Annotated in this window: 402 protein-coding genes, 18 tRNA genes, 1 other RNA gene, 6 pseudogenes and 2 riboswitches (1 of these 429 cut by a window edge); of the genes and pseudogenes, 233 read left to right on the forward strand and 194 right to left on the reverse strand. The window is 69.1% G+C overall.

The features are described 5' to 3' along the window. Positions 1 to 438: 438 nt before the first annotated feature. Entirely contained in the window at positions 439 to 987 is a 549-nt protein-coding gene (locus AB0436_RS08165; protein ID WP_366466922.1) for a MarR family transcriptional regulator, read from the reverse strand. Positions 988 to 1,110: 123 nt separating this feature from the next. On the opposite strand from AB0436_RS08165, the gene AB0436_RS08170 reads away from it, so the two are divergent. Beyond that, positions 1,111 to 2,379, forward strand: coding sequence for an MFS transporter (locus tag AB0436_RS08170; protein WP_366466923.1), 1,269 nt, complete (start codon positions 1,111 to 1,113; stop codon positions 2,377 to 2,379). 43 nt (positions 2,380 to 2,422) lie between these two features. Here AB0436_RS08170 and AB0436_RS08175 read toward each other — a convergent pair whose 3' ends face one another. Together AB0436_RS08175 and AB0436_RS08180 are read right to left on the reverse strand one after the other, a co-directional pair. Next, positions 2,423 to 4,063 (reverse strand): ATP-binding SpoIIE family protein phosphatase, encoded by a 1,641-nt coding sequence (locus AB0436_RS08175; RefSeq protein WP_366466924.1) that lies wholly within the window; start codon positions 4,061 to 4,063, stop codon positions 2,423 to 2,425. A gap of 145 nt (positions 4,064 to 4,208) precedes the next feature. Further along, positions 4,209 to 5,585 carry an NAD(P)/FAD-dependent oxidoreductase gene (locus tag AB0436_RS08180; RefSeq protein ID WP_366466925.1) on the reverse strand — a complete coding sequence of 459 codons (1,377 nt, stop codon included), beginning with the start codon at positions 5,583 to 5,585 and terminating at the stop codon, positions 4,209 to 4,211. A 326-nt stretch (positions 5,586 to 5,911) separates the two neighbouring features. Between AB0436_RS08180 and AB0436_RS08185 the strand changes: the two genes are divergently transcribed. Then, positions 5,912 to 6,748, forward strand: a complete 837-nt coding sequence (locus AB0436_RS08185) for a helix-turn-helix domain-containing protein (protein ID WP_366466926.1) — start codon at positions 5,912 to 5,914, stop codon at positions 6,746 to 6,748. A 190-nt stretch (positions 6,749 to 6,938) separates the two neighbouring features. Further along, a complete protein-coding gene (locus AB0436_RS08190; protein WP_366466927.1) occupies positions 6,939 to 8,915 on the forward strand; it encodes a sigma-70 family RNA polymerase sigma factor in 1,977 nt (658 codons plus the stop codon). A gap of 72 nt (positions 8,916 to 8,987) precedes the next feature. On the opposite strand, the gene AB0436_RS08195 is transcribed toward AB0436_RS08190, so the two are convergent. Further along, positions 8,988 to 11,063 (reverse strand): asparagine synthase-related protein, encoded by a 2,076-nt coding sequence (locus tag AB0436_RS08195; protein ID WP_366466928.1) that lies wholly within the window; start codon positions 11,061 to 11,063, stop codon positions 8,988 to 8,990. A 573-nt stretch (positions 11,064 to 11,636) separates the two neighbouring features. On the opposite strand from AB0436_RS08195, the gene AB0436_RS08200 reads away from it, so the two are divergent. From AB0436_RS08200 to AB0436_RS08215, 4 genes are all read left to right on the forward strand, one after another. Next, on the forward strand, positions 11,637 to 13,058 hold the full coding sequence (locus AB0436_RS08200) for an MFS transporter (protein ID WP_366466929.1): 1,422 nt from the start codon (positions 11,637 to 11,639) through the stop codon (positions 13,056 to 13,058). Positions 13,059 to 13,177: 119 nt separating this feature from the next. Beyond that, a complete protein-coding gene (gene lhgO / locus AB0436_RS08205) occupies positions 13,178 to 14,422 on the forward strand; it encodes an L-2-hydroxyglutarate oxidase (RefSeq protein ID WP_366466930.1) in 1,245 nt (414 codons plus the stop codon). Between the two features lie 74 nt (positions 14,423 to 14,496). Further along, the gene (gene trmB, locus AB0436_RS08210) at positions 14,497 to 15,348 is read left to right on the forward strand and encodes a tRNA (guanosine(46)-N7)-methyltransferase TrmB (RefSeq protein WP_366466931.1); all 852 of its coding nucleotides are present in this window, start codon (positions 14,497 to 14,499) and stop codon (positions 15,346 to 15,348) included. Between the two features lie 114 nt (positions 15,349 to 15,462). Further along, positions 15,463 to 16,827 (forward strand): PrsW family intramembrane metalloprotease, encoded by a 1,365-nt coding sequence (locus tag AB0436_RS08215; protein ID WP_366467475.1) that lies wholly within the window; start codon positions 15,463 to 15,465, stop codon positions 16,825 to 16,827. A gap of 3 nt (positions 16,828 to 16,830) precedes the next feature. On the opposite strand, the gene AB0436_RS08220 is transcribed toward AB0436_RS08215, so the two are convergent. The 6 genes from AB0436_RS08220 to AB0436_RS08245 all read right to left on the reverse strand — a co-directional run bounded on the left by AB0436_RS08220 (position 16,831) and on the right by AB0436_RS08245 (position 21,467). Then, the gene (locus AB0436_RS08220) at positions 16,831 to 17,775 is read right to left on the reverse strand and encodes an aldo/keto reductase (RefSeq protein ID WP_366466932.1); all 945 of its coding nucleotides are present in this window, start codon (positions 17,773 to 17,775) and stop codon (positions 16,831 to 16,833) included. Between the two features lie 63 nt (positions 17,776 to 17,838). Next, positions 17,839 to 18,900, reverse strand: a complete 1,062-nt coding sequence (locus tag AB0436_RS08225; RefSeq protein WP_366466933.1) for a M23 family metallopeptidase — start codon at positions 18,898 to 18,900, stop codon at positions 17,839 to 17,841. Positions 18,901 to 18,911: 11 nt separating this feature from the next. Beyond that, a riboswitch (cyclic di-AMP (ydaO/yuaA leader) is annotated at positions 18,912 to 19,053 on the reverse strand. A gap of 213 nt (positions 19,054 to 19,266) precedes the next feature. After that, positions 19,267 to 20,415 (reverse strand): PP2C family protein-serine/threonine phosphatase, encoded by a 1,149-nt coding sequence (locus AB0436_RS08230; protein ID WP_366466934.1) that lies wholly within the window; start codon positions 20,413 to 20,415, stop codon positions 19,267 to 19,269. A 127-nt stretch (positions 20,416 to 20,542) separates the two neighbouring features. Continuing rightward, complete coding sequence (locus AB0436_RS08235; RefSeq protein ID WP_366466935.1) at positions 20,543 to 20,734, reverse strand: hypothetical protein; 192 nt, start codon at positions 20,732 to 20,734, stop codon at positions 20,543 to 20,545. A gap of 86 nt (positions 20,735 to 20,820) precedes the next feature. Beyond that, positions 20,821 to 20,894, reverse strand: a tRNA-Met gene (locus AB0436_RS08240). Positions 20,895 to 20,939: 45 nt separating this feature from the next. Beyond that, positions 20,940 to 21,467, reverse strand: coding sequence for a MarR family transcriptional regulator (locus AB0436_RS08245; RefSeq protein ID WP_366466936.1), 528 nt, complete (start codon positions 21,465 to 21,467; stop codon positions 20,940 to 20,942). Between the two features lie 77 nt (positions 21,468 to 21,544). On the opposite strand from AB0436_RS08245, the gene AB0436_RS08250 reads away from it, so the two are divergent. Continuing rightward, the gene (locus tag AB0436_RS08250) at positions 21,545 to 22,246 is read left to right on the forward strand and encodes a DUF4386 domain-containing protein (protein ID WP_366466937.1); all 702 of its coding nucleotides are present in this window, start codon (positions 21,545 to 21,547) and stop codon (positions 22,244 to 22,246) included. A 127-nt stretch (positions 22,247 to 22,373) separates the two neighbouring features. Here the strand turns inward: AB0436_RS08250 and AB0436_RS08255 are convergent, their stop codons facing one another. The 6 genes from AB0436_RS08255 to AB0436_RS08280 all read right to left on the reverse strand — a co-directional run bounded on the left by AB0436_RS08255 (position 22,374) and on the right by AB0436_RS08280 (position 29,903). Beyond that, positions 22,374 to 23,750, reverse strand: a complete 1,377-nt coding sequence (locus AB0436_RS08255) for a S53 family peptidase (RefSeq protein WP_366466938.1) — start codon at positions 23,748 to 23,750, stop codon at positions 22,374 to 22,376. 176 nt (positions 23,751 to 23,926) lie between these two features. After that, positions 23,927 to 24,469, reverse strand: coding sequence for a DinB family protein (locus AB0436_RS08260; protein WP_366466939.1), 543 nt, complete (start codon positions 24,467 to 24,469; stop codon positions 23,927 to 23,929). Between the two features lie 195 nt (positions 24,470 to 24,664). Next, positions 24,665 to 24,737: transfer RNA gene (locus tag AB0436_RS08265), tRNA-Lys, on the reverse strand. 107 nt (positions 24,738 to 24,844) lie between these two features. Continuing rightward, a complete protein-coding gene (locus AB0436_RS08270) occupies positions 24,845 to 26,392 on the reverse strand; it encodes an amino acid permease (protein WP_366466940.1) in 1,548 nt (515 codons plus the stop codon). A gap of 147 nt (positions 26,393 to 26,539) precedes the next feature. Then, positions 26,540 to 28,729: a DEAD/DEAH box helicase gene (locus AB0436_RS08275; protein ID WP_366466941.1), complete on the reverse strand. Its 2,190-nt coding sequence runs from the start codon at positions 28,727 to 28,729 to the stop codon at positions 26,540 to 26,542. An 823-nt stretch (positions 28,730 to 29,552) separates the two neighbouring features. Further along, positions 29,553 to 29,903 (reverse strand): metallopeptidase family protein, encoded by a 351-nt coding sequence (locus AB0436_RS08280; RefSeq protein WP_366466942.1) that lies wholly within the window; start codon positions 29,901 to 29,903, stop codon positions 29,553 to 29,555. 137 nt (positions 29,904 to 30,040) lie between these two features. On the opposite strand from AB0436_RS08280, the gene AB0436_RS08285 reads away from it, so the two are divergent. The 4 genes from AB0436_RS08285 (at position 30,041) to AB0436_RS08300 (ending at position 31,894) form a co-directional block, all read left to right on the forward strand. Further along, a complete protein-coding gene (locus AB0436_RS08285) occupies positions 30,041 to 31,531 on the forward strand; it encodes a metallophosphoesterase (protein WP_366466943.1) in 1,491 nt (496 codons plus the stop codon). An 80-nt stretch (positions 31,532 to 31,611) separates the two neighbouring features. Continuing rightward, positions 31,612 to 31,684 (forward strand) — tRNA-Glu (locus AB0436_RS08290). Between the two features lie 39 nt (positions 31,685 to 31,723). Then, positions 31,724 to 31,798 (forward strand) — tRNA-Asp (locus tag AB0436_RS08295). A gap of 22 nt (positions 31,799 to 31,820) precedes the next feature. Beyond that, positions 31,821 to 31,894, forward strand: a tRNA-Phe gene (locus AB0436_RS08300). A gap of 70 nt (positions 31,895 to 31,964) precedes the next feature. Here the strand turns inward: AB0436_RS08300 and AB0436_RS08305 are convergent. Then, a complete protein-coding gene (locus AB0436_RS08305) occupies positions 31,965 to 33,023 on the reverse strand; it encodes an ABC transporter permease (RefSeq protein ID WP_366466944.1) in 1,059 nt (352 codons plus the stop codon). Between the two features lie 113 nt (positions 33,024 to 33,136). On the opposite strand from AB0436_RS08305, the gene hrpA reads away from it, so the two are divergent. Further along, entirely contained in the window at positions 33,137 to 37,066 is a 3,930-nt protein-coding gene (gene hrpA, locus AB0436_RS08310; protein ID WP_366466945.1) for an ATP-dependent RNA helicase HrpA, read from the forward strand. Positions 37,067 to 37,176: 110 nt separating this feature from the next. Beyond that, positions 37,177 to 37,251 (forward strand) — tRNA-Asp (locus AB0436_RS08315). Positions 37,252 to 37,835: 584 nt separating this feature from the next. On the opposite strand, the gene bldC is transcribed toward AB0436_RS08315, so the two are convergent. Together bldC and AB0436_RS08325 are read right to left on the reverse strand one after the other, a co-directional pair. Further along, positions 37,836 to 38,042 (reverse strand): developmental transcriptional regulator BldC, encoded by a 207-nt coding sequence (gene bldC / locus AB0436_RS08320; RefSeq protein WP_003949541.1) that lies wholly within the window; start codon positions 38,040 to 38,042, stop codon positions 37,836 to 37,838. Between the two features lie 500 nt (positions 38,043 to 38,542). Beyond that, on the reverse strand, positions 38,543 to 39,385 hold the full coding sequence (locus AB0436_RS08325; RefSeq protein ID WP_366466946.1) for a hypothetical protein: 843 nt from the start codon (positions 39,383 to 39,385) through the stop codon (positions 38,543 to 38,545). Between the two features lie 162 nt (positions 39,386 to 39,547). Between AB0436_RS08325 and AB0436_RS08330 the strand changes: the two genes are divergently transcribed. After that, positions 39,548 to 40,642, forward strand: coding sequence for a Glu/Leu/Phe/Val dehydrogenase dimerization domain-containing protein (locus AB0436_RS08330; RefSeq protein ID WP_366466947.1), 1,095 nt, complete (start codon positions 39,548 to 39,550; stop codon positions 40,640 to 40,642). Between the two features lie 279 nt (positions 40,643 to 40,921). Then, the gene (locus AB0436_RS08335) at positions 40,922 to 41,173 is read left to right on the forward strand and encodes a DUF3073 domain-containing protein (RefSeq protein ID WP_366466948.1); all 252 of its coding nucleotides are present in this window, start codon (positions 40,922 to 40,924) and stop codon (positions 41,171 to 41,173) included. Positions 41,174 to 41,344: 171 nt separating this feature from the next. Here the strand turns inward: AB0436_RS08335 and purM are convergent, their stop codons facing one another. The 4 genes from purM to AB0436_RS08355 form a co-directional block, all read right to left on the reverse strand. Further along, positions 41,345 to 42,430, reverse strand: a complete 1,086-nt coding sequence (purM, locus tag AB0436_RS08340; protein WP_366466949.1) for a phosphoribosylformylglycinamidine cyclo-ligase — start codon at positions 42,428 to 42,430, stop codon at positions 41,345 to 41,347. Between the two features lie 67 nt (positions 42,431 to 42,497). Continuing rightward, positions 42,498 to 44,024 (reverse strand): amidophosphoribosyltransferase, encoded by a 1,527-nt coding sequence (gene purF / locus AB0436_RS08345; protein ID WP_366466950.1) that lies wholly within the window; start codon positions 44,022 to 44,024, stop codon positions 42,498 to 42,500. An 80-nt stretch (positions 44,025 to 44,104) separates the two neighbouring features. After that, positions 44,105 to 44,890 (reverse strand): META domain-containing protein, encoded by a 786-nt coding sequence (locus AB0436_RS08350; protein WP_366466951.1) that lies wholly within the window; start codon positions 44,888 to 44,890, stop codon positions 44,105 to 44,107. Positions 44,891 to 44,962: 72 nt separating this feature from the next. Next, positions 44,963 to 45,784, reverse strand: a complete 822-nt coding sequence (locus AB0436_RS08355) for a sterol carrier family protein (RefSeq protein WP_366466952.1) — start codon at positions 45,782 to 45,784, stop codon at positions 44,963 to 44,965. A 202-nt stretch (positions 45,785 to 45,986) separates the two neighbouring features. Here AB0436_RS08355 and AB0436_RS08360 point away from each other — a divergent pair, with 202 nt between their 5' ends. After that, a complete protein-coding gene (locus tag AB0436_RS08360; RefSeq protein ID WP_366466953.1) occupies positions 45,987 to 46,343 on the forward strand; it encodes a DUF805 domain-containing protein in 357 nt (118 codons plus the stop codon). 72 nt (positions 46,344 to 46,415) lie between these two features. On the opposite strand, the gene purL is transcribed toward AB0436_RS08360, so the two are convergent. From purL to purS, 3 genes are read right to left on the reverse strand one after another with little or no spacing between them, the layout of a single operon-like run. Next, positions 46,416 to 48,665, reverse strand: a complete 2,250-nt coding sequence (purL, locus tag AB0436_RS08365; RefSeq protein ID WP_366466954.1) for a phosphoribosylformylglycinamidine synthase subunit PurL — start codon at positions 48,663 to 48,665, stop codon at positions 46,416 to 46,418. Beyond that, the gene (gene purQ / locus AB0436_RS08370) at positions 48,662 to 49,342 is read right to left on the reverse strand and encodes a phosphoribosylformylglycinamidine synthase subunit PurQ (RefSeq protein WP_366466955.1); all 681 of its coding nucleotides are present in this window, start codon (positions 49,340 to 49,342) and stop codon (positions 48,662 to 48,664) included. The genes purL and purQ overlap by 4 nt, the downstream gene beginning before the upstream one ends. After that, a complete protein-coding gene (purS, locus tag AB0436_RS08375; protein WP_365854049.1) occupies positions 49,339 to 49,590 on the reverse strand; it encodes a phosphoribosylformylglycinamidine synthase subunit PurS in 252 nt (83 codons plus the stop codon). The genes purQ and purS overlap by 4 nt, the downstream gene beginning before the upstream one ends. A gap of 342 nt (positions 49,591 to 49,932) precedes the next feature. Here purS and AB0436_RS08380 point away from each other — a divergent pair, with 342 nt between their 5' ends. From AB0436_RS08380 to AB0436_RS08415, 8 genes are all read left to right on the forward strand, one after another. Next, a complete protein-coding gene (locus tag AB0436_RS08380; RefSeq protein WP_366466956.1) occupies positions 49,933 to 50,250 on the forward strand; it encodes an Lsr2 family protein in 318 nt (105 codons plus the stop codon). 145 nt (positions 50,251 to 50,395) lie between these two features. Further along, positions 50,396 to 50,467, forward strand: a tRNA-Gly gene (locus tag AB0436_RS08385). 99 nt (positions 50,468 to 50,566) lie between these two features. Continuing rightward, positions 50,567 to 50,639: transfer RNA gene (locus tag AB0436_RS08390), tRNA-Gly, on the forward strand. 108 nt (positions 50,640 to 50,747) lie between these two features. Next, the gene (locus AB0436_RS08395; RefSeq protein ID WP_366466957.1) at positions 50,748 to 51,656 is read left to right on the forward strand and encodes an ABC transporter ATP-binding protein; all 909 of its coding nucleotides are present in this window, start codon (positions 50,748 to 50,750) and stop codon (positions 51,654 to 51,656) included. A gap of 11 nt (positions 51,657 to 51,667) precedes the next feature. Beyond that, on the forward strand, positions 51,668 to 52,435 hold the full coding sequence (locus AB0436_RS08400; RefSeq protein WP_366467476.1) for an ABC transporter permease: 768 nt from the start codon (positions 51,668 to 51,670) through the stop codon (positions 52,433 to 52,435). 16 nt (positions 52,436 to 52,451) lie between these two features. Further along, on the forward strand, positions 52,452 to 53,837 hold the full coding sequence (locus tag AB0436_RS08405; RefSeq protein WP_366466958.1) for a histidine kinase: 1,386 nt from the start codon (positions 52,452 to 52,454) through the stop codon (positions 53,835 to 53,837). Next, on the forward strand, positions 53,834 to 54,478 hold the full coding sequence (locus AB0436_RS08410; protein WP_366466959.1) for a response regulator transcription factor: 645 nt from the start codon (positions 53,834 to 53,836) through the stop codon (positions 54,476 to 54,478). Before AB0436_RS08405 ends, AB0436_RS08410 begins: the two co-directional genes overlap by 4 nt. Before the next feature lie 22 nt (positions 54,479 to 54,500). Further along, positions 54,501 to 54,573 (forward strand) — tRNA-Gly (locus AB0436_RS08415). A 59-nt stretch (positions 54,574 to 54,632) separates the two neighbouring features. Here AB0436_RS08415 and AB0436_RS08420 read toward each other — a convergent pair. From AB0436_RS08420 to ffs, 6 genes are all read right to left on the reverse strand, one after another. Continuing rightward, entirely contained in the window at positions 54,633 to 55,532 is a 900-nt protein-coding gene (locus tag AB0436_RS08420; protein ID WP_366466960.1) for a phosphoribosylaminoimidazolesuccinocarboxamide synthase, read from the reverse strand. Between the two features lie 177 nt (positions 55,533 to 55,709). Then, positions 55,710 to 57,170 carry a N,N-dimethylformamidase beta subunit family domain-containing protein gene (locus tag AB0436_RS08425; RefSeq protein WP_366466961.1) on the reverse strand — a complete coding sequence of 487 codons (1,461 nt, stop codon included), beginning with the start codon at positions 57,168 to 57,170 and terminating at the stop codon, positions 55,710 to 55,712. Positions 57,171 to 57,412: 242 nt separating this feature from the next. Next, entirely contained in the window at positions 57,413 to 59,065 is a 1,653-nt protein-coding gene (locus AB0436_RS08430) for a hypothetical protein (protein ID WP_366466962.1), read from the reverse strand. A gap of 262 nt (positions 59,066 to 59,327) precedes the next feature. Next, the gene (gene purD, locus AB0436_RS08435) at positions 59,328 to 60,578 is read right to left on the reverse strand and encodes a phosphoribosylamine--glycine ligase (protein WP_366466963.1); all 1,251 of its coding nucleotides are present in this window, start codon (positions 60,576 to 60,578) and stop codon (positions 59,328 to 59,330) included. Between the two features lie 72 nt (positions 60,579 to 60,650). Next, on the reverse strand, positions 60,651 to 62,963 hold the full coding sequence (locus tag AB0436_RS08440; RefSeq protein ID WP_366466964.1) for a DNA polymerase III subunit gamma and tau: 2,313 nt from the start codon (positions 62,961 to 62,963) through the stop codon (positions 60,651 to 60,653). 156 nt (positions 62,964 to 63,119) lie between these two features. Next, positions 63,120 to 63,214, reverse strand: an RNA gene (gene ffs / locus AB0436_RS08445) — signal recognition particle sRNA small type. A 74-nt stretch (positions 63,215 to 63,288) separates the two neighbouring features. Between ffs and AB0436_RS08450 the strand changes: the two genes are divergently transcribed. Continuing rightward, positions 63,289 to 63,373 (forward strand) — tRNA-Ser (locus AB0436_RS08450). A gap of 89 nt (positions 63,374 to 63,462) precedes the next feature. On the opposite strand, the pseudogene AB0436_RS08455 reads toward AB0436_RS08450, so the two are convergent. The 4 genes and pseudogenes from AB0436_RS08455 to AB0436_RS08470 all read right to left on the reverse strand — a co-directional run bounded on the left by AB0436_RS08455 (position 63,463) and on the right by AB0436_RS08470 (position 66,825). Further along, positions 63,463 to 64,589, reverse strand: a pseudogene (locus tag AB0436_RS08455) (tyrosine-type recombinase/integrase). Positions 64,590 to 64,855: 266 nt separating this feature from the next. Next, positions 64,856 to 65,083 (reverse strand): hypothetical protein, encoded by a 228-nt coding sequence (locus tag AB0436_RS08460; RefSeq protein WP_366466965.1) that lies wholly within the window; start codon positions 65,081 to 65,083, stop codon positions 64,856 to 64,858. Positions 65,084 to 65,399: 316 nt separating this feature from the next. After that, the gene (locus tag AB0436_RS08465) at positions 65,400 to 66,626 is read right to left on the reverse strand and encodes a damage-control phosphatase ARMT1 family protein (protein WP_366466966.1); all 1,227 of its coding nucleotides are present in this window, start codon (positions 66,624 to 66,626) and stop codon (positions 65,400 to 65,402) included. A 25-nt stretch (positions 66,627 to 66,651) separates the two neighbouring features. Beyond that, positions 66,652 to 66,825, reverse strand: coding sequence for a hypothetical protein (locus AB0436_RS08470; RefSeq protein WP_366466967.1), 174 nt, complete (start codon positions 66,823 to 66,825; stop codon positions 66,652 to 66,654). Between the two features lie 48 nt (positions 66,826 to 66,873). On the opposite strand from AB0436_RS08470, the gene AB0436_RS08475 reads away from it, so the two are divergent. The 3 genes and pseudogenes from AB0436_RS08475 to AB0436_RS08485 all read left to right on the forward strand — a co-directional run bounded on the left by AB0436_RS08475 (position 66,874) and on the right by AB0436_RS08485 (position 69,850). Continuing rightward, positions 66,874 to 68,010, forward strand: coding sequence for a nucleotide sugar dehydrogenase (locus AB0436_RS08475; protein WP_366466968.1), 1,137 nt, complete (start codon positions 66,874 to 66,876; stop codon positions 68,008 to 68,010). 12 nt (positions 68,011 to 68,022) lie between these two features. Then, on the forward strand, positions 68,023 to 68,973 hold the full coding sequence (locus AB0436_RS08480; protein WP_366466969.1) for an NAD-dependent epimerase/dehydratase family protein: 951 nt from the start codon (positions 68,023 to 68,025) through the stop codon (positions 68,971 to 68,973). Positions 68,974 to 69,152: 179 nt separating this feature from the next. Continuing rightward, positions 69,153 to 69,850: pseudogene (locus AB0436_RS08485) on the forward strand (nucleotidyltransferase domain-containing protein). A 219-nt stretch (positions 69,851 to 70,069) separates the two neighbouring features. Here the strand turns inward: AB0436_RS08485 and AB0436_RS08490 are convergent. Both AB0436_RS08490 and AB0436_RS08495 read right to left on the reverse strand, forming a co-directional pair. Continuing rightward, positions 70,070 to 70,441 (reverse strand): 6-carboxytetrahydropterin synthase, encoded by a 372-nt coding sequence (locus AB0436_RS08490; protein ID WP_366466970.1) that lies wholly within the window; start codon positions 70,439 to 70,441, stop codon positions 70,070 to 70,072. 55 nt (positions 70,442 to 70,496) lie between these two features. Then, complete coding sequence (locus AB0436_RS08495) at positions 70,497 to 73,214, reverse strand: AAA family ATPase (RefSeq protein ID WP_366466971.1); 2,718 nt, start codon at positions 73,212 to 73,214, stop codon at positions 70,497 to 70,499. Between the two features lie 202 nt (positions 73,215 to 73,416). Here AB0436_RS08495 and AB0436_RS08500 point away from each other — a divergent pair, with 202 nt between their 5' ends. The 3 genes from AB0436_RS08500 to AB0436_RS08510 all read left to right on the forward strand — a co-directional run bounded on the left by AB0436_RS08500 (position 73,417) and on the right by AB0436_RS08510 (position 75,099). Next, positions 73,417 to 74,142: a hypothetical protein gene (locus AB0436_RS08500; RefSeq protein WP_366466972.1), complete on the forward strand. Its 726-nt coding sequence runs from the start codon at positions 73,417 to 73,419 to the stop codon at positions 74,140 to 74,142. 205 nt (positions 74,143 to 74,347) lie between these two features. After that, complete coding sequence (locus tag AB0436_RS08505; RefSeq protein ID WP_366466973.1) at positions 74,348 to 74,563, forward strand: hypothetical protein; 216 nt, start codon at positions 74,348 to 74,350, stop codon at positions 74,561 to 74,563. Positions 74,564 to 74,607: 44 nt separating this feature from the next. After that, positions 74,608 to 75,099: an NUDIX hydrolase gene (locus tag AB0436_RS08510; RefSeq protein WP_366466974.1), complete on the forward strand. Its 492-nt coding sequence runs from the start codon at positions 74,608 to 74,610 to the stop codon at positions 75,097 to 75,099. A gap of 84 nt (positions 75,100 to 75,183) precedes the next feature. Here AB0436_RS08510 and AB0436_RS08515 read toward each other — a convergent pair whose 3' ends face one another. Next, complete coding sequence (locus AB0436_RS08515; protein WP_366466975.1) at positions 75,184 to 75,876, reverse strand: hypothetical protein; 693 nt, start codon at positions 75,874 to 75,876, stop codon at positions 75,184 to 75,186. A gap of 721 nt (positions 75,877 to 76,597) precedes the next feature. Here AB0436_RS08515 and AB0436_RS08520 point away from each other — a divergent pair. The 7 genes from AB0436_RS08520 (at position 76,598) to AB0436_RS08550 (ending at position 82,601) form a co-directional block, all read left to right on the forward strand. Next, the gene (locus AB0436_RS08520; protein WP_366466976.1) at positions 76,598 to 78,622 is read left to right on the forward strand and encodes a hypothetical protein; all 2,025 of its coding nucleotides are present in this window, start codon (positions 76,598 to 76,600) and stop codon (positions 78,620 to 78,622) included. Between the two features lie 8 nt (positions 78,623 to 78,630). Beyond that, on the forward strand, positions 78,631 to 79,002 hold the full coding sequence (locus tag AB0436_RS08525) for a hypothetical protein (protein ID WP_366466977.1): 372 nt from the start codon (positions 78,631 to 78,633) through the stop codon (positions 79,000 to 79,002). Between the two features lie 542 nt (positions 79,003 to 79,544). After that, positions 79,545 to 79,826 carry a CopG family transcriptional regulator gene (locus AB0436_RS08530; RefSeq protein WP_366466978.1) on the forward strand — a complete coding sequence of 94 codons (282 nt, stop codon included), beginning with the start codon at positions 79,545 to 79,547 and terminating at the stop codon, positions 79,824 to 79,826. After that, complete coding sequence (locus AB0436_RS08535) at positions 79,823 to 80,248, forward strand: PIN domain-containing protein (RefSeq protein WP_366466979.1); 426 nt, start codon at positions 79,823 to 79,825, stop codon at positions 80,246 to 80,248. Before AB0436_RS08530 ends, AB0436_RS08535 begins: the two co-directional genes overlap by 4 nt. A gap of 441 nt (positions 80,249 to 80,689) precedes the next feature. After that, complete coding sequence (locus AB0436_RS08540; RefSeq protein WP_099173112.1) at positions 80,690 to 80,905, forward strand: type II toxin-antitoxin system VapB family antitoxin; 216 nt, start codon at positions 80,690 to 80,692, stop codon at positions 80,903 to 80,905. After that, positions 80,902 to 81,324: a PIN domain nuclease gene (locus tag AB0436_RS08545; RefSeq protein ID WP_366466980.1), complete on the forward strand. Its 423-nt coding sequence runs from the start codon at positions 80,902 to 80,904 to the stop codon at positions 81,322 to 81,324. The genes AB0436_RS08540 and AB0436_RS08545 overlap by 4 nt, the downstream gene beginning before the upstream one ends. Positions 81,325 to 81,692: 368 nt before the next feature. Then, positions 81,693 to 82,601, forward strand: a complete 909-nt coding sequence (locus tag AB0436_RS08550) for a hypothetical protein (protein WP_366466981.1) — start codon at positions 81,693 to 81,695, stop codon at positions 82,599 to 82,601. 128 nt (positions 82,602 to 82,729) lie between these two features. On the opposite strand, the gene AB0436_RS08555 is transcribed toward AB0436_RS08550, so the two are convergent. Then, positions 82,730 to 83,308, reverse strand: a complete 579-nt coding sequence (locus tag AB0436_RS08555) for a helix-turn-helix domain-containing protein (RefSeq protein WP_366466982.1) — start codon at positions 83,306 to 83,308, stop codon at positions 82,730 to 82,732. An 84-nt stretch (positions 83,309 to 83,392) separates the two neighbouring features. Between AB0436_RS08555 and AB0436_RS08560 the strand changes: the two genes are divergently transcribed. Continuing rightward, the gene (locus AB0436_RS08560; RefSeq protein ID WP_366466983.1) at positions 83,393 to 84,274 is read left to right on the forward strand and encodes an SDR family oxidoreductase; all 882 of its coding nucleotides are present in this window, start codon (positions 83,393 to 83,395) and stop codon (positions 84,272 to 84,274) included. Positions 84,275 to 84,304: 30 nt separating this feature from the next. Then, positions 84,305 to 85,198, forward strand: a complete 894-nt coding sequence (locus AB0436_RS08565) for a phosphorothioated DNA-binding restriction endonuclease (RefSeq protein ID WP_366466984.1) — start codon at positions 84,305 to 84,307, stop codon at positions 85,196 to 85,198. A gap of 22 nt (positions 85,199 to 85,220) precedes the next feature. Here AB0436_RS08565 and AB0436_RS08570 read toward each other — a convergent pair whose 3' ends face one another. From AB0436_RS08570 to AB0436_RS08585, 4 genes are all read right to left on the reverse strand, one after another. Beyond that, positions 85,221 to 85,916: a 1,4-alpha-glucan branching protein gene (locus AB0436_RS08570; protein ID WP_366466986.1), complete on the reverse strand. Its 696-nt coding sequence runs from the start codon at positions 85,914 to 85,916 to the stop codon at positions 85,221 to 85,223. A 100-nt stretch (positions 85,917 to 86,016) separates the two neighbouring features. Continuing rightward, positions 86,017 to 86,568, reverse strand: coding sequence for a ferritin-like fold-containing protein (locus AB0436_RS08575; protein WP_366467477.1), 552 nt, complete (start codon positions 86,566 to 86,568; stop codon positions 86,017 to 86,019). Positions 86,569 to 86,714: 146 nt separating this feature from the next. Further along, on the reverse strand, positions 86,715 to 87,209 hold the full coding sequence (locus AB0436_RS08580) for a cupin domain-containing protein (RefSeq protein WP_366466987.1): 495 nt from the start codon (positions 87,207 to 87,209) through the stop codon (positions 86,715 to 86,717). A 29-nt stretch (positions 87,210 to 87,238) separates the two neighbouring features. Then, entirely contained in the window at positions 87,239 to 87,646 is a 408-nt protein-coding gene (locus tag AB0436_RS08585; RefSeq protein WP_366466988.1) for an SRPBCC family protein, read from the reverse strand. A gap of 230 nt (positions 87,647 to 87,876) precedes the next feature. Between AB0436_RS08585 and AB0436_RS08590 the strand changes: the two genes are divergently transcribed. Together AB0436_RS08590 and AB0436_RS08595 are read left to right on the forward strand one after the other, a co-directional pair. Further along, positions 87,877 to 88,314 carry a DUF2267 domain-containing protein gene (locus tag AB0436_RS08590; RefSeq protein ID WP_366466989.1) on the forward strand — a complete coding sequence of 146 codons (438 nt, stop codon included), beginning with the start codon at positions 87,877 to 87,879 and terminating at the stop codon, positions 88,312 to 88,314. Positions 88,315 to 88,428: 114 nt separating this feature from the next. Further along, positions 88,429 to 88,620: a DUF2795 domain-containing protein gene (locus AB0436_RS08595; protein ID WP_366466990.1), complete on the forward strand. Its 192-nt coding sequence runs from the start codon at positions 88,429 to 88,431 to the stop codon at positions 88,618 to 88,620. Here AB0436_RS08595 and AB0436_RS08600 read toward each other — a convergent pair. Then, the gene (locus AB0436_RS08600; protein ID WP_366466991.1) at positions 88,610 to 89,908 is read right to left on the reverse strand and encodes a PP2C family protein-serine/threonine phosphatase; all 1,299 of its coding nucleotides are present in this window, start codon (positions 89,906 to 89,908) and stop codon (positions 88,610 to 88,612) included. The two genes, AB0436_RS08595 and AB0436_RS08600, sit on opposite strands and share 11 nt — an antisense overlap. A gap of 129 nt (positions 89,909 to 90,037) precedes the next feature. After that, entirely contained in the window at positions 90,038 to 90,796 is a 759-nt protein-coding gene (locus AB0436_RS08605) for an IclR family transcriptional regulator C-terminal domain-containing protein (RefSeq protein WP_366466992.1), read from the reverse strand. 493 nt (positions 90,797 to 91,289) lie between these two features. On the opposite strand from AB0436_RS08605, the gene AB0436_RS08610 reads away from it, so the two are divergent. Next, positions 91,290 to 92,579, forward strand: coding sequence for an MFS transporter (locus tag AB0436_RS08610; protein WP_366466993.1), 1,290 nt, complete (start codon positions 91,290 to 91,292; stop codon positions 92,577 to 92,579). Between the two features lie 265 nt (positions 92,580 to 92,844). Beyond that, positions 92,845 to 94,350 carry a SulP family inorganic anion transporter gene (locus AB0436_RS08615; RefSeq protein ID WP_366466994.1) on the forward strand — a complete coding sequence of 502 codons (1,506 nt, stop codon included), beginning with the start codon at positions 92,845 to 92,847 and terminating at the stop codon, positions 94,348 to 94,350. 22 nt (positions 94,351 to 94,372) lie between these two features. Here AB0436_RS08615 and AB0436_RS08620 read toward each other — a convergent pair whose 3' ends face one another. Continuing rightward, a complete protein-coding gene (locus AB0436_RS08620) occupies positions 94,373 to 94,771 on the reverse strand; it encodes a VOC family protein (protein ID WP_366466995.1) in 399 nt (132 codons plus the stop codon). Positions 94,772 to 94,916: 145 nt separating this feature from the next. Here AB0436_RS08620 and AB0436_RS08625 point away from each other — a divergent pair, with 145 nt between their 5' ends. The 5 genes from AB0436_RS08625 (at position 94,917) to AB0436_RS08645 (ending at position 98,863) form a co-directional block, all read left to right on the forward strand. Further along, positions 94,917 to 95,840 carry an NADP-dependent oxidoreductase gene (locus AB0436_RS08625; RefSeq protein ID WP_366466996.1) on the forward strand — a complete coding sequence of 308 codons (924 nt, stop codon included), beginning with the start codon at positions 94,917 to 94,919 and terminating at the stop codon, positions 95,838 to 95,840. 43 nt (positions 95,841 to 95,883) lie between these two features. Continuing rightward, positions 95,884 to 96,822, forward strand: coding sequence for an AraC family transcriptional regulator (locus AB0436_RS08630; RefSeq protein ID WP_366466997.1), 939 nt, complete (start codon positions 95,884 to 95,886; stop codon positions 96,820 to 96,822). Positions 96,823 to 97,117: 295 nt separating this feature from the next. Beyond that, positions 97,118 to 97,762 carry a TetR family transcriptional regulator gene (locus tag AB0436_RS08635; protein WP_366466998.1) on the forward strand — a complete coding sequence of 215 codons (645 nt, stop codon included), beginning with the start codon at positions 97,118 to 97,120 and terminating at the stop codon, positions 97,760 to 97,762. An 81-nt stretch (positions 97,763 to 97,843) separates the two neighbouring features. Continuing rightward, on the forward strand, positions 97,844 to 98,140 hold the full coding sequence (locus AB0436_RS08640) for a type II toxin-antitoxin system VapB family antitoxin (protein ID WP_328537923.1): 297 nt from the start codon (positions 97,844 to 97,846) through the stop codon (positions 98,138 to 98,140). Between the two features lie 93 nt (positions 98,141 to 98,233). Continuing rightward, positions 98,234 to 98,863: a LytR C-terminal domain-containing protein gene (locus tag AB0436_RS08645; protein WP_366466999.1), complete on the forward strand. Its 630-nt coding sequence runs from the start codon at positions 98,234 to 98,236 to the stop codon at positions 98,861 to 98,863. Positions 98,864 to 98,914: 51 nt separating this feature from the next. On the opposite strand, the gene upp is transcribed toward AB0436_RS08645, so the two are convergent. Further along, positions 98,915 to 99,550: a uracil phosphoribosyltransferase gene (gene upp, locus AB0436_RS08650; RefSeq protein ID WP_366467000.1), complete on the reverse strand. Its 636-nt coding sequence runs from the start codon at positions 99,548 to 99,550 to the stop codon at positions 98,915 to 98,917. Between the two features lie 93 nt (positions 99,551 to 99,643). Here upp and AB0436_RS08655 point away from each other — a divergent pair, with 93 nt between their 5' ends. The 7 genes from AB0436_RS08655 (at position 99,644) to AB0436_RS08685 (ending at position 103,599) form a co-directional block, all read left to right on the forward strand. After that, complete coding sequence (locus AB0436_RS08655) at positions 99,644 to 99,850, forward strand: hypothetical protein (protein ID WP_366467001.1); 207 nt, start codon at positions 99,644 to 99,646, stop codon at positions 99,848 to 99,850. 154 nt (positions 99,851 to 100,004) lie between these two features. After that, complete coding sequence (locus AB0436_RS08660; protein WP_366467478.1) at positions 100,005 to 100,532, forward strand: hypothetical protein; 528 nt, start codon at positions 100,005 to 100,007, stop codon at positions 100,530 to 100,532. Positions 100,533 to 100,549: 17 nt separating this feature from the next. Then, positions 100,550 to 101,014 (forward strand): tRNA adenosine(34) deaminase TadA, encoded by a 465-nt coding sequence (gene tadA, locus AB0436_RS08665; protein ID WP_366467002.1) that lies wholly within the window; start codon positions 100,550 to 100,552, stop codon positions 101,012 to 101,014. A 49-nt stretch (positions 101,015 to 101,063) separates the two neighbouring features. Next, positions 101,064 to 101,148 (forward strand) — tRNA-Ser (locus AB0436_RS08670). Between the two features lie 127 nt (positions 101,149 to 101,275). Further along, on the forward strand, positions 101,276 to 101,440 hold the full coding sequence (locus tag AB0436_RS08675; RefSeq protein WP_365853939.1) for a hypothetical protein: 165 nt from the start codon (positions 101,276 to 101,278) through the stop codon (positions 101,438 to 101,440). Between the two features lie 210 nt (positions 101,441 to 101,650). Continuing rightward, a complete protein-coding gene (locus AB0436_RS08680) occupies positions 101,651 to 102,535 on the forward strand; it encodes an RNA polymerase sigma factor SigF (protein ID WP_366467003.1) in 885 nt (294 codons plus the stop codon). A gap of 212 nt (positions 102,536 to 102,747) precedes the next feature. Next, positions 102,748 to 103,599: an RNA polymerase sigma factor SigF gene (locus AB0436_RS08685; protein WP_365853935.1), complete on the forward strand. Its 852-nt coding sequence runs from the start codon at positions 102,748 to 102,750 to the stop codon at positions 103,597 to 103,599. A gap of 90 nt (positions 103,600 to 103,689) precedes the next feature. Here AB0436_RS08685 and AB0436_RS08690 read toward each other — a convergent pair whose 3' ends face one another. Further along, on the reverse strand, positions 103,690 to 103,902 hold the full coding sequence (locus AB0436_RS08690) for a hypothetical protein (RefSeq protein ID WP_365853933.1): 213 nt from the start codon (positions 103,900 to 103,902) through the stop codon (positions 103,690 to 103,692). Positions 103,903 to 104,113: 211 nt separating this feature from the next. On the opposite strand from AB0436_RS08690, the gene AB0436_RS08695 reads away from it, so the two are divergent. From AB0436_RS08695 to AB0436_RS08710, 4 genes are all read left to right on the forward strand, one after another. After that, complete coding sequence (locus tag AB0436_RS08695; RefSeq protein WP_366467004.1) at positions 104,114 to 104,584, forward strand: MarR family transcriptional regulator; 471 nt, start codon at positions 104,114 to 104,116, stop codon at positions 104,582 to 104,584. 50 nt (positions 104,585 to 104,634) lie between these two features. Next, positions 104,635 to 107,169 (forward strand): MFS transporter, encoded by a 2,535-nt coding sequence (locus tag AB0436_RS08700; RefSeq protein ID WP_366467005.1) that lies wholly within the window; start codon positions 104,635 to 104,637, stop codon positions 107,167 to 107,169. Between the two features lie 126 nt (positions 107,170 to 107,295). After that, on the forward strand, positions 107,296 to 108,114 hold the full coding sequence (locus AB0436_RS08705) for a YceI family protein (RefSeq protein WP_366467006.1): 819 nt from the start codon (positions 107,296 to 107,298) through the stop codon (positions 108,112 to 108,114). An 84-nt stretch (positions 108,115 to 108,198) separates the two neighbouring features. Beyond that, positions 108,199 to 108,669, forward strand: coding sequence for a PPOX class F420-dependent oxidoreductase (locus AB0436_RS08710; RefSeq protein ID WP_366467007.1), 471 nt, complete (start codon positions 108,199 to 108,201; stop codon positions 108,667 to 108,669). A gap of 72 nt (positions 108,670 to 108,741) precedes the next feature. Here AB0436_RS08710 and AB0436_RS08715 read toward each other — a convergent pair whose 3' ends face one another. Continuing rightward, the gene (locus AB0436_RS08715; protein WP_366467008.1) at positions 108,742 to 109,503 is read right to left on the reverse strand and encodes a TetR/AcrR family transcriptional regulator; all 762 of its coding nucleotides are present in this window, start codon (positions 109,501 to 109,503) and stop codon (positions 108,742 to 108,744) included. Positions 109,504 to 109,595: 92 nt separating this feature from the next. Here AB0436_RS08715 and AB0436_RS08720 point away from each other — a divergent pair, with 92 nt between their 5' ends. Next, positions 109,596 to 110,405 carry an endonuclease/exonuclease/phosphatase family protein gene (locus AB0436_RS08720; RefSeq protein WP_366467009.1) on the forward strand — a complete coding sequence of 270 codons (810 nt, stop codon included), beginning with the start codon at positions 109,596 to 109,598 and terminating at the stop codon, positions 110,403 to 110,405. 9 nt (positions 110,406 to 110,414) lie between these two features. Here the strand turns inward: AB0436_RS08720 and AB0436_RS08725 are convergent, their stop codons facing one another. The 7 genes from AB0436_RS08725 to AB0436_RS08755 form a co-directional block, all read right to left on the reverse strand. Beyond that, entirely contained in the window at positions 110,415 to 112,538 is a 2,124-nt protein-coding gene (locus AB0436_RS08725; RefSeq protein ID WP_366467479.1) for a glycosyltransferase family 39 protein, read from the reverse strand. Between the two features lie 20 nt (positions 112,539 to 112,558). Further along, the gene (locus tag AB0436_RS08730) at positions 112,559 to 113,824 is read right to left on the reverse strand and encodes a bifunctional glycosyltransferase family 2/GtrA family protein (protein WP_366467011.1); all 1,266 of its coding nucleotides are present in this window, start codon (positions 113,822 to 113,824) and stop codon (positions 112,559 to 112,561) included. Between the two features lie 40 nt (positions 113,825 to 113,864). Then, positions 113,865 to 115,496, reverse strand: a complete 1,632-nt coding sequence (locus AB0436_RS08735) for a HAMP domain-containing sensor histidine kinase (protein ID WP_366467012.1) — start codon at positions 115,494 to 115,496, stop codon at positions 113,865 to 113,867. Positions 115,497 to 115,499: 3 nt separating this feature from the next. Then, the gene (locus tag AB0436_RS08740; protein ID WP_365853912.1) at positions 115,500 to 116,237 is read right to left on the reverse strand and encodes a response regulator transcription factor; all 738 of its coding nucleotides are present in this window, start codon (positions 116,235 to 116,237) and stop codon (positions 115,500 to 115,502) included. 125 nt (positions 116,238 to 116,362) lie between these two features. Then, the gene (locus AB0436_RS08745) at positions 116,363 to 117,235 is read right to left on the reverse strand and encodes a DUF2797 domain-containing protein (protein WP_366467013.1); all 873 of its coding nucleotides are present in this window, start codon (positions 117,233 to 117,235) and stop codon (positions 116,363 to 116,365) included. A 103-nt stretch (positions 117,236 to 117,338) separates the two neighbouring features. Continuing rightward, the gene (locus AB0436_RS08750; protein ID WP_366467014.1) at positions 117,339 to 118,385 is read right to left on the reverse strand and encodes a glucose 1-dehydrogenase; all 1,047 of its coding nucleotides are present in this window, start codon (positions 118,383 to 118,385) and stop codon (positions 117,339 to 117,341) included. A gap of 201 nt (positions 118,386 to 118,586) precedes the next feature. Beyond that, positions 118,587 to 119,231, reverse strand: coding sequence for a LysE family translocator (locus AB0436_RS08755; protein WP_366467015.1), 645 nt, complete (start codon positions 119,229 to 119,231; stop codon positions 118,587 to 118,589). A 457-nt stretch (positions 119,232 to 119,688) separates the two neighbouring features. Here AB0436_RS08755 and AB0436_RS08760 point away from each other — a divergent pair, with 457 nt between their 5' ends. Both AB0436_RS08760 and AB0436_RS08765 read left to right on the forward strand, forming a co-directional pair. Beyond that, positions 119,689 to 120,318, forward strand: coding sequence for a hypothetical protein (locus AB0436_RS08760; protein WP_366467016.1), 630 nt, complete (start codon positions 119,689 to 119,691; stop codon positions 120,316 to 120,318). 30 nt (positions 120,319 to 120,348) lie between these two features. Continuing rightward, on the forward strand, positions 120,349 to 121,389 hold the full coding sequence (locus tag AB0436_RS08765) for an XRE family transcriptional regulator (protein WP_366467017.1): 1,041 nt from the start codon (positions 120,349 to 120,351) through the stop codon (positions 121,387 to 121,389). Between the two features lie 732 nt (positions 121,390 to 122,121). Here the strand turns inward: AB0436_RS08765 and AB0436_RS08770 are convergent. After that, a complete protein-coding gene (locus AB0436_RS08770) occupies positions 122,122 to 122,961 on the reverse strand; it encodes a class I SAM-dependent methyltransferase (protein WP_366467018.1) in 840 nt (279 codons plus the stop codon). Positions 122,962 to 123,017: 56 nt separating this feature from the next. On the opposite strand from AB0436_RS08770, the gene AB0436_RS08775 reads away from it, so the two are divergent. From AB0436_RS08775 to AB0436_RS08835, 13 genes are all read left to right on the forward strand, one after another. Then, positions 123,018 to 123,734: a GntR family transcriptional regulator gene (locus tag AB0436_RS08775; RefSeq protein ID WP_366467019.1), complete on the forward strand. Its 717-nt coding sequence runs from the start codon at positions 123,018 to 123,020 to the stop codon at positions 123,732 to 123,734. A gap of 605 nt (positions 123,735 to 124,339) precedes the next feature. Further along, complete coding sequence (locus AB0436_RS08780; protein WP_366467020.1) at positions 124,340 to 124,603, forward strand: DUF6284 family protein; 264 nt, start codon at positions 124,340 to 124,342, stop codon at positions 124,601 to 124,603. Next, positions 124,600 to 124,881: a hypothetical protein gene (locus tag AB0436_RS08785; protein ID WP_366467021.1), complete on the forward strand. Its 282-nt coding sequence runs from the start codon at positions 124,600 to 124,602 to the stop codon at positions 124,879 to 124,881. Before AB0436_RS08780 ends, AB0436_RS08785 begins: the two co-directional genes overlap by 4 nt. Further along, positions 124,878 to 125,741: a protein spdB gene (locus AB0436_RS08790; RefSeq protein ID WP_366467022.1), complete on the forward strand. Its 864-nt coding sequence runs from the start codon at positions 124,878 to 124,880 to the stop codon at positions 125,739 to 125,741. Before AB0436_RS08785 ends, AB0436_RS08790 begins: the two co-directional genes overlap by 4 nt. Next, positions 125,741 to 126,112 (forward strand): RRQRL motif-containing zinc-binding protein, encoded by a 372-nt coding sequence (locus tag AB0436_RS08795; RefSeq protein WP_366467023.1) that lies wholly within the window; start codon positions 125,741 to 125,743, stop codon positions 126,110 to 126,112. Before AB0436_RS08790 ends, AB0436_RS08795 begins: the two co-directional genes overlap by 1 nt. Beyond that, positions 126,082 to 126,447: a DUF6251 family protein gene (locus AB0436_RS08800; protein ID WP_366467024.1), complete on the forward strand. Its 366-nt coding sequence runs from the start codon at positions 126,082 to 126,084 to the stop codon at positions 126,445 to 126,447. Before AB0436_RS08795 ends, AB0436_RS08800 begins: the two co-directional genes overlap by 31 nt. A gap of 264 nt (positions 126,448 to 126,711) precedes the next feature. Next, a complete protein-coding gene (locus tag AB0436_RS08805) occupies positions 126,712 to 128,499 on the forward strand; it encodes a MarR family transcriptional regulator (protein WP_366467025.1) in 1,788 nt (595 codons plus the stop codon). Between the two features lie 20 nt (positions 128,500 to 128,519). Continuing rightward, on the forward strand, positions 128,520 to 128,684 hold the full coding sequence (locus AB0436_RS08810; RefSeq protein ID WP_366467026.1) for a hypothetical protein: 165 nt from the start codon (positions 128,520 to 128,522) through the stop codon (positions 128,682 to 128,684). A 91-nt stretch (positions 128,685 to 128,775) separates the two neighbouring features. Then, positions 128,776 to 129,681 (forward strand): bifunctional DNA primase/polymerase, encoded by a 906-nt coding sequence (locus tag AB0436_RS08815; RefSeq protein WP_366467027.1) that lies wholly within the window; start codon positions 128,776 to 128,778, stop codon positions 129,679 to 129,681. Then, complete coding sequence (locus AB0436_RS08820) at positions 129,678 to 130,025, forward strand: hypothetical protein (RefSeq protein ID WP_366467029.1); 348 nt, start codon at positions 129,678 to 129,680, stop codon at positions 130,023 to 130,025. The genes AB0436_RS08815 and AB0436_RS08820 overlap by 4 nt, the downstream gene beginning before the upstream one ends. Further along, entirely contained in the window at positions 130,022 to 131,203 is a 1,182-nt protein-coding gene (locus AB0436_RS08825; RefSeq protein ID WP_366467030.1) for a DUF3631 domain-containing protein, read from the forward strand. The genes AB0436_RS08820 and AB0436_RS08825 overlap by 4 nt, the downstream gene beginning before the upstream one ends. 213 nt (positions 131,204 to 131,416) lie before the next feature. Then, entirely contained in the window at positions 131,417 to 131,614 is a 198-nt protein-coding gene (locus tag AB0436_RS08830; RefSeq protein WP_366467031.1) for a helix-turn-helix domain-containing protein, read from the forward strand. Further along, positions 131,614 to 132,897, forward strand: coding sequence for a site-specific integrase (locus AB0436_RS08835; RefSeq protein WP_366467033.1), 1,284 nt, complete (start codon positions 131,614 to 131,616; stop codon positions 132,895 to 132,897). The genes AB0436_RS08830 and AB0436_RS08835 overlap by 1 nt, the downstream gene beginning before the upstream one ends. Before the next feature lie 80 nt (positions 132,898 to 132,977). On the opposite strand, the gene AB0436_RS08840 is transcribed toward AB0436_RS08835, so the two are convergent. Then, positions 132,978 to 133,050: transfer RNA gene (locus tag AB0436_RS08840), tRNA-Arg, on the reverse strand. Positions 133,051 to 133,216: 166 nt separating this feature from the next. Next, positions 133,217 to 133,310: transfer RNA gene (locus AB0436_RS08845), tRNA-Ser, on the reverse strand. Between the two features lie 205 nt (positions 133,311 to 133,515). Between AB0436_RS08845 and AB0436_RS08850 the strand changes: the two genes are divergently transcribed. Next, positions 133,516 to 133,968: an SSI family serine proteinase inhibitor gene (locus AB0436_RS08850; RefSeq protein WP_366467034.1), complete on the forward strand. Its 453-nt coding sequence runs from the start codon at positions 133,516 to 133,518 to the stop codon at positions 133,966 to 133,968. Between the two features lie 168 nt (positions 133,969 to 134,136). Beyond that, on the forward strand, positions 134,137 to 137,865 hold the full coding sequence (locus AB0436_RS08855; RefSeq protein WP_366467035.1) for a PAS domain-containing protein: 3,729 nt from the start codon (positions 134,137 to 134,139) through the stop codon (positions 137,863 to 137,865). 100 nt (positions 137,866 to 137,965) lie between these two features. Here the strand turns inward: AB0436_RS08855 and AB0436_RS08860 are convergent, their stop codons facing one another. The 3 genes from AB0436_RS08860 to AB0436_RS08870 all read right to left on the reverse strand — a co-directional run bounded on the left by AB0436_RS08860 (position 137,966) and on the right by AB0436_RS08870 (position 140,880). After that, positions 137,966 to 139,615 carry a long-chain fatty acid--CoA ligase gene (locus tag AB0436_RS08860; protein ID WP_366467037.1) on the reverse strand — a complete coding sequence of 550 codons (1,650 nt, stop codon included), beginning with the start codon at positions 139,613 to 139,615 and terminating at the stop codon, positions 137,966 to 137,968. 128 nt (positions 139,616 to 139,743) lie between these two features. After that, on the reverse strand, positions 139,744 to 140,292 hold the full coding sequence (locus tag AB0436_RS08865; RefSeq protein WP_366467038.1) for a SigE family RNA polymerase sigma factor: 549 nt from the start codon (positions 140,290 to 140,292) through the stop codon (positions 139,744 to 139,746). 282 nt (positions 140,293 to 140,574) lie between these two features. Beyond that, positions 140,575 to 140,880: a hypothetical protein gene (locus tag AB0436_RS08870; RefSeq protein WP_366467039.1), complete on the reverse strand. Its 306-nt coding sequence runs from the start codon at positions 140,878 to 140,880 to the stop codon at positions 140,575 to 140,577. 317 nt (positions 140,881 to 141,197) lie between these two features. On the opposite strand from AB0436_RS08870, the gene AB0436_RS08875 reads away from it, so the two are divergent. Continuing rightward, on the forward strand, positions 141,198 to 142,097 hold the full coding sequence (locus AB0436_RS08875; RefSeq protein ID WP_366467040.1) for a bifunctional DNA primase/polymerase: 900 nt from the start codon (positions 141,198 to 141,200) through the stop codon (positions 142,095 to 142,097). Here the strand turns inward: AB0436_RS08875 and AB0436_RS08880 are convergent. Beyond that, complete coding sequence (locus AB0436_RS08880; RefSeq protein ID WP_366467041.1) at positions 142,085 to 142,537, reverse strand: DUF6344 domain-containing protein; 453 nt, start codon at positions 142,535 to 142,537, stop codon at positions 142,085 to 142,087. The two genes, AB0436_RS08875 and AB0436_RS08880, sit on opposite strands and share 13 nt — an antisense overlap. Positions 142,538 to 142,755: 218 nt before the next feature. On the opposite strand from AB0436_RS08880, the gene AB0436_RS08885 reads away from it, so the two are divergent. Next, entirely contained in the window at positions 142,756 to 143,907 is a 1,152-nt protein-coding gene (locus AB0436_RS08885) for a phosphodiester glycosidase family protein (protein WP_366467042.1), read from the forward strand. Between the two features lie 91 nt (positions 143,908 to 143,998). Here the strand turns inward: AB0436_RS08885 and AB0436_RS08890 are convergent, their stop codons facing one another. The 3 genes from AB0436_RS08890 to AB0436_RS08900 form a co-directional block, all read right to left on the reverse strand. Then, positions 143,999 to 144,715, reverse strand: coding sequence for an LPXTG cell wall anchor domain-containing protein (locus tag AB0436_RS08890; RefSeq protein ID WP_366467043.1), 717 nt, complete (start codon positions 144,713 to 144,715; stop codon positions 143,999 to 144,001). Positions 144,716 to 144,952: 237 nt separating this feature from the next. Further along, a tRNA-Ser gene (locus AB0436_RS08895) sits at positions 144,953 to 145,037 on the reverse strand. A gap of 44 nt (positions 145,038 to 145,081) precedes the next feature. Continuing rightward, the gene (locus AB0436_RS08900; protein WP_366467044.1) at positions 145,082 to 146,500 is read right to left on the reverse strand and encodes a trypsin-like peptidase domain-containing protein; all 1,419 of its coding nucleotides are present in this window, start codon (positions 146,498 to 146,500) and stop codon (positions 145,082 to 145,084) included. A gap of 251 nt (positions 146,501 to 146,751) precedes the next feature. Between AB0436_RS08900 and AB0436_RS08905 the strand changes: the two genes are divergently transcribed. The 3 genes from AB0436_RS08905 to AB0436_RS08915 all read left to right on the forward strand — a co-directional run bounded on the left by AB0436_RS08905 (position 146,752) and on the right by AB0436_RS08915 (position 149,316). Next, positions 146,752 to 147,558, forward strand: coding sequence for a glycerophosphodiester phosphodiesterase (locus AB0436_RS08905; RefSeq protein WP_366467045.1), 807 nt, complete (start codon positions 146,752 to 146,754; stop codon positions 147,556 to 147,558). Between the two features lie 67 nt (positions 147,559 to 147,625). Further along, positions 147,626 to 148,234 carry an ATP-binding protein gene (locus AB0436_RS08910; RefSeq protein ID WP_366467046.1) on the forward strand — a complete coding sequence of 203 codons (609 nt, stop codon included), beginning with the start codon at positions 147,626 to 147,628 and terminating at the stop codon, positions 148,232 to 148,234. Between the two features lie 122 nt (positions 148,235 to 148,356). Then, entirely contained in the window at positions 148,357 to 149,316 is a 960-nt protein-coding gene (locus AB0436_RS08915; RefSeq protein ID WP_366467048.1) for a DUF5926 family protein, read from the forward strand. 184 nt (positions 149,317 to 149,500) lie between these two features. Here AB0436_RS08915 and AB0436_RS08920 read toward each other — a convergent pair whose 3' ends face one another. Both AB0436_RS08920 and AB0436_RS08925 read right to left on the reverse strand, forming a co-directional pair. Beyond that, positions 149,501 to 150,085, reverse strand: a complete 585-nt coding sequence (locus AB0436_RS08920) for a hypothetical protein (RefSeq protein WP_366467049.1) — start codon at positions 150,083 to 150,085, stop codon at positions 149,501 to 149,503. Positions 150,086 to 150,227: 142 nt separating this feature from the next. Beyond that, positions 150,228 to 150,935 (reverse strand): bifunctional DNA primase/polymerase, encoded by a 708-nt coding sequence (locus tag AB0436_RS08925; protein ID WP_366467050.1) that lies wholly within the window; start codon positions 150,933 to 150,935, stop codon positions 150,228 to 150,230. Between the two features lie 480 nt (positions 150,936 to 151,415). On the opposite strand from AB0436_RS08925, the gene AB0436_RS08930 reads away from it, so the two are divergent. Together AB0436_RS08930 and AB0436_RS08935 are read left to right on the forward strand one after the other, a co-directional pair. Continuing rightward, entirely contained in the window at positions 151,416 to 152,957 is a 1,542-nt protein-coding gene (locus AB0436_RS08930; RefSeq protein WP_366467480.1) for a PP2C family protein-serine/threonine phosphatase, read from the forward strand. Between the two features lie 175 nt (positions 152,958 to 153,132). Then, positions 153,133 to 154,608, forward strand: a complete 1,476-nt coding sequence (locus AB0436_RS08935; RefSeq protein ID WP_366467051.1) for an aminopeptidase P family protein — start codon at positions 153,133 to 153,135, stop codon at positions 154,606 to 154,608. A 32-nt stretch (positions 154,609 to 154,640) separates the two neighbouring features. On the opposite strand, the gene AB0436_RS08940 is transcribed toward AB0436_RS08935, so the two are convergent. Next, positions 154,641 to 155,126 (reverse strand): ATP-binding protein, encoded by a 486-nt coding sequence (locus tag AB0436_RS08940; RefSeq protein ID WP_366467052.1) that lies wholly within the window; start codon positions 155,124 to 155,126, stop codon positions 154,641 to 154,643. 251 nt (positions 155,127 to 155,377) lie between these two features. Here AB0436_RS08940 and AB0436_RS08945 point away from each other — a divergent pair, with 251 nt between their 5' ends. From AB0436_RS08945 to AB0436_RS08990, 10 genes and pseudogenes are all read left to right on the forward strand, one after another. Further along, a complete protein-coding gene (locus AB0436_RS08945; protein WP_366467053.1) occupies positions 155,378 to 156,223 on the forward strand; it encodes a hypothetical protein in 846 nt (281 codons plus the stop codon). A 101-nt stretch (positions 156,224 to 156,324) separates the two neighbouring features. After that, positions 156,325 to 157,062 carry a YcnI family protein gene (locus AB0436_RS08950; protein WP_366467054.1) on the forward strand — a complete coding sequence of 246 codons (738 nt, stop codon included), beginning with the start codon at positions 156,325 to 156,327 and terminating at the stop codon, positions 157,060 to 157,062. 44 nt (positions 157,063 to 157,106) lie between these two features. Continuing rightward, positions 157,107 to 157,805 (forward strand): SCO family protein, encoded by a 699-nt coding sequence (locus AB0436_RS08955; RefSeq protein ID WP_366467055.1) that lies wholly within the window; start codon positions 157,107 to 157,109, stop codon positions 157,803 to 157,805. Positions 157,806 to 157,834: 29 nt separating this feature from the next. Further along, positions 157,835 to 158,290 carry a copper chaperone PCu(A)C gene (locus tag AB0436_RS08960; protein WP_366467481.1) on the forward strand — a complete coding sequence of 152 codons (456 nt, stop codon included), beginning with the start codon at positions 157,835 to 157,837 and terminating at the stop codon, positions 158,288 to 158,290. A gap of 12 nt (positions 158,291 to 158,302) precedes the next feature. Then, the gene (locus tag AB0436_RS08965; protein WP_366467056.1) at positions 158,303 to 160,234 is read left to right on the forward strand and encodes a copper resistance protein CopC; all 1,932 of its coding nucleotides are present in this window, start codon (positions 158,303 to 158,305) and stop codon (positions 160,232 to 160,234) included. A 5-nt stretch (positions 160,235 to 160,239) separates the two neighbouring features. Beyond that, positions 160,240 to 161,502: an iron uptake transporter deferrochelatase/peroxidase subunit gene (gene efeB, locus AB0436_RS08970; RefSeq protein WP_366467057.1), complete on the forward strand. Its 1,263-nt coding sequence runs from the start codon at positions 160,240 to 160,242 to the stop codon at positions 161,500 to 161,502. Positions 161,503 to 161,532: 30 nt separating this feature from the next. Further along, entirely contained in the window at positions 161,533 to 162,504 is a 972-nt protein-coding gene (gene pheA / locus AB0436_RS08975; protein WP_366467059.1) for a prephenate dehydratase, read from the forward strand. Between the two features lie 535 nt (positions 162,505 to 163,039). Beyond that, positions 163,040 to 164,317 carry a serine--tRNA ligase gene (gene serS, locus AB0436_RS08980; RefSeq protein ID WP_366467060.1) on the forward strand — a complete coding sequence of 426 codons (1,278 nt, stop codon included), beginning with the start codon at positions 163,040 to 163,042 and terminating at the stop codon, positions 164,315 to 164,317. Then, a complete protein-coding gene (locus tag AB0436_RS08985; RefSeq protein ID WP_366467061.1) occupies positions 164,314 to 165,123 on the forward strand; it encodes an HAD family hydrolase in 810 nt (269 codons plus the stop codon). The genes serS and AB0436_RS08985 overlap by 4 nt, the downstream gene beginning before the upstream one ends. 236 nt (positions 165,124 to 165,359) lie before the next feature. Next, positions 165,360 to 165,971: pseudogene (locus AB0436_RS08990) on the forward strand (hypothetical protein); the annotation flags it as partial. 128 nt (positions 165,972 to 166,099) lie between these two features. Here the strand turns inward: AB0436_RS08990 and AB0436_RS08995 are convergent. Genes AB0436_RS08995 through AB0436_RS09010 form a run of 4 tightly spaced genes read right to left on the reverse strand, consistent with a single transcriptional unit; the run spans position 166,100 to position 169,612 of the window. Then, entirely contained in the window at positions 166,100 to 166,819 is a 720-nt protein-coding gene (locus AB0436_RS08995; protein ID WP_365853851.1) for an ABC transporter permease, read from the reverse strand. Positions 166,820 to 166,836: 17 nt separating this feature from the next. Continuing rightward, the gene (locus tag AB0436_RS09000; protein ID WP_366467062.1) at positions 166,837 to 167,748 is read right to left on the reverse strand and encodes an ABC transporter ATP-binding protein; all 912 of its coding nucleotides are present in this window, start codon (positions 167,746 to 167,748) and stop codon (positions 166,837 to 166,839) included. After that, positions 167,745 to 168,626: an ABC transporter permease gene (locus tag AB0436_RS09005; protein WP_366467064.1), complete on the reverse strand. Its 882-nt coding sequence runs from the start codon at positions 168,624 to 168,626 to the stop codon at positions 167,745 to 167,747. Before AB0436_RS09005 ends, AB0436_RS09000 begins: the two co-directional genes overlap by 4 nt. Continuing rightward, complete coding sequence (locus AB0436_RS09010; protein ID WP_366467482.1) at positions 168,623 to 169,612, reverse strand: ABC transporter ATP-binding protein; 990 nt, start codon at positions 169,610 to 169,612, stop codon at positions 168,623 to 168,625. Before AB0436_RS09010 ends, AB0436_RS09005 begins: the two co-directional genes overlap by 4 nt. A 268-nt stretch (positions 169,613 to 169,880) precedes the next feature. Here AB0436_RS09010 and AB0436_RS09015 point away from each other — a divergent pair, with 268 nt between their 5' ends. From AB0436_RS09015 to AB0436_RS09025, 3 genes are read left to right on the forward strand one after another with little or no spacing between them, the layout of a single operon-like run. Next, positions 169,881 to 171,647 (forward strand): SDR family oxidoreductase, encoded by a 1,767-nt coding sequence (locus tag AB0436_RS09015; protein ID WP_366467065.1) that lies wholly within the window; start codon positions 169,881 to 169,883, stop codon positions 171,645 to 171,647. Next, positions 171,644 to 172,579, forward strand: a complete 936-nt coding sequence (locus tag AB0436_RS09020; protein ID WP_366467066.1) for a metal-dependent hydrolase — start codon at positions 171,644 to 171,646, stop codon at positions 172,577 to 172,579. Before AB0436_RS09015 ends, AB0436_RS09020 begins: the two co-directional genes overlap by 4 nt. A gap of 48 nt (positions 172,580 to 172,627) precedes the next feature. Beyond that, positions 172,628 to 173,596 carry a MerR family transcriptional regulator gene (locus tag AB0436_RS09025; RefSeq protein ID WP_366467067.1) on the forward strand — a complete coding sequence of 323 codons (969 nt, stop codon included), beginning with the start codon at positions 172,628 to 172,630 and terminating at the stop codon, positions 173,594 to 173,596. Positions 173,597 to 173,668: 72 nt separating this feature from the next. Here AB0436_RS09025 and AB0436_RS09030 read toward each other — a convergent pair whose 3' ends face one another. Then, positions 173,669 to 174,568, reverse strand: coding sequence for an LLM class flavin-dependent oxidoreductase (locus AB0436_RS09030; protein WP_366467068.1), 900 nt, complete (start codon positions 174,566 to 174,568; stop codon positions 173,669 to 173,671). Between the two features lie 102 nt (positions 174,569 to 174,670). On the opposite strand from AB0436_RS09030, the gene AB0436_RS09035 reads away from it, so the two are divergent. Beyond that, positions 174,671 to 175,531, forward strand: a complete 861-nt coding sequence (locus AB0436_RS09035) for an HAD-IIB family hydrolase (protein WP_366467069.1) — start codon at positions 174,671 to 174,673, stop codon at positions 175,529 to 175,531. A 47-nt stretch (positions 175,532 to 175,578) separates the two neighbouring features. Here the strand turns inward: AB0436_RS09035 and AB0436_RS09040 are convergent, their stop codons facing one another. The 5 genes from AB0436_RS09040 to hisC all read right to left on the reverse strand — a co-directional run bounded on the left by AB0436_RS09040 (position 175,579) and on the right by hisC (position 184,735). Next, positions 175,579 to 177,210 (reverse strand): GAF domain-containing protein, encoded by a 1,632-nt coding sequence (locus AB0436_RS09040; RefSeq protein WP_366467070.1) that lies wholly within the window; start codon positions 177,208 to 177,210, stop codon positions 175,579 to 175,581. 37 nt (positions 177,211 to 177,247) lie between these two features. Further along, a complete protein-coding gene (gene cydD / locus AB0436_RS09045) occupies positions 177,248 to 180,841 on the reverse strand; it encodes a thiol reductant ABC exporter subunit CydD (protein ID WP_366467071.1) in 3,594 nt (1,197 codons plus the stop codon). Positions 180,842 to 180,857: 16 nt separating this feature from the next. After that, positions 180,858 to 181,859 carry a cytochrome d ubiquinol oxidase subunit II gene (cydB, locus tag AB0436_RS09050; RefSeq protein ID WP_366467072.1) on the reverse strand — a complete coding sequence of 334 codons (1,002 nt, stop codon included), beginning with the start codon at positions 181,857 to 181,859 and terminating at the stop codon, positions 180,858 to 180,860. A 13-nt stretch (positions 181,860 to 181,872) separates the two neighbouring features. Then, complete coding sequence (locus AB0436_RS09055) at positions 181,873 to 183,450, reverse strand: cytochrome ubiquinol oxidase subunit I (protein WP_366467073.1); 1,578 nt, start codon at positions 183,448 to 183,450, stop codon at positions 181,873 to 181,875. 205 nt (positions 183,451 to 183,655) lie between these two features. Continuing rightward, a complete protein-coding gene (gene hisC / locus AB0436_RS09060) occupies positions 183,656 to 184,735 on the reverse strand; it encodes a histidinol-phosphate transaminase (RefSeq protein ID WP_366467074.1) in 1,080 nt (359 codons plus the stop codon). Positions 184,736 to 185,072: 337 nt separating this feature from the next. Here hisC and AB0436_RS09065 point away from each other — a divergent pair, with 337 nt between their 5' ends. From AB0436_RS09065 to AB0436_RS09075, 3 genes are all read left to right on the forward strand, one after another. Next, on the forward strand, positions 185,073 to 186,194 hold the full coding sequence (locus tag AB0436_RS09065) for a LacI family DNA-binding transcriptional regulator (RefSeq protein WP_366467076.1): 1,122 nt from the start codon (positions 185,073 to 185,075) through the stop codon (positions 186,192 to 186,194). 171 nt (positions 186,195 to 186,365) lie between these two features. Beyond that, entirely contained in the window at positions 186,366 to 187,421 is a 1,056-nt protein-coding gene (locus AB0436_RS09070) for a metallophosphoesterase (protein ID WP_366467078.1), read from the forward strand. 149 nt (positions 187,422 to 187,570) lie between these two features. Next, entirely contained in the window at positions 187,571 to 188,401 is an 831-nt protein-coding gene (locus AB0436_RS09075; RefSeq protein WP_366467079.1) for a hypothetical protein, read from the forward strand. A 38-nt stretch (positions 188,402 to 188,439) separates the two neighbouring features. Here the strand turns inward: AB0436_RS09075 and thiC are convergent, their stop codons facing one another. Beyond that, on the reverse strand, positions 188,440 to 190,239 hold the full coding sequence (gene thiC, locus AB0436_RS09080) for a phosphomethylpyrimidine synthase ThiC (protein WP_366467080.1): 1,800 nt from the start codon (positions 190,237 to 190,239) through the stop codon (positions 188,440 to 188,442). Beyond that, positions 190,232 to 190,356: riboswitch (TPP riboswitch) on the reverse strand. Its footprint overlaps the gene before it by 8 nt. Before the next feature lie 69 nt (positions 190,357 to 190,425). Between thiC and AB0436_RS09085 the strand changes: the two genes are divergently transcribed. Continuing rightward, entirely contained in the window at positions 190,426 to 191,748 is a 1,323-nt protein-coding gene (locus AB0436_RS09085; RefSeq protein ID WP_366467081.1) for a YibE/F family protein, read from the forward strand. Positions 191,749 to 191,776: 28 nt separating this feature from the next. Here the strand turns inward: AB0436_RS09085 and AB0436_RS09090 are convergent, their stop codons facing one another. From AB0436_RS09090 to AB0436_RS09105, 4 genes are all read right to left on the reverse strand, one after another. After that, positions 191,777 to 192,211 (reverse strand): SsgA family sporulation/cell division regulator, encoded by a 435-nt coding sequence (locus AB0436_RS09090; RefSeq protein ID WP_366467082.1) that lies wholly within the window; start codon positions 192,209 to 192,211, stop codon positions 191,777 to 191,779. 114 nt (positions 192,212 to 192,325) lie between these two features. Continuing rightward, a complete protein-coding gene (locus AB0436_RS09095) occupies positions 192,326 to 193,096 on the reverse strand; it encodes a helix-turn-helix domain-containing protein (RefSeq protein ID WP_366467083.1) in 771 nt (256 codons plus the stop codon). A gap of 111 nt (positions 193,097 to 193,207) precedes the next feature. Beyond that, positions 193,208 to 193,420: a DUF5326 family protein gene (locus AB0436_RS09100; RefSeq protein WP_365854127.1), complete on the reverse strand. Its 213-nt coding sequence runs from the start codon at positions 193,418 to 193,420 to the stop codon at positions 193,208 to 193,210. Positions 193,421 to 193,610: 190 nt separating this feature from the next. Beyond that, positions 193,611 to 193,928, reverse strand: a complete 318-nt coding sequence (locus AB0436_RS09105) for a cupin domain-containing protein (protein ID WP_365853811.1) — start codon at positions 193,926 to 193,928, stop codon at positions 193,611 to 193,613. Between the two features lie 51 nt (positions 193,929 to 193,979). On the opposite strand from AB0436_RS09105, the gene AB0436_RS09110 reads away from it, so the two are divergent. From AB0436_RS09110 to AB0436_RS09125, 4 genes are all read left to right on the forward strand, one after another. Next, a complete protein-coding gene (locus AB0436_RS09110; RefSeq protein ID WP_366467084.1) occupies positions 193,980 to 194,357 on the forward strand; it encodes a phage holin family protein in 378 nt (125 codons plus the stop codon). An 18-nt stretch (positions 194,358 to 194,375) separates the two neighbouring features. Next, positions 194,376 to 195,524, forward strand: coding sequence for a cystathionine gamma-lyase (locus AB0436_RS09115; protein ID WP_366467085.1), 1,149 nt, complete (start codon positions 194,376 to 194,378; stop codon positions 195,522 to 195,524). 200 nt (positions 195,525 to 195,724) lie between these two features. Further along, positions 195,725 to 196,621, forward strand: a complete 897-nt coding sequence (locus AB0436_RS09120) for a LysR family transcriptional regulator (protein ID WP_366467086.1) — start codon at positions 195,725 to 195,727, stop codon at positions 196,619 to 196,621. A 61-nt stretch (positions 196,622 to 196,682) separates the two neighbouring features. Next, entirely contained in the window at positions 196,683 to 197,165 is a 483-nt protein-coding gene (locus tag AB0436_RS09125) for an NUDIX hydrolase (RefSeq protein ID WP_366467087.1), read from the forward strand. 22 nt (positions 197,166 to 197,187) lie between these two features. Here the strand turns inward: AB0436_RS09125 and AB0436_RS09130 are convergent, their stop codons facing one another. Next, the gene (locus tag AB0436_RS09130; protein WP_366467088.1) at positions 197,188 to 197,823 is read right to left on the reverse strand and encodes an HAD-IB family phosphatase; all 636 of its coding nucleotides are present in this window, start codon (positions 197,821 to 197,823) and stop codon (positions 197,188 to 197,190) included. 197 nt (positions 197,824 to 198,020) lie between these two features. Here AB0436_RS09130 and AB0436_RS09135 point away from each other — a divergent pair, with 197 nt between their 5' ends. After that, complete coding sequence (locus tag AB0436_RS09135) at positions 198,021 to 198,893, forward strand: GNAT family N-acetyltransferase (RefSeq protein WP_366467089.1); 873 nt, start codon at positions 198,021 to 198,023, stop codon at positions 198,891 to 198,893. Between the two features lie 37 nt (positions 198,894 to 198,930). Here the strand turns inward: AB0436_RS09135 and AB0436_RS09140 are convergent, their stop codons facing one another. Beyond that, positions 198,931 to 200,079, reverse strand: a complete 1,149-nt coding sequence (locus AB0436_RS09140; RefSeq protein WP_366467090.1) for an MFS transporter — start codon at positions 200,077 to 200,079, stop codon at positions 198,931 to 198,933. Between the two features lie 88 nt (positions 200,080 to 200,167). Here AB0436_RS09140 and AB0436_RS09145 point away from each other — a divergent pair, with 88 nt between their 5' ends. After that, the gene (locus tag AB0436_RS09145; protein WP_366467091.1) at positions 200,168 to 200,620 is read left to right on the forward strand and encodes a GNAT family N-acetyltransferase; all 453 of its coding nucleotides are present in this window, start codon (positions 200,168 to 200,170) and stop codon (positions 200,618 to 200,620) included. A 34-nt stretch (positions 200,621 to 200,654) separates the two neighbouring features. On the opposite strand, the pseudogene AB0436_RS09150 reads toward AB0436_RS09145, so the two are convergent. Together AB0436_RS09150 and dnaB are read right to left on the reverse strand one after the other, a co-directional pair. Beyond that, positions 200,655 to 202,048 (reverse strand): annotated as a pseudogene (locus tag AB0436_RS09150) (serine hydrolase domain-containing protein). A gap of 83 nt (positions 202,049 to 202,131) precedes the next feature. Then, the gene (gene dnaB / locus AB0436_RS09155; protein ID WP_366467092.1) at positions 202,132 to 203,613 is read right to left on the reverse strand and encodes a replicative DNA helicase; all 1,482 of its coding nucleotides are present in this window, start codon (positions 203,611 to 203,613) and stop codon (positions 202,132 to 202,134) included. 421 nt (positions 203,614 to 204,034) lie between these two features. Between dnaB and AB0436_RS09160 the strand changes: the two genes are divergently transcribed. After that, on the forward strand, positions 204,035 to 205,372 hold the full coding sequence (locus AB0436_RS09160) for an MATE family efflux transporter (RefSeq protein WP_366467093.1): 1,338 nt from the start codon (positions 204,035 to 204,037) through the stop codon (positions 205,370 to 205,372). Between the two features lie 127 nt (positions 205,373 to 205,499). Here AB0436_RS09160 and rplI read toward each other — a convergent pair whose 3' ends face one another. From rplI to rpsF, 4 genes are all read right to left on the reverse strand, one after another. Continuing rightward, the gene (gene rplI / locus AB0436_RS09165; RefSeq protein WP_365853787.1) at positions 205,500 to 205,946 is read right to left on the reverse strand and encodes a 50S ribosomal protein L9; all 447 of its coding nucleotides are present in this window, start codon (positions 205,944 to 205,946) and stop codon (positions 205,500 to 205,502) included. A gap of 18 nt (positions 205,947 to 205,964) precedes the next feature. Continuing rightward, positions 205,965 to 206,201, reverse strand: coding sequence for a 30S ribosomal protein S18 (gene rpsR, locus AB0436_RS09170; protein WP_003967857.1), 237 nt, complete (start codon positions 206,199 to 206,201; stop codon positions 205,965 to 205,967). A gap of 42 nt (positions 206,202 to 206,243) precedes the next feature. Further along, the gene (locus AB0436_RS09175) at positions 206,244 to 206,840 is read right to left on the reverse strand and encodes a single-stranded DNA-binding protein (RefSeq protein WP_366467094.1); all 597 of its coding nucleotides are present in this window, start codon (positions 206,838 to 206,840) and stop codon (positions 206,244 to 206,246) included. 73 nt (positions 206,841 to 206,913) lie between these two features. Beyond that, positions 206,914 to 207,204 (reverse strand): 30S ribosomal protein S6, encoded by a 291-nt coding sequence (gene rpsF, locus AB0436_RS09180; protein WP_215093090.1) that lies wholly within the window; start codon positions 207,202 to 207,204, stop codon positions 206,914 to 206,916. A 265-nt stretch (positions 207,205 to 207,469) separates the two neighbouring features. Here rpsF and AB0436_RS09185 point away from each other — a divergent pair, with 265 nt between their 5' ends. From AB0436_RS09185 to AB0436_RS09195, 3 genes are all read left to right on the forward strand, one after another. Then, the gene (locus AB0436_RS09185) at positions 207,470 to 207,787 is read left to right on the forward strand and encodes a hypothetical protein (protein WP_366467095.1); all 318 of its coding nucleotides are present in this window, start codon (positions 207,470 to 207,472) and stop codon (positions 207,785 to 207,787) included. 133 nt (positions 207,788 to 207,920) lie between these two features. Next, a complete protein-coding gene (locus AB0436_RS09190; RefSeq protein WP_366467096.1) occupies positions 207,921 to 209,039 on the forward strand; it encodes a peptidoglycan bridge formation glycyltransferase FemA/FemB family protein in 1,119 nt (372 codons plus the stop codon). Positions 209,040 to 209,121: 82 nt separating this feature from the next. Further along, positions 209,122 to 210,153 carry an alanine racemase gene (locus tag AB0436_RS09195; protein WP_366467097.1) on the forward strand — a complete coding sequence of 344 codons (1,032 nt, stop codon included), beginning with the start codon at positions 209,122 to 209,124 and terminating at the stop codon, positions 210,151 to 210,153. Between the two features lie 15 nt (positions 210,154 to 210,168). On the opposite strand, the gene AB0436_RS09200 is transcribed toward AB0436_RS09195, so the two are convergent. The 3 genes from AB0436_RS09200 to AB0436_RS09210 form a co-directional block, all read right to left on the reverse strand. Beyond that, positions 210,169 to 210,681: a DinB family protein gene (locus tag AB0436_RS09200; protein ID WP_366467098.1), complete on the reverse strand. Its 513-nt coding sequence runs from the start codon at positions 210,679 to 210,681 to the stop codon at positions 210,169 to 210,171. 68 nt (positions 210,682 to 210,749) lie between these two features. Next, the gene (locus AB0436_RS09205) at positions 210,750 to 212,246 is read right to left on the reverse strand and encodes a glycosyltransferase 87 family protein (protein WP_366467100.1); all 1,497 of its coding nucleotides are present in this window, start codon (positions 212,244 to 212,246) and stop codon (positions 210,750 to 210,752) included. 146 nt (positions 212,247 to 212,392) lie between these two features. Next, complete coding sequence (locus tag AB0436_RS09210; protein ID WP_366467101.1) at positions 212,393 to 215,056, reverse strand: transglycosylase domain-containing protein; 2,664 nt, start codon at positions 215,054 to 215,056, stop codon at positions 212,393 to 212,395. A 366-nt stretch (positions 215,057 to 215,422) separates the two neighbouring features. On the opposite strand from AB0436_RS09210, the gene AB0436_RS09215 reads away from it, so the two are divergent. After that, positions 215,423 to 216,103: a PadR family transcriptional regulator gene (locus AB0436_RS09215; protein ID WP_366467102.1), complete on the forward strand. Its 681-nt coding sequence runs from the start codon at positions 215,423 to 215,425 to the stop codon at positions 216,101 to 216,103. Between the two features lie 49 nt (positions 216,104 to 216,152). Beyond that, a complete protein-coding gene (locus AB0436_RS09220; RefSeq protein ID WP_366467103.1) occupies positions 216,153 to 217,235 on the forward strand; it encodes an inositol-3-phosphate synthase in 1,083 nt (360 codons plus the stop codon). Between the two features lie 125 nt (positions 217,236 to 217,360). On the opposite strand, the gene AB0436_RS09225 is transcribed toward AB0436_RS09220, so the two are convergent. Then, positions 217,361 to 218,803, reverse strand: coding sequence for a CCA tRNA nucleotidyltransferase (locus AB0436_RS09225; protein ID WP_366467106.1), 1,443 nt, complete (start codon positions 218,801 to 218,803; stop codon positions 217,361 to 217,363). A 182-nt stretch (positions 218,804 to 218,985) separates the two neighbouring features. Here AB0436_RS09225 and AB0436_RS09230 point away from each other — a divergent pair, with 182 nt between their 5' ends. The 6 genes from AB0436_RS09230 (at position 218,986) to trxA (ending at position 228,587) form a co-directional block, all read left to right on the forward strand. Next, the gene (locus AB0436_RS09230) at positions 218,986 to 221,280 is read left to right on the forward strand and encodes a DUF6049 family protein (protein WP_366467107.1); all 2,295 of its coding nucleotides are present in this window, start codon (positions 218,986 to 218,988) and stop codon (positions 221,278 to 221,280) included. 46 nt (positions 221,281 to 221,326) lie between these two features. Then, entirely contained in the window at positions 221,327 to 223,558 is a 2,232-nt protein-coding gene (murJ, locus tag AB0436_RS09235) for a murein biosynthesis integral membrane protein MurJ (protein WP_366467109.1), read from the forward strand. A gap of 183 nt (positions 223,559 to 223,741) precedes the next feature. After that, the gene (locus AB0436_RS09240) at positions 223,742 to 225,484 is read left to right on the forward strand and encodes a protein kinase family protein (RefSeq protein WP_366467483.1); all 1,743 of its coding nucleotides are present in this window, start codon (positions 223,742 to 223,744) and stop codon (positions 225,482 to 225,484) included. Positions 225,485 to 225,534: 50 nt separating this feature from the next. Next, on the forward strand, positions 225,535 to 226,212 hold the full coding sequence (sigM, locus tag AB0436_RS09245) for an RNA polymerase sigma factor SigM (RefSeq protein ID WP_366467110.1): 678 nt from the start codon (positions 225,535 to 225,537) through the stop codon (positions 226,210 to 226,212). Positions 226,213 to 227,211: 999 nt separating this feature from the next. Further along, positions 227,212 to 228,186 (forward strand): thioredoxin-disulfide reductase, encoded by a 975-nt coding sequence (gene trxB / locus AB0436_RS09250; RefSeq protein WP_366467112.1) that lies wholly within the window; start codon positions 227,212 to 227,214, stop codon positions 228,184 to 228,186. Between the two features lie 53 nt (positions 228,187 to 228,239). After that, a complete protein-coding gene (gene trxA / locus AB0436_RS09255) occupies positions 228,240 to 228,587 on the forward strand; it encodes a thioredoxin (RefSeq protein ID WP_366467113.1) in 348 nt (115 codons plus the stop codon). 82 nt (positions 228,588 to 228,669) lie between these two features. On the opposite strand, the gene AB0436_RS09260 is transcribed toward trxA, so the two are convergent. From AB0436_RS09260 to rpmH, 9 genes are all read right to left on the reverse strand, one after another. Beyond that, positions 228,670 to 229,287, reverse strand: a complete 618-nt coding sequence (locus AB0436_RS09260) for a GNAT family N-acetyltransferase (RefSeq protein ID WP_366467114.1) — start codon at positions 229,285 to 229,287, stop codon at positions 228,670 to 228,672. A gap of 308 nt (positions 229,288 to 229,595) precedes the next feature. Further along, positions 229,596 to 230,714 carry a ParB/RepB/Spo0J family partition protein gene (locus AB0436_RS09265; protein WP_366467115.1) on the reverse strand — a complete coding sequence of 373 codons (1,119 nt, stop codon included), beginning with the start codon at positions 230,712 to 230,714 and terminating at the stop codon, positions 229,596 to 229,598. Continuing rightward, positions 230,711 to 231,787, reverse strand: a complete 1,077-nt coding sequence (locus tag AB0436_RS09270; RefSeq protein WP_366467484.1) for an AAA family ATPase — start codon at positions 231,785 to 231,787, stop codon at positions 230,711 to 230,713. Before AB0436_RS09270 ends, AB0436_RS09265 begins: the two co-directional genes overlap by 4 nt. A gap of 253 nt (positions 231,788 to 232,040) precedes the next feature. Next, positions 232,041 to 232,757 (reverse strand): 16S rRNA (guanine(527)-N(7))-methyltransferase RsmG, encoded by a 717-nt coding sequence (gene rsmG, locus AB0436_RS09275; protein ID WP_366467116.1) that lies wholly within the window; start codon positions 232,755 to 232,757, stop codon positions 232,041 to 232,043. A 107-nt stretch (positions 232,758 to 232,864) separates the two neighbouring features. Then, complete coding sequence (locus tag AB0436_RS09280; RefSeq protein ID WP_366467117.1) at positions 232,865 to 233,377, reverse strand: R3H domain-containing nucleic acid-binding protein; 513 nt, start codon at positions 233,375 to 233,377, stop codon at positions 232,865 to 232,867. A gap of 15 nt (positions 233,378 to 233,392) precedes the next feature. Further along, positions 233,393 to 234,694: a membrane protein insertase YidC gene (yidC, locus tag AB0436_RS09285; protein ID WP_366467118.1), complete on the reverse strand. Its 1,302-nt coding sequence runs from the start codon at positions 234,692 to 234,694 to the stop codon at positions 233,393 to 233,395. 3 nt (positions 234,695 to 234,697) lie between these two features. Then, entirely contained in the window at positions 234,698 to 235,027 is a 330-nt protein-coding gene (gene yidD, locus AB0436_RS09290; RefSeq protein ID WP_328537819.1) for a membrane protein insertion efficiency factor YidD, read from the reverse strand. Beyond that, complete coding sequence (gene rnpA / locus AB0436_RS09295) at positions 235,024 to 235,395, reverse strand: ribonuclease P protein component (protein WP_366467119.1); 372 nt, start codon at positions 235,393 to 235,395, stop codon at positions 235,024 to 235,026. Before rnpA ends, yidD begins: the two co-directional genes overlap by 4 nt. An 18-nt stretch (positions 235,396 to 235,413) precedes the next feature. Further along, a complete protein-coding gene (rpmH, locus tag AB0436_RS09300) occupies positions 235,414 to 235,551 on the reverse strand; it encodes a 50S ribosomal protein L34 (protein ID WP_030990579.1) in 138 nt (45 codons plus the stop codon). A 364-nt stretch (positions 235,552 to 235,915) separates the two neighbouring features. Here rpmH and dnaA point away from each other — a divergent pair, with 364 nt between their 5' ends. The 11 genes from dnaA to AB0436_RS09355 all read left to right on the forward strand — a co-directional run bounded on the left by dnaA (position 235,916) and on the right by AB0436_RS09355 (position 250,071). Then, a complete protein-coding gene (dnaA, locus tag AB0436_RS09305; protein ID WP_366467120.1) occupies positions 235,916 to 237,667 on the forward strand; it encodes a chromosomal replication initiator protein DnaA in 1,752 nt (583 codons plus the stop codon). 815 nt (positions 237,668 to 238,482) lie between these two features. Further along, positions 238,483 to 239,613 (forward strand): DNA polymerase III subunit beta, encoded by a 1,131-nt coding sequence (gene dnaN / locus AB0436_RS09310; RefSeq protein ID WP_366467121.1) that lies wholly within the window; start codon positions 238,483 to 238,485, stop codon positions 239,611 to 239,613. A gap of 133 nt (positions 239,614 to 239,746) precedes the next feature. Beyond that, complete coding sequence (gene gnd, locus AB0436_RS09315; RefSeq protein WP_366467122.1) at positions 239,747 to 240,628, forward strand: phosphogluconate dehydrogenase (NAD(+)-dependent, decarboxylating); 882 nt, start codon at positions 239,747 to 239,749, stop codon at positions 240,626 to 240,628. A gap of 30 nt (positions 240,629 to 240,658) precedes the next feature. Then, positions 240,659 to 241,789, forward strand: a complete 1,131-nt coding sequence (recF, locus tag AB0436_RS09320; RefSeq protein ID WP_366467123.1) for a DNA replication/repair protein RecF — start codon at positions 240,659 to 240,661, stop codon at positions 241,787 to 241,789. Between the two features lie 89 nt (positions 241,790 to 241,878). Beyond that, positions 241,879 to 242,391, forward strand: a complete 513-nt coding sequence (locus AB0436_RS09325) for a DciA family protein (RefSeq protein WP_366467485.1) — start codon at positions 241,879 to 241,881, stop codon at positions 242,389 to 242,391. A gap of 331 nt (positions 242,392 to 242,722) precedes the next feature. Next, positions 242,723 to 244,789 (forward strand): DNA topoisomerase (ATP-hydrolyzing) subunit B, encoded by a 2,067-nt coding sequence (gene gyrB / locus AB0436_RS09330; RefSeq protein ID WP_366467124.1) that lies wholly within the window; start codon positions 242,723 to 242,725, stop codon positions 244,787 to 244,789. Positions 244,790 to 244,830: 41 nt separating this feature from the next. Further along, entirely contained in the window at positions 244,831 to 247,455 is a 2,625-nt protein-coding gene (gyrA, locus tag AB0436_RS09335; RefSeq protein WP_366467125.1) for a DNA gyrase subunit A, read from the forward strand. Between the two features lie 3 nt (positions 247,456 to 247,458). After that, positions 247,459 to 248,082, forward strand: coding sequence for a DUF3566 domain-containing protein (locus tag AB0436_RS09340; RefSeq protein ID WP_366467126.1), 624 nt, complete (start codon positions 247,459 to 247,461; stop codon positions 248,080 to 248,082). Positions 248,083 to 248,141: 59 nt separating this feature from the next. Further along, positions 248,142 to 248,215, forward strand: a tRNA-Ile gene (locus AB0436_RS09345). Between the two features lie 154 nt (positions 248,216 to 248,369). Next, positions 248,370 to 248,504 (forward strand): DLW-39 family protein, encoded by a 135-nt coding sequence (locus tag AB0436_RS09350; RefSeq protein ID WP_003958712.1) that lies wholly within the window; start codon positions 248,370 to 248,372, stop codon positions 248,502 to 248,504. A gap of 247 nt (positions 248,505 to 248,751) precedes the next feature. Next, complete coding sequence (locus tag AB0436_RS09355; protein ID WP_366467127.1) at positions 248,752 to 250,071, forward strand: hypothetical protein; 1,320 nt, start codon at positions 248,752 to 248,754, stop codon at positions 250,069 to 250,071. Positions 250,072 to 250,089: 18 nt separating this feature from the next. Here AB0436_RS09355 and AB0436_RS09360 read toward each other — a convergent pair whose 3' ends face one another. Beyond that, positions 250,090 to 251,370 (reverse strand): protein kinase, encoded by a 1,281-nt coding sequence (locus tag AB0436_RS09360; protein ID WP_366467128.1) that lies wholly within the window; start codon positions 251,368 to 251,370, stop codon positions 250,090 to 250,092. Between the two features lie 51 nt (positions 251,371 to 251,421). Further along, positions 251,422 to 251,973, reverse strand: coding sequence for a DNA-binding protein (locus AB0436_RS09365; protein WP_366467129.1), 552 nt, complete (start codon positions 251,971 to 251,973; stop codon positions 251,422 to 251,424). 151 nt (positions 251,974 to 252,124) lie between these two features. Here AB0436_RS09365 and AB0436_RS09370 point away from each other — a divergent pair. Next, positions 252,125 to 252,197 (forward strand) — tRNA-Ala (locus AB0436_RS09370). A 155-nt stretch (positions 252,198 to 252,352) separates the two neighbouring features. Here the strand turns inward: AB0436_RS09370 and AB0436_RS09375 are convergent. After that, positions 252,353 to 253,045, reverse strand: coding sequence for a DUF5324 family protein (locus AB0436_RS09375; RefSeq protein ID WP_366467130.1), 693 nt, complete (start codon positions 253,043 to 253,045; stop codon positions 252,353 to 252,355). 268 nt (positions 253,046 to 253,313) lie between these two features. On the opposite strand from AB0436_RS09375, the gene AB0436_RS09380 reads away from it, so the two are divergent. Both AB0436_RS09380 and AB0436_RS09385 read left to right on the forward strand, forming a co-directional pair. After that, entirely contained in the window at positions 253,314 to 253,847 is a 534-nt protein-coding gene (locus AB0436_RS09380) for a peptidylprolyl isomerase (RefSeq protein ID WP_366467132.1), read from the forward strand. Positions 253,848 to 253,961: 114 nt separating this feature from the next. Then, entirely contained in the window at positions 253,962 to 254,858 is an 897-nt protein-coding gene (locus AB0436_RS09385; protein ID WP_366467133.1) for a rhomboid family intramembrane serine protease, read from the forward strand. Between the two features lie 273 nt (positions 254,859 to 255,131). Here the strand turns inward: AB0436_RS09385 and crgA are convergent, their stop codons facing one another. Beyond that, positions 255,132 to 255,389: a cell division protein CrgA gene (gene crgA / locus AB0436_RS09390; protein WP_366467134.1), complete on the reverse strand. Its 258-nt coding sequence runs from the start codon at positions 255,387 to 255,389 to the stop codon at positions 255,132 to 255,134. Between the two features lie 145 nt (positions 255,390 to 255,534). On the opposite strand from crgA, the gene AB0436_RS09395 reads away from it, so the two are divergent. The 5 genes from AB0436_RS09395 (at position 255,535) to AB0436_RS09415 (ending at position 259,300) form a co-directional block, all read left to right on the forward strand. After that, positions 255,535 to 256,302 (forward strand): DUF881 domain-containing protein, encoded by a 768-nt coding sequence (locus AB0436_RS09395; RefSeq protein WP_366467135.1) that lies wholly within the window; start codon positions 255,535 to 255,537, stop codon positions 256,300 to 256,302. 135 nt (positions 256,303 to 256,437) lie between these two features. Next, entirely contained in the window at positions 256,438 to 256,614 is a 177-nt protein-coding gene (locus AB0436_RS09400; RefSeq protein WP_365853709.1) for a hypothetical protein, read from the forward strand. Beyond that, positions 256,611 to 257,249, forward strand: coding sequence for an aminodeoxychorismate/anthranilate synthase component II (locus AB0436_RS09405; RefSeq protein ID WP_366467136.1), 639 nt, complete (start codon positions 256,611 to 256,613; stop codon positions 257,247 to 257,249). The genes AB0436_RS09400 and AB0436_RS09405 overlap by 4 nt, the downstream gene beginning before the upstream one ends. Beyond that, positions 257,246 to 258,538, forward strand: a complete 1,293-nt coding sequence (locus AB0436_RS09410; RefSeq protein ID WP_366467137.1) for a class E sortase — start codon at positions 257,246 to 257,248, stop codon at positions 258,536 to 258,538. The genes AB0436_RS09405 and AB0436_RS09410 overlap by 4 nt, the downstream gene beginning before the upstream one ends. Before the next feature lie 27 nt (positions 258,539 to 258,565). After that, positions 258,566 to 259,300, forward strand: coding sequence for a class E sortase (locus tag AB0436_RS09415; protein WP_366467138.1), 735 nt, complete (start codon positions 258,566 to 258,568; stop codon positions 259,298 to 259,300). Positions 259,301 to 259,450: 150 nt separating this feature from the next. Here the strand turns inward: AB0436_RS09415 and pknB are convergent, their stop codons facing one another. From pknB to AB0436_RS09445, 6 genes are all read right to left on the reverse strand, one after another. Beyond that, positions 259,451 to 261,439: a Stk1 family PASTA domain-containing Ser/Thr kinase gene (gene pknB, locus AB0436_RS09420; protein WP_366467139.1), complete on the reverse strand. Its 1,989-nt coding sequence runs from the start codon at positions 261,437 to 261,439 to the stop codon at positions 259,451 to 259,453. Positions 261,440 to 261,602: 163 nt separating this feature from the next. After that, a complete protein-coding gene (locus AB0436_RS09425) occupies positions 261,603 to 263,069 on the reverse strand; it encodes a penicillin-binding transpeptidase domain-containing protein (RefSeq protein ID WP_366467140.1) in 1,467 nt (488 codons plus the stop codon). Next, complete coding sequence (locus tag AB0436_RS09430; protein ID WP_366467142.1) at positions 263,066 to 264,475, reverse strand: FtsW/RodA/SpoVE family cell cycle protein; 1,410 nt, start codon at positions 264,473 to 264,475, stop codon at positions 263,066 to 263,068. The genes AB0436_RS09425 and AB0436_RS09430 overlap by 4 nt, the downstream gene beginning before the upstream one ends. A 24-nt stretch (positions 264,476 to 264,499) precedes the next feature. Beyond that, the gene (locus AB0436_RS09435) at positions 264,500 to 266,017 is read right to left on the reverse strand and encodes a Stp1/IreP family PP2C-type Ser/Thr phosphatase (protein ID WP_366467143.1); all 1,518 of its coding nucleotides are present in this window, start codon (positions 266,015 to 266,017) and stop codon (positions 264,500 to 264,502) included. Between the two features lie 128 nt (positions 266,018 to 266,145). Beyond that, the gene (locus tag AB0436_RS09440) at positions 266,146 to 266,664 is read right to left on the reverse strand and encodes an FHA domain-containing protein (protein WP_366467144.1); all 519 of its coding nucleotides are present in this window, start codon (positions 266,662 to 266,664) and stop codon (positions 266,146 to 266,148) included. 10 nt (positions 266,665 to 266,674) lie between these two features. After that, a complete protein-coding gene (locus AB0436_RS09445; RefSeq protein WP_366467145.1) occupies positions 266,675 to 267,505 on the reverse strand; it encodes a DUF3662 and FHA domain-containing protein in 831 nt (276 codons plus the stop codon). Between the two features lie 342 nt (positions 267,506 to 267,847). Here AB0436_RS09445 and AB0436_RS09450 point away from each other — a divergent pair. Continuing rightward, positions 267,848 to 267,930: transfer RNA gene (locus tag AB0436_RS09450), tRNA-Leu, on the forward strand. 260 nt (positions 267,931 to 268,190) lie between these two features. Here the strand turns inward: AB0436_RS09450 and AB0436_RS09455 are convergent. After that, positions 268,191 to 268,805 (reverse strand): NAD(P)H-dependent oxidoreductase, encoded by a 615-nt coding sequence (locus AB0436_RS09455; protein ID WP_366467146.1) that lies wholly within the window; start codon positions 268,803 to 268,805, stop codon positions 268,191 to 268,193. Positions 268,806 to 268,922: 117 nt separating this feature from the next. On the opposite strand from AB0436_RS09455, the gene AB0436_RS09460 reads away from it, so the two are divergent. Next, positions 268,923 to 269,270 (forward strand): helix-turn-helix domain-containing protein, encoded by a 348-nt coding sequence (locus AB0436_RS09460; RefSeq protein WP_366467148.1) that lies wholly within the window; start codon positions 268,923 to 268,925, stop codon positions 269,268 to 269,270. Between the two features lie 18 nt (positions 269,271 to 269,288). Here the strand turns inward: AB0436_RS09460 and AB0436_RS09465 are convergent, their stop codons facing one another. Next, positions 269,289 to 269,756: a MarR family winged helix-turn-helix transcriptional regulator gene (locus AB0436_RS09465; RefSeq protein WP_366467149.1), complete on the reverse strand. Its 468-nt coding sequence runs from the start codon at positions 269,754 to 269,756 to the stop codon at positions 269,289 to 269,291. A 78-nt stretch (positions 269,757 to 269,834) separates the two neighbouring features. Between AB0436_RS09465 and AB0436_RS09470 the strand changes: the two genes are divergently transcribed. The 4 genes from AB0436_RS09470 to AB0436_RS09485 all read left to right on the forward strand — a co-directional run bounded on the left by AB0436_RS09470 (position 269,835) and on the right by AB0436_RS09485 (position 273,759). Further along, entirely contained in the window at positions 269,835 to 270,953 is a 1,119-nt protein-coding gene (locus AB0436_RS09470) for a hypothetical protein (RefSeq protein WP_366467150.1), read from the forward strand. A gap of 104 nt (positions 270,954 to 271,057) precedes the next feature. Then, positions 271,058 to 272,473, forward strand: a complete 1,416-nt coding sequence (locus AB0436_RS09475; RefSeq protein WP_366467151.1) for a DUF2252 domain-containing protein — start codon at positions 271,058 to 271,060, stop codon at positions 272,471 to 272,473. Positions 272,474 to 272,566: 93 nt separating this feature from the next. Next, the gene (locus AB0436_RS09480; RefSeq protein ID WP_366467486.1) at positions 272,567 to 273,346 is read left to right on the forward strand and encodes a J domain-containing protein; all 780 of its coding nucleotides are present in this window, start codon (positions 272,567 to 272,569) and stop codon (positions 273,344 to 273,346) included. 68 nt (positions 273,347 to 273,414) lie between these two features. Next, positions 273,415 to 273,759, forward strand: a complete 345-nt coding sequence (locus AB0436_RS09485; protein WP_366467152.1) for a rhodanese-like domain-containing protein — start codon at positions 273,415 to 273,417, stop codon at positions 273,757 to 273,759. Between the two features lie 36 nt (positions 273,760 to 273,795). Here AB0436_RS09485 and AB0436_RS09490 read toward each other — a convergent pair whose 3' ends face one another. The 5 genes from AB0436_RS09490 to paaA are packed head-to-tail and all read right to left on the reverse strand — an operon-like array spanning position 273,796 to position 277,395. Continuing rightward, positions 273,796 to 274,860 (reverse strand): 2Fe-2S iron-sulfur cluster-binding protein, encoded by a 1,065-nt coding sequence (locus tag AB0436_RS09490; RefSeq protein WP_366467153.1) that lies wholly within the window; start codon positions 274,858 to 274,860, stop codon positions 273,796 to 273,798. Continuing rightward, positions 274,861 to 275,346: a 1,2-phenylacetyl-CoA epoxidase subunit PaaD gene (gene paaD, locus AB0436_RS09495; protein ID WP_366467154.1), complete on the reverse strand. Its 486-nt coding sequence runs from the start codon at positions 275,344 to 275,346 to the stop codon at positions 274,861 to 274,863. Next, complete coding sequence (gene paaC, locus AB0436_RS09500; RefSeq protein WP_366467155.1) at positions 275,340 to 276,056, reverse strand: 1,2-phenylacetyl-CoA epoxidase subunit PaaC; 717 nt, start codon at positions 276,054 to 276,056, stop codon at positions 275,340 to 275,342. Before paaC ends, paaD begins: the two co-directional genes overlap by 7 nt. Then, entirely contained in the window at positions 276,053 to 276,364 is a 312-nt protein-coding gene (gene paaB / locus AB0436_RS09505; RefSeq protein WP_366467156.1) for a 1,2-phenylacetyl-CoA epoxidase subunit PaaB, read from the reverse strand. Before paaB ends, paaC begins: the two co-directional genes overlap by 4 nt. Beyond that, positions 276,361 to 277,395 carry a 1,2-phenylacetyl-CoA epoxidase subunit PaaA gene (paaA, locus tag AB0436_RS09510; RefSeq protein WP_366467157.1) on the reverse strand — a complete coding sequence of 345 codons (1,035 nt, stop codon included), beginning with the start codon at positions 277,393 to 277,395 and terminating at the stop codon, positions 276,361 to 276,363. Before paaA ends, paaB begins: the two co-directional genes overlap by 4 nt. 132 nt (positions 277,396 to 277,527) lie before the next feature. On the opposite strand from paaA, the gene AB0436_RS09515 reads away from it, so the two are divergent. From AB0436_RS09515 to AB0436_RS09525, 3 genes are read left to right on the forward strand one after another with little or no spacing between them, the layout of a single operon-like run. Next, positions 277,528 to 278,247, forward strand: a complete 720-nt coding sequence (locus tag AB0436_RS09515) for a DUF5819 family protein (protein ID WP_366467158.1) — start codon at positions 277,528 to 277,530, stop codon at positions 278,245 to 278,247. Beyond that, on the forward strand, positions 278,244 to 279,452 hold the full coding sequence (locus tag AB0436_RS09520; RefSeq protein WP_366467159.1) for an HTTM domain-containing protein: 1,209 nt from the start codon (positions 278,244 to 278,246) through the stop codon (positions 279,450 to 279,452). Before AB0436_RS09515 ends, AB0436_RS09520 begins: the two co-directional genes overlap by 4 nt. A gap of 26 nt (positions 279,453 to 279,478) precedes the next feature. After that, the gene (locus tag AB0436_RS09525) at positions 279,479 to 280,153 is read left to right on the forward strand and encodes a TrmH family RNA methyltransferase (RefSeq protein WP_366467487.1); all 675 of its coding nucleotides are present in this window, start codon (positions 279,479 to 279,481) and stop codon (positions 280,151 to 280,153) included. A 71-nt stretch (positions 280,154 to 280,224) separates the two neighbouring features. Here AB0436_RS09525 and paaN read toward each other — a convergent pair whose 3' ends face one another. Then, positions 280,225 to 281,916 carry a phenylacetic acid degradation protein PaaN gene (paaN, locus tag AB0436_RS09530; protein WP_366467160.1) on the reverse strand — a complete coding sequence of 564 codons (1,692 nt, stop codon included), beginning with the start codon at positions 281,914 to 281,916 and terminating at the stop codon, positions 280,225 to 280,227. A 131-nt stretch (positions 281,917 to 282,047) separates the two neighbouring features. Between paaN and AB0436_RS09535 the strand changes: the two genes are divergently transcribed. Further along, complete coding sequence (locus AB0436_RS09535) at positions 282,048 to 283,565, forward strand: 3-hydroxyacyl-CoA dehydrogenase (protein ID WP_366467488.1); 1,518 nt, start codon at positions 282,048 to 282,050, stop codon at positions 283,563 to 283,565. Next, complete coding sequence (locus AB0436_RS09540) at positions 283,562 to 284,191, forward strand: TetR/AcrR family transcriptional regulator (protein ID WP_366467161.1); 630 nt, start codon at positions 283,562 to 283,564, stop codon at positions 284,189 to 284,191. Before AB0436_RS09535 ends, AB0436_RS09540 begins: the two co-directional genes overlap by 4 nt. 63 nt (positions 284,192 to 284,254) lie before the next feature. Here AB0436_RS09540 and AB0436_RS09545 read toward each other — a convergent pair whose 3' ends face one another. Further along, positions 284,255 to 284,776, reverse strand: a complete 522-nt coding sequence (locus AB0436_RS09545) for an Lrp/AsnC family transcriptional regulator (RefSeq protein ID WP_366467162.1) — start codon at positions 284,774 to 284,776, stop codon at positions 284,255 to 284,257. A 173-nt stretch (positions 284,777 to 284,949) separates the two neighbouring features. Between AB0436_RS09545 and AB0436_RS09550 the strand changes: the two genes are divergently transcribed. The 7 genes from AB0436_RS09550 (at position 284,950) to AB0436_RS09580 (ending at position 292,820) form a co-directional block, all read left to right on the forward strand. Further along, on the forward strand, positions 284,950 to 286,068 hold the full coding sequence (locus AB0436_RS09550; protein WP_366467163.1) for a thiamine pyrophosphate-dependent dehydrogenase E1 component subunit alpha: 1,119 nt from the start codon (positions 284,950 to 284,952) through the stop codon (positions 286,066 to 286,068). 19 nt (positions 286,069 to 286,087) lie between these two features. Continuing rightward, positions 286,088 to 287,092 carry an alpha-ketoacid dehydrogenase subunit beta gene (locus AB0436_RS09555; protein WP_366467164.1) on the forward strand — a complete coding sequence of 335 codons (1,005 nt, stop codon included), beginning with the start codon at positions 286,088 to 286,090 and terminating at the stop codon, positions 287,090 to 287,092. After that, a complete protein-coding gene (locus AB0436_RS09560) occupies positions 287,092 to 288,471 on the forward strand; it encodes a dihydrolipoamide acetyltransferase family protein (protein WP_366467165.1) in 1,380 nt (459 codons plus the stop codon). Before AB0436_RS09555 ends, AB0436_RS09560 begins: the two co-directional genes overlap by 1 nt. 78 nt (positions 288,472 to 288,549) lie before the next feature. Beyond that, positions 288,550 to 289,410 (forward strand): DUF6457 domain-containing protein, encoded by an 861-nt coding sequence (locus AB0436_RS09565; protein ID WP_366467166.1) that lies wholly within the window; start codon positions 288,550 to 288,552, stop codon positions 289,408 to 289,410. Then, on the forward strand, positions 289,407 to 290,738 hold the full coding sequence (locus tag AB0436_RS09570; protein WP_366467167.1) for a molybdopterin molybdotransferase MoeA: 1,332 nt from the start codon (positions 289,407 to 289,409) through the stop codon (positions 290,736 to 290,738). The genes AB0436_RS09565 and AB0436_RS09570 overlap by 4 nt, the downstream gene beginning before the upstream one ends. Then, on the forward strand, positions 290,726 to 291,814 hold the full coding sequence (locus AB0436_RS09575) for a potassium channel family protein (protein WP_366467168.1): 1,089 nt from the start codon (positions 290,726 to 290,728) through the stop codon (positions 291,812 to 291,814). Before AB0436_RS09570 ends, AB0436_RS09575 begins: the two co-directional genes overlap by 13 nt. Positions 291,815 to 291,824: 10 nt before the next feature. Then, the gene (locus AB0436_RS09580) at positions 291,825 to 292,820 is read left to right on the forward strand and encodes an NAD(P)H-quinone oxidoreductase (RefSeq protein ID WP_366467169.1); all 996 of its coding nucleotides are present in this window, start codon (positions 291,825 to 291,827) and stop codon (positions 292,818 to 292,820) included. 135 nt (positions 292,821 to 292,955) lie between these two features. On the opposite strand, the gene AB0436_RS09585 is transcribed toward AB0436_RS09580, so the two are convergent. The 6 genes from AB0436_RS09585 to AB0436_RS09610 form a co-directional block, all read right to left on the reverse strand. Then, positions 292,956 to 293,516 carry a bacterial proteasome activator family protein gene (locus AB0436_RS09585; protein WP_366467171.1) on the reverse strand — a complete coding sequence of 187 codons (561 nt, stop codon included), beginning with the start codon at positions 293,514 to 293,516 and terminating at the stop codon, positions 292,956 to 292,958. A 75-nt stretch (positions 293,517 to 293,591) separates the two neighbouring features. Next, a complete protein-coding gene (locus tag AB0436_RS09590) occupies positions 293,592 to 296,441 on the reverse strand; it encodes an FtsX-like permease family protein (protein WP_366467172.1) in 2,850 nt (949 codons plus the stop codon). Continuing rightward, complete coding sequence (locus AB0436_RS09595; protein ID WP_366467173.1) at positions 296,438 to 297,214, reverse strand: ABC transporter ATP-binding protein; 777 nt, start codon at positions 297,212 to 297,214, stop codon at positions 296,438 to 296,440. Before AB0436_RS09595 ends, AB0436_RS09590 begins: the two co-directional genes overlap by 4 nt. A gap of 52 nt (positions 297,215 to 297,266) precedes the next feature. Further along, entirely contained in the window at positions 297,267 to 297,860 is a 594-nt protein-coding gene (locus AB0436_RS09600; protein ID WP_366467174.1) for a PadR family transcriptional regulator, read from the reverse strand. A gap of 40 nt (positions 297,861 to 297,900) precedes the next feature. Then, positions 297,901 to 298,497, reverse strand: coding sequence for a hypothetical protein (locus AB0436_RS09605; RefSeq protein WP_366467175.1), 597 nt, complete (start codon positions 298,495 to 298,497; stop codon positions 297,901 to 297,903). Positions 298,498 to 298,817: 320 nt separating this feature from the next. Beyond that, a complete protein-coding gene (locus AB0436_RS09610; protein WP_366467176.1) occupies positions 298,818 to 300,452 on the reverse strand; it encodes a protein kinase in 1,635 nt (544 codons plus the stop codon). Positions 300,453 to 300,868: 416 nt separating this feature from the next. On the opposite strand from AB0436_RS09610, the gene AB0436_RS09615 reads away from it, so the two are divergent. Continuing rightward, a complete protein-coding gene (locus AB0436_RS09615; RefSeq protein ID WP_366467177.1) occupies positions 300,869 to 302,545 on the forward strand; it encodes a protein kinase in 1,677 nt (558 codons plus the stop codon). A gap of 10 nt (positions 302,546 to 302,555) precedes the next feature. Here AB0436_RS09615 and AB0436_RS09620 read toward each other — a convergent pair whose 3' ends face one another. The 3 genes from AB0436_RS09620 to AB0436_RS09630 all read right to left on the reverse strand — a co-directional run bounded on the left by AB0436_RS09620 (position 302,556) and on the right by AB0436_RS09630 (position 304,751). Continuing rightward, positions 302,556 to 303,560 carry a phosphotransferase gene (locus AB0436_RS09620; RefSeq protein WP_366467178.1) on the reverse strand — a complete coding sequence of 335 codons (1,005 nt, stop codon included), beginning with the start codon at positions 303,558 to 303,560 and terminating at the stop codon, positions 302,556 to 302,558. Positions 303,561 to 303,575: 15 nt separating this feature from the next. After that, a complete protein-coding gene (locus tag AB0436_RS09625; protein WP_365853631.1) occupies positions 303,576 to 303,992 on the reverse strand; it encodes a pyridoxamine 5'-phosphate oxidase family protein in 417 nt (138 codons plus the stop codon). Between the two features lie 99 nt (positions 303,993 to 304,091). Beyond that, entirely contained in the window at positions 304,092 to 304,751 is a 660-nt protein-coding gene (locus AB0436_RS09630; RefSeq protein ID WP_366467179.1) for a response regulator transcription factor, read from the reverse strand. 328 nt (positions 304,752 to 305,079) lie between these two features. Between AB0436_RS09630 and pdhA the strand changes: the two genes are divergently transcribed. The 5 genes from pdhA to AB0436_RS09655 all read left to right on the forward strand — a co-directional run bounded on the left by pdhA (position 305,080) and on the right by AB0436_RS09655 (position 310,721). Next, positions 305,080 to 306,228 (forward strand): pyruvate dehydrogenase (acetyl-transferring) E1 component subunit alpha, encoded by a 1,149-nt coding sequence (gene pdhA / locus AB0436_RS09635; protein WP_366467180.1) that lies wholly within the window; start codon positions 305,080 to 305,082, stop codon positions 306,226 to 306,228. A gap of 2 nt (positions 306,229 to 306,230) precedes the next feature. After that, entirely contained in the window at positions 306,231 to 307,211 is a 981-nt protein-coding gene (locus AB0436_RS09640) for an alpha-ketoacid dehydrogenase subunit beta (protein ID WP_366467181.1), read from the forward strand. A gap of 14 nt (positions 307,212 to 307,225) precedes the next feature. Next, positions 307,226 to 308,689: a dihydrolipoamide acetyltransferase family protein gene (locus tag AB0436_RS09645; RefSeq protein ID WP_366467182.1), complete on the forward strand. Its 1,464-nt coding sequence runs from the start codon at positions 307,226 to 307,228 to the stop codon at positions 308,687 to 308,689. An 89-nt stretch (positions 308,690 to 308,778) separates the two neighbouring features. Further along, positions 308,779 to 309,432 (forward strand): GntR family transcriptional regulator, encoded by a 654-nt coding sequence (locus tag AB0436_RS09650; RefSeq protein ID WP_366467184.1) that lies wholly within the window; start codon positions 308,779 to 308,781, stop codon positions 309,430 to 309,432. Then, the gene (locus AB0436_RS09655; RefSeq protein WP_366467185.1) at positions 309,429 to 310,721 is read left to right on the forward strand and encodes an MFS transporter; all 1,293 of its coding nucleotides are present in this window, start codon (positions 309,429 to 309,431) and stop codon (positions 310,719 to 310,721) included. Before AB0436_RS09650 ends, AB0436_RS09655 begins: the two co-directional genes overlap by 4 nt. Positions 310,722 to 310,739: 18 nt before the next feature. Here AB0436_RS09655 and AB0436_RS09660 read toward each other — a convergent pair whose 3' ends face one another. Then, complete coding sequence (locus AB0436_RS09660; protein WP_366467187.1) at positions 310,740 to 311,564, reverse strand: maleylpyruvate isomerase family mycothiol-dependent enzyme; 825 nt, start codon at positions 311,562 to 311,564, stop codon at positions 310,740 to 310,742. Between the two features lie 172 nt (positions 311,565 to 311,736). Between AB0436_RS09660 and AB0436_RS09665 the strand changes: the two genes are divergently transcribed. Beyond that, complete coding sequence (locus AB0436_RS09665) at positions 311,737 to 312,531, forward strand: carbon-nitrogen family hydrolase (protein ID WP_366467188.1); 795 nt, start codon at positions 311,737 to 311,739, stop codon at positions 312,529 to 312,531. Between the two features lie 17 nt (positions 312,532 to 312,548). On the opposite strand, the gene AB0436_RS09670 is transcribed toward AB0436_RS09665, so the two are convergent. Continuing rightward, positions 312,549 to 313,058 (reverse strand): LURP-one-related family protein, encoded by a 510-nt coding sequence (locus AB0436_RS09670; protein ID WP_366467189.1) that lies wholly within the window; start codon positions 313,056 to 313,058, stop codon positions 312,549 to 312,551. 85 nt (positions 313,059 to 313,143) lie between these two features. Between AB0436_RS09670 and AB0436_RS09675 the strand changes: the two genes are divergently transcribed. After that, complete coding sequence (locus AB0436_RS09675; RefSeq protein ID WP_366467190.1) at positions 313,144 to 314,946, forward strand: NHL domain-containing thioredoxin family protein; 1,803 nt, start codon at positions 313,144 to 313,146, stop codon at positions 314,944 to 314,946. A 20-nt stretch (positions 314,947 to 314,966) separates the two neighbouring features. Here AB0436_RS09675 and AB0436_RS09680 read toward each other — a convergent pair whose 3' ends face one another. The 4 genes from AB0436_RS09680 to AB0436_RS09695 form a co-directional block, all read right to left on the reverse strand. Then, the gene (locus tag AB0436_RS09680; RefSeq protein ID WP_366467191.1) at positions 314,967 to 315,188 is read right to left on the reverse strand and encodes a DUF6458 family protein; all 222 of its coding nucleotides are present in this window, start codon (positions 315,186 to 315,188) and stop codon (positions 314,967 to 314,969) included. 87 nt (positions 315,189 to 315,275) lie between these two features. Continuing rightward, the gene (locus tag AB0436_RS09685; protein ID WP_366467192.1) at positions 315,276 to 316,586 is read right to left on the reverse strand and encodes a M18 family aminopeptidase; all 1,311 of its coding nucleotides are present in this window, start codon (positions 316,584 to 316,586) and stop codon (positions 315,276 to 315,278) included. An 83-nt stretch (positions 316,587 to 316,669) separates the two neighbouring features. Next, positions 316,670 to 317,125, reverse strand: coding sequence for a hypothetical protein (locus AB0436_RS09690; RefSeq protein WP_366467193.1), 456 nt, complete (start codon positions 317,123 to 317,125; stop codon positions 316,670 to 316,672). A gap of 700 nt (positions 317,126 to 317,825) precedes the next feature. Further along, positions 317,826 to 319,652 carry an acyl-CoA dehydrogenase gene (locus AB0436_RS09695; protein WP_366467194.1) on the reverse strand — a complete coding sequence of 609 codons (1,827 nt, stop codon included), beginning with the start codon at positions 319,650 to 319,652 and terminating at the stop codon, positions 317,826 to 317,828. 153 nt (positions 319,653 to 319,805) lie between these two features. Here AB0436_RS09695 and AB0436_RS09700 point away from each other — a divergent pair, with 153 nt between their 5' ends. Next, positions 319,806 to 320,255, forward strand: a complete 450-nt coding sequence (locus AB0436_RS09700) for an SseB family protein (RefSeq protein WP_365853593.1) — start codon at positions 319,806 to 319,808, stop codon at positions 320,253 to 320,255. Positions 320,256 to 320,379: 124 nt separating this feature from the next. Then, the gene (locus tag AB0436_RS09705) at positions 320,380 to 321,339 is read left to right on the forward strand and encodes a pirin family protein (RefSeq protein ID WP_366467195.1); all 960 of its coding nucleotides are present in this window, start codon (positions 320,380 to 320,382) and stop codon (positions 321,337 to 321,339) included. A 3-nt stretch (positions 321,340 to 321,342) separates the two neighbouring features. On the opposite strand, the gene AB0436_RS09710 is transcribed toward AB0436_RS09705, so the two are convergent. Then, on the reverse strand, positions 321,343 to 323,451 hold the full coding sequence (locus AB0436_RS09710; RefSeq protein ID WP_366467489.1) for a SpoIIE family protein phosphatase: 2,109 nt from the start codon (positions 323,449 to 323,451) through the stop codon (positions 321,343 to 321,345). 118 nt (positions 323,452 to 323,569) lie between these two features. Between AB0436_RS09710 and aspS the strand changes: the two genes are divergently transcribed. Beyond that, entirely contained in the window at positions 323,570 to 325,336 is a 1,767-nt protein-coding gene (aspS, locus tag AB0436_RS09715; protein ID WP_366467490.1) for an aspartate--tRNA ligase, read from the forward strand. Positions 325,337 to 325,555: 219 nt separating this feature from the next. After that, a complete protein-coding gene (locus AB0436_RS09720; RefSeq protein WP_366467196.1) occupies positions 325,556 to 326,353 on the forward strand; it encodes a L,D-transpeptidase family protein in 798 nt (265 codons plus the stop codon). A gap of 37 nt (positions 326,354 to 326,390) precedes the next feature. On the opposite strand, the gene AB0436_RS09725 is transcribed toward AB0436_RS09720, so the two are convergent. The 5 genes from AB0436_RS09725 to AB0436_RS09745 all read right to left on the reverse strand — a co-directional run bounded on the left by AB0436_RS09725 (position 326,391) and on the right by AB0436_RS09745 (position 330,067). Beyond that, positions 326,391 to 326,675: a hypothetical protein gene (locus tag AB0436_RS09725; RefSeq protein WP_366467197.1), complete on the reverse strand. Its 285-nt coding sequence runs from the start codon at positions 326,673 to 326,675 to the stop codon at positions 326,391 to 326,393. Beyond that, positions 326,672 to 328,141 (reverse strand): PLP-dependent aminotransferase family protein, encoded by a 1,470-nt coding sequence (locus AB0436_RS09730; protein WP_366467198.1) that lies wholly within the window; start codon positions 328,139 to 328,141, stop codon positions 326,672 to 326,674. The genes AB0436_RS09725 and AB0436_RS09730 overlap by 4 nt, the downstream gene beginning before the upstream one ends. 97 nt (positions 328,142 to 328,238) lie before the next feature. Further along, positions 328,239 to 329,330, reverse strand: a complete 1,092-nt coding sequence (locus AB0436_RS09735; protein ID WP_366467199.1) for a ParB N-terminal domain-containing protein — start codon at positions 329,328 to 329,330, stop codon at positions 328,239 to 328,241. A gap of 76 nt (positions 329,331 to 329,406) precedes the next feature. Further along, on the reverse strand, positions 329,407 to 329,577 hold the full coding sequence (locus tag AB0436_RS09740; protein WP_366467200.1) for a hypothetical protein: 171 nt from the start codon (positions 329,575 to 329,577) through the stop codon (positions 329,407 to 329,409). Between the two features lie 178 nt (positions 329,578 to 329,755). Beyond that, complete coding sequence (locus AB0436_RS09745; protein ID WP_366467201.1) at positions 329,756 to 330,067, reverse strand: hypothetical protein; 312 nt, start codon at positions 330,065 to 330,067, stop codon at positions 329,756 to 329,758. 208 nt (positions 330,068 to 330,275) lie between these two features. Here AB0436_RS09745 and AB0436_RS09750 point away from each other — a divergent pair, with 208 nt between their 5' ends. Then, entirely contained in the window at positions 330,276 to 331,274 is a 999-nt protein-coding gene (locus tag AB0436_RS09750; RefSeq protein WP_366467202.1) for a helix-turn-helix transcriptional regulator, read from the forward strand. A gap of 1 nt (position 331,275) precedes the next feature. On the opposite strand, the gene AB0436_RS09755 is transcribed toward AB0436_RS09750, so the two are convergent. The 11 genes from AB0436_RS09755 to AB0436_RS09805 all read right to left on the reverse strand — a co-directional run bounded on the left by AB0436_RS09755 (position 331,276) and on the right by AB0436_RS09805 (position 346,589). Further along, positions 331,276 to 331,899 carry a TIGR00730 family Rossman fold protein gene (locus tag AB0436_RS09755; RefSeq protein WP_366467203.1) on the reverse strand — a complete coding sequence of 208 codons (624 nt, stop codon included), beginning with the start codon at positions 331,897 to 331,899 and terminating at the stop codon, positions 331,276 to 331,278. Positions 331,900 to 331,921: 22 nt separating this feature from the next. Then, positions 331,922 to 333,229 (reverse strand): Zn-dependent hydrolase, encoded by a 1,308-nt coding sequence (locus tag AB0436_RS09760; protein WP_366467204.1) that lies wholly within the window; start codon positions 333,227 to 333,229, stop codon positions 331,922 to 331,924. Positions 333,230 to 333,296: 67 nt separating this feature from the next. Beyond that, positions 333,297 to 335,258, reverse strand: a complete 1,962-nt coding sequence (locus tag AB0436_RS09765) for a S9 family peptidase (RefSeq protein ID WP_366467205.1) — start codon at positions 335,256 to 335,258, stop codon at positions 333,297 to 333,299. A gap of 9 nt (positions 335,259 to 335,267) precedes the next feature. Beyond that, on the reverse strand, positions 335,268 to 337,256 hold the full coding sequence (locus AB0436_RS09770) for a M13 family metallopeptidase (RefSeq protein WP_366467206.1): 1,989 nt from the start codon (positions 337,254 to 337,256) through the stop codon (positions 335,268 to 335,270). Next, entirely contained in the window at positions 337,256 to 338,521 is a 1,266-nt protein-coding gene (locus AB0436_RS09775; protein WP_366467208.1) for an MFS transporter, read from the reverse strand. The genes AB0436_RS09770 and AB0436_RS09775 overlap by 1 nt, the downstream gene beginning before the upstream one ends. Positions 338,522 to 338,528: 7 nt before the next feature. Continuing rightward, positions 338,529 to 339,740 (reverse strand): cupin domain-containing protein, encoded by a 1,212-nt coding sequence (locus tag AB0436_RS09780; RefSeq protein WP_366467209.1) that lies wholly within the window; start codon positions 339,738 to 339,740, stop codon positions 338,529 to 338,531. Positions 339,741 to 339,849: 109 nt separating this feature from the next. Then, the gene (locus AB0436_RS09785) at positions 339,850 to 341,049 is read right to left on the reverse strand and encodes a cupin domain-containing protein (protein WP_366467210.1); all 1,200 of its coding nucleotides are present in this window, start codon (positions 341,047 to 341,049) and stop codon (positions 339,850 to 339,852) included. Positions 341,050 to 341,480: 431 nt separating this feature from the next. Next, entirely contained in the window at positions 341,481 to 341,993 is a 513-nt protein-coding gene (locus AB0436_RS09790; RefSeq protein ID WP_366467212.1) for a tetratricopeptide repeat protein, read from the reverse strand. A 376-nt stretch (positions 341,994 to 342,369) separates the two neighbouring features. Continuing rightward, positions 342,370 to 343,974 carry a methionine--tRNA ligase gene (metG, locus tag AB0436_RS09795; protein ID WP_366467213.1) on the reverse strand — a complete coding sequence of 535 codons (1,605 nt, stop codon included), beginning with the start codon at positions 343,972 to 343,974 and terminating at the stop codon, positions 342,370 to 342,372. A gap of 89 nt (positions 343,975 to 344,063) precedes the next feature. Next, on the reverse strand, positions 344,064 to 345,536 hold the full coding sequence (locus AB0436_RS09800) for a VWA domain-containing protein (protein ID WP_366467215.1): 1,473 nt from the start codon (positions 345,534 to 345,536) through the stop codon (positions 344,064 to 344,066). Positions 345,537 to 345,695: 159 nt separating this feature from the next. Next, positions 345,696 to 346,589, reverse strand: a complete 894-nt coding sequence (locus AB0436_RS09805) for a LysR family transcriptional regulator (RefSeq protein ID WP_366467216.1) — start codon at positions 346,587 to 346,589, stop codon at positions 345,696 to 345,698. Between the two features lie 164 nt (positions 346,590 to 346,753). On the opposite strand from AB0436_RS09805, the gene snpA reads away from it, so the two are divergent. Beyond that, positions 346,754 to 347,407: a snapalysin gene (gene snpA, locus AB0436_RS09810; RefSeq protein ID WP_366467217.1), complete on the forward strand. Its 654-nt coding sequence runs from the start codon at positions 346,754 to 346,756 to the stop codon at positions 347,405 to 347,407. A 103-nt stretch (positions 347,408 to 347,510) separates the two neighbouring features. On the opposite strand, the gene AB0436_RS09815 is transcribed toward snpA, so the two are convergent. Further along, entirely contained in the window at positions 347,511 to 349,493 is a 1,983-nt protein-coding gene (locus AB0436_RS09815) for an FUSC family protein (protein WP_366467218.1), read from the reverse strand. 62 nt (positions 349,494 to 349,555) lie between these two features. Continuing rightward, positions 349,556 to 350,014, reverse strand: a complete 459-nt coding sequence (locus AB0436_RS09820; RefSeq protein WP_366467219.1) for a hypothetical protein — start codon at positions 350,012 to 350,014, stop codon at positions 349,556 to 349,558. Between the two features lie 176 nt (positions 350,015 to 350,190). On the opposite strand from AB0436_RS09820, the gene AB0436_RS09825 reads away from it, so the two are divergent. Continuing rightward, positions 350,191 to 350,613 (forward strand): hypothetical protein, encoded by a 423-nt coding sequence (locus AB0436_RS09825; protein WP_366467220.1) that lies wholly within the window; start codon positions 350,191 to 350,193, stop codon positions 350,611 to 350,613. Here AB0436_RS09825 and AB0436_RS09830 read toward each other — a convergent pair. Next, positions 350,595 to 351,812 (reverse strand): hypothetical protein, encoded by a 1,218-nt coding sequence (locus AB0436_RS09830; protein ID WP_366467221.1) that lies wholly within the window; start codon positions 351,810 to 351,812, stop codon positions 350,595 to 350,597. The two genes, AB0436_RS09825 and AB0436_RS09830, sit on opposite strands and share 19 nt — an antisense overlap. A gap of 174 nt (positions 351,813 to 351,986) precedes the next feature. Here AB0436_RS09830 and AB0436_RS09835 point away from each other — a divergent pair, with 174 nt between their 5' ends. Further along, positions 351,987 to 352,544, forward strand: a complete 558-nt coding sequence (locus AB0436_RS09835; RefSeq protein ID WP_366467222.1) for a GNAT family N-acetyltransferase — start codon at positions 351,987 to 351,989, stop codon at positions 352,542 to 352,544. On the opposite strand, the gene AB0436_RS09840 is transcribed toward AB0436_RS09835, so the two are convergent. After that, entirely contained in the window at positions 352,541 to 353,347 is an 807-nt protein-coding gene (locus AB0436_RS09840; protein WP_366467223.1) for a uracil-DNA glycosylase, read from the reverse strand. The genes AB0436_RS09835 and AB0436_RS09840 overlap by 4 nt on opposite strands. 118 nt (positions 353,348 to 353,465) lie before the next feature. Between AB0436_RS09840 and AB0436_RS09845 the strand changes: the two genes are divergently transcribed. Beyond that, entirely contained in the window at positions 353,466 to 354,410 is a 945-nt protein-coding gene (locus AB0436_RS09845; protein ID WP_366467225.1) for a transaldolase family protein, read from the forward strand. 27 nt (positions 354,411 to 354,437) lie between these two features. Here the strand turns inward: AB0436_RS09845 and pabB are convergent, their stop codons facing one another. Then, positions 354,438 to 356,531 (reverse strand): aminodeoxychorismate synthase component I, encoded by a 2,094-nt coding sequence (gene pabB / locus AB0436_RS09850; RefSeq protein WP_366467226.1) that lies wholly within the window; start codon positions 356,529 to 356,531, stop codon positions 354,438 to 354,440. Between the two features lie 5 nt (positions 356,532 to 356,536). Beyond that, complete coding sequence (locus tag AB0436_RS09855) at positions 356,537 to 357,283, reverse strand: methyltransferase (RefSeq protein ID WP_366467227.1); 747 nt, start codon at positions 357,281 to 357,283, stop codon at positions 356,537 to 356,539. A gap of 265 nt (positions 357,284 to 357,548) precedes the next feature. Here AB0436_RS09855 and AB0436_RS09860 point away from each other — a divergent pair, with 265 nt between their 5' ends. The 21 genes from AB0436_RS09860 (at position 357,549) to AB0436_RS09960 (ending at position 383,358) form a co-directional block, all read left to right on the forward strand. Continuing rightward, entirely contained in the window at positions 357,549 to 359,489 is a 1,941-nt protein-coding gene (locus AB0436_RS09860; RefSeq protein WP_366467228.1) for a GAF domain-containing protein, read from the forward strand. A 319-nt stretch (positions 359,490 to 359,808) separates the two neighbouring features. Beyond that, a complete protein-coding gene (locus AB0436_RS09865; RefSeq protein WP_366467229.1) occupies positions 359,809 to 361,152 on the forward strand; it encodes an NDP-sugar synthase in 1,344 nt (447 codons plus the stop codon). Between the two features lie 23 nt (positions 361,153 to 361,175). Next, positions 361,176 to 361,877 carry an SDR family oxidoreductase gene (locus AB0436_RS09870; protein WP_366467230.1) on the forward strand — a complete coding sequence of 234 codons (702 nt, stop codon included), beginning with the start codon at positions 361,176 to 361,178 and terminating at the stop codon, positions 361,875 to 361,877. A 264-nt stretch (positions 361,878 to 362,141) separates the two neighbouring features. After that, a complete protein-coding gene (locus AB0436_RS09875; protein ID WP_366467231.1) occupies positions 362,142 to 363,347 on the forward strand; it encodes a transposase in 1,206 nt (401 codons plus the stop codon). Then, on the forward strand, positions 363,344 to 364,825 hold the full coding sequence (locus tag AB0436_RS09880; protein ID WP_366467232.1) for a maltokinase: 1,482 nt from the start codon (positions 363,344 to 363,346) through the stop codon (positions 364,823 to 364,825). The genes AB0436_RS09875 and AB0436_RS09880 overlap by 4 nt, the downstream gene beginning before the upstream one ends. A gap of 45 nt (positions 364,826 to 364,870) precedes the next feature. Next, entirely contained in the window at positions 364,871 to 365,815 is a 945-nt protein-coding gene (locus AB0436_RS09885; RefSeq protein WP_366467233.1) for an NAD(P)/FAD-dependent oxidoreductase, read from the forward strand. A 216-nt stretch (positions 365,816 to 366,031) separates the two neighbouring features. Then, positions 366,032 to 366,736 (forward strand): EthD domain-containing protein, encoded by a 705-nt coding sequence (locus AB0436_RS09890; RefSeq protein WP_366467234.1) that lies wholly within the window; start codon positions 366,032 to 366,034, stop codon positions 366,734 to 366,736. 86 nt (positions 366,737 to 366,822) lie between these two features. Then, positions 366,823 to 367,659 (forward strand): type 1 glutamine amidotransferase domain-containing protein, encoded by an 837-nt coding sequence (locus AB0436_RS09895; protein ID WP_366467235.1) that lies wholly within the window; start codon positions 366,823 to 366,825, stop codon positions 367,657 to 367,659. A gap of 81 nt (positions 367,660 to 367,740) precedes the next feature. After that, positions 367,741 to 369,387, forward strand: coding sequence for a thiamine pyrophosphate-binding protein (locus AB0436_RS09900; protein ID WP_366467236.1), 1,647 nt, complete (start codon positions 367,741 to 367,743; stop codon positions 369,385 to 369,387). After that, positions 369,380 to 369,979: a DJ-1/PfpI family protein gene (locus AB0436_RS09905; protein ID WP_366467237.1), complete on the forward strand. Its 600-nt coding sequence runs from the start codon at positions 369,380 to 369,382 to the stop codon at positions 369,977 to 369,979. Before AB0436_RS09900 ends, AB0436_RS09905 begins: the two co-directional genes overlap by 8 nt. Positions 369,980 to 369,984: 5 nt before the next feature. Further along, complete coding sequence (locus tag AB0436_RS09910; protein ID WP_366467238.1) at positions 369,985 to 371,823, forward strand: AGE family epimerase/isomerase; 1,839 nt, start codon at positions 369,985 to 369,987, stop codon at positions 371,821 to 371,823. Further along, positions 371,820 to 372,161 (forward strand): STAS domain-containing protein, encoded by a 342-nt coding sequence (locus tag AB0436_RS09915; protein ID WP_366467239.1) that lies wholly within the window; start codon positions 371,820 to 371,822, stop codon positions 372,159 to 372,161. The genes AB0436_RS09910 and AB0436_RS09915 overlap by 4 nt, the downstream gene beginning before the upstream one ends. Beyond that, positions 372,158 to 374,326, forward strand: a complete 2,169-nt coding sequence (gene glgX / locus AB0436_RS09920) for a glycogen debranching protein GlgX (protein ID WP_366467240.1) — start codon at positions 372,158 to 372,160, stop codon at positions 374,324 to 374,326. Before AB0436_RS09915 ends, glgX begins: the two co-directional genes overlap by 4 nt. A gap of 35 nt (positions 374,327 to 374,361) precedes the next feature. Next, positions 374,362 to 374,673, forward strand: a complete 312-nt coding sequence (locus AB0436_RS09925) for an anti-sigma factor antagonist (RefSeq protein ID WP_366467241.1) — start codon at positions 374,362 to 374,364, stop codon at positions 374,671 to 374,673. A 14-nt stretch (positions 374,674 to 374,687) separates the two neighbouring features. Further along, a complete protein-coding gene (locus tag AB0436_RS09930; protein ID WP_366467242.1) occupies positions 374,688 to 375,203 on the forward strand; it encodes an anti-sigma regulatory factor in 516 nt (171 codons plus the stop codon). Between the two features lie 23 nt (positions 375,204 to 375,226). Next, complete coding sequence (locus AB0436_RS09935) at positions 375,227 to 376,468, forward strand: SpoIIE family protein phosphatase (protein WP_366467243.1); 1,242 nt, start codon at positions 375,227 to 375,229, stop codon at positions 376,466 to 376,468. Positions 376,469 to 376,522: 54 nt separating this feature from the next. Further along, a complete protein-coding gene (locus tag AB0436_RS09940) occupies positions 376,523 to 377,290 on the forward strand; it encodes a MinD/ParA family protein (RefSeq protein ID WP_366467244.1) in 768 nt (255 codons plus the stop codon). A gap of 77 nt (positions 377,291 to 377,367) precedes the next feature. Next, a complete protein-coding gene (locus AB0436_RS09945) occupies positions 377,368 to 379,413 on the forward strand; it encodes an alpha-1,4-glucan--maltose-1-phosphate maltosyltransferase (protein WP_366467245.1) in 2,046 nt (681 codons plus the stop codon). A gap of 32 nt (positions 379,414 to 379,445) precedes the next feature. After that, entirely contained in the window at positions 379,446 to 381,614 is a 2,169-nt protein-coding gene (glgB, locus tag AB0436_RS09950; protein WP_366467491.1) for a 1,4-alpha-glucan branching protein GlgB, read from the forward strand. 24 nt (positions 381,615 to 381,638) lie between these two features. Further along, complete coding sequence (locus AB0436_RS09955; protein ID WP_366467246.1) at positions 381,639 to 382,124, forward strand: TrkA C-terminal domain-containing protein; 486 nt, start codon at positions 381,639 to 381,641, stop codon at positions 382,122 to 382,124. A gap of 4 nt (positions 382,125 to 382,128) precedes the next feature. After that, positions 382,129 to 383,358, forward strand: a complete 1,230-nt coding sequence (locus AB0436_RS09960) for a cation:proton antiporter (protein ID WP_366467247.1) — start codon at positions 382,129 to 382,131, stop codon at positions 383,356 to 383,358. A gap of 75 nt (positions 383,359 to 383,433) precedes the next feature. Here the strand turns inward: AB0436_RS09960 and AB0436_RS09965 are convergent, their stop codons facing one another. The 12 genes from AB0436_RS09965 to AB0436_RS10020 all read right to left on the reverse strand — a co-directional run bounded on the left by AB0436_RS09965 (position 383,434) and on the right by AB0436_RS10020 (position 393,499). Further along, entirely contained in the window at positions 383,434 to 383,733 is a 300-nt protein-coding gene (locus tag AB0436_RS09965) for a hypothetical protein (RefSeq protein WP_366467248.1), read from the reverse strand. A 28-nt stretch (positions 383,734 to 383,761) separates the two neighbouring features. After that, positions 383,762 to 384,592, reverse strand: coding sequence for an NAD(P)H-binding protein (locus AB0436_RS09970; RefSeq protein WP_366467249.1), 831 nt, complete (start codon positions 384,590 to 384,592; stop codon positions 383,762 to 383,764). Next, a complete protein-coding gene (locus tag AB0436_RS09975) occupies positions 384,589 to 385,554 on the reverse strand; it encodes an NADP-dependent oxidoreductase (protein ID WP_366467250.1) in 966 nt (321 codons plus the stop codon). Before AB0436_RS09975 ends, AB0436_RS09970 begins: the two co-directional genes overlap by 4 nt. 88 nt (positions 385,555 to 385,642) lie before the next feature. Next, entirely contained in the window at positions 385,643 to 386,155 is a 513-nt protein-coding gene (locus tag AB0436_RS09980) for a cupin domain-containing protein (protein ID WP_366467251.1), read from the reverse strand. 39 nt (positions 386,156 to 386,194) lie between these two features. Beyond that, entirely contained in the window at positions 386,195 to 387,841 is a 1,647-nt protein-coding gene (gene mdlC / locus AB0436_RS09985; protein WP_366467252.1) for a benzoylformate decarboxylase, read from the reverse strand. A 66-nt stretch (positions 387,842 to 387,907) separates the two neighbouring features. Next, positions 387,908 to 389,158, reverse strand: coding sequence for an MFS transporter (locus AB0436_RS09990; protein WP_366467253.1), 1,251 nt, complete (start codon positions 389,156 to 389,158; stop codon positions 387,908 to 387,910). A gap of 50 nt (positions 389,159 to 389,208) precedes the next feature. Then, positions 389,209 to 389,910, reverse strand: coding sequence for an SDR family NAD(P)-dependent oxidoreductase (locus AB0436_RS09995; protein WP_366467254.1), 702 nt, complete (start codon positions 389,908 to 389,910; stop codon positions 389,209 to 389,211). Positions 389,911 to 389,932: 22 nt separating this feature from the next. Beyond that, entirely contained in the window at positions 389,933 to 390,241 is a 309-nt protein-coding gene (locus AB0436_RS10000; RefSeq protein ID WP_366467255.1) for a muconolactone Delta-isomerase family protein, read from the reverse strand. A gap of 3 nt (positions 390,242 to 390,244) precedes the next feature. Then, a complete protein-coding gene (locus AB0436_RS10005; protein WP_366467256.1) occupies positions 390,245 to 391,273 on the reverse strand; it encodes an ankyrin repeat domain-containing protein in 1,029 nt (342 codons plus the stop codon). Then, on the reverse strand, positions 391,270 to 391,716 hold the full coding sequence (locus AB0436_RS10010; RefSeq protein ID WP_366467257.1) for a nuclear transport factor 2 family protein: 447 nt from the start codon (positions 391,714 to 391,716) through the stop codon (positions 391,270 to 391,272). Before AB0436_RS10010 ends, AB0436_RS10005 begins: the two co-directional genes overlap by 4 nt. A 120-nt stretch (positions 391,717 to 391,836) precedes the next feature. Further along, positions 391,837 to 392,292: a nuclear transport factor 2 family protein gene (locus AB0436_RS10015; RefSeq protein WP_366467258.1), complete on the reverse strand. Its 456-nt coding sequence runs from the start codon at positions 392,290 to 392,292 to the stop codon at positions 391,837 to 391,839. A 40-nt stretch (positions 392,293 to 392,332) separates the two neighbouring features. After that, positions 392,333 to 393,499: a low temperature requirement protein A gene (locus tag AB0436_RS10020; RefSeq protein WP_366467259.1), complete on the reverse strand. Its 1,167-nt coding sequence runs from the start codon at positions 393,497 to 393,499 to the stop codon at positions 392,333 to 392,335. A gap of 389 nt (positions 393,500 to 393,888) precedes the next feature. Here AB0436_RS10020 and glgA point away from each other — a divergent pair, with 389 nt between their 5' ends. Continuing rightward, complete coding sequence (gene glgA / locus AB0436_RS10025) at positions 393,889 to 395,157, forward strand: glycogen synthase (protein WP_366467260.1); 1,269 nt, start codon at positions 393,889 to 393,891, stop codon at positions 395,155 to 395,157. Here the strand turns inward: glgA and AB0436_RS10030 are convergent. Then, positions 395,141 to 397,327 (reverse strand): alpha-galactosidase, encoded by a 2,187-nt coding sequence (locus AB0436_RS10030; RefSeq protein ID WP_366467261.1) that lies wholly within the window; start codon positions 397,325 to 397,327, stop codon positions 395,141 to 395,143. The two genes, glgA and AB0436_RS10030, sit on opposite strands and share 17 nt — an antisense overlap. A 169-nt stretch (positions 397,328 to 397,496) precedes the next feature. Between AB0436_RS10030 and AB0436_RS10035 the strand changes: the two genes are divergently transcribed. The 3 genes from AB0436_RS10035 (at position 397,497) to AB0436_RS10045 (ending at position 399,927) form a co-directional block, all read left to right on the forward strand. Continuing rightward, positions 397,497 to 398,636: an ROK family transcriptional regulator gene (locus AB0436_RS10035; protein WP_366467262.1), complete on the forward strand. Its 1,140-nt coding sequence runs from the start codon at positions 397,497 to 397,499 to the stop codon at positions 398,634 to 398,636. 158 nt (positions 398,637 to 398,794) lie between these two features. Next, positions 398,795 to 399,217, forward strand: coding sequence for a hypothetical protein (locus AB0436_RS10040; RefSeq protein ID WP_366467263.1), 423 nt, complete (start codon positions 398,795 to 398,797; stop codon positions 399,215 to 399,217). Then, positions 399,214 to 399,927 (forward strand): spermidine synthase, encoded by a 714-nt coding sequence (locus AB0436_RS10045; protein ID WP_366467264.1) that lies wholly within the window; start codon positions 399,214 to 399,216, stop codon positions 399,925 to 399,927. The genes AB0436_RS10040 and AB0436_RS10045 overlap by 4 nt, the downstream gene beginning before the upstream one ends. Before the next feature lie 33 nt (positions 399,928 to 399,960). On the opposite strand, the gene AB0436_RS10050 is transcribed toward AB0436_RS10045, so the two are convergent. From AB0436_RS10050 to AB0436_RS10060, 3 genes and pseudogenes are all read right to left on the reverse strand, one after another. Next, positions 399,961 to 401,022: a polyprenyl synthetase family protein gene (locus AB0436_RS10050; protein ID WP_366467492.1), complete on the reverse strand. Its 1,062-nt coding sequence runs from the start codon at positions 401,020 to 401,022 to the stop codon at positions 399,961 to 399,963. A 65-nt stretch (positions 401,023 to 401,087) separates the two neighbouring features. Beyond that, positions 401,088 to 402,146, reverse strand: coding sequence for a tetratricopeptide repeat protein (locus AB0436_RS10055; RefSeq protein ID WP_366467493.1), 1,059 nt, complete (start codon positions 402,144 to 402,146; stop codon positions 401,088 to 401,090). A gap of 330 nt (positions 402,147 to 402,476) precedes the next feature. Then, positions 402,477 to 402,726, reverse strand: a pseudogene (locus AB0436_RS10060) (SulP family inorganic anion transporter); the annotation flags it as partial. A 222-nt stretch (positions 402,727 to 402,948) separates the two neighbouring features. Between AB0436_RS10060 and AB0436_RS10065 the strand changes: the two are divergent. The 7 genes and pseudogenes from AB0436_RS10065 to AB0436_RS10095 all read left to right on the forward strand — a co-directional run bounded on the left by AB0436_RS10065 (position 402,949) and on the right by AB0436_RS10095 (position 410,354). Then, on the forward strand, positions 402,949 to 403,551 hold the full coding sequence (locus AB0436_RS10065) for a hypothetical protein (protein WP_366467265.1): 603 nt from the start codon (positions 402,949 to 402,951) through the stop codon (positions 403,549 to 403,551). An 82-nt stretch (positions 403,552 to 403,633) separates the two neighbouring features. Next, entirely contained in the window at positions 403,634 to 404,077 is a 444-nt protein-coding gene (locus AB0436_RS10070) for a hypothetical protein (protein WP_366467266.1), read from the forward strand. A gap of 121 nt (positions 404,078 to 404,198) precedes the next feature. Next, positions 404,199 to 406,427, forward strand: coding sequence for a LamG-like jellyroll fold domain-containing protein (locus AB0436_RS10075; RefSeq protein WP_366467267.1), 2,229 nt, complete (start codon positions 404,199 to 404,201; stop codon positions 406,425 to 406,427). Positions 406,428 to 406,556: 129 nt separating this feature from the next. Next, positions 406,557 to 406,787, forward strand: a pseudogene (locus AB0436_RS10080) (DUF4396 domain-containing protein); the annotation flags it as partial. 68 nt (positions 406,788 to 406,855) lie between these two features. After that, positions 406,856 to 408,100, forward strand: coding sequence for an acyltransferase (locus tag AB0436_RS10085; protein WP_366467268.1), 1,245 nt, complete (start codon positions 406,856 to 406,858; stop codon positions 408,098 to 408,100). A gap of 184 nt (positions 408,101 to 408,284) precedes the next feature. Beyond that, positions 408,285 to 409,121 carry a protein phosphatase 2C domain-containing protein gene (locus tag AB0436_RS10090; RefSeq protein ID WP_366467269.1) on the forward strand — a complete coding sequence of 279 codons (837 nt, stop codon included), beginning with the start codon at positions 408,285 to 408,287 and terminating at the stop codon, positions 409,119 to 409,121. An 84-nt stretch (positions 409,122 to 409,205) separates the two neighbouring features. After that, the gene (locus tag AB0436_RS10095; RefSeq protein WP_366467270.1) at positions 409,206 to 410,354 is read left to right on the forward strand and encodes a glutathione-independent formaldehyde dehydrogenase; all 1,149 of its coding nucleotides are present in this window, start codon (positions 409,206 to 409,208) and stop codon (positions 410,352 to 410,354) included. Between the two features lie 44 nt (positions 410,355 to 410,398). On the opposite strand, the gene AB0436_RS10100 is transcribed toward AB0436_RS10095, so the two are convergent. After that, a complete protein-coding gene (locus tag AB0436_RS10100; protein WP_366467271.1) occupies positions 410,399 to 411,193 on the reverse strand; it encodes a DUF72 domain-containing protein in 795 nt (264 codons plus the stop codon). A gap of 235 nt (positions 411,194 to 411,428) precedes the next feature. On the opposite strand from AB0436_RS10100, the gene AB0436_RS10105 reads away from it, so the two are divergent. From AB0436_RS10105 to AB0436_RS10115, 3 genes are all read left to right on the forward strand, one after another. Next, positions 411,429 to 412,346 carry a class I SAM-dependent methyltransferase gene (locus tag AB0436_RS10105; protein ID WP_366467272.1) on the forward strand — a complete coding sequence of 306 codons (918 nt, stop codon included), beginning with the start codon at positions 411,429 to 411,431 and terminating at the stop codon, positions 412,344 to 412,346. Positions 412,347 to 412,854: 508 nt separating this feature from the next. Further along, complete coding sequence (locus AB0436_RS10110) at positions 412,855 to 413,547, forward strand: helix-turn-helix domain-containing protein (RefSeq protein ID WP_366467273.1); 693 nt, start codon at positions 412,855 to 412,857, stop codon at positions 413,545 to 413,547. Between the two features lie 70 nt (positions 413,548 to 413,617). Then, the gene (locus AB0436_RS10115) at positions 413,618 to 414,328 is read left to right on the forward strand and encodes a hypothetical protein (RefSeq protein ID WP_366467274.1); all 711 of its coding nucleotides are present in this window, start codon (positions 413,618 to 413,620) and stop codon (positions 414,326 to 414,328) included. A gap of 111 nt (positions 414,329 to 414,439) precedes the next feature. On the opposite strand, the gene AB0436_RS10120 is transcribed toward AB0436_RS10115, so the two are convergent. Next, positions 414,440 to 414,513, reverse strand: a tRNA-Gly gene (locus AB0436_RS10120). 498 nt (positions 414,514 to 415,011) lie between these two features. Here AB0436_RS10120 and dcd point away from each other — a divergent pair. Further along, positions 415,012 to 415,587 carry a dCTP deaminase gene (gene dcd, locus AB0436_RS10125; RefSeq protein WP_366467275.1) on the forward strand — a complete coding sequence of 192 codons (576 nt, stop codon included), beginning with the start codon at positions 415,012 to 415,014 and terminating at the stop codon, positions 415,585 to 415,587. Positions 415,588 to 415,593: 6 nt separating this feature from the next. Continuing rightward, positions 415,594 to 416,091 (forward strand): phosphoribosyltransferase, encoded by a 498-nt coding sequence (locus AB0436_RS10130; RefSeq protein WP_366467276.1) that lies wholly within the window; start codon positions 415,594 to 415,596, stop codon positions 416,089 to 416,091. Between the two features lie 13 nt (positions 416,092 to 416,104). Here the strand turns inward: AB0436_RS10130 and AB0436_RS10135 are convergent, their stop codons facing one another. Next, positions 416,105 to 419,062, reverse strand: a complete 2,958-nt coding sequence (locus AB0436_RS10135; protein WP_366467277.1) for an AAA family ATPase — start codon at positions 419,060 to 419,062, stop codon at positions 416,105 to 416,107. A gap of 180 nt (positions 419,063 to 419,242) precedes the next feature. Between AB0436_RS10135 and AB0436_RS10140 the strand changes: the two genes are divergently transcribed. From AB0436_RS10140 to AB0436_RS10150, 3 genes are all read left to right on the forward strand, one after another. Next, the gene (locus AB0436_RS10140; protein WP_366467278.1) at positions 419,243 to 419,899 is read left to right on the forward strand and encodes a response regulator transcription factor; all 657 of its coding nucleotides are present in this window, start codon (positions 419,243 to 419,245) and stop codon (positions 419,897 to 419,899) included. 186 nt (positions 419,900 to 420,085) lie between these two features. Continuing rightward, positions 420,086 to 420,760 (forward strand): DUF4255 domain-containing protein, encoded by a 675-nt coding sequence (locus AB0436_RS10145; protein ID WP_366467494.1) that lies wholly within the window; start codon positions 420,086 to 420,088, stop codon positions 420,758 to 420,760. Between the two features lie 89 nt (positions 420,761 to 420,849). After that, positions 420,850 to 422,910, forward strand: coding sequence for an ATP-binding protein (locus tag AB0436_RS10150; RefSeq protein ID WP_366467495.1), 2,061 nt, complete (start codon positions 420,850 to 420,852; stop codon positions 422,908 to 422,910). 27 nt (positions 422,911 to 422,937) lie between these two features. On the opposite strand, the gene AB0436_RS10155 is transcribed toward AB0436_RS10150, so the two are convergent. Continuing rightward, on the reverse strand, positions 422,938 to 424,371 hold the full coding sequence (locus AB0436_RS10155) for an RICIN domain-containing protein (RefSeq protein WP_366467279.1): 1,434 nt from the start codon (positions 424,369 to 424,371) through the stop codon (positions 422,938 to 422,940). A 259-nt stretch (positions 424,372 to 424,630) separates the two neighbouring features. Here AB0436_RS10155 and AB0436_RS10160 point away from each other — a divergent pair, with 259 nt between their 5' ends. From AB0436_RS10160 to AB0436_RS10215, 12 genes are all read left to right on the forward strand, one after another. Further along, entirely contained in the window at positions 424,631 to 426,223 is a 1,593-nt protein-coding gene (locus AB0436_RS10160) for a phage tail sheath subtilisin-like domain-containing protein (protein WP_366467281.1), read from the forward strand. A gap of 86 nt (positions 426,224 to 426,309) precedes the next feature. Then, complete coding sequence (locus tag AB0436_RS10165; RefSeq protein WP_365853489.1) at positions 426,310 to 426,753, forward strand: phage tail protein; 444 nt, start codon at positions 426,310 to 426,312, stop codon at positions 426,751 to 426,753. Beyond that, positions 426,753 to 427,235 (forward strand): hypothetical protein, encoded by a 483-nt coding sequence (locus tag AB0436_RS10170; protein ID WP_366467282.1) that lies wholly within the window; start codon positions 426,753 to 426,755, stop codon positions 427,233 to 427,235. The genes AB0436_RS10165 and AB0436_RS10170 overlap by 1 nt, the downstream gene beginning before the upstream one ends. After that, positions 427,232 to 427,390, forward strand: coding sequence for a DUF6760 family protein (locus AB0436_RS10175; protein ID WP_366467283.1), 159 nt, complete (start codon positions 427,232 to 427,234; stop codon positions 427,388 to 427,390). Before AB0436_RS10170 ends, AB0436_RS10175 begins: the two co-directional genes overlap by 4 nt. A 2,368-nt stretch (positions 427,391 to 429,758) precedes the next feature. Then, positions 429,759 to 430,547: a hypothetical protein gene (locus AB0436_RS10180; RefSeq protein ID WP_366467284.1), complete on the forward strand. Its 789-nt coding sequence runs from the start codon at positions 429,759 to 429,761 to the stop codon at positions 430,545 to 430,547. A gap of 95 nt (positions 430,548 to 430,642) precedes the next feature. After that, entirely contained in the window at positions 430,643 to 431,080 is a 438-nt protein-coding gene (locus tag AB0436_RS10185; protein ID WP_366467285.1) for a phage tail protein, read from the forward strand. After that, the gene (locus AB0436_RS10190; RefSeq protein ID WP_366467286.1) at positions 431,081 to 431,836 is read left to right on the forward strand and encodes a LysM peptidoglycan-binding domain-containing protein; all 756 of its coding nucleotides are present in this window, start codon (positions 431,081 to 431,083) and stop codon (positions 431,834 to 431,836) included. After that, positions 431,836 to 433,767: a VgrG-related protein gene (locus AB0436_RS10195; protein ID WP_366467287.1), complete on the forward strand. Its 1,932-nt coding sequence runs from the start codon at positions 431,836 to 431,838 to the stop codon at positions 433,765 to 433,767. Before AB0436_RS10190 ends, AB0436_RS10195 begins: the two co-directional genes overlap by 1 nt. Then, complete coding sequence (locus AB0436_RS10200; RefSeq protein ID WP_365853473.1) at positions 433,767 to 434,204, forward strand: GPW/gp25 family protein; 438 nt, start codon at positions 433,767 to 433,769, stop codon at positions 434,202 to 434,204. The genes AB0436_RS10195 and AB0436_RS10200 overlap by 1 nt, the downstream gene beginning before the upstream one ends. Further along, positions 434,204 to 436,162, forward strand: a complete 1,959-nt coding sequence (locus AB0436_RS10205; RefSeq protein WP_366467289.1) for a putative baseplate assembly protein — start codon at positions 434,204 to 434,206, stop codon at positions 436,160 to 436,162. The genes AB0436_RS10200 and AB0436_RS10205 overlap by 1 nt, the downstream gene beginning before the upstream one ends. After that, on the forward strand, positions 436,159 to 436,737 hold the full coding sequence (locus AB0436_RS10210; RefSeq protein ID WP_366467290.1) for a phage tail protein: 579 nt from the start codon (positions 436,159 to 436,161) through the stop codon (positions 436,735 to 436,737). Before AB0436_RS10205 ends, AB0436_RS10210 begins: the two co-directional genes overlap by 4 nt. Beyond that, positions 436,734 to 438,098, forward strand: a complete 1,365-nt coding sequence (locus tag AB0436_RS10215) for a zinc ribbon domain-containing protein (RefSeq protein ID WP_366467291.1) — start codon at positions 436,734 to 436,736, stop codon at positions 438,096 to 438,098. Before AB0436_RS10210 ends, AB0436_RS10215 begins: the two co-directional genes overlap by 4 nt. A 30-nt stretch (positions 438,099 to 438,128) precedes the next feature. On the opposite strand, the gene AB0436_RS10220 is transcribed toward AB0436_RS10215, so the two are convergent. Continuing rightward, positions 438,129 to 439,118: a helix-turn-helix domain-containing protein gene (locus AB0436_RS10220; RefSeq protein WP_366467292.1), complete on the reverse strand. Its 990-nt coding sequence runs from the start codon at positions 439,116 to 439,118 to the stop codon at positions 438,129 to 438,131. A gap of 194 nt (positions 439,119 to 439,312) precedes the next feature. Here AB0436_RS10220 and AB0436_RS10225 point away from each other — a divergent pair, with 194 nt between their 5' ends. Continuing rightward, positions 439,313 to 443,077: a S8 family serine peptidase gene (locus tag AB0436_RS10225; protein WP_366467293.1), complete on the forward strand. Its 3,765-nt coding sequence runs from the start codon at positions 439,313 to 439,315 to the stop codon at positions 443,075 to 443,077. 84 nt (positions 443,078 to 443,161) lie between these two features. Here AB0436_RS10225 and AB0436_RS10230 read toward each other — a convergent pair whose 3' ends face one another. From AB0436_RS10230 to AB0436_RS10245, 4 genes are all read right to left on the reverse strand, one after another. Further along, a complete protein-coding gene (locus AB0436_RS10230) occupies positions 443,162 to 444,082 on the reverse strand; it encodes a YIP1 family protein (RefSeq protein WP_366467294.1) in 921 nt (306 codons plus the stop codon). A gap of 139 nt (positions 444,083 to 444,221) precedes the next feature. Next, positions 444,222 to 445,013, reverse strand: coding sequence for an ABC transporter permease (locus AB0436_RS10235; protein WP_366467295.1), 792 nt, complete (start codon positions 445,011 to 445,013; stop codon positions 444,222 to 444,224). Further along, positions 445,010 to 445,975 (reverse strand): ATP-binding cassette domain-containing protein, encoded by a 966-nt coding sequence (locus AB0436_RS10240; RefSeq protein ID WP_366467296.1) that lies wholly within the window; start codon positions 445,973 to 445,975, stop codon positions 445,010 to 445,012. Before AB0436_RS10240 ends, AB0436_RS10235 begins: the two co-directional genes overlap by 4 nt. A gap of 43 nt (positions 445,976 to 446,018) precedes the next feature. Continuing rightward, positions 446,019 to 446,681 (reverse strand): DUF4097 family beta strand repeat-containing protein, encoded by a 663-nt coding sequence (locus AB0436_RS10245; protein ID WP_366467297.1) that lies wholly within the window; start codon positions 446,679 to 446,681, stop codon positions 446,019 to 446,021. Positions 446,682 to 446,903: 222 nt separating this feature from the next. Between AB0436_RS10245 and AB0436_RS10250 the strand changes: the two genes are divergently transcribed. Continuing rightward, positions 446,904 to 447,626 carry a helix-turn-helix domain-containing protein gene (locus tag AB0436_RS10250; RefSeq protein ID WP_366467298.1) on the forward strand — a complete coding sequence of 241 codons (723 nt, stop codon included), beginning with the start codon at positions 446,904 to 446,906 and terminating at the stop codon, positions 447,624 to 447,626. 54 nt (positions 447,627 to 447,680) lie between these two features. Here the strand turns inward: AB0436_RS10250 and AB0436_RS10255 are convergent, their stop codons facing one another. The 6 genes from AB0436_RS10255 to AB0436_RS10280 all read right to left on the reverse strand — a co-directional run bounded on the left by AB0436_RS10255 (position 447,681) and on the right by AB0436_RS10280 (position 453,793). Beyond that, the gene (locus AB0436_RS10255; RefSeq protein ID WP_366467299.1) at positions 447,681 to 449,126 is read right to left on the reverse strand and encodes an FG-GAP-like repeat-containing protein; all 1,446 of its coding nucleotides are present in this window, start codon (positions 449,124 to 449,126) and stop codon (positions 447,681 to 447,683) included. 157 nt (positions 449,127 to 449,283) lie between these two features. Further along, on the reverse strand, positions 449,284 to 451,575 hold the full coding sequence (locus AB0436_RS10260; protein ID WP_366467300.1) for a (Fe-S)-binding protein: 2,292 nt from the start codon (positions 451,573 to 451,575) through the stop codon (positions 449,284 to 449,286). A gap of 294 nt (positions 451,576 to 451,869) precedes the next feature. Further along, positions 451,870 to 452,283, reverse strand: a complete 414-nt coding sequence (locus AB0436_RS10265) for a rodlin (RefSeq protein WP_366467301.1) — start codon at positions 452,281 to 452,283, stop codon at positions 451,870 to 451,872. 174 nt (positions 452,284 to 452,457) lie between these two features. Next, positions 452,458 to 452,745 carry a hypothetical protein gene (locus AB0436_RS10270; RefSeq protein ID WP_366467302.1) on the reverse strand — a complete coding sequence of 96 codons (288 nt, stop codon included), beginning with the start codon at positions 452,743 to 452,745 and terminating at the stop codon, positions 452,458 to 452,460. A gap of 211 nt (positions 452,746 to 452,956) precedes the next feature. Further along, positions 452,957 to 453,190 (reverse strand): chaplin, encoded by a 234-nt coding sequence (locus AB0436_RS10275; protein ID WP_366467303.1) that lies wholly within the window; start codon positions 453,188 to 453,190, stop codon positions 452,957 to 452,959. A 189-nt stretch (positions 453,191 to 453,379) separates the two neighbouring features. Next, positions 453,380 to 453,793, reverse strand: a complete 414-nt coding sequence (locus tag AB0436_RS10280) for a rodlin (protein ID WP_366467304.1) — start codon at positions 453,791 to 453,793, stop codon at positions 453,380 to 453,382. Between the two features lie 373 nt (positions 453,794 to 454,166). On the opposite strand from AB0436_RS10280, the gene AB0436_RS10285 reads away from it, so the two are divergent. The 3 genes from AB0436_RS10285 to AB0436_RS10295 form a co-directional block, all read left to right on the forward strand. Next, positions 454,167 to 455,207, forward strand: coding sequence for a DUF3344 domain-containing protein (locus AB0436_RS10285; protein ID WP_366467305.1), 1,041 nt, complete (start codon positions 454,167 to 454,169; stop codon positions 455,205 to 455,207). A gap of 64 nt (positions 455,208 to 455,271) precedes the next feature. Next, positions 455,272 to 456,552, forward strand: a complete 1,281-nt coding sequence (locus AB0436_RS10290; RefSeq protein ID WP_366467496.1) for a glycosyltransferase — start codon at positions 455,272 to 455,274, stop codon at positions 456,550 to 456,552. After that, positions 456,549 to 457,546 carry the 5' portion of a sugar transferase gene (locus AB0436_RS10295; RefSeq protein ID WP_366467306.1) on the forward strand. It continues 544 nt past the right edge of the window, so 998 of the gene's 1,542 nt are visible here — the first part of the coding sequence; it begins with the start codon at positions 456,549 to 456,551; the stop codon falls past the right edge of the window. The genes AB0436_RS10290 and AB0436_RS10295 overlap by 4 nt, the downstream gene beginning before the upstream one ends.

Below are 457,546 nucleotides of genomic sequence, written 5' to 3' on the forward strand. Positions count from 1 at the left end.
TTGCGTTTCCGACTCTATCAGACTCTTTCGTGTCCGATTCCCGGCCGACGGGATTCGCTTTCCAGTTCCACGCTTTCGCGTTTCCCTTTCCGGCGATTCCGACTCTATCAGAACCTTTCGGCGCTGACTCCCAGTCAGAGTGGGCTGCCATCCCGGCCCTCGGGCCGTTCCGACGTCTCAAACTCTAGCGGATTTCCCGGGTGGCTCATAATCGAGTCGACGAGTTCGAATTCAGGCATGCCAGAATTCTCCCCGGCGGGAGATCGTGCTGAGTTTGGTTGCCGCATTCGCGGCGGATGTGCTGTCGCAGAACCGTTCCGGCTCCGTGACAACTCGAAGAACTTTACAGAACCACTGGAGGCGCGTCAACTCGCCCCGATGGCTGCTGTCAAGCGAGTTCCGGCGCCCGCCGCGGCAGGCAGCGCGGAGTAGCACGCGTCACTCCAGGTCGGTGAGTCGGCCGCCGGCATCCGGCTGGGCGTCCTCCACCCGGCGGAGCAGTACGTCCAGCATCTCCCCGAGCGCCGCACGATCCTCGCTCGACAGGTCCTGGAGCAGGTCCGCCTCGAAGGTCGTCGCCATCCTCATGGCCTCGAGCCACTTCGCGCGGCCCTCGTCCGTGAGCTCGACGATCACTCGCACCCGGTTGTTCTCGTCCCGGTCCCGGGTGACGAAGCCTTCGCCGGCCATCCGGTCGATGCGGTGGGTCATCGCGGCCGGAGTGAGTCCAAGCCGCTTGGCCAGCTCGCCGGGGCCCATCCGGTAGGGGGAGCCGGCGAGAACCAGGGTCTTCAGTACCTCCCACTCCGTCTTGCTGATGCCCAGGGCCACGACCTGGCGTCCGTACGCGACGTTCATGCGGCGGTTGAGGCGGTCGAGGGCCGAGACGACCTTCTCGACCTGGGGGTCGAGATCGCGGTATTCGCGCTGGTAGGCGGCGATCTGCTCGTCGAGCGTCGGCTCCTGGGCGCCGGGGGTCTCTGACATGCCGGCGAGTATCCCACGTAAGTCGTTGGCATCGAAGTCCTTCACTGTGTACTGTTGAGGTTCTAAGTTTAGTATCGAAGTCTTCAGGGTTGAACGAGAGGCAGGTGAGTGGTGACCAAGGCGATGGGTGCCGCAATGCGCCGGATTCAGGCAGGCACCGCGCTGAGCGCGTTCGGCATCGGCTTCACGGTGCCGTATCTGTACATCTACGTGTCCCGGGTACGGGACCTCGGCTCGAGCACGGCGGGCGCCGTGCTCGCCGTCTTCGCCGTGGCGGCGCTGGTCGTGCTGCCCTTCACCGGCCGCGCCATCGACCGGCGCGGGCCGCTACCGGTGCTGGTGGGTGCCGCTGTGCTGTCCGCCGTCGGTGCGATGAGCATGGGGCTTTCCGCCGGCGTCGGCACCGTGGTGCTGTCCGCGGCCCTGCTCGGGGCCGGCACGGCCGTGATGCAGCCCGCGCTGGCCACGATGATCGTCTGGTGCTCCAGTCCCTCGACCCGCACCCGGGCCTTCGCCCTGCAGTTCTTCCTGCAGAACCTCGCACTCGGCATCGGTGGGCTGGTCGGCGGCCAGATCGTCGACGCCGACCGCCCCGGCAGCTTCACCTTGCTGTTCGGCGTCGAGTCCGCGATGTTCCTGGTGCTGGCCGGGATCGCCGCTTCCGTGCGGCTACCCCGTACGCCCGGTGTGGAGCTCGCGCCGCAGGCGAAGGGCGGCGGCTTGCGGGCGTTGCTGCGGCACCGCGCCATGGTGCAGCTCTGTGTGCTGGGCTTCGTGGTGTTCTTCGCGTGTTACGGACAGTTCGAGTCGGGCCTCGCCGCCTACGGGACCGAGGCAGCCGGCATTCAGCCCGCCACGCTGGGCATCGCTCTGGCTGCGAACACCGCGGTGATCGTCGCGGCGCAGTTCGTGGTGCTGAAGGTCGTGGAGCGGCGCCGGCGGTCCCAGGTGATCGCGGCCATGGGCCTGATCTGGGCCCTGGCCTGGATCATCGCTGGGTACGCGGGACTCGGTCACGGCAGCCCCGCCATGGCCACCGCAGCGTTCGTCTCCACCTACGGGCTCTTCGGCCTGGGCGAGTCGATGCTGTCGCCGACCGTCGCCCCACTGGTCGCCGACCTGGCCCCGGAGTCCATGGTCGGCCAGTACAACTCGGCGTTCGCACTGGTCAAGCAGCTCGCACTGGCCATCGGTCCGGCGGTGGGCGGGCCGATGGGCGCCTCGCAGCACGCGCTGTACATCGGCACCTTCGTGGTCTTCTCCCTCGGCATCACCCTGCTGGCGCTGCGGCTCGGCCGACGCCTCACCCCCGTACAGGACCGGCCGGCGCTCGCCCACGGTTCGCGGATCGTGGCGACGCACATCCCGGAGCCCGCGGCCGCGCCTCAGTAAGGCCACTCTTCAGGGCACTCGTGAAGCTGCTCCCCCGCGCCGGCTACGGCAGCGCGAATTCGCACCAGACCGCCTTGCCGCCACCGGGTGTGCGGCGCGAGCCCCAGGAGGAGGCGATGGTCGCGATGATCGAGATGCCCCGGCCCGCCTCGTCCACCGGGTCGGCGCGACGGCGGCGCGGCAGATGGTCGTCGCCGTCCGTCACTTCGATGATCAGACGGCGGTCGGTGCGGCGCAGTCTCAGCCGCATCGGCGGGACGCCGTGCTGCAGGGAGTTGGCGACCAGTTCACTGGCCGCCAGCACGCCCAGGTCGTGGAGCTCGACGGGGAACCGCCAGGACGTCAGGACGCCGGAGGCGAAGGCCCGCGCCCGGGACGCTGCTTCCACCCCGCCGAGCAGTTCGAGCGCCGCGTTGTGGAAGAGCTCCGCGGCATGACCCGTACGGGACGGGTGGTGGACCACCAGTACGGCGACGTCGTCGTCGTGGTCGGCGGTGACGCCCAGCGCGCGGATCAGCCGGTCGCAGACCACCTGCGGGCTGCCGGTCGCGCCGGCCAGCGCGCGCTCCAGGGCGGCGACGCCTTCGTCGATGTCCTCGCCGCGGCGCTCCACCAGGCCATCGGTGTAGAGCACTGCCGCCGATCCCGGCGGCAGTGCGATGGATTCCGACGTGTGCTGCCAGCCGCCGGTCCCGAGCGGCGGGCCCGTCGGGTCGGGCGCGCGGCGGATCGAACCGTCCTCGTCCCTGACCAGCATCGGCAGGTGGCCGGCCGATGCGTAGACCAGGCGGCCCTCATTGGGGTCGTGCACGGCGTAGACACAGGTGGCGATCTGGCTGGCGTCGATCTCGGACGCGAGGCCGTCGAGGAGCTGCAGCACCTCGTGCGGCGGGAGGTCGAGGCGGGCGTAGGCCCGGACGGCGGTGCGGAGCTGGCCCATGACGGCGGCCGCCCGGACACCGCGGCCCATCACATCACCGATGACCAGGGCCGTGCGTCCGGCGCCGAGGGTAATCACGTCGTACCAGTCGCCGCCGACCGCGGCGTCGGTGCCGCCCGGCTGGTAGGTGGCGGCGATCCGCAGATCGTCCGGCTGCTCCAGCTCCTGGGGCAGCAGGGAGCGCTGCAGGGTGACCGCGGTTTCGCGCAGCCGGCGTTCGCTGGCCCGCAGCCGCTCGGCGGCCTCCGCGTGGTCGCTGACATCGGCGGCGAAGACCAGCACGCCGCCCTCCTCCTGGAGGTCCTTGATGGGGGTGCAGGTGACCGTGTAAGAACGCTCACCGGGTTTGGTCCGCACCCGGCGGGACTTGACCGTGCGAGGGGTGCCGCTGCGCAGCACCTGGTCCATCAGCGGGAGCAGGCCGAGCTCGTCGAGCTCGGGCATCGCTTCTGCTGCTGCGGCGCCGGCCGGGCGGGGGCCGAAGGCGTCGGTGTACGCGTCGTTGAGATAGGCGATGCGGTGCTCGGGCCCGTACACCAGGGCGACGAGGGCGGGGAGATGGCCGAGCACCTCCCGGACGGACAGTTCGTCGAGCGCCGGGAGCCGGTCGGGATCCGCGTCGGCTTCCTGGTCGGGGCGGGGTGCGTACTCACCGCGGGCTGCTGGCACGGAACTGTGATCGGGCCGCGCGGCGGCGCGGCGCTGCGTTCCGGGGAACCGGGGGCTCCAGCGCGTGAAGTTCACTGCTTTTCAAGCCTCGTTCGTCATTTCGTCCGTCGATACCGGGCAGCCGGGCCCCGGCGCTGCCCGGCCGGGATCCGGGTTCTTCTGTGCTGGTCCGGTCCCCCTATGGTCACACGTCCAGTGTGACCCACGGCACTGACAGGCGTCAGTCCCGCTTGCGGCGCTCGCCGCCCGCGGCCCATTCGAACTCGGCGCGCGGATGCTCCAGCGAGCCGAGTGAAACGATCTCCCGTTTGAAGAGACCGGCAAGTATCCACTCGGCGAGCACCTTGGCCTTGCGGTTGAAGGTGGGGACCCTGCTGAGGTGGTACGCGCGGTGCATGAACCAGGCAGGGTAGCCCTTCAGCTTCCGGCCGTAGACATGGGCGACGCCCTTGTGGAGGCCGAGCGAGGCGACCGAACCGACGTATTTGTGCTCGTAGTTCCTGAGTGGCCGGCCGTGCAGCGAGGCAATGAGGTTCTCGGCGAGGACCTTGGCCTGGCGTACCGCGTGCTGCGCGTTGGGGGCGGTTTCCGTGCCGGGCCGGTCCGCGGTGAGGTCGGGGATGGCCGCCGCGTCGCCGGCCGCCCAAGCGTGCGCGGCGCCGTCGACGGTGAGCATCGCCGTGCAGCGCAGGCGGCCGCGTTCGGTGAGCGGGAGGTCGGTGGCGGCGAGGACCGGGTGGGGTTTGACGCCTGCGGTCCAGACGAGGGTCCTGTTGGGGAAACGGGAGCCGTCGCTGAGGACCGCGACCCGGTGCTCGCAGTTGTCCAGGCGGGTGTTCAGCCGGACGTCGATGTTGCGGTTCCGCAGTTCCCGGACGGCGTACTTCCCCATCTCGTCGCCGACTTCCGGCAGGATGCGGTCGGCCGCCTCCACCAGGATCCAGTTCATGTCGTCGGGTTCGACATTGTGGTAGTAGCGAGAGGCATATCGGGCCATGTCCTCCAGCTCGGCGATGGCCTCCACCCCCGCGTAGCCCCCGCCCACGAATACGAAGGTGAGCGCGGCGTCCCGGACGGCGGGGTCGCGGGTCGATGAGGCGATGTCCATCTGCTCGATCACATGGTTGCGCAGGCCGATGGCCTCTTCGATGCTCTTGAAGCCGATGCCGTGCTCGGCGAGGCCGGGGATCGGGAGCGTGCGCGCGACGGAGCCCGGCGCGATGACCAGCTCGTCGTAACGGATCTGCGCCCCGCCCGTGCCGTCCTCGGGACCGGCCAGAGTGGTGACGGTCGCGGTGCGTCCGGCATGGTCGATCGCGGTGGCTTCACCGATGACGATCCGGCACTTGTCCAGGACCCGGCGGAGCGGGACGACGACATGGCGGGGCGAAATCGACCCGGCGGCGGCTTCCGGCAGGAACGGCTGATACGTCATATAGGGGTCAGGGGTGACTACCACGATCTCCGCCTCGTCGCTTCTCAGCTTCCGCTGGAGACGCAGCGCCGTGTACAGGCCGACGTAGCCGCCGCCGACAACGAGAATGCGCGGACCGGTCTGGGGTCCGGGGGGTGTCCCCGGCGGGATGGGATCAGTCACTGTCCCATGAGGCTACGGCCGCTCGGCTTTGTCCACAGGCTCGGCAAATTGTGTGACCGGATATCGCGGTTGCCACGGGGCTCGCGCCGGCCCCGAATGTGACGAGTGACCGCAGGTCAGAGGGTGGGGCAGGAAGGGGCCGACCGGGCGGAATGGGGAGCGTTCCGGCCCATGCTCCGATCGGGGGGCGCTCCGTGCGGAACCACCCTCTTCTGAATCGACTCCGGCTCAACTATGTTCGTAGTCCGTCGGGGTTGCCGGGACTGGGCCCCCGGCGACCAGGCGGGGAGTCTCCGGGGGGAGACATCATTACCGGGGGATCAGCTATGCACATTCAGGACGCTCATTGGCAGAATGCCGCAACAGCGGACGGAAACGGACGGGCGGGCGCGGGCACGATCACGCACTCCGCGCCTCTCCGGGTGGACGCACAGCGCAATCTGGAGCATGTACTGCGGGCAGCCCGCGAGGTGTTCGGGGAGCTGGGGTACGGCGCTCCGATGGAGGATGTCGCCCGTCGGGCAAGGGTCGGGGTCGGCACGGTGTACCGGCGCTTCCCGAGCAAGGAGGTACTGGTGCGGCGGATAGCCGAGGAGGAGACCTCCCGGCTGACCGACCAGGCGCGTACGGCGCTTGGCCAGGAGGACGAACCGTGGTCCGCGCTCTCGTGCTTTCTGCGGTCATCGGTGGCTTCCGGCGCGGGGCGGCTGCTGCCGCCCCAGGTGCTGCGGGTGAGCGTCCCGGGCCCGGAGGACGGCGTCGCGGTGCTCCCCGTGCGGGACGGTACCCGGGTGCCGCAGCAGCGGTCCGGGTCCTCCGACCACGGGCCCTCCGACGACGGGCCCTCCGACGACGGGGCCGGCCGCGACACCGACCGCGGCTCGTCGGCCGGCGGGAGCCGGTGGGCCGGGGCAGGACTGCCCGAACTGTCCGGCCTCTCCGAGGACGACGCCCCGGGCGCCGCCGAACTGATCGAGGTCGTCGGGCAGTTGGTGGACCGTGCGCGAGGTGCGGGGGCGCTCCGCGCGGGTGTCACGGTGGGCGATGTGCTGCTGGTGATAGCCACCGCGGCACCGGCGCTGCCCGAGGCGACGCAGCAAGTAGCCGCGTCCTCGCGACTGCTGGACATTCTGCTGGAGGGGCTGCGATCGCGGACGGCGTGAGTCCTGGTCGGTCCTCACCGTGGTCCGGGTAACTGGCTGATTCTGCCCCTTACGGGTGAGGGTCGGAGCTCCGGTCCGGGAAAACCGCCCGGATGAGTGGTTGCTGAACGAGGGCCGCCCTGTTGCGCTCCCCGCTGTGCCACTCTTGGCCGGTGTTCTGGTCCGAAGGTGTACACGGGGGCTTGCCGCGATGAGCGTTGAGGGGCGGGACGAGCCACTCGAACGTCTCGGCAAGCTGCCGGCTCAGGGCGGCCCGGCAGACAGCCCGACCGACGGCCCGACCGATGGCTCAACGGGCGGTCCGACGGGCGCCGAGCGGCCCAGCAGCGTGCCGCAGCAGCGACAGCGGGAGGGCGACGGACAGGACAGCGTCCTGCCGCCGCCCCGTTCGCTCGAACTGCCGCCGTCCGACGCGGAGCTGATCCAGCAGATGCGGGACGGCGCGGACAGCGCCCCAACAGACAGCGCCCACCCCGACACGGCGCAAACGGACACGGCGCAAACGGACAGCGCCTATGCGGAGCTGTTCCGTCGGCACGCCGACGCCGTGCGCCGCTATGCCCGCACCTGCTGCCGTGACGCACACACCGCCGACGACCTGACCGCCGAGGTCTTCGCGCGCACCCTCCAGGCGGTACGGGGTGGGGCCGGGCCCCAGCAGGCCGTCCGGGCCTATCTGCTGACCACGGTCCGCCACGTCGCCGCGACCTGGACAAAGTCCGCCAAGCGGGAGCAACTGGTCGAGGATTTCGCACTCTTCGCCGACCAGGCCGCCAGGTCGTCCTCGTCCGAGGTGTCCGACCAGGACACCCTGGACCTGGGAGCGGATGTGCGGGCGATGCAGATCGCCGAGCAGTCGCTCGCCATGGAGGCGTTCCGTTCGCTGCCCGAGCGCTGGCAGGCGGTGCTCTGGCACACCACCGTCGAGAAGGAGTCGCCGAGCGAGGTCGCGCCGCTGTTCGGCCTCACCGCCAACGCGACCGCCGTGCTGGCCGGCCGTGCCCGCGAGGGGCTCAAGCAGGCGTACCTCCAGGCCCATGTGAACCAGGCACTCACCGGGAGCGGCGACTGTGCGCGGTACGCTGACCGGCTCGGGGCTTACGCCCGCGGCGGGCTGCGGATGCGGGCCGAGCGGGGGCTGCGGAAGCATCTCGAGGAGTGCGCCAAGTGCCGGGTGGCGGCGGGCGAACTCAAGGACGTCAACGCCGGCATCCCGGCGCTGGTCCCGGTCGCCGTCATCGGCTGGTTCGCCGGTGGCTCCGCGCTCAAGGCTGCCGGCCTCGCCGGCGGCGTGGCGGGGGCAGCGGGCGCGGGGGCCGCATCCGCCACCGGCGGCGGTTCCGCGGGCGGCGGAGCCGCCGCGTCCGAAGGACTGGGCGCACCCGTGAAGGCAGGAATCGCCGCGGGAGTGGTGGTGGCGGCCGCCGCCGGACTGGCGTTCGCCCTCGCGGGCAGTGACGCGCCGCCCCGAGCGAAGCCGGAGGCGGCCCCGCCGGCCGCACAGCCGGTCAGTCCACCCGCACCCACGACCACCCCGCCGTCACCGCGACCGAAGCCACCGCCGCCCCCTCCTGCGCCCGCACCGCCCCGTACCCCCGCGCCGAAACCGACCGCCGAACCGACGCCGCCGAAGCGGGCACCCGAACCGACACCGGAGCCCGCACCGCCGAAGCCGCCCCCCAGCGAGAAGCCCGTACCACCGAAGCCGTCCCCGAAGCCGCCTCTTCCGGCGCCGACCGTGTACCGGGTGAACCGCCTCTCGTACTCCCTGCTGGGCCAGCACACCGCGCCGGAGATCGACCTCGGCGGCAGCAGCTGGGTGTGGCAGCGCGGGAATCTGCGAGTGGACCGCACGACCTATGACCACGGGATCACGGTGCACACCCCGTCCAGCGTGACCATCGAGCTGAACCGGCGATGCTCCACCTATCAGGCATTCGCCGGTATCGACGATCTGTCGCTGGGGCTCGGCTCGGCCCGCTTCTCGGTGTACGGCGACGGGACCCGGCTGTGGCGCTCGGAAGTGCTGCACGGCGGGGACCCCGCGGTGCCGGTCACCGTCGGGATCGCGGGCCGCAGCCGCATCCGTCTGGTGGTCGAACGGGGCGGCCCCCTCAGCTCGGTGGGGCTCGCCGACTGGGCACAGTCGCAGATCAGTTGCGGCTGAGCAGCCGGGGCGCCGGTTCGGCTCCTACCCGCTGCACCGGTGCGGTTCCTGCCCGCTGCACCGATGCTGCTCCTACAGGCTGCGCCGGGGCACGACCCCGCCCGCCACGGCCCGCTGCTTCGGTGCGGCCGAGCCCGTCCAGCAGGTGCCGCGACGCGAGAGCAGCCGCCGCAGCCACAGCTCGGTGGAGATCAGGTCCGCGAGGCCGTCCAGCGGCACGCGTTCCCCCTCCGCGGCCGCGCGCAGCGCCTTGCGGACCACCCGGGCCTCGACCAGGCCCGCGTCGGCCAGCAGCGGAGCGTCGAAGAGGGCGATCAGGGTGTCGATGGATGCCCGCAGGCCCTGGTGGAAGGTGGCTGTCGCGGTGGGATGGGAGGGTGCGCCCCAACCGGGCGGCAGATCACGGATGCCCGCACCGGCCAGCACCGTACGCAGGATGGCTGCCCGCGCCCCCGGCTGGACCCGCAGCGACTCGGGGAGTACCCGGGCCGCCCGTACCACCTGATTGTCGAGGAACGGGGCGTGCAGCCGCTGGCTGCGGACCTCCGCCGCCTGCTCGAAGACCCGGTGATCCGCGGCGCGGCGGGCCAGCGCGGCGCGGGCCCGGGCCTCGCCGGGGCGTTGCACCGAGGTGGGGCGGAGGGCCGACTCCTGGAGACGAACCGATACTTCGGCGAGCGCCTCCCCGGTCAGCCAACGCGCCGCGGGCCCCGGCCGCGACCAGGTCAGCGCGGCCAGCGAGGCGTCCAGCGTGGAGCCTTCGGCGGTCAGGAAGAAGTCCCGGTCGCGGAGCCGGTCGGCGGCGGCCTCGATGCCCGAGCGGTACGGCGTACGGGCCAGTCTGCGCGCCGCCCGGTACACGGTGAACGGGATGAGGACGGAGCCGTCCGCCTTGGCCAGTGCGGTGACCGGACGCACCAGGTGGCGCCTGCGCCGGTCCATCAACAGGTCGGCCAGGCGCGCCGGATGCGCGTCCAGCACCTGGCGTGCGCCGTCGCCCACGAAGTGGTCGGCGCTGCCTGCGGCCAGGCGCCTGCGGTGGCGCTCGGCCGTGATGAGCGAGGAACTCGGCTCGTCCGTCAGCGGGCCGCTCTCCAGATCGGCGTAGGGCAGGGCCTCTGCACCGGCGGCGACCACCACATGGTGCAGTCGGGGGTTGGCCGCGATGGCGCCCGCCCGCTCCAGTTCCGGCTCCTGGCCGCGCGCCGCCAGGTCGTTGAAGGTGACGGCCAGCAACCGCTCCCCGGCACCGGTGCCGTGGCCCAGCAGGGTGCCGGGCACGCCGGGCAGTCCCGCCGCGAGCAGGGCGAGGGTCGCCGACGCGCTGCCGCCCGACAGGTCGGCGCCGATGCCGGGGGCCGGCGCGCCCCGGGCGGCCCGCCGCTCGGCGGGTCCCATGCCGGGGACCGGGCCCGGGTCGGGCGCCCGTGTCTCGGGGGCATGGCGCGGGGCGGTGAGCCTGGCCCGTACGGCTTCGACCAGCGCGTTCCGTACACCATCGACCGCCCGGTCGGCCTCGACCTGTGCGGCGGCCACGGCCAGTGAGGCCACCGGTTCGTATCCGGTGATCTCCCGGGAACCCTCGCGCAGGATGAGGGCGTGGCCGGGCGGGATGCGCCGCACCCCCGCGTACGGAGTGGAGTCGCGCAGCGCCTCCGGCACGTCGGGGCAGGCGAGCAGCGCCGCCAGGTGGCCGATGTCCAGCTGGGCTTCGATCAGGTCGGCGAGCGGGAGAGCGGCGGTGGCGTAGGCGGTGCCGTTCGCCCAGGGGGTGTGGAAGACCGGTCTGGCGCCGGCCAGATCACCGATGACGGTGACCCGGCGCCCGGACTGCACGACGACGGTGTAACTGCCCGGCCATGCGGTGAGGTGGCGCAGCGCGCCGCCGCGGGCGGCGAACAGGCCGACTCTGAGCTGGTCGTCGGTGGCCGCGCAACACCCCAGTACGGCAAGGCGGGTGAAGGGATCGACGGTGATCACGCGCACCTCGTCGGGGCGCCAGTCACCCACCGCCCAGAGCGGATCGGGGTCGCCCCAGAGCAGTTGCGAGCCGACGGGATGGACAGTGCGACCCTCGTCCGTGGCACCGACGGAACCGGCCGTACCGAAGGTCGCGGCGACACTGCTCCACCCCACCAACCACCGCATCGCCGCCTCCACAGGCTGTGGACAGATAAGAACGCCAAGGGCGTTCGAGTCCATGCTGCCATGACAACGGCGTAGCGGAGGGAGTACGGAAGCGCGCACCGAAATGTGAATGCGCCCCCGGCAAAGGCCAGTCGACTGTGCCCGACGAGGGTCGCCATCCGGCCATTCTGACGAACGGGCACCAGTGCCCCGAACGGGACTCCACGGGCATACGGGGCTGCGGTCCGGGAGGCGTCGTCCGCCCCCCGGACCGGCTCGCCGCCCGCGGGGATTGGGGCGGCGGTATCCCCCGGCCCGCTGGATCCAGTACAGCGGGCCGACCCACGCACTGGTCATCGAAGCGCTCCCGGCGACGCCGGACCAGAGCGCACGGCCGGGCGCACGGCCACACGCGAGGAGCACGGCACGCGATTGAAACCGCTCCGGGCGGGCAACATTCCCGCCATCCGGAACATCACCCCTTAACGGTAGGGATGCGGCGAACTACGCTGGGTTTACGAATGCCATGCACGGCTTCTCAGATCAGAGGGGTTGCCGCGACGTGGCGGCCGTCTGTGTGTCGAGGGGTGGCGCATGTCCAGGGAGCTACGCGGGCCGAACGACAAACTCGGCACCGTTCTCGCCCTCGCGGGAATCAGCAACGCCGGACTGGCGCGCCGGGTCAACGACCTGGGCGCCCAGCGGGGCCTGACTCTTCGCTACGACAAGACCTCCGTGGCCAGGTGGGTCTCCAAGGGCATGGTGCCCCAGGGCGCCGCGCCCCATCTGATCGCCGCGGCGATAGGCGCCAAGCTGGGCCGGCCGGTACCGCTGCACGAGATAGGTCTCGCGGACGCCGATCCGGCCCCCGAGGTCGGTCTGGCGTTCCCGCGCAGCGTGCATGCGGCGGTGGTGTCGGCGACCGATCTGTACCGACTCGACCTGGCCGGCCGACGGGCCGGAAGCGGCGGCATCTGGCAGTCGCTCGCCGGATCGTTCGCCGTCACGGCATATGCGACGCCTGCCTCGCGATGGCTGATAACACCCGCGGATTCCTCGGTCGCGAGGGGCGCGGACGAGGTGGTGGACCCTGCCGCGCTGCGGGTCGGTCACAGCGATGTGGCGAAGCTGCGGGAGGCGGCCGAGGACGCGAGACGCTGGGACTCCAAGTACGGCGGCGGCGACTGGCGTTCCTCGATGGTGCCGGAGTGCTTACGCGTCGACGCGGCCCCGCTGCTGCTCGGTTCGTACTCCGACGAGGTGGGCCGGGCGTTGTTCGGCGCGACCGCCCAGCTCACCAGACTGGCCGGCTGGATGGCCTTCGACACCGGCCAGCAGGAGGCCGCGCAGCGGTACTACATCCAGGCGCTGCGGCTCGCCCGGGCGGCGGCCGACGTCCCGCTGGGCGGATATGTACTGGCTTCGATGTCTCTGCAGGCCGTGTACCGGGGCTTCGGCGACGAAGGGGTGGACCTCGCGCAGGCAGCCGTGGAGCGCAACCGGGGCCTCGCGACGGCCCGCACGATGAGTTTCTTCCGGCTGGTCGAAGCACGGGCGCACGCACGCGCCGGTGACTCGTCGGCGGCCGGCGCGGCACTGAAGGCAGCCGAGGGCTGGCTGGAACGCTCCCGGGACGGTGATGCGGACCCGTCCTGGCTGGGCTTTTACACCTACGACCGGTTCGCCGCCGACGCGGCGGAGTGCTACCACGACCTGAAGGCCCCGCGTCAGGTGCGGCGCTTCACCGAACAGGCGCTGTCGAAGCCGACGGAGGAGTTCGTCCGCTCGCACGGGCTGCGTCTGGTGGTGAGCGCGGTGGCCGAGCTGGAGTCGGGAAACCTCGACGCGGCCTGCGCAGCGGGCACCCGGGCGGTGGAGGTCGCCGGGCGCATCTCGTCGGCCCGGACCACCGAATACGTCAGGGACCTGCTGCACCGCCTGGAGCCGTACGGTGACGAACCGAGGGTGGTGGAACTGCGCGAGCGGGCCCGTCCGCTGCTCGTCGCTCCGGTGTAGCGGGCTCGTCCGGAGCAGGCTCGTGTGGAGCGGGTTCGTGTGGAGCAGGCTCGTCGTGCGGCGCTGGTTTGAGCGCGTTGTCAGTGGGCCAGTGCACTATCGGGGTGGGAGGAGGTGCGATGTCATCCGGCAAGGGGTCGGTCCGTGGCGGCGCTGTCATGGACCGCGGTTTCGACTGCGACGTACTGGTCATCGGCGGCGGGATCGTCGGTCTGTCGACGGCTTATGCGCTGACCCGTGCGGCGCCCGGCCTTCAGGTGGTGGTGCTGGAGAAGGAGCACGGCACCGCCCGCCACCAGACCGGCCGCAACAGCGGAGTGATCCACAGCGGGATCTACTACCGGCCCGGATCGCTCAAGGCGCGGTTCGCCGTGCGCGGCGCGGCCGAGATGACCGAGTTCTGCCGGGCAGAGGGCATCGCACACCGGATCACCGGCAAGCTGATCGTGGCCACCGACCGGGCGGAACTGCCTCGCCTGCACGCCCTCGCCCAGCGCGGCAGGGAGAACGGCATTCCGGTGCGGGAGCTGGGCCCCGCCCAGATCACCGAGTACGAACCGGAGGTCCGGGGCCTGGCCGCGATCCAGGTCGCCACCACTGGGATCGTCGACTACGGCGCGGTGGCCGAGCGGCTCGCGGCGGCCTCGGGCGCCGAGATCCGCTGCGGCGCCGAGGTGGTGCGGATCTCCCGCCGTGCGGAAGGGGTCGCGGTCGCCACCGCGGACGGTTCGGTGCTGCGGGCCCGCTCGCTGGTGAACTGCGCGGGGCTGCACTGCGACCGGATCGCCCGCCTGGCGGGTGACCGCCCGGGGATGCGGATCGTGCCGTTCCGTGGGGAGTACTACACGCTGGCGCGCCCGGAGCTGGTGCGTGGTCTGGTCTACCCGGTCCCCGACCCCGCCTTCCCGTTCCTCGGTGTCCACTTGACCCGTGGCATCGAAGGCGGCGTACACGTCGGCCCGAACGCGGTGCCCGCGCTGGCCCGCGAGGGGTACGGCTGGGGTGTGGTGCGCCCCGGCGACCTGGGTACCACGCTCGCCTGGCCGGGCTCCTGGCGGATAGCCCGGCGCCACTGGCGGTACGGCGCCGGTGAGCTGCACCGTTCGCTGTCCAGGCCGGCCTTCGCCGCTGCGGTACGGCGGCTGCTGCCCGCCGTCGACGCGTCCGACCTGCGCCGCGCACCCGCGGGCGTGCGGGCGCAGGCGGTGCTCAGGGACGGCACGCTGGTCGACGACTTCCTGATCCGGGAGGCGCCCCGCACCGTCCATGTGCTGAACGCCCCGTCGCCGGCCGCGACCGCCGCCCTGCCGATCGGCCGGGAGATCGCCCGCCGGGCGCTGGCCTCGGTGGCGGTCCGGGCCTGAGCGCGGCGGGGTACCGCGGAGCTCGGCGGCGGCGGAACCGCGGAGCAGCGGCGGACCGTAGAATTGACGGCATTGTGTCCGATCTCCTGAATCCCGGCCCGCACGTCACCGGCGCAGACGTCACCGGCCCGCGTGTCACCCCCGTAGACGTCACCGGCCCGGCCGCCCCCGCCGCCGAGTCCCCCGCGCCGCGCCGTGCCAAGGGTGAGCCGCGCTTCCCCGGCGGTCCCGCCGCCGACCCCGCGGGCTCCCACCACGAACGCCGTATCCGCAGCTTCCAGCCCCGCCGCAGCCGGGTCACGACCGGCCAGGGTGACGCCCTGGAGCGCCTGTGGCCGCAGTGGGGTCTGGACATCGACGGGCTGCGGGTGCTGGACCTCGACGAGATGTTCGGCGGCCTCCCGGTCGTCCTGGAGATCGGCTTCGGCATGGGCGAGGCGACCGCCCGGATGGCCGAGGCGGACCCGGACACCGGCATCCTCGCCGTCGACGTGCACACCCCGGGCCAGGGCAACCTGCTCCGTCTCGCGGAGCAGAACGGGCTGGCCAACATCCGGGTGGCGAACGGGGACGCGATCATTCTGCTCCGCGCCATGCTGACGCCGGACGCGCTCACCGGGCTTCGGGTGTACTTTCCGGATCCATGGCCCAAGAGCCGCCACCACAAACGGCGGCTCATCCAGCCCGAGTTCCTCGACCTGGCCGCGAGCCGGCTGGCACCCGGCGCCGTCCTGCACTGCGCGACGGACTGGGAGCCGTACGCCGAGCAGATGCTCGACGTGCTGACCGCGCACCCGCAGTTCCGCAACACCGCTGCGGACGGCGGCTATGCACCGAGGCCGGCGTTCCGGCCGGTGACGCGTTTCGAGGGCCAGGGACTCGAAAAGGGCCACACCGTGCACGACCTGTTGTTCCTCCGCTGCTGAAGCTCGGGCGTACCCCTGCGACGGAAAGCCGATACGGCGTCGCAGATGTCAGTGCCGCTCGTTAAGGTCAATCAGGTGTACGAGTCGAGCTTGCCGCCCGGGGCACCCCACCCCATGGTCCCGGCGTACGAGGAGCAGCCGCGCTTCGACGCCGTGCCGCCCCGCGCGCACTGGCGGTACACCCCGCGCCGGGACTTCTGGCGGAGCAAGGCGCTGCGCGCCGCCGCAGTGATCGTGCTGCTCGCGCTCTGCGGTCTGGTGATCCTCGCGCTGGTCCGTGAACAGACCGGCACCGAGGGCTTCCTGGTCGGGCTCGCACTCGCCGTGCTGCCGGTGCCCCTGCTGATGACGGCGTTCCGCTGGCTCGACCGGGTCGATCCGGGGCCCTGGCGGAATCTGCTCTTCACGTTCGCCTGGGGAGCCTGCGCCGCCGCCCTCGTCGCCATCATCGCGAACTCCTTCGCGACCCGCTGGGTCGCGACCGCCACCGCGGACCCGGCGAGCGCCAACACCATCGGGGCGACGGTGATAGCGCCGATCGTCGAGGAGAGCGCCAAAGCGGCGGCGCTACTGCTGATATTCCTGTTCCGGAGACGGCACTTCACCGGGATCGTCGACGGGGTCGTCTTCGCCGGCTTCACCGCGACCGGTTTCGCCTTCACCGAGAACATCCTCTATCTGGGCAGCGCGTTCGGCGAGGACAAGTCGATGGGGTTCTCCGGCTTTTCGTCGGTGACCGCGGCGACCTTCTTCGTCCGGATCGTCCTGGCGCCGTTCGCCCACCCGCTGTTCACCGTCATGACCGGTATCGGCTTCGGCATCTCCGCGTCGAGCGCGCCGCACCACCGGGTGCGCCGGATCGCGCTGCCGCTGCTCGGGCTCGGCTGCGCGATGGGCATGCACGCTCTGTGGAACAGCTCGTCGGTCTTCGGCACGTTCGGCTTCCTGGTGGTCTACGGCGCCTTCATGGTGCCGGCCTTCGGCCTGGTCACCTGGCTGGCCGTCTGGAACCGGCAGCGCGAACTGCGCACCATATCGACCGAACTGCCTGCATACGCGGCGGCGGGCTGGCTGGCATCGGCCGAACCGGCTGCGCTCTCCTCGATGAAGGCCCGGTCGATGGCCCGTGACTTCGCGGCACGCAGCCATGTCGTTCCGTACACCTGTCCGCAGCCGGACGGGCGGACCGGCGGAAGGACGGGGGCGAAGGCGGGTGCGAAGGCAGGCGCCAAAGCCGCGTCCCGGGCGGTACACGAGTACGAGGCCTTCGCGACCACGCTGGCGTTTCTGCGGCACCGGGCCCGCCGGGGCTCGGCGGGCCCGGACTTCGTGGCGCGCGAGCAGGAGCTGCTGCACCATCTGTGGCAGCGCAAGGACATAGCCGGGCCCGCACTGCTCTATGCGGCGCAGGCCACCGGCCGGGTACGGGTGCCACCGCCGCATCTCCACTACGGCGGTTACAACCCGTACCGGCAGTAGCGGTTACGCCGAAGCCGCTGTCAGCGTGGCGAGCTCCGCGTCGGTGAGCCGGAGTTCGGCGACCGCCGTCAGGGCGGGCAGCTGCTCGGGCGTACGCGCCGAGGCGATCGGCGCGGTGACCGTCGGCCGGGCGGCCAGCCAGGCCAGCGCCACGGTCGCCGGCTCGGCCTCGTGTGCCGCTGCCACCTCGTCGAGCGCGGCGAGCACCTTCGACCCCCGCTCGCTCTCCAGATGCTTGGCCGCACCGGCGGCGCGCACGCTGTCCACGTCCGCGCCGGGGCGGTACTTGCCGGTGAGGAAGCCGGAGGCCAGCGCGTAGTACGGCACTGCGGCCAGACCGTGCCGGGCGACGGTGTCCTGCAGCCCGCCCTCGTAGGTGTCGCGGGAGACCAGGTTGTAGTGCGGTTGAAGCGCCACGTACCGGGCGAGCCCCTCGGCCGCGGAGAAGGCGAGAGAGGCTTCGAGCCGCTCAGGGCCGATGTTGGACGCGGCGATGGCCCGCACCTTGCCGTCCTTCACCAGCTGGTCGAGCGCGGTGATGATTTCCTCGACCGGGACGGACGGGTCGTCGAAGTGCGTGTAGTAGAGGTCGATGTGGTCGGTGCGCAGCCTGCGCAGCGACTCCTCGGCGGCCGCCTTGATGGTCCCGGCGGAGAGCCCCTTGTGGGCGGGATGGGCGCCGACCTTGGTGGCGACCACCACCTCGGAGCGGTTTCCGCGGGCGGCCAGCCAGTTGCCGATGACGGTCTCGGACTCGCCGCCCCGGTTGCCCGCCGCCCACGCGGAGTACGAGTCGGCCGTATCGACGAAGTTGCCGCCGGCCGCCGTGTACGCGTCGAGCACCGCGAAGGACTGCGCCTCGTCGGCGCTCCAGCCGAAGACGTTGCCGCCGAGGGCGAGCGGGAAGACATGGAGGTCGGACGCGCCGAGCCTGCGAAGAGAAGTCATAGGGCGGAAAACCCGGCACCGTCCCGCACTATTCCGTGCGCGGTGCCGGGGTTCCGGGAGCCGTCAGGCGTTGATGCCCTTGTTCGCCAGCCAGGTCAGCGGGTCGATCGGGTCGCCGCCGCCGGGGCGGACCTCGAGGTGCAGATGCGGCCCGGTGACATTGCCGGTGGCGCCCACGTTGCCGATGACCTGCCCGGTGGTGACCTTCTGGCCGGCGCTCACGGCGATCGACGACTGGTGGCAGAACCAGAGTTCCGTGCCGTCGTCGAGGGTGATGACCGTGCGATAGCCGTACGATCCCGACCAGCCGGCCGACTTGACCGTGCCGCTGTGCACGGCCTTGATCGGGGTACCGGTCGGAGCGGCGAAGTCGAGGCCGGTGTGGTAGCCGGAGGACCACATGGAGCCGCTGTCACCGAAGTGCGAGGTGAGGGTGTAGGAGGCGACCGGGAGCGAGTAGCTCGCGGCCAGCTTGGCGAGCCGTTCCTTCTCCGCCTTGGCCTTGGCCTCCGCCTCGGCCTTCTTCTTGGCGGCCTTCTCCTTGGCGGCTGCCGCGTCCTGCTGCTTCACCGCCTCAGCGGCGGCCTTGGCGGCCGCTGCCTTCTCCGCCGTCACCGCGGCCTGGTCGTCGACCGCGCCCTGCTGCTGCTCGGCCTGTTGCAGGATCCGGGTCCGGAGTGCTTCGCCCGCGTCCGAACTGCCGGTGCCGGTGGACGCCGAGGTGAGCGCGGCGCCGGTGACACCCGTGTCCGTACCCGTAGCGGACGAGGAGTGGCCGTCGATGTCCGATATCAGCCCACCCACGCCCGGCAGCGACTCGGCGTCCGGCAGCTTGTCCTTGACGGACTGCGGAAGGTCGGGGAGGGAGATCGAGACGGGCGGCTTCGCCTGCGCGCTGGCCATGCCACCCGCGCCGACGGCGGCGATCACGCCGACGCCGAGGACCGTGGAGCTGCGCGCGATGCCGCCGCGCTGCTTGGCCACCCGGTGCTTGCCGCGCAGCGGACGAAGGGACTCCTCGGTGGGATTCCACTCGTCGAACGTGCCGCCGTCCTCACCGCCGAAACCGAGAGCTTCGTCGTTCGGGAAGTAAAGCGTTTCGGGGGCAGAGCTGTTGGACGCCACGGAGGCGCACTCCTTTCCTTCCTTACCGCCTACCGGGTTAGCTGACGGGTTCGGAGCAGGAAGGTCTCCTACGGGCCGTTCCTTGCGGAGCTGCCCGATTCACCCCAATGAGTGGTTCCCCGGTTCCCTTACGGGATTCGGCGCGTGCGCACGGTGTCGCCTCTTGCGACGACTGGGACAACCGCGCTGCGTTATCGAACGTTAATAGACACACGCCCCGGAGCCAAGCCGTTCCAACTGATCGTTAACGATTTCGGCCCGGACCAAGCGGGGCACAAGGGGGTGGAACCGGGCGAGTTGACGCGCGCTCAGGAAACCTGCATTTCTTGACCGTGCATCAAATGTTATGCAGAGCGATGCACCCGGTCACGCATCGCGACGGCTGCCCCGCACGATCTCCACCGTCCTGCGCCGCGGGGGCTGATCGTCCGTCGGCCGGGCCACCGCGAGCAACGCCATGTCGTCCGTCGAGTGGCCTCCGGTATGCCGTCGCACATCGTCGGACAGCGCCGTGAGCAGCTCGTCGGGGCCCGGGAAGATCCGCCCGCGCAGCCGTTCCTTCGGATCGTAGAAGACCCCTGCCGCGTTCCGCGCCTCGGAGAGCCCGTCGGTGTAGAGCAGCAGCGTGGCCCCCGGCGGGAACGGCAACTCGTCGGCACGATCCGGCCAGGAGGCCACATCCGCCATCCCCAGCGGCAGTGCGGCATCGGTCGGCGTGACGGCGTCGAGCCCCCCGTCGGCGTACAGCAGGAGGGGTTCGGGATGACCGCGGTTCACCACCCGGATCCGGTCCCGGCCACCGCGTGGTACCTCGGCGAGCGCGGCGGTGGTGAAGCCCTCGATGGCGTCGAGGCCCTCCCGCCGGGTGCCCTCCCTGGTCAGCGCGCGCTCCAGACGCTGGGCCACCCCTTCCAGACTTCTCTCCTGCTCGGCGGCTTCCCGGAAAGCTCCGATCACCACCGCCACGGCCTCCACCGCGCCGAGCCCCTTGCCCCGCACATCACCCACGATGAGCCGGACCCCGTACGGCGTGTCCTGCACTGCGAAGAGGTCCCCGCCGATGAAGGTGCCGGCCTGCGCCGCCTCGTACCGCGCCGCGACGTGCAGGCCGCCGATCCGCTCGAGGGGCACCGGCAGCACCGCGCGCTGCGCCGTCTCGGCGATGACCCGGGCCGACGCGAGCTGCTCGCCGCTACGGCGCACCACCCGGTTGATGATCAGCGCGAGCACCGCCACGGTGATCACCGTGAGCAGCTCGGTGACGGCACTGGCATGGGCGCTGGTGCCGTTGTAGGCGTGCAGTCCCGCCATGGCCACGGTGGCGGCCACCCCGGTCAGCAGCGTGGCTCTGAGCGAGAAGAACGGGGCGGCGATCAGCGGTGCCGCGGAGAAGAACGGCACCGGGGTGAAGGGGTCCGGGGTCGCCAGATCGAACCCGATCCCACCGACCAGCAGCACCGGCGGCAGCGCCAGGAGGAAACGGCGTGCCGTGCCGCGCTGTTCTCGCTGCCCCACCAGTGGTCTCCTGCCCGGTCCGTACCCGGCTGCGGACAGTACCGCGCCCCACTCAGGCTGTCCGCAACCACGCCGACCGGCGATTCGACGTCGGCCAACCGGGCGAACCGCTGAGCCCTGGCCGGTTTCAGAAGTCCCACGCCGGCGTATGAACCACGGCGAGCAGCGAAACGACCCGGAGCCGCCGTCCCCGCAGCACCCCGAGTCCGGTGAGCTCGTCGAGCCGCTCGAGCCCCACCCGCGCCCACATCAGGCCGACCAGGGCCGACGGCAAGACCTCCAGCAGCAGTACGGTCAGCGCGACCCGCAGAACGAACACGTCAGCCCCCTGATACGTGCCGGCGCTCCCCGCCGGAGCAACGCTCGAAGGCCCGGCACATGACGTGCCGGGCCTTCGTTCACAAGTAGCGGGGACAGGATTTGAACCTGCGACCTCTGGGTTATGAGCCCAGCGAGCTACCGAGCTGCTCCACCCCGCGTCGGTAAACCCAACTGTACGGCATCCGCAGCTATGCTCCTCACCATTAACGGCCGGACCGGCCGGCCGTTCCTCCACGGCCGCCGCCCGCGCGCACCTGCCCGTATCCGGGGTGCACGCCGGGGGAGAGTCCCTGCTGCTCGGCCAGCCGGCCGAGCAGCACGCCCAGTTGCCGGTGCTCGTCCACCGAGAGCGCCGCACAGATCTGCTGCTCGTGCGCGGCGCCGGCCTTCCGCAGCCGGGACAGCAGCGCGACACCCTCGTCGGCCAGGAAGAGCGCGTACTGCCGCCGGTCGGCGGTATTGCGCCTGCGCTCGATGAGTCCACGCGCCTCGAGTTCGTCGGCGAACGCCACGAACCGGCTGGGCGGCATGCCCAGCACGTCTGCCAGTTCGCGCTGGCTGCGGCCCGGCATCCCCGCCAGCAGGCGCAGGAGTCCCGCCTGGGCAGGGGTGAGATCCAGTTCCGCGATGCGCTCGGCGAACCGGTCCGCCGCGTGTGCCCCGAGCTGAGCCAGCAAGAAGGCGACCCCCTGAGGGGGCCGTGCCCCCGGTGCTTCCGCATCCCGTTCCATGGCGAAATAGTATCAGCTTGACAATCGTTTCGAGTTGTAATCATTCTATGAGGGTGACGAATATCGAGGAGGCAACCATGACCACCGCATCCGCCGAGCCCCCACCCCGGCGAGCAGAGTCCCCGAGCCGTCGCCCGCAAGGAGGCCCACCCCTGCTGGCCCCTGTGCTGGCCTTCGCCGTCCTGACCGTCGCCTACGTGATCGTCAACCGCTCCACCCCGCACCTGGACGCGACCGGCGCCGATGTCCTGCGTTATGCCTCGGCCCATCGCACGACCGTGAAGGCCGGATCACTGCTGCTCTTCGCTTCCTCGGTGCCCCTGGCGCTGACCGCCGCGATCCTCTACCGGCGGCTCCGCGCCCTGGGGATCACCGCTCCCGGCTCCGCGATCACCCTGGTCGGCGGAGTGCTGGCATCGAGTGCGCTCGCGCTGAGCGGCATGTTCGGCTGGGCCGGCGGCCGGCTGTCGTCCGACGGCGGGCCCGCGCTCGCCAGGGTCCTGGCCGACCTCTCGTTCCTGGCAGGCGGCCCCGCGTACGCCACGACCTTCGCCCTGCTCATGGCGGGCATCTCGGTCACCGGCCTGCTGGCCGGCCTGCTGCCACGGGCGCTGGCCTGGCCCGGACTGGCACTCGCCGCGGTCGGCGTGGTCTCCGAACTGACCCTCGTGGCCGACGCGTTCCAGTACCTCCTGCCGATCGCCCGTTTCGGCGGCCTGCTCTGGCTGGTGATCGTCGCGGTCAAGCTGCCCCGCACCCGCCCGTCCCGCCACCAGTAGGACTGCGCCGACAGCGCCGGCGCAGCGGCCCGGAACGTTCGAAGGCCCGGCACATGAGGTGCCGGGCCTTCGTTCACAAGCAGCGGGGACAGGATGTGAACCTGCGACCTCCGGGTGAGTGCGGCGGTCAGCCGTGGCGGCTCGCACGGGCGAGCGCCGGCACGAACCGGGCCGCGTCCACGGTGCCGACGCCGGTGGCCATGTCATAGCCGTTGACGGCGGGGTAGCCGGTCACCCCCTGGTAGCTGTTGTCCGTCCCGTCGTTGACGTCCACGATGCCGGACGAGCGGCGGTGGACCAGGGTGTACAGCGCCTTGTTGATGTCACCCACCCGGTGACCGGCGGCCTGGTCGGCGAGGGCGACGATGCCGGAGAACAGCGGGCTCGCCTCGCTCGTGCCGCCGGATACGTCCCAGCCGACAGCGGTCGGGTCGTAACTGGAGTACACCCAGGCCCCGCCGTTGACCGCGGCGGCCATCGAGATGTCCGGGGTGCCGCGGCGGCTGCCGACGACCTTCTTCTCGCCGTTCTGGAACGCGGGACGGTGGAAGACGTGCGACTGGCCGCCGCCACCGGCGCCGTAGTCGTTGTACACGCTCTCCGGCGCGGTGCGGTCGCCCTTGTCGTCCAGGTGCAGCTGGGTGCCGCCGATCGACGTCACCAACGGGTCGGAGGAGGGCCAGGAGTTGACGCGCTTCGTGTAGTAGCCCTTGCCGTCCGCGGTGCTGTCGGTGGCGCCGCCGTCACCGGATGAGGCCAGGACGGTCACTCCGTGCCGGGCCGCGTCCTTGAACGCGTAACGCAGCTTGCCGATGCTCGAGAAGTCGCCCTTGTCGAAGCCGGGGAAGGTGTTCTCCGTGGCGCCGAAGCTCTGCGTGATCACATCACCGACTCCGCGGTCGATGAGGGACTTCTCGGCGGACATCATCTCCGGCAGACCGGTGACGCCCTCCGTCTCGGCGACCGCGGTCTCGACCAGCACGATCTTGGCGTCGGGCGCGACGGCGTGCGCCATCTCCACGTCGAGCGTGGTCTCGCCGGCCCAGCCGGTCATGTCGGAGTTCTTCGGGTCGAACGCGGGCACGTGACCCCACTTCTCGACCTGCACCTTGGTGCTCTTCAGCCCGAACTGCTTGCTGTAGACGTCCAGATCGTGCTGCACGGTCGGCGAGCCGAACGAGTCGACGATCACGATGGTGCGGCCCTTGCCCGTGATGCCGGACCGGTACAGCGGGTTGAGGTTGTACGCCTGGCGGTACTGAATCGGGCTGTAGCAGGCGATCTTCCACTTCGCCTGGCACTGCTCGGAGGGCAGTGGACTGCTCACCCCGCTGACCAGCTGATGACCTGCGACGGCCGGAACCGCCTTGGTCCCCGGTACGGCCTGAGTGGACGCGACGGTGACGCTGCTGCTCAGCGGGGTGGCTATCACCGCGGCGGCAACAAGGGCGGTGGCCCCGGCCGTCGCGGCCCCGGTGCGGGACCGGGGGCGTGTTGTGCGCATGAATTCTCCTTGTGTGGAGCGGAGTCGCGCGAAGCGGCTGCCGTGATCCCATCCGGGAGGGCATGCACAGAACAAGGGCATTGGTTCATTGATGTCGAACGCTTTGCCTAAGAGTGAATCTTTCCGGCCGCCACCTGACCCAGCAGGTGAGAGCCGACACACGCGAGCGCAGCCGGTCAGCCCATGCTCTTCGCCCCGTCCAGGGACTCGCGGATGATGTCGGCGTGCCCGGCGTGCTGCGCGGTCTCGGTGGCGATGTGCATCAGCACCCGACGGGCCGACCATCGCGCGTCGGCCTCGTACCACGGAGCCTTCGGCAGCGGATGGCTGGCGCCGAGGTCGGGCAGGGTGGCGACCAACTCATCGGTCTCCTTGGCTACTTCCTCGTATTCGGCGAGCACTCCGGCCAGCGTCTCACCAGGCAGCATCCGGAACTCGTCGGCCCGCCGACCCCAGTCGTCCTCGGTCAGGGCGGTGAAGTCGGGCATCGCCGACGGCCCCCTCTTGATGAACTGCACCCAGCCCCGCTCGGCGGACGTGACGTGCTTGATCAGACCCCCCAGACAGAGCTCACTGGCCGTGGTCCGCAGACCGGCCTGCTCGTCGGTGAGTTCCCGTGTGGTGAAGCGCAGGAAGTGCCGCTGCTTCGCAAGGCTTTCAAGGAGGTCGGCGCGCTCCCCGGCCGGGGTCTGCTCGTTGACGGTCTCGCTCACGCTCATGGACTCGCCTCTCGTTGGTCATCCCGCTGCTCTGTCGAGCAGGACCACGCTAGGGCGGATATAGGTCACTTCCTGACCTGTACTCTCACGCAGCACTCGCGCAGGAGACCGGAAAAAACGCAGCGCCTCGACCAGCCGAAGCCGGTCGAGGCGCGGAACAGCAGGTCGGAGGAGGTTTCCCCGCGATGCTGACGGTAGACCGTGTGGGACTCGAACCCACAACCAATGGATTAAAAGTCCACTGCTCTGCCAATTGAGCTAACGGTCCGTGCTTGCGCACCCCACGAGCATAGCGGGAGCGGACCGGGCAGCCGATCGGGTATCGGTTTCGGGCCCGTCGCCGGTCGGAGCAGGGGCGTGGGATATGCGGGCCGACTACGGATCCACCGGCTCCGGGGCGCCCTTGCGGGCGGCTTCGCGGGCGAGGGTGCGGGCGTGGTTCGGGTTCAGGAACCAGTGGCGGGCCGAGGCGAACCACCAGGCCGCGGCGGAGCCCAGCACGACCAGCACGGCCACCGGCGCGTAGTTGAAGGTCTCCCAGGTCACCGGGGAGACCTGCGGGAGCATGAAGAGGACCGTGATCACCACGACCCACACCACCGCCACGATGCCGATCGGCCGCGACCACCTGCCCAGATGCCACGGGCCCCGCCGGAAATCGTCTCCCCGCCACAGCCGCAGCAGGGTGGGGATGACGTAGGCGATGTACAGGCCGATGACCGCGATGGACGTCACCGCCGCATACGCCGTGACGTTGATCAGGTACGGCAGTCCCAGGACCAGCGCGCCCAGCGCCGCGAGCCAGACCGCCGCGACCGGCGTACGGGTACGGGCGCTCACGCTGTGCCAGACGTGCGAGAACGGGAGCGCCCCGTCCCGCGAGAAGGCGTAGATCATCCGGGAGTTGGCAGTCACCGATGCCATGCCGCAGAAGAGTTGTGCGCCGATGACGACGAGCAGCAGCAGCTTGCCGCCGGTCGCGCCGACCCCGTCGAGCAGGATCTGGGCGGGCGGCGCACCAGTCGGGGACGCCAGCTGCTTGTCGTAGGACTGGATGGCGAAGGTGAAGCCGAGGAGCAGGACGAAACCGGCGATCCACGAGGTCCAGATGGACTGGACGATGCCCTTTGGGCCGGCCGTGGACGCGTCGTGTGTCTCCTCGGTCATGTGCGCGGACGCGTCATAGCCGGTGAAGGTGTACTGCGCCATCAGCAGCCCGATGAGAACCACGTAGAAGCCGCTGCCGAAGCCGGTGTTGTTGACGAAGCGGGTGAAGACGAAGGACGCCGACTGATGGTGGTCCGGGGCGAAGGTGAGCGCGCCGACGATGAGCACCACGCCGAGCACGTGCCACCAGACGCTGACGCTGTTGAGGATCGCGACGATCCGGACGCCGAACGTGTTCAGCAGGCCGTGCAGCACCAGGATCGCCGCGAACAGCAGGATCGTACGGCCGGGGGTGACGTGGAAGCCGAACTGGAGATTCAGGTACGCGCCGAGGAAGGACGCGGCGCCGAAGTCGATGCCGGCGGTGACCGCCACCTGACCCAGCACATTGAACCAGCCCGTGAACCAGGCCCAGGCCGCGGCCGAACGCGGTGGTGCGAGGCGGTGGGCCCAGAAGTAGAGACCGGCCGACGTGGGGTACGCCGAGCAGATCTCGGCCATGGCGAGGCCTACGAAGAGGGTCATCAGGCCGACGCCCACCCAGCCCCACGTGATGAGGGCGGGGCCTCCGGTGTTCATGCCGTACAGATACAGCGTCAGGCAGCCGGAGAGCACCGAGATGATGGTGAAGGAGACGGCGTAGTTGGCGAAGGCGGACATCCGGCGGGCGAGGACCTGGGTGTAGCCGAGTTCGGCGAGGCGGTCCTCGTCGGAGCCGGTGGACCCTGTGGACCGGCCGGGAGAGTCGTTTGTCATGCCCCCAGCGATTCCCTCGCCGGGGGCGCCGCATGCGTCGGCCGGCCGCCGGTGAGAACGAAAGCGGGCCCGTCCGTGAGGGACGGGCCCGCTTCAGCAGGTCACAGACTCAGGCGCGTACGCACGAGTGGGGCACCCGGGACGGTGTCAGCTGCGCTTCCAGCGCGGCTTGTCGTCGCGGCGGCCGAAGGAACCGGTGCCGGTCCCCGTGCCGGTGGTGCGGTGGTCGTCGCGGCGGCCGCTCGGACGGTCGCCGCCGGAGCGGAAGCCGCCGGCGGGACGGTCGTCCCGGTTGAACGGACGGTCGCTGCCACGGTGGCCGCCGGTGGGGCGGTCGTCACGGCGCTGGAAACCACCGCGGTCGCCGCCGCGGTCGTCACGACGGTCGCCGCCACGGTAACCACCGGACGGACGGTCGTCGCGGCGCTCGCCGCCACGGTAACCACCCGAGGGGCGGTCGTCGCGGCGGAAGCCACCGGACGGACGGTCGTCACGACGGAAGCCGCCACGGTCGCCGCCCGACGAACGGTCGTCACGACGGAAACCACCGCGGTCACCGCCACGGTCGTCACGGCGGTCACCGCCACGGAAACCACCGCGGTCGCCGCCGCGGTCGTCACGGCGCTGGAACCCGCCGCGGTCACCGCCACGCGAACCGCCGCGGTCGTCACGGTCACGGCGCTGGAAGCTGCCCCGGTCGTCGCGGCGCTCCTCGCGCTGCTCCGCCCTCGGCTGCGCGGGCACCGCTGCGGCGGCCAGCTCGGCCGCAGTGGCGGCGGCCAGTTCGGCGACGGCCGTCTCGGGGTCGTCACCGCGCTCACGGGCGGCACGCGCCACCAGACGGTCGGCCTCCTCGCGCAGCTCGGTGGCCCGGCGCTGGACGCGCTCCAGCTCACGGGTGAGGTCCTTGGCCTCGCGCTCCGCCTGCTTGGCGGCGTTGTTCGCGGAGTCGGCCTGGACCTCGGTCAGCGAACGGGCCCCGGTGATCTCGGCGACCTCGGGCTCGAAGACACCGGCACCCTGGACGATGTGACGCGCGGCGTCGACACCGGCGTCCTCCATCATCCGGAAGATCTGGCGGCGCTGGTGCGGCAGCGAGAGCGAGACGACCACGCCGGACTTGCCGGCCCGGGCGGTACGGCCCGAACGGTGCAGGTAGTCCTTGTGGTCACCGGCCGGGTCCACGTTCAGGACCAGGTCGATGCCGTCGACGTGGATGCCGCGAGCGGCCACGTCGGTGGCGACCAGGGCGTTGACGTAGCCCTTCTTGAAGTCCTCGAGGACGCGGGTGCGGGCACCCTGCGTCATACCGCCGTGCAGCGCGTCGGCCTTGACGCCCGACTCGGCGAGCTGCTCGGCGATGCGGTCGGCGCCGAGCTGGGTGCGGACGAAGATGATGGTGCGGCCCTTGCGGGCGGCGATCGCCGCGGTGACCGGCGCCTTGTCCTTGGGCTTCACGACCAGCACGTGGTGGCTCATGGTCGAGACGTTGCCCTGGGCGCTGTCGACCTCGTGGCTGACCGGGTTGGTCAGGTAGCGCTTGACCAGCGTGCTGATCTCGTTCTCCATGGTGGCGGAGAAGAGCATCCGCTGGCCGCCGCCGGGGATCTGGTCGAGCAGCTCGGTGACCTCGGGCATGAAGCCCAGGTCCGACATCTGGTCGGCCTCGTCGAGCACGGCGACCTGGACGTCGGCGAGCGAGCAGGCGCCGCGGTTGATGATGTCGCGCAGGCGGCCCGGGGTGGCGACGAGGATGTCGACGCCGCGCTCCAGGGCGTAGATCTGGTTGCTCATGGACGTACCGCCGCAGACGACCTTCATCTTCAGGCCGAGCACGTCGCCGTACGGCTGGAGCGCGTCCGCGACCTGCATGGCGAGCTCGCGGGTCGGGGTGAGGATGATGCCGCGCGGCTTCTTCTTCTCGGTGTGACCGCCGGAGAGGGTGGCCAGCATCGGGAGACCGAAGGAGAGCGTCTTGCCGGAGCCGGTACGCCCGCGGCCGAGGATGTCCTTGCCGGCCAGGGCGTCCGGGATGGTCGCCGCCTGGATCGGGAAGGGGGCGGTGACGCCGTTCTGCGCGAGCTTGCGGACGATGCCGTCGGGCAGCCCCAGCGACCCGAAGGTCACGGACGGCTCGGCGGACTCGTCGGCGTCGGCAGCGGCTTCGGCGGCAGGGGCGGTCTCGGTGACCGTTCCGGGCGTGGCCTCGGCGGCGGCTTCCTCGGCCACTGCGGCCTCGGTGACGGCCGTCTCGGCCTGGACCACGACCGCCTCGGCGTCGGCGACGATCTCGTCGTTCTCGGGCAGGACGGCGTGGTCAGAACTAAAATTGGACATGCGAAATGCGAAACCTTCCGGAGTCTCGGCACGCGCCCATAACTCCGTGATTCGCAATTTCGACCGCCTCAATGCGGTCCAGCCACGGCAAGGGAGAGTACGCGCCACACGGCGCTCTTCTGTGTCGGCGCCGGGCAATGGGATCAAACGATCTACTACCATACGCACCCTCCCCCCGTTCTGGCAAACCGACCCCCGCTAAGCCGCTGCCACCTGCGGCGATGCGTGCGGCAGCGGCATCGCGCCGGTCCGCTTTCCGGGCTCAGCCGACGGTGGCGGGGTGGCTCCCGGCGGGGAGTCGCCCGGGTCGGGCGAAGCGCTCGCGGCCGGTGGATCCGCGGGCGGTGGCGGAGGCGGTGGCGGGCTGTCGGCAGGCGGCCCCGGCGGCCTGCCGCCGGGAACCGAAGGTTCCGCCGGGCCGGGCCTGCCGGGTGCGGACGCCCCGGCGGGAGCGGACGGCTTCGGCCCCGGCTCGGCTGACGCGCCGTCACCCTGGTGCTCGGCGCCCTTCTTGCCCGTCCTGCCGTGCTTCGCTTTCTCCCCCGTCGCCCCTCGGCCGCCGCCTCCGCCGCCGCCCGGCGCCGCCACCGCACCCGGCCTCGCCTGACTGCCGTGCGGCCCCGAGGAGGCCGAGGACCCCGGCTTTCCCGGATGGTCGGTCACACTCACGCACCCCGCCGAGGCCGTGACCGCCATCACGGCGACGACCAACCGAGCAGGGACGGGCAACTGGCGCACGGGGCGCACCTCCGGGAGCGGGCGGGCGAACGGGGTCGCAGTGCCCAACTCTCTTTTCCCCGCAAGGGACACGCCCGGCGCGGGATCAGCCGTACCCCAGGGCGTGCAGCCGGGCGTCGCCGATGCCGAAGTGGTGGGCTATCTCATGCACCACGGTGATCTCCGTCTCGGCCACCGCCTGCTCGCGCGAGCCGCACATCCGCAGCGTCGGCCCCCGGTAGACGGTGATCCGGTCCGGCAGCACCCCCGCGTACCACTCGCCGCGCTCGGTCAGCGGCGTGCCCTCGTAGAGCCCCAGCAACTCCGGTTGGTCGCTGCTGGGCTCGTCGTCGACGAAGATGGCGACGTTGTCCATCAGCCGCGTCAGTTCCGGCGGGATGCGGTCCAGCGCCTCGGCGACAAGCTCCTCGAACTCCTCACGCGTCATCTCCAGCACCCGGCCATTGTCACGTAATACGCCCGGACGCGCCGGATGCCCGCGGCTACCAAGTCGGCCTGCATCACGTCCGCATGCGCTCGGCCCGGGTGCGCCCGGGCCGCATGACCGGCTCTCCCCTTGGGCATACGGCACAAATGGCCGCAGCCGAACCCTTCCGGCACCTCGTCCGCACCCCGCGCCCCTGGGCCCGCGCTCTGGGCCTCGTGACGGTGGTCCTGTTCGGCGCCTGGCTGGGACTGCTGGTCGTGGGGAACGTCCGTACGCCGGTCGGGCCGATGGACACCACGATGACCCTGCGCCCCTCCCTCACCGGCGGCACCAAGATCAACATCGCTCCGCTGGGCGCCCTGGAACTCGATTCGCACACCGCCCCCATCCGCCTCGACGTGGACGTCGACCGGCTGGATCCGGTGCGTGCGCAGGCTCTGGTGCAGCACCCGGAGCGGATCTCCGGCCTGCAGGAGGAGATCACCCACGACATCGAGCACGGCACTCTCGACCTGGCGGTACGCTCCTGCGCCGCCGTCGTCGTGGGAGGCACCACGCTCGGCCTGCTCGTCTACCGCCGCCCTCGCCGCGCCCTGGCGGCGGGTGGGCTCGCGCTGGCCCTGCTGGCGGCGTCGGGCGCCACCGCGTACGCCACCTGGAACCCGAAGTCGGTCCTGGAGCCGAAATACTCCGGGCTGCTGTCGTCCGCCCCGCAGGTGGTGGGCAACGCCCGCTCGATCGTGAGCGACTTCGACGTCTACCAGGAGGAACTGGCGCGTCTGGTCACCAACGTGACCAAGCTGTACGACGCGGCCTCGACCCTGCCGGCGTACCAGCCCGACCCCGGCACGATCCGGGTCCTGCATGTCTCGGACATCCATCTGAATCCGGCGTCCTGGCCGATCATCGCCTCGCTGGTGAAGCAGTACCGGATCGACGTGATCATCGATTCCGGCGACACGATGGACCACGGCACCGCCGCCGAGAACCAGTTCCTCGACCCGATCAAGGACCTGGGCGTGCCCTACGTCTGGGTCCGCGGCAACCACGATTCGGTCACCACCCAGAAGTACTTGCGGCACTTCAGGAACGTGCGGGTCCTGGACGAGGGCCGCGCCGTGACGGTCGGCGGCCTGCGGATAGCCGGCACCGGGGACCCGCAGTTCACTCCGGACCGCTCCGTCGTGCCCGGCGGGGACGCCTCGGAACGGTTGGCCGGTATCCGGCTCGCCTCGGCCATCAGTGACCAGGAGGCCGCCGGTACGCCGGTCGACATCGCCGTCGCGCACGAGCCGGTGGCGGCGCGCGAGACGGACGGCACGGTGCCGCTGGTGCTGGCCGGGCATGTGCACCACCGCGAGAACGAGATCCTGAAGCTCGGCACCCGGCTCAAGGTGGAGGGCTCGACGGGCGGTGGCGGACTGCGCGCCGTGCAGAACAAGCATCCGGAGAAGGTGCTCGCCTCGGTGCTCTATCTGGACCGCACGACCCGCCGCCTGCAGGCCTGGGATGAGATCACGCTGGGCGGCCTGGGGCTGACGACAGCCGAGGTCAGCCGCCATCTCGCGACCGAGAACCAGCCGGCAGCGACCCCGTCGCCCACCCCCTCGGGGACAGGCCGTTCACCGGCGCCCTGAACCGTTTTGGCGAACGGTCCCGCCATCCCATATGCTTCTGACGTCCCCGACGCGCTGCAAAGCGCCCAGGCGGGCCTTTAGCCCTCATCGTCTAGTGGCCCAGGACGCCGCCCTTTCAAGGCGGTAGCACGGGTTCGAATCCCGTTGGGGGCACGCCATACTGTGTGCGAAACTGTTTCTCGCACATTGCTTGGTCCTGTGGAGCAGTTTGGAGTGCTCGCCACCCTGTCAAGGTGGAGGCCGCGGGTTCAAATCCCGTCAGGACCGCTGTGGCTCGCATGAGCCGCGTGGCTGGGTAGCTCAGTTGGTACGAGCGATCGCCTGAAAAGCGATAGGTCGCCGGTTCGATCCCGGCCCCAGCCACTTCCCGAAAGGCCCCGACTCCGGTCGGGGCCTTTCGCGTGTCCGCCGGGCCGCTCAGTCCACCGGCCCCTCAGTCCGCCGGCACCACGGCCGGCGGTCGGCCGCCCGGGTGCCGGTGGCGCCAGGTCCAGAAGACCGCGCAGGACAGCAGCGCCCAGCCGGCCAGCACCAGAAACGGGAAGGCGTGCTGGTACCCGCCGAAGTACACCGCGGTGTGCTGGGCGTTGACCGAGGCGCCGGGCGGCAGCCACTGGCCGATCCGCCCCAGCGTGGAGGGCAGCAGCGGCCAGGACACCGCGCCGCCCGACGACGGGTTGCCGAGCAGCACCATCAGCCCCCAGGTGGGCAGCATCGCCCAGCGGCCCAGCAGGGTGTTGAACATGGTGAAGACCATGCCCGAGGTGAACATGGTCAGCGTCAGGATCATCCAGGACTCCAGGAACGGCAGGTCCAGCGCGCCGAGCAGCCAGTCCACCACTGCCGCGATGGCGAAGCCGCCGAGCAGCGCGTAGGCCACGGTGAAGGCGATCCGTTCCGCCGGATTGAGAGCCCGTGCGTGCACCGAGAGCTGGATGGCGCCGACGAAACCGATGATCACCGCGGCCAGTGAGATGTAGAAGAGCGCGAGCCCGCGCGGATCGCCCTGCTGGAGCGGACTGATGTCCCGGACCTGCACAGGGACGCCGGTCACCTTGCCGACTTCCGGCCCCGCCTGGGAGATGACCTGCGCCACGGTCGCGCCCGAGGCGCCGGACACGGCGAGCCGGACCTCGGTGCTCTGCACGTCCACGATGGCGAAGACCTTCTGCTGGTCCACCGCCCGTCGCGCCTCGGCAGCCGTCGCATAGGGATGCAGCCGCATGGAGGCGTCGAGTGCCTTCTCCATGCCGAGGATGAACTGCTGTCCGACGGGTGACTCGTAAGCGCCGACCACCGCCGTGGGGACGCGGTGCGGCGTCGGGTTCGCCATGAAGTACGTGTACGAGCCGGCGAAGAGCGAGGCGGCTGCCGACAGGATGAGGACCAGCACGGTCGCCGGCAGGAAGGGCGACCCCTTGAAGGCGTCCCACCGCGCGCGGTGCGTCGCCGAGCCGGAGTGAGCGCCGCGCGGTTCCATCGGGTCGGACATGAAATTCACGCTAAACCAGATATACGGGGCTTACGCGTTCAGAATGGTGCATAAGCGGGCGCGGGCAAATCCGTTCGCCAGTCCCTTCCGCCGAGTGAGATCCTGGGTCAGGTATGTCTACTTCCTTCGCTGATCTCCAGGCCACGCTCAACGAACTGTCGCTGCGCGACGCGCACCGGCTCGGGCGGCGCCTCGAGGGCGCCCGCCGTATCCACAAGCCGGCGGCCCGGCAGGCGGTGCTGGACGAGATCGCCGCGGAGGCCGAGAAGTCCGCGGAACGGGTCGGCCGCCGCGCTGCCCGGGTGCCCGCGATCAGCTATCCGGAACAGCTGCCGGTCAGCCAGAAGAAGGACGAGATCGCGGAGGCGATACGCGATCACCAGGTGGTGATCGTCGCGGGCGAGACGGGATCCGGCAAGACCACCCAGATCCCGAAGATCTGCCTGGAACTGGGGCGCGGCGTCCGCGGCATGATCGGCCACACCCAGCCGCGCAGGATCGCCGCCCGTACGGTCGCGGAGCGCATCGCGGACGAGATGCGGACGCCGCTGGGCGAGGCGGTCGGCTGGAAGGTCCGCTTCACCGACCAGGTCAATCAGGACGCCACCTTCGTCAAGCTGATGACGGACGGCATCCTGCTCGCGGAGATCCAGACCGACCGTGAGCTGCGCGCCTACGACACGATCATCATCGACGAGGCCCATGAGCGGTCGCTGAACATCGACTTCCTGCTGGGCTATCTGGCCCAGCTGCTGCCGAAGCGGCCCGATCTCAAGGTCGTCATCACCTCGGCGACCATCGATCCGGAGCGTTTCTCGCGCCACTTCGGCGATGCGCCGATCGTGGAGGTCAGCGGGCGCACCTATCCGGTGGACGTGCGGTACCGGCCGCTGCTGGAGGAGGAGGGCGACGACTCGGACCGCGACCAGATCACCGCGATCTGCGACGCGGTGGACGAGCTCCAGGGCGAGGGCCCCGGCGATGTGCTGGTCTTCCTGTCGGGCGAGCGGGAGATCCGCGACACCGCCGACGCACTCGGCAAACGCGACCTCCGGCACACCGAGGTGCTTCCGCTGTACGCCCGGCTGTCGCACGCCGAGCAGCACCGGGTCTTCCAGCAGCACAGCGGGAGACGCGTGGTGCTGGCCACCAATGTCGCCGAGACCTCGCTGACCGTCCCCGGCATCAAGTACGTGATCGACCCGGGTACCGCCCGGATCTCCCGCTACAGCCACCGCACCAAGGTGCAGCGGTTGCCCATCGAGCGGATCTCGCAGGCCAGCGCCAACCAGCGCAAGGGCCGCTGCGGTCGTACGTCCGACGGCATCTGTATCCGGCTGTACTCCGAGGACGACTTCCTCACCCGGCCGGAGTTCACCGATCCGGAGATCCTCCGGACCAACCTCGCCTCCGTCATCCTCCAGATGTCCGCGGCCGGTCTCGGCGACATCGAGAAGTTCCCCTTCATCGACCCGCCGGACCACCGCAACATCCGGGACGGCGTCCAGCTGCTCCAGGAACTCGGTGCGCTGGACCCCAAGGAGAAGGACCCCAAGCGCCGGCTCACTCCGGAAGGCCGCAAGCTCAGTCAGCTGCCGGTCGACCCGCGGCTGGCCCGGATGGTGCTGGAGGCCGACCGTAACGGGTGTGTGCGCGAGGTCATGGTGATCGCCGCCGCGCTCTCCATCCAGGACCCGCGCGAACGGCCCTCGGAGAAGCAGCAGCAGGCCGACCAGCAACATGCCCGCTTCAAGGACGAGACCTCCGATTTCCTGGCCTTCCTCAACCTGTGGCGCTATGTGCAGGAGCAGCAGAAGGAGCGCGGCTCGTCGAGCTTCCGCCGGATGTGCAAGCAGGAGTATCTGAACTTCCTGCGGATCCGCGAATGGCAGGACATCTACGCGCAGCTGCGATCGGTCGCCAGGACGATGGGTGTCCACCTGAACGAGGAGGACGCCCCCGAGCAGTCCGTGCACACCTCGCTGCTGGCCGGTCTGTTGTCGCACATCGGGCTCAAGGACACCGAGAAGAACGAGTATCTGGGCGCCCGCAGCGCCAAGTTCGCGATTTTCCCCGGTTCGGCGCTCTTCAAGAAGCAGCCGCGCTTCATCATGTCCGCCGAACTGGTGGAGACCTCCCGGCTCTGGGCCAGGGTCAACGCGAAGATCGAGCCCGAGTGGATCGAGCCGGTCGCCCAGCATCTGCTGAAGCGCACCTACAGCGAGCCGCACTGGGAGAAGGACCAGGCGGCCGTCATGGCGTACGAGCGGGTGACGCTGTACGGCGTGCCGATCGTCGCCCAGCGAAAGATCAATTACGGCCGGATCGACCCGGAGACCAGCCGGGACCTTTTCATTCGCAACGCGCTGGTCGAGGGCGACTGGCGTACCCACCACAAGTTCTTCGCGGACAACCGCAAGCTGCTCGCCGAGGTCGAGGAGCTGGAACACCGCGCCAGGCGACGCGACATCCTGGTGGACGACGAGACGCTCTTCGATTTCTACGACGAGCGCATCCCCGAACACGTCGTCTCGGGGGCGCACTTCGATTCCTGGTGGAAGAAGAAGCAGCGCGAGGAGCCCGAAGCGCTGGACTTCGAGCGCTCGATGCTCATCACGGAGAAGGCCGGGTCGGTCACCAAGGACGACTATCCGGACTCCTGGCGGCAGGGAAAGCTGAAGTTCCGGGTGACGTACCAGTTCGAGCCGGGCGCGGACGCCGACGGTGTCACCGTGCACATCCCGCTCCAGGTGCTCAACCAGGTCACGCCGGAGGGTTTCGACTGGCAGATTCCCGGGCTGCGCGAGGAGGTCGTCACCGAGCTGATCCGCTCGCTGCCGAAGCCGATCCGCCGGCACTACGTGCCCGCGCCGAACTACGCCGGGGCTTTCCTGGACCGTGCGGTGCCCCGGCAGGAGCCGCTGCCGCTGACGCTCGCGCGGGAACTGCAGCGGATGGTCGGAGTGCCGGTCACCGCGGACGACTTCGATCTGTCCCGGATCCCGGACCATTTGAAGATCACCTTCCGGGTCGTCGACGAGCGGCGCCGCAAGGTGGCCGAGGACAAGGACCTGGAGGCCCTGAAGGTCGCGCTGCGCCCCAAGGCCCGGCAGGCGATCTCCAAGGCGGCCGCGGCCACGGCGGGCCCGACGGGGGAGCCCATCGAGCGCACCGGCCTCACCGACTGGACGATCGGCACGCTGGAGAAGGTCTTCGAGACCCGGCGGGCCGGCCAGCCGGTGCGGGCGTTCCCCGCGCTGGTGGACGCCGGTGAGAGCGTCTCCGTACGCCTCTTCGACACCCCGGCCGAGCAGCAGCAGGCGATGTGGCGGGGCACCCGTCGGCTGATCCTGCTGAACATCCCGGTGAATCCCGCCAAGTTCGCGTCGGACCGGCTCACCAATCAGGCGAAGCTCGCGCTGTCCCGTAATCCGCACGGTTCGATTCCGGCGCTCTTCGAGGACTGTGCGAGCGCGGCGGCCGACCGGCTGATCGCCGAGCACGGCGGGCCGGCCTGGGACGAGGAGTCGTTCCGGAAGCTGTACGAGAAGGTGCGCGCCGACCTGGTCGAGACGACCATCAGGACGGTCGACCAGGTGCAGCAGATCCTGGCTGCCTGGCAGGCCTGTGAGCGGCGGCTGAAGTCCACCACCAGTCCGGTGCTGCTGGCCAATCTGAGCGACGTACGGGGCCAGTTGGCGGCGCTCATGAAGCCGGGCTTCGTCACCGCGACCGGGCTGCGCCGGCTGCCCGACCTGATGCGGTATCTGGTCGCGGCCGACCGGCGCCTCCAGCAGATGCCGACGGCGGTCCAGCGGGACACCACCCGCATGGAGAAGGTGCACGAGATGCAGGACGAGTACGCCTGGCTGCTCGAACAGCTGCCGCCGGGGCGGCCCGTCCCGCAGGAGGTCACCGAGATCCGCTGGATGATCGAGGAGCTGCGGGTGAGCTACTTCGCGCATGCGCTCGGTACGGCCATGACCGTCTCCGACAAACGCATCGTGAAGGCCATCGACCAAGCGCTGGCTGCTTCCCGCTGACCGGCCCGCTATCCGGTTCGACCAGGGGCCCGGCCTCCTGTACAGTCTGTCTCGCAGCCGGACGGAAGTAAGCCTGTGCGACCCGTTCGCCCGGCACGGCCGCGAAACCTGGTCCTGTGGAGCAGTTTGGAGTGCTCGCCACCCTGTCAAGGTGGAGGCCGCGGGTTCAAATCCCGTCAGGACCGCAGTAGAAGAAGGCCCGCATCCTTGGGATGCGGGCCTTCTTCCGTCATGGCTGCGGCCCGCCAGGGGGTCGGCGGAGGCCGACACGGCGACCCGGGGCCGAATGAACCCGAACCCACCCAACGGGCGCTTTATCAGGGCGAGCTGACGGTTTGGCAAGAGGCGCGCCATGTGACGGGTGTCACTGAATCAGTTTTTACAACGGACGAACTTAACCCCGGCCTACACGAAGCCAATTTAATATGTGCAATTGCACCACCCGGACTGACGTACCGACCGGCCGGACTGCGGGCGAGCCGGTGGGCGCCGGCAAGGCCACACCCCGGCCCCCGCACGGCCTCTGCGGCAGCCGACCACGCCTCGTACGCCCGGGGAACCGGCCTGAGAACCGGCCGAGGGGCCGGCCCGGGCACCGCCCTCACGGAGCCGCAGCCGACCAGGACACGGCACAAAAAAATCGCGCTGGACCCGGCGGAGTCCAGCGCGATCAAGAGCTGCCGTCCGTTGGGGCGGACAACTGCCATGTGGAGCAATAGCGGGGCAAACCGGGTTAGGGGCCCGGAAACGCCCGATTTATCGGGGGTGTTCAGGCCTCGCTGCGCTGCTGCGGGATGCCCGCAAGCAGTGCACGGACCTCTGCTTCGCGGTACCGGCGATGCCCACCCAGCGTGCGGATGGACGTGAGCTTGCCCGCCTTTGCCCAGCGTGTGACCGTCTTCGGGTCCACGCGGAACATCGTGGCAACCTCAGCCGGGGTCAACAGCGGCTCGGCATCAGGGGTGCGAGCGGTCATGAGCGGCCTCCTCGGAGAACCGAACCATCTCGGTTCATTCCTCTAAATTCTGCACCTTGACCCACGTTGCCCGAAATGGCGCACGCAGGTCGAGTCGGTTATAGGACGAACGGCTTGTCTTCGGCACTACAACTACACCATCCGTCCAGCCACGTCGGCCAAACCGATGGAATTGCCCTCTCAGGTGTTCATCAGTGGCGGAAGTCCGATGGACCATGCCATAGCGGACAGTCACACCACAGTGACGATCAGTCACATGGTGATCAGGAGACACCAGATCCACCAAAGAGGACAATGCCGAGGAATCCGCCCTTACTTGGACGGAAGGAGCCCACTCCGGACTCCTTGTCCTATTTTGGCACGAGGATGGGGGATGGGCGCAAGGCCCCGGTACGTGCGGTCCATCACGCTTGATACAAAGGCCCGGATCGGGACCTAGGTCATCGAGCGGGACCGGCCGGCATCCCCGGCCGGCCCCGGCGGTCGGCCGGTCCCGCCGGTCAGTTGGCGATCTGCCGTTCCCGGACGGCCCTCCAGCGGTCCGAAAGCCGCTCGTAGGCAGCATCCGCGGCGTCGTCGTCCCCGGCCCGCAGAGCGGCGACCGCGGCCGCCACATCGGCGGCCGACCGGTCGTCGGCCAACTGCGCTTCGGGCAGCGCGTGCACCAGACCGCCGTAGTCGAGCTCGACCAGCGACCGGGGGTGGAATTCCTCCAGCCACTTGCCGACGTCGACCAGGCCGTCGATGAGCGGCCCCTCGTCGAAGTGCTCCCTGAGCGTCTTCAACGAGCGTGCCAGCCGACGCCTGGCCTCCACCATCGGGGTCCGGTAACGCAACACCGGCGGCGCACCGTCCGCCGCCTTGGCGTATTCCCGCTCCGCGTCGTCGAAAAGTGTGAACCAGCGCACCGGGACGTGCCACACCGTGGTCCGGATCCAGGGACGGGCGTCCGGATTCCGCTCCCGCCACCGCTCGTAGTCCGCGGCGGCCTGCCGGCGCACCACCGGGGGCAGCACCACATCGAGCACCGCCGCCGGGTACTGCCCGGAGAGCTCCTCCAGGGCCTGCCAGCCACGCAGCCTGGTCCGCCACGGGCAGACACAGACGACCCCGTCCAGTTCGGCCACGAACGCCTCGGCGCTCTCGTGCACCGGCACGGCGACCGGGGGCATCGGCAGCAGATCCGCCAGCGAGCGCCTCAGTTCGTCCTGTGCGGTCGGCAGATCGACGCGCCGTGCGTAGCGGGCCCAATGCTCGCGTTCGGCCTCCGGAAAGGCTGCCAGGGGCTCGTAGACCCGCAGATAGGACGTATAGGGCACGATCACCGAGGACACCACCGCCATGAGCTGAATCGTCCCATGGCACTGCTCCACCAGGGGGTGATCCTGAGCACTGCGCCTGATCTACGGGCGCGTAGGGCCTAATCTGCTGCCAGCCGGGCCCTCTCCACCCGTAAGAAGGTCCGGCAACCGAAATTCGCCGCTTCGTACTTGGGAGTCACCACAGTGACCGATGTGACCGGCGCTCCTGTCGATGTACTGCACACCTTGTTCCACTCGGAACAGGGGGGACACGAGCAAGTCGTGCTCTGCCAGGACCGTGCCTCCGGCCTGAAGGCCGTGATCGCCATCCACTCCACCGCTCTGGGCCCGGCCCTCGGCGGAACCCGCTTCTACCCGTATGCGAGTGAGGGGGCGGCCGTCGCGGACGCGCTGAACCTCGCCCGCGGCATGTCGTACAAGAACGCCATGGCCGGGCTGGACCACGGCGGCGGCAAGGCCGTCATCATCGGGGACCCCGGCGTGATCAAGACCGAGGAGCTGCTGCTGGCCTACGGCCGGTGCGTCGCTTCGCTCGGCGGTCGCTACGTCACCGCCTGCGACGTCGGCACCTACGTCGCCGACATGGACGTGGTGGCGCGCGAGTGCCGCTGGACCACCGGGCGCTCCCCCGAGAACGGCGGTGCGGGCGACTCGTCGGTGCTGACCGCCTTCGGCGTCTTCCAGGGCATGCGGGCCAGCGCCCAGCACCTGTGGGGCGACCCCACGCTGCGCGGCCGCAAGGTCGGCGTCGCGGGCGTCGGCAAGGTCGGCCACCACCTGGTGGAGCACCTGCTGTCGGACGGCGCCGAGGTCGTCGTCACGGATGTGCGCGAGGACACCGTGCGCCGCGTCATCGACAAGCACCCCGGACGAGTGACCGCGGTCGCCGACACCGAAGCGCTGATCCGCGTCGAAGGCCTGGACATCTACGCCCCCTGCGCGCTGGGCGGCGCGCTCAACGACGCCTCCGTGCCGGTACTCACCGCGAAGGTGGTCTGCGGCGCCGCCAACAACCAGCTGGCGCACCCGGGCGTCGAGAAGGACCTCGCGGACCGCGGGATCCTCTACGCGCCGGACTACGTGGTGAACGCCGGCGGGGTGATCCAGGTCGCCGACGAGCTGCACGGTTTCGACTTCGACCGCTGCAAGGCGAAGGCCACCGGAATCTTCGACACCACACTGACAATCTTCGCTCGAGCAAATGAGGACGGCATCCCGCCGGCCGCCGCCGCCGACCGGATCGCCGAGCAGCGGATGGCCGAGGCCCGCGGCCACTGACGGTGTACGGCCTCTGACCCGCTGTCGGGGAGACGTGACTCACCCCCGTCGGCGGGTCGGCCGCCCAGAAGAGGTTAAAATCGCAGCTGACCAGCGAGGACGGGGCTCCTCGCCGGTTCTGCGACGCGGTGCTTCCGACGGGCGGCGTACCGTATGGCCGCGGAAGCAGGTACCGTTGAAGCCCTACGGACCGGACTCTTCACGGAGAGTCCGTTCCGAATCATGAACGGGTGTCAAGACTCTGGGGCCGTCGAGCCCCGTCACCGAGGGGGTCGAGCCATGGGGCGCGGCCGGGCAAAGGCCAAGCAGACGAAGGTCGCCCGCCAGCTGAAGTACAGCAGCGGCGGAACGGACCTGTCACGCCTGGCCAATGAGCTGGGCGCATCTCCTACGAGTCAGCCACCGAACGCGGAGCCGTTCGAGGACGACGAAGAGGAAGATGACCCGTACGCACAGTACGCGGATCGTTACAACGAGGATCAGGACGAGGACGATCAGTCCGGTCCTGCGTCCGAGCGCCGCGGCGCTTGACGTTCGACACCTCGCAGAGCACAGCTCCTGACCGAGCGCTGTATCACCGAGCACATGTGGGCTCGGGGTGCTGAGCAGGGGCCGCTGAGCTCGGCATATTGAGCACGGTCACCATCCGACCCGGTCCGGGGCCTCCGCCCCGGACCGGGTCAGTGCTGTCCTGGCGGGGGCCTACTTGGCGTACTCTCCGGTGAGCTCCGCGCCCGTGCTGTGCGCGCCGCGCCCGGGGCTCTGCCGCTCGACGACCGTTCCGGCGACCCAGGCGTCCAGCCCGCGGTCGGCGAGCGTGGTCAGCGCCGCGTCGACCGACTCCTCGGGGACGACGGCCATCATGCCGACGCCCATGTTGAGGGTCTTCTCCAGCTCCGCGCGCTCGACCTGGCCGGCCTTGCCGACCACGTCGAAGACCGGGCCGGGCCGCCAGGTCGAACGGTCGACGGTGGCGTGCAGACCGTCCGGGATCACCCGGGCCAGGTTGTTGGCCAGGCCGCCGCCGGTGATGTGGCTGAAGCCGTGCACCGTGGTCGTACGGGTCAGCGCCAGGCAGTCCAGCGAGTAGATCCTGGTCGGCTCCAGAAGCTCCTCGCCCAGCGTCCTGCCGAACTCCTCGACCTCCCGGTCCAGCGCCCAGCCGGCCCGGTCGAATACGACGTGGCGGACGAGTGAGTACCCGTTGGAGTGAAGTCCGGACGACGCCATCGCGATGATCGCGTCACCCTTACGGATACGATCCGCGCCCAGCAGACGATCGGCCTCGACCACACCCGTACCGGCACCGGCGACGTCGAACTCGTCCTCGCCGAGCAGCCCGGGGTGTTCGGCGGTCTCGCCGCCGACCAGCGCGCAGCCGGCCAGCACGCAGCCTTCCGCGATGCCCTTCACGATCGCCGCGACGCGGTCCGGGAAGACCTTGCCGACGCAGATGTAGTCGGTCATGAAGAGCGGCTCGGCGCCACAGACCACCAGGTCGTCGACGACCATGCCGACGAGGTCGTGGCCGATGGTGTCGTACACGCCCATCTTCCGGGCGAGATCGACCTTGGTGCCGACGCCGTCGGTGGCGGACGCCAGCAGCGGACGCTCATAACGCTTCAGCGCGGAGGCGTCGAAGAGACCGGCGAATCCCCCGAGGCCGCCGACGACCTCGGGGCGCTGGGTCTTCTTCACCCACTCCTTCATCAGCTCGACGGCACGGTCGCCGGCTTCGATGTCGACGCCCGCGGCTGCGTAGCTGGCACCACTGGTCTCAGGAGGCATGGCTCTGGGAACTTTCGTGTCGTACTGCAGGGCTTACGGGCTGCACGGTTACTGGCTGCACGCTTGCTTACGGGCGACGGAGTGCGTCGGTAGCGGCGGTGCTCGCCGGTCCGGCGGCCAGCTCGGTCTCCAGCAGCTGCTTGCCGAGGAGCTCGGGATCGGGCAGGTCCATCGGGTACTCGCCGTCGAAGCAGGCACGGCAGAGATTCGGCTTGGCGATGGTGGTCGCCTCGATCATGCCGTCGATGGAGATGTACGAAAGCGAGTCGGCGCCCATCGAGGTGGCGATCTCGTCCACGGTCATACCGTTGGCGATCAGCTCCGCGCGGGTGGCGAAGTCGATGCCGAAGAAGCACGGCCACTTGACCGGCGGGGAGGAGATCCGGATGTGGACCTCGGCGGCGCCGGCCTCCCGGAGCATCTTGACGAGGGCACGCTGGGTGTTGCCCCGCACGATCGAGTCGTCGACGACCACCAGGCGCTTGCCGCGGATGACTTCCTTGAGCGGATTGAGCTTGAGGCGGATACCGAGCTGGCGGATCGTCTGGGACGGCTGGATGAAGGTCCGGCCGACATAGGCGTTCTTGACCAGGCCCGAGCCGTACGGGATGCCGCTGGCCTCGGCGTAGCCGATCGCGGCGGGCGTCCCCGACTCGGGCGTCGCTATCACCAGGTCGGCTTCGGCCGGGGCTTCCTCGGCCAGTTTCCGTCCCATCTCGACGCGCGAGAGGTAGACGTTCCGGCCGGCGATGTCGGTGTCCGGGCGCGCCAGATAGACGTACTCGAAGACGCACCCCTTAGGCTTCGCTTCCGCGAATCGCGACGTCCGCAGACCGTTCTCGTCGATGGCGATCAGCTCGCCCGGCTCGACCTCGCGGACGAATGCGGCGCCACAGATGTCCAGGGCGGCGGACTCCGAAGCGACGACCCAGCCGCGCTCGAGACGGCCGAGCACCAGCGGGCGGATGCCCTGCGGGTCGCGGGCCGCGTAGAGCGTGTGCTCATCCATGAAGACGAGCGAGAACGCGCCCTGCGCCGCGGGAAGCACCTGGGCGGCTGCTTCCTCAATGGTCAGCGGCTTGCCGTCGTCGTCCGTCTGACTCGCCAGCAGCGCGGTGAGCAGATCGGTGTCGTTGGTGGCTGCCACCTGGGTGGACCGGCCGTTCTCCTTGGGCAGGTCCGCGACCATCTTGGCGAGCTGGGCGGTATTGACCAGGTTGCCGTTGTGACCGAGCGCGATCGAGCCGTGCGCGGTCGCACGGAAGGTCGGCTGCGCGTTCTCCCACACCGAGGCTCCGGTGGTGGAGTAGCGGGCGTGACCCACCGCGATATGGCCCTGGAGAGAGCCGAGAGAGGTTTCGTCGAAGACTTGTGAGACCAGACCCATGTCCTTGAAGACCAGGATCTGGGACCCATTGCTCACTGCGATGCCCGCGGACTCCTGTCCACGGTGCTGCAGGGCATACAGTCCGAAATAGGTGAGCTTGGCGACCTCTTCACCCGGAGCCCAGACTCCGAAGACGCCACAAGCGTCCTGGGGGCCCTTCTCGCCGGGGAGCAGGTCGTGGTTGAGTCGTCCATCACCACGAGGCACGCCACCGAGTGTAGGCGAGATCGACCACTGGTCCGAATTGGGGATCCCGGCGGGTGCCCGTCCTGTCCCGATACGCGCTGCTATGCGGTGGCGTCGATCCCCCTGCCGTCGGCTGCCCTGAGCTTCAGGGTGTGCTGCTGGATTTCGTACCTGACAGGCCCGTGCAGCAGCTTGAGCAGGTGCCTCTCCACGGTCATGGCCGGTCCCGGGCACGCCATTCGGGTGGTGGTGAGGCGCCCGAACGTGAGGGTCCCGTCCGTGACCTTTGCCATACCGCTGAATCGGTTGCAGCCCAGGTTGCCGTGGACCGATCCGTCCTTTCCGAAGGTCATCCGCGCCTTCCCCGCGGGGCCCGTCGGCAGCGACGACGCGGTGCCGTCCTCGACCAGCGAGGTCACCTTCCAGTCGGTGCCGGTGAGCGGCGCGGCCCGCTGGGACCGGAGCACGACGGAGTCGCCGCCCGCGGCCTGCAAGGTGAGCTTTCCGTCCTGGAGTTTCGCGGTGAGCTTCCCGCTGAAGGTCTTCAGCAGCGCCTTTTCGTACGCCTGGATGTTCTTCGGGCAGCCGATGAGCGTGGAGGTGCTGTCACCGACGGTGAGCGTGTCGCCCTTGACGGTGGCCGGGGCACTGAAGTGGTTGCATCCGGAGTAGCCGCTCACCCGGCCCTGGTCGAACGAGACGTCCGCGCCGTGCGGCACGGGCACCGTCCGTCCGTCCACCGTGACGCTGTCCACCCGCCAGTCGGTGCCGGCCAGCGGGACGTCCGGCGCTACCGAGCTGCTCGAACCGTTTCCACTGTGCGTCGTGCCGCAGGCGGCCAGCGTGAGGAGGGCCAGGGCGGCGACGGCCGTGCGTTGTGTGTGCATGGAGGTCTGACGGGCCGAGTGGCCGGTCCGGTTCCACGGCGTCACCCGGGCCCCGTCGACCGGGCGGGCCCGTCAGCTCATGACGGGCAGCAGATCGGAGAGATCGGCCCGCTCCCCGCTCGCGGTGACCTGTGCGTCCTCCAGCGCCGCCGCCCACTCCGTACGCCCGGTGGCCAGCCGGATCCAGGTGAGCGGACCGGTCTCGACGACGTTGGGCGGGGTGCCGCGGGTGTGCCGGGGGCCCTCGATGCACTGGACCACCGCGTACGGCGGAATCCGCACCTCGGTGGAGGCGCCGGGTGCCTTCGCCGCGAGGGCGTCGGCGAGCAGCCGGGTACAGGCGGCGAGCGCCTGCCGGTCGTACGGGATTCCCAGGCCGGTGGCGTGGTTCAGGTCATCGGTGTGCACCACGAGTTCCACGCACCGGGTGACCAAGTAGTCACCGAGGCGCATCGCGCCCACCCGCCCGGGCAGCAGCAGATCGTCCGGCGCGGCGGGCAGCCGTTCGGCGATCCGGGCCGCCGCGCGGTCGAAGAGCTCTCCGGGGGCGGCGCTCGCGGCGAGCCCTCTGGTGTCCTCGGCGATCCGGCCGGCGACGGGGGCGGTGCCGGCAGTCCACTCGAGCAGGGTGATCTCCCGCTGCCCGCCGGCGCGCCCCGCGAGCGCCTCCCGCGTCTGCGCCGACGCGTCGAGGTGGCGGCTCACGCTCTCGACAGCCATCACGAGATGCGCGGCCAGCTCCCGTACGGTCCAGTCACCGAGGCGGGTGGGGAGGTCGAGCTGCGCGGCGCTGAGCGTCTCGACGGCTTTCCGGACGTTGCCGAACTGGGCGAGGACTGCCGAGCGGGTGCGGGCGGGATCGTAGCGGCGGGCACGCTTCTGAGAGGGCGGCATGGGGCGAGCGTAGGCGGTGACCGACGGCGGCCCGCCTGCGGCCGCTCGCCTTACCTGTGTGGGAACCGGCCAGGGCCCGGGCCCCGTCCTTGTTCCCGGCGAGCTCATAGAAAGTTGACCCGTTCAGTTCAAGCCACATAAGTTCTCGCCCTGACGCGCTCCATGAGGTGCGCACGTCATCACACTCTTTGGGGGGACCAAAGTGCACTGGTATCTCGACGTACTCAAGAACTACGCGGGCTTCAGCGGCCGCGCGCGGCGCCAGGAGTACTGGATGTACACCCTGTTCAACATCATCGCCGCGATCATCGTGGCGATCGTGTCCTTCGCCCTCCTCCACAACGGGGTACTCGTCGTCGTCTACTACCTCGCGGTACTGCTGCCGTCCCTCGCGGTGATGGTGCGCCGCCTGCACGACACCGGCAGGTCCGGTGGCTGGTTCTTCATCAGCTTCGTCCCGTTCGTCGGCGGCATCATCCTGCTCGTCTTCCTCTGCATCGAGGGCGATCAGGCGGCTAACGCCCACGGCGCCAACCCCAAGCAGGCACCGGCGTACTGACAAACCGGAAGCGCCGGTGTCCGGGGATCGAATCCCCGGACACCGGCGCTTCTGTGTGTTCCGGTGCGGCCGTCAGGCGAGCAGAGCCGGAATCGTCGCCTCGTGGGCCTCGCGCAACTCGGTCAGCGGCAGCGTGAACTCGCCCTGGACCTCGATGTCGGCGCCGTCCACCACGCCGATCCGGGTGACCGGCAGGCCCCGCGCCCCGCACATGTCGTTGAACCGGAGCTCCTCGCTGCGCGGAATCGAGACGACCGCCCGCCCCGCCGACTCGGAGAACAGGAAGGTGAACGCGTCGAGTCCGTCCGGGACGACCAGCCGCGCACCGTGACCGCCGCGCAGGCAGGACTCGGTGACCGCCTGGATCAGACCGCCGTCGGACAGGTCGTGCGCGGCGTCGACCATGCCGTCGCGGGAGGCCGAGATCAGGATCTCCGCGAGCAGCTTCTCGCGCGCCAGGTCCACCCGGGGCGGCAGTCCGCCGAGGTGGTCGTGGACGACCTGTGACCACGCCGACCCGCCGAACTCCTCGCGGGTGTCGCCGAGCAGGTAGAGCAGCTGGCCCTCTTCGGCGAACGCCATCGGCGTACGGCGGTTGACGTCGTCGATCACGCCGAGGACCGCCACGACCGGCGTCGGGTGGATCGCCGATTCACCGGTCTGGTTGTAGAGCGAGACGTTGCCGCCGGTGACCGGGGTGCCCAGCTCCAGGCAGCCGTCCGCGAGACCACGGGTGGCCTCGGCGAACTGCCACATGACGTCCGGGTCCTCCGGCGAGCCGAAGTTCAGGCAGTCGGAGATGGCCAGCGGCTTGGCGCCGGTGGTGGCGACGTTGCGGTACGCCTCGGCCAGCGCCAGCTGCGCGCCGGTGTACGGGTCGAGCTTGGCGTACCTGCCGTTGCCGTCGGTGGCCATGGTCACGCCCAGGTTCGACTCCTCGTCGATCCTGATCACGCCGGCGTCCTCGGGCATCGCGAGCACGGTGTTGCCCTGGACGAATCGGTCGTACTGGTCGGTGATCCACGCCTTCGACGCCTGGTTCGGAGACGCCACCAGCTGCAGGACCTGCTCGCGCAGTTCCGCGGAGGTGGCGGGCCGGGCCAGCTTGCCCGCGTCGTCGGCCTGCAGCGCGTCCTGCCAGTCGGGACGGGCGTACGGCCGGTTGTACGTCGGGCCTTCGTGCGCGACGGACCTCGGCGGTACGTCCACGATCTGCTCGCCGTGCCAGAAGATCTCCAGCTGGGAGCCCTCGGTCACCTCACCGATCACGGTGGCGATGACGTCCCACTTCTCGCAGATCTCCAGGAAGCGCTCGGTCTTGCCGGGCTCGACGATCGCGCACATGCGCTCCTGCGACTCGCTCATGAGGATTTCCTCGGGCGAGAGGGAGGAGTCACGCAGCGGCACGGTGTCCAGCTCGACCCGCATCCCGCCGGAACCGGCCGAGGCCAGTTCGGAGGTGGCACAGGAGAGCCCGGCGCCGCCGAGGTCCTGGATCCCCGCGACCAGCTTCTCCTTGAAGATCTCCAGGGTGCACTCGATGAGCAGCTTCTCCTGGAAGGGGTCACCGACCTGAACCGCCGGACGCTTGGCGGGGCCCGTGGACTCGAAGGTCTCCGAGGCCAGCACCGAGACGCCGCCGATGCCGTCGCCGCCGGTACGGGCGCCGTACAGGATCACCTTGTTGCCGGCGCCGGACGCCTTGGCGAGGTGGATGTCCTCGTGCTTCATCACGCCGATGCAGCCGGCGTTGACCAGCGGGTTGCCCTGGTAGCAGGCGTCGAAGACGACCTCGCCGCCGATGTTCGGCAGGCCCAGGCAGTTGCCGTAGCCGCCGATGCCCGCGACCACACCGGGCAGCACCCGCTTGGTGTCGGGGTGGTCGGCAGCGCCGAACCGCAGCGGGTCGACGACCGCGACCGGGCGGGCGCCCATGGCCAGGATGTCGCGGACGATGCCGCCGACGCCGGTGGCCGCGCCCTGGTAGGGCTCGATGTACGAGGGGTGGTTGTGCGACTCGACCTTGAAGGTCACCGCGTACCCCTGGCCGACGTCCACGACGCCGGCGTTCTCGCCGATACCGACGAGCATGGCGTCGTTCTCCGGCACCTTCTCGCCGAACTGCTTGAGGTGCACCTTGCTGCTCTTGTAGGAGCAGTGCTCGGACCACATCACCGAGTACATGGCGAGCTCGGCGCCGGTCGGACGGCGGCCCAGGATCTCCCGGATGCGCGCGTACTCGTCCTCCTTGAGGCCGAGCTCCTTCCAGGGCTGCCCGGCGTCCGGGGTCTCGGCGGCGTGCTTGACGGTGTCGAGGCTCATACGTTGACCAGCTTCTTCAGGATCGAGGTGAAGAATCCGAGGCCGTCGGTACGCCCCGTACCGACCAGCGGCTCCACGGCGTGCTCGGGGTGCGGCATCAGGCCGACGATGTTGCCGCCCGCGTTGGTGATGCCGGCGATGTCGCGCAGCGACCCGTTCGGATTGCCGTCGAGATACCGGAAGGCAACCCGGCCCTCCGCCTCCAGCTCATCGAGGACGCGCTCGTCGGCGACGTACCGCCCGTCGATGTTCTTGAGCGGGACGGAGATCTCCTGGCCGGCCGTGTAGTCGGCGGTCCAGGCGGTCTCCGCGTTCTCCACGCGCAGTTTCTGGTCGCGGCAGATGAAGTGCAGGTGGTTGTTGCGGAGCATCGCGCCCGGCAGCAAATGCGACTCGGTGAGGATCTGGAAACCGTTGCAGATGCCCAGGACCGGCAGGCCGGCCTTCGCCTGCTCGATGATCGTTTCCATCACCGGCGAGAAGCGGGAGATGGCTCCGGCCCGCAGATAGTCGCCGTAGGAGAAACCCCCCGCGAGAACGACCGCGTCGACCTGCTGAAGGCCCTTGTCGCGGTGCCAGAGCGAAACGGGTTCCGCACCCGCGACGCGCACGGCGCGCAGGGCGTCCCGGTCGTCGAGGGTGCCGGGGAAGGTGACGACGCCGATACGAGCGGTCACTTCTCCTCCTCGACCTTCACGGTGAAGTTCTCGATGACGGTGTTGGCGAGGAACGTTTCGGCCAGCTCATTGATGCGGGCGAGGGCGGTGTCATCGACCGGCCCCTCGACCTCGAGCTCGAAACGCTTTCCCTGACGTACGTCGGCGATTCCATCGAAGCCGAGACGGGGCAGTGCACGCTGCACCGCCTGTCCCTGCGGGTCGAGGATCTCCGGCTTGAGCATGACGTCGACTACGACGCGTGCCACTGGCACTCCCGGTGTGTGGTGCGAAGGCGGTCCACTCAGCGTACCCGGCCGAAAAGTCTACGCGAGTAGATATCGGAGCGGACTGATCACGCAGTGATATCGGGTGGGAGATGGGACGCGAGATGAGTCGGGAGATGACCGAACATGACGGAGAGAACATCCGCCAAAAATCCTCGAAAAAACCGGCCGCCACGATTGCCCCGGACGCGCGCATGTAATTGGGTGGGCTTCACAATGCGACGCCTTCCGCTGTACAAAGGAAATGGCGTAACTGAAAACCAGCCGTAAGGCCGACATCGCCGCACGTCAGAGAAGCGGTGTCGCAGGAAAGGACCGAAGTCCGTGGCTCAGCGAGTAGTGGTCACGCTCTCCGACGACATCGACGGCGGGGAAGCGGCGGAAACGGTCACCTTCGGCCTCGACGGGAAGTCGTACGAGATCGACCTCAATACCGCCAATGCAAAGAAACTGCGCAAGGCGCTGACCCCGTTCCTGGAGGCAGGCCGAAAGCAGTCGAAGTCGGGCAAGACGTACCGGCACACAGCGGTGGCCCCCGACCCGGCGGCCGTCCGGGCCTGGGCGCGGTCCAACAAGATGGACGTGCCGGCCCGCGGGCGCATCCCCAAGAAGGTCTACGAGGCGTTCAACGCGGCGAGCTGACCGCCCTGACGAGATCGGCGGTCCCCCGGCCGGGGGACCGCCGACTCCCGCCCGGAGCGCCCGACTTGCATTCCACCCCCGCTGATCAGCTAGAGTCTGGAACACGCCGAAGGGCGAGGCCGGGAGGCCCCGCTTCACGCAGCGTGCGGGTGTAGTTCAGTAGTAGAACATCCCCCTTCCAGGGGGAAGGCGCAGTGTGCGATTCCTGTCACCCGCTCTGCATCACTTTCCTGGCTCGGACCACTCCGAGGATCAGGTAGAGTAATGCTCGCACCGCCCGGCGGACGCCTTATCGGGAGTCCGGAGCGGCAGCAATGCGGACGTAGCTCAGTTGGTAGAGCGCAACCTTGCCAAGGTTGAGGTCGCCAGTTCGAACCTGGTCGTCCGCTCAGCGAGAAGAAGCCCCGGTCGGGATCGACCGGGGCTTCTTCGTGTGCCGCCGATTCAGATGACATTTGTCACCGGCGCGGCCACGGATCCGGCAGCAGTCTGGACGCATGACAGATGTGATCGAGGCCGAAGATCTGCGGCGCACCTATGCCGGAGGGTTCGAGGCCGTCTCCGGGATCTCCTTCTCGGTGGCCGCCGGCGAACTCTTCGCCCTGCTCGGGACGAACGGCGCGGGCAAGACGTCCACGGTGGAACTCCTCGAGGGGCTCGCCCGGCCGAGCGGGGGCCGGGTGCGGGTGCTCGGACACGATCCGTACGGCGAACGTGCCGCCATCCGGCCGCGCACCGGGGTGATGCTCCAGGAAGGCGGCTTCCCACCGGATCTGACGGTCGCCGAGACCGTACGGATGTGGGCGGGGTGCACCACGGGGGCCCGGCCCGTGCGTGAGGGCCTGGAGATGGTCGGGCTCGGCGGCCGGTCGGACGTACGGGTCAAGCAGCTGTCGGGGGGCGAGAAGCGGCGGCTGGACCTCGCGATGGCGCTGCTCGGGCGGCCCGAGGTGCTCTTCCTCGACGAGCCGACGACCGGCCTGGACGCCGAGGGGCGCAGAGAGACCTGGGAGTTGGTGCGGGAGCTGCGCGACGGCGGCACCACCGTGCTGCTGACCACGCATTACCTGGAGGAGGCCGAGGTTCTGGCTGACCGGATCGCGATTCTGCACGAGGGGCGGATCGCGGCCGAGGGGCGGCTGGACGAGGTGGTCGCCGAGCAGCCCTCACAGATCTCGTTCACGCTCCCCGAGGGGCTCGCCGTCGACGATCTGCCGCCGTTGGGTGCGTATCACCGTGCCGGACCGTCGGTGCGGCTGCGGACCGCCGAGCTCCAGCGGTCCGCCACCGAACTCCTGGTATGGGCCAGGGACAGGGGGATCGAACTGCACGGATTGGATGTGCGGTCGGCCTCGCTCGAGGAGGCGTTTCTGAACATCGCACGCAAGCAGGAGGTCGCCCCGTGAGCTCATCGGCCATGCCCACGCTGAACACCCGGCGGATGGCAGCGCTGGCCCGCGCCGAGCTGACCCTGCTCGGCCGCAGCAAGGCGTCGCTCTTCACCATGCTGGTGCTGCCCGTCACCATGACCTTCGTGTTCTCGACCACGACCGACCAGGAGACCCTGGACAAGGCGGGGCTCACGGCCGGTGCGGTGCTGCTGCCGGGGGCCATCGGTTTCGGGCTGCTCTTCGCGCTCTACAACGGGGTGACGGGGGTGCTGGTGGTACGCCGTGAGCAGCTGGTACTCAAACGGCTGCGCACCGGCGAGGCGCGCGACGTCGAAATCCTCGCCGGGGCTTCGTTGCCGTCGCTGATCATCGCGCTGGTGCAGTGCGTGCTGTTGGCGGCGGGCTGCGCCGTGGTTTTCGACATGGGTCTGCCGCCGGCGCCGTTGCTGGTGGTGGTGGGCGTGGTGCTGGGGGTCGTCATGCTGGCCGCTCTGGGCGCGGCGACGGCCGGTGTCACCAAGTCCGCCGAGGCCGCCCAGCTGACGATCCTTCCGATGATGCTGCTGTCGATCGCCGGTTCCGGGGTGGCCGTCCCGCTGGAGGTCTTCCCCGACACCCTGGCATCCGTGTGCGAACTGCTGCCGCTGACCCCGGTGGTGGAACTGGTGCGTGGCGGCTGGACCGGGACGATGTCCGGGGCGGACGTGCTGGGACATGTGCTGACGGCGGTGGCCTGGACGGTGCTCGCGGTGTTTGCTGTACGACGGTGGTTCCGCTGGGAGCCCCGCCGCTGAGGGAGGGAGGCGTGAGGTGGCTGCGCTGACATGGATACGGGGTGTGCGCGGGCGCGGGGGGCTCGCGCAACTGGACCTGTACACCCGGGGATCGCTGTACTTTCTGCTCTGGCTGGCCGTCGCCGTGCAGGTGGCGCTGTCCGTGACCCGGCCGGTCCGCCACTCCGACGCACCGTTCGCGCTGATCACCGCCTCCTGCCTGCTCGCGGTGGCGCAGGGGGTGTGCAGCACCGCGCTGACCTCGGGTGCGCTGCACACGTATCTGGGCGGCGCGGCAGTTCCGCGCCGGCTGATCGCTGCGGCGGCCGCTCTGATGGCGGCGGACCTTGCGGCCGTACTGGCGCTGACCTCGGCCGTGGGCCTGGCCGAGGTGCCAGGGGTGACCGTGCTCCTGTGCGCCCCGGTGGTGCCGTTCACGCTGGGGCACTGTCTGATCGTGCGCCGCCGGACCACGGTCATCGTGCAGTTGGCCCTGCTGGTCGCCGTGTGCGGGACGGTCGCACTGCTCGGCACGGCCGGTGCACTGATCCTGGCCTGCCTGATCTCCTTCACCTGCGGGCCCGCCTGGTTCGCCTGCGCCTCCCGCTGCTCCGCCTGGTACCTGGGGGTGATGTGGAAGCTGCAGCAGGCACAGGACGTACAGGCGCAGCTGGCGGTCGCCGAGGAGCGGTTGCGGTTCGGCCGGGATCTGCACGATGTGATGGGGCGCAACCTTGCGGTCATCGCGTTGAAGAGCGAACTGGCGGTGAGTCTGGCGCGGCGCGGCCGGCCCGAGGCGGTGGCGCAGATGGAGGAGGTGCAGCGCCTCGCCCAGGAGTCGCAGCGGGAGGTCCGCGCGGTGGTGCGGGGCTACCGCGACACGGACCTGCGCGTCGAGCTCGAGGGGGCGCGGGGCGTGCTGGAGGCCGCCGGCATCACCTGCGAGGTGACCGGCTCGGCGGACGGGCTCACCGGGGACGTGCAGTCGGCGCTCGGCTGGGTGGTCCGCGAGGCGGCCACCAATGTGCTGCGGCACGGGGACGCCCGGCGGTGCGCCATCGACGTCTCCCGATCGGCCTCGGACGCCCGGCTGACCGTCGACAACAACGGCGCCGCCGGGGCGGCCGGGCCCGCCGCCACCGGTTCGGGGCTCGCGGGGCTGCGGGAACGGCTCGCCGTCCTCGGCGGCACGCTGGTGGCGGGCCGGGCCGGGGACGGCCGGTTCCGGCTCACTGCGGAGGTGCCGCTGGGGGCGGTACGGGGTGGTGCCGACGGGGCGGGCGGTGCTGATGATGCAGGAGGTGCCGACGGTGCAGGAGTGGCCGGCGGGACTTCCGGGGCCGGTGGTGCGGGGGACGCTGGGGGTGCGGGGGCGACGGCCGGTGCCGGCGGGGCCGCCTGGGGCGACGGGGTTCTCGCATGACCGGATCCCAGCCAGTACCCGGCGTCCCGTCCGCGACGATACGCGTCCTGCTTGCCGACGACGAGCACCTCATCCGCGGTGCACTGGCCGCGCTGCTCGGGCTGGAGGACGACCTGGTGGTGGTCGCCGAGGCGGCGTCGGGGCCGGAGGCACTCGCCATGGCGCGGGCACACCGGCCCGATGTGGCGGTGCTCGATCTGCAGATGCCGGGGGCCGACGGTGTGAGCGTGGCCACATCGCTGCGCGGTGAACTCCCCGACTGCCGCTGCATGATCGTCACCGGTCACGGGCGCCCCGGCCACCTGAAACGCGCGCTCGCCGCGGGCGTGCGCGGGTTCGTGCCGAAGACGGTCTCTGCGCGTCGGCTGGCCGAGATCATCAGGACCGTGCAGTCCGGCGGGCGTTATGTGGACCCGGAGTTGGCTGCCGACGCCATCTCCGCGGGGGATTCTCCGCTGACCGCGCGAGAAGCCGAGGTGCTGGAGCTTGCGGCCGACGGGGCGCCGCTCGCGGAGATCGCGGCCAGGGCTTCGCTGTCCCAGGGGACGGTGCGCAACTATCTGTCGTCCGCCGCGTCGAAACTGAACGCCGAGAACCGTCATGCCGCGGTGCGTCTCGCCCGCCGACGGGGTTGGGTATAGTGGTTGTCGCGCCACGGCGCATGCGGACGTAGCTCAGTTGGTAGAGCGCAACCTTGCCAAGGTTGAGGTCGCCAGTTCGAACCTGGTCGTCCGCTCCGCGAGATGAAGCCCCGGTCGGGATCCGACCGGGGCTTCTTCGTTCCGTGTGCCGGGGCTACGTCCAGGGAAGCCCGGTCAGCAGCTCGTACGCCTCCAGGTACTTGGCCCGGGTCGCGTCCACCACCTGCTGCGGGAGCGCCGGTGGCGGCTGCTCGCCGTGCCGGTCCCAGCCGGACGCGTCCGAGGTCAGCCAGTCGCGCACGTACTGCTTGTCGTACGACGGCTGCGGGCGCCCCGGCTGCCAGCTCGCTGCCGGCCAGAAGCGGGACGAGTCAGGGGTCAGCACCTCGTCGGCGATGACGAGTTGCTCACCGTCATAACCGAACTCGAACTTGGTGTCGGCGAGGATGATGCCCCGCTCACGCGCGGTGTCCCTGGCCCGGCTGTAGACGGCGAGCGTCGTCCGGCGCAGCTCGGCGGCAGTCTCCACGCCGACCTGGCGGGCGACTTCCTCGTAGCTCACGTTCTCGTCGTGGTCACCGACCGCCGCCTTGGTGGCGGGGGTGAAGATCGGCGCCGGGAGCTCGGAACCGTCGGTCAGGCCGTGCGGCAGCGCGAGCCCGCAGACGGTGCGGGTCGCCTTGTACTCCAGCAGGCCGGACCCGGCCAGATAGCCGCGCGCGACACACTCCACGGGGACCATCCGCAGCGACTTGCAGATCAGGGTGCGGCCCGCCCAGTCGGCGGGAGCGCCGACCGGGAGCTCGGTACTGATGACATGGTGCGGGACGATGTCCGCGAGCTGGTCGAACCACCAGAGCGACAGCTGGGTGAGCACCCGGCCCTTGTCGGGGATCTCGGTGGGCAGCACCCAGTCGTACGCGGACATGCGGTCGCTGGCGACCATCACGAGGTCGCCCGCCTCGTTCTGGTACAGATCGCGCACCTTGCCGGTGTGCAAGTGCACCAGGCCCGGTACCTGCACGGCCTCGGGCTTTTCTACGAATCCGGACACGGTTCCTCCCCGTGGTTCTGTCCATACGCTGGGGTCGAGTCCGATTCTCCCGTATGCACGACGCGCCGCACGCCACCGGGTCGCCGCGACAGGTGGGTGCCGGGCCGGCCGGGGCGTGAATCGACGGGTCAGTCGCCTTTTCGGCCGCGCTTCCCGTCGGTCGCGCCGCGCTTGCCGTCAGTCGCGTTTGCAGATCCGGTCGAGGAGATTGGCGGTGGCGCGCTGGATTCTGGGGTCCACATGGCCTGGGCGGTCCAGCGCCGGGGACCAGGCGAAGGTGCCCGATGCGAAGACCAGCGAGCCGGAAGGCGCTCGGTAGAGGGAGGTCTCCTGGTGGCGCAGGGCGCCCTCGCTGTCCCGGTACGGGGAGTGCGCGAGCAGGATGCGGTCCTCGTGCGGAGGCAGCGCGGTGCGCGGGAAGTAACGGTCCGCCTCGCCGGCGACCAGGCCCTGGATCTCGTCGCCTTCGCGGGCGCCGGTGGCATCCCAGAGCCAGTGCTCGGCATTCCGCACGACCAGCGGGTTCGGTTCGGGGACGCGGCCCGCGTACTGGATGCCGAGCAGTTGCTGCTCCGGGCGGTCGATCTCCCGCCAGAGCGCCGGCTTTCCGGGGCCTCTGCGCTTACGGCAGGTCAGCAGCCGGTCGGGGACGCCGGACGGCGAAGGGGAGAGCTCGACCTGCCAGTACATCGTGTTGGCGGAGAGGAAAACCAGCGAGGTGCCGTGCTCCCGGGCGGCTTCCACGGTGCTGCGCATGGGGACGGACCAGTACTCGTCGTGGCCGGGGAAGACCAGGCCGCGATACCGGGTCGGGTCGATGCGGCCGGCGTGCAGATCGCGGGTGTCGGCGTAGGCCAGGTCGTAGCCGTACCGCTCGGCCCAGCGGATGAAGTCGTAGGCGTGGCCGACATGCAGGGGCAGCCCGGCGCCCGCGTAGGGCCGGTCGAAGGAGACCGTGATCGCGGCGTCCTCCTCACCGAGCAGCCGACCCGTGCCGTCCCAGGCGTGGTAGAGACTCGCGCCGGTTCTGCCGTCCTCCGGGTAGAGGTTGTACGACTGCCAGGTGATGTCGGGCAGCAGGAGCAGCAGATCGGCCGGGTGGCTGTCGCGGACCGTGAAGGGGACGTGCGAGCGGTAGCCGTCGACCGTGGTCAGTACGGCGACATACGCGCCGATCGACCAGTGCGAGGGAATCTGCAGGCGCCAGGAGAGCCACCAGTGGTGGCAGGAGACCGTGCGGTCGGCGGTGAGCGGGGCCGGCTGGACGATGCCGGAGAGCCGCGGGCTGGTCGTGATCTTCGCGGCGCCGTCACCGCCGTAGTGCCCGATGCGGTAGATGTCGACGGCGAACTGCTGGGGCGGGTCGACGGTGACATGGAAGTCGATGGCCTCGCCGGGGGCGGCCGCACCGGTCGACGAGAAGCCCTTGATCTGCTGCTTCACGTCGTCGGCGGTACGGGGACCGCCCGAACGGTTGCGGGCGGCGTCGGGGTCCGCGTACCAGGGGACGACATGGCCGGTGTCGTCGAAGTAGTGCTCGCTGCCGCGGAGCCACGGCAGCGGCCCCTGCCCGAACGGGTCCGAGACGGCGTGCGCGAGGGCTCCTGACTCCCAGCGTCGGATCTGCTCCGCCCCCATGCGGCTCCCCCCTTCTCGGTCGCTCAGGCACAACAGTGATGCACCGACTGTCAGCGACCGGTCCCAGCACATCACATAAGGCACGCACTCCGTCACTGTTCGTCGCGAATTGACGGCAACGGAAGCCCGGATTCCGAGTGATCCCGGGCACTTCGGGCAGGCGTGGACTCTTCTCCCGGCTCTTGCGGGGTGGTGCGGACGCCCACCCGTTCGTGCCCTTGCCGAGGTTGCCTCAGCAGTTTTCAGACCAGCCGCACCGGCTTCTCCGGGCGGACCCCGACCGTCGCCAGCCATCCGCGCAACGGCTCCGCGTCGCCCTCCTCCACCAGGCTCACCACCGGGCCGCCCAGGTCGGCCCCGCGCTCGCCGTCGACCAGCAGCGTCGGTCCGTCCAGCCAGTCGAGCCCCGGCGTCGCCCCGGCCGTGTCGACCGCCGCGCAGCAGACCATCGCGGTGACGTGGTCGGCGAGCAGATCGCGGCCGGTGCGCGGGGGCTGGAGGGGAAAGAGCGGGATCGCCTCCGTGTCCCAGAGGTCCTCGCCCGCCGCGCCGCCGCTGTTCACCGGTGGCGGGGCGGCAGCGTCCTCCCGGGCCACCTCGGCCGTTATGCCGGCGGCCAGCGCCTCGCTGCTGTCGGCCGTCAGATGGTTCATCACCCGGGCCAGCGTCGGCCCGCCGGGATCACCCGCACGCCGGGGGCCCAGCCGGTCGAGCACCCGGTGCAGCCTGGCCGCATCCGTGCGCCATTTCCGGTCGACCACCTCCTCCGGATACTGCTGCCAGTCCACCGGCGACCAGTCGGGGCTTCGCTCGGCGGGCCCCCCGTGGAAGAGCCGGGCCGCGAGCAACGAGGTCGCCTCGTCGACCGCGCCGGGCTCCTCCAGCAGGTCACAGGCGGGCCGCTCGCCCAGCCGGGAGGTGAAGCCGTCGGCCAGCCGGTCCCGGCGGGAGAGCTCGGTGAGGGCGGATACCACTCCGGCGTCGAGCCGGGCCGGCCAGCGGCCCATCCGCCAGGCCGGCAGCGCCACCCGGGTCAGCAGACGGTCCCAGCCCGCGTACGCCAGGCCTACCTGTTCCTGGGCGACGACCCGCAGTCCGTAATCCACCGCCTGTGCCCGCTCGGACGCGGCCGCGGCGACTCCCCGTTCCATCTCGGCGGCATGACCGCGACAGCTGCGCAACAGCAGCCGAGCGACCCGGCCGATGAAGCCGTACCCGACGCGGCCGAACGGTCCCGCCCCCGGCCGGGACGCCACGGCGACCGCCGCGTCCAGACCGCGCACGAAGCGGCGGGAGGCTGCGATGTCGGGGTGCGCCGAAGGCCCGGTGCCCGCGACGACCGGCGCGAGCAGCGCCCGTAGCTCGGCCACCCGCATCCACCACAGGAACGGCGAGCCGATGACCAGCACCGGCGCGGTCGCCACCCGGCGGGCCCGCAGCGCGCGCACGGCGGACAGCCGACTGCCGGATATGGACTGTGCGGGATGCGATCGGTCCTCGAGCCAACTGTCGCAGTCCGGGGTGAGCGCTATCGCCGAGGGGACGGGCACATCCAGCCTGGCTGCCAGGTCACGCACCATGCGGTGCAGGTCGGGCGCCGACGATTCGGTGAGCGCCACCGTCGGGCTGACGGCGGGGCCGGCTCTGGCGATCACTGCGGCAACGGTGCCGGCCAGCAGCAGCACCACGACGGCGAGGGCCACCACCACCCAGCGCGCCCTGTTCCAGTCTCCGCCGGTGAGGCGGCCCATTGCGCCGCCTGCCAGCAGCACCACGGCCACCGCGGCGGGCAGCAGTGCCGCAGCCAGCGCCCAGCCCCTGATGCGCAGCACGGCCAGCGCATGGGCCCGGGCGCCCTGCGCACCACGCTTCTCACTCGTACCACTGATGGACATGGCCGGACGTCACCCCCTCTGCCTCCGCGACGGCTTTGCTCACTCCCCCACTGTGGCATCCGGCACTGACATCGCAATGCAGATGGGCCAAGTGCCGGAATGCTTGGGGCGCAGACTAGTTGGGGCTCTGCCGAGCGTCATCCGGATGGGCCTACCGTCACCCGATGGAATGGCTTTGGGCAAAGGTGCTGACGACTGCTCGCCACTTCTGTCAGATACGGCCGCCTGTCGAATACGGCTGCCTGTCGGATACGGCTGCCTGTCAGACGCCGGCCGCTTTCGCGGCGATGTCCGTACGGTGCTGCGACCCGTCCAGCCGCACCCGGGCCAGCGCGGTGTACGCACGCTCCCGGGCCTCGGCCAGACCGGCACCGGTCGCCGTCACCGACAGCACCCGGCCACCCGCGCTCACGATCGCATCGCCGTCCCGCCGGGTTCCGGCGTGCAGTACATACGCCTGCGGGGCATCATGGGCCGCCACCTCGTCCAGGCCCTCGATCGGGTCGCCGGTGCGGGGGGTTTCCGGGTAGTTGTGCGAGGCGATGACGACCGTGACCGCCGCGTCGTCGAGCCAGTTCAGCGCCGGTTCGCTCGCCAGCGTGCCGTTGGCCGCGTTGAGCAGCACACCGGCCAGCGGGGTCTTGAGCCGGGCCAGCACCACCTGGGTCTCCGGGTCGCCGAAACGGGCGTTGAACTCGATGACCCGTACCCCGCGCGACGTGATGGCGAGCCCCGCGTACAGCAGCCCGGCGAAGGGGGTGCCGCGCCTGCGCAGCTCGTCGACGGTCGGCTGCAGCACGGTCTCCATGACCTCGTCGACCAGCTTGGGGTCGGCCCAGGGGAGCGGCGAGTAAGCGCCCATGCCACCGGTGTTGGGGCCCGCGTCGCCGTCGCGTGCACGCTTGAAGTCCTGCGCGGGCTGCAGCGGGAGGACCGTGACGCCGTCCGTGATCGCGAAGAGCGAGACCTCGGGACCGTCCAGGAACTCCTCGATCACGACCCGGCCGCAGGCCAGCGCATGGGCGCGGGCGGCCTCGACGTCGTCGGTCACCACGACGCCCTTGCCTGCGGCGAGCCCGTCGTCCTTGACGACGTAGGGGGCGCCGAAAGCGTCCAGCGCGGTGTCGATCTCGGCCGGGGTGGTGCACACGTAGGCCCGGGCGGTCGGCACGTTCGCCGCCGCCATCACGTCCTTGGCGAACGCCTTGGACCCCTCCAGCCGGGCCGCTTCGCTGCTCGGCCCGAAGCAGGGGATGCCCGCCTCGCGTACCGCGTCGGCGACACCGGCGACCAGGGGCGCCTCGGGGCCGACCACGACCAGCTCGGCATCGAGTTCGGCGGCGAGCCGGGCGACGGCAGCGCCGTCCAGCGCGTCCACCGGGTGCAGCTCGGCCACCTCGGCGATGCCCGCGTTACCGGGGGCACAGTGCAGGGAGGTGACTGCGGAGTCGAGGGAAAGAGAGCGGCACAGGGCGTGTTCGCGGGCGCCGCCGCCGATGACAAGGACCTTCACGGTGCGAAGCCTAGCCCGCGGGACAGGCCCGGCCGGGCGCGGCCCTTGTCCGGACCTCCTGAACCGGCCTCCCTACTCGTTCGTATATTCCTCCACCACCGTCGCTCCGAGCTCGCGGACGATCAGATCGTGACCGGAGAGCGCGGAGTCGCCGAGGTCCGGGTCGTCGTCCTCCGGCGTGTCGTCCTCCAGCGAAACGACCGGCGGCCCGTCCGGGACCGGTGGCGGCTCGGGCTCCCGGTATGCCTGTGGCCGCTGATGCTGCTGCGGCTCCGGCGCGGACACGGGCGACGGCGGCACGGGGCCCGGTGCGGCCGAGGCGGCCGGCGGCGGCACCGGTCGGCGTGGCGCGGGCGACGAACCGCCCGGGCCCGGGCCGGGGTGATTGCTGCCGCCGGGAGGCTGCGTACCGCCGGAGGGATCGACGATCGCGTCGACCTTCCACTGGACACGGAACTGCTCGGCGAGCACCTGCTTCAGTACGTCCTCACTGCCGCTGGACGCGAAATTGTCCCGGGCGCCCGCGTTGGGGAAGCCGAGCTGGAGGGTGGTCCCGTCGAACCCGGCGACCTGGGCGTTCTGACTCAGCAGGATCCAGGTGAAGCGGCGGCGGTTCTTGACCGCCTCCAGAATGTCGGGCCACATGTTTCGCACCTGGCCGGCGCCCTGAGCCATTCCGGGCGCAGGAGCTGCGGCGGGCTCGGCAGCCGGGGCGGCGGCGGCCGCCGGGGCGGACTGCGGCGTGGGCTGCCCCGGCCCTTGCTGCTGCCCCTGCCCCTGCCCCTGCCCCGGGGCAGCAGCGGACGGCCAACTGCCGGCCGGACGCGCAGGCTGCGCTGCCTGCCCGGCGCCCCCCGAGCCGCCCGCCGCGCCCGGCCATGCCCCGGGCTGGCGAACCGGGGGCTCGGCGGCCGGGGTCGGCGGCTGCGCGGGAACGGCCTGCGCGGCGGACGGGGCGGGCGGCGGCGCTGCACCAGCACCAGCACCAGCACCAGCACCAGCACCAGCACCAGGGCTACCGGTAACCGGCTCGCCAGGTGCGCCGGACCCGCCGGGCCCGCCGGGAGCAACCCGGCCGCCGGTGTCCCCCCGTACCGCTGCCCGCACTGCGGCAGGTCCGCCCCCGGGCGGAGCACCCGGCCCCGCCGCCGTGGCGCCCATCGCCGGATGCGCCTCGGGTCCCGGTACGTACCCCATGGCGGGCCCTTGTCCCCCGGACACGAGGCCGCCGCCCCGCTCCAGCCGGTCGAGCCTGGCCTGCATCGACCGCTCGTCGTCGAAGGCGGCAGGCAGCAGCACCCGCGCACAGATCAGCTCGAGCTGCAGTCGGGGCGAGGTGGCCCCGCGCATCTCGGTGAGCCCGGTGTTGACCAGGTCGGCGGCCCGGCTGAGCTCGGCGGCGCCGAACACCGAGGCCTGCGCCTGCATCCGCTCCACCACATCGGCCGGGGCGTCGATCAACCCCTTCTCGCCCGCGTCCGGCACGGCGGCGAGAATCACCAGATCGCGCAGCCGCTCCAGCAGGTCGGCCACGAAGCGGCGCGGGTCGTTCCCGCCCTCGATCACCGTGTCCACGGCTTCGAAGGCCGCCGCGCCGTCCCCTGCGGCAAAAGCATCGATCACCGAGTCGAGCAGCGACCCGTCGGTGTACCCGAGGAGCGACGTCGCCATGGCATACGTCACACCTTCCCCGCCGGCACCGGCCAACAACTGGTCCATCACCGACATCGAGTCACGCACCGACCCCGCCCCGGCCCGCACCACCAGCGGCAGCACACCTTCAGCGATCCGGGCACCCTCCCGCTCGCACACCTCTCCGAGGTAGTCGCGCAGTGTCCCGGGCGGCACCAGACGGAACGGGTAGTGGTGGGTGCGCGACCTGATCGTCCCGATGACCTTCTCGGGCTCCGTGGTCGCGAAGATGAACTTGAGATGCTCCGGCGGCTCCTCGACCACCTTCAGCAGGGCATTGAACCCCGCCGATGTGACCATGTGCGCCTCATCGATGATGTAGATCTTGTATCGGCTGCCGGCCGGCCCGAAGAACGCCTTCTCCCGCAGGTCGCGGGCGTCGTCCACGCCACCGTGCGAAGCCGCATCGATCTCGATGACATCGATCGACCCCGGTCCGTTCCGCGCGAGGTCCTGGCAGGACTGGCACGCACCGCACGGCGTCGGCGTGGGCCCCTCCGCGCAGTTCAGACACCGGGCGAGGATCCGGGCACTGGTGGTCTTGCCGCAGCCGCGCGGTCCGCTGAACAGATACGCGTGATTGACCCGGTTGTTCCGCAGGGCCTGCTGCAACGGGGCAGTGACATGCTCCTGCCCGATGACCTCGGCGAACGACTCGGGGCGGTAACGGCGGTACAGCGCAAGGGACGACACACCTACGAGGTTATCGGGGCGCACTGACATTGATACGCGTAAGCGGGTTCCGGTGGTCGTGGCTCTCGCACTGACTGACGCCCTGCTGGGTTGTCTTCAGGCTGTACCGTCCGGCTGCCGGATCCCGCAACCAACGCCCTCATCGCCCCCCGAACGCAAAGGGCCCCCCACGCACCCACCAGAGCCAACCTACCCTTGCTGCCTTCCGGCCCTGGGGGAGTTCAGTCAGATAGCGCCACGTGAGGGGCTGGCCCCCACCCTAGCTGATCCACCGGGTGAGAATCGAGTTCGCTAGCACTGCTCAACGTCTTGTATTGTTCGTCGCGGAGGATTCGCCTAGTGGCCTAGGGCGCACGCTTGGAAAGCGTGTTGGGGGCAACCCCTCACGAGTTCGAATCTCGTATCCTCCGCAGCTAGAAGGCCCGGGCCGCTCACGTGGTCCGGGCCTTCTGCTTTGTCAGTCTCACCCCCAGTCTCAACGGGGCTCTTCGCGATCTCCCTACGCCGCCTCGTTGTCGCTCTTCGCCACCTCCCAGATGAGTCCGCCGACCCGCTTCGCGACGTCTTGCAGGGTGCCGACGGTCACGTGCTGGTAGCGGGCAGCCATGGCCGTGGACGACCAGCCCATGATCTGCATGACCACGCGCTCCGGGACTCCGAGGATGAGCAGCACCGTGGCGGCGGTGAAGACGAACCCCGTCTCGCGCCACTCCTCCGCGGCCCATACGCGCTCGCGCTCTTGTTCCTGTCGATGCAATTTCAGCAGCCGGACCAGCTCGTCAGGCACCCCGATGACCCGATGGCCGGCGCGCGACTTCGTGTTCGCCGTGTCCTCGTTCTTCCTGACACGCTGCTTGCAGTAACCGGGCTTGTGCCCGCACTCGCCACCGCAACCATGCAGGTACTTGGGACGGAGCCTGTTCTTACGGACCCGCAGGATGCCCGCTGTGAGATCCACGTCCGTCCAGCGCAGCCCCAGCGCCTCCCCCTGTTGGAGGCCAAGGGCGAGAGCGATGGACCAGCGGGTGCTGTTCCGAAGCTTGGCCGCTTCGGAGAGCAGCCGCTGCACCTCTTCGACGTCGTACGGCTCAACCTCTTCATCCTCATGCGGGGAGGCACGGCGAGCGTGGCAACGTTGCGGGTCACGTGGCCACGCCGCATGGCGTGATTGAGCGCCGTACGGATGGTGCGGTGCGCCTGGTGGGCGGTGGCGGGCTTGCTGCCGTTCGCCCTCATCTTCGTGTAGAAGCGCTCCAGGTGTTCCGGCTCCAACTTGTCCAGCCGGTGAGCACCGACCCCAGGGATGAGATGAACCCTGACGGCCACCTCGTACCCGGCGTACGTGTTCTCGCACACCGACGGTTTCGCGATTTCCTCCACCCAGTGCAGGAGCCATGCCTTCACCGTCCAGGGCCGTCCCGGCTTCCGGACCTTCCCCGCGTCCCGCTGCTTCTCCAGTTCACGGACCTTCTTGATGACTTCCGCTTCGCTGACCTTGCTCATGACGCGACGCCGGTCGGGCTTCCCGTCGTCACGGACGCCGACAGTCACCCTGCCGTGCCAGTAACCGTCTGTGCCAAAGTAGGTAGTTGCGTCCCCATCAGGGCGTTTGGCGCGCTTTTCCATGATTCTCCTTAGGCGGCAGTGGGCTGGCCACAGGACTGCATGCGGGCGTCGAGGTAGGCACTGATGGCCTTGACGGGGACGCGACGGAGGCGGCCGATGGGTACGGTCTGAACGGCTCCGTCGCGGATGAGGGCGTACATGGTGGTGAGCCCGACGCTGAGGCGGCGGGCCGAACAGCCATGAAGTACCGGGACGTGGCCTTGGACCCGCCGTAGGGCCGCTTGTCCTCCCCGACGGTCGGGCACACTGCCGGCAACACGGGAGGGTCACACGGCATGGCAACGAGCGCGCGCTTCACGTTCGACGCCGGAGCGGCAGAGAGCATCCTGCGCGCGGCCTGCACGCAGGCGGGACTGGCCCTCGATGAGGTCGAGATGATGGATGGTGTCCCGCGCGTACTGCGTGCACCGTGCTGACTTCAGGCCCTCGCCCAGCCCCAGCGCGCGCACGGCGATCTCGAAGCCGCAACCGAGGTCGCGTTGGGTCTGCACCATAGCCGCGAAGAAGTCGCTCCGATTGTTGATGCCACCGCGAAGATGAAACTGCCGCCGCGCACAGCGGCTTCGACACAACGGCCAAGGTCACGCAGGCAGTGGCCCGATCTCAGATGCCAACAGGTCCGCCCCGCCCGGCGCTGACCGCCCAACCGCCCCAAGACATCGGGATGCGTCAGGTATGACCTGGCATTTGAAGCAGCGCGCAGGCGGGCCGCCAACCCGGGACTGCGCCAAACGCGAGTGGCCGGCCAGACAACGCCCGGCCGCTCGCAGCGTTAAGCCCGATGAGTGAGGATTCGTATCGTCGCCAGATCTACTGCCGAACCTGGATCAGAGCGTGAGTGCCACTTGTACGCCAGGCCGCGCCTGACCGTTCGAGGACCTCCAACGCCCCCTGCTCCAAACCCACGATGACATCGGACTTCAGGGTGCGGAGCGCCGCGACAGCCCCCGGGAAGTACGCGGTGAGCTCCGCGAACGACACCGTCGCGTCCCACATTCGGTCACCCACAAGGCGGCGGTAGTTGAGGTCGCCCTTCAGGATGGTGACCGTGATGGCCTCGAACTCCTTCCGCAGGTCCTCGGGCATCTCCTCGTACGGCAGCGGAGCGCAGAAGAACGGATGGGTCCGCACTTCCAAGTGGCCTGTCGCCATGGCCTCCCAAAGGCGCCCGCCGATCCTGCCGGCTTCACCGGGCGTCTGGACGAGGAGACGGAGACAATCAACTACGTCCGCCGTCATCGCGTCGGAGACGTAGTACGGGTAGGGCTTTACGTGGAGTACGACCCGTTCAGCGTGCTCGTGCTCAAGTAGGTGGTCGATGAGGATCAAGTCCGGGATCAGCTCTCGTCCCGCGTTGTCCGCCACCACGGCAACGGTGTGCAGCCCTCCGGGAGGCAGGAGCGACCACAGCACAGCCCTGTCGTCGGCGACCAGGCCCGGATCACCGTCGCCGAGGGCCGGCTCCCCCGCCGTGACACGGAAGCCGAGGTCAGCGCGGTTGCCCCAGAGCGAGGCGTGGAGCAGAGCCGTGGACCGCTCGTCGGCCGGCACGTCGGCGAGTGCGTCCAAGGCCCGGAGTTCCTCGTCCACCGCCGCGCTGCGCAGTTCGGCCTGCTTGAAGGAAGCGAAGGGGTCGACTCCCTGCCACGGGCCCGTGCCGAAGTACTCGATGGCGCCGAGGAGCCTGCGGTAGAAGTAGCTTTCGGCCCACAGGAACGGGACATCGAACCACGATCGCCCGAAGTGCTCCCGCCCCCAGTCCGACCACTGCCCGTGATCGTGCTCCGCGGGGGCGAGAGGTTCGACGACACCGTTGGTGATCTCGACCAGCAGGGCATCAAGGGCCTCGTGTTGTCGGCGACCGTACGGGAAGGCGTCTCGTACCTGCTGAATCAGGGCCGGATGGCGTTGGGCCAGGACACCCCAGGCGAACGAGCCGGGTTTGTTGCTCAGGATGACCGGTGCGCCAGTTCCGGCAGCCGGGCGGGAGCCGCGGTCGGCCTCGTCGCCCGCGGTGCGGGAAGAGTTCTCTGTCATGGTGTCCAAGCCCTCCGCTTGTCGCTCATGTGTCCTTGATGTCCAGGGCCACGACCCCCGCCGCGCTGCCGATCAGCACCTCGCCCGTGCCGGGTTCGAAGGCCGCGCAGTGCAGTGACGCGTCCACCCTGACCTTGGCGGTCTGGCGCTGCTCACTGAGCGACCACAGGCGCACCGTCCCGTCTGCCGCGGCCGACACCAAGCGGTCTTCGTCGTTGGCGAAGCCGAGCATCAGGATGCGGCCGGTGTGACCGGAAAGGTGGGAGGTGAATCGGTCACTGTCCAGGACGCCACAGGCGCCTACCGACCGACCATCGACCCGAGCGACTGCGCGGGATTCGACGTGGCGGTCGTCACCGTCCCGACGCCGCTGCGCGACGGTGTGCCGGACCTCTCGCACGTCGAGGACGCGGCGCGGACGCTCGGCCGCCCCCTCACGAGGGAGGCGACCGTCATCCTGGAGTCGACTACGTACCCCGGCACCACTGAGGAAGTCTTCGGTCCACTCCTCGAACGTGCCTCCGGTATGACAGCTGGCCGCGACTTCCACCTCGGCTACAGCCCGGAGCGCATCGATCCCGGGAACCCCGTCTGGAAGCTGGAGAACACCCCAAAAGTCGTCTCGGGCATCGACCCGCCCTCCACCGAGGCGGTCCACTCCTTCTACGCATCCCTCATCGACACAGTCGTCCCCGTCGCCAGTTGCAAGGAGGCGGAGCTGACCAAACTGCTGGAGAACACCTTCCGGCACGTGAACATCGCCCTCGCCAACGAGCTGGCGATCTTCGCCCACGATCTGGGCATCGACGTCTGGGCCGCCATCGACGCAGCATCCACCAAGCCGTTCGGGTTCACGCGCTTCGCCCCCGGGCCAGGAGTCGGAAGCCACTGCCTGCCCGTCGACCCGTCGTACCTGTCGTGGCGAGTCCAACGGGCCCTGGGGCACAACTTCCGTTTTGTCGAGCTGGCGAACGACATCAACAATCACATGCCCGACTACGTGGTCCGTCGCCTCGTAACCGGCCTCAACGAGCGCGGAAAGCCACTCAACGGATGCCGGATCCTGCTGCTCGGTCTGGCGTACAAGGCCAATACCGGAGACGCCCGTGAGACTCCGGCAGCACGTATCGCCGAACTGCTCACCGGTATGGGCGCCGTGGTCCAAGCGGCCGACCCCCATGTGATGGACGAGGTCCACCCCCGCGCCATCGATCTGGAGGACGTCCAGCGAGTCGACGTGACGCCCGACCGTCTCGCGGCGACCGACGCCGTCGTCCTTCTCGCCGACCACGACGCCTTCGACTACCCCCTGATCAGCGCGCACGCCCCGTACATCCTCGACTGCCGCCGCCGGCTCACCGGCGCGCACGTCGACTCTCTCTGAAAGGGAAGCAACGTGAAGATCGTGATCACCGGTGGCGCCGGTTTCATAGGCGGCAACCTGGCCGGAGCCCTGGCCGCGCAACCCCAGATCACCCAGATTCGGGTGATCGACAACCTCTCCACCGGTCACAAGGCGAACCTCGCGGGCCTCGACGTCGACTTCTTCGAGGGCGACATCCAGGACGCAGCCCTTGTGGATCAGGTGATTCGAGGCGCCGATGCCGTCGTCCACCTGGCCGCCCTGCCCTCCGTGCCGCGGTCACTGCGAGACCCCTTGGCCAGTCACCACGCCAACGCGACCGGCACCCTTCAAGTCCTCGACTCCGCACGCCGCGCCGGCGGCCTGCACGTGATCGCTGCCTCGTCGCCCTCCGTCTACGGCGCGAACCCTCACCTGCCGAAACACGAAAGCCTAGCTCCCGCCCCGATGAGCCCGTACGCGGTCACGAAGCTCGCCACGGAGGCGTACCTGAGCGCGTACCACCACAGCTTCGACCTGCCGGTTCTGCCCTTCCGCTTTTTCAACGTCTACGGCCCCGGCCAGCGCGCCGACCACGCCTACGCCGCGGTCATCCCGAAGTGGATCAGCGCCACGCTCGCGGGCCAGCCTGTGACTGTGTTCGGCGACGGCACACAGACACGTGACTTCACCTACGTGGGCACCGTCTGCCGCATCCTCATCGACGCCCTGCTCCACCGGATCGTCGAGCCCCGCCCCGTAAATCTGGCCTTCGGAACCCGCACGTCCCTGCTGGACCTGATCCCCGAGATTCAGGCCGCGACGGGGCGACCCGCCCGCCGGGAACACCGAGTTCCGCGCGCCGGCGACGTCTCCCACTCGCAGGCGGACAGCGCCCGCTTGCGGGGACTGTTCCCGGAGGTGACGCCCGTCCCGATCCGTGAGGGGGTCGACGCAACGGTGGACTGGTTCCACTCAGCGGTCGTGAAGAGGGCGTCAAACTGAGTGGTTTTCGGCGGCGGCTGCAATTGGCTCAGCCGCCGCCGGCGCACCAAGAAGACCGATCCTGGCCCGTGACGGTCACCTCGGCGAGAGATGGTCACGAGTTCGACAGCGCCGCTGTGCCGCCGAGTCGTGTGAACAATTCGCTGTGCCTTGGCATGGGGCGTCCGTAGGGTTCCTGCATGGACGACCCCGTGCTCACCACCCGCGAACTGGTGCGGGATCGGTTTCCCGCCGCCCGGGCAGCCTTTCTCGCTGGCAGCGTGCTGACCGACCGCCGGACGCCCACCTCCGATCTGGACATCGTGGTCCTCTTGGACGGGCCGCCCGCACCTCATCGGGAGAACCTGGTGTACCGCGGCTGGCCGGTGGAGCTGTTCGTGCAGACCCAGGCCGTCTGGCACCGCTTCGCCGATCAGGAGACGCGAAGCGGAGTTCGCCGTTGCTCGCCATGTGTTCCGACGGCATGCTCCTGGTGGACAGGGACGGGCTGGGCGCTTCACTCCAGGCCGAGGCGCGAAAGCGTTGGGCTGCGGGTCCGCCGCCGCTCTCGGACCGTGAGCGGGACTACCAGCGGTACATCCTGACCGACCTGCTCGACGACCTGCGTGGCTGCGCGGACCCTGCCGAGCGGGTGCACTTGGTCGCGCATATGCTGCAGCGCGCGTCGGAGCTGGTCCTGCTGATCGGCGGGCACTGGCTCGGCGGAGGCAAGTGGTTGTCGCGGCGGCTGGCTGCGGCCGACCCCAGGCTGCACCGCGCGCTGACCGAGGCCACCGCGCGGGCGATCGCTGGGGACACGAGCGTCTTCGCCGCAACCGTGACAGAGGTGCTGGACCGAGCCGGCGGCCCGCTGTGGGACGGGTACACCGTCCGATAAGTCGGTGGGGAACGGCTACACCAGGAGCCTGCCCTGTCGCTCGTTCAAGGGGGACCAGTGATGCATGAGCCCACCACACACCGAGCCGTGCCGTCGCACAAGAACACGAACGGGTGACTATTCCACCAATCCCGCCAGCCCGACGCCGGTTGCCGCTCGGCAACGCGGCTGGCTGGACCTGGTTCAGTCGGAGTGAGGGGCCTAGTCGGCCTCTGATCTTCATCGCTCTGGTCGGTATTCGGCCCAGGTCTTGGGCGTCTCAGAGACCCGGACCGCCGTCAGCTCGGGGAATCGCTCGGTCCAGAGGTCGAAGATCCACACGGCGAGATTTTCCGCTGACGGGGAGACACCCCCCCCCATCGCCTCATTCAGGTGCCGGTGATCGATGGTGTCATCCATCCACTTCTTGAACGCCTCGAGCTCGCGGTAGTCGCGGACGAAGCCCACCTCGGTCAGATCCTCACGGCGGGCAGATAGTTCCAACACAACGACGTAGTTGTGGCCGTGCATGCGGGCACATGGGTGCCAGCTCGGCAGCCGGTCGAGGACGTGGCTGGCCGAGAAATGGAACTCCTTGGTGATCGTCAGCATGACGGCACCAGTCTGCCACCGGCTGTCCGTGCCACTCGTCGGCCGTCCGCCCTGGTCACTGGACGACCCCTTCACCCTCGCGGATGGCGTTGTTGAGGGGGACCTGTGTGAGGAAGCGGTCGCGCAGCGAAGTCTCGGTGACGAGGTCCGCCTTGCGGGAGACCTCGTGCCGGGCCCGCTCGAGCAGCGCCTGCGCTTCCTCCCGTGCCCCGCCGGCGGTCAGTACGACGGCGGAGTGGTAGAGGACCTCCTCCGTACTGAGCGCGGGCATGTCCCCGACGTTGTCCAGTATGCGAACAGCCTGGCGTGCCTGCTCCTGAGCCGGAGCCATGGCACCTTGCCGGAGGAGAACGCGGCTGCGCAGGGAATGTGCGGCGATCTCGCTTCGAATCATGCCGCTGCGCTGGGTCTCGGCACAGGTCGCGACCGCCAGGCGGTCTGCCTGTTGGAGGATCTCTGCGGAATCGCCTGCGGCGAGAAGCAGAATCTCGGCGTACAGGTTGCGGACGATGGGAACGAGGTTGGCCAGCCAGGTCCGCTCGGTCTCCGACCATGCGTCGGCGATCAGCTCCAGGGCCTGGACGCGCCGCGGCGGCTGCTGGACGAGGGCACGGGCGAGCAGTGCTGTGTTGTATGCGTGCCAGCCGCTGTCGCCTCCTCGGTCGGCCTCGAAGTCGAGAGCTTCCCGCAGGACCTCTTCGGCATTCCCGTAACCACCGAGCCCCATGTGCACCTGCGCCAGGTAGTTGAGTGCTATGGGCAGTTCGGCCTTCAGCTGCTCGTTGCGCAGCCTGTCGATGCAGCGGGTCAGCCTGATCAGAGCCTCGCTGAGGTGTCCGCTGTCGAAGAGAGTGATCCCGAGCTGCATCTCTCCCAGGTTGCGGGCGTGCTGGAGAACCGGATCGGCAGTGCCTCCGAGACGCGGGTCGGAGGCGTACATGCGCTCCGCTTCCCGCAGCTGTACCAGACCGTCGGCCAGCCGCCGCTTGGACACCTGGCGCCCGTACTCGACTCGGGCCACGAAAAGCGAGACCGGATCACCATGCCGTTCCGCCATCTCCACGGCGGCGCGAAGCTTGTCCAAAGACGGCACCAGGCCCTGGGTAGCGAGCAGGGTCTTGCCACGCAGGAGCATCGTACGGATCGCCAGCTCAGGCGTACCGCAGCGGCCGGCCGCCGCTTCGGCCTCGGCGGCCAGAGTGTCGATGTCGGGTCCGCCGGCAGGCTGGTGCTGGCCCCGCCAGCGCACCTCGGTCAGCGACAGCAGCAGTTCCACGGCCTGGACGAGCCATCGGTCCCGGCTCTCCTCCTGCTCCGGTAGACCCCGGACCGCCTTGATCACTTCTTCACAGTGCCGCTCCGCCTCGGCGAAGGACAGCCCTTCCATCGCCGCGTCCCGAGCCAGCCCGTAGTGGGCCTCGGCCGAGGCGAGCAAGCATTCGGCGCCACCGCTTCGGAGGTGGCGGGCAATCTCCAGTCGGCGTTCCAGCGGCATGCCGTCCAATGGGCCGGTGGTGAGGGCCGCTGCGATACGGGCGTGCCGGGACCGCATCTGCTGAGGGGTCTGCTGGTCGTACACCGCGCCCCACAGGGCGCCATGCTCGAATTGATAACAGTCGGATGCATCCAACCGCGCCCACCGAGGAGGCTCCGCCTGCAGGATCAGCCGGTGCTGAGCGGCGATGAGCCGTAGTCGCTCCATCACTTCGTCGTGCGGCGCTCCCTTGACTTCGGCAACCGTGCGAGACAGGAATGTCTCACCCTGGGCCGCTCCGATCATGAGCAATTCGCGGTCCAGCTCGGCGAGGAGCCGGAGTCGGTCCTCCACCACGCGCGAGAGGCTGCGAGGCAGCTCGACGCTGGCCCCAGCATCTGGCCGCCACTCCTCCAGACAGAGGGTGACGAAGACGGCGTGGCCGGCGGTAAGCCGACTCAGCCGTTCCGACAGAGCCAGCGGAGCATCCGGGTGTCGGACGCGCACCAACTCGGCGACCGCGTCCCGCGGCAGGCCGTCCAGCATCCGCCGTCGCAAGAGCCCGTCCGTCGCCCAGTCGTGCAGCAGATCCTCGACCGCGAATCCTGGACCGTCGGCGTACGCTCCGTCCGTCGCGTGACTGAGCACCACGCCGAGTGGCTCGCCTGGCAGCCGCCGCAGCAAGCGGTCGAGGACCAACAGGCTGCTGGGATCGCTGTATTGAATGTCGTCAACGAGCACAACCGCGGGCGGCCCCTGCCGGACGAGATCCAGCATCGCGTCCACAATCTGCACTGCGGCTCCCTGCTGGAACGGCAGCAGGCTGTCGAACGGCATCGATCCTGAGGCGAGCGACGCTTCCGCGACATCCTTGCCCAAGGTGAACAACGCCCCCAGCCCGGGCACCATCGCGGACAGCAGCTCTGGCGCCGAGCGCACGACGCCCTGACCAGTGAGGTTCAGCAGCCGACGGAAGACGCCAAGTTGCTTGACCTCCTGGCCTTCGGCCAGCTGCAGAAGCAGCTCGACAATTACTCCATAACGCAGCCCCGACCCGATCGACGGCTGACACCGCGCGGATACGACCCGGCAGCCGCCCGGCCCGCGGGACTCGACGACTTCTGCCTCGAACTCGCGCAGCAGCGCTGACTTACCCATGCCCGAGACGCCGTCGACAACGACTGCCCGACCACCACGCCCTGCGGCCACGTCCGCCATCAGCGAGCGCAGCTCGTCCATGTGCTCCACGCGGTCGACAAACCCGGTCCGCACTCCAGTCCCCGTCCGTTCCTGTGGCACGTAACTTCCTTATTGACAGCGTCACTTGTCGCCTACGGTAGATCACGGGCCAGCAAGGCGCTGAGTGACGTGAAAGTTCACCATCGCCTACCTGGCTGAGTTGAAGAGCCGGATCCGGGGGTCTGAAAGGCCCGCACGACCCCGAGATGTCAGTGCCCGCGCATAGCGTTGTCCCTGTCTGGCCCGAGAACAGGGAGCAGGAATGTTCGATCACAACGTGACCTACCCGTGCGCCGTCGCCAGCCACGAACCCGAGGGTGTGAGCGCGGCCATCGACTGGTGCTGTGAGCACATGAAGGACGGCGACACGATCACCGTGTGGACCAGTCTGAGGCGCGACGTGCGTAACTGCTCAGAGTTGGAACAGCTCGTCAACCGACGGTCCAACGTCGAGCACGTCACCGGCAGGGGCGGCGGGTCCATCCGGGGAAACGGTCCCGTGCTCATGGCCTGGCCGGACATGGCGGCCATCGGAGAGCTGGTTCAGTACAGCGGTGACCGCATCCGGGCGCTTTGCGTCATCGCGTGGAACGAAGACGAGATCAGGCCATGGGTGACAACCGCGAGGCCGGCGATCCTGGGTGACGACAGGGCGTGGGAAGAGTTGACGCCCCAGCTTGACCCTGTCGTTGTCGAGGCACTGACGAACATGACGTCAATGGTCAACCTCAACAACACCATCTCGGCAAGCGGTTTCGATAAGGACGTGGTCGTAGGGCACCTTCTTGCACTGCACGACGCCAGCATTCGGATGGACGGTAAGGCCATGCAGGGATGGGTGCTCGCGAATGGGTGGGCTGGTAGGAACCCCGAGCATCTAGCCAAGTACGTGGCGGACATCAACGCAGCCAAACGTCCGCGATGCAGTCCGGTGCTCCGTCCGGACTACCTCGCCAGTCTCCGACGCCAAGCCGCAGATGGCTCGTAGAGCCGCTGCCTTGCTCTCCCATCGCGGAGGGACCGATTAGGCCGCTCAGCTCCTCGGGGCGGACAGCAATGAACTCTGGACCGCGTTCGACCCCACCAATGTCGCTATCCACACGGTCGTCGCTGCCGGCGAGCTCGGTGACCACCAGATCGCAGCCGACCTCGGACAGCGCGTAGACACCAGCGGCCTCCCAGTCGAGCGGCAGGTGCGCCACCATCTCGAAGTCGCCCGAGCTCTCGCGGCCCGTAATCGGGGCGACGAAGCCCTGGAGATCCTGCTCCAGGCGGAGTCCATCGCACCCGAACAGATCCGGCACCACACCATGAGCCGAGAACTGCTCCTCCGCTGGATACGCAACTCCCGAGGTCAGCCTCACAGCAATCTCACTGCGCTCGCCCGACGGCTCCATGTCGTGGCCTGAAGGCATCGGCTGCGGTCGGCTGCGTAATGGATAGGGTGCCCCGCATGGGCCGCAGCGAATTCCTGGCCGGCAAGGCGACACCCCTCATGGCGGCCGGCGCCCTGTTCTTCGACGAGTCCGGACACATGCTGCTGGTCGAGCCGACCTACAAGGACTACCGCGACATCCCTGGCGGGTATGTCGAGCATGGTGAGTCACCGCTCCAGGCGTGCATACGCGAAGTGCGCGAAGAACTCGGCATCACCCCGCCGATCGGGCGGCTCCTCGCGATAGACTGGGCCCCCTCGGAAGCGGAGGGCGACAAGATCCTCTACCTGTTCGACGGCGGAGTCCTGGACCAGGCCAGCTTGAACCGCGTCGTATTCAAGGACGGCGAGATCCGGGCGGTCGCCTTCCACCCGGTCTCCGAGATCGCGAAACTGACCATTCCACGCCTGGCACGCCGGATCGAGCAGGCCGTCCAGGCGCGGCAGCGCGGCGAGACAGTGTACCTGGAGCACGGGGACATCCCCGGGCCGAAACAGCTCAGCTCCTGAAGCTAGGCGTCCAACGGAGTCCCTCCCGCCGAGGCGGATCGAGAGACCAAACCATCACCGACGTGTGCTGGGAAGCAGGGTGAATCACTGGGTCGCCGCCAATGTGGCGGCCGGACGGCACGGCCGACCGAAGCGCGCGCATTTCTGTTCGAACCCTGGGGGGAGCCATCCACCGCACAACAGACGAGGGTGCGCGGGAAACGCGGTGATGGCCGCGACAGCGAAGGCGAGGGACGCCCATGGTGTGTGCACCATCGTCGTCACCTGCTGGCCGCGCGTATTGACGAAACTTGTCAGGAACGCTGCCTCACTCACGAGGTCGATCGTGCTCAGAGCTTTCCAGTCAAGGTCAAGTCCAATCGTGCTGCTCGCGAAATGCAGCTTCTGACAGGTGATCGTTACCTCTCCAGAACCGTCTACCATCCATCGCGGTTGGGCGTCCCGGGCCGCCTGACGCCGCCTGGTGGAATTGCCAACTGCGGAACCCAGAAGGCTTCCGATGACGAATGCGGGATTGCCGACGGCGACCACGCTGTTCTGCTGGTACCGCCCGTTGCCCGAGGCTCGCCAGGTCGAACGCTTACCTCTGCCGACAGCAAGAGCACGATCGTCACGCTCCAGCCGCGCTGTCGTGGCGATCAACGGACGGCGAGCCAGACCGCCTGTGATGAGATCCGCGACGATCTCGCACGAGTGCCATAGATGATCGTCCAGGGATGACCACGCCGGGGCGTTCACGTGCCCTGGTGGCGGCGCGAAGGGGTTGGCCTCTGTCACTCTGGTGGGTCCGTTCCCGAGGCAACTGATCACTTCAGTGTGATCGAGCGTATCCAGAAGGCTCCTCAGCCGGCAGGAAATTGGAGGATCTTGCCACCGTGGCTGATCCTCGTGCTCGGCGATACGAGCGAGCCTTCCCGCACTGGCCCAACAGGGCAGACGAAGGACCCGACCGCCCAGCGGCCGGGACCTTCGTCGTTCCGTGGTCTCAGTTGCCCGGTCCCTGCGGCGGGCAACAGACCCGGCGACCGTCATGGTCATTCAGGAGGGCCAGGCACGTAGCACCTGGTCAGTGTCGTGGTTCGCCGCCGTCTCGTGGCCAAGGCGTGCGGCGCTGAATACTCGCACTCATGCGACCTCTCGCTCCCGTCCTCCACGGTGGTCATGGGCAGGGGGGGCAGTCAATGCGGCGGGGGCTTCGCCGGATGGGTGAGCGAGGCAGATCCGACTGCCTGAACCGCGATTCTCCACCCCCACTGCCACTGCCCCGGAGTAGACCTCCAGGCCACGGCCCGGGTTGCTGGACGCGTGCTGTCAACCTCTGGTCCTTGGCCTCGACGCCGCGCGGACCACCTGCCTGCTCCCGCGCGGCCGAGGGCAGCCCGAAGCGCCATGAGAACAGGGCAGCACACCTCTACCAGGGCCTCTTCGCAGCAGCCATTCACACGTCTTGTAGTGTCGTGGTTTCTGTCCGTGACGCCATGGCCAAACGGGGGCTCGTGTGTCGGTCATCATGGTTGCGGCGGCGATCTACGGAGTGCTGCAACTCGCCGTGCTCGCATCGCCGGTGAGGTCACTGCGGTTGTCGACCGTAGTACTGACGGTCGCCGTCGGCGTATACGGCAGCGGAGTTGTCGCCGCCCTCATCGAACTCGGCTACGCCCATGCCGCAGCATCGAGCGCGGCGCAGCCACTGGTCGAAGCCATGGGACGGGGCAGCTACACCCTCGTCCCCGCGGTGGAGGAACTCGCCAAACTCACGCCGCTACTGCTCGCGGGTCTCAACATCAAGATCCGCTACCAACTCGGCCTGACGGACTACGTGATCCTCGGCGCCGCCACCGGCGCGGGACTCGGCCTGTACGAAGTACTCCTCAGCCACCTCCTCGACGCCCAGCACGCTGCCCCGTATCCGCACGGCGGATGGATGCTGTCCGGGGGCCTGAGTCTCAGCTCCACGTACATACCCGACTGGCACACCGTGCTGACCACCTGGCTCCCGGCCTCGCTGGGCAGCTTGGACCTCAGCTTCACCCAACCCAGCCTGGACACGAACCTCCACCTCGCCTGGGGCGCCATCGGAGCACTCGGCGCCGGGCTGCTCCTGCGCGGCCGGGGCTGGCGACGCCTGCTCGGACTGCTGCCCATCGCCTACGCAATGGGCCACCACACCCTGGTCAACTACACCGGCAGCCGCGACACCCACCCACCAGGCTGGACAACCTCCCTCCTCGGCACAGCCAACGACCTGGTCACCTACGCGCCGTTGATCTGCCTGGCCATCGCCATGGCCCTGGACTTCGCCCAACTGCAGCGCAGCAAACACGCCATGCCCGCCATACTCCTGAACGCGGAACGCACCGGAAACGCAGCCATCGGCCCCCTCTCCACGTTCAGCGCCCGGTGTCTGCCATGGACAGCGCTCATCGCGCTGCGCTTCGCCCGCATGCGCAGATCCCTCCTCTACGCCGCCGGACGCACCGACCCCGAACGCCTCGAAGCACTGCACCAGGCAGTCGCCAACACCGCCACGCGCATCGACGCCGCCAACCACGTCGGCGCCTGGAACACAGAGCGAATACGTGCTCAACTCAAGACGATCCGCCCCAACGTCCCCCGGCGACGTCGCTGGCCACTCCTGGTCATCCCGCTCGTCCTCATGACGCCTTCCCTGCTTTTTCTGGCCATCGGCTCGTTCACCGCGACCAAAGACCTCCAGAAGTACTTCACCACCGCCAACGGACCAGGCGTGCTCATGTGGTTCGGCATAGCTGGACTGGCCTGGGCCCTCATCCAGCTGGCCCTACTGCTCCGCGCTTGGCGCACCACCGCCCGCCAACCTCTGGCAGAGCCCCAAGCCGTGCTGCGGCTACGGGTGTTCACCGCCGTCGGCGCATCCGCCACCACCGGACTTCTCCTCTTCGCCCGATACCACGGCAGCCCATTGGACGAGGACGTCGCCGGCTCTCTCGCAATGCTTCTCGCGGCTCTACAGAATCTTGAGCTGTACGCAGGCATCGCCCTCACCATCCTCGCCCTCGCAGCCCTGATCATGCTCTTCCCACCCGGCGGACTCGCACTCGCCGGCGGCGGAATCCTCGCCGGCGCCGCATCAGTGGAAGCTGCACAAGCCGCCGCACTGGGCGGAGCCGGTATCGCCCTCATGGCACAGGGCGCCCAGAGCAGCAGCGACGGCGAGTCATCCACTTCGGGCTCCAGCGGCAGCCAGCAGCCCAGCACCGAGCCCGACGCCATCGGCGGCCATCGAACCGCATCCGGAATCAGAGAGTGGGCCCAGGAACAAGGATGGACAGAGACGCAGACGGAGAACGGACCACCCAAGTTCACTGATGAGAACGGGGTCGTGCGTGTCACATTGAAGCAAGGCAGTGGCCGCGCACCCGGCAGCGCCGATCCCCATGTAGAGATCAGGAACGCCAACGGCGAACGCATCGACCCCGAGGGGAACCCGGTGACTCGAAAGAGTGTAGGGAACCACACCGCGATAACCTGGGACCTTCCATAAGGAGAAAAATGCTTGACTACCCCAGCCTCGACGGATTCGAGAACGTCTATCTCGAGGACAGTTTCGTGCTGGGCATCACAGCTTCCCCCGCACGCCTAGCGCTGGAACTCGATCTTGTTCTCACCCCCGGCCACCCCGCCTATACAACGCCTGTACCCGGTGAGCAGCACTGTTACGTCAAGGCGACGATTGAGTTCTTGAATGTCCGGCGTCTTGAGTGGACAGAGCAGGGAACTCCTCCTGCCGTGGATGCTTCGGGATCAGTGGACTACGGCGGAGTCGACGCTCTCCATTGGAACGGGGCGGCATTCCACCTGGAAGGCGACTGGGGGAAGGCCGACGTGGAGTCTTCACTGCCGGTCATCCAACTCCATAACTGACCGAGCACCCCAGCTTGTTCCTGTCGGAGATCTTGGAATTTTGGGTGCGGCGGCAAGACCAGCGGGCAAACTCGGGGCCGTTTCGAAGGCCGCGAATGGCGCTCAAGAGAGACGTCGATCACCACAGGGAGGCCACTCGTGGTGGGTGAAACCAAACCAGCCTGGTCTCAGTTCTGGTCTCATTCACGTCCGTCCGGGCCCGTTCAGGAGGTCACACGCGAGGTACTCCACCGCAGGTCAGGACGCTGCCGCACTCCCCCGTACCCCCAGACGAACATTTGGAAAGCGTGTTGGGGGCAACCCCTCACGAGTTCGAATCTCGTATCCTCCGCACCCGCCTGACCAGGCGAAACGAAGAGCCGGACCGCTAATTGCGGCCCGGCTCTTCGGCATGCTCCGGTCTCATTTTTGGTCTCATTTATTTCCGACATGCAGCCCATTTCGCTCGCGCGGTGGGTCACCGTTCTCCCGGCGGCCGGCCCAGGCTGGGACTCCGTGACACACCTGGTAAGGGTGGCAATACCAGGAGTATGGTCTCTTGTATGGCGACGACCAAGAAGGTGACGGTAACGATCCCCGAGGATCTCCTGGACGAGATCCGCGGGGAGGCGGCGGAGCGGGGCTTGTCGGCGTACGTTGCCGAGGCCCTGCGCTTCAAGCGCGACCGCGACCGGCTACGGGAACTGTCCGACTGGCTGCAGGAGGAGCACGGCCCTCTTAGCGAGGCGGAGCGCACGGCAGCGTTCGAGGAACTGGAGGATCTCGACGCCGAGCACGAGCACCGCCGCACCGTCGGCAAGCACGACGCCGGAGAGGCCGCGTGAAGAAGCGGGCCACCGGGCACGGACAGCGGCCTCTGCGCGTCTTCGTACTTGACTGCGAAGCCCTGTCCCTGGCCGTACGAGGCGACCGGAAGATGATCGCCTGGCTCGACCTCGCGGCCCGAGGCGAAGCCGAGGTGGTGACGTCTCCGATGACACTGGTCGAGGCGTACGACGGCAGAACCACCGAGCAGCGCTGGGACTGGGTGCTCTCCAGACTCAAGGTCGCCGACATCGGAAAGGACGAGGCGCGCCAGGCCCGCCGCCTCCTGGCTGACGCCAAGCTGCACGGCCACAAGTACGCGATCGACGCGGTGCTCGCCGTCATCGCACGACAGCAGAAGGGGCAGGTCACCGTCTTCACCTCGGACGTGGACGACCTCGAGCTGCTGGTTCCGGACTCGATCGTCGTCAAGAGGGTATGACCTGGCGCCCCGGCCGGCCTCAGGTCCGCCCAGGGACGCCGGCGAGGAACAAGCACAGCCCTGCCAGCCTCCGGTTAGCCGCTGGGCGCTGCGCGCGGACTTCGTGCCACATGCGGAGCACGTCCCCGAGTCCAGCGAGCAGCGATCAGACCCGAGCCGTGGCCGATAGCGTCGTCACCTTGTGGGCGAAGATCGCAAAGAGGCTCTTTTCTGCTGCAGACAGAGGACCTCCGGTCGGTGATCGTGGCGATGCACGGAGTAACGCTCGCCCCCAGGCCCACTGTGCCGCACGCGACCGACCACGAGGGCCACCCCGCGAGGTGGTTCACCGCAGCACCCCGGGTGGCAGCTGCCGCAGTGTCCGCTAGATGCCCGCTTGAGGCGTCTGAATACCCAGCGAGATATACTTGTTGTACGAGCTGATATCACCGGAGGTACTCGATGAGCCGCACAGTGATCGACCTCGACGACGAACTGCTGGCCGACGTGGCTCAGGCGCTGGGGACCGGCACCAAGAAGGAGACGGTCAACACTGCTCTACGCGAGGTACTCGAGAACCGCCGACGGGCTCTCGCTCTCACTCGGCTGCGGGCCGCAGCGGGCGAGGGTGGCTTCGATCTGGATGTCTTCGAGGACAAGAGGGACTACCGGCGGTGAGCGCGGCGCAGTTCCTGATCGACACCAGCGCGCTCGCCCGATTCTTCCGCGACGACGCCGAACAGTACGGCTGGGATCAGGCAGCCACGGCAGGGCTCATCGCAACCTGCCCCATTACCGAGCTGGAATTCTTCTACAGCGCCCGCTCCGCCGCAGACCGTGCGCGCGGCATCGAGGACATGCGGCTGCTGTTCGGCTGGGCTCGTGTCGATGACCGCGCGTACGAACGCGCCTGGCAAGTTCAGGAGTTGCTGACCCAGCGCGGTCAGCACCGGAGTGCAGGAGCTGTTGACCTCGTCGTTGCCGCCACTGCGGAACTCCAGGGGCTGACCCTCCTGCACCGAGACCACGACTTCGAATGCATCGCCGCCATCACCGGCCAAGCCATGCAGTGGTACGGCCCGGAGGCCGGCAAATGAAAGCGCGCCCGATCTCAGTTCTGGTCTCATTCGCAGGCGTACACCACAGTTCGGCGCGCCTGTAGCCGCCGGCTCCGCCACAGGTCGGCACGCCCGTGACCGTCCCCGAACGCCGGAGCGAACATGTGGAAAGCGTGTTGGGGGCAACCCCTCACGAGTTCGAATCTCGTATCCTCCGCCATGGCTGACCAGCCATGACGAAGGTCCCGACCGCATCGCGGTCGGGGCCTTCGTCGTTGCGTGGTTGCAGTGATAACCAAGGCAAAGGGCGACATTTCCGCCGCGCCTCAACTCACCAGGAATCCGCGTTTTACAAACAACCCAGAAGCCATCCAAAAGGCGTTGAAGATCTACAACGGGATCTACCCATGACCTACAACCTGATTGCTACCGAAACGGCCACCCCTGATCGCCTGGCACCCGCCCTATGCTCCGCCCTTGGCGTAGCAGCCGGGGATGTCGATGTCGCGGATGCCGACGGTGACGCTGACTCGCGCAATTGGGAGGCGCTGGTCCTCTGCGACCACAAGGCGAGCCATGGCGACCTTGCCTGGTCACTGGACATCTACGTTCAAGATCAGTTGACGCAGAGGCCATCGGAGGCGGAGGTGGCGTTGCGGCTCGCTTCCGCCACGGGCGCCGCGGTTCTCTTTCCGGCCGAGTCGGACCCGCCGAGCGCGTACTGGGCCGTTACCCCGGAGGGCCGCTTCACGCGAGCCCGCCTGCTCGTCTCCGACGAGGATCACAGCTACAGCGTCGATGCTGTCGAGGAGTACGTGCCGCAGTTGCCTTCAGCGGCGGTCACGCTCATCCCGGAAGTCGTTTCGGAACTGCCTGTCGCCACACCGCGCAGGGACGCCTTCGTGGCGCAACTGCGGGCTTCTGCAGTCACCGAAGCGCGCTTGCAGGGTCCGGCATCGCCTGATGAGCCGGGCAGCGTTGCGTGGGAGGCGTGGACGGGGTTGGGCGCCTGGGAAAAGCTCGTCAACCACATGGCAAGCGGATGGGAGGGTTCAGGATGGTGCCCTCCTGAGCTGTACCGACGACGCCTTGAGGCCCGGGACGACCTCGCGAACCTTCTCCGGCAACTACCACTGGCTGCAGCAGCGAGCCTCGAGGCAGCCTTGCGGCAGCTGGACGCCACCTTCGCAGCGCTCACCATCGAGGACAACCAGGGGCTGCTCATCCGGCAACTGCTCGGTGAGACGAGGACACACAACGGGCAGGGCTGGTGGTGGCACCGTCATCCCGAACCGCTGCCATGGCGTCGGACGTAATCGCGCCCCGCCATCCAAGCGCGCCAGCACGGCGAGACGGGCTACCTGGAGCACGGAGGCATTCCCGGGCCGTCGCGGCGAGAGCCCGAGCGGGCCGCAGGAAGGGATTGTGCTCGGGAGGTGTCCCGTCAGCCCAGCGATACGCTCGCCGCGCGCAGTTCGTCCAAGGCCGCCAGGACGTACCCGGCGAGCTCGTCCGTGGGGTCACGGTCGCCGTCGGACCATGCGGCGAACCCCCGTTTGAAGGCAAGAACGCCCAGCTCGCCGGCGAGAGCCGCAGTCGGATCGGGCACACCGCGGGCGACCAGGGCGGTTGTCATCGCGGCCGCGAGGCTGACGCGCTTCAGCGCATCGCGCTCCTGCAGTTCGGCGCTGGCGGCGACGGCCGCCTTCAGCCGAGGGGCGAGCTCGCGATTCATGGGGCCCATCGCGGTCGAGGCCCGCTCGAGGCCCGCAGCGACGGCCTCGAGCGGGCGGGCGTTACCGGGTGCCTCGGCGATCCCCTCGGCCAGCAGCCGGCTCAACGTCTCCTGCCCAGCCACCAGCAGCTCGCGCTTATCGGGGAAGTGCCGGAAGAAAGTGCTCTTGGTGACCCCGGCGCGCTCGGCGATCTGCGCGACCGTCGTGGCGTCGTACCCCTGCTCGGTGAACAGATCGACGGCAGCCACGACGAGGCGTTCGCGCGCTCCTGGTTCCCACCGACCCATGGACCCATCTTATGCGAGGGGACTCTTGTCCCATCACCCGGTAGAGTGATGGGACAAGAGTCCCATCACTTGAGGGAGAGTTCCATGCGCGTCTTCGTCACCGGCGGCACCGGTCTGATCGGATCCGCCGTCGTCGCCGAGTTACTCGGCAACGGCCACACCGTCCTCGCACTCACCCGCTCCGACGCGTCCGCGCTGGCAGCCGAAGCAGCCGGCGCCGAGCCGCTCCGAGGAGCTCTCGCCGATCTGGACGTCCTTCGCGCCGGCGTCGCTCAGGCCGACGGGGTGATCCACTTGGCATTCGCCAACGACTTCAGCAGCCCCGACGCCCTCGCAAAGGCGGTCGCCGAGGAGAGCGCCGCCATCGCGGCCGTCGGCGAGGAACTCGTCGGCAGCGACCGCCCGTTCGTCACCGTTTCCGGTACGCCCCAGGTGCCGGGCCGTGCTTCCACCGAGGCCGACCCGGCGGCCACCGACGGGCCGGTCGGTGGCCGTGGTCTCGCGGTCACGGCTGCCCTCGGCCTGGCCTCGCGCGGGGTCCGGAGCGCGGCCGTACGCCTGCCGCGCACGGTCCACAACGAGGGCACGGGCGGGTTCGCCGGTTTGCTGACCGAATTCGCACGCCGGACCGGCGTGTCCGGTTACCCGGGCGACGGCGCACAGCGTTGGCCGGCCGTGCACGCGCTCGACGCGGCAGTCCTCTTCCGGCTCGCCCTGGAGCTGGCGCCGGCCGGTAGCTCCTGGCACGCCGTGGCCGACGAGGGAGACAAGGTGCGTGACATCGCCGCGGTCATCGGCCGACGGCTGAGCCTGCCGGTCGAGTCGGTGCCACGGGAGACCTACGGCCCGCTCGGTCAGATCTTCGCGAACGACCAGCCCTCGTCCAGCGCCCACACCCGGCAGGCATTCGGCTGGGAGCCGAAGCACCCCGGTCTTCTGGAGGACCTGGAGAACATCCAGCCCTGACCAGCGGGGGTCGCACTACGATCACCGGTCATGGACTGGCTGGAGCGCACCGCGAAGCTGAGGCAGTGGACCCGGAGCGGGACACGCGCTCCGCACAAGCCGCTGCTGTTCCTGTACGCCCTCGGCCGGTTCCAGCAGGATGCCGATGGCGAGCTGCGGTACGGCGCGGTGGAGGAGGATCTGAAGCAGCTGTTGGCCGAATACGGTCCTTCCAACAGGACGACGCCCGCGTATCCGTTCCACCACCTGGTGAGCGACGGGGTGTGGGAGGTACGCACCGATCGCGGACCAGGCAGCCCCGGCAGCCGGGTGCGGGAGTTGCGGGCGGCGGGAGCCGCCGGGCAACTGGCGCCGGAACTGCGGTTGGCGCTACGACGGGAACCGTCGCTGCTCGGGCGGGTGGCACGGGTGCTGCTCGACCTGAACTTCCCGCCCTCGCTCCACGGCGAGCTGTGCGAAGCCGTCGGCCTGGAGCTGGAGCCGGCGGAGACCGCAGGTCTCTCGGCCGTGCGGCGGCAGCGGGACCGGCGGATGCGGGAACTGGTGCTGACGGCCTATGAATACCGGTGCGCCTTCTGCGGCTACGACGGCAGCATCGGAGCGGTACCGGTGGGATTGGAGGCCGCGCACGTGCGTTGGTGGGCCTTCGACGGCCCCGACGACGTCGACAACGGGCTGTGTCTTTGCTCGCTGCACCACAAGCTCTTCGACAAGGGCGTCCTCGGCCTCGGCGAGGGCCACCGCATCCTGGTCTCGCAGAGCTTCGTCGGTCGCAGCAACGCCGCCCGCCGGCACGTCATAGCACTGGCGGGCCGTCCACTCGTCGGTCCCCAGCCGGGCAGCCGCCGCATTGCCGCGGCCCACCGCTCATGGCACACGAGCCAGGTCTTCCACGGCGTCCCGCGTCCGGCGCCGGTGAGCTGACTTCGCTTCTGCGGGCGCCCGTTCAGAGTCGCCCGGCGGCGTCCCGGACGACGACGAACGGTGCGCGGGCCGTGGCGCCGTCGGGCAGGAGCCAGCCCGCCGTGACGTGCCCCAGGTCCGGTGAGGTGCGGGCGGACGCCGGTGGCTGCGCGGCGGCGGAGAGCGCGCGACGTACCCGGACGGTCAGGTGTCCGGACGGGACCGCCGGGCTCGCGGTGGGCACGACGAGGTCGGTGACGCCCGGACCATGGGTCACGTCCGTCGGAACGGCCTTCGACGTGAGGCCCTCCCCGGTGAAGGCGCCGGTGACGGACGGGTCGGCGACATGGCTCTCGCTCTGCGCCTGGGGCACGGCCTCGCCGAGCAGGAGGGCGAACAACTGAGCCACGACCACCGGGTCGTGGACGCCGTCGTACACCCACCGCCGTCCCAGCACGCCGTGCTCCGAGGTGCCGATCAGTGCGTGCTCGGCTCCCTCGAGCGGTGCACCGCGGTAGCTGAGCGGCACGAAGTACGCGATCTGCTGTGCGCCGGACGTATCGGTGACCACCATGAGCTCGACTCCGACCTCGCCCTGCGGGTCATCCAGCCGGAAGCCGCCGGCCCTGGCGAGTTCCGGCTTGCTTCCGCCGCCGAGGTACCAGGGCTGCTCGGGCAGCCACGGCGTGAGGAGTTCCAGCTTCGTGGGCTTGAGCGTGGTGCGGTGGATGACGGCCATGTCTCGGCTCCTCTGCGGTGGGCTGCGCCCAGCCTGTCACCCACTCGGATGCGCGGCCCCGGCGCCTCCCGTGGTCCCGGCGCGCTTGCCCCTTTCCGGCTCAGGCGTCCCCGGCCGGCGTGGGCTGGTACAGGTCGTTCAATTCGTCCGCGTGGTCCTCCTCCTCCTTGAGAATGTCCTCGATGAGACGTCGGCTCGTCGGGTCGCTCTCGCCAATCCACCGCACGATCTCGGTATAGGTCTCGATGACGATCCGCTCGGCGACGAAGTTCTCCCGGATCATCGCCTGCAGATCGGTTTCCGCGGGCTCCTCGTACTGAGTGTGGGAACGGGCGACGAGCGTGCCCGGATCCATGTCGGGGCTTCCGCCCAACTGGTTGATCCGGTCCGACACGCGCTGGAAGTGGTCGAGTTCTTCGCCGGCGTGCTCCCGGAACATGGCGGCCACCTGCTCCCGGTTGATGCCCTGCGCCACGATCGCATTCTGCGTATACCGCAGGTAGCACACCATTTCGGTGGCCACTACCTGGTTGAGTACCTCGATGAGGCGTTGCAGATCAGCGGTGTTCGCGCGGGTGACCGGCCCCTTGGTGATGTTCTTTCGCGCCTCTTCGCGGACTTTCGTCACGTCGATGGCGAACTGATTACGCACGGAGATTCCCATCTGTCGGCGGGCGCTCGGGAATTGAGCCTCGAGTGGCCCCGAAAGGGTAATCGGCGCATCGCCGCCCCCGGGGGCCGACTCGCCCACCGTGAGCCCGGGGAGTATTCCGGAAATACGACGGTGTCGCAGCAGTGTCAGGCTCGGGCCTCTTCCCAGGCCGTGCTCTGCAGGAAATACGTGTCGTAGATTTCCTGCACCTCCAGCAGGCTTTCCGGCGGCACCTTCCCATAGGCGATGCGCTCCAGGTGGCGGAAATACTCGAAGCGTTCCACACCGGGGGTGATGACGATGAGGATGTCGGCGGCCTCACCCGGCGCTGCGGCGAAAGCGTGCGGAACGCCCGGCGGGACCACCACGAGGTCACCGCGCCCGGCGGTCACCACCTGGTCCCCGGAAAGAAGTTGGGCGCTGCCGTCCAGCAGGTAGAAGAGTTCTGCGGAGTTGGCGTGGCGGTGCGGATTCGCGCCGTTCGCACCGTCGGCCAGAGTGACCCGCTGGGTGGACAGCGCGCCGCCGGTCGCGCTGCTGTCCGCCAGCAGGCGGATGGTGGTCGGCGCCCGGCCGACCACTTCCGCTTCCGCGGAACGCACCACGACGGACTCGTCGAATTCCGGAACGATCAGCGACATCTACAGCTCCTACCCCGGTGGAGCCGGTGTCATCCGGCGGTGTCGGTGTGCAGCCGGACCTGTTCGGCGAGCCGGTCGAGGCTCTTTTCGAGCCGATCGTCGAGCGTTCGGTCCTCGGGTGGGTGGGATCCCTCGAAGAAGGACAGGTGAACCGTCACCTGGCTGGCTCTGCCGATGCCGGCCACCTGGAGCCACCCGGCGTACCGGCCGTCGCTGCGGGTGCCCCACTCCATCCGCATCTGGTCCTTCTGCACCCGTACCAGGCCCGCGGCGTCCTGCCCGGTGGTGTCCTCGTGCACGCTGACCGCAGGGGGATCATCGGGGTGCACATGAAGGTCGCGCGGCAGCCAGCTGTCGAGCCTGTCCAGATCACAGGCCTGGTCGAAAACCGCCTCCGGCGCGGCGGGCATGGTGCGGGAACGTTCGTACTCGGCCATCTGCTTCGCTCCTCGGAACGGGTCCGGCCCTCGCCGGCCTCACCGGTCTGCGTCTGCTTCTCCCGTTCCACGCTGCCTCACGGCCGGTCGCCCGGCGAGTGCTGGAGAACTGCGCGCTCCATCGGTGCCGTGGTTGTTCCCGGTACGCACGGGCACCCGGCGGGCCTACGGACCGACACAGTGGCCGCCTCCGGCGACGGCGGATCCTCCCGGGAAGGACGTGGAGAACCATGCAGCACGACGAACTGATCGGCAAGGTGCAGGCACTCGCCCAGCTGCCGAGCCGCGGCTCCGCCGAGCAGGCGACCCGCGCGGTGCTCACCACGCTCGCCGAACGAGTGCCGCCCGGGCTGGCCGATCACCTGGCCGCGCAGCTTCCGCCGACCCTGGCCACGGCCATCACCTCGGCGACGACGGCATCGCAGGAGGCGGTGCACGGCCGGCTCTCCGGCGGTCACGGGGAGCGCTTCGACCTGGTCACGTTCACCGGCCGGGTCGCGGGCCGGGCCGGCACCACCGAGGACAGCGCCATCCGGGAGTCCACCGCCGTACTGGAGGTGCTCGACGCGGCGGTCACCCCCGAGCTGATGGAGAAGGTGGCGGAGGCACTGCCGGCGGACATCCGCGAGCTGCTGCCGAGCTCCCGGGCCGACGAGCCGGAAGCCTGACGGCGCGCGGCTCCGGCCGACAGCACGCCGGGCTTGGCGGCTTCTGACCGGATAGTCCGTTTCCCCGATGCGGGCCGGGTACCCGGAGGCTCCCCAGGAAAGGACGCAGGAGCCATGGCAGACATCAACCCCATCGACCTGCAGAAGGCGCTCAAGGGCGCCGAATACCCGACCGACCGGAAGCACCTCGCGGAGGTTGCCAAGGAGAACGGCGCCGACAACGCGCTCGTCGACAAGCTGTCCTCGGCCGGCACCGACCGGTTCGACGGGCCGAATGACGTGCAGAAGGCCATTTTCAACGAGTGAACGGGCGGGCGACGGTCGGCCGGCGGGTCCCCGCCCGGCCGACCGGTTCCGTCCACTGCCGTACGGCCGGTGCCGCAGCCGCAAGATCCGGCGTGGGCTCCGGTTCGGCGGGCTCCAGTTCGGCGGGCTCCGGTCCAGCGGGTTCCCGACCAGTCCGCGCGGTGGCGGCCGGTTTCCGGACGAGCAGCAGGGCCGCGTCGTCGTGCAGGTGGCCGCCCACATGGGCCAGCAGTTCCTCGTGCAGCACGTCCAGCGTGCCGGCCGGGTCGTCCGACACCTGCTCGGCCAGCCGCTCCCCGAGCGGGTAGAACTCCCGGTGCTGGTCGCGGGCCTCGGTCACCCCGTCGGTGTAGACGAGCAGCTGGTCGCCGTCGGTGAACGGCACCACCTGGACGGCCGGTGTCCGGCCGCCCATGGCGCCGAGACCGAGGGGCGCCGCCGGGCAGGCGGTTTCGACAGTGGTGACACCCGTCCGGCGCACCAGCAGCGGCGGCACATGACCGCAGTTGACCATCTCCATGAACCCGGTCCGGGGATAGCCGACGACGACCGCGGTGACGAAGTCGTCCGCGCCGAGATTCCGCGCGAGGCTCCGCTCGATCCTTCGCACGACGTCCAGCAGGTCCGGCTCGTCGTACGCGGCCTCGCGGAAGACACCGAGTACCAGAGCCGCGGTGCTGACCGCCGGCAGGCCCTTGCCCCGCACATCGCCGACGATCAGCCGGACCCCGTACGGGGTGGGCAGCAGGGCGTACAGGTCGCCGCCGATCCGGGCCTCCGCCGCGGCGGCGCTGTAGCGGACCGCCACCTGGAAGTCGCCGACCGCCTCGGGCACCGGCCGCAGGAGAGCATGCTGGGCGGCCTCGGCGACCGACCGGACGTCGGCCAGCACCCGTTCGCGACGGCACCTCAACGCGCTGTCCAGGCTGGTGGCCAGGATGACCGCGACCAGAGCCGACAGCACGAACGCCTGCTCGGCGCCCGACGCTCCGCTGCGTACGCCGAGCACGGCACCGAGCGCCACGGCCAGCAGCCCGATCGCGAGGACGGCGCACGGCCGGTTGATCGCGGCGGCCAGCGCGGGCCCGACGACGAGCAGCGGCAGGCAGGTCGTACCGGCTCCGCCGATCAGCGCGAGAAGTGCCACGGCAGTGACGATCAGGGCCGGCAGTGCGGAGGTCAGCTGGGCGGCGATACCCGTACGGCTCTGCACCCGCCCGCCGGTCGACCGCTCGGTGAGCCCCCGTACCGGCCGGTGGTGACGCTGGTGGTCGAGGGCCCGGCTCATCTTTCCCCGCAATCCGCTGCTCCGTTCACATACGCACGCTCATGTCCGTTTTGTCTAGGAAACAGGGAGCAGCGGGTGCGCCACAAGGGCCCATATTTCACATAATGAACCGGCCACATCATGAACCGGTCACTCCGAGAGGGAGAGCCCCCTGGTCACCCGCCCCGCCGTCGACAACAGCGTGGCCCGCACCTGGTCGGTCTGTGTCAGCCGGTCCGCCCGGAAGGAGACCCCGAGCGAACCGAGCTTCTCCCCGCTGTAGACGGGCACCGCGAGACAGACCGTGCCGACGGCGTACTCCTCCAGATCCATGACGCCCGGAGCGGTCGGCGATGCGTCGAGCCGGCGCAGCAGTTCGAAGGGGTGGGTGATGGTGCGGGGCGTGAGGTCGTTGAGCGAGTGCCGGGAGAGGTAGTCGTTGCGCGCCTCGTCGTCCAGTTCCCGCAGTACGCACTTGCCGAGCGCGGTGGCGTGTCCGGCGTCCTCGAACCCCACCCAGAGGTCGACCCGGGGCGCCCGGGGGCCGTCGACGATCTCGGCGACCCGGATCTCGCCCTCCTCGTAGAACGTCAGATAGGCCGCCGCCGACACCTGGTCGCGCAGCGCGCCGAGGGTGGGGCGGACCCGATTGAGCAATTCCTGCCCGCGGCTTCCGCTGTGCAGATGATGGAGCTTGTCCCCGATGACGAAGCCGCCGTCGTCGAGTTTCCGCAGATATCCGTCGTGCGTGAGCGTCCGCAGCAGGTGGTACGTGGTGGCCAGCGGCAGCCCCGCCTCCCGCGCCAGCTGCTTGGCCGGGGCGCCGCCCTCGTGTGCCCCCACGGCTTCCATCAGGCGGAAGGCTCGCTGCACCGACGTGATGAGCGTGGGGCCGTCCTGAGCACCCATGCGACCAGCTTGCGCCTGGCCCACGGGGTCGGCAAGGTGGCCTGAGAATCTCCTCGGCGGTCCGGTGCCGGCGACCCTGTGAGCAACGCCACCGCAGACCGGATGCGCCCTGAGAACAAGGGAGTTGGGTCCGCATATGGCGGGCCGGGCGGGCACTCGGTTCCGGATCCGCGAAGGGTTTGTGAACATTGAATCGCCGGTCCGGTGGAGACGGCCGCGCTTGCGCGCTCCACACCGTCCGGCATGCGAGAAGTCTCGACCGGAGGCGAGCCCCGGGTCCGAGTCCCTCATTTCCCGGACCCCGGAACGAAAAGGCTGCGCCTTGCCCCCCTCCGTCACCGCTTCACCGCGCCCTGCTGCGCCTGACGAACCTGCTGCCCCGGACGAACCGTCCCCGCCGCCGTACGCCGTCCTGTCCCGGCTCCGGCCCGGACGCCGCGGGTCCCGCACCACGGCGGACCGGAATCCCTGGCGCTGTCTGCGCATACCCAGCATGCGCTGGTGGTCCGCGGCCAACCTGGTGTCCAACATGGGCGCCTGGATGCAGCTCACCGTGCAGAATCTGCTGGTGCTGCAGATCACCGGTTCTCCCGCGGCCACCGGCCTGTCGCTGGCCGTGCAGGCCGGCCCCGGCCTGCTGCTGGGGCTGGCGGGCGGCGCCGCCGTCGACCGCTGGCCGCGCAAGCTCACCGCGATGGTGAGCCAGACGGTTCTCGCGGGTGTCGCCTTCTGCACCGCCGCGCTGCTGGGCCTGGGCATGCTCAACATGCCGGTACTGCTGGTGCTGGCTGCGGTGACCGGGATCGTGAACACCATCGACGGACCGGCGACCTCGCTGCTCGGCAACGACCTGGTGCCCGCCGAGGACGTGCCGTCGGCGATCGCTCTCGGCTCGGTGGTGCACAGCGCGGGACGTCTCATCGGCACGGCTCTGGCGGCCGTCGCCATCGGCACCCTCGGTACGTCGGCCGCCTATGTCGCCAACGGTGTGTCCTTCCTGTTCGTAGCTGCCGTCATCCCCTTTCTGCGGCCGGCCGCCCACGCCGTACGTGCCACGGCCGCCCAGGTCGCTGCCGCGCGGCGGCCGCCGCGGGGCGAGCGGAAGAGCGGCGGCGGCCGGAGCCGTGCCCCGGGCGGCGGCGAGGTCCGCGAGGGACTCACGTACTTCCTGCGGCGTCCCCGGCTGGTCGCCCTGGCGGCGATCACCGGTCTGAGTTCGGTCTTCGGCCGCAACTACCAGCTGACGCTCGTCGTACTCGTCACCGGCCCGCTGCACGCGAGCCAGAGCGACTTCGGCACGGTCTCCACGGTGCTCGCCGTAGGAGGCATCGCCGGCGCGCTGCTCGCCGGACGGATGCGGAAGCCCTCGGTGCGGCTGGTGGGCGCCCTGGCGGCCGGCGGGGCGCTGCTCCAGGTCGCGGCAGGGCTCTCACCCGGACTGACCGTGCTGATCCTGCTGGTCATCCCGATGGCCACGGTGGAGTCGCTCTCCGACACGGCCGGCGCGACCGTGCTCCAGACCGAGCCGGCGCCGGAGATGCGCGGCCGGGTACTCGGCGTCTGGCGGAGCGCGAGCACCGGCTGGAACCTGGCCGGGCCACCGCTGCTGGGCCTGCTGCTGCAGTTCGCCGGGGCACGCGGAGCGCTGGTGTCGGGCGGCCTGCTCATCACCGGGATCATCGCCGCGGGCTACGTGAACAGGCATTGCATCACCGGCCGGCGGCCGATCCCCGCCCTGCGGTCCGCCGGAGCTCCGCTGTCCGAACTCGCGCCGGCCGCCTGACCCCGTACCAGCAGATTTCGGAGGCGTCGCCGGGCGCCGGGTAGAGTCGATGGGCGCAGCCGGGACGCGGGGCGGAGAGAAAGCCGACCGCCACCCGCGAGCCGCCGGGCCGATGACGCTCCCCGGCGAAGGGCTCCGATTCCCGGCGCCCCCAAGACTTCCGCCCGCCCGCGCGGGCGATCGCGGGATGCCGCCCGGTCTCCCGTACGCCCAGGCCCGCCCACGCGCCACGATGTCGGGGGCCCGCATACGACAAGGTGCCTCCTTGCAGACTGCTTCCGCTCCGTCCCCCGCTGCCCGGCTGCGCGGCTACCGCCGCCCACCGTGGCTGTCCTCCCCCAAGGTCCTGCGGACCGAGGTCCTGGCCGGGCTGGTGGTCGGTCTGGCGCTCATTCCGGAGGCGATCTCGTTCTCGGTGATCGCCGGTGTCGACCCCAAGGTGGGGTTGTTCGCCGCGTGCACCATGGCGATGACGATCGCGTTCGTCGGCGGCCGCCCGGCAATGATCTCCGCCGCCACCGGCGCCGTCGCCCTCGTCGTCGCGCCCATCGCCCGGCAGTACGGCCTCGGCTACCTGATCGCGACCGTGATGCTGGCCGGGGTGATCCAGATCGTCCTCGGCGGTCTCGGCGTGGCGAAACTGATGCGGTTCGTGCCGCGTTCGGTGATGGTCGGCTTCGTGAACGCCCTGGGCATCCTGCTGTTCCTGGCCCAGATCCCCAATCTGCACGATGTGCCGTGGGAGGTGTACCCGCTGGTCGTGGGCGGGCTCGCGCTCATGGTGCTGTTCCCGAAAATCACCAGGGCGGTGCCCGCGCCGCTGGTGTCCATCGTCATCCTGACCGTGATCACTGTCGCCGCCGGCATCGCGGTGCCCACCGTGGGCGACAAGGGCAAGCTGCCCTCCGCCTTGCCGGTGCCGGGCCTGCCGGACGTGCCGTTCACCGTCCACACGCTGACGCTCATCGCCCCGTACGCGCTGGCCATGGCGCTGGTCGGACTGATGGAATCCCAGATGACCGCCCGCCTGGTCGACGACCTCACCGACACCCGCTCCAACAAGACCCGCGAGTCCGTCGGGCAGGGCATCGCCAACGTCGTCACCGGGCTGTTCGGTGGCATGGGTGGCTGCGGGATGATCGGCCAGACGATGATCAACGTGAAGAGCGGCGCCAGGACCCGGCTCTCCACCTTCCTCGCCGGGTTCTTCCTGCTCAACCTCTGCGTCGGGCTCGGACCTGTGGTGTCCAAGATCCCCATGGCGGCGCTGGTCGCCGTCATGATCCTGGTCTCGGTCGGCACCTTCGACTGGCACTCGATCAAGCCGGCCACCCTGAAGCGGATGCCGCTGGGCGAGACCGCGGTCATGGTGATCACGGTCGCCGTGGTGGTCGCCACCGGCAATCTGTCCATCGGCGTCGTCGTCGGCTCGGTGATCGCGATGGTCGTCTTCGCCCGCCGCGTCGCCCACCACGCCGATGTCACCGCGGTCACCGACCCCGACGGCGGCCAGGTGGTCTACTCCGTCAGCGGAGAACTCTTCTTCGCGTCGAGCAACGACCTGGTCACCCGGTTCGACTATGCGGGCGACCCGGACCAGGTCGTCATCGACCTGACCGCCGCGCACATCTGGGACGCGTCGTCGGTGGCCGCGCTGGACGCGGTCACCGCGAAGTACCGGGAGCGCGGAAAGAGCGCCGAGATCATCGGGCTCAACCAGCCGAGCGCCGACCTGCACCGCACCCTCAGCGGGGAACTCACCGGCAGCTGAGACGCCGGGCCGCCCCGCGGGGTCAGGCGTCCCGCGGGTACCAGCGCAGCTCAATGGTGTTGCCGTCCGGGTCCTGCACATACACCGACTCGGCGGTTCCCTGCGCCCCGAACCGCCGGCCGGGGCCGTCCAACACCGCCAGCTCGCCCGCGTCGATGACCTGGTTCCAGTCGAGCGGTTCGACCACCAGGCAGAAGTGGTCGACATTGGCCGCCGGGGACAACTGTCCCGGCCCCTCCGGCTCCTGCACGAGGTCGATGATGGCCGTCGGGCTCATCCGTACCGACGGGAAGGGCGCCTTGCCCGCCCGCCACTCGTCGACCCGGACCGGTTCGAGACCGAGCGGCCCGCAGTAGAAGGCGAGCGAGCGTTCGACGTCGGCGACGTTGAGAACCAGGTGGTCGAAGCCGATTACGCGCATGGCGTTCCCCTTCATCCGGTGGGTAAGACGCTGGACTGCAGACGCTGGGACATGCAGACGAGACGAAAAACCATTCTGCGTCTCATCCGATCTCCCTACGGTTGAACACATCAACCCACCCTTTCAGGAACACCGGGAGATTCCCATGCGCGCAGTCATCCAGAACTCGTTCGGCGGCCCCGAAGTCCTCGAGCTCGTGGAGCGGGAACGTCCGCAGCCGCTTTCCGGAGAGGTGCTGATCCGGGTCCACGCCAGTGCGGTGAACCCGGTGGACGCGGCGGTCAGATCGGGCGCTTTCCCGCTGCTCGGAGAGCCGCCGTTCGGCGTCGGCTGGGACGTGTCCGGCGTCGTCGAGAGCGCGGGACCCGGTGCGCGGTTCGCGATCGGGGACGAGGTCTACGGGATGCCCTTCTTCCCGCGCGCCGCCGACGCCTACGCCGAGTACGTCGCCGTCCCGTCACGCCAGGTGGCCCGCAAGCCGGCCTCGATCGACCACGTACACGCCGCGGCACTGCCGCTGGCCGCTCTCACCGCATGGCAGGGGCTGGTGGACGCGGCGCGGCTGACCCCCGGCCAGCGGGTACTGATCCACCGGGCGGCCGGCGGAGTCGGCCACCTCGCCGTACAGATCGCCAAGGCGCGCGGTGCGCGGGTGATCGCGCTGACGAGCGCCGCCAGGCACGACTTCGTACGCGGCCTGGGCGCCGACGAGGTGATCGACCACCGGACCACCGACTTCACCGATGCGGTACGGGACGTCGACGTGGTCCTCGACTCCACGGCCCAGGGGGCGCGGTCGCTCCGGGTACTGCGCCCGGGCGGCGTACTCGTCAGCATCCTGGAACACGGCGACGCAGAGCTGATCGCGCGGACGGAAGCAGCCGGGATGCGCTTCGCCGGGGTCTCGGTGGAGCCGGACTACGCCTCGCTGCAGGCCATCGCGGAGCTGGTCGACGCAGGGCGGATCCGCCCGCATGTCTCGGAGATCTTCCCGCTCGAGGAGGCCGGCAAGGCGCACGAGTTGATCGAGTCCGGCCGCACCCAGGGGAAGATCGTCCTGACCGTCTGAGCGCAGGGCTCGCAGCAGCACCGGACCGGGGGAGAAGCGGGACATGGACGTACTCAGTGAGGCACTGGGCTCGATGCGGACGGGACGCCCGGCATCGATCCGTACGGAGGGCCGCGCGCCCTGGGGGCTGCGGCTGTCACCCGTGTCCGGGGCCGGTTTCCATGTGGTGCTGCACGGCACCTGCTGGCTGATCCCGCTGGCCGGCAGTGCACCCGGCCCCCGGCCGCTGTGCCTGGCGCCCGGCGATGTCGTCTTCCTACGGGACGGCCGGGGCCACATCCTCGCCGACGACCCGTCGTCGCCGGTCACCGAACCCGAGGACGAGCGCTACAGCCAGGGGCCGCCGATCGGCATGCTCACGCTCGGCGGGGACGGCGCGCGGACCAGCCTGCTCTGCGGCAGCTACCACCTGGACCAGGGGAGGCCGCACCCGCTGGTCCGCCAGTTGCCCGAGCTGATCCACCTGCCGGCCGACCCCGGAAGCCATCCGGAACTCGCCGCCGCCGTCCGGCTCCTCGGGGCCGAGCTGGAGAGTCCGCGCAGCGGCTCGGACTCCATAGTGACCTCGCTGATCGACGCGCTGCTGCTGTACATCCTGCGCGCCTGGCTGGAGAGCCGGCCCGCCGAGGGCGCCCAGGGCTGGGCCGCCGCTCTGCGTGATCCGGCGGTGGCCCCGGCGCTGGCGGCGATGCACGAGGACCCGGCGGCCCGCTGGACGGTCGAGTCGCTCGCCGCCCGGGCCGGCCTTTCCCGTGCGGCCTTCGCCCGCCGGTTCGCCGCACTGGTGGGGGAACCTCCGCTCGCCTACCTGACGCGCTGGCGCATGACCACGGCCGCCGGGCTGCTGCGCGATGCGGACCTCCCACTCAGCGCGATCGCCGCCCGGGCCGGGTACGGCTCGGAGTTCGCCTTCGGCAAGGCGTTCAAACGGGAGTACGGCGTGGCCCCCGGCAACTACCGTCGTAGCAGGCAGCCGGCCTGACGCTCGGTCCGTTCCGGCCCGCCGCGTCCGGCTGCTCGGCCAGGAGCCGGACGGCCGCTTCGAGTCGCACAGCAGCTCACCCGATCCCTCCCTTAGCGGCCGGGACCGGAAAAGGCATCAACTCCGGGGTTGCGCTGCACAATTGGAGGCGGCCGTTGATAACCCTGCGAAATGCCGATGAATCATGTGCGGAAGCACCGAACGCAATTGCCTTGACGCGCGATCCGATAAAAGAACGAGGGTGCGATAATAAGGCAATGCAGGTCTGCTGAGCCTCTCGTATGCTGACCGAGTCATGTCATCACAGGAATTCGCCCGGGCCCGCCGACCGGAGCAGAAGCAGCAGCGGCGCGACACCATTCTCGCGGCCGCTCGCGGGCTTGCCCTGGAACAAGGAGCGAACAGGGTGACGCTGGGCAGCGTCGCCGAGGTGGTGGGCCTCGCCAAGTCGAACGTCATCCGGTACTTCAGCACCCGCGAAGAGATCTTTCTGGTCCTCGCGGCAGAGGGCTGGCAGCAATGGCAGGACGCGGTGACGGAACGGCTCGAAGCGGGCGACGACGCGGTCGGCGCGCTGGCCGGGACACTGGTCGAACTGCCTCTCTTCTGTGACCTCCTGAGCGTCACCGCGACCGTCCTGGAACACAACATCTCGCTGGAAGCAGCGCGCACCTTCAAGCACACCGCGCTGGGAACCATCCATGCCCTGGCCGCGCAGGTGTCCAGGTCGCTCCCCGAGCTGACCGAGAACGAAGGCCGGGACCTGGTCACGACGGCGACCGCGCTCGCGGGCATGCTCTATCCGGTGGCCACCCCGCCGCCGGTGCTCATCGAGCTGTACGACCGGGAACCGGAGCTGGCCGCGGCCCGCCCGCCGCTGCTTCCGACGCTTCACCGGACCCTCGCCGCGCTCGCCGCGGGCCTGCCCACCCTGCGCTGAGCCGCCCGCCGGTCATGGTCACAGGCCGCGTTTCCTGCGCCATGGCTGCGCCCGCACTCGCTTCCCCGGTAGGCTTTCCGTGTGATCTTCAAGCGCATCGGAAGCGGCCGGCCGTACCCCGACCACGGCCGGGAATCCACCCGGCAGTGGGCGGACGTCGCGCCGCGTCCCGTCCGGCTGGACCAGCTCGTAACCACCAAGGGACAGCTGGACCTCGAAACGCTGCTCGCCGAGGACTCCACCTTCTACGGCGACCTCTTCGCGCATGTCGTGAAGTGGCAGGGCGACCTCTATCTGGAGGACGGACTGCACCGAGCTGTCCGCGCGGCACTCCAACAGCGGCAGGTGCTGCACGCCCGCGTGCTTGAAATGGGCTGATCACTGGGCCTTTCGGGGCCTTTTTTGCCCATCCGGCTGCCATCCGATGATCAGATAGTTCGCAACGCAGCCGAGCCGCACTACGCTGCGCTCATGAGCATGCTCACACCCCCCGGCATGGGCGGAAAGTACCGCATCACGGGCGACACATATCCGAGAATGCGCCGCCCCCGGCGTCGCGGCCGGATCATTTTCGGCGTGCTGGCCGCCGTGGTCGCCCTCGGCCTGGTCGGCTGGGGCTCGCTGCAGCTCATCAATGTCTTCACCGGCGGATCCGACAAGGCGTCGGCGGCCGGGCAGAACTGCGGGCCGTCGGCGTCCCCCGCACCGCGGAAGGCGGCGGCCGGCGCGCTGCCGAAGCCCGCGAAGATCAAGATCAACGTCTACAACGCGACCACCCGCGGTGGACTCGCCAAGTCCACCGCCGACGCACTGAAGAAGCGCGGCTTCGCGGTCGGCAAGGTGGGCAACGCCCCGCCCGCCTACGACAAGAAGGTCAAGGGGGCCGGTCTGCTGATCGGCGCCGCCAAGACCTCGCGGGGCGCGTTCGCGGTACTCGGGACGCAGGTGACGGGTGCCCAGCAGAAGACCGACACCCGTACCACGCAGGACGTCGACCTGATCATCGGCAGCGCGTTCACATCGCTGGCCACGCCGCAGGACGCGGCCAAGGCGATGACCGTACTGACCCACCCGTCACCCGCGCCCTCCGGGAAGTGCTGACGCGGCTCCCGTCCGGCGGATCCTTGCCGGCCCGGAGGACCCGGACAGGACCTAGTCGGCCGTCCCGTACATCCGGTCGCCGGCGTCACCGAGCCCGGGCACGATGTAGCCCTGCTCATTGAGCCGGTCGTCGACGGCCGCCGTGACCACGGTGACCGGCGTCCCTGCCAGCTCCCGCTCCATGAGCTCGACGCCCTCCGGCGCCGCGAGCAGCACCACCGCGGTCACATCGTCGGCGCCGCGCTTGATCAGCTCGCGGATCGCGGCGACCAGCGTGCCGCCGGTGGCCAGCATCGGGTCGAGTACGTACACCTGGCGGCCGGAGAGGTCGTCCGGCATCCGGGTCGCGTAGGTGGAGGCTTCCAGAGTCTCCTCGTTGCGGACCATGCCCAGGAAGCCCACCTCGGCGGACGGCAGCAGCCGCACCATGCCCTCGAGCATCCCCAGACCGGCCCGCAGGATCGGCACGACCAGCGGCCGCGGGTAGGAGAGCTTCACTCCGGTGGTGGCCGTCACCGGTGTCTCGATGTCGACCTGCTCGGTCCGCACATCCCGGGTGGCCTCGTAGGCGAGCAGGGTGACCAGCTCGTCGGCGAGCCGCCGGAAGGTCGCGGAGTCGGTGCGCTTGTCGCGCAGCGTGGTGAGTTTGTGCGCCACCAGCGGGTGGTCGACGACATGGATACGCATGCGACAACGGTAACCGGGCCACGAGCCGCCCCCGCGCTGGCATCAACCCCCCGGCCGGAGGGAAGGTGGGGACGTACGAAGGTGGTGTCGTCGATGCCGGAGTCCGAGAACCAACGGGAACACGACCAGGGGCACGAGCCGGGACTCACCCGGGAGAGCGCCGCCGAACGCCGTCGGCGCCGGGCGAAGTTCCTCCGCGATCTGAACGAGGCCAAGGAACTCCGCGATCGCGTACAGCCCAGGCGCGCCAAGGTCGCGAGGATGCGCCAGGCGATGCGGATGCGCACCTTCCGCTGGTAACGACTGCCCAAGGTTTTACCGGGTTCCCGAAGCAACACGGAAACCTGAGGCCGAAGACCTCTCGCAATGCCCATGTTTCTGCCACGATTCCCAGTGGGCGAGGCACAGGTCGCCCTGTCGGAACATCACACCTATGACCAGTGGGAGAGTCACGGTGTACTTCGCCGCACTGCTCGCGCGCACCGAAGACGGGTGGGAAGCGAGCGACACGGAGCTCGACGATGTGGAAACCCTCAGCGATCTGACCGACCTCGCCCGGGAAGCCTCGCCGGACGAGGACACGGTCCTGGTCTTCATCGAGCAGGAGGGCGCCTGGTTCGGCGTCGTCCGGGTCGACGGTGAGGAGGATCCACGGATCTACGTCTCGGACGCCGCAGCCGCAAGCCGTTCCTCGTACGGAGAGATCCTGCTCACCGACGAGCTGCTCGGACGGGACCCTCAGGACCCGGACGTGCTGGAAGAACTTGTCGACCTCGACGGTACGGAGGACGGTGAGCGCGAGGAGGACGAGGACGACGGGACCGACACGGGCGACGCCGTGCCACCGGGCCCGCTCGGGGACATCGCGATCCTCGCCGATCTCGGCGTGCCGGAGGAGGAGCTGCTGACCCTGGGCACCGATGCGCTCACAGACATCGCCGACGCCCTGGGCGCCGCCGAAGTGCTGGAGACCGTCCGTTAGATGAGAATGACGACCTGATGCACGACCCTGTCCGTGATCCCTGGGCCGTGGCGATGCGGCGTGCCCTCGCCGAGGCCGGGCACGCGGCGCTGTCCGGCGATGTGCCGGTCGGCGCCGTCGTGCTGGCCTCGGACGGCACGGTGCTGGCCACCGGGCACAACGAACGCGAGGCGACCGGCGACCCGACGGCGCACGCCGAGATAGTGGCGATCCGGCGGGCCGCCGCCGCGCTGGGCGAGTGGCGACTCACCGGCTGCACGCTGGTGATCACGCTGGAGCCCTGCACGATGTGCGCCGGCGCGATCGTCCAGTCCCGAGTGGACCGGGTGGTCTTCGGCGCCGTCGACGAGAAGGCGGGCGCCGCGGGCTCGCTCTGGGACGTCGTACGGGACCGCCGGCTCAACCACCGGCCCGAGGTGGTGGTCGGGGTACTCGCCGATGAGTGCGCCGAGCAGCTGACTTCCTTCTTCCGGGACCGCTGACCGGAAGCCGATTTCGGAGCACGGCCGACCTTGGGCTAAGCTCTCTCTCGGTAGCGTGTCCGAGCGGCCGAAGGAGCTCGCCTCGAAAGCGAGTGTGGGGAAACTCACCGAGGGTTCAAATCCCTCCGCTACCGCTCCGACGAAGGGCCCCGGCAGCTTGCCGGGGCCCTTCGAGCTTTCGTTCGGATCCTCTTGATCCTTCGAAGTCCTGTGCGGTTAGACTCGCGCGATGCTCAGGGACCTCAGGGGAAGCAGGGCCGAATGGTGCAAGCGAAGAAGATCATCCTCTACATGGTCGTCGTCTTCGTGCTGTACACGATCATCACTTCCCCCGCCAGATCGGCCGACCTGGTGCAAGTAGGCTTCGAGGGCGTCTCGAACGCCGCGAAGAGCGTCGGGCAGTTCATGACCGAACTGGTGAGCTGAGCCCGTACGTCCGCGACCCGTGCACCCGTAAGGGGTACGCCTTGCTCCGCCATCCAGTGGGGGTGGAGCGGCCATCCGGCCCTGCTGAAACGTGGCCCCGCGCCTTCCCGGTCCGGGGCCTTTTTATGCGTATGACCCATATTGACAACCAACACGGCGTTATGTGGTGCTTGCGCACAGAGCACCTGTCTTGTGATGCTATGACCGCTTTTGACGGATGAATTGACCGAAAAAGGGGTGGCGTTGACCGTGCCGGCCAGTACTGCGCCTGAAGCGTCGCCCCAGGCCGAGACACAACTGACCCCGATCGAGGAGACCCCACCCGCCAGGAGCCGGGGCGCGGACACCAGGGCGCTGACCCAGGTGCTGTTCGCGCAGCTGACAGCACTCGAGCGGGGCAGTCGCGAACACGACCGCGTACGGGCAGCGCTGATCGAGGCGAACCTGCCCCTGGTGCGCTACGCCGCTGCCCGGTTCCGCAGCCGCAACGAGCCGATGGAGGATGTCGTCCAGGTCGGCACCATCGGTCTCATCAATGCGATCGACCGCTTCGATCCGGCACGCGGCGTGCAGTTCCCGACGTTCGCGATGCCCACCGTGGTCGGCGAGATCAAGCGCTACTTCCGCGACAACGTACGGACCGTGCACGTGCCCCGCAGGCTCCACGAGCTCTGGGTCCAGGTCACCGGCGCCACCGAGGACCTGACGACGCTGCACGGTCGGTCCCCCACCACCGCCGAGATCGCCGAACGGCTGCGCATCACCGAGGAGGAGGTGCTGTCCTGCATCGAGGCCGGCCGCTCCTACCACGCCCAGTCGCTGGAGGCGGCGCAGGAGGGCGACGGGCTGCCCGGGCTGCTGGACCGGCTCGGTTACGAGGATCCGGCGCTGGCCGGTGTCGAACACCGCGATCTGGTCCGGCACCTGCTGGTCCAGCTGCCGGAGCGCGAACAACGCATCCTGATGCTGCGCTACTACAGCAATCTGACCCAGTCACAGATCAGCCAGGAACTGGGTGTCTCCCAGATGCACGTGTCAAGACTGCTGGCCAGGAGCTTCGCGCGGCTTCGATCCGCAAATCGTATCGAGGCCTAACCGGTACGGGTGGTCCCGCACTTCCGGAAGAAATGCCGCACACCCTCTCTTTCCAGCGCAGTTATGTCGACTTGGCGCTACAGCGTGTTGACGACATGTGACATTCTGCTGGAAGAGCGTTTGCCGCAGTCCCCCCGCCGGTATTCAGGTGGAGGCTGCGTTCCTCCGACGGGAGCGTCCGCCGCGACCGTCCGCGACCTCAAGGGGGTGGCATGTCCGCAGAACAGGGCAGCTCGAAGGTGCTCACGAAGGACGCACCGGAGACACTCAGCTCCGAATTGCCGAGCTCAGGAGCCATCGACACCCGCACTCTGTCCCGCTCCCTTTTCCTGCGCCTCGCCGTGCTGGCCTCCCAGGAACCGGACAGTCCGGAGCGCACCTATGTGCGGGACACGCTGATCGAGCTCAACCTGCCGCTGGTGCGCTATGCGGCGGCGCGGTTCCGCAGCCGGAACGAGCCGATGGAGGACATCGTCCAGGTCGGCACCATCGGCCTGATCAAGGCGATCGACCGGTTCGACTGCGAACGGGGCGTCGAGTTCCCGACGTTCGCGATGCCGACCGTGGTCGGCGAGATCAAGCGCTTCTTTCGTGACACCTCGTGGTCGGTGCGGGTGCCGCGCCGCCTGCAGGAGTTGCGGCTGGCGCTGACCCGGGCCAGCGACGAACTCGCCCAGAAGCTGGACCGCTCGCCCACCGTCGCCGAACTCGCCGCGGTCCTGGGCGTCTCGGAGGAGGACGTGGTCGACGGGCTCGCGGTGGGCAACGCGTACACCGCGTCCTCGCTCGACTCGCCCTCCATCGAGGACGACGGCGGCGAGGGGTCCCTGGCGGACCGCCTGGGCTATGAGGACACGGCACTGGAGGGCGTCGAGTACCGGGAGTCGCTGAAGCCGCTGCTGGCCAAACTGCCGCCGCGCGAACGGCAGATCATCATGCTCCGTTTCTTCGCGAACATGACCCAGTCGCAGATCGGCGAGGAGGTGGGGATCTCGCAGATGCACGTCTCGCGGCTGCTGACGCGGACCCTGGCCCAGTTGCGCGAGGGCCTCATCGCCGACTAGGCCCTGACCGGTCGGTCCTTGCCGGGCCGGAAAGCCCGGCACTTCCCGAACCCCGGGGCCTCGCGGCCCCGGGCCCGGTGTCGGCCTGAGCTAGAGCGCGAGCGCGCCGATGCCGATGAGAACCACGATCACTGCGACCACAGCGACGATCAGCCCGATTCTCGGGCCCGCCTGCTGCTGAGGGGCCGCAGGCTGCGCGCCCTGCGGAGCGCCCTCGTCGACGAAGGCGCGGAACATCTGGGTGCTGCCCGCCGGGTCATAGTTGCCCTCGGGGCCTTGGGGCGCTTGGGGGTTGTGTGCCATGAGGCAGGACCCTAGCGAACCTGTGGGTCCCGCCCAACCCCCGGGCCGGAGCGGCAGGTCCCTGAACCGCCGCCCGGCCCTTCGTTGACCTCGCACATGCAAAGCTTTTCATCTTCCTTTACCTTCCTCGGTGCCTTTTCATTTGCCTGCAGCAACCAACGGCTTTATGGTTGCCTCAAGCAACAACATACGAACCGCACAGGGAGGTGTCGTGGCGGAACGCAGTCAGTTCGAGGAACTGGCCAGACAGCTGAATGCCATCGGCGCCGTCAAGCGCGGCCTCGCCCGCATCCTCCCGCCGGAGTGCCCGACCGGGTCGGCCGCCGTGCTGTCCCTGCTCGGCCAGCACGGCGAGATGCGGATGAGCCGCCTCGCCGAATTGCTCGCCGTGGACATGTCGGTGACCAGCCGGCATGTGGCCCACGTCGCGGAGCGCGGCTGGATCGAGCGGTCCGCGGACCCCGACGACAAGCGCTCCCGCATCCTGCGGCTCACCGCCGCGGGGGCCGACATGCTCGACGACCTCGCCGAGCGCCATATCGCGACGCTCGCTCGGACCCTCAGCGACTGGTCCGACGACGAAGTCGGACAGCTCAACACACTGCTGGCCCGACTGCGCAGCAGCTTCGGCGACTGCCGGACCTGGGCCGGTCGGCCCGAGCACACCGGAACGCCTGTTTAACACCCCGCTCGAACCCGCAAAGCCCACGTAAGTAGAGACAGAGGAATTTCATGGCTACGACCACACCGGCAGGTGTGCGGGGCGGCCACGCCAAGCACGGGGGAAGTGCCTCCCCCGATGAGAGCGCGCCGATGACTCATCGGCAGATCATGGAGGCGCTCTCCGGTCTGCTGCTCGGCATGTTCGTCGCGATCCTGTCGTCGACGATCGTCACCAACGCGCTGCCCAAGATCGTCTCCGACCTGCACGGCAGCCAGTCCTCGTACACCTGGGTCGTCACCGCATCGCTCCTCGCGATGACGGCGACCACCCCGCTGTGGGGCAAGCTGTCCGACCTGTTCAGCAAGAAGCTGCTGGTCCAGATAGCCCTGAGCACCTACGTGCTCGGCTCGGCCGCGGCCGGTCTCTCGCAGAACTCCTCGACCCTGATCATCTTCCGCGTCATCCAGGGCGTCGGCGTCGGCGGTCTTTCCGCCCTCGCACAGATCGTGATGGCCGCGATGATCTCCCCGCGTGAGCGGGGTCGCTACAGCGGCTACCTCGGCGCCACCTTCGCAGTCGCGACCGTCGGCGGACCGCTGCTCGGCGGTGTCATCACCGACACCAGCTGGCTCGGCTGGCGCTGGTGCTTCTACGCCGGTGTGCCGTTCGCCGTCGTCGCGCTGATCGTGATCCAGAAGACCCTGAAGCTCCCGGTCATCAAGCGCCAGGTCAAGGTCGACTGGGCCGGCGCGTTCTTCGTCGCGGCGGCCGTGTCGCTGCTGATGATCTGGATCACCTTCGCCGGTACCAAGTACGACTGGATCTCCTGGCAGACCTACGCCATGGTCGGCGGCTCCATCGTTCTCGGCCTGCTCTTCGTTCTCGTCGAGTCCAAGGCGAGCGAGCCGATCATCCCGCTGCGGCTCTTCCGCAACCCGACGATCACGCTGGCCTCGATCGCCTCGCTGTTCGTCGGTGTGGCGATGTTCTCCGGCACGGTCTTCTTCAGCCAGTACTTCCAGCTGGCGCGCGGCAAGTCGCCGACGATGTCCGGTGTGATGACGATCCCGATGATCGGCGGTCTGTTCATCTCGTCGACCGTCTCGGGTCAGTTCATCACCAGGACCGGCCGCTGGAAGGCCTGGCTGGTCAGCGGCGGCCTGCTGGTCACAGCGGGACTCGGCCTGCTCTCCACCATCCGGTACGACACGACGTACTGGCACGTGGCGATCTTCATGGCGCTGATGGGCCTCGGCATCGGCATGATGATGCAGAACCTGGTGCTCTGCACGCAGAACCAGGTCTCCCAGAAGGACCTCGGTTCGGCATCCTCCACCGTGACCTTCTTCCGCTCCCTCGGTGGCGCGGTCGGCGTCTCGGCGCTGGGTGCGGTGCTCGCCAACCGTGTCACCCACTTCGTCACCGACGGCCTCACCGACCTCGGTCCGAAGGGCGCCGCGCTGGCCTCCAAGGCGGCGGGCGACGGCTCGGTCCCCGATCTGTCCAAGCTGCCCGACCCGCTGCGCACGATCATGGAGAGCGCCTACGGGCACGGTGTCGCCGACATCTTCCTGTTCGCGGCCCCCTGTGCGCTGATCGCCTTCCTGGTGACGCTGTTCATCAAGGAGATCCCGCTGCGGACCCGAGCCGTGGGCGCTCCGGACCCGGTGCCCGCCGAGGTCGGAGCTGACGCGGCAGCGCCCGCGCAGGCCATCGAGGGGGCCGCCGACGCGGTCACCCCCGTCGCTGTTAAGAGTGTTCCCAGCGTTCCCCGTGTTCCGAACGTTTCCAGTGTCCAGCCCGAGGAGACGATGCCGATGCAACCCGCCCCCACGTCCGGCATCGCCATCCGCGGTGTGGTCCGAGGCGCCGAAGGCGCACCCGTCAGTCATGCGGCCGTCACGCTGATCTCGCTGGCCGGGCGCCAGCTGGGCCGTGCGGTGTCGCAGGCCGACGGCGGTTACGCGGTGGACGCGCCGGGCTCCGGCTCGTACGTCCTGATCGCGTCGGCCGACGGCTTCCAGCCGCAGGCGTCCACCGTGGTGGTGTCCGACGAGGAACTCTCGTACGACATCCTGCTCTCCGGCACCAGCGGCCTCGCCGGCCTGGTCAGGGCCGCCGACGCCGGCACGCCCATCGAGGGCGCCATGGTCGTCGTCACCGACGTCCGGGGCGATGTGCTGGCCACCGGAAAGTCCGGCACGCAGGGCGAGTTCACCTTCGCCGAGCTGATCCCCGGATCGGTGACCGTCGCGGTCAACGCGACCGGCTTCCGGCCGATGGCGCTGCCGGTGGAGATCGGCGGTCAGGGCGTCACCCGGATCGAGGCCGCCCTGCAGTCCGGCGCCCTGGTCCAGGGCGTCGTACGCGGCGGAGCCGACCGGCGCCCGCTGCCCGACGCGCGGGTGACCCTGGTCGACGCGGCCGGAAACGTGGTCGCCACCGCGACCACCGGCGATGACGGGGCCTACGGCTTCGCCGACCTCAACTCGGGCGAGTACACGCTCATCGCGACCGGTTACCCCCCGGTGGCGGGCTCGTTGACGGTCGCGGGCAGCGGCGTCGACGGACACGACATCGAACTGGCCCACCCGGGCGAGTAGGGCCGGCCCGCGGCAACAAGCTGCCCCAGCGGATGTGGGGCACGGGCCCCGGAGGTGATGGCGGCGAGCAGGGGACGGCCCGCCGCCATCGCCCGGGGCCCACATTTCTGGAGGAGAGAGAACGGGATGGGACTTCGCGCACAGGTACGGACGCGCGACGGCTGGGCCGTACAGCACGCCGTGGTGACCGTGACCGACATGACCGGCAACCAGGTGCTGCGGGAGGCCGTGGACGAGAACGGTGCGGTACTCGCGGACGCGCCACTGGCGCCGGGCCCGCACACCGTCATCGTGACGGCGGTGGGTTATGCCCCCGCCGCCTCGACCGCGTTCGTCACGGCCGGCGGCCGTGCCGATGTGGGCACCGTGGTGCTGGCCAGGCAGGGCGGCGTGGAACTTCCACCGCCCGGCACCTGGACGCTCGACCCCGCGCACTCGTCGGTGGGCGCGGTCGCCCAGCACCTGGGCATCTCCAGCGTGCACGGCCGCTTCACCGAGTTCGTGGGCCGCGTGGAAATCGCCGAGGACGTCGAGAAGTCACGGGTCGAGGCGGTCATCGCGGCAGGATCGATCGACACCGGCAACGGCATGCGGGACGGCCACCTGAAGTCCCCGGACTTCCTGGACGTCGAGAGTTTCCCGCAGATCACCTACAGCAGCACCGGGGTGAGCCCGGCCGGCCCCGACCGCTGGACCGTGCACGGCCAACTGGGCCTGCACGGCGTGCAGCGCGAGGTCGACCTGGATCTGACCTACCTCGGCACCGGACCCGACCCGTGGGGCGGCGTCCGCGCCGCCTTCCACGCCACGGCCGAACTGCGCCGCGAGGACTTCGCGATGAACTACAACCAGGTGGTACAGGCGGGAATCTCGGCGATCGGCACCACACTGAAGGTCGAGCTCGACATCCAGGCGGTGCAGGGGGACTCGCTGCCGGCGGTCTGACTCCCGCCGCACCGCCTCACCCGTCGGCCTCCGTCCCGGACTGTCCAGCCGGACAGTCCGGGACGCCTTGGCTAACGTGGGGTCATGGCACCCAACATCGCAACCAACACCCCGGTCGAGCTGGCGCAACTCCTGGAGTTCGTACGGCCCAGGCACCGGGCGATCCTGCTGACCACCCGCGCCGACGGGCGTCCGCAGGGGTCCCCGCTGAGCTGTGGGGTGGACGACTCCGGCCGGATCGTCGTGTCCACGTACCCCGAGCGCGCCAAGACCCGCAACGCCAAGCGCGACGATCGGGTGAGCGTGATCGTGCTGTCCGACGAGTGGAACGGACCGTGGGTCCAGGTCGACGGGACGGCCGAAGTGATCGACGCGCCGGACTCCGTGGAGCCACTCGTCGAGTACTTCCGGAACATCTCGGGTGAGCACCCGGACTGGGACGAGTACCGCGCCGCCATGGTCAAGCAGGGCAAGTCGATCATCCGGATCACCCCGGAGCGCTGGAGCCCGATCGCGACCGGCGGCTTTCCGGCCCGGCTCGCGGAGGGCAGCTGAGCCACCCGGCCGGCGGACAGCTGAGCCACGCCGGCCGGCGGACAGCTGAGCCACCCGGGCGGCGGGGGGCCGCTAGCCCGCCCGCTTGGCCTCGATGCCGGCGATCAGCAGATCGAGTGCGAACCCGAAGTCCCGTTCGCGCATCTCCTCGACCGTGTCACCGCCGCCCGCCTCCCGGACGTTCTGCGCCTCCTCGAACGTCTCGCGGAGGCGCGGCTGTTCGCTGATCGTGCCCATGGCCTGCCGGAAGTACGCGTCCTGGCTCATTCCGGCCCGCTCGCAGCGGTCCCTGAAGTGGCCCTCGACCGTGCCGAACCCGTACACGAACTGGTAGACGGCGGACAGCCCGCCGGCCTGGCCGTGCAGCGGGAGACCGGTACTGCGCATCACCCGCTGAGCCGCCGCGGAGAAGGCCACCGCATGCGGGCCGATGTTGAGGAACTCCCCGATGAGCCGCGAGACCCAGGGGTGCTGCACCAGTACCGCGCGGTACCCGGACGCGAGTTGACGCAGCTGCCCGCGCCATTGACCACTGTCGTCGAGATCCGGGATGGACAGCTCGCCCAGCACCGCGTCCAGGGCGAGTTCGAGGAGGTCGTCCTTGGTGTCCACGTACCAGTAGACCGACATGGCCGTCACCCCGAGCTCGGACGCGAGACGGCGCATGGAGAACTTCGACAGGCCCTCGGAGTCCAGCAGCCGGACGGTAGCCGCAGTGATCTTCTCCAGGCTCAGCCCGGCCGGCTGGTCCGCTCTGGGAGTGCGTGCCGCCTTCCCGCCCAGCCAGACACTGGTCCGGGCCGGGCCCTTCGCGCGGTCGGCCGCAGTCGCCATGGCATGCCTCCTCCGGGGTTCGGGATCCGCCCCGTACCGATGTTATGACGCCGTTACCGGCTACCCCTCGCACGCCCGGGTACCGTCGGCTGATGAAGCTGACTCGTCGTGCCGCCGAAGTGCTGCTGACCGCGGGGATCCTGGCGGCGACCGCGGTGCCCCCGGCGCAGGCCCAGGGCCGCGATGTTCCGCTGCGCGTCGCCTCGTACAACATCCATGCGGGCGCCGGTATGGACAACGTCTTCGATCTGGACCGCCAGGAGCAGGCGCTGCGCGCGCTGCACGCCGACGTCATCGGCCTGGAGGAGGTCGACGTGCACTGGGGCGACCGCAGCCAGTGGCGCGACCTCGCGGGCGAGCTGGCGCAGCGGCTCGGCATGCACGTGTCGTTCGCGCCGATCTACCGCATCGACGGGCGGGAGTTCGGCGTCGCGGTGCTCTCCAGGTACCGCATCCTCGGCGCCACCAACCACGAGATCACCCGCCTCTCCACCCAGGTCCCCGACCCGGTCCCGGCCCCCGCTCCCGGCTTCGGCGAGGTCGTCCTGCGCGTGCGGGGCGTACCGCTGCACGTCTACGTCACCCACCTCGACTACCGCGCCGACCCCTCGGTACGGGTCGCCCAGGTCGCGGACACCCGCCGCATCATGGCCGAGGACAGCGGCCGCAAGATCCTCCTCGGCGACTTCAACGCCGAGCCCGACGCCCCGGAGCTCGCACCGCTGTGGCGCGAGCTCCGGGACGTGGAGCCGGGGGCGCCGACCTTCCCGGCGCTGAATCCGGTGAAGCGGATCGACTACGTCGCGGTCTCGGCGGGTGTGACCGTGCGGGACTCGAGGGTGCCCGACACCCTGGCCTCGGACCATCGCCCGATCGTGGCCGACGTGTCACTGCGGCGGTAGCCGGACCGCTCAGCTCTTGGGCTGCGTCAGGTCGTACAACGTCGTGCTCCCCACCGTCACCTTCATGTAGTGCGCCTCCACCCAGGACGTGATGGACGAGGCGGAGCCGTCGGCTCCCGCGCCGCCGCCCATGCCGCCCCCCGCGATGAAGTAGTGGATCTTTCCGGCCGCCACGTACGACTTGAACTGCGCCAGGGTCGGCGAGGGATCGCTGCCGTTGAACCCGCCGATCGCCATCACCGGTTTCTCCGTGGCCAGTTGGTAGCTGGCCGCATTCTGTGAGCCGATGGCGGCCGCCATCCACCGGTAGTCGTCGGCGTTCGCGCTGATCCTGGTCCTGACCGCGGCGCTGACCGAAGCCCCGTCGAGGAGGCCGCCCATACCGCCGCCACCGCCGCGCATCTCGGCCATGCCGCCACCCGGCATGCCGCCCTGCGGAGCCCCACCGGCCGCACCCGCCGCCCGGCCGGCCGGTGCCTGGCCCGCCTGACCTGCCGCCCCGCCGGCCGGGGCCTGACCTGCCTGGCCCGCCTGCCCCCCTTGGCCGGTCGGCGGCAGGCCCATCCGCCCACCGGCGGCCCGCCCGGCCTTGCCGCCGCCGGGGAAGCCACCACCGCCGGGGCCGCCACCCGGGCCCCCGCCCATCGTGCTCGCCCCGGCAGGGCCCGCCGTCACGATCGACCCGGTATGCGCGCTGTTCAGCGTGGTCATGGTGTAGGCGAACGGACCCGCGAGCGAGGCCACAAGACCGATCCCGGCCGCGCTCAGTGCCATCCGTCGGTTCAGCCGGCCGGCCACCGCCAGGCCCACCGCCGCGGCGAGCCCCGCGATCAGTACGGCCCAGCGCAGCCACGGCAGATAGTCCGGCGTGCGGCCGAGCAGTACGTAGGACCAGATCGCCGTCGCTGCCACCGTCCCGCCCAGTACCGAGGACCACACGAACCTGCCGCGTTCCTCCCACAGCACCGTGACGCCCATCCCGACGAGCGCGGCGATGTACGGGGTGAGGGCCACCGTGTAGTACTGGTGGAAGATCCCCGCCATGAAGCTGAAGATCCCGGCGGTCATCAGCAGCGCGCTGCCCCACACCAGGAAGGCACCGCGGACGGTGTCCGTCCGCCCGGCCCGCCAGGTGATGACGAGGCCCGCCACGAACAGGATCAGTGCGGCCGGCAGCAGCCAGGAGATCTGGCTGCCGATCTCGGCGCCGAACATCCGGCTGATGCCGGTCGTCCCCCAGTGCCCGGCCTGGCCCGCGCCGCCACCGCCGCCGACGCTGCCCGTCTCCTCACCGTTGATCCGGCCGAGACCGTTGTAGCCGAAGGTCAGCTCGAGGAAGGAATTGTTCTGCGAACCGCCGATGTACGGACGGGACGATGCGGGCCACAGCTCGACGATCGTGGTCCACCAGCCACCGGAAACGACCAGCGCAAGGGTGGCCAGGCCGAGTTGACCGAGCCGCCTGCGTACCGTGGTGGGCGCGAACACCGCGTAGATCACCGCCAGCGGCGGCAGGACCAGGAACGCCTGCAGCGTCTTCGCGAGGAACGCGAAACCCACCGCGCCGCCCGCCCACACCAGCCACTTGGTCCGCCCGTCCTCCAGGGCGCGCAGCACGCAGTACACGGTGACGGTCATCAGCAGCGCGAGCAGCGCGTCGGGGTTGTTGAAGCGGAACATCAGCGCGGCGACCGGCGTCAGCGCGAAGACCACCCCGGCCAGCAGACCGGCGGTCGCGCTGAACCTGCGCCGTACCGCCGCGTACAGCACCGCGACCGTACCGACGCCCATCAGCACCTGAGGTACGAGGATCGCCCAGGAACTCAGCCCGAAGATCCGCACCGAGATGCCCATCGGCCAGAGCGCTGCCGGCGGCTTGTCGACGGTGATCGCGTTCGCCGAGTCCAGCGAGCCGAAGAACAGCGCCTTCCAGCTCTCGCTGCCGGCCTGGGCGGCTGCCGAATAGAAGGAGTTGGCGTAACCGGATGCGCTGAGGTTCCAGAGATACGCCACCAGGGTGAGCAGCAGCAGGGTCAGGAACGCGGGCCGTGCCCAGCCGGGGTCGTCGGCCCTGCCGCGCCACAGACCGGCGCTGGACCGGTGCCGGGCCGGCGGTTCGGCCGCGGCCCGCATCGGGTGATGGTCGAGGGTGGTCATCGTGCAGTCCTTGCCTCGTCGGTACGCCGCTCGGGGAAGACCCAGGCGCGGAAGAGCAGAAAACGCAGCACCGTCGCTGCGAGGTTGGCCGCGATCAGCACGGCGAGTTCGGTGCTGTGCGCGGGATCGGCGGACGCCGCGTCGAGCGCCGCGAGGGACCCGCTGGTGAGGGCCAGGCCGATCGCGAAGACGACCAGGCCCTGCGCCTGATGGCGGACGGCGCTGTCCCGGCCACGCACCCGGAAGGTGAGTCTCCGGTTCGCCGCGGTGTTCATCACGGCGGACACCAGGAGGGCACCGGCATTGGCGAGCTGGGGGCTCAGCCCGGTACGGAAAAGGGAGTACAGCAGCAGATAGAACAGCGTGGAGGCGGCGCCCACCACACAGAAACCGACCAGTTGACGCGCCAGTCCCCCCGGCACCCCGGGCAGTTCACGGTCCCGTGGATCATCGCCGAAGGGGCGCGCGAGCCGGTCCAGGGGCAGCCCTCCGACCCCCAGCGCGCGCCCCACCCGCCAGACGCCCTTGAGGTCCTCGACGGCGGTCCGCACGATGTGCACGGTCGACTCGGGATCGTCGACCCAGTCCACCGGCACCTCGTGGATGCGCAGCCCGGCCCGTTCGGCGACCACCAGCATCTCCGTGTCGAAGAACCAGCCGGTGTCCTCGACCATCGGCAGCAGCCGCTCCGCGACATCTCCGCGAATGGCCTTGAAGCCGCACTGGGCGTCGCTGAAGCGAGCGGAGAGCGAGGAGCGGAGAATCAGGTTGTAGGCACGCGAGATGAACTCCCGCTTGGTGCCGCGCACCACCCGCGAACTGCGGGACAGCCGCGAGCCGATGGCCAGGTCCGAATGCCCGGAGATCAGCGGTGCCACCAGGGGCAGCAGGGCGTTGAGGTCGGTGGAGAGATCGACGTCCATGTAGGCGAGGACCGGGGAGTCCGAAGCCGACCACACCGTACGCAACGCCCGTCCGCGCCCCTTCTCCTCGAGCCGGTACGTCCGCACCTCGCTGATCAGCGACGCAAGGCCCGCCGACACCACGGGAGTTCGATCGGTGCTCGCGTTGTCCGCGATCGTGATCCGGAAGGTGTAGGGAAAGGTGCGGGCCAGGTGGTCGTGGAGTCTGAGCACACAGGGTTCGAGGTCCTTCTCCTCGTTGTAGACGGGGATCACCACGTCGAGCACGGGGGCAGCGGCCGTCGCCACGGGAAGGTGTTCCCGCGCCGGCAAGGTGCCCGGAGATGATTCGGTTCGCATGGCGCAAACGTTGGCCGGGCGCGCTGTCACCGCTGTGTGGTCAGCCTGTGCCCGGCCTGTGAGTCCCCGACGGGCCTTCCGGCACGGTGAGTTGGAGGCCGGGCGAGGGCTCGGGAGCAGCCTGCTCGGGAGCACTCTGCTGGGGAGCACCCTGCTGGGGAGCACCCTGCGACGCGGCGCTCCGCAGGGCCGGAAGCCGTACGGCGAAGACCGTGTGCCCCGGAGCGCACCGCACGGTCACCGTGCCTCCGTGCGCGGTGACCACGGCCTGCACGATGGCCAGTCCGAGGCCGGTCGACCCCGCATGACGGGAGCGGGAGGCGTCGCCGCGCGCGAACCGCTCGAAGACGTGCGGCAGCAGATCGGCCGGAATCCCGGGGCCGTCGTCCTCGACCTCCACCACCACCCAGGCGCCCTCGCACCGCACGCCGGTGGTGACGGTGGTGCCGGGCGGGGTGTGGGTGCGTGCGTTGGCCAGCAGATTGACCAGCACCTGGTGGAGGCGGGCGCCGTCGGCCGACACCGCGGCCGGCTCCTGGGGCAGCCGCAGCCGCCACTGGTGATCCTGGCCCGCGGCCCGTGCGTCGCTGACCGCATCGACGACCAGCGGGGACAGATCAGTGCTCCGGTACGAGAGCGGCCGCCCGGCATCAAGACGGGCGAGCAACAGCAGGTCCTCCACCAGGCCGGTCATCCGGCCGGCCTCGGACTCGATACGGGCCAGCGCGTGGCGGGTGTCGGGCCCGGTCTGCTCACGGCCACGCCGGGTCAGTTCGGCATACCCCCGGATCGAGGCCAGCGGCGTACGCAGTTCGTGGCTCGCGTCGGCGACGAACTGCCGGACCCGGGTCTCACTCTGCTGCCGTACGGCGAGCGCCGAACCGACATGGCCGAGCATCCGGTTGAGCGCCGCGCCGACCTGTCCGACCTCGGTGCGCGGATCCGCCTCCGCATCGGGGACGCGTTCCAGCGGAGCGACTTCGCCGCTGTGCAGCGGGAGTTCGGCGACCCGCGTGGCGGTGGCCGCGACCCGCCTGAGCGGCCGCAGCGCGATCCCGACCAGCGCGGTGCCGGCGATCCCGGCGGCCAGCAGGCCGGACCCGGTGACCAGCACCTCCACCAGGACCAGGGTGCTGATCGCCTTGTGCACGTCGGTGGTCGGGACGCCGACCAGCGTCGTGCTCCCGTCGTTCATCGCCACGGACTGCACGTGGTACTCACCGAGCCCGGGCAGCTCGACCGTATGGATCCGGCCGTCCAGCGATACGGAGAGCAGTGCCTTCCGCTGGGCGCCGCTGAGCGGCTCGGCGTCGTCCAGGGGCGTGGGGGTGTTGTTCTGCTGGGTGTATTTCCCGTCGGTGACCTGCCCGTCGGTCACCACCGCGCCGACCGTCGCCCAGGGCTGGCCGCCGCCGCCCAGGAACTGCAACCGGTCATCGGCGCCACCGTCGGCCCCCGGCGGTCCCGCGTGTGCGCCCGCCATGGCTCTGGCGCCCTCGGCGTGCTTCACGATGCCGGTGATGCTGGACAGCTGACTGTCCAGCTTCCCGAACATGTAGTCCTTGTACGCGATCGTGGTGACGGTGCCGATCACTGACGCGACCACCGCGATCAGGGTCACCGCCGACACAACCAGACGCGTCCGCAGCGACCAGCGTCGCCGCGCCGACACCAGCTACTCCCCGGGCTTGATCAGATAACCGGCCCCGCGCCGGGTGTGGATCATCGGTGACCTCCCCGCGTCGATCTTGCGCCGCAGGTACGAGATGTAGAGCTCGACCACATTGGCCTGCCCGCCGAAGTCGTACGACCACACCCGGTCGAGGATCTGTGCCTTGGACAACACCCGCCGGGGGTTGCGCATGAGAAAGCGCAGCAGCTCGAACTCGGTCGCGGTCAGATGGATGTTCGTCCCGCCCCGGGTCACATCGTGGCTGTCCTCATCCAGGGTCAGATCACCGACAGCGAGCACCGATTCGCTCCGCTGGGCTGCCGTACCCGAACGGCGGATCAGCCCGCGCAGCCGCGCCACGACCTCCTCCAGGCTGAACGGCTTGGTGACATAGTCGTCGCCGCCCGCCGTCAGACCTGCGATCCGGTCCTCCACCGCATCCTTGGCGGTGAGGAAGAGCACCGGCACGTCAGGCAGCTCACGGCGCATCCGTCCGAGCACCGCGATGCCGTCCATGTCGGGGAGCATCACATCGAGTACCACGGCATCGGGCCGGAACTCCCGCGCGGTGCGCACGGCGCCGGCGCCGTCACCGGCACTGCGCACCTGCCACCCCTCGTAGCGCAGCGCCATGGACAGCAATTCCGCCAGCGAGGCCTCGTCGTCGACCACCAGCACCCGCACGGGGCTGCCGTCGAGCCTGAGCATTTCGGTACGCCCCTGGGGCGAGGTCGTCGTCATGGGCTCACCTTGTGAGCGGGCTCTGAGAGACCCCTTTTCCTCACCTGTGAATATCCTGAGAAACGCCTTTCCGCCGCCGTGGTGTCTCTCACGCACGGTCCGTCACCCGGCTGCCCGCCCACCGATCAGAACAGGCCCTCCTGCCGCGCCTCCGTTCCTGTCGCGAGCCGCCGCACCGGCACCGTCGTCTCCGCGCCGGGCTCGGTCGCCGTAATTCCCCAACCCACCATCAGTCGCGTGTCCAGCACCGTCAACTTCCCGTCGGCGAACGCCAGATGGAGGTCCGGACCGGCGGCGGCCACCAACCGTCCGGCCACCACACCACCGGCCACCAACTCGCTCACCGCCGCGGTGGCGTCCGTCAGCCCCGCTAGCCCGAACACCTGGGCGTGATCGACCACTTCGCCCGCCATCCGCTCCAGCGACCCGGGCCAGCCGGGCAGCGCGACGGCCCGCCCGTGCACCTCCCGCACCTCGGCCGCGCGCTGCTCCGGAGCAGGCAGCCGGGACCGCACCGCCCGCTTGCTCGCGTACGGAATCCGGTCGGGCACACCCAGCGCCGAACGCAGCAGTTCCTCGGTCCGCCGCGCGGCCATCAGCGGACCGCGCCCCAGCCAGCCGAAGGCCACCGCCCCCTGCTCCAACAGCCTCGCCGACCCGCGCGCCTCGGCGGTGATCCCCACCTTGACCAGTCCGGGCCCGAACCAGGCGAGATAGACCCGATACGTCTGCGGGTCATCGGCGATCGTGTCGGCAGCCACCGAATGCGCCCGGTCCAGCCGCGCACACTCGGCGCACCGCGCCTGCGTGCCGCGTCCGGGCACCGGGGCTCGCACCGGGCAGGCATTCCTCCGCGCCCCCACGCACGTCCGCTCCCCCACGTCCGCCACCCGGAAGCCGATGTCTCCGCCATACACCAGCGCGCTGGCCCGCCCGCGCCCCTCCCACACCAGGCGCGGCCCCTCGGCTCCCCACCGCAACCCACCGGAACGCCACATCCGCGCCGCACCCCCTCTCCCACGAGCGACGTTTTCGCCGTCCTGTGCAGGATGCCAGCCACCACTGACATCGGGGCCGTACGTGGGGCGGTCGGCCACCACCTCAGGCGCGCAGGTCGACGACCACCTTCACATCGTCGCTCTCCTTGTGCAGCGCGTCGCCGAACCCGCTCATCGGGACCCGCCGCGTGATGACCCGCTCCAGCCAGCCCCGGTCCGCCGCCGCCAGGGCAGCGCCCGCCTGCTCGTAATTGCGGCGGCCCGCGTTGACGGAACCGAACAGCACGGTGTTCTCCAGCACCATTTCCTTGTTGAGCTCGTCCAGACCCGCGGCGATCTTCCGCGTCCCGGAGGAAATCCCGGTCAGACAGATGACAGCGTCGGGAGCGACGATCCGGGTCACCGAGTAGACCAGCGGCCCCTGTCCGGTGCACTCGATCACCACATCGGGCACCACTTTGAGGTCGTGCACGTCACCGACATGGAAGGTGGCTCCCAGGTCGGCGACCAGCTTCGCCTTCGGGCCGCGGTCGTTGAGATCCAGCACATGCATGTCAAGACCGCGCTGCACCCCGAGCAGGGTGGCGAACAGCCCGATCGGACCGGCCCCCGTCACCAGGCCCACCTTCGGGCGCCAGGACGACCGGGCGAAGATCCGGTCCGTCTGCTCCCACGCCTTGGCGACCACCGAGACCGGTTCCAGCAGCACCCCGCAGTCGCCGAGCGCGGGATCGATCCTGATCGCGTACTCCGGCTCGGTCCGCCAGCGCTCCGCGCCGAAGCCGTTGATCTCCTTGATCCCGCGCTCGGTGTACTGGCCGTTCCGGCAGAAGTCCCACTCGCCGCGCCCGCACGGTTCGCAGGGGGCCGGGTCGGGCCGCCGCACGATGCCGGCGACCAGATCCCCCGGCGAGAAGCCGCTGCCCTCGGGCGCCTCCAGTACCCTCCCCAGCGACTCGTGCCCGACCACCAGACGGTCGCTGCCGGGCGGTGTCCAGCCGTAGCCCTTCTCCACGATGTCGGCGTCGGTGCCGCAGATGCCGAGCAACTGCCCCTCGACGAGCAGCGAACCTTCGGCCACGTCCGGTTCGTCGACCTCACCGACCTCGACCTGGTCGGGGCTGCCCGGTACCACCGTGATCGCCTTCATGTCCGTGTCTCCTCCTGCTCGCCCCCGGCGGCTGCACGGCCGAGGCCCTCGCACGTACGACGGCCCGGCATCCGGGCGCTCCTCCTGCCGTCTGTCCGGGGCGGGGGTGATCAGTCTCCTGGAGGCCGGAAGCCGCCTTCCGAAGCTAACGCCCGGCAGTACCCGGCGCTAGCCGAGCCACCGCGCGTATCAGGGGGCGTATCAGGCCGGAGCCGCCGGCGCCCGGTCGGTGGCCAGCTTGACGGCCAGCGCTCCCAGCACGGTGCCCATGACATACCGCTGGACCCGGAGCCACACGGGACGGCGCGCGAGGAAGACCGCGATGGATCCGGCAGCCAGCACGATGACCAGGTTGACGGCCAGGCTGACGACGACCTGTATGCCGCCCAGTACGAACCCCTGAACCAGCACACTGCCGGCGTGCATGTCGATGAACTGCGGGATGAGCGACAGATACATGACCGCGATCTTCGGGTTCAGCAGATTGGTGAGCAGCCCCATGGAGAACAGCCGACGCGGCGAGTCCGGCGTCAGCTCCTGCGGGGAGAAGACCGATACGCCGCCCGGCTTGAGCGCCTTCCAGGCCAGCCAGGCGAGGTAGCCGGCACCGGCGAGCTTCACCGCCAGATACAGCTCGGGAACCGCCAGAAAGACCAGGGACAGACCGAGGTTGGCGGCGCTGAGATAGACCAGAAACCCAACGGCGACACCCCCCAGCGAGACCGCTCCGGCGCGTCGGCCCTGGGTGATGCTCCGGGAGACGAGGTACATCATGTTGGGGCCGGGGGTGAGCACCATGCCGAGTGCCACCGCCGATACGCCGAGCACTGCGTGCGTTCCGATCATGCGGCCATAATCAAGAGAACCGCCGTTCAGCACAAGCAACCAATTCTTCGCGCACACTTCAGCGTTACTACGACGTCGCTCTCCGTACGAGTCCCTCGAAGACCGCCGCGACGAAGCGGGCCGTGCCGCGTTTTGGTCCCCGGGCCTCAGACCCGGCAAAACGCAAGAGGCCCTCTGGATGATCTCCAGAGGACCTCTTGCCTGTTGTGCACTCGGCAGGATTCGAACCTGCAACCTTCTGATCCGTAGGCGGGCGCGTCTGGCTGGCGCCTGGGCTGCGTTGCAGGCTACCCACTGGGCAGGGCGCCCAACTCGTGCGTAGCCGTCGCCTGACGTGCGCCGCCGTTGATGTCACCCTTGATGTCAAACTTCGGCGCGCCGGGACCTGACGAGGACACAAGTGGAATAGTTTCAGGAATAATTGACAGGGCCTCAGTAAGGAGTGCAAGATGCTCTCGTGACGAACCCGCTGACGGTAGAAGAGGCAGCAGACGTCCTCGCCGAGCACCGCGAGGACATCCGAGACATACTCCAGAACGGCTGGTCACGCTGGCGCAAGCTGGTGGAGTCCGACACTGAATTGGCTGTCATCGTCAGCGGCAGGACACGGGCGAGCCTGGTCTACGACTTCATCCGCTACGAAGCGATGAACCACTTCGACGGCTTGTCGGACGTGGTGATCAGCGAGGGTCGAGGAATCCTTCTCCTGACCTTCCACGAACGGCTTCTCTTACGATTCAAGAAGTTCCGAAGTAAGGCATTGAAGACCAGCGGGATCCCCACCCAGCAAGCCCGAGACTTCGCCACCCAGACCCTCCCCGGCATGGAGGAGCTGACGCACATCGTCGCCGGCTACCTCCCCGACGAAGCCGGGATCGACCTGGATAGAGTGGCCATCACCTGCAGCATCGCGAACGAGATGCAGTGGGTCATCGACCTCGACTTCGGCCTTGAGGAGGTCGTGGGGCTGGACGACGGGCTTGGCCCTGTCGGCCCCACAACTGTGGCGCCACTGGTGCCAACAGATGGACAGGGTGACACACAAGTCGTGGCTAAGGTCGATCGAGCCGAAGACGGAAGAGAGTAGCCACTAGGCGAAGGAAGGATTAGGACTGCCATGAACCCGCGGATGTTCCAAACCGCGAGGGAGTCGCGTGGTTTGTCGCAGTCCAAGCTCTCGACAATGACAGGCATCTCACAGGCGGTCCTGTCCAAAGCAGAGCACGGGCTGGCGCCACTTCCGCCCGAGCGCATCGACATCATTGCCGGAGCGCTCGGGTACCCCCGCGAGATGTTCGATTGGCCCGATGATCCGATCGGGCTCGGTGCGTCCAGCTACTACCACCGCAAGCAGGCAGGGCTGGGACAAACCACGCTTCGCCGTATTGAGGCAGAGATCAACCTCTTCCTAATGCAACTGAAGCGACTTGAGACCAGCGTAGACATCAATGCCGTCTACCCTCTACCAACCTTCGATGCGCCGGAAGCTCAAGGGCCGGAGCCGGAGGAAGCTGCAAGTAAACTGCGGACAGCATGGCTCATTCCTGACGGGCCTATCCAGGATGCAATCCGGACAGTCGAGCGCGCGGGTGTTGTAGTTGTTCGACGGGATCTTGGATCCCCGAAGATTTCGGGGATGAGCATTCGCCCACCAGCCTCACTCCCTGTAATTATCTTGAATTCAGGCATGCCCGCGGACCGGGAGCGATTTACCATCTTTCACGAGGTTGGCCACCTTGTGATGCATCAGGTCCCAAGCGAAGACGGCGAACGTGAGGCCGATCGATTCGCGGCCGAATTCTTGATGCCATCTCGTATAATTGCACCGCAATTGAGCGGTATCAATCTTCAGCGCGCTATGCAACTCAAGCAGCATTGGAAAACCTCGATGGCTTCGATTATCCGTCGCGCGTATGCGATCGGAAAGATCGACGCCAGTAGGTATAAAAGCCTCAATGTCCAGATGGCGCAACGCGGATTCAACCGCCACGAGCCTATCGCGTTGCCCGCCGAAGAATCTCGAATTCTCCCGGCGGTCTTGGATACTCATCGCAAGCTGTACGGGTACAGCGATTCTGAACTAGCGCGGGTAGTCGGCCTGAAGACGCCAGAGTTTCAAGCTGGGTACGGCACCAGACGATCCCTGAGGGCCGTTTAGGAACCTTCTGCGCGACCCACCGGGTACGGCCAGACCTCCCGCCAGGGAGCTACTGCTCGTCGGACTGAAGCGGTAATGGTCGCAACTCTCCCCCTCACGCCTCCTCACTTTCGCTCGGGTCTACGCCAGGGAGAGGATACGCTCGGTACTGCATCCTCGCCCATCTACGAGCGTGTTTATGGCGACGCCAACTCGGATAACCCCAAAGGCTCCGACGAGCCCTCCTGAGAGATATCCGTCCGTGCAGGTATTGCGCAAGAATATCTTGCATTGCGCGCCAATCTGCAGTCCTCTCGGCGTGTATGGCCAGCCGCTTTATTGTCAGATCCGGCTGACGCAATAGAGCCACCAGATGGGGATCTCGTCGGCGATCATAGATATGACGCGTGAATTCTGATACTTCATAGCGACTGAACCCTAGATCCAGTAGCGTGATCTCCAGATCTTTTTCCTCTGGAGTGAAACTATTGTACGGCCCAGTTGGGCGTTCAATTTCAAACGCAGAGTAGATCCGTTCACGCGCATTTACAGCAGCCTTGCGTCGCTCTGATCGAATTTCGCGATTATTCGTAGCTTTGGCGGTAACCCAAACTGCAGCAAGCGTGACTGTAGGCGTTACCCACCACGGAGCAGTGGAAGTTGCCCAACCAAGATGTGCCACGTCTTCTCTCCTTGCTTCCAGAAACTCAGTATCTGGCTAACTCGAACACGACCCAAGTCGTTCAACCGCATTCACGCTTCGCCAGAGACCCGGTCAGCCTCGGCGTCAGTGGGCGCTTTCCCTACGGCCAGCAGGTGCGAGCTGGCCGCGAGCAGTTCTGGGTACGGCTCCGCCATGCGCGCTGCTGCCATCGCAGAGGCGATCAGATCGTCCGTGGGCCCCTCGCCTGGCTGTTGCTCGGCCGCCTTCACGAGGGACCACGCGGGCCCTTCGATGCCGAAGACCTGCACGTCCCTCAGACCGGAGGCGGCCAGCTCTGCCCCAAGCTCTTCCGCGCGGTGGAAGTAGGACAAGGTGAACCCTCGTACCCCGTCATAGACGGCCGTCTCAAGAATCTTTGAGACGGAGTGATGAATCCGCTCAGTATGCAGGTGGGCGTATGTGACGTGCTCGAAGAGCGACGCGTATCGGTTGATCGCCGCAGCAGCGATCAACCCACCCGGCTTTACCACGCGGTTGGCTTCCGACAGCGCCCTACGCCGGTCGTCTGGGTCAGGGAGGTGGTACAGCGGCCCAAGCAGTTGCACAACGTCGAAACTGTCGTCCGGCTCAGGTAGATCGCGGGCATCTCCCATGATCGCCGGGCACACCGCCGATGCGCTCTCGACATGGCGAGGCACGGGGTCCACGAGCGTGACTTCGTAGCCGTCCTTCATCAGCCATTCAGCGTGGATCCCGGTTCCCCCTCCCACGTCGAGCACGCGTGCCGGCGCGGGGGGCAAGAAGCGTCGGAGGAGCTCCCGTGTCCTGGCCAGCTCCATACGTCCGTCTGCCGAGCTACGCAGGCGGCTGTCCTCGTCTTTCTCGCTGTAGAACCGCATCACAGAGGGAGCCAATTCGAGATTCGACATGGTCGCAGTATCGTGTGTACCGGTGGACCAGTCCAGCGAACGGAATAGGGGAAACCATGGCCGTTCTGAAGTACGAAGAGATCGCCGAGTCTCTGCGCGCCCGCATCGCTGCTGGCGAGTTCGCTCCTGGAGACACCATCCCCTCCGGCCGCGACCTGGCCGAGCAGTGGGACGTGTCACGTGCCACTGCCATCAAGGCCGTCGATGTGCTGCGCAACGACGGCGTGGTGGTGGCCAAGCAAGGCACCGGTTTCGTCGTCACGGAAACGCCGGTCGCGCGCCCTGCCGGCGCCCGTCGAGCGGGGTCGGCGCGCATCTTGGGCGGGATGCCGTTCCTGCGTGTTGGCGAGCCCGACTGGGCAGAACCTCCCGCTCCCGTCGCTGCCGCGCTCGGGCTCTCCCCCGGGGTCTTGGCACTCCGACGCATCCGCGTTCTCCAGCTACCGGACGGGACCCCGAATAGCTGCGTGGAAGCGTGGTTCCCTCCGGAGATCGGCGAGGCAGCGCCCCGCCTCGCCGACACCGCCCCCATCGCCGAGGGCACGACCCGCTACGTCCGTCGGCAGACCGGGCGTTTCCCTGTCGAGGGAGTGGATGTCACCACCGTGCGCCTGGCCACGGACGCGGAGGCGGACCGTTTGGGGGTGGCGACGGCAAGCGCGGTCGCCGTGCTCCTTCACACGGCGCACGACCAAGAAGGCCGTCCTCTGGTCTGCGAGGAAGGGGTCACCCCCGCCTCGCTCTTCGAGCAAGTGGACACCTACGCGATGTAGAGAATCACGCAGAAACGAAGCTGGACCGGTCTGCCGGTCCAGCTTTTTTGATGCCGCGTCACATGGCTTGACCTGCAGTAACTCTGCTCGGCATCTTCCAACTCCAATTTCACTGCTTGACTGGACCGGTCCACCGGTCCAGTCTCATGATGTGACCATCGCCCGACCCGGAACTTTCGGAAAGGGCCGACTGCGTCATGCCGACAACTCCAGAGCGTGATCCACCGCAGTACGACGGCCGTGACAGTTACGGCCGAAGCGAGTGGAGACCAGTCGGCCGAGAAGGGGCCCCCGTCACACCGGGGTCCAACACCCCAGATGGGGGACACGCCACCGACTCGAAAGAACCGCACGGCACACCTTGAAGCTGCGACCTCAGACTCCCGGGACTTCGGTACTCCCCGGAACGAGCGGCGCCGTGCGAACACGAGAACCGAAGCACCAGCGCTCACGGTGCCCGACATTCACGCTCGCTTCTGCGGTCTGTGGTGTCGGGTCGCCGCGGTCGCTCGAGCCACGACCGACCCGCTGACGGCGGGCGGCCCCGGCGTCCTACCACCGGGGCCGCTGTTTTGGGCCGTCCTACCGCTAGGAGACAACGACCCATGAAGACCATCGCTGCACTTCAGGACCTCGTTACGGCCGAGTCGCTCAACATCGAGCCGTCGGCGGCTGAGCTGGACGCGATCGAGCTGGAGATGCCGCTCATCCGGGCGGAAGTCGCCCTGCTGGACGCGCAGATCTTGACCCTGGACCGGACCCCGACCGAGCTGGACGAGCGGCGTCTCCGCCGCGCCGGCCGCAAGGTGCTCGCCGCCCGGCGTGCCCTGACGAACCGCACCACGGGGCTCACCGGCGGTGCGGCATGAGTGATCGCCCCGTCCTTGATGAAGCGGTCACGGAACTGCTGGCCGCTGTCGTCGCCGCGCTCGATCTGCCCCTGCCAGCACTCGACGCGGACGACGAGCGCGCTCACCACCGTCTCCTCGAACTGCGGGCCCTGGACGTCCGTGTCGTGCTCGACGTCCTGACCCGCTCCCAGTACCCGGGGGCCGTCGCGGAAAGCGCGGCGGAGATCCGGCGCCGGACCACCACCGAGCCCGTCAACTACGCGCCGTTCGTGTTCCGTGAGGAGGGGTCGGCATGAAGGCCAAGACCGTTCTGCCCGCCGTCGCGATGACAGCCGTATCCATGGTCCTCACCCTGGCCGTAGTCGTGATGTGGCTCAGCCCGGCGATGCCGTGGCCCGTCGCTCTCATCGTCGGTCTCGGGATCGACGGCGGATGGCTGGCCACCCTCGCCTACGAACGCCGTCTCGCCGCGCAAGGCGACCACAGCCACCCGGTGACCGGCGTCGGCTGGGCCTTCGGCCTGGTCGCGACCGGCGTCCTGGTCACCCACGCACTCACCGCCGAAGCGAACACCGGCGCGTGGCTGGCCGTCGCCTGGCTGCCGGTCGCGGCCAAAGCCCTGTGGCTGGTCCACGGGCTGTGGGAGCGGACCGCGCTCACCCCGACCGCGCTCGGATCGATCCGGGGAATCCAGCAAGAGGCACGCGACGAAGCGGCGGTGGCCCGCGCCCGCCTGCGGGCAGAGGCCGCCACCGAAGAGACCCGGCTGACGGCCGTGACACAGGCCGGTGCCCGCGTCGCACGCGTCCAAGCCAAGACCGCCCGGACCCTCTCACAGGCCTGGTCGACGCTGGAGGCAGCGCGCAAGGGTGAGGGCACCGGCAGCGCGCTGACCAGCGTGACGACCCGCGTCACGCCCGGTGTCACACCCTGCTGGGAGCTACCCGTCTGGGGTCCGACCGAGCCGGTTACGGCGCTCACGCTGGAGGCGGCGCCCGCGCTCACTGATGAGGCGTTGGACGCTTTGGTCGACCAGATCCGGCACAGCGAAACCCCGGCCCTGTCCTACCGCGAGATGGCCGCCCGCTTCCGGGCCGCCGGCCATTCCGCCTCCGAGGTCCGCCTGCGGGCCGCATGGAAGCGCATGGTCGCCTGATGGCCACGCTGCCGGTGTTCCGGTGGCATCTCGCCCCGGACGGCTACGCCACCCGGCGCCAGCTGAGGGCGCGCGGCTTGCGTCCCGGTGGTCAGGACGTTGCCGCGCAGCTCGAACGGCCGCGCCGCCGCCGGGAACCTCTGGTCGCCTACCTCTACCGCGTCGACCGTGCGAAGCCGGTGCGTCCGATGACCCCGGCCCGGTGGGCGGCTCTGGCCAAGGCCAACGCCGCCCGCCGCATCTGCCCGGAGTGCCGCCACGATGCCGGATACGTCATCCCGCCCTCGCTCGGCATGTGCTCTACCTGCGCTTTCCCCGACAACGCCCCGGAGGGTTCGACATGGAACAGCTCCCCGCACACCCCCCGCTGACGGTCGTTCAGCTTCCCGACGGCAGCCACGTCTACGCCGACCCCACCGCCCTGCCCGCGCAGCAGCCCGCCGGACCGCAGGTGGTCCACATCCACCAGGCGCCGCCAGACCGCACGGTGCAGCGCGTCGCGCTCGGCTCCGGTGTCGGTGCCGGTGCCGTCGCGGCCGGCGTCTACTTCGGCCCGCTGCTCGTCGGCGTGCTGACGGCCATCGCCGCCAACCTGGCCATGCTGGCGTTCATCGCGCTCGTGCTCGGCTGGGCCGTGGTCACCGTGATCCGCTCCGCCACGGACGGCGGCAAGAGCACCAGCAAGCGCGGCCGGAAAGCCCGCTGAAACGCCCCGAAGTCTCAGGCGGCCCTTAGGGCGCCTGAGGCCCCTTCCGTGTGGGGTTTGACCCCCGGAAGACTGTTCGGCCGCCACAACCCCCGCAGCGACGCAGGGTGACGGAAGTTTCCGTCCTCGCGCGCACACGCGTAGGGATCCCCTCGGAAACCAGGAAACCGGAAACACGCTCACACCGCGTAACACGCGCGTGTGGTGACGGGCCGTCGCAGGGCCCGTCACCACCAACCCACCAACCCCTGAGAAGAGGACACCGTGAGTCAGTCTCAAGTCTGGCGTACACACCGCCAATACGCCGCCACTGCCGCCGGCTGGACCGCCGACAGGTGGCGCAAGGAATCCGAGCGCCGCACTGCTCTGCGCGCCGAACGCAAGCCGCTCGTTCGCGATGCCCGCCACGCGCTGGCCACCGCGCGCGCCATCGACCCCGAGGGCGTCACCTCTCTGCGCCACCGCGCCGAACGCGAACTGCGCACGGCCAAGCGGCGCGTCCCGGACCCGATGTGGCTGTTCGCCACCAAGACCGCCGCCGCCCTCGGTGTCGCCGGGTACGTGTGGCTTCCGCACGTCTCCGCCCGCGTGTGGGTGTGGTCCGCCGTCGCCGTGGTCGCCGCCGTCACCGCGTTCGCCGTGTGGGTCGCAGTGCACGAGCGCGACACGACCGGGCTCAAGCCCACCGCCGAGGAGTCGGCACTGCTGAAGCGATTGCAGCCTCAGCACTGGAGGGACCACGCCGAACAGCGTGGTCTCGCCGGGACGCTGACCGGTCGGCCCAAGCTGACCGAGGCAGGCATCGTGTGCGCGATCCGTCTCGACGGCACGTGGACCGCGACCAAGCTCCGCAGCGCCGAAGACCACATCCGCGCCCTGCTCGGGGCGCGCACTAGCCTGCGCATGCAGGTCAAGGCAGGCAAGCAGGGCGGATGGGCCGAACTCATCCTGCGCACCCGCAGCGCGGCCGACGGCGACGACCTGACGTGGACACCCGAACGTCGCTCCCTCGGCATCGACACCGTCACCGGCGAGGCCGTGACCGTGCCGCTCGGGGAACGGCTGCTCATCGCCGGCCGCTCCGGTGCCGGTAAGTCGGTGGCATCCCGTCCGCTGCTCTACGACGCGTCCGAGGGCGCGACGAACGCGCTCGTCATCATCGACCTCAAGCGCGTGGAAGGCCGCCTGTGGGACCACCGCGCCCGCGTCGCCTCCACCCCGCGCGAAGTCGTCGACGTGGTCGACGAGCTGGAAACCGAGATGCTGGAACGGCTTTCCGTCCTGCCCAAGGGACAGGACACCTGGACCCCGACGGCGGACCGGCCGCGCATCACGGTCGTGGTCGATGAGGGCGCGGAAGTCATGACCGCCGCCGACAAGGTGCCCTACGAGACCGAGACCAGCGACGGCAAGACCCGCACCGTCAACCGGTCCGCACTTCCCGCGCTGGAGTCCCTCGCCCGGATGGGGCGGGCGGCGTGCATCGACCTGTGGTGGATGACGCAGAAGCCCACCATCGGCGACGGCATCCCCAAGCAGATCGCCCCGCAGATCGGCGTCTCCATCTGCCTCGCCGTACGCACCCCGGCCGAAGCCCGCGTGGTCCTCGGTGAGGACGCGCAGGCCAAGGGATGGAACGCCGACGAACTGCCCGTGCCCGGTGTGGCACTGGTGCGCGACGGCAAGCGCAAGCCCGACCCCGTCAAGGTCCGCTACATGGACAAGAGCGTGGTCATCGCCCTGCCCGACCGCACCCCCTGGTCCCGCTCGTTCGCTCCCACGGTGGAAGCCGCGGGCGCCCCGACGCTCACCCTGGTCAAGGACGCCGCACCCGAGACGGCACCCGCCACCGACGGCGCCGCCGCCCGCGTGCTCAAGGCCATCGAGACCGCCGACGAACCGGTCCGGCAGAAGGACCTGGTCACGCTCACGGGCCTGTCCAAGGGCGCCGTGTCCAAGGCCGTCAAGACCCTCACCACCGGCGCCACCATCCTCCGCACCCCGGACGGCCACCTGACCGCCACGCGCGGCGACGAGTCCGCCGCCGCCTGACCGCACCTGAGAGGACCCAGATGAACCCCGAAACCTACTGCGACGACTGCGCCGACTACGGATGCCCCGGCCACGAAATGTGTGACGAGTGCTCCGACGACATCTGCAACGAGTGCGGCGGTTGCGACTGCCCCGACTCGCCCTGCCCCGGCTACGTCGCCCACCACACCGGCACCGACCACTAGCAACACCAAGGGCGGCCCCCACCTTCTCGCCAAAGAAACCGGGGCCGCCCCTGCCAACCAGTCCGCAACAGACCTGTTGGAGGCATCCAGCATGACCCATAACCCCTGCTCCGCGCTGCTCACCGCAGCGCTGGACATGGCCACCCGAGGATGGCCCGTCTTCCCGCTCCGCCCTGGCGACAAGCGCCCCGCCCTCCACGGTGAGGAACGCTGCCCCGGCGACGGGGACTGCTCCGGTGGTCACCGCAAGTGGGAGCAGCGCGCCACGACCGACCCCGACCGCATCCGGCGTGCCTGGGCCGCCGGCCCGTTCAACATCGGTATCGCTACCGGCCCGGCCGGGCTCATCGTGGTGGACCTCGACATGCCCAAGCAGACCAAGGGCAGTACGGACACGCCTTCCGGCGTGACGACCTTTGAAGCGCTCTGCGAGCGCGCCGGGCAGGCCGTCCCCACCACCTTCCGCACCCGGACCGCGAGCGGCGGACAGCACCTGTACTTCACCGCCCCCGACGGGGTCCGGCTCGCCAACAGCGCGGGCAGGCTCGGCAAGCTCATCGACACCCGTGCATGGGGCGGCTACGTCGTCGCCGCAGGCAGCACGACCGACGCCGGAACGTATGAAACCGTGAGCGGCTCCGTGGCTGCTCCGCTGCCCGAATGGCTGCACACCATCCTGAAACCCGCCCCCGCGCGCTCTACGGGGCCGCTGAGGCTTCCTGCGGTCAGCGGTAGCCGCGCGGCCCTGTCCGCGCTGGAAGCCGAGTGCGCCGTCGTGTCCATGGCGCCGGACAAGCAGCGCAACACCACGCTCAACCGTTGCGCCTTCAAGGTGGGACGCTTCGTCGCGTGGGGCGACATCCCCCGGCACGTGGTGGAAGAGGCCTTCCAAGGGGCGGGGGAGGGGCGGGGACTCACCGCTGCCGAGTGCCGCGCCACGATCCACAGTGCCCTGAACAGCTCCATCCGCAAGGCCCGACCCAGGGAGGCGGCATGAGCGCCCGCCCCTCCCCCTTGGAAGGCCAACCGCTCGTGAGCGGAGGCAAGGTCGCCGAACTCGCCTTGCCCGCACCGGCCGTGGGCGCGCTGAAGGTCGTCGCCGAAGGCGTCCGCACTGCTGTTGTCCCTGACCCGCAGCAGAGCGACGGACGATACGTCATCGGCGTACTGACCATCCGCGCACCCAAAGGCGCCATCCCCACCGCCACCTCGAAGTGCGCCTGCGGTCGTGACCGGAGCGCCGTCGGACACCGCAAAGTCCTCGCCCTGATCGAAGACCACACCGCCCACCGGGACGCATGCCCGCTCCACAACCCCGACGCAGGAAGGACCGCCGCATGACCGCCACCGCACCACAGACCACAACGCCCATCGACGGCGCGGCACTGCTCAACGAGGTCGAAGCCTTCCACCGCCGCTTCAACGTCTTCCCGCTCGAAGCCGCCTACGTCGCCGTGGCCCTGTGGGACGCACACGCCCACCTGCTCGACTGCTTCGACTCCACCCCCCGGCTTGCGTTCCTCTCGCCGGAACCAGCCAGCGGCAAGAGCAGGGCGCTGGAGATCGTGGAAACCCTTGCCCCGTACCCAATGGTCGCAGTCAATGCCTCCGCCTCCGCCCTCTTCCGGGCGGTCTCCGGGCTGGACGCGCGGCCCACGATCCTCTTCGACGAGATCGACACGATTTTTGGCCCCAAGGCCGGGGAGAACGAGCAGTTGCGCGGATTCCTGAACGCTGGGCACCGCCGCTCGGGCGTCATGTACCGGTGTGTCGGGGACGGCTCGAACCAGCAGGTTCAGGAATTCCCCAGCTTCTGCGCCGTGGCCGTCGCCGGTCTCGGCACCCTGCCCGACACGATCCTGACCCGGTCCGTCATCGTCCGCATGCGCCGCCGGGCCCCCAACGAGCAGGTGGAGCCGTTCCGGCAGCGCGTCCATGAGAGCGCCGGCCACGCCTTGCGGGACCGGCTCGCCGCATGGGCCGACAGCGTCCGGGAGAAGGTCGACGGGGCATTCCCCGAGATGCCCGAGGAGGTAACCGACCGGCCCGCAGACGTGTGGGAACCCCTGCTCGCCGTGGCCGACGCGGCGGGCGGGGACTGGCCACAGCGGGCACGGGCCGCGTGCATCGAGCTGGTCACCGCGTCCAAGGCAGACGACAAAGGGTCCACCGGCATCCGGCTGCTCAGCGATCTGCGGGACCAGGTGTTCAACGGCATCGAACGCCTGCCCACCATCGCGGTCCTCGATCGGCTGAACTCTCTCGACGAAGCGCCCTGGGCCGACATGGGCGGCAAGCCCCTCGACTCCCGGGCGCTGGCCAAGATGCTCCGCGAGTACATGACCGGGGACAACAAGCCCATCGCCGCTCGCAACATCAAGACCGGCGGCAGCGTCATGAAGGGCTACTACGCCAGCGACCTCTACGACGCCTGGCAGCGGTACTGCCCGCCCCCCGCTGAAAGTCCGCTACTTCCGCTACCTCCGCTACCGGCCAGCTCAGAGGCCCTTTCCAGGTAGCGGCAAGCCGCTACCTGTCCGCTACCCGCGCCGCATTGCCGCTACCGGCCCGAGCACCGTCATGCCGGGCCGGTAGCGGATCCGTCCGCTACCGCTACCCGTATCCGCTACCTCGATCATGCCCCTGACCAGGGCGGTAGCGGAGGTAGCGGAGGTAGCGGACCTGACAGGAAGGGGCAAGCCCCCTTTCCGTGCCGAGGAGGCAGCGACCCAATGCACACCGCACCGTCCGCAGCACCCCAGACCCTGACGGTCCCCGAAGTCATGCAGGCCCTGCGCCTCAGTCGCAGCAAGGTCTACGACCTCTTCAGGTCGAAGCAACTCGACAGCTTCACTGCCGGCCGCGCCCGCCGCGTGCCCGTCGATGCCCTGACCCGATACATCCGGCACCAAGTCGAGGAGGCCGCCTGATGGCCAAACGTCGCGCCAACGGCGAAGGAACGATCACGAAGCGCAAGGATGGCCGCTACCACGCAGCCGCTTACGTCTACCGCCCGGACGGCACGCGGACCCGGAAGTTCGTCTACGGCAAGACTCGCGAAGACGTGGGCAGCAAGCTCACGGAGCTGCAGGAGAAGACGCGGCAGGGCATCCCGGCCGCGTCTTCCACGATGGCCTTCGGGGACTACCTCACCTACTGGCTGGCCACTGTCGCACCGGAACGTCTCAAGCCCGCGACGCTGAACAGCTACGAAGGGCTGTCACGCCTCTACATTCGCCCCGCGCTCGGCAAGAAGAGGCTCAACCGATTGTCGCCCGCTGACGTGCGGCGGTTTCTCGCAGAGTTCAAGGCTTCCTGCCTGTGCTGCCTCCGTGGGGCGGACAAGGAAAGGCCGGAGGGGAAGCGCAACTGCTGCGCGGTCGGTCGCTGCTGCAAGCGCCGCCCATCAGCCCGCACGGTCCAGTACATCCACGCGGTTCTCCGGTCCGCACTACAGCAGGCGATGCGCGAGGAACTGATCGCGCGGAACGTCGCGCGGATCGTGGAGACACCCACCGTCGATACCAAGGAGGTACGTCCGTTGGACGTTGGGGAAGTTCGCCTGCTGCTCCGCACCGCGCAGTCTCACCGCCTGTCCGCCCTTTGGCTGCTGCTCGTTTCGACCGGCCTGAGGAGAGGCGAAGCCCTCGGGCTCACCTGGTCAGACATCGACCTCGTGGGCGGACAGCTTCGTGTCCGGCGGAACGTCCAGCGCATCCGGCGCGAGCTGATCTTCGGCACCCCCAAGACAACGCGATCTGTCCGCACGGTGGCACTCCCCAAGGGCTGTGTACGGGCGCTCACCGAGCACCGCGAGCAACAGGAGCGGGAGCGCAAAGTGGCCGGCCGGAAGTGGCAGCCGATCCCCGGGCACCCGGCGGGGCTGATCTTCACCACCGTGACGGGCCGTGTCACTGACCCCCGCAGCCTGAACCGGATGCTCACCATTCTGTGCCGGGACGCAAAGGTACGGCGGGTGCGCGTACACGACCTGCGGCACACCTGCGCATCGCTGCTGCTGGCACAGGGGGTCGACGCGCGCACGATCATGGAGACGCTCGGGCACAGCACCATCACCATGACGCTGGACACCTACGCGCATGTGATGGGCACGACGCTTCGGGCCGCTGCGGATCAGATGGACGACGCGCTGAACTTCGACGACTCCGAGAGCCGAACGGAGGACGAAACCGGATCGGGCACCGACGCCTGAGCGGCATTTCCGGACGCGTTGATGTCACCCGCTGATGTCAAAGGCCCCTCGGACGATGTCCAAGGGGCCTTTGACCTGTGTGCACTCGGCAGGATTCGAACCTGCAACCTTCTGATCCGTAGTCAGATGCTCTATCCGTTAAGCTACGAGTGCTTGGCGTGTGAGGCTTTGTGTGCCCCGTCGGCGTTGCGAGGACAACATTACATGACCTGCGGCGTCAGGTGAAATCCATTAGCCGCACCCATGCTGAGCTGCGAAAACGCCCGTCTGGAACGACTGAAGCCCCGTCCTTGAAGGACGGGGCTTCAGTCGTTCCAACTGGCGGAGGCGGAGGGATTTGAACCCTCGATGGGCCGTAAAACCCAAACCGCATTAGCAGTGCGGCGCCATAGACCGGACTAGGCGACGCCTCCAGCACACCGGCACAGACGCGCGAGCGCGAAGTGGTGCGTGCAGATGATGACACAGCCCAGCGGGCTGTCACCAATCGCCGCCCACGGTACTAGGCAGGTGGGTGGCAGGGCAAAGCCCTTCGTGTTGCGCAACGCCAGAGGCGTAGCAGCGTTAGGTACGGCAGGGGCGCCGCCCCGGGCCCGTATCAGCCGAGGAGATCTGTCCATGCTGCGCCGCATCGCTCTCACCGCCGCCGTCTCCCTTGCCGCACTGGTCGCCGTGCCCGGTGCCGCGTCCGCCGACGGGCCGCAGCCCGGCGCGCAGGCTCCCATCCGGCAGGCACCCGATCAGCTCACCGTCACCGTCGCGAATTCGGGCGTTCGGACCGCCGAGGGGACGTACCAGCTGCAGTGCGGGCCGGACGGGGCGACCGGGACGCACCGCTCCCCACAGGAGGCCTGCGACCGGCTGGCGGCGCTGGCCGCCGACGGGGAGCAGCCCTTCGCGCCGGTCCCGAAGGGGCTGATGTGCACCATGCAGTACGGCGGGCCGGCCACCGCCCACATCACGGGTACCTGGCAGGGGCAGCCCGTCGACGCGACCTTCCGGCGCACCAATGGATGCGAGATCTCCCGGTGGAACAATCTGGTGCCGGTGCTCCCGCACGCCGCGCTCTGAGCGGCTCCGGCGCGGCCCGTCCACACAACCTTGGTGAGAGCTCCCCCTCATCCGCCGCCACGGGTGTGAGCCCGCCTTTAGACTCCATGCAGTGACACCCCATGGCCCAAGGGGCAAAATGGGCCCGGTTGTCAGCAAGATGCAGTAGTTCAGGGAGGAAGCGTCATCGTGAGCAGCAGGCCATCCCGAGGCGCTGCTCGCCTCGCAGCCATACTTGACGCCCTCCCGGACGGGCTGTTGCTCGTCAATTGCAACGGCACGGTCGTCAATGCCAACACCATCGCCCTCGAAACCTTCGAAGCGCCGGGCACGGCGCTCGTCGGACGCGGGCTGCTCGATCTGCTGCCGGAGTTCGACTCCCGGCTGATCCCGGGCTCGATGCGAAGGCCGGAGGGTGCGGACGAGCAGGGCAGGACCAAACCGACCCGGATGCTCGCCCGGCGCACCGACCGGAGCGAGTTCCCGGTCGAGGTGACGAGCGCGAGTCTGGAGGACGGCCGGGAGGCGTACGACTCGCACGGCGGCGGTTACACGGGCGACGAGCTGCTGATGCTCGTCGTACGCGACCTGTCCGGGACCGTGGACACCGAGGCCGAACTGGCCCGGTCGCAGCGGCAGACCGAGATGATCCTGCGCGCGGCGTCCGAGGGGGTCGTGGGGACCGACACGGACGGGCGGGTGGTCCTCGTCAACCCCTCGGTCGCACAGATCCTCGGGTTCCGGGCGAGCGATCTGGGCGGCAAGGAGCTGCATCCGCTGGTGCAGCACTCGCGCGCCGACGGTGAGCCGTTCCCGTACGAGGAGAGTGCCCTCGCCGACACCCTCAGGTCCGGGCGCAAGCACCGGGTGCGCGGGCAGGTTCTGTGGGCGAAGGACGGCAGCGCGGTGCCGGTCGACCTGACCACCGCGCCGGTACGGGACGGGGAGCAGCTCGTCGGTGCGGTGCTGACGTTCGCGGACCGCCGCCCGTACGAGAAGCAGGCCAAGCAGCACGCGGACGAACTGCGGGCCAAGGACGAGCGCAACGCCGAGACCGAGGAACGCCACACCGCGGAGCTGCGCGCCCAGGAGGAGCGGCACGCGGCGGAACTGCGGGCGCGCCAGGAGCAGTACGACGCCGTCGCGGGGCGGCATGAGCAGCTGACCGCGGTGCTGGGCGACGCCCTGCGCGGCCCGCTCGAGGAACTCAGGGGCGAGCTCGGCACCCTGGCCGCCGATCCGGCGGGGCAGTTGTGGCCCGAGGCCAACCAGATCCTGCACCACCTGGCCGCCGGATACGCGCGGATGACCACTCTCGTCGACAGCGTCCTCGGCTTCCAGCGCCTCGACGCGGGCACCGAGGAACTGGCCAAGTCGAAGGTCATGCTGGATGCCGTCGTGGCGGCCGGGGTGGACGGTGCGGTCGAGCTGATCGGGCCCGGCCGCGCCCAGTTCGCGGTGCACGCGCCGCCCATGGAGGCCGAGGTGGACGGCGCGCGGCTGGCGACGGCGCTCTCTCATCTCATCGCCGATGTGGCGGGAGTGGACGCGACGGGCAAGGCCCGCGTGGTCCCGGGCGCCGCCTATGGGGACTCCACGATCGTGGTGGCCGCCGCGCAACGCGGTGACGTCGTACGGATCGAGGTACGCGGGCCGTTCAGCGGCGGAGACCCGGTGCACGAGCCGATCGTGCGCGGAATCGTACGGGTGCACGGCGGGGTACTGCAGACGCACGAGGTGCCGGGGACGACCGGGAGCGCGTACGTCCTCGAGGTGCCGCTCGGCGCGGGGGCGGGCATGCTCCCGCCGCCCGGCGAGACCGCACTCGCGTTGCCCGCCCAGCAGAGCGGCACGGCGGGGGGCACGGCGGGCGGCGGACGACGGCGCGGACGGCGCTCCTCCACCGACGCCTTCCTGGACGCCCCCGGCGGGGAAGAAACCGGCTCCGATGCGGAGACCGGCAACGCCGCCGAGCCGCCGACGGGGCGCCGTCGGGCGCGCCGCGAAGAGAACACCGCGTCGGTGGCCGGGCCTTCGGTGGCCGGGCCTTCGGTGAGTATCCCGGCGCAGGAGACCGGCGCCGGCGACGGCGGGGCCGGGCGACGGCATGGGCGTGCGGCTCCTTCCGAGGGAGCCGTGGTCACCGCGGCCGAGGGCGCGCAGAACACCGGCCAGGCGCCGCGCGGGGCCACCGTGCCGCCACAGGGCGTACCGGCGGATGAGCCGGCGCCCAGCGGGCGGCGCGCACGGCGCGCGGAGGGCATGCGCGAGATCGAGAACGCGCGGCCCGCGCCGGCGCACCAGGAGACACCCGAGCACCAGGCCCCCGCGCAGCAACCGCAGGCCCAGACGCCGCCTCCCGGGCGGCGTGCCCGGCGGGCTCTGGCGACCGCGTCTGCGGCCGCTTCCGCAGCCGCGGAGGCCGAACGTCCGCGCACCGCGTTCGCGCTCCCGCCGGCCGACGCCGACCGGGCACGGCCGGTCGCGGCGCCGATACCGCCGATGGCCGGTGCGCCCGACGATTCGCTGCCGGGTCACCACGACCCCGTACGGCCGGCCGACCACCCCGGGGCGGATCCGGGCGGCCGCCCGCCGCACCACCCGGGCGAGGGCGACGAACAGGCCCAGGACGGCACGCTGTTCTCGTCGCCTGAGGGGTGGCCCTCGGTCACCGGGCCGGCCGCCGATCCGTCGCCCGCCGCAGCCCCCGCGCCCGCGCGGCCCGCAGGGCAGCCGCTGCCGCTGCCGGCCGAGGAGTTGCCCGCGGAGGGGACGCAGGGACGGGCGATAAGTGTGCGCACCCTCGGCCAGGGTGTTCCCTTCGCGGAGCAGATCGCGGCGCAGCAGCACCCGCCGCAGGCGCTGGGTTCCGGTCGACGCCGCAGGCTTGCCGCGCCTCCGGAGGGTGAGCGTGCCGAGGCCGCGCGTCCGCACCCGCAGGGCGCGGCTCAGCCGCCCGCCGACACACCGGACGGCGCGGACGCGGAGAGCTCACCGGCTCCGCCCCAGAACCCGCAGGCCCAGCAGCCGACGCCGCCGGCCCAGCAGCGGCTCTCCCAGCGGACGGCGGGGCGCTCCTACGCCATAGGAGCGCCGGACGAGGGGGCGGCGGAGGGTCCCGAGCCGCTGGACGGCCCGGGCGGAGCGGTCGAGGTGGCGAACCGGCCGCAGCCACAGCCGGTCGACGACGAGCTGCCGCCTGAACCACTGGACAACCCGCGTCGGCTGCTGGTCTGGCCCGCGCCCGACGTCTCGACCCAGCAGGCGCTCAGCGACCGCGGTTACCGCCCGGTGATCGTGCACTCCCGCGAGGAGGTCGACGCGCAGATCGCGGCTTTCCCGGCGGCGCTCTTCGTGGACCCGCTGACCGGTCCGATCACCCGTACGGCGCTGCAGTCCCTGCGTCAGGCCGCGGTGGCCGCCGAGGTGCCCGTACTGGTGACGGCCGGTCTCGGCCAGGCCACCCGGGAGGCCGCCTACGGCGCCGATCCCGCGGTACTGCTCAAGGCTCTCGCCCCGCGGGACAGTGAGCAGCACCCGTCACGGGTACTGCTGATCGAGGAGCACGAGGAGATCGCTCAGGCGCTGACAGCGACTCTGGAGCGGCGCGGACTGCAGGTGGCGCGGGCGGCGACGGACGCGGAAGCGGCCACGCTGGCCGCTCAGCTGCGGCCGAACCTGGTGGTCATGGATCTGTTGCAGGTCCGGCGCAGGCGAGCCGGGATCGTCGACTGGCTGCGGGCGAACGGACAGTTGAACCGCACACCGCTGGTCGTCTACACGTCGGCGGGTATGAACCAGGCCGATCTGCCGCGGCTGGCCTCGGGCGAGACCGTGCTGTTCCTCGCGGAGCGGTCCACCAGCACCGAGGTGCAGGGGCGGATCGTGGATCTCCTCGCGAAGATCGGCACCAACTGAGCGGTCCTGGGTGAACGCACCGTCAGGGGTGGCCGCGCGGACCTCGCGCGACCACCCCTGACGGCTGACCGGATCGAACGGACCGCGGGCGGCCCACAGGTCAGAGCGTGGTGGTGTCCAGCTCCCCGTCCGCGTACTGCCTCCTGAGCACCTTCTTGTCGAACTTGCCGACCGAGGTCTTGGGCACCGACGGGATGATCGCCCACCGCTCGGGCAGCTGCCACTTGGCCACGGACCGCGCGAGGAACTCCCGCAGCTCCTGGTATCCGACGCTCGCGCCCTCCTTGAGCACCACGGTCGCCAGCGGGCGCTCCCCCCACTTCTCGTCCGGCACGGCGACCACCGCGGCTTCGGCCACGGCCGGATGGGCCATGATCGCGTTCTCCAGGTCGACGCTCGAGATCCATTCACCGCCGGACTTGATGACGTCCTTGGCCCGGTCGGTGAGCGTCAGGTAGCCGTCCTGGCTGATGATGCCGACGTCGCCGGTCTTCAGCCAGCCGTCCGCACTGAACTTGTCCGCCGGCCTGAAGTCCTCACCGCCGGCCCCTCCGTAGTAGGCACCGGCGATCCACGGACCGCGCACCTCGAGCTCACCGGCCGTCCTGCCGTCCCAGGGGGCGATGGCGCCGTCGGGGCCGACCAGCCGCGCCTCGACGCCGACGGGGAAGCGGCCCTGGCTGACGCGGTAGGGCCACTCCTCCTCGGGGGTGAGGCCGGCGGGCGGGTTGGAGTTGGTGCCCAGCGGCGAGGTCTCGGTCATGCCCCAGGCATGGCAGAGACGCACACCCAGCTTGTCGTACGCCTCCATCAGCGCGGGCGGACAGGCCGAACCGCCGATGGTGACCCGCTTCATGGAGCTGAGGTCGCGCGGGTGCTCGGTCACCTCGGCGAGCAGGCCCTGCCAGATGGTGGGGACGGCCGCGGCGTGCGTGGGCTTCTCCTGCTCGATCATCTCGGCGAGCGGGGCGGGCTGCAGGAATCGGTCCGGCATGAGCATGTTGATGCCCGACATGAACGTCGCGTGCGGCAGCCCCCAGGCGTTCACGTGGAACTGGGGCACAACGACGAGCGAGGTGTCCGCGTCGGTGAGCCCCATCGACTGGGCCGTGTTGACCTGCATGGAATGCAGGTAGATCGAACGGTGGGAGTAGACCACGCCCTTGGGCTCGCCGGTGGTTCCCGAGGTGTAGCAGAGGGCGGCGGCCTGCCGTTCGTCGATCTCCGGCCAGTCGTACGTCGTGGGCCGGCCGGCGATCAGTTCCTCGTACTCATGGACGACCGGCTCGCACCCCTCCAGCAGCGCACGGTCACCGGGGCCGCTCACCACCACGTGTTCGACGGTGGGCAGATCGGGCAGCAGTGGTGCGAGCAGCGGCAGCAGCGAACCGTTGACGATGATCACCCGGTCCGCGGCGTGGTTGACGATCCACACCAGCTGCTCGGCGGGGAGGCGCAGATTGAGGGTGTGCAGTACGGCGCCCATGGACGGGACCGCGAAGTACGCCTCGACGTGCTCGGCGTTGTTCCACATCAACGTGGCGACCCGCTGGTCGCCGTCGATCCCGAGCTCGTCGCGCAAGGCGTTGGCCAGCTGGACCGCTCGCGCTCCGGTCTCGGCGAAGGAGCGGCGCTGTGGCTGCTGCGGGTCCCCGGTCCAGGTGGTGATCCGGGATGTTCCGTGCACCAGCGTGCCGTGGACGAGCATGCGGGTCACTGTCAGCGGTACGTCCTGCATCGTGCTCAGCACGGCGTCCTCCCGGGGCGGCATTGCCTACGCATGGGTAATCTGGCGCAATTCTGCGCACATACCGTTTGGTATGTCACTACCCGCCGCCAGGAAATCCGCTTGCGCCGCCGCACAGTGATCAGCGCATGTCAGGAGCCGGTGAGTGCGTCCGGCGAGAGTTCCGGGTCCTCCCGGAGCTTGCCGAGGGCCCGGGACACCGCGCTCTTGACGGTGCCGATCGAAACGCCGAGCACTTCGGCGGTCTGCGCCTCGCTGAGGTCCTCGTAGTACCGGAGCACCAGCATCGCGCGCTGTCGGTCGGGCAGCTTCATCACCGCGTGCCACATCGCGTCGCGCAGCGCCTGCTGTTCCGCCGCGTCGGGTGCGGCCACCGGGGCCGGTTCGGGCAGGTCTTCACAGACGAACTCGTCGACCTTGCGTTTGCGCCACTGCGAGGTGCGGGTGTTGAGCAGAGCTCTGCGCACATAGCCGTCCAGGGCGCGGTGATCCTCGATCCGCTCCCACGCGACGTATGTCTTGGTGAGCGCGGTCTGCAGGAGGTCTTCGGCATCGCTCGCGTTGGCGGTCAGGGAACGGGCCGTGCGCAGCAGCACAGGCCCCCGGACCCGTACGTAGCTGGCGAACGACGGGTACGGCGCCATGGCTTTCGCTGCGCTGGTACAGACTGGCGTGGTCATAGGTCCACGCTAGAAGTCGAACCACGGTCAGCAGATCGGCCACAGGTGCCGAAGGCGGATCCCCCTCAGGTTGTAGGGGTGGTGGTACCTGCACCTCCTGAAGGTGGAGGACGGGCCGCCCGCGTCAGGGTCCGCGCGTCAGGGTCACCGGCACAGCCGCGCACCGGAACAGTCCGGGCGGCGGCGCCTCGGCGCCGCCGCCCGGGTCGTCATTCACCCCTCACGCCTCTCCGTTCGCCCCCGCGCACCACCCCCTCGCTGCCGCCCCCGTCGGGCCGTGTGTCACCAGAGGTTGGTGAAGTTCACCGTGTAGGTGCCCTGGTCGATGCTGGTGAGCCCCCAGCCGTTCACACTCGCGGTGTTGTTCTGGTTCGATGCGCCGGATCCGGTGGCGACCTGCTGCGTGGTGGTCGAGTTGCCGTTGTTGTTGTGCCCGACGCCGCTGCCACTGATGGTGGCCACACTGGCGTTGGATCCGCTGCCCGCGATGGCGCCGTTGTCTGCGGACGCCACGCCGGCGAAGAGGGCGGCCGCCAAGGGCAGCGCGGCGACAGCGGCAAGGGCGCGAGCGGTACGGATGTATGCCATGTCAATTCCTCCAGGAACCAGAAGTACGGCTGCGTCCCGGGCAGTTGGCCGACCGCTCCGGTGGTGGATCACGACTGTCGCAAGATCAGAGTTGCCCACCGAACCCCCGGCGAACCAGCCTGGAAGGCCCGATTCCCTCGCAAGCGTGACGTTAAGTCGATAAACCCCCACCGCGACGGAACCTGCGGGTCAGCACGGCTCGGCCCGCCCGATCCGGGGCGCCCCAAAGGCGAAGCGGTCCGTCACTTTCTCCGGAACAGGCGATTTCACCCGCTGCGGGCCTTCCCTCATTCGAACGGCCGTACGATACTCAATCCATGGCCGCCATCGACCGGCAGTCCGCCACCCTGGCCCTCGCCCATGCGCTCTCCGCCGCGGAGCGCGGGCTCCCCGTCATCCCGCTGTCCCGCACGAAACTTCCGGCGCTCCCCTCCCCGCACCGTGGCGAGCCCGGTCCGGCGGTTCTCTGCCGCGGCGAATGCGGCCGTCCCGGCCACGGCGTCCATGACGCCACCACGGATCCCGCCACCGTGCGCGCCCTGTTCGCGGCGGCGCCCTGGGCCACCGGTTACGGCATCGCCTGCGGCCGGTCACCACACCATCTGATCGGCATCGACCTCGATACCAAGGCAGAGACCGACTCCGCGGCCGCTCTGCAACGCCTCGCACTCAAGCATCTGTTCACGATCCCGGAGACCGTCGTCGTGCTCACTCCGAGCGGGGGGAGCCATCTCTGGCTGACCGGACCACCCGACAGGGTCGTCCCCAACTCGGCGAGCCGGCTCGCTCCCGGCATCGACATTCGTGGCGCCGGCGGCTATCTCGTGGGGCCCGGTTCACTCACGGCCCACGGTATCTACCGCCTCGCACCCGGCACGGCGCATCTCGCGCCCGCGCCCTGTCCTCGCGCTCTGCTCCGTCTTCTCACGCCTCCCGCGCGTCCCCGCTACTCCACCGGCCGGCCCGTACAAGGCCATGGCCTGGTGCAATTCGTACTCGCCGCCCATCAGGGGCAACGCAACACCCGTCTGTTCTGGGCTGCCTGCCGTGCCTACGAGAACGGTTTCGGCGAGGAGCTCGCCGGTTCTCTCGTCGCTGCGGCTGTGCGGACCGGACTCACCGAGCATGAAGCTCGTGCCACCATCGCCTCGGCAGCCCGCCTGACGACTCCGCCTCCGCGGTCCCTGCGTACCGACCGCACGGATCAGGCAGGCTGAAGAACCGCTTCGCCGACCGCCGCGTCCAGGGCCGCCTCGTCCGAGCCGGCCTCGGAATCGAGCGGGAGGCGGCGGGTGCTGGGCGTGGAGCCGTGCGCTTCGGCGCGGATGCGCTGTTTGATCGTGGGCGGCAGCGAGCGGGCCTTGGGCAGCGCCCACCAGGCCGACGGCATCGCCGGAGCCGGGGCAGCCGTTTCGGCTGTCGACGCCGGTGCCGATTTCGGCGCCGGGCTCGACGCCGGATTCGATTCCGATTCCGGAGACGTCCGTACGGCGGGGATCACCGGGGTGCGACCCGACAGTCCCGTCCGGTCGGCGGGCACCGGCCCAGCGGTGACGCGGGCGGCGGCCTTGGCCGGGGTGGCGAACCCGAGCATCGCGACGAGCGCGAAGAACGCGGTGGTGAAGGCGGTCCACGCCTTCATGGCCTGGCTGGTCATGACGAGCCTCATTTCCGTGATGTACAGCGACTTTTCGAATGGAAGGTTCTGCGTACTTTTCACATGATGCGGATCGGCACGGGATGGTGTATGACCAACCCACACAAACCGGCGTTCTTCGGATCAACACCACTCGGATGGCCCTCCCGGCGTGCGCGATCGCGTCAGGTGCGGTCCGCTGGAGGGTCAGCTGACGGCACATCACCCCGAGGAGCGCCATGCCCGAGGAAGCGGATTCCGGGCCCCGCCGACGCCTGCGCCTTCCGCACCGCAGGACCACCCGCGCCCTCCTCGCAGCCGTCCTGATCTGCACCGCGACGCTGGGATGGTCCGTGGCCGGCGCGCTGACCTACCCGGGCGACGACAGCACCGCGGCGCGGCTCGCGGGCTGGGCGCGCGAGCACCGGCTGGGCCCCGTGGTCGACAAACTGGAGAACATCAAGTACGACCTGGATCCGCCCAAGGTCGGCGGCGCCCTGCCCGCCGACGCGCTGGCCCGGATGCAGCAGGCGGCGGTTCCGCCCCGCGCCCATGGCGCCCGGACGGCCCTGCACACCCCCATCCGCCCGCTCGTCACCCCGGCGCTCGACGGCGAAGGCGTCTACCGGGCCCTGGCCGCGGACCGGAACGGCGTGCCGATCGTGCAGGGCACCTACGTACGCCCCGACGCGAGCCACACCTCGTACGAAGCGGCGGTCGCCCGGATCGACGCCGGGCACGTCCGCTTCCAACTGCACCCGGGGGTCCGCGAGCCGGGTGGCAGCTTCTCCGTCCCACCGACCATCCCCAAGGGCAGCCGCACCGGACTCGTGGCCACCTGGAACGGCGGGTTCAAGGTCAGCGACGGCGGCTCGCACGGCGGCTTCTACCTCGACGGCCGCACCGTGGGCACACTCCGCGACGGCGCCGCCTCCGAGGTCTTCTACCGGGACGGCTCCCTCAGGATCGGCGTCTGGGGGCGCGATGTGCGGATGACCGGCGATGTGGTGGGCGTCCGTCAGTGCCTCGAGCTGATGGTCGACGGCGGACAGGTCGTCCCGGGCATCGGCATCGACTCCAAGTGGGGTGCCACCGATCAGAGCCGGATGTTCGTTGAACGCTCCGGCGTCGGCGTCACGGCCGAGGGCGACATCATCATGGTGGTCGGCCAGGCCCTGTCGGCACGTACGCTCGCCGAGCTGATGCAGCGCGCGGGCGCGGTGCGTGCGATGCCACTGGACATGAACCGGGCGTGGCCGTCCTTCATGAGCTACGACGGCACGCGGGACCCGGCGAACCCCAAGCCGACCAACATCCTCGACTTCGAGAACCCGCCCGGGCGTTACTACACGACGGCGACCCGGGACTTCGTCGCGGTCTACGCCCGCTGAAACGCCGCAGCCTCGCTGGTCCTCCGCCACGACGGCCGAGCAGAGCGGTGGCGCCGACCACGGATGTGGGCCGACGCCACCGTACGAGGTGTCAGCCCCGGCCGCGCGTCCTGCGGCGCAGCGTCAGAGCGCCGCCAACCGCCAGCAGCAGTGCGGCGGCTGCGGAAATGCCGACCACGGAGGTGCCCGTCTCGGCGAGGTTCCCACCGTCGCCGTTCGAGCCGTTCGAGCCGTTCGACGAGGGGGCGGGCGCCACCGCGCTGGCCGAAGCGCTCACCGATGGCTCATCCGACGGCGTGTCAGCCGGCCCGCCCGAAGGCTTCTGGGACGGCGCCTGAGACGCCGTCGAGCTCGGTTCCACCGACGGCTTTCCGCTCGGCTTACCGCCCGGCGTCCCGCCCTCGCTCTTGCAGTCGGTCCAGAAGACCTTGTGCTTCGCCCGGCCGTGCTCGCCGTCGAAGTTCCAGATCAGCTTGTAGTGGCCGTCCGGCAACGTCAGGTCCCCGGTCCGGCCGTGCCCCGCACCGTCGAGGGCCAGCGAACCCTTGTCCGCCGCGACGCCCTTGCTGCCGGTCGGCGGCATCTCGACGATCGACCAGTCCACCTTCTGGCCGCCGTCGAATCCGAAAGCGTCGAGATAGAAGGTGCAGACGTGTGGCTCGTTCTTGTGAAGCTCTTCGCCGGTCTTGGCGTCGTGAATCTTCACGGTCCCGTTGTCACCGGGAGGCGTCGCGTATGCCGCCGGGCCGAGCAGCAGCGACGCGGCCGTCGCCGCCGTCACCAGAGACGCCGAGGTGAGGATGCGCATGGATCACCAACTTCAGGAGTACCTATGGACCGTGGGAGGCGGCGGCTCAGTTTCGAGTGCCTCCCCGGGCCGGTCAAACCCCTCCGCGCCCCATCGGTACGCGTTGCTGCGCAAATACCCCAATGGTCGTGCGTAACGATTCAGCCAGTGCGACGGTTCGTCACCACCCCGGGTACGCCGAAGGGGCGCCTCCCCCTGGGAGGCACCCCTTCGCACTGCGTCACGCTGATCTGCGAGCGGTGGGTGTGGGATTTGAACCCACGGTGACTCTCGCCACGACGGTTTTCAAGACCGTTCCCTTAGGCCGCTCGGGCAACCCACCCTGCCGCGTCCCGGTCCGGGACGCGGCGGTGACAGCCTAGCGTGTCAGCTGTCGCCCTTGCGCTGGCCCAGGGTGACCTCGACCGTGTGCTCCTTGCCGTCGCGCTTGTAGGTGAGCTGGACCTTGTCGCCCGGCTTGTGCGTCCAGATCGCGCTGATCAGGGTCGGGCCGCTGTCGATCACCGTGTTGTCGAGCTTGGTGATGACGTCACCGGCCTTGAGGCCCGCCTTGGCCGCCGGGCCGTTGGGGGTGACCGGGTCCGAGCCGCCGTTGGCGCCTTGGTCGGAGATCTTCGCGCCGTTGCCCTGGTCGTCCATGGACACGGTGGCGCCGATCACCGGGTAGACCGGCTCGCCGGTCTTGATGAGCTGCTCGGCGACCGTCTTCGCCTGATCGATCGGGATGGCAAAGCCCAGGCCGATCGAACCCGCCTGCGCATCGCCGAGGCCGCCGCTGCTCGCCGACTGGATGGCGGAGTTGATGCCGATGACCGCGCCGCGGGCGTCGAGCAGCGGGCCGCCGGAGTTGCCGGGGTTGATCGAGGCGTCGGTCTGCAGGGCGCTCATGTAGGAGGCCTTGCTGCCCGAACCGTCGCCCGATGCGACCGGGCGGTTCTTCGCGCTGATGATGCCGGTCGTCACCGTGTTGGACAGTCCGAAGGGAGCGCCGATCGCGATGGTCGAGTCGCCGACGGCCACCTGATCGGAGTCACCGAGGGACAGCGGCTTGAGCCCGGACGGCGCGTTCTTCAGCTTGATCACGGCCACGTCGTAGCCCTGGGCCCTGCCGACCACCTCGGCGTCGTACTTCTTGCCGTTGGAGAACGTCGCCGTCAGCGAACCGCCGTCGGCCGCGTCTGCCACGACGTGGTTGTTGGTGAGGATGTGGCCCTGGGTGTCGTAGATGAAGCCGGTGCCCGTGCCGCCCTGGCCGTTGCCGCTTTTCGCCTCGATGGTGACCACGCTGGGCAGCGCCTTGGCGGCGACCCCGGCGACGGTGTCGGGCGAGCGCTTGACCTCCTGGCCGTTGCCCGGCGCGGAAACGGTCGTCGAGCCCGTCGCGTTGTCGCTGTTCTTCTCGGCGACGTATCCGACGCCGCCCCCGATGCCGCCCGCGACCAGCGCGGCCACGATCACCGCGGCGACCAGGCCGCCCGCCCGCCTTTTGCCGGAGGGCGGCGGGGGAGGCGGCGGCGCACCCCAGACCGGGCCGCCCCCTCCGCCGCCCCCGTAACCGGGGTGCGACGGCGGCGGCCATCCGGCGCCGCCGGCCTGAGCCGCTGCGGGCTCGCCCGGGGGCACGGACGGGAGCTGTGCCGTGTTGTCGGAGGCACGGTCCTCGGGCGCGGAAGCGGGCATGCCCTCAGGCGCGGCAACCGGCACGGGAGGTGCGGACGGGGCAGGTGGTGCGGGTCGTGCGGGCTCGGCCGCGGCGCCCTCGGTGCCCTCGTTCTCGGTGCTCACAGCTCTTTCTCCTCGGTTCCACGTCGTCTTCGGTAAGGGTCCCGCTGTGCGAGTGTCTGGCTGCACGTCCTGCGCGCAAGTGTCGTGCAAGTTTCTGTGGACAGCTTTTCCCACAGCACGTCGGGGCACTGTAAGCGGGAGCTGTGCGCCGGCCCCTCATTCTTACGTCGGACGCATATTCCGGACGAAGGGGACGCACCTTCAGGCACTCGCGTCCTGCGCCTACCCATTCACGATGGCACCATGACGCGGTGACCCATGTACGACAGCACAGCATTCAGGTCGTCGCCCACCGGGGAGCGTCCGAGGACGCCCCCGAGCACACCCTGGCCGCCTATATGCGGGCCATCGACGACGGCGCGGACGCCCTGGAATGCGACGTGCGGCTCACCGCCGACGGCCATCTCGTCTGTGTGCACGACCGCCGCGTCAACCGTACGTCCGACGGCCGCGGTGCGGTGTCCGCGCTGGAGCTGTCCGCTCTGACCGCCCTGGATTTCGGATCCTGGCGGGAGTGGACCGACACCGATGAGTCCCCGGACTGGGACCGGGAGAGAACCTCGGTACTCACCCTGGAGCGGCTCCTGGAACTCGTCACGGATTCCGGGCGGCGGGTGGAGCTGGCGATCGAGACGAAACATCCGACGCGTTGGGCCGGGCAGGTGGAGGAGCGGCTTCTGACCATGCTGGCCCGTTTCGGTCTGGACCGGCCGTCGGCCGGCGAGCCCTCCCCCGTACGGATCATGAGCTTCTCGGCCCGCTCGCTGCACCGGGTCGCGGCGGCCGCCGCCACCGTCCCCACCGTCTACCTGATGCAGTTCCTCTCACCGCGCCTGCGCGAGGGGCGGCTGCCCGCGGGTGCCGGTATCGCGGGACCCGGTATGCGGATCATCCGCAGCCACCCCGATTACGTGGAGCGGTGGCACCGGGCGGGACACCAGGTGCACGTGTGGACGGTGAACGATCCGGCCGATGTCGAACTCTGCGCGGAACTGGGCGTAGAGGCAATCATTACCAACCGCCCGAAACAGGTCTTGTCCCAACTGGGCCGCCTTTAGAACGACCACCCCACCCCTCGTCACAGGGAGTGCTCCGGCGCATTCGGTACGTGGTTGATCGTTACGAGTGCGTCACCGGCCCGCCCGTGGCCGGTTTCCGGCCCAGTTCAATGGGGCATTCACTCGATGGCGTGGGGCAAAGGAGGTCTCGGGGGTGGCGTTGGTGGTGGCACAGGAAGTGCCCACGTCGTCGAGCATGGCCGTACCCCACGGCCCTGCGGGCGTGGGCGAAGCTCGACACCGGATGCGTGATCAGTTGCGCAGGAGCGGTGTATCCGAAACGGTCGTCGACGACGCTGTACTGATCCTTTCCGAACTGCTCAGCAACGCCTGCCGCCACGGTCGGCCGCTGGGCCCCTCGGAGGCCGGCGACGGCGATGTCCGCGCCGCCTGGCGGGTGGACAAGGCAGGCCGGCTGACCGTGGAGGTGACCGACGGCGGCGGGCCCACCCGGCCGGTTCCGGCCACTCCGTCGGTCACCGCGCGCGGCGGCCGGGGCCTGCACATCATCAGTGCGCTGGCACAGGAGTGGGGCGTACGGGACGACGCCTCCGGAGAGGTCACCGTCTGGGTCCTCGTGACGGGGCGCAGGCGCGCGGACTTCGCCGCACAGATGGCCGGACGCGGTCCGGAATTCGGGGACTTCAGCGACGTCTTCGACGAGGTCGATCAGTAGCTCAGCCGGGCCCACCCCGGTGACGGCCGGGCGGCACCCGGCCCGGAGCCGGGCACGACCGGCCGGAGATCCCATAGGCTCGCGCCGACACAGCATCAGCGCAGTCGGGAGAGAGCCGCACCATGGCGAAGAAGCGTCCCCAGACGAAGGCCCCGCAGGCCACCGGCGGAGAAGTTCCGGTGGTAGGGGCACGTGAACCCTGTCCGTGTGGCTCCGGCCGCCGTTACAAGGCCTGCCACGGACGGGCCGCGGCGCATGCCGTGACCGAGCTGATCCAGCGGCCGTTCGAGGGACTGACCGGCGAGGGCGACTGGGTCGCCCTGCGCGAGCTGGTGCCGGCGGCGACGGTCGAGCTGACCCTGAAGGGCGGGCTGCCCGAAGGCGTGCCGTCCGTGAAGCTGGCGACCGTGCTGCCGATGGCGTGGCCCGCGCTGCGCCGCGACGACGGCTCCGTGCTGCTGGGTCTGCAGAACGACACGCCGTCCGGCGACCTGAGCCGGGATCTGGCCGACACGCTGCAGCGGGCGCTGACGGCCGTGCCCGGCACCCCGGTCACCGCGCAGAAGGCAGCCGCGGACGGCCCGCGACTGCAGGATCTGCTGGATCCCGGTGCGGCCTTCGAACCGGTCGTGCACCCCGGCTTCGAATTCTGGGTACCGGACTCGAAGAACGCCACACCCGAGGTCACCGCTTCCCTGGAGCGGGCGAACGACGCCGCCATCCCCACCGTGAAGCTCGCCTCGGCCGACGCGGCCTACTGGTGCGAGACTCCGGAGAAGAACCACCTGCGCTGGGTCATGCCGCACCCCGAGGAGCAACTGCTGGACGCCCTCGCCCGACTGCAGGCGGCGGGTTCCTCCTCGCTCGGTGTCGGCACCCGGCTGGTCGGTTCCTTCCGGGCGCACGGGCTGACCGTGCCGGTGTGGGACCTGCCGAGTGCCATGGGCGCCGCGGAGTGCGAGAAGCCGGCGGCCGAGTTCGCCGAACGGCTGGCCACGGCGCTCGCTGATGACTCCCCGCTCACCCCTGAGGAGCGCCGGGCGCGTGGTGGCCTCACCAATCGTCAGGTGACGCTCAGCTGAGAGTGACGGCGCAGGTGGGGAGGTAGGTGAATCCGGTCACAACCCCCTGCGGCCGCAGGAAAATCGCTGTCCGAATACGTGAGATCGAATTTGCGAACCGCCGATCTCTTGTTACCGTTCTAGAAGCCCGGTCGTTGGTGCATCCCCCGTCGCCAACGGCCGGGCCTTTCTTTGCCCCGGCCCGTCAATGGCCCTTCAGCACCGGCGAGTTGCTTCCGGAACGGAGCAGCAGCGGGCCGTCCCCGCCGTCGACCGCCCGCGCGAACTCCGCCACCGCCGTGTACCGGGCCGGCTTTCCGCGTACCGCATCGCGCGGGGTCTCGCAGGTCCCCGGCTCGTCCTCCGTACCGATCACGCAGTGCATTTCCAGGGTTCGGCCGCCGGGCGCGAGGAGAACCAATACGGAATCCAGTTGCGCGCCGGTCTCATTGCGGTAATAGGTGCGCGCCCAGGTTGCTCCCGGGAGGCCGGCTTCGTTCCGTGCGGTCAGCACGCAGGTCTGCGCCTCGATCCCGTCCGGTGACGTCACCTCGGGCCCGCACACTGCCGCGGTGTGCGGGAGTGCGCCGGAAGCCGCCGCGGAGGTACGTGTTCCGGACACAACCGCGGACCGCTCCCGGGTGCCCGCCCCATCGGCGCCGGACGAGACGGACTCTCCGGACGGGGCGGGGCGGGCGAAGAGACCGGTGGCCGGGCCGGCGGCGGCTGCCGCCGGGAGCATGACGACGAGGACCACCATGGCGGCGAGTCCGGTCGTGCGAAGGTTCATGACGCGGTCCACCTGTCGGCTGCTCCGAACGATGGGGCGAAGATATCCGCCGAAAGCGGGCGCGCGGTCGACCGCGCGCCCGATTCCCGCAGAACAGCCGCGGGCTCAACCCGTACGAGTGAGCCGGCCGTGCCGCATCCCGTCAGTAGGCGAGTCTGCTGCCACCGCCGGGAGCCCCGGTGCTCGCCTCGACCAGCGCGTCCACCACCGCTCCGACATCCGGCAGCCAGGGCGCGGCCGCACCGGTTGCGGAGCCCTGAGCTGCCGAACTGGACCGGGAGCTCGGGCCGGGGCCCCGCTCCCACCAGACCGGGCCGCTGCCGGTCTCGGAGGGCGGCAGCGCCAGATAGCCGCCGTCGCCGTGGAAACGCAGCGAGCTCGGCACCCAGTCCTTGGCGTGCAGCATTTCGCCGAGCCGCTCCAGGGAGTACGGGGCCACCAGCAGCGACCAGCGGGTGGGGGTGGCCACGACCGGGCCGAGCCGTACGTCCATCTGGTCGAGAGCCACCAGGGCGCGGGCACCCGCGACGGCGGGAAGACTGACCGCGCAGGGCGCCCGGCCGCCGGTGGCCATGATCAGCGGCGCGCCGGGGCGGTTGGTCCACCACCAGCGCACCATCCGCTCATCGGTGGTCGCCGCGAGCAGTTCGGGGTCGAAGGGATGTGCGCCGGGTACGACGCAGTCGGGATTGGGGCAGCCGCAGCCCCTGGCACCGGGGGCGGTGTGCCCCACGCCGGGGAGTACCGGCCATTGCCAGCTCGTGGCGCAGGTCAGCGCCGCTTCCAGCTGGGCGTGCCTCCCACTGCGCCGGAACCGGAGCCCGCGTCGCCTTCCGGGGATCTCGCGCATGAGCGCTCGTTCCTTTCCGTTGAGGCCGGGGTCCACATCGCGCCATGCGTGCGACACATCACTGTGCGTACGCGCACTCTGGGCCTGCGGTGTGGATCACCAGCAGAGCGGAGCCTGGTCCGAGTTCATTTGCTCGAGCAGGGCGAGGGGTGGCGCGACTGGCGCGTACTCGCCCCGTGCTGTCCGTGCTGTTCCACCGTGCGAATCCACTGTCGTGCGAATCCACTGTGCGAACCCCGCCGTGCGGGGTGTGGCGCGACCTTCAGCGGTGAGGACGCTCAGGTCTGCCGCCAGGTTCCGGGGCTGCATCAACTGCCCTGGCCATCATCGACTACGTACCCACCGCACTCGCTATGACGCTCTGCCGAACGACTTCAGTCGACATCAAATAGCTGCACGGGGGGACATTTTCCAGCCAAGTTGGTTGTCTAATGGTGCCCACACAACTATCGCATGGACACCAGGAACCCCGCCAGGACAATGCTGGACATCCCCTTACTTCTGCGTGTACATGTGGATCTATGGGTAGCCGCGCAACACGGCTTGGGGGTTTGCGATGCTATTGAGCGAGACGCACCGGTCAGAAAGTCGGCTGCCATGAGCGCACCTCACCTGCCGAAAGTGGCTGGAATCGATTCTGCTGTGCCGGCCCCCGCGCACAATGCGGCGCCTTCCACTGCCACCCCCGCCCCGGTCGGTGCCCCGGTTGCCATGATTCAGGACCGGCTGGCCGGCTGGGTCTTCGACCTCACGACCCTCCATGAACTCACCGAACGACTGGCCGCCACCTCAGCGCTGGACGAGGCGCTGCAGGAGCTGCTACGAGCCGGCGCCGCGCTCGTGGGCGCCGGCCGCGGCCTGGTGATACTGGAACCGGCGGACACCACCGGCCCCGAAGACCCGGCCGGCAAGCACGGCCCCACGGCCACGGTCGGGCTCGGACTGGCCCACGCCGAACTGGGCCACCTGGAAACCGTGCCGCGCAGCGCCACCTCGTACGGCCGGATGCTGAACGGTGAGGCCGCGGGCACCACGACTCCCGAGGGCATCAGCGAGGGCGTCGCCACCCCCGACCTGCTCGCCGACAAGAAACTCGATCCCCGCCACCACGAGGTCGCCGCCCGCCTCGGCTACGCGGCCAGTTATGCCATCCCCCTGGCCACCGCCGCCGGGCTGCTCGGCGCGGCCGTCTGGTTCTACGACGAGCCGGCCGCGCCCGTGGACCGCCAGCGCCGTCTCATCGGGCTCTACGCGCGCTATGCCGGCGAACATCTCGCCCGGCTCGTCGAACTGCACCGGGCCCGCGCCCGGATGGCGGCCATCGCCGAGGAGCTGCTGCCGAGCCGGCTGCCCCGGGTGCCCGGCGTCCAGCTCGCCGCCTGCCACCGCACCGGCACCTCCGGCGGTGGCGACTGGTACGACGCCCTTCCGCTGCCCGAGGGAGCGCTCGGCCTGGCGGTCGGTTCGGTCACCGGCTCGGGCCCGGGCGCGATGGCCGCGATGGGCCGGCTGCGGGCCGGTCTGCGCGCCTACGCCGTGATGGAGGGCGAGGATCCGGTCGCCGTGCTCTCCGATCTGGAGCTCCTGCTCCGGCTGACCGAACCGGCCCGCTCGGCGACCGCGCTCTTCGCCTACTGCGAGCCCGCCCAGCGCAAGATCGTGCTGGCCGGTGCCGGCCACACCCCACCGCTGATCATCGGTGAGCGCCGCACCGAATTCGTCGAGACCTCACTGTCGGCGCCGCTGGGCATGCTCGCCTGCTGGGAGGCGCCGAGTGTGGAATTCTCCGCCGACCCCGGAGAAACGGTGCTGCTGTGCACCGACGGACTGCTGCGCCGCACGGGCGACCCCATGGACCGGGCCTTCGCGCGGCTCCACGCGGCCGCTGTCGATGTGCCGCGGGCGCTGCGCGACGACCCGGCGGCCATCGCCGAGCACGTACTGCGGAGCATGCTGCCGGCCGGCCTCGACGGCACGGAGGACCCGGAGGACGTGGTGATCCTCGCGGCTCGCTTCGGTTAGGTCCTGCCCGGCAGAGATCGGCCGGGCAGGACCTAGCGCTCCTGACCCGGGCCGCGCCGCGGTAAGAGGCCTTTCGGCCCTGGGCCCCCTTCCGTACAGACGTACGATGAAGACGGTCCAGCGTCGTATCACGGCCCGTGCCGCACCAAGGCCTGTGTCGTACCAAGGAGAGAACGTGTCAGAGGAGCTCACCCCGGAGAACCCGGCGACCCCGGAGAACCCCGAAGAGACAGAGCCCATCAAGCAGCGGAAGAACGGCCTGTACCCGGGCGTCTCCGACGAGCTCGCCGCGAACATGAAGTCCGGCTGGGCCGACACCGAACTGCACGACCTGCGGCCGATCCCGCAGGCGGACCGCACCGCCGAGCGGCGCGCCGCACTCTCCGCGCGTTTCCCCGGCGAGCGTCTGGTGATCCCCGCCGGCCGGCTCAAGACCCGCTCCAATGACACCGAATACGCCTTCCGGGCCTCCACCGAATACGCCTACCTGACCGGCGACCAGACGCAGGACGGTGTCCTCGTCCTGGAGCCGACCGACGACGGACACCTGGCGACGATCTATCTGCTGCCGCGCTCCGACCGGGAGAACGGCGAGTTCTGGCTGGACGGCCAGGGCGAGCTGTGGGTCGGCCGCAGGCACTCCCTCACCGAGGCCGGGCAACTCCTCGGCATCCCGGCGAAGGACGTCCGCGAGCTGCCCGCCGCCCTCACCGGGGCCACCGGACCGGTCCGCAACGTGCGGGGCCACGACGCCGTCATCGAAGCCGCGCTGACCGACAAGGTCACCGCGGAACGCGACGAGGAACTCCGCGTACACCTGTCCGAGGCCCGCGCGGTCAAGGACGACTTCGAGATCGGCGAACTGCAGAAGGCCGTCGACTCCACCGTCCGCGGCTTCACGGACGTCGTGAAGATCCTCGACAAGGCCGAAGCCACCTCCGAGCGCTACATCGAGGGCACCTTCTTCCTGCGCGCCCGCGTCGAGGGCAACGACATCGGCTACGGCTCCATCTGCGCCGCGGGCCCGCACGCCACCACCCTGCACTGGGTGCGCAACGACGGCGACGTCCGCCCCGGCGAGCTGCTGCTGCTCGACGCGGGCGTGGAGACCCACACCCTCTACACCGCCGACGTCACCCGCACGCTTCCCATCGACGGACACTTCAGCGACCTGCAGCGCAAGATCTACGACGCGGTCTACGAAGCCCAGGAAGCCGGTATCGCCGCGGTCAAGCCGGGCGCCGCCTACCGCGACTTCCACGACGCGGCGCAGCGGGTGCTCGCCGAGAGGCTCGTCGAGTGGGGCCTGGTCGAGGGGCCCGTGGAGCGGGTGCTGGAACTCGGCCTGCAGCGCCGCTGGACCCTGCACGGCACCGGCCACATGCTGGGCCTCGACGTCCACGACTGCGCGGCGGCCCGCACCGAGGCCTACGTCAACGGCACCCTCGAACCGGGCATGTGCCTGACGGTCGAGCCGGGGCTGTACTTCCAGGCCGACGACCTCACGGTGCCCGCGGAGTACCGCGGCATCGGTGTCCGTATCGAGGACGACATCGTCGTCACCGAGGACGGCAACCGGAACCTCTCGGCGGCGCTGCCCCGCCGGTCCGACGAGATCGAGGCCTGGATGGCTGCGGTCAAGCAGGCCTGAGCACCGGCAAACCCGCCACGGGGACGCGCTGCTCAGCCCGCGCCGAGCAGCGCGTCCTCGCGCCACTTCAGGACCTTGTCGAAGCGCACCATCGCGCCCCGGCCGGGCCGGTTGCGGAAATCGACATGGTCGGCGAGCTCCTCGATCAGCCCGAGTCCCCGGCCGTTCTCTGCCGAGGCCGAAGCCGAGGGCTGCCTGCGGATCTGTTGCGCGGCGGCGCGGCGCCCCCGCCGTACCGGAAAACCCGGCCCGGAGTCGGTGACCTCGATACGGCATCGCTCGCCGTCCAGAAACGCGGTCACCCGGAAACCCTTGGCCGCCGACCCGGGGGCGGTGCCCGGCTCCTCGTATCCCCCGTGCTCCACCGCGTTCGCACAGGCCTCGCTGAGCGCGACCGACAGATCGAAAGAGATCTCCGGGTCGACGCCCGCGGTCTCCATCGCGCCGAGCAGAAGACGACGTGCGAGGGGAACGCTCGCGGCTTCGCGCCGCAAATGAAGAGACCACCAGATGCTCATGGACCAGCCTCCTGGCTGCGGCTCGACATACGGATACCTATTGCCGCAAGACCGGCGTTGTAAGCGCCCAGTTGATGTGATAGCGCTCATTCGGCGGACGCGGGCGGCTCGGGCGCCGGTATATGGCCGGTAGAGCCGGTGGAGGGTGCGGACCCGTGAACCCGCCGGATGTCCGAAACGCGTGGGACGGAAGGTGACCTTTCGGACCTGCCGTATGGAGGCCATCGGACCGGTGCGATGATGGCCCGGCCATGTTTACCTCTGCCGTACGCGCAGCAGCCGGTCCACGGCTACTGAGGACCGCGGTGTTCACCGCGGTCTGCGTCGTGCTGGCCGGAGTGGGACATGCGCTGGCCTCCGGAGCCCCGGTGCCCTGGTGGTCGCTGACGCTGGGATTCTTCGGGCTTTTCGTGCTGGCCGCACCCCTGGCCGGACGCCGGCGCTCCCTGCCGACCATCGCCGCCGCGCTGACCGTCGGACAGCTCGGCCTGCACACCCTTTTCGGGCTCAGCCAGCAGAGTTCGGCGGCCATGGGCGCGATGGGGTCCATGGGGTCGATGAGCGGCATGAACCTCCTCGGGCCATCCGCGGCCGCCGGGCACCCGGCCGCCGACCGGTCCGCGCTGCTGGCACTCGCCGGAAAGCTCGTCTGCGGCGCCGGCAGCGCCCCGCTCAGCCTGGCCCGGGCCCACCACATCGTCACCGCGGCCGGCCTTGATCCCTCGGCGGCCTCCGCGGCCACACCGCACCGGATAGCCGCGGCTCCGACCTGCACCGTGATGCTGCCCACACTGTCCATGGTGCTCGGTCATCTGCTCGCCGCGCTGATCACCGGTTGGCTGCTGCGCCGCGGAGAAACCGCCCTCCTCCGGCTGAGCCGACTGTCGCAGGGCGTTGCCGAGGGCGCACTGGTCAGGAGTCTGCGCGCCGCGCTCGCGCTGGTGCGCGCCCTGCGCGCGGGGCTTCCCGGCGCGCCCGCCCGGCAGCCGCGCGCCGGGTACACACCACTTTCCGCCCCCCGCTCCAGCGTCGGCCGGGCACTTCAGCACACGGTGATCAGACGCGGGCCGCCGCCCGTATACGTACTCGCAGCCTGACACGGCGCCGCCCGCGCGTTCACGGAGCGGTGTCGTGCTGCCCGTGCGCACCGGTGCGCGGGCTGCCACCCTTCTCTATCGCACCGTGGAGTGTGTTCCGTATGAGCATCACCCGTCGTATCGCCGTGGTCGGCGGTGTCGCCGCCACTACCGTCCTGCTGGTATCGGGTACCGCCTTCGCGCATGTCACCGTCCAGCCGGAGGGCGCGGCCGCCAAGGGCGGATACGCCGTCATCGACTTCAAGGTCCCCAACGAGCGCGACAACGCATCGACGACCGAGGTCGAGGTCCACTTCCCCACCGACCACCCGCTCGCCTCGGTTTCGGTGCAGCCCGTCCCCGGCTGGCACGCCGAGGTCACCACGTCCAAGCTCGCCAAGCCGCTGACCATCCACGGCAAGAAGATCGACAAGGCGGTCTCCAAGGTCACCTGGACCGGCGGGAAGATCAAACCGGGTGAGTTCGAGCAGTTCCCGCTCTCCGTCGGCCAGCTGCCCACCGACACCGACCAGTTGACCTTCAAGGCACTGCAGACCTACTCCAACAAGGAGGTCGTGCGGTGGATCGAGGAGCAGAAGCCCGGCGCCGAAGAGCCCGAGAACCCGGCGCCGGTACTCAAACTGACCGCGGCGGCCGACACGGGCGGCAGCACCAGTGCTGCCTCGGACACGGCCTCGTCGGGCAAGTCGGCCGGTGACAGGAGCAGCACGCCGGACACCGCGTCGTCCGCTGACGGCACGAGTGACAACACCGCCCGTGTTCTCGGCATCATCGGCATCGTGATCGGCGTGGCGGGGGTGGCCTTCGGGTTGCTCGCCGGTCGTCGTCGCGCCGTCTGACCGCCGCGCACCACCCCCACCCACAGCAACTGGGACGTTCCTCCATGCACAGCACGCACAAGCACAGCACCCATAAGCACAGCACGCGCAAGAAGGCCCTGCTGGCCGCCGCCCTCGCGGTGGCGGCGGCCTGTTCTCTCACCGCTTGCGGCGCTGACGACAGCGGCAGCTCGGGCAAGAGCCCCGTCGCCGACGTCTCGGCCTCTGCCAAGACGCAGGCCGCGACGGTGCTCGACACGCCGTTCACCAAGCCAGACTTCGTACTGACCGACACCCACGGCAAGAAGTTCGACTTCCGCGAGCGGACCAAGGGCAAGCCGACGCTGATCTACTTCGGCTACACGCACTGCCCGGACATCTGCCCGCTGACCATGGGCAACATCGCCATCGCCAAGAAGGCACTGCCCAAGGCGGAGCAGGACAAGCTCCAGGTCGTCTTCGTCACCACCGACCCGGGCCGTGACACCCCGTCCGAACTCGGCAAGTGGCTGAAGGCCCAGGACCCGTCCTTCATCGGCCTCACCGGCGACTTCAAGACCATCCAGGCCGGCGCCCGGTCGATCGGCATCGGGATCTCCCCGACGGAGAAGGAGAAGGACGGCACGATCGTCTCGATGCACGGAGCCCAGGTCATCGCCTTCTCTCCGAAGACGAACAAGGGCTACCTGCTGTACGGCGAGGACACCAGCGTGCAGAACTACACCAAGGACCTCCCCAAGATCATCAAGGGGGAGACTCCGTGATACACCGCTCCGCGGCCCTCACCTGTGCCATGGCCGCCACCGCGGCCCTGGCCCTGGCCGGGTGCTCGTCGTCCAGCGGTTCCGCATCTGCCTCCGCCTCCGCCGACGGCAAGCCCGAGCTGAAGGTCACCGAGTCCTTCATGCCCGAACCCGTCCGCGGCAGCGGCATGGCGGCCGGATTCGTCACCGTGGCCAACAGCGGATCCACCGCGGACCGGCTCACCTCCGTCACCAGCGGCCTCTCCGACAACATCACCCTGCACACCACCAAGAACCAGCAGATGCGGGAGGTCACCTCGCTCCCGGTCCCCGCCCATGGCGAACTGGACCTGGAACGCGGGGGAAACCACCTCATGTTCATGGGCCTCAAGAAGCAGCCCGAGCCCGGCGAGAAAGTAGCTGTCCAGCTGCACTTCGAGAAGGGCGGCACGCTGAAGGCCGAACTTCCCGTCAAGGAGCCCACCTACAACCCGAAGCACGGATAAGGACTGACATCCATGAAGGTGATCACCGCCCCACCCCGCTTCGGTCTCCCGCTCGCACGTCTGCTGCTCGTCGCGGTGGCACTCCTCGGCGCACTGTTCGCCGCGGCCGCCCCCGCATCCGCGCACGCGGCGCTGCTCGGCAGCAACCCGAGTGACGGGGCGGTGGTCGCGCAGGCCCCCGACGACGTCGCCCTCACCTTCTCCGAACAGGTCGCCATGGACGACAAGTCCATCCGCGTCCTCGACCCGCACGGCAAACGCGCCGACACCGCCCAACTCCGCGACCTGTCCAAGGGCGGCGCCGTCACCTACGGCGTCGATCTGCGCCCCGGCCTCGCCAACGGCACGTACACCGTCGCCTGGCAGGCCATCTCCGCCGACAGCCACCCGGTGTCCGGCGCCTTCACCTTCTCCATCGGCGCCCCGTCCAGGACCAGCGTCTCCCCCACCGGGGAGAACGTCGGCGGCGGACTCGTCGGCGTCCTCTACGGGACCGCGCGGTACGCCGCCTATGCCGGATTCATCGTGCTCGTCGGCGGCGCCGCCTTCATCCTCGCCTGCTGGCAGCGCGGCGCGAGCGAACAACCGCTGCAGAAGCTCGTCGTCCGCGGCTGGCTCACGCTGACCGCGGCCACCCTGGTGCTCCTGCTGCTCAGGGCCCCGTACACCGGATCGGGCCACCTCTCCGACGCCCTCGATCTGAGCGCTCTCAAGGCGGTCCTGCAGACCAAGGCGGGCGCCTCACTCGTCTCCAGGCTGCTGCTGCTGGGCGCCGCCGCTCTCTTCGTCGCCGTCCTCTTCGGGGCGTACGCCAAACGGGACGCGCCCCCCGACGCGGAGCCGGAAGCAGCGGAGGCAGCGGCGAAGGAGAAGAAGGACCTCACCTTCGGACTCGCCGTCGGCGGCGCGGTGGTCGCCGCCGGCATCGCAGCCACCTGGGCCCTCACCGAGCACGCCTCGGTCGGCATCCAGCCCGGCATCGCGATGCCCGTCGACATCGTTCACCTGCTCGCCGTCGCCGGCTGGCTCGGCGGACTCACCGCTCTGCTGGTCGCGCTCTTCCGGTCACCGGCCATCGAACGCGCCGCCGTGCAGCGTTTCTCCCGGATCGCCTTCGGCGCCGTCTGCACGCTGGCCGCGACAGGCCTCTACCAGGCCTGGCGGCAGGTCGGATCCTGGTCGGCGCTGCTCACCACCGATTACGGCCGACTGCTCCTGGTGAAGGTCGGCCTGGTCGCGGTGGCCCTGTGCATCGCCTTCTTCTCCCGGCGCTGGACCGCGCAGTTGTCGGAGACCTCCCTGGTGCAGGACGTCACCGCGGACGACACCGACCGGGCGGGCAGCGACGAACCGGTGACCGTACCGCCCGATCCGCGGCGCGCCGCCCAGCTCGCCCGCCAGCGGGCCGCCAGGTCTGCCGTCCGGGAGAAGCGGATCCGCAACGCCGATCCGCACCGCACCGGGCTGCGCAAGTCGGTGTTCGCCGAGGCGGGAGTGGCCGTGGTGCTGCTCGCCGTGACCACCGTCCTCACCACCACGGAACCCGCCAGGACCGAGGAGGAGGCGGGCCGCGCCACATCGGCGGCGGCCACCGTGCCGTCGGGCCCGGTGAACATCTCCCTGCCCTTCGACACCGGCGGCTCCAAGGGCAAGGGCACCGTCGCCCTGGAACTCAGTCCTGGCCGCAGCGGCAGCAACGACCTGCATCTGTATGTGAACAACGCCTCGGGCAAGCCCTACGACATCCCGGAGGTCAAAATCGCGCTGACCCTCGAGGCCAAGAAGATCGGGCCGCTGCCCGTCGTCCCCGACCACCTCTTCACCGGGCACTGGGGAGCGACCGGCATCCAGATCCCGATGGCGGGCAACTGGGACATCGCCGTCACCGTGCGCACCTCCGACATCGACGAGACCACCGTGAACAAGACTGTGAAGATCGGCTGACCAGCATGAACGACATCTCCAGGAGGCGACTGCTCTCCACCGCCGGCGCTGTGGGCGCGGGCGGCCTGGTGGTGGGCGCCGCGGGCGGCGCCGCCGCACACGCCGCCACCGAAGCGGACCCCGCCGCCCTGACCACGGTCGGCTCGACCGAGGTCGCCTTCCGCTCCACCGGGGGCTCCCGCCGCACCACCCCCCAGGCAGGCATCACCACACCGTTGCAGTCCACCGGGTACCTGATCGCCTTCGACCTGGCGGCCGGTGCCGGACGCGGCGGGGCCGCCGCGCTGCTGCGGCGCTGGTCGGCGAGCGCGCAGAAGATGATGGCGGGCGAACCGGCCGACCACGACACCGACATCGCACTCGACGCCGGTCCCTCGTCCCTCACCGTCACCTTCGGCTTCGGACGGACCTTCTTCGACCGCACCGGCCTGGCTGCGCAGCGTCCCTCCCAGCTCGATCCGCTGCCGGACTTCTCGTCCGACCATCTGGACCCCCGGAGGAGCAACGGCGACCTCTGGCTGCAGATCGGGGCGAACGATCCGCTGGTCGCCTTCCACGCGCTGCGCGCCCTGCAGAACGACGCCGGCTCCACGGCGCGGGTGCGCTGGCAGATGACCGGCTTCAACCGCACGCCCGGTGCGACAGCGGCGCCGAAGACCGTACGCAACCTGATGGGCCAGATCGACGGAACGGGCAATCCCCGACCCTCCGACGACGACTTCGAACGGCGGATCTTCGTCCCGGCGGACGGCGGCGAGGGCACTTCCGCACAGCCGAAGTGGATGGCCGGCGGCTCGTACGCGATCGTCCGGCGGATCCGGATGCTCCTGGACGACTGGGAGAAGCTGCCCCTCACCCATCAGGAGAAGATCATCGGGCGGCGCAAGAAGGACGGCGCCCCCCTGACCGGCGGCACCGAGACGACCGCCATGGACCTCGAGAAGTTCGGCCACGACGGCAAACTGGTGATCCCGGACAACGCCCACGCCCGGATCTCGGCCCCCGAACAGAACGGCGGAGCCGCGCTGCTGCGGCGCGGATTCTCGTATCACGACGGGATCGGCGCCGACGGGACGCCGGACGCCGGACTGCTCTTCGTCTGCTGGCAGGCGGACCCCCTGCGTGGCTTCGTGCCGGTGCAGCGGAAGCTGGACCGCGGCGACGCGCTGTCCCCTTTCCTGCGCCATGAGGCCAGCGGACTCTTCGCTGTACCCGGGGCGCCGGGGCCCGGCGAATACGTCGGACAGCGCCTGCTGGAAGGCGCCTGACCCCACCGGAAGGCGCATTAGGGTGACCGTATGTCAGCCACACGCTTCACCTACCTGGGCCCCGAAGGCACATTCACCGAGGCCGCGCTGCGTACCCTCCCCGAGGCCGCAACCCGTGAACTCGTCCCGATGGTGTCCGTACCGGCCGCACTGGATGCCGTACGGAACGGGGAGGCCGCGGCAGCGCTCGTCCCGATCGAGAACTCCGTGGAGGGCGGTGTCACCGCGACCCTCGACGAACTCGCCGGCGGCGAACCGCTGACCATCTACCGCGAGGTGCTGCTGCCCATCACCTTCGCACTGCTGGTACGGCCGGGGACCGAGCTCTCCGACGTGAAGACGGTGACCGGGCACCCGGTCGCCCAGCCGCAGGTCCGGAACTGGCTGCGCGCACACCTCCCCGGGGCCCTGTGGGAGTCGGCTGCCTCCAACGCGGACGGCGCACGCCTGGTCCAGGAGGGGCGCTACGACGCGGCCTTCGCCGGCGAGTTCGCGGCCGCGACCTACGGCCTCGTACCGCTGATCACCGAGATCCATGACGCGCAGAACGCCGAGACGCGCTTCGTACTGGTGGGACGGCCCGCGCGCCCGTCCGCACCTACCGGGGCGGACAAGACGTCAGTGGTGGTCTGGCAGCGCGACGACCATCCGGGGGCGCTGCTCGAGATCCTGCAGGAGTTCGCGGTGCGCGGCGTCAACCTGATGCTGCTGCAGTCACGTCCGACCGGCGAGGGCATCGGCAACTACTGCTTCGCCATCGACGCCGAGGGTCATATCGCCGACCGCCGGATGGGGGAGGCCTTGATGGGGCTGAAGCGGAGCTGCCCGCAGGTGCGGTTCCTGGGCTCGTATCCGCGTGCCGGAAGCGGGACGGCGGGCGGAGCAGAGAGTGGTCCGGCGAGAGGAGCAGCGGACGCATCGGTGCGACGGCCCGGAACGTCGGACGCGGAGTTCCAGGAGGCTTCGGACTGGCTGGCCCGCAGCCAGGACGGCCGGGTCTGAGCCGGTCGCTCGTCCCCCTGCGGGTTCCTGTCCAGCCGTTGAGTTATCCACAGGCATCGCTCCCTGCCTGGGGACAAGTCGACAGCGGGAGGGAATTGGGTCGACAAATCGGCTCAGCGACGACAGTTCCGGCCCGGGGCGACAGGTCTGGCGCCCCTCAATCGCGTTGATCAACTCTTTGAATCGGTCAATTCCCACCCGAATGAGTGCGCGAGTCAGGTTTGCCGGAGAATCCGTCCCTTTCATCCAGCCCGAAAAATGATCCACTTCTTCATCCACAGATCTTCCACACAGCCTGTGGATAACTTATCGCGTTAGCGGATTCCTGTGGATAACAGAACACAAGTCCCTGGAGGGCCGGGCGGGGGCCGCCCCGGCGCCTACCGCGGCGCCCGTCCGAGGCGGCTGCTGTTTGAGGGGGCATGCTCGCGATAATTCTGCCTGCATTGCCCCTATATAACGTCAATTGGGACAAAACGCCGGGCGAATGCATATCGAGTCGAGAGGCCGAAGCAGGCACCGGTAGCCTGGTGGGGTGATTGACCTTCGCCTGCTCCGTGAGGACCCCGACCGTGTTCGCGCCTCCCAGCGCGCCCGTGGAGAGGACGTCGCCCTCGTCGACGCCCTGCTCTCCGCCGACGAGCGGCGCAGGTCGTCCGGGACCCGCTTCGACGAACTCCGCTCCGAGCAGAAGTCGCTCGGCAAGCTGATCCCCAAGGCTTCCGGTGACGAGAAGACCGAGCTGCTGAAGAAGACCGGACAGCTCTCGGCCGCCGTCAAGGCAGCCGACGCCGAGCAGAACGAGGCGGAGGAGGAGACCAAGCGCCTGCTGCTCCAGCTGGGCAACCTGGTGCACCCCGACGTCCCGGTCGGCGGCGAGGAGGACTTCACCGTCCTGGAGACGCACGGCACGATCCGCGACTTCGGGGCCGAGGGCTTCAGCCCCAAGGACCACCTGGAGCTCGGCGAGGCGCTGAGCGCCATCGACATGGAACGCGGCGCGAAGGTCTCGGGCTCGCGTTTCTACTACTTGACCGGGATCGGCGCCCTGCTGGAACTCGCGCTGGTCAACGCGGCCATCGCGCAGGCCACCGAGGCCGGGTTCGTCCCGATGCTGACGCCGGCCCTGGTCCGTCCGCGCGCCATGGAAGGCACCGGATTCCTCGGCCAGGCCGCCGAGAACGTCTACCACTTGGAGAAGGACGACTACTACCTGGTCGGCACCTCCGAAGTACCGCTCGCCGCCTACCACATGGACGAGATCCTCGACGCGGACCAGCTGCCGCTGCGGTACGCCGGCTTCTCGCCGTGCTACCGCCGGGAGGCCGGCACGTACGGCAAGGACACCCGGGGCATCTTCCGGGTGCACCAGTTCGACAAGGTCGAGATGTTCTCGTACGTCCACCCCGAGGACGCGCAGGCCGAGCACCAGCGACTGCTCGAGTGGGAGAAGCAGTGGCTGACGGCTCTTGAGCTGCCGTTCCAGGTGATCGACGTGGCGACCGGCGATCTCGGGGCGTCCGCCTCGCGGAAGTTCGACTGCGAGGCGTGGATTCCCACCCAGGGCAAGTACCGCGAGCTGACTTCCGCCTCGAACTGTGACGGGTTCCAGGCCCGCCGCCTGTCGGTCCGGATGCGCGAGGGCAAGAAGGTCCAGCCGCTGGCGACGCTGAACGGCACGCTCTGTGCGGTGCCGCGCACCATCGTGGCGATCCTGGAGAACCACCAGCTCGCCGACGGCTCGGTGCGGGTCCCGCCGGTGCTGCGCCCCTACCTCGGCGGCAGGGAACTCCTGGAGCCCACGTCCAAGTGACCGTCCCCGCCCTCCCCTACCGGCTCGTCGCCACCGACCTCGACGGCACGCTGCTGCGCGGTGACGGATCGGTCTCGGAGCGCACGCGCGACGCGCTCGCCGCGGCCACCGCGGCGGGCGCCGCGCACATCGTCGTCACCGGGCGGGCCGTCCCCTGGACCCGGCACATCCTCGACGACCTGGGTTACCGGGGTCTCGCGGTCTGCGCGCAGGGTGCGCAGCTCTATCACGCGGGGGAACACCGGCTGCTCACATCGGTGACGCTGGACCGGCAGCTGGCGGCGCTCGCGCTCGCCAAGATCGAGGCCGAGGTCGGACCGCTCGCCCTGGCCGCGAGCCGCGATGGTCTGGAGGGCGAGGTCCTGGTGGGTGCGGGCTATGTCCAGGAGGGCCCGCTGCCCGTGCTGCCCTTCGACGACCGGGCCGAGCTCTGGTCCTCGCCGCTGAACAAGGTCTACATCCAGCACCCCGAGATGAGTGACGACGCACTGGCGCAGGTCGCACGGCAGGCCGTGGGCAATCTGGTGGACGTGGTGATGGCGGGCGCCGGTGTGGTGGAGATCCTGCCGCTGGGCCTGAGCAAGGCGACCGGCCTCTCGCTGGCGGCCCGCCGGCTGAAGCTCAGGGCCGCGGAAACGATCGCGTTCGGGGACATGCCGAACGACATCCCGATGTTCGGCTGGGCGGCGCACGGGGTGGCGATGGCCAACGCACACGACGAGCTCAAGTCCGTGGCCGACGAGGTGACCACGTCGAACGAGGACGACGGCATCGCGGTGGTACTGGAGCGGCTGCTGCGGGGCTGAGCCTTGCGCGCCCTCGGCGTGCGTGACTCATAGGACTATGCGGTCGTTGTTCCGGACGCGTGGAGGCAACTGGAGTATGCGGCGTCGAGTTGATGTGAAGTAGAGGAATGCCGGTTCCGGAGTAGACCGGGCCGGCCATGGAGCCAGTGGCGTAGATGAGCGGACCTCCATCCCTGAAGCCCGGGGAGAGGGCCGTCCGAGTCATGCACCACTGACCATGAACGGCAGGCACATCCATGCCATCCGAAATCGCCCTGCTCGAATCGCGCACACTGCGCGCGGACCATCTGAAACGCGTCGACGTCCTGGACAAGGTCAAGGCCCTCGCCCTGCTGCCGGACGGAATCCACGTCCGTACGGAGGACGTCGCACAGTAACTCGAAGTATCCACAACCACCGTCAGGAGGTTGACCGACCGCCATCACGCGGAGCTGACCGAGAACGGGATGCGAATCCTCCGAGGCTCTGACCTGGAGCGATTTAAGAACGACACCTTGTCGCTCTATTCCAGCGCGTCGGCAAGTTATCCACAGCCCCGCTCGGGGCTGCGGCTCTTCACCCGCCGCACCGTCCTCAACGTCGCCATGCTGCTGCGTGACAGCGAAGTCGCCCGGCGGGTCCGCTCGTACCTCCTCGACACGGAGGCACAACACCGGCCGGCCCCCGGCTTCGACCCCCGTTACGACGGCCTCGACCACCGGGTCACCCGGCTGGAGTCGGCGATGGGCGAGGTCGGCCCGGCGCTCCGGGAACTGGGGCCGGTGCTGCTCCGGATGTCCCAGCGGCTGGAGGCGCTGGACCAGCGGCTCGACGCCACCAACCGGGTCGTCGGCGCGATGAGCGTACGGTCGCGGATCTCGGCGAGGATGTTGCGGAGATCAAACGCCAACTGCGGCGCACACCGCGTCAGCGCCGCGGTGACCACCGGCGCTGAGTGCACGAACCCCGGGGCCGGAAACCCGGCCCCGGGGCTGCCTCACTCCTCGCCTGCGAGCGTCAGGCGCCGCAGCTTCTGTCCCGCGTACCAGGTCGCCAGCACCGTGACCCCGGCGAGCAGCACCACGGCCAGCGGCAGCCCGACGTCCGAGCTGATCGCGCCCGGGTTGCCGATCTTCTCGGCCAGCGACAGCGACCACTGCTGGATGCTGAGCGTGCGCGCCCCCGGCACCAGGCTGCCGAAGAGGGTTTCCCAGACCAGGGCGTAGACGAGACCGGCGACCACCGCGTGCCGGGTGACGGTGCCCAGGAGCAGGAAGACAGCGGCATAAGCGATCGACGCGACCAGCGAGGCGACCGTGTAGGCGACCGCGATCTGCTGCCCGTTGCCGTTGAGGATCATGCCGGCGACGAACGTCGGGATGGCGGAGAAGGCCATCGTCACGGCGATCGCCACGATGAGCTTCGTGAAGATGATGGTGGGGCGTTTCACCGGCTTGGCGAGCAGATAGACGATCGAACCGTCGTCGATCTCCGGGCCGATCGCACCCGTGCCCGCGATGACACCGATCAGCGGCACCATGGTCGCCATGGCGAAACCGCCGAGTACATGGGTGGCGACCTGGTCGTCGGCGCCGCTGAACGCGCGCACCGCGGCGGCGATCACGATCAGCAGGGCCGGCAGTACGAACAGGATCGCGGCCCGGCGACGGCCGAGCAGGGCCCGGTAGGTGAGCCGGGCGACTGTGGGGTTGTACATGGACGTCACAGCTCCTTTCAGGCCGCTACGAGGTAGGAGAAGACCGACTCGAGCGACTCGTCCGAGGGCGAGACGGTGAGGAGACGGACGCCGTGTTCACGGGCGACGCGCGGCAGCAGCGCCGTGAAACGGCCGAAGTCGACCGCCTGGATGCGCAGTGCGCCCTCGGTCACGTCGACCTCGATACCGGCGGTCGACGGGTCGGCGATCAGCGCGGCGGCGAGGGCGCGATCGTCGCTGGAGCGTACGAGATAGCGGTGCGGGCGGTCCGTCATCAGACGGCGGATCCTGCGGAAGTCACCGGACGCGGCATGCCGTCCCGCCACGATCACTTCGATGTGCGAGGCCAGTTGCTCGACCTCCTCGAGGATGTGCGAGGAGAACAGAACGGTGCGGCCGTCGGCTCCCATGTGGCGCAGCAGCTCCATCAGCTGCATGCGCTGCCGGGGGTCCATGCCGTTGAAGGGTTCGTCGAGCAGCAGCACGCTCGGGTCGTGGACCAGGGCGGATGCCATCTTCACGCGCTGGCGCATGCCCTTGCTGTAGGTCGAGATCTTGCGGTCCTGCGCCTGCTCCATCTCGACCGTGGCGAGGGCCCGCTGAGCGGCGCGCTCGTCCAGACCGTGCAGTTCGGCGTTGGCGACGACGAACTCGCGCCCGGTCAGGAAGTCGTACATCCCTTCCCGTTCGGGCACGATGCCGATCTTGCGGTAGACGGACTCGTTGCGCCAGATCGGTTCACCGTCGAGCGTGACAGTGCCGGTGGAGGGGGCGAGGAAGCCGCCCATCATGTTGATGAGGGTGGACTTGCCCGCCCCGTTGGGGCCGAGCAGACCGGTGACGCCGGGGCCCACGGTCATGGTGATGTCGTTGACGGCGACCACATTGCCGAACCAGCGCGAGGTGTGGTCGATGTTGATCGTGGTCACAGCCCGACCTTCCGGTAGCGGCGCATCAGGACGGCGTACGAGCCGGCGACGAGCGCGAGAATGACGAGCAGATAGACGACGCCGGCCCCGGTTCCCGGGCCCACTCCGCCGGGGAAGGAGGAGGTGGCGCCGAGGAAGGCGGTCTGCAGGCCGTCGATCAGGGTGATCGGCGAGAAGAGTCCGAGCCACTTCACGGCGCCGGGCGAGCCCTGTTCGAAGGCGATGGCCTGGACCGTGGAGACGGCGCCGTAGGTGATGGTCAGTACCGCGATGACTGCGGCAACACCGAACCCGCGGCGCGGGGTGAGCGCGGCCACCACCAGGGCGACACCGGAGAAGAGCACGGAGAGCAACGCCACCGAGACCAGTCCCTGGCCGAATCCCTTGGTCTGGTCGGCGAAGTCGAGTTTGGCGAGCAGCGCACCGACGTAGAGGATCACCAGCGGCGCCGCGGTGAGGGCGAAGAGCGCCGAGGCCAGCGCGCCGAACTTGGCTACGACGTAGTCGACCCGCTCGATGGGCCGTGAGAAGTACAGCGGGATGGACTTGAAACGCAGATCGCGGGAGACCGACTGCGGGGCCTGCGCGGCAAGGAACAAGCCGATGAGAGCCTGGGTGACGATCGCGTAGCGGGTGTAGTCGAGGGGCAGGTCCTTCGCCTTGGTCGCCACCGCGACCGCCACGAGGATCGCCGCGGGAACGCACATCACCGCGAAGAGGATCATCGGGAGGACCTTGGACTTGGCCGAGCGGCCCAGTCCGTACGCGCCGCGCAGGGACTGCGAGAAGAGCGAGCGACGGGCGTAGGCACGTCCCAGGCGCGGGCCGTCGTACTTGCGGTATCCGATGTTGTGGATCTGACTGGTCTCGGTACTCATCGCGCCTGCACCTCCTGCTGGGTCTGCTGGGTCTGCGGGGTCTGTTGCGTCTGCTGACCGGGGTGGAAGACCTCGGCGATGTGGTGCCGGCGCTGCTCCATCCGGACCAGGCCGAGGCCCAGATCGGCGACCGTGTCACGGACCAGGTCGTAGGTCTCCTCGCCCTTGGCCTCGACGAGCAGGATGTGACCGGCTCCCGGCAGACCGTCCTCGGTGGTCGCGGCCAGCGTCACCCCCGCCGCGGCCAGCGACTCGCGCAGCGCGTGGGTGCCGTCCGGGTGGTTGTCGGAGTCGGTGACCTCGACCGCCAGCGTGGTGGTGCTCTGGGTGAAGTCGCTGGTGGAGCTGGACCTCAGCAGCGAACCGCCGTCGATGACGACCACGTGGTCGCAGGTGCGCTCCAGCTCACCGAGGAGGTGCGAGGTGACCAGGACGGAGATGCCGAAGTCGGTGTGGATGCGGCGGATCAGGCCGAGCATGTCGTCACGGCCGGCCGGGTCGAGGCCGTTGGTCGGCTCGTCGAGCAGCACCAGCTGCGGGTCGTGGACCAGCGCCTGCGCCAGTTTCACCCGCTGCTTCATGCCGGTCGAATAGCCTCCGATGGGCCGGTACCGCTCCTCGTACAGGCCGACATGGCGCAGGGTGTCCGCGGTGCGTTCACGCGCCGCGGTGGGCGGCAGCCCGGACATCCGTGCCATGTGGACGACGAACTCGGTGGCCGAGACATCCGGCGGCAGACAGTCGTGCTCGGGCATGTACCCGACGCGCTCACGGATCTCGCCACCGCTGGTGGCGACGTCGAGCCCGAGCACCGCGGCCCGGCCTTCCGTGGCGGGGGACAGACCCAGCAGGATCTTGATCAGGGTGGACTTGCCGGCTCCGTTGGCGCCCACCAGTCCGGTCACACCGGGTCCGATGTCCAAGGAGAGCCGGTCAAGCGCGGTTACCCGTGGGAACCGCTTGCTCAGGCTTTCGGTCACGATCACAGTCACGTTCCGAAGGTAGTGGCGCACCCCACATCGAAGCGTCAGACCAGGCGGCTGGATCCCTGTCCGACTCCAGGCGTACGGACCCGTAGGGGGCCGGTACGGGAGGAGGACCCGGGCCTCGGGGCGGCCGGCGCCGGGACCCGTTGTCCACAGGCGCGGACCGACCCCTTGACGTAGCCGCCAGTCATTGTCACATTCATCAATGGCAGGGTTACGGCGTGAGGTTACGAGCACGTGTGCGGCGCTGGGCAGAGGAGAGAGCCACATGAGCACGGCCATCGAAGGAGCCCGCGAGCGCCGGGTGCGCACCGGCGGTGTCGACCTGTGTGTCGCCGAGCTGGGGGACCCGAGCCGGCCCACCGTGCTGCTGGTGCACGGCTACCCGGACAGCAAGGAGGTCTGGGCCCAGGTCGCCACCCGGCTCGCACCCCGCTTCCATGTGGTGCTGTACGACGTCCGTGGCCACGGCGGATCCACGGCTCCGGCCCCGCTGCGCGGTGGTTTCACCCTGGAGAAACTGACCGATGACTTCCTGGCCGTGGCGGACGCGGTGAGCCCCGGCAAGCCGGTGCATCTGGTCGGCCACGACTGGGGTTCGGTGCAGTCCTGGGAGTTCGTGACGCTGTCCCGGACCGAGGGCCGGATCGCCTCGTTCACCTCGGTGTCCGGACCGTCACTCGACCATTTCGGGCACTGGATCAAGAAGCGGATGTCCCGGCCCACCCCGCGCCGGGTGGGCCAACTACTCGGCCAGGGCGCCAAGTCCTGGTATGTGTACCTGCTGCACACGCCGGTGCTGCCGGAGCTCGCCTGGCGAGGGCCGCTCGGCAAGCGGTGGCCGAAGATCCTCCAGCGCGTCGAGAAGCTGCCCCCCGGTGACTACCCGACGGCCTCACTGCCCACGGACGCCGCGCACGGTGCCTGGCTCTACCGGGACAACGTTCGCGCGCGGCTGCGCCGACCCCGTGCCGACGCTTATGCGCACGCACCGGTCCAGCTGATCACGCCGACCGGGGACGCCTTCCTCTCGGAGCATCTGTACGACGAACTGGAGCAGTGGGTACCGCAGCTGACGCGGCGAACGCTGCCGGTCAAGCACTGGGTACCACGGACCCGGCCGGACCGGTTGGCCGCCTGGATCGGCGAGTTCGTGACCGCCCACGAAGACCCCGGTCCGGTGCGTCGACCCACGCCGACCGGAAAGTACGCGGCGCGATTCGCCGGTGCGCTGGTCCTGGTGACGGGCGCGGCCAGCGGCATCGGGCGGGCCACCGCCTTGTCGTTCGCCGAGGCCGGGGCCCGGGTCGTGGCCGTTGACCGGGATGCCGAAGGGGCGGCGCGCACGGCGGAGACCGCACGGCTGATCGGTGCTCCCGATGCGTGGGGAGAGGCGGTGGACGTCAGCGACGAACGGGCGATGCAGAAATGCGCCGAGAAGGTCGCCGCCGAGTACGGCATCGTCGACGTCCTGGTCAACAACGCCGGGATCGGTCTCTCCGGATCCTTCTTCGACACCACGAGCGAGGACTGGCAGAAGGTCCTCGACGTCAATCTCTGGGGCGTCATCCACGGCTGTCGGCTCTTCGGCAAGCAGATGGCGGACCGCGGGCAGGGCGGCCACATCGTCAACACCGCTTCCGCGTCCGCCTACCAGCCTTCGCGGGCACTGCCCGCCTACTCCACGTCCAAGGCGGCGGTGCTGATGCTGAGCGCCTGCCTGCGGGCGGAGCTGGCCGGTCAGGGGATCGGGGTCAGCGCGATGTGCCCCGGCTTCGTCAACACCGACATCACCTCCACCGCGCGTTTCGCCGGGGTCTCCGCGGACGAGGAGAAGCGCCGGCAGAAGAAGACGGCTCGGCTCTACGGGCTGCGCAACTACCCGCCGGAGAAGGTCGCCGAAGCGATCCTGGCCGCCGTGGTGCAGAACCGGGCGGTGGTCCCGGTCACGCCCGAAGCCCGCGGCGCCCTGCTGCTCTCTCGTTTCGCCCCGGCATCGCTTCGTGCCATCGCCCGATTGGAGCCGCCGCTATGAGCACCGGGAAGACCATTACGCCCGATCCGGCCGACGAAACGTATGTGATCGCCCCGCGCCGCGTCTCCTTCGACTGGGGGCGCACCCCGCTGCACTGGATTCCGGACGAGCCGACCGCCACCCATGTGATCAACGTGCTGCATCTGCTGCTCCCGGCGGGGGAGCGCTGGTTCGTGAAGGTGTTCAAGGAGGCCCTGCCCCTGGTCAAGGACCCAGGACTGCTCAAGGACGTCAAGGGGTTCATGGGCCAGGAAGCCACGCACAGCGTGCAGCACTCCCATGTGCTCGACCACCTCGCGGCCCAGCACCTCGCCACTGAGCCGTACACCCGGCACGTCGACTATCTCTTCGAGAAGCTGCTCGGCGAGCAGCCGCCGTTCGGGATACCGGTCCGGGAGCCGGAGTGGCTTCGCTTCCGGCTCGCCGTCGTCGCCGCGATCGAGCAGTTCACCGCGGTTCTCGGCGACTGGGTGCTGAGCGCGGAGGGCCTCGACCTGGCGGGGTCCGACGAGGTGATGCTGGACCTGCTGCGCTGGCACGGTGCGGAGGAGGTCGAACACCGGTCGGTGGCCTTCGACATGTACCAGCAGTGCGGTGGCACGGGGCTGTCGCGGTACGCCCGGAGGGCCGAGGGGATGGTCATCGTCGCACCGGTGCTCCTGTGGCTGTGGGTGTGGGGCACGTCGTATCTGCTGCGCCACGACCCTCAGCTCAGCGGTCGGCTCCGCTACACGCTGCGCGAGCACAACAGAGCCGTTGCGAAAGGGCTGCTGCCGCGCTGGGGCGAACTGGGGTCGGCGATCCCCCGCTACTTCAAGCGGTCGTACCATCCCTCGCAGGAGGGCTCACTGCGCAAGGCGGTCGAGTACCTCGCGGTCTCGCCTGCCGCCCGGGCGGCGGCCGGTGCGATCGGACGGGCAGCTCTGTCGTAGGCGGGGCACCGAAGCGCCGGGACAGGCGCGGCAGCATAGGGAGTGAGCGTGTCCGGCCAGACAGCGGAGCCCCGGCAGACGGGCGCCGAATACCGGATCGAGGACCTGGCGCATCGCAGTGGAGCCACGGTCCGTACGATCCGTGGCTACCAGGACCGCGGACTGCTGCCCAGGCCGCAGCGGCGCGGCCGGTCGAATGTGTACGGCGACGACCACCTGGCCCGGCTGCGCCAGATCGCCGATCTGCTCGACCGCGGTTACACCCTGGCCTCGATCAAGGAGCTGCTGGAGGCCTGGGACACGGGGCGCGGGCTCGGCGGGGTGCTGGGTCTGGTCGCCGAGGTCAGCGGCCCGTGGACGGACGAGGAACCCGCCCGCATCTCGCGTGCCGAGCTGGACGAGAGGTTCGGCGGTGTACCCGACAACGACGCCGTCGCCGATGCGCTGGCACTGGGCGTACTGGAGCCCATCGCGGACCGGGACGACGAATTTCTGGTGCCCAGTCCCCAGGAGCTCGCGGTGGCCGTGGAGCTGCATGCGGCCGGCGTCCCGCTCCAGGCCATCACCGGTCACCTGCGCGAGCTGCGCGGGCAGGTGGAGCACATCGCCTCCCGCTTCCTCGAATTCACCACCGAGCACGTCTTCGCCCGTTACCTCGGACACCCCCCGCCCACCGAGGGTGAAGCAGCCGAAGCGGCCTCGCTGGTGCGCAGGCTGAGGCCGCTGGCCCAGCAGAGCGTGGACGCCGAACTGGCCCGGGCCATGCGGACGTTCGCCACTCTCCACCTTCAGCAGCACCTCATGCACGAGCCCCCACCGGCACATTCCGGCGAGCCCGCGGTACCCGTCGCCGCTGCCACCCTGAGCGCGGTCGAGGAATTGGTCGGCCGGGAGAACGCGGCAGCGTTCATCACCGCGGCGGCCGAACGAGAGCTGCAGGCAAGGACGTTGGACGCACTGACCGCGTCTCGACACCGAAGCCGGGACGACGACCCGAAGACACACCAAGGGCGTTGACTTGTCCACAGTTTCGGCCTCCGGCCTGTGGACAACTACCCCTGCCTGTGGATCACTGCTCTCCCGAAGGCGCTATCCCCGCAGTTGCGCCGGCGCCTCGGTCGCGATCTGCTCGAAGACCTTCTCGTCGGCCGCGAAATCCGACCCGGAGATGGGGGCGTGGATCGCGATCTCGTTGATACCGAGCGCCAAGTGGCGGCCCGCGAAGTCCACAAAGGCGTCCAGGGACTCCATCGGCCGCGCCCGGTCCGGCGTGAAACCGGTGAGCAGCACCTTGTCCAGTTCGGTGGCGTCCCTGCCGATCTCCGCACAAGCGGCATCGAGCCTGCCGATCTGTCCGCGGATCGCTGCCACGGACTGCTCGGGTGTCCCCGCCTCGAAGAGCTTCGGGTCGCCCGTCGTCACCCACGCCTGGCCGTGCCGCGCAGCCAGCTTCAGTCCGCGGGGCCCGGTGGCCGCCACCGCGAAGGGAAGCCGGGGCCGCTGCACACACCCCGGGATGTTGCGCGCCTCCTCAGCGGAGTAGTGCGTGCCCCGGTACGAGACCGAGTCCTCGGTCAGCAACCGGTCGAGCAGCGGTACGAACTCCCCGAATCGATCCGCCCGCTCCCGTGGGGTCCACGGCTCCTGGCCCAGCACCGTGGCGTCGAAGCCGTTGCCTCCCGCCCCGATGCCCAGCGTGATCCGCCCGCCGGAGACATCGTCCAGCGTGATGAGGTCCTTGGCGAGCGTCACCGGATGCCTGAAGTTCGGTGAGGTGACAAGGGTGCCCAGCCGCAGCCGTGACGTGGCAGCCGCCGCGGCAGTCAGCGTCGGGACGGCACCGAACCAGGGTCCGTCGCGGAAGGTGCGCCACGACAGGTGGTCGTAGGTGTAAGCGGTGTCGAAGCCGAGGCTTTCGGCTCGCTGCCACTGGTCGCGGCCGCCGTCGGACCAGCGGCGGACGGGAAGAATCACGGTGCTCAGACGCATGGTCCGAGCTTAGGCGGCTCCGAACGGACCGCGGAGGCCGCGTGACCTCTCAGATGTGCGCCCCTTCGCACGCCCGTGCACCGGGTGCGGGAGAATACGTCGGTGACCTCAGCTAACGGCCTCGCATCCGCTTCCGCTCCTCCGCCCCGGCTGATCGCCACCGACCTGGACGGAACCCTGCTGCGCGACGACAAAACCGTGTCGGCCCGTACGATCGCGGCACTCGCCGCCGCCGAGAAGGCCGGCATCGACGTCTTCTTCGTCACAGGTCGCCCGGCCCGGTGGATGGACGTCGTCAGGGACCACGTGCACGGTCACGGCCTTGTCATCTGCGGCAACGGCGCGGCGGTGGTCGACCTCCACGGCGACGAGGGCGGACACGTCTTCGTCAAGGTGCTCCCGCTGGAGCGCACCGACGCACTCGATGTGATCTCCCTCCTGCGGGCCGCCGCGCCCGGCACGTCCTTCGCCGTCGAGCGCACCGGCGGCATCCACCATGAACCCGGCTACCCGCCTCTCACCTTCGATCCGGCATCGAGTGTGGCCCCTGCCGAAAAGCTGCTCGCCCGGGACGCGGACGCCGCGGGACAGCCCGTGCTGAAGCTGCTCGCCCATCACCCCGAGCTGTCCCCCGACGACTTCCTCGCCCTGGCGAGGGCATCCGTGGGTGACCGCGCGTCCATCACCCGGTCCAGCCCGACCGCGTTGCTGGAGATCAGTGGTCCCGGTGTCTCCAAGGCGGGCACTCTCGCACTGTGCTGCGCCGAGCGCGGCGTCGCTCCCGCGGAGGTGGTGGCCTTCGGTGACATGCCCAACGACGTGGAGATGCTGAGCTGGGCGGGCACCTCGTACGCGATGGGCAACGCTCACCCCCTGGCGGTGGCCGCGGCTTCGGGTCGTACGGTCGCCAACAACGAGGACGGCGTCGCTGTCGTCATCGAACAGATCCTGAAAGCCCTCTGACCGGTCCTGAAGCTCCCCGAGGCAGCCGCCCCTGCCCCCGGCCCGGTCTACAGCGGGACCTCCCAGACCACCGACGTACCACCGCCGTCGCCACCGAGCCCGGGACCGTGGCGACTGGCGCCGCCCAGCGATTCGGCACGCCGGTTGAGATTGTGCAGGCCGCTGCGCCGCCCGCCGGCCGGGATGCCCACCCCGTCGTCGGAGACGGTGAGCCGCACCGCCGGGCGTCCGTCGGCCAGTTGCGCCGTCACGTCGACCTCCACCTCGATCCGGGAGGCCCCGGCATGCCGGAAGGCATTCGACAGCGCCTCCCGCAGCGCTGCGATCAGGTTCTTCCCGGTGAGGTCGCCCACCGTTCTGTCGACGTCACCGACGAAGCGGTGCCCCGGTTTGAACCCCAGGGGCACGGCTGCCATGTTGATCTCGCGCAGCACTCGTACGCGCAGCCCGGACGGCGTCTCGGAAGAGCTCCGCTGGAGGGCGAAGATGGCCGTACGGATCTCCTGGATCGTCACATCCAGTTCCTCCACGGCCTTGGCGACACCCCGCTGCACGTCGGGGACCACGGACTGGCGGTGAGCGCCCTCCAGCATCATCCCGGTGGCGAACAACCGCTGCACGACCAGATCGTGCAGATCCCGCGCGATGCGGTCGCGGTCCTCGAAGACGGCAAGGCGCTCCCTGTCGCGCTGCGCGTCCGCCATCATCAGGGCGAGCGCCGCCTGTGAGGCGAACTGGGTAGCCAGGGTCCGCTCCGTCGCGGTGAACGGCCGGGCGTCCCGCACCCGTGGTGTGGCCAACGCACCGAGCACCCGGCCGCCGCTGTGCAGCGGCAGCATCATGCTCGGACCGAACCGGCGCCCCAAGCCGGTGACGAGCCGCGGATCCGTGTCCGGGTCGTCCACGAACACCGGCCGACCGGACAGCAGGGCCCGCACCACCGCGCTCCCCGCCGGGATGATCTTCCCGAGGGCGTCGCCGGGCTGATCGGTGGAGACCGCGACAATTTCCAGCCCACCCCGGGCTGCGGGCAGCAGCACCACGCCGGCCGCCGCGTCCGCCAGCTTTCGTGCCTGTTCGGCGACCACGGAGAGCGCCTCGTCCGGGTCGCCGCCGGAGAGCAGCGCCGTGGTGACGGCCACCGAGCCGTCGATCCACCGCTCGCGCCGACGGGCGGCCTCGTACAGCCGGGCGTTGCCGATCGCGATCCCGGCCTCGGCGGAGAACACCCGCACCATGTGCAGGTCACTGTCGTCGAACTCGCCGCCGCCCTGCTTCTCGGCCACATAGAGGTCCCCGAAGACTTCCCCCTGCACCTGGATGGGAACGCCCAGGAAGTCCCGCGACGTCGGATGGTGAGGAAATCCGGACGACCGCGCGTCGGCCGTCATCCGTCCGATCTCCGCTGCCTGCTCCGGGGAGATGCCATGGGTGATGAAGTCCGTCAGACCGGTGCGCTTCTGATCGACCACGCCGATGGCGGCATAGCGGGCATCCACCAACTCGGCGGCGGTCCGGCAGATCCTGTCCAGCGTGGGGTGCAGGTCCAGTCCGGTACCCACCGACCGCATCGCCTCGAGCAATCGCGGCACCCGCGCCGACAATTCGCCGGAGAGGCCGTGCAGACCGGAGGCGGTGCGAGCAGCGGCGTCGAGGGGATTCGCGGAATCCGAGGACATACCACAGAGCCTAGTAAGTCCTGTTTGGAGTGGAAAGTCAGACTCTGTCGGCTCCCGCCAGGTCACTGTCCCGCTCTCGCTCCAGCATCCGTCGCAGCGGTCCGTCCAGCGCCGCGAGCTCCGCATACGGCCCGCGCTGCACGACCCGGCCGGCGTCCAGCACGATCACCTCATCGACCGCCTCGAGCCCACGCAGCCGGTGTGTGATGAGCACTGTCGTGCGGCCTTCGGTGGCGGTCAGCAGATCCGCCGTGAGCGCATCGGCGGTCACCAGGTCGAGATGCTCGGCCGGCTCGTCCAGCACGAGCACCCGGAAATCGGCGAGCAGCGCCCGGGCCAGAGCAAGACGCTGACGCTGGCCGCCGGAAAGTCGGGCACCGTGCTCGCCCACCGGGGTGTCGAGTCCGTCGGGCAGGCCGTCGGCCCAGTCGAGCAGCGTGGCTCCGGCCAGCGCGGCGCGCAGCTGCGCGTCGGTGGCGTCGGTGCGGGCGAGCCGCAGATTCTCCCGGAGCGAACTGTCGAAGATGTGCGCGTCCTGGGCGCACAGCCCGACGAGCCGCCGGACCTCGTCGCTGTCCATCGCATCGGCATCGACCCCACCGAGCGTGTAGGAGCCCGCCGCCGGATCGAGGAAGCGCAGCAGCACCTGGGCCAGCGTCGTCTTGCCGGATCCCGATGCGCCGACGACAGCGATCCGCCGGCCGGCCTCGAGGCGCAGATCGACACCCTCGAGCGCCGGGCGCCGCTGCCCAGTATGGCGGGCGGCCAGGCCGCGCACCTCCAGGGGGAACGGCGATCGCGGGACGGGCTTCGGCCGGGCCGGCTCCTGGACGGGTTCCGGCGCGTCGAGGATCTCGTAGACCCGCTCGGCACTCCGGCGGATCCGCTGGCGGTGCTGCACGGCGAGCGGAAGTCCGGTGATGGCTTCGAAGGCGGCCAGCGGGGTCAGCACCACGACCGCGAGCTCCACCCCTGCGAGCCGCCCTTCGTGCACGGCCGCGACGCCAACGAACGCCGCGGCTACGACGGTCAGCCCGCACACCAGCGCCGTCAGACCGCCGCCGAGCGCGGTGGCGGCAGCGCCTCGGGCCGCGATCCGGGTCAGTGCCCGGTCTGCCGTCCGGGTGGCCCGCAACCGGCCCGGCACCGCTCCGGCGACCGTCAGTTCCGCGGTCCCGGAGAGCAGGTCGGCGACCTGGGTGGCCAGTGCTCCGCGGGCCGGAGCGAGTTGCCGCTCGGCCCGTCGGGCAAAAGCACCACTGAGGGCCGGCACACCCACCCCGGCAATGATCAGACCTGCGGCGAGTACCGCGCCGGCCGCAGGCAACAGCCAGCAGGTGAACCCGACCGCGGCCGCCCCCACCACTGTGGCCACGGCTGTCGGCAGCAGCCACCGCAGCCAGTAATCCTGCAGCGCGTCCACGTCAGCGACGAGCCGGGACAGCAGGTCCCCGCGCCGCACCCGACTCAGCCCGGCCGGTGCGATCCGCTCCAGCCTGCGGTAGACGGCCACCCGCACATCGGCGAGCATCCGCAGCACCGCGTCGTGCGAGACCAGTCGCTCCGCGTACCTGAAGACGGCCCGACCGGTCCCGAACGCCCGGGTCGCGGTCACCGCGACCATGAGGTAGAGCACCGGCGGATGCTGCGCGGCCCGCGAGATGAGCCAGCCGGAGGTCGCCATCAGGCCGACGGCCGACCCGAGAGCGAGGCTCCCCAGCAGCAGGGCGAGCATCAGTCGTCCACGCAGTCCGCCCGCCGACTCGCGCAACCGCGCCAGTGGATACCGCGATCCGCTCCGCCCCGGCTCGGCCGGACGCTCGGCGGGAAGCCGCTCATCGGGTGCCGAGTCGTCGGATGCCGAGTCGTCGGGTGATGACTCATCGGGTGATGACTCATCGGCAGGCGGAGCCTCGGGCCTCGGGCTGTGGAGTGCTCGGCCGGCAGCCGACCCGGGCGCTGTCGCCGAGAGGGATGCGGAAGCGGAAGATCCGGAGGACGGTGCGGCGAGCGAGACGACTCGGTCGGCCACGGCCAGCAGCGCGGGCCGGTGCACCACCAGCAGCACGGTGCGGCCTGCTGCCAGTCTCCGTACCGCCTCGACGATCCCGGCCTCGGTCTCCCCGTCCAGTGCGGCCGTCGGCTCATCGAGCAGCAGCAGCGGCCGGTCCGCGAGAAAGGCTCTGGCCAGCGCTATCCGTTGGCGCTGCCCCGCCGACAGTCCCGTGCCCCCCTCGCCGAGCACCGTGTCCAGCCCGCCGGGCAGGCCCGCGACGAAGTCGTACGCCCCGGCATCCCGCAACGCGTCGGCCACCGCCCCCGCTGCTGCCTCCGGCCGCGCCAGTCGCACGTTCTCGGCGATCGTTCCGGCGAACAGATACGGCTGCTGCGGCACCCAGGCGATCTGCTGCCGCCACCGCTCCGGAGACAGGGAGGCCAGCTCCACCGGCCCGACCCGTACTCGGCCCTCGTCCGGAGTCACCAGACCCAGCAGTACCTGCAACAACGTCGATTTCCCGGCGCCGCTCGGCCCCGTGACGGCGACCGTCTCTCCGACTTCCACGACCAAGGACGCGGTATCCAGAGCCGGCTCGGCACGCCCCGGACGACGTACTGTCACGTCCTCCAGCTCCAGCCGCAGCGAATCCGGCACCTCCCCGGTACCGCCCACGGGCAACGGGGTCTCCAGTACCGCGAAAATCTCCTCCGCGGCCGACAGGCCCTCTGCGGCAGCGTGGTATTGCGCCCCCACCTGACGCAGCGGCAGGTAAGCCTCGGGAGTCAGCACCAGGATCACCAGCCCGGTGTACAGATCCAGGTCGCCGTGGACCAGGCGCAGCCCGATACCGACCGCTACCAGGGCCACCGAAAGCGTCGCCAACAGCTCCAGGGCGAACGATGACAGAAAGGCGATCCGCAGAGTCCGCAGGGTGGCTTTCCGGTAATGGTCGGTGATGGTCCTGATCGACTCCGCCTGCGCCTTGGCCCGTCCGAACACCTTCAGCGTCGGCAGCCCGGCGACCACATCCAGGAAGTGCCCCGACAGGCGGGACAGCAGCCGCCACTGCCGATCCATCCGCGACTGGGTGGCCCAGCCGATCAGCATCATGAAGACCGGGATCAGCGGCAGCGTGCCTGCGATGATCGCCGCCGAGACCCAGTCATCGGTGACGATCCGCGTGAGTACCGTCAAGGGCACCACCACCGCAAGCCCCAACTGTGGGAGATAGCGCGAGAAGTAGTCATCCAGCGCATCGACACCACGCGTGGCGAGCGCGACCAGCGATCCGGTGCGCTGTCCGGTCAGCCACTGCGGGCCGAGGCCTGTCGTGTGTTCAAGCAGTCGGCTCCGCAGCTCCGACTTGACCGACGCGCTCGCCCGGTGCGCGGCCAGTTCGGTCAACCAGGCCACCAGTCCACGTCCCAGCGCCACCGCACCGAGCAGGAGGAGGGGGGTCCGCAGCCCGGACTCATCGAGGCCGTGCTGGAACGCCCCCACCACCACGTCGGCGATGAGCATTGCCTGGGCGACGAGCAAGCCCGCGCCGGCAAGCCCAAGAGCCACCACAGCAGCCAGGAAGAGACGAGTGGCACCGGCGTACCGGAGCAAACGCGGGTCGATCGGTTTCACGTGAAACATCCCCCCACTAGTGGGCTTCGGCTATGTGCTGGGTGCCGAGTCGCTTGCGGAAAACCCAGTACGTCCAGCCCTGATAGAGCAGGATCAGGGGCGTCATGAAGCCCGCCACCCAGGTCATGACTTTGAGCGTGTACGCCCCGGACGCCGCGTTGTCGATCGTCAGATCCCAGGCGAAGTTGAGCGAGGACGGCATCACATCCGGCGCCAGGGACAGGAACAGTGCAGCCACGGTGGCGGCAATAGCGGCCCCGGTGAAGGCGAAGGCCCAGCCCTCCCGCGTCCGGGTATTCGCGGCGAACGCGCCGACCAGCGCGGCCAGTGCCACGCAGGCCGCGATCAGGGTGGCACCGTTGCCGCGGTCCGTCTGCAGCCATACCAGGAACGCGGCGGCGAGCACTCCGGTAACAGCCGCGCTCCGGGCCGCGAAGGCTCTGGCCCGTCCCCGTATCTCACCCACCGTCTTGAGGGCGGTGAAGACTGCCCCGTGCAGCGTGCACAGCGCGGTGAAGGCGAGCCCGCCGAGAACCGCGTACCAGTTCAGCAGGTCTGCGGGGGAACCGGCGTAGTCCTGATGACTGTTGATGGGCACCCCGTGAACGAGGTTGGCGAAGATCATTCCCCAGAGGAAGGGAAGCAGCAGCGAACTGGCGAAAAGCACCCACTCCCAGTTGCGCTGCCAGCTCTCCTCAGGCCGCTTGTGCCGGTACTCGAAGGAGAGAACCCGCACGATCAGCAGCAGCAGGATCAGCACCAGCAGCAGATAGAAACCGCTGAAGAAGGTGGCGTACCAGACCGGGAAGGCGGCGAACATCGCGCCGGCCGCAGTGATCAACCACACCTCGTTGCCGTCCCAGACCGGGCCGATGATGTTGATCAGAACCCGGCGCTCCTGCCGGTCTCTCGCCAGCAGCCGGGTGAGGATGCCGACCCCGAAGTCGAAGCCCTCGAGGAAGAAATAGCCGGTCCACAGAACGGCGATCAGCAGGAACCAGAAGTCGTTGAGGCCCATGACGTCTCTCCTCTCAGTACGCGAAGGTCAGGGGTTTGTCGTCGTCCGCGTGGAACTCGTCGGACGCACCGTCGTCGTGTGAAGGACCGCGCAGCCGAGGGTCCTTGGCCGGTGGTTTCTCGTCCGTGTCGGGGCCCAGTACGGCGTACTTCTTCATCAGCCGGACATTGATCCAGCCGAGAACGGCGTACAGCGTCATCAGGACGATCAGCGAAATGAGCATTTCTGTCGGGGAGACGCCGGGGGAGACCGAGTCAGCCGTCTTGAACAGCCCGAAGACGGCCCAGGGCTGGCGGCCCATCTCGGTGAACACCCATCCGATGGAGTTCGCGATCAGCGGGAAGACCAGCGAGGCCATACCCACCCGCCAGCCCCACTTGGTGAAGAAGGGGCCCAGTTCACGGCTCCGGGTGAGCATCAGCTTGGGAGCTTCGTCGTCACCGGTGCGGTGTTCGGGCAGCAGCCACTTCTTCTTCCGGGTGAGCCAGAGTCCGGCTGCCGCGGCGATCGAGGCGGTGAGCCCGATACCGATCATGAGACGGAAACCCCAGAAGGTCACGAAGATGTTGGGTACGTAGTCGGCCGGCTTGCCGCCGTACTTCTCCGCCTCCGCCTTCGCGGTCTCATGGATGCCGGGCACCGCTGTGTGGAAGTCGTCATGGGCGAGGAAGGACAGGATCCCGGGGACCGACAGCTCCACTGAGTTGTGGCCCTGGCGCACATCGCCCACCGCGAAGACGGAGAACGGCGCGGGCGCCTGGGTTTCCCAGAGCGCCTCGGCGGCCGCCATCTTCATGGGCTGCTGCTCGAACATGACCTTGCCCAGCTGGTCGCCGGAGAGCGCGGTGAGAATGCCGGCGATCACCGTCATGACCAGACCGAGCCGCAACGAGGTCCGCATCGTGGTGGTGCGCTTGGTGCCGGTGCGCTCGCCGGCCGCGCGGGCCCGCCTGATCTTCCACAGGTGGTAACTGGAGATCCCGACCACAAAGGCCCCGCCGGTGAGGAACGCCGATGTCATGGTGTGGGTGAAAACCACCAGCGCGGTCTTCTGAGTCAGCACGTGCCAGATGTCGTTGAGGTGGGCGACACCGGTAACCGGATCGATGGAGTACCCCACCGGGTGCTGCATCCACGAGTTGGCCGCCAGGATGAAGTACGCCGAGAAGGTGGACCCGATCGCCACCATCCAGATGCAGGCGCAGTGCAGCCTCTTCGGCAATTTGTCCCAGCCGAAGATCCACAGTCCGATGAAGGTGGACTCGAAGAAGAAGGCGATGAGCGCCTCCATCGCCAGCGGGGCGCCGAACACATCTCCGACGAACTTCGAGTAGTCCGACCAGTTCATACCGAACTGGAACTCCTGGACCAGCCCGGTGGCGACCCCGATCGCCAGGTTGATCAGCAGCAGCTTCCCCCAGAACTTCGTGGCGTGGAAGTACTTCTCCCGGCCGGTCCGCACCCAGGCCGTTTCCAGCCCCGCAGTGGTCGCGGCAAGGGAGATCGTGAGGGGGACGAACAGATAGTGGTAGACGGTGGTCAGACCGAACTGCCATCGCGCCAGGGTCTCCGGCGCCAGAGCCAGCTCCACGTCGTCACTCTCCTTAGGTGGCGGCGGCCACAGCAACACTTGCCCCTTTGGTCCCACACAGCACGGGGCGAAACGGGCTCGCTTGTGAAAGCGTTCACATTCACAAGCAATATTACGTAAGTACTTTTCGGACAACGAAGGCGGGGTGCCCCTTAGGGCACCCCGCCTGGTTTCTCGCCGGTCGAAGCGATCGGCTACGGCTCGGCTACAGCTCCTGCCGGAAAGCCTCGGCCGCCTTCAGGAAAAGGTCGTTGGCCTCCGTCTCGGCAACCGTGACGCGCACCCCCTCGCCCGCGAAGGGGCGTACGACCACACCCGCCTTCTCGCAGAAGGCGGCGAAGTCACCGGTACGCTCCCCCAGTCGCAGCCACACGAAGTTCGCCTGGGTCTCGGGCACGCTCCACCCCTGACCGATCAGGGCCTCGCGCACCCGGGTCCGCTCCACGACCAGCGAACCGACCCGGCCCAGCAGCTCGTCCTCGGCGCGCAGCGAAGCGACCGCGGCGTCCTGCGCCAGCTGACTCACGCCGAACGGGACCGCCGTCTTGCGCAGCGCGGCGGCGACCGGATCATGGGCCACCGCGAAGCCGACCCGCAGTCCGGCCAGCCCGTAAGCCTTGGAGAAGGTGCGCAGCACCGCGACATTGGGCCGGTCCCGGTACAGCTCGATGCCGTCCGGGACATCCAGGTCGCGATTGAACTCGCGGTACGCCTCGTCCAGAACCACCAGGACGTCCGAGGGCACCCGGTCCAGGAAGCGCTCGAGCTCTCCCCTGCGGACCACGGTGCCGGTCGGGTTGTTGGGGTTGCAGACGAAGATCAGCCGGGTCCGCTCGGTGACCGCGTCGGCCATCGCGTCGAGATCATGCACCTCCGCGGAGTCCAGCGGCACCTGCACGGCCTTCGCCCCACTGATGCGCGTGATGATCGGATAGGCCTCGAACGACCGCCAGGCATAGATCACCTCGTCGCCCGGCCCCGACGTCACCTGAAGCAGCGACTGCGCGACGCCGACGGACCCGGTGCCGGCGGCCAGATGCGATACCGGCACCCCGAAGCGCTCGGCCAGCTCATTCATCAGTCCGGTGCAGGCCATGTCGGGGTAGCGGTTGAAGGACCCGGCCGCTGCGACGGCGCTCTCCATCACACCGGGCAGCGGCGGATAGGGGTTCTCGTTGGAGGACAGCTTGTAGGCGACCGTTCCGCCGGCGGCAGCCGGTTTGCCCGGTACATAAGCAGGGATGTCGTCCAGCACGGCGCGCAGCTTGGGGCTCTTCTCGCTCACGGCGGGTCCTCCTCGACTCGAATACTCCATACCTTATGAGGATTCGCCTCCTGGGCGAATGGCGGGCACCGAAACAGGGGGGCGCTTGGCCGACCGGCGTGCGCTGGTAGCTCACTCCGTGGCGCGCATCCCCCGTTGAGGTGAGTTGAGACCGCATCGCAACATCAGCCAGGGGGCAGGCCTATGCCGGTCCGTACCCGACACACCGTGGGTGATCTCTTCAATCGCCTTGACTTCCTCGGTGATTGGCCTTAAATGATCATGCAGAAACGTGCCTGTCAACGAGTGAATATGCGTCCCGCCTGACCGGCCCGCATCGCCCTACTATCGGCTCGCCATGACAGCAGCAGGGAAGCACCAAGTGAGCCGGGCGGAAACTCCCCGCAGGGCCAACCGGCAAGGGCGAGCGGGCATCCGGGACGTCGCCGCCGCGGCCGGCGTCTCCATCACGACCGTCTCCGACGCGCTCAACGGCAAGGGCAGGCTCCCGGACGCCACTCGCCGACATGTCCGTGAGGTCGCGGACCGGCTGGGCTACCGCCCGTCCGCCGCGGCCCGAACCCTCCGGACCGGAAAGTCCGGCCTCATCGGACTGACCGTGACCACGTACGGGGATGAACCTTTCACCTTCACCGAATTCGCGTACTTCGCCGAGATGGCCAGAGCCGCCACCTCAGCCGCACTCGCACGCGGCTACGCCCTCGTCATCCTTCCCGCCACCTCGCGCCACAGCGCGGTCGACGTCTGGTCGAACGTCGCCCTCGACGGCACCGTCGTCATCGATCCGTCCGACCACGACCCGGTCGTCTCCGAACTCGTACGCCAAGGGCTTCCCGTCGTCTCCGACGGCCGCCCGGGGGGCACCCTGCCCGTCACCGCCTGGGTCGACAACGACCACGAGGCCGCGGTTCTCGATCTGCTCGACCACCTCGCTGCCGCCGGGGCCCGTCGCATCGGCCTGCTCACCGGCACCACCACCGACACATACACCCGGCTCTCCACCACCGCTTATCTGCGCTGGTGCGAGCGGGTCGGGCAGGACCCGGTGTACGAGTCCTACCCGGCTCACGACCCCTGCGCGGGCGCCATCGCCGCCGACCGTCTGCTCGCCCGGCCGGACCGGCCCGATGCCGTGTACGGACTGTTCGACCCCAACGGAACCGACCTGCTGGCAGCTGCCCGACGCTACGGATTACGCGTCCCGGAAGATCTGCTGCTCGTCTGTTGCAGCGAATCCACCATGTACGCCAACACCGAACCGCCCATCACCACTCTGTCGCTGAAGCCGCGACGGATCGGCACCGCGGTCATCCAGTTGCTCATCGATGCCATCGAAGGCATCAGCAACGACCTCCCGGTCGAGCAGGTCATACCTACCGAACTCATCGTCCGGACCTCTTCACAGCGGCGTCCGCCACGCACCACGGTCAGCCCACCGCGTTCCCCCACCCCGGACTAATCATCCCAATGGGCGCAAAAACGTCAGCCAATCACAGGAGCATCCGGATTCAGCACCCCTGGTGCGTCACACGGGACGAGTCGCATTCCTATGATGGGCGCACGACACCGCGGGCCCCCCGACCAGGCAGGTCCGACCGGTGCACGGCGCGCGACGGTGGTGGAGGGGTCGATGACTCAGGGGGCCGGTCTGGAACCCGCGATGCGGACGGCGACAGTGCGGGAATTCCGCGTACCGCCTCTGCTCGCACCCGAGCACGCCCACGACTCCGAGCCGGCGTCTCCGCATGACTCCGAGCCGGACGGCTACACGCCGACCCAACGGGATCTGCCGGTGATCGGCGGCGGCGCCCCCGGTGACACGGTCGTCGTCAGGACCGAAGCCCCCGCGGCCGACGGCGAAGGGGGCCTCGGTCCGCTCTTCGTCGTCGGTGACGTCCATGGCTATCTCGACGAACTGCTGGCCGCCTTGCGCGCCCAGGGCCTCATCGACGCCGAATCCAACTGGTCCGCGGGCAACGCCCGTCTCTGGTTCCTCGGCGACTTCACGGACCGCGGTCCGGACGGCATCGGCGTCATCGACCTGGTGATGCGGCTCTCCGCCGAGGCCGCCGCGGCCGGCGGCTACTGCAAAGCCCTGATGGGCAATCACGAACTGCTGCTGATCGGCGCCAAACGCTTCGGCGACACACCGATCAACTCCGGTGCGGGCACCGCCACTTTCCAAGCCGCCTGGCTGCTCAACGGGGGCCAGAAGGCGGACATGGACCGGCTCCAGGACGTACACCTGCAGTGGATGTCCCGGCTCGACGCCATCGAGCTGGAGGACGACCACCTGCTGATGCACTCCGACACCACCGCCTATCTCGACTACGGCGACTCGCTCGAAGCCGTTAACGACACCGTCCGCGAAACGCTCACCCGCAACGACGCCGACGAGTGCTGGGACCTGTTCCGCAAATTCACCAAGCGCTTCGCCTTCCGCGACGCGACCGGGCCGCAGGCCGTCCAGGAACTGCTCGGCGTCTTCGGCGGCCACCACGTCGTCCACGGGCACAGCCCGATTCCGTATCTGCTGGGCGAGGTCGGCACCGAGGACGGCGAGGACGGCCCGCGCACCGTCATCGAGGGACCGCATGTGTACGCCGACGGCCTGGCCATCGCCATGGACGGCGGAGTGACCATGGCCGGAAAGCTCCTTGTGGTGCAGCTGCCGCTGCCCAACTGACCACTCCGTGGATATGCGATTTACGGAAACCCTCTGTTACCCCGTGCCGTAACAGCTCTACCATCGGGTTATCCGTAGCAGGCTCTCCTCCGTTTCCGCCCCATCGCCCGTCAAAAGGCGGGTGTCCCGGCCCTACGGAGCATCGGGGGATGCACATGAACAGCGCTTCGCACCTGCTGATCGAGGACCGCCCGGAGTTCGAGCGCATCCTCGACCACACACTGCGTACCGCGCACGACCGACCGGAGCTGGCAGAAGTCGGCCACCGGCTCAACACCGAACAGCTGCGCACCATGGTGCTGAACGCGGATGCCCTGATCACCACCGCAGCGGCAGCGGAGTACGAACACTTCGTCAAGGTGCGCGCCGAACTGCGTACGCCCGCCACGGCTTCGGCGCGGGCCTCCGTCCTCGCTCCGGTGACCGGTCAGCCGACCAACACCACCGGTGCGGGGCTCGCCGCCGTCATCGCGGTGCTGGCGCCTGTCCTCGCAGGCACCGCCGCCGCGATATTCCTGCTGGTCGGCTACCTGCTCAAAGCGCTTGACCCGCCGCCGGACTTCGCCGACACCCTGCTCACAGCGGGCTGGTTCTTCGGTGCGCTCACCGCGGCCGCCATCCTGGTCGCTGCGATCGGACTGCTTCTCGCGGCTCTTCGCAACGGCTCGACCGAGGTGCATGCCGGCGACGAGGACGGCGACGACGGGCTCACGGACGAAGTCGCCCGCGCCCGGGACGCCTGGCGCCACGCCCTGTTGGAGCGGGGGATCCTGCCGTTCCTGCGCGAGGCTCTCGCCGACCCGGGCGCGGATCCGGCCGCTCCCGCCACGTACCGGCCCGCGGGCCGGATGCCCGACCTCGGCTACAGCAGGCCCGACTACGCCAGCCCCGGAGACGGCGACGAACTGCAGCGCCCCAGCTTCACCAGCCCGGACTTCACCAGCCCGGACTTCGGGGGGCCCGAGCACCGGCCGGAGTGAATCATCCGGCCGGCGCCGCGGGGCCTGGGCCTGCTGTGTCAGTCGGCGATCGGCAGATAGACCCGGTTGCCGCTCGCGGCGAACTCCCGGGACTTCTCCGCCATCCCCGACTCGATCTCCTCCTGACTGCCGCCGTGTTCCCGGCGGATGTCCTGGGAGATCTTCATCGAGCAGAACTTCGGCCCGCACATGGAGCAGAAGTGCGCGGTCTTCGCCGGCTCGGCCGGCAGCGTCTCGTCGTGGAACTCCCGTGCGGTGTCCGGGTCGAGAGCCAGATTGAACTGGTCCTCCCAACGGAACTCGAAACGGGCGTCCGACAACGCGTCGTCCCACTCCTGCGCGCCGGGGTGTCCCTTGGCGAGATCCGCCGCATGAGCAGCGATCTTGTAGGTGATGACGCCGGTTTTCACGTCGTCCCGGTTGGGCAGGCCCAGGTGCTCCTTCGGCGTGACGTAGCAGAGCATCGCCGTGCCCCACCAGGCGATCATCGCAGCCCCGATGCCGGATGTGATGTGGTCGTAGGCCGGTGCCACATCGGTGGTGAGCGGCCCCAGGGTGTAGAAGGGGGCCTCCTCACAGATCTCCTGCTGCAGATCGATGTTTTCCTTGATCTTGTGCATCGGGACGTGCCCCGGGCCCTCGATCATCGTCTGGACGTCATGCCGCTTGGCGATCGTATTGAGCTCCCCGAGCGTACGGAGCTCCGCGAACTGCGCCTCGTCGTTGGCGTCCGCGATCGACCCGGGCCGCAGTCCGTCGCCGAGCGAGTAGGTCACGTCGTAGGAGGCGAGGATGTCGGAGAGCTCCTCGAAGTTCTCGTAGAGGAACGACTCCTTGTGATGCGCCAGGCACCAGGCGGCCATGATCGACCCGCCGCGCGAGACGATCCCGGTCTTGCGACGCGCGGTGAGCGGCACATACGCCAGCCGCACGCCGGCGTGCACCGTCATGTAGTCGACACCCTGCTCGGCCTGCTCGATGACGGTGTCCTTGTAGATCTCCCAGGTCAGTTCCTCGGCCCGGCCGTCGACCTTCTCCAGGGCCTGGTAGAGGGGCACGGTGCCGATCGGGACGGGGGAGTTGCGCAGCACCCATTCACGGGTGGTGTGGATATTGCGTCCGGTCGACAGGTCCATGACGGTGTCGGCGCCCCACTTGGTGGCCCAGGTCATCTTGTCCACCTCCTCCTCGATGGAGGAAGTGACCGCGGAGTTACCGATGTTGGCGTTGACCTTCACCAGGAAGCGCTTGCCGATGATCATCGGCTCGATCTCCGGATGGTTGACGTTGACCGGGAGCACGGCCCGGCCGGCCGCGATCTCCTCCCGGACGACCTCGGGGGAGACGTTCTCGCGGATCGCGACGTACTCCATCTCCGGGGAGATCTCACCGCGCTTGGCGTACGCGAGCTGGCTCACCGCGCGGCCGTCGCGACCCCGCCTGGGCTGTCGTGGCCGGCCCGGGAAGACCGCGTCGAGTCCGCGTAGATCACCGTCTCCGCCACGGAGCAGGCCCCCGCGCGGAGACGTGTGCTTGAGTCCGTCGTCCTCGGGACGGACCGGGCGGCCCGCGTACTCCTCGGTGTCGCCCCGGCCGATGATCCAACTCTCCCGCAGCGGGGCCAGCCCGCGGCGTACGTCCGTTTCAACGGTGGGGTCGGTGTACGGACCTGACGTGTCGTACAGCGTCACGTGCTGCCCGTTGGTGAGGTGTACCTGCCGGACCGGCACCCTGAGGTCGGCCCTCGAGCCCTCCGGGCCCAGGACATACCCCTTGTGCCAGCCGGGCTTGCGCTCGTTGCTGTCGTTGGCAGGCGTGTGTGCGTCCACTGTGGTCATCAGACCTACTCCCTACGCCGGCATTACCCGGTAACAGGTTCGGCGGTCGGCGCAGCTACAGCGAATGCTGGTCAGCGCCCTCTCAGCCCGGTGCTCCGAGCTCCCGCGTGTGCAAAGGTGCCCCCCACGCTAGCGCCATCCCGGCCATGCTGAACAGAGGGCCTCTCTTCTTGCGATGATCCGCCAGTGACCTCGCTCCTGGATCCGCACGACCGGACATCCGGCCATCCCGCCGGGCACACGCACAGCCATGGCCCTGCGGCTCCGGTGTCCAAGCACCTCCGCAAGATCATCGCGGCCGTGCTGATCCCCTTCTCCGGGGCGGTGATCGTCGGCCTCCTCGTGCTCTGGCCCGGCGGCGCGCCGCCGCACGCACGGACCGGAGTCGGCTTCGACCGGCAGACGCAGCAAGCACGAGTGATCGGCGTCACCGCTGTGGACTGCAAGGACGTGCATGCCAGTCAGGCACCGACCACCCGAGACTCCACCACCGGCGCGGAGGCGGGCACGTCAACAGGGGAGTGCAGTAAGGCGAAGGTCGAGGTGGAGACCGGCAAGGACAAGGGCAGGATCTTCACCGAGATCGTCCAGCCGGACGCACCACGGCAGTTGCACCAGGGGCAGGGAGTGGTGGTGGCGTACGCGCCCGACGCACCGCACGACCTGCAGTATGCGGTGTCCGATGTGGACCGGAAGTTCCCGATGGCCCTGCTCGCCGGAGTCTTCGCGCTGGTGGTGGTCGCCGTGGGCAGGATGCGGGGGGCGATGGCCCTGGTCGCGCTGGTCGTCAGCTTCGCCGTGCTGACGCTCTTCATCCTGCCCGCCATCCTGCACGGGTCGGATCCGCTGATCGTCGCCGTAGTGGGTGCGAGTGCGATCATGCTGGTCGCGCTCTACACCTGCCACGGGCTCAGCGCCCGTACCTCGGTCGCCGTCATCGGCACCCTGGTGTCGCTGTTGCTGATCGGCCTGCTCGGCTCACTGTTCACCGGTTGGGCGAGTCTGTCCGGCAACACCGATGACAGCACCGGTCTCATCCACGGTCTGTATCCGCAGATCAGTATGAGCGGGCTGCTGCTGGCCGGCATCATCATCGGCTCGCTGGGCGTGCTGGACGACGTGACGGTCACTCAGACCTCAGCCGTATGGGAACTTCACCAGGCCGATCCCACCATGAGCGCCCGCGGGCTCTACCGGGCGGGTATCCGGATCGGCCGCGACCACATCGCGTCCGTGGTGAACACGCTGGTCCTGGCTTACGCCGGTGCGGCGCTCCCCCTGCTGTTGATGTTCTCCATCGCGCAGAGCAGCGTGGGCTCAGTGGCCAACGCCGAACTGGTGGCGCAGGAGATCGTCAGGACCCTGGTCGGCTCGATCGGTCTGGTCGCCTCCGTTCCGGTGACCACGGCGCTCGCGGCGCTGGTGGTCGCGGCCGACCGGCCGAACCGCGGTGACGCTGCTCCGGCGCGTATGCCGCGGGGCGGTGGGGGACACCGACGCAGGCACTGAGGCCAGGGAACAGCGGGGCGGCGTCGGCCTATCCCGCGTTCTCCTCGGCCAGAATCCGGCCGAGCGCGTCGTCGAGGCTGCCGTCGAAGTCGCGCAGGGTGTGTTCCTGTCCGAGGGGTACCAGCTTGTCCGTACGGTCGAGAAAGGCCACCAGCGGCGCACTGCCGGCCCGGAAGAGAGCACGGTCGGCGCCGACTTGGAGCCGGATGTGAGTGTCGGAAAGCCCGGCCGGCTCGCTGGGTGCGACGTGCACATCACCCTCACCGGTCGGGGCGTTGATGCCGTCGAGCAGCAACTCGCGGCTGAACGTCCAGGTCACCGGGGCGTCTCCGGGCAGATGAAAGGTCATCCGGATCGCATAGGGGTCGGTGACGTCGTAGCAGAGTTCCACCGGGATACGGAAGGAGAGCTCCTCGGAGACGAGGAAGCTCATCATGACCTCTGCCTGGACCAATTCGCGCATGTCCCTACCCCGCAGTAGACGCCGTGTTGGATCACGAGATGGCCGGGACTGTGCCCCGCGACCGTCTTGACGTAATCGTGCTGTAAGCGCTAGCGGATCACAAGGAGTGATATTTCAGATACTGATAGAGAACACTAAGGAATGAAGCAGAGCTCCGACTTCATACCGTAACTGTTCGACTACTGACTGCAACTGTTCTCTCTGGTTCACAGGTATGGAAATGGCCACCGTGGCAGCAGCCGATCCTGCGGTGACAGGGACGGCCGCACAGACGGTTCCGAGGGCGTACTCCTGCTGCTCCACCACCGGTTGCATCCGCTCCACCGCAGCCAGCCGCTGCAGCAGGACGCGCCGGTCACGCACCGAATACGGGGTCAGCGGCTGCACCGGATGGCGATCCAGATGATCTTCACGGGCCGCCTCGTCGAGCTGGCTCAGCAGGCACTGCCCCACCGCGTGAGCATGACCCGTTTCCCGGAAGTCGGCCCACTCCTCGACGGCGGGCGTGGCGGGGGTGTCGGCGATCGCGACAAGTTCGATTTCACCGTCGCGGTAGACCGCGAAATAAACCGCGACGCCCAGCGAGTCACGCCAGTAAGTCAGCGAATCCACCAGCGTGGCGCGGCCACTGCGGAGCGCTCCATCACCGGCCAGTCGTTCGGCAGCCGCTCCGGGCACGAAAACACCGCTCTCCCGGCGCAGGTAGTCCTCGTGGGTGAGTGTGCGCAGCAGGTGGTAGGCGGTCGGCAGCGGAAGTCCGGCTTCTCGGGCCAGCTGCTTGGCCGGGGCGCCATCAGGATGGGCGCCCACCGCCTCCAGCAGTCTGAGCGCCCTCTGCACCGAAGCGATCAGTGTCGGAACAGCTGGTCGAGGTGTCGTGGCCAAGCGGTCATCCCCAAGAAGCGGCAGAGATGCCCCACTTTAGCCACTGCCATCACCGGAGCAGGACGGTTGGCCGGCCCAAGCCGCTCAGCGGGGGCCGGCTGCCGCCGCGGCTCACCAGTCGCCGCGTGAGGACGACGAAGAAGTGAACTTGCGTACGACGTAGATGAGGCCACCCACGATGGCGACGAAGACCAGCAGCTTGAAGAGCAGACCGATCACGAAGCCGACCACGGTCGCAATGAGACCGCCGAACACGACCAGGGCGATGACGGGCACCGCGACCCACTTCACCCACCACGGCATTCCCGCGAAGATCTCTCGCACCGCCATCGTCCTTACCTCTTCCTGGGTCTTCCGGGTCCTGCTCGGCCGCTCCGGCTGCTCCGGGCGTCCTGACACCGATGCTAAAGCCGTTGAAGGCGGCAGCGGGTCGTCGGCATCCCTTGTCCTCCCCTGACCCGACCCCTACGGGACGCACCTGCGCGAAGGCCGGCGGCCCCCGGGGTGGAGGGCGTCAGCCCTCCGGCGGTGAGAAGACCACCAGCACCCGCAGGTCCTCCGAGATGTGATGGAACTTGTGCGTCATCCCTGCCGGCACGTACACCACACCGCCGCGGGCGACCTCGGTCGTCTCCGTGCCCACGGTGATCGAGGCCCGGCCGCTGACGACGAAGTACACCTCGTCCTGCCCGTGCGGCTGCTGTCGGTCGGTCTCACCGGCGTCCAGCGCATAGAGGCCGACCGACATGTTCCTTTCACGCAGGAACTGCAGATATGCGCCGTCGTTGGCAGCGCGCTCCGCCTCGAGTTCGTCCAGCCGGAATGCCTTCATCGCCCGTCAGCCCCTGCACTTGTCCCGATCGTGTCTGCCACGATCAGACACATGAAGAATTTCGTAGTCAAGACGGTCGCCAATGCCGCGGCCCTGTTCGTGGCCATCTGGCTGCTTCAGGACATCACGCTGGGCGGCGACTCCACCGGCCGCAAGGCCATAACGCTGATCATCGTCGCGCTCGTCTTCGGCGTGGTGAACTTCGTCGTGAAGCCCATCGTGAAGGTGCTGGCCTTCCCCCTCTTCATCCTCACACTGGGGCTGATCACTCTGGTGATCAACGCATTGATGTTGCTGCTCACCTCGTGGCTGTCCGGCGGGCTCGACCTCTCGTTCCATGTGGAGGGCTTCTGGACCGCCGTACTCGGCGGCCTCATCATCGCGATCGTTTCCTGGGCGATGCATGTCGTCCTGCCCGACGAGGACTGACGAGGACCGATGCCCCGCATGAGCTCCGACCCCAGCATCAGCCCGGTTCCCGGGGACGGCACCCGGGCCGTTCGCGCCGGGCTGCCCGAGCCGGTCAAGTATGAGCCGACCCTGCCCGGCCCGGTCTTCGCCGCCCACTACCACCTGCCGGGCGAACCCACCGGGCCGTACACCTACGGCCGCGACACCAACCCGACGTGGACGCACCTCGAAGCCGCCATCAGCGAGCTGGAGTCACCGCTGGAGTCGGCCGAGACGATCACTTTTGCCTCGGGGATGGCCGCGATCTCCGCGGTACTGCTCTCGCAGACCCGCGCGGGTGATGCGGTGGTGCTGCCTGCCGACGGGTATCAGGCGCTGCCGCTGGTGCGCGAACAGCTGGAGGCCTACGGGATCGAGGTGCGCACCGCGCCGACCGCCGGGGACGCCCAGCTCGGCGTCCTTGAAGGCGCGCGGCTGCTGTGGATCGAAACCCCGTCCAACCCGGGACTCGACGTGTGTGATGTACGGCGGCTGGCGGCGGCCGCGCACGCCGGCGGGGCGCTCGTCGCCGTCGACAACACGCTCGCGACCCCGCTCGGACAACGGCCGCTCGAGCTCGGTGCCGACTTCGCCGTGGCCAGCGGCACCAAAGCACTCACCGGCCACGGTGACATCCTGCTCGGCTATGTGACCTGCCGGGACACGCAGCTCGCCGCACGCGTAAGGAAGTGGCGCAAGGTGGTCGGGGCGATCCCGGGGCCGATGGAGGCCTGGCTGGCGCATCGTTCGCTCGCCACCATCCAGCTGCGGGCCGACCGGCAGTCCGTGAACGCGCTGGCACTCGCCGAGGCCTTGAACGGCCGGGCCGAGATCACGGGTCTGCGCCACCCCGGCCTGCCCGGCGACCCGTCCCACCGGGTCGCAGCGGGACAGATGCGCCGCTTCGGCTGCGTCGTCTCCTTCGTACTGCCCGACCGCGGGTATGCGGAACGCTTCCTCGACGCCCTCCGGATCGTCGACGACGCGACCAGCTTCGGCGGCGTCCGCTCCACCGCGGAACGGCGCCGGCGCTGGGGCGGTGACGACGTGCCGGAAGGCTTCATCCGCTTCTCCGTCGGCTGCGAGGACCCCGATGACCTCGTGCACGATGTGCTCAGGGCACTGCACGAGGCCGCCCCTCGGTAGCCCGACCGGCACGACGAACGGCCCGAGCCTCCCCCCTCATGGCTCGGGCCGTTCCGGTTCCATGCGCGAAGAACCGCGAGGACAAGGCTAGTTGACTGTGAGTCAATGTCCAATCACGGGAGCGACAGAGACCTATCGACATATTTATAGTGGGGCCCGGCCGGAGACGTCTTCGAGCAGCCAGGACGGGATGCAGAGAAATGGACCTTGCCCTGCTCCGCACCTTCGTCACCGTGCACCGGGCCGGGTCCTTCACTCGCGCCGCCGCGCTCCTCGGACTCTCGCAGCCCGCCGTGACCAGCCAGATACGCGCACTGGAACGGCAGCTGGGCCGTCCACTGTTTCTGCGCCAGGCACGCGGAGTGACCCCCACCACCATCGGTGACGAACTCGCACACCGCGCCGCCCCGCACCTGGACGCACTGGTCGAGATCACCGAGAGCGGCCTCGACGAGGAGAGCGGCTCCCGCACCCTGCATCTGGCAGGGCCGCCCGAGTTCACCGCGATACGCGCACTGCCGGCGCTCACCGCACTCATCCCGCAGGGAATCTCACTGCGGGCCTCCTTCGGCAATGCCGAGCAGACCCTGGAGGGACTGGCTTCCGGACACCACGACCTGGCCATCACCACCGCCCGGCCCCGCGGTGGACTGCTCACCGCGACCGCACTCTGCGACGAGGAGCACGTGCTGGTCGCCTCCCCCCGCTGGGCTGCCCGGATCGGTCCCGGGCTGCTGCGCCGCAAAGGACCCTCCGTACTGCAGGAACTGCCTGTCGTGGAGGTCCATGAGTCGTTGCCGCTGGTCGCCCGCTACTGGGCTGCGGTCTTCGACACCAGCCCCGCCACCACCGGCACGGTCGTCGCGCCCGATCTCCGAGCGGTCCAGCAGGCAGTGGTGGCGGGCGCGGGCCTCGCGGTCCTTCCCCGGTACCTGTGCGAGGAGGCCCTGGCACAGGGCGCGATGGTGGCCCTGCTCGACCCTCCGGTCCCGCCTTTGCGCACCTACTTCCTGGCTGTCCGGAGCGGTACTCTGGCCCTTCCGCTCATCGCGCGGGCCCAGGATTGGCTACTGCGAGCTGCGGCCGACTGGTCCTGAGGCGCTGGATCAGTAGCGGGCAAGGAGTTTCAGAGTGGGTTCTCCGGGCCAATCTCCTTCCATGACCGAACGCCCAGTGGTCAAGCGCACCGCACGCGCCGTCCTGCTCGACGGCGACCACCTGATCCTCATCAAGAGGACCAAACCCGGTGTGGACCCGTACTGGGTGACCCCGGGCGGCGGAGTCGAAGCCGAGGACACCAGCGTGGTCGATGCCCTGCACCGTGAGGTGGACGAGGAACTCGGCGCCAAGATCACCGATGTGGTGCCCTGCTTCGTCGACACCGTGGAGCACATTCCGGACGACGGCAGCCTGGCCGGGGTGAAGGTCCAGCACTTCTTCGTCTGCCGGCTGGAGTCCATGGACCCCTCGCTGCGGCACGGCCCCGAGGTGGACGAGCCGTGCGGCGGATACGAGATCGTCCGGGTGCCCTTCAGCCGGGTCGGGATCGCCGCTGTCCACCTGGTGCCCCTGTCGCTGCGGCATTACCTCGACGGCAATATCGAAGGCGTCCACGCACTGCTGGCACCCGACCTCGGGTGACTCCCGGCTGGCCTGACGGCGCTCAGGATCCGACGCTGTGAGCCAGGGCGTACACCTCGCGCAGATCACCTCCGGCATAGCTGTGCGTGGCAAGACCTGCCAGATGCCGGTCCGCGTTCACGGCCACGGAGAGCGGCACTGACCTGAAGAGTTCGACGTCCGACATAGAGTCGCCGTACGCGACACAGTCGGCCCGCCCGACACCGAAGTCGGTGCAGAGCTGATCGGCGATCCGTACTTTCGCCGCAGCACTGAGGATGCCCGCCGGATCCACCGGCCGCGTGAACGGGACTTCCGGAAAGCGGGAGCCGTGCGCGGCATGAGCGCCCCAGCCGAGCAGCCGTTCCACGAAGAACGACGGCGAGAGCGAGATCACCGCGCAGTACTCCCCGCTCTCTCGGATCTCCCGCCACACTTCCCGGATACCGGCGAGCCAGGGCGCTGCCTCGAAGGCCGCCCTCACATGCTCCAGAGTGAGCTTGGACCACAGAGCATGCACCCGCACCGCGTACTCCGGTGGGCCGATCCTGCCCGAGCCGAGATCCTGTTCCAGTACGCCGATCTCCTCCAGCAGTCCCAACTGCCGGGAGATCTCCACTGGCGCGGCCGATCCGCGTATCAGCGTTCCGTCGAGGTCGAAGAGATGCAAGCGCGCCATATGGGCCGAGGCTAGTACAGCGGGTTGCTCCCGCTGACGGACGCCCCGACGCCCCTGCTGTGACGGCCTGTTTCACGTGAAACCGCTGACCCGTCCCGTGCGCCGGGGCACTGCGGCCGGAAAACGCGGACAGAAGCAACCGGCGAGCAGCCGGAAAGCGATGGACGGATCACATCCCCGTCAGCAAGCTTGATCTCATGCCCTCACCGCTCGACGAGCTACCCATCCGCCGGCTGAACCCCGGTGATCTCCAATCCTGCGCCGACCTCTCCGAGAACCGGGGCTGGCCGCGTGAAGAACACAAATGGAGTCTGCTGCTCGCAGCAGGCACCGGTTACGGTATCGATGATCCTCAGGGCAAGGGGCTGGGCACCGCCTGCGTGGTCACCTCCTACCGCAGTATCGGCGCGGGCGAACGGGGTCTCACGGCCATCGGCATGGTTCTGGTCGCCGAGAAGTACGCACGCCAAGGCGTCGGGCGGCGCCTGATGAAACATGTCCTCGCCGAGTGCTCCGAGACCCCGCTCACCCTGCATGCCACCCCGTACGGGCAGCCGCTGTACGAGGAGCTCGGCTTCCTCGTCACCGGCAGGGCCGAGATGATCCGCGGTCGCTTCCGGCCGCACGGCCCAGCTCCGAAGGCGGCCACCCGCCCCGCCACAGCCCGCGATCTGCAGACAATTCTGCGTCTGGACGGCGAGGTCTTCGGCGTGGACCGCACCCAGATGATCACACGGCTGCCTGCTTTCGCCGATCAGTTCCGGGTGGCGGAGGACGCCGACGGCGTCACTGGCTATGCGGCGGCCTGGCCCAATATGGCAACCGATGTGGTGGGCCCGCTGGTCGCCCGTGACACAGAGACGGCGAAGGCTCTGATCGCTTCCCTCGCGGCCGGCACCGATCGCCCGCTGCGTACCGACATCGATGTGCGCCATCAGGAACTTCTGGCCTGGACGAAAACCGGTGGCATGGAACCGGTCACCTTCAACGCGGTGATGACCTTCGGCGTCCGCGATCTCCCGGGTGACTGGACCCGTCGTTTCGCCCCGCTGACGGTCGCGGCAGGCTGACGGCTTCAGGCCGCCGGACGGGCTGCTGTCTCCCGGATCAGCGGTGAGCCGAAACAGCGGCCGTCCCCGGCGACGACGAAGCGACGATTCGGCCGGAAGACACGCTCCGTCGCTCCAGCCTGCTTGAGATGACCGCGAGGACCAGCGCCGACGCCGCGAGCACGGCGCCCACCCAGTTGGGGGCGGTGTAGCCGAGACCGGCCGCGATGACCATCCCGCCGAGCCAGGCCGACAGCGCGTTGCCCAGATTGAAGGCCCCGATATTGACGGCGGATGCCAGCGTCGGTGCGCCCGCCGCCTGGTCCAGTACCCGCTTCTGCAACGGCGGCACGGTCGCGAAGCCGAGGCCACCGATCAGGAAGATGGTGACGGCCGACGCGATCCTGTGGTGCGCGGTGACCGTGAACAGGGCCAGCACAAGGGCGAGACCGCCGAGGGAGACGTACAGCAGCGGCATCAGCGCCCGGTCGGCGAGCTTGCCACCCACCAGGTTGCCACTGACCATACCGAGCCCGAAGAGCACCAGTAGCCAGGTGACGGTGGTCTCGGAAAACCCGGCGACCGAGGTCATCATCGGCGAAATGTAGGTGATCGCAGCAAAGACACCGCCGAAGCCCAGCACGGTCATCGCCATGGCGAGCAGCACCTGCACATTGCGGAACTCCCCGAGCTCATGGCGCAGCCGTACCCCTTGGGGCTTGGGCTGCTCCGGTACCAGCCTGGTGATGCCCAGCAGTCCGACGATGCCGAGCGCGGCGACGATCAGGAAGGTGAGCCGCCAGCCGATGTCCTGGCCCACGAGCGTGCTGAGCGGAACACCGATGACCTTGGCGAGGGTCAGTCCGGTGAACATCATGGCGATGGCCCCTGCCTTCCTCTGCGGGGCCACGACATCGGCGGCGACGACCGAGCCGATGCCGAAGAACGCGCCGTGGGCGAGAGAGGCAACGATCCGTCCGGCGAGCATCACTCCGAAGGCGGGTGCGGTAGCGGAAATGACGTTGCCCGCGATGAAAAGACCCATCAACAGCATCAACATCTTTTTGCGGGAGATACGGGTGCCGAGCACGGTCATCAACGGTGCTCCGGCGACCACTCCGAGGGCGTACCCCGTGACGAGGATCCCCGCGGTCGGGATCGAGACCTGGAAGGAGGCGGCCACCTGCGGCAACAGCCCGATGATCACACGCTAGCTAATTGCAAGGGCGTCCCCGGACGGCGGTCCCCTCCGGAGAGGTGCGGACGCCGCGCCGGCTCACGTAGCCTGGCGGACCATGAGTGACCTGGAGATACGTCCCGCAGGCGAGAGCGACATCCCGGCCATCGTGGCCATGCTGGCCGATGACCCGCTCGGCGCCGACCGGGAGGCCCCCGACGATCTGACCCCGTACATCGAGGCTCACCGGCGAATCGCCGCCGACCCCCACCAGCACCTGGTCGTCGCCGTCCGCGACGGTCGCACCGTCGGCACCCTCCAGCTCACCGTGATCCCCGGGCTCTCGCGCCGGGGCGCCACGCGTTCCGTCATTGAAGGCGTACGCGTCCACGCCGACGAGCGAGCGAGCGGCCTCGGCACTCAGCTCATGGAATGGGCGATCGGCGAATCCCGGCATCAGGGCTGCCGATTGGTCCAGCTCACCTCCGACACCACCCGCACCGATGCCCACCGCTTCTACGCACGGCTCGGCTTCACGGCCACCCACCTCGGCTTCAAGCTCCAACTCTGACCGCTGGGACCGTGAGCTATCGACGGCACGGCTCTCAGCTCAGGCCGCGCCAGCCACCTTCGTCCACGCCTCCCGGCACCGCCCCCGACGGCTCGTAGGGCCCCCGCGTGAAGACGAAGGAACCCAGGTCCAGATGGCTCACCACACCGTCCCGCCGGACGACACGCAGCCTTTCGCCGGCGTAGTACCCATCAAGCCCCGTCCAGGTTCCGTCCCGTTCCGCGCGGAACCGGGACCTCCGGCCACCGCCGGTCAGTGGGCCGAGCTCCACATCTCCGTCCGCCGCCAGCCGCAGCCCCACCACGGTCGTGCCCCAGTACACGGCCCGGTCAGCTCCAGCAGGGCCGTGTCGACCGTCGGCAGCGGCCGCCACGGCTCCGGCATCCGCGGTTCCGCATCGGCCACGATCCGCACCAGATCGGCCGCCACTGCCCCGGTGGCCGGCCCCGACGTGGCATTCGCCAGCGCCACTCCGGCCACCCCGTCCTCAACGCTCAGCCACAGGCCGGCAAGGAAGCCGGGCAGCGAACCGGTATGCCCGACAAGTGTGCGGCCGTCCCGTCGGGCGAGTTGCAGCCCGAGACCGTAGCCGCCTTCCAAGTCACCGGCCTCCGGCGGAGCCGCCGGCCCGCGCATTTCGCAGACGGTCTCCGCGCCGAGCACGCGGTCGTCGCCCCCCGCCAGGAATGCGGCGAACCTGCACAGGTCCCCGGCCGTCGACCAGAGTTGCCCGGCTGCCGCCATCACCCCCAGGTCTTCCGACGGCTCCGGGAGTATCACATCCGCCCACGGGTGCACCGCCCAGCCACCGGCATGGGGGGACTGCGGCTGTGCATCGGTACGGTTCATGCCCAGCGGCACGCAGATCTCGCGCCGGACCACCTCGGCCCAGGGCGCATCCCGCAGCGTCTCCACCACCGCGCCGAGCAGCGTGTAACCCGGGTTGGAGTAGTGGTGCCGGCGTCCCGCCGGATGGAGCGACGGCCGCTCGCCCAGGACATCCGCGAGGCCGGGTCGCAGTGCGCTCGACGACCGTTCCCACCAGGCGCCCGGCGTCTCCGCCGCCAGACCGGCGCTGTGACCGAGAAGCTGGGCGATCGTCACCTCGCCCACGGCGTCCAGCTCACTACGGCCCGATAGGTGCTTCTTCAGCGGATCCGCCAGATCGAGCAGTCCCTCGTTCCGCAGTCGCATCACGGCAACCGCGGTGAACGTCTTAGTGATCGAACCGATCCGGAACTGCGTGTCCTCGTCCGGCTCATGACCTTCCACACAACTGCGCGCCCCGGACCACACCAGCCTCCCGTCCCGCATCACCGCTCCCACCAGAGACGGCGAACGGCCCTCGGACTGTGCGACGGCGACCCGGTGGAGCAGGGAGCGCCGGGTACCGGGAAGAAGGTCTGCAGGGGGTTCAGAAGAAGTCATGGTCGAGATTTACCCGAACATCACTGCCCCGTCGACCTCGATGCGTGAGCGGGTGACATCGGACAGGTGAGCCTACAGATCGATCAGGTCTGCGCCATGTCCACAAAACGTGAGTAGTGCCCCTGGAACGCCACCGTGATGGTGGCAGTCGGACCGTTACGGTGCTTGGCAACGATCAAGTCCGCCTCGCCCGCTCGCGGTGACTCCTTCTCGTACGCGTCCTCGCGGTGCAGCAGGATCACCATGTCGGCGTCCTGCTCGATGGAACCGGACTCACGCAGGTCGGAGACCATCGGCTTCTTGTCCGTCCTCTGCTCGGGGCCACGGTTCAGCTGCGAAAGCGCGATGACCGGCACTTCCAGCTCCTTGGCCAGCAGTTTCAGGTTTCGTGACATGTCCGAGACCTCCTGTTGGCGGCTCTCGGGACGGCGGGAGCCACCGGACTGCATCAGCTGCAGATAGTCGATCACGACCAGCTTCAAGTCCTGGCGCTGTTTCAGCCGACGGCACTTCGCTCTGATCTCCATCATCGACAGGTTCGGCGAATCGTCGATGAAGAGTGGTGCAGCGGTCACATCCGGCATTCGCCGTGCCAGCCGGGTCCAGTCCTCGTCCGTCATCGAGCCGGACCGCATATGGTGCAGCGCGACCCTTGCCTCCGCGGAGAGCAGTCGCATAGCGATCTCGTTGCGACCCATCTCGAGAGAGAAGATCACACTCGGCAGACCCTCCTTGATGGAGCAGGCCCGCGCGAAGTCCAGCGCGAGCGTCGACTTTCCCATCGCGGGGCGGGCCGCGATGACGATCATCTGTCCCGGGTGCAGGCCGTTGGTCAGTGCGTCGAGATCGGTAAAGCCGGTGGGCACACCGGACATCTGGCCGCTGCGCGAACCGATGGCCTCGATCTCGTCGAGCGCGCCCTCCATGATGTCGCCGAGGGGCAGGTAGTCCTCGGAGGTGCGCTGCTCGGTGACGGCGTAGATCTCGGCCTGGGCCGAGTTGACGATCTCGTCGACATCGCCGTCCGCCGCGTATCCCATCTGCGTGATCTTCGTGCCCGCCTCGACAAGCCTGCGCAGCACCGCTCGCTCATGGACGATCTCGGCGTAGAACTCCGCGTTGGCTGCGGTGGGCACCGACTGAACGAGGGTGTGCAGATAGGGTGCGCCACCGACCTTCTTGATCTCGCCACGCTTGACCAGTTCGGCTGCAACGGTGATGGGGTCGGCCGGCTCGCCCTTGGCGTACAGGTCGAGAATTGCCTGGTAGACGGTTTCGTGAGCAGGACGGTAGAAGTCCTGGCCCTTGATGACCTCGACGACGTCGGCGATTGCGTCCTTCGACAGCAGCATGCCACCGAGAACGGACTGTTCGGCATCGATGTCCTGCGGGGGAACCCGTTCGAAGGCAGGGGAACCGCCGTCCCAGGCGCCGTTCTCCCGGCCTCGGTCGTGTTGTTCGCGGCCCCCGCTGCCGCCGTCGCCGCGGCGCTGGCGGGAGACGGGCAGACGGTCACCCGGCGTGCTTTCGATCCAGGGGTCGTCCAAGGGCTCGGGGATGCTCACCGGCCGCCTCCTCCCGTCCGCTCCGCGGACCTAGCCATGCCACTCTTTCTTACGGCACAGCACCGACAAACAAGAGGCCCGACTCCGCCAAGGCGCGTCGGGCGCGGTCCACGGTAGGCCCGCTGGCACCGTCAGCCAATCCAGTTATCCACAGGGGCTGTGGACGAAGCACCGCATGCTGTGGAGAAGTCAATGAAACCTGTGCACGGGCCGGGGGACAGTGTTGTGGACAAACTCATAGGCCCACCCTCGCTGCCGCTCTGACCTGCTATTTCACCGTCCACCGGCTGTGGGGGACAAAAACTTTTGCCAGCGGACCAAGATCACGACAAACGAGGCACACCCGAAGTGTGAATGACGGCCATAGTAAGGGCCGCACTGGGATTGCATCGCTTACCTGTGGAAGATTAGATTGGCCCCCATGACCCAGGCCCCCGAGGCACCGCAGTCCAGTCGCCGACGGCACGACCGGGAGATCATCGCGCTAGCCGTTCCCGCCTTCGGCGCACTCGTAGCCGAGCCGCTCTTCGTGATGGTGGACAGCGCCATTGTCGGCCATCTGGGGACCTCACAACTGGCAGGTCTCGGCATCGCGGCAGCCCTGCTGACCACTGCCGTGAGCATCTTCGTCTTCCTCGCCTACGCCACTACCGCCGCCGTGGCGCGCCGCGTGGGCGCCGGTGACCTGCGAGCAGCCATCCGGCAGGGAATGGACGGCGTCTGGCTCGCCCTGCTGCTCGGCGCCATCGTCATCGCCGTGGTCCTGCCGACAGCCCCCTGGTTGGTGGGCCTCTTCGGAGCTTCCGACGATGCCTCTCCGTACGCCGTGACCTATCTGCGCATTTCCAGCCTGGGGATCCCCGCGATGCTGGTCGTGATGGCAGCTACCGGTGTCCTCCGCGGCCTCCAGGACACCAGGAGCCCGCTGTATGTCGCGATCGCGGGCTTTGCCGCCAATGCGGCGCTCAACGCGGGACTGGTCTACGGCGTTGGCCTGGGCATCGCAGGGTCGGCCTGGGGCACTGTGATCGCCCAGTTCGCCATGGTCGCCGCCTACCTGGTCGTCGTAGTACGGGGTGCCAGAAGACACAAGGCATCGCTGCTCCCCGATGTCGCCGGGATACGGGCCTGTGCCCAGGCCGGGGTGCCCCTGCTGGTCCGCACGCTCTCACTGCGCGCCGTCCTGCTGATCGCCACCGCAGTCGCGGCCCGTCTGGGCGACACAGAGGTGGCTGCCCATCAGATCGTGCTCTCCCTATGGAGCCTGCTGGCCTTCGCCCTGGACGCGATCGCTATCGCCGGGCAGGCGATCATCGGCCGATATCTGGGAGCCGACGACTCCGAGGGCGCGCGAGAGGCGTGCCGGCGCATGGTCCAGTGGGGCGTGGCCGTCGGGGTGGCGCTGGGCGTCCTGGTCGTGTTGTCGCGGCCGTTGTTCGTTCCACTGTTCACCGGAGACCACGCCGTGCAGGACGTTCTACTGCCGGCTCTGATGGTGGTGGCGCTGGCCCAACCGATCTCAGGGGTGGTGTTCGTCCTCGACGGTGTCCTGATGGGTGCGGGTGACGGCAGATATCTGGCCGGGGCCATGCTGGTGACGCTCGCTGTCTTTACCCCCGCCGCACTGCTGGTGCCTGTACTGGGCGGCGGGCTGACCGCCCTCTGGTGGGCCATGACGCTGATGATGGTGGTCCGCATGGTGACGCTCTGGCTGCGAGCACGATCGGGCCAGTGGATCGTTACCGGCGCTACCCGATGAATCACCGTTTCACGTGAAACGGTGATGGTGACGGCGACTACCGGCGATCGCGATACCCGATGCGCCCATGCGAAAGGGCCGCACCCCAGCGGATGCGGCCCCTTGCATGCTGTTCCGAGCGCAGCCCTTAAGCGGCGACGACCTCGATGCCGAGCTTCGCGGCAACGTCAGCGTGCAGACGCACCGACACCTGGTGGGCACCCAGAGTCTTGATCGGCGAACCGAGCTCGACGCGACGCTTGTCGACGACGGGACCACCGGCAGCCTTGATCGCCGTGGCGATGTCAGCCGGGGTGACGGAACCGAAGAGGCGGCCGGCGTCGCCGGAGCGAACAGCCAGACGGACCTTCACGCCCTCGAGCTTGGCCTTGACCTCATTGGCCTGCTCGATGGTCGCGATCTCGTGAATCTTACGGGCGCGGCGAATCTGCGCCACGTCCTGCTCGCCACCCTTGGTCCAGCGGATCGCGAAACCACGCGGGACCAGGTAGTTGCGGGCGTAACCGTCCTTGACGTCAACGACGTCACCGGCGGAACCGAGGCCAGCGACCTCGTGGGTGAGGATGATCTTCATTTTTCGGTCACCCTTCCCTTATCGCGCGGTGGACGTGTAGGGCAGCAGCGCCATCTCACGGCTGTTCTTCACAGCCGTGGCGACGTCACGCTGGTGCTGAGTGCAGTTTCCGGTAACGCGACGGGCACGGATCTTGCCGCGGTCGGAAATGAACTTCCGCAGCATGTTCGTGTCCTTGTAGTCCACGTACTGGGTCTTGTCCTTGCAGAAAGCGCAGACCTTCTTCTTAGGCTTGCGCACAGGCGGCTTCGCCATGGTGTTTCTCCTGTGTGATCAAGAAGTGGGGGTACGGGCCGCCTAGAAGGGCGGCTCGTCCGAGTAGCCACCGCCGGAACCGCCGGAGCTTCCGCCCCATCCGCCCCCGCCCTGCTGCTGGCCACCGCCGGCCGGCGCATTGGATGCCCACGGGTCGTCGGCGGGTGCACCGCCACCGCCCTGCGGGCCGCCGCTGGGGGCTCCGCCCCAGTTGCCGCCGCCCTGCTGCTGGCCACCGCCGCCGTAACCACCCTGGCCACCCTGACCGCCTCGGCCGGTGGTCTTGGTGACCTTGGCCGTGGCCGTCTTGAGACTGGGGCCGACTTCCTCGACGTCCAGCTCGTAGACCGTGCGCTTTACGCCCTCACGGTCCTCGTAGGACCGCTGCTTGAGCCGGCCCTGCACGACGACGCGCATGCCTCGCTGAAGCGACTCCGCGACGTTCTCCGCCGCCTGACGCCAGACCGAGCAGGTGAGGAACAGGCCTTCGCCGTCCTTCCACTCATTGGTCTGCTTGTCGAAGATGCGGGGTGTGGACGCGACACGGAACTTCGCGACCGCCGCACCGGACGGGGTGAAGCGCAGCTCGGGGTCGTCGACGAGATTGCCGACGACCGTGATGACGGTCTCGCCTGCCATGGGTGAACCTCTCGGCGGGGATTGCTGCTGGCTGCTGTTGCTACTCGAACCCGATGACTACTGAGCTGGAGGCTCAGTGAGTCTCGGGACGGAGGACCTTGGTCCGGAGGACCGACTCGTTCAGGTTCATCTGCCGGTCGAGCTCCTTGACGACCGCAGGCTCGGCCTGCAGGTCGATGACCGAGTAGATGCCCTCGGGCTTCTTCTTGATCTCGTAAGCGAGACGACGACGGCCCCAGGTGTCGACCTTCTCAACCTTTCCGTTGCCCTCGCGGACGACGGAGAGGAAGTTCTCGATCAGCGGGGAGACAGCGCGCTCCTCGAGTTCGGGGTCGAGGATGACCATCACTTCGTAGTGACGCATGTGGAACCCACCTCCTTTGGACTCGGCGGCCACGGTCGTTCCGTGGCAGGAGGGTCGTGATGCGTAAGCAACGGTATCGGCAGCCACTGACAATCCATCCGTACGAAGAGAGGACTGCGGCCTGGCCCGGGCAGATACCGATGCAGACCGTCCAGACTACCTGCACACCCGCTTCCGGTTGAAATCCGACGCCCAAGGGGCAGAATCTCTACACATGGGGTGTGTGCGGCGCTACTCTGCGCCGCCTTATGCCAGGAGGTGCTTCATGGCACAGGCGATGCGACCCAACTCTTCCAGTCTCTTTGCCACGGACGGCAAGCCGCACCCGTTGCAGGACACTCTGGTCGTGGTGACCTTGGTCCTCGGTCTGCTGGCGTTCATCACCGGACTCCTGTTCCACAGTCTGCATCTGCTCAGTTCCTGGGCCGGCCTGGTAGGGATCCTCACCGGGGCGTACGGAATGTTCATCTCGATCACGACGCGCGAGCGGTTCGTAGTGATCATCGGGCTCGGCGCCTCGGCGGTGGGCTTCTTCCTCGGTATGGCCCACGGCGGCCTCTTCGGGGGATTGCTGGGCCGTTAACGGCGGCCGCCTGATCCTTCCTGACGTCTTGTCCCATACAGCCAGTCGGGGCGAACCCCGGTCGCAGTAGGCTTCGGCGCGAGAGCCGACGCCCCTGTACCCATGGGGACACGCCTGCCGAGGAGCGCCCCGCATGAGCCTGACCCTGAGGACCATCAGCCGAGAGCAGCATCTGGCCTACATCCAGAGTCTGCCCGCGGCGAGTCACTGCCAGGTTCCAGCATGGGCTGATGTGAAAACGGAATGGCGCTCGGAGAGCCTCGGCTGGTTCGACGGTAACGGCCAGATCGTCGGTGCTGGTTTGGTGCTCTACCGGCAACTGCCCAAAATCAAGAGGTATCTGGCCTACCTCCCCGAGGGCCCAGTGATCAACTGGTACGCGCCGAACCTCAACGAGTGGCTGCAGCCGATGCTCGCCCACCTCAAGGAACAAGGCGCGTTCTCGGTAAAGATGGGGCCGCCGGTGGTAATCCGCCGGTGGAACGCCGCCGCGATCAAATCGGGAATTCAGGACCCGGACGTGAAGCGACTGCGCGACGTCGAGGCGACACACATCGAACCTCGGGCCTTCGAGGTGTCCGACCGGTTGCGGAAGATGGGCTGGCAGCAGGGCGAGGACGGGGGGGCAGGTTTCGGTGATGTGCAGCCGCGCTACGTCTTCCAGGTACCGCTGGCGAACCGCTCGCTCGACGATGTCCTCAAGGGCTTCAACCAGCTGTGGCGGCGCAATATCAAGAAGGCCGAGAAGGCCGGCGTCGATGTGGTGCAGGGCAGCTACGAGGACCTCGCCGAGTGGCAGCGGCTCTACGAAGTGACCGCGGCACGTGATCACTTCCGGCCGCGGCCTCTGTCGTACTTCCAGCGCATGTGGTCGGTGCTGAACACCGAGGACCCCAACCGGATGCGGCTGTACTTCGCCCGCCATGAGGGTGAGAACGTAGCAGCGGCGACGATGCTGATCGTCGGCGGCCATGTCTGGTACTCCTACGGGGCTTCCGCCAATCACAAGCGCGAAGTGCGGCCGTCGAACGCCATGCAGTGGCGCATGCTCCGCGATGCGTACGCCATGGGCGCGACCGTCTACGACCTGCGTGGCATCTCCGATTCGCTGGACGAAACCGACCACCTCTTCGGTCTGATCCAGTTCAAGGTGGGCACCGGCGGCGAGGCCGTGGAGTACATCGGTGAGTGGGATTTCCCGCTCAACAAGCTGCTGCACAAGGCGCTCGATATCTACATGTCGCGCCGTTGAGAGCGATGATGTCTGCGTCGTTCCGTTCGTCCCGTTCATATCTCAGATACACCGCAGCCCCGAGAAAGGTTCCGGTCCGGCCATGGCGCTGACCCTCTACGTCGACACCGCGCGCTGGCGGGCGCACCAGAAGTCCGTGCTCGATCAGTTCCCGGGGATCGTGCCGGTCTGCAAGGGCAATGGCTACGGCTTCGGTCACGACCGGCTCGCGGATGAGGTGACGCGCTTCGGCTCCGACGTCATCGCGGTCGGCACCACGTATGAAGCCGCGAAGATGAAGGACTCGTTCGGTGGTGATCTGCTCGTCCTCACGCCGTTCCGACGCGGTGAGGAGCCGGTGCCGCTGCCGGACCGCGTGATCCGTTCGGTCTCGTCGGTCGACGGAGTGCATGCACTGGTGGGCGCCCGGGTGGTCATCGAGTGCATGAGCTCGATGAAGCGCCACGGCGTCGCCGAAGGGGACCTGGCCCGGCTGCACGCGGCGATCGAAGACGTACGCCTCGAAGGCTTCGCGCTGCACCTTCCGCTGGACCGCACCGACGGGTCGGATGCCGTCGAGGAGGTCATCACCTGGATGGACCGCCTCCGCAACGCCCGGCTACCACTGCACACCATGTTTGTGAGTCATCTGCGCGCCGAGGAACTGGCCCGGCTGCAGCAGCAGTTCCCGCAGACCCGGTTCCGCGCGCGGATCGGCACCCGGCTCTGGCTGGGAGACCATGAGGCCACGCAGTACCGGGGTGCCGTCCTCGACGTCACGCGGGTTTCGAAGGGCGAGCGATTCGGTTATCGCCAGCAGCGGACGGCATCGGACGGTTGGCTCGTGGTCGTGGCCGGCGGGACATCGCACGGTGTGGGCCTCGAGGCGCCGAAGGCTCTGCACGGGATGATGCCCCGCGCCAAGGGTGTCGCGCGGGCGGGACTGGCGACCGTGAACCGGAACCTCTCACCCTTCGTGTGGGCGGGAAAGCAGCGCTGGTTCGCGGAACCTCCTCACATGCAGGTGTCGATTCTGTTTGTCCCCTCGGACGCGCAGGAGCCGAAGGTGGGCGATGAACTGGTGGCTCACTTGCGTCATACGACGACACAGTTCGATCGCCTGCTCGACCACTGACCCGCGCTCTGGATGTCAGACGCCGGTATGGCCGTCGATACGCTCGCGAATGAAGTCCGCGTGACCGCAGTGGCGAGCGTACTCACCGATCATGTGGGTGTAGATCCAGCGCAGCGTGACCTGCCCGCCCATGAAAGGGCTGGTCTCCCCGAGCGCCCTGGAAGCACAGTTGGCCCGGGCTTGGTCGATCTCCGCCTGCCATATCGCCAGCGCGCTGTCATAGCCGATGTCCTCGACGAGAGCAAACCCGCCGTCGGTGGTCCGGGAGTCGGCATCAGGGGTGAAGATCGGCGATGCGTCTTCCTGGGCCAGGACTCGTCGAAACCAGTTCCGCTCGACCTCTGCCATGTGCTGGACCAGACCGAGCAGGCTGATCGGCGAGGGCGACACCGAAGCCCGGCGGAGCTGGGCCTCGTCCAGACCGTCGCATTTCTGGACAAGTGTCGTGCGGTAGAAGTCGAGCCAACTCTCCAGGGAAGCACGCTCATCGGCGTCCAAGGGGGGCATGGTGCGTTCGGCAGTGCTCATGGTCATCATCGTGGCATGAGGGTCCGACAAGCCGAGGGCGCCAGGGGCCGGGCCCGACCGGGCCGACGTCATTCTCGCGCGGTACCCCACTCGACCGGCGGGCCCTCGTAGTGCTGCGCGGCATGCCGGTGGCGCACGGGATGGGCGGCCGCGCCGAGCACGAAGACGTCCCGCGCTCCGTCCAGAACGCCACCCGACGGGTCGTCGGAACCGTCCCTGCGTACGACGTCCCGCTCCGGCATGAGGATGTCCCGGACGATCACCGCGCAGAGATAGAGAGTGCCGATCAGATGAAGTGCGATGGCCAGTTGGTAGCCCTCGGGCGGCAGGCCCTTCGGTTTGTCGCCGCCCACCGTGTAGGCGAGGTACAGCCAGATACCGAGGAAGTACATGACCTCACACGCCTGCCAGACCAGGAAGTCGCGCCAGCGCGGCCTGGCAAGTGCGGCTAGGGGAATGAGCCACAGCACATACTGCGGTGAGTAGACCTTGTTGGTGAGAATGAACGCGGCGATCACCAGAAAGGCTAGCTGGGCGAAGCGCGGGCGGCGCGGGGCGGTCAGGGTGAGGGCGGCGATGCCGCCGCACATCACGATCATCAGCAGAACAGCCCAGGTGTTGACACTGCTCACGTCCAGCGGCTTTCCGGTGCGCTGCGTGATGACGAGCCAGAAGGAGCCGAAGTCAACGCCCCGTTCCCGGCTGAAGGTATAGAACTTCTTCCATCCTTCGGGCGCGAGCAGCATGACCGGCAGATTAACTACGAGCCAGGCCGCTGCGGCGCCGTACACGGCCTTTCCGTACTCCCGCCACTTCCCGGCACGCCAGCAGAGCACGAGCAGCGGACCGAGAATCAATACGGGGTAGAGCTTCGCAGCTGTAGCGAGCCCCACGAGAATGCCGAAGGCTACCGGCCTGGACCGGGACCACATCAGCAGGGCCGCGGCGGTGAGGGCCACAGCGAGGAGGTCCCAGTTGATGGTGGCGGTGAGGGCGAAGGCCGGCGCCAGGGCGACCAGCAGGCCGTCCCAGGGACGGCGTCGGTGGGTTCGGGTCACGCAGACCGCGATGACGGCCGTGCAGACCAGCAGCATGCCCGCGTTGACCATCCAGTAGATCTGCTCGCGGTGCTGCATGGCGCCGCCGTGTGGGGTCAGCCAGGAAGCGACCTCCATGAAGGCCCCGGTCAGCACGGGATACTCAAGGTATGACATATCGCCGTTGATACGGTCAAAATACGGCACAAGGTCGTCAGCGAAGCCACGCCCGACATAGAGATGCGGGATGTCGGAGTAGCAGGCATGGCTGTACTGGGAGGTCGCGCCCTGGAACCAGGCCCAGTCGTAGCACGGCATCTTCTGCACCATGCCGAGCGCGAACATACCGATCGCAACCAGGGCGATGACACGTACCGGCGTGAGCGAGCCCGCGCCGGTACGCGCCCAGCGCCCGACGGGGCCACCGATCAGCTCGCTGCCCGCCGCCGCGATCTCATCCTGCTGGGTGGGCCGCACCACACGCTCCGCTGGCTCGTCTGCGGGCCGGTCCTCGTGCACGCTCGTCATGACCCACATCCTGCCGTACGCGACTGTGCACGTGCCGAGGACCGCCACAGCTTGCCGTGGCGGTCCTCGTCCCGTGGTGGCCGGGGCCCAGTCGTGCGGTGGCCGGAGGGCCGGCCGACATGGCTTGCGTTACCGGCGATACCCCGTCATCCGCCACCGCCGAAGAAGCCGCCGCCACTGTTGCCCGCGTTGCCGCCCGACTGGCCACCCGTGGGTGTGCTGGGAGTAGGGCTCGGGGTGATGCCTCCGTCGGTACCCCCGGTGGTACCGGTATCGGTCCCGCCGGTACTGCCGCAGTTCCAGTCCTGCCACTTGTTGCAGGACTCACTCGGGGACGGGGACACCGATGGGGTGTCGGACGGGCTCGGGGTGGGAGCCGACGGTGACGGACTCTGTGAGGGAGTCACCACGGGGGTCGGCTCCGGGCTGTGCACCCCACCGCCGTAGACCACCTTGCCGAGGGCCTCAGCCGGCGGGAACGACTCCGTCGGGGTGCCGTCGACCGCCTTGGACATGTAGTCGTGCCAGATCTGCGCGGGGAATGACGCACCGTGGATCTTCTGCTCTCCGCCGGTGCCGTACATCTCCTCGAACTTGCCCTTGCCTTTCGCCTGGTCGTCGAAGCGGTACATGTCGATCGCGGTCGACAACTGCGGGGTGTAGCCGATGAACCAGGCGGACTTGTTGCCGTCCGTGGTACCGGTCTTCCCCGCCACGTCCCGGCCAGGGATCCGTGCGGCGGTCCCGGTGCCCTTGTCGACCACTGTTTTCAGTACGTCGGTGACGTTGCTGGCGATAGCGGTGGAGAAGGCGGTCTTCTCCACCTTCTCGTGCTTGTAGACCGACAGCCCGTTCTTGGTCACCTCCGTGACGGAGTACGGATCGTTCTGGCGGCCGTTGTTGGCGAACGTGGCGTACGCGCCGGCCATCCGGATGGCGCTCGGGCTGGAGGTACCGATGGAGAAGGACGGAACACTGGAGCTGGCCATGCTCTGCGCGTCGTCCCGCAGTCCCGCGGAGACGGCTGCCGCTCGGACCTTGTCCGTGCCAACATCCATGCCCAGCTGCACATACGCCGAGTTCACCGACTCCCGCATGGCCTCGCGCAGATCGATGGCGTAGTCGGGAGCGGTGCCCACCGACTCGTGACCGTCGTTCTGCTGGAGCCATTCCTTGCCCTGCTTGTTCTGCCAGACAGAGCCGTCGTAATTCTTGATCTTCAGGTCGTTCTTGCCACTGTAAAGACTCTTCGGCGAGATGATTGTCCGATCGGAGTCGGGTTGATCCTTGCCGAGAGAGGGATCGCGCTTTCCGTACTGGAGAGCGGCTGCCAGCACGAACGGTTTGAAGGTCGATCCGACCTGGGCCCCCGTGTAGTCGGAGTTGTTCATGAAGTGCTTGGTCGCGTCCTCGCCCCCGTAGATGGCGGCGATAGCACCGGTGTCCGCGTCCACTGATGCACCGCCGAACTGCACGTGCGTGTCCAGCTTCGGGCGCTTCTTCGGGTCGATCTTGGCCTTACGGACCTTCTGTACTGCCTTCTCCAGCTCGTTGACCTTCTTCTTGTCGAAGGTCGTGTGGATCTGGTAGCCGCCCTTGGCCAACGCATCGGCGGTGATGCCCTGCTTGTTGTTGTTCACGAAGTACGACTTGGCCAGGTCGACCAGATAACCGATCTGTCCGCCCAGCTGCACGTTCTTCTTCGGCGGATCCACCGTCGGGAAGTGCGTGTACTTCGCTCGTTCCGAAGCGGAGAGCCGGTGGTCCTTCACCATCTGGTCGAGAATCCAGTGCCAGCGGTCGGTGGCCCGCTGGGTGTTTGCCTTCGGGGTGGCCGCCGGGTCGATCTCCACGGCGCCGGCCGGATCGAAGTAGCTGGCGCCCTTGAGCAGCGTGGCGAGGAACGCGCACTGGCTCGGGTTGAGCTTGTCGGAGTCCACTCCGAAGTACGTTCGGGCCGCCGCCTGGATGCCGTAGGCGCCTCGCCCGTAGTACGACGTGTTGAGGTAGTCGCTCATGATGTCGTTCTTGTCCATCTTGGCGCCAACCTTGATGGAGATGAACAACTCCTTGAACTTACGGCTGAACGTCTGCTGCTGACCGAGCCGGGAGTTTTTGACGTACTGCTGGGTGATGGTCGAACCACCCTGCGTCTGACCGCCCTTGGCCATGTTGAACACAGCGCGGGCGATGCCCATCGGGTCGATCCCGCTGTCCTGGTAGAAGGTCTTGTTCTCGGCCGAGACCACCGCGTTCTGCATCGCCTTGGGAATCTGATCGAGCGGCACGATCTGCCGGTTGATCTCACCGCCGGTGGCGACCATCTGGCTGCCGTCGGCCCAGTAGTAGACGTTGTTCTGTGCCTTGGACGTCTTGGAGGCGTCGGGGACACCCACCATCGCGTACGCGGCAGTGCCGACAGCCAGGATGCTGCCCACGAAACCGACGAGGAGTCCGGTGACGAGCCGCCAGGACGGCATCCAGCGCCGCCAGCCGTACCGGTTGGCGCGCGGGTAGTCGATGAGCCTTTTCTTCGCCGGGCGGCGATTGCGTCCCGCACCGCCAGGGGGACCGCCCACCCCACGCCCTTCGGGGGCGCGTCGGCGCCCACCCCCATTGCGCTGGGAGGCGCGTCTGGCGGCGGCGCGGCCGCCGTACGGGCGTTCTCCCTCGCCGTACGAACCGGAAGGCGACCCGGTGGTGGTTCGCGGGGCAGCTGCGCGGCGGCCCACAGGCTGCTCGGCGTCTCGCCTGGCCGCGGCACGTCCGCCACTCTGCGGCTGTGGCGGTTTGCGACGGTGCTCGCTCATCGAACGACTACTCCTCGGGCAGGCGTCAAAGCCTGGAAACGGCAGTTGAGTTCCTGTCCCCCCGATATACGGATGCGCCATGTGAGGGGCTCATCCGTAGTGCATTCCTTGAGCCGAGACAGCTGACGTCCCCAGGCGTCACTCGGCCTCCGGCGGTTTGCATGCCGCACAGACTACGCACGCGCAAAACCGTCCCGGTGCCGAGGTTCCGTTCAAACCAGGCAAGTTGCCGCCCACGAAGCAGCGATGTGACGCCGCTCACGACGTCCGGCCTTGTCGCAAACTCAGTGTCGTTCTATCGTGCTGATGTATCGACTCGATACATCAGCACGGCATAAGCGGCCCGGACAGCGAAGGAGGCGCAGGTTGAGCAGACGCTCCGGCATCCTTGAGTTCGCCGTTCTGGGCCTGCTCCGCGAGTCCCCTATGCACGGCTATGAGCTGCGCAAACGGCTGAACACCTCGCTGGGTGTCTTCCGGGCCTTCAGTTACGGGACCCTCTACCCCTGCCTCAAGACGCTCGTCGCCCACGGTTGGTTGATCGAGGAGCCGGGCAGCGCCCCGGAGGATGCTCTCGCTGCTTCACTCGCAGGGCGGCGGGCCAAGATCGTCTACAGGTTGACTGCGGACGGCAAGGAGCACTTCGAGGAACTGCTTTCGCACACCGGGCCCGACAGTTGGGAGGACGAGCACTTTGCTGCTCGCTTCGCCTTCTTCGGGCAGACGGAGCGTGAGGTGCGGATGCGGGTGCTGGAAGGGCGCCGCAGCCGACTCGAGGAGCGCCTCGAAAAGATGCGCGCCTCTCTCGTCCGAACCCGCGAACGGTTGGACGACTACACGCTTGAGCTGCAGCGGCACGGCATGGAGTCCGTGGAGCGCGAAGTGCGCTGGCTGAATGAGCTCATCGAGAGCGAGCGGGCGGGCCGGGATCAGCGACGATCCCCCCACGCCGGCGCCGCTCAGCAGGACACACAAGGAGAGACGGGCGGCCTGCCCCGGCACCGGGATACCACCCCGCCGGATCCGCCCGAGGACACCGAAAAGTGAAGCTCTGCGTCCGCAGAGTTTCGTCGAGAACACACAGGGAGCAACCGGAATGGGTTCGGTTCGCGTAGCCATCGTCGGCGTGGGCAACTGCGCCGCCTCGCTGGTGCAGGGCGTCGAGTACTACAAGGACGCCGATCCGGCCGGCAAGGTGCCCGGCCTGATGCACGTCCAGTTCGGCGACTACCACGTAGGTGACGTCGAGTTCGTCGCTGCCTTCGATGTCGACGCGAAGAAGGTCGGCCTCGACCTCGCGGATGCCATCGGCGCCAGTGAGAACAACACCATCAAGTTCGCCGATGTGCCGCACACCGGCGTGACGGTCCAGCGTGGCCACACCCACGATGGTCTGGGCAAGTACTACCGGGAGACCATCGAGGAGTCCGCCGAGGCGCCCGTCGACATCGTCCAGGTCCTCAAGGACAAGCAGGTGGACGTTCTCGTCTGCTACCTGCCTGTGGGCTCCGAGGCCGCTGCCAAGTTCTACGCGCAGTGCGCCATCGACGCGAAGGTCGCCTTCGTCAATGCCCTCCCGGTCTTCATCGCCGGTACCAAGGAGTGGGCGGACAAGTTCACCGAGGCCGGCGTCCCCATCGTCGGTGACGACATCAAGTCGCAGGTCGGCGCCACCATCACCCACCGGGTCATGGCAAAGCTCTTCGAAGACCGCGGTGTCCGCCTCGAGCGCACCATGCAGCTGAACGTCGGCGGCAACATGGACTTCAAGAACATGCTGGAGCGCGACCGTCTGGAGTCCAAGAAGATCTCCAAGACCCAGTCCGTCACCTCGCAGATCCGCGACCGCGACCTGGGAGCCGGCAACGTCCACATCGGCCCCTCGGACTACGTCGCCTGGCTGGATGACCGCAAGTGGGCGTATGTGCGCCTCGAAGGCCGCGCCTTCGGTGACGTCCCGCTGAACCTCGAATACAAGCTCGAGGTGTGGGACTCCCCGAACTCCGCGGGCGTCATCATTGACGCTGTGCGCGCTGCGAAGATCGCCAAGGACCGCGGTATTGGCGGCCCGATTCTCTCCGCCTCCTCCTACTTCATGAAGTCCCCGCCGGTGCAGTACTTCGACGACGAGGCCTTTGAGAACGTCGAGAAGTTCATCAAGGGTGAGGTCGAGCGCTGACACTCCCCTGAACGGATCACCTACGGTCGTCGAGGGCTCCCGGCACAGTGCCCGGGGGCCCTCGACGTATGTCAGCGATGTGCCGGCGGCGATGTCGCTGGTGCGTGTTTCACGTGAAACACGGGTCAGCTCTGCCCGGCCCACCATTCCTTGAGCATGGTCGCTGCCGCGTCGCGCTCCATCGGCCCGTTCTCCAGGCGCTGCTCCAGCAAGAACTTGTACGCTTGGCCAATCACCGGCCCAGGGCCGACACCCAGGAGTTCCATGATCTGGTTGCCGTCCAGGTCAGGCCGGATCGAGTCCAGCTCCTCCTGCTCCTGAAGCTGCGCGATTCGCTCCTCAAGTCCGTCATAGGCACGCGACAGCGCGGCGGCCCTGCGTTTGTTGCGGGTGGTGCAGTCCGAGCGCGTCAGCTTGTGCAACCGTTCCAGCAGGGGCCCGGCATCGCGCACGTAGCGACGCACCGCCGAATCGGTCCAGTCACCGGTCCCATAGCCATGGAATCGCAGATGCAGTTCGATGAGCTTCGTGACGTCCTTGACCATGTCATTGGAGTACTTGAGCGCAGTCATCCGCCTCCTGGCCAGCTTCGCGCCCACCACCTCGTGGTGATGGAACGAGACCCCGCCGTCCTTCTCGAAGCGCCGCGTCCTGGGTTTTCCGATGTCATGCAGCAGGGCGGCCAACCGCAGCACCAGGTCAGGTCCGTCCTCTTCCAAGTCGACGGCCTGCTCCAACACGGTCAGCGAATGCTCATATACATCTTTGTGGCGGTGGTGCTCATCACTCTCCAGGCGCAGGGCTGGGAGCTCGGGAAGGACCTCTTCGGCAAGGCCGGTGTCCACCAGCAGCGCCAAGCCCTTGCGAGGGTTCGATGACAGCACCAGCTTATTGAGCTCGTCCCGTACCCGCTCGGCAGAGACGATCTCAATACGCTCCGACATCGCCGTCATAGCAGCAACGACCTCGGGAGCCACATCGAAGTCCAGCTGTGCGGCGAACCGCGCCGCCCGCATCATCCGCAGCGGGTCGTCGGAGAACGACTCCTCTGGCGTTCCCGGAGTGCGCAGCACACGGCTCGCGAGGTCCTCCAGACCGCCGTGCGGATCGATGAAGGACTTCTCGGGAAGGGCGACAGCCATAGCGTTGACGGTGAAATCGCGACGCACGAGATCTTCCTCGATGGAGTCGCCATAGGACACCTCTGGCTTGCGTGACGTTCTGTCGTACGCCTCCGAACGGTAAGTGGTCACCTCGATCAGATAACCGTCCTTCTGACAACCGACCGTGCCAAAAGCGATCCCGACTTCCCACACCGCATCCGCCCACGGCCTGACAAGCCTCAGTACAGCCTCGGGGCGCGCATCGGTGGTGAAGTCCAGGTCGTTTCCGAGTCGGCCGAGCAGCGCATCCCTGACCGATCCACCGACCAGCGCAAGACTGAACCCCGCTTCCTGAAAACGGCGGGCCAGATCGTCGGCGACCGGGGAGACCCGCAGCAGTTCGGTGACCGCGCGGTGCTGCACATGACTCAGTGCACTGGTGTTGTCATCATTGGCGTTCGGCACAACAGAAAAGGGTACGTGCCCGAGCCACCCGGAGCGTCCCGATTTCCCGCCCGCTGCAAACGCCCATCCGATCTTGCGGAGCAGTCCGTGGCACTTAGCGCCGGGCCACATCGTTACCATGCGTGGACGCAGCAACCGACAACCACCGATTCAGCTGACGAAGACAAGGGACGGGCAAGCGCGTGGCCGAGGCGGCATCTTTCCAGGAGGGGGCTCTCTCTCCTGCCCGCCGGTGGCTGCGGCGCACGGCGTCGTTGCTCATCGGTCTTCCGCTGCTGGCGGGCCTCATCTACGGTCCCGCAGCGGCCCCCGCGCACGCTGCCGTCAACACACGGAACACCAGCGCTGTAGCTGTCAGCCTCGACGAGCTGACGCCCAGCGCCCCTGTGAAGGGCGACACAGTCACCGTTTCGGGAACGGTGACGAACCGTGGAAAGGACACCGTCACCGACGCTCACGTCGGCGTACGGGTGGGGCCGCGGCTGCTCGGCCGGTCCTACATCGACTATGCGGCGAAACACTCCTCCGAAGTGACAGGCAACGAATCTCCCGAGATCGGCGGTAAGTACACCGCCAAATTCGCGAGGCTGCCCTCCGGCGTCAGCGAGAGTTTCTCGATCTCCGTTCCGGTGAGCAAAATGGGCCTCGGCGAGGACGGTGTGTACCAGCTGGGTGCCTCCCTGTCGGGCCAGACCCTCAGCGCTCGCTATGAGCACACGCTCGGAATCCAGCGGACCTTCCTGCCCTGGCAGCCCACCGCCTCGAGTAAGAAGTCCGACATCACGATGTTGTGGCCACTGATCTCAGGCACACACCTCACAGCCGAGACGGGCTCCGACGCACAGCAGACACCGGTCTTCGAGAATGATGACCTGGCCCAGGAACTCGCTCCCGGCGGCCGGCTGGAGCGGATGGTTTCGCTGGGTAGCTCCCTGCCGGTCACCTGGGTCATCGACCCCGATCTGCTGGCCAGCGTCGATGCGATGACACGGAAGTACAGCGTCAAGGTCGGAGACACCGAAGTACCGGGCAGGAATCAGGACGTCGCCAAAAAGTGGCTGGGCGAACTGGAGAGCACGGTGCGGGGCAAGAAGGTCGTCGCGCTCCCGTTCGCCGATCCCGACCTGGCTTCCCTGGCGCACCACGGCAAGAACGTCCCAGGGGCCTTGAGCCACCTGCAACCCGCCACCGAAGTAGCCGCGACGACCGTACAAACCATCCTCCATGTGAAGCCGACCACTGATTTCGCTTGGCCGGTGAACGGGGCGATCGACCCCTCGATCATCGATGTGGCCACCTCGGCCGGTGCGCACAACGTGATCGCTCGCAGTGACAGCATGCAAGAAACGTCGGGGCTGCCCTACACCCCCACCGCCGCCCGGCCGATCGGGGGAGGCACCACCGCTGTCGTCGCTGACGCTCGGCTGTCCACCGCCTTCGAAGGAAATATGACGAAGGCGGGCACCTCCACACTCGCGGTGCAGAACTTCCTCGCCCAGTCGCTGGCCCTGACACTCCAGGACCCGGCCAAGCAGCGCAGCTTCGTCATCGCACCGCAGCGGATGCCGTCCGCCAGCCAGGCACAGTCGATGGCGAGTGCGCTGCGCAGCCTCGATGCGCAACGCTGGACACAGCCCCTCGACCTGGTGTCCGCGGCGAAAGCCAAAGCAGACACCGACGCGACGACGAGGGTGCCCCGCGCCTCCGCCTATCCGACGGCCCTGCGTAAACAGGAACTGCCTGCACAGGCCTTCCAGGACGTGCGGTCCACTCAGGCCGCCCTCGACAACTTCAAAATCATCCTTACGCAGCCGGACCGGGTGGTCACCCCCTTCGGCAACGCCATGAACCGCGCGATGTCCACCTCCTGGCGCGGCGATGCCAAGGGCGCAGAGAGCTTCCGTACGGGAGTCCAGGAATACCTGCAGGGGCTCACCGACCAGGTGCACCTGGTCCAGAAGTCGGACATGACGCTTTCCGGACGCAGCGCAACGATTCCGGTGACCGTGCAGAACAAGCTGGTGCAGCCGGTCCAGCACCTGGTGCTGCGCTTGCGTTCGGTCAAGCCCAACCGCCTGCAACTGGGCAATGACGAGGCCGCGACCGCCGAGCAGCCGCTGAAGATCGCAGGTGGCCACAGCCAGACCGTGAAGTTCGCGACATCTGTCAACGCCAACGGTCCCGTGCAGGTGGTCGCTCAGCTCTACACCGAAGACGGAACACCGTACGGCACTGCGAAGGCCATGCCCTTCAAGGTGACGGTCTCCGAGATGACGCCCACCGTGATGTTGGTGATCGCCGGCGGAGTGCTGCTACTGGTGCTCGCCGGTATCAGGATGTACACCCATCGAAAGCGCGCTGCGGCTCGCGCGTCCGCCGAAGCGAAGGGCCATGCCGAGCAGCCGAGTGACCCACAGACGGACACCGGAGCGGGAAGCGGAAACCCACCTGACACGGGTGAGAAAGTGGACCGTTGAGCGATGTCGTGGCTGGCCGGCCGGGGATGACGAGGTGGGGTAACCAATGAACGCGCCGTACGACGGTGACCGGGACCAGAGAGCTGGTACCGGTGCTGCGTATCCCGGTGGGATGACTCCCGAGACTCCGGCCGCGGACCAGGTTCCGCCGCAGCCGCCCACCCCGGATCCATATATTCAGGATGGCTACGTCCAGGACGCGTACGGACATGATCCCTACGTCCAGGACGCCTACAACTACGACCCGTACCGGGTACAGAGCCTCGGGTCTCAGGACCGGGAGACGGACCCGGTGAGGGAGGCGCTGCACGAAGATTCCACCCACCCGGCGCCTCCCCCCGGCACCTACGCCGAACCGCGGCCTCTGTACCAGCAGCCGGCTGCTTCCCCGTACGCGCCGGACCCGCGGGTGTGGGCGCAGACACCGCCACCCGAACCGGAGGGACCTTCCCGCCATCTCCCCTACGGCGATGACTCGACGACGCAGTTCGTGGGCGTGGACGACCTGGTAGGCCGGGCGGCCGGCGACGCCCAGGATCACCCGGACGCCTTCGCTCATCTGTTCCGGGACCAGCAGGGGAATGCCCCGGTCCCTGCCCCCGAACCGGGGCCGGTTCCCGCAGCGGCACCTGCCCCCGAAAAGTCGGGCGGCCGGGCTTCCGGGCTTCTGAAGTCCAGCGCCGTGATGGCGGCGGGCACGCTGGTGTCGCGCCTCACCGGTTTCGTACGCACCATGGTGATCACCGCGGCACTCGGTGCCGCGACCCTCGGCGACTCCTTCACCGTCGCGTACACCCTTCCGACGATGATCTACATCCTGACCGTCGGTGGCGGCCTCAACTCGGTGTTCGTGCCGCAGCTGGTGCGCTCCATGAAAGAGGACGATGACGGCGGTGAGGCCTACGCAAACCGGCTGCTGACACTCGTCATGGTCGCGCTGGGTGTCATCGTCGCCATCGCGGTCTTCGCCGCTCCCCTGCTGATCCGACTGATGTCGTCGACCATCGCAGGCGACCCGGCAGCCAACAACGTCGCTGTCACATTCGCCCGCTACTGCCTGCCCACCATCTTCTTCATGGGCGTGCACGTGGTGATGGGACAGGTACTCAACGCCCGCGGAAAGTTCGGCGCGATGATGTGGACTCCGGTTCTCAACAACATCGTGATGATCTTCACCTTCGGCTTGTTCATCTGGGTGTACGGCACTTCCGCCAACTCCCAGATGCAAGTGAGCACCATCCCCGCCGACGGTGTGCGGCTGCTGGGTATCGGCACGCTGCTGGGCCTGACAGTTCAGGCCCTGGCGATGATTCCGTACCTCCGTGAGGCGGGGTTCCGCTTCCGGCCCCGCTTCGACTGGCGAGGCCACGGCCTGGGTAAGGCCGTGAAACTCGCGAAATGGACAGTTCTGTTCGTGCTGGCCAACCAAGCGGGCGTCCTGGTCGTGACTCAGCTCGCGACCGCTGCCGGCCATGCGTCGCACCAGGACGGAGCGGGCATCATGGCCTACTCCAACGCTCAGCTGATCTGGGGCATGCCGCAGGCCATCATCACGGTGTCGGTCATGGCCGCACTCCTGCCGCGCATTTCCCGTGCCGCCGCCGACGGTGATCTGGGCGCCGTACGCGACGACATCTCGCAAGGTCTTCGTAATTCTGCTGTCGCCATCGTGCCGGTCTCCTTCGCGTTCCTCGCACTGGGCGTGCCCATCAGCACCCTGCTGTTCGCCTCCAGCGGCTCGCAGGCTTCCCAGTCCATGGGCTATGTCCTGATGGCTTTCGCGCTCGGACTGATCCCTTACTCGGTGCAGTACGTCGTCCTGCGCGGCTTCTACGCATATGAGGACACCCGGACACCCTTCTACAACACGGTCATCGTGGCCGCAGTCAACGCCGCGGCCTCTGCACTGTGCTACGTCCTGCTGCCTTCCCAGTGGGCGGTGGTCGGTATGGCTGCCTCCTACGGACTGGCTTACGCAGTGGGTGTGGGTGTGGCCTGGAGAAGGCTGAGCCATCGGCTGGGCGGCGACCTGGACGGCACGCACATTCTGCGCACGTATGCCAGGCTCGCCCTTGCCTCTCTTCCGGGCGCCGTCGCCGGCGGCGCCGTCGGGCTCGGCATCACCCGCACGCTGGGGCATGGCGCATTCGCCTCGCTGGCAGCACTGCTGGCCGGCGGGATTGTGCTTTTGGGCGTGTTCTTCATCGCCGCCAAGCGGATGAGGATCGCAGAACTCAACTCGATGGTCGCCATGGCACGCGGGCGCCTGGGACGCTAGGGGATGTCTGACAAATCCCCGGTGGCGGTTCGGGGGATTTGCCGGAAACCCCTGGGTCCCGGCCGGACCGCGCAACCATCGTTCACCGCCGCGTGTCGTGCATAGCGCGGGACTGTGGGCACAATTGGCATGGCTTTGCAGACTGGCCGACAGCGCGTAACGGATGGGGAGGCAGGAACGACGGTGGCGGAACGTAGCACGGCTGCCGTCGACGTGGCCGACAACGGCGGCGACAAGCCGTCGGCCGCCAAGGCGGAGAAGGCCACGGCCGACGGCACGGTGGAACCTCAGGACACGGCTGACACCACAGCCAGCGAGATGACCGAGGACGAGGAGCGTGGCAAGAAGCTCTCCGAGTCCTTCGCCACACCGGAGCTGCACAGCGGGCACAAACTCGCCAGACGCTACCGACTCGAGGAATGCGTCACCCGTCTGGACGGCTTCAGCAGCTGGCGTGCGGTCGACGAGAAGCTGCGACGCGCAGTCGGTGTGCACCTGCTGCCCGCAGAGCACCCAAGAGCACGCTCGGTACTCGCGGCCGCCCGCTCCTCCGCGCTGCTCGGAGACCCGCGATTCGTGCAGGTCCTGGATGCTGTGGAGGAGAACGAGCTCGTCTACATCGTCCACGAATGGCTGCCGGACGCCACAGAGATCACCGCGCTGCTCGCCTCGGGCCCCATGGAGGCGCACAACGCCTACCAGCTGGTCAGCCAGGTCTCCCAGGCAATGGCAGCGGCCCACCGCGAAGGTCTGGCCCATCTCCGGCTCACTCCGAGCGCCGTCCTGCGGACTTCATCCGGCCAGTACCGGATCCGGGGCCTCGCGGTTAACGCCGCTCTGCGCGGCATTACGTCCGACACCCCGCAGCGCACCGACACGGAGGCCATCGGCGCTCTGCTTTATGCCTCGCTGACGCAGCGCTGGCCCTATGAGACGGACGCGTATGGTCTCTCGGGCCTGCCCAAGGGCGTCGGGCTGATCCCGCCGGACCAGGTGCGGGCAGGAGTCCACCGAGGCCTCGCCGAACTCGCCATGCGTGCTCTGGCCAACGACGGAGCCACGGCTTCCCGACAGGAACCTCCCTGCACCACTCCGGACGAGCTCGCCAAGGCAGTCGCGGGGATGCCTCGTATCCGGCCGCCGGAGCCGGCCTACACTCCCCCTCCGGAGTACCAGCGCACCACGTACCAACAGGGCAGCTACGGCCGGCCGCCCGCCGGGCCGGGAGGAGCCACGCCGCAGCCTGTGGCGCCCCCCGCCCCTCCCCTGCAAGGCCGCACCGGAAAGGCTCTCAAATGGGCCGTCTCCGCTTTGCTGATCGCCGCGCTCGGCCTGGGGAGCTGGCAGCTCGCCGACACGCTCCTCGATCGCGGCAAGGATTCCAAAGGTCCGGGCACCAACCAAACGAACAGCGGAAACGGCAGCGGCAACGACAGCACTCAGCAGAAGGCCCCGCCGGCGCTGTCGATCGAGGACGCCAGGGAGTATTTCCCGGATGGCGAAGCCCAGCACCCGGATGATGTAGGGAAGACCTACGACGCCGACAGCTCAACGTACTGGCGCACTCACTCCTTCACAGACGGTCCCAAACTGGCCCCGTCCGTGAAGCGGGGCGTCGGAATCGTCTACGACCTGGGCGCCACCCGGTCTCTTTCAGCCGCCTCGATAGGGCTGCGCTATGCGGGAGACGAGACTGCCATCTCTCTGTATGCCGCTGGTTCACTCTCCTCATCCGCAGCCTTGAGCTCCATGAAAATGATCAGTTCCACGAGTACCCAGGGCACTACCGCGCGACTCAAGGCAGACCAACCGATCAAAACGCGCTACGTGCTGGTTTGGATGACGGCGATGCCCTATTCGCCGGGGGACGAGTACAGCGATGCGGGATACAAGCAGGCCATCACGGATGTGAAATTCACCGGCTGATACGGCTCGACAGGGGATACTCAGCTTTGGACGGCGGCGCATTCGGCGACATGGGCGACCAGGAGCTTCTGGCCGCCCACGTCGCGGGTGACCCCGATGCCTTCGGTGAGCTTGTGCGGCGCCATCGTGATCGTCTCTGGGCGGTGGCTCTGCGGACCTTGGGCGACCGTGAGGAGGCCGCCGATGCCGTCCAGGACGCCCTGGTCTCCGCATACCGCGCTGCTCATACCTTCCGGGGCCAGTCCGCCGTCACAACCTGGCTCCATCGCATCACTGTCAACGCATGCCTCGACCGCGTCCGTAAGGCCGCGTCGCGCAAGACCTCACCGGTCGATGATGCCGAGCGTCTGGACCAACTCCTCGAACCTCACGAGTCCGCTGAGGCACCTGCCGAACGACAGGATCTGCACCGAGAACTCATCAAGGCCATGGAAACGCTACCTGCCGAACAGCGAGCAGCACTGGTACTCGTCGACATGCAGGGCTACCCAGTCGCTGAAGCTGCTCTGATCCTGGATGTACCCACCGGGACCGTGAAGAGTCGATGTGCGCGAGGCAGAGCGAGACTGCTACCTCTCCTGGCGCACCTCCGGTCCGGCAGGGAGAGCGGCGTCACGGAGAAGCAAAGGAACCGGACGCCAGGGACATCCGTCCCATCTGCGTCAAGGCCAAAGGACATAGGACCAAGCGATCCTGCTGCAGTGAAGGGCGGAGGTGGGCGCACATGACATCTACTGCCGACACGGCTCAGCATCCCGACGTCTCAGAAATCTCCGACCTTGCCGAAGGGCTCCTTCCGGCTTCCCGCGCAGCAGACATACAGCAGCACCTCAGCGGTTGCCCCCTCTGTACCGATGTCCAGGACTCCCTGAACGAGATCCGGAAGGTGCTCGGCGCGCTGCCAGTGCCACAGCACATGCCTTCGGATGTGGCCAGCCGTATAGAAGCAGCTCTCGCTGCCGAGACCACGCGGGTGGCGATCTCAGCGGAAGAGGCCGCGCAGGTTTCACGTGAAACCTCGTCTGTTCCAACCGCCGCCGGATCCACTCGTGCAGACCGCCCAGCAGGCCGCCCCCCAGCCGGTTCAGGGCCGGGCCGGCCACCATCAGCATGGCGGGGGCGGCGTCGCTCTGCGGTGATAGGGGCCGCGTTCGGCGCGGCTGTCATTGGAGTGGGGGCGTTCTTCCTGCAGAGCGCACCCTCAAGCAACGACAACGCATCAGCGGGGAGGTCAGCAGACAGCAGTGCACCCGCCTTCGCAGAGTCCGGCCTCCAAAGCCAAGTCCGCTCTCTGCTGGCTACCGGCGGCGACACGGCAGGAGTGAAGACCCCGAAGGAGCAGAAGGCTCCATCCATCCATACGGACTCGAGCCCGAACACGCTCAAAAGAGGGACCGCTGTAGCGGTGCCCTCCTGCATTGAGAGAGGCATCGGCCGCGACGCAAGTCCTCTTGCCGTCCAACAGGGGACATACCACGGCATTGCCGCCTTCCTCGTGGTTCTGCCCTATCCCTCGGACAGCAGCCGGGTCCAGGCGTATGTCGTAGACGCGAGCTGTACCGACGCCACTCCACCGGCCCGTGGCAAAGTCCTGCTGACGCGCACCTACCCCCGCAGCTGAGCTACGCGGGAATGCATCCCCCGTAGGATCCGTTGGGTGGGGTGTAAGTCCACTGGACTTAGCCCCGGCAGGCAGTAGACAGTCCGCAGAGACGAGGAAGAAACCCGTGAGCGACGTCCGTAACGTGATCATCATCGGCTCCGGGCCGGCTGGGTACACAGCCGCGCTGTACATCGCGCGTGCGTCGCTGCAGCCCCTGGTCTTCGAAGGTGCTGTCACCGCAGGCGGTGCTCTCATGAACACCACCGAAGTGGAGAACTTCCCCGGTTTCCGTGACGGCATCATGGGTCCGGATCTCATGGACAGCATGCGCGCCCAGGCGGAGCGCTTCGGTGCCGAGCTGGTTCCCGACGACGTCGTCGCTGTTGACCTGACCGGAGAGATCAAAACCGTCACCGACACGGCCGGCACGGTGCACCGCGCAAAGGCGGTCATCGTCACCACCGGCTCGCAGCACCGCAAGCTCGGCCTGCCCAACGAGGACGCTCTCTCCGGGCGTGGAGTCTCCTGGTGCGCCACATGCGACGGCTTCTTCTTCAAGGACCAGGACATCGCCGTTGTCGGCGGAGGCGACACCGCGATGGAGGAAGCCACCTTCCTTTCGAGGTTCGCCAAGTCGGTCACCATCGTGCACCGTCGCGACACCCTGCGTGCTTCCAAGGCCATGCAGGACCGCGCTATCGCCGACCCCAAGATCAAGTTTGCCTGGGACAGCGAGGTCGCTACCATCCACGGCGAGCAGAAGCTCACCAGTCTGACCCTGCGCAACACCAGGACCGGGGCCACCAGTGAACTCGCGGTGACCGGCTTGTTCATCGCTGTGGGTCACGATCCGCGTACCGAACTCTTCAAGGGGCAGCTGAACCTCGACGACGAGGGTTACCTGAAGGTCGACGCACCGTCCACCCGGACCAACCTCACTGGCGTCTTCGGGGCCGGTGACGTCGTGGACCACACCTACCGCCAGGCCATCACCGCCGCCGGTACCGGCTGCTCTGCTGCACTCGACGCGGAGCGGTTCCTCGCAGCGCTGGCCGACGACGAGAAGACAGCAGAACCCGAGAAGATCGCCAGCGTCTGACCCTGCACTTCCCTCACCCCACCGCATACCCCGCAACGAAAGAGGAGGCCGCCGTGGCCGGCACCTTGAAGAATGTGACTGACGACTCCTTCGAGCAGGACGTCCTCAAGAGCGCCAAACCGGTACTCGTCGACTTCTGGGCTGCCTGGTGCGGCCCCTGCCGCCAGATCGCCCCGTCACTCGAGGCGATTGCGGCTGAGTACGGCGACCAGATTGAGGTCGTCAAGCTCAACATCGACGAAAACCCCGGCATCGCCGCCAAGTACGGCGTGATGTCAATCCCCACGCTCAACGTCTACCAGGGTGGCGAGGTCGCCAAGACCATCGTCGGTGCCAAGCCCAAGTCAGCGATCGTTCGCGATCTTGAGGCCTTCATCGGTAATGAAGCCACCAAGGCCTGAAGTCACTCATGTTTCACGTGAAACGGGGCTGCCCTTGAGGGCAGTCCCGTTTCAGCATTGACCGACCGGCGAACAAGCGACCTCACAGCGGACGCAAGGCCGGCTCCTTCTGGACTGCACCCAGGAGACGGTCCAGGGCCAGCTCCACATCTTCCTTCCAGGACAGTGTGGTGCGCAGTTCAAGCCTCAGCCGCGGGTAATGAGGGTGCGGCCGCACGGTCTTGAACCCCACCGACAACAAATGATCCGCTGGCAGCACACATGCCGGCTCCTTCCATCGGGCGTCACCGAACGCCTCGATCGCTTTGAAGTTCCGGCGTAGCAAGTCCTTGGCGACCGTCTGCACCATCACCCGGCCCAGTCCCTGCCCTTGATAACCCGGCGCGATCCAGGCCGTCATCAACTGGACCGCGTCAGGTGAGACAGGGCTTGTAGGGAACGCCGTGGACCGCGGCACGTAAGCCGGCGGTGCATAGAGAACGAAGCCAACCGGCACATCGTCCACGTAGACCACCCGGCCACAGGAACCCCACTCCAGCAAAACGGTGGAAAGCCAGGCTTCCTTCTCCAACGTGGGACGCCCAACCTTTATAGCGGCTTCTCCGCTGACCGGGTCGAGCTCCCAGAAGACGCACGACCGGCAACGCTTGGGAAGGTCCGGAAGGTTGTCCAGCGTGAGCGGTACGAGCCGACGCCCCATGAACGGTGTTCCTCACTTCCCTCGCCTGCCGCTGCACGCGCGGCAGTCAGCACATTCCGCTCCCTGAGCAGACTTCCGACGAAACCGCCGAACGCCCCCAAACCCAGACCTGCAGTCACCAGTTGGACGCGGTTCATCGTGCGCACGGGTCCTAGCCTCCCTCCGAGGTGGACCAAGGCGGACGCGCCATACCAGAACGCATCGTATCCATCCCAGCGATCGGACGGATACCGTGGGAAAGCAAAGGGCGGGGCGTGTTCCGGCTCACCGGACACCCCCCGCCGCTCGGCGGTTTCACCATCGACGCATCAGCCCTCGTCGTCCTCAGCCGCCTCTTCAGCACTCTCATCAGAAGTCAGCTTCTCGAGCACTCGACCCTCGCCAGGGGCGAGTGAACCAAGGATCCGGTCGAGATCGTCCATCGAAGCAAATTCGACAACGATCTTCCCCCTCTTCTGTCCCAGGTCAACCTTCACCCGTGTCTCGAAGCGGTCCGAGAGTCGCGATGCAAGCTCCGAAAGAGCGGGTGACAGACGAGCCCCCGCACGAGGTCCCTTGGCCTTCGGTGCACGCTGGGGACGTGACTGCATCAGCGTCACAATCTCCTCCACCGCCCGCACGGAGAGTCCCTCCGCCACAATGCGATGCGCCAGCCGGTCCTGCTCCTCGGAGTCATCCACCGACAACAAAGCCCGGGCGTGTCCGGCAGAGAGCACCCCCGCAGCGACCCTGCGCTGCACGGGAAGGGAGAGCCTTAGCAGACGCAAGGTGTTCGATACCTGCGGTCGCGAACGGCCGATCCGGTCCGCCAACTGGTCGTGAGTGCAGTTGAAGTCCTTCAGCAACTGGTCATAGGCCGCGGCCTCTTCGAGTGGATTGAGCTGTGAACGGTGCAAGTTCTCGAGCAACGCGTCAAGAAGCAACTTCTCGTCGTCCGTGGCCCGGACGATCGCCGGGATTCGCTCCAGGCCCGCTTCACGACAAGCCCTCCAGCGTCGCTCGCCCATGATGAGCTCGTAGCGTTCTGCCGCCGCCTGTCGAACGATGACAGGCTGGAGAAGGCCTACTTCCTTGACGGAGGAGACGAGTTCGGCGAGAGCGTCTTCGTCGAAGACCTCACGCGGCTGGCGCGGGTTCGGTGTGATCGAATCCAGCGGCAACTCCGCGAAGTAGGCACCGGCCGGTTCCGGTGCCGCCACTGCGGCCTCGGGTGCCGCTTCCTGGGCCGGTACGACCGCTTCACGTGCGACCGAGCCGGCGGGCCGCGTAGCCAACTTCGCCGCAGTCACGCCCCGATCTGCCATCAGCACGGGAGCAGCTCCCGGTGACGAGGAAGGCGCTTCTTCTGCCAGACCGGACTTCTCCTGCGGTGCGGCAGGAATCAGCGCTCCGAGCCCGCGCCCCAACCCCCTACGTCGCTCGCTCACTGGATTCCCTCCGACATGCTTTGCTGAGTGGTCTGACCACCGGAATGCGCGTCCTGGCCGTCGTACCGCACCCCGACGCCGCGCAACGCGATCTCACGAGCCGCTTCGAGGTACGACAACGATCCGCTCGACCCTGGATCATAGGTGAGCACCGTCTGCCCATAACTCGGGGCCTCGGAGATCCGTACGGAACGGGGGATGCTGGTCTTGAGGACTTCACGGACAAAGTGGCTGCGGACCTCGTCTGCCACCTGTGAGGCAAGCCGAGTGCGGCCGTCATACATAGTGAGCAGAATCGTCGACACATGGAGTTCGGGGTTGAGGTGCCCGCGAACCAGGTCGACGTTCCGCAGGAGCTGCCCCAACCCCTCCAGCGCGTAGTACTCACACTGGATGGGGATCAGCACCTCAGCACCCGCTACCATCGCGTTGACGGTCAACAAGCCCAGAGATGGCGGGCAGTCGATGAGGATGTAGTCCAACGGCTGCTCGTAGGCCTGGAGCGCCCGTTGCAGTCGGCTCTCGCGTGCTACGAGAGAAACCAGCTCGATCTCTGCGCCGGCGAGATCGATGGTTGCCGGGGCGCAGAAGAGACCTTCGACGTCCGGAACCGGCTGGACAACTTCAGACAACGGCCGACTCTCGACCAGGACGTCGTAGATCGACGGAACTTCGGAGTGGTGATCGATCCCCAGCGCCGTGGAGGCGTTTCCCTGCGGATCGAGGTCAACCACCAGAACTCGGGCGCCATGGAGGGCAAGTGAAGCGGCAAGGTTGACCGTTGTAGTCGTCTTGCCGACTCCGCCCTTCTGGTTAGCGACCACCATGACGCGCGTCCGCTCCGGCCGTGGCAGGCCTTCGCCGGCACGGCCGAGGGCTTCCACCGCCAGTTGGGCAGCACGACCGATAGGAGTGTCGTCCATCGGGGGCGGCGTTTCACGTGAAACTTCCTCTCCCGCCGACTCGGTACGGGGACCGGGGACCGGATCGGTCATCGGTCCCGCGATGTTGGCGTCGGACCGCAAGGATTCACCCTCCTCGACTTCATGCTCGCAATACACAGAGCCTGCCATGCTTTCGGGGGTGTGAACCAGCGAGGCGTGTTCTTCTGTGGACGAATCCACCTGTGTGGACAACTTCATGGCCCCGAGGGGCGTAGCGTCGCGCGGTACGGAGGCCGCACGACTGCGATTGATGATCCCATGCAGTAGTGAGCGACGTTTCACGTGAAACAAGATGCCTGCGGCGACACGTCAAAGAGTGACGACACTCCGAAATGCACGCATTTGACGAGCTTTGAGACGGTAACTCTGCCTGCGGAGAGGTTCATCGTCGGCGACGAGTGCGGCTCACCCGAGCCGCCTTAGCCCGCTTCGTGGCGAAACGCACGCCACCAGGGCTTTCCCCCACAACGACCCGCACCACCGTGGACAGCGGGTCGACAACGCCCTCGCCCACCTGCAACACCGAAGTCTCCACAACCCCGAGCTTGCTCAGAGCCGCACGTGCACCGTGGATCTCCTCCTCCGCGGTATCGCCCTTAAGCGCCAGCATCTCCCCATACGGTCGCAGCAATGGCACCCCCCAACCAGCCAGTCGGTCCAGCGGTGCCACTGCGCGCGCTGTCACCACATGCACCGGTGGCAGCTTGCCCAGGACTTCCTCGGCGCGCCCGCGGACAACGGTTACATGATCCAGCCCCAACAGCTCCACTACTTCTTGGAGAAAATTAGTTCGCCGTAGCAGCGGCTCAAGCAGCGTGATCTTCAAGTCTCTGCGGACGAGCGCCAAAGGGATACCAGGAAGCCCCGCTCCGGAACCGACGTCGCAGACGGTGACACCTTGAGGAACCACCTCTGACAGCACGGCACAGTTCAGCAGATGCCGCTGCCAGAGCCTGGGGACTTCACGTGGCCCGATCAACCCTCGGGTGACCCCGGCATCCGCAAGTAGTTCCGCGTATCGGACGACTTCCGGGAAGGCTTCCCCGAAAACCGCATGCGCCACTTCCGGCGCCTGGGGAAGCTCCGCTGACTCCGTCACGGGAACCGTCCTTCCGTACCGCAATACCGCGATGGGTGGCTGACTAACAGGCTGACAAAGTTCGGCCCCGCCTGTGTACAGGCGGGGCCGACAGAACGACGTATCGGTCAGGCCGGAAGAACAACGACGAAGCGCTGCGGCTCCTCGCCCTCCGACTCGCTGCGCAGTCCAGCTGCCGCGACCGCATCGTGCACGACCTTGCGCTCGAACGGAGTCATCGGTTCGAGCTTCACCGACTCGCCAGAGCTCTTCACCTTATCGGCAGCCTTAGCTCCCAGCGCGGCGAGCTCCTCACGCTTCTTGGCACGGAAGCCTGCGATGTCCAGCATCAGCCGACTGCGATCGCCGGTCTCGCGGTGTACCGCGAGCCGAGTGAGTTCCTGGAGCGCCTCCAGCACCTCACCATCGCGTCCCACGAGCTTCTGGATGTCGCGGCTGTCCGTATCGCTGATGATCGAGACTGCGGCCCTGTCTGCCTCGACATCCATATCGATGTCCCCGTCCAGATCGGCGATGTCGAGCAGACCCTCGAGGTAGTCCGCGGCGATCTCGCCTTCCTGCTCAAGACGGCTCAGTGTGTCGCCCTCAGCGACAGCGGAGGTGGTGGTGCCTTCCGTCACGAGATGGACTCCTTCTTACTTCTTGGACGGGTGCTTGGGGCGCTGCTGGCCCTTGCGCTGCCCCGGCTTGGCTTGGCGTGCCGTACTGCTGGAAGCAGATTTGGCTTCCTGCTTCGGCTTGTCCTGCGGCTCGGCCTTCTTGTCGAGCGACGTCTTCTCGGACGAGCCGGCGTCCTCGGTCTCAGCGCCTGCCTCCGTGGGCTTGGCGCCACCGGAAGACACCGCGCCCGTCTGGCGCTGCGCCTTCGTCTGGCGCTTGGGCTGCTGCCGCTTGGGCGCAGCTTCCGCCAGGCTCAGTCCCTCTGCCTCAGCAGCGACGGCTGCATCGCTCTTCTCCACGGTGCCGTCGGCCTGAGCGACCAAGCCGGACTTGCTCAGCGTAGTGATGAACTTGCGCTCGGCATCATTGCGATCCTTCGTCTCCTTGGACGCGATTCCCTTGATGATGTTGCGCTGGTGGCGCGTCCTCGTGGAGCCGTGCGCGACAACATGCTTCTGGATTCGATCCAGGAGGCCTGCCTGGGCCTGGCTGCCCGGGGTGGGGTTGCGATGGATCACAAACATCTGCTGGCCCATGGTCCACACGTTGGTGGTCAGCCAGTAGACGAGGACACCGACCGGGAAGTTGATCCCCATCACGGCGAACATCAGCGGGAAGACGTACATCAGCATCTTCTGCTGCTGCATGAACGGCGTCTTCACGGACATGTCGACGTTCTTCGTCATCAGCTGGCGTTGCGTGTAGAACTGCGACGCAGACATCAGGATGATCATCACGGCGGTGACGATGCGGACATCGGTCAGTGTGGCACCCAGCGACGCGACCTTGTCCGCGTTCTCGGTGAACTTCGCCGCCAGCGGGGCACCGAAGATGTGCGCCTTACGCGCGCTCTCCAGCAGCGGCTGGTCGATGACGCCGATCGTCTTTCCATTGGCGATGCCGGCGAGCACGTGGTACAGCGCGAAGAAGAACGGCGACTGCGCGAGGATCGGCAGGCACGAGGAGAGCGGGTTGGTGCCCGTCTCCTTGTACAGCTTCATCATCTCTTCGGACTGTCGCTGCTTGTCGTTCTTGTAGCGCTCCTGGATCGCCTTCATCTTCGGCTGGAGCGCCTGCATGCCACGAGTCGACTTGATCTGCTTCACGAAGAGCGGGATCAGGCAGATCCGGATCAGGACCACCAAGGACACGATGGACAGGCCCCAGGCCCAGCCCGTGTCCGGACCGAAAATGGCTCCGTACAGCGAGTGGAACTGGACGATGACCCAGGAAACTGGGGTAGTGATAAAACTGAACAGACTGGCAATCGTGTCCACTAATCAGGCTCCTTGAGCATTGGGCGAGGTCTCTGCGGCCGGGCCGGTCTCCTGACCGGAGTGCCCGCCCTTGCTTGTCCGCCACGCATGGCGCAGCAGTTCGTGCCAACGCGGCCGTTTGCGCGGCGGAACGTGATCCACGCCACCTGGCGACCACGGGTTGCACCGCAGAATGCGCCAGGCCGTCAGCGCCGTGCCTTTCACCGCGCCGTGCCGGTCGATAGCCGTATATCCGTAGTGGGAACACGACGGGTAGTACCTGCAGACGGGCCCGAGGAGCGGGCTGATCGTCCACTGGTACAGCTTGATGAGAGCCAGCAGCGGGTACTTCATCTCGCGCCCCCTCCCAGTAGCCGCCCCAAGGCGGCATCCAGGTCTCGGGCCAGCTGTGCATGGTCGGCGACGCCTGCTCCGGGCAGCGCCCGTACGACAACCAGGCTACCGGGGGGCAGCTGAGGCAGGCGATCTCGGACCAAATGGCGAAGTTTCCGCTTCACTGCTGTGCGAATGACCGCTCCGCCCACTGCCTTGCTCACGACGAAACCCGCACGTGTCGGGGGAGTGCTCTCCCCAGGCACATGCGGGTCCGTTGTACCGCTGCACAGATGGACGACGAGTAGCGGGCGCCCGGCACGGCGCCCTCGTCGTACCGCGGCCGCGAAGTCCTCGCGCCGCCTCAGCCGATTCTCGGTAGGCAGCACGTCATGACCTGTACGAGATCAGGCGGACAGACGGGAGCGACCCTTGCCACGGCGGGTGGCCAGGATCGCGCGGCCGGCACGCGTACGCATACGCAGACGGAAACCGTGGGTCTTGGCACGGCGACGGTTGTTCGGCTGGAAGGTGCGCTTGCTCACTCGGGGGCTCCAGAAATGAATCGGGTGGTGGCGGGACATCGCCTGGCTGTCACCGTGCGCCCACGAAAAGCTCGCGAATACGCCCGTGTGCACCGCTTCACGACCACAAGCTCGTGATCTTTGCCCATCGGAGGCAGGCGGCAGCAGCCATCGACAACTCGACCTCGTTACGGTACGCGCGGCTACGCCATCCGGTCAAACCAACCCTTTCACAGCCCCCACTGTGCACAGGCTGTGGACAACAACTTGAACCGCGAGGGTCGCCCTGACTACCGTGGCCCGACTCCCAAGTCTTTTTCCTGCCTGTCTTCACCCCCCGTCCCGAGAACCACACATTCGTGGGACCTGTGAGAGAGCGTGCCCCGTGGCTGATGTACCTGCCGATCTTGCCGCAGTGTGGCCACGAGTTCTCGAACGTCTCCTCGCCGAGGGGCAGCAAGGCATCGAGCCCAAGGACAAGCAGTGGATCGAGCGCTGCCAGCCACTGGCTCTGGTGGCGGACACAGCGCTGCTCGCCGTCCCCAACGAGTGGGGCAAGCGAGTTCTGGAAGGAAGGCTCGCCCCGCTCATCAGCGAGACGCTGAGTCATGAGTGCGGCCGTCCTATCCGGATCGCGATCACTGTCGACGACACCGCGGGCGACCCGTCACAGCCTGCCCCGCCCACGCAGCAGGCACAGCAGCCCCGCTATCAGCATCCGCACGAAGAACCCCGGCACGCCGACAGCTATGACGGGTACGGGCGCCGTCCTTCCGCCGACGGCATGCCGACGGCGCGCCCCGCCTACCCCGACTACGAGCAGCAGCGCCCCGACCCCGGAGCATGGTCCCGCCCCCAGGAGGATTACTCCTGGCAGCAGCCACGGCTCGGCGGCTTCCAGGAACGCGATCCCTACACCGGCCCCCGACAGCAGCAGCCGGAGCACGACTACCGGCAGCAGCCGGACCGTCCGCAGTACGAGCAGCAGCGTCCTGAACGCCATGACCTCCGGGATCCGTCCTCCCAGCGCCACCTGCCCAACCCGAGCGGCGCCCCTGGCCCGCTGGCGGCCCAGCCCGCTCCCGCGGCCGGTCCCGGCGAACCGCAGGCACGGCTGAACCCCAAGTACCTTTTCGACACCTTCGTCATCGGCGCCTCCAACCGGTTCGCCCACGCAGCCGCGGTCGCAGTCGCCGAAGCGCCGGCCAAGGCCTATAACCCGTTGTTCATCTACGGCGAGTCCGGGCTCGGCAAGACCCACCTGCTGCATGCGATCGGGCACTACGCCCGCAGCCTTTACCCCGGCACGCGGGTGCGCTACGTGAGCTCCGAGGAGTTCACCAACGAGTTCATCAACTCGATCCGCGACGGCAAGGGCGACACCTTCCGCAAGCGCTACCGCGACGTGGACATCCTCCTTGTCGACGACATCCAGTTCCTGGCGAGCAAGGAGTCCACGCAGGAGGAGTTCTTCCACACCTTCAACACGCTGCACAACGCCAACAAGCAGATCGTGCTGTCCTCGGATCGGCCGCCCAAACAGCTGGTGACCCTGGAGGACCGTCTGCGGAACCGCTTCGAGTGGGGGCTGACCACCGATGTCCAGCCGCCCGAGTTGGAGACCCGCATCGCGATCCTCCGTAAGAAGGCAGTGCAGGAGCAGCTCAATGCTCCGCCCGAAGTACTCGAGTTCATTGCCTCCCGCATCTCGCGCAACATCCGCGAGCTGGAAGGCGCGCTGATCCGGGTCACGGCGTTCGCCTCGCTCAACAGGCAGCCGGTGGACCTCGGGCTCACCGAGATCGTGCTGAAGGACCTGATCCCCGGCGGCGAGGACTCAGCCCCCGAGATCACCGCAAGCGCCATCATGGCGGCGACAGCCGACTACTTCGGCCTGACCATCGAAGACCTCTGTGGTTCATCGCGCAGCCGGGTCCTGGTCACAGCCCGGCAGATCGCCATGTATCTCTGCCGCGAGCTGACCGACCTCTCGCTGCCCAAGATCGGCGCACAGTTCGGCGGCCGCGACCACACCACGGTGATGCATGCCGACCGCAAGATCCGCGCGCTGATGGCCGAACGGCGGTCGATCTACAACCAGGTCACGGAGCTCACCAACCGCATCAAGAACGGCTGACGCAGCGCCTCAGGAACCACGAAGGGCGTCTCGGGCTACGTACCCGGGGCGCCCTTCGCCGTTTCGCCTGCCGCCGGCTGTTCGAATTCGGGGACAGCCTGGCGCGTTCTCCACAGCTCTGTGGTCCCGGCCCCGTCCACACCCTGGGGACTGATGAGTTGTCCAGATCGTGTCCACAGGCGCGGTGACCGATCCCCTCTCTCGCCAGGTCAGCGGCGTGTGGATTTGTGACTATCGAGCGTCCACAGACTGTGGACGAAAAGTTTTCCCACAGGCGACCGAATGAGTTGTCCACGGGCAGCCCACAGGCTGGGCGACGTTGTCCCCAGCTTCTCCACACCCTTGTCCACTGTTCGGCAACAAAACACCAGGCTTCACTGTCCCGAGTGAAAGCCGTCACACCAGGCAGCTGGAGGGCCCTGTGGGGAAGCCGGCCAAAGCTGGGGACAGACCTGGGGAGAACCGACCCTCCCCTGTGCACCGGGTGTGCAGAACTTTTCGGTGTCCACAGACCCGGCCGGTTGTCCACCGGCTCCGCCCACAGGTGCGGTGGACAAAAAAGGGCGCTTGAGCTGCACAAACAAGGTTATCCACGGTTTCCACAACACCTACTACTACTGCCTCCTATAGTTACCGGGGAATTGGCTTCGAAGTGGGTGCTGTGCACAACTTGCCCGTCAGGCCACTGCTGCCGCTCGGCACGACTTGACCCCGACTCGCACCGACTGTCGGTGGCGTAGGTCAGACTGGTCCCCGGCAACAAGCCGACGACTAAGGCCAGCAAGGCGAGCCAGCAACAGCAGGAGGCGGTTCCGGTGAAGATCCGGGTGGAGCGCGATGTACTCGCGGAGGCGGTGGCCTGGACGGCCCGTAGCCTTCCGGCCCGTCCGCCGGTGCCCGTTCTTGCGGGCCTTCTGCTGAGGGCGGAGGAGGGCGCTCTGAGCCTCTCCGGCTTCGACTACGAGGTCTCGGCTCGGGTCTCGGTCGACGCGGAGATCGAGGAGGACGGCACCGTCCTGGTATCCGGTCGGCTGCTTGCCGACATCTGCCGTGCCCTTCCCAACCGTCCGGTGGAGATCTCCACAGACGGTGTACGGGCGACCGTGGTCTGCGGCTCCTCACGGTTCACCCTCCACACGCTGCCTGTCGAGGAATATCCGGCGCTACCGCAGATGCCGACCGCTACCGGCACGGTGCCGGGTGAGGTCTTCGCCTCCGCCGCCGCACAGGTCGCGATTGCCGCGGGCCGCGATGACACACTGCCCGTCCTGACCGGCGTGCGCATCGAGATCGAAGGTGACCGGGTCACGCTGGCCTCCACCGACCGCTACCGCTTCGCGGTCCGTGAGTTCCTCTGGAAGCCGGAGGATCCGGAGGCGTCCGCGGTTGCCCTGGTGCCTGCCAAGACGCTGCTGGACACTGCCAAGTCGCTGACCAATGGAGACACGGTCACTCTCGCGCTGTCCGGGTCCGGGGCCGGCGAGGGCCTGATCGGTTTCGAGGGTGCCGGGCGCCGTACGACCACCCGACTGCTTGAGGGCGACCTTCCGAAGTACCGGACCCTCTTCCCCACTGAGTTCAACTCGATCGCCGTCATTGAAACCGGTCCGTTCGTCGAGGCCGTCAAGCGTGTGGCCCTCGTCGCCGAGCGGAATACTCCGGTTCGGCTCAGCTTCGAGCAGGGCGTGCTGATCCTCGAGGCCGGATCCAGCGACGATGCACAGGCTGTGGAACGTGTCGACGCGAAGCTCGACGGCGACGACATCTCGATTGCCTTCAACCCGACCTTCCTGCTGGACGGACTGAGCGCAATCGATTCCCCGGTTGCTCAGCTCTCCTTTACGACGTCCACGAAGCCGGCTCTGCTCAGTGGCCGCCCGGCCATCGACGCCGAGGCTGATGACACGTACAAGTACCTGATCATGCCGGTGCGGCTGTCCGGCTGAGAGAGGGCCGCAGGAAGGCGTCTCTCGAGTTGACGTTGTACGTCTGAGCGGCCGACCCCGCAGGTGTGTGCGGGCGTCCCGGCGTACGCTCGGTCGCGGGTACAAACGCCACCACGTCACTAAGGATCTTCTGATGGAGCTCGGTCTCGTCGGCCTCGGCAAAATGGGCGGGAACATGCGCGAGCGCATCCGCCGCGCAGGTCACACCGTCATCGGTTACGACCGGAACCCGGACGTCGCCGATGTCCACAGCCTGGAAGAGCTTGTTGGCAAGCTCAAGGGCCCTCGCGTTGTGTGGGTGATGGTTCCGGCGGGCGCCGCCACTCAGTCCACGGTCGACGAACTGGCCGACCTGCTTTCCCCGGGTGACGTCGTGGTCGACGGCGGAAACTCCCGCTGGACCGACGACGAGAAGCACGCGGTCGAGCTGGGGCACAAGGGCATCGGCTTCGTCGACTGTGGCGTCTCCGGGGGCGTCTGGGGTCTGGAGAACGGCTATGCGCTGATGTACGGCGGTGACGCCGACAACGTCGCAAAGGTGCAGCCGATCTTTGATGCGCTGAAGCCGGAGGGTGAATTCGGCTCAGTACATGCGGGCAAGGTCGGCGCAGGACACTTCGCCAAGATGGTCCACAACGGCATCGAATACGCCATGATGCAGGCCTACGCCGAGGGGTGGGAACTCCTGGAGAAGGTCAGCTCGGTCACCGATGTTCGCGAGGTGTTCCGGTCCTGGCAGGAGGGCACGGTCATCCGTTCCTGGCTGCTCGACCTCGCGGTCAACGCACTGGATGATGACGAGCACTTGGACCAGCTGCGTGGGTTCGCTGCCGACTCGGGTGAGGGCCGCTGGACTGTCGAGGCCGCGATCGACAACGCCGTTCCGTTGCCCGCTATCACTGCTTCCCTCTTCGCGCGTTTTGCTTCGCGGCAGGACGACTCACCGCAGATGAAGATGATCGCGGCACTGCGCAACCAGTTCGGCGGCCACGCCGTCGAGAACACCAAGAAGTAAGACAGCAGCGGAAGGCCGGCGGCACAGTTCATGCATGTCACGCATCTGTCGCTGGCCGACTTCCGCTCGTACGCCCGGGTCGAGGTCCCTCTCGACCCGGGCGTCACTGCGTTCGTGGGCGCGAACGGGCAGGGGAAGACCAACCTCGTCGAGGCGATCGGTTACCTGGCGACGCTCGGCAGCCACCGGGTCTCCTCCGACGCTCCTTTGGTGCGGATGGGCGCCGACCGGGCAGTCATCCGTGCTGCGGTCACCCAGGGCGAGCGGTCTCAGCTGGTTGAGCTCGAGCTCAACCCGGGACGCGCCAACCGGGCCCGAATCAACCGGTCTTCACAGGTCAGGCCACGCGACGTGCTGGGTATCGTTCGTACGGTGCTGTTCGCGCCGGAGGATCTCGCTCTGGTGAAGGGTGATCCGGGCGAGCGCAGGCGTTTTCTGGACGAGTTGGTGACCGCGCGATCGCCGCGGATGGCCGGGGTGCGTTCCGACTACGACCGGGTTCTCAAGCAGCGCAACACATTGCTCAAGTCAGCGGCGATGGCGCGCAAGCATGGTGGGCGCTCGATGGACATGTCCACGCTGGATGTGTGGGATCAGCATCTGGGAAGAGTGGGTGCCGAGTTGCTGGCACAGCGACTCGATCTGATCGCGACGCTGCAGCCGCTGACGGACAAGGCATATGAGCAAGTAGCCCCTGGCGGTGGCCCTGTGGTGCTCGCGTACCGGAGTTCGATGGGTGAGGACGTCGATGCGATTCAGTCGCGTGATGCCTTGTACGAGCGGTTGCTTGCCCAGTTGGTGGCGGTCCGTAAGCAGGAGATCGAGCGGGGAGTGACGCTGGTCGGGCCGCACCGCGACGATCTCGTTCTGAAGCTGGGGCGGCTGCCCGCGAAGGGCTATGCGAGCCACGGCGAGTCCTGGTCGTATGCGCTGGCCTTGCGACTGGCGTCGTACGACTTGCTGAGGGCCGAGGGCAATGAGCCGGTGCTGGTGCTGGACGACGTTTTCGCGGAGTTGGACGTCCGTCGCCGCGAGCGTCTTGCCGAGTTGGTAGCTCCGGGCGAGCAGGTGCTCGTGACGGCTGCCGTGGACGATGACGTGCCGGCAGTGCTCGCAGGCCTGCGCTACACCGTTTCCGACGGTTCGGTGGAGCGCGTATGAGTACTTCGTCGGCCGGCGGCTCAGGCGGCCCGCAGGATTTCGTCGGCACCGGTGAGACCGAGGGTGCTGGAGAGCGTACGGGCCCGGAGATGCCGAGGGTCCCCGAACCGTCCGGGATCGACCTGGCACGGGTGGCCTTGCGGGCAGCGAAAGAGCAGGCAAAGGCGCGCGGTGCGGCGGCGCAACAGAAGAAGCAGGCAAAGCGCGGTGGCCTGCGGTCCGGGGCGCGGGCGGATGGGCGTGATCCGTTGCCGCTGGGTGCGGCAATCAATCGGCTGATCACGGAGCGCGGCTGGGAGGCGCCGGCTGCCGTAGGCGGAGTGATGGGGCGCTGGCCGCAGATTGTGGGCGAGAGCTTGGCGCAGCACTGTATGCCTCAGCGCTACGACGAAGATGCCCGAGTACTCACCGTGGAGTGCGATTCGACGGCATGGGCGACGCAGCTTCGGCTGCTGGCCCCCCAGCTAGTGGCGCGGCTCAACGCGGATCTGGGACAGGGCACGGTGAAGCTGATCAAGGTTTTGGGTCCGGGCGGGCCTCCGCGGCGATTCGGTCCGCTGCGAGCGCCCGGCAGTACGGGACCGGGAGACACGTACGGCTGACGCGACGCACTGTTTCACGTGGAACCAGGGGTCCTTGTTTCACGTGAAACAAGGGCGCCGACCGACTGCGCTGAAGACGTGCGCGGCCCGAGGCGTCCCTCACTGTAGCGAGGGATTGACAGGTCGAAGCGCTCAATGCCCGTGTGAGCCTCCTGGGGCCCCTCTCTGGATATGGGGAGTCGGGTGAGGCCGGTTCAGGGCGGCACATGTGGACTCAGGTACCGGCAAACCCCCATTCATGTCTGCGCTACCGGTAGACTGGGACCTAATCCCGCCCACTAGCGGAACAAGTCGAACGACGCAGCCACTCCTGCTTGCCCTGGAGCGGCCTGTGCTGTGCCAGAAAGGGCGCTTCGTGGCCGATTCCGGCAACCCCAACGAGATCACTCCGTCCACTGCCGGCGAGAACGGCGAGGTAAGCCGTTCGTACGACGCCAGCGCGATCACCGTCCTCGAGGGCTTGGACGCGGTCCGCAAGCGACCCGGCATGTACATCGGCTCGACCGGTGAACGTGGACTCCATCACCTGGTGCAAGAGGTCGTCGACAACTCCGTCGACGAGGCCATGGCCGGGCATGCCGACAAGATCGACGTCACGATTCTGCCCGACGGCGGGGTGCGTGTGGTCGACAACGGCCGCGGTATTCCGGTGGGCATCGTGCCCTCGGAGAACAAGCCGGCCGTCGAGGTCGTGATGACCGTGCTGCACGCCGGTGGCAAGTTCGGTGGTGGCGGCTATGCCGTCTCCGGTGGTCTGCACGGCGTAGGTGTGTCCGTCGTGAACGCCCTGTCGGCGAAGGTCGCGGTCGAAGTCAAGACTGACGGCTACCACTGGACGCAGGATTACAAGCTCGGTGTGCCGACGGCGCCCCTGGCCCGCGGCGAAGCCACCGACGAGAGCGGTACCAGCGTCACCTTCTGGGCCGACGGGGACATCTTCGAGACGACCGACTACTCCTTCGAGACGTTGTCGCGGCGCTTCCAGGAGATGGCCTTCCTGAACAAGGGCCTCACCCTGACGCTGACCGACGAGCGCGAGTCCGCCAAGGCGACCGTCGGTGCAGAGACGGTCGACGAGGCTGTGGAGGAGGAGCCAAAGGCTCGCTCGGTCACGTACCACTACGAAGGCGGCATCGTCGACTTCGTGAAGTACCTGAACTCACGCAAGGGTGAGCTGATTCACCCGACGGTGATCGACGTCGAGGCCGAGGACAAAGAGCGTCTGCTCTCGGCGGAGATCGCCATGCAGTGGAATTCGCAGTACAGCGAGGGTGTGTATTCCTTCGCGAACACGATCCACACGCATGAGGGCGGCACGCACGAGGAGGGCTTCAGGGCGGCGCTGACCGGCCTGGTGAACCGGTATGCGCGCGACAAGAAGCTGTTGCGTGAGAAGGACGACAACCTCTCGGGCGAGGACATCCGTGAGGGTCTGACAGCGATCATCTCCGTCAAGCTGGGTGAGCCGCAGTTCGAGGGCCAGACGAAGACGAAGCTGGGCAACACCGAAGCGAAGACCTTCGTGCAGAAGGTGGTCTACGAGCACCTCACGGACTGGTTCGACCGGAACCCGAATGAGGCCGTGGACATCATCCGTAAGGCGATTCAGGCGCAGACCGCCCGGGTAGCGGCCCGCAAGGCGCGCGACCTGACCCGGCGCAAGGGGCTGCTGGAGAGTGCCTCGCTGCCGGGCAAGCTGAGCGACTGCCAGTCGAACGACCCGACGAAGTGCGAGATCTTCATCGTCGAGGGTGATTCCGCCGGTGGTTCGGCGAAGTCCGGGCGCAACCCGATGTACCAGGCGATCCTGCCGATCCGGGGCAAGATCCTGAACGTCGAGAAGGCGCGGGTCGACAAGATCCTGCAGAACACCGAGGTGCAGGCGCTGATCTCGGCATTCGGTACTGGGGTCCATGAGGACTTCGACATCGAGAAGCTGCGGTACCACAAGATCATCTTGATGGCGGACGCCGACGTCGACGGGCAGCACATCAACACGCTGTTGTTGACCTTCCTCTTCCGGTTCATGCGGCCGCTGGTCGAGGCGGGGCACGTCTATCTGTCGCGTCCACCGCTGTTCAAGATCAAGTGGGGCCGGGACGACTTCGAGTACGCCTACTCGGACCGGGAGCGGGACGCCCTCGTCGAGCTGGGCAAGCAGAACGGCAAGCGGATCAGGGAAGACTCGATCCAGCGGTTCAAGGGCCTCGGCGAGATGAACGCCGAAGAACTGCGCATCACAACGATGGACACGGATCACCGGGTGCTCGGACAGGTGACGCTGGACGATGCGGCGCAGGCCGACGACCTGTTCTCGGTGCTGATGGGCGAGGACGTCGAGGCGCGGCGCTCGTTCATCCAGCGCAACGCCAAGGACGTTCGGTTCCTCGACATCTGAGCCGGTCTCTGCTGACCGCACTGAAAGGACTTTGACCAGCGATGGCCGACGAGAATTCCCCTGTGATGCCCGAAGAGGAGCCCGCTGTCCCGGGCGTGGGCATGCGCGTAGAGCCGGTGGGGCTCGAGACCGAGATGCAGCGTTCGTACCTCGACTACGCGATGTCCGTCATCGTGTCGCGTGCGCTGCCGGATGTGCGGGACGGGCTGAAGCCCGTGCACCGCCGAGTGCTGTACGCGATGTACGACGGTGGTTACCGGCCCGAGAAGGGCTTCTACAAGTGCGCCCGTGTCGTCGGTGACGTCATGGGCACGTACCACCCGCACGGCGACTCCTCGATCTACGACGCCCTGGTCCGGCTGGCCCAGCACTGGTCAATGCGCATGCCGCTGGTGGACTCCAACGGAAACTTCGGTTCCCCGGGCAACGACCCCGCTGCGGCCATGCGGTACACCGAGTGCAAGATGATGCCGCTGTCCATGGAGATGGTCAGGGACATCGATGAAGAGACCGTCGACCTTCAGGACAACTACGACGGCCGTAACCAGGAGCCGGTGGTTCTGCCGGCTCGGTTCCCGAACCTGCTGGTGAACGGTTCAGCGGGCATCGCGGTCGGCATGGCGACCAACATCCCTCCGCACAACCTGCGGGAGGTCGCGGCCGGCGCCCAGTGGTACCTGGAGAACCCGGAGGCGTCGCACGAGGAGCTTCTGGACGCTCTCATGGAGCGCATCAAGGGCCCGGACTTCCCGACGGGTGCGCTGGTTGTGGGGCGCAAGGGCATCGAGGAGGCGTACCGCACAGGTCGCGGCTCCATCACGATGCGTGCGGTCGTCGCGGTCGAGGAGATCCAGAACCGCCAGTGTCTGGTGGTCACGGAACTCCCGTACCAGACCAACCCGGACAATCTCGCGCAGAAGATCGCCGACCTGGTGAAGGACGGCAGGGTCGGCGGTATCGCTGACGTCCGCGACGAGACGTCTTCGCGTACCGGCCAGCGGCTGGTCGTGGTCTTGAAGCGTGACGCGGTCGCCAAGGTCGTGCTGAACAACCTCTACAAGCACACCGACCTGCAGTCGAACTTCGGCGCCAACATGCTGGCGCTGGTCGACGGGGTGCCGCGCACGCTGTCGATCGACGCCTTCATCCGGCACTGGGTGACGCACCAGATCGAGGTCATCGTCCGGCGTACGAAGTTCCGTCTGCGCAAGGCCGAGGAGCGGGCGCACATCCTGCGCGGCCTGCTCAAGGCGCTCGACGCGATCGACGAGGTCATCGCACTGATCAGGCGCAGCCATACGGTCGAGAACGCCCGTGAGGGCCTGATGGGCCTGCTGGAGATCGACGAGATCCAGGCGAACGCGATCCTGGAGATGCAGCTGCGTCGACTGGCCGCGCTGGAACGCCAGAAGATCACTGCCGAGCACGACGAGCTTCAGGCGAAGATCAACGAGTACAACCTGATCCTCGCCTCGCCCGACCGCCAGCGGCAGATCGTCAGCGAGGAACTGTCGGCCATCGTCGACAAGTTCGGTGACGACCGACGCTCCAAGCTGGTGCCTTTCGACGGTGACATGTCCATCGAGGACCTGATCGCCGAGGAGGACATCGTCGTCACCATCACGAACGGTGGTTACGTCAAGCGCACCAAGACCGAGGACTACCGCTCGCAGAAGCGCGGCGGCAAGGGAGTACGCGGGACGAAGCTGAAGCAGGACGACATCGTCGCCCACTTCTTCGTCTCGACCACTCACCACTGGCTGCTGTTCTTCACCAACAAGGGCCGGGTCTACCGGGCGAAGGCCTACGAGTTGCCGGATGCCGGCCGGGACGCGCGCGGCCAGCACGTCGCCAACCTGCTCGCCTTCCAGCCGGACGAGCAGATCGCGCAGATCCTGGCGATCCGCGATTACGAAGCCGCGCCGTATCTGATCCTGGCCACCAAGGGCGGTCTGGTGAAGAAGACACCGCTCAAGGACTATGACTCGCCTCGATCGGGCGGTGTCATTGCGATCAACCTGCGGGAGACCGCAGACGGCAGCGATGACGAGCTGATCGGTGCGGAGCTGGTCTCGGCGGACGATGATCTGTTGCTGGTCAGCAGGAAGGCGCAGTCGATCCGGTTCACCGCGTCGGACGATGCGCTGCGTCCGATGGGACGTGCGACCTCGGGCGTCAAGGGCATGAGCTTCCGGGAAGGTGACGAACTGCTCTCGATGAATGTCGTCCGGACGGGTACTTTCGTCTTCACAGCCACCGACGGCGGGTATGCGAAGCGGACCGCCGTCGATGAGTACCGCGTCCAAGGTCGTGGTGGTCTCGGTATCAAGGCCGCCAAGATCGTGGAGGACAGGGGCTCGCTGGTCGGTGCCCTAGTGGTCGAGGAGACGGATGAGATCCTTGCCATCACGCTCGGCGGCGGTGTGATTCGTACGCGAGTCAATGAGGTCAGGGAGACGGGTCGTGACACCATGGGCGTCCAACTGATCAACCTGGGCAAGCGCGACGCCGTGGTCGGTATCGCTCGTAATGCCGAGGCCGGCCGCGAGGCGGAAGAGATCGACGCAGTCGATGGTGATGCTGTCGACGGCGAGATGGTCGACGGTGAAGCGGTCGAGGCGGGAGTCGAGGGCACCGAGCCTTCGACAGGGGAGCACGAGGAGTAGAGCGTGAGTGGAGCCACGGGCGCCGGAGCGGCCGCTTCCGGAGCTGGAGCACACGGTGCCCGTGGCCCTGCCGCGGACTCCCAAGGGGGAACGGTGACGGACACTCGGGGGGCTCAGCCTCCTTACGAGGCGCAGCCCTATCAGCCACCGCAGGCCTATCCGTCACCGTCGGCCGGCGGTGCGCATGGTGGACAGCCACGGGACGCCGGTGCGCAGGCGGTGCGGCGGGCGCGTACCGGTGCGCGAACGACGCCGCGTACCCGTAAGGCGCGGCTGCGGGTGGCGAAGGCCGACCCGTGGTCGGTGATGAAGGTCAGCTTCCTGCTGTCGATCGCGCTCGGTATCTGCACTGTCGTGGCGGCAGCCGTGCTGTGGATGGTCATGGACGCGATGGGTGTCTTCTCGACCGTGGGAGGCACCATCAGCGAAGCCACCGGGTCGAGTGACGGCAGTGGCTTCGACCTCCAGTCGTTCCTGTCGCTGCCGCGGGTGCTGCTGTTCACGTCGGTCATCGCGGTGATCGATGTGGTGTTGGCCACGGCTCTGGCAACCCTCGGCGCCTTCATCTACAACCTGTCGGCCGGGTTCGTCGGCGGCATCGAGGTGACGCTCGCCGAGGATGAGTAGGGGCTCGGCTATCGATTTTGGGACTGGCCCTGAAGTGCGCTAATCTTCAGGGGCAGCGCGGGGCTATAGCTCAGTTGGTTAGAGCGCATCCCTGATAAGGATGAGGCCACAGGTTCAAATCCTGTTAGCCCCACCGCGAGCATCGGCTCGGACGGGAAACTCCGTCCGAGCCGATGTGCATTCCCGGCGCAATACTCGAGGGCGAAGTAGGTCACCGATCGGTATCGGCCGGTGTGTATAGTCGGGCGGCAGAGGTCCCTTACGTCAAGGAAAGACGAGGTCGCGCGGTGAAGAAGCTTCTCCTGGTCGCACTGGCTGCCATTGGCGGGCTCCTCGTGTACCGCCAGATCCAGGCGGATCGCGCCGAGCAGGATCTGTGGACGGAGGCGACTGACTCCGTGCCCGCAGGTTCGGGTGTGTGAGACCCAGCGTCTTGAAGTCAGAGCCCCGGCCGCCAAGCGGCCGGGGCTCTGCCGTATGCGGTAGCTGATTCCGGTAGCCGATTCGGCCGCAGCCGCAGACAGCGGGGCGACGGGCAGGGCAGGATGGGTCGGCATAGCGGCACTTCCGGGGTGGGCCCGGGAGCGGCGTCGTCCTTCCGGTCGCCGTGCTGATGTTGGTACGTGCTCGACGAATGCCCGCAGCGTGGACGACAAGGGGCGGTTGGTCATGAGGTGGCGCAGCAGGGGCTGGATCGCGCCGGTCGTGGCGTCGGCAATCTGCGCGCTGGTGGCATTGAGCGTGTTGCCCTGGCAGGCCTGGGCAACAGACTCTCCTGGCTCGTACGTCTTCGATGAGCATGCCCGGATGGTTGTCGGCGCGGCTGTCAGTACGGATGCCGAGCAGTTGAAGGCGGGCTCGGTATATCGCTCCACGATCAAGCCTGGTGGGCAGCTGTACTACCAGGTGGATCTGGATGCCACCTCGAACGCATACGTCTCGGCTGTCGCCGTGCCCCCGATGGGGCCGTCGGCGAGGGTCGGGTACAGCGACGGGATCAAGGTGACGTTCGAGGACTCCGAGGGCGGCACGTGCGGTTACGACGAGGCTGAGGTGTTCGGCTCTGCCGAGTACCCCCGTCCGATTGCCGCGCATGCCTCCCGTACCGTCGGCGGAAGCCGCGGCTTGTGCCGGACCGCAGGGCCGTACTACGTGCTGATCGAGCGGGAGACCAACGCCACATCCACGCACGAGAACTGGAACCTGGAGATCCGATTCGACACCGAGCCGGGCCTGAAGCCGGGCACGGTCAGTCCGACGCAGGCGCCCACCAGTTGGCCTTCGGCCTCCGCCGTGCCGCCCAGCGGTACATCCGAACGAACGCACGGCGGAACGGGATTCAACGACGCGGCCGGATTGACGGCCGGTGTCTGGCAGGACCGGATCGAGCCGGGCCGGACTCTTTTCTACCGGGTCCCGGTCGGTTGGGGGCAGCAGGTGTTCGCCACTGCCGACCTCGGCAGCTCCACGGGCGACGGGTACGTCGCGAGCGCCCTCACCATGCGTCTGTACAACCCGATCCGGGGTGGCGTCACCAAGGGGAGCACGGCCTTCGACGGGAAGCCGAAGTCGGCCGCCCTGGATCCGATGGCACCGGTCGGATACGAGAATCGGTACAGCGTCATCGAGGAGGTCAACGGGGCTCGGACGGCAGGTGATTACTACCTTGCGGTGTCGCTCAGCCCCGAGGTCGGGAAGGAATTCGGCCGGAAGAAGTACGGTGTCACGCTGCGGATGTCCGTCAGGGGAGACAAGAGGCCGGCCCCTGCTTACGCCCGCGCGGCCCCCCACTTCGGTGTCGCCGATGCCGGTCAGGGAACGGACAACGCCACGATGACCTTCGTGGGAGCTGTGGGGATCGGTGTCGGCACGGTGCTGATCCTGGGTCTGGGCACGTGGACGGTACTCGCTCGGCGGGGTGCTGCCACGGACCGGCCGCAGGCCCCTGCTCCGGCGCAACAGCGGTATGGACCCCCTCCCGCCTGGTAGTTCACCTCCGGGCGCGGCTCAGCGCCTGCCCAGCGCCCAGATGCCCACGGTGAAGCAGATCAGTGCGAGGAAAAGAATCGGGACCGCCACCTTCGGGGGCGGTCCCGATCGCCTCTTCGGGACCGGCGCCGACTGGGTGGGAACCTGCTCCTGCGGAGCGGTGTACAGATGAGTGTGGGGCTGTTCGTACGGAGCTTGAGCAGGTATGGGGGGACCGGCATGCGAAGTCGTGACGGTAGGTGTGAGTGTGGGTGTGGGTCCGGGAGCCGTAGGCGGCATAGCTGCGGGCTGCGTTGGCGGAATCAAGTAGAAACTGCCGGTCTCGGACATCGCGGTTGCCTGTTGCTGTTGCTGTTGCTGTTGCTGTTGCTGCTGCGGCACGGCATGTGGGGACTGTGTCTGCGGCGGGGGTCGGCGCGGGACGGGGCCGGCAGGACCGAAGCCCTCCGGAAGAGGACCGATCTGGTCGAAGACTTCGACCGGCTCCTCGCTGCTACCGGTCCCACCGAGCAGTTCGCCGATCGCCGTCAGAGCTTTGCGCGCCCCGGTCGCCGTGCTGAACCGGCCCTGCGGATCCGGCTGGAGCAGCCCGGCGATGACCTGCCACAGCGGTTCGGGTATGCCCTGCGGAGCGCCCGGCGTCCCGTGTGCCACGAAATACTCGACCAGGGCGCTGGAGTCCGGCCTGGCGCCCTCCAGCAAGTAGAGCGCCACCAGGCCGACCGCGAAGAGGTCGGCCGTGAAGTCGGGTTCCGCGCCCAGCATCTGCTCGGGTGCGAAGTAACCAGGCGTTCCCACCACGTAGTCGGTCGCGGTGAGCCGGGGCTCGCCCTTGCGCATCGCGATGCCGAAGTCGGAAAGCCGCACATGCGGCCGTCCCGTTCCGGTGGCCTCCAACAAAATGTTGGCCGGCTTGATGTCGCGGTGCACAACCCCCTCGGCGTGCACCGCAGCGAGTCCGGCCAGCAGCTGGTCGAGCAGGACGCAGACGAACCGAGGGGGCAGCGGCCCGTAGTCACCGATGACATGGGCGAGCGAACCGCCGCTCACCAGGTCCATGGTGAACAGCACCTTGTCGTCGTCCGCCGCCCAGCTGGCGGGGGCGAGCACATGCGGGTGATCGATCCGCAGCGCCTGCTCGCGCACAAATCGAAGCAGTGTGTGTGCGTCGCTCTGCTGCAGAACCTTGGCCGCTACATAGCGGCGTCGTCGGTGGTCCCAGGACCGCCAGACCGCTCCGGCGCCCCCACGCCCGATCGGGTCGACCAGTTCGTACCGCCCGGCGAATACCTCACCCATCTGCTGTGCTCGCCCCCGTATCAGCTGCGTCGTATCAGCGGCGTCGCAGCTTCAGCTCTGGTGCCCCTCGTAGTGCGACACCGCTTCCGCGGTGCGCCCGGCGCCGTACACCCTGAGGAACTCTGCCAGTTCCGGATGTGTCGCGGCGAGTGTGTTCGCCGCCTCGATGATGTCGCCGGCCCCGGACACCGAGCGCAGCAGTGACTGGATCTCCCGCACCACGCGGCGTACGGTCGGTGCGCTCGACGAGCTCGATGTGCTGTGGCCTGTGGTGGAGAGGACGGACCCGCCCTGCGACTTCTTGATCTCTTCCATCCGGTCCGTGGCCTCGCCCGCGCTGACACTGCCGTCCGCGACCAGGCCTGACAGCTCCTGAAGGGCCTGGACACGCTGGACAACCGCCGGGTTGCCGATCTTGGCGCGCTGGCCGCTCATGAGCTGGGAGAGCATGGGTGCGGACAGCCCGAGCACCGCGGCAAGACGGGCCTGATTCAGGCCCAGGTCATCGATCAGACGACGGAAGAGCGCCCCCAACGGCTCCCCGTACCAACTGCGCTGAAGGTCTCTCGCTCTCGCTGTGGCTTCCTGCTGTGCTGCATCCATTGCGTCTCCCCATCGCTTCCCCAGTGCGGCGGCTTCGCTGCCGCGAACCTCGTCGTGCATCTTACGGAGCGTGGTCGCGGACCGGGAGTACCAATCCTTTTGCGAGATACCCCCGGTCACCCGCTACTCTTGTCTCGCACCAACCCGTTCCGGGGCCTTAGCTCAGTTGGTAGAGCGCTGTCTTTGCATGGCAGATGTCAGGGGTTCGACTCCCCTAGGCTCCACTGGACTCCGCAGATCCTGCTTTACCGAACACAGTGAGGGGCGCCAGGAGACTCAGGTCTCCTAGCGCCCCTCACTTGCTCCCTGCCGCCTGTCCATCCCCGCCGCAGCGGGGCTGCGCGCGAGCGGTCCTTTCGGCCCTGGGCTTGCGGCCGCCTCAGGGTCGTTCGTTGCGCTCCGGGTCGTCGGATTCCGCTTCAGCCTGCTTGGCCTGTACCTCCGGGTCCAGTGCGTCTGCGCTGCCGTCAACAGCGCTCAGATTCGGCCGGTCGGGCACCTCGGTAGGGGCGGGCGGTTCGACCAGCCAGTCGGGGTTCGCCTGCTTGTCCCACCACTTCCAAGCGGCGAACGCACCACCGGTCAGCACTCCGACGACGAGGAGGCCCTTGGCCAGTCGGCCGGCCCGCGCCCGTCGTTGGTGCTTTCTGACCAGCTTCTGGATCTTCTTCGCCGGGACTTGTCCGCGCAGCGCCGCCAGCGCGGCCGCACTGCGAGCCACCGCCTCCTCGCGTACGGGCTGGGTGGCCGCCATTGCCTGTTCGACGTGCGGGGCGAGTTGGCTCTGCGCCTGCCGGGCCGCCTTGCCGGCTCGCTGCGCTGCCGCATCGACCCTCGGCGGTACATGGGTCAGGGCCTCTTCGACGCGCGGCGCGACGCGGGCGTCGTACTGGGTCCGGGCCTGCTGGGCGGCCAGCGAGACCTTGGGAGCCAGTCGTACTCGTGCTTCGTTGGCGTAGTACGTGGCCTGGTCCTTGGCCGTTCCGGCGTAGGGCGCCACCACGTCCGCGGCGTGCAGCACGCTCTCCTTCGCCGTACCGGTCGCGGCGCGCACGCTGTCCATGCGGGTCACGGGATCCTCCTTGTCGGTGGCGTTGTGTATTCGCCTTTCCACCCTTTTCGAGATCATGCCCGCTCCGAGCCATCACGGCACATGCGGACGGGCATCCGGGTGCAAGAAAGGCAAGATCGGTCAAATCGCGCAAGAGGGCTCGGCTCGAGAATGCCACGGTTCGATCCTGGGCGCGTCGTTTCAGCGGCGACTCAGTCGCCTTTCTCGGTCCCGGGGCCGTCCGTGCGAGGATCGGTGAACGTCACAGCGGACTTACGGAAGGCACATCGTGGCCGAGCAGCTTTACGCCACCCTGAAGACCAACCACGGCGACATCGAGGTGCGGTTGCTCCCGAACCACGCGCCCAAGACGGTCAAGAACTTCGTTGAGCTCGCTCAGGGCGAGCGTGAATGGACCCACCCGGCCACCGGCAAGAAGTCCAAGGACAGGCTGTACGACGGCACGGTGTTCCACCGGGTGATCAGCGGTTTCATGATCCAGGGTGGGGACCCGCTGGGCAACGGCACGGGCGGCCCCGGCTACGAGTTCGGAGACGAGTTCCACCCGGACCTGGCTTTCGACAAGCCGTATCTGCTGGCCATGGCCAACGCGGGCCCCGGGACCAACGGCTCGCAGTTCTTCATCACGGTCTCGCCCACGGCGTGGCTGACCCGTAAGCACACCATCTTCGGCGAGATCACCGACCAGGCCAGTCAGAAGGTCGTGGACGGCATCATCGCCGTGCCGACCAACCCGCGCACCGACCGTCCGATCGACGATGTCGTCATCGAGACGGTGGTCGTCGAGAGCCGCGAGCGCTGACAACGCCGTTTCCGGCAAGGGTGACGCCGTACGGGAACCACCCGCCCCGTTCGTCCGTATGACGAGCGGGGCGGTGTACTGCGTACGCGCCCCGTAGGAGAGGGAGGGAGCCCGATGGAACAGGTGCCAGGAGGGCCGGAGCGGCAGTCGTCGAAGAGCGGGCTGCCCAGCTGTTACCGCCACCCCGGTGTGGAAACGGGCATCAGCTGCACGCGCTGTGAGCGCCCCATCTGTCCGCAGTGCATGGTGAGTGCCTCGGTCGGCTTCCACTGCCCGGAGTGCGTACGCAGCGGGTCGGGTAGGGGCCAGAGCGCGTCGGCGAGCAGGCCTCGCACCGTGGCGGGCGGGAGTGTGGCAGCCGATCCGCGGCTCATCACGAAGATCCTGATCGGCATCAACCTGGCAGTGTTCATCGCCGTCCAGGTGGTCGGCAACCGGCTGCTCGACGATCTCGCACTGGTCGGCCGGTGGCCACCGGCCCCCTTCCCTGCCACTCAGGGTGTCGCCGAGGGAGAGTGGTACCGGCTGCTGACCTCGGTGTTCCTGCATCAGCAGTTCTGGCACATCGGGTTCAACATGCTCAGTCTGTGGTGGATCGGTGCTCCGCTGGAAGCGGCGCTCGGACGGGCCCGCTACATTGCGCTCTACTTGCTCTCCGGTCTGGCCGGCAGCGCGCTGACCTACCTCGTGGCATCCCCGACCCAGGCGTCGCTCGGCGCTTCCGGGGCGGTATTCGGCCTGCTGGGAGCGACCGCCGTCCTGATGCGGCGCCTGAACTACGACATGCGCCCGGTCATCGCGCTGCTGGTGATCAATCTGATCTTCACCTTCACCTTCAGCGGGATCGCCTGGCAGGCGCACATCGGGGGTCTGGTCGCCGGCATCCTCATCGCCATCGCCATGATCCACGCTCCCCGCGAGCGGCGGGTGCTGGTGCAGTACGGCGCCTGCGCGCTGGTCCTGGTGGCCACGGTCGGCATGGTGTTGGCCCGAACCGCCATGCTCACCTGAGGCAATACCGGATTCCGAGGACCAGTTGTCCACAGCGCGTGGCGGATCTTGTGCATCCTGTGGGGAACATGCGTGCCCCTTGTCCCCGACCTGGGTTTTCCCAGGAAGGGCAAGGGGCGTCACTGGTGTGGTATGGAACGGTGCGGTCACACCGGCGTCAATGTTCGTCAAGTTATCCACAGATCTTCTGAGTTTTCCCCGGCTGTGGATAGCGCTGTGGATAACTTCACGGCGATGCTTGGCGCAGGCGCCGGGGCATCAAGGAGAACGAGCTCACTTCCACTGGGTCGAGACGCCGAAGCCGGCGGCGATGAAGCCGAAGCCGACCACGATGTTCCAGTTCCCGAAGGGCTTGATGGGCATATCGCCCTCTGTCACATAAAAGACAACGATCCAGGCGAGACCGATCAAGAAGAACGCAAGCATCACCGGAGCCACCCAGCTGCGATTCGTCAGCTTTATGGCCGCTGCCTGCTTCGTCGCGGGCGGCGGTGTGAAATCGGCCTTCTTGCGGATGCGTGACTTCGGCACGAGGGACTCTCCTGTCGATGCGCTGCGTGACCGCGCAGGGGAACTGTGTAGGGAGTGCCCGGAGCGGGAAGCGACATGGCGCATTGCCTCCCCCGGGCGTCAGTTAGCGTAGTGCTTCCGGGGCGTGGAAGGAGATAAGGGTACGTTGAGCAATTCTGCCGACTCTCCCGCAGGGGCTGCCCGACGCCGGGTGTGGCGTCCGGTCCGGATGCTCACTGCCGCCGTTTTCGCGCTTGCCGGTCTCATCTTCGTCACGAGTTTCAACACGGCCAAAGGTACGGATATCCGCACTGATGCGTCGATGCTGAAGCTTTCGGACCTCATCCAGGAGCGCAGCCAGAAGAACAAGACGCTGGACGAATCCACCGCCACGGTCCGCGATGACGTGGACGCGCTGGCTCAGCGCGACGACGGAAGTTCCAAGGCCGAGGACGCGGATCTCGCGGCGCTCGAGAAGGCCGCGGGCACCCGGAAGGTGAGCGGGCACGCCCTGACCGTCACGCTCAATGACGCCCCGCCCAACGCGACCGCCAACCCCGGCTACCCCCCGCCGCAACCCAATGACCTGGTCATCCACCAGCAGGACCTGCAAGCGGTCGTCAATGCCCTCTGGCAGGGTGGCGCCAAGGGCATCAAGGTCATGGACCAGCGGCTGATCACCACCAGCGCGGTGCGCTGCGTAGGCAACACCCTGATCCTGCAGGGCCGCGTGTACTCGCCCCCGTACAAGGTCACGGCCATCGGCGACCTGGGCAGGCTGAAGGACGCTCTCAGCGCCTCTGCGGCCATCCAGAACTACCAGCAGTATGTGAAGGCATATGGCCTGGGCTGGAGCCTTGACGAGCGGCAGGCGATGACTCTTCCCGGTTACTCCGGCACGGTGGATCTGCATTACGCGAAGCCCGTGCAGTAGCGCCGAACACGGTGGCGGGTGCCGGTGCCACTGATCGGCCTGTGACGAAGGCAAGCGGGCGGCTTTGCGCGGGTGACCCACAGCGACCATCGCGGCCCTTTAGTCTGGTCCCGTACCACGAACGGAAGGGACAGCATGTACGGCTGGATCTGGCGGCATCTGCCGGGCAACGTATGGCTTCGGGCTCTGGTGTCGCTCGTGCTCGTGCTCGCGGTCGTCTATCTGCTCTTCCAGTACGTCTTTCCGTGGGCGGAGCCGCTGCTTCCGTTCAACGACGTGACCGTCGACCAGGGGATGGGGGTCCAGCGATGAGCACCCGCATCCTGGTGGTCGACAACTACGACAGCTTTGTGTTCAACCTGGTCCAGTACCTCTACCAGCTGGGCGCCGAGTGCGAGGTGGTACGGAACGACGAGGTGTCCCTCGCCCATGCCCAGGACGGCTTCGCCGGCGTACTGCTCTCCCCCGGCCCCGGTACGCCCGAACAGGCCGGCGTCTGCGTGGAGATGGTGCGGCACTGCGCGAGCACCGGGGTGCCCGTCTTCGGCGTCTGCCTGGGCATGCAGTCGATGGCGGTGGCGTACGGCGGTGTGGTGGGCCGGGCCCCCGAACTGCTGCATGGCAAGACGTCTTCGGTGACGCACGAGGGGACCGGGGTGTTCGCCGGCCTGCCTTCGCCTTTCACCGCGACCCGCTACCACTCGCTTGCCGCGGAGCCGCAGGCCCTGCCCGACGAGCTGGAGGTCACCGCGCGGACCGCCGACGGCATCATCATGGGGGTCCGGCACCGCGATCTGCCGGTCGAGGGTGTGCAGTTCCATCCGGAGTCGGTGCTCACCGAGCACGGTCATCTGATGCTGGCCAACTGGCTTGGGGTGTGCGGGGACACGGGAGCCGTCGGCCGGTCGGTCGGGCTCGCGCCGGTGGTGGGCAAGGCTGTGGCGTGACAGCGTCGCGGCCCGGACACGACGGCTCGACGGCGTCGGGTCGGCCCGGTGGCGGCGGACCCGACGGGGCTGCCGGTGCCTCGCGCGCGTACGATCCGCTGACCGACCCGCTGCCGGGCGCCCACGGTTCGGGGAGTACCCACGGTTCGCCGGGCGCCCACGGTTCGCCGTGGTTCCGGGCCGAGCACGTCCAGCCGGAGCAGCCGGTGGTGCACGATCCGCCGCCGGATTGGTACGGGCGCGAGGCGTCGTACCAGCCGGTTCAGGAACCGGTCAGGCAACCCGCCCCGGAGCCGGTCACTCAGATCATGCCCGCGCTGCCCCCCGACCCGGCGACGGCCCCGGGAGCCGGCCGGGTCCCCGCGCGAGGGTCCGAACCGATGTTCACCGCCCCGCGGGACGACGTGACCGTTGCGCTGCGGGTGCCTGAGCCCGCCGTACCGCAGCAGCCCACGCGGGGGTCGTCCGCACCGACCGGTGGCCGAGCCCAGCGCCGTAAAGCGGCCAAGGGGCGGGGCCGTAAAGGCGGCGCCCCGGCCGAGCCGGTGATCCCCGCCATCCCGCGCACCCGCATCGAAGCGCGCCGCGCGGCGCGTGCGCTGAAGGACAGCCCCGCGGTCATCGCCAGCCGGGCCATCGGTGAGATCTTCATCAGCCTCGGTGTGCTGATGCTGCTCTTCGTCACCTACCAGCTCTGGTGGACGAACGTACGGGCCCACCAGGAGGCGAACGGTACCGCCCACAGTCTGCAGGAGGACTGGGCGAAGGGCGGCGACACGTCGAACCAGCCCGGTGCCTTCGAGCCGGGCCAGGGATTCGCCATCATCCACATCCCCAAGCTCGACGTGGTGGTACCGATCGCGGAGGGCGTCAGCAAGCACAAGGTGCTGGACCGCGGGATGGTCGGCCATTACAGCGAGGGCAAGCTGAAGACGGCGATGCCGTCGGCCAGGACCGGCAACTTCGCACTGGCCGGTCACCGCAATACGCACGGCGAACCGTTCCGGTATATCAACAAGCTCAAGAACGGTGACAAGGTCGTCGTCGAGACGAAGGACGACTACTACACCTACGAGGTGACAAGCCATCTGGCCCAGACGTCCCCGTCGAACGTATCCGTGATCACCCCGGTGCCGCCGGGCTCGGGATTCACCGGCCCCGGCCGCTACATCACGCTGACCACCTGTACACCGGAGTTCACGAGTACGTACCGAATGGTCGTCTGGGGCAAGATGGTTGATGAACGGCCGCGCAGCAAGGGGATGCCCAAAGCCCTGACCGCAGGCTGAACTGAACGGACGGACAGGACGGGTGCGGTGGCATCGACGACCCAGCAGGACGAGCAGACGACTACGCGGCCGGTGCGTCGCGGCGGCCGCAGCCGCATCGCGACCGCGGTCAGCGTCTTCGGTGAGCTGCTCATCACGACGGGGCTGATTCTCGGCCTCTTCGTCGTCTATTCCCTGTGGTGGACCAATGTCGTCGCCGACCGCCAGGCGTCGAAGCAGGGCGACAAGATCCGTGACAAGTGGTCGCACAGCGGAAGCAGCGGACCCGGGGCGCTGAACACCAAGGACGGCATCGGCTTCCTCCATGTGCCCGCCATGAAGAACGGCGAAGTGCTGGTCAAGAAGGGCACCAGCACCAGCGTGCTCAACACCGGGGTCGCGGGTTACTACGTCAAGCCGGTCAAGGCGGCCATGCCTTCCGCAAGAACCGGGAACTTCACGCTGGCCGCACACCGCGACGGGCACGGGGCGAAGTTCCACAACATCGACAAGGTGAAGACCGGCGATCCGATCGTCTTCGAGACGAAGGACACCTGGTACGTCTACAAGGTGTTCCAGGAGCTGCGGCAGACCTCGAAGTACAACGTCAAGGTCCTGCAGCCGGTCCCGAAGGGCTCGGGCAAGAAGAAACCGGGCCGCTACATCACGCTGACGACCTGCACTCCCGTGTACACCTCCGAGTACCGGTACATCGTCTGGGGCGAGCTGGTCCGCACGGTGAAGGTCGACGCGAAGCGGACGCCGCCGGCGGAACTGCGCTGAGCACCTGTAGTTCATGGCGTCAACCGACGGCATGACACCGGCGAGTGAACTTCTGCTCCTGCCCACGCTGCAATGTGGGCAGGAAGAAGCCCCGGCTCCCAGGAAACCTGGTGCCGGGGCTCTTCCCGTCGGTGCTCGGGCAGGCGACTGTCAGCCGTTTCTCCCGCCGCCGAAGATGCCGCCGCCGTTATTGCCGTTGTTGCCGCCGCCCATCGTGGTGAGCGTGATGGGCGTGTTCGCCGGGTCCGTCTCCTGGGTGCCCGGCTGGGGGTCGACGTTGGTGACGATGGCCTTGCCGTCGCCGTTGCTGCCGTTCGCGATCTGGACGTTCGTGAAGCCGGCTTGAGCCAGCAACTGCTTCGCGTCGGCCACTGTATGGGCCCTGACTTCCGGTACCGGCGTCTGGGTCGGCGTTGCCTTCGCCTTGGCGACCGTCAGGGTGACCGTGGATCCCTTCTTCGCCTCGCCGCCGTCGGGGGACTGGGCGATCACCGTGCCGGGCGCCTGATCCGATTCCTGCTCGGTGGGCGTGGGGACCGTGAAGCCAGCGTCCTGCAGTTGCTTGGTGGCGTCGGCTACCGGCCGACCCTTGACGTCGGGCACCGGAACCTTGGTCGACTTCGCGATCTTGATCGTGATTTCGGTGCCCTTCTGGGCCTGGGTGTTGCCCTTCGGAGACTGGTCGAAGACCTTGCCTTCCGGCTGGTCGGACTCGACCTCTTGCGGAGTCACCTGGAAGCCCTTGCTCTCAAGGAGCTGGGTGGCGTCGTCCTGGCTGTAGCCGTTGACGTTGGGCACCTCGACCTTGGGCGCACCCGTGGACACGACGACGTTGACGGCGGTGCCCTCGTTGATCTTGGCGCCGCCGAACTTCGGGTCCTGACTGCACACGCTGCCCTTGGGCGCGTTGTCGCAGGGCTTCCGCTCCGAGACGCTCAACTTGAGCTTGGAATTGGTGGCTGAGCTCTTCGCATCACTCAGGGTCTTGCCGACGAGCTGCGGGATATCGACCTTGCCTGAATCCCCGCCGCCGCCCGCGAAGAGCGACTTGCCGATCAGGATCGCGCCGACCAGCACCAGGATGCCCGCGATGATCAGCAGGATGGTGGAGGTGTTGGACTTCTTCTGACGGCGGCGGTCCGGGCGGTCGTCGTAGCCGTAGCCCCCGTCGTCCGGATTGACCGGCGGCAGCATCGACGTGGCACCGCCGGCCTGGTCCGCGGGACGCATGGCCGTGGTGGGCTGGTCCTGGTCGTAGCCGCCGTAGGCGCCCGCGCCCATCGCTGCGGCGGCGACCGGCTGGCCATCGAGGCAGGCCTCGATGTCGGCGCGCATCTCGTCGGCGGACTGATAGCGGTAGTCGGGGTCCTTGACCAGGGCCTTGAGGACGATGGCGTCCATCTCGGGCGTGATCTCGGGGTCGAAGTTGCTCGGTGGCTGCGGTTCTTCGCGCACATGCTGGTAAGCGACCGCGACCGGGGAGTCGCCGACGAACGGCGGGCGCACCGTCAGCAGCTCGTAGAGCAGACAGCCCGTCGAATAGAGGTCGGAGCGTGCGTCGACCTGCTCGCCCTTGGCCTGCTCCGGGGAGAGGTACTGAGCAGTGCCTATGACGGCGGCCGTCTGCGTCATGGTCATTCCGGAGTCGCCCATGGCGCGGGCGATGCCGAAGTCCATGACCTTGACCTGCCCGGTGCGCGTCAGCATGACGTTCGCGGGCTTGATGTCACGGTGCACGATGCCGTTGCGGTGCGAGTACTCCAGCGCCTGGAGGATGCCGATGGTCATCTCCAGGGTGCGCTCGGGCAGCAGCTTGCGCCCGGAGTGCAGGAGTTCCCTGAGCGTGGAGCCGTCGACGTACTCCATCACGATGTACGGGATGGAGATCCCGTCGACGTAGTCCTCGCCGGTGTCATAGACAGCAACGATCGCCGGGTGGTTGAGCGAGGCGGCCGACTGGGCCTCGCGGCGGAACCGGGCCTGGAAGGACGGGTCGCGGGCGAGGTCTGCCCGTAGCGTCTTCACGGCGACGGTGCGGCCGAGCCGGGTGTCGTGCGCGATGTGGACCTCGGCCATGCCACCACGGCCGAGCACCGAGCCCAGCTCGTACCGGCCGCCGAGGCGACGCGGCTCTTCCATAGCTAATCCAGCCCTCTCCGTATGTCCCGACCGCACCCTGGGGTGGTCCGGCGGTGTGCTGTTCGCGCATACGCTACCGGGCGCGGGTGGATGATCAGTGCGGGACGGTCAGCTGATATCGGACCGGTATCGCGCAGGTCTCGTGTCGCTTGCGTCACAGCGGTCACTTCTTGCTGTTGATGACGGCCTGCATGACGTCCTTGGCGATGGGGGCCGCGAGGCCACCGCCGGAAACGTCGGGGCCGGTCGCCTTGCTGTCTTCGACCACTACCGCGACGGCGACGGGGGATCCGTCGGCGGTCTTCGCGTAGCTGATGAACCAGGCGTACGGCTTGCCGCTGTTGTGGACGCCGTTCTGGGCGGTGCCGGTCTTGCCGCCGACGGTGACGCCCTGCATCTGGGCATTCTTGCCGGTGCCCTTCTGGACCACGTTCTCCATCATCGCCTGGAGCTTCTGGGCATTCTCGGCCGAGACCGGCCGGCTCAGCTCCTTCGGCTCATGCTTTTCGATGACGTTGAAGTTGGGCGCCTGGAGGCTGTCGACCATGTACGGCTCCATGAGCTTGCCGTCGTTGGCCACTGCCGAAGCGACCATGGCCATCTGCAGCGGGGTGGCGCGGTTCGAGGCCTGGCCGATGCCGTCCATGGCATTCTGCGGGCGGTTGTCCGTCGGGTAGACGGACTCCGCGGCACGCACCGGGGTGTCCAGCTTCGGGTCGTTGAAGCCGAACTTCTCGGCCTCGGCCCTCATCTTGTCGTTACCGAGGTCTGCGCTGATCTTGCCGAAGACGGTGTTACAGGACCACTGGAGGGCGACCATCATGGTTGCGTTCTTGCAGGGGATGTTGCCCTCGTTGTCGAGCGGGAGGTGGTCGGTGTCCGGCAGGTAGTACGGCAGTGGTGACCGGGTCTTGGCGTTGACGTCGGTGTAGAGGCCGTTCTCCAGGGCTGCGGCGGCGGTGACGACCTTGAAGGTGGAGCCCGGCGGATACGTCTGACGCAGCGCCCGGTTGAGCATGGGCTCGTCCTTGTCGGCCTTGAGCTTGTTGTAGTTCTTCGAGTCGGTGTTGATGGAGTTCCCGGCGAACACCGAGGGGTCGTACGACGGGGTGGAGGCCATCGCGAGGATCGCGCCGGTCTTCGGATCGAGGGCGGCCACCGCACCCTTCTTGTCGCCGAGGCCCTTGAAGGCGGCCTTCTGGGCGTCGGCGTTCAGGGTGGTGACGACGTTGCCGCCCTGCTTCTTCTCACCGGTGAACATGGACAGCGTGCGGTCGAAGAAGAGGCGGTCGTCGTTGCCGGTGAGGATCGAGTCGTTGAGCTTTTCGAGCTGCGTAGCGCCGAAGGCCTGGGACGCGTAACCCGTGACGGGGGCCCACATGGGGCCGTCCTTCCAGGTGGTCTTGTATTTGAAGTCGCTGCCCTTGGTCTCCGTGGAGCCGGTGATGGCGCTGCCGTCGACGATGATGTTTCCGCGCTCGTGGGCGTAACGCTCGATCTGGACGCGGCGGTTCTCGGTGCGGGTATTGAGCTCGTCGGCCCTGACGTACTGGAGCCAGTTGTCGCGCACGAGCAGGGCGAGTACCAGCAGACCGCAGAAGAGGGCGATCCGGCGCAGGGGCTTGTTCACGGTCGGACCACCTGGGTCATCTCGGCATCGGGGGACGGTGCGGGGGCCGGTGCGGGACGGCGTGCGGTGTCGCTGATCCGGATCAGAATGCCGATCAGCGCCCAGTTGGCGAGGACCGAGGAGCCGCCGTACGCGATGAACGGCATGGTCATACCGGTCAGCGGGATAAGTCCCATGACGCCGCCGGCGACGACGAAGACCTGGATGGCGAAGGCACTGGAGAGGCCGACGGCGAGGAGCTTGCCGAAGGGGTCGCGTGCAGCGAGCGCGGTGCGTACGCCGCGTTCGACGATCAGGCCGTACAACAGGAGGACGGCCATGGTGCCGGCGAGGCCGAGTTCTTCTCCGACGGTGGCGAAGATGAAGTCGGAGTTCGCGGCGAAACCAATGAGGTCGGAGTGGCCCTGGCCGAGTCCGGTGCCGAGGGTGCCCCCGGAGCCGAAGGACATCAGAGATTTGGCGACCTGGTCGCTCTGCGCGAGGGTCGCTTTCGAGAAGGGCGCGAGCCAGGCGTCGACGCGCTGCTGGACATGCGGCTCGAAGGTGGCCACGCCGACCGCTCCGGCAGCGGACATGATCAGGCCGAAGACGATCCAGCTGGTGCGCTCGGTGGCGACGTAGAGCATGACGACGAAGAGACCGAAGAACAGCAGTGAGGTGCCGAGGTCGGTTTCGAAGACCAGGATGAGGATCGACATCGCCCAGATGACGAGGATCGGCCCGAGGTCGCGGCCCCGGGGCAGATACAGGCCCATGAAGCGGCGGCTGGCCAGGGCGAGTGCATCCCGCTTCACCATCAGGTAACCGGAGAAGAAGATCGCGATGACGATCTTGGCGAACTCACCGGGCTGGATGGTGAAGCCGGCGAGGTTGATCCAGATCTTGGCGCCGTTCACCGCGGGGAAGAACACCGGCAGGATCAGCAGGACCAGCGCGGCCACCATGGAGATATAGGTGTAGCGCTGCAGAATGCGGTGGTCCTTGAGGAAGATCAGTACCGCGACGAAGAGTGCTACGCCCAGTGCCGAGTAGAGCAGCTGCTTGGGGGCGGACGGGCTGAAGGAGCCGTAGCTGAGCTTGGCCAGCTGGATCAGCCGAGGTGACTGGTCGAGGCGCCAGATGAGGGCCAGGCCGATGCCGTTCAGCAACGTCGCCAGTGGCAGTAGCAGCGGGTCGGCGTAGCGGGCGAACTTGCGCACCACGAGGTGGCTGACGGCTGCGAGCAGCGTCAGCCCGACGCCGTAGCCGAGGATGCCGGACGGCAGCGAGTCGTTGATGGCGAGACCCACGTTGGCGTACGCGAACACCGAGATGGCTACGGCGAAGATCAGGAGCATCAGCTCGGTGTTGCGGCGACTCGGTGCTTCGATCGCGCCGATCGTGGTCGTGTTTGTGACAACGCTCATGGTGGTGAAAGGCCCCCTACGGCTCTACTGCTTACCGCACAACGGGACCAGCTTCTGCTCATCCTCCGAGAGGCTGGGGCCGGGCGTTGGTGTGGCGCTGGGCGTGGGTGTCGTTGTGGACTTGCTCTTCGCGGACTGCAGGGTACTTGCACCGGCGGTGCCGGCGTCGGCCTCGCTCTGTCCGGCCTTCGCCTTGTCCTTGGCGCTCTGGTCCGCCGCCTTGCGGCGCTGGGCGTCCTTCTTGCAGGCGGTGGCCTGCTCCGCGAGTTCCACGATCTTGCGCTCGGCCTGGCTGCGGTCTCCTTCGGTGATGGTCGCGGCGACCTGCTTGCGCTGGTAGGGCGGCAGGTACTTGAGTTCGATCTCCGGGTGGTCCTTGTCGACCTTGGAGAGCGAGACCCAGGCAAGATCCTGGCTGATGCCCCGGTAGAGCGCGACGTGCTCGTCGTTGGAACCGACGTAGTACTGGGTCTGGGTCCAGCGGTAGCCGCCGTAGATGCCACCGCCGATGACGGCGAGCGCGAGGACGACATAGAGCGTCCGCTTGATCCACTTGCGGCCGCGCGAGGGTTTGATGAAGTCGTCGTCGGTGTAGGCACCGAAGCTTCCGCCGGGTGCCGCGCCGTATCCGTCGCCGCTGCCGGGAGGGCCGAAGCCGCCGGGCGCCGGGGGCGGGGGTACGGGCCGGCCGAGGCCGGACGCGCGTCCCGCGGGGGTTTGCATGGCCCCGTCGTCGTGCTGCTGGGCGGCCTGGTTCTCGGCGACCGCGCCGACGATGACCGGGGTGTCGTTCAGCTGCCCGGCGAGCGTGTCGTTGGAGTCGACGTCCAGGACATCGGCGACGATGCAGGTGATGTTGTCGGGGCCGCCGCCGCGCAGGGCGAGCTGGATGAGTTCCTGGATGGTCTCCTGCGGGCCCTGGTAGCTGGCGAGGGTGTCTTCCATCGTCTGGTGGGATACGACTCCGGACAGCCCGTCGGAGCAGATCAGATAACGGTCGCCGGCCCGGACCTCACGAATGGAGAGGTCCGGTTCGACGTGCTCGCCGCTGCCCAGTGCGCGCATCAACAGGGAGCGCTGGGGGTGGGTGGTGGCTTCCTCCTCGGTGATCCGGCCCTCGTCGACGAGGCGCTGTACCCAGGTGTGGTCCTGGGTGATCTGGGTCAGTACGCCGTCGCGCAGGAGGTAGGCGCGGGAGTCGCCGACGTGTACCAGGCCCAGCCGCTGCCCGGTCCACAGCAGGGCGGTGAGCGTGGTGCCCATGCCTTCGAGCTGCGGGTCTTCCTCGACCATCATGCGGAGCTGGTCGTTGGCGCGCTGTACGGCGGTGCCGAGCGAGGTGAGGATGTCGGAACCGGGGACGTCGTCGTCGAGGGTGACGAGGGTGGAGATGACCTCCGAGCTCGCGACTTCGCCCGCGGCCTGGCCACCCATTCCGTCGGCGATGGCGAGGAGTCGGGGGCCGGCGTAACCGGAGTCCTCGTTTCCCTCGCGGATCATGCCCTTGTGCGATCCGGCGGCGAAGCGCAGCGACAGACTCATGCGCACCTCGCCTGTCGGCTCCGGGTACAACCGGTCTCGAGCCACACTGCCCACCCTCCGGTCGGGAGCGCGCTGGGGTCCGTTGCCGGGACCGCTGCGGCTCGCTCGCTCCGCTCGCTCATTTCGTACTACTTCCGCAGCTCGATGACGGTCTTGCCGATGCGGATCGGTGCGCCCAGCGGGATCGGTGTCGGGGTGGTGAGTCGGGTCCGGTCGAGATATGTGCCGTTGGTGGACCCGAGATCCTCGACGATCCACTGGCCGTCACGGTCGGGGTAGATCCTGGCATGCCTGCTGGACGCATAGTCGTCGTCCAACACGATTGTTGAATCGTGCGCCCGGCCCAGCGTCACGGTCTGGCCCTGGAGGGAGACCGTGGTGCCGGTGAGGGTGCCCTCGGACACGACGAGTTTGGTGGGAGCACCTCGGCGCTGGCGGCCGGTGGCCGGCTGCTGGCGTTGTTGCGGCGGCGTGGAGGCCTGCCGGGCGGTCTGCTGGGGACGGGAGTCCGCGTTGCGGCGTGAACCGCGCTGCGTGACACGCGTTCCGAAGAGATCGCTGCGGATGACCTGGACGGCCACGATCACGAACAGCCACAGAACAGCTAGAAAACCTAGCCGCATGACCGTCAGGGTCAGCTCTGACATTGCCCCCGCTTCACCCTTCGGCTTGCCGGTAAACGATGGTGGAATTGCCCACGACGATCCGCGAGCCGTCGCGGAGCGTAGCGCGGGTGGTGTGCTGTCCGTCTACCACGATGCCGTTGGTGGAACCGAGATCCTGGATTGTCGAGGGCGAACCGGCGCGAATCTCGCAGTGCCGACGGGATACGCCGGGGTCGTCGATCCGTACGTCCGCCTCGGTGCTGCGCCCGAGGACCAGGGTGGCACGGGAGATCTGGTGGCGAGTGCCGTTGATCTCGATCCAGCGCCGTGTCTGGGCGCCCGGCAGCGGGCCTGGCGCGGCTGCCCGGCGGTCCGGACGGTGAGCCCCGGGCGGGGGCGTCGAGGGCATGGGGGGAGGCGCCGATTGCGGGTAACCGTAGCCGCTCGCGTTTCCGCGGTGGGGGGCAGCGGGTGCGGCCGGGCCGCGCTCGGGGCTCTGCTGGTTGGTGCTGGAGGCGAGGGTGCGGCTACGGACGCGGTAGAGCCCGGTGTCGAGATCCTCTGCCTTCTCCAGGTGGACCTTGATGGGGCCCATGAAGGCGTACCGCTGCTGCTTGGCGTAGTCGCGGACCAGGCCGGAGAGCTCGTCACCGAGCTGGCCGGAGTAGGGGCTGAGCCGCTCGTAGTCGGGCGTGCTCAGCTCCACGATGAAGTCGTTGGGTACGACGGTCCGCTCGCGGTTCCAGATCGTTGCGTTGTTGTCGCATTCACGCTGCAGCGCGCCGGCGATCTCGACGGGCTGGACCTCGGACTTGAACACCTTCGCGAAGGTGCCGTTGACCAGACCTTCGAGACGCTGCTCGAACTTCTTCATGACTCCCATGAGGCACCTCCTCCGTCGTTGTCGTCCTGGTACTGCTTACTGATCGTATCCACGCGTGGGGAAAACGGCTGGTTCCCCTTGTCTGCCCGGTTGATGAGTGTCACCTCTCACACGGATCGTAGAGGTGCCCCAGTAACAGTGTCCCGCACACCGGGCGCACCTGTGAGGAGTGGGATGAGGGGGGCCTCGTTCCGAGGGTGCGGCGCGGGTCGTCGTGGAGGCCGGAGCACCGGGCGGTGGCCCCGGTCAATGGATGTGAACCCACCCTGTCCAGCGTGCTAATCTTCCGGATGTCGCCAGGCGATCGCACAAACCAGTGAGAGAGCCCGGAAAACACCACTTGCGCGAGTGGCGGAACGGCAGACGCGCTGGCTTCAGGTGCCAGTGTCCTTAGGGACGTGGGGGTTCAAATCCCCCCTCGCGCACAACGGCGAAGCATCGGCAACGACGCTTCGCAGCAGTGAAGAATCGGTCGTCATCGTCTCCACGGTGGCGGCCGTTCTGCTGTATCCAGCTGGTCGTCGGTGATGCGTCTCACTTTCAGCGCAGGCGGCCGACGCCGGTGGTGGCGTCGAATGAGGGACCTGCTGAAGGTTCGGATCGTCACCCTTCTGGCGGGGCTGAGCCGTTTCACGTGAAACCCCCGCGTGGCTGTGGGCCTTCGCGGGGGCTTTACGGTGCCTCGTCAGGCTGCGAGGCGCGCGGCGAGTGCCTTGGCCTTGGACGCCGCATCGTCGAACGCCTTGGCGCGGGACGCCTCCGCGAGCGGGATGAGATCGGCCATCGCGGGCTGTGTGGCGGCCAGCGTCAGCTCGGGCACGATGAAGTCGACCTCGGCGGCGAACATGCCCTTGAGCAGCTTCTCCAGATAGTTCTGAACGAACTCGAAGTCCTCACGGGGAGTACCGGGGGCATAGGAACCGCCACGACTGGCGACGACCGTGAAGGGTGTGCCGGCCAGCGTGCTGCCTTCGCCGCCGGCGTTGTGCCCGACGATGATCACGTGGTCGAGCCAGGCTTTGAGCGTGGACGGAATCGTGAAGTTGTACATGGGTGCGCCGATGAGCACCGCATCCGCGTCCGCCAGCTCTGCGGCGAGCTGGGCACGCAGGGGCGACTCGATACCCGAAGCGGCGGAGGCCGCATCCAAGTGCGGCAGCGGATTGGCCGCCAAGTCGCGGTAGACGACCTTGCCGTCCGGGTGCTGTTCGCGCCAGGCATCCACGAAGGCTGCGGTCACCTCGCGGGATGCGGAACCCTGCGGAAAAACAGCGGAATCGATGTGCAGAAGGGTGGCCATGGGGTGCTCCAGGTATCGAAGGCAGTCTTAGGAACCGTGCGTACCTATGGATAGCATAGTTCCTTACTTTTTCGCAGTACCTACGGAAAGTGCCACCGTACTCAGTACTCTGGGGGCATGGTGGAAGACAGCAGGCAGGCGTGCCAGAAGGTCGGCGGGGCGATCACGCGCGTCTTTGAGCTGTTGGGCAAGCGCTGGACCGGACTGATCGTGGCCGTACTGATGCAGCAGCCGGTGTACTTCGCGGATCTGCGCAGGGCGATTCCGGGAATCAGCGAGCGGATGCTCTCCGACCGGCTGACCGAACTCGCGCTGGCCGGGCTGCTGGTGCGCGAGGTCGATGAAGGACCCCCGTTGCGCGTGTCGTACCGGCTGACGGAGGCGGGTAAAGCGCTGGGACCCGCGCTGCATGAGCTCGGGCTGTGGGCGGAGTCGTACCTGCCGGAGGGCAGCAGTCGCTGTTAGCGCGGTGCCGTTGAGATCTCAGGCCTGTTCCGCTGAGTTGTAGCGCAGTAGATAGGTGGCGAAACGCTCGAGGTCCTCGCCGCTCCAGTCGGCGAGACGGTCGCGCACGGCTGCACGTCGGCTCCCCTGCGTTGAGGCGAGCATCCTCGTGCCGGCGTCGGTCGGATGCAACACCTGGACCCGCTGGTCGTCGGGTGCGGGGCGGCGTTCGACCAGGCCGAGCTTCTCCAGACCGGCCAGTTGCCGACTGACCGTGGACTTGTCGAGCATGTAGTGGGCGGCGAGGTCGGTGGCGCGGCAACCCCGACGTTCGTCGATATGCGCCAGCAAAGTGTAGGAAACCAGCGGTAGTTCGGGGTGCAGTCTGGCGGCGGTGGCGCGGGCGCGCCTGGCGAACGCCGTCAGCTCGCGCTGGATGGTGTCGACGGACGCGTCGTGGTCCCGGTCGTGATCTCGGCCGCGTTCGCTGGATTCTGCGTTGATCATTTTTTGACCTCCTCGGTAATAGTTGTAGAGTACAACTCGATAATGAGTTGTAAAAGCCAACTATATGGAGCTGCTTCGATGTCCGCAGGCCCTGATAGCGGTGCGGCGAGCACAGCCGCCACACTCCGCCATGTTCTCGGGCACCTGGTGACACCGCTGTTGATGTGTATCGGGATGGGACTCGCCTACCTGGGGGCGTTTCACGCCCCGGAGCCCCATGAACTGCATGTCGCCGTGGTGGGTTCGGGGCCGAGTTCCCAGGTCCTCGCACAGACGCTGCAGGACGAGGGGAACGGAGCTCTTGCGGTCAGCACGGTCGCCGATCGCGGCACCGCCGTGCAAGAGCTCAAGGATCAGGACATCTACGGTGCCTTCGTACCGGGCGGCAGGACCCCCGAGCTGGTTGTCGCATCGGCCTCGTCGGACACCACCGCCACGGCGGTGGAGAAAGTGTTCACGCAGGTCGCGGCCGGACAGGGTGACCCTCTGAAGGTGACCGATGCGGCGCCGACCGCCGGCGGTGACCCGACCGGTCAGGGCCTCTTCTTTCTGCTGGTCGCGCTGAGCATCGGCTCGTACGCTTCGGTCGCGGTGATCGGAGGTGCGGGCGGCGGGTTGCCCCTGCGGATCAGGGCGCTGCTGACACTCGGAACATCGCTGGTGGTGAGTCTGATCGGTGCCGCGTTCGCCGGACCGGTCTTCCATCTGGTCGACCACGGGCTCGGCGGGATCTGGGCCATGGCATGGCTCTATTCGGCGGGCATTCTGCTGATCGGCGTGGGGCTGCACACCTTCCTGAAGAGATGGACCACGCTCGGCGTGATGGTGCTCTTCGTGATGCTCAACTTCACCAGCTCGGGTGGAATCTTCCGACCGGAACTCCAGCCCGGCTTCTTCGGAGCCCTGCACGCCTTCTGGAACGGCGCGGGCTTTGTCGAGGGGGCGCGCAGTTACGTGTACTTCGGCAGCCACGGACTCGGCAGCGATGTGCTGGTGCTGGCTCTCTGGTGCGCGGTGGGACTGGCTCTCCTGGGTGTGGCGGCGTTGGTCGAGTCGGGCCGGCGGAAGACTGCCGAGGAGTCGGCCCGGGTGCTCGCCGGTGCACGGAAAACCGTTGCGGCCGACGCAGGAATCGCGGGGCGACCGGGGACCCGGCAGGAGGAAGAGGAGGAACTGGAGGAGGCCGTCGCCGTGTGATCGACCTGTCCACAACGGACGAGTTGTCCACAGGGACGGGCGGGTCGCCGGACACCGGCGGTACGGTCGTGGGCAGTTGATGTTGTTCGAGGGCGGGGGACTCCATGGGCGAGCACGCAGCACGTATTCCGGCGGTGGCCGGCTTTGCGCGGCTAGCGACCGCTGCTGCGGCCGAACTGTCGGCCTCGCCGAAGAAGCACGGCAAGGAACTGAGGAAGCGAGTCCCCCGGTCCTCACACGAGTCGCTGGTGTGGGCCGAAGACCGCCCGGATGCCGTGCGGGCCGTCGAGGAATCGAACCGGGGCAGGGTGCCGGGGCTGGCTCCACTTCGGGTGGGCCGGATGTCTGCCACACCCTTCGCCTTCCTCCGCGGTGCGGCCGGGCTGATGGCGCACGACCTGGCGGAGACGCCCGTCACAGGGGCGGGCGCCCAGATATGCGGTGACGCGCACGCAGCGAACTTCGGGCTGTACGGAGATGCCCGGGGTCGGCTCGTCATCGACCTGAACGATTTCGACGAGACGGTGATCGGCCCCTGGGAATGGGACCTCAAGAGGCTTGCGGCCTCTCTCGTGCTTGCCGGCCGGGAAGCCGGGGCCGACGAGGACACCTGCCGGGTGGCGGCGTTCGACACCGTGGGGGCGTATCGGCGGACCATGCGGCTGCTGGCGAAGCTTCCGGTGATGGACGCGTGGAATGCGATAGCCGACGAGAAGCTGGTCTCGCATGCCGATGCCCGGGATCTGCTGGGCACTCTGGAAAGGGTCGCGGAGAAGGCCCGCAGCAACACCAGCGCGCGTTTCGCCGCCAAGGCGACCGCGCAGAGCGGAGACGGGAGCCGGCGCTTCGTGGATGCTCCGCCGGTGCTGCGCCGGGTGTCGGACGAGGAGGCGGCAGCGGTGGCGGGTGCGCTGGAGGGCTATGTGGCCTCGCTGCCGCACGACAGACTGCCGCTGCTTGCGCGGTACACGATCCACGATGTGGCGTTCCGGGTGGTCGGCACCGGCAGCGTGGGCACCCGGTCGTATGTAGTGCTGCTCCTCGACCATCGGGACGAGCCGCTGGTGCTCCAGGTGAAGGAGGCGCGGCCTTCGGCGCTGCTGCCCTATCTGTCGGCAGCCGGATTCGAACCGGGGCGTACCGAACACCATGGCCGGCGCGTAGTGCTCGGTCAGAAGCGGATGCAGGTGGTCAGCGACAATTTGCTGGGGTGGACGACGGTGGACGGGCGGCCCTACCAGGTGCGGCAATTCAGGAACCGCAAGGGCAGTGTGGACCCGGCTGCGCTCGCCCCCGATCAGATCGACGACTACGGGCGGATGACGGGGGCTCTGTTGGCCCGGGCACACGCACACAGCGTCGACCCCCGACTGATCGCCGCGTACTGCGGAAAGAACGAGGAGCTGGACGAGGCGGTGTCCGCCTTCGCGGTGATCTATGCGGACCGTACGGAGGCGGACCATGCCGATCTGGTGGCGGCGGTGCGGAGCGGGAGGATAGCGGCGGAACAAGGAGCGTGACCGGTGGGAGTCGGGCGCACGTAGGCTGGTCGGGTGACCGAGGATGCCACCGGAACGACGACCCGGTACGAGGACGAGCGGAGCGGGCAGCCCATGGGCGAGCAGCGGCCGGAGGCGCGGCTTGAGAAGGCCGTGCGCGCCGCAGAGCAGGCGTTGATCGAGTTCGAGATCGCGGTGGAGACCTTCCGCGTGGAGGTGGAGAACTTCTCCCGGTTGCACCACCAGAGACTCGGCCCGATGTACGCACGCCTGGACGAGCTCGACGCTCAGCTCGCCGAGGCGAAGGCTGCCCGGAGCCAGGATCCGGAGGATCTGCGCAAGGCACAGGAAGCACGGGCCATGGTGATGCCGATGCCCGGGGTCGATGAACTGTTCCACGACTGGCTCGACTCGGACGGGTTGTCGCCCGAGGCCGGCGCCATGCTGAACGGGCAGACGGTGCAGCCGCCGAAGCGAGTGCGCCCCAGTGAGGAGGCGCGCAAGCTCTATCGTGAGCTGGTCCGTAAGGCGCACCCGGATCTGGCCCAGGACGACGCGGAGCGTGACCGGCGTGACGAGTTCATCACCCGGGTCAACGCCGCCTACGCCCTGGGGAATGAGGCGCTGCTGGGGGAACTGGTCCGGGAGTGGGACGCCGGTCCCGTCCCGGAGACCAGGCAGAGTGAGAGCGACGAGCTCTACGCCCGGCTCGAATGGCTCTCCCGCCGCAAGGAGTTGCTGGCGACGGTCGCCCGCGAGCTGGAGGAGAGCGCGATCGGCGCGATGCTGCGGATGGCGCCCGATGACCCGGACCGTTTGCTCGAGGAGATCGCCGAACAGCTGCTTGCGCAGGTCTCGGAGCGCGAGGCCGAGCTGGCTGAGATGGTGCAGTAGCGTTTCCGGTGAAGCCGGCCGCACAGGTACGAGAGCGGGCCGCACAGGTACGAGAGAAGGCATGACCCATGAATTTCGCCTCCCCGCCCCAGGTGGACGTAGCCGCCGTGCCTGCTGACGGTCTGCTCTTGGATGTCCGTGAGGACGACGAGTGGGCAGCCGGGCACGCCGAAGGGGCACTGCACATCCCGATGAGTGACTTCGTCGCGCGTTTCGGTGAAGTGACGGAGGCCGTGGCCGACGGGCGGCAGGCATATGTGCTCTGCCGGGTCGGTGGTCGTTCCGCGCAGGTCACCCAGTACCTGGTGCAACAGGGGATCGACGCCGTGAACGTCGACGGCGGCATGCTTGCGTGGGAAGGCGCGGGCCGGCCGATCGTGGCGGACAGTGGAGACCCGGCGTTCGTGCTGTGAGACGAGCGCGAGCTGTCCGTGGTCAGCGGTCAGCGGTCAGCGGTCGAAATCCAGCTCCACCTCGGGAGTGAGCGGATGCGACTGACAGGCGAGTACGTAGCCGGCCTCCGTCTCCTCGGTCTCCAGCGCGAAGTTGCGGTCCATCCGCACCTCGCCGCGCACCAGGAACGCACGGCACGTCCCGCACACTCCTCCCTTGCAGGCGTAGGGAGCATCGGGGCGGGCCCGCAGCACCGTCTCGAGTAGTGAGTCGGCTTCCTGGACCGGCCAGTTGCCCGACCGTCCGTGGAGTGTGGCGGTCAGAACGCTGTGGGCAGAGGTGGCCCCTGTCGTGGGTGGTGCGGCGGCGGTGGCGGTGCCGTCGTCCACATGGAAGATCTCCTGGTGGATACGGGCCTGGGGAACGCCGAGTCCGCGCAACGCCCGCTCGGCGCCCTGGACCAGGCCGAAGGGGCCGCACAGGAACCAGCCGTCCACCTCGGGTACCGGCAAAAGCGCCGGCAGCAGCTCCGTCAGCCGTTCCCGATCGAGTCGGCCGGAGGGCAGGCCCGACTGCTGTTCTTCCCGGGAGAGCGTGGTCACCAGCTGGAACCGATCGGGCCAGCGGTCCTTCAGATCGGCGACCTCGTCCAGGAACATCGTCGACGCGGCGGTGCGGTCGCTGCGGATCAGAGTGAACCGGGCGTCGGGCTCCTGGGCCAGCAGGGTCGCGGCGATCGACAGCACCGGCGTGATCCCACTGCCACCGACGACGGCGGCGAACCGCCCGGGGCGCGGTTCGAAGGCGAAGCGGCCCATCGGCTCCATCACCTCGATGCTGTCCCCGACAGCCAGTTCCTTCAGCGCGTACGTCGAGAACTCGCCCCCCTCCACCAGCCGCACGCCCACCCGCACCACGGGTTCGTCGGCTGATTCGGCGGCCGGGGTGCAGATCGAGTAGGTACGCCGGATTTCCTCGCCGCGCACCGTGCGGCGCAGGGCGATGTGCTGGCCGGGGGTGTGCCGGAAGATGTCGCGCAGTTCGGGCGGCACGGTGAAGGTGATGGCCACCGAGTCATCCGTGAGCTGCTCGACCGCGCTGACCCGGAGCGGGTGGAACATCTACAACTCCTTGAAGTGGTCGAAGGGTTCACCACAGGAGACGCAGCGGCGCAGCGCCTTGCAAGCCGTGGAGGAGAAACGGCTCAGCAACTCGGTGTCGGTCGATCCGCAGTGCGGACAGCGAATGGCCAGTGTCAGGGCGACCGGGCCGGTGGGACGCGGGGGAGCTATGCCGAATTCCGCCAGCTTTCGCCTTCCCTCGGCGCTGATGTCGTCCGTGGTCCAGGCGGGGGCGAGCACGGTGCGCACCGTCACGTCCGGTATGCCGTGCTCATGGAGCACCTTCTCGATGTCGGCCGACATCGCCTCGATCGCCGGGCAGCCCGTATAGGTGGGGGTGAGCGCCACTTCGACCCGGCCGGGGGCGAGGATCTCGACGCCGCGCAGCACTCCCAGTTCCGCCAGGGTCAGGACCGGCAGCTCCGGGTCGGGTACCGAGCCGGCCAGTGCGTGCAGTTCCGCTTCGAGCGGGGTCGTGGTCACCATGTCGCCCCCGGGTGGCTGCGGTGCAGGTGCTGCATCTCGGCGAGCATCCGGCCGAACGGCTCTGTGTGCAGTCCCTGCCTGCCGGCGCCGGCCGACCAGGCCCCTGCTTGCGGCCCCGTCGGCACCGTCAGCGTCGCACGGTCAAGAACGGCGGTAATGGACTCGAGCCAGCTGCCCTTCAATACGCGCCAGTCCACGGGAGCACCCTCGATGGGCTGGAACATCTCACCGGTGAAGCGCCACAGTGAGTCGAGGCCTCGCTGCATTCGCTCGTGGCTCTCGGCCGTTCCGTCACCGAGCCGCATGGTCCACTGCTCGGCGTGGTCCTGGTGGTAGGCGACTTCTTTGAGCGCCTTGGCGGCCAGCGGGGCGAGGACGCCGTTCCCGTCCGCCCCGTTCCTGTCCGCCAGTTGTCCGTACAGCAGGCGCTGGTAGGTGGAGAAATAGAGCTGGCGGGCGATGGTGTGCGCGAAGTCGCCGTTCTCCTGCTCGACCAGTTGCAGATTGCGAAAGGCGCGCTCCTCGCGCAGAAACGCGAGTTCGTCCTCGTCCCCCACTAGTGAGAGCAGCACCCGTGCCTGCCCCAGCAGGTCCAGCGCGATATTGGCGAGCGCCACCTCCTCCTCGAGCACCGGCGCATGGCCGGCCCACTCTCCGAGCCGGTGCGAGAGCACCAGTACGTCGTCGCCCAGGGCGATGGCCGCGCTCACAGGTGCTGCACCCCTTCCGGAATTTCGTAGAACGTCGGGTGGCGGTAGGGCTTGTCACCGGCCGGCTCGAAGAACGAGTCCTTCTCGTCGGGCGAGGAAGCGGTGACCGCGGCGGAGGGAACCACCCAGATCGAGACGCCCTCGTTCCTGCGGGTGTAGAGGTCGCGGGCGCTGTGCAGGGCCATCTCGGCGTCCGGGGCGTGCAGGCTGCCCGCGTGGGTGTGGGACAGCCCGCGCCGTGAGCGTACGAAGACCTCCCAGAGCGGCCAGTCCCCCGCGCCCGGGGTGCTGCTGGATACGGCGGTCATGCGCGGGCCTCCCCATGTCTCACGGTGTTCTTCCGGCTCACGGGGTGCTTCGCGGCGTACGCGGTCGCGGCCTCGCGCACCCAGGCGCCCTCTACGTGCGAGCGGCGGCGCTGGGTGATCCGCTGATCGTTGCAAGGGCCGTTTCCCTTGAGGATTTCTTTGAACTCGGACCAGTCGATGGTGCCGAAGTCGTGGTGCCCTCGCTCGTCGTTCCACCGCAGATCCGGGTCGGGCAGTGTCAGGCCGAGCGTCTGCGCCTGTGGGACACAGATGTCGACGAAGCGCTGGCGTAGTTCGTCGTTGGAATGACGCTTGATCTTCCAGGCCATCGACTGCGCGGAGTGCGCCGACTCGTCGTCGGGTGGGCCGAACATCATCAGTGACGGCCACCACCAGCGGTCCACCGCATCCTGCGCCATCGCGTGCTGGGCCTCGGTACCGCGGCTGAGGGTGAGCAGCAGCTCGAAGCCCTGACGCTGATGGAAGGACTCCTCCTTGCAGATGCGGACCATGGCGCGGGCATACGGGCCGTACGAGCAGCGGCAGAGCGGTACCTGGTTCGTGATGGCGGCACCGTCCACCAACCAGCCGACCGCGCCGACATCGGCCCAGGTCAGCGTCGGGTAGTTGAAGATCGACGAGTATTTCTGGCGGCCGGAGTGCAGCTTGTCCAGCAGTTCGTCGCGGCTGGTGCCCAGGGTCTCGGCCGCGCTGTAGAGGTAAAGGCCGTGGCCCGCCTCGTCCTGGACCTTCGCCATCAGGATCGCCTTGCGGCGCAGCGACGGGGCGCGAGTGATCCAGTTCGCCTCCGGCTGCATCCCGATGATCTCGGAGTGCGCATGCTGCGCCATTTGGCGCACCAGGGAGGCGCGGTAGGCATCCGGCATCCAGTCCCGTGGCTCGATGCGCTCATCGGCGGCCACGGCAGCGTCGAAGGCCGCTTGGGACGCCGTTTCGTCCACTTCCGGGTCCACTTCCGGATCGGGTGGGGCCTGTGGGGTCCCATCCGTTCCGTACGCCACTGTCGCCATTGCGCTACCCCTACCGACCGATCGTTCGGTTCATGGACTTCAATGGTGGGGCGCGGGCCCTTAGGGTGTCAACCCTGACCGGCGTGTGGTGACCGGCCGGGGACCGGCGGGCACCAAGGGGATCGGGGCGGGATGGATTCGTACGACAGCGAGAAGCCCGGGAAGAGCGAGCCACCAGGGGCTCAAGAACGCACCCGGCCACCCCGTGCGCCGAACGGCATTCTTGCGCTGTCCTACCCGTATCAAGTGGCGGCGGCCATCGCGCTCGGGATGATCGTTGTGCTGACCGCCGTCCACCTCTCGATGGTCTTCCTGCACGTGGCGCCGTCGAACACGGTGAGCAAGAAGTACGGCAAGGCGGTCGACGACTGGGTCTATCCCGAGTTCGAACAGAACTGGAAGCTCTTCGCTCCCAATCCGCTGCAGCAGAACATCGACGTCCAGGCGAGGGCGGAGATCCGGGGCAAGGACGGTGGGCTCACCACCACCGGATGGACCGATCTGTCCGCACAGGACGGTGCCGAATTGCACGGCAATCCGCTCCCCAGCCATGTCGATCAGAACGAACTGCGTCGGGGCTGGGACTTCTTCACGGGCTCGCACACCAGCGACAACAAGCCGATCGGGCTGCGCGGCGACCTCTCCGAGCGCTACATCCGCCGCATCGTGGTGATGCGGCTGAACGACGGACTGAAGAGCGGGTCCACCGTCGAACGGATACGGGTCCGCTCGGCGACCACCGCGGTGAAGGCCCCGCCGTGGAGCAGCGAGAAGATCGACACGCGAACCTCCTACCGCGTCCTCGACTGGTGGACGGTTGTTCCGCAGGACCGTACGGAGGCCGACCGGTGAGCTCAGCCGTCAGCGACACGGCCGCTCGCGCCGTGCAAAAGATCACCGGTTCCGCCCTCGGCCGCTATCAGAGCGCCGTCGTGCGGATCGGGTTCTCCCTCACCTGGCTGCTCTTCCTGCTGCGGGAGCTGCCGCACCGTCGTGAGTTGTACGGTCCCCATTCGCCATGGGGCTGGGACATGGCTCAGCAGCTCATAGCGGACAATCACGCCTTCACGCTGCTGATGTGGACGGACTCCACCACGTGGTTCGAGCTGGTTTACGCGGTCGCAGTGCTGTCCAGCGTGCTGCTGCTGCTCGGCTGGCACACCCGGGTGGCATCGCTGCTGTTCATGGTCGGCGTGCTGTCTCTGCAGAACCGGTCCGTCTTCCTGGGCGACGGCGGGGACAATGTCGTCCATCTGATGTCGACGTATCTGGTGATGACGCGCTGTTCGCAGGTCTGGTCACTGGATGCCCGACGCGCGGCCCGGGCCGAGAAGAAGGCCGACGGCACTGGAGCCACCCCTGAGGTCAGCCGTGACCGGGTGGGACCGCTGCTGTGGGCCGTGTTCGGCGTCGTCCTGGCAGCGGTCACCCTGCTCGGAAAGATGAGCGGCGGCTGGGAGCTGTTCTTCTGGGCGATGTGGCTGGTGCAGGGGCTGTGGTGGGCCGTATGCCGTCACGCGCCGGGGCAGCCACGCATCTTCCTCGATGTGGTCGCCAATCTGGCGCACAACGCCACGCTCGTCGTCATCATGGCCGAGGTCTGCCTGATCTACTCGACCGCCGGCTGGTACAAGATCCAGGGCTCCCGCTGGCAGGACGGTACCGCCCTCTACTACCCGCTCAATCTGCACTACTTCGCGCCCTGGCCCGGCCTCTCCTCGCTGCTTGCGAGCAGTGGGGTGATGGTGATGCTGCTCACCTACGGCACGGTCATCGTCCAGGTCGCCTTCCCGTTCACACTCTTCAACCGGCGGGTCAAGAACGTTCTGCTGGTCGCGATGATGCTGGAGCATGCCGGCATCGCGGTGCTGCTGGGGCTGCCCTTCTTCTCGCTGGCCATGATCGCGGCCGACGCGGTCTTCCTGCCCACCGGTTTCCTGCTGTGGCTGGGCGGCCTGTCGACGCGGGTGACCTCGCGTGCCGGGGCGGGGCCGCGAAGCCTGATCGGGCCGCGGCGTGCGGCCGACGGGGAACAGCCCCGTACGCTCGTGGGGTGACCAGCGAGATCTCCTCCGAAGAGCCGATGGCCCCCCAGGGGGCCGGGCAGGGCGTGCCACACCCCGGGCAGGCCGTGCAGTACGACGACGGCTTCGCGCCCGAGATCGGCGTCGGCCCCCACCCGCTGCCCTGGCCCCAGGACGAGCGGTACGACCGGGAACTGCTGGCCGACGGGGACCGGCGCAACGTGGTCGACGGCTACCGGTACTGGACGCGTGAGGCGATCGTCGCCGACCTGGACACTCGGCGGCACGATTTCCATGTGGCGGTCGAGAACTGGAGCCACGACTTCAACATCGGCTCGGTCGTCCGTACGGCCAACGCGTTTCTCGCCAAGGAGATCCACATCGTGGGGCGGCGGCGCTGGAACCGGCGTGGGGCGATGGTGACGGACCGGTATCAGCATGTGCGCCACCACCCGGACACGGATGCGCTGACCGAGTGGGCGGCGACCGAGCAACTGCCGATCATCGGGATCGACAATTTGCCCGGAGCGGTGCCGCTGGAGCTGACCGAACTGCCGAGGCGTTGCGTGCTGCTGTTCGGGCAGGAAGGGCCGGGGCTGACGGAAGAGGCCAGAAAGCACGCGCTGATGGTGTGCTCGATCGCGCAGTTCGGTTCGACGCGGTCGATCAACGCCGGTGCGGCGGCGGCGATCGCCATGCACGCCTGGGTGCAGCGCTACGCGGACTTCGGCTGATTACCCCACCGAGCTGGGCGCCCCACCGAGCGGGACGCCCGGTTGTACCGGGCGTCCACCGGCCTCCGCCGTCACGCCTGCCTGCGTACCTCCAGCACCCGGAATCTGTTCGCCACGAACGCACCGTCGCAGAGTGCGGCGTTCGCAGCCGGGTTGCCCCCGGATCCGTGGAAGTCCGAGAAGGCGGCTGTCTGGTTGACGTACACCCCGCCCGTGAGGTTCAGCGACAGCTGGGCGCACTCCTCGATGCAGACCTCCTCGATCGCCCTTTCCACGTCCGGTGACGTGGTGTACGCGCCGACCGTCATCGCCCCCTTCTCGCGGACGGTACGACGGAGGAGGTCGAGAGCCGACCGGGTGGAGTCCACGGCCACGGCGAAGGAGACCGGCCCGAAGCATTCGGAGAGGTAGGCGGCCTCGGCGTCCGCCGTGTCCCAGTGCTTCCGTGCACCGTCGAGCTTGACGATCGCCGGCGTGCGCACCACCGCTGCCGGGAATTCGGGGTGGGCGATTTCCCGGGAAGGCAGAGCAACTTCGCCCAGTTCGGCAGCGGCGTCGAGGCGTGCCTTCACGTCCGGATTGACCAGAGCGCCCAGCAGCGCGTTGGCGCGGGCGTCGTCGCCGAGCAGCCCGGCGACGGCTGCCGCGAGGTCGGCGACGACTTCGTCGTAACTCCTGGGGCCGTCTTCGGTGGTGATACCGGCCGCCGGGATCAGCAGATTCTGCGGGGTGGTGCACATCTGGCCGCTGTAGAGCGACAGGGAGAAGGCCAGATTGGAGAGCATGCCTCGGTAGTCGTCCGTGGAGTCGACGACGACGGTGTTGACCCCGGCCTTCTCGGTGTAGACCTGCGCCTGGCGGGCGTTGGCCTCGAGCCAGTCACCGAATGCGGTCGAGCCGGTGTAGTCGATGATCCGGATCTCGGGACGCACGGCCAGGGACTTGGCGATGCCCTCGCCCGGCCGTTCGGCGGCCAGCGCGACCAGGTTCGGGTCGAATCCGGTCTCGGCGAGGACCTCGCGGGCCACCTGAACCGTCAGCGCCAGCGGCAGCACCGCGCGCGGGTGCGGTTTGACCAGGACCGGGTTCCCGGTGGCCAGCGAGGCGAACAGGCCGGGGTAGCCGTTCCAGGTGGGGAAGGTGTTGCAGCCGATCAGCAGCGCGATGCCGCGCCCGGCCGCGGTGAAGGTCTTCCTCAGCTGCTGCGGCTCGCGTTTGCCCTGCGGCTTCGACCAGTCGGCCACGGCCGGTGTACGGGCCTGCTCGGCGTACGCATAGGCCACCGCCTCCAGGCCGCGGTCCTGGGCGTGCGGACCGCCGGCCTGGAACGCCATCATGAAGGCCTGGCCGCTGGTGTGCATGACGGCATGCGCGAACTCGGGTGTCCGCGCGCTGATCCGCGCAAGGATCTCCAGACAGACGAGCGCTCTCGTCTCGGGCCCCGCGTCCCGCCAGGCACCGGTCGCCGCGCTCATGGCGGGCAGCAGGACGTCCGGGTCCGGATGCGGGTAGGTGACGCCCAACTCGATTCCGTACGGAGAGACTTCTCCGCCGGTCCAGTCGTCCGTACCCGGTTGGCCCAGCTCGAGGCGGTGGCCGAGCAGGGCGTCGAAGGCGGCTTTGCCGTCCCCTGTGTACGCCTTGGGGTGCTCGGGGTGCGGAGACCAGTACGCACGTGTACGGATCGCGTCGAGGGCCTGGTCGAGTGTGGGCCGGTGGGTCTCGGACAGCTCGGTCAGCTGCATCGCGGAACAACTCCTCATCGAGTCATCGAGCTGCGCAGAACAGGTGGACAGAGTTAGAGTAACCGAACGATCGGTCGGGACAAGGGGGTCCGCCGGGTCTGTGGATAACTCTGTACGGGAAGATCGCACCCATGACCGCCACCGCACATATGACCGCCCTAGCGTCGCACCGCAGCGTCGCAGTCGTCGGCACCGGCACGATGGGGCAGGGCATTGCACAGGTCGCTCTCCTGGCCGGGCACCCGGTGCTCCTGCACGACACCGTGCCGGACCGCGCCGAACAGGCTGTCGGCGCCATCACCGCGCGGCTGGACCGACTGGTCGAGAAGGGCCGGCTGACCGCGCCGGAACGGGACGCGGCCTGCGGTCGACTGCGCGCCGTGGTGGAACTGGCGGAGCTCGCCGACGCCGCGCTCGTCATCGAGGCGGTCGTGGAACAACTCCCCGCCAAGCAGGAGCTCTTCGCCGCCCTCGAGCAACTGGTGGCGGAGGACTGTCTGCTGGCTACCAATACGTCGTCCCTCTCCGTGACGGCGATTGCGAGCGTGCTGAAGCATCCCGGCCGTTTCCTCGGGCTGCACTTTTTCAATCCGGCGCCGCTGCTCCCCCTGGTGGAGGTGGTGAGCGGCTTCGCGACCGATGAGCCGAGCGCGGCCCGTGCCCGGGCGACGGCGAAAGCCTGGGGCAAGACACCGGTCCGCTGCACCGACACCCCTGGCTTCATCGTCAACCGCATAGCCCGCCCGTTCTACGCCGAGGCCTTCGCGGTGTACGAGGAGCGCGGCGCCGACCCGGCCACCATCGACGCGGTGCTGCGCGAGTCCGGCGGTTTCCGGATGGGCCCCTTCGAGCTGACCGACCTGATCGGTCAGGACGTCAACGAGGCCGTCACCCACTCGGTCTGGGAATCCTTCTTCCAGGACCCCAAATTCCGCCCGTCCCTCGCGCAGCGGCGCCTGGTCGAGTCAGGACTGCACGGCCGCAAGAGCGGGCGCGGCTGGTATGCGTACGGCGAAGGCGCCACGCGGCCGTCGCCGCACACCGCACCGGCCACCGAGCCGCCGTCCGAGATCACCGTGGAGGGCGACCTCGGACCGGCCGGGGAACTGGTCGCCCTGTTCCGCGAGGCCGGTGTCACCGTGCGCGAGGACGAGGAGGACGCCGGGTGCCGGATCGTGCTGCCGAGCGGTGGCCAGCTGGTGCTGGCCGACGGACAGACGTCCGCGGAGTTCCGCGATGTGGTCTATTTCGACCTGGCGCTCGACTATCGGACGGCGACCCGGGTCGCTCTCTCCGCATCCGAGGTCACCGGATGGGAGACGCTCCGGCAGTCGATCGGCCTCTTCCAGCGGATCGGCAAGAAGGTCAGCGTCATCGGTGATGTCCCGGGCATGATCGTCGCTCGTACCGTCGCGATGCTGGTGGACCTGGCCGCCGATGCCGTCGCCAAGGGCGTCGCGTCCGCCGAGGACATCGACACCGCGATGCGGCTGGGCGTCAACTATCCGCTGGGGCCGGTCGAGTGGGGGCGCAGGCTCGGCCGAGCCTGGGCGCACGAGCTGCTGGACGAGCTCCACGCGCGTGTCCCCGGCGGACGGTATGCGCCGTCGCTCGCCCTCTACCGGCAGTCGTACGTCCACGAGGAGAAGGGCGGGACGACCTCATGACCACGCCCAAGCGGGACACCTACACCCCCGAGACGCTGCTGACCGTCGCCGTCCGCATTTTCAACGAGCGCGGATACGACGGCACGTCCATGGAGCACCTCTCGCAGGCGGCGGGCATCTCCAAGTCATCCATCTATCACCATGTCGCAGGCAAGGAGGAGCTGCTGCGTCGTGCGGTCAGCCGTGCGATAGACGGGCTCTTCGGTGTGCTGGGAGAGCCGGGGGCGGCGCGGGGGCGCGCGATCGACCAGGTTGAGTACGTCACGCGCCGCACGGTCGAGGTGCTGATGGCGGAACTTCCGTACGTCACCCTGCTGCTGCGGGTACGCGGCAATACGACCACCGAGCGCTGGGCGATGGAGCGGCGCCGGGAATTCGACCAACGGGTCGCCGGCCTGCTCAAGGCGGCGGTCGCCGAGGGCGATCTCCGTTCCGACGTGGACATCCGGGTGGCCACCCGGCTGCTCTTCGGCATGATCAACTCACTGGTCGAGTGGTGGCGCCCGCAGCTCGGATCCGGCCCCGACGCGGAGCAGCTGGCGGAGACCGTCGTCCAGCTTGCCTTCGAGGGGCTGCGTACGGCGTCGGCCCGCCAGGCGTCCGTGGAGACACCCACGGACGCCTGATGGCTCAAGAAGTACCCGTGACGGCTCAAGAAGTACACGCAGGCCCGGCGGATGCCCGGGTGACTACCCGGGTGGTGGCCCCATCGCGCCGCCCGAGGGTTTCGCGGGATCCAGGTCGGTCTCCTCGAAGACCAGCAGGGTGCGCGTCGAGAGCACCTCGGGTATCGACTGGATCTTCGTCAGCACCAGCTCGCGCAACGCCCTGTTGTCGGCGCTGTGCACCAGCAGAAGTACGTCGAAATCTCCGCTGACCAGCGCGATATGGGCAGTTCCCGGCAACTCGGTGAGCTGCTTGCGGACCGTACGCCAGGAATTCTGCACGATCTTGAGCGTGATGTAGGCGGACGAGCCCTGGCCGGCGCGTTCGTGATTCACCCGGGCGCTGAAGCCGCGGATCACGCCGTCCTCGATGAGCCGGTTGATACGGGCGTAAGCATTGGCCCGCGAGACGTGGACGCGGTCGGCCACGGACCGTATCGAGGCACGGCCGTCCTTCTGGAGGATGCGCAGGATGTCGCGGTCGATCGCGTCCAGCGGACGCGCGGGAGGGCGCTCGCCCTCGTCGGCCATTTGTTCAGCTGCCATCAGCCCCCGCCTTCCTACCATGGACGACCTGTCCCTATCCCAGGCTGTGGAGAACCGTTTGTCCACAGGCTGAAGGTGTCAGTAGCCAAAATGCGCTTTCGACCGAACAATCGGTAGGTGAGGCGCATCACATGGCGGTGCGCCCTCCCCGCTCCCACGAGGAGGTGTTTGGCATGACGGTCCAAGAGCTGCCCGGTGCTACATCCCATCCGGCATGGAAGCTCCGCACCGACCCCGCGCCGCTGCTCCCGGACCCCGAGCCGTACCAGGTGCTCGGTACGGACGCCGTCGACCGGCTGGACGCCGAGCTGTTGCTCGGGCTGTACGACGCCCTGGTGCACGGCCGGCGGTACAACGCGCAGGCCACCGCGCTCACCAAGCAGGGCAGACTGGCCGTCTATCCGTCATCCACCGGTCAGGAGGCGTGCGAGGTCGCTGCCGCGCTGGCTCTCCAGGAGCAGGACTGGCTCTTCCCGAGCTACCGCGACACCCTGGCCGCGGTGGCGCGCGGGCTCGACCCCGTCGAGGCGCTGACGCTGCTCCGAGGCGACTGGCACACCGGTTACGACCCGCGCGAGCACCGCATCGCGCCGCTGTCCACCCCGCTGGCCACCCAGCTGCCGCATGCCGTGGGCCTGGCCCATGCCGCCCGGCTGGCCGGGGACGATGTGGTGTCGCTCGCCATGGTCGGTGACGGCGGGACCAGCGAGGGTGATTTCCACGAGGCGCTCAACTTCGCCGCGGTGTGGAAGGCGCCGGTCGTCTTCCTCGTCCAGAACAACGGCTTCGCGATCTCCGTACCGCTCGCCAAGCAGACCGCGGCCCCTTCACTGGCCCACAAGGCCGTGGGGTACGGGATGCCGGGCCGGCTGGTCGACGGGAACGACGCGGCAGCGATGCACGAGGTGCTGTCCGACGCGGTCGGTCTCGCCCGGTCCGGCGGCGGTCCGACGCTGGTCGAAGCAGTGACCTACCGCATGGAGGCCCATACGAACGCCGACGACGCGTCGCGCTACCGCGGTGACGCGGAGGTCGAGACCTGGCGCAGGCACGATCCGATCCTGCTCCTGGAGCGGGAGCTGACGGGGCGCGGGCTGCTCAGCGACGAGCGCATACGGTCGGCGAGCCATGCGGCGGACACCATGGCGGCGGCCCTTCGGGAGCGGATGAACGCGGAGCCGCTGCTCGACCCGATGGATCTCTTCGCGCAGATCTACGCGACGCCGACGCCACAGCTGCGGGAAGAGTCCACGCAGCTCCGCGCCGAGCTGGACGCGGAGAACGAACGATGAACGACGCGGAGAACGAACGATGACCACAGTGGCAGTGAAACCGGCCACGATGGCACAGGCGCTGCAGCGGGCGATGCGCGACGCGATGGCCGATGACCCCACCGTGCACGTGATGGGAGAGGACGTCGGGACACTGGGCGGGGTCTTCCGGGTTACCGACGGGCTGGCCGAAGAGTTCGGCGAGGACCGGTGCACGGACACGCCGCTCGCGGAGGCGGGCATTCTCGGTGCGGCCGTGGGCATGGCGATGTACGGGCTGCGGCCGGTCGTCGAGATGCAGTTCGACGCCTTCGCCTATCCGGCGTTCGAGCAGCTCGTCAGCCATGTGTCGCGGATGCGTAACCGCACCAGGGGCGCACTGCCGATGCCGATCGTGGTGCGGATTCCGTACGGCGGCGGGATCGGCGGGGTGGAACACCACAGTGACTCGTCCGAGGCGTACTACATGGCGACTCCGGGGCTCCATGTCGTCGCGCCGTCCACAGTCGCCGATGCGTACGGGTTGCTGCGCGAGGCGATCGCCTCCGACGACCCGGTGGTCTTCCTGGAGCCGAAGCGGCTGTACTGGTCGAAGGCCGAGTGGTCGCCGGACGCCCCGGCCGAGGTGGCACCCATAGGGCGGGCCGTGGTGCGCCGCACGGGCAGCAGCGCCACGCTGCTGACCTACGGGCCTTCGGTGCCCGTGTGTCTGGAGGCTGCCGAAGCGGCACGCGAGGAGGGCTGGGATCTGGAGGTCGTGGATCTGCGTTCGCTGGTGCCTTTTGATGACGAGACGGTCTGCGCGTCGGTGCGGCGTACCGGCCGGGCCGTGGTGGTTCATGAGTCACCCGGGTTCGGCGGGCCGGGCGGGGAGATAGCCGCCCGGGTGACGGAGCGCTGTTTCCACCACTTGGAGGCGCCGGTGCTGCGCGTCGCCGGATTCGACATCCCTTATCCGCCGCCGATGCTGGAGCGGCACCACCTGCCGGGTGTGGACAGGGTCCTGGACGCGGTCGCGCGGCTGCAGTGGGAGGCGACGAGCTGATGCCCCAGGTCCTGGAATTCAAGCTGCCGGACCTCGGGGAGGGTCTGACCGAAGCCGAGATCGTTAGGTGGCTGGTCGCCGTCGGCGATGTGGTCGCGGTCGACCAGCCGGTCGTTGAGGTCGAGACGGCGAAGGCGATGGTGGAGGTGCCGTGTCCCTATGGCGGCGTGGTGACGGCACGGTTCGGTGAGGAGGGAAAGGAACTTCCGGTCGGTGCGCCGCTGCTGACGGTGGCGGTGGGATCGGCGGATGCGGCGGACGCCGCCGAAGACGACTCGTCCGGCAACGTGCTCGTGGGATACGGCACGGGAGGGGCGGTGACCGCCCGGCGGCGTCGGATACGGGCCGGTGGAGCGGTGGCGTCGGGTGCGGACGCGGCGCGGCCGGGTGCGGATAGCGTGCGGCCGGGCGCGGGCGCGGGCGCGGGCGCCGGTGCCGGTGCCGTGCATGGTGCGGATGCCGAACGGGGCGCGGCTGCTGCGGAAGCGGGGCCGGTTCCTGTCATTTCTCCGCTGGTGCGGCGGCTGGCCCGTGAACATGGCGTTGATCTGCGAGCTTTGGCGGGCACCGGGCCGGACGGCTTGATTCTGCGGTCCGATGTGGAGCGCGCGATCAGTACGCCGACCGTGGCCCCCGTATCCCCCGGGTTGGCCGCACCGCGCGTGGTGGCGGATGCGGTGGGTGCCGGCGCGGCGGTCCGTGTGCCGCTGCGCGGAGTGCGGGGCGCGGTCGCGGAGAAGTTGTCCCGGAGTCGCCGCGAGATACCGGACGCGACGTGCTGGGTCGACGCGGATGCGACCGAGTTGATGGCGGCGCGGGCGGCCATGAACACCGCGGAGGGACCGAAGATCTCGGTTCTGGCATTGCTGGCCCGCGTGTGCACCGCGGCCCTGGCGCGCTTCCCGGAGCTCAACTCCACCGTGGACATGGCGGCAGGGGACATCGTGCGACTCCCGTCGGTCCACCTGGGTTTCGCCGCCCAGACCGAACGAGGACTCGTCGTGCCGGTGGTGCGTGAGGCGGACGGGCGGTCGACGGAGTCCCTGAATGCGGAGTTCCTACGGCTGACCGAGGCGGCCAGGACCGGGACGCTGACCCCGGCCGACCTGACGGGGGGCACATTCACCCTGAACAACTACGGAGTGTTCGGCGTTGACGGGTCAACGCCGATCATCAACCATCCCGAGGCGGCCATGCTGGGCGTGGGACGGATCGTGTCCAAGCCTTGGGTGTGGCAGGGGGAGCTGGCGGTCCGGCAGGTGGTGCAACTGTCTCTCACGTTCGATCACCGGGTGTGCGACGGAGGGACGGCCGGCGGTTTCCTCAGGTATGTAGCCGACTGCGTCGAGCGGCCGGCGGTGCTGCTGCGGGGCGCGTGAGGCGCGCCCGGCGAATGCCCGGGCGTGAATGGCACGAGACCGTTCCGCCGGGGCGTGCTCACAGCCCATACTCGCGACATGACCTTGTATGACGCCGTCGTGCTCGCCGGAGGCTCTGCCAAGCGACTCGGGGGAGCTGACAAGCCGGGCCTCACCGTGGGCGGGCTTGCGCTGCTCGACCGGGTGCTGGCGGCCTGCCGGGGAGCCGGGACCACCGTGGTGGTCGGTGGCCGCCGCGGTACCGTGCGGCCCGTGGTCTGGGCACAGGAGCGGCCGCCCGGCGGCGGGCCACTGGCGGCCCTTGGAGCTGGGCTGCGCCTTGTGACGGCCGAGACGGTGCTCGTGCTCTCCGCGGACCTGCCTTTTCTGGGCGAGGCGACCGTACCGGCGTTGCTGGAGGCCCTCGGATCGGGCCCGCCCGAAGGGGTACTGCTCACCGATCCGGACGGTCGTGACCAGCCCCTTGTCGCGGCGTACCGGACCGAATCGCTGCGACGTGCGCTTGCTCTGCTCGCCACTGAGCACGGTTCGCTCGCCGGGCTTCCGGTGCGGCTGCTCACCACCGAACTCGACCTCGCCCGGATCGCCGCCGAGCCCCTCGCCTCGTTCGACTGCGACACCTGGCAGGACGTTGCATCGGCGCGGGCCCATATCAGGGAGCATGGACACGTGCTGGATGAATGGATCACCGCAGTCAAGGCCGAACTCGGAATCGATCTCGATGTCGACACCGGCGTCCTTCTCGACCTCGCCCGCGATGCCGCGCACGGTGTCGCCAGACCGGCGGCGCCACTGACCACGTTCCTGGTGGGTTACGCGGCGGCAAAGGCGGAGAAGGACGGGCCGGAGGCGGTCGCCGATGCGGCTCGCAAGGCGGCCGCGCTCGCCACCCGATGGGCGGATGAGGCCGAAAAGGGCGAGGGAACCGACGCCGGATGACCGAGCAGGATGACCGTGACGTCGACGAAGCGCTGGCGCTGGTCGGCAAGGAGGCACCCACCGTGCCGCTACCGGCTTCGCCGCAAGGTCACCGCGCGGTTCCCTGGGCCGAGGCTCGTGCCCGAGCCGAGCGGACCGGCCGGGCCGCGCAGCTCGCCGCCCGCCGGGCGCCGCTCGACCGGATCCTCGGTCAGGTGCTCGCCGAACCTCTTACCGCCCTCACTGATCTGCCGTCCTTCGATACCTCCGCCATGGATGGATGGGCGGTCGCCGGGCCGGGACCCTGGCGGATCGAGGTCGATGGCGGCGTCCTCGCCGGTCACTCCGCGCCGGCGCCGCTCGCCGACGGCGAGGCGGTGAGAATCGCCACCGGCGCCCGGATTCCGCCCGGGTCCACCGCCGTCATCCGTACCGAACATGCCCGTACGGAACATGCCCGTACCGAACATGCCCGCACCGACCACGGTGCGATGTCGCTCCATGGGCAATTGCTCCATGCCCGGCGACAGGTCGTTCACGGGCAGGACATCAGGCCGCGTGGGCAGGAGTGCAGGTCGGGTGATCAATTGCTGCAGACCGGGGCGCTGGTGACCCCCGCCGTGCTCGGACTGGCGGCCGCCGCCGGGTACGACGAGCTGCTCACGGTGCCCCGGCCGCGGGTGGAAGTACTGATCCTCGGTGACGAGCTGCTGGTGGAGGGGCTCCCCCACGACGGCCTGATCCGGGACGCCCTGGGTCCGATGATCGGCCCATGGCTCCGCGCGCTCGGCGCGGATGTGCTGTCCACTCGTCGTCTGGGAGACGACGCCGACGCGCTGCACCGAGCCGTCACCACCTCCGGCGCCGACCTGATCGTCACCACCGGGGGCACCGCGGCGGGGCCCGTCGACCATGTGCATCCGATTCTGCGGAAGGCCGGCGCCGAGTTGGTGGTGGACGGCGTGGCGGTCCGGCCGGGGCATCCGATGCTGCTCGCGCGGCTGACCGGGACCCGCCATCTGGTCGGGCTGCCGGGAAATCCGCTGGCCGCTGTATCCGGGCTGCTGACACTCGCCGAACCCCTGTTGCGTACCCGCTCCGGCCGCCCGGCGATGGAGGCCTACGCCGCTCCGGTGCGTGAGGAGGTGCAGGGACATCCGTACGACACCCGGCTCGTCCCCGTGGTGCACCGGGTGGAGGAGATCGTGCCGCTGCACTTCAACGGCCCCGCCATGCTGCGGGGCATGGCAGCTGCCGACGGACTGGCCGTGGTTCCGCCGGGGGGCGCCCGAGCCGGGCAGCATCTGGAGATCCTCGATCTGCCGTGGGCGGGGGAGTGTTTCACGTGAAACTGCCCGGACACGACGCCCTGGACCGACAGGTGGACGAGAGGCTGGTGACACGGCGGGTCACACTGCCGCGCCGGATGGTCCAGAGGCCGCTCCGGCAGGTCGCAAGGCGGGTCATGATCGCGTTGCTGGTACTGGTGGTGACGGCGTTCACCGTCTGGTTCGATCGTGAGGGCTATCACGACAACGCCGACGGCTCGGTCGATCTGCTCGACTCCTTCTACTACGCCACCGTCACCCTCTCCACCACGGGGTACGGCGACATCGTCCCCTACGGAGCCGGCGCCAGACTCACCAACATCCTGGTGGTCACGCCGCTGCGCGTGCTGTTTCTGATCATCCTGGTCGGTACCACTCTCGAAGTGCTCACCGAGCGCACTCGGGAAGAGTGGCGGCTGAATCGCTGGAGGCTCCGTTTGCGTGACCACACCGTCGTCATCGGATTCGGTACCAAGGGCCGATCCGCGATGCAAACGCTGTGTGCGACAGGGCTGAACCGGGAGCAGATTGTCGTCGTCGACCCGAACAGCAAGGTCATCGAGGCTGCCAATGCCGAGGGTTACGCGGGTGTCGTCGGGGACGCGACACGCAGTGATGTGCTGCTCAGCGCCGAGCTGCAGCGTGCCCGGCAGATCGTGATCGCGACGCAGCGCGACGACACCGCGGTACTCGTCACCCTGACCGCCCGTCAGCTCAACCGGGGGGCCAAGATCGTGGCCGCGGTGCGCGAGGAGGAGAACGCACAACTGCTGCGCCAGTCCGGCGCCGACGCGGTGATCACCAGCGCCAGTGCGGCGGGCCGGCTGCTCGGGCTGTCCGTACTCAGTCCCAGCGCGGGCACGGTGATGGAGGACCTGATCCAGCAGGGCAGTGGGCTGGATCTGGTCGAACGGCCGGTGATAAAGGCCGAAGTGGGCCGGAGCGTCCGGGAGGTGCAGGATCTGGTGGTCACCGTGAAGCGCGGGCATCGGCTGCTCGGGTACGACGATCCGGAGGCTAGTCCGTTGCAACTCACCGACCGTTTGATCGCGATTGTGCGTGTCTCCCCTGCGGCGGCGGGAACGGGTGCGGAGTAGCCTCGCGCTCATGCATGCGATCACGATCCCCGAACCTGGCGGTCCCGAGGCGCTTGTCTGGGCCGAGGTGCCTGATCCCGTACCCGGCGAGGGCGAAGTCCTTGTCGAGGTCGCGGCGGCGGCCGTCAACCGCGCCGATGTTCTGCAACGGCAGGGTTTCTACGACCCCCCGCCCGGCGCATCGCCCTACCCCGGCCTCGAGTGCTCCGGCCGCATCACGGCCCTGGGCCCCGGGGTCTCCGGCTGGGCGGTGGGCGACGAGGTGTGTGCGCTGCTGTCAGGTGGCGGCTATGCGGAAAAGGTCGCCGTACCCGTGGGGCAGCTACTGCCGCTGCCCGATGGGATCGACCTGGTGACTGCGGCCGGGCTGCCCGAAGTGGCGTGCACGGTGTGGTCGAACGTCTTCATGGTGGCCCATCTGCGGCCCGGCGAGACCCTGTTGGTGCATGGCGGGTCGAGCGGGATCGGCACCATGGCGATCCAGTTGGGCAAGGCCGTCGGGGCGCGAGTCGCCGTCACCGCGGGTAGCGCCGACAAGCTGGCGCGGTGCGCCGAGCTGGGCGCCGACATTCTCATCGACTATCGCGAGCAGGACTTCGTGGAGGAGATTCGCCGGGCGACGGACGGGGCGGGCGCGGACGTCATCCTCGACATCGTCGGCGCGAAGTATCTGGACCGGAACGTGAAGGCACTGGCGGTCAACGGCCGCCTCGCGGTGATCGGTATGCAGGGCGGCGCGAAGGGCGAACTGAACCTCGCGGCACTGCTCGGCAAGCGGGGCGCGGTGACGGCCACTTCGCTGCGGGCCCGGCCGTTGGGCGAGAAGGCCGCGATCGTCGCGGCGGTGCGGGAGCACGTCTGGCCGCTGATCGCCGGTGGACGGGTGCGGGCCGTGGTGGACCAGGAGGTGCCGCTCGCCGAAGCCGCGGAGGCGCACCGGTTGCTGGACGTCGGGACGCACGTGGGCAAGATCCTCCTGCGGGCTTCGGCACCCGCGCGGGGCTAGCCGCTCCCGACGCCTGCGACGCCCGCGCCAAGAGTTTCCCCCCGGTGCACACCGAGGCCCGGCCCCCGTTCGTACGCGGTGTGCGTACGAACGGGGGCCGGGCCTCGAGATCGTTCTGTGCCTGTCGTTCAGCGACTACAGATACGGCCCGGAGCGGATCGCCCCGTGGCCACCGGACTCCTCGTCGTCCTCCTGGCCGCCGGCCCCCGGCGGAAGAGCGCGACGCATGCTTTCCAGCTGGGCCCTGGCCGCCATCTGCTGGGCGAAGAGGGCCGTCTGGATGCCATGGAAGAGACCCTCCAGCCAGCCCACCAACTGGGCCTGCGCAATCCGCAGTTCTGCTTCGGAAGGGATGGCCTCGTCGGTGAACGGGAGCGACAGGCGCTCCAGTTCCTCGACGAGCTCCGGGGCCAGGCCGTCCTCCAGCTCCTTCACCGAAGAGGCATGGATGTCCTTGAGACGGACCCGGCTCGCCTCGTCCAGAGGTGCTGCGCGTACCTCCTCGAGAAGCTGCTTGATCATGCTGCCGATGCGCATGACCTTGGCCGGCTGCTCCACCATTTCTGTCACTGGAACCTCGCGCGACTCGTCGTCACCGCCGGCTCCGCCGCCGAGCGCCATCCCGTCCTGTCCCACGACCAGGACGTGGGGCTGCTCTCGCGACTGTTCCGACCGTTCACTCCTCGGCATATCCATACCGCCATTGTCTCGCACACATACTCCACGGGAGTGTGGTGCCCCCGATCCCGGGTGATCCACCCTTTGGCGGTGTCATCCGGCTCGCCGGGCCAGCACCGGACGGGAGCGGGTGAACGCGCCGGCCAGTAGCCCCGCCAGTAGCGGTACACCCACGCCGAGGATTCCGATGGTCTCCCAGGGCAGCACGATCGGGGTGTAGGAGGACTGCATCGGGTCGTGGCGCATGGCTTCCAGCGCCTGCCGCAGATCCGTCAGCCGTACCGCCACCGCGGGCACGACACCGGTGGCCGCGCCGAGCAGTACGCCCGCTCCGGCGACCACCGCGCACTGGAAGCCGCTGAGTGTGCGCCGCACCCCTGGCGGGGCGCCTATGGCGCTGAGGGTCGTCAGATCGGCCTCCGCGTCGGCCTTGGCGAGGCCCGTGGTGATGGCCGCCGCGCCCAGCGTCACCACGCCCGCGAACAGCGCCAGGACCAGCATGGTGGTGTTGTCGTCGGTCGGCGGAGTGTCGCGCAGGAGATAGGCGCCGTCTCCTGCCTGCGCCATTCCGTCGTCGAAGCGCTGGTTCTCGGCATCGGTCGGCGTATGGGTGACCGGGTAGACGGTGGCGACCGGGCCGGAGTGCAGACCGAGGCGGTCCGCGGTGGACTGCGGCAGGATCAGGCGGATGCCGGGGGTCGCCGCGAACCGGTCGGCGGCTCGGTAGACCTTGAGCCGGGTCACGGTCTCCTCGGGTTTGCCGGGGTGCAGTTTCCGGTTCTTCTCGTCCTGTTCGACGTATCGCTGTACGGCCTTGATGGTGACCTTGCCGTCCGAGTCGGCGAACGCGTTGTTCAGCAGTACCGGGGTCCCCGCGGCAAGTGCTTTCGCCGCCGCCGGGTCCTTGAGCCCGACGTAGGTGCGCAGCAGGGCGGCGTCACCGACGACGATCTCGTCCGGGTTGCCGAAGTTGCTCATGGTGGCCGCTTCGGCCTTGCAGGGCGGGGAGTTCAGCAGCTTCTTGTGCTCGTCGGCGGAGAGACCGGCCGCGAGCTCCTTGCCGCCCGGGGCCTGCAGCGGGCAGATGTGTGCTGCCGGCTTGGGCATGGTGAGCGTGCCGCAGTCCGCGGTCTCCGCTTCGGCGAAGCGGTCGCAGTCGCTGCCGGCCCAGACCCGTCCGATATCGGCGGGTGCACCGCTCACCGGCAGGTCGCGGGTGGCTGTCCCGCGTGCGGTGGCCAGCTCCTCGGCCGGGTCGGCGTGTTCGGAGTAGGTGTCGGCGGCGAGTGCGACGACGCCGGGCGGCAGCATCAGCTCCTTGTTGTAGCGCTGCTCCGCCGCGGTGCTTGCCGTGTAGGTGGCTATGGCCACCGTGCCGGCGACCGCCGCCATCACCGCGGCGACCGCGGGCGCGGTGCGGCCCCGGTTGCGGGCCGCGTCGCGTAGCGCCAGCCGAGGGGAGAGCGGGAAGAGGCGGCCCAGCCGTCCCAGGAACCCGACGATCACCGGGATGCAGGCCAGCACGCCCAGCTCGGCGACGACCGAGCCGGCGGTGACACCGATCGTCTTCCCCGTCAGGCCACCGGCGACGGCCAGCGCGATGCCGATGCCGAGGGCGATGACGCCCAGCAACGGCATGACCCGCGAGGAGCGGCGCACTCCGCGCCGACCGGTGAGGGATTCGATCACCGACTGCCGGCCGGCCACGATCGCGGGGGCGAACGCCGCGAGGAGGCCGGTGACCAGGCCGATCGCGGCGATCCCGAACAGTTCGAGCGGAGGTAGCACCAGCGAGCCGAAGCGCCGGCCGGCCCAGCCCTCGATCAGTGGCCGCAGCGCGGCGGTGAGGCCGAGGCCGGCGAGCGCGCCGATCACCGTCCCCGCGCCGCCCAGCACCACACCGCCGGAGAGGACCACCGCGCGGATGTGTCTGTGGTCGCCGCCGCACGTGCCGACCAGCCCGAGCTGGCGCCGGGAGCGGCGGGCGCCGACCGCGAAGGCCGGACCGGCGAGCAGCACGATCTCCAGCATCGCCATCGCGACGACGGTGGCGATCGCCGCAGTGACCTCCGGAGTGTCGCTGGACGAGCTGCCGCTGTCCTCGGCGGCCATCGGCACCTCGGAGCGCGGTGGCGGGTTCCGGAAGACCTCGCGGGACTTCACCAGTACGCCCCGCTTGTTCGCAGCGAGGACGTTCTGCCAGGTCACCCCGGACGCGTCGGCTGCCTTGACGAGCCGGTCGATGGCTCCGGGCTGCGGCGGGAGGATCTTGCCGTTACGGGCGGCGGCGTGCTTCCACGGGGCGATGAGGGCGCCCGTGTTGACGTAGACGTAGGTGCCCTTCAGATCGGCCGGCAGCTCGACGGCGCCGGTGATCGTGAAGGTCTTCCCGGCGCCGCGGACGGTGGTGTGCGAACCGACATGGAGTCCGGTGGCTTTCAGGAAGGCGTCGTTGGCGACCATGTCGCTGTCCGACTTCGGGTAGCTGCCACGCACCAGAGTGACCTTGCCGCGCACCAGTGGGTCCGCGGTGTTCAACTCGGTGACCTGGAGGGTCTTCACGCCGTATGCGGTCGTGACGGTGGACAGCACGCTCTGCTCGGTGACCCCGCGTGCGCCCGGCGGCAGCGCGGACGCCATGTCCGGTGCGGAGTCCGAGTGGCCGCCCTGCGACAGCGAGGCGTAGCTGTCGGCTTCCGGCATCTGTTCGATGGCGCCGCCATCCATTCCCGGGTCGCTGAACAGGGCGTCGGCCGCGCCCATTTCGGCGTTCAGTTGCTCGGCCCGGGTGGAAATCGCGCTGTGGTACGTGATGTCCGCGGCGGTGACGCCGAGCACCGGCAGCGCGATCATCGAGACGACCAGGGCGCTGCGACCCTTGGCGCGCAGGGCGTCCCGGCGGGCGATGCGGAGGGCGGCGCGCCAGCCGGTCAGAACGCTCACTCGGCACCTTCGGCGGACCGGACCAGCAGGGACTCGGCGGCCGTGGTGAGGGTCTGGTCGACCACCGAGCCGTCCCGGAGGAACACCACCCGGTCCGCCCAGGCGGCGTAGCGGGGTTCATGGGTGACCATGACGCCCGCGGCGCCGGCGTCGCAGCGGGTGCGGAGCAGCGCGAGCACGGCCTCGCCGGTCTCGGAGTCCAGGGCGCCGGTCGGTTCGTCGGCCAGCACGAGCCGCCGGTCGCCGACCAGGGCGCGGGCGATGGCGACGCGCTGCTGCTGGCCGCCGGACATCTCGTCGGGGAAGCGGTCGGCCACTTCCCCGAGGTTCATCTCGGCCAGGGCGTCCCTCGCTTCCTGCCGGGCCTTGCGCACGGATATGCCGTCGAGCTCGCGGGGCAGGGCGATGTTCTCGGCAGCGGTCAGGGCGGGGATCAGGTTGTAGTCCTGGAAGACGTAGCCGACGCTTCGGCGGCGCAGGGCGGAGAGTGTCTTGCGGCCGAGGGGGCCGATGTCCTGCCCCTCGATGATCACTTGGCCCGACGAGGCGGTGTCCAGGCCGCCTGCCAGCGTGAGCAGCGTCGACTTGCCGGAGCCCGACGGGCCCATGACGGCGACCAGTTCGCCCGCCCGCACGTCCAGATCGACTCCGCGCAGGGCGTGTACCTCGGCGATGCCGGTGCCGTGCGTGCGGGTGAGGTTTCTCAGTTCCAGAACAGGCGCTGCGGTGCCGCCCGGTGTGCCTGACGTGCCTGGTGCGGCGGACGTGGTCATGGGTTCCCCCTGGTACGAGTGTCTGGTCGGAGTGGCTGGTGGCCGGGTTGTTTCAACGGGGGAGCTTGCGGCGGGTGGCCCTGGTCGGGGACGGGGCGGGAGTCGCCGTGGCTGTTTCCGCCAGCCGCGCCAGCCGGGACTCGCAGTGGTCCAGCCATCGGGCTTCCGCTTCGGCCTGGAAGATCAGCTGTTCCAGTACGAGCAGCCAGGCCACTTCGTCGCGGTTGGCGGGGGCGGCGGTGAGGGCCTGGGCCTTGAGCCGGGTGTAGTCCTGCATCGCCTTCACCGTGTGGTGGCGCTGCGACTGGATCACTGCCCTGATGTCGACGCCGGGGGCGCCGACTGCCATCGCGAGCTTGATGGCCAGCTCGTCGCGGGCCGGGCTGGTCCGGTCCACCGGGGCCTCGTACCAGCTCTTGAGCTCGTCGCGGCCCTCTTCGGTGATCGCGTACAGCGCGTGGCCCGCGTCGTCCTCGCCGTCCGGGGCAACCATGCCGTCGCGTTCCAAACGGCTGAGCGTCGTGTAGACCTGCCCGACGTTGAGGGGCCAGGTGGCGCCGGTGCGGGACTCGAACTCGGTACGGAGTTGAGAGCCGTAGCGGGGACCGTGCTCGAGGAGGGCCAACAGCCCGTGGCGGATCGACATACTGAGTATGTATACCGAGTATGCTCAGTGAGGCAAGTACCTAGCCGCGCCGCAACCGCAGCCCCAGGAACCCCAGTCCCACTCCGACCAGCGCAAGCCCGGCTCCCAGTGCGCCGACATGGATCGGGAGCGGATCGGACTGCGAGACCGTCTTCTCTGCGGACTGCTGCGCGACCGTATCGCCCGAGGTGCGGGCAGGGCTCGCCGTCGGCTGCCGGGACGGAACCCGCGTTTCCTCCGGTGCTCGGTACGAGGGCTGCTCGGCCGGGGTCGACGGGTCTGCCGGGTTCCGCTCGGCGGCTGGGGCGCTGCGGCTCGGATCGCTGCTCGGGCTACGGCTCGTCGTACCGGACGGATGCGGCGAGGGCTTCCCGGTGCGGTCGGGCCGGGTGTGTCCTTGGCCGGCGGCGCCCGCGCCCGGCGAGGCACTCGGGATGGGGGCCGGTACGGCCGCCGGGTCGTGGTCCTGGTCGGGGCGGGCCGGGTGGCCCGGATGCCCCGGGTGGTCGGCGTGGTGTCCATGGCCTCGGCCGTGCGGACGACCGTGGTCGGGACCATGGTGGTCGCGGTGCGGACCCGGACCGTGGCCTTCCGCCAGGAGGTCTGCCGCCGCATGGGCCGAAGCGGTCGGCGTCACTCCACCCGCTTCCGCGCCGGCGCCCGTGAGAGTGCCGGTACCAAAAAGGGCACTGGGACTCGCGCGGCGGCTCGGTGCCGGGAGCACCGAGTCCGCGCCGACGCTCATGATCGGCGAGGGCAGAACGGGATACACCCCCACCGGACACATCAGCACTGCACACACCACGACACCGATCACGAGGTGTCCCTCTTTCCCGGAAGAAGCAGAAAGCGACAACAGGATCCAGAGTCACATCAGCTGACAAATCCGGCATCCCGGGCATGGCAAAAGGCCCAGCACGTGATGCACGCGCCGGGCCTCGCTGGTGCTGACCGCTGCTACGGGGCGTCGCCCGTCGAGACCCCCAGAGTGATGGTGAGGTTCTTCGGGTCGACGTTCGTGTCCGCCAGCGGGTACTGGTCGAGGACGACGTCCTGCGCCCACTGGCCGCTGGGCTCCTGACGAACGGTGACGTGCCACCCCGCCGCGCGGGCGCAGGCCTTCACTGACAGAAGATCCTTGTACACGAAGTCGGGGACCTGGATCTTGTTCGGGTCGGTGACGCCCGCCGGGGGGTCCGAGCACTCCGTCGTCTCCATCGTGCGGTTCCGCTCCGGCGCCCGGTGCCCCGCCTTCGCCGATGCGCTGGGGCTGCCGGTGCCGCCGCCCGTGCCGCCGGCGTTGTTGTCGCCGTCACCGCCGAGTTGTATGGCCGCGATCACACCGCCGATGGCCAGCAGCGCCACCACCGCGGCGCCCACGATCATCGGCGTGTTCCGCCTGCCGCCACCGGAACCGCCCCGGGCCGGGGCGGTGGAGGGCGAGAGGGAGTACGGCGGCGGGGTCTGCGCGCCGTACTGCGGCTGTGCGGCGTACGGCTGCGGGGCCGGCGCGGGCGTCGGGTAGCCGCCCTGTTGCGGGTAGCCGTAGGAAGGGGCCGGTGCGGGCGTGCCGTAGGGGCCGGGCTGGTACGGGGTCTGCACCTGGCCGCTCTGCGGCAGCGAGGAATCCACCGGCGGGAAAACCGCGGAGCCGACCCCGGCCCCGCTGTTCGCGGGCGCGCCGCCGATGACCATCGGGGCCGCGCCCGTCCGGCCCGAGGACATCACGCGCAGGCACTCGTCGCGCATCGCGTCCGCCGTGGGGAACCGCTCATTCGGGTTCTTCTTCAGCGCCCGGGCCACCAGCGCGTCGACCGCCGGCGGGACCGAGCGGTTGATCGACGAAGGAGCGACCGGCTCCTCCTGCACATGCGCGTAAGCGATCGCCAGCGGTGAGTCCGCGTCGAACGGCAGCCGGCCGGTGAGCAACTGGAAGAGCATGATGCCGACCGAGTAGAGGTCCGACCGGGCGTCCACGCCGCGGCCGAGTGCCTGCTCGGGCGACAGGTACTGCGGAGTGCCGACCACCATGCCGGTCTGCGTCATCGAGGTGACGCCGGACTGCATGGCGCGGGCGATGCCGAAGTCCATGACCTTGACGACATCGCGCTTGGTCATCATGACGTTGCCGGGCTTGATGTCCCGGTGCACCAGCCCCATATCGTGGCTGGCCTCCAGCGCGGCCAGCACGTCGGCGGTGATCTTCAGCGCCTTGTCGGCGGGCATCGCACCGTACTGCGCGATGTCCGCCTGCAGCACGGAGCCGAGTGGCTGCCCCTCGACGTACTCCATGACGATGTACGGCATCAGCGCTTCGCCGAGGGTGTCCTCGCCGGTGTCGAACACCGAGACGATGTTGGTGTGCGAGAGCTTCGCGACGGCCTGCGCCTCACGCCGGAACCGCTCGCGGAAGGACTGCTCACGTCCCAGTTCGGTATGGAGGGTCTTGATGGCGACCTGACGGTCGAGCGCCGAGTCGTATGCCAGGTACACGGACGCCATGCCGCCCTCGCCGAGCAGGTCACGGAGCTGATAGCGCCCCCCGGCGACCGAATCTCCCGCGTAGCGGCCCTGCGCGCCGTCCTGGCTCATGACTCTGGCTCCCCCTCGGCGCACGGAAACGTGGCCCGATGTTGCGGCTGGCGTACGAAACCCGGGCCCGGGATCCGGACTCAGCGAATCCGGCCATACGAGATCCGGGGCGTACGGGGAAAGTCTGCCCCAGGCCCTCCGCACGTCAAGCCGGGTGCCCGTTCCGTGACCGTACGCGCACCAAGCGTCTCGCAAGCGTTACAGGAACCGCATGGAATTTGCATCGGTGATGCGATTACCGGTTGGATAGCCGGTCATTGCCGGACCGGGCCTTCACACAGAGCCTGTAGCGTGACGTCGCGATGCACGAAAAAAGACGTGGCAATGCATCACCGGACCCGCGCTCGGCGGGACCGACGCACCACTGGACCACCGCGCACCACCGCTGACGCGGACCGACACGACGGCGAGGACTGATGGCACCCGATTCCGAGGCAGGCGGCGGAGGCGTGTCGGACGTGCCGGAGGCATGGGGCGTCGACGGCCTCGTCGGTGACGGCCGGTACCGGCTGACGCACCGGCTGGGCCGTGGCGGCATGGCCGAGGTGTTCGCGGCCGAGGACGTACGGCTGGGGCGCACCGTCGCCGTCAAGCTGCTCCGCTCCGACCTCGCCGAGGACCCGGTGTCCAAGGCCAGGTTCACCCGCGAGGCACAGTCGGTCGCCGGCCTCAACCACCACGCGGTGGTCGCCGTGTACGACTCCGGCGAGGACTACTGGGGCGGGAACACCGTCCCCTACATCGTGATGGAGCTGGTCGAGGGCCGGACCATCCGCGATCTGCTGCTGAACGCCGAGGCCCCGCCGCCCGAGCAGGCGCTGATCATCGTGTCCGGGGTGCTCGAAGCGCTCGCGTACTCGCACCAGCACGGCATCGTGCACCGGGACATCAAGCCCGCCAACGTGATCATCACGGACGGTGGCGCGGTCAAGGTGATGGACTTCGGCATCGCCCGCGCGCTGCACGGCGCCGCGTCGACGATGACCCAGACCGGCATGGTCATGGGCACCCCGCAGTACCTCTCCCCCGAGCAGGCGCTCGGCAAGGCCGTCGACCACCGGTCCGATCTGTACGCCACCGGCTGCCTGCTCTACGAGCTCCTCACGATGCGTCCGCCCTTCACCGGCGAGACCCCGCTCTCGGTGGTCTACCAGCATGTTCAGGACATGCCGGTGCCGCCGTCGCAGGTGGCGGACGCGGTGCCGCCGGAGCTGGACGGGCTGGTGATGCGTTCGCTCGCCAAGGACCCCGACGACCGCTTCCAGAGCGCCGAGGAGATGCGCGCGCTGGTCGCCTACTCGCTGCAGATGCTCCAGCAGCAGGGCGGCCACACCGGGACCTGGAACACCGGCCCCGTGGTGATGAACGAGGCAGGTCCCACCCCGGCCATGGGCACCGCGGCGGCCACGGCCTACCCCCACCACGGTGACACTTCGCAGGCCCCGATCCTGCCGCCGATGAACCCGGACGACGGTTCGTACGACGGCAACGGCGGCCATCGCGGTGGCCGCGGCTGGATGTGGGTGGTGGCCGCGCTCGCGGTGATCGCGATCGCCGGGGGCATCGTCTACGCGCTGAACGGCATGGGCGGCAGCGGCGGTGAAGGGTCGCACACCACCAGGTCGCCGAGCCCGACCCGGTCGGACAGCACCAAGCCGAGCGACACGCCCTCGGACGAGTCCACCGACGACACCACGCAGCCGGGTACGTCGACCGGCACCGGCGGCGGGCGGAGCGACAAGCCCTCGTACACCCCGTCGGGCAAGCCGTCGAATTCGTCCTCGCCGTCGTCGCCCTCGCCTTCGGACAGCGGTGGTACGACGACGGATGGCGGGAAGACGGACGGTGGTAGCACCACCGGCGGTGGTACGACGACGGATGGCGGGAACACGGACGGCGGTACCACCACCGACGGCGGCTCGACGACCAGCGGCAACACCACCGACGGCAGTACGACGAACGGCAGCGGCTCGACGACCAGCGGCAACACCACCGACGGCAGTACGACGAACGGCAGCGGCTCGACGACCACCGGCAACACCACAACCGAAGGCACGACGACCGGGGTGACCACCGGCCTCACCGGCGGCTGACCGCCGCACCTCACCCCGTGAACGCCTCGCACACCGCGTCGTACTCCCGGGTCCACCACACCACCAGGGCCGACGCCGCCGGGAACAGCGCGTCGGCCCTGCGGTCGTCGAGCCGGTAGCGCCAGCGCAGTACCCAGAAGTCGTTGAGCCGCTCCCACCACACCCGGTGCACCGCGGCGGCGAGTTCGGCGGGTTGGGCGGCCGCCGACCGCCGGTAGGCGCGCGCATAGGCGCGCACCTTCGGCAGTTCGAGTTCACCGGTGGGCCGTACGAAGAAGATGACCGCGGCCCGGACCGCCTCCTCGGCGCGCGGCTGCACGCCCAGCCGGTCCCAGTCGATGATCGCGGCGGGCTCCGCGCCCCGGTAGAGCAGATTGAACGGGTGGAAGTCGCCGTGCACCCAGCCGCCCGGGGCCCCCGCCGGCGGACGCCGGTGGGCGTGCCGCTCCAGCAGCCGGCGGCGTTCCCGCAGCCGGTGTTCGGCGAGTTCGTCGAAGGCGTCCCGGGGTTCCGGACGCCGCGCCAGCCGGGCGAGCAGGTCCTCGATGACCGAGAGGGTGTGGACGGGGTCGGCGCTCTCATGCGGCGGCGGGGCGGACTCGGCCTCCATGACCCGCTCCAGACCGGTGTGCACCAGGCCCAGCAACGCCCCGAGCCGTCGGGACCCGGCCGTACTGAGCTGGGCGCCCTCCCGGTGCCGTCCGTCGATCCAGGGGTGCAGCGCGTAGCACCGGCCGCCGATCACGGTGACGGTGTCGCCGTCCGCGCCGGCCAGTGGCGGGGCGACCGGTACACCGAGCGCCGCCAGGCGCCGGGTGGCGCGGTGCTGGCGGCTGATCGCGGTGGGGTCGCCGTCGAGGTGGTGCTTGAGGAAGAAGTCGCCCTGTGTGGTGGCGAGCCGGTAGCCGCGGTTCAGCAGGCCCTGGGCGACGGGCTCGCAGGACAGCGCGGTGCCCGCCGCGTCGTAGCGGCGCAGCAGATCTGCCACCGGCGGGGTTACAGATGAGCGCAGCACCCGCCAGATGTTAGATCACTGCGCGTGGCCGGCTGTCCGGGGCGCCGGGTACCGCATCCGGTCGACCGTGCTGAACCGGGGCCTGATGCGCAGATAGACCGGATCGTACGGTTCGCCGTTCACCTCGGACGGGTCACCGGCGAAGCGCTCGATCTCCTCCGGCGTGGGGGTGACGGCTTCCGCGGTGCCGGTGAACTGCACCGACCAGATGTCGGTCGCTCCCGAGCCGAGATTGTCCGCGGCGTACGCGACGACGCTGCCGCGGCATGCCTCGTGATGCCCCGTTCCGGCGTGCATGCGCAGGATGACGCAGCCCTCCGAAACGATGTGCCGGGCAATGGCCAGGAAAGGCAGCGCGCGCATGCTGGTCGCCACCCGGCCGTACGGCACCAGGCCGAGCAGGTCGAGGGCGCGGAGTTTCTCGATCGGCATGACTTCTACTGTCCGTGTCCGAACGGATCCGGGTAAGAGGCCAGCTGCCCGAGGATTCGGGACGTAAGTCCCGAATGAAGGACGAGAGATCACGCAGCGTTATCGCCGCTCGGCCTGCAGCCTGGCCACATAGGCGGCGGCCTGCGAGCGCCGTTCCATGCCGAGCTTGGAGAGCAGGCTGGACACGTAGTTCTTGATGGTCTTCTCGGCGAGGTGCAGCCGCTCCCCGATGACCCGGTTCGTCAGTCCCTCCCCGATCAGGTCCAGGATCCTGCGCTCCTGTTCGGTGAGGCCCGCCAGCCGCTCGTCGCCCTTGTCGCCGCCGCCGTCGCGCAGCCGCTCCAGGACGCGTGCGGTGGCCACCGGGTCCAGCAGCGACTTCCCGGCCGCCACGTCCCGGACGGCGGAGAGCAGTTCGTTGCCGCGGATCGCCTTCAGTACGTATCCGGAGGCGCCCGCCATGATCGCGTCGAAGAGCGCCTCGTCGTCGGAGTACGAAGTGAGCATCAGGCATTTGATGTTCTCGTCCGCCGAACGGATCTCCCGGCATACCTCCACCCCGCTGCCGTCCGGCAGCCGGACGTCGAGGACCGCGACGTCCGGCCGGGTGGCCGGAATCCGGGCCAGGGCGTCCGCCGCGGTGCCGGCCTCGCCGACGACCTCGATGTCGTCCTCGAGTGACAGAAGTTCATGAACGCCACGGCGTACCACTTCGTGGTCATCAAGGAGGAATACACTGATTTTTGCGGATTCAGGCACGGAATCAGTCTCACATACCAACCCTTCCCGTGCCTGGGGTGGCCGTTATAACGTGCCTCTGTTCCGGCGGCCTGCAAGGCTGTGACCAGTGGTTGTTCTCCCATTCTTCGATTTACTTGGAAATCCAAGCAAAATCGCAGGTCAAATGGGGTTTCGCAGTTCTGCGACGCACTGGGTAACGTGCCTTTGACAGGGTGCTCGCCGGGGCACCTGTCACGCCTGTTCCCGGCCACGTCGCACCCACCCCGTGCGGGGTCATGGGATTTCAGGCGAGCCGCACTGGCCTTACCGGCAACCCCGGGGGCCGGACCGACGGAGGAGCACGCACGTGACCGTGGAGAGCACTGCCGCGCGCAAGCCGCGACGCAGCAGCAAGCGAGCCGGCGCCGCGAGGACGCCAGAGAGTGCCGAGCCGCAGCTCGTACAGCTGCTGACGCCCGAGGGCGAGCGCATCGAGCACCCCGAGTACGAAGTGGATCTCACCCCGGAGGAGCTGCGCGGTCTGTATCGGGACATGGTCCTGACGCGCCGCTTCGACGCCGAGGCCACCTCCCTGCAACGCCAGGGCGAACTGGGGCTGTGGGCATCGCTGCTCGGTCAGGAGGCCGCTCAGATCGGCTCCGGCCGGGCGCTGAGGGACGACGACTACGTCTTCCCGACCTACCGTGAGCACGGTGTCGCCTGGTGCCGGGGGGTCGATCCCACCAATCTGCTGGGCATGTTCCGTGGCGTGAACCACGGTGGCTGGGACCCCAACAGCAACAATTTCCACCTGTACACCATCGTGATCGGTTCGCAGACGCTGCACGCGACCGGCTATGCGATGGGCGTCGCCAAGGACGGCGCGGACTCCGCGGTCATCGCCTACTTCGGTGACGGCGCGTCCAGTCAGGGCGATGTCGCCGAGGCGTTCACCTTCTCCGCGGTCTACAACGCGCCGGTGGTCTTCTTCTGCCAGAACAACCAGTGGGCGATCTCCGAGCCCACCGAGAAGCAGATGCGGGTGCCGCTCTACCAGCGGGCCCAGGGCTTCGGCTTCCCCGGCGTCCGGGTCGACGGCAACGACGTACTCGCCTGTCTGGCGGTCACCAAGGTGGCGCTGGAGCGGGCCCGCCGGGGCGAGGGGCCCACGCTGGTCGAGGCGTTCACCTACCGGATGGGCGCGCACACCACGTCGGACGACCCGACGAAGTACCGCTCGCAGGACGAGTACGAGGCCTGGAAGGCCAAGGACCCGATCCAGCGGCTCCGGACCTATCTGGAGAAGCAGAAGCTGGCCGACAAGGCGTTCTTCGCCGAGCTCGACGCCGAGAGCGAGGCACTCGGCAAGCGGGTGCGTGAGGCGGTACGGGCGATGCCGGACCCGGACCCCATGGCCATGTTCGAGAACACCCACGCCGACGGCCATGCGCTGGTCGACGAGGAGCGCGCGCAGTTCGCCGCCTACCAGGCGTCCTTCGCAGAGGAGGGCAACTGATCATGGCCGCAACCAGCATGAGCATCGCCAAGGCGCTCAACGAGTCGCTGCGCAAGGCGCTCGACACCGACCCCAAGGTCCTCATCATGGGTGAGGACGTCGGCAAGCTCGGCGGCGTCTTCCGGATCACGGACGGCCTGCAGAAGGACTTCGGCGAGGACCGGGTCATCGACACCCCGCTCGCCGAGTCCGGCATCGTCGGTACGGCGATCGGCCTGGCCCTGCGCGGCTACCGCCCGGTCGTGGAGATCCAGTTCGACGGTTTCGTCTTCCCCGCGTACGACCAGATCGTCACCCAGCTCGCGAAGATGCACGCCCGCGCGCTCGGCAAGGTCAAAATGCCGGTCGTCGTCCGGATCCCGTACGGCGGCGGCATCGGAGCGGTGGAACACCACAGTGAGTCGCCCGAGGCGCTCTTCGCGCACGTCGCGGGGCTGAAGGTGGTCTCGCCGTCCAACGCGTCGGACGCGTACTGGATGATGCAGCAGGCCATCCAGAGCGACGACCCGATCATCTTCTTCGAGCCGAAGCGGCGTTACTGGGACAAGGGCGAGCTCGACGTCGAGGCGATCCCGCACCCGCTGCACAAGGCGAAGGTCGTCCAGCAGGGCTCGGATCTGACGCTCGCCGCTTACGGTCCGATGGTGAAGGTCTGTCTGGAAGCCGCGGCGGCGGCCGCCGAGGAGGGCAAGTCGCTGGAGGTCGTCGATCTGCGCTCGATGTCGCCGATCGACTTCGACACCGTGCAGACCTCGGTCGAGAAGACCGGCAGGCTGGTCGTGGTGCATGAGGCTCCGGTATTCCTGGGTACCGGTTCGGAAATCGCCGCCCGGATCACCGAGCGGAGTTTCTACCACCTCGAAGCACCGGTACTGAGGGTCGGCGGGTTCCACACGCCGTACCCGCCGGCCCGCCTGGAGGACGAGTACCTGCCGGGCCTGGACCGGGTGCTCGACGCCGTCGACCGCTCGCTTGCGTACTGAGGAGCGCCGTGACCATGACTGATACAGCGACGTCCGCCCGGACTCCGTCCGGCGGGTCCCCCGTCCGCGAGTTCAAGATGCCCGACGTGGGCGAGGGACTCACCGAGGCGGAGATCCTCAAGTGGTACGTCGCCCCCGGCGACACGGTGACCGACGGCCAGGTGGTGTGCGAGGTCGAGACGGCCAAGGCCGCCGTCGAGCTGCCCATCCCCTTCGACGGGGTGGTGCACGAGCTGCGTTTCCCCGAGGGCACCACGGTCGACGTCGGACAGGTGATCATCACGGTGGACGTGGCGCCCGGATCGGCGCCCGCCGAGGCCGAAGCCGCCGCGGTTCCGTCCCAGGCCGAGCAGCAGCCGGCGCCGCAGGCCGGGGAGCAGGCCGCGCCGCCTGCCCGCCAGCCGGTGCTGGTGGGGTACGGCGTCGCCGAGTCCTCGACCAAGCGCCGCCCCCGCAAGGGCGCGGCCACCGCCGCGCCGGAGGCAGCCCCGGCGGGCACCTACTACGCGCCGCCCGCCGACGCGGCGCCGCAGGAGCCGGTGAACGGGCATTCCACGGCGCGCCCGCTCGCCAAGCCCCCGGTCCGCAAGCTGGCCAAGGACCTGGGCATCGACCTGACGACCGTCAGGCCCACCGGCCCGGACGGCATCATCACCCGTGAGGACGTCCACGCGGCGGCGGAGCCCGCGGTGCGGGCGACCGAGCCGGTGCCGGCGGCGGAACCCGCAGCGGGCACGACGGCCGCCACGACAGCCGCCACCACGCTCGGCGGCGAAGCCCGGGAGACCCGCATCCCGGTCAAGGGCGTACGGAAGGCCACCGCGCAGGCGATGGTCGACAGCGCCTTCAGCGCACCGCATGTCACCGAGTTCGTCACGCTCGACGTCACCCGCACCATGAAGCTCGTCGCCGAGCTCAAGGGTGACCGGGCCTTCGAGGGCCTGCGGGTGAACCCGCTGCTGCTGATCGCCAAGGCGCTGCTGGTCGCGATCAAGCGCAACCCCGAGGTCAACGCCGCGTGGGACGAGGCGAACCAGGAGATCGTGCAGAAGCACTACGTCAACCTGGGCATCGCCGCGGCCACCCCGCGCGGTCTGCTCGTCCCGAACATCAAGGACGCGCACGCCAAGACCCTGCCCGAGCTGGCCGGGGCACTGGGCGAGCTGGTCTCCACGGCCCGCGAGGGCAGGACCTCCCCGGCGGCGATGCAGGGCGGCACGGTGACCATCACCAATGTCGGCGTCTTCGGCGTCGACACGGGCACGCCGATCCTCAACCCGGGCGAGTCCGCGATCCTCGCGGTCGGTGCGATCAAGCTCCAGCCGTGGGTCCACAAGGGCAAGGTCAAGCCCCGGCAGGTCACCACCCTGGCGCTCTCCTTCGACCACCGGCTCGTCGACGGCGAGCTGGGCTCCAAGGTGCTCGCCGATGTGGCGGCGATCCTGGAGCAGCCGAAGCGCCTGATCACCTGGGCCTAAACGCCGCAAAGCAGGTCAGCGCAGACAGCCCCGTCCCGCGATGTGGACGGGGCTGTCTGTTGCGTACCTGTTGTATCTATGCTGTGCGCATGCCCATCGCCCCACTGAAGCAGCCCCCCGCCGCCGAGCGTGTCTACGCGCACATCAAGCAGGCCGTGCTCGACCGCCGCTACGAGGGCGGGACCCTCCTCACCGAGGGCGAGCTCGCCGAGGCCGTCGGCGTCTCCCGCACCCCGGTACGGGAGGCGCTGCTCAAGCTGGAGGTCGAGGGGCTCATCAAGCTGTACCCGAAGAAGGGCGCGCTGGTCCGCGCCGTCTCCGCGCAGGAGATCCACGACGTGGTCGAGACCAGGCTGCTCGTCGAGGAGTTCGCCGCGCGCAAGGCCGTGCCGGCGAGCCCGCAGCTGATCGAGCGGCTGGCCGAGCTGCTGGCCGAGCAGATCGCGCAGGTGGAGTCGGGCGATCTGGCCGGAGCCGCGGTCACCGACCGGTGCTTCCACGCGGAGATCGTGCGCAACGCCGGGAACGAGATCCTTTCGCGCCTCTACGACCAGCTGCGGGACCGGCAGCTGCGGATGGGCGTCGCAGTCCTCCACGCGCACCCCGACCGGACCGCCACGACGCTGGCCGAGCACCGCGAGATCCTGGAAGCGCTGCGCGGCGGGGACGCCGACGGCGCCGTCGGCGTCGTCCGCCGGCACGTCTCCCGGGTGCGGAACCTGGCCCGGGGTGAGGTCCGATGAGCGCGGTGCTGCCCGGCGATCCGCCCGGGGGCCGGCGTGCCGTCGTCGTGTGGGGGGTCGGCGTCGCCGTCTACTTCGTGGCGATCGTCTTCCGTACCAGTCTGGGCGTGGCGGGTCTGGACGCCGCCGACCGCTTCCACGTCAACGCGTCGGCCCTGTCCACCTTCTCGATACTTCAGCTGCTGGTCTATGCCGGGATGCAGATCCCGGTCGGGCTACTCGTCGACCGGCTCGGCACCAAGAAGGTGCTGACCATCGGCGTGGTGCTGTTCACCCTCGGACAGCTCGGCTTCGCTCTGTCCCCCACGTACGGAACAGCCCTCGCCTCCCGCGCCCTGCTCGGCTGCGGTGATGCGATGACCTTCATCAGCGTGCTGCGCCTCGGCACTCGCTGGTTCCCCGTCCGGCGCGGTCCGATGATCGCCCAGCTGGCCGGCCTGGTCGGCATGGCGGGCAACCTGGTCTCGACCGTGGTCATCTCCCGGACGCTGCACACCCTCGGCTGGACCACCACCTTCGCCGGCAGTTCGCTGGCCGGCGTGTTCATCCTGGTGGTGATGTTGCTGCTCCTCAAGGACCACCCCGAGGGCTATGAGCCACCGCCCGCCCAGCACGCCGGGGCCGCCTTCGTCCGACGGCAGATCGTCGCGTCCTGGCGCGAGCCCGGCACCCGGCTCGGGATGTGGGTGCACTTCACCACGCAGTTCCCGGCGATGTTCTTCCTGCTGCTCTGGGGGATGCCCTTCCTCGTCCAGGCCGAGGGGCTCTCCCGGCCCATCGCGGGTGAACTGCTCACCCTGATCGTGGTCTCCAACATGGTGGTCGGCCTGGCGTACGGGCAGATCATTGCCCGCCACCAAGGAGCCCGCGCCCCCATCGCGCTGTCCACGGTGGGCGCCACCGCCCTGCTCTGGGCCTGCACCCTCGCCTATCCCGGCGACCACGCCCCGATGTGGCTGCTGCTCACCCTGTGCGCGGTGCTCGGCGCCTGCGGTCCCGCCTCGATGATCGGCTTCGACTTCGCCCGGCCCGCGAACCCGCCGGAGCGGCAGGGCACCGCATCCGGCATCGTCAACATGGGCGGCTTCACCGCCTCCATGACGACGCTGCTCGCGGTCGGCGTCCTGCTGGACGCCACCGGCGACAACTACCGGATCGCCTTCTGCTCCGTCTTCGTGCTGGAGGCGCTGGGTGTCACGCAGATCCTCCGGCTGCGCCGCCGCACCGCGCGCCGGGAGTCCGAGCGGCTGGTGACCAGCCGGGTGCAAGCGGTGCACGTGCCCGCCTGACCGTGCGTCGCGGCACGGTCAGGGGGTGACGGCGAAGGACTGGAGGATCGCCGCGGCCAGCTCCTGGTCGCCCTCGGCCTTGATCTCGTCCGCGACCGCCGCGAGCGCGACCCGTCCGCAGGCCAGCCTGAAGTACGTTTCCCAGTCCATCGCGATCGTCACCACGGGCCCCAGCGACGGCGTGCCGTCGACCGTGCCGCGGCCGTCCGCGTCCACCCGGACCGTACGCATGAACTCGACGGCGCCGGTGACATCGAGGACGACCGCCGAATTCGGCGGAGCTCCTGCGTCCTTGGCGACCACCTTCGGCAGCGCCTCCACCAGGACGCTGCGGGCGACCTGAGCACCGGGCGAGTCCAAGTGGCCGGGCTTGCCCAGCGTGGTGCGCAGGTCCTGCTCGTGCACCCACACGTCGAACGCCCGCATGCGCAGCGCCTTTTCCAGGGTGTGCTCGGCGCCGAGCGGCGCACGCACCAGGGTGTCCGGGGCCCGGGTTTCGTTCCGCAGCTGCCGCGAGCGCCGGATGATCGTGTACTCCAGGTCCGCGGTCATCTCCGGCGCGGTGTGGTGACGCCGCACGTCGACCTGCATCTCCATGTACCGCTGGTGCTCGGTCTTCACGTGGAAGAGGTCGCGCGGCAGCGAGTGAATGGGGCGGGGGTCGCCCAACTGCTCGCTCTCCATGCCGATGATGTGCGAGACGATGTCGCGCACGGACCAGTTTGGGCAGGGCGTACCGCGATTCCACTCGCCCTCGACGAGCGGTCCCACCAGTTCGGATATGGCTTCTACGGAGTGGGTCCAGGCATCGGCGTAGGTCTGAAGTGTGGGATGGACAGTCACGGGACCCCTCGGAGCGGTGTTCTGCGGTACGGCGGCGGGCTGGTGTGCTGCTGGGGGTCCTGGGGGCGTCCCCCGAAAAGGCACAGTACGCTGCCCAGTGGCACCCCTGCAGTGCTTTCGTGTGACGATCGTAGGCCCGCGTTGACGGCTCGAATGCCAGGACGGTGGTAGTGTGCGCGCCTCTCTCATCCAGATCGCCGTAAACCCGGGGGAAAACCCCGCCGCGCGCCGACTGCGAGCCGCCGCTCTGGTGCGGGAACAGTCGGAGGCCGATCTGGTGGTGCTCCCCGAACTCTGGCCGGTGGGCGCCTTCGCCTACGAGTCCTTCGTGGACGAGGCGGAGCCACTGGAGGGCCCGACGTACCGGGCGATGTCCGAGGCGGCCCGCGCGGCAGGGGTCTGGCTGCATGCGGGCTCGATCGTGGAGCGGGACCCCGACGGGCTCCTCTACAACACCTCCCTGGTCTTCTCCCCCGACGGCGAGGCCGCAGCCGTCTACCGCAAGATCCACCGCTTCGGCTTCGACAAGGGCGAGGCGACCCTGATGGCGGCCGGCGCCGAACTGGTGACCGTGTCCCTGCCGACCGCCACCCTCGGCCTGGCCACCTGTTACGACCTCCGCTTCCCGGAACTCTTCCGCGCCCTGGTCGACGCCGGAGCCCAGCTGCTCGTCGTCCCGGCCGGCTGGCCCGAGCGGCGCCGCGCGCACTGGACGCTGCTGGCCCAGGCCCGCGCGGTGGAGAACCAGTCGTACGTGCTGGCCTGCGGCTCGGCCGGTACTCATGCCGGGGTCCAGCAGGCGGGCCACAGCATCGTGGTCGACCCCTGGGGCGAGGTGCTGGCCGAGGCGGGCGCCGACGAGGAGGTCCTGACGGTGGATCTCGACCCGGCCCTGGTGGCCCGGACCCGCGACCAGTTCCCCGCCCTCAAGGACCGCAGGCTCGGCCTCGCACTGCCCGGACGCTGACGCCGGGCTCCGGCGGGCTAGCCGTCGTGCCTGCCTTCCTTCTCCTGGTCCTTCTCCAGCATGTGGATCACCGAAACGGCGACGGCGATGAGCAGCGCCGGATCCGAGTCCTCCCGGACCACGTTCACCGCGTAGGCGTCGCGCATCGTGAACCACTTCTTGGAGATGTCGGCCAGCAGCTCGTTCTGGTACTCGATCGCGAACTCGCGGTCCAGGATGTTCCCGCTGACGTCCAGCTCGGTGCCGTCGGCCATCTTCACCAGGTAGTGATGGTGCAGCACGGTGAGCTGCTTCTTCCGGATGGTCGCGAGCGGCTCCCCGTCCCGCTCCAGGGTCATGGTGTCCCGAACGGAGATCAGCTTCTCCTTGATCGTGATCAGCACCCGCCCGTCGAGGTCCTTGAGTTCCATGGTGTCGCGGATCCGGAGGACCTTGCCGTCGACGAGGTACGCCTTGTCGCCGTTCTCGTCCTCGATCCAGAAGTCGTCGCCGATGTCGAAGATGCGTTCGCGCACGAGGAATTTCATGCGGCCGACGTTACCGCTGACGCCCGCGCCGCATCAGGAGGCAGGGAGCCCCGGGACACACCCGGTGGGATGGCACCCTTGAACCATGAACGATGCCGCCCCGGCGCACACCCCCGCGCCCCGCCGTGCCCGCGTCCGTGCCCCCGAGCTGATCGGCAAGGGCGGCTGGCTCAATACAGGAGGCAACGAGCTCACCCTCGCTGACCTGCGGGGACGCATCGTTGTTCTCGATTTTTGGACGTTTTGCTGCATCAACTGCCTGCACGTCCTCGACGAGCTGCGCGAGCTGGAGCAGCAGCACGGCGACACCGTCGTGATCATCGGCGTGCACTCCCCGAAGTTCGTGCACGAGGCCGAGCACCAGGCCGTGGTCGACGCGGTCGAGCGGTACGGCGTGCAGCACCCCGTGCTGGACGACCCGGAGCTGGCCACCTGGAAGCAGTACGCGGTCCGCGCCTGGCCGACGCTCGTCGTCATCGACCCCGAGGGGTACGTCGTCGCGCAGCACGCCGGCGAGGGGCATGCGCACGCCATCGAGAAGCTGGTCGAGGAGCTGGAGGCCGCGCACGCGGCCAAGGGCACGCTCCGGCGCGGGGACGCGCCGTACGTCGCGCCGGAGCCGGTGGCCACCGATCTGCGGTTCCCGGGGAAGGTGATCGCGCTGCCGAGCGAAAATCTGCTCGTGTCGGACACCACCCGGCATCAGCTGGTCGAGCTGGAGCCGGACGGCGAGAGCGTCGTACGGCGGATCGGCGGCGACGGGGTGTTCAACGAGCCGCAGGGGCTGGCGCTGCTGCCGGACGGGAAGGTCGCGGTCGCGGATACGGTCAACCACGCGATCCGGACGTACGACCCGCGGAGCGGTGAGATCGCGCGGATCGCGGGGACCGGGAAGCAGTGGTGGCAGGGGTCGCCGACCAGTGGGCCGGCCCGGGAAGTGGATCTGTCGTCGCCGTGGGATGTGGCCTGGTTCGGCGGGCGGTTGTGGATCGCGATGGCCGGTGTCCACCAGCTGTGGACGTACGACCCGGAGACACGGACCGTCGAGGTCGCGGCCGGGACCACCAACGAGGGGCTGGTGGACGGGCCCGCCGCCGAGGCGTGGTTCGCTCAGCCGTCGGGGCTTTCGGCCGCGGGGGACCGGCTGTGGATCGCCGACTCGGAGACGTCCGCGCTGCGCTGGATCGACCCGGAAGGCGCGGTGCACACCGCCGTGGGCACCGGGCTTTTCGACTTCGGGCACCGGGACGGCAACGCCGAACAGGCCTTGCTGCAGCACCCCTTGGGGGTGACCGCGCTGCCGGACGGTTCGGTCGCCGTGTCCGACACGTACAACCACGCGCTGCGCCGCTACGATCCGGCCACCGGTGAAGTGACCACGCTGGCCACCGACTTGCGGGAGCCGAGCGACGCGGTGCTGGTCGGGGACGACATCGTGGTCGTGGAGTCCGCGCGGCACCGGCTGACCCGGTTGCGGCTGCCCGAGGAGGCCGTACGGGTGGAGAGCGTCGCGCACCGGACCCAGCGGGCCGCCACCGATGTGGCCCCGGGGAAGCTCCGGGTCGATGTGATCTTCCAGGCGCCCGCCGGGCAGAAGCTGGATCTGCGGTATGGGCCGTCGACCCGGCTGCTGGTCTCGTCGACCCCGCCCGAGCTGCTGGCGGCCGGGGGCGGCGCCGGTACGGATCTGTTCCGGGACCTGGAACTCGACCCGGCGGTCACCGAGGGCGTGCTGCATGTGTCGGCGATGGCCGCGTCCTGCGACGACGATCCTGACAATGAGTACCCGGCCTGCCATGTGCACCAGCAGGACTGGGGCGTCCCCGTCCGTGTCACGGAGGAGGGAACGCCCCGGCTGCCGCTGGTGCTTGCCGGGATGGATGGCTGATGCGCACCTCCCCGGGGGTGTCAGCCCAGGTGGTGGTGGTCGTCCTCGACCACGGTGGTTGACGTGGGCATCGTCGGCCGGCGACGGCGCAGGACGCTGGTGTACACCGCGATGCCGATGATGCCGACCAGCATCATGATCACACCGACCAGGTCGAGGTTGACGCTGTTCAGGTGCCAGTCGGTCGCGAAGGTGAGGATGGCCCCCACCACGAGAAGGATGATGCAGCCGCCCAGGCCCATCAGTAATCGCCTCCGGCGTCGAATTGGCTGTTCCGGTCCTGAAGGGCGCGTACCCCGGGTCGGAACAGCCAATCAGTACGCCCGACTTCAGCCTTCCAGGAACGCGGTCAGTGCGTTGGCCAGGTGGTACGGGTCATCGGCGCCGCAGAGTTCGCGGGCGCTGTGCATCGAGAGGATCGCGACGCCGATGTCCACCGTCCGGATGCCGTGCCGGGCGGCGGTGATCGGGCCGATGGTGGTGCCGCAGGGCATCGAGTTGTTGGAGACGAAGTTCTGCATGGGGACGCCGGACTTCTCGCAGGCCTCGGCGAAGACCGCACGGCCGCTGCCGTCCGTCGCGTACCGCATGTTGACGTTGACCTTGAGGATCGGTCCGCCGTTGGCGCGCGGATGGTGCGTCGGGTCGTGCCGCTCGCTGTAGTTGGGGTGCACCGCGTGGCCGGTGTCGGAGGAGAGGCAGACGGCGCCCGGGAAGGCGCGGGCCTTGTCCTCATAGCTGCCCCCGCGGGCGAAGACCGAACGCTCCAGCACGGTGCCGAGCAGCGGGCCGTCCGCGCCGGTGTCGGACTGGGAGCCGTTCTCCTCGTGGTCGAAGGCGGCCAGCACGGGGATGCAGGGGAGCCCACCGCCGGAGCCGGCGGAGTCCGCGGTGGCCACCGCGGCGAGCGCGGCCGTCGCGGCGTGCACCGAGAGCAGGTTGTCCATCCGGGGACCCGCGAGCAGCTCCTGATCACGGCCCAGGTAGGCGGGTGCCTCGATGGCGTGCACCATCAGGTCCCAGCCGGTGACCTCGTCGGCGGTGACTCCGGCCTCCTCGGCGACGAAGCGGATCAGGTCGCCCTCCTCGACATCGCCCAGCCCCCAGATCGGCTGCATATGACGCTGCTTGTCGAGCTTGAGGCCGTCGGTGTGGACGGACCGGTCCAGGTGGATGGCGAGCTGCGGAACGCGCAGCAGCGGCCGGTCCACGTTGACCAGCCGGTGGCTGCCGTCGCGCAGGGTGAGCCGGCCGGCCAGGCCCAGATCACGGTCCAGCCAGGTGTTGAGCAGCGTCCCGCCGTACACCTCGACGGCCACCTGGCGCCAGCCGTCACTGCCGGAGTCCGGCAGCGGCTTCACCCGGAGGTTGGGCGAGTCGGTGTGCGCGCCGACGATACGGAACGGGGTGTGCGGCCGGGCGTTCTCCGGCACGTACCAGGCGATGATCGCGCCCCCGCGCAGCACGTACTTCCCACCCGTGGAGGCGTCCCAGGCATCGGTCTCCGCGACCTGCCGGAAGCCCGCCTTCTCCAGGCGCTCGGCGGCGTTCGCCACGGCGTGGTACGGCGACGGGCCGGCCGCCAGGAAGGTCATCAAGTCGTCGGTGTGGCCGCGGTCGAAGCGGGCGGGTGTGCTCATGGCTGCCAGCCTAACGACCAAAACCGCGGCCCTGCCCTCCGGAATAGGGCGGGGCCGCGGGGCCGTTGGACCCGCTGATCCACCTATGGGGTCTTCCCGGCCGCTTTGTCGTTCACGGCCGGTGCGACCCACTGTTGCCAGCGTGGGCTGGCGGCGATGGTACGCAACTGGGCCTCGGTGAGCGAGCCGCCGACGGCGGCGACCACCACCCGGGTGCCGTCGGGGCGGAGCAGATCGGCGGTCCTGGTGGGCGCGGCGGGCGAGGTGTCGGAGCGGACGAGCAGGACGGCGCCGTCCTTGAGGGTGGTCAGCCGGCAGTCGGAGTGCTGCTGCCCCGACGCGTGCGGGTCACAGGTGTAGATCTGGCGCAGTTCGTTGCTGCTGGTGATGTGCACCTGCTTGGCCGGGCCTCCCGCGTCGGTGCGCAGCGTGTCCTTCTTGCTGTGGTTTCCGGGCTTGCCGGACGTGCTGTCCGGCGGACCTGCCTCCTTGCCGGGGCCCGGCTCCGAGGCCCCGGGCGGGTAGGCGAAGCCGCCCATGACGCGGACCCCGACGCTGCTCTTGTCCGGCAGGAAGGTGAGCCTGGCGGACGTCTGGACGGAGCGGTACCGGGGGTCTGTCCTGCCAGGCGGCCGCGTACCTGCCGAGGCCGGACGGCAGCAGGTCCCTCAGGACGGTGGTGGTCGCGGCGTCGGTCAGCGCCTCCTTGCCCGCGGGCGGTGAGGCCTGGGCCGCCGCGGGAGCGAAGTCCGGGATACGCACCCCGGACGCCGTGTTGCTGCCGGCACCGGGGCCCGGCAGCGCCGTGATGACCGCGAAGGCGGTGAGGGCGGTGAGGGCGGTGCCCGCCGTGCCCCACGCTGCGGCCCGGCGCCTGCGCCGAGTACGACGCCCCCGCACGACCACCCCGCTGACCAGCAGTTCGGTCTGCACCGGAAGACCGCCGAGTGCCGCGTTCATGGTGCGGGACAGCTCGGGGCCGAAGAGGTCAGCGGCTGGGTTGTCTTGTTCATGGAGCGGCATCGGAGCACCGTCCTTTTCGGTGGCGGGCACGTGGGTGAGGCGGGCATGTGGGTGAGTCGGGGGGATCATCGGGGGGCGAACGAACTGTGCTCGCCGTCGATGAAATCCGGCCGGGTTATGTCTCACCTTGTGAGACGCGGACCACGCGAACGGGCCGGGACGCCTCGGTGAGGAAGGCGTCCCGGCCCGTGGCCGGAGGGTGTCAGGAGCGACGGCTCAGAACGCGGCCTCGTCGAGCTCCATCAGGGAGTTGTCGACGGTCTCGGCCAGCGCGCGCTGCACGCCCACGCCCGGCAGGACGTCGGCGGCGAAGAACTTCGCGGCCGCGATCTTGCCCTGGTAGAAGTTCTTGTCCTTGGCGGCGGCGGTCGGCAGCTTCTCGGCGGCCACCGCGGCGCCCTTCAGCAGCAGGTAGCCGACCACCACGTCACCGGAGGCCATCAGCAGCCGGGTGGTGTTGAGGCCCACCTTGTAGATGTTCTTGACGTCCTCACCGGTCGCGGTGAGGTCGGTGATCATCGTGGAGACGATCGCCTCCAGGTCCACCGCGGCCTTGGCCAGCTGCTCGCGGGCGGCCTCCAGCTCCTCGCCGCCGGGGCCGACCGCCAGGAACTTCTTGATCTCCTCGGACAGCGTGTTCAGCGCCGCGCCCTGGTCGCGGACGATCTTCCGGAAGAAGAAGTCCTGGCCCTGGATCGCGGTGGTGCCCTCGTAGAGGGTGTCGATCTTGGCGTCCCGGATGTACTGCTCGACCGGGTACTCCTGCAGGTAGCCGGAGCCGCCGAAGGTCTGCAGCGACTGGGCGAGCTGCTCGTAGGACTTCTCCGAGCCGTAGCCCTTGACGATCGGCAGCAGCAGGTCGTTGAGGCCGTGCAGCGCCTTGGCGTCCTCGCCGGCCGCCTCCTGCTCCTGGATCGCGTCCTGGACCGAGGCGGTGTAGAGCACCAGGGTGCGCATGCCCTCGGCGTACGCCTTCTGCGTCATCAGCGAGCGGCGCACGTCCGGGTGGTGCGTGATGGTCACCTTGGGCGCGGACTTGTCCATGAACTGCGCGAGGTCGGGGCCCTGGACGCGCTCCTTGGCGTACTCCAGCGCGTTCAGGTAGCCGGTCGACAGGGTGGCGATGGCCTTGGTGCCGACCATCATCCGGGCGAACTCGATGATGCGGAACATCTGGCGGATGCCCTCGTGCTTGTCACCGATCAGCCAGCCCTTGGCGGGGTGTTGGTCGCCGAAGGTCATCTCACAGGTGTTGGAGGCCTTGAGGCCCATCTTGTGCTCGACGTTGGTCGCGTAGACGCCGTTGCGCTCGCCCAGCTCGCCGGTGGTCCAGTCGAACTCGAACTTCGGGACCATGAAGAGGGAGAGGCCCTTGGTGCCGGGGCCCGCGCCCTCGGGGCGCGCCAGTACGTAGTGAATGATGTTCTCGGACATGTCGTGCTCGCCCGAGGTGATGAAGCGCTTGACGCCCTCGATGTGCCAGGAGCCGTCGTCCTGCTGCACGGCCTTCGTCCGGCCGGCGCCGACGTCCGAGCCGGCGTCCGGCTCGGTGAGGACCATGGTGGAGCCCCACTGCTTGTCGACCGCTATCTCGGCGATCTTCTTCTGCTCGTCGGTGCCCTCCTCGAAGAGGATGCCCGCGAACGCCGGGCCCGAGGAGTACATCCACACCGCCGGGTTGGCGCCGAGCAGCAGCTCCGCGTACGCCCAGATCAGCGAGCGCGGCGAGGTGGTGCCGCCGATCTCCTCGGGCAGGCCCAGACGCCAGTACTCGGAGTCCATGAAGGCCTGGTACGACTTCTTGAAGGTGTCGGGTACGGGGGCCGTGTTGGTCTCCGGGTCGAAGACCGGCGGGTTGCGGTCCGCGTCCGCGTAGGACTCGGCGAGCTCGTTCTCGGCGAGGCGCGCGACCTCGTCGAGGATGCTCTTCGCGGTCTCGACGTCCATCTCCGCGAACGGGCCGGTGCCGTACAGCTTGTCGCGGCCGAGGACCTCGAAGAGGTTGAACTCGATGTCGCGGAGATTCGACTTGTAGTGCCCCATGGCGACGGCCCTCTCGTAACGCGTACCCGTAGTGAATTACCAGCAAGTAGCCACGATGATGCTACCCGTCAGTAACAAAATGCAAGCCCTATCGGGCAAGTGTGACGAGACCGGCTCTGCGGCGGTGGCCTTTTTCTCAGTACTCTTGCGCGCATGTACGGCTACGACCAGAACCAGGGCGCCCAGCAGCAGTACGCCGCCCCGCAGTCCGGCTACGGCGATCAGCCGCTGTACCCCGAGCCGTCACCGCCCTCGCTCGCCGACGGGGTGCGGGCTTTCACCACCGGGTCGCTGGCCGCCGAGGACTTCCAGCAGATCTTCGCCACCTCGAAGGTCTACTGCCCGCGCGGGGACAACCCCGGGTTCCTCGCCCTGCACAACACGCAGCAGCCGGTGATCCCGATGTTCACCTCGCTGAAAGAACTGCGTAAGTACGCGGGCAAGGAGTCCAAGTACTTTGTGATCACCGGCGCCGAGGTGATCGACCTGCTGCCCACCGGGTACGGCTTCGTCCTCGATATGGAGGGCGAGCACCGGATGGTGTTCGACGCGAAGGCCGTGGAGCAGATGGTCGACTTCGCGATGCGCCGCATGTACGGCTAGCCGCCCTTGCCGCGCAGACGGCTGAGGACTCTTCCGGACGGGCCGCCCGGGAATGACTGCGGTTTGCTAGATGTTCACCATTCAACTACTTTGAACGACGAGCATCCCTGCTAGGAGGGCCGCCATGCCTGCCGTGACCGTCGAGAATCCGTTGACCCTGCCGCGCGTCGTCGCGCCGGCCGACGCCGTGCCGCGCCCCGTGCTGACGGTTTCCACCGCGCCGGCGGGCTTCGAGGGCGAGGGTTTCCCGGTGCGCCGTGCCTTCGCCGGGATCAACTACCAGTTCCTCGACCCGTTCATCATGATGGACCAGATGGGTGAGGTGGAGTACGCACCGGGTGAGCCGAAGGGCACCCCGTGGCACCCGCACCGCGGTTTCGAGACCGTGACGTACCTGATTGACGGAACCTTCGTCCACCAGGACTCCCATGGTGGCGGCGGCACGATCAACGACGGCGACACCCAGTGGATGACCGCGGGCGCCGGCCTGTTGCACATCGAGGCGCCGCCGGAGACGCTGGTCATGAGCGGCGGTCTCTTCCACGGCCTCCAGCTGTGGGTGAACCTCCCGGCCGCCGACAAGATGATGGCCCCCCGCTATCAGGACATCGGCGGCGGCCAGGTGCAGCTGCTCACCTCGCCGGACGGCGGCGCGCTGCTGCGGGTCATCGCGGGCGAGCTGGCCGGGCACCAGGGTCCGGGCATCACCCACACCCCGATCACGATGATCCACGCGACCGTGCGGCCGGGGGCCGAGGTCACGCTGCCGTGGCGTGAGGACTTCAACGGCCTGGCGTATGTCATGGCGGGGCGCGGGGCGGTGGGCGCCGACCGGCGTCCGGTCCGTACCGGGCAGACGGCGGTCTTCGGGGACGGGTCCTCGCTCACCGTCCGGGCGGACGCGACGCAGGACGCGAAGGCGCCGGACCTGGAGGTCGTGCTGTTGGGTGGTCGGCCCATCCGGGAGCCGATGGCGCACTACGGTCCGTTCGTGATGAACAGTGAGGCCGAGCTGCGGCAGGCCTTCGAGGACTTCCAGCGGGGGCGGCTCGGCAGGGTCCCGGCCGTCCACGGGATGGCGTAGCAACTACCCCGGCGGCTCGTAGAGCTCGAACCACGTCGACTTCCCCGAGCCCCGGGGGTCCACCCCCCACCGGTCCGCCAGCCCCTCCATCAGCATCAGGCCCCGGCCCGACGAAGCCAGCTCGCCGGGCCGCCGCTTGTGCGGCAGTTCGTCGCTGGCGTCCGCCACCTCGACCCGCAGGCGCCGGACGCCGGGCTCGCCGGAGACCTCGGCGGACAGCACCGCGTCCCCGTCCGTGTGGACGAGGACGTTGGTCATCATTTCGGAGACCATCAGCACGGCCGAGTCGGCCTGTTCGGGATCCGCCCAGTCGTGCAGCAGCTCCCGCAGCTGACGCCGGGCCGTCGAGACCCGCTCGGGCTGCGCCTGGGCGACGGTCAGGACGGTGCGGCGCGGTGCGCCGCCGCGTACCGGTTCCCCGGTGCGCTGCATCAGCAGGACCGCGATGTCGTCCTCCCGGCGGTCGGAGAGCGGGCCGGTGTGGTGGCGTTCGGGCGGCCCGTGGACCGTCTGCACCAGCGCTTCGACGAGCGACTCCAGATTGTCGTCGGCGTGCTGCTCCAGCGTCTTGTGGATCCGGGCCCAGCCCGTCTCGAGGTCGTGGCCGCCGGTCTCGATCAGTCCGTCGGTGCAGATCATCAGGGTCTCGCCCGGCTGCAGTACCAGCCGGCTCGTCGGATAGTCGGTGTCCGGTTCTATGCCCAGCGGCAGCCCGCCGTCCACCGGCCGTGCCAGCACCGTGCCGTCGGCCGTCCGGACCGTCGGATCGGGGTGGCCGGCCCGGGCGATGTCCAGGGTGCCCGTCGCCGGGTCGACCTCGACGTAGAGGCAGGTCGCGAAGCGCTGACTGGAGGCGTCCCCCTCGTCGTTGGCGTCGGTGATGCCGTAGAGAAAGCGGGACGCCCGGGAGAGCACCGCGTCGGGCGGGTGGCCCTCGGAGGCGTAGGCGCGCAACGCGATCCGCAGTTGTCCCATCAGCCCCGCGGCTCGTACGTCGTGGCCCTGTACGTCACCGATCACCAGCGCGACCCGGCCGGCACCCTTGCCGGCGGCTCCGGCGACGGCGCCCGGCAGCGGGATCATGTCGTACCAGTCGCCGCCGACCTGCAGTCCGCCGCCGGTCGGCACATAGCGGGCGGCGACCTTCACCCCCGGGATGCCGGGGCCCAGCGCCGGCATCATCGAACGCTGCAGCCCGAGCGACAGCTCCCGTTCGTTGTCCGCGACCCCGGCGCGGGCCAGTGCCTGGGCCAGCATCCGGGCGACCGTCGTCAGCACCGAGCGTTCCTCGGGCGAGAAACTGACCGGATAGGCGAAGGCGGCCATCCAGGCGCCGATGGTCACCCCCCCGTCGAGCAGCGGGATGAAGGCCCAGGACTGCCGGTGGTAGGCCTCCACGGCCGGCCAGACGGCGGGATAGCGCTCGCGATACGAGTCGGGGGTCGGCAGATAGATGGCCTGGCCGGTCCTGGCCACCTCGGCGGCCGGGTAGTCGACGGCCGTGCTCATCGGGAACTCCGCGAGCGGCCCCGCCGTGGCGGAGGACTGTCCGTGGTGGCCGATCAGGGTCAGCCAGTCGCCGGTGATGCCGAAGACCGCGAGACCGTCCGGTTCGAAGCCGGGCATGGACAGCGATGCGGCCACCCGCATCACCGCCTCGGTCGACCCGGCCTCGGCCAGCGCCCGCCCGGCGTCCAGCAGGAAGGCCTCCCGGGAGCGCCGCCAGTCGCCGGTGACCGGGGTGTTTGCCGCGGTGCCCGGCGGCGGCTCGGCTACTTCCTGGAGGGTGCCGATCAGGACGTAGTCGTCACCGTTGGCGGTGGGTTTGGAACGGCTGCGCACGGTGCGCAGCACCCGGCCGGATTCGTCCACGATGCGCAGCCTGGCCTCCGCCAGGGTGCCTTCGGACACCGCCAGCGTGACGATCCCGTTGATCTCGTTCCAGTCGACCGGGTGGAAGCGGGAGCGTGCGGCCGCCTCGCTGAGAGTGAGCGGCTCGGGAGGCATTCCGAGGAGCCGGGCGGCTTCGGCATCGACACGGACCATCCCGGATGCGGTGTCCCAGTGCCAGACCCCGGTGGCGAGGGCGGCCAGGACATCCTCGGTGTGCATTGCCCTCATTTAAGAAGGTTGCCGGACCGACCGCCACCGAAGGGGCACCCGGTGCCCGGCGGTACTCTGGTCTGCGCTACACCCTTTCCCGCCTGTCTCGCGAAGAACTGGATGAATGATGCATCGGTACAGGTCCCACACGTGCGGTGAGCTCCGTGCCTCCGACGTCGGCTCCGACGTCCGGCTGAGCGGCTGGCTGCACAATCGCCGAGACCTGGGCGGCATCCTCTTCATCGATCTGCGCGACCACCACGGCATCACGCAGCTCGTCGCCCGCCCCGGCACCCCCGCGTATGCGGCCCTGGACAAGCTCTCCAAGGAGTCCACCGTCCGGGTCGACGGCCAGGTTGTTTCACGTGGAACCGAGAACATCAACCCGGACCTGCCCACCGGCGAGGTCGAGGTCGAGGTGTCCGAGGTCGAGCTGCTGGGCGCCGCCGCTCCGCTGCCCTTCACCATCAACGCCGATGACGGCGTCAACGAGGAGCGGCGTCTGGAGTACCGCTTCCTGGACCTGCGTCGCGAGCGGATGCACCGCAATATCATGCTGCGCACCGCGGTCATCTCCGCCATGCGGAACAAGATGACGGCGCTGGGCTTCAACGAGATGGCGACCCCGATCCTCACCGCGACCTCCCCCGAGGGCGCCCGTGACTTCGTGGTCCCCTCCCGGCTGCACCCGGGCAAGTTCTATGCCCTGCCGCAGGCGCCGCAGCAGTTCAAGCAGCTGCTGATGATCTCCGGCTTCGACCGGTACTTCCAGATCGCGCCGTGCTTCCGTGACGAGGACGCGCGGGCGGACCGCTCGCCCGGCGAGTTCTACCAGCTCGACGTCGAGATGAGCTTCGTCGAGCAGGAGGACGTCTTCCAGCCGATCGAGAAGCTGATGACCGAGCTCTTCGAGGAGTTCGGCAACGGCCGGCACGTCACCTCGCCGTTCCCCCGCATCCCGTTCCGCGAGTCGATGCTGAAGTACGGCAACGACAAGCCGGACCTGCGCGCCAAGCTCGAACTCGTCGACGTCTCGGACGTGTTCGCGGACTCCGGTTTCAAGGCCTTCGCCGGCAAGCACGTCCGCGCGCTGCCGGTCCCGGACACCGCCGGCCAGTCCCGCAAGTTCTTCGACGGACTCGGTGCGTACGCGGTCGAGCAGGGCGCCAAGGGCCTGGCCTGGGTGCGGGTCGGCGACGACGGGGCACTGGCCGGGCCGATCGCCAAGTTCCTCACCGAGGAAGACATCGCCGCCCTCACCGAGCGCCTGGAGCTCAAGCCGGGCCACGCGGTCTTCTTCGGCGCGGGCGAGTTCGACGAGGTCTCGAAGATCATGTCGGCGGTGCGCGTCGAGGCCGCCCGGCGCGCCGGTCACTTCGAGGAGGGCGTCTTCCGGTTCTGCTGGATCGTCGACTTCCCGATGTACGAGAAGGACGAGGAGACCGGGAAGATCGACTTCTCGCACAACCCCTTCTCGATGCCCCAGGGCGGCCTGCAGGCCCTGGAGACCGAGGACCCGCTGGACATCCTCGCCTGGCAGTACGACATCGTCTGCAACGGCATCGAGCTGTCCTCCGGCGCGATCCGCAACCACGAGCCCGAGCTGATGCTGAAGGCCTTCGAGATCGCCGGCTATGACCGCGAGACCGTCGAGCACGAGTTCGCCGGCATGCTCCGCGCCTTCCGTCTCGGCGCCCCGCCGCACGGTGGCATCGCCCCGGGCGTGGACCGGATCGTGATGCTGCTCGCCGACGAGCCGAACATCCGCGAGACGATCGCGTTCCCGCTCAACGGAAACGCGCAGGACCTGATGATGGGCGCGCCCACGGTGCTCGACGAGAGCCGGCTGCGGGAGCTCAACATCCAGCTGCGCAAGCCGGTCGCGGACAAGTAGCGGACGAGCGAAACGAACGGGACCCCGGAGGCCGGGGTCCCGTTCGCATTCTGCGTGGCAGCCCTCGGCTTGAGCCCCTCTTTCGTGTCACGGGCAACATGATCGGCTTCCCGGCGCGTTAGACAGGCGTGGAAGAAGGAACAGGATGCCGTCCGGCCCCGGCCGACGCCGCATTCCGCACCACGCACCACACCGAGAAGTGAAATGAAAGGCCCGTCGATGTCTGTGTCCCTGCCTGTGCCGTCGCGCAGAGGCTCCCTCGTGGCTGCCGCTCTCCTGTCCACCGGGATGCTGCTGTCCGGCTGCGCGGGCGCCCCGTCACCTGCCGCCGACGGGGCGGGCCGGACGGCCGCGGACGGCGGCAGCCACGCCGGGAAGTCCGCGCCCCGCCCGTTGGCCGCGCGGGCCGAGGTGCCCGCGGCCCCGCAGGAGATCCCCTCGCTGGGGCCACATACCCGCGGGCAGATCCCGGACTCGGCGGACCAGGCCGTCGTCGTCACCGGCGAGGGCCACGACACCAGTCGCTCCACCGTCGTGCTCTACACCCGTGATCCCGACAAGGGCTGGCAGCAGGCCGGTGACCCCTGGTCGGCGCACAACGCCCTGAACGGCTGGAGCGAGCACCACCGGGTCGGCGACCTCCGTTCGCCGGAGGGCGTCTTCGGGCTGACCGACGCCGGCGGCCGCAGGGCCGATCCGGGCACCCGGCTCCCGTACGACAGGGGGCCCGGGTTCGTCGCCCACGGCACCGGCTTCAAGGGGGAGTCGCTGGCCGGCGCCTTCGACTACGTGGTCGCGATCAACTACAACCGGAAGCCCGGCACCACCCCGCTCGACTGGACCCGTCCGCTGGGCGCGGGCCGGGGCGGCGGCATCTGGTTCCACGTGGACCACGGTGGTCCGACCCATGGTTGCGTGTCGCTGTCCGAGTCCCGGATGAAGCAACTGCTGCGCTGGCTGGACCCGGCCAAGAAGCCGGTGGTGGTGATGGGGGACGCCGCGACGCTGCAAAAGTGAAGCGGCGTACCGAGCGGCCCGGAACCCGCCGTCGCCCTCAGCGCGCCATCGAGCCTGTGTTCAGCTCCACGCCGACCCGGCAGGGCATCGGCGGAGATCCGTGGGAAGCCGGTCCGGACCAGTCGCTCATCGAGCCGAACAGCGCTCTGGCGTGTTCCGGGCCGAGGACGAACTCGATCCGGTCGCACTCCTGGGGGTGGTCCGCCGGGCCGACGACGAGATGGAACGCCAGGCTGCCGTCGGTGCCCCGGTTGGTGGTCACCATGGCGTCGACGACGCCGGATATCTCCTGGGTGAGCGGAGCCTCGAGCTGTAGCTTCATGACGCGGTTCCTCCTGTGGTTTCGGTGAGCTCCCCGGCCCGGCCGAGCAGCGGAACGTGGCCGGCGATGCGCCGGACTGCCTCTTCGACGACCTCCGGGGGCTGAGCGAAGGCGAGGCGGACGAAGCCGTCCAGGGACCCGCCTTCCGCAGCGAACCGGGGCCCGGCATGCAGCCGGACTCCCGTTCGCTGGGCGGCGGCGGTGACCTCGGCGGCCGGTGCTCCACCGGTACGCACCCACAGCGCGAGTCCGCCGTCGGGCACCCGGAAGGTCCACCCGGGCAGTCGGGTGCGTACGGCCGCCGTGAGCGAGTCCCGCTGGACCCGTGCCCGGCCCCGCTGAAACGCCAGCACATCCGCCAGGACTCCGTCGAGCAGGAGGTGACGGACGGCCAGCTGAGTGAGGACCGGTGGGCCGATGTTCAGCCCCGCCCGTCGGTCCGTCAGCCGGCGGACGAGTTCCGCGGTGGCCCGGATCCAGCCGATGCGCAGCCCGCCCCAGAACGCCTTGGACGCCGAGCCGACCGTGATCACCGTGCCGCCCCGGTCGGAAGCGGCGAGCGGGAGGACCTGCCCTCCGGGGCCCGCCGGATCGAGTGACAACTCGGCCATGCTCTCGTCGGCGAGCAGCGTCACCCCGGCGGAAGCAGCCAGCGCGACCAGTTCGCGCCGCTGCTCCTCGGGCATCAGCCGTCCGGTCGGATCGTGGAAGTCCGGCGTCAGACAGGCCAGCAGGGGTGCGGATGCGCGCAGCATGCCCGCCCAGGCAGCGGTGGACCAGCCCTCGTCCGGCAACGGCACGGACACCACATGGGCGCCGTTCGAGCGCAGCGCCCGTAGCCGGCCCGGACAGCCGGGAGACTCCACAGCGATGCGTTCTCCCGCGGCGGCGAACTCCTGCAGGAGCAGCGCATACGCGTCGGTCGCTCCCCGGGTGACCAAGATCTGGTCGGGCTCCGTGGCCAGCCCCCGCTGCTCGTATCTGGCCGCGATCATCTGACGCAGCCCCCACAACCCGCCCGGTGAACCGACCTGGGTGCGGGCGTACCAGGGGAGTTCGTCCCCGGCCGCCGCCAGGGCCCGGGAGAGCCATGGCTCCGGCGCGGACATCGCAGCCGTGCTCAGGTCGACGGCTCCGTCCAGGTCCGGCGGGACGAGCGCGCGCCGCAGGGAAGCCGGGTGGCCGGGTGGACGGTTCACATAGCTGCCGGAGCCCCGGCGCGCCGTCATATAGCCCTGCACGCCCAGCTGTTCGTAGGCGGCGGACACCGTGGTCCGGCTCACCGTAAGGGCCGCGGCCAGCTCCCGCTCGGCCGGCATCCGGATCGCCACCGGGAGCCGGCCCTGCTGCACAAGATTCCGTACGGAGGTGGCCAGCAGCTGGTAGGCGCTGCCTTCGCCCTGCCGCCACTCGCCGATCAGCTGTGCCAGCCGATGTGCTGCGACGCCGTTCTGTGGAGCGGCCATGCCTTCCCCCCCCCTGATTACCCCTGATTCCCCCTGTTTTCTCCTGGTTGCCCGGGCTCCTGCGCCAGGGATCACGCGCCGGGGCTCACGCGCCGGGTCACGCGCCGATCGAGGTCGCCTCACCGGCCTCCGCCGGGCGGAGCCCCTCCGTTTCGGCCTCCTCCAGGTCGCCTGCGAGCATGCGCCAGACCCCTGCGTAGCCGTGGGCAAGCAGCGCCATCGGTTCCTTGCAGTGCGACGGGACGGTGGCCGCGATCTTCCGGCGGTCCCGTGCGACGAGCGCGCAGGCATCCAGCATCCGCAGGACATTGCGTCCCGACTCGCTGAACCGCAGGGAGGGATCACGCCGCAACGAGTCGAAGATCTTCAGGAGTTCGGCGGGGGCGACGGCCTCCGGCGTCCTGCGTGGCGCCGGGCGCGCTGTCGGTATCCGTACCGGCAGCGGAAGCGGCGGAGCGCCCGACCCGGAGTCTGCGCCGTCTCCGGAGTCCGCGGAGGCCGCGGAGATCCGTCGTCCGGAAGGCACCGGGTTCTCGCCGCGGCGCAGCCGGTCCCGTACGTCGGCGACGGTGGCCGGCGACAGGCCGACCCGAGCCGCGATCTGGCGGAGTGAGGCACCGGGATCGTTCCTGATGATCTCCCCGGCCAGTTCCCGGCCGCGGGAGGAGTCGACGGGGCGTGCCCGGCCGTCCCGGCCGATCCGGTGCCCGCTCGCCGCGGCTGCCGTTCCTTCGCGCAGTCGGCCCACCTTCCGCGTGGACAGTCCGGTGACCGCTGCCACCGCCCGGTCCGACCACTGGGGATGGGAGGCGAAGATGCGTTCCGCTGCCGCTGTCCGGTCGGCCGCCGAGAGCGGGCGCCCCTGCGCGATGTTGGTCGCCACCGAGAGGAGCAGTGCGTCGGCCCGATCGCCGTCGAAGAACCGCACTGCGATGCGCTGGTCTCCGCTGAGAGCGGCCGCACGCAGTCGGTGCACACCGTCGACGACGGTCATGGTGGTGCGGTGCACGAGGATGGGCGGGAGGTCTGACTCCGTTTCAGCCAGCGTCCGTACGTAATCCTCGTCCTCGCCGTCGATCCGCGGCGAGAAGTCAATGACAAGCCGCTCAAGCGGAATGTATTCGACCGGTTGATCGAGCAATTCCCTGTCGCGCAGCCTGATCAGGTAATCCGCATTTCCTCGATCCATGATGTCTCCCCCTGGTCACGCGCCGGGCAAAGCCATGAGAAGCGGTTTCGGCCGAGACGGTCGCATCCGGCCCGTGTCACTGCCAGCCGAGGTCGTCCGCGGTGTTGACCAAGGACGATGCGGCGCCGGCCGAAACGGTCGCGGAGGGCGCGGCGTCGGCTGCGGCCGCGGTGATGCCCGCGCTCATCACCATGATGCTCGCCACGACGACGCCACGAATAACCTTGACGGAGAACTTCCGAGACATTGTTCGTAACCTTTCGGTGGGCCCTGCTTTCGCTGACGAGTAAGAGTGTTGCCGTCATTCGTCGGCTCACGAAAGGGCCTTCGGCCGGGTCAAACCGGCCTTGGCATACTCAGTCCAGCTTTCCTCTTGACCGGGTCCGGATCGGGTCAAGAAAGCGCAAAACGCACCCGTGGCCGTCTCAGTCCCTGGGCCGGGGGTTGACCTCGGGCATCAACAACGGGACCTCGGCCCGCACGAACTCCCAGTCGCGCAGCCGGTGATGAGTGGACCACGCGGACCACCAGAGCCCCTCGGCGGCCGATTCGGCCTCTTCCAGGGAAGGCGCCCGCAGGTAGAGCCCGATGACCGGGTGCGGCCCCTCGGCCGCGTGCACGGTGACATGCTCGAACCCGTCGAAGCCGGCAGCACAGTGGGCAAGGGCCGGAGCAGTCCATTCCGGAAGGTATTCACCGCGTGGGTGTGTCCGGAGATGCACGTGGACGAGATACATGATGCGACCTTGAATTCGTTCAGGAGCGTTATCGGCGGACGGGAATGACCGGGAGGACGTGGCGCGGCGCCCGCAACGGCCCATCGCGGGGGACCACTTGCTCCCGCACCCGGTAGCACGTACCGTCAAGCAACTCTCAGCGATGCCGGCCCCACCGGCCGTCTTGGTTTCATCGACTTCTGGACACGGAACCGGAGCTGCCCGACTGATGCTTTCGCTTCTCGGTCTTGACGCCGTCGCAGAATCCGTTTACAGGGGGATGCTGGACCGCCCCCAGGGAGTGGCCGACCTCTGTGCCCGACTCCAGCTGTCCGAGCAGGAGGTGCGGGGTGCGCTGGACCGGCTCAGTGAGATGGCGCTGGTACGCGTCTCCGCCGAGGCCCCGGGTCAGCTCCATGCCGTCAGTCCCCATGTCGGCATGGAACTACTGCTCGCCCGGCAGCAGGACCAGCTGGCCGCACAGCAGCAACGGCTCGAGGCGAGCCGGGCGGCCGCCGCGAAACTGATCCTGGAGTACGACGATCAGCGCCGGCCCAGTGCCGCCGCTCCGGGAGTGCGGCACCTGGAAGGCCTGGACTCCATCCGAGACCACCTCGCCACCCTGCGCGACCAGGTCACCGAGGAGTTGCTGACCTTCGCAGCCGGCGGCCCGCAGACTCCCGCGAATATGCAGGCGTCCCGGCCGCTCAACCAGCAGTTGCTGGAACGCGGTGTGCGGATGCGCACCGTGTACCTCGACAGCATCCGGAGCGATCCGGAGACTCTGCGGCACGCACATTGGCTCGTGGAGCAGGGCTGCCAGGTGCGCACGGTGCCCACGTTGCCGAACCGGATGATCATCTATGACCGAAAATCGGCGATCATCGCGGGTGACGCCGAGAACACCGCTGCCGGCGCGGTTCAGCTGACCTCACCAGGCCTGATCGCCTCGCTGCACGCCCTGTTCGAGAGCGTGTGGCAGTCGGCGAAACCACTGAAGGAACGGATGCAGCCGGATCCCGGCTGCCTCGCTCCCCAACAGTCTGAAGCACTGAAGCTGTTGGCGCGAGGGTGCACGGACGAAGCGATCGCCAAACGGTTGGGCGTATCCGCTCGGACCGCTCGCCGGATAGCATCCGGACTGATGGCGTATCTGGATGCCCGCAGCCGCTTCCAGGCCGGTGTTGTTGCCGTGCAGAAGGGCTACCTGCCCTCCTCCGGCGACTAGCTCACGCGGAGGACCTGATGAGGGAGACCGCCCTGTTCGCGTGAGCGGGGTCCGCGTGACCGGGCTCGGCCGGCGCCAGTCGGTCGAGGGCCTCCTGCACGGTGTCGGCCGCCTGGATCAGCCGTCTGTCCTTCGCGGACAGGAAGCCCTCCGCCACCAGGTGGTCGAGCATGGCCAGCATGGGGTCGAAGAACCCGCCGAGGTTGACGACGACGATGGGCTTGTCCATCAGGGAGAGCTGGTTCCAGGTCGCCACCTCCATCAGTTCGTCCAGTGTCCCGAACCCGCCGGGCAGCACCGCGAACCCGGAGGACAGCCGGTACATGACGGTCTTGCGCTCGTGCATGGAGCGGACCACGAAGATCGCCCCGCGGGCCCGGTCGGCGCGCTCCCGCTCGTGCAGGCTGCGCGGAATGACCCCGGTGACACTGCCACCGGCCTCCAGCACACCGTCGGCGACGGCGCCCATGACGCCGACCCCGCCCGCGCCGTAGACCAGATCAAGGCCCCGGCGGGCGAGCGCCAGGCCGAAACTTCGTCCGGCCTGCATGTGGTCCGGCCGGTTCCCCGGTCGCGCACCACAGAAGACCGCGATGCGCTCGCTCTTCTTGACCAGCGTCTGCATTTCTCCTCAATTCCTCGTCGGGCTAGTCCTGGTGGGATGGGTACGAGGTGGGGCCGACGGTGCGCAGTGCGGTACGGAACAGGACGCGCGCCCCGGCCACGAGGTCGGCCGGGTCGGTGTCCTCCTCCGGTACGTGGCTGATGCCGCCCAGGCTCGGGACGAAGATCATTCCGATGGGCGCGATATCGCCGATCATCTGTGCGTCGTGTCCGGCTCCGCTCGGCAGCGTCTCGTAGGGCAGGCCCAGTTCGTCGGTGCTGCGTTCGATCGCGGTACGCAGTGCGGGGCTGGTGGACACCGGGTCGGAACGGGTCTCGGCGACGACCTCGATCTCGGTGCCGGTCGCCGCCGCGATGGCGTCCAGCGCGTGCCGCAGAGCCTGCTCGGCGGTGGCCGCCCGCCAGACGTCCGTGTCCCGCAGGTCGACGGTCATCCGCACCGCTCCCACGATGGTGTTGGGCGTATTCGGGTGGGGGTCGATCCGGCCCACCGTGGCCACCCGGCACAGCCCTCGCTCACGCGAGATGTTCTCCGTGGCGAGTACCACCCGGGCCGCCGCGGCCAGCGCGTCCCGCCGCCCCTCCATGGGGGCCGTACCGGAGTGGCCGGCCGCACCGCGGACCTCCAGGGTGAGAACGATGCGGCCGGTGATCGCGTCCACCACGCCGATCCGGTTGCCACTGCGCTCCAGCACCGGGCCCTGCTCCACATGGAGTTCGAGGTATGCGGCCACCGACCCGCTCGGCCAGCCGGCGCTGCCGAGTGCGTCCAGGTCACCACCCGCGAGCCGGAGTGCTTCGCGCAGCGGCCGGCCCTGGTGGTCCTGCGGCTCCCTGGGCAGTCCCGCAAGCCGGCCGGCGATCGCCATCGACCCCCAGAACGGCTGCGGGAACAGCGCGCCCTCTTCGTTGGCGAATGCCACGGCGACCGGCTCGTGCCGCGTTTCGGTGCCGGACTCCACCAGCGTCTGGAGCACTTCCAGCGCTGCCACCACACCGTAGGCGCCGTCCAGCCTTCCCCCGTTGACGACCGTGTCCAGATGCGAACCCATCATCAGCGCCTGCCGGTCCGTGCTGGACGAGGAGACGTGGACCGGACGGACGATGACATTGCCCGCCGCGTCGATGCTGGGGGCCAGACCGGCGGCCCGCGCCTCCGCCATCAGATACGCCCGGGCCTCCCGGTCCGCCGCGCTGAACCCCTCGCGGGTGATACCGCCGGTCACCTCGGACCGGCCGATCCGCGCGAGGTCGGCGATCCGCCGGAGCAGCCGGTCCGCGTCTATGTCCAGTGACAGGCTGCCTGCCTGCTGAACGAGTGTGCCGCTCATCCGCATGTCCTCCCGATCGGTCCGAAGTTCCTCGAGGGGCCGAGCTCCGCGAGCTCAGCATTGCCGGTCACAGGTGGCGTCCCCACCACTCCAGGACCGCCTCGAACCGCGCCAGCCGGTGGCTCGGCAGACCGGACCGGGACATGTCGTGTCCCTCACCGGGGAACAGCAGCATTTCGGCGGGCACCCCGCGCATCCTCAGTTCGGTGAACAGCCGCTGCGCCTGCTCGGGCGGGCAGTGCCGGTCCTCCTCGGACTGGATGATCAGCATCGGGGAGTCCATCCGGTCCACGTACGTCAGCGGGCTCTGCTCCGCCCAGCGGTCCCGGTCGGACCCGTACAGCGCGATCGCGAGATCGACGCCGTCGTCGCTGGTCGCGGCGTAGCTGTCGATGGCGTACAGGCCGCGTTCGCCGATCATGGCGTTGAACCGCTCGCCGTGGTGGGCGTTGAACCAGGCCGCCATGTAACCGCCGAAGGAGCCGCCCATCACGCCGACCCGGGAGCCGTCCAGCTCGGGCGACTCCAGGGCCTTGTCGAGAATCGCGAGGAGGTCGACGGCGGACTTGCCGGGCAGGTCGTCCATCACGTACGAGCCGTGGGCCTGCCCGTATCCGGAGCAGCCGCGGGGGTTGCCGAGCACCACCGCATATCCGGCGGTCGCGTAGACCTGTGCCTCGTCGAAGGCGGCGGGGCCGTTCAGGGTGTATCCCCACTGGGTGAAGGGTCCGCCCTTGATCTGGAAGATCACCGGGTGCGGTCCCGGTCCCTCGGGGCGGACCACCCAGCCCTGCAGCGGGTAGCCGTCGGGGGCGGTCGCGGTGAACGGCTCCATCGGCAACAGCCCGCCACGGGCGACGAGTTCACTGCCGTACGAGGTGAGCACCCGCTCCGTGCCGTCCCGCAGCACCAGCAGGTCGCCGGCGCTGTGCGCGCTGGAGACCACGGCGGCGATCGTCACCCCGTCCGGGCCCTCGGCCACCGCGTAGCCGTTGACCTGGCGGGGCCCGGTCAGCACCGGAAGCGGCTCACCGCCGTCGTACGGCACCAGGACCAGGTGCACCTCCCCCCGGTGGTCACTGGCGAAGTAGACGCCGTCCGCGGTGGGCTGGATCAGCTGGCTGGCGAAGCTGAGGTGGTAGGCGTCGCCGGTCAGCCGGCGGGGGGCCAGGGAGCTGTCGACGGGTGCGAGGACGTCGTCCGCGGCGGCCACCGGCACCGACCAGAGGCCGTACACGGAGGTCGCGCAGGAGTGGTTGTGCTTGTCGAGCTCCGAGCCGACGAAGACGACCGATTCGCCGTCCGCCGCGAAGCGCGGTGTGAACAGGTACATGCCGCCGCGGGTGAGGGGGCGCAGGCCGGTTCCGTCGGGTGCGACCGCCCAGATGTCGGTGCGCGAGTCGTTGCCGCTCTCCGCGTGCCGGGCGACGACGAACGCCAGCAGCCCGCTGTCGGGGCGCCAGGCCAGGTCACCGTGGTCGTACTTCCCTTCGGTGAGCTGGACCGGCGGCGCCCCGGCATCGAACGGGTCGGTGACGAAGACCTGCCGCGGCCGGTCGACGGTGTAGCCGAAGCCGTCCATCTGGTAGAGCAGCGTGGTGATCCGCCGGGGCCGCTCGGTGTCCGCAGGACCCTGGTACCTGCCGGGCTCGGGGACCCGGCTCGTATAGGCGATCCGGGTCGAGTCCGGGCTCCAGACCGGCTGGCCCGCCCCCATCGGGTGGTCGGTGACCGGGTAGGCCTCGCCGCCGTCCATCGGCAGCAGATGGATCTGCGCCCGGCCGCCGGGGCCCGGCCGCAGGAACGCGAGGAAACGTCCGTCCGGGGAGAACGCGGGGGCGCCGTCGTAGGGGCCCTGGGTGATCCGGCGGGGCGGCAGCGCACCGCTGGTGTCCAGGAGCAGCAGTTCATCGGTGTAGTCGTCGGCCGCGAGGTCGGGACGGGACACCTCGACGACGGCATGGCGGCCGTCGGGCGACAGGGCCGGATTCCCGAGGACCGGGAGCAACTCGATGTCGGTGGAAAGCATGTCAGGGCCTCACAGAATGGAGAATCGCGATTCGGGGTCGATGAACAGGCCGTCGCCGGGACGCACGCCGAATGCGTCACAGAACGGGCCGATGTGTCCGAGCACGCCGTTGCAGCGGAATTCGGCGGGCGGATGCCGGTCCGACGCGAGCCGTTCGACCATCCGCGCCTCGGTGGTCCTGGCACGCCACATGGACGCCCAGTGGACGAAGAACCGCCGGGTCTCCTCCACGCACGCCGTCCAGTCGGCGAAGGCGTCGTACGCCACGCTGACCCCGGCGATGTCCGCCATGTTCTCGCCCACCGTGCGGGCGCCGTTGACCCGCCGGCCGGGAAAACCCGCCGGTTCGTACCGGCTGTACTGCTCGACCAGCAGCTGGGTGCGCCGGGCGAACTCGGCCCGGTCCTCGGGCGCCCACCAGTTGCGCACCCGTCCCCGGCCGTCGTAACGGGAGCCGCGGCTGTCGAACGCGTGCGACATCTCGTGGCCGATGATCGCGCCGAGCACCGCGAAGTTACGGGCGGTGTCGCCCGCGGGGTCGAAGACCGGTGGCTGGAGCAGCCCGGCGGGGATGACCACCTGGTTGAGTCCGTGGCGGTAGTACGCGGTGACCTGATGCGGATGGATCTTCCACTCCGAGCGGTCGACCGCACAGCCGAGCCGGGCGATCTCCTGCCTGATGTGCCGGGCGCGACCGCGCTTCACGTTGCCCAGCAGGTCCGCGGGGTCCACGGTCAGTTCCGTGGCGCCGGGCCGGGGCCCGGCGCCACGGGGGAAGCCGATCTCGAACACCATCTCGTCGAGCTTGCGCAGCGCCGCGCTACGGGTGCTCTGTGCCATCCAGTCGGCACTCTCCAGCCGCCTGCGGTAGCTGCGGACGAGCGCGTCCACCAGTTCTCCGGCGGCCTCGACGGTGCCGGGCGCCAGGAACTCGGCGAGATAGCGCTCCGCGACGGCGTCCCCGAGGAACGTCTCGACGAAGGAGATGACCCGCATCCGGCGGGGCCGGGGACGGGTGAATCCGTTCAGCAGCTGCCCGTAGAAGGCGAAGTTGTCCGCGAAGACCGCGCGCGGGCCGAACGGCACCATCTCGTGCACGTAGCGCCACGCAAGCCAGAGCTTGAGCTCATCGAGACCGAGCCCCGACCACCAGGCGTCGAGCGCGTCGGGGAATTCCGGCTGGCGTACGCGTACGGCTCCGTCGGAGGGTACGTCCCCCAGACCCCGCAGCCACGCGGCCCAGGGGAAGCCCGGTGTGCGCACGGCGAGGTCCGCGACGGAGCAGGGCAGCGGCTTCGCCGGCCGTTCGCCGGGCTGCGGCACCACGTGGCGGTCCGCCAAGGTCCGTTCGATACGCAGCACTTCGGCGGCAGCGGCGCCGGGGCGGGGGAGGCCGGCGTGGGCCAGCATCGTCTCGATGTGTTCGGCGTACCGGTCCCGTAGTTCCGCGCCGTCGCCGTCGCCGTCGCCGTCGCCGTCGTTGCGCAGGGCTGCCGCGGGCAGGCCGAGTCCCGCCTGCGAGAGGATCAGGACATAGCCGTCGGCGTCGGCGGTGTCCACCGCGACCGAGAAGTCCAGTGCGCCGCCGATCCCCTGGGCCTGGAACCGGCCGAGGATCTCGGCCAGCTCCGCATGGTCCGTCGCCGCGGCGACGGCCGCCAGATCGGCCGCGAACCCGGCCGCGGCACCCTGCTCCTCGATCCGGTCCTCATCCATGAAGCTCGCATACAGGTCCGCGAGCCGGCGGCCCGCCCCGTCGGTCCGGTCCCGCGGTGCGTCGACCGCTGCGCGGATGACGGCCTCGACGTCGTCCTGCACCTTGTCGGCGAGCAACGTCAGGGTGGTGGCCTCGGACCCGTGGGCCGGCAGGACGAACGCGTCCGTCCAGCGGCCGTTCACGAACCGGTAGAAGTCGTCCTGCGGCCTGACCGAGACGTCGAGTTCCACGTCCTCCGGTACACCGGACAGCGCCGTCGCCGGGACCGGGGCCACCGTCATCAGACTGCCTCGTTCAGCTGCGCCGCCGGAGTCTTGGAGTCCGCGCTCCTGAGCACGCCGTTGGCGAAGACGGCCAGCGCGACCAGTGCGAACACACCGGCTGCGAGGAAGCCGTAGCGGGGCGAGGTGAAGCTCATGATCGCGCCGCCCACCAGATATCCGATCGCGGGACCGGTGTTGGAGACAGCGCCCAGGGCGGCGAACGCCCGGCCCCGGTGGGTGTCGGGCACCCGCACATTGAGCAGGATGTGCGTGACGGTGGCCTGTGCGCCGTTCCCGATGCCGCCCAGGAAGTAGAAGGGCAGGATCCACCAGACGCCGGGTGCGAGACCGGTGCCCAGGATGGCCACCGCGATGCACAGGAACGTGCCGATCAGGATGGCTTCGTGGCTCATCTTCTTCAGTCGGCGCACCAGCATCCCGCCGGGGATCAGGCCGAGCATCCAGGCCGACATGATCAGGCCGAACGTCTCCTCGGATGCCCCGAAGGTCTCCCGCACGTAGAACACGATCAGTACGTTGATGATGCTCGCGGCCGCCATGACCGCGCCGCTCAGCACCAGCACGGCGGTCAGGAACCGGTCCGAGGTGACCTTGTACGGAGTCTCGGGCGCCTGCTCGGCCGGCTCGTTCTGCTCGGCCGAGGCACCGCCGCGCCCCTTGTGCAGGCGGGTCTTGATGAACAGCCCGCCCGCGACCACCGCCGCGAAGCTCACGGCATCGATCAGCAGCGGCACCTGCACGCCGAAGCGGCCGATCAGGAAGCCGGCGACGCCCGGGGCGGCGACCATGCCGGCCATGGCCGTGGTCTGGGAGATCGACGACGCCCGGGGGACGTTCTCCTTGCCCACGATCGCGCTCGGCAGCGAGCCGAACACCGGGTGGGTGAAGGCCAGTCCGGCCGAGAGCAGCACGGAGAGTGTGATGAGCACCGCGGGCGATGACCAGATCGTCATCGCCACACAGATGAGGGCCTGCAGCGATCCGACGGAGACCATGAGGGTGCGGCTGTCGAAACGGTCCGCGAACCTGCCGGTGAGCGGGGAGAGGAGAACCGGCGGGACCGTGGCTGCCAGCAGCAGCGCCATGACGGCGTACGAACCGGCTCCGTTCGCCTGCAGCTGGAGTGCGATCGCCGTTTCGGCGGCGATGTCACCCGCGAAGGAGAGACCCCGCATGCCCGAGAGGACGTACACCTCCCGCCAGGCGGCTCGCGACGCGGTCGGGACCTCGGCGGAGGTCGATGGGGTGGTGTCGGTGGCCATCTCGGGCTCACTTCCTCTTCTCGTGAACGGCTTGTACGGGTGCGGCGACTTCCAGTACGCCGATGCGGGTCAGGCCCCGGACGGCGCTCAGCGACCGGGCTTCGGGAACCCCGGGGAAGAAATCCGCCGCGACGACCTGCTGGTGGCCGTCCAGACCCCGCAGGGCTGCGGCGACGGCGTCCGGCACGGCGATCCGGTGGCCGTTGACCTGGAGTCCGGTCTTCACGCCGTCGCTCGCGCCGATCTCCACGGGTGCCGCGGTGCGGCGGACCAGGGAGGCCGGGTGGAGGGTGTCCGCGGTGGCGAGCCGCTGGAATTCCCGCGGGCCGCCGGCGCCGCCCTTGGCCCGGCCGGCTTCGTGCAGTCGCTTGGCCTCCGATGCCACATCGAGGCGGGAGAGCCGCTCGCGGAGGAGCTCCAGCTTTCCGGACAGAGCGGTGAGGACGTCGGAGTCCTGCCCGTGGTCGAGCCGGGGCCAGCCGTGGAACTCGTCGTCCTCGACGACGGACGCGACGATGTCCCGCAGCAGCTCGCGCCAGCGGCGGGGTTCCACACCGACGGAAAGGTGCAGCGACAGCTCGCTCTTCGCCGCCGCCGCGTGCGGGGTGCCGTGCGGCACGTACAGCACGTCGCCCGGGACGAGGGTCACTTCGAGCAGGGGCTCGCCGAGTTCCTCCGCCGTGTAGGAGCCTTCGTCGCCGCGGCGGATCTCCGGGGTGGCCCACACCCGCCAGTCCTTGCTGCCGTTGACCTGGACGACGTAGACGTCGATGGAGTCGTGGTGCGGCGCGAACCCGTCGTTACGGGCCGGGGTCACGAAGAGCACGACCTCGGCGTCGCAGGCCAGCGCGTCCGTGAAGGGGGCCTTCAGGCCTCGGGCGGAGGGCAGGAGATGATGCAGCGCGTTCCAGGTGACCGTGCCGCCCGAACGGAACAGCTCGTACACCTTCTCCGGGTTGATCGCCTCGGCGAGCGCCGCGCCCCGGGCCACCGTGCGCGTATAGGCGCCGCTGGGCACGCCCTTGCCGTTCTTGGTCACGCGCAGATAGGACGGCGGGACCGACTCCAGGGCCAGCACGTCGTCCAGCTGCCGCACGGAGGGAAGGCCGTCCAGCCGGCCGGCCAGGGCCCCTTTGCGCAGCATGGGCTTCTTGTTGAAGTACTCGGCGAAGAAGACCTTCTCGTCGCCGACGAAATCCTCGAAGGAGTAGGTATCCACCGTCTCTTGCCTCCCACTAGCGATTCGGGGCGGCCGGGTACCGCCGGATACCCGGCCGGCCTCGTCGCGGGCCACCGAGCGGCGGCCCGCGACGAGGCACCAGGGGCCGTCAGCCGGCCGCGGCCACCTCGAACACACCCAGTCGGGTGAGCCCTTGCGCGGCTTTGGTCGAACGGCGCTCGTCCACACCGGGGAAAACATGGGACGCGGTGATCGACGCATCCGGGCCGAGCGCGGCCAGGGTCTCGGCGATCGGTGTGGGTACCGCGATCTTGTGACCGTTGACGGTCATCTGAGTACGGCCGTTCTCGTTCTGGCCGAACTCGAGTGGCGCCCGTCCACGGCGCAGCCGGGCATCGGGACCGAGGTCGTCCATGGCGGCGATGGTCTCGAAGGTCCGGCCCGACGAGCTGCCGTCCAGGTGGCGGCCGACATCGGCCAGCCGGTCGAGTTCCGAGACCGGATCCACCGCTTCGAGCCGCGCCACCAGGGCACGCACCTTGTCCTTGAACGCGGACTCCACGGAGTCGTCGCGCAGCTCGCCGATGTACGGGAAGGTGTCGAACTCGTCGAACCCCTCGCCGGCGACCAGCTCGTCGAAGGTCTCCCGCAGGAGGTCCTTCCACATGCGAGGACGCATCATGACGGAGAGGTGCAGCGAGGCCTTGCCCTCCGCGGCCGCCGCGTGCGGCGTGCCGTACGGAAGGTAGAGCACGTCGCCGGGGGTCAGTGAAACCTCGATCTCCGGCTCCCCGAGTCCTTCGAGGGTGTACTGCGCGTTGTCTCCCAAACGCACAGCCGGCGGGTTCCACAGTTTCCAGTGCTTGGTGCCCTCGAGCTGGACGATGAACAGGTCGACCGGGTCGTGGTGGGGCGGGTAGCCCTTCTTCCCCGTCGGGGTGAGGAAGGCGACCGAGTCGGTCCTGACCGCCATCTTCTCGCTGATGACCCGAGTGAAGTCGCGCAGTCGCGCGTCGAACTGGTTCAGCGAGCACCAGGTGACGGTGGCGCCGGCCCGGAACAGCTCGTAGATCTTCTCCGGCTCGACCGCGTCGGTGATGGTCTGACCCTGGACGACGACATCGCGGGTATAGCCCTGCTCGGGCACCCCGTCGCCCTTCAGGTTGACCTTGATGTAGGGCGGCCGGACAACTTCGAGATTGACCAGCTCGTCGAGCCGGCGGAGCGAGAGTATGTCGCGCGGGTCCCCCGGCACGGCGTTCTTCCGCAGCATGGGCTTCTTGTTGAAGTACTCGGTGAAGAAGACCTTTTCGTCTCCCACCAGGTCCGCGAATTCGTAGTTCGCCATGCCTGCCTCTCCTTCATGCGTGTGCGTAGTCGATTCAGAGGGGCCGGGGCGGCCCGATGGTTCCGCTGCTCCGCCGTGATGCCGGGGGCGAAGGGGCGGCGTCCGGTATGACGCCGCCCTTCACCACAGGGCTACTGCAAGAACAATTACTGGATGTTCTTGTAGTACGAGGTGGCGAGCAGCTCCTCGGCCGTCTCAATGAACTCGATGTCGTCGAAGTCGACGTTCTCCATCGTGAGTCACTTCCCATCTGATTCTTGTTCCGGGCTTTTCCCGGGGAGTGATGAAATCTTCGCCCCGGCCAATGAATTCCGTCAATCGATCGGCAATCGCACGCCGACCGTTCAACTGTGTACCTGCCGCACTTGAACAGAGAAAAGCGGCCCGGGTGTCATCGACGGATGACACCCGGGCCGCTGAAGGCCTGGTGATCAAGCGGATTCCGCGGCCGGCTCCCCGGCCAGGTCCCCGGCATAGTTCGAGAGTGAGCGGTTGTACCTCGGCAGATGCCGCGAGAGGGCGGTCAGCGCCAGCGACAGTGCTTCTCGCTCCTGCCCGGTGTCCGCCAGCGCCAGCGCCAGGAACCCGGCAACCGCGTCATCGAGGCCGTCCGAGCCTGCTTCTCGCTCCGCTCTGAGCAGCTCGACGCTCTCCTCGGCCTGCCCGAGGTTCCGTAGCGAGCTCGCCAGCTGGATGACGGCCCGGCGGCGGCGCTCCCCGGTCAGGCCGGTGGCCAGGGCCTTCCGGTAGAGCGGGGCGGCCCGGTCGGAATGACCGGTGGAGTCATTCGCACACGCCAGCTCGAAAAGAGCCCTCGCGTCCCCCGCCGGAAGTTCGTCGGCAAGTGTTTTCACCTTCGCGAAGAACTCGTCTTCTTCGTGGTTGTCCATGTCTGCCCACAGGGCGGAGATCTGCTCTTCCCAGGCTGCTTCTGATGTCGTCATTCCGGGATTGTCGCAGTTACCCGATGGTGGAACAAGGTTCGGTGGTGACAGCGAAGGGGCGGCGTCCGATGAGACGCCGCCCTTCACCACATGGGCTACTGCAAGAACAATTACTGGATGTTCTTGTAGTACGAGGTGGCGAGCAGCTCCTCCGCCGTCTCAATGAACTCGATGTCGTCGAAGTCGACGTTCTCCATCGTGAGTCACTTCCCATCTCATTCTTGTTCCGGGCTTTTCCCCGGGGAGTGATGAAATCTTCGCCCCGGCCAACGAATTGCGTCAACCGATCGGCAATCGCGCCCCGGCCGTTCAACTGCGCACCTGCCGCAGTTGAACGGAGCCCGTACGCACGGCAGTGAAACCGTGCGTACATTGCTTACGCGGCCTTCTCCTCCAGCCGCGGAAAGAGCACCGCGCCCTTCGTCACCGTGGCGCCTGCCGGCAGCTGCCCCCAGCGGCCGGCGTCCTGCACTCGCTGGGCCTCGAGCTCGCCGAGACCGGCCTCGGCGCCCAGCGAGCCCCACAGACTCTGCGAGGTCACCGGCATCACGGCATTCAGCAGGACCGCGACACCGCGCAGCGACTCGGCCGCCGTGTACAGGATGGTCGCGAGCCGCGCCCTGCCCTCCGGGCTGTCGTCCTTGGCGACCTTCCAGGGCTCCTGCTCCGTGATGTAACCGTTGACCTGCTTCACGAAGTCGAAGATCGCCAGGATGCCGCCCTGGAAGTCCAGCTCGTCGCCGATCAGCCGGTCCGCCTCGGCGACCGCCCTGGCCAGGCCGTCCTTGACCGCCTGCTCCGCGTCACCGTCGGCTTCCGCCGCCGGAAGCGTGGAGCCGTAGTACTTGCCGATCATGGCGGCCACCCGGGAAGCGAGGTTGCCGTAGTCGTTGGCCAGCTCGGAGGTGTAGCGGGCGGAGAAGTCCTCCCAGGAGAACGAGCCGTCGCTGCCGAAGGTGATCGCCCGCAGGAAGTACCAGCGGTACGCGTCCACGCCGAAGTGCGAGGTCAGGTCCTGCGGCTTGATGCCGGTCAGGTTGGACTTGGACATCTTCTCGCCGCCGACCATCAGCCAGCCGTTGGCGACGACCCGGCCCGGCAGCGGCAGCCCCTGCGCCATCAGCATCGCGGGCCAGATCACCGCGTGGAAACGGAGGATGTCCTTGCCGACCAGGTGGACGTCGGCCGGGAAGGTCTGCTCGAACTTCTCCGGGTTCTCGTTGTATCCGACGGCCGTGGCGTAGTTGAGGAGCGCGTCCACCCAGACGTAGATGACGTGCTTCTCGTCCCAGGGCACCGGGACGCCCCAGTCGAAGGTCGAGCGCGAGATCGACAGGTCCTGCAGGCCCTGCCGGACGAAGTTCAGCACCTCGTTGCGGGCCGACTCGGGCTGGATGAAGCCGGGGTTCGCCTCGTAGAACTCCAGCAGCTTCGGGCCGTACGCGCTCAGCTTGAAGAAGTAGTTCTCCTCCTTGAGGAGCTCCACCGGACGCTTGTGGATGGGGCACAGCTTCGTGCCGTCCTCCGACTCGATCAGGTCACCGGGGAGCTTGTACTCCTCGCAGCCCACGCAGTACGGGCCTTCGTACCCGCCCTTGTAGATCTCGTCCTTGTCGTACAGGTCCTGCACGAACTCCTGCACACGGTCGGTGTGCCGCTTCTCCGTCGTCCGGATGAAGTCGTCGTTCCGGATGTTCAGATGCTCCCAGAGGGGTTTCCAGGACTCCTCGACGAGCTTGTCGCACCACGCCTGGGGCGTGACGTTGTTCGCTTCGGCCGTGCGCATGATCTTCTGACCGTGCTCGTCCGTGCCGGTGAGGTACCACACCTTCTCGCCGCGCTGACGGTGCCAGCGCGCGAGCACGTCCCCTGCAACGGTCGTGTAGGCGTGGCCCAGGTGAGGAGCGTCGTTGACGTAGTAAATGGGGGTCGAGACGTAGAACGCCTTCGTCCCCTGCTTCTCGGATCCAGTGGCCGCCATGGCCGAAATCCTAACGGCCCGCCGATGATCCACTCACATCGATGACCGGAGCCCCGGCGGAACGGGGCTCCGGTCGGTCGTCCTCGGTTTCAGCCGGTACGGGCCGCCAGCCAGGCCGGGAAGGCGGCGAGCAGCTGCTCGTACACCTCGGAGTCCGCGAGCTCGCGCGGGGCGGGGCCCGCGTGGAAGAAGGCGGTGTGCGGGAGATCGAGCTTCCGCAGGAAGTCGAAGGCCTTGGAATCGTGCTCACCGAAGGCGACGAACTGCCAGAACAGCGGCTTGCCGGCGACCTCGGTCAGCGCTTGCTTCGCGACCGTCTTCACATCGGGCGCACCGTCCGTCTGGAAGATCACCAGCGCCGGGGCCGCCGGATCGGCGGACTTCTCGTGCAGCGCGACGACCTCCTCGACGGCCCGGTGGTAGCTGGTACGTCCGAGCCGTCCCAGACCGGCGTGCAGCTCGTCGACCTTTCCCTCGTACGAGTCGAGAGTCAGCTCGCCGGTGCCGTCGATGTCCGTCGAGAAGAAGACGACCCGGACGGTGGCCTGCTCTTCGAGGTGTGCGGCGAGAGCGAGGGTCTGCTCGCCGAGCGCCTGGGCGCTGCCGTCCTTGTAGTACGGCCGCATGGACCCGGACCGGTCGAGTACCAGGTAGACCGCCGCCCTGGTCCCGTCGAGCCCGGCCTTCGCCAGCTCGGCGCCGGCCGCCTGGTACGGCGCGACGAGCTGCGGGGCGCGGGCCTTCAGGTCGGCCGGAGCGGTCACCGCTGCGGCCTTCGACTTGGGTGCGGCGGCTACCGGCTCCCCGACCTCGGCGACCGGCTTCGCCTTCTTCTCGGGCCGGTCCGCGACCGGCTTCGCCTTCGCCTTCGCGGCGACGGCCTTGCGCTTCGCCGCCGCGGGCTTCGCCGCGGCGGGTTCGGGCTCGGCTTCGGCGGTGGCGGGTTCGGCCTCGGCCGGCTCGGCCTTGACGGCAGCCGGCTCGGGTTCCGCGGCCACCGGCTCGGCCTCGGCCTTGACCTCGGCCTGGGGTGTCGGCTCGACGGCCTCGGGGGCCGCCGGCGCGGCCTCGGCCTCCACCGCGACGGGTTCCGGGGTGACCGGCTCGGCCTCCACCGCGACGGCCTCCACCGCGACGGGCTCCGCGACGGCGGGCTCGGTGGCGGCGGGCTCCGGGGTGACCGGCTCCGGGGTGGCCTTCGCCTCCGTATCGGCAACGGGGTGCCCGGACGACGAGGCCTGCGCCGGCACCTTCGGCTCCGTCTCCCCCCGCTTCGGGCGGTCGAAGGCTTCGGCCACCAGGTCGGACGCGATCCCGCTGCCGGTCCCGCCGGACCTCTTGACCGAGGTCTTCTTGTCGGCCTGGGCGGGTACGGACGCCGTGCCTGCCGTACCCGCCGTGGCCGACGACGAAGTCGATGTCGTTGTTGTCACGTTCTGCGCCGGCTCGTCGGACGGCGCCGTGCGCTCGCCCTGCGACGGCACGGACGCGGCTGCCGACGGCTCGCCGTACTCCACGCGGTCGCGTCCAAACACTTTGCGCAGCAAGCTCCGAATGCCCATGGGCGAGACCTTTCGCATGAGTCGAGTGCGAGTTATGTCCGCGCCGCCGGAAATTGATCCCTGGCCAGGGCGGACACGTAAGGTTAGCGACCGCGCTGCGCGATCTTTGGGAGGGTCGCCCTCACGAGGCGGGGGTCCGGCGGAGGGCAGCAGAAATCCCTACGCCAACTCCGCGTACGCGACCGCCAACTCCTCGTACGCCACGTCCAGGTCCGACTCGTCGACCCCCGCCCGTCCGGCAAGAAACAGCCGCACCCCCAACGGATCCCCCGCCAGGGGCCGTATCACCGTGTCGGGCCGCGGCCGGCTCGTCGGCTGGCAGACCGTGACGACTTCCCCGGATGCGACCAGGGAGAACGCCGTGAGGTAATCACCGTGCAGGACCGGCGGGTTGAGACCGGCGGACTGCAACATGCGGCGCATCCCGTCCCACTCGCCGTCGACCGTGGGGTCGACCATCCACCGGTCGTCCGCCAGGTCGGCGAGTTTCACCACCGGGTTGCCGGCCGCCGGATGGTCCGCCGCCAGCGTCACGGACTGCGGCTCCCGCTCGACCAGGACCCGTACGGACAGACCCTCGGGCACCCGCAGCCGGCACCCTTCGACCTCGTGCACGAAGGCCACGTCCAGTTGGTCCGCGGCGACCAGACGCAGCAGCGCGTTGGCGGAGACGTCCATGTGCAGTGAGGTCTCGGTGCCGGGCAACCGGGCCCGCAGCCGGCGCAGCCAGCCGGGCAGGGCGCGGCTCGCGGTCGAGCCGATCCGCAGCCGCGGCCCCGCGGCGCGTGCGGCCGCCGCCTTGGCGTCGGTCACCAGATCCCGCATCTCGGCGATCAGCGGACGGGCCCGGCTGAGCACGGTGCGTCCGAGCGGGGTGGGCCGGCAGCCGGTGCGTTCCCGGGTGAAGAGCTGACCGCCCAGCGAGTTCTCGATCCGGCGGAGCTGGGTGGTGAGCGAGGGCTGACTCATGCCGAGTTCACGGGCTGCCCGGTGCAGGCTGCCGCGGTCGGCGATGGCGCACAGCGCCCGGAGGTGCCTCACCTCGAGGTCCATGTACCCGAGAGTAAGGCGGTCCTGCGGGCCGCACCAGACCTGCAAACCACCCCCGATAGACCGAAGTTATCGCCAGTTGCCATCATCCCCGGGGGCCGCCCGCCCAGCACACTCTCCGGTAACCACCCGTTCACCCCCACACCGGACGAGTAGGAGCCCCCCACATGAAGCACCGTCATACCGCCCTGTCCGCCATCCTCGGCCTGGGCATCGCCGCGGCGCTCGGCACCGCGGGCCCTGTGCAGGCAGCCACTCCCACACCGCATCTGCGGGCGGCCGCCCAACACTACGCGGGCGCCCAGCAGGAATCGGACAACAAGGCCTTTTTCCAGGCAGTCCTGAAGTCGGTGGCCGAGAAGCAGGCCGCGCACCCGGGTCTGCAGTCCGTGACCGTCGTCTACGACGCGTCGGCCGCCCCGAGTTACCAGAGTCAGATAGCGGCCAGCGCGCAGATATGGAACGCGGCCGAAACCAACGTCAAGCTCCAGGCGGGCTCCAACGCCGACTTCTCCTACCGTGAGGGCGACGACCCGCAGGGTTCGTACGCGTCGACCGACGGTCATGGCAGAGGTTATGTCTTCCTGGATCACGCACAGACCCAGGAGTACGACTCGATCCGGGTCACCGCGCACGAGACGGGCCACGTCCTCGGCCTGCCGGACACCTACAGCGGTCCGTGCAGCGAGCTGATGTCCGGCGGCGGCCCCGGCCCCTCCTGCACCAACCGCCAGCCGGACGCCCAGGAGCGTGCCCAGGTCGACGCGCTCTGGGCCAACGGACTGGCGAAGGCGCTGGCCAAGGTGAACCGGGTCCACTGAAGCCGGATCCCGTCGGCACGCCCCACCCCCCACCCCCCGCACCCGGTGTCACTGACGACGCCGGGTGCGGGTGTCCTGCGTTCGGGGCCGGCCACCACTGCGGCTACTGCGGTGAGGTGATGCCCCGCGCGGCGATGACCTCCTGGCGCAGCGGGGCGAGGACGCCCCGGTCGTCGCCGGAAAGCGCGGTCCGTACCGCCACCAGCGTGGCACTGGACCGCAGACCCTCCGCGAGTCCGTTCAACTGGCGTGCGATGTCGGCGGCTTCGGCCGGGGCGGGCGGACCGGCCCCGTGGTCGACCCGGACCCGGGCGGCAGTCGTGGCGTCCACGATCCGCTCGACGGCGACGACCACCGGCCACCAGGCGGCGGCCCGGGTACCCGTCGGCGGCGGCTCGGTGAGGGCCCGCTGGAACTCCGACCGCACGGCGGACAGATCCCGGTACAGCCGGCGCCGCAGTCTGACCCGGTCCGACGGGTCGCCGCCCCGGCCGTCGCCGCCGAAGGCACACTCCACATAGCGCGCGGTATCGGCGACCGCGTCGGCGAGGCGGTCGCCGATCCGGGCGTGCCAGCTCTCCGGCCAGAGCAGGTAGCCGGCCACCAGCGCGATGCCGCAGCCGATGAGGCTGTCGACCAGCCTCGGCTGGATCAGCTGGAAGCCGAGGTGGTTGAGCTGGTCGGAGATCAGCAGGATCACCGGGGTGATGGCCGCGGTCTGGAAGGCGTACCCCTTGGCGGAGAAGGCCGGGATGAGGGCCGCGAGCACCAGCGTCACCGGTACGTCCCACCAGCCGCGCGGCACGAGACCCAGCACCAGGGTGGCGGTGAGCAGCCCGACCGCGGTACCGAGGGCGCGCAGCACGGCCCGTGAGAAGACCGAACCGAAGTCGGGTTTCAGCACAAAGGTGACGGTGAGCGCGACCCAGTAGGAGCGGTCCACCGCCACCGCCGAGGTCAGGATCTGGGCGAGGCCGATACAGAGCGCGAGCCGCAGTCCGTAACGCCAGGAGGCGGCGGTGAGCAGGACGTTGCGGGCGGCCCGGCGGGCCCGCACCCCGAGCGGAGCGGGACGGCCGAGCCGGTCGCCGGGGTTCGCCGCGGTCCGGTCGGCGGAGGTGTCGGGGTCGGGGTGGTGCACGACGCCCGATGCGTGGCGCAGTGCCGCGTTCACGGCGCGGTCGGCGGGTCCCTCCGGCTCGGGGAGCACGAGATCGGGGGTGGCTCCCGCCCGGCCCGACGCGATGACATCGGCCAGGTCCCGGACGGCGGCGGCTATCTCCGGGCGGCGTGCGGCGCGGCCGTGCAGGTGGGCGGCGGCGGCCGCTTCCACCAGCGGTATCACCACATTGAGCTGGGCGAGCAGTCGCACCAGCGGGCCGCTGCGGCCGTGGTCGTGGGCGCGCCGGGTGAGGATCAGGTCGTAGGCGGTGTTGAGCGCCGCGGTGACGTCCTGGCGTCGGCCGTCGTACGCCGGTGTGCCGGCCGCGGCCAGCAGTTCGGCCAGCGCGCGGTAGGTGCCGGCGACGGCTCCCCGCTCGGGTGCCCGGGCCCGCAGCGGCCAGCCGAGCAGCGTGAGGGCCAGCACCAGCAGGCCGCCGAGCGAGAGCAGCAGCGGCGCCTTCCACCAGGGGTCCGGCATCGGGAGCCCCGCCCCGACCACCGTGTCGACCAGCAGCAGCAACCCCGACACCGAGGCCACCGCGCCGACCGTGGAGATCATTCCGGAGATCAGCGCGACCAGGGTCAGCACCCCGACGGCCGGCCAGCCCGTGCCGTACACCAGCGTCCCGAGCATGATGCCGATCGCGCCGAAGCACTGCGGTACGGCGATGTTGAGGACCCGCATCCGGTAGGCGTCGGCGGTGTCGCTGATGACGCCCATCAGGGCGCCCATCGACACCAGCGCCCCGTAGGCCGGCCGGCCCGCCGCGAGCCCGACCGCGATCGGGGCGGCCATGGCGAGGCTCGCGCGGACGACCGCGGCCCAGCGGATCGGTGCGGGCTGCGGGCGCACTCCTCTGATCAGCCACTCCGGCGGTGACAGCAGCGGCTGTCGGTGGGCTGCCCGGGTCTTCTCGGTCATGCCGTCCGATCCATGGGGGTCACGTCCACGGGGGTCACGGCATCAAAAGTACGGCCCCCGGGTCAGAGGACCTCGGTCGCGGTCGCCCGCTTCCCGGAATAGGTGGCGAGCGCCCAGATCACGAAGAGGCCGATCCCGATCGACACCACGCCCCAGATCGGCTGGTACGGCAGGAACATGAACTGCAGTACGACGCTCAGCGAGGCCAGCACGATACCGGCGATCCTGGCCCACTGGGCGCCCGAGAGGATGCCGTAGCCGGTGAAGGCGATCAGGATGCCGAGGATCAGGTGGATCCAGCCCCAGGCAGTGAGGCTGAAGGCATAGGTGTAGTCGCCGACCCGGCCGTAGATGTGGTCCTTCGAGATGGCGACGATGCCCTGCAGGATGCCGGTCATGCCCTCGACCACCAGGAGCACGCCGGCGAACATGGCGCCGCCCGCGGCCCAGCCCGAGACGGGCCGGGCATCGGGGGCGGCGCCGCCGGTGCCGGGGGCCTGGTGTGCTGCGTGGTGGCTCATGGGGCCTCCTGTGACGGGCCCGGGTGCGACCGGATCCGCGGGTGACGGGATTCGTGTATTTCCCACCAGCATGGGTGTGACAGGTACAAAGACGGATGAATTACTGGGCCGTAAGAGTTGCCGACGAGCCGCCGTGGGTGTGCTCTGGGAGTGGGATCAGCGGAAGGAGTTCTGCGATGACCACACAGGCCGCGGGCCCGGCGCGGAAGCATCACCAGGTGCCGTGGCGGCATCGGCAACCGACGGCACGACGTCACCGCTCGAGTCTGTCCTGGGTGCTGCCGCTCATCTTCGGAGTGTTCTTCGGCCTCTACGCCTGGTACATCGAGAACTCCGGGGGGCTCACCACCGGGGAGATCGTCCTGAGTGTGGTGTTCGGCGTCGCCGTCGCGGTCCTGACGTTCCTCTTCGGCCGGGTCCAGTACGCGCTGCCGCGCGAGCTGCGGGCGGCGGGGTACGGAGTGCTGTTCGGCGGGATCATCGGCTTCACGTACTCGCTGACCGGACACAGCGTGCTGCTGTCGTCGTTCATCGGCTTCTTCCTGGGTATGGGCATGCTGCTCGCGGCCTTCTACCTCATCTACACCCACGAGGACTGACGCTCGCCCACGTCCTCACAGGGCCGAGGCCTCCGCTCCGTGCCGTCGCCGCCGAGCAGTTCGACGACCGCCATGACGGTCAGCGCGCACAGCGCGATGACGGCCGCCACGAGTGGCGCGGGGCTGTCCCACCGCAGGTAGACGGCGAGCGCCCCGGCCAGTACCAGCCAGTTCAGCCAGGTCGTGGCACGGCTCACCCGCACCCACCGCGGCCCGGGGCGCAGCCCCGCCGCGGCGCGTACGGCGCCGATGCCGCCCGTCCACCCGGCCCGCACGCGGGTCGGCCACGACCCCGGCCCGCCGAGCCAGCCGCCGAGCGCCACCACGGCACCGGCGACGACGACCATCCGGATGCCGGTCCGCAGCAGGACCACCAGGGCGTCGAACACCGCCAGCGCGGCCGGCCGCGGGACGACGTCCGGCAGCCGGTCCGGGTACAGAGCGCGGAAGGCCATGAGGCCGAGGTCCAGCAGCAACGCACCGCCCGCGAGGGCGAGCGCCGCGGCGACCAGGGCGCGCCGTCTGCGGGTCGCGAGGAGCACCCCGCCCGCGGCGAGCAGCAGGGTCACCAGCGGTAGCCAGACCCCGGCGATCCGCACCAGCCGGAAACCGGTCCTGGCCGGGCCGACGGCGCCGGGCTCCAGGACGGTGAACCGGGCGTGCACCTCGGGGATCTTCGTCGCGGCGGCCACGCCGCTGTCGTCGAGCCGCTCCTTGGCGGACTCGACCACCGGCGCCAGATCGACGGTGACCTTCTTGCCCTTGCTGCCCGCCAGCGCGTGTACCACGGAGGCGTGCGTGGTCCGGTTCAGTCGGCTCCAGACGGTCCGGAAGGCGGGACCGGCGACCAGGCTGCCCACCGCGCTGTGCACGACGTTCCGCAGACCCTGGGAGATCGGCTCGTCCGGCGGTCCGATGGCCTCGCGCAGTTCTTGCCGGTCGGCGGGTGCCACCGTGTCGAGCAGGGCGTCCACATCGATGTGCCGCATGACCGCGTCGGTCACCCGGTCGGTGACGGTGCCCTGCACGGCACGGTTGGCGGCCAGCGGCTGCATGGTGTCGACATAGCGGTCGGCGTCGCCGATCTCGTCGTGCGCCCAGACGGCGACGACGGAGACCGGGGTGAGGAGTGCGGCGAGCACGATCAGCAGTACGGCGAAGCACGCGCGCACCCGGTGGCGCTGGGAATCGTCCGTCACCTCTCCAGGGGAGGACACCGGGCAGCGCCTCGCACGCCGGACGGCGCCATTCGGCCAATTCGGTCCTCCGGTCGGGTTGAGTTCCGGTTCGCGTCAAGGGGAGACTGGATCTTGTCGTTTCCGCTTCCTTGGTCGCGAACCGCTGAGACGATGTACCGGAACGGGGAGGAACCCATGACTGAGGTCTTCATGCGCCGGCTGACCCGATGGCAGGCCGAACAGCAGCGGGAGGCCATCGCGGACACCTATGTCGAGTCGTATCTGCGCGCGCCCGGGGAGGAGTTCCACGACCGTCAGCGGTTCCTGGAGCGCTTCGTCGAGGACATGCAGCGGCCCGGATTCGACATGATGGTGGGCGACGGTCCGTCCCTGGCCGGGTGCGCGTACGGCTACCGGCTGGAGCGCGAGGGCGTCCTGTGGCGGGGCTTCCGGGGCGGCGTCCCGAAGGATCTCGAGGAGCTGACCGCTTCCGGACAGGTCATGGTGCTGGCGGAGTTGATGGTGCTGCCCGAATTCCGGCGCCGCCGGGTCGCCTCCCGGCTCGTGGAGCAGTTGCTGGTCCGTGCGCGGTCCGCGCTGGCCGCCGCGCTGGCCGAGCCGGCCAACACTCCGGTCATCCGAGCCTTCCAGGACTGGGGCTGGCATCGCCTGGGCGAGGTGCAGCCGGACCAGGACGGTCCGCTTCTCGAGGCGTGGGGCCGGAACATCGAGCACGCGGGAAGCGCGGGCTAACCGGTCGGTCCGGTGCGGCCCGGTTCCTGCAGCCCGGCCGCCGCGGCGGCGTCCCGGAAGACCGCCTCGAGCATCGGGAGGGTCAGCAGCCCGGTGTTCACATTGCGCTGACTGGGGTGGTAGCAGCCGAACAGCCGCAGATCCCCGAGGCCACCGCCACCGGTGAGCGTCACCCGGGCGCCGTGGCCGAACTTCGGCCGGGGCCGCGGCAGCTGCCAGCCCGCGTCGGCCAGGACCGGAAGCAGCGCCTGCCAGCCGAAGCCGCCCAGTACGACCACCGCCCGCAGGCCGGGGCCGAGCAGCGCCAGCTCGGCCGCCAGCCAGGGTCGGCAGGTGTCGCGTTCCCCGGGGGTGGGTTTGTTGTCCGGCGGCGCGCAGTGCACCGGTGCGGCCAGCCGTACGCCCCGCAGGGCGAGGCCGTCGTCGGCGCTGGCGGCAGTCGGCTGCGAGGCGAGGCCGACCGCGTACAGCCCCTTGACCAGGAAGTCCCCCGAGGGATCCCCGGTGAACATCCGGCCGGTCCGGTTGCCGCCGTGCGCGGCGGGCGCGAGTCCCACGACGGCCAGTGCCGCGTCCGCCGGGCCGAAGCCGGGCACCGGCCGCGCCCAGTAGTCCCAGCCCAGGTATGCCGCCCGTTTCTGCACGGCCACCTGCTCCCGCCAGGTCACCAGACGGGGGCAGGCACGGCACTGGACCACCTGTGCGTCCAGCGCCTGGAGATCGGCGCAGCGGGGCGCCCGGTCGGCGGGGAACCGCGGGTCGTCGGGGGTCGGCAGGGGGCCTGACACGGCGGATGCGGCCATGGCGCCACGTTAGAACAACGCGGTTCCAGCCGTGCGAGGCCGGGGCTGCCGATCAACCTGACATAGTCGCAGAACGGGCGTTAAGGGAATGTGCCGTTCCCTCTTACCCTTGAAAATTATGATCAGTCAGGCGGCTGCGGCGGTGCTCAGACAGCTGGTCAACGAGGGTGTCTCCCCCTGGTTGTCCGAATGGGCCTGCACGGACAACGAGTGGGACGCGGCCCGGTGTCTGGCCGAGAAACAGGGATTCCTGGGGCTCTTCGCTCCCGAAGCCGTTCCGCGCCCCGCACTGCGCGCGGCCTGCGACTCGCTGCGTCCGGCCTTCGATGAGAGCACAGGCCGGCACGGCCAGGTCTCGGTGAGTCTGGGTAAGGCGATCTCACATGACGCCTTGGCGCTCATTACCGACGCCGCGATCCTGCACCGATCCGTGGGACGCCCCAACGTACTGGTCCGTATGCCGGCGACCCGGGCCGGCCTCATCGCCGCGTCGGCCTGCATCGCGCGGGGCTTCGGTGTGGATGTCACCCTGATCTTCTCCGCCGAGCACTACGGCAGAGTCCTGGACGCCTATATGGACGGCCTGGAACTGGCACTCGCCAACGGACTTCCGCTGGAGGGGATCACTCTTCTCGCGTCGTTCCCCGTCGGCCTGATCGACGCGGAAGTGAACTCCCGGCTGGCGGACATGGCGGCAGGCCCGCTCCGGGACACCGCGGGCATCGCCACCGCCCAGTTGATCTATCGGGCACGCGAGAAGCGGCTGGGCAGCACCTGGTGGCAGGTGCTCCGCAGCGCGGGCGCCACCCCACCGCGTCTGGCCTGGACCGGCGCCGGCCCCGGACACATCGGCGCCCTGGTCGGTTCGAACACCGTCATGGCGCTGACCGCCGCCGTCCTCGAGCAGGCAGTACGGGATGACGCGCTGCACGGGGACACCCTGCTGAACGCGCATTCCGAGGGACGCAGGGCGCTGGACCTGCTGGCGAGCCATGGCATCGACATGACCGACGTCGCCGAGGTACTGGAGCGGAGGAACTGCCCTGCGGGGCAACCGCACTGACAGGGCAGCTCCTCCGGACCACCGGGATCACACGGTCGCCGCCGCCTCACGGCCCGGGAAACGCCCCCCGGACAGTGCCAGCAGGGGCGCCGACTTGACCGCGGTCTCCTCGAACTCCGCTGCCGGGTCGGACAGCGCGATGATCGCGCCCCCCACTCCGTAGCGCATCCGGCCGGGGGTGATCACGGCGGTGCGGATCACGATGCTGAGGTCGGCCGCACCGGAAAGGGAGAAGTAGCCGATCCCTCCCGAGTAGACACCGCGCGGGCCCCCTTCGAGCTGGTCGATGATCTGCATGGTGCGCACCTTGGGCGCACCGGTCATCGAGCCACCGGGGAACGAGGCCCGGACGCAGTCCACCGCGCTGTGGCCGGGCCGCAGCTGTGCGCGGACGGTGCTGACGAGCTGATGGACCGTGGCATAACTCTCGACGCTGAAAAGCCGGTCGACCGTGACGGTGCCCGTCTCGGCGCACCGGCCGAGGTCGTTGCGGACCACGTCGACGATCATCAGGTTCTCGGCGCGGTCCTTCTCGTCATGGAGAAGGCCGGCCACCAGCTCGGCATCCTGTTGGGGCGTTTCTCCGCGCGGCCGTGTTCCCTTGATCGGTTTGGACTCGGCCGAGCCGCCGGCCGAGACCCGCACGAAGCGCTCGGGTGAGGTGCTGAGCACCGAGAGCTCACCGAACCGCAGCAGCGCGGCGAACGGCGCAGGATGCGCGTGCCGCAGCAGCCGGTATGCCTGCCAGGGGTCGATGTCGGCCGTCACCTCGGCGATATTGGTGAGACAGACCTCGTACGTCTCTCCGGCCGCGATCTCCTCCTGGCAGGCATCGATCAGCTCGAGGTACGCGTCTCGGTCGTGACGCAGCTGGATGTCAGCGAGGGGCATGTCCTCGCCGGGCGGTGCGGGTCGCACGCCGACCAGTTCGCCGAGCCGCTCGGCCGTGGTGGCGAGCCACTCGCGGGCCTCCGCCTCCGTCCCCCGCTCGGCGTCCGGCTCCGCGAGAGCGAGCAGGTAACTCGTCTGCGTGGCGTGGTCGAGGACGACAGCGCGGTCCGCAAACACCATGGTGGCGTCGGGCTCTTCGGAGCGGTGCCGGAGGTCCCCGCCGCACTCGCCCTTCAGCTCGTACCCGAGATAGCCCACCCAGCCCAGGGTGAAACCGAAGGGAAGCTCGGGGATGTCGGTACGGGTACCGCGCAGGTCCCGGTCGATCCAGTCCAGGAACTCCCCGGCGACGACCTGGGTGGAACCCTCCGACTCCACCGTCACCGTGCCGCTCCACACATCGGCCCTGGCCACCCGGGCGAGCGGCCCCGAGGCGTCGCCCAGCACCGAGAACCGGCCGGCGTCGTCGTCCGCCCGACTGCTGTCGAGCCAGAAGGCGTGGTCGGATTCCCCGAAGAGCCGGTCGTAAGCCACTTCCGCGTCCCAGCGGGTGGGCAACCGCTGGACGACGACCCGCAGTTCGCGCACGTCGTCCACCGGCCTCGCGGCCACCGGGGCGGACGGCCGGGTCGGGCGTGAGGTACGTACCGGCCGGTGCGCACGACTCAGCTCGGCGAAGTTGGCGAGCAGCTCGCGGCCGTACTGGGTGCAGATCGACTCCGGGTGGAACTGCACCCCCCACTGGGGCCGCTCGCGGTGTTGCAGCGCCATCAGAATGCCGTCCGGTGTCCAGGCGGTGGGCTCCAGTTCCGCCGGGAGGTCGGTCACCGCGAGCGAGTGGTAGCGCACCACCTCCAACGGCGACGGCAGACCGGCGAAGAGCCCTTCACCGCCGTGCAGTACGGGGGAGACCCGCCCGTGCCTGGGTTCCGGGCTGCGCGAGACCGTGGCGCCGTGCTGCAGTCCGATGCCCTGGTGGCCGAGGCAGATGCCCAGCAGCGGCAGGTCGGTGCTTTCGATGATCTCCTGACAGATACCGAAGTCGGTCCGCCGGCCGGGATTCCCCGGGCCGGGGGAGATGACCACGTTGTCGAACTCCCGCAGCCGGTCGATGTGCCAGTCCGGATCCCCGTTGACGATGACGACGGGTTCTCGGCCGTTCACCTCGGCGATGTGGTGGAAGAGATTGAACGTGAAAGAGTCGTGGTTGTCGACGATGAGAGTACGCATCTCCGTCACACCGCACTGCTGAGCAGCAGATCGGCCTCGGGCGCCACGATCTCCAGCAGCAGATGTTCGACCACATCGCTGCCGTACTCGAACTCCGGGACCTCCAGACGTTGCAGGACCCGCAGCTCGTGTCCGTACTCGTCGGCGATCCGGTGCAGTTCGGACAGGTCCCCGCGGCTGCTGAAGTGCAGCAGCGCCGACCCGCCCTCGGTCAGTCGGCGTGGTGCGTCACGTATGTAGGCACGGTGCGCTCGGTAGCCCGCGTCGACGTAGGCGGCCTCGTGAAGCGTCTTGTAGGTGTAGTTCTGCGGGCCGCGGACGTAGTTCGAGCTCCAGAAGACCGTGTCGAAGCGATCGTTGGTGGCCGCGTCGGCGAACATGTCGCTGTGCACCGCCTGCACCCGGCCGCGCATCCCGTGCCGGTGGGCGTTGGCTGCGGCGTTCTCCACCGCACGCGGGTTGATGTCGGAGGCGACCACGCGATCGCAGCCCGTCAGTGCCGCCATCACCGCGATGACGCCGGCTCCGCAACCGATTTCCAGGAATGAGCCATTCCGGTAACTCGAATGCTGCCCGGTGAGGTTCAGGAATTCGAGGGCGACGTCGGTGGAAGGCGAGTACACCGGTGCGAACACCTCTTCCAGCAGGTCCCACTCCCGTCCACATGCTGAGAAGACTTGTGGGCGGTCCGCCCGCGTCATGGAAAGGCTGCTCCGCTGCAGCGAGCGTTCATAGCTTTGGACCTGCGACATCTTGTAGCCCCCTGGTGTGTGTGGTGCGGCCACCATCGCCGTACCGGCAAAACCACCATTGCCTGCGTGACCGCACCAAGGAAGGTTGTCAGGTAACAGCCTGAGCACAACCTGTGGTGATCCGATCACCGGGCGACCCCTCTGACCAGCCCTTCTCGCATCGTGGGCCCGTTGACTGGTTCTTGCTGGCGGCCTACGGTCCCGTCAGGCAGGATGGTGGGGGGCCGGCCGGGTTCACGCCTCATTCGAAGGGGAGACGAGCAACATGCCTCTGGGGGACTCCGAAACAGGAGATGAGCAGTTCCGGTTTCTCGAACTGCTGGCGACAGAGGCACCGCTGGAGGAATTCGATGAGCGGATTCGCCACGCACATCGGCGCGGTGCGACTCCGGAGGAGATCGAGCGGCTCACCCGGGCCAAACAAATGTCGTTAACCGTACACGAGTTGTTCAGTCGTCGGCAGCAGCGCGAGGCGGGCCTGGCCGCGCTGGTGGACACCGCTCGGGAACTCACCCTGCCGTATGAACTGGATGCGCTGCTCAAGGTCATCACCAGACGTGCCCGGCGGCTGCTGAATCTGGACATGTCCTGGGTGACTCTGAATGACCCCGCGGACGGGAATTCGCGGGTACGTGCCCCGGACGGCCACGCCTCCTCGATCACCGTGGGGTTCCGGATACCGGATGACGGCGGCATCGGCAATGAGGCGGCGCGGAGTTCCGCACCGATGTGGACGTCCGACTACCTGTCCGATGAACGCTTCGCGCACTCCGAGTTCACGGACAAGGTCACCCGGGCCGAGGGTCTACGCGCGTTCATGGTCGTTCCGCTGCTGGACGGCAACTCCGCGACGGGTGTCCTGTACGTCGCAGGACGCAATGTCCGGCACTTCACGCCGGAAGAGGTCACTCTGATGGCGTCGCTCGGAGACTTCGCGACGATCGCCATCGAGAAGGCCCGATTGCTCGACCGGACCCGGGCGGAGGTCTCCCAGCTGGAGCAGAGCGCCGCGCGGGCCAGGGGGTCCTCGTCCAACGCTCAGCAACTGCGGGACGTACAGAGCGGATTGATCGACGTCGTGCTGCAAGGCCGCGGGTTGCGGGCGCTGGTCACCGAGGCCGCCCAGCAACTCGGAGGGTCTCTGCTGGTCCGTGACCCGGTCGACAAGCCGATCGTCGGGGTCGGGGATTTCCCCCCTCTTGACGAAGCGCAACTCCTCAGCGCGTCGCTGGACGCCCACGACAAGGGCGAAACCGTGCAGACCGCCGACGGCCGGTGCATCCACCCGATCACCGCCGGCAAGGAGAACCTGGGCACGCTCGTGTTCCATGTGACGTCTCCGCCGACCGACTACCAGGTGCGCTTGCTGCCGTCCGTCGCCCAGTCGGTCGCCGTCCTCCTGCTGATGCAGCGCAGCACCGCCGCCGCCGAAGGCCAGGTACGTGACGAGCTCTTCAACGACCTGCTCAGCGCCACCCGGCAGACCGCGCAGATCGAGGAGCGTGCGCACCAACTCGGGATGAAGCTGGAAGATCCCCACGTCATTGTGATCGCCAGACCTGAAGGCGGTGTTCAGGGCAGAGCGGTGGTCTGGGCCTCCTCGTACGCCAACCGCTTCGCCGGTCTGAAGCGGGTGGACAGCGGCTGCGTCGGCTTTCTGCTGCCCGGCTCCGACGCCGAAGGCGCTGCCGCGGCCGTCGCCAGGGAGCTGACCTCGGTACTCGGTCAGCCGGTGACCGCGGGCGCCGCGGGGCCGGTGACCTCACCGGCCTCGGTGCTGCACACCTACCGGGAGGCCGAGCGCTGTCTGGACGCGCTGACGGTCCTCGGCGGTGTCGGCACCTCGGCCTCGCCGCAGCAACTCGGCTTCCTGGGGTTGTTGCTCTCCGACAACCGTGATGTCGCCGGTTTCGTACGCACGGCGATCGGACCGGTGCTCGATTACGACACACAGCAGAGCACCGACCTGCTCCGCACGCTCCAGGCGTATTTCGCCGCGGGAAACAGCCCCACCCGGGCGGCCGAGGAACTGCACGTCCACCCGAACACCGTCTCGCGTCGCCTGGAGCGCATCACCGAACTGCTCGGCGCGCACTGGCAGGTTCCGTCCAGGGCGCTGGAGATCCAATTGGCTCTGCGTCTTCAGGGCGCCCGGCACACGCTTGCGAAGCAGCGTGAGATGTCGGCGAAGAGCACTCGGAAGTAGCGCAGTAACGGCGTCCGTACTGCCCCGGCCACTCTTCGGTCCTCGTCCGGCCGGCGGTGGTGAGTTCACCACACTGTGCGGAGAACCGCAGGCCGACAGGGCTTCACCTGCCTGACGTGGTGGCCCGGCCACCGTTCCTCCGCCGAAGTATGGGCCCGCATCACCTCCTCCTGGGGCCTGCGGACGGCCAGTGTTGATGTCGTCTCAGGCAGAAGAAGCGGAGTGGATGAGCGCCGTCGCATACGCGCACCCCACGAGATGAGTGCGTCGATCCACTGGCGCCCTTTCCGCCAGTGGAATCAACTCGAAGGGGGGCGTGATGGGCGTGCGCCGCAAGGAAACGGTCGGCATCCTTCTCGCGGGAGGCCGGGGGGAGCGGGCCAAACCGATAACGCTGAAGTCCGCGGACTACATCCGCAGCAAGGCCCTCATCCCGTTTGTGGGGCGCCGTCTGGTCGAGTGGGTTCTCGACGCCTGCCGGGAACAGGGGATCCGCCGGTTCTACGTGGTGGCTCAGGGCCTCGAGAACCGCAACCAGATCAAGCTGCTGCTGGGGCACGGCGAACGTTACGGCGTGGAGATCAGGTATTCGCGCTCGCGCTTCGACCGGTACAACGTCGGCTCGGCGGGCGCGACGCTGCACAACATGGAGCAGTGGGATCTGAAGGGCCAGGCCCTGGTGCTCCCGGTGGACTCCCTCTTCGACTTCGATCTCGAGTCGATGGCGCGGACGCACGCCGAGCGGAACGCCGCGGTGACGGTGGCCGCAGTGGCCAGGACGCCGGAGGAGATCGCCGCCAAGTACGGGGTCATGCGCACCGACGAGAACGGCATGATCGAGGGATTCGTGGAGAAGCCCGGTCTGCCGAGGCTGCTCGAGCTGTTCCCGCAGTCGGCAGCCGATGCTCGGTCCACCCTGCCGACGAACGCCGGCATGTACCTGGTGGACTGCGATCAACTGCGGCTGCTGGCCCGCGACCCGGAACTGTTCAGGCAGTCCCACCAGCAGCTCGACTGGGGCGGCGATCTGCTCCCCTGGCTGGTGCGACGGAGCTTCCCGGTGGCCGCCCACACCATTGGACGCCTCGGAGACCTGGGGAACGTCCCTGACTATCTGGACACCTTGCACCGGGTGCTCGACGGCGACTACGAGCAGATGAACCGGCTGATGGACGCCCCGGATGAGGCCCCTCACCTGCGCTGGATCCACGAGAGCAGCCTGCGGGCCAAGGACGATGTCACCGGAACGACCCTCGCGCAGAAGATCGAGGAGGGTTCCGTGGTGATAGGGCCCGGAGTCCGGATCGGCCGCGAGGTGGAGATCGGGCCGGGTGTACGGCTGGAGCATGCGGATATCGGCGATGGAGCCGACATCCGGGAGTGCGCCACTCTGACCAGATCGGCCTGCGGCGAATCCGCGGTCGTCGGTTCGTTCGCCGAGATATCCGACTCCTATATCGGCTCCATGGCCGAGATCGCATCCGACCGGTACCGCCCGCTGCGGCTCGAGGAGTACTCGGCCATAGGCGATGGCGCAGCTCTCTGGCCCGGGTCGCGATTCTGTGGGGTCACCGTTTATCCGAAACTCCGGTTGCCACTGCTCACCGGAGTCCCTGCCGAGACCGAACTCAGAAGCTCTGACGACATTCTGCGATGGGTGTGATGGCGAGCATGCGGGAGATTTCGATGGACAGGCCGATCGCGGTGATAGGCGGCGCCGGCCGCGTCGGTGGTCTGGTGACGCGCCGACTGGTGGAGGAAGGCGCGCGGGTACGGGTGGTGAGCCGCAATCCGGGACGCACCCCGCACCGGCATCTCCCCGGGGTCGAGCTGCACCAGGCAGATGTCCGCTACACGGACGCCTTGCCGGCCGCGCTGGCCGGCTGCGGCGGTGTCGTCTACGGCGTGGAGCCGGGCACGGCCGACTCCGGTCCCAACTGTCCCGAGGCCACGATGTACGACGGTGTGCGCAACGTACTGGCCGCCGTCGCCGAACACGGTGAGCGTCCCCACTTCGTGCTGATCAGCCAGATCTTCGTGACACGAAGGGAACACCCGATGAACGCCTACGGCAGGCTGCTCGACTGGCGGCTCCGCGGGGAGGACGCGGTGCGTGCCTCCCGGCTGCCCTACACCGTCGTACGGCCCAGCTGGCTCGCCGACGACGGCCTGACGGGCGACCGGGTCCGGCTGGAGCAGGACGACCGGGGCGACGGCTGGGTGTCCAGGGCCGCGGTCGCAGAAGCCTGTGTGCAGGCGTTGCACAGCCAGGAGGCCGTCAACCGGACCTTCGAGCTCTACAACGAACCGGGCGCGGCGCCCACCGACTGGCCGATGCTCTTTCACCGCCTCATACCCGACCGGGTCCTGGAGCAGCCCCGGCTGTAGACCGTGCGGGCCGCCGGCGGCAACGCCGCGACAGAGCGGCCCTCCCCCGAACCCCCGCCGGGTCCATCATCCCCCGTTGCCCGGCGGGCCGCCGGACACCGGGGCCGGTGCGGAGAGCGGCGTCGCACTCCTCGACCGGCCTCGGTGCCCGGGTAACTTGCCACGTCCTAAACATTGTTTCATGATGCATCTTTTTTGTTTGTCCGATTCCATGGAAAGGGCTGGGTAATGGCCGTTGTACGCGATCAGGATCGGCCTGGTGGAATGACGCACGACTACGTCACCGAGTTCATTACGGAGACGCTCGCTTCAATTCCACGAAGTGACCAACGGCGCTGGGGCGACCTGTATGTCAAAGGGCTGCTCTCGGCAGCGGGCCGAAAAACGATGCGCGCGCTGGCCCAGCACGTCGGCGGCAGCAGCGAGCAGAATCTGCATCAGTTCATCAGCAAGTCGCCCTGGGACTGCTCCCCGGTGCGCCAGCAGCTGGCGCGACGTTTCCAGGAGCGGGCGGAGCCGCGGGCCTGGGTGGTCCAGCCGCTGATCATCACCAAGGTGGGCAGGCACTCCGTCGGGGTCGGGAAACAGTTCGTCCCGCAGCTCGGCAGGGTGGTCAACTGCCAGCAGGGAATGGGCATCTGGCTGGCGTCGGACCGGCTCAGCTGCCCGGTGGACTGGCAGCTCTCGCTTCCCGAGTGCTGGACGGACGAGCCCGACGTGCGCAGGCGGGCCGCGATTCCGGAGCATGTGGGGCCCTGCGGACCTGAACAGTGCGCCCTGTCGGCCGTGTCCAGGATGTCGGTCGGGTGGGGCCTGCGGCAGAAGCCGGTGGTCATGGACCTCCGGGAGACCGATCCGCGTCAGGTTTGTGTCGAACTGATCGAGCGGCGCATCCCGTTCGTCGTCAGGATCAGCCCCTCCGCTTCGATCGACACCGTGTCCCCGAGCGCGCTGCGGCGGCCGGGCGGCGCGGGCGACGAGCGCTCGGAAACGCGGGCCGCGCTGGTGTCCGCGCTGCGCCGCCAGGTGCTGCCGGTCGAATGGTTCGATCACTCGACCGGCACGATGCGGGCCACCGCCGTCGGTTCCACCCGGGTCCAGCTGAGGGGCCGGGGCCGCTCGGCATACCGGCAGCCACTGGTGCTGCTGGGGTCCGGGACAGACCCGGGTGACCGGGGACAGAGCGAGCTCTGGCTCTCCAACCTGTCCCAGTCGCAGCCGGGCACGCTCTACCGGACCGCCATGCTCAGCCGGCGGGTCGAACGTGACCAGGCGGAGGTGAGCGATCAGCTGGGACTTCGTGACTTCGAGGGCCGCTCCTTCCGGGGCTGGCACCACCACATGACGCTCGTCTCGCTGGCCCACGCCGTCACCGCGCTCTCGACGACGCCTCCCACCGTGGTCCCCCCTGCGGCCGGGGACCCACTGTCCGCATTCGGAACGCGATCTCTGGAGGCTCCGGCAGCATGACGACGACATCGGACAGTGCGGCCGGCATACCGGTCGCCGAGGTTGCAGGGACCGACCGTTTCGCCGCCGATCTCCGCCGGTTGCTCCCCGGGTGGCTGGGCAGCCGCCGGTGGTTCGCGGGGAAGGGCCGGGAGACTCCTGAGGTCGTACCGGTGCTGGTCACGCTCTTGTGTCCGGGAGATCCCGCACTGCTGCAGGCGGTGATCCGTACCGGCCCGGACGACTGGTACCAACTGCTGATCGGGATGCGGAGCGTACTGCCCCCGGAGCTCGAAAGCGCCGTCATCGGGCGGGGCGGAGATACCGCATCAGGGCCCCTGACGTTCTACGAAGCCACCGAGGACCCTGAACTGATGGGCCGGCTCATCGAGCGCTTCGCCGCCGGGGAGCGGGGTGATCAGGTGGAGTTCCACCGGACGCCGAGAGCGGCTGTCCCGCTGGGGCTGCCCGCCTCGCTGAGCACCGCCGAGCAGAGCAACACATCCGTCGTCTTCGGCAAGAGGATGATGCTCAAAATACTGCGCCGCCCGGTCGTCGGCACCAACCCCGAACTCGAGATGCTCACCGGGCTGCAGCGGGCGGGAGGGGTGCCGAGTGCGGCGCCGCTGGCCTGGATGGACACCTCGCCGGAGACACCGAACGGCCCGATGACACTCGGCATCCTGCAGGAGTTCGTCCCGTCCCGCGGCGACGGCTGGGCCCTCGCCGTCGAGGAGGCGCGGGGGTGCATCGCGGGGGAGTGCGAGGCGGTCGGACCACTCGGCGGCTTCACCGACGAGGCCTACCGGCTCGGCCGGGCCACCGCCGATGTGCACGCGGCACTCGCCGGACAGCTGGCCACCCGGTCACTCGGCCCGGCGGAGGTGGACGAGATGGTCGGGTCGGTGACGGCACGCCTCGAGGCGGCGCTCGACCAGGTCCCCGCGCTGGAGCCCTACGCCGGACAGCTCCGCACCATCCACCAGGACCTGGGTGAGTCCGTGCGACGGGGAAATCCGCTGACCACCCAGCGTATACACGGCGATCTGCACCTCGGCCAGGCGCTGCGAGCCGAGGACGGCTGGGTCCTCATCGACTTCGAGGGCGAGCCCGGACAGCCCCCGGAGGTGCGCCGCCGGCTGCAGCCGGCGCTGCGTGACGTCGCAGCGATGCTGCGCTCCTTCGACTACGCGGCGCACCATGCGCTGGCCGAGGTGCTCGGGATGCCGCCCGGTGAGCAGTCGCCCAGGAACCCGCGCCGGGCCAGGCTGCTGCGCCGGGCCTCCGCCTGGGCCGTACACAACCGACGGGCGTACACCGCGGGTTACGCCGACGCCGGCGGCCTCGACCCCCGCAGCCGACCGCTGCTGCTCCGCGCCTTTGAGGCCGACAAGGCCGTGTACGAGGCGGTCTACGAGTTCCGCAACCGTCCCGAATGGCTGCCCATCCCGATGGCGGCGGTGCGCCGACTCGCCCACTGGCGCCGTCCGCACAGCTGACCGACCGGCCCGGCGGACCCAATGACCCCACGAAGGATGGGAACGATGAGCAGTCGTGTACCGCGCAGCGTCGGTCAGGCCGTCGACTCGGCGGTCGTCGGCGGTGGTCCGGCAGGGCTTTCGGCGGCCATCTACCTGGCGAGGTACAACCGGCAGGTCCTGGTCTTCGACACCGGCCAGGGCCGATCGACCCATCACCAGGTCAACCACAACTACCTGGGGTTCCCCGACGGGGTGGCCACCGTCGACCTGCGCAAGCTGGCCGCCGAACAACTGGGCAACTACCCGAACGCCCGTATCGTCCGGCACCGGGTCACCGATATCGAGGGCAACGCGGAGGGCGGCTTCGTCCTGCACGCGCAAGGGCACACCTGGCAGGCGCGGACACTGGTGCTGGCCACCGGCGTCCTCGACCACTTCCCGCACTTTCCCGGCTGGCAGTCGTACGTCGGTCACTCGATGTTCTGGTGCATCACCTGCGACGGATATGAGAACCGCGGGCGCAGCATCCTGGTCGTCGGCCACACCGACGCAGCGGCCGGTGAGGCGATGCAGCTGCACAGCCTCACCGACCGGGTCAGGTTGCTGACCAACAGCCGCAGCGACGACATCAGTCCGCTCTTCCGCCGCCGGCTCGATGCGGCGGGCATCCAGGTCGTCCACGACCGGATCAAGGAGGCGGAGGGGCGCGACGGCACGCTCCGCGCGATCGTCACCCGTGACGGTCTGCGCTTGGAACTCGACGCCCTCTTCAGCATCCAGGGCGCGACCCCGGAGACACAGCTCGCCCGACAGCTCGGTGTGCACCTGTCCCCCACCGGCTACATCGCAGTGGACACCGAGCAGAAGACCTCGATAACCGGTGTGTACGCGGCCGGCGACGCCACCTCGCTCCATTCCCATCAGGTGACCGCCGCAGTGCACGAGGGCGCCCAGGCGGCGTCGGCGGCAAACTACTTCCTTTATCCGCCCGAGCTCCGGGCGGACTGAGCGTCACTCATTTCAGGGGCGACGACAGGTCAGGAAGTCGTCCAGGGTTCGTTGACCGCCTGACAGGGCGCTGGACATCATTAAGTTGTTCGAATCGGCTGGCCGGGTTTCGGTATGTGCCACGACCTGTGCCACGACCTGCGCAGCCGTATTCCGGAATGCGCTTCTCCGCTACGCGAGTTCTTCATTCGTGGTGGGGGAAAGGGGAAGTTTTCGATGATCCACCAGTTCATTCTGGCGGCACCCAAGCCGGGTATGACCGCGCAGGAGTTTCAGGACTACTGGGTGAATGTCCACGCGGTGCGGTACGCCGCGAAAATCCCCCAGATCAGGAAGTACATGGTCGACACCGTCGTCGAGGTCGAGGGCAACCTCGGTACGCCGGCCCTGCCGCACCAGGGCATCGCGGAGATCTTCCTGGCCAACGGCGAGGAGCAGCTGGCGTCGCTGCAGACCGAGGAGTTCCTGCAGGGTGCCCGGCTGGACGAGCCCAACTGGGCGGCGTTCTGGCAGACCCTCGTCGTGGACACCACGGCGCACGAGATCGTCGCCGGACCGCCGCTGGCCAAGGGCCAGGACTGGGTGAAGCTGACCGTTCTCATCAAGCGGCGTCCCGGTCTGGACCTCGAGGACTACCGCAAGCAGACCCTCGACTCCTATGCGTCGGTGGTCAAGGGCACGCCGGGCCTGCGCCGCTATCTGCACGCACACACCGTGGACGGCGCCTACGTCTTCGGCGAGGCCGGGTTCGACAGCGTCGAGCAGCTGTGGTTCGACGACGTGGCCGCCCTGCAGAACGTCCTGCGGTCGCCCTACTTCACCGGCCAGGTCAAGGCGGCACGGGATGAGATCGCCGACCCGAAGTACGTGTTCTCCATCGCTGCGAGGGAGAACTGGATCATCGGCCCCGAGGCCCGTTGATCCGTCCGATCCGGTGGCTGCGGCGCCGCTCAGCGGTGTCTCGCAGCTCCACCACGGTTCCTGAACCGATTACCGAAGGAGCAGGCGTGGCCAGAAGGAACGCCAAGAAGATCCTCGTGATCCTGTCGGAGTACGGCTACTGGGGCGAAGAGCTCGTCGGCCCTCTCCACCACTTCGACCAGCGCGGTTACGAGGTCGATTTCGCCACCCCGAACGGAAAGCAGCCGCACGCGCTGCCGCCGTCCATGGACCCCGGCTACATCGACCCGCCGCTGGGCCGCTCCGTCACCTCCGAGAAGGTCGCGAAGCTGACCCGGGAGACAGACGAGTCGGACCGCCTCGCCAACCCGATCGACATCGCCGGCTGGCTGCCGGAGCGCCCCTACACCGCGGACGACAACTATCTGCGGAAGCTCGAGGCCTACCACCGCGCGGTCGACGTGGTGGCCCAGGAACTGGACGAGTACGACGCACTGCTGATCGTCGGAGGCAGTGGACCCGTCGTGGACATCGCCAACAACGAGCGGGTGCACCAGATCATTCTGTCCTTCGTGCGCGCCGACAAGCCGGTCGCTGCCGAATGCTACGGCGTCGCTCCGCTGGCTTTCGCCCGTGAGTGGGAGGACCGGAAGTCCATCATCTGGGGCAAGCACGTCACGGGTCACTGCAAGGAATACGACTACAAGGACGGGACGGGATTCCTGGGCACCGATTTCGTCATCGGCCCCCCGCCGTATCCGCTCGAGTACATCCTGCGTGACGCCACCGGACCCGACGGTCGCTACCACGGGAATTTCGGCAAGGAAACCTCGGTGATCGTGGATTACCCGTTCATCACCGGTCGTTCCACCCCCGATTCCTACCTGACCGGCGAGAAGGTCGTCGAGGTCCTCGAGGACGGGCTTCGCCGGTTCGGCTGGTAAATCGCCACCGTTCGGTAAGGCCACCGTTTCCGTAAGGCCACCGTTCCGTATGAGGGACGACAGGATCGAGAGAAGGAAGACATGGCCAGGCAGGGCAATGCGGCGATCATCGAGCAGTTCCTCGCAGACGGAATTCCCTATATGTTCGGCAATCCGGGGACGGTCGAGCAGGGATTCCTGGATGCGCTGGAGGACTATGACGATCTTCAGTACATCCTGACTCTTCAGGAGACGGTCGCGGCCGGTATCGCGGACGGATACGCCCGCGCCACCGGCCGTCCGGCCCTCCTGCAGTTGCACAGCGGGGTCGGCCTCGGCAACGCCATCGGCATGCTCTACCAGGCCAAGCGCGGCCACTCGCCGCTCGTGGTGATCGCCGGCGAGTCCGGGGTGAAGTACGAGGCCATGGACGCCCAGATGGCGGCCGACCTGGTGGCCATGGCGGAGCCGGTGACCAAGTACGCGACCCGGGTCACCGACCCGAACTCGGTGCTGCGGGTGCTGCGCCGGGCCATGAAGATGGCGATGACAGCGCCTCGTGGCCCGGTCTTCGTCTCGCTTCCGCTCGATGTGCTGGACGCGATCAACGAGGAGCCCGTCATCCCGAGCACCTTCCTCGACACCCGGACCGCGCCGGTCCGCCCGCTCGTCGAGCAGGCTGCCGGACTGCTGGCCGGCGCCGAGAAGCCGATCATCCTGGTGGGCGACGGCGTTTCCGCTTCGGGCGCACAGGACGAGCTGGTGCGGGTGGCCGAGCAACTCGGCGCGGACGTCTGGGGGGTCGACTTCTCCGAGGTCAACCTGGACGCCACGCACCCGCTCTACCGTGGCCAGCTCGGCCACATGTTCGGTGAGGTCAGCGCGGCTGCCGTGCGGGACGCCGACGCCGTCCTGATCGTCGGCACCTATGTCTTTCCCGAGGTGTTCCCGGTCCTGACGAACCCGTTCAGCAAGGACGCCAGGATCGTCCACATCGACCTCGACGGTTATGAGATCGCCAAGAACCATCCGGTGACGCTCGGCCTGGTGGCCGACCCCAGGGCCACCCTCGCGGCACTCGGCGACGAACTCGAGGGCCGACTGTCCGAAACGGACCGGGTGAACGCCTTCGAGCGTCTCGAGGCCCGGCGCCGGGAGCAGCCGACGCAGCCGGCCGACGACGGCTCGCTGCTCAGCCACTTCCTGCGCGAACTGGCCGCCCAGGCACCCGAGGACGTCATGGTCTTCGACGAGGCCCTGACCTCGGCAGGGCCGCTCAACGCCCATCTGCCGGGCCGGCTGCCCGGTCACTGGTTCTCCACCCGCGGCGGATCGCTGGGTGTCGGCATCCCGGGGGCCATGGGGATCAAGCTCGCCCACCCGGACAAGACCGTGATCGGTTTCACCGGTGACGGCGGATCCATGTACACCTTCCAGGCCCTGTACACCGCGGTACGCCACCACATCGGCGCCAAGTTCGTGATCTGCAACAACCGCAGCTACAAGCTGCTCGACCTCAACATCGAGCAGTACTGGCGGGAGCGCGGCGTGCCCGAGCACGCGCACCCCTCGCCGTTCGACCTGTCCGATCCGGACCTGGGCTTCGCCGACATCGCCCGCGGTTTCGGCGTCGACGCGCTGCGCGTCGACGAGCCCGGCCAGGTGGCGGACGCCGTCAAGCGGATGCTCGCGGACGACAAGCCGTTTCTCATCGACCTGCGGATCACCGAAGGAGGACAGCATGGCTGACATACCCGCACGGGACGGAGCGCTCACCGGGCGGAAGATCGCGATCTTCGCCGAAAGCGACTTCTACGAGCCCGAAATCGCCTACTACCAGCGCAGGTTCGCCGAAGAGGGGGCGCGCGTCGACTTCGTCACCCGGCTCTGGGGAAACAAGTCGATCACCTTCAGCGGCCATGAGTACCGGGCGCCGCTCACCGTGAACCGCAGTCTCGAGGACCTGGACGACCGCCGGCTGCGCGAGTACAGCGCGCTGGTCGTGCCCTCCGGTATGGTCGCCGACCGGCTGCGCTACACCGATGACATCGAGCAACTGGCCCCGGCCACCGATCTTCTGCGCCGGGCATTCGCCCGCTCGGGCGTCGTCAAGGGGATCATCTGCCACGGGATGTGGCTCGCCTCCTCGATTCCGTACGTGATCCGCGGACGCAAGATCGTCTGCCACAACAACCTGATCGGCGACGTGCGCAACATGGGCGCCAGTTACGTCGACCAGGACGTCGTCGTCGACGGTGACCTGGTCACCGCCCGGACGGGCGACCACTGCCATCTGTTTGCCAGGACCATCATCGACGAGCTCGTGCTCCGAGGGGCGTGACAAGCATGTCCGACACACTGAACTTCACGTTCTCCGACACCGTGGCCGGGCGGGTCACCGGATTCGACCGGGACAACGGTGTCTTCTCCGTGGTCACCGCGGACGGCCGTGACTTCGATGTCTCCCTCGACGGCGGCCCCAGCGCGGAGCTGCTGCACAATCTGGGTGAGCCCTACCAGGACGCGTCCGGCCACATAGACGAGCTGCTCGAAGAGGGCAGCTTCGTACTGGCCTACGGCATCTTCTACCCGCACAACGGCGGGGCTCGCTTCGAGGCCAAGCGGCTGATCTTCGTCGGTCGCCGGGTCGACGACTACCGGTTCGAGGAGGCGGGCTGGTGGGTCCAGCAGATCGAGGAGATCGCCGCCTTCTACCGCAAGGCCCAGTTCGGCGAAGGGCCCATCGACTTCGCCGGCTACCGGACGAACATCAGGCTGGGCGGTGAGAAGACCGCGAGCCATGTGCAGGAGACCGACACCATCTCGCGACTGGTCTACGGCATGGCATCGGCCTTCCTGCTCACCGGCAATGACGAGTATCTGGAGATCGCCGAGCGGGGCACCGAATACCTCCGCGAGCACATGCGCTTCGTCGACACCGACGAGAACGTCGTGTACTGGTACCACGGTCTGAGCATCGACGGCGACACCGAGAAGAAGCTCTTCACCTCGGAGTTCGACGACGACTACGACGCGCTGCCGGCGTACGAGCAGATCTACGCACTGGCCGGGCCGATCCAGACCTACCGGGTCACCGGCGATCCGCGGATCAAGAGCGATGCCGATGCCACCATCCGGCTCTTCGACCGGTTCTACCTCGACCCGGAGGACGGTGGGTACTTCTCGCACATCGACCCGATCCTGCTCAGCCCGGACCATGACTCCCTCGGCCCCAACAGGTCCCGCAAGAACTGGAACTCGGTCGGGGACCATGCTCCCGCCTATCTGATCAACCTGTATCTGGCGACCGGCGAGCAGAAGTACGCCGACATGCTGGAGTACACCTTCGACACCATCGTCGAGCGCTTCCCCGACACCAAGACCAGCCCCTTCGTGCAGGAACGATTCCACAAGGACTGGTCGCACGACACGGAGCACGGCTGGCAGCAGAACCGTGCGGTGATCGGCCACAACCTGAAGATCGCCTGGAACCTGATGCGCATGCACTCGCTGCGTGCCAAGGACGAGTACCTGCAGACCGCGGCGTCCATCGGCGAGACCATGCCCGAGTTCGGCGGTGACCGTCAGCGCGGCGGCTGGTACGACGTGGTCGAGCGGCTCAAGGTGGACGGCGAGGAGCGGTTCCGCTTCGCCTGGCACGACCGCAAGGCCTGGTGGCAGCAGGAGCAGGCGATCCTCGCCTATCTGATCCTGCACGGCACCACGGGTCGCGAGGAGTTCCGGTCCGAGGCACGGGACGCGCAGTCCTTCTACAACGCCTTCTTCCTCGACCACGACGAGGGCGCCGTCTACTTCAACACGCTGGCGAGCGGTCTGCCGTATCTGCTGGGCGTCGAGCGGCTCAAGGGCAGCCACTCGATGAGCATGTACCACTCGGCGGAGCTCTGCTATCTGGCGGCGGTCTACAACAACCTGCTGATCAACGGCAAGCCGATGGACTTCTACTTCAAGCCCGACCCGGCGCTGGTCGAGGACCGCATCCTGCGGGTCGCCCCCGACCTGCTCCCGGCCGGCTCGGTGCGGATCGCGTCCGTCGAGATCGAGGGCGAGCAGCACACCGACTTCAACGCCGAGGCGCTCACCGTGCGTCTGCCCGAAACGTCGGGCCGCATCAAGGTTAAGGTCCGTCTCGCCCCGAACGGCCGAACGGAGATATCACGATGACTGTCAAGGTCAACCCGCGCTCCGAGGGTGACGTCACGGTGATCGTCCTCGACGGAGAGATCAACAGCACCACGTCCGGCGGCCTGCAGGCGCAGCTGCTGCCGTTCATCCAGCCAGGGGTGGAGGTGCTGATCGACCTCACCGGGGTCTCCTACGTCTCCAGCGCCGGACTGCGCACGCTGCTGATCGTGCATCGCCGCGCTCAGCAGCTGGAGGCCGGGATCATCCTGGTCGGCCTGTCGGACGAAGTCAGATTCGTCATGAACGCCACCGGCTTCCTGGACTTCTTCCGAATCGGCGACGACGTCGATTCCGAACTCGAACGTGCCGGCCGATGAGTACCGGGAGCGCCCAGGAGGCCATGGAGGTACGCGAGCGGGTCGACGCGTACCCCACCCATCGGATCGGCCGCTACCGAGTACGGGCCGGACGGCCCTTCCCCTACGGCGCCGTACCGGTGCCCGGCGGGGTCAACTTCTCGGTCTACTCCGACCGTGCCACCTCGATGAGCCTGGTGCTCTTCGACCGGGGTGCCAAGGAGCCGACGGCGGAGCTCGCGTTCCCGCCGGAGTTCCGGATCGGCAGCATCCACGCCATGACGGTCTTCGGGCTCGACCTGGAGAACCTGGAGTACGGGTTCCGTGCGGACGGTCCGTTCGATCCCGCCGCCGGCGACCGGTTCGACGCCCGGCGGGTGCTCAGCGACCCCTACGCACGGCTGATCTCGGGCCGCGACGTCTGGGGCGCCGAGCCGGACTGGGACGACGTCTACCCCTACCGTGCGCAGGCGGTGAACGACGACTTCGACTGGGGCGACGACACGCCGCTGCGGACCCCCACCGAGGACCTCGTCATCTATGAGACGCATGTGCGCGGCTTCACCCGGCACCCGTCGTCCGGGGTGCAGGCGCCGGGCACCTACGCGGGGCTGCGGGAGAAGATCCCGTATCTCCAGGAGCTCGGTGTCAACTGCGTGGAGCTGTTGCCGGTCTTCGAGTTCGACGAGCTGGACAACCCGCGCACCGACCCGGCCACCGGTGAGCGGCTGCACAACTACTGGGGCTACAACACCGTCTCGTTCTTCGCTCCCAAGGCCGGCTATGCGGCGACCGGACGATTCGGGATGCAGGCCGACGAGTTCAAGTCGCTGGTCAAGGAGATGCACCGGGCGGGCATCGAAGTGATGCTCGACGTGGTCTTCAACCACACGGCCGAGGGCAACGAGCAGGGGCCGACGATCTCGTTCCGCGGGCTCGACAACGCGACCTACTACATGCTCACTCCCCAGGGCGAGTACTACAACTTCAGCGGCACCGGCAACACGGTCAACTGCAACCACCCGGTGGTCCGTGACTTCGTACTCGGCTGTCTGCGCCACTGGGTCTCCGAATACCACATCGACGGCTTCCGCTTCGATCTCGCGGCCATCCTCGACCGGGCGCCGGACGGCACCCCGCTGCCCAACCCGCCGCTTCTCGAGCAGCTCGCGCACGACCCGATCCTGCGCCACACCAAGCTCATCGCGGAGGCCTGGGACGCGGCCGGTCTCTACCAGGTGGGGCACTTCCCCAACTACGGACGCTGGTCGGAGTGGAACGGCAAGTACCGGGACGCCGTCCGGCGGTTCATCAAGGGCGAGCCGGGCCTGGTCGGTGAGCTGGCCACCCGGATGGCCGGCTCACCGGACCTCTACCAGGGGCGTACGGCATCGGCCTCGGTCAACTTCATCACCGCGCACGACGGCTTCACGCTGAACGACCTGGTCTCCTACAACGAGAAGCACAACGAGGCCAACGGCGAGGGCAACAACGACGGCGCCAACGACAACTACAGCTGGAACTGTGGTGAGGAGGGCCCCAGCGCCTCCGCCCACGTCCGGGACCTCCGGCTGCGGCAGATGAAGAACCTGCTGGCGATCCTGCTCATCAGCCAGGGCGTGCCGATGATCCTGGCCGGCGACGAGGTAGGCCGCACCCAGCTCGGCAACAACAACACCTACTGCCAGGACAACGACCTCTCCTGGTTCGACTGGGGCCTGGTCGAGGCGAACGCGGAGCTGCTGGAGTTCACCCGCGGCCTGATCGCCTTCCGGCACGCGCACCCGGTGTTGCGCAGCACCGAGCACCCCCGTGGCACGGACTCGGTCGGGAGCGGTTTCCCCGATGTCAGCTGGCACGGAGTGGAGGCATGGCGGCCCGACTGGGCCGACCACGGCCGGGTGCTGGCGATGATGCGCTGCGGACGGCATGCCAAGGGCGGCACCGTCGCCGACGACCACATCTATGTCGCGGTGAACTCGCACTGGGAAGCCCACGACCTGGAGCTGCCCCGGCTGCCCGACGGCGAGGCCTGGCATCTCTTCGCGGACACCGGAGCACTGCTGCCGGACGGGCTGCACACCATCGGCGAGGAACCGGAACTGGAACACCCGGGCCGCTACCACCTGGGGCCGCATTCCGTGGTGATCCTGGTCGGCCGTCCCACTCACGTATCGACGGACTGATCCGTTCGACGTACCGAGCAGAAGGAGAGTGCATCGTGTCTTTCGACGTCAGGTTGAGGGTCAATGACCGGGTCGCGACGATCGAGCTCAAGGGTGAGCTCGACGCCTCCACCGCAGCGCTGTTCCACGAGACGGTCGACAAGGCCTCCGCAGCCGGGTCCGTGGAACTTGTGATCAAAGCCGAGGAGCTGACCTACATGGCCAGCGCCGGACTGCGCTCCCTGGTGTTCGCTCGCCAGAAGATGGGCGACGAGGTGCGCATCGCCGTGGTCGGTGCCACCGAGCCGGTGGCCCGCACCATCCGGCTGGCCGGATTCGACCACAGCATCGACCTCGTCGACGCCTGAGGAGGCGAAGAGAGATGGCATTCGACTTCGGCGCCGTGTCCGCCACCCCGGCCTCTCCCGCGTTTCGCCGCGACCGGCCGTCTCGCTGTGTCCGTCTCGTCCCCGACCCGCCGGCGGCCGCGCTGCACATCCCGGCCTCGATCGACGCCCTCGACGAGGTGGCCCGGTTCGTGCTCCGGCTGGGAGCGGAGGCCGGGCTGTCCGAGAGCGCTCTGTACCGGCTGCGGCTGGCGTCCGACGAGCTGGCGACCAACATCGTCATGCACGGGTACCGGGGCGCCACCGGAGAGGTGTCGGTGGCGGGGGGCGTCGACGACGAGCGGGTGTGGGTGCGCTTCGAGGACGACGCTCCTGCTTTCGACCCGCGACAGGGCATGCGGTCGCCCGCAGTCGATGTCCCGCTGGAGGAGCGGGAGATCGGCGGGCTCGGGGTCTATCTCGCCTTCACGGCGGTGGACTCCTTCGAGTACGAACTGGTGTCCGGCCGGAACGTCAGCACGCTGGTGATGAACCGGCCGGTCACGGGATAGATGAGGGCGACATGGTGCGGAATGTGCTTGTTCTGCAGGAACATCGCGATGCGCCCGCCGATCTGCTGAAGGCGCTGGCGAGCCTGGGCGCCGCGGTGGACGTCCGGACCCCGGGGGACGTGCTGGCCGCGCAGTCCGGCCAGCTGTCGGCCGCTGACGTCCTGCTGGTCCACGCGGGGCTGTCTCCGCACACCGTCAAATCGGTGACCCGCCGGCTGAACGACGAAGGCAAGTGGCCCACCGTGGTGGCCTTCGCGGAGGACGACCTGCACCTGCTCGGCAACCACATCCATGCCGGCTCGGACTACCTGGTGCCGCCGTTCTACCCCGACCTGGTAAGGGCCCGGCTGCGGGACTGCCATGAACACGCGGCCTTCAGCCGCACCATGGAGGATGTAGCCGCGCACGCCGAACTGATCAGCTACGAACGGGAGCTGGAGATAGGGCGGGAGATCCAGATGGGTTTCCTCCCCGACTCACTGCCCAGTCCCGACGACTGGGAGATCAATGTCCGCTTCCGGCCGGCCAGGACGGTGGCGGGCGACTTCTATGACGTGTTCGAGCTGGTCAACCGGCGCCGGATCGCACTGGTGGTCGCGGACGTCTGCGACAAGGGGGTGGGCGCCGCACTCTTCATGGCGCTGATCCGCAGCCTGCTGCGCCACACGGCGGAGCAGAGCGGACTGCAGAGCCTGATCGCCGCCGATCTGCTGGGCGGCGAGACGACCGTCTGGCAGGAGCAGAGCCGAGCGATACCGGTGGTGGGCGCTACCCCGCTGCTGAATGCCGTGGTGGGCACCAACAACTACCTGACCAGAAATCACATCAGGCAGGGCTACTTCGCCACCATGTTCTTCGCCGTGCTGGACCCGGCGACCGGCAACCTCGTCTACATCAACGGCGGTCACAATCCGCCGGTACTGGTGCGGGCGGACGGCGCGGAGCCCGTCCTGCTGGAGCCCACCGGGCCCGCCGTCGGGGTCATCCCCGATGTCAGCTTCTCGCTCGGCTACGCGCAGATCAGTCCGGGAGACACGCTCTTCATCTACACCGACGGGGTCACCGAGGCACGCTCGACGACCGGGGAGTTCCTCGGTGACGAGCCGATGCTCCGCCACCTGACCAAGGGGCCCATCCGGAGCGAGGAACTGCTCGACCACATGGACGGCGCGCTCTCCGAGTTCGTCGGTCCCGCCGAACAGTCCGACGACATCACCATGATGGCCGTCCACTGGCGGGCCACCGGATCCGAGCCGACCGACTGACCGGCACGTTTCCTGTCCGCCTGCGCCCCCTACCGAACCCACCGGGTGGAAAACATGTCCCAGATCATCACCCTGCACTCCTACCGAGGAGGTACGGGAAAGTCGAGCACGGCCGCCAACCTCGCGCTGTTGCTGGCCTCGGCCGGCCGCAGGGTCGCCCTGGTGGACACGGACATCCAGACGCCGGCGCTGGACGTGATGTTCAGCGCCAGCATGCCCCCGGCACACAGCTCGCTGACCGACTATCTGATCGGTCGCTGCGAGATCGAGGACGCGGCTTACCCGGCCGACACCGGTACCGGGCACGAGGGCCTGTTCCTGGTTCCGGCCAGAAGCCGGGCGGCCGGCATCAACGAAATCATGGGGCGTGGCTATGACGTCGGTCTGCTGCGGGAGGGCTTCGACCGGCTGATCGACTCGCTCGCGCTCGACGTGCTGCTGCTGGACACCCATGCCGGCTTCAACAACGAGACGGTGACGGCGATGGCCAGTTCCGACGCCCTGCTCGTGGTGACCCGGGCGGACCGCCTGGACCTTGCGGGTGCCCGGGAGAGCATGGCGCTGGCCGGCCGGCTCGGCTGCGGCCGGCTGAGTGTGGCCGTGAACATGGTGCCCGACGGTATCGGGCACGAACGGCTGCGCAGCGATGTGGAGACCGTGTACGACACCCGGCTCACCGCGATCCTGCCGTACGCCCCCGAGCTGGCCTCGCTGGCCGGTGAGCGGCACTTCAGCAGCGCGTATCCCCACCACCCCCTGGTGTCCGGGTACCGCAGCATCATCTCGGAAGTGAGCAACGGCACGACGGGGCTGCGACGTTGACCTGGATGCCTCGACGCCTTCGTACGCGTCCCTCAGTGATTTCCCGCGACCGCACTCCGGTGCCAGGAGGCAAGAACATGCAAGGCATCCCCGCCACCAGGCGGTTCGCCCCGACCGTCGGGCGTATACCGATCGTGGACGTACGGCCCCAGGTGGACGCGGGCCGGCGTCCCGCCCGCGCTGTCCCCGGCGAGGTCTTCGAGGTCTCGGCGACGGTGTTCCGGGAGGGGCATGACGCGGTGGCGGCCAACGTCGTGCTCACCGATCCGGACGGTGTCCCCGGCGGGTGGACCCCGATGCGGCTGATCGCCCCCGGCACCGACCGTTACGCGGCGCGGGTCTCGGCGACCGGCGAGGGCGAGTGGTCCTATCGCGTCGAGGCCTGGTCCGACCCGGTGGCGACCTGGCTGCATACCGCGCGGATCAAGATCCCGGCTCGGATCGATGTGGAGCTGGTGCTCGCCGAGGGCGCGGCGCTGATCGATAGGGCCCTGAGCTCGATGGCAGGGAAGGAGCGGACCCCGGCGGCCGGGGCCACCCTGGCCGAGGCGCGCGACCGGCTCCTGGACGACAGCCGTGATGCCGACGAGCGCCTCTCCTCGGCTCTCGAACCGGCGGTGACCGCGCTGCTCGCCGCCCGGCCGCTGCGTGACCTGGTCACCTGCTCCGCCGAACTGCCGCTGCGGGTGGACCGCGAGCGTGCGCTGTACGGCTCCTGGTACGAGTTCTTCCCCCGCTCCGAAGGGGCGGTCGCCGCCGTCGTGGACGCCGAAGGAGTGGTCGAGCCCCCACACTCCGGCACCTTCCGTACCGCGGCGGAACGTCTGGACGCGGTGGCCGACATGGGGTTCGACGTGGTCTATCTGCCGCCGGTGCACCCGATCGGCACGACCCACCGCAAGGGCGCCAACAACGCCCTGACCGCGGGCCCGTACGACCCCGGCTCGCCGTGGGCGATCGGTTCCGCCGACGGTGGCCACGACGCCGTACACCCCGACCTGGGCACGCTCGATGACTTCGACCACTTCGTGGGCCGGGCCACCGATCTCGGCCTGGAGGTCGCGCTCGACTTCGCCCTGCAGTGCTCGCCCGACCACCCGTGGGTCACGGAGCACCCCGAGTGGTTCAGGCACCGGATCGACGGGTCCATCGCCTACGCGGAGAATCCGCCCAAGAAGTACCAGGACATCGTGCCGGTCGACTTCGACACCGACCCCGACGGACTGCACGAGGAGTGCCTGCGGATCCTGCGGCACTGGATGGCCCACGGTGTGCGGATCTTCCGGGTGGACAATCCGCACACCAAACCGGTGAGGTTCTGGGAGCGACTGATCGAGGCGCTCCACGAGACGGACCCCGATGTGCTGTTCCTCGCCGAGGCGTTCACCCGGCCCGCCATGATGCAGGGACTCGCCAGGATCGGTTTCCACCAGTCGTACACCTACTTCACCTGGCGCAACTCCAAGGACGAGGTGGAGTCCTACCTCTCCGAACTGGCCGGGCTTGGCGGCGAGGAGAGCGCGGCCTGCCTGCGGCCCAACCTCTTCGTGAACACGCCCGACATCCTCCACGCCTATCTGCAGTACGGCGGCCGCCCGGCCTTCGTGATCCGTGCGGTGCTCGCCGCGACGGCCTCCCCGGCCTGGGGCGTCTATGCGGGCTTCGAGCTGTGCGAGAACGTACCGGCAGGACCGGCCGGCGAGGAGTACCTGGACTCGGAGAAGTACCAGCTGCGGCCGAGGGACTGGAAAGCGGAAGAGACGTCCGGGCGCTCACTGGCTCCGCTGCTGCGCACTCTCAACGAGGTGCGCCGTGCGCATCCGGCCCTGCACCAGCTGCGCAATCTGCACTTCCACCGCACCGACGACGACGCGGTCGTCTGCTTCTCCAAGCGGGCCGACGACGACTGGGTGCTCGTGGTGCTCAGTCTCGATCCGCACAGCGTGCGCGAGGCGACCGTGTTCCTCGACCTCCCCGCACTCGGCCTGGAGCGGACCGAACCGCTGAACGCCCATGACGTGCTCTCGGGCGCGACCTACCGGTGGGGGCGGGAGAACTACGTACGCCTCGATCCGCAGGGCCAGGTGGCCCACATCATCACCGAAGGGAAGCCGCAGTCGTGACCACGGCACCGTACTCCCAGCGCCCCGGGGCCATGCTCACGGGCCTGCCCCCCACGGACCTGAAGCGCCTCGTCACCGGCGAGGTCAGCGACCCGCACGCGCTGCTCGGCCCCCATCCGGGCAGGGACGGCACAGTGGTACGGGTCCTGCGCCCGCTGGCGGACCGGGTGCGCCTCACCACGCCGTCCGGCGACCTGCTGGTGGAGCTGGGACACCTGGAGGCCGGCGTCTTCACCGGGCTGCTGCCGGGTGCCGAGATCCCCGACTACCGGGTGGTCGCCCACTACGGCGACTCCGCCTTCAGCTACGACGATCCGTACCGCTTCCTGCCGTCGCTCGGCGAGCTCGATCTGCATCTGATCGCGGAAGGCCGTCACGAACAGCTGTGGCGGGTGCTCGGCGCGAACACCGGGGAAGCCGATACGGGCACGGGCCCGGTGCGGGGGACCACCTTCGCGGTATGGGCGCCGAACGCCCGCGGGGTGCGGTTGACAGCCGACTTCAACCTCTGGGACGGCGCCGCCCATCCGATGCGCTCGCTGGGTGGCAGCGGAGTCTGGGAACTCTTCGTCCCCGGCGTCGGTGACGGTTGCGCGTACAAGTACGAGATCCTCACCCGGGACGGCCGCTGGATACAGAAGGCCGATCCGATGGCAACCTCGGCCGAACCGGCACCGGGCACCGCGTCGCTGGTCCACACCTCCGCGTACGCCTGGGGTGACGCTGCCTGGATGGCCGGACGCGGACGCGTCCCCGTCGAGCGAGCGCCGATGAGCGTGTACGAGATGCATCTCGGCTCCTGGCGCCCGGGGCTCGGTTACCGGGAACTCGCCGGTGAACTCCCCGCCTACGTCAAGGCGATGGGGTTCACCCACGTCGAGTTCCTGCCGGTCGCCGAGCATCCCTTCGGTGGTTCCTGGGGCTATCAGGTCTCCTCCTACTACGCGCCCATGGCCAAACTGGGCAGCCCCGACGGCTTCCGCTTCCTGGTCGATTCCCTGCACCGCGCCGGTATCGGCGTGATCGTCGACTGGGTGCCGGCCCACTTCCCGCGCGACGACTGGGCGCTCGCCCGGTTCGACGGGTCACCGCTCTACGAGCACCCGGACCCGCGCCGCGGCGAACACCCGGACTGGGGGACCCTGGTCTTCGACTTCGGCCGCAACGAGGTGCGCAACTTCCTGGTCGCCAACGCCGTGTACTGGTGCGAGGAGTTCCATGTCGACGGTCTCCGGGTCGACGCGGTCGCTTCCATGCTGTATCTCGACTACTCGCGCAACGAGGGCGAATGGCTGCCGAACGAGTACGGCGGCCGGGAGAACCTGGAAGCGGTCGAGCTGCTGCAGGAGATGAACGCCACCGTCTACCGGCGCTGCCCCGGTGTGCTGACCATCGCCGAGGAGTCCACCGCCTGGGACGGAGTGACCCGGCGCACCGACCACGGCGGTCTCGGCTTCGGTCTGAAGTGGAATCTGGGCTGGATGCACGACTCGCTGTCGTACATGTCCCAGGACCCGGTCCACCGGCAGTACCACCACCATTCCATGACGTTCCCGATGGTGTACGCGTACGCCGAGAACTACCTGCTGCCGATCAGCCATGACGAGGTGGTGCACGGCAAGGGCTCGCTGCTCACCAAGATGCCCGGCGACCGCTGGCAGCAGTTCGCCAACCTGCGGGCCTATCTCGCGTTCATGTGGTCCTTTCCCGGCAAACAACTGGTCTTCATGGGGCAGGAGTTCGCTCAGGACACCGAGTGGTCGCACGACGCCGGTGTGGACTGGTCGATGCTGCGGCACGCTTCGCACGCCGCGGTGCGCGACCTCGTCCGGGACCTCAATGTCCACTATCACCGGCTTCCCGCCCTGTGGAGCCAGGACGCGAGCCCGGAGGGCTTCCGCTGGATCGACGCCGACGCGGCAGACGACAACGTCTACTCCTTCGTGCGCTACGACACCTCCGGCGAACCACTGGTGTGCCTCTACAACTTCCAGCCGAACCCCCGCCACGGATTCCGCGTCGGGCTGCCCGCCGCCGGCGACTGGGCCGAGGTGCTCAACACCGATGCGGCCGGGTACGGCGGCAGCGGCACGGTCAACCCGTCCGTGATCCGAGCCGAGCCGGTCCCCTGGCAGGGGTTCGAGTCCAGCGCGGCTGTCGTACTGCCGCCGCTCGGCGCCGTCTGGCTCCGCCCGCAATGACGTCAACTCAAGAGGGAGATGACCGTGACCGCTCCACGCATGAGAACCACACCGCTGCCCGGCATCGGGGTGCAGTACGAGATCACGACCCGCCGGCACGACACCCTGTCGGTCATCGCGCACCGCGACGGCACCCGCACCTTCAACGTGCACCACGACGATGACCCCGACTCGTGCGGTCTCTCGATGAAGCTCACGGCGGCGGAGGCGATGTCACTGACCGACGCCCTGCTGCCGGACCACAACAACCCGAACCTGCTGCACACCAGCGACTACGGGCTGGTCGCCGAGCGGGTCACCGTGACCGGCGTCTCCTACTGGAACGGCCGGGTGCTGGGCGACACCAGGATGCGGACCGACACCGGCACCTCCATCGTGGCGGTGATGCGCCGCGCCCATGCGATTCCCTCGCCGGGCCCGGACTTCCGGCTGCGCGGAGGTGACAGCGTCATCGTCGTCGGTACCCGCGAGGGCGTCGACGCCGCCCACGCCATACTCGAGCGGAAGTGATCCGGTGAATTCCGCAGTCTTCCTGATCGAGTTCGGTGGCGTCGTGCTGGCCCTGGGGCTGCTCGGCCGGGTCGCCGTACGGATGAAGTTCTCCGCCATCCCGCTCTACCTGCTCGCCGGGCTGCTCTTCGGACACGGTGGGATCGTGCCGCTGGCCGGCAGCGAGGACTTCATCGAGGTCGGCGCCGAGATCGGCGTGGTGCTGCTGTTGCTGATGCTCGGCCTGGAGTACACCGCCGGCGACCTGGTCGGCCATCTCAAGACCCACGCCCCTGCGGGCGGGATCGATTTCCTGCTCAACGCTCTGCCGGGCGCCGCCGCGGCTCTGCTGCTGGGCTGGGGTCCGGTGGCCGCGGTGGTGCTGGCCGGGGTCACCTGGGTCTCCTCCTCCGGAGTGATCGCCAAGGTGCTGGGCGACCTGGGCCGGCTGGGCAACCGGGAAACCCCGGCGATTCTGAGCGTGCTGGTGCTCGAGGACCTCGCGATGGCTGTGTACCTGCCGATCCTCACCGCGCTGCTCGCGGGCACCGGCTGGGCGGTCGGCGGACTCACGCTGGCGATCGCGCTGACGGCCGTGGGGAGCGTGCTGCTCGTCGCGGTGCGGTACGGCCGGGTGATCTCCCGGTTCATCTCCAGCGACGACCCGGAGAAGCTCCTGCTGGTGGTCCTGGGACTCACCCTGCTGGTGGCGGGCTTCGCCCAGCAGGTGCAGGTCTCCGCGGCGGTGGGTGCCTTCCTGGTGGGCATCGCGCTGTCCGGTGAGGTCGCCGAGAACACCCATCACCTCCTGATGCCCTTGCGGGATCTCTTCGCCGCGGTGTTCTTCGTCTTCTTCGGCCTGAACACCGACCCGGCGACGATTCCGCCGGTACTGGTGCCCGCACTGGTGCTGGCCGTGCTCACCGCGCTGACCAAGATAGCCACCGGGTACTGGGCAGCTCGGCGCACCGGGATCGGCGTGCGCGGGCGCTGGCGGGCCGGTGGCGCTCTGGTGGCCCGCGGTGAGTTCTCCATCGTGATCGCGGGCCTGGCGACGGCCTCGGGGATCGAGCCGGCGCTCGGGCCGCTGGCGACCGCGTACGTGCTCCTTCTGGTGGTGCTGGGTCCACTGACCGCCCGTTTCACCGAACCGGTGACGCAGCGGCTCGTCGAGTGGCGGAAACAGCGGGCGGCGGTGCCGGTCATGGCCGAGCCGCTCACCCGCTCCGATGCGGTGCCCGCACCCCAGGACTGAGCAGGCACAGGAACAGCAGAGGGCGCCCGGTACCGGTCCGGGCGCCCTCTGCGTGGTCCGTGGTGGCGGTACGCGCTACGGCCGGGGGACCGAGATGTACCGGCCCGACTGCACGGTGGACGGGTCGACGGAGGCCAGGAACCCCTGGGTCTCCGGGGCGCCGAAGAAGGCACCCATCGTGGCGTCGGCCTGCTCGGGGGACGCCCAGTGGACGATCACCAGGTACTCACCCTCATCGCTGCGGGTGACCTCGCGGGAGACGAATCCGTCCCGTACGGCCATGTAGTCGGACTCCATCTTCCGGTCGAGCACGGCGAATTCGGCCGGATCGACGCTGTCGCGGAGCTTGAACCTGACGGTCTCTACTGTGCTCATGCGGTATTCCTCCTGTGATGTCGGCCGTTCAGCGGAAATCATCGGCATGCGCGACGGCCCAGTCCTCGAAGGTGCGGGCAGGCCGGCCCGTCAGTTCCCGGACCGTCGGACGCACGGTCGAGTCGTCGAGCGTGCCGTCGGCGTAGTAGCGGAAAAAGGCGTCGATGTACTCGGGGGGCGTGTTGCCCTCCATCTCCTTCCTGGCGTCCGCGTCCGACTGGGCCTCGAAGCGCAGTGCGCGTCCGAGGACTCCACCCAGGACGCGGACCCGGTCAGCGGGCAGCAGGGGCTCGGGGCCGGACAGCGCGTGGCTGCGGCCGATGTGCTCCTCGTCGTGCAGCGCCCGTGCGGCGACAGCCGCGATGTCGTACGGGTCGACCATCGCGATCGGCACTCCCGCGAAGGGCGCGTGCACCACGTCCCCGGCCGCGAGTTGTGCCTGCCACTGAAAGGTGTTCGACATGAAGCCGCTCGGCCGCAGGATCGTCCAGGGCATCCCGGACGCCCGCACGGCCTGCTCGGAGAGGATCATGAAGCGTGAGATGGCGTTGCTCATCTCGCCGCCCGGCACGGCAATGCTCGACAGCAGCACGATGTGCTCGACACCGGCCCGGCGGAATTCGGAGAGGATGTCCGGCTGATCCGCGTATCCCGGCAGCAGGAACACCGCTGTGACGCCCTCGAGCGCGGTGCGAAGCGATTCGGGACGACCGAGGTCCCCCACTGCGCTCTGCACGCCGGCCGGCAGCGCGTTGCCGTCGGCCTTCCGCACCAGCGCCCGCACCGGGCGGCCCTCGGCGGCCAGCCGGGCGGTCAGCTCGCCACCCACATGACCGGTGGCGCCTGTCACCAGAATCATTGCGACTCCTCGTCGTTCAGTTCGATGACGAGTCGGCCCCTGACGTGGCCCACTTCGCCGATGCTGTGCGCCTTGGCCACGTCATCGAGGGAGAACACCTGCTGGACCGACGGGCGGATCCGTCCCTCCCCGAGGAGCGCGGCGATACGGTCGAGGGCGGCACGGTCGGGGTGCACGTAGGTGAATCCCGCGCGCACCCCGCGTTCGCGTGCGGAGCGCCGGTGATCGGCGCTCTCGCCCTTGAGGGTGACGAGAATTCCGCCCGGACGCAGCACGCCGAGCAGTCGGTGGAAGTCCTCGCCCCCTCGGGGATCGACGACGAGATCGACGTCCCGGACCACCTCGTGGACCGGCTCGGTGCGATAGTCGACGGCCCGGTGGGCGCCGAGGCCGAGCACGAAGTCGTGGTTGTCGCCGGAAGCGGTCGCGACGACTTCGGCGCCGGCATCGGCCGCCAACTGGACGGCAAGGTGCCCGACCCCGCCGGCCGCTCCGGAGACGAGGACCCGCTGCCCGGCGAGCAGACCGCCGTGTTCGAAGAGCGTCTGCCAGGCGGTGAGTGCCACCATCGGCACGGAGGCCGCTGTCACGTGGTCGATTCCCGCCGGGACGCGAGCGAGTTCGGCTTCCGGGGCGACGGCGAAGTCGGCATAGCCGCCCGCCAGGGCGGGAAAGCGCGGCATGCCGAAGACGGCGTCCCCCACGGCGAAGCGCGTGACTCCGGCGCCGGTGGCGGCCACGGTGCCGGAGATGTCCCAGCCGAGCACGGCGGGGAACTCCGCGACACCGACGCCCTGACCGGCCCGGGTCGCCCAGTCGATCGCATTGACACCCGCGGCGTGCACGCGGACGAGTACTTCTCTCTCACCCGGTGCCGGGACGGGGATCTCGGTCACCCGGAGCGTGTCGGCCGCGCCGAAGGCGTCGATCACCGCGGCACGCATGGTGGGCTGTTCTGCCATGCTGTATGTCCTCTTTCCGTACTCGGACCCCGGACGGGCTCGCGGCGTGCCTCGGGCGGGCGCCTCCTTCCGGAGGCGCCCGCCGTGATCACAGCGCCAGCTGGAGACCGTGGCGCGGGGCGAAGTCCACGATCTGCTGCTTCTGCTCCGGTGTGAGGGGCTGCGGCGCCTCACCCGCACGAGCCTCCTGGCCTATCTCCATGAAGAACTTCTCCAGGTAGGCCGGGGTGAACATGAAGAGCAGGCGCGCCGTCTGCAGGCCGACATTGCGGAACTTGTGCCGGGTGCCGCGCGGAATGAAGACGAAGTCGCCCTCGCCGGCGACGAAGGTGCTCTCGCCGTTGAGGAACTCGATCTCGCCGTTGAGGATGAAGAAGGCCTCGTCCGCCTTCGGGTGGATGTGCGGCGGCGGGCCCCCGCCCGGCGGCACGGTGGCCTCGGCGAGCGTCAGCGAGCCGTTGGTGTTCTCCCGGGTCGCCTTGAAGGTGTAGATGGCGTCGCCGAACCAGTACGTCGGTCCGGTGCCTGCCGGATGGTGGACGACATCGCCCGACGGGTAACGGCCGTCCTGCGCCGCACCGGCCTCAGTGGTGGTGGTCATCTGGTCTCCCAGTTCGTGTGTCGGATCGGGCCGCCGGGCTCAGAGCCGGAAGAGGCCGGGGTCGGCGACCATGACGTCGAGGAGCATCGGGCCGTCCGCGTGCAGCGACTCCCTGAGCGCCTCCTGAAGCCGGTCCGGCGTCTCGATGCGCTCGCCGGGCACGCCGAAGCCACGGGCCAGTTGGGCCATGTCGACGCCGCTGAGGTCGTAGCCCCTCTCCCACGACTTCTGGTCCTCGAGGTAGTACTTCAGCGACAGGTAGCCGGCGTTGTCCGGGATGATGAACGTGACCGGCAGGTTGTGCCGGGCCGCAGTCCACAGCGAGTGCAGCGTGTACTGCGCGGAACCCTCGCCGACCACCACCACGGCCCGGCGGTCGGGGCGGGCGACGGCGTAACCGACGGCGCCGGCGAACGGGAATCCGAGCGCACCGCTCGCGGTGGCGAAGTAACCGTTGTCCGGGCCCAGCGGGATCTGCTCGTGGAAGTCCGCACGGGCGATCGGCAGTTCCTCGAACAGCACCGCGTTGTCGGGGAGTTCCTTGGACAGCAGGTGGAAGAGGTACGCCTGGGTGAGCGGGGTGGAGGCCTCGGGTACCGGCACCGGCTCCCGGACCGGCGTCAGTTCGACGCGCTCACGGCGTTCGACGAGCGGAACGAGGCCCTCGACGACCGCGCCGGGGGGTGCCACGAAGCTGCTGCCGGCCAGGGTGGCGGCCGCCGCTTCCGGGTTGTCCGTGACGTGCAGGAACTCGATGGAGTCCGGCAGCTGCGGCCGGGCGCTCTGATCGAGGCCCGCGGGCGCCGTCGAGAACAGGTCCCAGGCGGTGAAGAGGGTGAACGCGGGCGCACCGAGCACCACCACCACGTCGTGCTGGGCGGCCAGGCGCTCATTGATCAGTTCGGGGATGGGCGGCAGCACACCCGCGAACAGCGGGTGGTTCTCGGGGAAGCTGCCGCGCGGCCACACCGGGGAGCCCCACACCCGGGCGTTGAGCTTCTCGGCCAGCTGCACCAGGGCATCACGGGCGCCCTGGGCGTCCACGGCGGGTCCGGCGACCAGGCCGGGGCGCTCGGCGCCGTTGAGGGCGGCGGCGATGCGCTCCAGCGCCGCCGGCGAAGGCACGACGGCGCTCTCCACCGTGGGGATGCGTACCGGCTGAGGATCGGCCGGACGGACCCAGTCGTCCTCGGGCACCGCCACGAACACCGGGCCCTGCGGTGCCTGCTTGGCGATCTGGTACGCCTGGGCGATCAGTGCGGGCACGTCCTGCGGCCGCGAGGGCTCGCCCGCCCACTTGATGTAGGGCTTGGGCAGCTGAGTGGCTTCCTTGGCGACCAGGAACGGCTCGCCGAGCAACAGCTTGCGGGCCTGCTGCCCGCCCAGGATGACCATCGGGGTGTGCGCGGACGCGGCGGTGTAGATGCCGCCCATCGCGTTGCCGAGCCCGGGACCGCCGTTGATGATCACCAGTGACGGCTCACCGGTGGCCTGGGCGTAGCCGTCGGCCATGCCCACAACGGAGGCCTCCTGGAGGCCCATCACGAACTTGAACTCGTCCTCGGGCCAGGCCTCGAAGAGCTTCATCTCGGTGTGGCTGGGATTGCTGAAAATGGTCGTCAGACCAAGCTGGCGCAGTACGTCGAGCGTCGCGTCGCGTACGGTCCTGTTCCCGGTGTCGGTCACGGTCCCTCTCCTGATGGAATTGCGTGGGTTCTCGGGGGAGTTCGGTCCTTCGTACGGCGGAGCCCGTCAGCTGCTGGGGATCGCCGTCATGTTGTCCGCGCCCTCCGGTTCGTCGCCCTCGAGCGGCAGCGGCGCGGAGACCGGCACCTTGAGGAAACGGGTGGCCCAGACGACGGGCAGCGCGACGCCGCAGGCGATCAGGGCGACCAGCGGGACGTCGTCGATGCCGTAGGCGGCCAGCGCCCAGCCGCCGACCGCGGCACCGGATGCGATGCCCGCGTTGACGGCGGAGGCCCCCAGAGTCGCCCCCAGGTCGCCGCCCTGGCCGGCCAGCGAGATGACGCGCAACTGCAGGGACGGCGTGACGCCGAACCCGACAAGGCCCCAGACGGCCAGCGCGATGCCGACGAGCACGGGGTTGGAGCCGAACAGGTAGAGCCCGCCCAGCGCGATGATGAGCACAGCGTTGCCGATGACCAGGGTGTTGGAGGCGTTCCGGTCGGCGAAGAAGCCGCCGCTGAACGTTCCGATGGCGCTGAACACGCCGAAAATCATCAGGAAGGCGCTGACCACGCCGCCGGAGATGCCGGTGACGTCCTCGAGGAACGGCGCCAGATAGGTGAAGGCGGTGAACTGCGCGCCCATCAGCAGCAGCCCGGCGAGCAGCATGCCCAGTACCCGCGGGGCAAAGGCGTGTTTGGCCTGGTCGCCGAGGTCGTTGGATCCGCTGCCGCCCACGGGGGGCACGAAGACCAGGATGGCGGCGAGGGCGATGACGCCCAGGATGATGACGCCGATGAAGGTGGCCTGCCAGCCGAGCGACTGACCGACGGTGGTGCCGATCGGCACACCCAGCACGGTGGAGACCGCGATGCCGCCGAAGACCAGGCCGACGGCTTCGCCGCGGCGCTCCGGTGCGACCAGTCCGGTGGCCACCGCGGACGCGGCGCCGAGGAACAGGCCGTGGATGGCACCGCAGAGCACCCGCGCGAGCAGCAGCACCCCGAAGATCCCCGCGGACACCGCGAGCAGATTGCCCAGGATGAACAGGGCCAGCGCCAGCCAGAGCAGGGTGCGCCGGGGCACCCTGATGGTCAGCACCGTCATGAGCGGGCCGCCGATGGAGATGCCCAGGGCGTACCCGGTGACCAGGAGTCCGGCGGTGCCGACGGAGACGTTCAGGTCGTCGGAGATCAGATTCAGTACGCCGACGATGACCAACTCGGCGGTACCGATGACGAACGCGCCCAGGCCGAGGACGGCCAACGCGTATTTGCTCCGGTTCGCGCTGACCCCGGAAGCTGTGGCGGTGCTCATGGTCGAGCCTCCTCTTTCACTCGGAACTGCTGGATGGGCACGGGCAGGGGTCACCAGGCGATCCTTCGGCGATTGCGGAAAAAGCCGCCGTCGGGCCCTGAATCGGGCAGTGTGGCGAGCCAGGTCACGGTGTCCGCGCCCTTTTCGACGCTGGTCGGTGCCCCGGAACCGCCCATGTCCGTTCGCACCCAGCCGGGACAGACCGCGTTGACCTTGACCGAAGGGGCCGAGGCCGCGGAGACCACCAGGGTGAGGGCATTGAGCGCCGCCTTGGTGATTCCGTACGCCGCGGGTGACGGGATGTTGTCGGTGACGGCGCCGAGCCCGGAGGAGAGGTTGACCACCCTGCCGTAGCCGCGCCGGCCCATCGCGGGCACGAAGGCCTGACAGGTGCGGAAGGCACCCATCAGGTTCACATCGAGCGCGTGGCTGAACGTGTCCTCGTCGAGGGAGAAGAACCCGTCCGTGGGGTAGACACCCGCGTTGTTGACCAGGACATCGATCTGGATGCCCGCTTCGGCCAGCCGCTCCGCGCACTCCTGGACGCTCTTGGCGCTGGTGATGTCCAGTTCTTCGGCGCGGACCCGGTGGCCGGGCCCGCGCAGCTTCTGAGCCGCCGCCCGGCCGCGCGCGGCATCGCGCGCGGCCAGTACGACGTCGAGTCCGGCTCCGGCCAGCTGGCGGCAGGTTTCGAAACCGATGCCCCGGTTCCCGCCGGTGACGAGTGCGGTGCGGGTCTGCTGCTGGCTCATGAATACCGTCCTCGATCAGAGTTCAGACCTGGTAGCGCTTCTTGACGTCCTCTGCGAAACCCAGGTAGTCACGCAGCGGCCAGACCGTCTCGAACTCCAGGTATTCGCGCATGGGCAGCCGGCCGAGAGCGGTGCGGTCCAGCTCCTCGGCATCGGGCGAGTCGATGATGGCGATGACCCGCTTCTGCGCCGCCACCTTCCAAATGCCCACGCAGAACCCGGAGTCGAGTGTTTCCTGGGCGTGGATGGCTTCGTCCTGCTCGAGCTCCCAGAGCTCGTCGAGGGTGAGCCGACCCTCGTGCTTCCATTTCATCTGGACGTAGAAGAGCATGCGTCAGCTCCTTTCGCGGATCAGAGCGGTGAGTGCGTGGTCCGCGCCGAAGACGTCGACCGCCATGTCGAGGGGGGTCTTGCCGTCGTGGCTGACCAGGTCCAGTCGGGCGCCGGCCTCGATGAGGGTGCGGGCGCATTCCTCGTAGCCGTGCCAGAGCGAGTCGTGCAGCGGGCTGTAGCCGTTGGTGGCGCCCTGGAAGTCCAGGTCGATGCCGGGCCGGGCGACCAGCTCGGCGGTGATGTCGGCGTGTCCGTTGTAGACCGCCTTGTGCAGCGGCACCGCGCCGAAGGTGGGCTCCACCGCGTTGACGTCCGCGCCCGCCGCGAGCAGCAGCTTGACGATCGCGCCGTGCCCGTCGCGCGAGGCGACCAGGAGCGGGGTGTGGCTGTCGTTGAAGCCGTTGAGCACCGGGGAGCGCTCGTCGACATCGGCGCCGGCGTCCAGGAGTTTGCGCACCTGGTCCGTGTCGCCCTCGGCGACCGCGGCCATCAGCAGCTGACGCCCGACGGCGTTCTCGTCGTCCTTGCGCCTGGTGTTGAGGTGCTTCTCGGCCTCCAGCAGTTTGTCCTTGCCGAAGGTGTTGACGTTGAGCTCGTATTCGAAGTGCTGCTCGAGCGAGAAGCCGTAGTGCGTGAAGACCTTGAGGCCGGCGCCCTGGGACAGCAGGTACTCGGCGATGTCCGGGTACTTGTACCAGAGGGCGTCCATCAGTGCGGTGTGCCCGGTCGTCGGCGCGACCGCGTCCACGAACGCCCCTGCCTCGACCAGCGCGCGTACGACGTCCAGGCTGCCGCCCTGGCAGGCCTTGTGCAGCGCGGTGGCGCCGGCCCGGGTGTCCGCGGTGTGGATGTCCGCTCCGCCGCGGATCAGCTCACGCACGGTGGGAGCGTCGGCCTGGCCGGCGGCGATCATGAGGACGGTGAGCCCGGTGCTGCTCTCGCGGGTGCTCGGGCCGGCATCCGCGGTCAGCAGCGTGCTGACCGATGCGGTGTCACGGGCGCGGACCGCCGTGATGAGTGCGGTACTCATCGGGCCACCTCGGCCGTCTTGTCGTCACGGATGGCGCGGATGATCTCCGAGGGGTCCGTGTAGGACTTCCAGCGGACGATTTTCCCGTTGCGGACGGTCAGCCACTGGATGAACTCGATGTCGAATTCGCGTCCGGTCTCCTTGACCACCGACACCTCGTGAATGATTCCCGCCGCCTGCTCTCCCTCGACCACCAGGTTGACGAGCTTCTCCGACTTCACGTCGACCGCGCCGGTGAACACCTGAAGGGTGCCGAGAACGGCCGCCGGGCCGCGCACCGTGCCGATCCACTTCATGTCGTCGTTGTAGCCGGGAACCGGCGCGTAGTTGATCCACTCGACGTTGTCGTCGAGCGTGGCGAGCGCCGTCTCGAAATCGCCGCTGCCGAGCGCGTCGAACCAGCGCTGGGCGACTATGCGGGTCTCTTCCGTGGCATCATTCATGCGATGATCTCCTTATGATTCAATTCCGGCTGCTGCGCGTCCCCTGAATTTCCTCATCGAAAGTATTGGCGGTTGATCTTCGGCCTGCCAAAGATGTCCGTCCGACTTCCTGATGTTTTTTCAGGCGCCCTGACCCTCGGGGGTCATGATGTGGCGGTTTCCCTCCGACCAGAGGGCGGTCATCGTCATTGCGGAGATCCGCCAGCCGGCCCCGGTGCGCAGTACGGTCCAGCGGTACTGACCGCCCAGCGTCCAGTGCGGTCCGCCGAGTGCGTTGGGCAGTCGGTGGACCGCCTGGAACATCGCCGTGCACACGGCCTCGTCACCGCGCACATCGACCAGGAAGTTAGTGATCATGTGCTGGGTGGACGAGAGGTTCCCGAGCAGCCCGGACCAGGAGTCGATCAGGGCCCCGGCATCGACCGTGGACGGCTCACCGCCGTTGAGGCTGGTGTAGTCGACCAGCACTTTGTCGGTGAACACCCCGTACAGGGCGTCCCATTCGCGCTGATCGACATACCAGGACACCTTGGTGCAGGTCTCGATCACATCCAGCCGGTCTTCCACAGAACTCATCGGTCTCTCTCCTTGGACGGCAGCGGTTACGGGCGGTGGTTCAGAGGCAGGTGTGCCCCATGCGTCTGGTCCACCGGTGTTCGATGAACAGGGCGCCGATGATCAGCAGGCCCAGCACGGCGACTTCGCCGACGGCGGCGACACGGTGGCCGACCGGGACGGCGGCGGTGGCCAGCAGAGCGGCCGCGAGATGGAAGCGCTGCGGGCCGATCTTGAGGATCCCGTGGAACCACGCGATGCCCGCGAGGTAGAACGCCACACCGCCCGCGAGAGCCAGCGAAGGTGCGGTCGCGAGCTCGTCGTAGGGGTGCGCGATGGTCTTCTTGATGGCTGCCGCGATCAGGATCAGCCCGAGCAGCATGGGCACATGGGCGTAGAAGAAGGCGGCCAGCGCCATCCGTGAACGTTGCACGGTGTCCTGGCGCTCCAGGGCCCGTTCGGCCCGTTTGGCCTTCTCCGACTCGTCGAAGTACACCCACCACAGACAGGCGGGGATGACGAAGATCAGGACGGCGGTGATGACCACCGAGAAACCGGCCTGTCCGCCCTCGGTTCCCACGCCGAGCGCCAGGAAGGAGTCGCCCAACGCGATGATCATGAGCAGGCCGTGACGTTCGACGAAGTGGCCGGGCTTCAGCTCGAAGCCGGACACACCGGTGATGAAGGGTGCGATCACCTCCAGCAACAGTGCGCCCGACCAGCAGACGTAGGTCATCGGTGCGTCGAGGAACCCGGCCCAGATGATCAGCAGCGCCCCCACGGTGTGGAACGGCGCGATGTGCAGCATGTTCCGTGCGGCGCTGGGCCCGCTGAAGGCGAACAGGGCGGCGTGGACGCTGACGATCATCAGGTAGCCGATGCCGAAAGCGACCCCGTCACCGTTGAACGCGTGGGGCGTGGCGAGTCCGACGATCAGGAAGGAGGCCATGCCGAGCAGGAGCAGCAGACGGTGGCGCTTCTTGTGCGGCGGGAGATGGTTGGTCAGCCAGGCGTACCCGCCGTACATCCACCACAGCATCCAGAAGATCAGCAGGACCTGGAGCAGACCCCGCAGGGTCATGTCGTGGCTGAGCACCCGGGCCAGCTGGGTGAAGTTGAAGACGAACGCCAGATCGAAGAACAACTCGAGTGTGGTGACTCGCGTTTCACTCTGCTCGCTCTGCGATGAGGACTCATCCGTACGCATGATGGGCGGGGCGTGTGACATCGCTTTTTCCGAACTCTCGAGGCGCCGGTGCGGAGGCTTGGGCACAGCCGCAAGAAAGAACTGACGGCTGTCCGTCCCCCTCTGGGGTGACCGGAGCCATGGATTCGTTGCTACGCAGGCGAATTTATCGGCCCCCGTGTAGCGGGCGTCAAAGATGCGTACGCGACATCATGATGTCGGTCCCGAGTCCGGGAAGCTGCGTGCCGGGAGAGGAATATCCGCCGCCCGGTGAACGCCGGACAGCTGTTCCCCCGAATCGGTACGGTGCGGACGGAAAGTGCGCGCAGCGCGCAGCGAATCAACGTCAGAGGCGCCTCCTCGGCGCAGGGACGGGACGCCTCAGCAGGGCCGTGTCGGCATCGGAAGCTCCTAGACCTCAGGAAGTATTCATGAATACGCAGCCGGATCAGGGAAGTGCTCGCCTACGAGTTCACCTGCTCACCAAGGAGTTTCCGCCCGAGATATACGGAGGGGCCGGCGTCCATGTCGCGGAACTCGCCAAGCAGCTGCACAGAAGCACCGATCTGCGGGTGAGCTGCATCGGTGAACCGCGCGAGGACAGCAGAGTGACGGCACACACCGAGCCGGACCTGGGCGACGGCGCCAACCCCGCGCTGCGCACGCTGGGCGTGAACGTACGGTTGGCCGCCGACTGCGCCGGCGCCGATGTCGTGCACAGCCATACCTGGTACGCGAATGCCGCCGGCCGGCTGGCCCAGGTACTGCACGGCACGCCGCACGTCGTCACCATGCACAGCCTGGAACCCCTGCGCCCCTGGAAGGCCGAGCAACTGGGCGGCGGCTATGCGCTCTCGTCCCTGGTGGAGCGCACCGCCATCGAGTCGGCCGATGCCGTGATCGCCGTGTCCCACGGCATGCGTGCGGACATCCTGTCCGTCTACCCCGAGGTCGATCCCGAACGCGTGCATGTGGTGCACAACGGGATAGACACCACCGTGCAGCGACCCGACCACCGGACTCAGGCATTGGAGCGGTACGGAATCGACCCCGCACGGCCGATCGTCCTCTTCGTCGGACGGGTCACCCGGCAGAAGGGGCTGAAGCAACTCCTCGAGGCCGCCTTCGACCTGGCGGACGACGCTCAACTGGTGCTCTGCTGCGGCCAGCCCGACACCCCGGAGATCGCCGCGGAGACCGCGGCACTGGTGGACGCGCTGAGCCGCCACCGCAGCGGAGTGTTCCGTATCGACGGGATGCTGGACCAGGTGTCGTTGCGTCAGCTGCTCACCCACGCGACCGTCTTCGTATGCCCGTCCCTGTACGAGCCGATGGGCATCGTCAATCTCGAGGCGATGGCCTGCGGCACCGCGGTGGTGGCCACCGCGACCGGTGGCATCCCCGAAGTCGTCGCGGACGGCCACACCGGCCTGCTGGTGCCGATCGAGCAGCAACAGGACGGCACCGGCACCCCGTTGGACGCCAAGCGTTTCTCCGCGGATCTGGCCGCAGCGGTCAACCGCCTGTTGGCCGACCCCGGCCTCGCGGGCGCCATGGGCGCCGCGGGCCGGGTCCGCGCGGTCGAGCAGTTCAGCTGGGAAGAGGCAGCCCGGCGGGTGCACGCGATCTATGAGCAGGTGCGGCGGCCGCTCCCGAGCCCGTCCGTACGGGCCGCCGATCCGGCTACCGGAGGGCGGTGACCTCGATCAGCAGCGCCTGCCCCGGTTCCAGCGTCGGCAGCGGCAGACCCGCACCGCCGAGCACCGAGCCCGGCAGCGGCACCCACCCGTCGAGCGCCGCCGTGAACCAGGCGGGGCCCGAGGTCTGGTGCAGCGCGGGCAGGCCGGCCTCGGTGCGGACCCGGACCCGGTAGCCGCCCCGGGTGGGGAGGCCGGGCAGCTGGACGCGGCCCGACTGGGCCTTCGTGGAGGTCGCCGTCCTGACCCAGCAGTAGACCGCGTGGCTCGCGTCGTCGGCGACCACTCCGTGCAGCAGGGTGGCGTCGTCGGTGAGGTCGGCGCGGACCACCCGTCCGCTGTGCAGCAGGGGGCGGAGCTCCTTGTAGAGCGCGGCCCAGCGTTTCAGCCCGGCGCGTTCCTGCGGGGTGCGCGCGGTCAGGTCGTCCTCGATGCCCGCATGACCGAACAGCGCGGTGAGGTAGCGGAAGGACTCGGCGGTGACGCGCCCCGATGTGTGGCTGTGCGGGCCGCCGACATGGGTGCCGACCAGCTCGGGCGGCAGCAGCTGACCCGTCCAGCGCTGGATGGCCTGGCGCTCCACCGGGTCGTTGCAGTCGGACGCCCACACCCTGTCCGTACGGGCGAGGATACCGAGGTCGACGCGGGCGCCGCCGCTGGCGCAGCTCTCGATCTCCAGGCCCGGGTGGCGGCCCTTGAGCGCGTCGATGAGCCGGTACACCGCCTCGACCTGGGCGTGCACGCCCGGCCGGTCGGCGCCGTCCGCCCCTCTGGCGACCGCCTCGTGCAGTTCCCGGTTGTGATCCCACTTGAGGTAGTCGACGGCGTAACGCGTGACGATCTCGTCCAGTGACTTCAGCAGGTAGTCCCAGGCGTCCTGGTGGGCGAGGTTCACCACGTACTGATGGCGCCAGCTCGGGCCCAGCCCCTGCGAGGGGGCGAGCAGCCAGTCGGGGTGCTCCCTGGCCATGTCCGAGTCCGGGTTCACCATCTCCGGCTCCACCCACAGCCCGAACTGCATCCCGTGGCCGTGCACCCGCTCGACGAGCGGCGTCAGCCCCTGCGGCCACACCGCCGGGTCCACCGTCCAGTCCCCGAGGCCCGCGGTGTCGTCGCGGCGTCCGGCGAACCAGCCGTCGTCCAGCACGAGCCGCTCCACGCCGGTCTCCGCGGCCAGGTCGGCCAGTTCGAGCAGCCGGTCGATGCGGTGGTCGAAGTACACCGCCTCCCAGGTGTTCAGCGTCAGCGGGCGGGGTGTGGCGGGGTGGGCGGGCCGGCCCCTGAGCAGGTTGTGGAAACGGTCGGCGAGACCGTCGAGGCCGGCGTCCGACCAGACGAAGTGGCAGACCGGCGAGGTGTATCGGTCGCCGGGCGCCAGGCGGATCTCGCCGGGGGCGAGCAGCTCGCCACCGCCGAGCACCGCGCCGTGCACCCCGGCGCCCTCCGGCAGTCGCTCGGCCACCCAGCGCTGGTTGCCGCTCCAGCCGACATGCAGGCCCCACACCTCGCCGGTACGGAATCCGAAGCCGGGCACGCCCAGGGTGAGCAGATACGGCGAGTCGGCGCCGGGCCTGCCGCGCCGCACCTCCCTGACGTGGCTGCCGAAGCGGAGACCGCCGCGCTGCGGGGACGCCTCCCGGCACCACTTCCCGGTGAAGTCGAGCACCTCGTCGGCCCGGTGCGGCACCGGGAGCAGCGCGGTCACCCCGGTCAGGTCGTACGGCGCGCGGTCCTGGCCGGGTCCGGCGACCGGCCGCGTGAGCTCCGTGACCACGCCCAGCACCCCGGAGGGGTCGAGCCGGTAGGTCAGCGTGATGTCGAGCTCGCTGACCTCGTCGGCGAGTCGCAGGACCAGCTCGCCGGGGCGTTCCTCGGCGCCGGTCAGCCGCACCCGCGGGGTGGTCGCGGTGCCGCCGCGGTGGCCCTGGTGCGCCGGGGTGCCGGACCAGCCGTCCGCTTCCGTCGGCCAGACGGTGCACTGCCGGGGGAGGTCGAGCGCGCTGTTCAGCACGGCGCCGTCGGCCGTCAGGGTCAGCGCGTCCGCGTCCTCGTCCGTCAGGTCGCCGAGGTCCGCGCCCCAGTGCAGGATCCGAGGCAGCGGGCTGCTGAGCTCCACGACGAAGCTCACTCCGGCCGCGCGCAGATGGGCGGTCCGCGCGGTGGTGCGGGGCATGCGACATCCTCTCGGACGGAAGGGGGAAGCACCGCGACTGTAGGCGGGGTTTCCTTCCTCGGTCAATCTATTCTTGGTGTTACGGCGGAGCCGGCCCCGGGCCTGATGGGAAAGGTCCCAGGTGTTCGGGCCGCGTGTTGATTTCCGTGTGCAGGTAATCTCCGTCCCTGTGAGTGCACCCCACCAACAGCCGCCCGCCGCGTCCCTTGTCTTCCAGACCCTGCTGACCCAGGGCCCGCTGACCCGGGCCGAGCTCGGACGGCGTACCGGGCTGTCGTCCGGCGCTGTCACCAAGGTCTCCACCCCGCTGCTCGCCGACGGCTGGATCACCGAGATCGGCCGCCCCACCGGCGACCGGCAGCCGGGCCGGCCCGCCACCCTGGTCGCGGTGCGGGCAGAGCGCGCCCACTTCATCGGGGTGAAGGTCACCGCTGACGAACTCATCGGCGTACGGACCGACCTCACCGCGTCCGAGCTCGCCACCGGCCGCGCCGCCCTGGACTCCCGCGATGTCGGCGCGGTCGTCCGGGCGATCGCCAGGCTGGTGGGCCGGCTCACGGCGGGCGTGGACCGGGTGCACGGGGTGGGCGTGACGGTCGCCGGAGACGTCGACGGGCGTACCCGGACGGTGCGTTACTCACCGTTTTTGGACTGGCACGGTGTGCGGCTCGGCCGGCTGGTCGAGACCGCGACCGGCATTCCGACCGTGATCGACAACGATGTGCGGGCCCTGACCGTCGCCGAGCAGTGGTTCGGAGCCGGGGCCGGTCTGTCCTCGTTCGCCCTGGTCACGGTGGGGGCCGGGATCGGCTGCGGGATCTCGCTCGACGGCCGGGTGGTCACCGGCGCCCACGGCGTGGCGGGCGAGCTCGGTCACCTCCCGGTCGGCGGCTCCGACCGGGTCTGCACCTGCGGCAACACCGGCTGCGTCGAGGCCGTCGCCTCGGCCCGGGCCATCGTCGACCACGTACGGCGGACCACCGGCGACAGCACGCTCACCCTGCAGGACGCGGTCCGTCTCGCCCGCCGGGGCGAGACGGCGGCGGGCGAGGCCTTCAGCGCGGCAGGCCACGCACTGGGGTTGGCGATCGCCTCGGTGGTGAACCTCTTCGGCCCGCAGCGCGTCATCATCTCGGGCGAGGGTGTCGCCTCCTACGACCTCTTCGCCGAGCGGATACGGGAGGCGTTCACGGCCCAGGCGTTCGGCGCCGCCGCCGACTGCGATCTGGTGGTCCGTCCGCTGCCTTTCGAGGCCTGGGCCAGGGGCGCGGCTGCGGTGGCGGCCCAGCGGCTCTTCGCGCCCGGCTGACGGCGCGGCCGGGCGGCTGTTCGGGCACGCCCGGGCCGGCGATGACGTTTACCGAGGAGGGAGCTGAGCAGACCGAGAGCTGTGGGGTGCGGTGGGGTTTCACTCCGGCTCCTGGAGTGGAACCCCAGTGGAGAAACGACCAGTCGGTGAGGCGAACGATGACCGCCAGGAGAAATCAGCGCCCCGAGGCGCCGGACAGCACCGCGGACGAGTCGGACCGGTTGCGGGACGAGGAGAAGGCGGGCCGGGCAGAGGTCCGCACCCAAGCGCGTGGACTGACCCACCACCAGGTCAAGGCCGCGTTCAAGGAGGCCCAGTCCCAGCTGCCGGAGGACCCGGCGGACGACGAGAAGACGGACGGGGCCGCCCGCGCCCGGGCGGAGCTGGAGGAGTGGCGCCGCATCGCGCGGCTGCTCGCCGACCAGGCCGGCCCGTACGACCCGGACACCGACGCCTTCCTGCAGGGCGAACTGGCAGCAGAGGCAGACCGTGAGGCCGCCGAACGCGGACCGCGCCGCAGCCCCGGCACCGGGCAGCACTCCGAGCGCGCCGGCACCGGTCGCGGAAAAGGCAGTGAATGAGCGCACGTTTCGAGGAAATCGACTGGCAGCCGACGCCCATGGGCGACATCAGTCTGCGCCGTCGTCGGGACCCGTCGTCGGGTGACGACGTGTACGAGGTGAAGCTGGGCGACGAGTTCCTCATGTCCAGCCTCTTCACCGCCGGAGAGATCGCCCTCACCGGCCTCGGCCTGGCCGAACTGCCCGATCGCCGGCTCGACGTCGCCGTGGGCGGCCTCGGCCTCGGCTACACCGCCAAGGCGGCGCTCGACGACCCGCGCGTCGACTCGCTGATCGTGGTCGACACCCTGGCCGAAGTGATCGACTGGCACCGGCGGGGCCTGGTCCCGCTGGGGTCGCGGCTCGCCGGGGACCCCCGCTGCCGTCTCGTGCACGGCGACTTCTTCGCGAAGATCGCCGATGCCGACGGCCTGGACCCCGACGCGCCGGGCCGCCGCTTCGACGCCGTGCTCCTGGACGTCGACCACTCGCCGCGCCACGTCCTGCACCCCAGCCACGCGGCGCTCTACCGGCCCGCCGGGCTGCGCGCGCTCGCCGACCGGCTCCGGCCGGACGGCGTGTTCGCGCTCTGGTCGAACGACCCGCCCGACGAGGCGTTCACCTCGGTACTCGCCGAGGTGTTCAGCCGGGCGCAGGCCCACGTCGTCGACTTCGACAACCCCCTGCAGGGCGGCACGGCGTCCAACACGGTGTACGTCGCGGGACGGTGAGGATTTCGCGTCCATACGGACGGACGGCGGAGTTCACATCCTGCGGTGGAGCAGGAAGGCGAGCAGCACATCGAACTCCCGCACCGCGCGCGCGGCGAGCGGGACGCTGCCCAGGCAGTCGCGGGCGGCGTCGAGGTGGTGGCTGGCCTCGGCCAGGGTGGCGGTGCGACCGCCGGCCGCTTCGATGAGCCCGGCCGCGTGGACCGCGGCGGAGTCGTCGAGCGGCAGCGGGGCGCGCAGCAGCGCCGCGAGTTCGCGCGAGGCGGCGCCGTCACCCGCGAGAGCGGTGAGCACCGGGTAGGTCTTCTTCCGCCGGTGCAGGTCGCTGTACACGGGCTTGCCGGTCACCGCCGGGTCGCCCCAGATGCCGAGCAGGTCGTCGACGGCCTGGAAAGCCACGCCGAGGTGCCGCCCGGCCCGGTCCAGCGCGGTCACCGTCGCCTCGGGCGCGCCGCCCTGCAGACCACCGAGCGCCGCGGCACAGCCGAGGAGGGTACCGGTCTTGAGCTCCGCCATGGACCGGTACTCGTCCGGCCGGACGGCGTCGGGGCCGGTCCACGGGCGGGCTGCGAAGAGCAGGTCATCCGCCTGGCCCCGCACCAGGTCGCTCAGCGTCCCGGACAAGCACCGTACGGCGGCGGCGGTGTGCGGGCCGGGCGCCTCGGCGAGGGTCTGAACGGCGAGCGCGAAGAGCGCGTCACCGGCCAGCACGGCCGGTCCGGTCCCGTAGGCCCTCCACACGGTCTTCCGCTGCCGGCGGGTCCCGTCGCCGTCCATGATGTCGTCGTGCAGCAGTGAGAAGGCGTGGATCAACTCGACGGCGACCGCACCGGCGACAGCGCTCTCGCCGGGCGCCCCGGCGGCCTCCGCGCCGAGTACGGTGAGGGTCTGGCGCACACCCTTGCCTTCGGACGCGCCGGAATCCGGCGCCCCGCCCACTCCGCACCAGCCGAGGGAAAAGGCGGCCATCTCGCCGGGCCACGGATGGAGCCGTCCGATGGCGGCCACCAGCGAGGGACGCACCAGCTCGCGGCAGCGGGCGAGTACCCGGGCCGCGGCCTCCCTCGTCCCGTCCGCGGTGATGTCCGCGGCCATGTCTGCGGTGCTGTCTGCGATAGCGGCGGCCGGTGCGGCTGCCGGAGGAGCGGTGGCGGAGGAAGTCATCGCAGCACCACCGCCCCGGACGGGCGGGCATCGTCCGAGGGCGCGGCCGGCCCGGTGGGTTCGGCCAGGTCCGGCAGCGGGCCCACCCCCAGTTCGGCCGTCGCCTTGTCGACCATGTCCCGTGCGTGCCGCAGGCCGATGCGGTCCAGGGTGCGGCGCAGTTCGGCCAGTTCGGCTGCCGTCTCCGCCGGGTTCCGCCCGAGCCGGGCCAGAGATTTGGCCAGTCCCAGACGGGAAAGCGCCGTCCCCCGTGGCTCGTTCATCGCGCGGAACTCCGCGAGCGCCTGCGCGTAGCTGTCACGGGCCTCCGCATACAGCCCGGCCCGGTAGTACACGTTGCCGCGCATCTTGTGGTTGTACGCCAGAGCGCTCGACAACTGCATGTCCCGGCAGGCTGATTCGGCCTCGGTCAGCAGCGCCAGCGCCCGGTCCACGTCACCGTCCCGTACGGACAGCACGTCCGCTATGCCGCGCAGCGCCCAGGCCCGCCCCCGCCGGTCATCGGCCCGGCCGGCCGTCTCGGCCGCCTCCTCGAAGAGGGCCAGCGCTCTGTCGTACGAGCCGGTGTTGCGGTGCATCTGGGCTATGCCCTCCAGCGCCCACACGGTATGCCGTGCCTCGCCGCGCCTGCGGGCCTCCACCAGCAGCTGTTCGTGCAGTTCGCCCACTGCCTGGTAGTCGCCCTGTATGCGCCCGGTCTCGGCGAGCCCGGCCAGCGAGTAGCCACGCACCACCACGTCGCCCCCGCGTTTGCCGAGCTCGGCGGCGAGCCCGAGCAGCCGGTACGCCAGCGGCAGCGCGCCCCGCTGCCGGGCGAGCGTGCCGCCGCTCCACAGCGCCCACGCCATCGCCCCGACATCCTCCGCCGAGCGGGCCGCGCGGTAACTCGCCTTCCACGCGGCGTCCGCCTCGATCACCCGTCCCAGCCGCCGGTACGCCTCAGCGACAGCGAGTCCGCAGCGTGCGGTCTCCCGCTCTTCCCCGGCCGCTTCCGCGGTCCGCAGCTCCTCGATGCCCTTGGCCAGCACATCGCTCAGCGAGGAGTTCACCGACAGGGAGCCGAGCGCGCCCTGGTACTCGGGTGCGACCGCTCTGCCCGGTGCGGTGTCTACCCGTACCGCCTCGTCCCGTACGGCTGTGCCGTGCCCGGCGTTCCTCCGCACCGTTTCCTGCTGCGTCGCCCGCGTCACCCGTGCCCACCTGCCCCACTGTCGCGCCTGTCTTCCGGCTTTTCTTCTCCGGTCAAGACGCTATGAGGAAGCGGGGGTTCCATGAATCCGCCTGCGTACTGGTCGTGGGTCATACCTGGGTGCTACGGGGGAATCGACCGCTAGTCACCGCGATGTACGGAAGACGGCGGCCGGGCTGCCGGGTGGGCCGGCCGGTCAGCCGGCGGTAGCGAGCAGGACCTGTCCCGGCTCCTGGGCGTTGTGCTGTTCCGCCCAGGCCAGCAGGCTCACGGTGCAGGCGTGATCCTGATGGCGCAGACCGGTCAGGTCCAGCTCGACGGGCCGGGCGTCCGTCGGGCCGCTCGACGGTGTGCAGTTGGACGTGCGAGGTGTCCCAGGCGCCTTTGACGAGGGACAGAGCCAGGCCGATCAGGACGCCCTCGAACGTGCTGACCGTGACGATGGCTCCGCGGCCGGGCGATCACACCCCCACTTTCGGCCGTTCGCAGGGTGACGGACGCTATGTGCCGCACCTATCGAACTCGCGTACGCCGATCGGGCCGGTACGGACTCCCCGGATGGGTCTGCCAAGTGGCCGGGCACCGGCGCCTGCTGTCGAGTGGATGAGGCGGCCCCGCTCGGGCGGGCCGCACTGCCCGAGGGGCAGCCGTCACCGGAGGAGCTCTTGATGAGGAATGACACCAGGACCGCAGCCGCATGGGTGGTAGCCGGTCTCTGCGCTGTGGCTGTCAGTGGGTGTTCCAGCAGCAGCGGTGGGGGATCGTCTCCCTCCAAGTCCGCGGCGGCGAGCGCCGCGCCGGCGAGCCCGGCCGCTGCCAGCACCACCGCCACCGCGACGGCGGGTACCGGCAAGACCGTGGACACCCGGTCCGGCTCACTGGGAAAGGTCCTCGTCAACGACAAGGGCCGGACCCTCTACCTGTTCAAGGCGGACAAGCCCAAGAAGTCGACCTGCACCGGGGCCTGCGCGGAGGCCTGGCCGCCGCTCACCGCCAAGGGCAAGCCGACCGCGGGCAACGGGGTGAAGAGCAACCTGCTCGGGACGATCACCCGCAGCGACGGCAGCAAGCAGGTCACCTACAAGGACCAGCCCCTCTACCTGTACAAGGGCGACCAGGCGGCCGGTGACATGAACGGCCAGGGGCTCAGTCAGTTCGGCGCCAAGTGGTACGTCCTCGACCCCACCGGCAAGGAAGTCACCCGGATGGCCACGAGCTCGCCGACGATGACCGGTTCTCCGTCGAAGAGCGCCACCGGCAACGGCTACTGAGCAGCCCTGCCCGGTCCACCCGTTCATGAAGGGCCCGTTCGCCGTCCACCGACGCGAGCGCGACAGCGCCTGGAGAAGAGCCATGCAGTCTGATGTCCCGGGGCCGGCCCGCAGGGTCGTGCGAGGTGTCGCGAGGCTGCTGGCCGCCGCCGGCCTGGGCGTGGATGCCTACATCCACGCCCATCTGGCCGATCAGTACGACGCTGTCGCGGCGAGTATCAGCCAGGGCACCCTGTTCCGTATCGAGGCCGCGGTAGCCGCGCTGGCGGCGCTGCTCGTCCTCGTCTGGCGCCGCGCACCGGCCGACGCCTTCGCCTGGCTCGTCGCGGCAGGCGGACTCGCACTCCTGCTGATCTACCGTTACATCGACGTCGGCAAGCTGGGACCCGTGCCGAACATGTACGAACCGGTCTGGTTCAGTGACAAGAAGATCACCGTGGTCGCCCAGGCCGTCACCATCGTCACCGCCGGCTTTCTCCTGCTGACCCGGACCCGTAGAGCACCTCGAGGGGCTCCTCCGCAGTGAGTCGTTCCCGTCAGGCCGTCAGTTCGATGTGTGAATGTCTTGTGCACGGTTACTCTTGCGCCCTAGCGTTCCCCCCGTATTTCCGGGGGTGAGTCGGCGGGCTGTAAGACCTGGGGGGTCCATGCACCGATCAAGAGGGCTGTCAGCTGCCCTTGTCCTGACGATTTCCACGGCCGGTCTCGGGGTGATCGCCACCGCACCGAAGGCCTCGGCCATCACGCCGCCGGTCGCGTTCACGGCCGACGATCTGCCCACCTGGCAGACGAACGGCATCGTCTGGGCCCTCGCCCAGGCCGATGGCGTCGTCTTCGCGGGTGGCACCTTCTCCGCCATCCGGCCGCCGCAGGGCGCCACCGGTACCGCGCGCTCCGCGGTGAACTTCGCGGCGTTCAACGCCGCTACCGGTGCCCCGAACGGCTGCCAACTGTCCTTCACGGTCAAGAGCGGCGGCAACGCCACCGTGCGAGCCCTCGCCGTGTCACCGGACAGGAAGACGCTGTACGCCGGCGGTTACTTCGGCGCGGTCAACGGCACTCCGGTGTCCTCACTGGCCGCGATCGACATCGCCACGTGCAAGCCGAAGCCGTCGTTCCGCGCGAGCTTCCCCGCGACCGTGCGGGCGCTGGCGGTCACCGGCGACACCGTTTACGCGGGCGGTGACTTCACCACCGTCGGCGGCCAGAAACACCAGCGTTTCGCGGCCGTCAAGGCGACCGACGGCTCGGTGCTGCCCTTCACCGCCAACGCGGACGAGCCGGGCCGCGCCATCCAGCTGACGCCCGACGGCACCAAGGTGGTGCTCGGCGGCGACTTCTTCACCGTCAACGGGTCGAACTCGCACGCCCTGGCCGTCGTGGACGCCAAGTCCGGCGCGGTGGCCAAGTCCTACCCCGGGTTCATCGAGACGAATTCCGTGGTCAAGGCCATCGAAACCGACGCCACCGGCATCTACACCGGCAACGAGGGCACCGGCGGCGGCGTGTTCGACGGGCGCATCGCACTCAACGCCGCGGACCTCGGCCAGCGCTGGCGGGACACCTGCCTCGGCGCGACCCAGGCCCTGAAGTCCTACAAGGGCGTCCTCTACATCGCCTCGCACGCGCACGACTGCTCCAGCGTCGGGGAATTCCCCAACGGCCGCCGCCACCACTTCCTGGCCGAACCCACCACGGGCACGGGCAAGCTGGGGTGGTTCCCGGACACCAATGACGGGACGGGCGAGAAGATCGGCCCCCGTGCGCTGACCGTCGCCGCCTCGGGCAGCACCCAGTACCTGTGGTCGGGAGGCGAGTTCACCACGGTCAACGGCGCACCCGCGCAGAGCCTGACCCGGTTCGCCTCCGCCGGCGACACGGGCCGGCCGACCGTCCCGGTGGTCCGGGCGGCGAGCGAGAAGGCCGGCGAGGTGGAAGTGCGCTGGCGCGCCAGTATGGACACCGACGACTCGAAGCTCACGTACAAGGTGTACCGCAACGGCTCCGGCACGCCGTTGGCGACCGTGCAGGCCGACTCGCTGCTGTGGGACCGGCCCCAGGTCGCCATCAAGGACACCTCGGTCACCGCGGGCAAGAGCTACAGCTACCGCGTCACCGCGACCGACGCGGCGGGCAACACCAGCGCCCTGTCGGCGACGGCCACCACCACCGCGACGGCCCGCTCGGAGTCCTACCCGGCCGCGGTCCTCGGCGACGGCGCGAAGCTGTACTGGCGGTACGACGACCCGTCGTCCCCCTTCGTCGCGGACTCCTCCACCGGTAACACCGCCGGCGTCCAGGCGAACGGTCCCTCGCTCCGGCAGACCCCCGCCGCCGTCCACGGCGCCTCCACCGCGATCGGTTTCAACGGCACCAACCAGCAGGTTTCCACCGACGTCCGAGCGGCGCAGCCGACCACGTACAGCCTGGAGACCTGGTTCAGGACGACCAGCTCCGCGGGCGGCAAACTGATCGGGTTCGGCGACAACACCACCGCCGGCAGCGGGAAGTACGACAAGCATGTGTACATGACCAATGCGGGCAAGCTGATCTTCGGCGTGAGCAGCGGCGGGCTCAAGACCCTGGTCAGCACGGGCGCGTACAACGACGGGAAGTGGCACCAGGTCGTCGCCACTCAGGGCTCGGGCGGCATGGCCCTCTACGTCGACGGTCGCCTGCTGAAGACCAACAGCGTGACCGGCAACGCGAACTACACCGGCTTCTGGCACGTCGGCGGCGACACCCTGAACAACTGGCCGTCGAAGCCCACCAGTGCCTTCTTCAAGGGACAGCTGGACGAGACCGCCGTCTATCCCCGTGTCCTCACCGGTACGCAGGTCGCCAACCACTACCGGCTGGCGAGCGCTCAAGGGTAGGGCGACCGGTCCACCGTTCCCCCCGGGGAATACCCCCGGGGGGTACGTAGTTGGCGTCTGTGCCGGGTCACTGCCCCGTGCGACAGAAGAGGGAGAGGCGCCATGGACCGCCCCGCACACACCCACCGGGTGATCGGCACCGCCGCAGGTCTGTACAACGGGGTCACCGTGGCGCTGTCCATCCTGCTGGCCTTCGTCCTCGGTTACGCGCTCAGCACGATGAACGCCGGACTGGCCGACGTCCTCTTCTGGATCTCCCTCGCCGGCTCGCTCGCCGTCGCCTTCCTCATCACGACACCGGTCAACCGGTGGGTGATCGGTCGTGGCAAGGGCCACGCCGTCGTGCACGCCTATCACTGACGCGCCGTTCTCCATGAGTATTCGATTAACACCCGCGTGCCCTGTGCCTGCCCGGGCAGGCGCACTCCGTGGACAGTGCAGACAGTTCCCCCGCGACACACTCCGCCCGGGATGCCGTGGGGCTGGCCGAACGCGCTCCGCCCGACGTCGTACGCCCCGCCTCACCGGGGCCCGCCTCCGCACCGGAGGCGGGCCCGGCCGTACGGACCGGGCGTGTCTTCCCCTCCGCGCTGCGCATCGGCGGGCGGGTGCAGGGCATCGACGGGCTGCGCACGCTGGCCGTGGGACTCGTCATGGTCTACCACCTGAAACCCGGCCTGCTGCCCGGCGGTGCCCTCGGTGTGGACGTCTTCTTCACCATCAGCGGCTTCGTCATCACCCGGCTTCTGCTGGCCGAGTTCGCCCGCACCGGCGACATCGCGATGCGCGCCTTCTACTGGCGGCGCTGGCTGCGACTGGTACCGGCCCTGCTGACGGTCTGCGCGCTGTGTGCCGTGCTGGCCTTCGCCACCCCACTGCCGGGCTTCGACGGCGCCTGGCCCTCCATCACGCTGACCGCCGTGTTCCTGGTCAACATCGTCCGGGCGGCCCAGCCCGGCCTGTACTCGAGTGACACCGCGCTGCTGGGACACACCTGGTCGCTGGGGGTGGAGGAGCAGTTCTACCTCCTCTGGCCGCCGCTGCTCCGCCTGCTCCTGCGCCGGGTCGGACGACGTGCGGTGGTGCTCTGCACGGCGGTGCTGTGTGTGCTGCCGGTGCTCTGGCGGTACGAGCTGTGGAGCCCGACCTCGGCGCACCGCATCTACAACGGCACCGATACCCGCGCCGACCAGTTGCTGATCGGCGCGCTGCTGGCCGTGGTCGTGGCCGGACTGAACGCGCAGGACAGCAGGCTCATCGCGCTGCGCCTGTGGTCGGGGCGGCTGGCCTGGCCGGCTCTGGCGCTGCTGGCCGTGATCGTCTGGCAGGTGCCGATGACCGGCGCGAGCGCCTGGACCAAGCCCTGGTACACGATCGGGTTCCTCGTGTCCGCCCTGCTGTCGGCAACGGTGCTGGCGGCGCTGGACCTCCAGTCCGGCAGCCGGCTGTCCCGCGCCCTGTCCCTGGCCCCGCTGGTCTGGATCGGACGCAACCTCAGCTACGGCCTCTACCTGTGGCACTACCCCCTGGGCCGACTGCTGTCCGATATCGGCGTGGACAACGGGCTGCTGCCCGCCACGGTGGCCGCCAGCTTCGCAGCGGCCACCGCTTCCCACTACCTCCTCGAGAAACCCCTCACCCGCCGCAGACGCCCGCAACCAGCGGCCGCATGACCGGCCGGCCGGCCGTGGCTTCCCGTCCCCCAGCCCGGCCCCACTCCAGCCCGGGGCGGGATTTCGGCTCTCCCCGCAAGCTCCCGGGAGCGTGCGCCCTCGACCCGGGCGCGCTTCGGAAGCGCGACAATGGGGGCAGGTAACGCGACTGCAATCGCACGTCCCTCCAGAGAGGCGGGACGCTATGACGCCGTATATAGCGGTCACCGCACTGACCCACACCGGACTGATCCGCGAGCACAACGAGGACAGCCTCGTCGTGGGACCGTGGACCCTGTGCGGCACGGTGACCGAGAACCCGCAGACGCTGGTGTTCCCGCACGGCAATCCGCTCGTCGTCGCGGTCGCCGACGGTATGGGCGGTGCTCCGGCCGGTGAGGTGGCCAGTGCGCTGGTGGCCCGCAGACTCGCGGCCCTCGGCCCCGCGCTGGACAGCGAGGAAGCCGTCAGCGACGCGCTGAACCGGTGCAACCGCGAGGTGTACGCGGCCGCCGAGCGCGATCCGGCGCTGGCCGGCATGGGCACCACGGTCGCCGGTGTCGTCGTGCTGGCGGAGTCGCTGCTGGTGTTCAATGTCGGCGACAGCAGGGTGCTCGACGCGACGCAGGGCGGGGAGCACGAGGGCGGTCCTCGACGGGGCGGGCTCCGGCTGCTCAGCAGAGACGACAACCCCCCGCTGCCGCCCGGGCAGCGCACCACGCCGATCCTCACCCAGGCGCTGGGCGGCGCCCCGCGGTTCGTCGGCATCACGCCGCACGTGACCACGTCACCGCTGGCCGCGGGCGACCGCTACCTCGTCTGCACCGACGGCCTGACCGACCCGGTACCGGAGGACGAACTCGGCGATCTGCTCCGGTCCCACGACGACGGCAGGGCCGCGTTCGAGCTGTGGAAGGCCGCCATCGAGGCCGGCGGCCCCGACAACCTCACGCTCGCGCTGCTGCGCATCGGCGACCAGCGCCCGGCGGCGGGCGCGGCGGATCACGAGCCGACGTCCGCACTTGAACGAGGTCCTGGCTAGGTGTTCGCTGGAAGTACCCGGAAATGCACGGGAGCCAGCCGATCGTCGCTGGCCCGGAGCGCTGTCCTCCCGGAGGTGGTGGAGATGAAGGCCGTCGTCTACGAGAAGCCCTTCACCGTAGGGATCAAGGAGGTGGAGGACCCCCGGATCCAGCACCCGAACGATGTGCTCGTGCGCGTCACGTCGTCGGCCATCTGCGGGTCCGACCTGCACATGTACGAGGGCCGCACGGCGGCCGAGGCGGGCATCGTGTTCGGGCACGAGAACCTCGGCGTGATCGAGGAGGTCGGCACGGGTGTGGCCTCCCTCAAGGTGGGCGACCGCGTCGTCATGCCGTTCAACGTGGCGTGCGGCTTCTGCAAGAACTGCCTCGCCGAGAACACCGGCTTCTGCCTGACGGTGAACCCCGGATTCGCCGGCGGCGCCTACGGCTACGTGGCCATGGGTCCGTACACCGGAGGGCAGGCCGAACGGCTGCGCGTGCCGTTCGCCGACTTCAACTGCCTGAAACTGCCACCGGGCGAGCAGTTCGAGACCGACTTCGTGCTCCTCGCCGACATCTTCCCGACCGGCTACCACGGCTGCGAACTGGCCCAGGTCAGCCCCGGCGAGACCGTGGCCGTCTACGGCGCCGGACCGGTGGGCCTGATGGCCGCCTACTCGGCGCTGCTGCGCGGCGCGTCGAAGGTGTTCTCCGTCGACCGGGTACCCGAGCGGCTGGCCAAGGCGGAGCAGATCGGGGCCATCCCGATCGACTTCACCAAGGGCGACCCGGCCGAGCAGATCAAGGAGCAGACGGCCGGCGAGGGCACCGACAAGGGCGTGGACGCGGTCGGCTACCAGGCCCAGGCCCACGACGCCAGCCACGAAGAGCCCGCGGTCGTCCTCAACACGCTCGTCGAAACGGTCCGGCCGACGGGCATGCTCGGCATCCCCGGCCTGTACGTACCGTCCGACCCGGGCGGCCCGGACGAGCACGCCAAGCACGGCCAACTGCTGGTCTCCATCGGCAGGATGTTCGAAAAGGGCCAGCGGATGGGCACCGGGCAGTGCAACGTCAAACGGTACAACCGCCAGCTGCGCGACATGATCACTGCGGGCCGGGCCGAGCCCAGCTTCGTGGTCTCCCACGAACTCCCGCTCGCGGACGCGCCGATGGCGTACCAGAAGTTCGACAAGCGGATCGAGGGCTACACGAAGGTGGTGCTGCACCCGGAGCTGGTGCCGGCGTAAGCGCGCGAGAAGAGCGAAGCGTGGCGGCAGGCCCACCGTGCCGGTCAAGGAGCGTGGATCGTGCCGCCGGGGCCGGACGGCAGGGGTGTACGGCTCACCGTCCGGCCCAGCGCGGCGGCCACCCGCGCGAACTTCGCGGCGTCCACGACGGCCGCGCCGCCCGGATCGTTGTTGAAGTACACATACACGTCCTCCTCGTCGGGCCAGGCGTCGGCGATCCGGCGCGCCCAGGACTTCAACGCCTGGCGGCCGTAGGACGGTGGCGGCTCTGCCAGGCCGCCGTGAAACCGGACGTACCCCCACGGCGCGGTCCGCCACAGCGGCGTCACCGGCCGGGACCCCCGATCCGCCCAGCACAGAGCGCTACCGTGCCGCTCCAGCACTGCCCGCAGCTCCCGTTCCGCCGCCCACCACGACGGGTGGCGGAGTTCGACGGCCACCCGGACCGGGTCGGGAAAGCGGCTCAGGCAGGCGTCCAGAGCGCGCACGTCCGCCCGGAAGTGCGACGGCAGTTGCAGCAGCACCGGCCCCAGCCGGTCGCCGAGACCCGCTGCCCGGCCCATCAACCGCTGCACCGGCTCATCGGGATCGCGGAGTCGCTTCATATGGGTGAGGTAGCGGCTGGCCTTGACCGCCATCACGAACCCGTCCGGCGTCCGCTCCCGCCAGGAGGCGAAGACGTCCGTGGTGGGCAGGCGGTAGAAGGCGTTGTTGTTCTCCACGGTGGCGAAGTGCCGGGCGTACTCCTCCAGCCACAGCCGCTGCGGCTCCCGTGGCGGATAGAGAACACCGCGCCAGTCCTTGTACTGCCACCCAGAGGTTCCGACGAGCACGGGCATGCCTCGATCCCTGCCCGGTGGGGCGCCGGACATATCACCTCAACCTGCCGCCGCTGCTCCGTTGAGCGCCTCGGAAAGAAGGACGGTCATGTCGAGCAGGAGCAGGGCGTAGTGGTCGGGGCTGCCAGGTTCGGCTGGGCGTGGGGGCTACGCACGTGAGCGGCATCCGCTGATCCTTAGCTGATGTCCGTTTCTCCCTGAGGTCGGGGCAGGCAGGAGTGTTGAATACGGCTTCATGAGCGAGAGTGGGCGTGCGGCGAGCCGGACAGCGGTGCTGGTCTGCCAGGGGCGGGCAGTCGCGGATGGGAAGGCTGCTCCAGGACGGTTCGCCGATCCGGTGGCGGTGCGGCTGCTGCGCACCGCGGAGCGTACGTCCGTGGACGAGGTGCGCCGGAGTACTCCGCCGAAGGGTTGGCAGGCGCGCACCGCGTACGAGCGTGTGCGGGCGTGCGCCGAGGTGGTCGTGCCGCGGACAGTCGCGATCGACGATGCCCTGGGCGCCCACGCGACCGGCCAGCTCGTGATCCTCGGCGCAGGTCTGGATACGCGCGCGTGGCGTCTGCCCGGGCTCGCGCAGACAGATGTGTGGGAGGTCGACCATCCCGCCTCCCAGCAGGACAAGCGCGCCCGCCTCGTCGAGGCCGTGGAAGCGGTCCGAGGGCCCGATGAGGGCAATCTCCCAGTCGGCGAACTGCCTACCGTCGCCCGTTCCGTACGGTTCACCCCGGTCGATTTCGCCGTCGATGATCTCGGGATGGCGTTGGACGCCGCAGGGCACGATCCCTCCGCGCCGACGACATGGTTGTGGGAGGGCGTCGTCCCCTACCTCACGCGCGACGAGGTGCGCGCCACGGTGGCCGCGCTCGCTGCCCGGACGGTCCCGGGCAGCGCACTCGTCGTCAACTACCAGGCGCCATCGGTGAAAGCAGCCGCAGGGAGGCTGCTGACACGCGTGCTCGGCAGTTCCGTCACGTCAGGCGAGCCGTGGCGCTCGTTGTGGAGGCCGCAACAGATGGCCGCACTGCTCGCGGAACACGGCCTGCGGGTGGTGTCGGACGACACCCTCCTCGCCCGCGCGCACAGCCTCGGTAGCCCGGCACGGGGGCGGGCCTCCTTGCAGTCGGGCCGCGTAGCCGTCGCAGAGAGCCACTGACGTGAGGAGCCGACCGTGCGCCACGCCTGACCGCCCCGGTCGCCTGGCATCACTTCGCCGGCGAAACCTTCTCGATCGGCCGGGAAGATCTTCCCGTCGGGCCGGATGAGCAGATCGGCATCTACAGCGCGGAACGGTGCATCATCGACGCTTTTCGGCTGCGCCATCGCGAGGGAGCGGATCTTGCGGTGGAAGCCCTGCGTACCTGGTTGCGCCGACGCGACAGCCGTCCGACGGCGCTCATGACGATGGCCAAGCACTTCCCGCAGGCCGCACCATATCTGCGTACGGCCTTGGAGATCTTGTTGTGACTTGTCGTCCCACGCGCGCCACCGAAGCCGGTCGCACTTACCCGCTCTCGGTGCTGTCCCGGCACAGCCTGTGGGGTGGAGGCGGCGGAGGAGCCGTGGCCAGGAATTGACAGTTCTATTGTCGATGGGCAACCTAAGAAGCAAGCGCGGTCTTATCTGTTGTCGTTCGACAATGGATCTGTCAATGAAGGAGTGTGATGATCGAGCTGTCGGTGTCCGAGGCTGCTGAGCGGTTGGGCGTGAGCCGCCAGCGGATACTCGCGCGGATCCATGCTGGTGAACTGCCAGCCAGGCTCGTTGGCGGGCGGTGGGTGCTGATGCTGGAAGACGTGGACGAACTGGTGGGCGCCCGGTCCAACGGCAGACCGATGGCAGGCAGGATCGCCTGGGGGCTTCTTGACCTGCTGGACGGCGGAAACGCGCACTGGCTGACGGCCTCCGAACGTTCCCGGCTACGTTCTCGGCTCCGGTCACGACCGTCGATCGAACAGGTCAGCCGCTGGGTGCGGCGACGTAGCCGAGTGTTGTGGCTGCGGGGACATACCGCCGCACTGCCGAGGCTGCTCGCCTTCGAAGGGGCAGTGCCTACGGGGGCGTCCGCGCCGGGTCAGGACATCGTGGACCCGAGGCGGGTGGAGGTCTATTTGCGGCAGCACTGTGCTGAGCAGGCGATTCGGAAACTGGCGCTTCGCCCCGTCTCCCGTCGGGAGGCGAATGCTGTGGTGAAAGTGCCGCAGGGCATCTGGCCGTTCGAAACAGGTCCCGCACGTGCGAAGGTCGCGCTGGACTTGTGGGAGGCGGGGGACGAGCGGTCGCGCCGTACCGCCCTCAGGCTGTATTCAAGTCTGCTCGACGTTCAGTTTCCCGCTCGGAACGAGAAGGTGAAGTGAACCAGGATGTGCCGCGACTGGACATTGCCCCCGTCGCGCTGCCGCCGCTCGGGGGCGCGGCCGATGAACTGTGGCGACTTCTTCTCTGGCTGCCGCGATCGACACGCCGTGGACGTTGGTTGGCGGTCAGATGGTGATGCTGCACGGCATTCAGCGTGGGCGGCCGTCTCCGCGCGTCTCCACGGACATCGACACCGTGGTCGACGTGCGATCTGACCCTCGGGGGATGCGCCGGATGGTGCGAGCTCTCACGGATCTCGGTCTCGTGCCGGCAGGGGACCCGGGCCCGAACGGACTGATGCACCGGTACGTGAGGCCGGGAACGGAGGTCGCCGTCGATCTCGCGAAGCCCGTGTCATCGGTGGACGTCCTCGTCCCAGAAGGGCTGGGGCCCGCTGCTGATGTGACGACGAGCCGCCACGGCCGCGCCTTCCCGGCGCCCGGCACCACGCAGGCGTTGACGCGCACGGAACTGCTGCCGGTCTCGTACGCCGGAAGGCAGGCACACGTACCTCGCCCGAACCTGCTTGGCGCGATCGTTGGCAAAGCGGTCGGCGCGGTTGCCGACAACAGAGATGCCGAGCGGCATGTCCGCGATCTCACCTTCCTGTGCAGCCTTGTTGAGGACCCGTTCGTCATGGAGGAAGCCGTCACTGCGAAGGACCGCAAGCGGCTGAAGGTGGCGGCAGCCAAGCTGAATGGGTCGTCTCCGTACTGGCGAGCGCTCGAAGAGCACGGCGAAGACGGCCGTGCGGCGTGGGAAGTGCTCACCGGCGCGTGACGTCGATGTCAGGAGGACCTTCGCGGACGCGCCACCAGGTGACTCGGCACACCGCGGGGATGAACAGGCCTGGGGACCAAGAGCCCCGGTCGATGACCTGGGCCTCAGCGATGGAGCGAGTGACGGGAATCGAACCCGCGCTCTGAGCTTGGGAAGCTCATGTTCTACCATTAAACTACACTCGCGCAGCGGCCCCCGAGGGGTTCGCATCGGCGTTCACTCTACCTCATATCCGGCCCCAGGCGTCTGCGCCATGGGGCCGTCCTGTTGTCCGGGGGGCGGGGATCGGAGTGCGAGGTGTGGGAGTTGGGGCGTAGCGTGGAGGTCCGGAGTGCCGGGTGAGGCTGGGTTCCGTATATCCCCTAATGTGGTGTTTTCTCTCGTCCACGCTTGATGGGGAAGGGACTTGATGCACCCGATGGAAAGCACCGTCGTCCGTTGTGCCGAAGGGCATGTGTTCAGTACCGCTTCGTTCCCGATGCAGCAGCTGGGGACTGATCGGATCGGGCCGGGGCGGCTCATTCGGTGTCCGCGTTGTGCCCGGTTGCGGCATGCGGTTCCGGTGGGGGCCGAGCAGAAGTAGGCAGCAGACGTAGTCGGAGCGGCGGCGGGAGTCGCCGGCAGCACGGAGCGTGCGGGCCGCCGATTGGGGCGGGGCCGTGCGCTCCCCGTATCCTCGGGGCGTGCTTCTCTCAGACAAGGACATCCGGGCCGAGATCGACACCGGACGCGTGCGCATCGAGCCCTACGACGACTACATGGTGCAGCCCTCCAGCGTCGATGTGCGGCTCGACCGTTACTTCCGGGTGTTCGAGAATCACCGGTACCCGCACATCGACCCCGCCGTCGAGCAGGCGGACCTCACGCGCAAGGTGGAGCCGGCCGGGGACGAGGCGTTCATCCTGCACCCCGGGGAGTTCGTGCTCGCTTCGACGTACGAGGTCATCTCGCTGCCCGACGACCTCGCTTCGCGGCTGGAGGGCAAGTCCAGCCTGGGGCGGCTCGGTCTGGTGACGCATTCCACGGCCGGGTTCATCGACCCCGGGTTCTCGGGGCACGTGACGCTCGAACTGTCGAATGTGGCGACGCTGCCGATAAAGCTGTGGCCGGGGATGAAGATCGGGCAGCTGTGCATGTTCCGGCTGTCCTCGCCCGCCGAGCACCCGTACGGCAGTGAACGGTACGGCTCGCGTTACCAGGGCCAGCGGGGGCCGACGGCCTCCCGGTCGTACCTGAACTTCCATCGGACCCAGGTGTGATGCGGCATGAGTGACGAACGCGAGAACCTGACGTACGAGGGATTCGGCATCGCGGTGCGCGAGCTGGCGCAGGCCGTTGCCGACGACGGGTATGAGCCGGACATCGTGCTCAGCATCGCGCGGGGTGGGGTCTTCGTCGCCGGGGGGCTTGCTTATGCGTTGGACTGCAAGAATATTCACCTTGTCAACGTCGAGTTCTATACCGGGATCGGGACCACGCTGGAGATGCCGGTCATGCTGGCTCCGGTGCCCAACGCCATCGACTTCTCGGACAAGAAGGTGCTCATCACCGACGATGTCGCCGACACCGGGAAGACCCTGAAGCTGGTGCACGACTTCTGTGTCGGGGCGGTCGCCGAGGTGCGCAGCGCCGTGATCTACGAGAAGGCGCAGTCGCTGGTGAAGTGCGAGTACGTGTGGAAGCGCACGGACGCCTGGATCAACTTCCCGTGGAGTGTCGAGCCGCCCGTGGTGCGGCGTGAGGGACAGGTGCTGGACGCCTGAGGTCCGCCCGGTCTCACTCCCCCTCGCCGTGTCGGCCGCCGTCGGCGCTCAGGGCGGCGGGGAGTTCGGCGCGGCGCCGGATGTCGAGTTTGCGGTAGGCGCTGGTGAGGTGGGTCTCGACGGTGCGTCGGGCCAGGTGGAGCAGCTCGGCGATCTGGGCGTTGGTGCTGCCGTCCGCTGCCAGCGCGGCGATCCGTGCTTCGCTGCCGGTCAGGGCGGATGCGCCGGTGTGCCGGGTGTCGCGGGGGCGGGCGCCGCTGTCGCGCAGGGCCCGGTCGGCAGCGGCGCGCAACCGTACGGCGCCCAGGCGTTCGGCGGTCGCGGCGGCTTCCCGGAAGAGCGGGCGGGCGTGGGCGCGGCGGCCGGCGGCGGTGAGTTGGCGGCCGTGCGCCAGCAGGGCGGGGACGAGCTCGGCGGCCAGCGCAGCGCTGCCCGGTCCTTCGCCCGAGCTGTCGGGGCCGGGGGAGGCGGCGCCGGAGCCGGAGCCCTCGCGCTCGAAGGAGCCGTCGCGGGCTCCGGTACCGTCGCCGGCCCCCATACCGTCGCGGGAGCCGTCGCGCAGTGTCCGGACGGCCTGGCCGGTGAGGTCGAGTCCGCGGCGGCCGCCGGTGGCCTCGCCCAGGGTGCGCAGGGCGCGGCCGAGCACCCGGGGGGTGTTCCAGACGGTGGCGAGCCGGTGTTCCTCCTCGGCGAGTGCCAGGGCCGCTTGCGGTCGGCCGAGGGCCAGCTGGCATTCGGCGGCCGCTGAACGCCACGGGGTGACGACGGGGCTCATGACCTCGCGGGCACTCTGGCGGCGCCCGCATTCCAGGAAGTCGTCGAGCGCCGCTGCCGGGTCTCCGGTCGCGGCGCGCAGCACGCCCCGGGCGTAGAGGAAGCGGTTCACCTCCCAGTGGTCGTGGGCGTCGTGCAGGGAGACGCTCGCCGCCAGGCGGTGGGCCTCCGCGGTGCGGCCCGCTTCGACCAGGGCCATCAGGGCATGGGCGTGGAAGTTGCTGGGCCCCCGGTGGCCGGGCTGGTCGCCGGGGAGGCCCTGGCCGTCGAGATAGGCGAGGACCCGCTCGTGTCGGCCGCGCGCGGCGAGGGTGTCCATCCGGGTGTTGACCAGGGCCCGGCGCATGAGGTGGGAGTGCGAGGTGCGCTGTTGGGCCAGGCCCCGCTGGATGAGCCGGTCCGCTTCGTCGAGCCGGTCGGCCCACTGGGCGACGGCTGCCGCGGTCAGCAGCAGGTACGACAGCAGGACCGGTTCCTCGGGAGCCGCGAGCAGTGCGCCGAGCCGCTGCATGGCCCGGTCGGCCGAGAGCAGACCGGCGGTCGCCTCGTAACGGAGGAGCAGGGATTTCTCGGCCGGGCCGAGCAGGTGGGGTGACCTCTCGGTGGTCTGCCGCAGGCGGGTGTAGGCGAGTTGGCGGGTCTCCCGGTCGTGGTCGGAGAGCAGCAGCGCGGCGGCCCGCACGCTGCGGGTCAGCGCCGGGTCGTCCGGCAGGCCGTCGTCGATGTCGCGGAGCATGGCGAACGCGGCATGGGCCTCGCCGCGGTGGGCCAGCGCGGTCCCCAGCAGCACCGCGGCCTTGACCTTGTTCCGCGGCAGGTCCTGCAGGCGGAGCGCCTCGGTGAGCCGGGGGATGCCGCCCGACCGTACGGTGCACAGCTCCACGGAGCCGAGCTCGGTGAGCACGGCCGCCCGGTGGGCGCGGGTGAGTGGTTCGTCGAGGGCGCGCCGCAGGAAGCCGGCGGCGTCCCCGGGGCGGTCGTCGCGCGCCGCGTTCCGGGCCGCGTCCGCCAGGGCATCGGTGGCCCACTGCGCGCCGACCGCGGGCGCCCGCAACAGGTGGGCGGCCACCGCTTCGACGCGGTGTCCCCGGCGATGGCGCACTTCGGCGGCGGCGCGATGCATCGCCTGCCGGTCGGGGCGGGGCCAGCCGTCGAGTACGGCTTCCCGCAGCAGGGGGTGCGCGAAGCGGGGCCGGCCGTGGGCCCGGTCGCGGCGCAGCAGCCCGAGCCGGACCATGGCGGTGATCCAGCCGGCCACCCGGGCCGGGTCGGTGCCGGTCACCTCGCCGAGCAGGTCGTCGATGCCGTCGCTGTCGTCGTCCTCCTGATCGTTGTCCTGCTGGGTGCGGAGGGCGGTCAGGTCTTCGAGTTCGGCGAGGGTGCGGGCGACGGCGGTGGTGCCGGGTCCGGCGCTCTCCAGCCACCAGGTGACCGCGGCGACGAAGGCGCCCGGATACAACTCGGCGCAGCTGTCCGGCAGTCCGGCCGGGGCCGGACCGTCCGGAAAGACTGCCCGGAGGTCGTCCAGCAGTGCCCTCAGCAGCAGGGGACTGCCGGCGCTCGCGCGCACACAGCCGTGCACCCACGGGTCCGGGGCGTCGGGGCCGGCCGACGCGCGGACCACGTCGGCGGCGGCGTCCTGGCTCAACGGGGCGAGCGCGTGTACGCGGACGAGGGAGGGGGACAGGGCGTGGGCGAGGCCGGGTGCGGGAGGCCGGATGTCGTACTGGCCGCGTTCGGTCACGACCAGCAGGACCGGTAACGGGTCGAGCCGGCGGGCCGCGTAGGTGAGCCAGCGCCGGGAGTCGGCGTCGGCGAGGTGCGCATCGTCCACGGCCACCAGCAGCGGGGAGTCGTCGGCGTAGGACAGCAGCCGTTTCCACAGCAGGTCGGGCAGGTCCCGAAGCGGCGTGGTCCGCGGTATGTCGTCGTCGGAGCCGCCGTCCGGCCGGGAATCGAGAAGTTGCCGTATCGCGGCGAACGGGGTGCCGGTGCCCGGGTCGTCGGCGGCGCAGCGGGCCCGCAGGACCCGCATCCCCTCCTCGGCGCCCAGCGTGGCCGCCGCGTCGAGCAGCGCGGTGCGGCCGGTGCCGGTGGCGCCTCTGAGCAGGACCAGGCGTCCGGACCCGGCTCGGGCCCCGGCGGCTTCGGCGGACAGCAGTTCCAGGGCCGCACGTCGCTCGCGGAGCGCTGTCATCGGTTCCTCCGGAGTACGTGTTCGGCGTGGGGGGTGGCTTCGCGGCCTGTCCGAAAGTGCTCTCGTGGTGCCCTCTCGGTGATCTCGTGGTGGTCCACGATTGCGGGCGCGATGCCGCCCACAGGATTCTGGAAGCACCTGTAAGCGAACATGTGTTTTACGAGAACGTAGGGAATCGGTTTGCACACGTCTTTCGAGACGACAGAAGTACGCGCGAGGATCCCGGTTGCCATCCATGCGTCCGATCCGCTCTCTCTGGCGGGGGCCACCACCCAGCTGCGGCAGCAGCCGGCGATCGAACTGGTCGACGAGGCGAACGGGCGCCCGGGCACCGTGGCGGTGCTGCTGGCTGATGCGTTGGACGAGCCCACGCTGTCCCGGCTGCGGCGGCTCGTACGGGTCGACGGCACCCGGGCCGTGCTGGTGGCAGGGCTGATCCGGGAGGCGGAGCTGCTGCAGGTGATCGAGAGCGGTGTCGCGGCCATCGTCTGGCGGCACGAGGCGACCGGGCACCGGCTGCTGCAGGCCGTCATCGCGGCCTCGCGGGGGGACGGGGACCTGCCGTCCGATTTGCTGGGACGGTTGATATCCCAGGTCGGCGCCCTGCAGCGGAACGCCTCCGCCGGACCTCCCGGTGCCCCCGCGGCGGGGCTGTCACCGCGCGAACTCGATGTCCTGCACCTGGTGGCCGAGGGCATGGACACCGGGGAGATTGCCAGAAAACTGTCCTACTCCGAACGCACCGTGAAGAATGTGATGCACGGCCTGACCACCCGTTTGCAACTTCGCAATCGGGCGCATGCCGTCGCCTATGCCTTTCGGGAAGGCTACATCTGACCCTCCGGCCCGCAGCCGGGTACCCCGAGGGCAGCCCGCAGGGTCCCTGTGTTGTATAGGAGTTGCCCGCACGACGTCCCCGGGTGGCTACGGCCCGGCCGGACCGGCGAGGCAGGATGGCGGTGCGGGCCCGTGCGGGTTGCCGGTTCCGCAACCGTTACACCGGCAATCGTGAAGGGCGCGGCAGTGATCCATGAGGTGGACGAGGTCCTCAAGGGGCTGCTGTCCGGCGGTGCGCTGGCGGGGACCGGCGTCGACATCGCCTTCGACGCACCGACCCGCGACTGGGCCGCCCGGCGCAACGCGCCGACGATCGACGCCTATCTGTACGACATCCGCGAGGACGTCAACCGGCGTGAGCGGGGCGCGATCGCGGTCAAGGACGAGCGCGGCGTGGTGCTGAGGCGGCGCCAGCCGCCGCGCTGGTTCCGGCTTTCGTACCTGGTCACCGCCTGGACGAAGCAGCCGCAGGACGAGCACCGGATGCTTTCCGCGGTACTGGCCACGCTGCTGCCCCGGGAGGTGCTGCCGCCGGAGGAACTGACCGGTGCGCTGGCCGAACTGGGGCTGACGGTGCCCATGACGGTCGCCGGACTGCAGACCGACGCACGGTCGTTCGCCGACATCTGGTCCGCGCTGGGCGGCGAACTCAAGCCGTCGCTCGATCTCGTGATCACCGCGCCGTTTCCGGCGTTTCCCGAGTACGAGGTCGGGCCGCCGGTCACCGAGGGCGCCGGGGTGCGGGTGCGCGGCACCGACGGCACGCTGGACGGCTCGCCGGAACGGCACCATCAGCCACGGCACTTCGCCCGCCGGGGCGGCAGAGACGTACCGACGAGCAGCGGAGCGCAGCCCGAATGACCGCAGCGCCCCACGCCACCGACCTCCACGCCACAGCCCCCCACCGCGCAGGTCCCGCCGCGGCCGACGCGCTGCTCGTCCGGCTCGGGATGCTGCGTGACCGGGTCGCCGAGCTGGTCGGGCGGCGCAGCGCCACCGACCCGACGGCCGGGGACCCGTTGCGCGGGCTGTATCTGTCCGAGGAGGCGGTGCGGCATCTGCTGAGAACCGGGGGCGAGGACGAGCGGTCGGCGCCGCCCGCGGGCGACCCGCCGACCGGGAACGAAGACGACCGGCTGGGGCTGCTCGCGGCGCGGCTCGGCCTCGGAACGCTGGACCTCGCGATCCTGCTGATCGCGCTCGCCCCGGACCTCGACCGCGACTTCGAGCCGCTGTACGGCTATCTCAACGACGACGTCGGCCGGCGCCGGGCCACCGTCGGTCTGGCCGTCGAGCTGTGCGGTCTGCCCCCGCACGACGTGTCGGCGCGCGCCCGCTTTCACCCCTCCGCGCCGCTGTCCGCCCTGGGCCTGATGGATGTGGACGAGACCGAACGCCCCTTTCTCAGCAGGTCGTTGCGCGTGCCCGACCGGGTCGTCGCGCATCTGCTCGGCGACGACACCCCTGACATCCGCATCGCCGGGCACACCCGTCTGCGGCCGGCGGACCCGGCGGGGTCCGCGCCGCCGGTGACCGACCCGTCGGTGGCGCGGCTGGCCGAGCGGCTGTCGGCCGGCCCGCTGACGGCGTATCTGCGTGAGGACCGAAACGGGGACGCGCTCGCGTACGCGGTGGCCGCCCTGGACGCGGCGGGTCTCGAGGCGCTGCACTTCACGCCCGGAAACGGAAACGGAAACGGAACCGACACCGGCACCGGCACCGGCGGCGAAGGCGACAGCGGGCACGAACCCGGAATCGGCGCCGGCCACGCCACATCCGACCCGCTGCCCGCACTGGTCCGCGAGGCCCGGCTGCGCGGCTGTGTGCTCGTGGTGGCCCCGCTGCCGCAGCACCCGGGGCCGATGCTGCGGGCGCTGGCCTCGGCCGACGACGTCACGGTGCTGCTCGCCGGGGCCCGACCGTACGATCCGCAGTGGTGCGACAGCGACCCGCTGGTGCTCGACGCCCCCCGGCAGCGGGCCGGGGATCTCGGCGTCTGGTCGGCGGCGCTCGGCGTGCCGGAAGGGCCGGAGGGGCCGGATACGCTCGGTTTCGATCTGGCGCCGGTCGTCGCTCCCTACCGGCTGGGGGGTGAGCGGATCCGCCGTACCGCGCGGGCCGCGCTGGACCTCGCCGCGTTCGACAGGACCCCGCTGTCGGCCGCGCATCTGCGGCTCGCCGCCCGGCAGCAGTCCGCTTCCGGCCTGGAGCAGCATGCCCGGCGGATCAGGCCGGAGGTCGGCTGGCAGGACCTGGTGCTGCCCGCGCAGCCGCTGGCGCAGCTGCGCGAACTGGCCCTGCGGGCCAGGCACCGGGACCGGGTGCTCGGGGACTGGCGGCTGAGCGCGGGAGGCGGCCGCGGCCGGGGCGCGCTCGCACTGTTCGCGGGCGATTCGGGCACCGGCAAGACGCTGTCCGCCGAGGTGGTGGCGGCCGAACTCGGCCTCGATCTCTACGTCGTCCAGCTGTCGTCGGTCGTCGACAAGTACGTCGGCGAGACCGAGAAGAATCTGGAACGGATCTTCGCCGAGGCCGACCGCACCGACGCGGTGCTGCTCTTCGACGAGGCGGACGCCGTGTTCGGCAAGCGCTCCGAGGTCACCAGCTCCAACGACCGCTACGCGAATCTGGAGAGCGCCTACCTGCTGCAGCGGCTGGAGTCCTTCGACGGCATCGTGCTGCTCACCACCAACCTGCGGGCCAACATCGACGAGGCGTTCACCCGGCGGCTCGATCTGATCGTCGACTTCCCGTTTCCGGACGCCGATCAGCGGCTGGCGCTGTGGCGGCACAGCCTCAGCCATGTGCCGTGCGCCGATGACGTCGAACCGGCCCGCTGCGCCAAGGAGTTCGAACTGTCCGGCGGCTCCATCCGCAGCGCGGTGGTCACCGCCGCCTATGCGGCGGCCGACCGCGGGTCACCGGTCACCACGGCGGACCTGCTGGCCGGCGCCCGGCGCGAATACCGCAAGGCCGGGCGCCTGGTGCTCGACGACAGCGGAGGCTGGTGACCGTCCGGTCACCAGCCTGCCGTCCGGTCACTGACTCGGTTCGACCTTGAGGATCCTCCACTCGCGGTCATCCGTGTTGCTGCAGGGATCGAAGATGGTGAGCTGGGACGTCTCGGAGGGCTGGTTGGGGCCGGGGTGCAGGAACCCTGCCACGTTCAGGCACATCTGGTTGCTGGCGTAGTTGTGGAACCAGTAGCCGCCGTTCGGCTGCTTCTCCAGCCACCAGAGCTGGTTGTCGGCCAGCGTACCGACGCAGGTGAACTCGGCGAGCGGCGTTCCGCTCGGCCGGCCTCCGAGCTCCCCCAGGTCGACACAGAGGTGGTCCTTGACGTTGCGCATCTGGAAGAGGGGGGCGCCGTTCGGGCCGCCATGGGCGTAACGCACCTCGAAGTCCCAGATCTGGTTGTCCTGGTCCGTGGGGTTGCAGTCGTTCTCCACGACCGGGCCGTTGATCTTGCCTGCGTCCCGGCCGGGCAGTTCCATGCACAGTCCGGTCGCGGTGTTCTGGACCAACACGTGTTTGGAGTTCGACGGATCCGGCGGCGTCTTCTTCTTCGCCTTGGGCTTCCCACCGCCCGCCCCTCCCTGATCACCGGCCGGCGATTGGCTCACCGGCGCCGCGGGTGCGCTCGGCGACGGCTGTTCCAGGCTCGCGCCGGGAGTCGGTGTCGGGTCGGTCAGTGTGTGGCCGACGTCTGCGGCCTTCTCGGCGGCGAGGCTGTGGACGGGGGGCTTGTAGGCGAACCAGGCGATCACGAACGTCACGGCAAGCGCCATGGCGATCGCGAGGAAGGTGGCGAGCCAGCGCGGCAGGAACCCCTTCTGCACGTACACCCCGTCCACCGTGAGGGGCTGGACGCCCGAACGCTGCACGGCGAGGCGGTAGGGACGGTTCTCCTTGCGCCCGAACCAGGTGATCTGGCGGGGGCGCACGGTGGCGTCGACGAAGGCGGCGCGGCCCGGCTCGATCTGGACGTTGGCGGGGTGGATCTCGTACGAGAGCTGGTCGCCGTTCTCGCTGCCGTTGACCGAGGCGGTGAGCCTGGTGTTGCCGATGTTGTCGATGGCCAGCCGGGGGCGACCCCGGAAGCGGCCCTTGACGGTGTGCGGGACGAGTTCGGCCCGTACTTCGGTGAAGGGCGTGATGGTCACGTTGCCCTCGGGGACCGTGGTGGCCTCGGGGTGCTCGGTGGGGATGATCTGCACGCCGTACGGGTTGGGGCCCGCCGTCGCGTCCGGGGTGCGCGGTGGCGCGAAGGTGAGTTCCACGGTGCCGGTGGTGCCCGGGAAGAGCCGGATACTCGGCGGTTCGACGGTCACGTACGGGGCGATGTCGCCGACCGGTACGCACCGGTACTCGTCGACGATGTCACCGGTGTTGCGCAGCCTGAGCCGCACGGTGGCTGTGCTGCCGGGGTCCACCGTGGTGGACGCGGGCTCCAGCGAGGTCCAGATGCTCACCCGACGACGTTATGGCGGTCGCCGCCGCTGCCGCAGGTAGCCCAGGGGCACACCGGGGCCCTCCTCGGGTGCCCGAAGGGGCAGGCGCGCTCCGGTAGATGGTGCGGGTACGCACGCCGGGCTGCGGGCGGCGGGCACCGCGATGTCCCTTCGGGGCAGGCGTCATGCCCTCGGAAAGGTACGCCGGGACGTTCCGCCGGCGGGCTTCGCCCGGAAAGGTGGGGTCCAGTCCTGTCCTGTACCCCGAGGAGAGCTGAGTATGCCGTCTTACCTGTCACCAGGCGTGTACGTGGAGGAGGTGGCCAGCGGCTCGCGTCCGATCGAGGGAGTGGGCACTTCGGTGGCCGCCTTCGTCGGTCTCGCCCCCGTCGGTCCGCTCAACGAGCCGACGCTGGTGACCAACTGGACGCAGTACGTGGCCTCGTTCGGTGAGTTCACCGACGGCTACTTCCTCGCGCACTCGGTCTACGGCTTCTTCAACAACGGCGGCTCGGCCGCCTATGTGGTCCGGGTCGGCGGAGTGCCCGGCGGGGTCGCGGACGAGGCCGCGCAGGGACCGGCGGCCGTCGGCGCCGGTGCCGCGCCTGCCGCGCTGCCGCCCGGCGAGCCCAAGCAGCTCGGCACCTTCGAGGTATCGGCCGTCGCCCCCGGCGAGAGCGGCGCGATCAGCGTCGAGGTCGCGGACACCGAGGGTCCGGCCGACCGCTTCAAGCTGGTCGTCAAGGACGGCGAGAAGGTGGCCGAGACCTTCGACGTGTCGGCCAAGAAGGGCAGCCGCAACTACGTCGTCACCCAGGTCAAGGAACGCTCGAAGCTGATCGTCCTGCAGGAGGCGGCGGCCGCCGCACAGCTCGCCAGGCCGGACAACCAGACGGTCGCGCTCGCCGCGCCGCCCGCCGCCCCGGCCGCCGCTCCGCTGCCGGTCGAGACGGCTGGCGAGCAGGTGCGCATCGGCGACTACCTGGGCGACTCCGCGGACCGTACCGGTTTCGGCGGTCTCGAGGCGGTGGACGAGATCTCGATGGTCGCCGTCCCCGACCTGATGGCCGCCTACCAGCGCGGCGCGATCGACCTGGAGGCCGTCAAGGCGGTCCAGCTCGGCCTGATCGCGCACTGCGAGCTGATGGGCGACCGGCTGGCCGTCATCGACCCGCCGCCCGGCCTCAACGCACGGCAGATCCGGGTCTGGCGCCAGGAGACCGCCGGCTACGACTCGAAGTACGCGGCGCTGTACTACCCGTGGATCAAGGTCTTCGACCCGGCGGGCGGCCAGACCCGGCTGGTCCCGCCGAGCGGCCACGTCTCCGGCATCTGGGCGCGCAACGACTTCGAGCGCGGGGTGCACAAGGCGCCCGCCAACGAGGTCGTACGCGGCGCGGTGGACCTGGAGATGCAGATCACCCGCGGCGAGCAGGACCTGCTCAACCCGCTGGGCATCAACTGCATCCGGTCCTTCCCCGGCCGCGGTATCCGCGTCTGGGGTGCGCGCACCCTCTCCTCCGACCCGGCCTGGCGCTACCTCAACGTCCGCCGGTACTTCAACTACCTCGAGGAGTCGATCCTCACCGGCACCCAGTGGGTCGTCTTCGAGCCGAACGACCAGGCGCTGTGGGCCCGGATCCGGCGCAACATCTCCGCGTTCATGGTCACCGAGTGGCGCAACGGGGCGCTCTTCGGCGCCACGCCGGAGGACGCGTACTACGTGAAGTGCGACGCCGAGACCAATCCGCCGGAGTCGGTGGACCTCGGGCGGGTCATCTGCGAGATCGGCGTCTCCCCGGTCAAGCCGGCCGAGTTCGTGATCTTCCGGCTGGCCCAGTTCTCCAGCGGCGGCGGCGAGCTGGAGGAGTAACAGCTTCTCCGCACCGGCCCGTCCGGCCGGTGCCGCCCCCAGCGCCCTCCCCGTAACGACCGGTCTCAGCAGAAGGAACAGAGTTCATGAGTCTCCAGCCCGGCGATTCCCTCACTTCACACAATTTCGGCCTGCAGATCGACGGCGTCATGGTCGAGTACCTGCAGGAGGTCAACGGCCTGGACATGACGCAGGACGTCATCGAGTTCCAGCAGGTATCGGCCAACGGCCAGCCCGTCACCAAGAAACTGCCCGGCGTGAAGAAGGCGGGAGAGGCCACCGTCGTCCGCGGTATGACCCAGTCGTCGTCGTTCAACGACTGGATCAACGCCTCGGTGCGCGGCGACATGGGTTCGGCCCGCAAGAACGCCAGCATCCTGGTGATGGACTACCAGAACAACCCGGTGAAGCGGTACCACCTGCGCAACGCCTGGTGCAGCAAGGTGTCGGCCAGCACGGTGAAGGCCGGCGAGGCGTCCGCGCTGACCGAGAGCGTCACCATCACCTACGAAGAAATGATCATGGAGTAATGCGCCGGGGAGCGGCTGTCCAGCAGCCTGCCGGGAGCGCCGCCGTCACCGCCGATCGTACGGATCCGGCGCCGGCGGCCGCCCCGGCCGAACCGGCCCCGGTGCGCCGGGAGTTGCGCACCGAGTTCGCCTTCGAGCTGCCGCGCGGCTATGTCGACGAGTCGGGGACCGTGCACCGGGACGGCGTGATGCGGCTGGCCACCGCGCGGGACGAGCTGATCCCGCTGCGGGACGTACGGGTGCAGGAGAACCCGGCCTATCTGTCGGTGGTGCTGCTGGGCCGGGTGATCACCCGGCTGGGCAGCGTGCCGCATATGCACGACGGCGTGGTGGAGAACATGTTCGCCTCCGACCTCGCGTTCCTGCAGGACTTCTACCGTCAGGTCAATGCCGAGGGCCACACCAGGGCCGGGGTGACCTGTCCGCACTGCGAGCAGCCGTTCGAGGTCGAACTCGGCGGGAGCCGCCTGGGGGAATCGTGACGTACGCGACCGACCGTGTCCATGAGGAGATCGCGTACATCGCCTACCACTTCCACTGGAGCCTGGAGGACATCCTGGACCTCGAACACCGTGACCGCCGCCGGTACGCCGAGCAGATCGCCACGCTCGTGACGCGCGCGTCGGCCGATCGGTAGAGGCGGGACGACGGTCATGGGATTCCTCGATCGCTTGCGGGGGCGTACGGCTCCGGATTCGGCCCCCGGGGTGGTGGCTCCGGCCTCTGCGGCTCCGGCCTCCGGGGCTCCGGTCGCGGCGGAACCGGCCTCGGTGCGGCCGTCCCCCAGCGGGTGGCGGGAGCTGCCGCCGATCCAGCGCGCCGCCTCCGGTGTCGCCGGGCACGCGGTGGCGACCGCCGACTTCGGCTCCCGGCTGGCGACGTGGCAGAACCCCTCCTTCGGGAGGACGCTGTCGCATGCCGTCCTGGACGGCGCACCGGCCGGTCTGCTGCGCGACGCGCTGACGCCGACGGCCGCACCTTCGGGCGGCGGGCTCGGGCTGCCCGGACTGTCGCTTCCGGTCGCGGTGGTCGACGACAGCGTGGAACCGGCCGGCCCGGAGGGGCTGTCCGGCGCCTCGATGTCGGGCGCGCCGGGCCACTCGGTCCAGCGGACGGTCGCCGCCGCGCGAGCGACCGGGCCCCGGGTGGCGCCCGTGCGACCGGAATCGGGCCGCCGGCCCGCGCTGACCAGGTCGCCCGCACCGGCCGCCGTACAGCGCCGAGTCCTTCCGGCCGCGCCTCGCCGAGCACCGGCGAGTGAGGCTGCCGCGGGGGCGGGCGTGACCGGTGGTGCTGGTGACCCTGCTCGTGCACATGACGGTTCTCCTGCCGGCCCTCCCGCCGGTCCCCGTGCCGTTGACGGGCCACCCGGCGCCGACGTGGGCGGCCCGGTGGACCGACGGCCCTCGCCCCTGCGGCAGCAGACGAACTCCGATTCCCTGCGGGTCCAGCGGTCGGTGACGGCGGAACCTTCCGGCCGTGCGGCTTCGCCCGCCGGCGCCGACCGGCAGCCCGGAGCCGCGCCGGACAGCGCGCCGACGCGGCGTCCGGCGCCGCTGTCGGACACCCCGACCGGGCCCGTCGACTCGGCCCCGACGCCGGCACCCCTTCCGGTCGCGTCCCCGCGTCCGCAGGGCACCGGCTCGGTCCCCACCGACGCAACGAGTACGAGCACGGCGCCAGGACGTGCCGGTCTGGCAGGCAGTGCGCCGGGAAGTGTGACACCGCCGGGTGCCGATCGGGTGCAGCGGCGAGCGGCGCAGGGACCGCGCAGGTCGGTGGCCGGGCTCGGCGCCCCGCTGCCCGGTGGCAGACCGATCACCGGCACTTCCCCCGCACCGGGCACGGCTTCGGGAGCGGGGCGGCCCGTCGGCACCGGTACAGCCACCGGTGCGGCCGCACGAGGATCCGCGCTGGGACCTGCGGTGGCGGCCTCCGGTGGTTCGGCCGACGGTGGCAGCGCGAAGCCACCTTCCGCGCGGCCGGTGTCCGTGCAGCGTGCTGCCGCGTCAGGCCCGGGACGGGCCGCCGCACCCGGCGGTCCGGCGGGTCGTGGCAGCACGGAGCCAACTTCCGCCCGGCCTGGTGCTGCTGCCCCTGGGCTGGGCAGCCCCGTGGGCCCGAGTGCGCCCGCCCAGGGTTCGGCCCCGGAGCGGGCCGCTGCAGCGGGCGGCGCGGCGGATGACGTCACCGTGCCGCCGGCCTCCGCGGGCCCGGGTCTGCCTCCGCCGGTCCCGGCAGCGGGGCGTGCCCCCGCACCCGGCGTGACCGATGGTCCGGCGGTCGGCGGCGCCGTGCGGCCCGCGTCCGAACGGCCCGGCCGCGCGTCCGCGCCGACCCCCGTACAGACCCGTCGGGCGACTCCCGACTCGCCCTCGGCCCCTGCCCGGCGTCGCCCGCTGCTCGGCGCACCACTGGCCGGGCCACCGCCCGGGACGCGGGCACTTGACGGCATGCAGGCCGGCCCGACGCCCTTGCCGACCAAGGAGACCGGTGCCGAATCCCCGAAGCGGAAGACGCCCGCACCCGCGCCCGCGCCCGTCCTGGCCCGGCCTCCGGTGCCCGGCGCAGCGCCGCGCACCGGGCCGGGGCCGGTAGTGCAACGCGCGCCCGCGTCCGCCGTGCCCGGTCCGGGGGCTCCGACGAGCACCGGCTCGGCAGTGCGGGCAACCGCCGCTCCCGGTCGGTCCGGGCCTGTACTCCCAGCGCCGGTACGTCCGTTGGCCTCGGCGCGAGCGGTGCAGCCGCCGCCGTCGACGTCCGGCGCAGTACCGCCGCGTACCGCAGCGGATGCGGTGGCACTCCGCCCCGTCGCACCCGGGGCCGGGGAGCCTGACTCCGATGCGGGGGTCACACCACGTCGTGTCACCCGGCCCCGGCCTCCTGCGCGCCACGACAACGCGCAGCCGGCACAACCGAGTCCGCACGGGCAGCGGTCGGCGACCCCGGCCGCCGCCCCCGCGGTGCAGCGTCGTGCCGCACCCACGCCGGGGCACGGCACGGCGATGACGCCGTCGCCCGTATCGCCGCGGGCTCAGCAGGCTTCGCCGGAACCGCGGGCCGCACAGCCCGTGCCCGGTCAGGCCCCCGCCGCCGCACACGGAGGCGACCCGGTCAGGCGCGGGGCCGAGGGCCAACGGTTCCGGGGTGTCGCCGAGGCGTTCCCCGCGCTGCCCGTGCAACGTGCCGCGTCCGTACCCGGCGCGACCGCCGCACCCGCCGCCGCGCCGACCGCACCCGCCACTGCGACGACCGCACCCGCCACCGCGCCGACCGCACCCGCCACCACGACGGCCGCGCTCGCCACCCCCGTACCCCTGCGTGGCGCAGGGCGGCAGGACGCCCCCGTGGTGCCGATCCGGTCCGCCGGGTCACCGGCCGCCGCGGCCCCGGCCGCGCTGCCCGTGCAGCGGGCGCCCGGTACGCCGCCGCCCCCCGCGCTGGTGAAACCGTCCCGGCCCGCACCACCGCAGCTGTCCCCGGTCACCGCGCCGGCCGGTGGGGCGGGAGCAGGCGGGGGCGGGAGCGCGCAGCCACCCCCGTACACCGAGTACGCCGCGAGCCCCCCGCCGTACACCGCACCCGCCCGGCCGGCACCGCCGAGCCTCAACAACGGTCCGCGCTGCGACGGTTCGACGGAGGACACCGGCAGCCGGTTCGACGCGAGGGAGCTCTCCGACGGGCAGGTGGACGAGCTGACGCACCGGCTGATCGGCCCGATCACCCGGCTGCTCCGCACCGAGCTGCGGATGGACCGCGAACGGATCGGCAGACTCCGCGACCCCCGCCGCTGACCCTCACCGCCGAACCCCGCCGCCGGAACCCCGCAACAACGACACACCGCACCGCCCGCACCACTCGAACCGCCAAGGAAGGAAAGCCGCACCCGATGCCCCAGGACCTCGATCCCGGCTCCACCATCTTCTTCAGCCTGTCCATCGACGGCGAGAGCCTGGGCACGTTCAACGGATGCGAAGGGCTCTCCTCCCAGGTGGAGGTCGAGCAGCACCAGGAGGGCGGCAACAACGGCTTCGTGTGGCAGCTGCCGTCGCGGGTCACCTTCTCGAACATCACGCTGACCCGCCCGCTCACCCCGGACACCTCGAAGGTCGCGGCCTGGATCTCCTCCATCACCACCGGAGTGACCCGGCCCACCGCGCAGATCTCCGCACTGCGCGCGGACGGTTCGCTGGTCGCTCGCTGGGGGCTGATCGATGTGCTGCCGGTGAGCTGGCGCGGGCCTTCGCTGGACCCGGCGAGCCCCGCGGTGGCCGTCGAGACGCTGGAGATCACCCACCACGGCTTCACCGACGCGGGGGCGGCGTAAATGGCGATCAAGGGCGGTGGCAAGGGCGGCGGTGGCAAGGGTGGCGGTAAGGGCGCGGGCAAGAGCCTGGTGCGTGCCACGCTGGCCATCCACCAGCCGCCGGTCGGCTACAGCACCACGCCCGGTGGGCTGATCCGCACCTTCGACTTCGACTTCAACCCCTCCCAGCTGGCGCTGAGCCGTCGCGCGCAGTGGAAGACCACCCCCACCGCCGCGGTGCGCGACGGCGCGGTGCCGGAGTTCATGGGGCCCGAGCCCCGCGAGATGACGGTCGAGGTCTTCCTCGACTGCTCGGACAAGCCGGACAGCAACGTGGTGCGGAAGAACGTCGAAGCACTCTTCTCCTGCTGCGAGGTGACCTCCGCGAGCATCGCCGCCAAGCAGCCGTCGACCCCCTGGGTGGTCTTCCAGTGGGGTGCCTTCTCCACGGCTCGCTTCACCGCGTACGTCAGCTCGGTGGACGCCACCTACAGCCTGTTCTCCACCACCGGGGTGCCGATCCGCGCCACCTGCCAGGTGCATCTGCACGAGATCCCGAGCAAGACCGCCGGGCAGAACCCCACGTCCGGCGCGCTCACCGCCCGCCGGGTGCACCGGGTGGTGGCCGGTGACTCGCTGCAGTTCCTCGCCTGGCGGGAGTACGGCGACGCCACCGTCTGGCGCACCATCGCCGAGGCCAACGACATCGACGATCCCGCCCAGTTGAGCCCCGGCACCGAACTCATGCTTCCCGCCGCCGAAGAGGTCGGCCACTGATGACCCAGATCGGCTACTCCAACGTCCTGCACGTCACCATCGCCGGCAAACCGCTGACGCCGAGCCTGGCCACCCTGCTGGTGGCCGGCTGGGTCGACTTCGGGGCCGGGGTACCCGGCGCGTTCCAGCTCACCTTCCGCGACCCGAAGAGGAAGGTGCTCGCCGATTCCGGCGCCAAGATCGGCGCCGACGTGGTGCTGGCGCCGGTCGCCGACGGCAAGGGGGCCCAGTCCCCGCTGATCACCGGCGAGGTCACCGGCCTGGAGAGCGACTACGACGGCACCGGCACCTTCACCGTCGTACGCGGATACGACCTCGGGCATCGCATGCTGCGCCAGCGCCGGGTCCTCGCGCACACCAAGGTGACCGCGTCGGACATCGCCAGGAAGCTCGCGGCCAGGGACAAGGTCCCGGTCGGCACCATCGACCGGACCAGGACCGTCTACGACTTCATCTCCCAGGCCAACGTCACCGACTGGGACTTCCTTGGCCGGCTCGCCGACGAGAACGAGATGGTGATGTCCATCGACTCGAAGGGCAAGTTCCAGTTCGTCACCGCCGACCCGGCGTCCGGCGCGCCGCCGGTGAGCACCCCGAGCGAGAAGAGCCCGCTGGTCCTGGAGGCGGGCGTCGACATCCTGCGCTGCCGGGCCGCCGTCACCTCCGCCGACCAGGTGAGCAGGGTCGATGTGCGCGGCTGGGACGTGGCGAAGAAACAGGACCTGAAGGAGAGCTCACCGGCCGCGAAGAACCCCGGTTACGAGATCGGCACCACCCCGGCGAAGGCCGTCAGTGCCTTCGGCACCGCCACCCTCGTCGAGACCGACACCCCCTACGACAGCGCGCCGCAGGCGAAGAAGGCCGCCGCCGCGCTGGCCGACGACGTGACCGCGGCCTTCGCGGAGCTGGAGGTGACCGTACGCGGAAACCCCAAGCTGCGGCCCGGTGTTCCGGTTGCCCTCTCGGACGTCGGTGAGCCGTTCGAGGGCAAATACACGGTGACCGCCGCCCGGCACACCTTCGGCGACGGCCGGCACTACGAGACCTTCCTGACCGTCAGCGGGCGGCAGTGGCGCTCGCTGTACGGGCTGGCGTCGGGCGGCGCCGGCAGCTCGGTCAGGCTGCCTGGGGTGGCGAACGCGGTGGTCACGGACATCAACGACCCGAAGAAGCAGGGCCGGGTGAAGCTGCGGTTTCCCTGGCTCGACGACCAGTACGTCAGCGACTGGACCCGTACCGTGCAGTTCGGCGGGGTGGGCGGCGGCGGGGTGATCGCGCCCGACGTCAAGGACGAGGTGCTGGTGGGTTTCGACCGCGGCGCCCTGGACCACCCCTTCGTCATCGGCGGCCTCTACAACGGCAAGGACGTCCCCGGCAAAGTGGATGTCCCGCTGACCGATCCCACCCGGGGGACGACCGTGCGCCGTACGCTGGCGGATCGCAGCGGCGACCGCCTCGACCTGCTCGACCAGCGGGTCGGGAAGCGGGGCGTGCGGCTCAGCTCCGGCGACAACAAACTGACCATCACGCTGGACCGGGCCAAGACCGAGATCACGGTCGACAGCCGGGGCAGCGTCAGCATCCACGGCTCGACGTCGGTCTCCGTCGACGCCGGCCGGGACCTGTCGCTCAGCGCCCGCGGCAAGGTGTCCATCAAAAGCGGCGGACTCCTGGACATCCAGGGCAGGTCCATCACCGCCAGAGCCACCGGCGGCGTGTTCAACATCAACGCGATGGGCCTGCTGTCGGTGAAGGCCGAGGGCGCGATGAGCCTCAGCGCGCTGGGCGCGCTGGCCCTCAACGCGGTCGGCGCCGTGAGCATCTCGGCCGGCGCCACCGCGCAGATCCAGGCCGCCGCCGAACTCGGCATCAAGGCGCTGAAGGTGGACCTGCTCGGCCTGGTCCAGGCCAACGGAATGCCGGTGGTGTGATGGCTGAGCAATTCGTCGGTACCGGCTGGGCGTTCCCGCTGCGGATCGGCCCCACCGGCGGTATCGCCATGGTCAGCGGCGAGCGCGAGGTCGAGGAGGCCATCCGGCTCGTCCTGGCCACCGCGCCGGGGGAGCGGCCGATGCGCCCCGACTTCGGCTGCGCCATCCACGACATGGTCTTCGCCCCCGTCAACGAGGCGACGGCCGGCCGGATCCAGCACGAGGTGTACGTCAGCCTGGACCGCTGGGAGCCGCGCATCGAGGTGGAGGACGTGGAGGTGACCGCGGGGGACCAGCAGGGCGTGCTCTTCATCGACGTCCGCTATTCGGTCCGCGGCACCAACAACCCGCGCAGCCTGGTCTTCCCGTTCTACGTCATCCCCTCCCACGACGAGCCGTCCCCGAACTCCGGGCCGGCCACCGAAAGCGACCACTGATGGCACTCCCCTCCCCCAACCTCGACGACCGCCGCTTCCAGCAGTTCGTCGACGACGCCAAGCGCTACATCCAGCAGCGCGCCCCGGAGTGGACGGACCACAACGTGTCCGACCCGGGTGTCACCCTGGTCGAGACCGTCGCGCACATGGCCGACCAGGTCGTGTACCGGCTGAACCGGGTGCCGGAGAAGAACCACCTGGCCTTCCTCGACCTGATCGGCATCACCCTCTTCCCGCCGTCCGCGGCGCGCACCGATGTCACCTTCTGGCTGTCCGCGCCGATGGACGAGGCGGTGCTGCTGCCCACCGGCACCGAGGTCTCCACGCTGCGCACCGAGAGCGAGGAGGCGGTCGTCTTCGCCACCGAGCGGGATCTGACCGTGGTCTCCTGCGAGTTGGCGTATCTCGTCGTCCAGCGCAACGGCGAGGCCGCCGTCGACCGGACGGTGGACCTCGGCGAGGGCAAGGACCTGCTCTGCTTCGCCGAATCGCCCCAGCCGGGCGACTGCATGCTGCTCGGGCTCACCGCGGCCGTCCCGCACTGCGCGGTGGTCCTCGGCCTGGACAGCCAGGTCGACGGTGTCGGTGTGGACCCCAGGCAGCCGCCGCTGGTCTGGGAGGCATGGACCGAGGACGGCTGGCGCGCCTGCGAGGTCGACCGGGACGGCACCGGCGGCCTCAACCGCCCCGGGGAGGTGGTCCTGCACGTCCCCGGCGGCCACACCCGTTCGCGTACCGGGCGCCGGGAGGCGGGCTGGCTGCGCTGCCGGGTCACCGCCCCGGAGACGGGCCAGCCCTTCTACACCACCTCGCCCACCGTGCGGTCGGCCGAGGCGTTCACCATCGGTGGCACCACCGGCGTCGTACACGCCGAGACGGTGCGCGACGAGGCGCTCGGCGAGTCGACCGGGCTGCCCGGCCAGCGGCTGCGGCTCGCGGTCGCCCCGGTGGTCGGTGACGTCCCGCCGCTGCACCTCCAGGTCGCCGAGCGCGACGGCTGGACCGACTGGGACGTCGTCCCGCACTTCGCCGCTTCCGGCCCGCAGGACCGGCATCTCACCCTCGACGCGGCCACCGGCGAGATCGCCTTCGGCCCGGCCGTACGCGAACCCGACGGCACCCTGCGCCAGTACGGGGCGGTGCCGCCCAAGGGTGCGGTCATCCGCGCCCGCCGCTACCGCACCGGCGGCGGCCGGGCCGGCAACGTCGCCCGGGGCGCCGTCCAGGTGCTGCGCAACTCGATCCCGTACGTCGCGGAGGTCGTCAACCGGGAGGCGGCCAGGGGCGGGGTGGACGGCGAGACGGTCGCCGAGGCGAAGGCCCGAGCGCCCATCACCCTGCGCGCCCAGGACCGGGCGGTGACCCTGCGCGACTACGAGGAGCTGGCCCGGCGCGCCGCCCCGGAGACCGCCCGCATCACCTGCATCGAGGGCGACCCCGACCAGCACGGCGCCCATGCCGTACGGGTACTGGTCGTGCCGCAGGCGGTGCCCGACCCGGGCGGGTGGCTGCGCTTCGAGCAACTAGTCCCCGGGGACGCCCTGCTGGACCGGATCACCCGGTATCTCGACGCGCGGCGGCTGCTCGGCACCCGGCTGGCGGTGGGGCCGCCGTTCTACCAGGGCGTCACCGTCGTCGCGACGCTGCACGCCTTTCGCGGCGCCGACACCGACCTGGTCAGGCGGCAGGCCCATGAGGCCCTCTACCGCCACCTCGACCCGCTGACCGGTGGCGTGCACGGCAAGGGGTGGCCGTTCGGGCGGCCGGTGCAGTCCGGCGAGGTCTTCGCGGTCCTCCAGCGGGTGCCCGGGGTGGAGTTGGTCGACGAGGTGCTGCTGCACCCGGCCGACCCGCTGACCGGCAAACGCGGCGACCCGACCGAACGCATCGACCTGGAACCGCCGGCCCTGGTGTTCTCCTACGACCACCGGGTCCGGGTCATCGGGGACGGCTCATGAGGGGCTCGGTCGACGGCCTCGGCTCGTCCGCGCCGCTCGGCATGATGCTGCCCGCCGTCTTCGCCGACGACGACCTGGCCCAGCGGTTCGTCGCCGGGCTCGATGAGGTCCTGGCCCCGATCCACAACGTGCTGGACTGCCTCGACGCGTACTTCACCCCCTCACTGGCACCGGCCGACTTCACCCGCTGGCTCGGCGACTGGGTCGGCGCGGAGACCGACGTGGCGGACCGGCCCGGCCTCGACGACGACGGCGACGCCGTGCTCCGTACGGCGGTGGCAGCGGCCGCGCATCTGCACCGGATCCGCGGCACCCGCCGGGGCCTCGAGGAAGCGATCCGGCTCGCCTTCGGCGTCGATCCGGAGATCACCGAGAGCGGCGCCGCCGGCTGGGACGCCAGGCCGCTCGGCCCGGTCCCCGGTGACCGGCGGCCGCACCTGCACGTCTCCCTGGCCCTGTCCGACCCCGGCCCCACCGACCAGCACCGGCTGGAAAGCCTGGTGGCGGCCGCCCGCCCCGCCCACATGCCCTACACGGTCCAGGTGACCGCGGCCGAAAGGACACCCGGCAGATGACCACCGAGACCCCCGGCGCCGAGCCGGGCCGCAGGATCCCGCAGGCCTCGGCCTGCGCGGAGTGCGGTACCCCCGCCGTCCCCGGTCACTCCTTCTGCGACGGTTGCGGCGCGGTGCTCCGGTGGAGCCCGGGCGGACGTACGGCGGCCGCCGCCGAGCCGGCCGCTGCCGTCACCCCGGGAGGCGCCGCTGCCTCCGGCGGGGCGCCGGACGGGTCGGCCGGTTCGCCGCACGCCCCGGCCGCCGGTGCCCCGGTGCCCGCCGGGCCCGCGCCTGCGGACGGGCCGCCCCGCGGGCCCGAGTGGTCGGGCAGCCCCGCCGGCTACGACAGGGGAGCGGAGGACGACACCGAACCACTGCCCCCTGTCACCGACGGGGGCCGGGCTCCCGACCCTGGCCGGAGCCCTGACCCGGGCCTGGCTCCCGACCCGGGCCGGATCCCTGTCGTGGACCCGGCTCCTGATGTGGAACGGGAGAGGGCCAGAGCCCTGCTGGTCCCGGTCGCGGACCCGGAGCAGCGGGCTCCCGAGGCACCGTCGGTCGCCCCCGTACTGCCGGGCCGCCCGGTCGCCGCGCGTCCGCAGGTCCAGCAGCCCGGCCAGGAACCCGACGACGGAGGCGGCGCCCCCTGCCCCTGGTGCGGTACGGGCAACCGGCCCGACCGGCACTTCTGCCGCCGCTGCGGCATGACCATGGCCGGCCGTCCGGCGGACCCGGCCAGGCTCCCGTGGTGGCGACGGCTCGGCATCGGCAACCGGGCCGTGCCCTGGGCCGGCGAGCGGCCCCGGCTGCGCCGCGGCCTGGGCCGCGTCCTCACCTGGGTGGCGGGCGCCGCTGCGCTCGCGCTCGTCATCGTCGCCGCGTTCCAGGTGGGCCCGGCGAGCCACGCCGTCCGCGACCACTTCTCGAAGCGCGCCCCCGTCGCGCCCGACTCCGAACGGGCGTCCCGGTCCTTCGGCGGACACGGCGCCGACAAGGCCTTCGACAAGTTCAACAACACCTGGTGGGGCCCCGGCGTCACGGAGTCCGGCGACGGCGAATGGGTCGAGGCCCGCTTCCTGCAGCCCACCCGGCTACTGGACGTCGTCATCACCTCGGGCATCTCCACCCAGCCCAGCGACCTCTCCAAGGCCGCCCTCCCGCACCGCATCGAGGCCCGGATCACCAACGCCGACGGGCACACCACCACCCGCTATCTCACCCTCGACCAGGCCAGCGGACCGCAAACCCGCTCCTTCCGCGTCGGCGCGGCCACCGCGGTGCGCTTCATCATCCGCTCCGCCTACGGCGCATCGTCGAAGAACCAGGTCTCCATCGCCGAGATCGAACTCTTCGGACGCTCCAGCGCGTCGAACTCCTGACGCCGAACCGGTGAGGGGGCGACCACCACGTCAGCCTCGCGACGCCCGGGACACCCAGCCCCGTTCGTACGCGTGCCAGCCCAGTTGCAGCCGGGTGGTCGCCCCGGTCAGCTCCATCAGCCCCTTCACCCGCCGCTGTACCGTCCGCAGTCCCAGCTCCAGCTGTTTCGCGACGCTCGCGTCGGTCAGGCCGGCCAGCAGCAGAGAGAGGATCTCCAGGTCCGTCGGATCGGGCCCGATGGTCTCCTCTTTCATCCGGCCGTTCTCGCCGAGCCGGAGAGGCATGGCCTCGCGCCACACCGCCTCGAAGAGCCCCATCAGCGACTCCAGCAGCCCGGAGGCGTGAACCACCAGGGCGGCGGGCTCGGCGTCGCGTCCGGTCAGCGGCACCATCGCCAGGGTGGCGTCGGCGACGACCAGCTTGGTGGGCACCCGGTCGACGACCCGGCACTGCTCGTCGCGGCTCAGTGCGGCCGAGAGCTCGAGGATTCCCGAGGGCAAGGACAGCGCCTCGCGCTCGATCACCACCCGGAACGAGACGCCGCGCGATGCGGCCTGCTCCTCCGACTCGTTCTCCAGCCCGCTGACCGCGATCGGCTTGCCGGTGACCAGGGCGCACACCTCTCTGGCCGCCCCCAGCTGCAACTGGTGGAAGCGGTGCGCCACCGCACTCGCGCCGGTGACCACCTCGACCAGATCGTGCACCGGCGGCTCGGTGGCCTCCGCCCGGTACTCCTCGGCGAGCAGCGCCGCCGCGAGCTCCGCCCGGTCCAGCTCATGGCGCTGCTGCGTCAGCAACGCCCCCAACGCCACCCCCGGCGGGGCCGCCACCCAACGTCCGGTGCGGGCCGACGACTGGGCGGCGAGCCCATGTTGTTCCAGCCTGCGCAACGCCCGTTCGGTGTTCGACTCGGGAAGGGCCAGCCGGTGCGCGAGATCGGATACCTCCGCCGCCCCCACCGCCACGAGCGCGCGGTACGCCGACTCCTGCGTCTCGTCGAGGCCTATGGCTCCCAGCACCCCTGGGCCCCCTTTCACCCTGCCGTAGTCTCCGGGCGCCCGGTCGTGGCGGAAAGCGGTCGCGGCACAAACCCGCCGCGCACATCATCCCTTTACCGCCCGTCGCTCTGTCAATGTGACGCCACTGCAATACCGACAACATCCGGAATATTTCGGGTTGTTCAGGGGTGTTCCGGTTTTACTTGGGGAGAGCGATGCGTCCGATATCGCGTACGGCACTGGGGGCGGCCGTCGCCGTCGCCCTGACCGTCACCGCGATCGCACCGTCCGTGGCAGCGCCACCGGACGTCACGACCGCGAAGAGACCACTCACCGGCAGTGCGGCCGCCGCCGCCGAGCAGAGCAAGCCGGTCACCGTCACCCTGGTCACCGGCGACAAAGTCCTGGTGAGCAGGGACAGTTCGGGGGCCGCTTCGGCCACCGCGCTGCCGCGCGAGGACGGCACCGTCCCCCTCGTACAGACCCGGCGGTCCGGCAAGGACCTCTACGTCTACCCCGACACCGCCACCGACGCGCTGGCCGCCGGCACGGTCGACGAGGAACTCTTCAACGTCACCGGGCTGATCCGCCAGGGCTACGACGACGCGAGCAGCAAGTCGCTGCCGCTGATCGCGGTCTACGGCAAGAACGCGGCCCGCTCCGCGCCCGCCACCCCGCGCGGCGCCGAGCGCGGACTCGCGCTCAACGCCATCGGCGGCGTCGCGCTCAAGGCCGACAAGGCAAAAGCGACCGACTTCTGGTCGGACGTCACCAACACCCGGTCCCGTTCGGCCTCCGGTCTGAAGAAGCTCTGGCTCGACCGAAAGGTCCAGGCCACCCTGCACGAGTCGAATCGGCAGATCGGCGCCGACCTGGCCTGGGCCGCCGGATACGACGGCAAGGGCACCAAGGTCGCCGTCCTCGACACCGGTGTCGACGCCGAACACCCCGACCTCAAGGGCCGGATCACCGCGTCGAAGAATTTCACCGACTCCGACACCATGAACGACCTCCAGGGCCACGGCACCCACACCATCTCCACCGTCGGCGGTTCCGGCGCGGCCGGCCATGGCAAGGAGAAGGGCGTCGCCCCCGGCACCGACCTGCTGGCCGGCAAGGTCCTCAACGACAGCGGCTCCGGCGCCGAGTCGTGGATCATCGCCGGTATGCAGTGGGCCGTCGACCAGAAGGCCGACGTCGTCTCCATGAGCCTCGGCAGCCCGATGCCGACCGACTGCACCGACCCGATGAGCGTCGCCGCCGAGGAACTCGCCCGCGGCGAACACACCTTGTTCGTCGTCGCGGCCGGCAACTCCGGCCCGACGCTGAACACCGTCTCCTCGCCCGGCTGCGCCCCGAGCGTACTGACCGTGGGCGCCGTCGACCACGACGACTCCACGGCCCAGTTCTCCAGCCGTGGACCCGTGATCGGTTCGCACACCCTCAAGCCCGAGATCGCCGCCCCCGGCGTCGACATCCTGGCCGCCTCGGCCGGTGGCCGCGGGGTGTACGCGTACCGCACGATGTCCGGTACGTCGATGGCCACCCCGCAAGTGGCCGGCGCCGCAGCCATCGTGAAGCAGCGTCACCCGGGCTGGACCGCGCAGCAGATCAAGGCGGCGCTCGTCTCGTCCGCGAAGAGCGACATCCCCGGCGACGTGCGCGAGACCGGCGGTGGCCGCCTCGATGTGAAGGCAGCCATCGACACCACCGTCGTCGGCTCCCCCGCCGTCCAGGGCGGTACCTTCAACTGGCCGCAGGACAGGACCGACCGCACCACGGTCGACGTCCCCTACACCAACTCCGGCAGCAAACCGGTGAAGCTGTCGCTGAAGGTCGACGGCGTCACCGGTAACGACGGCTCGGCCGTCCGCTCCCCGGTCGCCGACCTCGATGCGAGGACCGTCACCGTTCCGGCCGGAGCCACCGTCGCGGTCCCGCTGAAGATCGACCCGACCGCGAAGCTCAAGGCCGCCCAGTACGGAGATGTCACCGGACGGGTGCTCGCCACCGGCCCCGACGGCGTCAAGGTCTCCACGCCGTTCTCGCTGTACGTCGGCGCGGAGACCGTCACCCTGCGGGTGAAGCTCGTCGACCGCACCGGCAAGCCCGCCGCGGGCTCCTCTTCGCTCGACATCATCGGCACCGACGACGCCAGCGGTGAGCGCCGCTTCAACGACGGAGCCACCGACCAGATCTACCGGGTGCGTCCCGGCGCCTACTTCGTCTCCAGTTTCATCACCTCGCCGGACCCGGAGGACGCCACCGGCAAGCTGGTCGAGTCCGTGGGATACCTCGCCCGGCCGCAACTGAACCTCACCAAGGACACCACGCTGGTCCTGGACGCCCGCACAGCCCACCGGATCCGGGTACGGACCGAGGACCGCGCGAGCGAGAACCGCTCCACGACGCTCTCCTTCGGACGCAGCTGGGACGATGTCTGGCTGGATTCGGGCTCCGTCACCGGCGGCCCCATCGTCAAGAACTACCTGGCCGATGTGCGGGGCAAGGCACGGGACGGTGACTTCGAGTTCGCCAGTTTCTGGCGCGCGTACGCCCCGCTGATCGAGAAACTGTCGGTCGTCGGCGGCGCGGAACTGCACCCGGTGGTGGCGAGCACCGGCTCGGTCAACCTCGACGGCAGCGGCGAAGCCGCACTCGTCGACGCGGGCACCGGCACCCCCGACGAGCTGCGGGCCGCCGGCGTCTCGGGCAAGGTCGCCCTGGTCGGGGTGGCCGACGACGGCTCCGTGATCACCCAGGCACGGGACGCCAAGGCAGCCGGCGCGAGGGCGGTCATCGCCTACCGGCCGTCCGCCGGCCGGTGGCAGCCGTCCGTCGGCTACGGCACGGCGCCGCTGCCCTCGCTGGGCGTCGAGGCCGGCGAGGCCGGCGCCCTGAAGGCGGCGCTGGCCGACGGACCGGTGAAGCTGCGCTGGAAGGCCACCGCCGCCAGCCCGTTCGTCTACAACCTGGCCTTCCCCGAGACCCGCCCGATCACCTCGGACCGCACCTACCGGGTCCGGGACAGCAAGCTCGGCAGGTCCACCGCCACCTACGAGGCGATGGGCGTCGCAGCCGACTACTCCGACACGATGATCATCAACCGGCCGTACGGCGGCAGCTTCTCCGCGGGCCTCGACACGGTCGCCGTCCCCGGGAAGCGCACCGAGTACTACTCGGCGGACGACACCGCCTGGCAGCGGTACGTCTCCTCCAGCTTCCCCTGGGGCGAGAGCATGACCGACCAGCCCCGCACCTACACGTCGCACACGAAGCGTACGGAGAACTGGTACCGGGGCATCCTGGTCCCGGCCGCTCCGCGGGACGCCGCGGGCAAGGTGCAACTCGCCGCCGAACGGCAGGGCAACCTGATCGGTGTCGCCCCCGGCTTCTGGAGCGACACGGAACACCTCGGCCTCCAGGGTTCCTTCGGAGATATCGGCACCATGCGGCTGACCAGCGGCGGTGACGTACTGGGCGAGTCCGGCTGGCCGTCCGGGGTGTTCACCGTCCCGGCCGGAGACGCCGCGTACGAGCTCACCATGACCACCTCCAAGATCGGACAGCCCGCAACCGTGTGGAAGCGGTCCACCCGGACCGAGACCACCTGGAAGTTCCGCTCGAAGCGGGAGGAGAACGTGTACTCCCAGGGGATTCCGCTGCTCTTCCCGGGCTACGACCTGAACACCGACGGGCTCAAGACCCTGCCGGCGAAGGACGGCCAGAAGATCGGCCTGAGCGTCAGCGGCCACGCCGGCTACCCGCCCGGCAAGCTGGTCGCGGCCAAAGTCTCGTACTCGTACGACGGCGGCCGAACCTGGACCCCGGCCACCACCGCGCAGCAGGGCGGTCACTGGACCGCGACCGTGAACCACGCGGGCGCGGCCGGCCGGCCGGTCACTCTGCGGACCGAACTGACGGATGCCAACGGCAACGCCGTCAGCCAGACCGTGAACGACGCATACGCCGTGCGCTGATCACGCCCTGACCGGTCCGCCGGGCGTCCTTCCCGTGGGGGGTGGGTTCGCCCGGCGGACCTGTGTCACGACGCGTGTCCCGTACTAGAGCGTGCCCAGCTTCAGCAGCGAGAGCAGCGCGATGAGCTGGATCGACGAGGCCGCCAGCGCCCGGGGCCAGGCCAGGTCGTGCGACTTGCTCACCATCGAGGTGAAGAGCGCGCCCGCGGCGAGCCAGGTCACCCAGCCGAGGATCTGGACGAAGCCGTTCTCCCCGCCGAGGAAGACCGCGAAAAGCAACCGCGGGGCATCCGTGATGGACATGATCAGCATGGACAGGCCCACGGTCGGCTGCCAGGCGCCGTCCCCGCCGAGCTGCCGGGCCAGTGTGTGGGTCACCGCGCCCAGCAGCAGACCGCCGATGACGAAGGCCACACCGGTCGTCAGGACGTAAGGAATGGCGCTGGCCATCGTCGCGTGAACGGTGTCCGCGCGGGCCTGGTCGAAGCCGAAGAGGGCGAGCATGCCGTAGACGAAGGTGACGATCAGCGCCGGACCCCAGACGGCGTGGTCGCGCATCTGCCAGAAGGTCGGCCCCGGCCGCATCACCATGCCGCGCAGCAGGTCCCGCCAGGGCAGCCGCGGGCCCGCCGGCGGCCCGCTGTTCTGCCCCGCGCGGTAGGTGTTGCCCGCGCCGTACGGGTCCTCGTCGATGCGGAAGGCCTGGGTGTGACCCGGGCTGTTCGCGCGGCCGGCGCTGTTGGCATACGGGTCGGCGGCCGGTCGGCCGCCGTAACCGCCGGGCGCGCCCGGCCGGCCCTGCTGGTACGGCTCGTCGAAGTACTCCGGCTCCCCGTACGGCTGCTGGGCCTGCGGCGGCCACTGGTGCTGCTGCGGCGCACGCTGCGGTTGCGCAGGTCGGCTGCCGTACGGCGGAGGCGGTGCCTGCCTGCCGTACGGCTGCTGCTGCGGTTGCTGTTGCGACGTGCGGTTGTCCCGGCCGCGTCCGATCCTGAATCCAGCCACCCATCGAACGTACCCGGTCCGGCAGGGCGGGGTGCCGGGCCGGTGGGAACGGGCCGGGCTTTGCTGCCGAGCTGTGACATCCCCTAGGTGAGACCCGTCAGGGTCCGGTCAGGTGATCCGCGGCAGTGGTTGCTGCCGATCACGTCGGGTCGCGCTTGAACGAGGCGGTCGACCAGCGGTAGCCGAGCGCCGCGAGCACCAGGCACCAGGCGACCGCGAGCCACCCGTTGTGGCCGATGTCGGTGCCGAGCAGCAGACCGCGCAGGGTCTCGATGGCCGGCGTGAAGGGCTGGTACTCGGCGATGGGCTGGAACCAGCCCGGCATCGCGTCGATCGGGGTGAACGCGCTGGAGATGAGCGGCAGGAGGATCAGCGGCAGCGCGCTGTTGCTGGCCGCCTCGGCGTTCGGGCTGGCCATACCCATCCCGACGGCGATCCAGGTGAGCGCCAGGGCGAAGAGCACCAGCAGCCCGAACGCCGCCAGCCACTCCAGGGGCGAGGCGTCCGTGGAGCGGAAACCGATGGCCACGGCGACGATGCCGACGAGGACCACGCTGGCGACCGACTGCAGCACACTGCCGACGACGTGCCCGATGAGTACGGAGCCGCGGTGGATGGCCATGGTGCGGAAGCGGGCGATGATGCCCTCGGACATGTCGGTGGCGACGGACACCGCAGCTCCGATGACGGTGCTGCCGATAGTCATCAGCAGGACGCCGGGGACGACGTAGGCGATGTAGGCGGAGCGGCCGGCGCCGCCGCCGGCGATGCCGGCGCTCATCACGTCACCGAAGATGTAGACGAAGAGCAGCAGCAGCATGACCGGCGTGAGCAGCAGGTTCAGGGTCAGCGAGGGATAGCGCCGGGCATGCAGGAGGTTGCGGCGCAGCATGGTGTTCGAGTCGCGTACGGCGAGGGAGAGGGCGCTCATCGGACTGCCTCCGTGGGCTGGTTGTTCTGGCTGGGCACGTTGGTCCCGCCGGTCAGGGCGAAGAACACGTCGTCGAGGTCGGGGGTGTGCACGGTCAGCTCGTCCGCCTCGATGCCGGCCGAGTCCAGCCGGTCGAGGATGGCGCGCAGCTCGCGCTGACTGCCGTCGCTGGGGATCTGCAGCGCCAGCGCCTCGTCGTCCGTAGTGACCTCGCGCAGGGCGTCGGCGGCGGACCGGTAGGCGGCCGGGTCGGTGAAGCGCAGTCGCACGTGCCCGCCGGGGATGAGCCGCTTCAACTCGTCGGCGGTCCCCTCGGCGGCGATCCTGCCGTCGCTCAGGACCGCGATGCGGTCGGCGAGTTCGTCGGCCTCGTCCAGGTACTGGGTGGTGAGGAAGACGGTGACGCCGCCGGAGACCAGCGCGCGGATGATCCCCCACATGGTGTGACGGCTGCGCGGGTCGAGGCCGGTGGTCGGCTCGTCGAGGAAGATGATCCGCGGGTCGCCGACCAGCGTCATGGCGATGTCGAGGCGGCGCTTCATGCCGCCGGAGTAGGTGGAGGCGGGCTTCTTCGCGGCCTCGGTGAGGTCGAAGCGCTCCAGCAGTTCGGCGGTGACCTGCCGCCCCTCCCGCTTGGACAGGTGGTGCAGGTCCGCCATGAGGAGCATGTTCTCCTCGCCGGTGATCAGGCCGTCGACGGCGGAGAACTGTCCGGTGACGCCGATCGCGGCCCGCACGGCTTGCGGGTCGGCGGCCAGGTCGTGGCCGCCGACGTGCAGCTCGCCGGCGTCGGCGGTGATGAGGGTGGAGAGGATCTTGACGACGGTGGTCTTGCCCGCGCCGTTCGGGCCGAGCAGGGAGAAGACCGTGCCGGCCGGCACCGCCAGGTCGATACCGTCGAGCACGAGCTTGTCGCCGTAGGACTTGCGCAGCCCGTTCGCCGCGATGGCCAAGCTGGTCATGGAGGGGTGCTCCTTCTGGAGGCTGCGGATCAGAGGCGGGTGATCAGAGGCTGCGGGCGGTGATGTCGCCCTGGGAGGTGGTCGCGTGGATGTCGAGCTCGGCGGTGCCGTCGTTCTTGAGGTTGTTGCTGACACGGCCGTGGGAGGTGCCGGCGTCCAGGGAGGCCGATACTCCGGCGGCGGCACCGACCGAAACGTCGCCTGCCCGGGTGCGGAGCACGACCTTGCCGCGCACCGCCTCGGCGATCCGGATGTCCCCCCTCGTGGTGCTGATCTCCGCGGGGCCGCCCAGCCGGCCGACCTCGACATCGCCGTCGATCGCCCTGAGGCGGATGCTCGCGGCCTCGTCGATCTTGATCTGCTGGTATGCGCCGTCGAAGGCGACGTCGCCGAGGCGGCCGACGGCCCGGAATTCGGCGCTGGACGCCTTGGCGTCGACGCGGGAACCGGTGGGCAGTTGGACCGTCACCTCGATCGCTCCGGAGGGCCCGAGGTACTGGTTCTTCGCCGGGACCTCGATCCGCAGAACTCCGTCCGCGTAGTCGACCGTGGTCTGTTCTGCCGCCTTTGCGTCGCGGCTCTTCGAGGCGTTTGCGGGCCGGACATCGACCGCGGTGTCGGCCCGGTCGGCGGCGATGATCTGGACCCGCCCCGCGGGGACGTCGAGGACGGCGGAGATCGGGGCGGGGCTGTCGAACTTCTGCATCGTGCGCTCCTTCGGCTTTTTGTTTCCGATGAGAGAAACGCTACGTTGCGTTCGCAGGTACGACAACAAGTCTGTTGCGGTCTAACCGCCAACTGGCAGGTCACGCCCGGTATTTCATTGCAATCGTCTTGATGTTTAATGCAACGTCGGCCGCTTGTTCGTTGCAATGGAATGAAAGTGAACGCTATACTGACGGCACCGAGGAGCGCGAAGGAGATGGCAATGCCCGGAGGCAGGCTCACCCACCAGGACCGGCAGCAGATCGCGCTGGGACTGGCCGACGGTCTTGCCTACGCGGAGATCGCCAGAGCTCTCGAGCGTCCGACCTCGACGGTCACGCGTGAGGTCATGCGCAACGGCGGCCCCACCGGGTACCGCGCGGACCTGGCCCACCGCGCCACGGAACGGCGCGCCCACCGGCGCAGGCCCGTCTCGTCCCGAGGGTCGGAGCCGGTTCACCAGCCACACGGACGCGACACCGAGGCCGTCCGTGAGTACGAGGAACTGTTCACCACTGTCATGATGCAGTCGGGCCTGCCCAAGATGATGGCGCGGGTGATGGTCTGCCTCCTCACCACCGATGCCGGCAGCCTGACGGCGTCCGAACTCGCCCAGCGCCTTCAGGTCAGCCCGGCGACCATCTCCAAATCGATCACGTTCCTGGAGGGCCAGGCCCTGGTGCGCAGGGAACGCGACGAACGCCGCCGCGAGCGCTACGTCGTCGACGAAGAGCTCTGGTACCAGTCCATGATCGCCAGCGTCCGGTCGCTCACCCAGCAGGTCGAGATCGCACGGCAGGGCGTCGGCGTCCTCGGTCCCGGCACCCCGGCCGCCGTCCGCCTGGAGAACGTCGCCCGCTTCCTCGACTTCGTCGGCGAGAGCCTCGCCCGCGCCGCTGAGCAGGCCCGCGAGATCCTCTCCACGAAAGCCGAGACGCCCTCTTGAGCCGGGCGAGCCGGGGCCCTTGCGGTGCGCAGGGCCCCGGTGCCAGTGGTGGTGTCAGCCGGTCATGTCGGCGCCCAGCAGCGGGGTGCCGGTCGCGGAGACCTTGGTGGCGGTGAGGCCGTAGCCCGCGCCGGTCGCAACCAGCTTGCTGCCGTTCGAGTTGAAGGTGACGACGAAGCCGTCGGAGTTGTTCTCGTGCGGCGAGCCGACCGTCAGATCGGCCTTGCCGTCGTTGTCGGTGTCGGTGAGGTACACCTCGGCCCCGAAGCCGTCGCCCTTCTCGTTGCTGCCGGGGACACCGGGGGTGTCCTGGGCGAGCACCTGGGCGCCGGTGCTGGTGAAGCCGCTGGTGGAGCCGTAGAGGACGGTGACCATGCCGGCGTCGGGGACACCGCTCAGGTCCTCACCGGGGGCGCCGACCGCGATGTCGTCCATGCCGTCGCCGTTGATGTCGCCGAGGGTGAGCTCGTAACCGAAGACGTCGTTGCTCTCGCCGGCTCCGGGGACGCCCGGGGTGTCCTGGTTGATGGAGTCCTGGCCGCCGTCGGGGCCGTTCGCCGTGCCGTAGACGACCTTGACGACGCCGCCCTTGTGCGAGCCGGGGATTTCGGCATCCCACTGGGCGCCGATGACGATGTCTCCATAGCCGTCGCCGTTGACGTCGCCGATGTCGGAGATGATGCCGGCGGGGAGCTTCTGGACGCCGGTCCTCGTCACGCCGGATGCGCTGCCCGGAAGGTAGTAGTTGGAGTTCCACCCGTCGGTGGTGCCCGTTTCGTAACCGTCCACCAGGAGGTCGGTCCGGCCGTCGTGGTTGACGTCGCCCGGGGTGAGGTTGAAGAAGTCCATGCCCGGGACCTTCTGGACCGGGGCGGCGACCGAATAATGGCCGCCCGTGGAGCCGGTCTTCGTGAAGCCGCCGCGGTAGACGTCGACGATGTTCTGGTCGTTGGCGATGGCGAGGTCGGCCTTCCCGTCGCCGTTGTAGTCGCCGGCGGCCACCAGGTCACCGAAGTGGTCGTGACTGCCGGCCGCCGGATCCGCGACGGTCCTGCCGCCGGACAGGCCGCCGCTCGAGCCCCAGAGGATGGTGACCGAACCGCCGTCGACGTCCGAACCGATATCCTCGCCGTCGGCGCCCACCGCGAGGTCGGCATAGCCGTCACCGTTGAAGTCGCCGGCGCTGATCATTCCGCCGAAGCGGTCGTCCTTCTCGGCGCCGCCGGGCACGCCTGCGCTGTTCTGGCTGACCGTCTGGATCTTGGACTTGCCCGCGCCGGCGGCCGATCCGTAGAGGATCGAGACCGATCCCGCACCAGTCCTGCCGTTCACCGCGGCGAGAGGTTCGGTGACCGCGACATCGCGGTACCCGTCGCCGTTGAAGTCGCCCTGCGTGCCGGAGGGCGCGGCGGCGGCGCTGCTCGCCGTGACGATCAGCAGTCCGCCGGTGAGAGCGGCGGCTGCTGAGGTGGCGAGAGCGGTACGGAGCTGTCTGTGCACGGAGGTTTCTCCTCTGATCGGCGCTGGCCGGGGCAGAGGAGAGACCTTCGGCGAGGTCGGATGGTTGTACCGGGCAGGACGGAAACGTGACGGGGCCGGATCCACCCTCGGATGGGTTCGGCCCCGTCACGTGCCCGTGCGGATGACGACCAGGCGGTTACTGCGCCGGTTCGGTCTCCGGCGCGTCCTCGGCCGTCGGCTCGCCGGCCGGGTCCACCGGGACCTTCACGGAGTCGAGCAGCAGCTGCGCGACGTCGACGACCTGGAGCGATTCCTTCGCCTGGCCGGAGCCCGCGGTGGAGCCGCTGTCGGATGCCTTCTTGCCGTTGACGGAGTCGGTGAGCATGACGAGGCAGAAGGGGCAGGCGGTGGAGACGATGTCCGGGTTGAGGGAGAGGGCCTCGTCGACGCGCTCGTTGTTGATGCGCTTGCCGATCCGTTCCTCCATCCACATCCGGGCGCCACCGGCACCGCAGCAGAAGCCGCGTTCCTTGTGCCGGTGCATCTCCTCGCTGCGCACGCCGGGCACCTTGGCGATGATCTCGCGCGGCGGTGTGTAGATCTTGTTGTGCCGGCCCAGGTAGCAGGGGTCGTGGTAGGTGATCAGACCCTCGACCGGGGTGACGGGGATCAGCTTGCCCTCGTCGATGAGGTGCTGGAGCAGCTGGGTGTGGTGGATGACCTCGTACTCGCCGCCGAGCTGGGGGTACTCGTTGGCGATGGTGTTGAAGCAGTGCGGGCAGGTCGCGACGATCTTCTTGGCCGTCTTGGGCTTCTTCGTGGCGGCGTCTTCATCGTCCTCGCCGTAGGCCATGTTGAGCATGGCCACGTTCTCCTGGCCGAGCTGCTGGAAGAGCGGCTCGTTGCCCAGGCGGCGGGCGGAGTCACCGGTGCACTTCTCGTCGCCGCCCATGATCGCGAACTTGACGCCCGCGATGTGCAGCAACTCGGCGAAGGCCTTGGTGGTCTTCTTCGCCCGGTCCTCCAGGGCGCCCGCGCAGCCCACCCAGTACAGGTAGTCGACCTCGGTGAGGTCCTCGATGTCCTTGCCGACGATCGGGACCTCGAAGTCGACCTCCTTGGTCCACTCGACGCGCTGCTTCTTGGCCAGGCCCCAGGGGTTGCCCTTCTTCTCCAGGTTCTTGAGCATCGTGCCCGCCTCGCTGGGGAAGCTGGACTCGATCATCACCTGGTAGCGGCGCATGTCGACGATGTGGTCGACGTGCTCGATGTCGACCGGGCACTGCTCCACGCAGGCACCGCAGGTGGTGCACGACCACAGCACGTCCGGGTCGATGACACCGCCCTCTTCGAGGGTGCCGATCAGGGGGCGCTCGGCCTCGGCGAGAGCCGCGGCGGGCACGTCCGCCAACTGCTCGGCGGTGGCCTGCTCCTCGCCCTCCATCGATTTGCCGCCACCAGCGAGCAGGTACGGGGCCTTGGCGTGCGCGTGGTCCCGCAAGCTCATGATCAGCAGCTTCGGGGAGAGCGGCTTGCCGGTGTTCCAGGCGGGGCACTGCGACTGGCAGCGGCCGCACTCCGTACAGGTGGAGAAGTCCAGCAGGCCCTTCCAGGAGAAGTGCTCGACCTGCGAGACCCCGAAGACGTCGTCCTCGCCCGGGTCCTCGAAGTCGATCTCCTTGCCGCCCGACGTCATCGGCTGCAGCGCGCCGAGCGCCGTGCCGCCGTCCGATTCGCGCTTGAACCAGATGTTCGGGAAGGCCAGGAAACGGTGCCAGGCCACCCCCATGTCGGTCTTGAGCCCGACCACGATCATCCAGACGAACGACGTCCCGATCTTGATCATCGCGGTGAGGTAGATCAGGTTCTGCAGCGTGCCGACGCTGATCCCCTTGAAGGCCGCGACCAGCGGATACGAGGCGAAGTAGGCCGCCTGGTAGCCGTGCACGCCCGCCAGCGCGCCCTCCAGGCCGCGCAGCGTGTAGATCGCCAGGCCGATGATCAGGATGACGGCCTCGACGAAGTACGCCTGACCGAAGTTCGAGCCCGCGAACCGGGACTTGCGGCCGGCCCGGTTCGGCAGCGAGAGCTGACGGATCACGATCAGCGTGAGGATGCCGAGCGTGGTCATCACGCCGATGAACTCCACGAACATCTCGTACGGCAGCCAGTCACCGATGACCGGCAGCAGCCAGTCGGCCTTGAACAGCTGGCCGAGAGCGTTCACCAGAGTCAGCACGAGCGAGAAGAAGCCGACCGCCACGAACCAGTGCGCGAAGCCGACAATGCCCCACTTACTCATCCGGGTGTGGCCGAGAAACTCCTTCACCACCGTGACGGTGCGCCGGCCCGGTTCGTCCGTGCGGGTACCCGCCGGGACGTTCTGACCGAGCCGCACATAGCGGTAGATCTGCGCGATGGCTCGGGCGAACAGCGCGATACCGACCACGGCGAGTACCAGCGACACAATGATCGCGGCGAGTTGCATGGGGGCTCCTCGGGCCTGCGAGGTGGGATTTCAGCGAATACTAAGCAGTAACTTAATTTGGTCCGTGCTGAGCGTACCCAGATATCCGGCCGCGATGTTACGGGGCGGGCGGTGATCTGCGTCGCTCAGGTACGCCTCAGCGGGTCAGTCCGATGCCGCATATACCGCATATACCACACATAACGCTCAGGAGGTCGGGGTACGCCGAAGGGCCCGGCCGCAGCTTGTGCTGCGGCCGGGCCCTTCGGCGCATCGCTCCACCGGACGGTGAAGGCCCGGGCGGTTCGGACGCGGTCAGCTGCCGTCGACGGATCCGTTGCCCGAGAGGACCGGGATGTTGGAGAGGATGTGCGAGAGCGCGTCGTCGCCCTTGGCCTGGGTGGAGTTCTCGGTGCACTGCTGGTTCTGCGGCGACGAGAGGACCGGGATGTCCTGGACGCTGACCGGGACGACACCGACCAGTGAGCCGACGTTGGCCTTGGCGGGCAGGCCGATGCAGGGCTTGTTGAGCGAGCCCTGGACCAGGCTCATCTGCGGGCTCATGTCGCCGTGCGTCTCGGCGTTGCCGTACACCTGCGCGGAGTCGTTGGTGCTCCGCGCGGTGGTGCCGCCGCCGTTCCCGACGGCCATGGCCTGCGGGGCCATCATCGCACCGGCGCCCGCCACGGTAAGGGTGACTGCCGCAGTGGCCATAGCCTTCTTGATCATGTCGCGTCCTTCTGTTTCTGGTGCATGGAATGCCCGCTTCCGAGCGACCTGATCAACTCCCGGCCGGGGCAATGGTTGCGCCGCTTCACTCATATGGCTTTGTGATCACCCGGATCTGCCGGGTGAGTTGACGAGGAGGGGAGGGGACGGGAGAGCGAGTGGACGGGAGAGGCTTCAGTTCCCGCCGAGCTGCACGCCGCCCAGCATCGGCGGGACATGCGAAACGGACGAAAGGACCTTCTGCGGGGCTTCGTTCTTGGCCTTGACCACATTGCCCGCGGCGCCGGTGACCGGGGCCACCGGGGAGTGCGGGTCCTGCAGCGTCTGCGCGGCACCGGCCAGGCCGTCGGTGAGCGTCGTGGACGGGACGGCGCCCGCTGCGGCGAACGCGGGGGCGGCTGCTCCGGCGCCCATCGCCATCACGGAACCGGCGACGACCACAGCGACCTTCGAGTACTTCATGTTTCGTATACCTTCCTCCGGCGGCGCTGTTCGCGGCCACGACTCTCGCGCCCCGACACCATCCTGAGGATGCTGATGCGCCACCGCCGCGCTGCCTAACGACGCGTACCGGTAAGGGAAACGCCGCACGGAAACGCATCGTGGCCGTCGGGAACACGGTGGTGTTCCCGACGGCCACGTCAAGGACAGCCCTTACGGGCGGCCCTCAGGCTCAGACGTTGGCGCACTCGTTGCCGAACGCCGGGTTCAGCAGCGCGATGACGTTGACGGTGTTGCCGCACGCGTTCACCGGAACGTGCACGGGCACCTGAACGACGTTGCCGGAGATCACGCCGGGGGAATTCTTGGCGCTACCCGCCGCACCCGCGTCGGCCATGGCGGGCGCCGCGGCGCCCACAGCCAGCATGAGACCGGACACGACAACAGCAGCCTTCGTGAACTTCATGTCGATCCTTCCTGTAGCGGTGCCTCCGCAGCACGACCATCGCGACGCGTTCTCAGTTTCCTGATTCTGAACACCACTGCAGGACTGGTAACGAGCGGCACCGCTTTTGGAAACCTCGGAGTTCCTTCCTGTCCGGAAGTCACTCCAATGCTTGAGTGGGTTTCAGTTCAATGGAGCAATTCGAATCGGTCAGCTGCCGTCGACGGATCCGTTGCCCGAGAGGACCGGGATGTTGGAGAGGACGTGCGACAGCGCGTCGTCGCCCTTGGCCTGGGTGGAGTTCTCGGTGCACTGCTGGTTCTGCGGCGACGAGAGGACCGGGATGTCCTGGACGGTGACCGGGACGAAGCCGACCAGCGAGCCGACGTTGCCCTTGGCGGGCAGGCCGATGCAGGGCTTGTTGAGCGAGCCCTGGACCAGGCTGAGCTGCGGGCTCATGTCGCCGTGGGTGACCTCATTGCCGAAGGCCTGCACCGAACCGTTATCGGCGGCTGTGGTGGTGCCGCCCTGGTTGCCGATGGCCATGGCCTGCGGAGCCAGCGTCGCGCCGGCGCCCACGATCGAGGCGGTGACGGCTGCGGTGGCCAGAATCTTCTTGATCACTGTGGTTCCTTTTCTGCATGGCGCCCGGAAGCGGAGCAAGCTGATCAACTCCCCTCACCGTGTTTGGTTCCGGCCCGTCACTCGATTGCCTCAGCGTGCTCGGAGTGCGGGTGGGGAGTGCGCTTTTGCCGTGCGCCCTGTGCGCGCCTGCGGATGCGCTGAAACGGTCACTGGATGGGCGTCGAACGTCCGGGGATGATCGCATGATGGTCGAATTCGTGCGAGTCCTGCGTGATTTCCAACTGGCTTTCTGACAAAGTGCACTCCTGCTTGGTCGCTTTGATGGAAGTCGTTTTGACGGAAACGGGAGAGCCAGTCAATGAGAAGAACGACGGGTCCAGCTGCGCGGTATGTTCTGGGCGTACTGTCGTGTGTGGCGCTTTCGGCCGCACTTCTTGCGACGCCGGCCACCTCCGCTCCGCGGGAAGCGGCCAGGATTCCTTTCGCCCAGCGCTATCACGCGGTGCAGCACGGCGGCATCGCCACGGCGGCCAACTCCGCGATCAGCTGTCGGACCGCCGATGACCCGGCGGTGGCCGCCTGCCGGCGGGTGCGGCACGGCGGGCAGGGGGCCAACAGCGATTTCGACATGTTCTACAGCGATGTCGACAAGGACCCCAACACCTACAACTCCACCCGCGCCGAGCTGACCCTCCCTGAGGACTCGCAGGTCAGCTACGCCCGGCTCTACTGGGGTGCCAATCTGCGGGTCGGCGAGCAGAAGCCGCCGAAGGACAACGGCCGGGTGCTCATCGCCGAGCAGGGCGGCGAGTACAAGGAAGTGCTGGCCGACACCCGCGTCGCGCACCGCACCGCCGACGGCAGCGACGCCTTCCAGGCATCGGCCGACGTCACACCGCTGATCCGCAGCAGCGGGTCCGGCCTCTACACGGTGGCGCAGGTCAATGTCGCCAGGGGGCGGTCGGCGGTCGGCGCCTGGGGCGGCTGGACCCTGGTCGTCGCCTACCGGGACGACCAGGAGCCGAAACGCCGGCTCACCCTCTGGGACGGTTTCGAGCCGCTCGGCACGGACCGGCAGGCGCTGTCGGTGACCATGCCGGGCCTGGCCATCCCGCCCGGTGCCGCCGGTCGGGTGGGAGTGGTCGCCTACGACGGGGACCGCAGCGTCGAGGGCGATGCGGTGAGCGTCACGGCGGGCAGCCGTAAGGCGTTCACCCTGAGCAATTCCGCCAATCCGGCCAATAATGTGATGAATTCGACGATCACGGATTTCGGCCGCTCAGCGGAAAAACGGGAACCCGCGTACGTGAATACGCTCGGCTACGACTCGGACGTATTCGACCTGAAGCCCGCTCTCTCCCACGGCGGGGACAGCTTGCGCTTCCATTTCTCCGCCGAAAAGCAGGGGTACTTTCTCGGTGCGCTCTTCGTGCAGGCGGATTCGCGGCGCTGAGCTTCACCTTTCCGCGTTCCGTGAGCCCGCTTGCCGGGCCAGGTATCGAAGAGAGCCGCACGTGCTGCCAAAAATCACCACCGCGAGCCACCGGCTGACGGTGTTCCACCTGGTCCAGCCGGTGACCGGCGGGGTGCCCCAGGTGGTCACCGACCTGGTACGCGCCCAGGTCGGTCACGGAATCAGGGCCGTTGTCGGTTGCCCGCCGGGTACCCGGCTGTCCTGCGACCTTGCCGCCGTCGGCGCCGAGGTGCTCGGCTGGCATGCCGGTCGGGCGCCCGGTCCCGCGCTGCCGGCCGAGACCGTGTCCGCGGCCCGGTTGATCAGCGCGATCCGTCCCGACGTGGTGCACGCGCACAGCGCCAAGGCCGGTCTTGCCGGACGGCTGGCGGTACGCGGGCGCGTCCCGACGGTCTTCCAGCCGCACGCCTGGTCCTTCGAAGCGGTCGACGGTGTCGTCTCCCGGCTCGCGCTTGCCTGGGAGCGGTACGCGGCCCGCTGGGCCGACCGCGTCCTCTGTGTCAGCGAAGCCGAGCGGGCCGCCGGAGAGGCCGCCGGTATCGCTGCCCGCTGGACGGTGATCCGCAACGGCGTCGACCTCACCCAGTTCCGCACCGATCGCGCCGACGATGACCGGGCAGCCGATGACCGGGCCGACGATGACCGGGCCGACGATGACCGGGCAGCCGACGCCGACGGCACCCCGGGCATCCCGGCTACGGGAGGCCCGCTGGTGGTCTGCGTCGGCCGGCTCTGCCCGCAGAAGGGGCAGGACGTACTGCTGCGGGCCTGGCCCGAGATCGCCGGGAGAGTGCCCGGCGCCCGTCTGGCGCTGGTGGGCGACGGCCCCGATCGGGAACGGCTGACCCGGACGGCCCCGCCCGGAGTGCTGTTCACCGGTGCGGTGGACAGCGCCCGCGGCTGGCTGCGGGCCGCCGACGTGGTGGTGCTGCCGTCCCGCTGGGAGGGCATGGCACTCGTGCCGCTGGAGGCCATGGCCTGCGGCCGGCCGGTGGTCCTCTCCGATGTCGGTGGCGCCCGGGAGAGCCTGCCGCCCGGTCGGCAGCACCACGGACTCGTACCGCCGGACGACCCCGGGGCGCTGGCCGGCGCCGTCATCCGGCTGCTGACGGACCCCGCGCTGCGGGAGTCACTGGGCCGGCAGGCCGAAGCGCACGTCCGGGCCCGCTTCGATGTGCGGCACACGGCCGCCGCGGTCTCGGAGCTGTACGGGCAGCTGCTCGGCCGAACGCTGGACGGGCCGGCGAACGGCCCGGTGAACCGACCGCCGGACCGACTGCCGGGCCGGACCCGATCCACCACGAGGGAGCGCATCAGCCGATGACGATGGACAGCACACGCGCTCCCCACACCGGCCAGGACGGCGGCCCGGCGACGACCGTGCAGCGGCTGGCGCCCGCCATCCACCCACCACGGCGGCCGGACGCCCGGCATGCCGAACGCGCCGGAGCTCTGCGGCTGCGCGACAGCACCGGCGGGGCACCGCTGGTCCTCGCCGATGTACTCGCACCCGTCCTCACCGTCGCCGCGGTGCCGGGACTGCACCTTCCGACGCGAGTGCTGCCGCTGCTGCTGCCCCTGCTGCTCCTGCAGTTGGTGCTGCACACCCGTCGGGGGCTCTACCGGCGCAGGCTCTCACCGTCTGCACTGCCCGAACTGCCGACGCTGCTCGGCCACGCCCTGATCGTCTGGTGTGCCGCGGCGGCCGGCCTGGCGTCCGTCGGGCCGGTCCGGGTGCCGGCCTGGCAGGCGCTGCTCACCGCGGTCGCCGCACAGACCGCCATCGGTTGCGCCGGCCGGGGCGTCGCCCACCGGGTGGCGCGCTACCGGGCGGCGCGCCATCCCCGTTCCACGCTGATCGTCGGCGGAGGCGCCACCGCCCAGCAGATCGGCGCCGCGCTGTACGCGCACCCCGACTACGGGATGCGCCCGGTGGGCGTCGTCGAGACCGGACCGGCCGCGGTGAGCGACGCCGAGACTCCGGCGCCGCAGGTGCTGCCCGCCCAGCTGCCGGTGCCGCCCACCCAGCTTCCCGTGCTGTCGACCCATGAGGACATCGGCCGGGCCGTCATCCAGAACACCGTCCGCCACGCGCTCTTCGTCGCGCACGGGGGACACGGCGGGCCCGGGCCGGATGACGGAGCGCTGGTCCGGCTGCTCGCCGAACACGGTGTCCGGATGTGGCTCGTCGGCCGGGCGGCGGAGTCCGCCCCCACCGGCATGCCGCCCGATCACCTCTGGGGTTTCACCGTCCGGCCGTTGCGCTCCGCCCCCGCGCACCGGCCACAGCACTGGGGCAAGCGCGGACTCGACATCTG

The sequence above is a fragment of the Streptomyces sp. NPDC051322 genome (assembly GCF_040689485.1).
Lineage (GTDB): Bacteria > Actinomycetota > Actinomycetes > Streptomycetales > Streptomycetaceae > Streptomyces.

Coding starts and splice junctions, on each gene's coding strand:
- AB0436_RS08165 (WP_366466922.1), bottom strand. CDS start 987: ATGTCAGAGACCCCCGGCGCCCAGGAGCCGACGCTCGACGAGCAGATC.
- AB0436_RS08170 (WP_366466923.1), top strand. CDS start 1,111: ATGGGTGCCGCAATGCGCCGGATTCAGGCAGGCACCGCGCTGAGCGCG.
- AB0436_RS08185 (WP_366466926.1), top strand. CDS start 5,912: ATGCACATTCAGGACGCTCATTGGCAGAATGCCGCAACAGCGGACGGA.
- AB0436_RS08190 (WP_366466927.1), top strand. CDS start 6,939: ATGAGCGTTGAGGGGCGGGACGAGCCACTCGAACGTCTCGGCAAGCTG.
- AB0436_RS08195 (WP_366466928.1), bottom strand. CDS start 11,063: ATGCGGTGGTTGGTGGGGTGGAGCAGTGTCGCCGCGACCTTCGGTACG.
- AB0436_RS08200 (WP_366466929.1), top strand. CDS start 11,637: ATGTCCAGGGAGCTACGCGGGCCGAACGACAAACTCGGCACCGTTCTC.
- lhgO (WP_366466930.1), top strand. CDS start 13,178: ATGTCATCCGGCAAGGGGTCGGTCCGTGGCGGCGCTGTCATGGACCGC.
- AB0436_RS08215 (WP_366467475.1), top strand. CDS start 15,463: ATGGTCCCGGCGTACGAGGAGCAGCCGCGCTTCGACGCCGTGCCGCCC.
- AB0436_RS08220 (WP_366466932.1), bottom strand. CDS start 17,775: ATGACTTCTCTTCGCAGGCTCGGCGCGTCCGACCTCCATGTCTTCCCG.
- AB0436_RS08245 (WP_366466936.1), bottom strand. CDS start 21,467: ATGGAACGGGATGCGGAAGCACCGGGGGCACGGCCCCCTCAGGGGGTC.
- AB0436_RS08250 (WP_366466937.1), top strand. CDS start 21,545: ATGACCACCGCATCCGCCGAGCCCCCACCCCGGCGAGCAGAGTCCCCG.
- AB0436_RS08255 (WP_366466938.1), bottom strand. CDS start 23,750: ATGCGCACAACACGCCCCCGGTCCCGCACCGGGGCCGCGACGGCCGGG.
- AB0436_RS08260 (WP_366466939.1), bottom strand. CDS start 24,469: ATGAGCGTGAGCGAGACCGTCAACGAGCAGACCCCGGCCGGGGAGCGC.
- AB0436_RS08270 (WP_366466940.1), bottom strand. CDS start 26,392: ATGACAAACGACTCTCCCGGCCGGTCCACAGGGTCCACCGGCTCCGAC.
- AB0436_RS08275 (WP_366466941.1), bottom strand. CDS start 28,729: ATGTCCAATTTTAGTTCTGACCACGCCGTCCTGCCCGAGAACGACGAG.
- AB0436_RS08285 (WP_366466943.1), top strand. CDS start 30,041: ATGGCCGCAGCCGAACCCTTCCGGCACCTCGTCCGCACCCCGCGCCCC.
- AB0436_RS08305 (WP_366466944.1), bottom strand. CDS start 33,023: ATGTCCGACCCGATGGAACCGCGCGGCGCTCACTCCGGCTCGGCGACG.
- hrpA (WP_366466945.1), top strand. CDS start 33,137: ATGTCTACTTCCTTCGCTGATCTCCAGGCCACGCTCAACGAACTGTCG.
- bldC (WP_003949541.1), bottom strand. CDS start 38,042: ATGACCGCTCGCACCCCTGATGCCGAGCCGCTGTTGACCCCGGCTGAG.
- AB0436_RS08325 (WP_366466946.1), bottom strand. CDS start 39,385: ATGGCGGTGGTGTCCTCGGTGATCGTGCCCTATACGTCCTATCTGCGG.
- AB0436_RS08335 (WP_366466948.1), top strand. CDS start 40,922: ATGGGGCGCGGCCGGGCAAAGGCCAAGCAGACGAAGGTCGCCCGCCAG.
- purM (WP_366466949.1), bottom strand. CDS start 42,430: ATGCCTCCTGAGACCAGTGGTGCCAGCTACGCAGCCGCGGGCGTCGAC.
- AB0436_RS08350 (WP_366466951.1), bottom strand. CDS start 44,890: ATGCACACACAACGCACGGCCGTCGCCGCCCTGGCCCTCCTCACGCTG.
- AB0436_RS08355 (WP_366466952.1), bottom strand. CDS start 45,784: ATGCCGCCCTCTCAGAAGCGTGCCCGCCGCTACGATCCCGCCCGCACC.
- purL (WP_366466954.1), bottom strand. CDS start 48,665: ATGAGCCTCGACACCGTCAAGCACGCCGCCGAGACCCCGGACGCCGGG.
- AB0436_RS08395 (WP_366466957.1), top strand. CDS start 50,748: ATGACAGATGTGATCGAGGCCGAAGATCTGCGGCGCACCTATGCCGGA.
- AB0436_RS08400 (WP_366467476.1), top strand. CDS start 51,668: ATGCCCACGCTGAACACCCGGCGGATGGCAGCGCTGGCCCGCGCCGAG.
- AB0436_RS08410 (WP_366466959.1), top strand. CDS start 53,834: ATGACCGGATCCCAGCCAGTACCCGGCGTCCCGTCCGCGACGATACGC.
- AB0436_RS08425 (WP_366466961.1), bottom strand. CDS start 57,170: ATGGGGGCGGAGCAGATCCGACGCTGGGAGTCAGGAGCCCTCGCGCAC.
- AB0436_RS08430 (WP_366466962.1), bottom strand. CDS start 59,065: ATGTCCATCAGTGGTACGAGTGAGAAGCGTGGTGCGCAGGGCGCCCGG.
- AB0436_RS08460 (WP_366466965.1), bottom strand. CDS start 65,083: ATGGTGCAGACCCAACGCGACCTCGGTTGCGGCTTCGAGATCGCCGTG.
- AB0436_RS08465 (WP_366466966.1), bottom strand. CDS start 66,626: ATGACAGAGAACTCTTCCCGCACCGCGGGCGACGAGGCCGACCGCGGC.
- AB0436_RS08490 (WP_366466970.1), bottom strand. CDS start 70,441: ATGCTGACGATCACCAAGGAGTTCCATTTCTCGGCCAGCCACGTCCTC.
- AB0436_RS08500 (WP_366466972.1), top strand. CDS start 73,417: ATGTTCGATCACAACGTGACCTACCCGTGCGCCGTCGCCAGCCACGAA.
- AB0436_RS08510 (WP_366466974.1), top strand. CDS start 74,608: ATGGGCCGCAGCGAATTCCTGGCCGGCAAGGCGACACCCCTCATGGCG.
- AB0436_RS08525 (WP_366466977.1), top strand. CDS start 78,631: ATGCTTGACTACCCCAGCCTCGACGGATTCGAGAACGTCTATCTCGAG.
- AB0436_RS08530 (WP_366466978.1), top strand. CDS start 79,545: ATGGCGACGACCAAGAAGGTGACGGTAACGATCCCCGAGGATCTCCTG.
- AB0436_RS08540 (WP_099173112.1), top strand. CDS start 80,690: ATGAGCCGCACAGTGATCGACCTCGACGACGAACTGCTGGCCGACGTG.
- AB0436_RS08550 (WP_366466981.1), top strand. CDS start 81,693: ATGACCTACAACCTGATTGCTACCGAAACGGCCACCCCTGATCGCCTG.
- AB0436_RS08555 (WP_366466982.1), bottom strand. CDS start 83,308: ATGGGTCGGTGGGAACCAGGAGCGCGCGAACGCCTCGTCGTGGCTGCC.
- AB0436_RS08560 (WP_366466983.1), top strand. CDS start 83,393: ATGCGCGTCTTCGTCACCGGCGGCACCGGTCTGATCGGATCCGCCGTC.
- AB0436_RS08565 (WP_366466984.1), top strand. CDS start 84,305: ATGGACTGGCTGGAGCGCACCGCGAAGCTGAGGCAGTGGACCCGGAGC.
- AB0436_RS08570 (WP_366466986.1), bottom strand. CDS start 85,916: ATGGCCGTCATCCACCGCACCACGCTCAAGCCCACGAAGCTGGAACTC.
- AB0436_RS08580 (WP_366466987.1), bottom strand. CDS start 87,209: ATGTCGCTGATCGTTCCGGAATTCGACGAGTCCGTCGTGGTGCGTTCC.
- AB0436_RS08585 (WP_366466988.1), bottom strand. CDS start 87,646: ATGGCCGAGTACGAACGTTCCCGCACCATGCCCGCCGCGCCGGAGGCG.
- AB0436_RS08590 (WP_366466989.1), top strand. CDS start 87,877: ATGCAGCACGACGAACTGATCGGCAAGGTGCAGGCACTCGCCCAGCTG.
- AB0436_RS08595 (WP_366466990.1), top strand. CDS start 88,429: ATGGCAGACATCAACCCCATCGACCTGCAGAAGGCGCTCAAGGGCGCC.
- AB0436_RS08600 (WP_366466991.1), bottom strand. CDS start 89,908: ATGAGCCGGGCCCTCGACCACCAGCGTCACCACCGGCCGGTACGGGGG.
- AB0436_RS08605 (WP_366466992.1), bottom strand. CDS start 90,796: ATGGGTGCTCAGGACGGCCCCACGCTCATCACGTCGGTGCAGCGAGCC.
- AB0436_RS08610 (WP_366466993.1), top strand. CDS start 91,290: ATGCGCTGGTGGTCCGCGGCCAACCTGGTGTCCAACATGGGCGCCTGG.
- AB0436_RS08620 (WP_366466995.1), bottom strand. CDS start 94,771: ATGCGCGTAATCGGCTTCGACCACCTGGTTCTCAACGTCGCCGACGTC.
- AB0436_RS08625 (WP_366466996.1), top strand. CDS start 94,917: ATGCGCGCAGTCATCCAGAACTCGTTCGGCGGCCCCGAAGTCCTCGAG.
- AB0436_RS08630 (WP_366466997.1), top strand. CDS start 95,884: ATGGACGTACTCAGTGAGGCACTGGGCTCGATGCGGACGGGACGCCCG.
- AB0436_RS08635 (WP_366466998.1), top strand. CDS start 97,118: ATGTCATCACAGGAATTCGCCCGGGCCCGCCGACCGGAGCAGAAGCAG.
- AB0436_RS08645 (WP_366466999.1), top strand. CDS start 98,234: ATGAGCATGCTCACACCCCCCGGCATGGGCGGAAAGTACCGCATCACG.
- upp (WP_366467000.1), bottom strand. CDS start 99,550: ATGCGTATCCATGTCGTCGACCACCCGCTGGTGGCGCACAAACTCACC.
- AB0436_RS08655 (WP_366467001.1), top strand. CDS start 99,644: ATGCCGGAGTCCGAGAACCAACGGGAACACGACCAGGGGCACGAGCCG.
- tadA (WP_366467002.1), top strand. CDS start 100,550: ATGCACGACCCTGTCCGTGATCCCTGGGCCGTGGCGATGCGGCGTGCC.
- AB0436_RS08675 (WP_365853939.1), top strand. CDS start 101,276: ATGGTGCAAGCGAAGAAGATCATCCTCTACATGGTCGTCGTCTTCGTG.
- AB0436_RS08685 (WP_365853935.1), top strand. CDS start 102,748: ATGTCCGCAGAACAGGGCAGCTCGAAGGTGCTCACGAAGGACGCACCG.
- AB0436_RS08690 (WP_365853933.1), bottom strand. CDS start 103,902: ATGGCACACAACCCCCAAGCGCCCCAAGGCCCCGAGGGCAACTATGAC.
- AB0436_RS08700 (WP_366467005.1), top strand. CDS start 104,635: ATGGCTACGACCACACCGGCAGGTGTGCGGGGCGGCCACGCCAAGCAC.
- AB0436_RS08705 (WP_366467006.1), top strand. CDS start 107,296: ATGGGACTTCGCGCACAGGTACGGACGCGCGACGGCTGGGCCGTACAG.
- AB0436_RS08710 (WP_366467007.1), top strand. CDS start 108,199: ATGGCACCCAACATCGCAACCAACACCCCGGTCGAGCTGGCGCAACTC.
- AB0436_RS08715 (WP_366467008.1), bottom strand. CDS start 109,503: ATGGCGACTGCGGCCGACCGCGCGAAGGGCCCGGCCCGGACCAGTGTC.
- AB0436_RS08720 (WP_366467009.1), top strand. CDS start 109,596: ATGAAGCTGACTCGTCGTGCCGCCGAAGTGCTGCTGACCGCGGGGATC.
- AB0436_RS08725 (WP_366467479.1), bottom strand. CDS start 112,538: ATGCGGGCCGCGGCCGAACCGCCGGCCCGGCACCGGTCCAGCGCCGGT.
- AB0436_RS08730 (WP_366467011.1), bottom strand. CDS start 113,824: ATGCGAACCGAATCATCTCCGGGCACCTTGCCGGCGCGGGAACACCTT.
- AB0436_RS08740 (WP_365853912.1), bottom strand. CDS start 116,237: ATGACGACGACCTCGCCCCAGGGGCGTACCGAAATGCTCAGGCTCGAC.
- AB0436_RS08745 (WP_366467013.1), bottom strand. CDS start 117,235: ATGTGGCGTTCCGGTGGGTTGCGGTGGGGAGCCGAGGGGCCGCGCCTG.
- AB0436_RS08750 (WP_366467014.1), bottom strand. CDS start 118,385: ATGAAGGCGATCACGGTGGTACCGGGCAGCCCCGACCAGGTCGAGGTC.
- AB0436_RS08755 (WP_366467015.1), bottom strand. CDS start 119,231: ATGATCGGAACGCACGCAGTGCTCGGCGTATCGGCGGTGGCACTCGGC.
- AB0436_RS08765 (WP_366467017.1), top strand. CDS start 120,349: ATGAACCCGCGGATGTTCCAAACCGCGAGGGAGTCGCGTGGTTTGTCG.
- AB0436_RS08770 (WP_366467018.1), bottom strand. CDS start 122,961: ATGTCGAATCTCGAATTGGCTCCCTCTGTGATGCGGTTCTACAGCGAG.
- AB0436_RS08775 (WP_366467019.1), top strand. CDS start 123,018: ATGGCCGTTCTGAAGTACGAAGAGATCGCCGAGTCTCTGCGCGCCCGC.
- AB0436_RS08780 (WP_366467020.1), top strand. CDS start 124,340: ATGAAGACCATCGCTGCACTTCAGGACCTCGTTACGGCCGAGTCGCTC.
- AB0436_RS08785 (WP_366467021.1), top strand. CDS start 124,600: ATGAGTGATCGCCCCGTCCTTGATGAAGCGGTCACGGAACTGCTGGCC.
- AB0436_RS08790 (WP_366467022.1), top strand. CDS start 124,878: ATGAAGGCCAAGACCGTTCTGCCCGCCGTCGCGATGACAGCCGTATCC.
- AB0436_RS08795 (WP_366467023.1), top strand. CDS start 125,741: ATGGCCACGCTGCCGGTGTTCCGGTGGCATCTCGCCCCGGACGGCTAC.
- AB0436_RS08800 (WP_366467024.1), top strand. CDS start 126,082: ATGGAACAGCTCCCCGCACACCCCCCGCTGACGGTCGTTCAGCTTCCC.
- AB0436_RS08810 (WP_366467026.1), top strand. CDS start 128,520: ATGAACCCCGAAACCTACTGCGACGACTGCGCCGACTACGGATGCCCC.
- AB0436_RS08815 (WP_366467027.1), top strand. CDS start 128,776: ATGACCCATAACCCCTGCTCCGCGCTGCTCACCGCAGCGCTGGACATG.
- AB0436_RS08820 (WP_366467029.1), top strand. CDS start 129,678: ATGAGCGCCCGCCCCTCCCCCTTGGAAGGCCAACCGCTCGTGAGCGGA.
- AB0436_RS08825 (WP_366467030.1), top strand. CDS start 130,022: ATGACCGCCACCGCACCACAGACCACAACGCCCATCGACGGCGCGGCA.
- AB0436_RS08830 (WP_366467031.1), top strand. CDS start 131,417: ATGCACACCGCACCGTCCGCAGCACCCCAGACCCTGACGGTCCCCGAA.
- AB0436_RS08835 (WP_366467033.1), top strand. CDS start 131,614: ATGGCCAAACGTCGCGCCAACGGCGAAGGAACGATCACGAAGCGCAAG.
- AB0436_RS08850 (WP_366467034.1), top strand. CDS start 133,516: ATGCTGCGCCGCATCGCTCTCACCGCCGCCGTCTCCCTTGCCGCACTG.
- AB0436_RS08865 (WP_366467038.1), bottom strand. CDS start 140,292: ATGACCACGCCAGTCTGTACCAGCGCAGCGAAAGCCATGGCGCCGTAC.
- AB0436_RS08870 (WP_366467039.1), bottom strand. CDS start 140,880: ATGGCATACATCCGTACCGCTCGCGCCCTTGCCGCTGTCGCCGCGCTG.
- AB0436_RS08875 (WP_366467040.1), top strand. CDS start 141,198: ATGGCCGCCATCGACCGGCAGTCCGCCACCCTGGCCCTCGCCCATGCG.
- AB0436_RS08880 (WP_366467041.1), bottom strand. CDS start 142,537: ATGACCAGCCAGGCCATGAAGGCGTGGACCGCCTTCACCACCGCGTTC.
- AB0436_RS08885 (WP_366467042.1), top strand. CDS start 142,756: ATGCCCGAGGAAGCGGATTCCGGGCCCCGCCGACGCCTGCGCCTTCCG.
- AB0436_RS08890 (WP_366467043.1), bottom strand. CDS start 144,715: ATGCGCATCCTCACCTCGGCGTCTCTGGTGACGGCGGCGACGGCCGCG.
- AB0436_RS08915 (WP_366467048.1), top strand. CDS start 148,357: ATGGCGAAGAAGCGTCCCCAGACGAAGGCCCCGCAGGCCACCGGCGGA.
- AB0436_RS08920 (WP_366467049.1), bottom strand. CDS start 150,085: ATGAACCTTCGCACGACCGGACTCGCCGCCATGGTGGTCCTCGTCGTC.
- AB0436_RS08925 (WP_366467050.1), bottom strand. CDS start 150,935: ATGCGCGAGATCCCCGGAAGGCGACGCGGGCTCCGGTTCCGGCGCAGT.
- AB0436_RS08930 (WP_366467480.1), top strand. CDS start 151,416: ATGCTGGACATCCCCTTACTTCTGCGTGTACATGTGGATCTATGGGTA.
- AB0436_RS08940 (WP_366467052.1), bottom strand. CDS start 155,126: ATGAGCATCTGGTGGTCTCTTCATTTGCGGCGCGAAGCCGCGAGCGTT.
- AB0436_RS08945 (WP_366467053.1), top strand. CDS start 155,378: ATGTTTACCTCTGCCGTACGCGCAGCAGCCGGTCCACGGCTACTGAGG.
- AB0436_RS08950 (WP_366467054.1), top strand. CDS start 156,325: ATGAGCATCACCCGTCGTATCGCCGTGGTCGGCGGTGTCGCCGCCACT.
- AB0436_RS08955 (WP_366467055.1), top strand. CDS start 157,107: ATGCACAGCACGCACAAGCACAGCACCCATAAGCACAGCACGCGCAAG.
- AB0436_RS08960 (WP_366467481.1), top strand. CDS start 157,835: ATGGCCGCCACCGCGGCCCTGGCCCTGGCCGGGTGCTCGTCGTCCAGC.
- AB0436_RS08965 (WP_366467056.1), top strand. CDS start 158,303: ATGAAGGTGATCACCGCCCCACCCCGCTTCGGTCTCCCGCTCGCACGT.
- efeB (WP_366467057.1), top strand. CDS start 160,240: ATGAACGACATCTCCAGGAGGCGACTGCTCTCCACCGCCGGCGCTGTG.
- pheA (WP_366467059.1), top strand. CDS start 161,533: ATGTCAGCCACACGCTTCACCTACCTGGGCCCCGAAGGCACATTCACC.
- AB0436_RS08995 (WP_365853851.1), bottom strand. CDS start 166,819: ATGTACAACCCCACAGTCGCCCGGCTCACCTACCGGGCCCTGCTCGGC.
- AB0436_RS09005 (WP_366467064.1), bottom strand. CDS start 168,626: ATGAGTACCGAGACCAGTCAGATCCACAACATCGGATACCGCAAGTAC.
- AB0436_RS09015 (WP_366467065.1), top strand. CDS start 169,881: ATGAGCACGGCCATCGAAGGAGCCCGCGAGCGCCGGGTGCGCACCGGC.
- AB0436_RS09020 (WP_366467066.1), top strand. CDS start 171,644: ATGAGCACCGGGAAGACCATTACGCCCGATCCGGCCGACGAAACGTAT.
- AB0436_RS09030 (WP_366467068.1), bottom strand. CDS start 174,568: ATGCGTCTGAGCACCGTGATTCTTCCCGTCCGCCGCTGGTCCGACGGC.
- AB0436_RS09040 (WP_366467070.1), bottom strand. CDS start 177,210: ATGTCCTCGGATTCCGCGAATCCCCTCGACGCCGCTGCTCGCACCGCC.
- cydB (WP_366467072.1), bottom strand. CDS start 181,859: ATGGGCCTCAACGACTTCTGGTTCCTGCTGATCGCCGTTCTGTGGACC.
- AB0436_RS09065 (WP_366467076.1), top strand. CDS start 185,073: ATGACAGCAGCAGGGAAGCACCAAGTGAGCCGGGCGGAAACTCCCCGC.
- AB0436_RS09070 (WP_366467078.1), top strand. CDS start 186,366: ATGACTCAGGGGGCCGGTCTGGAACCCGCGATGCGGACGGCGACAGTG.
- AB0436_RS09075 (WP_366467079.1), top strand. CDS start 187,571: ATGCACATGAACAGCGCTTCGCACCTGCTGATCGAGGACCGCCCGGAG.
- thiC (WP_366467080.1), bottom strand. CDS start 190,239: ATGACCACAGTGGACGCACACACGCCTGCCAACGACAGCAACGAGCGC.
- AB0436_RS09090 (WP_366467082.1), bottom strand. CDS start 192,211: ATGCGCGAATTGGTCCAGGCAGAGGTCATGATGAGCTTCCTCGTCTCC.
- AB0436_RS09105 (WP_365853811.1), bottom strand. CDS start 193,928: ATGAAGGCATTCCGGCTGGACGAACTCGAGGCGGAGCGCGCTGCCAAC.
- AB0436_RS09110 (WP_366467084.1), top strand. CDS start 193,980: ATGAAGAATTTCGTAGTCAAGACGGTCGCCAATGCCGCGGCCCTGTTC.
- AB0436_RS09115 (WP_366467085.1), top strand. CDS start 194,376: ATGAGCTCCGACCCCAGCATCAGCCCGGTTCCCGGGGACGGCACCCGG.
- AB0436_RS09120 (WP_366467086.1), top strand. CDS start 195,725: ATGGACCTTGCCCTGCTCCGCACCTTCGTCACCGTGCACCGGGCCGGG.
- AB0436_RS09125 (WP_366467087.1), top strand. CDS start 196,683: ATGACCGAACGCCCAGTGGTCAAGCGCACCGCACGCGCCGTCCTGCTC.
- AB0436_RS09130 (WP_366467088.1), bottom strand. CDS start 197,823: ATGGCGCGCTTGCATCTCTTCGACCTCGACGGAACGCTGATACGCGGA.
- AB0436_RS09135 (WP_366467089.1), top strand. CDS start 198,021: ATGCCCTCACCGCTCGACGAGCTACCCATCCGCCGGCTGAACCCCGGT.
- AB0436_RS09145 (WP_366467091.1), top strand. CDS start 200,168: ATGAGTGACCTGGAGATACGTCCCGCAGGCGAGAGCGACATCCCGGCC.
- AB0436_RS09160 (WP_366467093.1), top strand. CDS start 204,035: ATGACCCAGGCCCCCGAGGCACCGCAGTCCAGTCGCCGACGGCACGAC.
- rplI (WP_365853787.1), bottom strand. CDS start 205,946: ATGAAGATCATCCTCACCCACGAGGTCGCTGGCCTCGGTTCCGCCGGT.
- rpsR (WP_003967857.1), bottom strand. CDS start 206,201: ATGGCGAAGCCGCCTGTGCGCAAGCCTAAGAAGAAGGTCTGCGCTTTC.
- AB0436_RS09175 (WP_366467094.1), bottom strand. CDS start 206,840: ATGGCAGGCGAGACCGTCATCACGGTCGTCGGCAATCTCGTCGACGAC.
- rpsF (WP_215093090.1), bottom strand. CDS start 207,204: ATGCGTCACTACGAAGTGATGGTCATCCTCGACCCCGAACTCGAGGAG.
- AB0436_RS09185 (WP_366467095.1), top strand. CDS start 207,470: ATGGCACAGGCGATGCGACCCAACTCTTCCAGTCTCTTTGCCACGGAC.
- AB0436_RS09190 (WP_366467096.1), top strand. CDS start 207,921: ATGAGCCTGACCCTGAGGACCATCAGCCGAGAGCAGCATCTGGCCTAC.
- AB0436_RS09195 (WP_366467097.1), top strand. CDS start 209,122: ATGGCGCTGACCCTCTACGTCGACACCGCGCGCTGGCGGGCGCACCAG.
- AB0436_RS09200 (WP_366467098.1), bottom strand. CDS start 210,681: ATGAGCACTGCCGAACGCACCATGCCCCCCTTGGACGCCGATGAGCGT.
- AB0436_RS09205 (WP_366467100.1), bottom strand. CDS start 212,246: ATGACGAGCGTGCACGAGGACCGGCCCGCAGACGAGCCAGCGGAGCGT.
- AB0436_RS09210 (WP_366467101.1), bottom strand. CDS start 215,056: ATGAGCGAGCACCGTCGCAAACCGCCACAGCCGCAGAGTGGCGGACGT.
- AB0436_RS09220 (WP_366467103.1), top strand. CDS start 216,153: ATGGGTTCGGTTCGCGTAGCCATCGTCGGCGTGGGCAACTGCGCCGCC.
- murJ (WP_366467109.1), top strand. CDS start 221,327: ATGAACGCGCCGTACGACGGTGACCGGGACCAGAGAGCTGGTACCGGT.
- sigM (WP_366467110.1), top strand. CDS start 225,535: ATGGGCGACCAGGAGCTTCTGGCCGCCCACGTCGCGGGTGACCCCGAT.
- AB0436_RS09260 (WP_366467114.1), bottom strand. CDS start 229,287: ATGGGGCGTCGGCTCGTACCGCTCACGCTGGACAACCTTCCGGACCTT.
- AB0436_RS09270 (WP_366467484.1), bottom strand. CDS start 231,787: ATGGCAGGCTCTGTGTATTGCGAGCATGAAGTCGAGGAGGGTGAATCC.
- yidD (WP_328537819.1), bottom strand. CDS start 235,027: ATGAAGTACCCGCTGCTGGCTCTCATCAAGCTGTACCAGTGGACGATC.
- gnd (WP_366467122.1), top strand. CDS start 239,747: ATGGAGCTCGGTCTCGTCGGCCTCGGCAAAATGGGCGGGAACATGCGC.
- recF (WP_366467123.1), top strand. CDS start 240,659: ATGCATGTCACGCATCTGTCGCTGGCCGACTTCCGCTCGTACGCCCGG.
- AB0436_RS09325 (WP_366467485.1), top strand. CDS start 241,879: ATGCCGAGGGTCCCCGAACCGTCCGGGATCGACCTGGCACGGGTGGCC.
- gyrA (WP_366467125.1), top strand. CDS start 244,831: ATGGCCGACGAGAATTCCCCTGTGATGCCCGAAGAGGAGCCCGCTGTC.
- AB0436_RS09355 (WP_366467127.1), top strand. CDS start 248,752: ATGAGGTGGCGCAGCAGGGGCTGGATCGCGCCGGTCGTGGCGTCGGCA.
- AB0436_RS09360 (WP_366467128.1), bottom strand. CDS start 251,370: ATGGGTGAGGTATTCGCCGGGCGGTACGAACTGGTCGACCCGATCGGG.
- AB0436_RS09365 (WP_366467129.1), bottom strand. CDS start 251,973: ATGGATGCAGCACAGCAGGAAGCCACAGCGAGAGCGAGAGACCTTCAG.
- AB0436_RS09385 (WP_366467133.1), top strand. CDS start 253,962: ATGGAACAGGTGCCAGGAGGGCCGGAGCGGCAGTCGTCGAAGAGCGGG.
- AB0436_RS09400 (WP_365853709.1), top strand. CDS start 256,438: ATGTACGGCTGGATCTGGCGGCATCTGCCGGGCAACGTATGGCTTCGG.
- AB0436_RS09405 (WP_366467136.1), top strand. CDS start 256,611: ATGAGCACCCGCATCCTGGTGGTCGACAACTACGACAGCTTTGTGTTC.
- pknB (WP_366467139.1), bottom strand. CDS start 261,439: ATGGAAGAGCCGCGTCGCCTCGGCGGCCGGTACGAGCTGGGCTCGGTG.
- AB0436_RS09430 (WP_366467142.1), bottom strand. CDS start 264,475: ATGAGCGTTGTCACAAACACGACCACGATCGGCGCGATCGAAGCACCG.
- AB0436_RS09435 (WP_366467143.1), bottom strand. CDS start 266,017: ATGAGTCTGTCGCTGCGCTTCGCCGCCGGATCGCACAAGGGCATGATC.
- AB0436_RS09440 (WP_366467144.1), bottom strand. CDS start 266,664: ATGTCAGAGCTGACCCTGACGGTCATGCGGCTAGGTTTTCTAGCTGTT.
- AB0436_RS09445 (WP_366467145.1), bottom strand. CDS start 267,505: ATGGGAGTCATGAAGAAGTTCGAGCAGCGTCTCGAAGGTCTGGTCAAC.
- AB0436_RS09455 (WP_366467146.1), bottom strand. CDS start 268,805: ATGGCCACCCTTCTGCACATCGATTCCGCTGTTTTTCCGCAGGGTTCC.
- AB0436_RS09460 (WP_366467148.1), top strand. CDS start 268,923: ATGGTGGAAGACAGCAGGCAGGCGTGCCAGAAGGTCGGCGGGGCGATC.
- AB0436_RS09465 (WP_366467149.1), bottom strand. CDS start 269,756: ATGATCAACGCAGAATCCAGCGAACGCGGCCGAGATCACGACCGGGAC.
- AB0436_RS09470 (WP_366467150.1), top strand. CDS start 269,835: ATGTCCGCAGGCCCTGATAGCGGTGCGGCGAGCACAGCCGCCACACTC.
- AB0436_RS09475 (WP_366467151.1), top strand. CDS start 271,058: ATGGGCGAGCACGCAGCACGTATTCCGGCGGTGGCCGGCTTTGCGCGG.
- AB0436_RS09480 (WP_366467486.1), top strand. CDS start 272,567: ATGGGCGAGCAGCGGCCGGAGGCGCGGCTTGAGAAGGCCGTGCGCGCC.
- AB0436_RS09485 (WP_366467152.1), top strand. CDS start 273,415: ATGAATTTCGCCTCCCCGCCCCAGGTGGACGTAGCCGCCGTGCCTGCT.
- AB0436_RS09490 (WP_366467153.1), bottom strand. CDS start 274,860: ATGTTCCACCCGCTCCGGGTCAGCGCGGTCGAGCAGCTCACGGATGAC.
- paaD (WP_366467154.1), bottom strand. CDS start 275,346: ATGGTGACCACGACCCCGCTCGAAGCGGAACTGCACGCACTGGCCGGC.
- paaB (WP_366467156.1), bottom strand. CDS start 276,364: ATGACCGCCGTATCCAGCAGCACCCCGGGCGCGGGGGACTGGCCGCTC.
- paaA (WP_366467157.1), bottom strand. CDS start 277,395: ATGGCGACAGTGGCGTACGGAACGGATGGGACCCCACAGGCCCCACCC.
- AB0436_RS09515 (WP_366467158.1), top strand. CDS start 277,528: ATGGATTCGTACGACAGCGAGAAGCCCGGGAAGAGCGAGCCACCAGGG.
- AB0436_RS09525 (WP_366467487.1), top strand. CDS start 279,479: ATGGCCCCCCAGGGGGCCGGGCAGGGCGTGCCACACCCCGGGCAGGCC.
- paaN (WP_366467160.1), bottom strand. CDS start 281,916: ATGAGGAGTTGTTCCGCGATGCAGCTGACCGAGCTGTCCGAGACCCAC.
- AB0436_RS09535 (WP_366467488.1), top strand. CDS start 282,048: ATGACCGCCCTAGCGTCGCACCGCAGCGTCGCAGTCGTCGGCACCGGC.
- AB0436_RS09540 (WP_366467161.1), top strand. CDS start 283,562: ATGACCACGCCCAAGCGGGACACCTACACCCCCGAGACGCTGCTGACC.
- AB0436_RS09545 (WP_366467162.1), bottom strand. CDS start 284,776: ATGGCAGCTGAACAAATGGCCGACGAGGGCGAGCGCCCTCCCGCGCGT.
- AB0436_RS09550 (WP_366467163.1), top strand. CDS start 284,950: ATGACGGTCCAAGAGCTGCCCGGTGCTACATCCCATCCGGCATGGAAG.
- AB0436_RS09555 (WP_366467164.1), top strand. CDS start 286,088: ATGACCACAGTGGCAGTGAAACCGGCCACGATGGCACAGGCGCTGCAG.
- AB0436_RS09560 (WP_366467165.1), top strand. CDS start 287,092: ATGCCCCAGGTCCTGGAATTCAAGCTGCCGGACCTCGGGGAGGGTCTG.
- AB0436_RS09565 (WP_366467166.1), top strand. CDS start 288,550: ATGACCTTGTATGACGCCGTCGTGCTCGCCGGAGGCTCTGCCAAGCGA.
- AB0436_RS09570 (WP_366467167.1), top strand. CDS start 289,407: ATGACCGAGCAGGATGACCGTGACGTCGACGAAGCGCTGGCGCTGGTC.
- AB0436_RS09580 (WP_366467169.1), top strand. CDS start 291,825: ATGCATGCGATCACGATCCCCGAACCTGGCGGTCCCGAGGCGCTTGTC.
- AB0436_RS09585 (WP_366467171.1), bottom strand. CDS start 293,516: ATGGATATGCCGAGGAGTGAACGGTCGGAACAGTCGCGAGAGCAGCCC.
- AB0436_RS09595 (WP_366467173.1), bottom strand. CDS start 297,214: ATGACCACGTCCGCCGCACCAGGCACGTCAGGCACACCGGGCGGCACC.
- AB0436_RS09600 (WP_366467174.1), bottom strand. CDS start 297,860: ATGTCGATCCGCCACGGGCTGTTGGCCCTCCTCGAGCACGGTCCCCGC.
- AB0436_RS09610 (WP_366467176.1), bottom strand. CDS start 300,452: ATGAGCCAGGACGGCGCGCAGGGCCGCTACGCGGGAGATTCGGTCGCC.
- AB0436_RS09615 (WP_366467177.1), top strand. CDS start 300,869: ATGGCACCCGATTCCGAGGCAGGCGGCGGAGGCGTGTCGGACGTGCCG.
- AB0436_RS09625 (WP_365853631.1), bottom strand. CDS start 303,992: ATGCCGATCGAGAAACTCCGCGCCCTCGACCTGCTCGGCCTGGTGCCG.
- AB0436_RS09640 (WP_366467181.1), top strand. CDS start 306,231: ATGGCCGCAACCAGCATGAGCATCGCCAAGGCGCTCAACGAGTCGCTG.
- AB0436_RS09645 (WP_366467182.1), top strand. CDS start 307,226: ATGACTGATACAGCGACGTCCGCCCGGACTCCGTCCGGCGGGTCCCCC.
- AB0436_RS09650 (WP_366467184.1), top strand. CDS start 308,779: ATGCCCATCGCCCCACTGAAGCAGCCCCCCGCCGCCGAGCGTGTCTAC.
- AB0436_RS09655 (WP_366467185.1), top strand. CDS start 309,429: ATGAGCGCGGTGCTGCCCGGCGATCCGCCCGGGGGCCGGCGTGCCGTC.
- AB0436_RS09670 (WP_366467189.1), bottom strand. CDS start 313,058: ATGAAATTCCTCGTGCGCGAACGCATCTTCGACATCGGCGACGACTTC.
- AB0436_RS09675 (WP_366467190.1), top strand. CDS start 313,144: ATGAACGATGCCGCCCCGGCGCACACCCCCGCGCCCCGCCGTGCCCGC.
- AB0436_RS09680 (WP_366467191.1), bottom strand. CDS start 315,188: ATGGGCCTGGGCGGCTGCATCATCCTTCTCGTGGTGGGGGCCATCCTC.
- AB0436_RS09685 (WP_366467192.1), bottom strand. CDS start 316,586: ATGAGCACACCCGCCCGCTTCGACCGCGGCCACACCGACGACTTGATG.
- AB0436_RS09690 (WP_366467193.1), bottom strand. CDS start 317,125: ATGGGCGGCTTCGCCTACCCGCCCGGGGCCTCGGAGCCGGGCCCCGGC.
- AB0436_RS09695 (WP_366467194.1), bottom strand. CDS start 319,652: ATGGGGCACTACAAGTCGAATCTCCGCGACATCGAGTTCAACCTCTTC.
- AB0436_RS09700 (WP_365853593.1), top strand. CDS start 319,806: ATGTACGGCTACGACCAGAACCAGGGCGCCCAGCAGCAGTACGCCGCC.
- AB0436_RS09705 (WP_366467195.1), top strand. CDS start 320,380: ATGCCTGCCGTGACCGTCGAGAATCCGTTGACCCTGCCGCGCGTCGTC.
- AB0436_RS09710 (WP_366467489.1), bottom strand. CDS start 323,451: ATGCACACCGAGGATGTCCTGGCCGCCCTCGCCACCGGGGTCTGGCAC.
- aspS (WP_366467490.1), top strand. CDS start 323,570: ATGCATCGGTACAGGTCCCACACGTGCGGTGAGCTCCGTGCCTCCGAC.
- AB0436_RS09720 (WP_366467196.1), top strand. CDS start 325,556: ATGTCTGTGTCCCTGCCTGTGCCGTCGCGCAGAGGCTCCCTCGTGGCT.
- AB0436_RS09725 (WP_366467197.1), bottom strand. CDS start 326,675: ATGAAGCTACAGCTCGAGGCTCCGCTCACCCAGGAGATATCCGGCGTC.
- AB0436_RS09730 (WP_366467198.1), bottom strand. CDS start 328,141: ATGGCCGCTCCACAGAACGGCGTCGCAGCACATCGGCTGGCACAGCTG.
- AB0436_RS09735 (WP_366467199.1), bottom strand. CDS start 329,330: ATGGATCGAGGAAATGCGGATTACCTGATCAGGCTGCGCGACAGGGAA.
- AB0436_RS09740 (WP_366467200.1), bottom strand. CDS start 329,577: ATGTCTCGGAAGTTCTCCGTCAAGGTTATTCGTGGCGTCGTCGTGGCG.
- AB0436_RS09745 (WP_366467201.1), bottom strand. CDS start 330,067: ATGTATCTCGTCCACGTGCATCTCCGGACACACCCACGCGGTGAATAC.
- AB0436_RS09750 (WP_366467202.1), top strand. CDS start 330,276: ATGCTTTCGCTTCTCGGTCTTGACGCCGTCGCAGAATCCGTTTACAGG.
- AB0436_RS09755 (WP_366467203.1), bottom strand. CDS start 331,899: ATGCAGACGCTGGTCAAGAAGAGCGAGCGCATCGCGGTCTTCTGTGGT.
- AB0436_RS09760 (WP_366467204.1), bottom strand. CDS start 333,229: ATGAGCGGCACACTCGTTCAGCAGGCAGGCAGCCTGTCACTGGACATA.
- AB0436_RS09765 (WP_366467205.1), bottom strand. CDS start 335,258: ATGCTTTCCACCGACATCGAGTTGCTCCCGGTCCTCGGGAATCCGGCC.
- AB0436_RS09770 (WP_366467206.1), bottom strand. CDS start 337,256: ATGACGGTGGCCCCGGTCCCGGCGACGGCGCTGTCCGGTGTACCGGAG.
- AB0436_RS09775 (WP_366467208.1), bottom strand. CDS start 338,521: ATGGCCACCGACACCACCCCATCGACCTCCGCCGAGGTCCCGACCGCG.
- AB0436_RS09785 (WP_366467210.1), bottom strand. CDS start 341,049: ATGGCGAACTACGAATTCGCGGACCTGGTGGGAGACGAAAAGGTCTTC.
- AB0436_RS09790 (WP_366467212.1), bottom strand. CDS start 341,993: ATGACGACATCAGAAGCAGCCTGGGAAGAGCAGATCTCCGCCCTGTGG.
- metG (WP_366467213.1), bottom strand. CDS start 343,974: ATGGCGGCCACTGGATCCGAGAAGCAGGGGACGAAGGCGTTCTACGTC.
- AB0436_RS09800 (WP_366467215.1), bottom strand. CDS start 345,536: ATGGGCATTCGGAGCTTGCTGCGCAAAGTGTTTGGACGCGACCGCGTG.
- AB0436_RS09805 (WP_366467216.1), bottom strand. CDS start 346,589: ATGGACCTCGAGGTGAGGCACCTCCGGGCGCTGTGCGCCATCGCCGAC.
- snpA (WP_366467217.1), top strand. CDS start 346,754: ATGAAGCACCGTCATACCGCCCTGTCCGCCATCCTCGGCCTGGGCATC.
- AB0436_RS09815 (WP_366467218.1), bottom strand. CDS start 349,493: ATGACCGAGAAGACCCGGGCAGCCCACCGACAGCCGCTGCTGTCACCG.
- AB0436_RS09820 (WP_366467219.1), bottom strand. CDS start 350,014: ATGAGCCACCACGCAGCACACCAGGCCCCCGGCACCGGCGGCGCCGCC.
- AB0436_RS09825 (WP_366467220.1), top strand. CDS start 350,191: ATGACCACACAGGCCGCGGGCCCGGCGCGGAAGCATCACCAGGTGCCG.
- AB0436_RS09835 (WP_366467222.1), top strand. CDS start 351,987: ATGACTGAGGTCTTCATGCGCCGGCTGACCCGATGGCAGGCCGAACAG.
- AB0436_RS09840 (WP_366467223.1), bottom strand. CDS start 353,347: ATGGCCGCATCCGCCGTGTCAGGCCCCCTGCCGACCCCCGACGACCCG.
- AB0436_RS09845 (WP_366467225.1), top strand. CDS start 353,466: ATGATCAGTCAGGCGGCTGCGGCGGTGCTCAGACAGCTGGTCAACGAG.
- pabB (WP_366467226.1), bottom strand. CDS start 356,531: ATGCGTACTCTCATCGTCGACAACCACGACTCTTTCACGTTCAATCTC.
- AB0436_RS09855 (WP_366467227.1), bottom strand. CDS start 357,283: ATGTCGCAGGTCCAAAGCTATGAACGCTCGCTGCAGCGGAGCAGCCTT.
- AB0436_RS09860 (WP_366467228.1), top strand. CDS start 357,549: ATGCCTCTGGGGGACTCCGAAACAGGAGATGAGCAGTTCCGGTTTCTC.
- AB0436_RS09865 (WP_366467229.1), top strand. CDS start 359,809: ATGGGCGTGCGCCGCAAGGAAACGGTCGGCATCCTTCTCGCGGGAGGC.
- AB0436_RS09870 (WP_366467230.1), top strand. CDS start 361,176: ATGGACAGGCCGATCGCGGTGATAGGCGGCGCCGGCCGCGTCGGTGGT.
- AB0436_RS09875 (WP_366467231.1), top strand. CDS start 362,142: ATGACGCACGACTACGTCACCGAGTTCATTACGGAGACGCTCGCTTCA.
- AB0436_RS09880 (WP_366467232.1), top strand. CDS start 363,344: ATGACGACGACATCGGACAGTGCGGCCGGCATACCGGTCGCCGAGGTT.
- AB0436_RS09885 (WP_366467233.1), top strand. CDS start 364,871: ATGAGCAGTCGTGTACCGCGCAGCGTCGGTCAGGCCGTCGACTCGGCG.
- AB0436_RS09890 (WP_366467234.1), top strand. CDS start 366,032: ATGATCCACCAGTTCATTCTGGCGGCACCCAAGCCGGGTATGACCGCG.
- AB0436_RS09900 (WP_366467236.1), top strand. CDS start 367,741: ATGGCCAGGCAGGGCAATGCGGCGATCATCGAGCAGTTCCTCGCAGAC.
- AB0436_RS09905 (WP_366467237.1), top strand. CDS start 369,380: ATGGCTGACATACCCGCACGGGACGGAGCGCTCACCGGGCGGAAGATC.
- AB0436_RS09910 (WP_366467238.1), top strand. CDS start 369,985: ATGTCCGACACACTGAACTTCACGTTCTCCGACACCGTGGCCGGGCGG.
- AB0436_RS09915 (WP_366467239.1), top strand. CDS start 371,820: ATGACTGTCAAGGTCAACCCGCGCTCCGAGGGTGACGTCACGGTGATC.
- glgX (WP_366467240.1), top strand. CDS start 372,158: ATGAGTACCGGGAGCGCCCAGGAGGCCATGGAGGTACGCGAGCGGGTC.
- AB0436_RS09930 (WP_366467242.1), top strand. CDS start 374,688: ATGGCATTCGACTTCGGCGCCGTGTCCGCCACCCCGGCCTCTCCCGCG.
- AB0436_RS09940 (WP_366467244.1), top strand. CDS start 376,523: ATGTCCCAGATCATCACCCTGCACTCCTACCGAGGAGGTACGGGAAAG.
- AB0436_RS09945 (WP_366467245.1), top strand. CDS start 377,368: ATGCAAGGCATCCCCGCCACCAGGCGGTTCGCCCCGACCGTCGGGCGT.
- glgB (WP_366467491.1), top strand. CDS start 379,446: ATGCTCACGGGCCTGCCCCCCACGGACCTGAAGCGCCTCGTCACCGGC.
- AB0436_RS09965 (WP_366467248.1), bottom strand. CDS start 383,733: ATGAGCACAGTAGAGACCGTCAGGTTCAAGCTCCGCGACAGCGTCGAT.
- AB0436_RS09970 (WP_366467249.1), bottom strand. CDS start 384,592: ATGATTCTGGTGACAGGCGCCACCGGTCATGTGGGTGGCGAGCTGACC.
- AB0436_RS09975 (WP_366467250.1), bottom strand. CDS start 385,554: ATGGCAGAACAGCCCACCATGCGTGCCGCGGTGATCGACGCCTTCGGC.
- AB0436_RS09980 (WP_366467251.1), bottom strand. CDS start 386,155: ATGACCACCACCACTGAGGCCGGTGCGGCGCAGGACGGCCGTTACCCG.
- AB0436_RS09990 (WP_366467253.1), bottom strand. CDS start 389,158: ATGAGCACCGCCACAGCTTCCGGGGTCAGCGCGAACCGGAGCAAATAC.
- AB0436_RS09995 (WP_366467254.1), bottom strand. CDS start 389,910: ATGAGCCAGCAGCAGACCCGCACCGCACTCGTCACCGGCGGGAACCGG.
- AB0436_RS10000 (WP_366467255.1), bottom strand. CDS start 390,241: ATGCTCTTCTACGTCCAGATGAAATGGAAGCACGAGGGTCGGCTCACC.
- AB0436_RS10005 (WP_366467256.1), bottom strand. CDS start 391,273: ATGAGTACCGCACTCATCACGGCGGTCCGCGCCCGTGACACCGCATCG.
- AB0436_RS10010 (WP_366467257.1), bottom strand. CDS start 391,716: ATGAATGATGCCACGGAAGAGACCCGCATAGTCGCCCAGCGCTGGTTC.
- AB0436_RS10015 (WP_366467258.1), bottom strand. CDS start 392,292: ATGAGTTCTGTGGAAGACCGGCTGGATGTGATCGAGACCTGCACCAAG.
- AB0436_RS10020 (WP_366467259.1), bottom strand. CDS start 393,499: ATGTCACACGCCCCGCCCATCATGCGTACGGATGAGTCCTCATCGCAG.
- glgA (WP_366467260.1), top strand. CDS start 393,889: ATGAATACGCAGCCGGATCAGGGAAGTGCTCGCCTACGAGTTCACCTG.
- AB0436_RS10030 (WP_366467261.1), bottom strand. CDS start 397,327: ATGCCCCGCACCACCGCGCGGACCGCCCATCTGCGCGCGGCCGGAGTG.
- AB0436_RS10040 (WP_366467263.1), top strand. CDS start 398,795: ATGACCGCCAGGAGAAATCAGCGCCCCGAGGCGCCGGACAGCACCGCG.
- AB0436_RS10045 (WP_366467264.1), top strand. CDS start 399,214: ATGAGCGCACGTTTCGAGGAAATCGACTGGCAGCCGACGCCCATGGGC.
- AB0436_RS10050 (WP_366467492.1), bottom strand. CDS start 401,022: ATGGCCGCGGACATCACCGCGGACGGGACGAGGGAGGCCGCGGCCCGG.
- AB0436_RS10065 (WP_366467265.1), top strand. CDS start 402,949: ATGAGGAATGACACCAGGACCGCAGCCGCATGGGTGGTAGCCGGTCTC.
- AB0436_RS10070 (WP_366467266.1), top strand. CDS start 403,634: ATGCAGTCTGATGTCCCGGGGCCGGCCCGCAGGGTCGTGCGAGGTGTC.
- AB0436_RS10075 (WP_366467267.1), top strand. CDS start 404,199: ATGCACCGATCAAGAGGGCTGTCAGCTGCCCTTGTCCTGACGATTTCC.
- AB0436_RS10090 (WP_366467269.1), top strand. CDS start 408,285: ATGACGCCGTATATAGCGGTCACCGCACTGACCCACACCGGACTGATC.
- AB0436_RS10095 (WP_366467270.1), top strand. CDS start 409,206: ATGAAGGCCGTCGTCTACGAGAAGCCCTTCACCGTAGGGATCAAGGAG.
- AB0436_RS10100 (WP_366467271.1), bottom strand. CDS start 411,193: ATGCCCGTGCTCGTCGGAACCTCTGGGTGGCAGTACAAGGACTGGCGC.
- AB0436_RS10105 (WP_366467272.1), top strand. CDS start 411,429: ATGAGCGAGAGTGGGCGTGCGGCGAGCCGGACAGCGGTGCTGGTCTGC.
- AB0436_RS10110 (WP_366467273.1), top strand. CDS start 412,855: ATGATCGAGCTGTCGGTGTCCGAGGCTGCTGAGCGGTTGGGCGTGAGC.
- AB0436_RS10130 (WP_366467276.1), top strand. CDS start 415,594: ATGAGTGACGAACGCGAGAACCTGACGTACGAGGGATTCGGCATCGCG.
- AB0436_RS10135 (WP_366467277.1), bottom strand. CDS start 419,062: ATGACAGCGCTCCGCGAGCGACGTGCGGCCCTGGAACTGCTGTCCGCC.
- AB0436_RS10150 (WP_366467495.1), top strand. CDS start 420,850: ATGCTGCGTGACCGGGTCGCCGAGCTGGTCGGGCGGCGCAGCGCCACC.
- AB0436_RS10160 (WP_366467281.1), top strand. CDS start 424,631: ATGCCGTCTTACCTGTCACCAGGCGTGTACGTGGAGGAGGTGGCCAGC.
- AB0436_RS10165 (WP_365853489.1), top strand. CDS start 426,310: ATGAGTCTCCAGCCCGGCGATTCCCTCACTTCACACAATTTCGGCCTG.
- AB0436_RS10170 (WP_366467282.1), top strand. CDS start 426,753: ATGCGCCGGGGAGCGGCTGTCCAGCAGCCTGCCGGGAGCGCCGCCGTC.
- AB0436_RS10180 (WP_366467284.1), top strand. CDS start 429,759: ATGACGCCGTCGCCCGTATCGCCGCGGGCTCAGCAGGCTTCGCCGGAA.
- AB0436_RS10185 (WP_366467285.1), top strand. CDS start 430,643: ATGCCCCAGGACCTCGATCCCGGCTCCACCATCTTCTTCAGCCTGTCC.
- AB0436_RS10190 (WP_366467286.1), top strand. CDS start 431,081: ATGGCGATCAAGGGCGGTGGCAAGGGCGGCGGTGGCAAGGGTGGCGGT.
- AB0436_RS10195 (WP_366467287.1), top strand. CDS start 431,836: ATGACCCAGATCGGCTACTCCAACGTCCTGCACGTCACCATCGCCGGC.
- AB0436_RS10200 (WP_365853473.1), top strand. CDS start 433,767: ATGGCTGAGCAATTCGTCGGTACCGGCTGGGCGTTCCCGCTGCGGATC.
- AB0436_RS10205 (WP_366467289.1), top strand. CDS start 434,204: ATGGCACTCCCCTCCCCCAACCTCGACGACCGCCGCTTCCAGCAGTTC.
- AB0436_RS10210 (WP_366467290.1), top strand. CDS start 436,159: ATGAGGGGCTCGGTCGACGGCCTCGGCTCGTCCGCGCCGCTCGGCATG.
- AB0436_RS10215 (WP_366467291.1), top strand. CDS start 436,734: ATGACCACCGAGACCCCCGGCGCCGAGCCGGGCCGCAGGATCCCGCAG.
- AB0436_RS10225 (WP_366467293.1), top strand. CDS start 439,313: ATGCGTCCGATATCGCGTACGGCACTGGGGGCGGCCGTCGCCGTCGCC.
- AB0436_RS10235 (WP_366467295.1), bottom strand. CDS start 445,013: ATGAGCGCCCTCTCCCTCGCCGTACGCGACTCGAACACCATGCTGCGC.
- AB0436_RS10240 (WP_366467296.1), bottom strand. CDS start 445,975: ATGACCAGCTTGGCCATCGCGGCGAACGGGCTGCGCAAGTCCTACGGC.
- AB0436_RS10245 (WP_366467297.1), bottom strand. CDS start 446,681: ATGCAGAAGTTCGACAGCCCCGCCCCGATCTCCGCCGTCCTCGACGTC.
- AB0436_RS10250 (WP_366467298.1), top strand. CDS start 446,904: ATGCCCGGAGGCAGGCTCACCCACCAGGACCGGCAGCAGATCGCGCTG.
- AB0436_RS10260 (WP_366467300.1), bottom strand. CDS start 451,575: ATGCAACTCGCCGCGATCATTGTGTCGCTGGTACTCGCCGTGGTCGGT.
- AB0436_RS10265 (WP_366467301.1), bottom strand. CDS start 452,283: ATGATCAAGAAGGCTATGGCCACTGCGGCAGTCACCCTTACCGTGGCG.
- AB0436_RS10270 (WP_366467302.1), bottom strand. CDS start 452,745: ATGAAGTACTCGAAGGTCGCTGTGGTCGTCGCCGGTTCCGTGATGGCG.
- AB0436_RS10275 (WP_366467303.1), bottom strand. CDS start 453,190: ATGAAGTTCACGAAGGCTGCTGTTGTCGTGTCCGGTCTCATGCTGGCT.